Genomic DNA, 452,215 nt, shown 5'->3' with positions numbered 1-452,215 from the left:
GCGCCAGTCCGAGCGCACGCAGTTCGTGAACCTGAAGCTCGCCATGGCCGCCCGCGATCCCGAGACGTTCGGGCGCTGGGCCTGGCTCGTCACGCCGCGCGCCGCGGGCTCGCACGACGTGGTGGTGCGCGTGTCCGCGCTGATGCGCGACCGCAATGGCGTGCCCGCTCCGGTGGCCTTGCCGGACCGCCGCATCTCGATCGCGGTTGCCGTGCCGGAAAACACCAGCCTCGTGTCCGCGCTCGCCGGCTGGGTCCGCCGCTGATCTCATTTCCAAACAAAAGCGCGGGACCCTTTCGGATCCCGCGCTCATGATTGCTGCGATCGAGCTGGCCGCGAGCGTTAGCCCGCCATTTCCTCGACGTGCTCCCAGTTGATGAGGTTGTCGAACCAGGCCTCGAGATACTTCGGGCGCGCGTTGCGATAGTCGATGTAGTAACTGTGCTCCCACACGTCGACGCCGAGGATCGGCTGGGCGCCGTGCATCAGCGGGTTCTCGCCGTTCGGCGTCTTGCTCACTTCGAGCTTTCCGTCGCGGATGGCGAGCCAGGCCCAGCCCGAGCCGAACTGCGTCGTGCCCGCGTTGATGAAGTCGGCGCGCACTTTGTCGAAACCGCCGTAGCCGTCGACAAGCTTGGCCACTGAGCCCGGAAGCTTGTTGCCGCCGCCGCCCTTCTTCATCCACTTCCAGAAGTGCAGGTGGTTGTAGTGCTGGCCGAGGTTGTTCACGAGCGGCTGGTTCTTGCCGGCGTAAGCGGCCACGCAGATCTCCTCCAGCGACTTGCCCTCGAGACCGGACCCGACGATCAGCTTGTTGCCGTTGTCGACATAGGCCTGGTGATGCTTGTCGTGATGGTAGGTGAGCGTTTCGGCCGACATGTAGGGCGCCAGCGCGTCATAAGCATAGGGGAGATCAGGGAGCTTGAAGGTCACGGGGATTTTCTCCGTTCGAGCGGAATTTAGCACCCAATGCCTACCGGCTCGGGAGGTTCCGTTCAAGCTTTGTCGGACAGGGGTGCCATCGGCGCCGGCCGCGGCGCACGTTGGAAAAACTGAAGAATTTTCTTGGGGGGGAGGGCGGGGGTGCACCGACCCTGAACGGTGCACCCCCATGGATCACGCCGGGGAAGATAAGGATCTCAGGGTAAAGACACCCTAGGACGAGCCCGCTGAACCCCCTCTGAATGGTGCGTTCACCTGCCGTTCATCGATGTGGCGGATTTGTGCCAGCCCTCGCTGCGGCGCCGAAATGCCGCTTGGGGCGCGACGGAAGTTTCACCGCTGCACGTCTTCCAGTAGGGATACTGGTGAGTTTTGGACGACGGCAGGCAATGAAACGACGGATAAGTTCACTGTTTACTCTGGCCGTGCCGGTTGCGGCCGCGGGCCTTGCCGGCCTTTGGCTGCTTGGAGCGCCGGCCCAAACGGGCAACCTGGTCTACGAGACGGCGCCCGTGACGAAGGGGCAGATCCGCAAGATCGTGTCGACCTCGGGCCCTGTCCGCGCGCTTGTCACGGTCAGCGTGGGCTCCCAGCTCTCGGGGCAGGTTGAGGAGGTCAAGGTCGACTTCAACTCCGAGGTCAAGCCGGGCGACGTGCTGGCCACCATCGATTCCAAGACCTTCGCCTCGCGGGTGACGCAGGCGAAAGCCGACCTGATGGCCGCCGAGGCCGCGCTCGCCAACCAGGAAGCGGCCAAGCAGAAGGCCGTCGCCATCCTCGAGGCCGCTGAGACGAACGTCGAGCGCCAGCAGAACCTCGCCGACAAGCGGCTCTCGCCCCAACTGACGCTGGAAACCGCACTGCGCGACCGCGATGTCGCCAAGGCCGAAATCTCGGTCGCCGACGCGCAGGTAAATAGCGCACGCGCGACCATCGAGCAGCGCAAGGCGTCTCTGGATCAAGCCTCCATCGACCTCGATCGCGCCGAAATCCGCTCGCCCATCGACGGCACCGTCATCTCGCGCACCGTCGATCCGGGCCAGACGGTCGCCGCCAGCCTGCAGGCGCCCGAGCTGTTCAAGATCGCCCAGGATCTCTCCCGCATCCGCATCGAGGCGCAGGTGAACGAGGCGGACGTCGGCGCCGTCGCCGAGGGCAACACGGCAACGTTCACGGTCGATGCCTATCCCGATCGCCAGTTCGAAGGACGCGTCACGCAGGTTCGCCTCGCCGCGACGGAACTCAACAGCGTCGTCACCTATACGGTTATCATCGAAGCCGCCAACGAGGGCCGTAAGCTCTTTCCCGGCATGACCGCCAACGTCAACATCGTCTCCGCCACGCGCGACGGCGCCCTGCGCATCTCGAACGACACCCTGCGCTTCAAGCCGAAAACCGAGGTCGCCGGATCCGCCCGCCCGCGGGGCGAAAGCGGCCAGGGAGACCGCGGCGGCCAGATGATCGAGCGCCTCAAGACCGAGGTCGGGCTAACCGACGAGCAGGTCACGGTCGCGCGTGAGGCGATGGCCAAGCTCGGGCGTGAGATGCGCGATAGCAGCCAGCCGAGCTTCATCGGTGGCGGCGGCCCGGGCGGTGGCGACCGCAGCGCCATGCGCCAGCGCTTCATGTCGCGTCTCGAGCAGGCCGTGGGGCCGCTCCTGACGGATACGCAGAAGATCGCGTTCCAGCGCTGGAAGGACGGCCGCGAGGCCGTGCGCCCGGGCACCGTGTGGGTGCTCGGCAAGACCGGCGTGCCCGAGCGGCGCACGATCCGCACCGGCATCTCCGACGACCAGTTCACTGAGGTCGTGGGCGGCGAGCTTGCGGAGGGCGAGGCGGTCATCGTGCGCGCGCGCGACGTGAAGTCATGAACGCGATGGATCGCGCGCCCGATATCGCTTCCCCGCAGCCTCCGGTCCTCGGCCCCCCGCTCATTTCCGCGCACGACCTGAGCAAGGTCTACCGCGTCGGCGAGCAGGATCTCGTCGCGCTCGATCACGTCTCGCTGGAAATCGCGACCGGAGATTTCGTCGCTATCATGGGGCCGTCCGGGTCCGGCAAGTCGACCATGATGAACCTGATCGGCGCGCTCGACGTGCCGACATCGGGACAGCTCGTGCTCGATGGCCGCGACATCGGCAAGCTGTCGGTCGACGAACTGGCCGATCTCCGCAATCGCTCCATCGGCTTCGTCTTTCAGCAGTTCAACCTGCTGCCGCGCACATCCGCGTTGAACCAGGTGATGTTGCCGTTGCTCTATGCGCACCCCCGCCCCGCCGATAGCGTCGAGATGGCGAAGAAGCGCCTCGCCCAGGTCGGCCTCGCCAACCGCATGGATCACACCCCACGCCAGTTGTCCGGCGGCCAGCAGCAGCGTGTCGCCATCGCGCGCGCCCTCGTCAACAACCCGAAGCTCCTCTTGGCCGACGAGCCGACAGGCGCGCTCGACAGCCGCACGTCCGATGAAATCATGCTGGTGTTCGCCGATCTCAATCGGGCGGGCATCACAGTCGTCGTCGTGACCCACGAGCCCGAAATCGCCCTCTGGGCCGGCCGGCGGATCACGTTTCGCGACGGGCACATCGTCGACGACGTGCGCCAGACGCCGATCACCGGGCCGGTGGAGGCCACGTCGTGACCTTCTGGGACAGCATCCTCATCGCCGTGCGCGCGCTCAGGGTCAATCTGCTGCGCTCGGTTCTCACGACCCTTGGCATCGTCATCGGCGTGGCCTCGGTCATCATCCTGGTCGCCGTCGGCACGGGTGCCTCAAGCGAGGTCGATCGCCAGATCAAGGCGCTGGGCACGAACATGCTCGTCATATTCCCGGGCTCAATGCGCGTCATGGGCCGCTCGGGCGGGGCGGGCACGGACATGCCGCTCAGCGAAGCCGACGTGACGGGCATCCGCGACCGGGTGAGCGGCGTGACCGAGGTGGCGGGTCAGATCGAGGATTCCGCCCCCGTCGTGCGCGGCAACGCAAACTGGACCTCGAGCGTCAGCGGCGTTCACGCGGAATATGCCGACGTGCGCGATTGGCCGATTAAGTCCGGCCGCGATCTCGAGCCGGGCGACGTGCGCACCGGGGCCAAGGTGGCCGTCCTGGGCGCCACCGTCGCCAAGGAGCTTTTTCCCGGCGAAGACCCAGTCGGCGCCGCCATCCGCATCAAGAACGTGCCCTTCCAGATCATTGGCGTGCTGTCGGCCAAGGGCCAGTCCGTGATGGGGCGCGACCAGGACGACATCGTCCTGATCCCGATCTCGACCGCGCGCCTGCGCGTCTCCGGAAAAAGCCAAATCCAGAATGACCGCGTCGGGCGCATCTACGTCAAAGTGGACAGCGGGGCCGATATGGCCGTGGTGCAGGAGGATATTGAAAACCTGCTGCGCCAGCGCCGCAAAACCCGCGTCGGCACGGAAGACAGCTTCTCCGTTCGGAATCTCGCCGAAACGATGAAGGCACGCAGCGAGGTTCTGACGACAATGAGCTATCTGCTTGCCGCCACGTCGGTCATTTCATTGATCGTCGGCGGCATCGGCATCATGAACATTATGCTCGTCTCGGTGACGGAGCGGACGCGCGAAATCGGACTTCGCATGGCGGTGGGCGGACGGCGAAAGGACATCATGCTGCAGTTCCTCGTCGAGGCCGTTTCCCTTTGCCTGCTGGGCGGCTTCATCGGCATCGCGATTGGCGTTTCCGCCTCCGCTGTAATTGCATTTGTCGCCGATTGGCCGGTTCTGGTGTCGCCTGCGGTGCTCGGCGGCGCGCTTGCGGCCGCGGCCGCAACGGGCATTTGCTTCGGCCTGTTTCCGGCGCGGCGCGCCGCGCTCCTCAATCCGATCGACGCATTGCGCAGCGAATAGCGCTCGGTTCGCCGCGCCCCACGGCCTCGATGCTGAGGCCCATCGAAAATCATGGCCCGGCCGCTATGATCGGCATACATATTAAATATTATGCCGCGACTTTTTTATCTATTTGCAGTTTTTTGCTGTGAAAAGTCCGTTCGGCGAATATAACCGCCTTCGCAGAACATCTTTGAGACCAGGGACGGAGTACCGATGGCCGCTATCAATTACGACAAGATGTCGGTGAAAGAGCTGACGGATCATATTGCAAAGGCGCAGAAAGCTCTCAACGCTGCCAAAGATCGTGAACGCGCCGATCTGAAGCACAAGATCGCGTCTTTGGCCGAGAATGCTGGTTTCTCAGTGGGCGAACTTTTCGGCGCCCGTGGCCGCGGCAAGTCCGTTGCCGTGAAATACATGAATCCGGACAACCGTTCCGAGACGTGGACCGGGCGCGGCAGAAAGCCCAATTGGCTCGTCGCGAAACTAAACAAAGGCGCGAAGATGACGGATTTCGCCGTCTAATTTTAAAAATTCCAATGTGTTTGTTCGCCGCGCGTCCAAAACGGGACGGGCGGCGAACTGCTTTTTGTTGGGCTGAATATCAAGTCCTTTGCGAGAACAAAGCGGCACTATTCTGAGCCCATCCGGTCCGGTGCGCCTTCTTACTCCTGCCAATTTGAGCGGCTAGAGATCGGTGGCTGATCGCGAGAGCAACGCCCCGTTTACGCCTCGCTAACGATTGCCCGTTACACGCGTCCCTACGCGATACACGCGTCCCCCCAACCTCAGAAGTAACCACGCGGTGCATTCGGCGCGGCGGTAGACCTTAGGTTAGCACTCGGACCTTGACACTGCTAACAGGTCTCTACATATAGCGGCCATGCGCGCCGCAGTCCCCCGGACAGCGGCGCCATGCGCAAACTCGGGCCAAGGGCAAGATGCCCGACTTGAGCTGCAGAACCTGAAAAAGTTTCAACATATTCAATCATGAGGGTTTACCCATGAAGTTCCGTCCCTTGCATGATCGCGTCGTGGTCAAGCGCCTTGAGGAGGACACCAAGACCGCTGGCGGCATCATCATTCCCGACACCGCCAAGGAAAAGCCCCAGCAGGGCGAAGTCGTCGCTGTCGGCCCCGGCGCCCGCGACGAGCAGGGCAAGGTCGTTGCCCTCGACGTGAAGCCCGGCGATCGCGTGCTGTTCGGCAAGTGGTCCGGCACCGAGGTCAAGATCGACGGCGAAGATCTCCTCATCATGAAGGAGAGCGACATCCTCGGCGTTCTGGAAGGCAAGGCATCGGCCAAGAAGGCCGCCTGAGCTCCATCTCGTTGCACTGAATAGTATCCCCCGAATATCCGAACGGAGCCTCACATGTCAGCTAAAGACGTAAAGTTCTCGCAGGACGCGCGCGAGAAGATGCTGCGCGGCGTCGACATTCTTGCGAATGCCGTCAAGGTCACCCTCGGCCCCAAGGGCCGTAACGTCGTCATCGAGAAGAGCTTCGGCGCTCCCCGCATCACCAAGGACGGTGTGACGGTCGCCAAGGAAATCGAGCTCGAGGACAAGTTCGAGAACATGGGCGCGCAGATGCTGCGCGAAGTTGCCTCGAAGACGGCCGACCTGGCCGGCGACGGCACCACCACCGCGACCGTGCTGGCTCAGGCCATCGTTCGCGAAGGCGCAAAGTCGGTTGCAGCCGGCGCCAACCCGATGGATCTCAAGCGCGGCATTGATCTCGCCGTCGCCGCCGTCGTCGAAGAGCTCAAGACGAAGTCGAAGAAGGTCACGTCGAACGACGAGATCGCCCAGGTCGGCACCATCTCGGCCAACGGCGATGTCGAAATCGGCTCCAAGATCGCCGAAGCCATGAAGAAGGTCGGCAACGAGGGCGTCATCACCGTCGAAGAGAGCAAGAGCCTCGAGACCGAGCTTGACGTCGTCGAAGGCATGCAGTTCGACCGCGGCTATCTCTCGCCGTACTTCATCACCAACGCCGACAAGATGGTGGCCGAGCTCGAGAGCCCGTACATCCTGATCCACGAGAAGAAGCTGTCGGGTCTCCAGGCCATGCTGCCGGTGCTCGAAGCTGTCGTCCAGACCGGCAAGCCGCTCCTCATCATCGCTGAAGACGTCGAAGGCGAAGCTCTCGCAACGCTCGTCGTCAACAAGCTGCGCGGCGGCCTCAAGGTTGCGGCTGTCAAGGCTCCGGGCTTCGGCGATCGCCGCAAGGCCATGCTCGAAGACATCGCGATCCTCACGGGCGGCACCGTTGTCTCGGAAGACATCGGCATCAAGCTCGAGACCGTGACGCTCGACATGCTCGGCCGCGCCAAGCGCGTGTCGATCGACAAGGAAAACACCACCGTTGTCGACGGCTCGGGCAAGAAGGCTGAGATCGAAGCCCGCGTGAAGCAGATCAAGGCGCAGATCGAGGAAACCTCCTCGGACTACGACCGCGAGAAGCTGCAGGAGCGTCTGGCCAAGCTTGCTGGCGGCGTTGCCGTCATCAAGGTCGGCGGCGCGACCGAAGTTGAAGTCAAGGAGCGCAAGGATCGCGTTGACGACGCTCTGCACGCCACGCGCGCAGCCGTCGAAGAAGGCGTTGTCCCCGGCGGCGGCGTTGCTCTGCTCCGCTCCATCAAGGCTCTCGACAACATCAAGCTCGACAACGAAGACCAGAAGGTCGGCGTCACGATCGTGCGCAAGGCTCTCCAAGCTCCGGCTCGCCAGATCTTCACCAACGCCGGTGAAGATGGCTCGGTCGTTGCCGGCAAGATCCTCGAGAACAACAAGTACGCTTATGGCTTCAACGCTCAGACGGGCGTCTACGGCGATCTGATCGCCGACGGCGTCATCGACCCGACCAAGGTCGTCCGTTGCGCGCTTCAGGATGCGGCCTCGGTTGCCGGCCTCCTGATCACGACCGAAGCCATGATCGCCGAGAAGCCCAAGAAGGATGGCGCTCCCGCCATGCCGATGGGCGGCGGAATGGGCGGCATGGGCGGCATGGATTTCTAATCCAAGCACCCTCGGCCACCAGCCGAAACACCTAAGGAAGGCCGGAGCGCATCGCGCTCCGGCCTTTTTGCTTTGCCCCGCGCCCCTTGCCATCGCCCGCCCACGCCCCACATGCCGAAATGGCCCCTGCAGCAGCCAAGCCGAGCCAACATCGAAAACGAGCGAAGGAGGTCACGCCATGCTCGCCATCGAGATCGAGGAACACGCGCGCAAGCTCATGGAAGCCCAAGGCCCCAGGGCCATAGCCGAGGCGGCACAGAAAGCGCGTAGCTTGGAAGAACAGGGAGCTGCCGAGCAGGCCGTGACATGGCGCCGGGTCGAAGCGGCCTTGCGGCGCCTGCAGGGTCCCCGAGCGAAATAGGCAGCAGACGGGCATTTCCCCGACTGCCGACTGCCCGCCTTACCTGTTCGCCTTCACGATATCCGACAACGTGCGGGCGAGCAGAAGCTCGTCCCGCGGGAAGTCGTGCGACACCCACCAGTCCTCGAAGGCGCGCAGGATGCGCCCGACGGCCGGCCCCTCGGCCAGCCCGCGCGATACGAGATCGGCGCCCCGCACGGGGAGGGTCGGCGCCGTCCAGCGCTCGGGCAGCGCGAGCCGGTCGCGCCATCGCATCCATTCCGACGTGTCGTCCGCCCTGGCCTCTCTCCGGGCCCAAGCCAGCAGCACGCCATCGCGGTACGCCGCCGCGCCGAAGCGGTAGATGAACGCGCGCGCCAGTTTCTCATCGGCAGAGGGATCGAGCGCCTGCGACGGCAACGCGGCCTGATGCAGGCGTTCGGCTTCCGCGTTCGACAGGCGCAGTCGCTCGGCCAGAGCGCCGTGCCCCGCGCCGGTTCCGATACCGGCGAGCGCCGCGAGCCGCAGCAGGGCATCTGGCTCACGGTCGAGCGCGGCCTCGATGCTGGCAAGACGCGCGAGCGACCGCGTATCGCCCGCCGTCCCGATCAGCGGCTCGAACAGTCCCGCATCGGCCATCACCCGCGCGATCTCTGATGCACGCGGGGCGCCCAGCAGGCGCAGCAGCTCGGCGCGAACGCGCTCAGCCGAGAGTTGCGCCATGCCCGGCGCCATCTCGATCGCCGCCGCCAGCCCGTCGCCGTCCGGCTCCCCGGATGCGTACTCGGCGTTGAAGCGAAAAAAGCGCAGGATGCGCAGGTAATCCTCGCGGATCCGCGCACGCGCGTCGCCGATGAAGCGCACCGTCCGGGCGAGAAGATCGCCGTATCCGCCGAGCGGATCGTGCACGGTGCCGCGCGCGTCGCAGTAGAGCGCATTCAGCGTGAAATCGCGCCGCTCCGCGTCCTCGCGCCAGTCGGTCGTGAACGACACGCGCGCATGCCGCCCGTCTGTCTCCACGTCGCGCCGCAGCGTCGTGACTTCGATCGGCTGGCGGTCGACGATCACCGTCACCGTGCCGTGCGCGATGCCCGTCGGAACAGCCCCGAGCCCCGCGGCCTCGGCAAGGCGCACGACGTCGGCGGGGAGGGCGGTCGTGGCGATGTCGACATCCTTGACCGGCGCGCCGAGCAGGGCATTGCGGACGGCCCCGCCCACCACGCGGCCTTCGTACCCGCCCTCCGCGAGGACCGCCAGGACGCGCCGGACGGGGCCTTGAAGCCACGCCTCGTCCGCCAGACTACGCGGGCGCAAATCGCCGGGTGCGGAGGTCATGCGTCGAAGCTCCTGCGGGCCGCCCTAATCGATGTGGCTCGGCTGGATTTTTCCGTCGCGCAGCACGGACGGTTGATACTGCTGCCCGGGGCTGCCGCCCGAGGAGCTGCCGAACACGGCCAGCGTCAGCATGACCAGAATGGCCCCGCTCGCGAACAGCCACAACAGCGGGGCGTCGTCGAGCACCGTCGTGATGGGCTGGCCGCTCGCGTCGGTATCGGCTTCGCGGTCGGCCTTCGCGCGCTGGAACAGCGTCCACGCGATGTAAATGAACGTCGGTAGCAGGAACAGCAGCAGATTCTCGACGACCGTGCGGATCATTCAAAATATCCTCTGGCACATATGGCGCAGGATACCGGCTGTCGCGCCCCAGATGAAGCGCCCGCCGAACGGGATCGCGTAAAAATGCCGTTCGACGCCGGCGATTGTGCGCGTATGGCGCTGATAGTTGCTCAAGTCCATGAGAAACGGCAGCGGCACCTCGAACGTCTCGGCCACTTCATTGCGATCGAGCGTCAGCGGCACATCCGGCGGCACGAGGCCGATCACGGGCGTGATGCAGAACCCGGTGCCCGTCAGATAGCAGTCGAGCGAGCCCACCGGCTCGACGAGCGCGGGATCGAGGCCGATCTCCTCGTGGGTTTCCCTGAGAGCGGTTGCGAGCGGGTCCGCATCCTGCGGCTCGCACTTGCCGCCCGGAAAGGCGATCTGGCCGGCGTGCGCGCTGAGATGCTCGGTCCGGAGCGTGAACAGCAGGGTGACGACGGGCCGCGCGATTGCCGGAATGAGCACCGCGGCCGGGCGGGCGGCGCGCAGCGCGTCGGCGCTGACATTTCGCGCGGCCAGATCCGGATTGAGGTCGAAATCGCTCGCTCCCGCAACCGGCTCGAATCCCCCCGCCGGCCCAGAGCGCAGCGGCGGCAGAACGGCCCTGGCACGGTCTCGAAACGCCGAAGGGGTGAAACGGGGGGAATCGGCTGACAAAGAGTGGCTCATGGGGTTTCATAGAGCGGGAACGCCCCGCAAGCGAGCGCCACGCGCGCATATGCCAGATCATCGCCCTATTGTATTGCGACCACGGAATATGAGTCGCGGGCGAAATCGCTTCGAAGGATTGCAGAATGGACCGCCGTTACATCCGGGTAGCGCCCGCTTCGACGCTTCGGCGGCGGTTGGGACTGCTCGCCCTGCTGGCCGTCGCAGCGCTGTGGAGCCTCCCGTCGCCCGCTGGCGCGCGCACCTCGCAGGACTTCGCCCGCACGCTTACGAGCGCCGACCGCGCGCTCTTCGAGGAACATCTCTCCGCCAAGGCGACGCACGATTTCAAGAGCGACGCTTATTGGCGCGGCGTCTCCGACAAAAAATCCCTGCGGCGCGGCAAACGGAACCGGGGCGAGACGGTCTCTGCCAAGGATTACGTCACGACCTTTCCGCCGAAGTACGACGGCCCGGAGCTGCCCGCGGCACTCGCCAAACGCTGGCAGGCGTTCCAGGAGCAGGACGACAAGAAAAAGGACCGCGAGCCGCCGAAGCCGAAACCGGGCATTGCCGAGTTCCTGGAGTTCGCCGAAGCCGAATACGGGTTCCAGCCCGAACGCATTCCCGAGCGCGAGTTCAAGCTGCGCTACGCCCGCGAGGCTTTGAGGCTTGGATTGACCGGCGATCAGGTGGTGCGCGTCTACGCGCTCGAAACCAGCGGGCTCGGCACGGCCGACATGATATCCGGCATCCACCCGATCAAGAAAACGGGCACGCCGATTTCCACCGCCGTCGGCTACGCCCAGCTTCTCGTCGCCAACACAACGGACGAGCTGGTCAAGCACGGGCCCAAGTTTCTCGCCCGCCTGCAGGCCATGGCCACCGATCGCAACTATGACGCCGCCCGCCGCCGCGCCCTCGCGATCAAGCACGACAAGCTCGCGACCATGCTGAAGGCCGCGCGCGCGATCCCCCATCGCTGGGATCAGCATGTTGCCTTCGCCCGCACGCAACGCGGCATGGGCATTCATGCCATCAACCTGGACGGCGACATCGGCCCATGGCTTCAGGTCGTGAAGCTGCACGGGCTCAAGGAGATGGCGGACAAGGCCGGCATGAGCAACCTGACCGGAGCCGAGATCGAGCTAATGAATCTGGCAGGCCCCGGCACCGCGCTTGAGATGATGCGCCCGGCGGCAAAGAACGCCGCGACCACGAACTTCTTCGAGCGCTCGGCCTATTTCCGCAACACCATCGTGCGCGACAAAACGAGCGCCGAGCTTCTGGTCGCGCTCGACAAGCGCATGGACCAGAACCTGGTGAACTCCGGCGCCATCGAGTTCGCCGAGACTTTCCGCGAGGCCGCGTCTCAGGTCGGGTCCCGGCGATAGCGCAAAGACGTCAGAAAATGCGCTTCGTTGAAGCAAGCGATTGCCGGAGCAAAATTCCCGCAATAAGGCAGACATCTGGCCTTTAAGCGCACGTGATGCTGGCAGTAGTGAGCGCCCGTCGGCGTCGGCGCGGCGCCCGCCTCCCCATAACGCGTTCGTGTGCCGGACCAGGCAGATCCGGTGGCATCTTTGCTGCGTAGGTGCTGTTCGACGCTGTCGAATGGCCAATGGTCTTCGGCTCTCGATCGAACTCAATCCGCTTGAGGTCCGCGCCGGTGAGAGCATTTTCTTCTATTGCAGTGGTGGCCTCAGCGTTGCTTGCCGCGTTGGCGGGCTGCAGCGACGACAGTCCGCCGCCGGCGTCGAAGTCGGAGAAGGCGGTCAAGCTGGACGTCAAACAAGCCGCAGACATCCGCAAGATCAAATGGCTCGAGGTGGGCGACCGCACGAAGCCGGAGACGTGGCTTGCCTATCTTGATGCTGGCGATGGCGAGCCGGATGAGGACACGCGCGCACGCTTTCGCGTTCTCGTCACGCTCGTGTCTCAGACCTACATGGAAAACCGTCGGATGGTCGCCAACCGCATCGCCCAGCTTGGCAAGATGGTGCATGGCGGCGCGCAGCCTGAAACGCCCATGCAGCTTTTGGAAGGCTTCTTGAGCATTCCGGTGCGCTCGGGAACCGGCGGCGAGCGCATCCTGTCGGATTTCGCCTCCCACTACGTCAACTTGCGCCGAGGCGGGCAAACCCGCGAGCAGGCGCTGGAGGAACTGAGAAGAGGCCAGCCGGCCATTAATGTCGAAGCCCTGGTGCGGAGCGCGAAGATGGACCCGGAGCCGGACGACGTCGAAGTCTCCGCAGCTCCCGATCAAAGCGATGCGCCGCCGCAAGCGTCTGCGATGGAGCGGGTCGTCGTCGATGTGGCCCGCGTGACGTCGGCAATGGATGCTGCTGAAGCCCGCGACTACATCGCGATCGCATCGCGCTTGGGCGCGTTCGCCATGCCGGACGAGACGCCGAAGATCGAACGCCTTGCAACTGAGGAAATCGAACGCGTCATCTGCCGGGGGCAGAGATGCGGCGCTGTTGCGTTCTTCGATGACCGGACGAAGACCGTCTACGTCGACGATCGGCTCGACCTCTCACAAAACCTCGCGGCCCGAAGCTTCGTGGTTCATGAGGTCGTCCACTTCCTTCATCTTCAGGCCGGCAAGCTATCGCCCGACATGACGTGCGAAGCGAGACTGAACCTCGAGAAAGAAGCTTATGAGGTTCAGAACGCTTTCCTGGCCCAGAACGGCTCGCTCGAGCGGATCGGGACGAGACTTCTGCAATCGATGTGCCGCGGCGCGGCACAATAGCACGCGATGCTTGGGAAGCGCGTCTCGTCCTCAAACGCGCTCCCTCACATGCGGTCCCGGGCCGACAGCCCTTACGGCCACTTCACCACAGGCGGCAGCGACGACAGGATGCTGTCGACGTTTCCGCCGGTCTTGAGACCGAACACCGTGCCGCGATCGTAGAGCAGGTTGTACTCGACGTAGCGCCCGCGCCGGACGAGCTGCTCTTCGCGGTCGGCGTCCGTGAACTTCATCGTGTAGTTGCCGCGCACCAGCATCGGGTAGACGCGCGCGAAGGCCCGTCCCACGTCCTGCGAGAACGCCAGGCCTTCTTCCCATCCGCCTTGCTCGGGCGTCGGCGTGATGTAGTCGTAGAAGATGCCGCCGATGCCGCGCGCTTCCTTGCGGTGCGGAAGATAGAAATACTCGTCGCACCATTTGCGCAGCTTCGCATAATCGGCGATGCCCTCGTGTGCCGCGCACGCGCCGTACATCGTGGCGTGGAAAGCGAGGCTGTCCGCATCCTCTTCCTTGCGCCGCCGGTCGAGCACGGGCGTCAGGTCCGCGCCGCCGCCGAACCACCACTTGCTGGTCACGACCATGCGCGTGTTCATGTGCACCGCCGGCACGTTCGGGTTCTGCGGATGCGCAATCAGCGAGATGCCCGAAGCCCAGAAGCGCGGATCCTCGTCGGTGCCCGGGATCTGCTTGCGGAACTCAGGCGCGAACTCGCCGTACACGGTCGACGTGTGCACGCCCACTTTCTCGAATACACGGCCCTTGAGGATGCTCATCTTGCCGCCGCCGCCCGGCGCGCCCGTGTGGTCAGCGCGCTCCCACGGCGTCTGCACGAAACGCGCGGCCGGCTCGTCCCCCAGCGGCGCCGTGGCCGGAAGATCCGCCTCGAGCTGCTCGAAGGAGGCGCAGATCTGGTCGCGGAGCGTCTGGAACCAGGCTTCGGCCTTGGCTTTCTTCGCTTCGATGTCCTGTCCCGCGTCCGTCATGCCCGCGTCCGTCATGGTTGTCTTTTCCTCGTCAGTGTCCCACATGAGCCATGTGTGTCCCACATGAGCCTTGGCCATCGTTTAGGCACCATGGTCGGGTAGCGCATACCTTGATCCAGGACAAACGAGAAGGGGGTCGCAGCTCAAAGGGTTGCGGGCCCTCGTCGCGCCGGTGGCAAGAGAAAGAGCTTGATGTTCCGTTGGTTTGAAACCCGAATTGACCCCTTTGCACCGGCCCCGCAGGAACGTCCGCCCGCCAACATTGCCGCGTTTTATTGGCACTACATCAAGCCCGTCTGGCGCCCCTTCGCCGTGCTCCTCGTCATCGGCTTCTTCGGGTCGGTGATCGAAGTCCTGCTGATGGCCTTTGTCGGCAACCTCGTCGACCTGATGCGCGCGGCCAGTTCGCCGCAGGCCTTCTTTTCCGAAAACGCCGTCGTTCTGACGCTGATGGCCATTGTGGCCGTGGTCGCCCGGCCGGCGGTGTCGACCGTCCACGATCTGGTCAAGAACCAGATGATCACGCCGTCGGTCACGACGCGCATCCGGTGGCAAACGCACACCTATGTTCTGAGGCAGTCGCTCGGCTTCTTCCAGAACGACTTCGCGGGCCGCATTTCGACGCGCATCATGCAGACCGGCGCCTCCCTGCGCGACTCCGTCGTGCAGGGCGTGGATGCCATCTGGTACATGGCCGTGCACGTCGTCGGTGCGCTCGTGATCTTCTGGGAGGCGGACGCGCGCCTCGTGATTCCGCTGTTGGCGTGGATCGGCCTCTATGCCGTCGTGCTACGCACCTTCGTGCCGCGCATCCAGAAGCTCTCGACCGAAGCCTCCGAAGCACGCTCCTGGCTTACGGGCCGTGTTGTGGACAGCTTCACCAACATCCTGACCGTCAAGCTCTTTGCCCACGCCGAGCGCGAGGAGGCCTACGCCCGCGAGGCCATGCAGGCCCATCTCGAACGCCACCAGGCGTCGCTGCGCAATCTCACCGTCATGGAGTTCGTGCTCTACACGCTGAACGGTGCACTGCTGGTGTCGGTGGCAGCGCTGGCGCTCTGGCTTTGGAGCCACGACGCCGTCACCATGGGCGCCATCACCGTCGCCATGACGCTGTCGATCCGCATCATCGCCATGTCTGGGTGGATCCTCTTCACGGTCGCCGGCATCTTCGAGAACATCGGCGTCGTGCACGAGGGCATGCAGACCATTTCGCGCGACTATGAGGTCGTCGACAAGCCCGGCGCGCCGAAGCTCGAAGTGCCCAAAGGCGAGATCCGCTTCGAGGACGTCCGCTTCCACTACGGCAAGACGAAAAGCGTGATCGAGGAGGTCGCCCTCACCATCAAGCCGGGCGAGAAGGTCGGCATCGTCGGCCGGTCCGGCGCGGGTAAATCGACGCTCGTCAACCTGCTCCTGCGCTTCTACGACGTGGAAGCGGGGCGCATTCTGATCGACGGCCAGGACATCTCGCAGGTCACGCAGGAAAGCCTGCGCGCCAACATCGGCCTGGTAACGCAGGACACCTCGCTGCTGCACCGCTCGGTACTCGACAACATCCTCTACGGCCGCCCGGAGGCGGGCGAGGCGCAGGCCATCGCGGCCGCCAAGCGCGCCCACGCCCACGACTTCATTCAGGGTCTCGAAGACATGAACGGCCGCCAGGGCTATCAGGCCCATGTCGGCGAGCGCGGCGTCAAGCTGTCCGGCGGCCAGCGCCAGCGCATCGCCATCGCGCGCGTGCTGCTCAAGAACGCGCCGATCCTGGTGCTCGACGAAGCGACGAGCGCGCTCGACAGCGAGGTCGAAGCCGCCATTCAGGAGAGCCTGTCGGCGCTCATGGGTGGCAAGACGGTGATCGCCATCGCCCACCGCCTGTCGACGATCGCCGCCATGGATCGCCTGATCATCATGGACGAGGGGCGCATCGTCGAGCAGGGCAGCCACGCAGAGCTGCTCCGCCGCGGCGGCCTCTACGCGAGCCTCTGGGCCCGCCAGTCCGGCGGCTTCCTGACCGAGGACGCCGCGGAATGACAAAATCCCGGCCTCCTCGCGGAAGCCGGGATTTGCAGATCCGTCACGTCGAGCTCAGTACTGAGCTCGCAGCGTCAAACCGAATTGGCGTTCCTCGCCAATGAAGGCGTAGGCGGGGGAAATACGACCGCCGTCAACCTCGTTCACACTGGTGAGATAGTGTTCGTCGAAGAGGTTTTTAGCAAAGAGCGTGAGCGTATAGTTCTCCCACTCCCAGCCTACTTGCGCGTCGACGATGGTGTAGGCGTCCACATACCCTGTTGAGACGTTCGCGATGTTGCCCGAGCTGTAATAGCCGTCGATATGGCGCACATCTGCACCTGCGAACCAGCCGGTGGGAGAGCGGTACATGGCACCAGCGGCGATCGTGAAAGCAGGCGCTTCCGGATACTCGTTGCCTGAGTGGTCGGTTGCGGGCGATCCAATGACAATATCATCGAACTTGGTCTTTAGCAGACCGACAGAACCATAGAGGTGCAACGGAGCAATCGGCCGCCAGCGCGCCTCCAGCTCTGCGCCGTACGAATGAGAGCTGCCGGCATTGTAAATTGCCTGCACCCCATAGGTCGGCGTCAAGACAGCGACCTGCTGATCCGTATAGTCGTTGTAGAAGACGTTGGCATTGAAATCGAGCGTCTTGCCGAGCCAAGTCGACCGGTAAGACAGCTCGTACGTATCGACAAACTCGGGATCGACAGTCGATTCAATAGTCGTCCCAAACGCCCGAATGATCTGCTGATAGCCGGTGCGATAGCCCTTGTTATAGGTAGCGCCCACGGTCTGATTTGATGCCAGGTCGTAAGTGATGCCAAGCTTCGGAAGAAACTCTTCGAAAGTCGCCTTGGTTGAATCTTGTTGAGGAACGTAGCCTGTCTCGAGGTTGATACTATCTTCCTCCGTCTCGATTGTATCCCGGAGTAGGCGGCCGCCGCCGATGAGGGACCAGGGACCCCAGCGATAGCGAAGATCCGCGTACGCAGCGAGATTGGTGGTCTCGGACCCGAATGTTCCATAGCCATAGAGAACTGGATAATCAGGATAACCAGGACCAAAGAAGTACTCCAAGACAGCGGTCGAGTGCCCGAAGTTGTCTCGTTTCAGGTGTCCATATGAAAGGCCGACGACGCCTGAAACTCCGTTGCCGCTGTTGTCGATCTCAAGCCGAAGATCCTGAGTGAAGTCCGTCGCATTCGTGTTGTCGCCGTAACGGCTGAGGGCAGCTCCAGGAGCGGTCTTGATCGTGTTCTGAGTATCAGCAAAGGCGGTCACACTTCGTACCGTGAGGCCGGGCATGAACTCATACGAGATGTCGGAAGCATAATTATTGGCCCACCCTTCACGAAAATCGGTGAAGTCCGAGGTCGCATCAAGCCGCCGGCCAAAATTCGGGCCGGATACCTGGGCGCTGCCAGGCTGGTCGGTAGTTCGCGCAACCGTGAAGAGGGCGCTAAACCCTGGCAGGCTGTCGGGCTCGATCAGGAGCTTGCCGCGCAGCGTGTCGTAAGCATCGTCGCCCAACTGTGCATTGTAGGGATCCGAGTAGCTGATGCCGCGATTCTGCTCGGTTTTGTATCCGGAGATACGGAATGCGGACTGACCGGCCACGATTGGTGCGTTGAGCACAAACCCCGCGCCGTAGAGATCGTTGGTGCCGATCGTGCCCTCGACGACAGCGCCAAGCTTATACGTCGGGTCGTTGGTCTTGACGATCACCGTGCCGCCGAGCGCGTTGCGACCCTGAAGCGTCGATTGCGGGCCACGCAGCACTTCAACCTGCTCTACGTCCCACAGTGCGCGCGCTCCGCGACGAACGGTATCTGGATTCTGCGTAACGCCGTCAACGACAACTCCTATGAGAGGGACTGCCGAGATGTGTTGCTGTCCTGTCTGACCTTCAGAGTTCAAGCCTCGAATGACAAAGCCGGTGTTCGGATCCTCGGACGTAATGACGTTGGCGGTCTGCTCGACTGCTTCGTCGAGATCGCGAATTTCCCGCTCTTCGATATCCTGCCCGGTCACGATGCCGACGCTGGTTGTGGTATTCCGAAGGGTTCGCGTGATCTTCTCGCCTTCGACCACTTGCTGCTCGATGACCGGTTGGCTCGCCTGCTGCGGTGCGCTCTTGCGCAGCTTCTCTTTCTTGACGTTGCGCTTGGCAGGCGCCTCGACGACCAGTCCCGGGAGCTCGATCGTCTCGGCCTCGGCCGCAGCGCCGGTCTCCTGCGCGATGAGCGGATGCGCCCATCCGAACGCAACGATCAACGCAAATGTCGATGAACTCAATTTTATGACGTGCACAGCAATTCCCCCAACGCGATCCGTTGGATGCAACTAAGCCGAGGGAAAACGGAATGTCGACTCAAAAAGTAATGTTTTATGTGGCGAGGAGGCGACATCCCTAAGTAGCCGACAAGCGCGCCGCACGGGCGATGAGGAAGACGCAGCAGGCGAGGAGATTTTCCCGCGTCGGTTCGCTCTTATCCCGCCTCGACGAAGCGCCACCGCACTCCCGAGATCCGCACGCAGCGTTTTGGTCCGGATCTCGGAGTGCAGCGCTACCCAGCGATCAGGCCGCGCTCGGCCCGGGATCGTCGTCCGTAACGCACGCGGCTGCTGCAGTCACGGCATGCGAGCCCGATCGGAACCGAACCACATTGGCAGTTGCCGCAGCGTGCTCTCTGCGCCGGGCGCTTTCCGGTTGGTACAAAACCTTTTCGAGCCGAAGCGGCTCGATGATGCCGTTCGGCTTTCTGAGCGGATAAATGTCGCCCTCCTTGAGACCCAGCAGGGCAAGTCCGCGCATCGTCGTGACCGGAAGCGACAAGCCGTGCGTCGACGATTTCTCGTCGCGTGAGAGCACGCGCTGCTCGGCGTTGCCGCCGCCGACACTGAATGCGATCCGGCTGTCGATCGTTGCGATGCGCGCAGGGATCAGTTCTGTCGGAACGACGTTGGCGGTTTCAAGCTTGTGCCGGAGCAGATGAACGTAGTCATCGGCATGGCGCTGGTCTTTAAGCAGAGATTCCAGGAACAGATGGTCCCGGGCCGTCAGGTGTACGGTTGATGTCATGGCAAACTCCATCGGGCCGGGTGTTCGATCCGGCCGTGGCTCAAGCATTTCCCGACGCGGCGGAGACCGCCTCGTCGAAGGAAAATGCGACAAACAAAAACCTGGAGCGCCCTATCCGATGTCAACGGAACGGGAGCGCGCACGAGGTTTCAGCGATGCGGTGTGGAGAGAATGTCCCTGGCCTCGGGGATCGATAGGCCGAGCCAGGGCTACGCGCCTGCGATGAGGCGGCCCGACTTGAAATTCAGCATTGGCACGGCGACGGAATGCATGGCGCCCGATCCTGATGACGAGCCCATCATAACAGATCTGGAAAAAAATGGGAGCGGCACGAAGCGCGCCTTTGCGTCTCACGCGCATGCGCTGAGATAGGCGCCGCCCAAGCAAAAAAGCCAGGGCGTCTCTCCTCCGTCATGCAACGGAAGCGAGACGCCCTGGCAATCGCGTGTTCGAAATCGGCGGCGCTTACTCGGCCGCGATCGCGACCGGCAGATCGTTCTTCGAGAGGCCCATGCGCTCGGCCACTCCGAGGCCGTACTTGGGATCCGCCTTGTAGAAGTGGCCGACCTGGCGCTTGACGATTTCCACCGGCACGCCCTGCATGGCGGCGGCGATGTTGTCCATCAGGCGGCCCTGCTGCTCGGCGTTCATCAGGCGGAACAGGTTGCCCGGCTGCGTGTAGTCGTCGTTGCCGTCGCGGTGATTGAAGCGATCGGCAGCACCCTCGAGAGCCAGCGGCGGCTCAGCGAAACGCTTGTCCTCGGCCGGGCCGTCGAACGAGTTCGGTTCGTAGTAGACGTTCGAGTTGCCGGTGTCGTTCTGGAAGAACCGCATCGCGCCGTCCTTGTGGTAGTGGTGCACCGGGCACTTCGGCGCGTTGACGGGCAGATGCTCGTAGTGCGTGCCGAGCCGGTAGCGGTGGGCGTCCGCATACGAGAAGATGCGGGCCTGCAGCATCTTGTCGGGCGAGAAGCCGATGCCGGGAACGATGTTCTTAGGCGCGAGCGCGAGCTGCTCGATCTCGGCGAAGTAGTTGTCCGGGTTGCGGTTCAGCTCCAGCACGCCGACTTCAATCAGCGGGAACTCGCCGTGCGGCCAGACCTTCGTGAGATCGAAGGGATTGTAGCTGGTGTGCTTGGCCTGCTCCTCGGTCATCACCTGGACGTACATGGTCCAGCGCGGGAAGTTACCGGCTTCGAGCGCGCCGAACAGGTCTTCCTGCGTCGACTCGCGCGTCCGCCCGACAACGGCGGCGGCTTCCGCGTTCGTCCAGTGCTTGTGGCCCTGCTGGGACTTGAAATGGAACTTCACCCAGTGGCGCACGCCCTCCGCGTTGATGAAAGAGAACGTGTGCGAGCCGAAGCCGTCGACGTGGCGCACGTCGGTCGGCAGGCCGCGATCCGACATCAGGATCGTCACCTGATGCAGGCTCTCCGGCGACAGCGACCAGAAATCCCACATGGCGGTGGGCGAGCGCATGTTGGTCTTCGGATGGCGCTTCTGCGTGTGGATGAAGTCGGGGAACTTGAGCGGGTCGCGCACGAAGAATACGGGCGTGTTGTTGCCCACGAGGTCCCAGTTGCCTTCGTCCGTATAGAACTTGATCGCGAAGCCGCGCACGTCGCGCTCGGCATCGGCTGCGCCCTGCTCGCCGGCGACCGTCGAGAAGCGGAGGATCAGTGGCGTCTCCTTGCCGACCTTGGAGAAGATCGACGCCTTCGAATACTTCGTGATGTCGTGCGTCACCTTGAAGGTGCCGTACGCGCCCCAGCCCTTGGCATGCACGGTGCGCTCAGGAATGCGCTCGCGGTTCTGGTGGGCGAGCTTTTCGAGAAGATGGAAGTCCTGCAGCAGCAAGGGGCCGCGCGGGCCGGCCGACAACGAGTTTTGGTTGTCGGCGACGGGAGCGCCGTTGGTCGTTGTGAGCGTCGTTTTGGTCATGTCCATCCGCCTGTTTAGAGAGTTTCCAGACAAGTAGCAGGCGTATCGATAAGAGAAATTCATATTAGCAGATAGGATCGATAGGAAAAACTGATGCGACCTGCAGTCAATGCGGGAATTACTCCTCGCGTGGACAATCTGAGCGTGCACGAAGGTGTACTATCAGACGACGGCCCATAAACGGAAACATAACGTTTGATCGTCAGAATTTACGCGTCGATACGGGGGCGTTGACGATGAAGGGCATCGTATTCACGGAGTTTCTCGACTACGTCGGGTCAACCATAAGTAGCGACATGGTGGACGACATCATCGATGACTGCAGCTTCGAGCACGGCGGAGCGTTCACGGCGGTCGGAACGTACCCTTTCCAGGACATGGCAGCTCTCGTCAGTGCGCTTTCGAAGCGAACCTCGGTCCCCATGCCGAACCTGCTGCACGGGTTCGGCCGCTACTTGTGCGTCCGGTTTGCTGTCCTCTATCCGCAGTTCTTCGACGCGAAAGGGAGCCTGTTCGACTTCCTCGAAAGCGTGAACGATCAGATTCACGTCGAGGTCAAGAAGCTCTATCCCGACGCCGAGCTTCCGGCCTTCGACACCTATTCCCGATCCGGCGACCAGCTCGACCTCGATTACAAGAGCTGCCGGCCATTGGCGGCGCTCGCCGAGGGCATGATCGAGGCAGCCTCCGAGCACTATCGTGAGCCGGTCGCGGTCACGACCCAGAGGATCGGCGACGGCCCGGAGAGTTTTGTCAGATTTTCGATCAGGCACCACGCATGAACGGCGAGGGCGAAAGCAGCGACGACGAAAAGGTTCGGCGGCTGGAACGGCGCGTGGAACGCGAGCGTGCCGCGCGTCACGAGGCTGAAAAGCTCCTCGAGCAGAAATCGACCGAGCTCTACCACGCCAATCAGAAGCTCATCGCATTGGCCGAGGGGCTGGAGCAGCGCGTCGTTGAGCGCACGCAGGAATTGGTGACGGCGCGAGAGAACGCCGTCAGGCTCGCCGAACGCGATCAGTTGACCGGCTTGGCCAACCGCATGTGCTTCACGCGCCTTCTGACGGAGGCCATCGAAGGTTGGAGCGTCGGCAACCATCGCTTCGCGCTGTTGTTCATCGATCTCGACCGCTTCAAGGAAATCAACGACACCGTCGGCCACGACGCCGGCGACGCTGTGCTGCAGCACGCGGCGGCCATGATCAAGAAGGCCATTCGCGGACACGACATCGTCGCTCGCCTCGGGGGAGACGAGTTCGCCGTCATCTGCAACTTCATCGAGTCGCCGCGCGACGTGGAACGCGTCGCCGAGCGCATCATGGTCGAGTTCCAGAACGCTCTCGGCTTCCGCGGCAGGACATTGCCGGTCGCCTGCTCGATCGGCTCGGCGGTCGTGCCCGATGACGCCTGCAACATGATCGATCTGCAGCGCTTCGCCGATATTGCGCTCTATCGCTCGAAGGCATCCGGCCGCTCGGTCCACACCCCGTTCAGCGCGACGATGAACGAGGAGATCCACCAGCGCCAGACGCTCGAGAACGCTCTCAGGCTCGCCCTGCGCAACGGCGATATCGAGCCGTGGTATCAGCCCATTCGAAGTGTCAGCGCCGGAGACACGGTCGCGGCCGAAGTCTTGGCGCGCTGGCGCAAGGCCGACGGCTCGATCGCAACGCCAGACAAGTTCATCCGGGTGCTCGAAGAATGCGGTCTTATGCGCGAGCTCTTCGTGAGCGTGCTCTCCGCAAGCTGTCGCGCCGCGCGCCCTTGGGTCGAGCAGCAGCGATTGCAGTATCTTTCGGTCAACGTGTCGCCCGGCCAGTTCAAACTTGGATCGCTGCTGGACGACGTGACCGATATTCTCGAGTGCACCGGATTTCCGCATAACGCGCTCCAGCTCGAAATCACGGAAGAGGCGCTGATCTACGATCTGCATGCCGTCAGCAGCCAGCTCGAGGAGCTGAAGCAGCGCGGCGTGCGTATCGCTCTCGATGACTTCGGCAGCGGATACTCGAGCATCGGCTACCTGCGGCGCCTGCCGATCCATACGTTAAAGCTCGACCGGTCGTTGATCTCGGACGTCGCCACGGACGTCCGCGCGCGCGCGATCGTGAGCGCCATCGGAGAAATTGCGAAGGCGATCGGCGTCGAGCTCGTGGCCGAAGGCGTCGAGACAGAGGCGCAGGCGCTGTGGCTTGGCCGCGCGGGGTGCGATCTGCTGCAAGGCTATCTGTTCGGCAGGCCCGTATCGCGCGCGACCTTCGAAGAAGGGCTTTTGCGCTCTCAGCCGGAACACCTGACGGCCTGACGCGCGCGTCGTGCGCCAGGCCGTGCATCCCGCACCTCTTCGCCTGTACCAGCTTCCAAATCTGAGTTGCAACTTTAAGATATGGAAAAATAGCTTTGCAACCTATTAGGGCAGAATGTAGTTTGACGTCGGACGCTCGCGTCGGAGGGTGATTTGGGTTCACCCCAAGTTCGGCAACCACGAGGTTAGGCCGTGCGAAATACTTCAAAATCAGAATTGCAGTCGAGTTTCGGACCAAGTCAGCAGGACACTATTGAGTACATCTCGGAGATATTGCTTGAGATGAGGGATCTTGCAGCCAAGCATGATCTGAACACGCTGGAGCTGTTGTTGATCCTCGCCCACCGGGAAGCGGCACTGCGCGCACGCGACGGCCGCTGAGCCACCGCTGGGTCAGAGTTTGTCAGGATCGCGCGACACAAGTTGAAACCCGTGGCGGGTGATCTCGCCCGCGAGATCCAGTTCCATCAAGAGGACGCGCATCTCCCGCGCCCCGAGACCCGTTGCCCGGGCGAGTTCGTCGATGTCGATGGGATGCGGTCCAAGCGCGGCCAGCACGCGGTCGCCGTCGTTCGGCCCGAGCATGACCGGCGCCGCCGCCGCGCGTGCGCTCTGGTGGGAAGCCTCGCCCTGCTGCCAACTCTGGTCCCAAGTGTCCGGTGCGTGCTCCCGCAAAGCGGATGGCGTCAGTTGCGGGGCGAGTGCATCCAGCACGTCTTGCGGCTGCGTGACGAACGTCGCGCCGGATTTCAGGAGCTGGTTGGTCCCTTCCGCGCGTGGATCGAGCGGGTGGCCCGGTAGCGCGAATACTTCGCGGCCCTGCTCAGCGGCGAACCTCGCCGTGACGAGCGTTCCCGAACGCCGCGCCGCCTCGACGACGACGACCCCGAGCGACAATCCCGAAATCAGCCGATTGCGCCGCGGGAAATCCTTGCCACGCGGCACGAAGCCCGGGGGCTGCTCCGTCACGAGACACCCGGTTTCGCCGATCTCGGACTGCAGCGCCGCATGCTCCGGCGGATAGACGATGTCGATCCCGCCTGCGAGCACGGCGACGGTCCCGCGCCGCAGGCTCGCCTGATGCGCGGCCGCGTCGATACCGCGCGCGAGACCTGAGACGATCACAAAGCCCGCCTCGGAGAGGTCGCTGCCGAACAGGCGCGAGATCTTGAGCCCCGCGGCCGACGCATGACGCGATCCGACGATGGCCAGCGCTGGGCGCGCGAGCAGCTCGGCGCGGCCTTTGATGTAGAGCATCGGCGGCGGCGCATCGACGGCGGCCAGCGCCGCAGGATAGCCCGGCTCGATCGTGAACAACGGCGTTGCGCCTGCGCGCTGGGCGGCGGCGAGTTCCCGTTCGGCTTCGCCCTCGGGGCAAATCCGCAACGGCCGGCCTGAGCGCCGCGCCATCGTCGGCAGGGCCTTGAGCGCTTCGGACGCGCCGCCGAAATGATTGATCAACTCGCGGAACGTGACAGGACCAACCTGCGCCGAGCGGATCAGACGCAGGCAAGCCAGCCGCTCGCTGTCGCTCAGCGCGCAAACGGGAAGCGGCGCCGCCGTGAAGAGCGAGTGTGCGGCGTCACGCTTTGGCACCGATCTTGGGCTCCTCGCCCCTGAGAAGCCGCTGGATGTTCGCGCTGTGCTTCCAAAGCAGAATGATCGTCATCACCACGGCGAGCAGCGCCTCGATGACATGGCCGAGCGCAAACAGAGCGACCGGTGTGGCGACGCTGGCGGCGAGCGCCGAGGCCGACGAATAGCGCGTCAGATACGCAGTCGCGAGCCAGACGCCGCAAAAAATGAGCGCGCCCGGCCACACCAGCCCACCGATGACGCCGATGTAGGTCGCGACCCCCTTGCCGCCCTTGAAGCGCAGCCAAACCGGGAAGATGTGGCCGATGAAAGCCGCAAGTCCGGCGACCAGGGCGCCGTCGACGGCATACCCGTAAATCGCCCCGATCCGATAGCCGATTAGCACCGCCGCCGTGCCCTTGAGCCCGTCGAGCAGCAGCGTCAGCGCCGCCAGTCCCTTGTGGCCTGTGCGCAGCACGTTCGTGGCGCCGATATTGCCCGAGCCGATGGTGCGAATGTCGCCGAGGCCGGACAGGCGCGTCAGCAGAAGTCCGAATGGGATGGAGCCGAGGAAATAGCCGAGGGCAGCGGCGGCGCCGTAGGCGCTGAGGGCATCGGGAGGCAGAGCAGCTCCGAGCGCTGCCAGAACGACGCTCGCGAGCGTCGCGCCTGCGATGACAAAGAAGCCGCCAGCCATGCACCCACCCCCAGTCGCGTGCGCCTCCCAGTCGCGCACGCCTCAAAGGGTGGAAGCTAGTGGCACTCGCGGCGGCGGGCAACGGAGAGTTGCACGCGCGGGGCGGCATGTCGCGTCTCGTGCGCCACTTGGTGTGTTCCGCCCGCGTGGGAGCGGTTCCGCGCGTCGTCGGGCGGCGGTCCCGTGCTCAGGGGAGCATGGGACCCGCCTCCGGCCGGCGCTTAGCGGCCGTTGCGCTGCTCGGGGTCGACCGCGAGCACGATCCGCGACAGCGACTTCAGGAACAGTTCGCGCTGCGTGGGAGCGAGTGCGGCGAGGATCTTCTCGTCGGTGTTGCGAGCGGCGGGCTCAGCCATGCGCAAGGCGCTCTCGCCCTTGTCCGTGAGGCGCACGGCGTAGCGGCGGGCGTCGCGGCGGGTCCGGCGGCGCTGGACGAGACCGCGCGAGGTGAGGCGACGAACGATGTCGGCCATCGTCGAGCGGTCGATTCCCGTGCGCTCCACGAGCGTGGTCTGGCTCGGCTCGTCGCTGTTCGCGATGGCGTTCATGACGGCGAACTGGCGCGGCGTCAGCCCCACTTCGCCCACGCTGACTGCGAACATTTCGTCCGCGCACTGGCCGGCCCGGTGCAGCAGGTGCAGCGCAGACGACATGCGGTCGTCTCCAGCATCGTTTTTCATTGTTTTATCCATCCTTGGCCTGCCGCGTTAAAAGGAATTGAACGCTGCTGGGCGGGGGCCCGGCATCCAAAACCTCAATACGAGCAATTGTGCCGTGTAGATCTGATGTCTTCCGAAACTCACGACCCTGATTATGCGCGGTCGAATAGTTTTTGAAAGACTACGAAAGTTATCGGAGTCGGCTGTGCAGCCGGCATTGTCTCGAAAGACGACGACCCCATGTCTTTGATCCCATGTCTTCGACCGGCGGCGGGCATGAAGACAAGTGTTCACGATGTTTGTCTGCGCGGCGTGTGGTCACGCACGCAATGCGAGCAACGGACGTGAGTTTCATTGCGACATTGAATCCCGATAGTCCCCGGATCATTTCCTAGCGCATTCCATAATGCGCGAGAGCGATCCAGAGTTCCGGATAGTGATTACTTTTGGTCTTTTAAGTGGGATTTCGTGATCTGCACTGCGCGCTCAACCGATCTGATCTGAACCGCGGGTTCTGATCAGAAATGGTGCAAAAAAAACGACTGCCCGAAAATTCACTCGCTAAAACGCCGCATGCGATCGAGCGCGCCCTGCAGGATGAGCGTCGCCGCAAGCTTGTCGATCACCTCGCCGCGCCGCTTCCGGCTGGCATCGGCTGCGATCAGCATCCGCTCCGCTTCGGACGTCGTGAGCCGCTCGTCCCACAGCAGGATCGGCAGCGGGCAGAGTGCGTTGACGTTGCGCGCGAACGCACGCGTTCCCTGTGCGCGTGGGCCTTCGGTGCCGTCGAGGTTGACCGGAAACCCGAGCACGAAACCGGCGACCGCGTGCTCCCGGGCGAGCTCCAGCAGCCGGACGGCATCGACCGAGAACTTCGTGCGCCGGATGGTTTCGAGCGCCGAGCCGATGGTCCGCGTCACGTCGCTGAGCGCGAGCCCGATCGTCTTCGTGCCCGCATCGATGCCGATCAGGCGGCCGGGCCCGATCAGGCCCGCGAAGGTTTCTGCGTCTCCGAGGGTCGTGCCCCGCACGACAGGTGCGGGCTCAGCGGTCATGGGCGCCTCGGTCATGGGGGCCCCGGTTGTGCGCGTCAGTCTTGTGTGTGGTCATACGGCCTTATACGACGCCCGGACCGAGATGCGAACAGCGGGTTGACCGGGCCACACGGAGGGAATGGCGAGAGCCCCCGCACCCAAGACACCCGCCGGCTTACCGTTTATGGTCCCGGCGCGACGACGGCGCGGGCGCCGCGCGATGCCCGACCTAAAGACGCCCCGCCCAAGGAGGATCAGTGACGCAAGACCTTGAAGCCGCCAGCGGCGCACGGCCCACCGACGTTCGCAGCTCTGCCGGCATCGCGGTTTTCACGGGCACGACCTTCCTCTCGGCCATGTTGCTGTTCTCGGTGCAGCCGATGTTCGCCAAGATGGTGCTGCCCCTGCTGGGCGGCGCGCCGTCCGTCTGGGCCGTGGCGCTGCTGTTCTTCCAGGGCGCGCTGCTGGTCGGATACGTCTACGCGCACGTGCTGGTGCGCTTTGTCCCCGCTCACCTGACCGGGTTCGTCCATCTCGCGGTGTCCGCCGCCGCGTTGCTGGCATTGCCGATCGCCGTTCCGGCCGGCTGGACCGCCCCGCCGCCCGGCGATGCCTACCTCTGGCAGCTCGGCCTGTTCGCGGTCGCCATCGGCCTGCCGTTCGTCGCGGTGTCGGCCAACGCGCCGCTGATCCAGGCCTGGTACGCGCGCACCGGACTGCCCTCGAGCGCCGATCCCTACTTTCTCTATGCGGCCTCCAATCTCGGCAGCCTGCTGGCGCTGCTCGGCTATCCATTCCTGTTCGAGCCCGTGTTCGGGCTCAGGACGCTGGCTTTCGCCTGGACGATCGGTTTCGTCGCGTTGATGGGCGCGCTTGCGGCCTGCTTCCTGATCGTCAGGCGTTCGCCGGCCTCGGCCGCACCCGGGGATGATCCGGGCCTGGAGCTGTCCGCCGCGCCCGCGCGCGCCGAGCCCACCTGGCGGGCCCGTGCATCCTGGGTGGGGCTGGCTTTCGTGCCCTCCGCGCTGCTCACCGCCTTCACGACCCACGTCGCCACCGACGTCGCGTCCGCGCCCCTGATCTGGGTCATCCCGCTCGGGCTCTACCTCGCCACGTTCGTCGTTGTGTTCCGCGAGCGCGCGCTCATTCCGCAGCCCCTGCTGCTGGCGCTTCATGCCGTCGCCGTGGTTCTGGCCCTGCTGCAGCTCGCCCAGACCGAGAAGGAGACGTGGTTCTACGCGGCCGGCTTCGGCGTCGCCGCGTTCGTCACGGCCACCCTGGTCGCGCACCGCACGCTCTATGAGAGCCGCCCCGACGCGCGCCACCTCACCGAATTCTACATCTGGATGTCCGTCGGCGGTGTGCTGGGCGGCATTTTCGCGGCCCTGATCGCCCCGCAGATCTTTGCCGAGGTGTTCGAATACCCGCTGCTCCTGGCGCTGAGCTTCGCCTGCCGTCCCGGCGCCCTGGATCTCAGGACCGAGAGCCGCAGCTCGTTGATGCTTCTGGCCGCCATCGTCGCCTTCGGCGCAGCCACCATCGCCTGGGCGCCGGAGATCGCGCGGCACTACGAACTCGGCTTCGGCGGCTGGGGCTCGACGGCCGGCATTGCCGCCGGGTTCGCGCTCGGCGCGTTGGCGCTCTGGCGCTTTCCGCCTCACATGCTCGTCGTCGCGCTGGGGCTCTATCTCGTTGTCGTGCTGCTGCCGTCGGGCGTGCATCGCGGCAAGGCGGAGCGGAGCTACTTCGGCGTCTACCGCGTCATTCAATCCTACGACGGGCAGTTCAACGTGCTCCAGCACGGCACGACGCTGCATGGCGCGCAGCGCATCCGGGACCGTTTCGGCCGCCCCGTCGCCAGCACGACGCCCGCCACGTACTACCACATCTACAGCCCCATGGCCTCGGCGGTGCGCATCATCGGCTCGATCGCGGCCGCTGAGCGCGTCGAGCCCAAGTTCGGCGTCATCGGTCTCGGCGCGGGCTCGCTCGCCTGCCATTCGGGCGCCGGCGAGAAATGGCGCTTCTTCGAGATCGACCCGGTGGTCGTCCAGATCGCCAAATCGAAGAACTTCACGTTCCTGTCGAACTGCCAGCCGAACGCCGACATCGTACTGGGCGATGCGCGCCTCACGTTCGCCAAGGAGCCCCCCGAAAGCTACGACCTCCTGATCGTCGACGCGTTTTCCTCCGACGCCGTGCCGATGCATCTTCTGACTTCCGAGGCGATTGCCATGTACGCCTCGAAGCTGAAGCCGCTCGGAGCGGGCGTGCTGCACATCTCGAACCGCTATCTGGATCTCGAAGCGGTGCTGGCCGCCACCGTGCCGACGGTGCCCGGCCTTCACGCCCTGACCATCGTCGATGCATCCGACGACGACGGCTATGCGGTTACGGGATCGACCGTCGTCATCTTCGGCAAGAGCATGGAGGCCATCGACCGGTTCCGTGCCGTCCCCGGTGCGCGCAATCTGCCCGCGCCGACCCTCAAGCCGTGGACCGACGACGCGTCCGACGTTCTGGGCCCCTTCCTGTCGCAGTACCGCAAGCGCCACTGAGGCGCGCCCCTCCCGGATCGGGGCAGGGGCGCCGTCGGGCGCTTCTCCCGGCACGAGGGGCGGTTCGCCGGCCCCCCCACGCCTCCGGGCCCCGGGGCCGCACGAGAACCGGGCGTCCCGGCGGGCCCGGAGTTGCACCGCAGGGGCCGGCCCGCTATGAGAAACACGCGGCGCGTCGGGAGCCGCCGGCACTGAAGAGGCCCCATGCAGGTTGACGAGACTACGGTGCGGCGCATTGCGCGGCTGGCGCGCATCAAAATCACGGACGACGAGGCCAAAAGCCTCGAAGGCGAGCTTTCGGGCATCCTGAATTGGGTCGAGCAGCTCGACGAGATCGACACGGCCGGCGTCGAGCCGATGACGCGCGTCGTCGCCCAGAACCTCAAGATGCGTGACGATAAAGTGGATGACGGCGAGATGGCCGACGCCGTCCTGAAGAATGCGCCGATGGTCGACGACCACTATTTCGTCGTGCCGAAGGTGGTGGAGTAGGGCGGAGGAGAGGACATGTCCAAGCTGTTCGCACTGCTGGCCGTTGCGCTGATCGCAACCGGCCTCCTGGTTCTCGCCGTGCCGCGCGACGAGGCGTCCACGGGCGCCCGCTCGCTCTCGCCGCAAAGCGTGAGCGAAACGCCGGCCTATCTCCTGAAGGCGCGCGAATTCGCCGAGCAGGTCAATGCGCCGCTGTCGATTTTCTTTGGTTTAGTGAGTCTCTTTTATTCCCGCCGCAGCTATCACGTAAACAAGGCGCGCGCAGAAGCTGAGAAAGCCCGGTCCACCTGATGAAGACAAAATCTGACCTTTCCACGCGCGCCGCCCTGGCCGCGATCGCCCTCGTTGTGCCGGCCTTCGCCGCCTTCGCCGATGGCGAGCGCGCCACCTTCCTCACCGGCCAGTACGCCACCGCCGAGCAATGCGCCAAGTTGCGCAAGATCGAGGACGGCACCCCGCGCAACGTCGGGACGGCACCTGAACTTCTGGACGACACCGGCTTCCACGGCTGGGAGCACGACTGCGCCTTCACCAAGGTGTTCGAGCACAAGCCCGGCAAGTCCTGGGCCGCGATGATGATCTGCTCGGACGGCATGTCGATGAAGCCCGAGCTGTTCGCCTTCTTCAAGGAAGGCGACGAGGACAGCTTCGAGGTGTCGGGCACGAACGACGAGCAGCCCGAGGTTTACGCACGCTGCGACGCCAAAAAAGGAAAGTGAACGTGGCTGATCTTACGCGCCTGACGCTGGCGGAAGCGCGCGACGGGCTCAAGTCCAAATCGTTTTCCGCAACCGAGCTGACGAAGGCGCACCTGTCGGCGATCGAAGCCGCGAATGCGTCGCTCAACGCGTACGTCCTGGTCACGCCGGATCATGCCCTGGCGCAGGCCAAGGCCGCCGATGCGCGCATCGCCAAGGGTGACGCGCGCGCCCTCGAAGGGCTTCCGCTCGGCAACAAGGATCTCTTCTGCACGGAAGGCATCCGCACCACCGCCTGCTCGAAGATCCTCGACGACTTCAAGCCCACGTATGAGTCGACCGTCGGCGCCAACCTCTGGAACGCCGGCGCCGTCATGCTCGGCAAGCTCAACAACGACGAATTCGCCATGGGCTCGTCGAACGAGACCAGCGCCTTCGGCCCTGTCGTCTCGCCCTGGCGCCGCCGCGGCAAGACGGACAAGCTCGTGCCGGGTGGCTCGTCGGGCGGCTCGTCCGCGGCGGTTGCGGCAGGTCTCTGCCTCGCGGCCACGGCCACGGACACGGGTGGCTCCATCCGCCAGCCGGCGGCCCTCACCGGTACGGTCGGCATCAAGCCCACGTACGGGCGTTGCTCGCGCTGGGGCATCGTCGCGTTTGCGTCCTCGCTCGACCAGGCGGGCCCGATCGCGAAAACGGTGCGCGACGCTGCCATCATGCTCGGCTCCATGGCGAGCCACGATCCGAAGGACACCACGTCCGTCGATGCGCCCGTTCCCGACTATGAGGCGGCGCTGGCGAAGGGCGTGAAGGGCCTGCGCGTCGGCGTGCCGAAGGAGTACCGCGTCGAAGGCATGTCGAAGGAAATCGACGCCCTTTGGACCACGGGCATCGAATGGCTGAAGGCGGCCGGCGCCACGATCCACGATATCAGCCTGCCGAATACGAAGTACGCGCTGCCGGCTTACTACATCGTGGCCCCCGCCGAAGCCTCGTCCAACCTCGCCCGCTACGATGGCGTGCGCTACGGACTGCGCGTTCCGGGTCGCGATGTCATCGACACCTATGAGAACACGCGCGCCGCCGGTTTCGGCAAGGAAGTGCGCCGCCGCATCCTGATCGGCACCTACGTGCTGTCGGCCGGCTACTACGACGCCTACTATCTCAAGGCGCAGAAAGTCCGCACCTTGATCAAGCGCGACTTCGACAACGCCTGGAGCGATGTCGACGTGGTGCTGACGCCGACGACGCCGTCGCCCGCGTTCGCCTTCGGCGAAAAGACGGGCGATCCGCTGGCCATGTACCTCGAGGACATTTTTACGGTGACGGTCAACATGGCCGGTTTGCCGGGCATCTCCGTCCCCGCGGGCCTGTCGTCCGAGGGCACGCCGCTCGGTCTGCAGCTCATCGGCAAGCCGTTCGACGAGGGCACGCTCTTCCGCGCCGCCCAGGCCATCGAAGACGCCGCCGGCCGCATCACCGTGCCCGAGGCATGGTGGACCAGCGCGACCAGCGGCGCGGCCAAAAAGACAACTGGAGGCAAGTGACATGGACCCGAAACGCCCCTGGGAATGCGCGGACATGGGCCAGGTCCGCGACGAGATCGACCGGATTGACGCGGCGCTCGTCGACCTGATCGCCGAGCGCTTTGGCTATGTCGAGCGTGCCTGGCAGCTCAAGAAGGATCCGAGCGAGGCGAGCGTGCCGTGGCGTATCCAGCAGGTGATCGACAAGGTGAAGGTGCAGGCGCGCCAGCGCGGGCTCCCCGCTGAGATGATCGAGATGGTCGGCGCGCAGTGGCGCAACATGATCGGCTGGTTCGTGCAGTACGAGGAAGAGAAACTGCGCCAGCAGGAAGCGAGCAGCGGCGGACGCCGCGAATGATCCCGATCAATTCCTTCGATCCGATGACGCTCGTGCTGCTGGCCGCCGCCAACCCGGCGGTGATCGTGGTGGCCTTTCTGATGGGCCGCAACGCCGACCAGTGGCAGAAGCTGCCAATCGCCGCCTTCGCGGCAGCGCTCTCGGGCTTCATCCTCTACTGGATCGGCGGACAGGTCGGCGTCTTCGCGATCCATGCCGTCGGCAGCGAGGCAGCACTCCTGCTCCTTGGTTTCGCCTTCGGCCTCGTGTGGGCCGCGTTGGGTTACTGGTTCTCGCGCAACAAGACCGCGCAATAGGAATACGGACTGATGCAGAATTCGGCCAACACCAGCGGCAAGAGCAACCTCATCCCCGGCGCCACCGGCGATTGGGAGGTCGTGATCGGCATGGAGGTGCATGCCCAGGTCGCCTCCGCCTCGAAGCTGTTTTCGGGATCGTCGACCGGCTTCGGCGCCGAGCCGAACAGCCATGTCTCGCTCGTCGACGCGGCCATGCCGGGCATGCTGCCGGTCATCAACAAGGAGTGCGTGGCGCAGGCGATCCGCACAGGCCTCGGCATCAAGGCCGCGATCAACCTGAAGAGCGTCTTCGATCGCAAGAACTACTTCTATCCCGATCTGCCGCAGGGTTATCAGATCAGCCAGTACAAGCAGCCGATCGTGGGCGAGGGCGAAATCGAGATCGACGTCGACGGCGAGGCGAAGCGCGTCGGCATCGAGCGCCTGCATCTGGAGCAGGACGCCGGCAAGTCGATCCACGACCAGAGCCCCGAATTTTCGTTCGTCGATCTCAACCGCTCGGGCGTCGCCCTGATGGAGATCGTCTCGAAGCCCGACCTGCGCTCGTCGAAGGAGGCCCAGGCCTACGTGACGAAGCTGCGCACGATCCTGCGCTACCTCGGCACCTGCGACGGCGACATGGAGAAGGGCAACCTTCGCGCCGACGTGAACGTATCGGTTCGCAAGCCCGGCGCCGCACTCGGCACGCGCTGCGAGATCAAGAACGTCAACTCCATCCGTTTCATCGGTCAGGCCATCGAGGTCGAGGCGCGCCGCCAGATCGACATCATCGAGGACGGCGGCAAGATCGACCAGGAAACGCGCCTGTTCGACCCCGGCCGCGGCGAGACGCGCTCGATGCGCTCGAAGGAAGAGGCGCACGACTACCGCTACTTCCCCGATCCCGACCTGCTGCCGCTGGAGTTCGAGCAGGCCTACGTGGACGATCTCAAGCAGCACCTGCCTGAGCTGCCCGACGAAAAGCGGGCACGCTTCGTGAAGGACTACGGCCTCTCCGTCTACGACGCGACCGTGCTCGTCGCCGAGCGCGAGAACGCCGCCTACTTCGAGGACGTGGCCAAGGGGCGCGATGGAAAAACCGCAGCCAACTGGGTGATCAACGAGCTGTTCGGCCGCCTGAACAAGGAAGGCCTCGACATCGCGCAGTCGCCCGTTTCGTCCGCGCAGCTCGGCGGCTTGGTCGATCTCATCACGTCCGGCACCATCTCGGGCAAGATCGCCAAGGACCTGTTCGAGATCGTCTGGACCGAGGGTGGCGATCCGGCCGCGATCGTCGAAGCGCGCGGCATGAAGCAGGTGACGGACACCGGCGCCATCGAAAAGGCCGTCGACGACATCATCGCCGCCAACCCGGACAAGGTGGAGCAGGCGAAGGCCAAGCCCTCGATGCTCGGCTGGTTCGTCGGGCAGGTCATGAAGAGCACCGGCGGCAAGGCCAACCCAGCAGCCGTCAACGACATCCTGAAGAAGAAGCTCGGTATCGCATAGCAGGGGCGGCGCCTGCCGCCCGCCACGGGAGCGCGGAGGCGTCGCGATGGTGCGGTCCAACGATCAACGGCCTGAGCGAAGCGCTAAGCCGAGATCCGGGTCAGGAGCGCCCGCCGATCCGCAGTGTCGCCTTCCCGCCGAAGCGTGGGACGGCGTCTGTTGCGGCGCGTGTCCCGACCACGACTGGTGGGACGACGACGAGGTCGCGGCGAGCCCGCCCTTTTGCTTCGGAACCTCGCGCGCACTCGATCCCGCCCATCTCGCCCGCACCTATGCGCTCGGCTACAAGGGCGGCATCAAGGGCAACGAAGAGCGCGCTTGGGCATCGAGATGCGTGTTCGCGATGGTCTACGACCATCCCGTTGCCGCCCTCGAGATCATCCGGATGGCCATCGCGTATTCGGAAACCGATTGGCAGGTGACCTTGATCGGATGCGGCGAGCTCGAGTCGCTGCTCGGCAGGCACGACCGCAAAATCATCGGCGCCGTGGAGCAGATGGCGCGCGAGAGCCCGAAGTTTCGCGAATGCCTGGCCAACGTCTGGCGTCACGGCATGCCAGATGATGTCTGGGACCGTGTTCTGGCGGCTTCGGGCCGCAAGCCCACGGCCTAGGGCGGGGAACGGCCTGCGGCCCCGCCGACACAGCAGCGAAAAAAGTGCTTCGCGTGGAGCCTTCCGGCATTTGCAAGCGTTGAAGCACTCGGCAACGTTGTCGCGACGGGAATCGGTGCGGCGGTCTATGAGGGTTCCATGAACGAAAATCCGGCTAGGTTTCGGGCCGCTGGCATCGTGCGTGCGGCGGCTGCTGGTGCGCTGCTGCTGTTTGGCTTCATCGGGCCCGTACCCGCGGTCGATGCGGCCCCGCAAACCGTCGGCCCCTTCGCCAACCTTGATGGCTGGTGGGGTGGCACCGGCCGCCTGCGCTTCAAGGATGGCAAGACCGAAGACGTGAAATGCCGCGCCACCTATTTCATTGAAGGCCAGGGCGAGCAGCTCAAGCAGAACATCCGCTGCGCCTCCGGCAGCGGCAAGATCGAAGTGCAGAGCACGGTGCGCCACGCGGACGGCAAGCTCAAGGGCGAGTGGACCGAGCTGATGTACAACGTCAACGGCGTGCTGGATGGCGAGGTGACGCCGCGCGGCTATCGCGTCACGGTCAGCGGCACGGAGGGCACGTCGCTGTCGGCGAACATGGACATCATCGTCAAGGACAAGCGCCAGATGGTGGAGATCCAGTTCTTCAGCGAAACGCTCATCGGCCTCACCCTGATGCTGACCAAGGGCTGATCCCACGCAGTCGGATTGCGGCAGTCGGCAGTCGTGACGAACCCGTCGACGTCCCCGAACGTCTCACATTCCCCTGCTGCCTACTGCCTACTGCCTACTCCGGAAATCCCCGCGTCTGGCGCAGCGCTTCGCCAAGCACCATCGCGGCCGCCACGGCAATATTGAGCGAGCGCAGTCCGGCCCGCACGGGGATGCGCACGCGCGCATCCGCAATGTCATGAACCGCCTCCGGAACGCCCGCGCTCTCGCGACCGAGCAGCAGCACGTCGCTGTCTGAAAAGCCGAATTCGAAATGAGCGGTGTCGGCATGCGTGGTGAGCAGCACGAGCCGAGCGGGTGGCGTGCCGCGGGCGCGATGCCGTTCGAAGGCCTCGAAGCTCTCGTGGCGGGTCAGGTCGACGTGATCCAAATAGTCGAGTCCAGCCCTCCGGAATGAACGGTCGCTGGAATCGAATCCGGCCGGGCCGATGAGGTCGACCGGCACGCCGAGGCACGCCGCCAAGCGCAGGATCGTGCCGGTGTTCTGTGGAATGTCGGGTTGATAAAGCGCGAGCCGCATGAAGACCCTGGAAAAAAGAAGTGTGCGCCACTTTGACCCGTGGCGTGTTGGAGGACCAGCCTTGAGCGGCTTCTTAAACGGTGCAAGAACAGTTTCCGAAATGTAACGACGCAGGTGTGTCATCCGTCAAAGGCGAGGGGATTGGGTTCGCCGTGACAGGACGCGAAACTTGCGCACGAAGCGAGGCTCAGATAGTGCTTCGAGTCTGCTTTAGAGCGTGCGCATCGTCTCGTCCGTCGCGATAAATCCGGTTTCAGCGGGGCTTCGAGTTAGATCGGAAACGATCCGCAGCCGTCTTGCCCCACCGTCGCGTTCCGAGAGTTGAACATCCTCGAATCTGGAGGGGTTACGTGGCAAGCGAAGCCGAAGATCCAAATCGCCGTGATTTCCTTGTGATTGCGGGCAACGCGTTTATCGCGGTTGGTGCCGCAGCCACGCTCTGGCCGTTCGTCGATCAGATGAATCCGGACGCCGGCGCTCAGGCTTTGGCCTCGGTCGAGATCGATCTGTCGCCCGTCAAGGAAGGTCAGGCCATCACCGCCATGTGGCGTGGCAAGCCGATTTTCATCCGCAATCGGACCGCCGACGAGATCAAGCAGGCCGAAGCAACTCCGATCGCTGATCTTCCGGACGGCTCGGCGCGCAACGATCTTCTTCCCGAAGCGACGCCCGCCCTCGACAAGAACCGCGTCAAGGACGGCAAGGCCAACTGGCTCATCATGGTTGGCATCTGCACGCATCTCGGCTGCATCCCCAAGGGCCAGTCCATGGGCGACGCCAGGGGTGAGTTTGGTGGCTGGTTCTGCCCGTGCCACGGATCGCATTACGACACGTCGGGCCGCATCCGGAAAGGTCCCGCGCCGCGGAACCTTGAGGTACCGCCCTACGAGTTCGTCTCCGACACAAAAATCAAGATCGGCTAAGGGGCGGGACCGATGGAGCACAACTCGACCTATGAGCCGAAGTCGTCGTTCGCCAAGTGGTGGGACGACCGCCTGCCGATCGCGCGCCTCATGCACGGGCAGTTCGTCGACTTCCCGACGCCGCGCAATCTCAACTATCTCTGGACGTTCGGCGGCATCCTGACATTCTGCCTCGTCGCCCAGATCGTCACCGGCATCGTGCTGGCCATGCACTATCAGCCGAGCGCGGCCGAAGCCTTCAACTCGGTCGAAGCCATCCGGCGCGACGTGAACTACGGCTGGCTGCTGCGCAACCTGCACGCCGTCGGCGCCTCGATGTTCTTCATCGCCGTCTACATCCACATCTTCCGCGGTCTCTATTACGGTTCCTACAAGGCCCCGCGCGAAGTGCTCTGGATTCTCGGCGTCCTGATCTTCCTGGTCATGATGGCCACGGCGTTCATGGGCTACGCTCTCCCCTGGGGCCAGATGAGCTTCTGGGGCGTCACCGTCATCACGAACCTCTTCTCGTCGCTGAATGAGATCATCCCGGGTGTCGGCACCGCCATCGTCGAATGGCTGTGGGGCGGCTACTCGGTCTCGGGTACGACCCTCAACCGCTTCTTCGCTCTTCACTATCTGCTGCCGTTCGTGCTGTTTGGCATTGTCGTGCTGCACATCTGGGCGCTCCACGTTGCCGGCCAGAACAACCCGACCGGCCTCGACATCAAGACCAAGTCGGACTCGGTGCCGATGTTCCCCTACGCCGTGGCCAAGGACGCGGTCGGCATGTTCGCCTTCCTGATCCTCTTCGCCTGGTTCGTCTTCTTCCTGCCGGATTACCTCGGCCACGCCGACAACTACATTGAGGCGAACGCGCTCGTAACGCCGCCGCACATCGTGCCCGAATGGTACTTCCTGCCGTTCTACGCCATCCTGCGCGCCATCCCCTCGAAGCTCGGCGGCGTGATCGCCATGTTCTCGGCCATCGCCGTGCTGATCTTCGTGCCCTGGCTCGACACCAGCCGCGTCCGCTCGGCCAAGTATCGCCCCCTCTACAAGTGGGCCTTCTGGCTTCTGGTCATCGCCAGCGTCGGCCTTGGCTACCTCGGCGCTAAGCCCGCCGAAGGCGCCTACGTGATCTGGTCGCGCATTTTCACGGTCTACTATTTCGCGCACTTCCTGCTCGTCATGCCGATCCTGGGCATCATCGAGACGCCGACGGCGCTGCCGAAATCCATATCAGCCTCGGTCTTGCCGAGCGGCTCCGGCGCGCCGGCTGGCGCGACGGCAGCACCAGAGACGCGTTGAGCGGGGGACTTCGATGATGCGAGCTTTGAAAAAGTCCCTGGTCGCGCTGGCCCTTGTGGCCGGCGCCGCCTCGGCCCACGCGGCAGGCGACGGCGTTCACATTGAACGCCAGACCTGGAGCTTCGGCGGCTTCACCGGCCAGTACGATCGCGACCAGCTTCAGCGCGGGTTCCAGATCTACAAGGACGTCTGCTCGGCCTGTCACGGTCTCAAGCGCGTCCGCTTCCGCAACCTCGCCGAGCCGGGCGGCCCCGAGTTCCCCGAGGAGGGCGTGAAGACGCTCGCCCACGAATGGCCGAACAAGATCGTCGACGGTCCCAACGATGCGGGCCAGATGTTCGAGCGCGAGCCGAAGCTGTTCGACCCCATCCAGGGCCCGTTCAAGAACGAGAAGGAAGCGCGCGCAGCCCAGAACGGCGCGCTGCCGCCGGATCTCTCGCTCCTCGCCAAGGCGCGCAACGTCGAATACACCGGCACCTGGTGGGCGCACCCGTTCTCCATGCTGCGCGATATCGCGACCAGCTATCAGGAGGGCGGCGCTGACTACATCTATGCGCTCCTCACCGGCTATCACGAGGCGCCCGCCGGCGTGACGGTTGCCGAAGGCATGCACTACAACGCTGTCTTCCCCGGCCACCAGATCGCAATGTCTCCGCCGATCGCGGCCGACAACTTCGTCAAGTACCAGGGCGACTGGGGCTCCTACGATCAGAACGCCCGCGATATCGCGGCCTTCCTTTCGTGGTCGGCCGACCCGACGCTGAACCGGCGCAAGATCACCGGCTGGCTGGTCATGCTGTATCTGTTGGTCACGACGGGCCTGCTCTATGTCGGCAAGCGCCGGATCTGGCCGAACATTCCGCACTGAGAACACGGCGTGAGGCGCTGGGCCCCGCTCTTTTTGAGGGCGGGGCTTCTCTTTTGAAGGCATGGGCAGTAGGCAAGAGGTGGAGACACCCGGGCCGCACTGCCCATTTCCTTTTGGAGCCCTCATGACGAAGTCCATCCTCGGCATTATCGGCGGAAGCGGCTTTTACAATCTGCCGGGCCTGGAGAATGCCCGCTGGGAAAAGGTGATGACCCCATGGGGCGCACCTTCCGACGACATCCTCTTTGCCGAGTTCGAGGGCCTGCCGATCCGGTTTCTGCCGCGCCATGGCCGCGGCCATCCCGTGCCGCCGTCAGCGATCAACTACCGCGCCAACATCGACGCGCTGAAGCGCTCCGGCGTGACAGACCTCGTGTCCATCTCGGCCTGCGGATCGCTGCGCGAGGACCTGGCGCCCGGCCACTTCGTGCTTGTCGACCAGTTCGTGGACCGCACGTTCGCACGCGAAAAGAGCTTCTTCGGCCCAGGACTGGTGGCGCACGTCTCGGTCGCCGATCCCGTGAGCCCGCTGCTCGTCGATGCCGTCGAGAAGGCGGCGCAGGCGGAAGGCCTGCTCTACACCCGCGGCGGCACCTACCTCGTGATGGAAGGTCCGCAGTTCTCCACGCGCGCAGAGAGCAACCTCTATCGGAGCTGGGGCATGGACGTCATTGGCATGACCAACATGCCGGAGGCGAAACTCGCGCGCGAAGCAGAGATTTGCTACGCGACCGTCGCGATGGTGACCGACTACGACTGCTGGCACGACGAGCATGCGGCCGTGGACGTGGCGTCGATCGTCGCCATCATGAAGGGCAACACGGAAAAAGCGCAGCGCCTCGTCGCGCACCTGGCGCGCAGTTTCCCGCGCGAGCATCCCGCCTGCCCGATCGGCTCGGACCGGGCGCTGGATGTGGCGCTGATCACCGCCCCGGAGGCGCGCGATGCGTCTCTCATCCGCAAGCTGGATGCGGTCGCGGGCAGGGTCCTGTCATAGGCGGGACTCGCCGCGGGGAGCGAGGTCAACCCGCGCTTACGTCAAACTGCGTAGCGCGGGCTCACGTCGCGCCGCTCGGCCTCTGATAACCGAGCAGCGCGGCAACGCGCTGGATCACGGAGCCGACATCATAGGGTTTGGAAAAGAACGCGTCGGCGACCGAAGCGGCACGCACCTGCGGCACCCGCCCCGAGACGACGATGACGGGCGTGTTGGGGTAGTGCGACCGGACGAACATGGCCAGCGCCAAGCCGTCGTGCCGGCCGGGCATCTCGACATCCGTCACGATCAAATCGATGTCCGCACCCGCCTGCAGAACGGTTTCCGCTTCATCGGCCGTGGCGGCTTCGCGGACTCTGAAGCCCGCGTGGCTGATCTCCTGGGCGAGCGTCAGCCGCAAAATCGGGTTATCGTCGACAACGAGCACCGTGGGGCACCGGCCATCGTGTTCCTTTGAGCTAACTTGCATTGAGGCCATCATTTTCATCTGAAGCGGCAACGCAGCGTCCAGTCCCCGAGTTCCTTTAATTCGCCGCAAGGTTCGGCTGCTGGGCGCAATCGCCGTCGCCGTCGCTCAACACGGTAAATCGCCTCTTAACGAAATGCGGCCCCGGAGCAAATCTCTCCGGGGCCGCCGATTAGGTTCCAGAAATGGGAGGGCTTAGTGGCCCTCGACCTCGTTGGCCGCTTCGGCCTGGAGCTGCCCGTAGTTGGCGACGCCGATCTTGTCCATCAGGTCGAGCTGCGTCTCGATGAAGTCGATGTGTCCTTCCTCGTCCTCGATCAGCTTCTCGAACAGCTCCATCGTCACGTAATCCTTCGCCGCGTGACAGATGTCGCGGCCGCGGATGTACGTCTCGTGCGCGATCTTCTCGCCCTTGAGGTCGCACTCGAGAACTTCCTTGAGGTTCTCGCCGATCATGAGCGGGGCGACATGCTGCAGGTTGGGCAGACCCTCGAGGAAGATGATGCGGTGCACGAGCTTGTCGGCGTGCTGCATCTCTTCGATCGACTCCGCGCGCTCCTTCTTGGCGAGCTTCGTGTAGCCCCAGTTTTCGAGCATCCGGTAGTGGACCCAGTACTGGTTAACCGCGCCGAGTTCGAGCTTCAGGGCTTCGTTGAGAATTTCGATGACTTCACGTTTGCCCTTCATGAGGCTCCCTCCACGGACCGAATTGCCTACTAATTACCCGGCGACGGAATGTCAGCCGGCCTTCAAACCGATTAGAACTATTCTAAGAAGGTGTAATCCGGCGGTGCGGTATGGTCAACGCCTTTTGCGTTACCCGTTGCCCGCGATGGCTTTTTCCCCAAGCCCTGCAATCGCTCACGCGGCCCGGCTGCGCCCAATTGACCATGCGACTGTGCCGACCGGAACAGCGGCACCGGAATTGCTTACCTAGGGTGCCGGCATTCGGAGCTGGTACCACTGGGGTAAGTCATGCAGTCGAGCGATGTGAGTTTGAAGTCGAAGACCGGTCAAGTGGGCGTACTGCTCATCCACGGTCTTTGTGGATCGCCGAGTGAGATCCGCTTCGTCGCCAACGGCCTGACCCGCAACGGTTACACCGTTCACTGCCCCGAGCTTGCCGGCCACGGCGGGACGGAAGCGGACCTGATGGCCACGAGCTGGCACGACTGGTACGAAAGCGCCAAGCAGGGCCTCGATAAGCTGGCCGAGACGTGTGAGACGGTGATTGTCGGCGGCCTGTCCACGGGTGCCGTCCTGAGCCTGATGCTCGCCGCCCGCCACCCCGAGAAGGTCAGCGCCATTACGCTCTATTCCCCGACGCTCTGGCTGAGCGGCCGGCAGATCCCCTGGTATGTGCGCATCCTGCGCCTCATCGACAGCAAGCGCTTCGCCAACCTCTTTCGCGTGCCCGTGCCGATCCATGTCGGCATCAAGGACAAGCGGATCCGCGATTTCATCGCCAGCGCGATGGCCGCCAGCGGCGGCCAGATCGGCCAGTCGTCCACCCCGGGCGGTCCCGTTCTGGAGCGCCGCCGCCTGTCGAAGGCCGTCATGAAGGACGTCGGCTCCATCACGCAGCCGGTTCTCATCCTGCACGCCCGCGAGGACGACTACGCCGGCCTCGACAACGCTGCGTATCTGCAACGCGAGCTGGCCGGCCCCGTCGACCTCGTGGTGCTCGAGGACAGCTATCACATGGTCACGGTCGACCGGCAGCGCCACATCGTGCTCGATCGGACGTCGGATTTCATCTCGCGCACGGTCTCGGCGATTGCGAAGTCGATCGGCGCCGAGCCGCAGCGGGCCGCGCTCCGTCTGGCCGCGTCCGCTGGCTGAGCCGGTTTCGAACGCTGACCGTGTGTCGGACCGGGACGATGGCTACGGCCCCGGCTCGGGAGGCGGCGTGGTAACCGATGCTCCCCGTAAATACCTCCGGCAAGACCCCGGTAGGCCATGGGCGGCGAAATTGTTTTGTGGTAGGATCATCAGATGTCAGGCTGCCGGGCCATTTTGCCGGTGGCTGGCGCATCTAAGAACCAAGATCCGCCGCTAAACGCAGAATCGGCCTTTTTCAAACAAATCTGCGGTTTGTTACACCAGGAACAGCTCTCACTCCGATCGTCCGTCATTGTGACCCCATGAGAGCACGGCGTCACGCCCGCCGCACCGCTCCCGCCAATTCGATGGAGATGAAAATGGCCAAGAAATTCCGCTTTAGCCTGGTAGCAGCGACGGTCGCTGCGAGCATGGCGATCGTTCCCGCCGCAGAGGCCGGTGGACGCGGTGTGGCCCTGGGCGTTGGCCTCGGGATCCTCGCCGTCGGCGCCATGGCGCACTCGGCTCAGAAGGCTCAGCAGCAGCAGGCCGCCAAGGCCCGTGCACAGGCTCAGGCCCAGGCTCGCGCCAAGGCACAGGCCCAGGCTCGTGCCCGCGCTCAGGCCAAGGCACAGGCTCAGGCACAGGCCCGCGCCAAGGCACAGGCCACCGCAAAGGCCCAGGCTTCGGAAGCGAAGGTCGAAGAGACGGCCGCCGTGACCGAGACCAAGAAGGAAGATACGAAGTCGACCTACGTCGCCGCTCCGTCTAGCTCGGCGGCCCTCACTCAGGTTGACGTCGATCAGGCCAACAACGCGAACGGCGCCGCATCGGACGAGCCGGGCACGTCGGGCAAGACTGTCGCCGCAGCCGATCAGGCCGTGACCGACGCCGAGACGGAGACGACCGAAGCCAAGGGCGAAACCTGCAAGAAGTTCGTCCCCGCGATCGGTGTTGCCGTCGAAGTTGCCTGCGACTCGAAGTAAGTCCGCGACGCAAGATCAGAAACACGAGGCCGGTCCCGCATCAGGGGCCGGCCTTTTTCGTTTTGCACGCGTCGCAAAGCAGCGAACGACAACATGTTGCCGAAGCCAACGACAAACTCTCGGTCGAGTCACGGCCGGAACAGCGCCCGCAACCGTTTCCGAGCATGCTCCCAATCAGAAGCGCGCCGCTCAACGGCAGCGAACACGAACTTTGAGGAGTGAAGCCATGAACACGAAGCTCGCAGCCTTGGCCTCCGCCATTCTGGCAGCGGCCTCTCTCGCATCCGCGGCGCAAGCCGGCGGCGGGGGCGTGCGTCTCGGTTTCGGCGGCCCCCTCGGCACCTTCGTCGCAACGCCCGCCCATGGCGGAGGCGGCGGCTATCACAACAAACCGTCGAAGCGGTTGCCGGTCGTGCAGGCTGCACGCAAACAAGAATTGCAGGCAGCACGCAAACAGGACGTGCAGGCCGCGCGCAAGCAGGACAAGCCCACCCGCATCGTCAAGGCGCAGCAGCCGGACAAGGTCGAGCAGGCAACCGCCGCTCCGTCCAACGAGATCGCTCCCGCCGCAACCGGTAGCTCCGCGCTGATCCAGGGTTCGATCCCCGCCGACAACACGGCCGAGCAGCCGGACGCCACCACGTCCGATTCGCCCGCTCCCGACACCCGCGCGGAAGCCCCGGCCTCGACGGTCACGGCCAGCACCGACAAGGCGCCCGACGAGACCGGCTGCAAGAAGTTCATGCCTGCGATCGGTACGACCGTGAGCGTCGGCTGCGGCAACTGATTCCCCGGACGGACACCCTGCCGGATGCGCGACAACACGTGTCAGGGCCGTGAAAACCCGGTCCTGATACGTCATGGCGCATGCAATAAATCTCGTTAAGGTTCTGCGCCGACTCTGGACGCAGCGGAAAGTTCAGCGCACAACTCAGGCGCGACTTTATGGAGAGCGACATGTTCAGCAAAAAGGCGGCTTCGCCGTCTGCCGGTCCTGGCCGAGTCATCCGGATGGCGCCCAAGATCGCCTACCGCAACCTCTTCCACGATCGCATGAGCCTGATCGTTACGCTGGTCGGCATCGTCTTCTCGGTGGTGCTCGTAGCCATCGAGGTGGGCCTGTACAAGGGGTCCGAGAGCAAGATCGCGACCGTGCTCGACAAGTCGAAGGCCGACCTGTGGATCATGCCGTACGGCACCAAGAGCTTTGACGATCCCTCGCTTCTGATCGGCCACGAGAAGTACGCCGCGTTGTCGACGCCGGGCGTCCTCAAGGCCGAGGATATGATGGTCAGCTTCTCGTCGTGGCGTAAGCCGGGCGGTGGCAAGAAGTCGTTCGTTCTCGTCGGCCTCGACTGGGAAAAGGGCGAAACCCACACCTGGAACATCGACGAAGGAACCGAAGCGGATCTGGAAATCCCGATGGCCGTTGCGGCCGACCGGTCCTACTTCACGGACCTCGGCATCGAGGGGCGCGGCGAGTACGCGGAAATCAACGGCCAGCGCGTCCAGGTCACGGCGGTCACGAAGGGCATTCGTTCGTTCGCGACGCTGCCCTACGTGTTCACCCCGATCTCGACAGCGCGCAAATTGAACAACGCGAGCCCTGTGCAGGCGAGCTATGTCCTGGTCACGCTGTCCAGGGACGCGGATGTCGAACACGTCAAGCAAGTGCTGACCGACCGCTTCAAAGGCGGAGCGGAGGTACTGACCCACGAGGAATTCCGCGCCCGCAGCATCAAGTACTGGATGTTCAGCACAGGCGCCGGTCTCGCCCTTATTACCGGCATGGTGCTTGGCGCCATCGTTGGTGTCGTCATCGTCGCTCAGACGCTTTACGCCAGCACCAAGGACCACTTGAACGAGTTCGCGACCTTGCGTGCGCTGGGCGCATCGGCCAGCTATATCCACCAGGTCATTCTGGTTCAGGCCCTGCTGAGTGCGGTGCTGGGCTATGCGGCCGGTATGCTGCTCGCCATGTTGGCGATCGCGCGGTTGAAGGTCCGAGTGCCCACGCTCACCATCCTCATGACGCCCGAAATCGCCGGTTACTTGTTCGCGCTCACGGTCGGCATGTGCATTTTCGCGGCCATCACCGCAATCCGGAAAGTCACGCGCATCGATCCGGCGGGCGTGTTCAACAGGTAAGGCAAACGGCTAAAAAAGGCCGGAACAAAAACGACTGGATCCGGGAGGCCGAAAGGCACCCCGGATTCCCCTAATTGAGAGGGTTTCGGGGACGGCAGCTGGCATCGACGCTCTTGCATCGGAGGATTTGCCTTCGTAGCGTTGGCGCATAGGGTCTGTCGTGGCAGCGATCTCTCCAATCAATAAGTTTCAGTACGTCATGTGACAGGCGTAACAGACGCGGCGAACCGCTGATGGCAGTGTGCCGGCATCGACCGCTGCGCTTCGTTTTTTGGGAGAGTTCACGACTATGGCCAAAGCGGGAAGGGCATCGGGTGGGCAGCGACCGCTTCTCGAGGCTCGCAACATCGTCAAGACGATCGGCACGGGCGCCGGAGAGCTGCAGATCCTCAAGGGCGTCAGCATGGATCTCGTGCCCGGCGAGCTCACGCTTCTCATGGGGCCGTCCGGCAGCGGCAAGACCACGCTGCTTTCGATCCTCGGCTGCATCCTGACTGCCACCAGCGGAGAGCTGCATCTCGCCGGCCACCAGGCCGTAGGTCTCTCGTCAGAAGCGCTCGCCGAGATTCGCCGTCTGCATGTCGGCTTCGTGTTCCAGAGCTACAATCTCTTTCCCACTCTGACGGCGGTTGAGAACGTGCTCGTCGCCCTCGACGTACGCGACGCACGCAGCGCCGATCCGATTCAGACCGCGACGGAGGCCCTGAAGGCCGTCGGCCTCGGCCACCGCATCAACACCTATCCCTCGAAGCTCTCAGGCGGCGAGAAGCAGCGCGTCGCCATCGCTCGCTCGCTCGCCGGCCGCCCCTCGGTCGTGCTGGCAGACGAGCCGACGGCCGCCCTCGACAGCGAGAACGGCAAGGCCGTGATGGAGCTGCTGAAGGAAGTCGCAAAGGACCCGACACGCGCCGTGATGGCGGTGACGCACGACCATCGCACGCTTCACTACGCCGATCGCATCATCACCATCGAGGACGGACGCATCGTCGGAGACGATCGTTCCCCGAACAAGAGCCCGCCCGGTAGCGAAGGCTCTCCGCATCCGTCCAAGAAAAAGAACGTTGCAGCTTAAGGAACATCACGCGCCATGCTGAAACCTCTCAACCTCATCCTCCTGCTGGGACTCGCCGGCGCCGGTGGTTACCTCGCCTACGACAAGTACAAGAGCAGTTCCAACAACGAGCCGATTGCGCTCGAAACCAAGGACTACGAAGTCGCGGCCCCTGGCGTCGTCGAGCCCAAGTCGGGCGAGATCCGCTTGGGCGCGACCTATCTCGGCCGCGTCGAGGAAGTCCTCGTCAAGGTCGACGACAAGGTCGAGGAAGGCGAGCTGCTGCTGCGTCTCGACGATGCGGAAGCGCGCGCCAAGCTCGCCTCCGCCGAGACGGAAGCCGAAGCGAGCCGCGAGGACAGCGAAAAGTCCGTCGTCTCCGGCCGCGAGGACGTACGCAAGGCAGAGGACGCAATCTACTCGGCCGAGCGCGCCGTCACGGGCGCCCGCATCGAGCTCGACTACGCGATCGCCGCCAAGCGCAGCGGCAACGGCAGCGAAGCAGCCGTCGGCGACGCACGCCGCCGCCTGAAAGATTCGAACGACCGCCTCGAGCGCGAGCGCATCGCCTACGTCAAGGCGCAGTCGAAGGCGAACCTTCCCGCCCCGAACCGCGCCGAGTCGACCGTCAGCGCCGCCCGCGCCCAGGTGAGAATGGCCGAAGCGCTGCTCGACAAGACCCGCATTCGCGCGCCGTCCGCCGGCACCATCCTGCAGGTCACCACCAAGCAGGGTGAGATCGTGGCTCCGTCGCTTGAGCTCCCGCTTGTCGTGATGGGCGACATGAGCGTCGTCCGCGTGAAGGCCGAAGTCGACGAAGGTGACGTCGGCAAGATCTCGATCAACCAGTCGGCTTACGTGACCAGCGTCAGCCAGCCGGAAAAGATCGACGGCAAAGTGACGAACATCGCTCCCACGCTTGGCCAGGCACGCATCGGCCCGCGCGGCCCGCGCCGCGTGACCGATGTGGAGGTGATGGAAGTGACAATCGAATTGCAGGGGACGGCCACGGGTTTGAAACCCGGCATGCGGGTAGACGCCTTTTTTCGTAAAAACTAACGCGACCAGTCCTCCCGCGGGCCCCTCCGGCCCGCCCGCCCGCCGCCGCAAAGCGGTCGCGCTCGCGGAATGGGATGGCGGCAGCGAGGTTAACGAGGACGCGGACGCCCGATAAAAGCACGCTACAACAGAACGCTAGAGCCTTTCCGCCGGTCCGCCGAAAGGACAGGCTCTAGTCGCTCCGTGTGGTCGAAAAACACGCCACCTGCGACATAGTGTGGGCCGTCCTCAAAGACGGCCCATTTCTGTTGGAATAGTTTGGCCAGCCGGTCCACAATCTTGAAATGATTGAGAATGTTCCGGCAGGAACAGCGCACATCGGCCATCTCCCGCAAGGTCATGCAGTTCGCGATAGCGGACTTCGATCCGTCGAGATGGAGTTGTGTGATGCAAGGTCAGATTACGAAGTTTCATGAGGACATCGGCTTCGGCGTGATCAGCGCCACCGATGGTCGGAAATACCGGTTCGCGAAATCGGATATCCGCAACCCAAATGGGCGCCTCCTGGGTATCGACGTGGATTTCCTCGTCGAATCACGTAGTCCGAAGGAGATCATCCTTCTGCACGGCTCGCCCTGGACCGTATTCGGCCGCACCGACGCAATTGCCAAGCGGGTATAGAACGCCATGACGAACGTTACGACAGACGAGCCGGCTGGAGCTCTCGACACCAGCGACGTGCCGCCCGTGGGCGCGCGCGAGCTGGCGCTGGCCCTCAAAATTCTGTCGGCCGGGAACGGCCTTCTCCTGCCGACCGTGGGTCTCTCCGATGACGACCTGCGCCGCGTCGAGCAGGATTTCTGGCAGATCTCGCCCCGCGCACGCATCCGCAAGGTGGCGGTTCTGCTGCGTTTCCGCAGCTTCCTCTCGGCCTGCAAGTCGCGCCACGTGAGCGAAGTCATCGCCCGTCACGGCCAGTCGGCTGTTGTCATGGCGCTCGAAGTGGCTGCCAGCATGCGCCTCAACGCCAAGTGGGGCTTCAATCCCCACAAGATGGCGCGCGCCATGAACGAAGCGCTGGCCGCCGCGGCCGACAGCTATCGTGGCGACCAGTACGCCACAGCATAAATTTCCGTAAGAGTGGTGATCCATTCGCCGCCGCGCGCCATATCTTGGATATGGCAACCAAGGTCATCCTCGTCTCGTCCTTCCTGACGGTGTTTCTGCCGGCGCTCGGACTGCTCGTGGCCGGACTCGCGCGTGCGGCCAGAATTAACCACGCCCCCGCGCCGAAGCGCTTTACCGATTTAAACCGGTCCTGATCGGCACGCGTCCCCGTATAGTGGGGCCAAGTCCGCGAGTGTGGACTGAGCGGCAACGCGATCCGGCCGGAAGCCAATGGACCCTGCTGACGGGCTTGCGCACGAGATTCCCGACATTGACCTGTTCTCGGGTCTGACCGAGACCGAGCGGACGGCGCTGGCCGCCCGCCTTGCCTTGCGCACCCTCCACCGCGGCGACGTGTTGATGCGCCAGGGCGACGAGGCCGACGCGCTGTACGTCGTGCTGTCGGGCCGCCTGTCCGTCACCCTCGAAGGCCAGAACGGTTCCGTGAGCGAGATCGGCTCCGGCCAGCCCGTGGGCGAGATTGCATTCCTCACCGGAAGCCGCCGCACGGCCACCGTCACGGCCATGCGCGACAGCCTGCTGTTCGCGCTCTCGCGGGTCGAGTTCGATGCCCTTGTGGGCGCCCATCCCGGGATCTGGCGCACCTTGACCGCCATGCTGGCCAAGCGGCTCGCGAGAACGACATCGATCGCGCACGCGGTCCATGCCCCGCCGCGTCCGCGCACGATCTGCGTCATTCCGGCCGGTGGCAGTCGCCTCAGCAGCGAGTTCGTCGTCGCGCTCGCACGCGCGCTGCGCCAGCGTGCCCGATGCGTCGTGCTGCATGGCGTCGCCGCCCGCAACATGCTGAGCCTGGGCGGGGGGCTCGACGGCCCGGAGGCGATCTCCCGCCTCAACGCGCTCGAAGCCGGGCACGACCACGTGCTCCTCGTCGCCGACGACAGCCTGACGCCGTGGACGGAAAAGGCGATCCGACACGCCGATCTCGTTATCGCCGCCGCCGACTACACTGCGGACGCAGCCCCCAACGCCAGCGAGCGCTTTGCGGCGCGGTTCGTAACGCCTGACGCCACGCGCCTCGTGCTGCTGCATCCCGCGCGGACGAAAGTGCGCGGCACGTGCCGCTGGCTCGAAACGCGCGCCGTGGCCATGCACCACCACGTCGCGCTCGATGGCACCGCCGACGTCGAACGGCTTGTGCGTTTTATTGATGGCCGCGCGGTCGGCTTCGTGGCGGCAGGCGGCGGCGCGCTCGCGGCCGCGCACACCGGCGTCTACAAGGCGCTCACGCAGGCCGGCGTCGCCTTCGACATCATGGGTGGCACGTCCGCCGGGGCGGCGCTCGCGGCGGCCTTCATGATGGAAAGCAGCCCGGATGAGATCGACCGGGCGATGGGCGAGATGTTCGTCACCAACCGCGCCATGCGCCGCTATACGGTGCCGCGCTACGGCCTGCTCGATCACACGGTGTTCGACGCCGAGCTGAAGCGCCTCTATGGCGAGGTGGAGATCGAGGATCTCTGGCTGCCGTTCTTCGCGGTCTCGACCAATCTCACGCGCTTTGCCGTGTCCGTGCACCGCACCGGGCCGCTGTGGCGGGCCATTCGCGCCTCGTCCTCGATCCCCGTGCTGCTGCCGCCCGTCAACACGCCCGACGGCGACATGCTGGTCGACGGCTGCCTGCTCGACAACACGCCCATCAAGGTGATGCGCGATCTGAAACAGGGCCCGAACGTCGTGGTGAGCTTCCGCCCGCCCGGGATCGACAAGTTCGACGTCGACTACGACGCCTTGCCGTCACGCGGCGAGCTGATGCGTCATGTGTTCAATCCGCTGCGGCGCGGCCAGCTTCCGGCGGCTCCCGGACTTGTCACGGTGCTCATGCGCGCCTTGATGGCGAACCGCCGCGATTTCGTGCGCGAGCTGACGGCCGACGACATCTCGCTCGTGCCGCCGATCCCCGCTGGAATGAGCTTTCTCGATTGGCACCGCCACGGAGAGCTGTTCCAGGCCGCGTACACCTGGACGCAGGACGAGATTGCGAACCTCGCATCGGCGGGCCCGCCGCAGTGGCTGGCGTCCGCGCTCGAGGCACGCAGCGCCCACCACGGAAATTCAAGCCACGTCCATCAGGTCACATGACCTAGTACGCGTTCTCCGACCGCAGCAGCGCAACCGGCGTCATCGCGAGAATGTGGAGATCGAAGAACACCGACCAGTTCTCGATGTAGTAGAGATCGTGCTCGACGCGCTTCTCGATCTTCTCGCGCGTATCGGTCTCGCCGCGCCAGCCGCAGATCTGCGCCCAGCCCGTGATGCCGGGTTTGACCTTGTGACGTGCGAAGTAGCGCGCCACGACCTCGTCGTAGAGCCGGTCTGCGGCTTTCGCCGAAACCGCATGCGGCCGCGGCCCCACGAGCGAAAGGTCGCCCTTGAGCACGTTGAAGAGCTGCGGCAGCTCGTCGAGGCTTGTCTTGCGGATGAAGCGGCCGACGCGGGTCACGCGCGGATCGCCCTTCGTCACAAGCTTGGTGGCGGTCGCATCGCACATGTCGACGTACATCGAACGAAACTTCAGAACCTCGATCATCTCGTTGTTGAAGCCGTAGCGCTTCTGGCGGAACAGCACGGGCCCGCGCGATTCAAGCCGCACCGCCAGCGCCACCGCGAGCAGGATGGGCGACAGCAGGATCAGGCTCAGAAGGCCGATGCCTTTGTCGAACAGCCACTTGAACACCACGTCCCAGTCGGCGATCGGCCGGTCGTAGAGATCGATCATGGCCACGGGGCCAACGTGCGAATAGAGGCGCGGGGACAGGCGGATCTGCGTCGCTTGCGCGGGCAGGCGAATGTCCGCCGGCAGCACCGAGAGCCGGTCCGTCACTTCGTTGAGGCGCTGCTCGCCTGCAACCGGCAGAGCGACGATGACGAGATCGACCCGCATCGCGCGCGCCACATCGAGCAGATCGTCGAGCGTGCCGAGACGCGTGCGCGTGGCGCCGTCGCGGCGCAGCCGCTCGTCCGTCCGATCGTCGAACACGCCGACGATGCGGATGCCCGCGCCGTGATCCATTTCAATCGAGCGGATCAGCCCGTCCGTCAGGACGCCCGCGCCATAGATAACCGCGCGCCGCAATAGCCGGCCGCTGTTCGTGAACTGGCGCATGACGAGGCTTACGCCGGCCCGCTCGGCGGTGAGCGCGAGCCCGCCGACGACGAACCACAGCGCAAGCCAGACACGCGAGAATTCCGCGCCCGCCTTGAGGAAGAAGATCAGCACGCCAGCGGTCGCAAAGGCCGACGCCCAGCCCAGCATCAGTCGCGGCAGGTTGCGATGGAACGCCGCCAGCGGCCGCGAGCGATAGAGCCCGAGCAGGTCGATGACGAGAACGGCCGTCAGCGAGGAGAGCAGGATGACCAGAATGTGCAGCGGATCGAGCGCAACTTCGGCATCGCCGATGTAGAGCATGGCCAGCGCGAAGCCGGTCACGACGGCCGTCGCGAAATCGGCGAGCCGCACGAGGCCAGCCAGGACGACCGGCGAAAGATGCGACAGCCGTTGGGCGGAGAGCGGCCCGCCGTCCAGGTTCAGAGCGGCGTAGGGAGAGGGCAGGGCAGGCGAAACCATGGAATTGGCTCACAATGTAACGATGGCCGGGCAAATGCTCGGTCTCGAGACATGTGTGCAGGCAGCGTGCCACGGCGCGTGTGTCGCAGGTGGTTCTGCAACCGCTGATTTTACGGGCAGGTGAAACGGGGGACGCTTCGGCGGCCCGGAGCGGGGATGTCTCAGGCCGGGACGGGCGCGCGGTAGAAGGCGAGCACGGCGTCGGCCATCGCCGCCACGGTGAACTTTTCGGCGACGTTCTCGCGCAGCTCCTGGGCCCGCTTGAGCGCGGCGCCCGGCTGCATGAGGACTTCCGTCATGGCGCGCAGCAGGCTGTCGACGGAGCCCGGCACGACGAGGCGCGTGCGGGTGCCCGCGACGATTTCCGGAATGCCGCCCACGTCGGTCGCGATCAGGGGTTTGCCGGCCGCGCCCGCTTCCAGCACCACGTAGGGAAAGCTCTCCGCCCGCGACGGCACGACCAGGCAATGGCCAAGCGGAAACGCCGCGCGCGCGGGCATGGCGCCGGGGAACGTCACATGCGCATCGAGCCCGAGTGCACGGCACTGCTGCTTGAACGCGTCGCCGTCCGGACCCGCGCCCACGATCACGGCGCGGACAGGATGCGTCGCGATCAGGCGCGCCAGCGCCTGGAGCAGGATGTCGACGCCCTTGAGCGCGCGCAGTTCGCCGATGAAAAGGAAGTTGGCGGCGTCCGGGTTCGGCGCCGTCTGCTCGAAATCGTCCGGCCCAAGGCCGTTCGGAATGACCCGCCGCGGCGCGCCCGTCACGCCGATCAGGCGGCCGTACGCGCGGCGTGCGTAGTCGGATTCGAAAATGAGGCCATCGGTCATGCGGCCCATCAGGCGCTCGAGCACGAAAAAGACCGTGCCCGCGGCCGTTCCGGGCTTGTAGTGCAGCGTGCCGCCGTGCGGCGTGTAGAACACGCGCGCGCGTTCGCCCGCCAGCGACAGCCGCATGCGCGCAAACCGCGCGTAGGCGCCGCCCTTCGCGCCATGGCCATGCAGCACGTCGAGATCGAGCGCGCGCGCGATTTTCGTGATCGACCGGATCGCGGAGATGTCGCCGAGGCCGGGCTGCCGGCTCATCGGAATGAGCGATAGGCCGAGCTTGAGCTTGGGCGCGATGCTGGCGAGGCGCGCCTGCGTCAGGCTATCGGCCGCCGTCCGGTCCGCGATGATGCCGACGAAATGGCCGCGCTCGGCCTGCGCCAGCGCAAGATCGTAGACATGCCGGAACAGGCCGCCGACGGGCGCGCGCATGATGTGGAGAATGCGAAGGAGCGTCTCGTCCGCATGCGGGTCTGTCACGGTGATGGCCTCAGAAGAAGCGCTCGTTGACGTAGACGGTATCGCCCGGAAGCAGCGGATAGTCGCCTGGAGCTTCCATCTGGTCGACGAAACCGTTGATCCGCCGCGTGATGCGATAGCTCCGCGTGCTGGCGCGCTCCGAATAGCCGCCCGCGATCGCGATCGCCGTTTCGACCGTCATCCCGGAAACGAAGGGATATTGCCCGGCGGTTTTGACCTCGCCGTAGATGAAGAACGGGCGGTTCTGGAGAATATCGACCGTCACCTGCGGATCGCGCACGTACTCGGCTCCGAGCCGGGACCGGATCGTGCCTGCAAGGTCGCGCGTCGTGCGCCCGCGCGCCTCCACGTTGCCGATCAGCGGCACGGTGATGCGCCCGTCATGATCCACGGTGTAGGCGCGCGACAGATTGGGCTGCCCGTAGACGAACACGCGCAGTCGATCGCCCGTGTCGAGAAGATAGGGCCCTTCGGCATCGGCCACCATCTGGGTGCCCTGGAAGCCTGCGGGCTGCACGGTCGGCGCGCCCCAGGTGACCTGCTCGGCCGTCTGCTCGCTGCCGCCCTCGAAGACGTGCACCTGCCCGGCGTGGCCGCCGATGTTGGTGAGCGCCGCCGACACGACCGTTTCGGGATCGTGCGCGCACCCCGCCAGCAGCAGCGCTGCTGCGGGCAATACAAAACGAACCGAAGCTCTGAGACCGGCGCGCATGACTATCCGTTTACGGAAACCTACTTTCCGAGTGATAGGCCACGAGGGTTAATAAAATCTGAGGCGGCGGTCCTTTTTGGGAAACTTAAGGAAATTCTAACGCGCTCCCGCCTATCTCTTTCAATCCGAGAGAAGGTTTGCGGATCAGAGACATGCCCCCGAGACCCATTCAGCGTTCTGACGACATCGACCTGAAGTCCGTCTGGAAGGCCGTAACCGGCAGTTTCCGCCGGCTTGTTGTCGTGTCCGCGGTGCTCGCGGGGGCGACCTTCGGCGTCCTCAAGATGATCGCGCCTCTCTATGTGTCCGAGACGCAGCTCGCCATCGAATCAAAAAGCACAAACAACCCGTTCTCCGACCCCTCGCGCAACGGCTCGTCGGACAGCGTCAGCGTCCGCATGGACAAGGAAGCCGTGAACACCCACGTTCGCGCGCTGATGTCGAACGACCTCGCCGAGACGATCGTGAGTGAAATGAAGCTCGCCGATCTGCCGGAGTTCAACAGCGCCCGCGGCACCACCGACGCCCTGTCGCGCATCCTGCGCATGGCCGGCATCGGCGCCCCGCACGCCAACGAGACCGACCAGGACCGCGCCCTGCGCGCGTTCCTCGATCGCCTCGAAGTTTATTCGCCGAAGGAGAGCCGGTTCATCGGCATCCGCTTCACGTCGATCGACCCTGAGCTCGCCGCCGCCGTCGCCAACCGCGTGGCCGAAACCTATCGCAGCAAGCTTGCGCAACAGAGCCTGACCGAGACGGACGACGTCCAGAAGGCGCTTGCCCCGAAAATCGAGCAGCTTGCCCAGGAAGCAGCCCTCGCCGAGTCGGAAGTCGAAAAGTTCCGCGGCGAAGCCAACATCTTCAAGGGCGGCCAGCAGGCCACCGGCCTCAACGAGCAGCAGCTTGCCGATCTCAACACCGAGCTGTCGAAGGTGAAGGCGGCCCGCAGCGAGGCCGAGGCCCGCGCCAAGCAGGCGCGCGAGATGCAGGACCTCGGCAGCGCAGAGACGCTGGCCGACGTGCAGAAGTCGCCGCTCATCCAAAACCTCGTGCAGAGCCGCGTGCGCGTCGAACGGCAGATCTCGGAATTGTCCGCGACGCTGCTGTCCGGCCATCCGCGCATGCGCCAGCTCAAGGCCGACCTCGCCGGGCTCAAGTCGCAGATCGCGGGCGAAGTCGCCAAGATCGTCGATGGCATCGGCAAGGAAGCCAAGGTCGCAGCGCTCCGCGAGGAGGCCGTGCAGAAGAGCGTGACCGAGATCAAACACAGCATCGTCACGGCAGGACCCGAGGAAGCCAAGCTCCGCAGCCTTGAGGCCGACGCCAAATCGAAGCGCGCTGAACTCGATCGCCTTCGCGCGCAGTATGAAGCCAACCGCGTCCGCGCCGACGACAGCCGCACGATCCCCGTCGAAGCGCAGATCGTCTCGAGCGCGCGCCCGTCGGCCGTGCCGTTCTTCCCGAAGCGCACCGCAACCACGCTGCTGGTGGCGATCGCTTCGTTCCTGATTGGCCTCGCGCTGGTTGTGACGAAGGCGCTGCTGAGCGAAAGCCCGGTCTCCCGCCTGCAGCAGAAGGGGCCCCGCAACAGGCGCGAGATCGTCTCGCCGATGCTGCCGGAGCCAATGTCCGCGCCGATGCCGACCCAGTCGCGCCGCGCGCCCCCGCAGGTCCATCGCCCTGAGCCGTTGCCGGCGGCATCTGTTGCCGCGGCTCCCGCAATGGCGGCTCCGGCCATGCCCACGACGACGTCCGCCCCGATGCCGACGCCGAAGTCCGTGCCGACGCCTTCCCCGATCCCCGCGCACGAAGCTGCACCGGCGTTTTCACACGTGTCCGCATCCACGCCGGAGGACGAGCCCGTCGCCCCGCCGTCCTCGCTGGCGCCCGCTCCGGTGACGATCTCGACCGCCGGCGCCTTGGCGACAAGCGTCGAAGGACAGCGCAAAGGCAATCTGGCCGGTGTCCGTACGCTCTTCGTCGGCGCGTCCGACATGTTCTCGCTCGCGACGGAAAGCTCGGAGTTCTGCCGCAGCCTGGCCGAAAAGGGCCTCACCGTGATCATGGTCGATTGGAGCCCAGCCGGATCGGGCGTCGCCGAGCCGCTCGGGCAGGCCTCGTGGCCGGGCTTCAGCGAACTGCTCGACGGCAAGGCCCGCTTCGAGGATGTCGTGCTCTCGCTAAGGGACAGCGACGTGCACCTCATTCCGTCGGGCCAGCGCCTCGATGTGCCGGCCCACGGGCTCGACAGCGACAGCGTCAACTTCCTGCTCGATGCCCTGGACGACGTCTACGACCACATTGTCGTCGTCAGCAACGTCGAGCCGGCGAAGGATCTCTTCGAGGCCATGCAGGGCCGCTTCGATTGCGGCGTCGTGCTGGTCGATGACAAGGCGCGGAAGGCGAAGGCCGTCGGCGAGCCGGGCACGTTCCTGGGCTACGATGTCGACGGCATTGCGCTCTTCGCATTCGAGAAGAAGCCCGAGGCCGATCGCACGCGCCAGAAGTTCGCGCGCGCCGGCTGAGTTCGCAAACAGCGAGCGAGCATCCATGAGCAGCAAATCCACGTTCCTGATGCAATCCGCCCTGAAGGCGCTGCACGCGACGGGCCTGGCCGCGGCGTTTGCGCCCGTGGCGCGCGGACGCGGCGTCATCTTCACGATGCACAGCGTGTCGCCCAACCCGCCTGCGCCGTTCGAGCCGAACCGCATCCTCAAGATCACGCCCGAGTTTCTCGATGTCGCCCTCACGACGGCCAAGCGCTGCGGCTACGACATCGTCTCGCTGGACGAAGCCGCGCGCCGTCTCGACGACAAGAGTGAGACGCGCCCCTTCGCCTGCTTCACCCTCGACGATGGCTATCGCGACAACCGAGACCACGCCTATCCCGTGTTCAAGCGCCACAACGCCCCGTTCGCAGTCTACGTCCCCGCGGCCTACGCGGACGGTGAGGGCGATCTCTGGTGGTACGTGCTGGAAACCGCGATCGCGAAGGCCGATCGCCTCCACATCGACCTCGACGGGCGCGAGCGCGAGTTCGAAACCGCGACCGACGAGGCCAAAGATCGCGCGTTCCACGAGATCTATTGGCACCTCCGCACGCGCCCCGAAACCGAGATGCGCGCCAAGATCGCGGGCCTTGCGGCCGCCGCCGGGTACGATCCCTCGTCGCTGTGCCGCGACCTGATCATGGATTGGGACGAGCTTCGCGCGTTCGCCGCCGACCCGCTCGTCACCATCGGCGCGCACACCTGCCGCCACTTCGCGATTGCAGGCCTTCCCGAGGACGAGGCCCGCGCCGAGATCACGGGCAGCGTCGCCCGCATCGAGCGGGAGCTAGGCCGCCCCTGCCGCCATTTCAGCTTCCCCTATGGCGATGCGACCACCGCGGGCCCGCGCGACTTCGCCATCGCCCGTTCGCTCGGTCTCCAAACTGCAGTCACCACGCACAAGAACGTCGTGCGCGCGGGCTCGGACCGGCACGGCCTGCCGCGCATCTCGCTCAACGGGGAGTATCAGGAGGCGCGCTACGTCGAGGTCATGATGACCGGCGTGCCGTTCGCTCTGTTCGATACGGCCGCCGCCGCCATCCGCGGCGTGAAGCGGCTCTTCGGCGTGCGCCGCCCGGACGCCCCGGCCAGCCTCGCGATTACGCGTCCGGGCGCTGCATCCATTTGATGAGCCACATCGCGGGCAGCACCCACAGCAGCCCGGCGACCGGATAGTAGATCAGCTCGACGACTTTGCTGGCGCTGACCTGCAGCACGATCGCGGCCATCATGGCCGCCAGCGCATAGACCGACAGGAACACCAGCAGCACAATGGCGCCGACGAGTTTGCGCGTCCGGAGGGTCATGGGTTCGCTCTGGCGTTGCGGGATCGAAAGCCCCTTAAATCCGAGAAGCCCCCCTCAGTCCAGCGCCGCTTCATCGCATTGAACCGCGGGCTTCCAGGGCCTATCACCGGGTGGGCTCAAGAACCACGCGGCGCCACGAGCAAAACCGCATCTATTCTAAGGATAAGGCGCATGACCGCCATCGGCACGGACGGCATTGGCAGGGCAGGCGCTCACGCGGCGGGCTGGGACCGGGCCGTGCAGGTCTGGCTCTGGATCATCGCCCTTCTGGTGCTGGCGATGATTACCGTAGGGGGCGCCACGCGCCTCACGGATTCCGGGCTCTCGATCACCGAATGGAAGCCCATTCTCGGCGCCATCCCCCCGCTGACGGACGCCCACTGGCAGGAGGCGTTCGCCAAGTACAAGGAAATTCCCGAGTACCACCTCGTCAACAAGGGCATGTCGCTCGAGGCCTTCAAGGCCATCTACTGGTGGGAATGGGGGCATCGTTTTCTCGGTCGCATCATCGGTCTGGCGTTCGCGCTCCCGTTCGCGGTGTTCTGGTTCATGGGCGCCCTTCGCCCCGGCTATCCGGTGCGTCTTGCCGGCGTTCTGGGCCTGGGCGGCATCCAAGGCGCCATCGGCTGGTACATGGTGCAGTCCGGCCTCGTTGATCGCGTCGACGTGAGCCAGTACCGCCTCGCGCTGCATCTGACGGTCGCTTTCATGATCCTCGCCCTGGTGGTGTGGCTCGCGCGCGAAATCGGCCGCCATGAGCAGGCCGGCACCGCGCGCCTCGCCCGGCTCCCGGCGGCGGTCGTGGCGCTCATCCTCACGCAGGTGGTGATCGGCGCCTTCGTCGCGAGCCTCAAGGGCGGGCTCGTCTACAACACGTGGCCGACGATGAACGGGGCGCTGATCCCCGACGATCTCTTCGTGCTCGAGCCCTGGTATCACAATCCTTTCGAGAACCCGGTGATGGCTCAGTTCGTCCATCGCCTGGTCGCCTATGCGGTCGTGCTGGCGGTCGCCGTCGAAGCGTGGCGCACATTCGCGAGCGGGGCGGTTGGTGAGCGTCGCGGCTCCGCAGCCCTGATGCTCGCGGCCGTGCTCGGCCAGGCGGCGCTGGGCATCTGGACGCTGCTGGAAGCCGTGCCGATCGGGCTCGGTATTGCGCATCAGGCCTGCGCCGCGATCCTGCTGGTGGTTGCGACGCGCCACCTGCATATCGCCTCGCGCCAAACTTGAACAAGAAGCCCTGAGCCAGAGCGCGTTATGCGGCGCGCTTCAAGCCCCGTCGCTGGGGAAGAGAAGACGGCGTTTCGGATGCGAACACGGCGAGCGCAAAGGCGCCGCCGACAAGTACGATGCTGAAGAGCAGAACCATGGCCGGATCTCCGGGCGGATTTGGACCACCCTAGCCGGATCGGCAATCCCGCGCTGTACTGCACGAAACACCCGGCGCAATCTGTGCGGCGCCCGGCGGCGGCCGCTCAGAGGCCGAGCATCAGCCGGATATTCTGGACCGCGGCACCGGCCGCGCCTTTGCCGAGGTTGTCCAGGCGGGCGACCAGCAGGGCCTGCCCGTGCTCGTCATGCGGGAAAACGTAGAGCTCGAGCTTGTCGGTGCCGTTGAGGCCGAGCGCATCGAGCCGTCCGCCGAGCTTTGCGGTTTCCGCAGCCGTCGCCACCCGCACCTGATCCGCGCCGGCGTAGTGACGTTCGAGCGCGGCCTGAATGTCCTGCGACGATGGCTTGCCCGCCAGCAGGTCGAGATGCAGCGGAACGCTGACCAGCATGCCCTGGCGGAAGTTTCCGACCGACGGCACGAAGATTGGCCGCCGCGAGAGGCCGCTGTAGCGCTGCAGCTCCGGCACGTGCTTGTGCGCCAGTCCGAGACCGTAAAGCTCGAACGCAGGCGCGGTTTTCGTCGCCTCGTAGGATTCGATCATCGGCTTTCCGCCGCCCGAGTAGCCGGACACGGCGTTGACCGTTACGCCCGCGCCCGCCGGCAGCAGCCCCGCGTCGACGAGCGGACGCAGCAGCGCGATGCCCCCGGTCGGATAGCATCCGGGATTGGCGACATGCGTCGCGGACTTGATCGCCTGCGCCTGATTGGCGTCGAGCTCGGCAAATCCATAGACCCAGCCGTCGGCCACGCGGTGCGCCGTCGATGCGTCGATGATGCGCGGGGCTTGCGCGCCGAGCGATCCTGCGAGTGCCACAGCCTCCACGGCTGCGGCGTCCGGTAGGCAGAGCACCACGACGTCGACGCTGGCCATGGCCTCGCGGCGCGCGTTGGGATCCTTGCGCAAGGCGGGGTCGACGCTGACGACCTCGATGGCCGGATCGGCGGCCAGCCGCTCGCGGATCTCGAGGCCGGTGGTGCCGGCCTCGCCGTCGATGAAGACGCGCCCTTTTGTCATCCGCCGAACCCAAGCCGGTGCAGGATGCCTTGGAAGATCGTCTCGGAGCAGCCCACGCCGTAGGCCGCGCACACGATCTTGTGGCTGTCGCGATAGATCATGTCCAAAGCCACGTACACGATGATGATCAGGCCGATCCAGGCGATCCACGGGTAGCGTGCGAGAAGCTTGGCGATGTAGGTCGACGCGACCGCCATCAGCACGATGGCGATGGCGAGGCCGATGACGAGCACGAGGGTCGATTCACCCGCTGCGCCCGCGACGGCGAGCACGTTGTCGAGCGACATCGAGACGTCGGCGAGAATGATGGTCCAGAGCGCCGGCCAGAAATGCGTTTCCTCGTGCGGCGTGACGTCGGAGGCAAGCTTGCCTTCCACCTCGTCGATGGTGTGATGTTCGCCGTCGACGATCTGGCGATACATTTTCCACGAGACGAACAGCAGCAGCAGGCCGCCCGCGAAGGTCAGGCCGATGATCTGCAGCATCTGTTGGGCGACGCCGGAGAAGAGAATCCGGAGCACAACCGCGCCCGCGATGCCCCAGAAGATCACCTTGGCGCGAAGGCTCTTTTTAACGCGCGACGCCGCCATGCCGACGACGATGGCGTTGTCGCCCGCGAGCGTCAGGTCGATCATCAGGATGTTGAACAGAGGAACGGCGTGTTGGTGCCACCAGGCCGGGCTCGTGAGATGGCCGATCTCGGTCAGAAGCTCACCCAGCATCGTTTCGAACATCGATAATCGCCTCTCCGCGTTTCAACGGCCGCCACCAGGGCTCCAGCACGGCAGAGATCAACACCATTCCGCACAAAAAAACAACGGCCCGCGGGAGCGCAGGCCGTTGCCGGTATCCGTAGGTAGAAAGGCGACTAGCGCTTCGAGAACTGGAAGCTGCGGCGAGCTTTCACGCGGCCGTACTTCTTGCGCTCGACGGTACGGCTGTCGCGCGTCAGGAAGCCGCCCTTCTTGAGAACGCCGCGAAGCTCCGGCTCGAAATAGGTGAGAGCCTTGGAGATGCCGTGGCGAACTGCGCCAGCCTGACCGGAAAGACCGCCACCGGCGACCGTCACGATGATGTCAAACTGGGTCGAGCGGTTGGCTGCTGCGAGCGGCTGCTGGAGCAGCATCTGCAGCACAGGGCGCGCGAAATACGCCTTGAAGTCCTTCTTGTTGACCATGATCTGGCCCTTGCCGGGCTTGATCCAGACGCGGGCGACCGCGTCCTTGCGCTTGCCGGTGGCATAGGCGCGGCCGAGCTTGTCGAGCTTCTGCACGTGCACCGGCGCGTCTGCCGGCGAGGAGCCCTTGAGGGCGCCCAGGTCGTCCAGGGACTTGGTTTCCTGCACCATGGTTATGCCCTCGAATTCTTACGATTGAGCTTTGCGACGTCGAGCTGCGTCGGCGACTGCGCCGCGTGCGGATGCTCGGCACCCTTGTAGATCTTGAGATTGCGCATCAGCTTACGCTGCAGCGGGCCGCGTGCGAGCATGCGCTCGACTGCGAGTTCGATGACGCGCTCGGGGAAGCGGCCTTCGATGATGCGCTTCGGCGTCGTGGCCTTGATGCCGCCCGGATAGCCGGTGTGGCGATAGTAGATCTTGTCCTCGTGCTTCTTGCCCGTGAACACGGCCTTTTCAGCGTTGACGACAATGACGTTGTCACCGCAGTCGACGTGCGGCGTATAGAGTGCCTTGTGCTTGCCCTTGAGGCGCACGGCAATGAGAGTGGCCAACCGGCCGACGACGAGACCCTCGGCGTCGATGACGATCCACTTCTTGTCGACCTCGCCAGGCTTGGCGACGAAAGTTTTCATGGCGGGAAGCGCTCCTGCCTTCTGGATGGAGAATAGGGATGGCGCGTTCGAGCGCCGTTCGGAAGGCAGGTCTGTACGTGATTGTCTTAGCACCGTCAATGGAGCGTGAGAACAATATAAACTAGTAATATCAATGCAATAAGTAATGTGGTAAAATAAAACCACGAGCGCGGTAATATTTTACCGCATAAAAGTCGGGTGTCGACGGCCCTTTTCGGGGTCCGACCAACATTCTTGCTGATGCGATCCGGGAGGTGTAGCCCAGAACGGCGCACCGACGGATCGCGCCGGTGAAGGGGGTTGTGAATAGGAAGCGCCGTGGATCGCGGAAGTTCTTACATCCGTCCCAGTTCTGCGCTTTGGTAGCGTTCGCGCCGGGAAGCCAACGAAACCGCACGGTCTCGGACAATGGGAGATGACGCTTGATGAGCACGTTCTTTTCGCGCCTTAAGGCGCTCGCCGCATGTGTCGGCTTGGGCGCCGGCATGGCGATTGCGGCAGCTTCGAACCTCGCGGCACAGGAATTCAAGCAGATCGAGCTGACCGACAAGATGGTGACGTCGTTCATCGCGGCGCAGAAGGATTTCGCCCCGCTCGCCAGCAAGCTCGTCGAAGGCGGCGAGACGCCGGACGACGCGCTGACCAAGGAACTCGAGAACATCGCCAAGAAGCACGGCTTTGCCAGCTTCGAGGAGTTCGAGGACGTCGGCGCCAACATCACGCTCATTCTCGACGGCCTCGATCGCTCGAGCGGCAAGTTCACCGATCCGGTCGAGAAGATGAAAAAGGAGCTGGAGGAGATCAAGGCCGACAGCTCGATCCCCGCCGAGGACAAGAAGCTCGCCGTCGACGACCTGACGCAGGAAATCGCCGCCGCCCAGCCGCTGAAGCATCCGGCCAACATCGAGGTCGTCAAGAAGCGGGCTGAAGAGATTGAAGCCCTGATCCCCGAAGAGGCCGGCGAAAGCGCGCCCGACGGCGAAACGCCGGCGCCATGACGGCGGCGGTGGCTCCGTCCGCATCGCAGGAGCGCGCCGATGCAACGGGCAACGGCGCGCTTCTTGTCATTGAGCGACCGGAGCCCGGCGTCCTGCTCGTCACGCTCAACACGCCCCAGAAGCGCAACAGCCTCTCGCGCGCCATGATGGCGGCTCTCTCGGACGCGGTCGCCAGCGCATCGGCCGATCGCGACGTGGCCGCCATCGTTCTGGCCGCTGCGGGCCCGGCCTTCTGCGCCGGACACGACCTGAAAGAAATGACCGCCCATCGCGCCGATTCCGACGGCGGTCGCACGTTTTTCGAAGACACCATGCGGGCCTGCGCGCGCCTGATGCAGGACATCGTCGCGAGCCCCAAGCCCGTGATCGCGGCCGTGCAGGGCATCGCCACGGCCGCCGGCTGCCAGCTCGTCGCCACCTGCGACCTTGCCGTCGCCGCAGCCACCACGTCGTTCGCGACGCCGGGCGTCAACATCGGCCTGTTCTGCTCGACGCCGATGGTGGCGCTGTCGCGCAACGTGCCGCGCAAGCAGGCGATGGAAATGCTGCTGCTGGGCGAAGCGATGTCGGCGGCGGACGCCGTGCGCTATGGCCTGATCAACCGGGCCGTGCCGCCCGAGCGTGTGCTGGACGATGCGCTTGGCATGGCGCGCATCATCGCCGCCAAGTCGCGCGCCACGATCACGATCGGCAAGCACGCATTCTACCGCCAGATCGAGCAGCCGCTCGCCGCCGCCTACAACGATGCTGCAGCCGTGATGGTCGAGAACATGATGGCGCGCGATGCGTCTGAGGGCATTTGCGCCTTTCTCGAAAAGCGCCCCCCCGTCTGGAGCGGAGACTGAACCATGAAGCCGCGCGTTGCCAGCGTGAGACTGCCGTTCGAGGCCGCATGACGAACCCTCCCGACGAGGACATCGCCGAGATCCTGCGGACGCAGCGCACGTTCGCGATGATCGGCGCATCGAACGACCCGGGCCGCCCGAGCTATGGCGTCATGGCCTACATGCAGGCGCGCGGGTTTCGCATCATTCCCATCAATCCGGCGATGGACGGCCAGGAGATCCTGGGCGAACGCGTCTACGCCAGCCTTGCAGCGCTCGAAGGCCCGATCGACGTTGTCGACATTTTCCGCCGCCCGGATGCCGTGCCCGCGGTTGTCGCCGCCGCACTTGCCGAAAAAGACCGCCTCGCCATCAAGACGATCTGGATGCAGATCGGCGTGATCCACGAGGAAGCCGCAGCCGACGCACGCGCCGCCGGCCTCGCCGTCGTCATGAACCGCTGCCCTAAGATCGAGTACGCGCGGCTGCTCGCTTGATCGAAAGACGCGTCAGTCGGTGATCTCGAAACCGGTTTCGAGCTCCGCTGTCGAGCTTCCCCCCGCGAACACGCGGATCGGGCCCGCCTCCACCACCTTGTTGCCGTCCTCGTCGTGATAGCCGAGGTCGGACGCTTTGAGCAGGAAGCGCACGGTACGTTGCTCGCCCGGCTCGAGCGCGATCTTCTCGAAAGCCTTGAGCTCGCGCATCGGCCGCGAGCGCGAGGCCACCGTCTGGCGCGTGTAGAGCTGCACCACCTCCTGGCCAGCTCGCAGCCCGGTGTTCTTCACGTCGACGCGAACCTCGATCTTCCCGTTGGGGCGCACGCCGGGCGCGCTGACCTTGAGCCCGCTATAGGCGAACGTCGTGTAGCTGAGGCCGTGTCCGAATGGGTAGAGCGGCGTCGGCTTCTCGTCCACGTAGCCGGTCGTGAAGCGGTCTCCCGTCGGCGGCCGGCTGGTTGGCAGATCGCTGTAGGAGATCGGGATTTGCCCGACTGACCGGGGGAACGTCATCGGCAGCTTGCCCGAGGGCGCCGTCTCCCCGACGAGAACATCCGCAAGGGCCGTGCGCCCTTCGGTGCCCGGGTGCCACGCGATCAGCATCGATGCGACCTCGTCGTTGGCAGCCGACAGCGCCAGCGGTCGCCCCGTCTCGACGACGAGCGCGATGGGTTTGCCGACTGTGGCGAGCGCATCCAGCATCTCCTGCTGAACGCCGGAGAGCGTCAGGTCGGCGCGCGATACGCCTTCACCCGAGACCGTGCAGTCCTCGGCCACGATCAGCACGACGACATCGGCGGCGCGCGCAGTCGCGAGCGCGTGCTCTTTGTCTTTGAAGGCCTGCCCGCATGCATCCGCGAATGCTTCCGAGAACAGCAGCGTTTGCCGATTTCCGATACGCGCCTTGAGCGCGTCGAGCAGCGTCTCGGTGCGCGGCTTTTCGAGAGCGGCCGGGCCGTACCATGAATGGTCTTTTGTCGCGAGCGCGGCAGCGCCAATCAGCGCAACCGTACCGGACTCTTTCGTGATCGGGAGCGTCGCGCCGTTGTTCTTGAGCAGCACGAAGCTTTCGAGCGCCACGGCGCGCGCCCGCTTGCGCACCGTCTCCTCGTCCATCTTGGCTGGAATTTTGCGAACCCCGCCGGGCGAATCCTCGAACAGCCCCATGCGATACTTCACGCGCAGAACCCGGCGCACCGCCGCGTCGACCTCGCTCATCGGCACCTTGCCGGCCTTGACGGCCGCTTCCAGATGGCGGTCGTAGGCCTTGCTTTCCATGTCGAGGTCGATTCCGGCATGAAGGGCCCGCCGGGCCGCATCCGCGAGGTCGGCGGCGACGCCGTGGTTCTTGAGCTCCATGATCGCGGCGAAATCCGACATCACCAGTCCGTCGAACCCGAGCCGCGTCTTGAGCACGTCGGTGATGAGCCGGCGGTTGGCCGTAACGGGCACGCCGTTCACGGTGTTGAACGAGGCCATCACCGTTTCCGAGCCTGCCTCGATCGCCGCCTGAAACGGGGGGATGTAGCGGTCGAACAGCTCGGGCGCCGAGATCTGTGCGCCGTTGTAGTCGCGCCCGCCTTCAGGCGCGCCATAGCCCACGAAATGCTTGGCCGAGGTTGCGAGGCCGCCCTTCCGGTAGCCGCGCACGCGGGCCGCCGCAAAGGCCGCCCCCAGCATCGGATCCTCGCCGGCCCCCTCGATCACGCGCCCCCAGCGGGGATCGCGCGAGATATCGATCATCGGCGCAAATGTAAGGTTGACGCCCGTCTGCGCCGTCTCGAGCGCAATGGCTTCCGCCGCGGACTCGGCCAGCTCCGGCCGCCACGTTGCGGCCCACGCGATCGGCGTCGGAAACGCGATGTGGAAAGAGTGAATGGCGTCGATGGCGAACAGCAGCGGGATCTTGAGGCGGGAGGCCTGGATCACGGCCTCGAAGTCCTTCACGTGCGCCGGATTGACCACGTTGAGCAGGCCGCCGATGCGCCCCTGCCGGACCGCTTCGAGCTGGGGCTCGCGCGGGAACGCATAGGACGGAAAATTGAGCTGGCCCACCTTCTCGGTGAGCGTCATGCGGGCCATCAGTGCCGTGATCTTGGCTTCGATGGCGCGGTCGGCGGAGGGCGTTCCCGTGGGGGTCGAGCGGGCAGGGGAGGAACAGAGGGAGGCCAGCAGTGTCAACAGCAAAAGGCCATGTTTCATCGATGCGCGCCGCCCTTGTGCGTTTGCGAAGAAGCCATGCTATACGGACCCCGATGCCCGCGTCCAATTCGCATCTTGTGGACGGGGCAATGTGCTACAACATGTCGTCCCGGAGCCGGGACCAGGCCGGACGAATGTCCACGAAAACTGACACGATGGAGGGCAAGATGCCGCTGAGCGGCGTCCAGCCGAAGCAACTCGACACCGATCGTTCGGCGCACACGATGCTGCCGATCGAGCTCGATGGCGTCGAGGTTGTGTTTGAGGCGCGTGCCTACGAAGGCAAGGACGAACATTCCCAGGCGATGGCCCTCATTAACCGCGGCACCGGCGCCGAGGCGGACGAGATTCCGCTCGTTCGCGTCCATTCCGGATGCGTGACGGGCGACATCTTCCATTCGTTGCGGTGCGACTGCCGCGACCAGCTCGAGGTCGCTCTGCGCCGCATCAGCGTGACGCCGAACGGCGTGCTGGTCTACCTGCCGTATCATGAGGGCCGCGGCATCGGCTTGTTCAACAAGATCCGCGCATACGCGCTGCAGGACCAGGGGCTGGACACGGTCGACGCCAACATCGAGATCGGCGCGCCCATCGATGCACGCAACTACGAGCTCGCGGCGGAAATCCTGCTGAGCCTCGGGTTCAACAAGATCCGGCTGATGACGAACAACATGACCAAGGTCGATGCGCTCGTCGAAGCCGGCATCGAGATCGTCGATCGCATTCCGCTCGTCGTTCGCCCCGGCACGCACAACGAGCAGTATCTCGAGACCAAGCGCCGCCGCATGGCGCACAAGCTCTAGCTTACCAGGCAAGCCCCGCCATCGCCGCAAGCGCGGGCGGGCCGCCGGCCGGAAACAGCGCGGCGAGCTTTGTCGCGTCGATTTCATCGCCGGTCATGACTTCGCCGCGATGGATCCCGCCGGCGATGAACAATGCGTCGAGCCCGGCCGACTGGGCGCCCGTGAGATCCGTGCGCACGGCGTCGCCAATGACCAGAGTGCGGTCGTTTCGGGTAGGCGCTCCGCGAAGCCCCTCGGCCATCGCCTTGGCCGCCGCGTAGGCCGCCGCGTGCGGTTTCCCCGCCCAGTACACCTGGCCGCCGATTTGCGCGTAGGCGTCCGCAATCGCGCCCGCGCACAGGAACAGGCGTCCGCCCACATCCACCACGAGATCCGGGTTGGCGCACACGAACGGCAGCCCGCGCGCCTTAGCGCGCGCCAGCACGTCGCGATAGGTCTCGACCGTCTCGTTGATGTCGTCGTTCAGTCCGGTGCAGACGATCGCATCCGCAGTGTCGAGGTCGGCGTCCTGCGCGGCCGAGCGCTCGAAAAACGCCGCGTCGCGCGATCTTGGGCCGATGAAATAGGCGCGCCGGTAGCCGGCCTGCGCCACGTGTGCGAGCGCGATCTCGCCGGACGACACGATGCCGTCGTACGCATCGGGCGAGACGTGCCGCGCTTCGAGCATCGCCACGACGCGGTGCACCGGCACGGGCGCGTTGGTGAGCAGGATCACGGTGCCGCCCCCGTCGCGAAACCGGATCAGCGCGTCGGTGGCTTTGGCATACGCGCGCACGCCATCGTGCACGACGCCCCACACATCGCAGTAGAGCACGTCGTAGCGCGTGAGCAGATCGCCCGCCTGGGCGAGGATCGGCGGCGGCAGGGAAGGCGCGGAGGAGGGGGACGTCATTGGAAATTCCAGGAAGCCGGGAGGAAAGATCGCAGGACGCAAGACATCACGGATTGCAGAGAACGGCAGGCGACCGTAAGCAACTCCGGCGGTTCGATCCAGCCGCACGGCTGCGCCATAGTCGCCCATGCAATGCGAACATGCGCGCGCAAACGGCCGGCTTGGACGGCGAGCGCCGCTGTCGGCAGGGTAGCCGCCTTTACTTGGCCCTCGCGCCCGCATCGTTGAGAACGATCCCGGAAACCTTGTCGAGCACGGGCGCCAGCACGCGCAGCGTTTCGTCGAGCGCGGCCTGCGAGGTGACACCGCTCCGCGTCACGACGGCGATGCGGTCGACGAGCGGCAGCAGCGCGGAGCTGGACTCGTCCTGCGCGAGCGGGCCCGCGTCGATGATGACGAGATCGTAGTCGAGCGCAGCCGCCGCGAGATTGGCCGCAAGCCGGCGCCGCTCGGCGCGCTTGAGCACGCGCAGGTCGGCCGGCGCAAGCGGAAGGAAGGCCAGGCTTGACTTCGCGTCCCGCACGGTGTGCGACGTCAACGCTTCGGGCTTTGCGAGCAGCGCCGCCCAGTCGAAGGTGATATCGGGAGCCAGCGCCGCCGACAGCGTCGCCGCGGACGAGCACGCATCGACGAGCAGCACGCGTTCGCCGTGCAGGGCTCCGGCTTGCGCGACCGCCAGCGCCACGGACGACGTTCCCGTGCCGTGCGAGGCCCCCACCATCATGACGGCGGTCGGATAATCCTGATGGCGATCCTGCTCGAACGCCGAGAGCAGTTGCAGAATGCTTTGCCGGTAGGCGCCGTCAGCCGCGCCGTCCGGTTCGGACACCGCGACCAGGGCCCGCCCGAGTTCGCCATCTCCATTTTCATCGCGCCGCCCGAGTTTGAGCAAAGAGGGCGTCGCCGTCACCAGCGTCGGAACCGGAAACAGCGAATGCCCGCTCAGCGCCGGCGCGCGCGAGGTGGAGCGCACGGTGGGCGCGAGTTGCTCGCGCGCCAGCGCCCACACGACGCCGAGCCCGAGGGCCGCGAACGCGCCAAGTCCGAGCACCATGATTTTGGTCGGCCCGTTCGGGATGGCCGGGGCCGTCGCGGGAGACACGACGCGCGCATAGGGAACGCTGATCTGCTCCTGCTCGCGCGTCTCCTTGGCGCGCTGCAGGAACGTGCCGAGCACGTCCCGGCTCGTCGCCACGTCCTGCTGCAGCTCCCGCAGCTTGATCTGCGCCGTCGACGAGCGCGAGACTTCCGTCTTGCTCGCCTCGATGATCGAAGAGAGTTCCCGCTCGCGCCGCGCCGCCATGTCGTGATCGGCCGACAGCGCGCCGGTGATGCGGCGCAGCTCGGCATTGATCTCCGCCTGGATTTCCGCGAGCTGAGACCGCGCTTCGATCAGCACGGGGTGGCGGCCCTTGAGTTGCGATTCGAGCGACGCGACGCGGCGCGAAACCAGCGCATGCTGCTCGCGTAGCCGCTGGATCGTGGCCGAACGCACCGCCTCCGGCATGGTGTCGAGCGCCGCATTCCGCGCGAGCGCGGCGCGCACCGCGTCGAGCCGCCCCTTCGCTTCGGCTGCCGTCGCTCGCGCGGTCGCGAGTTCGCCGTTGAGCCTGCCGAGCTGCTGCTCGTCGACGATTCCGCCCTCGGACACCGTGATGCGGTTGCGCTGCTTGAAGTCATCGACGCGGTCTTCGGCCTTGCGCACCTGATCGCGCAACTCGCCGAGGCGGCTGTTGATGAGTTCGTTGGCGCGCCGCTCGTCGTCGGCCCGAGCCGAGGTCTGGCTGGAGAGATAGAGGCTCACGAGCGTATCGGCGATCTGGGCCGCCTTCGCCGCGGATCCGGAGGTAACTTCCACTTCGACAATGTAAGTGCGCGGCACGTGCTGGATCTTGACCATCTTCGCGAGCCGCGCCGCCGCCCGCGCCTTAGCCGGGGCGGTTTGCGGCGACGGCGCAATGAGTTGGCGGAGCTTGGTCAGCGCGCCGGTGCCGATGAACTCGCCGTCCTGGTCCAGGCTGAGCGTCTCGACCACGCGCTGCATCATGGCGTCAGAGCCGAGGATCGGAATTTGGCTCTCGACGATCGCAAGATCGGCGCCGCTGATGGTCGGGCTCAGAGCCTCTTCGTTGACGACCCGATTGGGCAGCGGATTGATGTAGAGGATCGAGCTCGACGTGTACGTCGGCACCGTCATGAAGAGATAGAGAATGGCAAGGCCGAGACCGATGAGCGTCGCTGCGAGGATTTCGCCGGAGCGCTTCCGCAGCCCCGCTAGCAGTCCTGAGAAATCCGGTGGCCCCTCCAGTGAATCTTGCGCAGGCATAGGGTAGTTCGCACTCATCAACATCACTTGCGCTCGATTGGAACCGAAGGATTTTTCCGGGGGGACGATGCGCGCACAATTGTGCTCAATCCGCGTCGATTGAAACATGTCGTTAAGCGCTTGGTTACCGCGCGGGCTGGCGCGGGGGAATAAAAGCGCGCGACGGGGTCTGCGGAGATCTGTCAATAAATACAGACGTCAGACGATGGCAACGGCACAGCTATTAACGAAAGCGTTACCAACCTATTGAGATGCGGCGCGTTTTGATCCATCTATCCGGCAGGTTGCTCAAGCAATCGGCCGCCGTTGCGGTCTAGAGGGTTGACGTCGCGTATCCCATGGAAATCTCAAGAAAACCGATTAGCCTCAGCGCTGAATTCGAGCCGCTGCCGCGTGGCATGTCGAGCACGACGTTCGCCTTGGCCGTCTTTGTTCTCGGCGTCGCAACGGTGGCGGTCCTGGCCGTGCTCGTCGGCGCGCTGTTCGAGCTGTCCGTTGCGGGGCAGATCGGCACCCTTCAGCCCTATGTCATGGCGGGCCTGCTGACCGGCTTGCTCTATACGGTCCCCCATCTCGTGATCGAAACGTCGGCGCGTTGGCCCGGCGCCGCGCCGGACGTCACGCCGAGCCGCCAAGTCGAGATCTGGACATTCGCCACGCTGATCCTTGCGCTGGTCTCCTCCCTGTCGAGCGACGGCGCTGAGCTGTCGTATGCCTATCTGGCCGTGTTCTATGTCACCGGCCTCGCCGCCGTGACTGGCTTGGGGTTGGCTGTCTCGGCAGTACGCGCGCGTCTTGTCGAAAGCGGCAGCATCCGCGGGCGGCGCATCCTGGTGCTCGGCCAGCCCGCCGAGCTCGATACGATGACGGCCCGTGCGGCCAACCGCCGGCAGGGCTTCCACGTGCTCGCCGCCGAGGCGTTGCCGGTGCCCACGCTGTTTGAAACCCGCGCGGCCATGCTGAAGGCGGTCGATGACGTGGTGGGCCGTGCACGCGCGCTTGCGGTGGACGACATCATCGTCTCCGGCACCGCTTCGGCCGATGCCGATGTCATGGCGCGCCTGTCCGGGATCCCGGCCGCCGTCCACATTCAAACGGTAGTGCCGCTCGATCGCTATGCCGGCGCCAACGTTGCCCAGTTCTCTGAGATGTCGGCGTTCACGGTCTCCCTGCCGCCGCTGGCGCCGTTTCAGTGGTTCTGCAAGCGCGTCTTCGACATCGTGCTGGCATCGGTCGCGCTCGTGGCGCTCTTTCCGTTGCTCGCCACCGTCGCGATCCTGATCAGGCTCACGAGCCCCGGCCCGGCGCTCTTTCTGCAGCGCCGCCGCGGCTACAACATGAGCGAGTTCCAGATCTGGAAGTTCCGCACCATGACCGTGGCCGAAAACGGCAAGGACATGGCGCCCGCCGATCAGGACCAGGTCCGGTTGACGGCCATCGGGCGTCATTTGCGCCGCCTGAACATCGACGAGCTTCCCCAGCTCATCAACGTCATCAAGGGCGACATGACGATCGTCGGCCCGCGTCCGCACGCGGTCGAGGAAGACGACCTGTTCGCCCAGTGGATCGAAACCTACAGCGCACGCGCCAGGGCCGTTCCCGGCATCACGGGCTGGGCCCAGGTCAACGGCTGCCGGGGCCGTGCACTGACGATGCAGGTCATCCGCAAGCGCGTGGAATATGACAGGGACTACATCGAGAACTGGTCGATGATGTTCGACCTGTACATCATCTTCCTCACGCTTTTTTCACCAAAAGCCTATCACAACGCGCGCTAACGGGCTTTGCCGGGCAGGGCATGCGGTTGCTTAAAGCAATGTTATGCGGTTTGCGGTAGCGTGCGGCCTAGAGTTTCCAGTTTCGTGCCCGAGGAGGTTGTCATGCGTTTACGGGTTTTCGCCTTGCTTGCAGCAGCCGTCGGTCTGGCGCTGATGCCGGTCGCGGCTGAGGCCGGCCATCGCCGCGCACCGCGCGGTTACGGCGAGGTGCAGGTTGTGCACCACTACGGCTACTATCCGCGCTACCGCCACGTCTATCACAGCGACTTCTATACCGACCCCTACGCCTATCGCGCGTCGCCCCGCGGCTACTATCCGTACTACAACTCGGGCTACTGGCGCCCGACGAACGAGCTGCGCTACCGCCGCGCCTGCTGCCGCCCGGTCGCCGCGCTCCCGCCGTACTACCAAGCTTGGGGCTATCCCAACTACCGCTACGTCAAGTATCGCAAGTGGCATCGCGGTCATCACCATCATCACCGCCGTCTTCATCGCCACTGGTAGAAGTTGGCGCTCGAACACGCAAAGGCCGCTCTTTCGAGCGGCCTTTGGCGTTTTTCGGCTACGCGAATTCCGCGTTCACGCCCCATTCATGCGGCATGATGTTTTCTGACGTCATGAACTTTTTCGCTCCGCGCCGCGTTGTCAGCGCGGATCACTCGTGAGATTGGGACTGGACCCATGATGAAGAAACTTATGAACGCACTGATGGCTGTCGCGTTGATGGCCGGCGTAGCTGTGTCGTCTGTTCAGCCGGCCGAAGCAGGTAACGGTGGGCGCGTGGCGGCCGGTGTTGCCGCAGGCATAATCGGCCTCGGCCTGCTCGGCGCATACGGCCATGCACGCGACCGCGAATACTACCGCGCCAGCGACAGATGCTATCCCGGCCCCGAGGAATGCGGTTGGCGCAATCGCCACTGCTTCGAGAACCGTTGGGGCGACACGGTCTGCCGTGGCGGCCGCTGGACGTGCTGGCGCCCGACCTACTGCGATTGATCGCAGCCTGAACACGGAAGAACTTTAAGCAAAGAGGGCGGCGCCGGTTTCGGCGCCGCCCTTTTTCGCGTCAGGAGATTGCGCCCGCGCGCCGCCGCGCAACCGCCGCCCAATGCAGCGCCACCGCGGCCGCATTCGATACGTTGAGGCTGTGCAGCGCTCCGCCCGTGGTGATCGAAACGAGGCGGTCGCACGTTTGCGCGGTCAGCTCGCGCAGGCCCTTGCCTTCGGCACCGAGCACAATCGCGCACGGGCCCTCGAAGGTTTCGTCTTCGAGGCGCGCGTCGGACGCGCCTTCGAGACCGATCAGCCGGAAGCCCTGCGCCTTGAGCTCTTCCATCGTCTTGGCGAGGTTCTGGACCGGCAGCACCGGAACGAGATCGAGCGCACCGGAGGCAGCCTTCGCGAGCACGCCGTTGAGCGGGGGACTATGGCGGCGCGTCATGATGAGACCGGACGTGCCGAACGCGGCCGCCGAACGCAGTACCGCGCCGAAGTTGTGCGGGTCCGTCACGTGATCGAGCAGCACGAGCGGACCATGCGTCTTGGCCCGCTGGATCAACTCGGCGAGCAGCGGCTCTTCCAGCGGCTGCGCTTCGAGCAGCAGGCCCTGGTGGACGGTGTCCGCGCCGAGCAGGTGATCGAGATCGCCTGGCGTTGCGCGGTCGATCAGCACGCGACGGGCGGCAATCACCTCGGCGAGGCGGATTTCCGCATTCTCCGTCGCGAGCAGGCGAATGACGCGCCGGTGCTTGTTGTTGAGAGCCGCCTCGACGGCGTGGCTACCGAAAATGCGCACGATGCCGTCGTCGGGCATGTCGCGCCGCGCAACGGGGGGCTGTCGCCCGCGGCCAGGATCTCCCGATCCGCCGGGCTTTGCGCCGGAGGGCTTCCCCGGGCGTCCGCCGGGGCGCTTTGCTCCCGGTCCTTTTTGCCAGGGTTTGCGGTCTGACTTGCCCGTCCGGGTGTCTTTCATGGTGGCGTGTGCTCCGGATGGCGGGAAAGCCGCCGAACGCCAGACCCATACGGGTTTTCGCCCGCTTTTCCAATTGACATTGGGGGGCCGGATTACCATAAGGACGGCGTTGCCCTGCCGCTCGGCGAGCGCAGGGCGATTTTGTTTGATAGGCCGGATGGAAAGCCGTTGCGCAGTGATGCCGCGGACGAACACTGGCCTACCGAATTGGCACGGAGAGGTGCCCGAGTGGCTAAAGGGGACGGACTGTAAATCCGTTGGCTTCGCCTACGCTGGTTCGAATCCAGCCCTCTCCACCATTTTCCCTAGCGCCGTTGAGCTTGCAGGTGGGGCCGCCCCACCGATCCTGCGCGCTAAGGAACGCTCCTGGCGGAAACCGCCTTCCAGCCGATCCACCTTCAGAACGAGCAGCAGCTTCTGAACCGGCGCACGCTTGAGGCCGCATTCGCCCAGCCGGCTTTTGGGCCGGCCGGGCGACGAGGCGTTCGTCAATCGACGTCGTTCCAGCCTTCCTTCGAAAGCAGCGGCGTGATGCGGCGGATCGAGACGCGGCGGTTGATGCGCGACGGCTCTTCCGTCGGCACCTTGAGGTACTGCTCGCCGTAGCCCTGTGTCGTCAGGTTCTCCGGCGGCACGTCGAACACGTCCGACAGGATGATCGCCACCGTTTCCGCGCGCCGGTCCGAAAGTGACAGGTTGTCGATGTCGGAGCCGACGGCGTCGGTGTGGCCCTCGATCAGGAACACCTCGTCCGGCGAGCGCTTGATGATGCGCAGCATCGCCTGCGCCATGCTCTCGAGCTTCGGATACTGATCCTCGCCGACCTCCCAGGAACCGAAGCCGAAATTGACGGCATCGAGATCCACGCGCCGCATGCGCTCCAGCACGGAGTAGCTGTGGCGTACTTCGTCGAGCGAATAGCCGCGTTCGAGGCGTTCCACGGGCGGCGCCATCAGCGTGTCGTAGACGACGTCGGGCGAGGCGCGGTCGTAGTCGACGATGTACTCGTCGTCGGGAATGCGCACGCGCGGCGGGGGAAGGTCGACGTAGGCGTCGCGGTAGTCGCGCTCCTCGTCGAACCGCGAGTGACGATGGCGGCCGTAGTAGTTGCGGTTGTCGATCAGCACGACCTCTCGTCCATCCCGATCCTTGCGGCTGCGGCGATAGAGCTGCCCGTCGTCATCCTGCAGCGAATAGATGAGGGCGCCCGCGAGGCCCATCGTCACGATCATCGTCAGGCCGTCTTTGCGCCGCTCGCGCCGGACTTCCCGGCCTGTCCGCTGGAATCGGCGGCTCTCGTCGTGACGGATGAAGGAGCGGTCGTTTTGGCGCACGATGACGCGGTTGTCGGGCTCGATGATGTCGCGCCGTTTGCCGTCGAACAGCGTGCGCTCCTTGCGGCCTTTGCGAATGTCCTCGAACTTCCGCGTGCCATCGGGGCGGAAATTCTCGACCTCGCGCCCGCCGCCGTGAGACCTGTCGCCGGGTTTGTGCGAGTGGAAGTCACGCGCCTGGTCGCGGGCGCGCTGGAATTCGTTGTCTGCCGCGCCGCGATCGAACGCCTTCGGCGGCGTGCCCCATGTGGGCCGCGGCCCGGCGCCTTGCCTCTGCTTGAGCGCGTTCTGGCGGGCGGCATCCGCATCGAGCTGCTTCTGGCGCACCGCCTGGTCCCGCGCCTTGAGCGCATTCTGGCGCGCGGCCTCCGCATCGAGTTGCTTCTGGCGCACCGCTTCGTCCCGCGCCTTGAGCGCTTCGTCGCGCGCCGGGTCCCGGATGATCTTGCCCGAGTTCTGCTGCTGTCCCCAGCTGTTGTTCTTCGCCGCATCGCGGGCGCGGATCGCGTCCTGCGTTTGCTGCTGCTGCTGGAGCGCTTTCTGCCTCGCCTGCTCAGCCTGAAGCTGTTTCTGCTTGATCAACGCGTCCTGACGGCTCTTCTGCGCCGCATCGCGGGCGCGGATCGCGTCCTGTGTTTGCTGCTGCTGCTGGACCGCCTTCTGCTTGGCTTGTTCGGCCTGGATCTGCTTCTGCTTGTTGATGGCGTCCAGGCGGGACTTCTGCGCCGCGTCGCGCGCGCGGATGGCATCCTGCTGCTGGATCGCTTTCTGCTTGGCCTGCTCGGCCTGGATCTGCTTCTGCTTGAGGATAGCGTCCTGGCGGCTCTTCTGCGCCGCGTCGCGTGCGCGGATGGCGTCCTGCTGCTGCTGGATCGCCTTCTGCTTCGCCTGCTCGATCTGGATCTGCTTCTGCTTGAGCGCGTTCTGGCGCGCGGCATTCGCGTCGGGGGCGTCACCCGCCTTGTTGTCCGTAGGAGGGGGATTGCCCTGTGCCCACGGCTGCTTCTGGGCCAGCTCGATGCGCCCATCGGCCCGTGCATCCACCTGCGAAGATGAAGCCCGGAGAGGCTCCGCGCGGGCAAAGCCCGGAGCGTCGGTTTGTGCGGGAACCTCGGAGACGGCGCGCTCGGGACCGAAGACGGCGAGGGGAAGAGCAAGAAGCAGAGGTACGGCGCGAAGGGTCATGCTGGGTCCAATTATCAAAAGCCGGTCGCCCCAGATCGGGGCTGCAATCGAGAGCCATCACTCTCGGTCATCAAAACACTACGGCCTCATGACACTATCGGCCGAAACAGAGCAAATCATGGCGCGCTGGGGCGGGCCCAAATTGATTTTGCTGGAAATTCCGGGGCGCCATCGGCAAGCTCAGCCCGCGTGCGGCGGGTTTGGCCGTGACGGCTTCAGTGATTCGCCTGCACGTTCGCCAACCCGTGGCGGTCACCTGCAACTCCATGTCTGGTCAGAATGTCTAGTCAGAACCGGCCCGGCCGCCGCCCGATGCTGAACTGCATCCCGGTGCTTTCGATCGCCCTGGCGCTCGCGGTTGCCCCGTGCGGTGGGGCCGCGGCTCATTCGGGCCGCGCCTGCGGCGAGCTCGTCGAAAGCGGCCAGTCATCAGGAGCGACGCAGGAAGAGGCGTTGAAGGCCGCTCAGGTCTGGTGGTCGTCGCGCGCCGGTGCACTCGGGCCTGGCTACGAAAACTGGGACAGCGCCGGAGAGCGCGCCATGGAGTGCGAAATGGAAGGCGCCGCCCGGTTCAAGTGCAAAGCCACGGGCCGCCCATGCCGTCCTGCCGGCGCGCCCCAAAGCTGAAGAACGAAAGACCGCGCGTGCCTCGACGCGGCGCAACGTCCAACAGAAATCAGAAAGACTTTAGTGCAGCGCGAGGCTCGGCGACGCCATCGGCCGGCGGCGATCGGTCGGCCCGAAGGCGGACCCGAAGCGCGCGGCGGCGGCGGCGAGCGCGGGCGCTTCGCTGCGTCCGGCGAAATCCGCGGCCGCGTCCGCGATCTTGCCGCGGTGCCCGCGATATCCCGCCTGCAACAGCAGGACCAGAAGCCACTCGTCCTCGGTCACCTTGAGCCTGCATGACGGGCACTGCGGCGACAGATACCCGAAGCCGCCTTTGCGTTCGGCGCGCATGGCGCGAATGATGCCCGTGATACGCGAGGCGATCAGCGGCCCGTTGTCTGCGCCGTAGCGCATTTCGGCATGACTGATCGCACGATCGCAGCCTTCGGCGCGGTTGTGCTCATAGCTCATGCAGTTGAGACGAATGAGAAGCAGCCACTCCCGCTCCATCTCGCCGAGGTCGTTCACATCGAAGTTGTGCGAGAGCGCATTTGCGTCGGTGCACATGAGCCAGCTCCAGCCTCCGTCACGCGCGCTCTGAACGAACGCATGAATAAAAAGGGCGGCGGCAGCGACCACCCGATCTCGGAAGAACGATCGGAAAGGTACGCTGCCGCCAATGTGGAGGCCCAGGCAGTGCGGGAGGCTTAACTGGGTCCCCAGAACGCATCATTGAATTCCGGCGTTTGCGGCGGGTTAGACGCCGAACGCGCCTGCGGCGAAACAGGCAAATCACGATGCGGACTTGCAGACCATAATAATCTGGATATAAATAGTCAACAATAGATCGGCGCCACAACGCCGCGCCCAATTCACATGCGGAAGACTGATGTCCGGAGACACCGACAAGCAGAACTCCGGACCGCGGTCCGGACCACCACCTGATGCCTCATCGATCGTGCGCCACAAGGTGTCCGACCTGATGAATGGCGGCCGTGAGGCGATCCTCGAACACGGGGGCGCCGATTATCTCCTTCGCATTACGGCTAACGGCCGCTTGATTTTGACCAAGTGAGTTCTGTCCCGAGTGGTTTGCGTTCCGAGTGAGTTGCGTCCCCGAGCCAATTGACAGGAGGTGACAATGATCGCGTTCTTCAAGCAAGTCCGCCGTTTGATCGGTGCTGTCGCCGGTGACTGCGACGAAGCCACGACCGAGCGCCGCCTGTAAGGCGGCCGTCCGCGAAGTTGGCCGGCGCCGCTGCTTATGTTGGCCCGCACTATCCCTTTAGTCGGAATATGCACGCCTCCCCCTGACGCGGACGCCGTGGTGCGCTAGACGTGTCGCCTGTCGAAAACGGCGGTTCGGGAGGACCACACGATGAGCACGACCAAGAGCACGGCGCCGCGCGCCGAAACGCTATCGCTGCATGCAGGCTGGCGCTCTGACCCAACCACCGGCGCCGTGGCCGTGCCGATCTACCAGACGACGTCCTACCAGTTCCGCGACGCCGAGCACGCCGAGAACCTCTTCGCCCTGAAGGAGCTCGGCAACATCTACACGCGCATCATGAACCCGACGACGGATGTGCTGGAAAAGCGCATTGCCGCGCTCGACGGCGGCGTCGCCGCGCTCGCCCTCGCATCGGGTCAGGCGGCGTCCGCCTACGCCGTGCAAAACGTCGCGCACGCGGGCGACAACATCGTGAGCTCGACGGATCTCTACGGCGGAACGTGGAACCTGTTCGCCAACACGCTGAAGAACCAGGGGCTCGAAGTTCGCTTCGTCGATCCATCGGATCCCGAGAACTTCCGCCGCGCGACCAACTCCCGCACGCGCGCCTACTACGCCGAGACGCTGCCGAACCCGAAGCTGTCTGTGCTGCCGATCGCAGAGATCGCAGCCATCGGCCGCCCGCTCGGCATTCCGCTGATCGTCGACAACACCGCAGCCCCGATCCTGTGCCGGCCGCTCGATCACGGCGCGGCAATCGTAGTGTACTCGTCGACGAAGTATCTCGGCGGACACGGCACGTCGATCGGCGGCGTGATCGTCGATGGCGGCAATTTCGATTGGGCGGCCCACGCCGAACGCCAGCCCGCGCTCAACACGCCGGATCCGAGCTATCACGGCGCAATCTGGACGGAGGCGGTCAAGCCGCTCGGTCCCATCGCCTACATCCTGAAGGCGCGCACGACGCTGCTACGCGATCTCGGCGCCGCGCTCTCGCCGTTCAACGCGTTCCTGCTGTTGCAGGGCGTGGAAACGGTGACGCTGCGCATCGCGCGTCATTCGGAGAATACCGCAGCGGTTGCCGCATGGCTGGCGAAGCATCCGGAGGTGACGCGTGTCATCCACCCGTCGCAGCAGACCGGCGTGCAGCGCGAACGCGCGGCGCGCTATCTCAAGGGCGGCGAGGGCGGACTGGTGGGCTTCGAGCTCAAGCAGGGGCGCGAGGCAGGCCGTCGCTTCATCGATGCGCTCAAGATGTTTTATCACGTCGCGAATATCGGCGACACGCGCAGCCTCGCGATCCATCCCGCCTCGACGACGCATTCGCAGCTCTCGGGCGAGGAACTGATCGCGACCGGCGTAACGGATGGATACGTCCGGCTCTCGGTCGGCATCGAGCACATCGACGACATTCTCGCCGATCTCGATCAGGCGCTCGCCGCGGCGACGGTCTAGCCGCCTGATGCTCACGACGTGCGCGGGCTGGCGCGACAGCCCGCACACGAGTTCAGAACAACGACGACCCCGAGGCTCGCGAGCACCTCGGGGTCGCGCCATTTCGGTGGAGCGGCGGGCCTTCGCGCTGGCCAATACGGTGAGCTTAGGAGGCTTGAAAATACTGACGTAGTTTCCCCTCGATAGCGCGCAGAGTGCGTGGCACGGCGCGCTAAGCCCTTACACTAGCGGGTCAAACACACTATTTTCCCGTAGCGCCTGCTGTCCGTTCCCGGCTCTCGTGTCGATCGCCGTGATGCGGATTGATATAGAGTTTCACTTCCAGCGTGCGGACGCGGTCTCCGCGACCTGCTAGGCATCACTGCATTCGACGTTGCTGCAATTGAGGGTGCGCACCGCAGGTGCCATCTGTCGGGAAGGAACCCTGGGTACTTTGACGGACATGCCTGAAGCGCAAAAAGCGATGCACGGGTGGGGTCAGGAAGCGACTGCAAGAAAACTTCCTGTGGCGGCTCTGTTGTCTCATCCGCCGGTCCTCATCGGTCTCGCCTACGTCGCAAGCTACGCGCTGCTGGACTGGCTGAGCTTCATCAGCCCCATCGCCACCGTCGGCGTGACGCCCTGGAACCCGGCGACCGGCGTCAGTTTCGCGCTCGTGCTGCTGCTCGGTCGCGAGTATGTGCCGTGGCTGTTCATCGCCCCGCTCGTCACCAACGCGCTCGTGCTCGACCTGCCGTTGCCCGTGATCGTCCATGTGCTTGGCGCATTGATCGTCGGCGCCGGCTACGGCATCGCGACCAGCATCCTCAACATGCCGAGCGTCGCCTTCGACCGGACCCTCAGCACCAAGCGCTCGCTCGTGCTGCTGATCGCGGTCGCGCTGGTCAGCACCGGCGCCGTCGCGCTGACGTATGTCGGACTGCTCGCGGCCTTCGGCCTCGTGCCGAGCGGCGATTTCCTGATGACCGCAACGCAGCTCTGGATCGGCGACATGATCGGCGTGACGGTTCTGACGCCGTTCCTGCTCATCGTGTCCACGCGGCGGCGCGTCCTCGTGCCGTCGTTCGAGCTGGCCGCGGTGATCATCGTGCTGGCCCTCACGTTGGCCGCGGTTTTCGGCCTTTCTGACACGTTCCGCGTCAAGCAGTTCTACCTGTTCTTCCTGCCGGTCATGTGGATGGCGGTGCGGTTTGGCCTCGAAGGCGTGGCGCCGGGATTGGTGATCGCGCAGATCGGCCTGATGACCGCCATGCACTATGCCGGCGTGAACGCGAGCGACATCACCGCCTATCAGGCGCTGATGATCGTGCTGTCGTTGACGGGCCTTACCATCGGCGCCGTGGTGAACGAGCAGCAGAAGACGCAGGCCCAGTTGCGCCAGAACCAGGAAGCGCTCGAGCGCGCCGCGCGCCTCGACACCATGGGCGCGTTTGCGGCAGCGCTGGCTCACGAGATCAACCAGCCGCTGACCGCCATTTCGAACTACACGCGCCTGGCCAAGATGGCCGTCGAGAAGCAACCGCCCGACAACGAGGCCGCCCGCGAAGCCGCCAAGAACGCCGTCGCCCAGGTCGATCGTGCGGCGGAGGTCGTGCGCCGCCTGCGGGACCTGATCCGTCTCGGCCACAACGAGATGCGCGTGAACTCGGTGACGGACCTGATCCGCGAAGCGATCTCGCATTGCCAGCTCGACGCGCAGGCGAAGAACCTGACGCTCGAAACGCGCGCGCCGAGAATGTTGCCCAACGTGATGTGCGACGGCCTGCAGATCCAGCAGGTGTTGATCAACCTCATCCGCAATGCGGCCGAGTCCATTACCTCAGGAGCCCGGCCCGACGGCAGGATCATCGTCGAGGCGGAGCTGTCTGGCACGTCTCGCGTAGTTGTGACCGTCCGTGATAACGGACCCGGATTCGATCCGGATATCCTGGAGCGGGCCCTAACGCCGTTTACAACGACAAAAGAAGAGGGTTTCGGCCTGGGCCTGGCGCTCGCGCGTTCAACCGCGGAATCGCACGGAGGCCAGCTTTTGGTCGAAAGCACTGGCGGGGGCGCATCGGTTTCCTTTACACTTCCTACAGCCAACCCGAAATGAAACGCGAGGAAAGCAAGTGACCGTAGCTTTGATCGATGACGATTCCGCAGTGCTGCATTCGATGCGGCTGCTGATCGAGAGCCGTGACATTCCCGTCGCGTGCTATGAATCGGCCGAGGCCTTTTTGGACGAGTTGCCGAGCGCCCGGCCGGCATGTGTTGTCGCCGACGTGCGGATGCCGGGAATGACCGGCCTTGAGCTGCAGCGCGAGCTGAAGCAGCGCAATCACGAAGCCCCGCTCATTCTGATCAGCGGCCATGCGGACGTCTCGATGGCCGTCGAAGCGTTGAAGCAGGGCGCATTCGATTTCTTCGAGAAGCCCTACGATGGCGAGCGTCTCGCCGCCAGCGTGTCCGATGCCGTCGAGAAGGGCCGCCAGCGCACCAGCGAGACCAACGAGCGCGACGACATCGCCGAGCGCTTGAAGGCTCTCTCTCCGCGCCAGCGCGAAGTTCTCGAGTTCGTCGCCTCCGGCATGTCGAACAAGCAGATCGCCGCGAAGCTCAACATCAGCCCGCGCACCGTGGAAACCTATCGCGCGTGGGTGATGGAGCGCATCGGCGCACAGAACGTGGCCGATCTCGTCCGCAAGGTGAGCGCGTTCCTGCCGACGGACGCGAAGTAGGCGCGCGAGCGTATCGGGAACTTTCGTGGGTGCTGGATGGTTGAGAAGCCATAGCACCTAGGCGCCGCGAACAAGGCGCCGCAAACACGAAAGATCTTCACATGCGCTATGTCGTCCTCTGGGCCATGGGCGTGCCGATCACGGGTTTGATCGTTCTGCATCTTCTCGGAATGATCTGATCCCGTCCGCCCGCCCGCCCGTTTATCTCGACAAAGCCGGCCAAATTGGCCGGCTTTGTTGTGTCCGGCCGACCCGCATGACGCGTTACGTCATCGGCGCAAACTCACTCGCAAATCAAATACTGTCAGGACAGAGCCGCCTGCTCGACTAGCGGCAGCGCGGGCGCGACGCGCTCTTCGACGAACGCGAGATCAGAAAGAATGCTCGCCTGCACGAGCTCCTCGGCAATGCTGCGGCGGATGTCGCCGATCGCCTCTTCGATCTCGCACTGCTCCGACCATCTGAGCAGGGCTTCATAGAGCGTGATTTCATAGCGCTTGAGCGCGAGCAGCGCAGCCGCGCACCCCTGCGTGCCGCCTTCGTGAGCGCCCGAGCAGCACTCCCACGCTTCGCGCAGCAACGCGGTCGTGACCCACGAGGCCTCCAGTCGCGGTTCAAGGTAAAGCACCGCGAACAACCGATCGATGCGCTTCAGTTGCTCCTGAGATTGCCGCGCGATCTCGCGGGCGGCGCGCGCCAGCCTGTCGTCGCTGACTGAGCCCGCGATCGTCGCCGTCGCAGCCACCAATTGCTTTTCGGTGTCGTAGATCTGGCGCAACGTCCGCATGTAGACGCGTTCGATATTCTGCATGGCGCGATCATCGTCTCCGGCCGAATTGGCTGCATCAGCCAAGTGGGCCGTGACGATAACGCGATGGCGTGCTGGCGGTTCCGTGCGGTGCAGCATCCGGACATCGAACGGACACCGAAACAGGCGCGACCGGAGGCGTGCAGCCTATGTTCAGCGCTTGCTGCGCGTCGTGAAGCGCACGTTGCCGAGGCCCGTGCCGATGGTGAGCGCGCCCCAATGCTCATAGGTGCGCATGATGGGCAACTCGCTGAGGCCCTGCACCACCGCATCGTTGTGCATCACGACGGCCGTCTCGTGCTTTCCGATCTCCGGGATGGCCTCGCGGATCGCGGCCGGCAGATTGAAGCCTTTGCTCTCCCAGTTGCCGGGGAGGTTCTGCGCGCCGGTCTCGATGGAGCCGTCGGCGTCGATCAGCCCGGGACACCCGACCCCGATAACCGGGGCCAGATTGATCTTTGCCTTCGCAGCCTGCTTGAGCAGATCCTTCAGCATGTCCGTCATCCGCTCGACCGCTTCGTCACGCTTGGTCTTCTCGTCGCCATGCCGCCACAGCTCGGATTTCCACACCTGTGCCTTTTCGAGCTTGGACGACTTCTTGAGGTTCAACTCGACGAGGCCGGTGCGGATGTTGGTGCCGCCGATGTCGACGGCGAGAATTCCATCGAAGCCTTCGAGCGTCCAGGACGGCATCAGATGCGCCGCGCCGAGCAGGCCCGCTTCGTCGGGGTGGTTCTTGATCAGATGCAGTTCGATGTCCACGCCTCCGGATTTGAGAAGCACCGCCGTTCGCCCGACGGCCAGTTCCCCGACCCGGCTCTGGCGGAAGCCGCCGCCGATGACGATCGCTTCCGTATCGCGCCAGCTCGCGCTTTTAAGAAAGCGCCGGATCACGTGGGCAAGTTCCTGGGCGAAGGCTTCGATGGCGCTGTGGATCAGCCCGGCCGCCTCGTGGTCGTCTCCGGCCAGCAGCGCGTCGAGCTGCTTCTTGCTGATGTCCTCGATCGCTTCGTCGCCGAGCGGATCCGCGCCGAGCTTGCGCAGCGGCTCGCGCCACTCCTCGATGATGGCATTGAATGCGCCGCGGCTGGCCCGGTCGCCGACAAACCCTTCCTCGTCGCGGATTTCGAGATTGTAGCTGTCGACTTCGACGCTCGGCAGCGTCTTGGCGCCATGTTCGGTGATGACTGGCAAAGCGGCATCCTCTGCAACGTGTAAGATGTGATGACGGGTGGAAGATGTGTTGGAGGGGGGCACAGCGCCCCGGGGATCGCGCGGACGCGGGCGCCGAAAGGCTCAATCCAGTGAGAACGCCGAACGTCCCTGAAAAGTCGAACCGTCTGCGAAAAAAATACGCGCCCGTTGGGCCAGTGTTCTCGGGAGGCGCGGGGCATGTGCGCCAATGCGCTGCACACGATGCGCTGCGGCGGGTCACGCTTTGGTCCCTTTTCCGCGTCATGGAACACATTGATCGGGCGTGAAAATCGAAACAGGAAGGAGGCGAGCGGGCGATGCAGCAAATCGTTCCAGGCCGCGCCGTTCTCGGCGTGGTGTTGTCAGGTGTGTGTGGTGTCCTGATCGCGGGACCGAGCGAGGCGCAGGCTTATGTCAGTGCCGGGTGTGATGCGGCGAACAAGGGCAGACTGAATGCCTCCGTGACGGCCGGACGCGGCACGGTGCGCGAAGTGCGCCTCGACGAGGGCGAGACGCTGACCCTCACGATCACGACCAAAGGCAAGGCGGCGCTCAGCGTGCACAGCGAAGGCGACGCGGCGCGCGTGCTGCATTCGGGCCGCTCGATATCGGTCGTGTTCGTCGCGCCTCGCACGGCGAGCTACGGATTCCACATCGATGCGGACGACGACGCGGGCGCGAGCCTCGGCGCACGCTGCACCTCCATCACAGGTGCCGCCAACGAACGCGCACTGCTCGAGCGCCGCAAGGCGTTTCTCGCCGGACGCGATCCCGACCGCATTCGCATCGATCGCCCGGCCGGCGATCCCAAGCCGCTCGAGGCACCCGGCGCCGCGAGCGCCAACGGCGAGATCCCGAAAGAGGTGACGGCGTCCGTCAGTGTTTCGGAGCTGCTGTCGGCCATGAACCCCGGCGGCAAGAAAGACCCCGGCATTCTCGATTTCTGGTTCGAAGGCCGCTACATGAACTACGACACCGGCAGCTTCCAGACGCGCGAGTCCGACGGCAACTTCAGCGTCATGTACTTCGGCAGCAAGTACATGGTCGGCCCGGACATCATGCTCGGCGCGCTGGCGCAGTTCGACCAGACCGGGGAAGCGCTCGGTACGGAAAACAAGGCATCGGCCAGCGGCTGGATGGCGGGCCCCTATGTCAGCGTGCGGTTCGGACCGGGCATCATCTTCGACGGGCGCGCCGCCTGGGGCACGACGCAGAACCTGCCACATGGCATCGCCGTCGATACCGCGTCAGCCGACCGCAGCCTGCTGCGCGGTACCATTCGCGGCACGCGCCAGTACGGCGGCTGGGATGTAACGCCGAAGGTCGGGCTCAGCTATGTCGAGGACACGCCCGTACGATCGTCGAGTGGGGTGCCGGAAGGATCGCACGCGGCTGTGGGCACAGGCCGGCTCGATGTCGTGCCGGAACTGAAGCGCCGCTTCGATATCAATAGCGAAACCTACATCGAGCCGCGCATCGCAGCCGGCGGGTTTCTGTCGTTCGACGAAATGTCGGCCCTGAACCCGGGCACGTCCGTCGTGCCCGACTTGCAGTGGAAGGCTGAGGCGGGCGTCGCCGTCGGCAAGAAGGACGGCGTCAACTGGCAGGCGACGGGCGGCGTCGAAACCGGCGCGGCGACCGCGACGGACACCTGGTCGGGCCGCCTGCAGCTCAACATGCCGCTCGGGAAATAGCGCGAGAGATCGTCGATGCTTCGCAAGTATAACGCGGCGGCGCCCTCGGGGTGCCGCCGCTGACGTATCCGGCTCATCAGTCAGGGCTGCGTCGCATCCGACAGCCCGAGCGTGCCGTTCGGGCGCGAGGCGCCGTTCTGCATCTCGCCCTCGGCGCGTTTCGACGTCCCAAGCGCCGCGCCAAACTCGAGCTGCGGGCCTGCCGCAGATCCCTTGCGGCCGTAGAGCGCGGCTGCGCCCGCAACGTCGCCCGCCTGCAGGTCTCGTGACTTCTCGACATAGCGAAACGACATCAACTGCCCCTCCGGCCCCGGATGGTCGAGGCCGATCGCATGCCCGATTTCGTGCGTCATCGTGAACCGCAGGTCGTAGACGTCGAGATTGCCGTCGAACCCGATCTTCCAGGGCTGGTGAGGGTTGAGGCAGATGAGCGACTGGCGGATGTCGCCCACTCGGCCCGCTGGCCGCGTCTCGGAGGCCGTGAGCGCGACGTTGGTGAAAGCGCGGCCGCGCGGCTTGGCGTCGGCGCCGATCAAGATGCCGGCCTCCGCGACTGAGGGTGTCTCCTCGAACACGATGTTGGCGGCCTGCTCCCAAACCGTGAAGGCAGCGCGAACCTCGCGCCGAAAGTCCTCGTGCGGGATCTTGGATGGGCCGAGCGCCGCGCCGGGCGGCAGCATGTCGCCGCAGTTCCGCGCGCCAGCGAACGAGGCGGGCGCCGTCAGGAAGGCATAGGTGATCTTCGCGGGCACCCCCTGCGCCGGCATCCGCCAGCGGACGGCATTGCGGCCGTCGAGCGCGAGCAGGCGATACCCGTCGTCGGCGCGGGAAGGTTGCCCCACCAGCAGCACGCCAGCGGACGCCAGGCAAAGCGCCAAACGGCCGAAGCCGAAAAGTCCCCTCAACGTTCAGCTCCCCAAAAGCCGCCCCCGGGCGGCGATTGCGTATGCACCTTTCCTAAAGTGCACCCCAATATCGGTCAATGTTCGAACGGATTGCCGCGCTATCCCCCTCCCGTCATCAGTGGACGGCCCATCCTGAGGGGATTCGTTAGTGGAACCAAAGGGCTACGCAGTGCATTATGGCATCAGATCACGCGGATTAATGTGGAGAAACGACTTGATGAAGACCAAAGCGACGATCCTCGCGGCTGTCATCGCTGCAGCCGCGCTGCAGTTTGCCGGCGTCGCGAATGCGGCGCCCGTAGGCCCAGTGCAAAACGCCGTTACGACCGAGCGCGCCAACCTCCAGTCCGTGGACTACCGTCCCTACCGCCACTGCCATCGCGCAAGGTCGGGCAAGAAGTGGTGCCACGGCGGCGCGCAGCGCCGGTACGGCTACTACGGCTATGGCCCGGGCGTGAATTTGTACATCGGCCGCGGCTACCGCCACCATCATCACCACCACCACCATCATCGTCACCACCGCCACTAGGGGCGATGAAGATCCGACAACAGGGCCTGTCCGAGAACTCGGGCAGGCCTTTTTTCGTGGGGTGGACCTTTTCGTGAGATGAGCCCTAGTGCCGCGTTTGCGTCTGCTCGAGCACCGCGAGCCGGTGAGCGAGCTGCTCCAGCCAGCGCCCGACGGCACGGGGACCGGCGAAGTCGGCGCGGTCGTCGCTGTAGTGCTCGCCCGCGACGCGCAAGGCGAACCCCTTCATGCCCTCCGCCACGGAAAACGCCGCCTCGTCTCCGATATCGTCGCCGATCATGATCGGAACGCGGTTCCGGAAGGCGGGCAGCTTCGCGAGGGCCGCGAGCGCAGTGCCCTTCGAGAGACCCGACGGCACGATCTCGAACAGCTTCTTGCCGCGTAGAATTTCGAATGTGCCTGCATGCCGGTCGAGCGACGCCTGGAGCGCGGCGAGCACGAAAGGCTCCGCGCTGGGTGCGAGGCGGTAGTGGACGGCAAGTCCGGGGCCCTTGGGCTCGACGATGACGCCTGGCTGAGCGTCCGCCAGCGCGCGCATCTGGTCCAGCAGATCGTCGGGCAGCCGCGCCTTCACCCGCTCGATTTCGGCGTCCGGACCGATGCGCAGCTCCGCGCCGTGAACGCCCGAGCCCGCCAACCGGACGGGGCGCAGGATGTGGTCGATGTCGCCCAGAATACGCCCGGTGATGATGGCGACGGCGCCGTCGAGGCTGTGATGAAGGCGTTGCAGAAGCGGGACGAGGCCATCGGGTACGCGAACGAGTTCAGGCGTCGGCGCGAGATCCAGCAGTGTGCCATCGACGTCGAGAAACAGCGCGCACGCCCTCGGGTTGCCCAGCATGAAGTTGGTGCACGCGCTGAGGCGAGGTGAAATCGGCGCTGTCGTTTCCGCAACCATGTCGCTCTCGTTGTTGTATTTTACAGCCGCGCGCGGCACGAAACGCCGCTCATCGCCGGTCGTGAGCGCCGCTCAGGGGGATCGTTCGCCTGCTCTTCGCTGCCGAACGTGACGCGGATGTGGCCGTGACCCGCGTTCACAGAGGCCATCCGATCACGACTGGGGGCGATCCGGCGTCCGCGAGCCGCTGATTGAGGTCGTGGCGTGCGAGCAGCCCGCTGCTCGTATCGATAAAGCCAAGCACGCTGGCCGCATTGTGGGCGGCGGCGCGGAGCGCGAAATCGGGCTCGGCCCCAAGCGCGGTGTAGCCCGCGAACGTGGACCCGAACGCGTCGCCCGCGCCCGCCGTGCCCTGCACCTCGGTCTCGACGGCCGGGCAGTAGATCATCCGCCCCTGGGACGCCGCGAACGCGCCGTCCATGCCATCGGTCACGACCACGCTGTCCACGCCTTCCCCCACGAGCGCGCGAAAGAACGCGCGAACGGCAACGGTGCGACCATGCGCTTTGAAGCCCCGCTGCGCGAGTGCGGGCGGGTGAAGATCGTGGGGAAACGGCAGCGGTTCGTGGTCGTCTGGAATGTCGTGGTCGAGCAGCGCCAGCACGTCTTCGGCCTCGTGGCGATTGAGGGAGAGAATGCCGATCTCCGGCAGCGCGTCGCGGAAGGCTCTGCCGTGCGCATGAAGCTGGCGCGTGCCGGGGTTGACCGCCACGCGCGCCTGCGCCGCCCGCGCCGTCTCCACCAGCAAGGGAAAGCAGCGGGCCGCTTCGTTGGAGAGGTTCGCGATGTAGACGAGATCGACCGCGAATGCCCGCTCGTCGATGTCCTCGGGCTCGAGCAGCGTGTTCGCGCCGCGAAAGGTGAACACGCCCGCATTGCGATCGTGCGACGACACCAGCACCGACGACCCGGTCGGCGCGCGCTCGTCCCGGATCGCCCACTGAGCGGAGATGCCCTCTTCGGCCAGGCTCGCCATAATCTGCTCGCCGCGCCGGTCGTCGCCGATCTTGATCAGCGCGGCGCAGTCGAATCCGAGGCGTGCGAACGAGATTGCCGTGTTCACCGCCCCGCCGCCGCAGTGCATGGAGATGTCGATCGCCTCGGTCTTGCGGCCGTCCTCAAGCAGCAGAAACGACGTTCCCGCATTGAGCAGCGACATGCGTTCGATGGCGGAGTTCTCGATGATCGCAATGGTGTCGATCATGGCGCCGCCGACGGTCAGCACCTTCATGGCTAAGGGCCCTCGTCGGTGGAAACGGGGTCGGTGAAAACAGGACGGTGGACGGCGAGAGATGTCACTATTCCGTATCAACGCGGAAGTCGGACCCCGGTTCCGGCCCATGCGCCGCGCGCGGCCAGGCCTCCGTCCAATTGCGCGACAGGTTCATGCAGGAGTTGACAATCCCCGCCATCGAGTACGTCTGCGGAAGATTCCCCCACAACTGCCCCGTGACGGGATGGATGTCTTCCGACAGGAGGCCGAACGCATTGCGCCGTGACAGCAGTTCGTCGAGAAGGTCGCGCGCCTGCTCGACGCGGCCGGCGGCGGCCAGCGCGTCGATGTACCAGAACTGGCACGCCAGGAACGACGTCTCCGGCGCGCCGAAATCGTCGTTGTCATAGCGAAGCATGAAGCCATTGCGGCCGAGCTGCGCTCCGATGACGTCCAGCGTCTTGAGGAAGCGCGGATCGGTGGGCGACAGCAACCCAAGCTCGGGCAGCAGCAGCACACTTGCATCCAGCTCATGCTGGTCGAGCGCGCCCGCGATGGCGCCGAGCTTGGAGCTCCAGGACCGCGTGAGGATCTCGCGCCGGATGGCGTCGGCGTGCCCCCGCCAGCGCTCGGCATCGGCCGCGAGCCCGAGCAGAGCTGCAATCCGCGCCAGTCTGTCGAGCGACACCCAGCACATCGTCGCCGAATGGGTGTGGATGCGCTTGCGGCCGCGATATTCCCAGATGCCCGCGTCCGGTTCGAGATAGAAGCGCAGCGCCTGATGGCCGAGGTTTTCGAGCCGCCGATAAAGCGCCTCGTCGCCCATGCGCGGCAGCCGCTGGTCGATGAACATCTGCGCCACGCCGAGGATCACGCTGCCATAGGAATCGTGCTGGATCTGCTCGGCGGCCTGATTGCCGACGCGCACGGGGCCCATGCCGAGAAATCCCGGCAGATGCTCGGCCACCCTTTCGACGAGCGGCTGATCGTGCACGATGCCGTAAACCGGCCGCAGCGCGCCGTTCGAAGAGGTGGCGACCGTTGTGATGTAATCGAGGTAGGCCTCCATCGACCGCGTCGCGCCGAGCCGGTTCAGGGCCATGATCACGAAGTAGGCGTCCCGCAGCCAGCAGTAGCGATAGTCCCACGTCCGCTGCGTGTGCGGCGCTTCCGGAATTGAGGTGGTGTGCGCCGCCACGATGGCGCCGGTCTCGTCGAACGTGCAGAGCTGCAGCGTGATGGCGGCGCGGATGACGTCGGTCTGCCAGTCGAGCGGAATGGCGAGACCGCGCACCCAGCTCAACCAGTACGCACGCGTGCGTTCCAGCGCCTCGCGCGAGACGGTATCGGGCGCCGCTTCGAGCGACTCGTCGGGCGCGAGAATGAGCGTGACGGGGCGCGCGAGCGCAAACGCCGTTTCATGCACGATGTAGGAGAGCGGCGCATCCGTCGTGAGCCGGAACGTCAGGCCGCCGCCGCTGTAGCGGATGTGATTGGAGCCGACAACCTGGGCCGATCTCGGATCGCCGTAGTTGAACGTCGGGCGCACGCGGATGCGCACGCGCGGCATGCCGATGGGCTCGATGCGTCGAATGATCTGGGCCGGATGGAGCATCCGCTCGAAAAGCCGATAGCGGGGCGCGAAGTCGACGATGCGCACGCCGTTGCCGTCACCGTCCTCGATCAGCGTCTCGACGATTGCGGTGTTGCGCAGATAGGCCGAGCGCGTGCGCACGGCGCCCTCGACCACGATGTCGCAAAATCCCTTCTCTTCGTCTCCGGACAGAAGCCGCGAAAAAACAGGATCGCCGTCAAAACGCGGAAAGCACCACCACACGATCCGCGCCGACCGATCGAGCAGCGCGGCGATCCGCCCGTTTCCGATCAAAGCGTAGTCGAGAGGCTGCGCGGGCGCGTGCGCGCTCTGTGACGCGCGGTCGTGATCGCCTTGGGCGATGGGGCGCTGTTCGGCCGTGTAGCGCAGCGTATCCAAGTTGTGAAAACCCCGATTATTGTGTGTGCAGTGCTTATGCGTGCAGGCGTGCGTTCCCGGTGCTCGTGGATGCAATGCATGCGTGAGCATGCGTCAACAATGCGTTCGTCGGGCTCAGTCGCGCTCAACCCAGACGAACCACGCCAGCACGGCGAAGGCCACGATGACGACGATGAACGCGAGAGCAAACGAGATTATGGCGAAATCTCCGGAGCTGTTCGGCGGGCACCGGCAGCCAAGTGCAGCCAAGTTTAAGCGTGCCGGCGGTTCAACCGCACAAATGCGATGTAAGCGCGAACGCTAACAACGCCCATCGTCGCGCGGAGTTCCGCAGTGGAAACTGGCTTGATCATCTGTGAAGCCAGCATCATGCGTGCGCAGCAATGTTCGGCGTGCATTCGAGCACGCATTACGAAGCAATAGCACGACTTATGGAGCAACGTTTCATCTGAGCGGATCGATGCGGCGGGCTACGCAGGGGGAACCATGGTCCGCAGCACGCGTTAGTCCGCCAAGCGCGCGAACGCTCGCTTAGTGCATGCGGTGAGGTGTGCGCGTGTCTGTGAGTGCTGGGCCAATTCGGGCCTGCCGCTCCTGCTTCATCAACCTCATCGCGAAAATGAACAAGGAGACGATCGATGAAATCCAAGCTGCTCTCGGCAATCTGTATGCCCGCCGCTCTCGCCATTGGCGCTGCGACCGCAATGGCGCAGGACGCAAATTCTCCTGCAGCGCCGTCCCCCGCGCCCGCTGAGCGCGCACCCGATGCTGCTTCGCCCTCGCCGTCACCGTCGCCTTCGCCGGCTCCGACCGCTGCTCCGTCCGATCCCGCTCCGTCGCCATCAGCAGCGGCTCCGTCGTCCGACACGACAAAAAGCGCAAGCAACTTCTCGTCGACGCAGTCCGGCGATGAGTGGCGTTCGTCGAAACTGGTCGGCATGGCCGTCTACAACCGCGCCAACGAACGCGTCGGCGACATCAACGATCTGATCCTCGGTCCCGACGGCAAGGTCGCCAGCGCTGTGATCGGCGTCGGCGGTTTCCTCGGCATCGGCGAAAAGCTGGTCGCGGTCGATTTCTCGGAGCTTCAGCTTAACCGCGATGCGGATGGCGCGATGCGCGCCACGATCAACAGCTCGAAGGAATCGCTGGAGTCGGCGCCGGACTACAAGTTCGCGAAGTAACCGGCACTGACGAAAACAACCGTCATCGAGGAAACGTCACCGGGAAACGCGAGATTGTCCATCTCGGCGACAGTGGTTCAGGAACAAGAGCCCCGATGAGGGCCGCAAATCAGAGCATCCAAGGAGAAGGAGCGAGCAATCGCTCCTTTTTCTTGTGGCGCGTTTTCTTATGCCGCGGCGTGCGCAGACGACATCGGCGCGCGGACTGTTGAGCCCGCGAGGGCGCTTCCCTTGGTCCGGATTTGATCCTATAAGGGCGCCCCACAGCCAGCCGTGCAACGATCTGCACGCGGCCGGGGTCGCGGGTGTAGCTCAATGGTAGAGCAGCAGCCTTCCAAGCTGAATACGAGGGTTCGATTCCCTTCACCCGCTCCAATTTCTTGCTCGCTGCCGCTGAGCGTTGGACGCCATTCTGCGGACAGCGCTGCCGCGCGTCCGGTTCCCTAGCCTGAAGTCTTCCTGAAGCGCGCGCGTCGTGGCAGGGTCTCCGCGGTTTGCATCCGGGGGAGCGCGCATCATGATTGTCACCACGACCAATGGGCTCGAGGGCTATCGCATCGTTCGCCACATCGGCGTCGTGCGCGGGCTGACGGTTAGGTCGCGCAGCGTCGTCGGCAATATCGGCGCCGCCATCCAGATTCTGTTTGGCGGCAACATCTCGGTCTACACCAAGCTTGCCGAGCAGACGCGGCAGGAAGCCTTCGACCTGATGATGGCCCACGCCGAGGAAGCCGGCGCGAACGCCGTGCTGGCCATGCGCTACGATGCGAATGAGATCGCATCCGCAGTTACCGAGGTATTGGCCTACGGCACGGCCGTCGTGGTCGAAAAAATCAATTGATTGCCGCTGGATAGGGGCAGGGGGCGTCCGTCGGTCCACGGAGACTGCGGGCCCGCGGGGCGGAAATTCGCATCTTCCCGGCGCGTGTCATAAGAAAGTGGCCGCGAGGCGGTGACAAACCGAAAAAGTTCAGCTAAGGATGCCGCCCCCGCATTAGGCATGTGCGCCTTTCGCGTCGATACGGCGCGCAATTGTCATTGCGAAGGGGAGTAGCTCAATTGGTAGAGCGTCGGTCTCCAAAACCGAAGGCTGGGGGTTCGAGCCCCTCCTCCCCTGCCACTGGTTTCGGAGCGGATCAGTAAGGGCCACTGATCTAGCTCGTAGGACAAATCCCCAGTTAACACTGGGGTGCGTCAATTTGTCACATGGCGCTCGGGAAGCGGTTTTGATGTCGAAGTTCAATCCGTTCGAATTTGTGCAAGAGGTAAGGCAGGAGGTCTCCAAAGTCACCTGGCCGACATGGAAAGAGGTGTGGGTTACCACCCTCATGGTCCTGATCATGGTGTCTTTGGCGTCAATGTTCTTTCTGATGACGGATCTCGCCCTCGGGCATGTGGTCAACATGGTGCTTGGGCTCCGCCGCTGATGTGGCAGGAGCACCGGATCGCGATCGCCCTCGCGGCGAAGGACAAGATTTGAGAATGGCCAAGCGCTGGTACATCGTTCACGCCTACACCAACTTCGAACGCAAGGTGGCGGATGCCATCAAGGAGCGTGCGCGGGCGGCTGGGCTTGAGAACGTGTTCGAGGAAGTCGTCGTGCCGACCGAAGAGGTCGTCGAGGTGAAGCGCGGCCGCAAGGTCCAGGCGGAGCGGAAGTTCCTGCCGGGCTACGTGCTCGTTCGGATGGAGATGTCGGACGCCGCGTTCGTGCTCATCAAGAACACGCCGAAGGTCACCGGCTTCCTTGGAGCCGACAACAAGCCGATCGCGATCTCGGACGACGAGGCGGCGCGCATCCTCAACCAGGTGAAGGAAGGCGTCGAGCGTCCGAAGCCCTCGATCATTTACGAGATCGGCGAGCAGGTCAAAGTCGTGGACGGGCCGTTCGCCTCGTTCCAGGGCGAAGTCGAAGAGGTCGATGGCGAGCGCTCTCGCCTCAAGGTCGGCGTTTCGATCTTCGGCCGCAAGACACCGGTCGAACTCGAGTTCGGCCAGGTCGAGAAGGTGCCGGCATAGGATTTATGAACTTCCGGCGCTTCGGCGCCGGTTGCGGACAACGGATCTGCCGCTGACGCGGCGAGCCATGTCCGGTTTCGCGGGAGGGCCCTGAAAAAGCCCGCTGACCGCTAACCCTGAGGAAGCAGAAGCTTCCTCGAAAACTTAGGGGATACGATGGCGAAGAAAATTGACGGCTACATCAACCTTCAGGTCCCGGCGGGAGCGGCTAACCCCTCTCCGCCGATCGGCCCTGCGCTTGGCCAGCGCGGCGTCAACATCATGGAATTCTGCAAGTCCTTCAACGCCAAGACGAAGGATATCGAGCAGGGTACTCCGATTCCGGTGAAGATCACGGTCTTTTCGGACCGCTCGTTCACGTTCGAAATGCGCACGCCGCCCGCAACCTTCCTCATCAAGAAGGCCGCCGGCATGAAGGCGACCGGCAAGGGTGGTTCGGGCTCGAAGAACCCCGGCCGCGATGTCGCCGGTTCGATCACCATGGCTCAGCTGCGCGACATCGCGAAGCTGAAGATCAAGGACATGAACACGGACGATCTGGATCAGGCCACTAAGACGATCGCTGGCTCCGCCCGCTCGATGGGCCTCAAGGTGGTGGAGTAGTCACATGGCAAAAGAAGCAACCAAGAGCGGCGCCAACGCCGAGAAGGCAGCGGCTGCCCGTCTCGCCGGCGGCAAGCGCAACGCCGAAGTCCAGAGGGGCATCGACGCCAACAAGGCCTACGCCGTTGACGAGGCCGTGCGCCTCATCAAGGAGCGCGCCAAGGCGAAGTTCGACGAGACCGTCGAGGTCGCGATGAACCTGGGCGTCGATCCGAAGCACGCCGACCAGATGGTCCGCGGCGTTTGCAACCTGCCGAACGGCTCGGGCCGTACCGCGCGCGTTGCCGTGTTCGCACGTGGCGCCAAGGCTGAAGAAGCCAAGGCCGCTGGCGCCGACGTGGTGGGCGCCGAAGACCTGGTCGAGATCGTCTCGAAGGGCACGATCAACTTCGATCGCTGCATCGCGACGCCTGACATGATGGGCCTCGTCGGCCGCCTCGGTAAGGTGCTCGGCCCGCGCGGCCTGATGCCGAACCCGCGCGTCGGCACGGTCACCATGGACGTCGTCGGTGCCGTCAAGGGCGCCAAGGGCGGCTCGGTGGAGTTCCGCGTCGAGAAGGCTGGCATCGTCCACGCCGGCGTCGGCAAGGCGAGCTTCACGGAAACGGCGCTCGTCGAGAACATCAAGGCGTTCGTCGACGCCGTGACCAAGGCCAAGCCCGCCGGTTCGAAGGGCACGTACATCAAGAAGGTGTCGCTCAGCTCGACCATGGGCCCCGGCCTCCGGATCGATACCGGCACTGTCGTTTCTGCAACGCCCTCGGCCTGAGCCGAAGCGCGTTGAACACGAATTCGGTGTCGCGGGGCGCAAGTCCCCGGCACCGGATCTCCGGCACGAGGGCCTTTCGGGGTTCGAAAGCTGGAGACCTGTCCAAGATTGATGGGCGCCGATCCGGTTCTCCGGTGACGCTTAATCCTCTCGAACGAGGGCCCGCATGAGACGGGAGACCACCCGGATTTCAGGCTTTAGGGCCCGCTTCCGGTATGAGCCTTCTGGGTCAGCACCGTGCCGCACTTACGAGCGCGCGGTCGGACAGGACGAGCGTCGCAGCCGGCTTCCTCCGGGAAGTAAAGCTGCGGCAGGTGCAACCCGCGACGGGGCGAAAGCCTCGATCGCAACCAGGAGTGAGCAGTGGATAGAGCCGCAAAACAGGCGCTCGTAACGTCCCTCCACGACGTGTTGAAAGACACGGGCGTGGTTGTCGTTGCCCACAACACCGGCATGGTGGCCGCACAGGCAGCAGAATTCCGCAAGCGCATCAAAGAAGCTGGCGGGTCTGTCAAAGTGGCCAAGAACCGTCTGGTGAAGCTCGCGCTCAAGGACACCAAAGCTGAAGGCATCGCCGATCTCTTCGCAGGGCCGACCGTGTTGGCCTATTCGAAGGATCCGATCGCCGCAGCTCGGATCGCCGTCAAGTACGCCAAGGAAAACGAAAAGCTCGTGATCCTCGGCGGCGCGATGGGCGCCTCCATCCTTGACGCGAACGGCGTCAAAGCACTCGCCGAATTGCCCTCGCTTGATGAGCTGAGAGCCAAGCTGATCGGACTGTTGAACGCGCCGGCGACGAAGATCGCCCGCACGGTCGCAGAACCCGGCGCAAAGCTCGCGCGCGTCATTCAGGCCAAGGCATCCCAGGGCGAAGCTGCATAACGCAACCGTGGACGTGCCGCGTACGCAATTGCGTGCGCAACAACTCTGAAAACGGCGTCTCCCGAGCCGCGCGAAGGCTGGGACAAAGCGCCTCTCTCAAAGGCTAAACCGGAAGGACTATATACAATGTCGGATCTCGCAAAGATTGTAGACGACCTGTCGAAGCTGACCGTTCTCGAAGCAGCTGAACTCGCCAAGCTTCTCGAAGAGAAGTGGGGCGTTTCGGCTGCTGCTGCTGTGGCTGTTGCTGCTGCCCCCGCTGGTGGCGCTGCTGCCGCTGTTGAAGAGCAGACCGAGTTCACCGTCATCCTGAAGTCGGGCGGCGACAAGAAGATCAACGTCATCAAGGAAGTGCGCGCCATCACGGGCCTCGGCCTCAAGGAAGCCAAGGACCTCGTTGAGGCCGGCGGCAAGACCGTGAAGGAAGGCGTTTCCAAGGACGAAGCTGCAAAGCTCAAGAAGCAGCTTGAGGACCAGGGCGCGGTCGTCGAGCTGAAGTAAGGCAATGGGCAACAGGCAGCGGGCAACAGGATCGCTCCTGCTGCCTGTTGCCTGCGACCTGCTGAGTCCTGCCGGAGGCAGGCAAAGTTTGTGCCCGCGAAGCGGGCGTCAGACGGCCTACCCGCGAAGCGGGCGTGTGGACGGTTCACCGGAGGGTCTCGAGCGGGTCAAAACCCCGCGAACAGGCCCTCCGGCGAGCCGTTTAGAGAGTTCAAAGACGAAGTGCGGGGGATGGCGACCTCGGCGCTGGCAAAATATGGCGAGTGGTGCGCTCCCCCGGCGCAACCCCGACGAGATGAGGAGCGGACATGGCTGAGACCTTCAACGGCCGTAAGCGGATTCGTAAGCAGTTCGGTCACATCCGCGAAGTGGCGGAAATGCCGAACCTCATCGAGGTCCAGAAGAGTTCCTACGACGACTTCCTGATGGTCAAGGAGCCGGCTGGCGGCCGCTCCGCCGACCACGGCCTGCAGGCCGTCTTCAAGTCCGTGTTCCCGATCTCCGACTTCTCGGGCCGCGCGACGCTCGAGTTCGTGCGCTATGACTTCGAGCCGCCGAAGTACGACGTCGACGAGTGCATGCAGCGCGACATGACCTTCTCGGCGCCGCTCAAGGTCAAGCTTCGCCTGATCGTGTTCGATGTCAACGAAGAGACCGGCTCGAAGTCGATCAAGGACGTCAAGGAGCAGGACGTCTACATGGGCGACATGCCGCTCATGACGCTCAACGGCACCTTCGTCATCAACGGCACCGAGCGCGTCATCGTCTCGCAGATGCACCGTTCGCCGGGCGTGTTCTTCGATCACGACCGCGGCCGTACGCATGCCTCGGGCAAGCTGTTGTTTGCGGCTCGCATCATTCCGTATCGCGGCTCCTGGCTCGACTTCGAGTTCGACGCCAAGGACAACGTCTATGTGCGCATCGATCGCCGCCGCAAGCTGCCGGTGACGACGCTGCTGTACGCGCTCGGCCTCGACGACGAGACGATCCTCTCGACGTTCTACAAGATGATTCCGATCAAGGAATCGAAGCGCGGCTGGAAGATGCCGTTCATGTCCGACAAGATGCGCGGCATGACCCCGCTCGCGGACCTGATGGACGCGAAGTCCGGCGACGTGGTCGCCAAGGCCGGTGAAAAGGTTACGGCACGCCGCGCGCGCGAGCTGGCCGAGAACGGCCTCAAGGAAGTGCTCGTGTCGTCCGAGGACCTCGCCGGGCGCTACATTGCCGAGGACATCGTCGACCTCGAAACCGGCCAGATCTTCGCCGAAGCCGGCGCAGAGCTGGACGCGAAGCTGCTTGCCGAGCTGAAGGATCAGAAGGTCAAGGAATTCCACGTCCTCGACATCGATCACGTCAACATCGGCCCGTTCATCCGCAACACGCTGAACATCGACAAGAACTCGAACGGCGATGAAGCGCTGATGGACATCTACCGGGTCATGCGCCCGGGCGAGCCGCCGACCATCGAAGCGGCCACGAACCTGTTCCACTCGCTGTTCTTCGACAGCGAGCGCTACGACCTGTCGGCTGTCGGCCGCGTCAAGATGAACATGCGTCTTGAGCTCGACGCGCCCGACACGATGCGCGTCCTGCGCCGCGAGGACATCCTCGCCGTCATCAAGACGCTGGTCGACCTGCGCGACGGCCGCGGCGAGATCGACGACATCGACCATCTCGGCAACCGCCGCGTCCGCTCGGTCGGCGAGCTGATGGAGAACCAGTACCGCGTCGGCCTGCTCCGCATGGAGCGCGCCATCAAGGAGCGCATGAGCTCGGTCGAAATCGACACGGTCATGCCGCAGGACCTGATCAACGCCAAGCCCGCGGCCGCCGCCGTGCGCGAGTTCTTCGGCTCCTCGCAGCTCTCGCAGTTCATGGACCAGACCAACCCGCTCTCCGAGATCACGCACAAGCGTCGTCTCTCGGCGCTCGGGCCGGGCGGCCTCACGCGTGAGCGCGCGGGCTTCGAAGTCCGCGACGTGCATCCCACGCACTACGGCCGCATCTGCCCGATTGAGACGCCGGAGGGCCCGAACATCGGCCTCATCAACTCGCTCGCGACCTTCGCGCGCGTGAACAAGTACGGCTTCATCGAGAGCCCCTACCGCAAGGTGAAGGACGGCAAGGTCACCGACACGGTGGTCTATCTCTCCGCCATGGAAGAGATGCGCCACCACGTCGCCCAGGCCAACGCCGACATCGACGCCAAGGGCAACCTGACCGAGGATCTCGTCACCGTTCGCTATCAGGGCGACGTGATGCTCGTGCCGGTGGACCGCGTCGACTACATCGACGTCTCGCCCAAGCAGCTCGTGTCCGTCGCGGCGGCGCTCATCCCGTTCCTCGAGAACGACGACGCCAACCGCGCCCTCATGGGCTCGAACATGCAGCGCCAGGCGGTTCCCCTTGTGAAGGCGGAAGCTCCGCTCGTCGGCACCGGCATGGAAGAGGTTGTCGCGCGTGACTCGGGCGCCGCCATCGCGGCCCGCCGCGCCGGCATCGTCGACCAGGTGGACGCGACGCGTATCGTTATCCGCGCAACCGACGAGACCGATCCGTCGAAGCCGGGCGTCGACATCTACCGCCTGCGCAAGTTCCAGCGCTCGAACCAGAACACCTGCATCAACCAGCGCCCGCTGATCAACGTCGGCGACCGCGTCGAGGCCGGTGAAATCGTGGCCGACGGTCCCTCGACGGACCTCGGCGATCTGGCGCTCGGCAAGAACGTGCTCGTCGCGTTCATGCCGTGGATGGGCTACAACTTCGAGGACTCCATCCTCCTCTCCGAGCGCGTCGTGTACGACGACGTCTTCACCTCGATCCACATCGAGGAATTCGAGGTCATGGCCCGCGACACCAAGCTCGGGCCGGAAGAAATCACGCGCGACATTCCGAACGTCTCGGAAGAAGCGCTGAAGAACCTCGACGAAGCCGGCATCGTCTACATCGGCGCCGAAGTGAACCCGGGCGACATCCTCGTCGGCAAGATCACGCCGAAGGGCGAGAGCCCGATGACGCCGGAAGAAAAGCTCCTGCGCGCCATCTTCGGCGAAAAGGCCTCCGACGTGCGCGACACGTCTCTGCGCCTGCCGCCGGGCGTTTCGGGCACCATCGTCGAAGTTCGCGTCTTCAATCGTCACGGCGTCGACAAGGACGAGCGTGCGATGGCCATCGAGCGCGAGGAGATCGAGCGTCTCGCCAAGGACCGCGACGACGAGCTGCAGATCCTGGACCGCAACGTCTATGCGCGTCTGAAGGACTCGCTGATGGGCAAGGAAGTGTCCAAGGGCCCGAAGGGCGCCCGCAAGGGCACCGAGCTCGACGAGCCGACGCTCGCCGACATCCCGCGCAGCCAGTGGTGGGAAATCGGCCTCAAGGACGAGAAGGCCCAGGCCGAGCTCGAAGCCATCAACAAGCAGTACGAAGAGGCCAAGAAGAGCCTTGAGCGCCGCTTCGTCGACAAGGTCGACAAGCTCCAGCGCGGCGACGAGCTGCCGCCGGGCGTGATGAAGATGGTCAAGGTCTTCGTCGCCGTGAAGCGCAAGATCCAGCCGGGCGACAAGATGGCCGGCCGTCACGGCAACAAGGGCGTCGTCTCGCTCATCGTGCCGTGCGAGGACATGCCGTTCCTCGAGGACGGCACGCATGTCGACGTGGTGCTGAACCCGCTCGGCGTGCCGTCGCGCATGAACGTCGGACAGATCTTGGAAACGCACCTCGGTTGGGCGTGCCGCGGTCTCGGCCGCATCATCGACGAGGCGCTGAAGGAGTTCCATGCGTCCGGCAAGGCCGAGCAGCTTCGCCAGGAGATGGAAAAGATATACGGCAAGGATGTCATCAAGTCGTCCATCAAGGACAACGACCTGGCGACGGCCGCCGAGAAGCTGACCAAGGGCGTGCCCATCGCAACGCCCGTGTTCGACGGCGCCAAGGAAGCCGACATCGTCGAGATGCTGGAGGCCGCAGGCTTCGACAGCTCGGGCCAGGTTCGTCTCTTTGACGGCCGCACGGGCGAGCAGTTCGATCGCCAGGTCACCGTCGGCTACAAGTACGTGCTGAAGCTGCACCATCTTGTCGACGACAAGATCCATGCCCGCTCGATCGGCCCGTACAGCCTCGTCACCCAGCAGCCGCTGGGTGGTAAGGCCCAGTTCGGTGGTCAGCGTTTCGGCGAAATGGAGGTCTGGGCGCTCGAAGCGTACGGCGCCGCCTACACGCTGCAGGAAATGCTCACCGTCAAATCGGACGACGTCGCAGGCCGCACCAAGGTCTACGAAGCCATCGTCCGCGGCGACGACGCATTCGAGGCCGGCGTGCCGGAAAGCTTCAACGTCTTGGTCAAGGAAATGCGCGCGCTCGGCCTCAACGTCGAGCTGCTCAATTCCGATGGGCCCGTCGCGGAAGTCGCGCAGGAAGCTCCTCCCCAGGAGCGTCCGCAGCTTCCGCCGGCTGCCGCCGAGTAGAACGAAACGAACGGAAGTCCGGGCTACGCCCGGGCTTTCCCTCACTTTCTAGGCCTGCCCAGAGCCGCGCGCACCACGTCGCCGGTATGGGCAGGAACCAAGCGACGAGAATTTTGAGGATCGCGGGCCCCACCCACCGCTGATCCCGGGAGAGAGCCGATGAACGAGATCACCAACCTCTTCAAGACCCAGGCGTCCATCCCGACGTTCGACGAGATCAAGATCTCGATCGCATCGCCGGATGACATTCACTCGTGGTCGTTCGGTGAGATCAAGAAGCCGGAAACGATCAACTACCGTACCTTCAAGCCGGAGCGCGACGGCCTGTTCTGCGCCCGCATCTTCGGACCGATCAAGGACTACGAATGCTTGTGCGGCAAGTACAAGCGCATGAAGTACAAGGGCCTGATCTGCGAAAAGTGCGGCGTCGAAGTCACGCTCGCCAAGGTGCGCCGCGAGCGCATGGGCCATATCGAGCTGGCCGCGCCGGTCGCTCACATCTGGTTCCTGAAGTCGCTGCCCTCGCGCATCGGCCTGCTGCTCGACATGACGCTCAAGGATCTTGAGCGCGTTCTCTATTTCGAAAACTACATCGTCACCGAGCCCGGCATCTCTCCCTTCAAGGAGAAGCAGCTCCTGACGGAAGACCAGTACAACCAGGCGATCGAAGAGCACGGCCCCGACAGCTTCACCGCTGGCATCGGCGCCGAGGCCATTCGCGAGCTCATGACGGGCATGGATCTCGAAAAGATCCGCGAAGACCTGCGCCAGGAAATCGCCGAGGCCACCACCGAGCTCAAGCCGAAGAAGCTCGGCAAGCGCCTCAAGGTCATCGAAAGCTTCATCGAGAGCGGCAACAAGCCGGAGTGGATGATCCTGACCGTCGTTCCGGTCATCCCGCCGGAGCTGCGTCCGCTCGTGCCGCTCGACGGCGGCCGCTTCGCGACCTCGGACCTCAACGACCTCTATCGCCGCGTCATTAACCGCAACAATCGTCTGAAGCGGCTGATGGAGCTGCGCGCACCCGACATCATCATCCGCAACGAAAAGCGCATGTTGCAGGAGTCGGTTGACGCTCTGTTCGACAACGGCCGTCGCGGCCGCGTCATCACCGGCGCCAACAAGCGTCCGCTGAAGTCGCTCGCCGACATGCTGAAGGGCAAGCAGGGCCGCTTCCGTCAGAACCTGCTCGGCAAGCGCGTCGACTACTCCGGCCGTTCGGTCATCGTCGTCGGTCCCGAGCTGAAGCTGCATCAGTGCGGCCTGCCGAAGAAGATGGCGCTCGAGCTGTTCAAGCCGTTCATCTACTCGCGCCTGCAGACGCTCGGCCAGGCGGCCACCGTCAAGCAGGCCAAGAAGCTTGTCGAGAAGGAGAAGCCCGAGGTTTGGGACGTCCTCGACGAGGTCATCCGCGAGCATCCGGTGATGCTGAACCGCGCGCCGACGCTGCATCGCCTGGGCATCCAGGCGTTCGAGCCGCAACTGATCGAAGGCAAGGCGATCCAGCTTCACCCGCTGGTTTGCGCCGCCTTCAACGCCGACTTCGACGGCGACCAGATGGCCGTACACGTTCCGCTTTCGCTGGAAGCCCAGCTCGAAGCGCGCGTGCTCATGATGTCGACGAACAACATTCTGCATCCCGCGAACGGCCAGCCGATCATCGTGCCGTCGCAGGACATCGTTCTCGGCCTCTACTACCTGTCGATCGTCCGCGACGGCCAGCCCGGCGAGGGCATGGCGTTCGGCTCGGTGGGCGAGGTGCGTCACGCGCTCGAGGCGAAGGCTGTTTCGCTGCACGCCAAGATCAAGGGCCGGTTCCGTTCCAAGAACCAGGACGGCGAAGAGGTGGTCGAGATCCTCGACACCACGCCGGGCCGCATGATCCTGGGCGAGGTGCTGCCGCAGCGTCCGGGCGTCAAGTTCGCGCTCGTCAACCAGCTTCTGACGAAGAAGGCTATCTCCGGCATGATCGATGCCGTCTACCGTAACTGCGGTCAGAAGGAGACGGTGATCTTCTGCGACCGCATCATGGCGCTCGGCTTCCATCACGCGTTCAAGGCGGGCATCTCGTTCGGCAAGGACGACATGCTCATCCCGGACTCGAAAACCAAGATCGTCGCCGACGCGACCGAGCTCGTCCGCGAGTTCGAGCAGCAGTACAACGACGGCCTGATCACCAAGCTCGAGAAGTACAACAAGGTCGTTGACGCCTGGTCGAAGTGCACGGACCAGATCGCCAAGGAGATGATGGATCGCATCTCGACCAATCCGAAGGATGCGGACGGTCGCGAGAAGCAGGTCAACTCGATCTACATGATGAGCCATTCGGGCGCCCGCGGCTCCGCGGCGCAGATGAAGCAGCTCGCCGGTATGCGCGGCCTCATGACCAAGCCCTCGGGCGAGATCATCGAGACGCCGATCATCTCGAACTTCAAGGAAGGCCTGTCGGTTCTCGAATACTTCAACTCGACCCACGGCGCCCGTAAGGGCCTCGCGGACACCGCGTTGAAGACGGCCAACTCGGGCTACCTGACGCGCCGTCTCGTCGACGTCGCCCAGGACAGCATCATCTATGAAGAGGATTGCGGCACCGATCGCGGCATCAAGGTCCAGGCCGTCGTCGACGCCGGTCAGGTGATCGTGTCGCTCGGCGCGCGCGTCCTCGGCCGTACGGCGCAAGAGGATATCGGCTTCACGAACGAGAACGGCGAGGAGACGATCATCATCAAGGCTGGCGACCTCATCGAGGAGCGCCACGCCGACGCCATCGAGAAGGCCCAGATCCAGGAAGTTCGCATCCGCTCGGTTCTCACCTGCGAGACCATCACGGGCGTCTGCGGCAAGTGCTACGGTCGCGATCTCGCGCGCGGCACGCCGGTCAACATCGGTGAGGCTGTCGGCGTTATCGCCGCTCAGTCCATCGGTGAGCCCGGCACGCAGCTCACGATGCGTACGTTCCACATCGGCGGCACGGCGAACGTCGTCGACTCGTCCTTCATCGAGAGCAACTTCAACGGCAAGGTGAAGATCAAGAACCGCGCCATCGTCAAGGACGGCCAGGGCCGTCTCGTCGCGATGGGCCGCACCATGTCGATCGTCATCGTCGACCAGTCGGGCAAGGAGCTGTCGACCCACAAGGTCCAGTACGGCGCCCGCGTGCACGTCGATGAAGGCGACGAGGTCAAGCGTGGCACCAAGCTCGCTCAGTGGGACCCCTACACCCGTCCGATCCTCACCGAGGCGACTGGCAAGGTGGAGTTCGAGGATCTCATCGAGGGCGCGTCCGTCCGCGAGCAGACCGACGAAGTGAAGGGCACCACCAATCGCGTCATCGTCGATTGGCGCGCTACCCCGCGCGGCGCCGAGCTGAAGCCTGCCATCGTCATCAAGGACGCCAAGGGCAAGCACATCAAGGTGGCCCGTGGCGGCGATGCCCGTTACCTGCTGACCGTGGAAGCCATTCTCTCGGTCGAGCCGGGCCAGGAAGTGAAGGCGGGCGACGTCATCGCGCGTATCCCGCTCGCCTCCGCCAAGCAGAGCGACATCACGGGCGGTCTTCCGCGCGTGGCCGAGCTGTTCGAGGCACGTCGTCCCAAGGACCACGCGATCATCTCCGAGGTCTCGGGCACGGTCGAGTTCGGCAAGGACTACAAGAACAAGCAGCGCATCACGATCAAGCCTCTGGATGAGACCCAGGAGCCGGTCGAGTACCTGATCCCGCGCGGCAAGAGCCTGGCCGTCCAGCCCGGCGACCACATCGAGCGCGGCGATTACATCTATGACGGCAACCCTGCGCCGCACGACATTCTGGCGATCAAGGGCGTCGAGGAACTCGCGAACTACCTGATCAACGAGATCCAGGACGTCTACCGTCTGCAAGGCGTGACCATCAACGACAAGCACATCGAGGTCATCGTCCGGCAGATGCTCCAGAAGGTCGAGATCACCGACACCGGTGAGACGGGCTTCATCAAGGGCGAGCAGGTCGATCGCATCGAGTTCGACGAGGAGAACGCTAAGATCGAGAAGGCCGGCAAGCGCCCGGCCTCCGCGACCCCGGTTCTGCTCGGCATCACGAAGGCGTCGCTGCAGACCCGCTCGTTCATCTCGGCGGCGTCGTTCCAGGAAACCACGCGCGTGCTCACCGACGCGGCCGTCATCGGCAAGTCGGACACGCTCGAGGGCCTCAAGGAGAACGTCATCGTCGGCCGTCTCATCCCGGCCGGCACGGGTGGCATGCTGCGCGGCCTGCGCCGCATCGCTGCCAAGCGCGACGAGCTGATCAGCAAGGAAAAGGCGAAGTCGGATTCCGACAAGTCGCTGGCAGGTCCTGGCGAAGCCGGTCCCGCCCGCCGCCGCCGCCGCGTGGCCGAGTAGGCTCCGGCGTACCGCTGACGGAAACAGGAAGGCGGCCGGAAAACGGCCGCCTTCTTTGTGTTTCAAGGGATCTGAGCCGGGCTCCGGCACGAACGTCTCAGCCCCCACCGGCCGCTGGCCATCGGCGGGCAGGTGCCCTATATAAGCCCCGCTAGAAAAAGCAGAACCGGACAAAGGGTAAATGGCTCCGGCCTTTCCTGGGCAACCGGCGCAACGCGTTTGGAAGGTAACGACGACAATGGCCGCAACCTGGTCTCCCGAGAGCTGGCGTTCTTTCCCGATCGTCCAGGTCCCCGATTATCCCGATGCCGGCGCTCTGCGCGACGTCGAGGCCCGCCTTGCGACCTTCCCGCCGCTGGTGTTTGCAGGTGAGGCGCGCGACCTGAAGCGCACGCTCGGAGACGTGGCGCGCGGCGATGGCTTCCTGCTGCAGGGCGGCGATTGCGCCGAGAGCTTCCTGGAGCACCGCGCCGACAACATCCGCGACTTCTTCCGCGTCTTCCTGCAGATGGCGATCGTGCTGACGTACGCCGGCGGCAGCCCCGTGGTGAAGCTCGGCCGCATCGCCGGGCAGTTCGCCAAGCCGCGCTCTTCGCCGACCGAGAAGAAGGACGGCCAGGAGCTGCCGAGCTACCGCGGCGACATCATCAACGGCGCCGAGTTCACGTCCGAGGCTCGCATCCCCGATCCCGCGCGCCAGCTCGAAGCCTATCGCCAGTCGGCGGCGACGCTGAACCTGATCCGCGCCTTCGCGACCGGCGGCTATGCCGATCTCGAGCGCGTGCACCAGTGGAACATGGGCTTCGTGAAGGACAGCCCGCAGGGCCATCGCTACCAGGAGCTCGCCGATCGCATCGCTGAGACGCTGGGCTTCATGCGCGCCTGCGGCATCACGAGCGAGAACACGCCGCAGCTCCGCTCGACGCGCTTCTACACCAGCCACGAAGCGCTGCTGCTCAACTACGAGCAGGCGCTGACGCGTCTCGATTCGACGAGCGGCGATTGGTACGCCACGAGCGGCCACATGCTCTGGATCGGCGATCGCACGCGCCAGCCCGATCACGCGCACGTCGAATACTGCCGCGGCGTCAAGAACCCGATCGGCATCAAGTGCGGCCCCTCGCTCGATGGCGATGGCCTGCTGCGCCTGATCGACATCCTGAACCCGAAGGACGAGGCCGGCCGCATCACGCTGATCTGCCGCTTCGGCCACGAGAAGGTCGGCCAGCATCTGCCGAAGCTCATCCGCGCGGTCCAGAAGGCCGGCCGCACCGTGGTGTGGTCGTGCGATCCGATGCACGGCAACACGATCAGCGCCGTCAACGGCTACAAGACGCGCCCCTTCGATCGCATTCTGAAGGAGGTCGAAGCTTTCTTCGATGTCCATCGCGCCGAAGGCTCGCACGCGGGCGGCATCCACGTCGAGATGACGGGGCAGAACGTGACGGAGTGCACGGGCGGCGCCACGGCGATCTCGGAGACGGATCTGCTCGACCGCTACCACACGCAGTGCGATCCCCGCCTCAACGCGGATCAGTCGCTCGAACTGGCGTTCCTTGTCGCGGAGCGCATGAAGCTCGAGCGGGAGGCCCGCAGCGCACCCCCACGACCGGAGGTCGCTTTCGGTTAAGAGACCGGAGGTCGCCTTCGGTTAGGAGCCCGGAGGTCGCTTTCGGCTAAGAGCCCGGCGTTCACCGCCGGGCTTTTTCTTTTCTGTCGTCTCAACCCTTTGCCGCGACGCCCGAAACCTAGGGGAACCCCCTCGGCGCTCAGGGCGTTTTCCATGAGGTGAAGGTCGCGCCCGATGCCCGGCCGCCGAGCCTCGGAGGACAACATGGCAAGCCTCAGCAAGCAGGGGAGCGCGATGCTCTCCAATTTCTTGAGCGTCGTGGGCGGCAGCGATCAGAACTTGTCGGAGAGCGAGTTCGCCGGCACCTGGGAGGTGCGCGATTCCAAGGACAATCTCTTCGAGATCACGCTCTTCGGGTCGGGAACGGCCGAAGCCAATCGCGCCGGTGAAGGCATGAGCGGCACGTGGACGGTCGAGGGGCCGCGCGAGGGCGCGACCGCCGTGATCTCCTGGGAAACCGGGTGGACGACGAAGATCACGCACACCGCCGCGGGCTACGTGAAGACCGCCTACGATCAGGCGGCCGCCACGCCGGCCAACACGTCGGTGGCGCACAAGGTCGACTAGACCGTCAGGCCTTCGCGGCGCGCGCGATGGCCTCCGTGATCATCTTCTGCGCTTCCGCCGCGTCGCCCCAATGGTCGATCTTCGCCCACTTGCCGGGCTCCAGATCCTTGTAGTGCGAGAAGAAGTGCTCGATCTGCTGCAGCGAGATCGCGGGCATGTCCGAGTAGTTTTGCACGCGCTCGTAGCGCTGCGAAACCTTGCTCGACGGCACGGCGATAATCTTCTCGTCGCCGCCGCCCTCGTCCTCCATCACCAGCACGCCGACGGGGCGGCAGTTGATGACCGCTCCCGGCACGATCGTCCGCGTGTTGCAGACCAGAACGTCGATGGGGTCGCCGTCGTTGGAGAGCGTGTGCGGCACGAACCCGTAGTTTCCGGGATACCGCATCGGCGTGTAGAGGAAGCGGTCAACGATCAGCGTTCCGGACGCTTTGTCCATCTCGTACTTGATCGGCTCGCCGCCGACCGGCACTTCGATGATGACATTGATGTCGTGCGGCGGGTTCTTGCCGATGGGGATCGCGTCGAGGCGCATGAAACGGCTGCCTTTTTTAATTAGCGGAAGGGGAAGTCCGCAAGAACGTGCTCCAAGGCGCGCGGCTTCACAAGAGGCGGATGCGCCACCCCTGTTTGTTCCTTGGTCGAACACGCTGGATTTCGCCCCGGCCTGGCTCAGGCCCCGGCCCAAGCTCAAGCCCGCCTCAGGGCGCCGCCCCGATGCCGAACCCGAGCCCCATCAACACCAGCGGCAACGTCAGCAGCGCGGCAAGGGTGGAGATGAGGATGACGGCCGACGTGACGAGGGCCGGCAGGCGGTAGAACTCGGCGACGATCAACGGACCCGACCCCGTGGGCAGCGCGGCGAGCACGACGGCCATCGCGGCAAGGCGGGAGGGGACAGCGAAAAACGTGGCCAATGCAACCGTCAGTGCCGGATGGACGATGAGCTTGACCGCCGTGAGCGCCAGCGAGAGTTGCGTCTCGGCCGCCGCGACCGCCCGCGGCTCGGCCAGCACCAGCCCGATGACCACGAGCGCGAGAGGGCTTGCCGACCCGCCGAGCATTTTGAGGAAGGCCTCGGCCGCTTCCGGGAAGCCGAGCCCCGTCGCCCCATAAAGCACGCCGAGGACGGGCGCGATCAGGATCGGGTTTTTGGCGAGCGATACCGCGACCTTGCCCGCCAGCCGCAGCGGACGCCGCTCGCTCTGGCTCGCGACCTCGATCATCACGATGGCCGAAGCGTTGAGCACGCACACGGTGATGATCGAGGCGATGGTGACGGGCACGAGGCTCTCGCGGCCGAACACGATCAGGAGCACCGGAAAGCCGATGTAGGCCGTGTTGGCATAGGAGCCGAGCAGCCCGTTGATCGCCGCCGTCGACAGCGGTTGGCGCGCGACCAGGCTGGCCGCGACGATGGCGAAGAAGATGATCCCGCACGAGAGGCCGAACGCGGCGATGAAGCGAGGCTGGGCAAGCTCGGCCCAGCTCGCGTGAGCCATGACGTCGAACAGGAGCGCGGGAAGCGCGAGGTAGACGACGAACCGGTTGAGCTCCGAGACCGCTGGCGTGCCGAGCACGCCGATGCGCCGCGTCACGTATCCGCACGCGATGAGCGCAAACACCGGCGCGATGATCGAGAGGAGGGACAGCATTGCTCGCGCTCTCGCAAAGAAGAATCCGGCCGCGGGGCCGTTTGCCGTGATAGGGGGAAGGCTGCCGCGGGTCCAGCGGTTCGCAGCCCTCGCCCCCCGTTTGTGCGGCCGTTGGGCTGCCTCCCGGTCGCGCGGGTGCCGCGCCAAGCTGCACCGCGCCCCACCACGGCCCACCACGCCTCTGGGCGCGGCGGCTTGCTGCTGGACCAGAACGGCGCTCCGCCCTAAATCTCTCCGTGCATGACACACTCAGATACCACGACCCTGAAAATCGCCCTCGCGCAGTTGAACCCCATCGTCGGCGATCTCGACGGCAACGAGCAGAAGGTGCTGGCCGCGCGCGATGAAGCCGCCGCGCTGGGCGCCGACCTCATCGTCTTTCCTGAGTTGTTTCTGACCGGCTATCCGCCGGAGGATCTGGTGCTGAAGCCCGCCTTCCACGCCGCCGCCCGCGCGCGCGTTGAGGCCCTGGCCAAACGCCTCGGCCCCGGCCCGGCCGTCCTGCTCGGCACGGTGTGGCCGGACGGGGAAGGTGTCTACAACGCGGTCGCCCTTCTGGACGCGGGTGAGGTCGCCGCCGTGCGCTACAAGGTCGATCTGCCGAACTACGGCGTCTTCGACGAAAAACGCGTGTTCAAAGCCGGCGAGCTGCCGAGCCCGATCGCCTTCCGTGGCGTGCGCCTCGGCGTGCCGATCTGCGAAGACATCTGGAAGGAGGAGGTCGTCGAATGCCTCGCCGAGTGCGGGGCCGAGATCCTGCTCGTCCCGAACGGTTCGCCCTTCGATTGGACGAAACCCGATCTGCGCATGAACGTGGCGGTTGCCCGCGTTACGGAGACGGGCTTGCCGCTCGCCTACGTCAACCAGATCGGCGGCCAGGACGAGCTGGTGTTCGACGGCGCGTCGTTCGTGCTGAACGCTGACCGCAGCCTCGCCGTGCAGTTTCCCGCCTGGACCGAGCACATCGCCGTGACGGAATGGACGCGCACGGCGGACGGCTGGCGCTGCGCGCGTGCCCCGCTCGAAAGCGTGGTCGAGGGCGACGCATCCGCCTACCAGGCCTGCGTGCTGGGCCTGCGCGACTACGTGAACAAGAACCGCTTCCCCGGCGTCGTGCTCGGGTTGTCCGGTGGCATCGACAGCGCGCTGGTGGCCGCGATGGCCGTCGACGCGCTGGGGCCGGATCGCGTCCATGCGATCATGATGCCGTACCGGTACACCTCGGCCCAAAGCATCTCCGATGCCGAAGCCTGCGCCGCCGCGCTGGGCATCAAACTCGACACGGTGCCGATTGCGCCCGCCGTCGAGCAGTTGAATGTCTCGCTCGCGCCGCTCTTCGCGGGGCGCCCCTCCGACATCACCGAGGAAAACCTGCAAAGCCGCGTGCGCGGCGTCATCGTCATGGCGATCTCGAACAAGTTCGGCGCCATGGTGCTCACGACCGGCAACAAGAGCGAGATGAGCGTCGGCTACGCGACGCTCTACGGCGACATGAACGGCGGCTTCAACCCCGTCAAGGATCTCTACAAGCTCGAAGTCTACCGGCTCGCGCGCTGGCGTAACGCGCACGTGCCGTCGAACGGCCTGGGCCCGTCCGGGATCGTCATCCCCGAAAGCATCATCGTGCGCCCGCCGACGGCCGAGCTGCGCGAAAACCAGCTCGATCAGGACAGCCTGCCGCCCTACGAGGTGCTGGACGACATTCTGGCCTGCCTCGTCGAGCGCGAGATGCCGGTCGCGGAGGTCGCCTCGCGCGGCCACCCGCTCGACGTCGTGAAAAAGGTGGAGCGGCTGCTCTATCTGGCCGAGTATAAGCGCCGCCAGGCAGCCCCCGGCGTCAAGATTTCGAGCCGCAACTTCGGCCGCGACCGCCGCTATCCGATCACCAATCGGTTCCGCGAGTAGGCCTCACTTGGCCTTGGTGCCGTCGGCGCAGAACGTGAGCGCAATCTGGCAGAGCCCGTAGGCGCGCTCGCAGTCCCACCCGGCGTCCTTCTGGGCCGTCGCGATCGAGTCCCCCGATGCGGCTTTCCAGCGTCCGGGATCGGTCGCCACTTCCGACAGCGACCAGCATTGCTGCTTCGAGATGGTGGCGATCACCTCGCAGCCCGCCCCGCCGAGCTTGTCGGTGCAGGATTTGAGCGCGGCGGCTTCGGCGGCCTCACGCGTCGGCTCCTCGACGCGCGCGAAGATGTTGCCGCCGTTGTTGACGACGGCGCCCCAGCAATCGGATTTCGAGAACAGGCCGCCGCATTCGGCGAACGGACCCTTCTTGCCGCCGAGCAGGAACAGCCCTGCGCCGGCCACGAGCGCAAGTCCGAGCGCGCCGATCGCGCCATACACGGCCCAGCGGCCGCCCGCGCTCTGCGGCAGCCGCGTCGCCGCCGCCAGCCGCTGGAAGGTGGAGCTGACGACCCCCTTCGACTTTGCCGTGCCCGACACCTTCTGCCGGGAAACCTGCGTGCGCCGCGTCGACGTCTGCGGCTCGGACGAAACGACCTCGCTGCCCGCGAGCAGCATCGGACGCCACGCCCGGATCGATTGCGGACGCTCGGTGGGCGGAAGCCGCAACGCCGCGTCGATCGCCTTGAGGAAGCTCTCGCGATAGTGCCCCGCCGCCGCTTTCGAGGCTGGAACGAGATCGTCGGAAAGCTGCCGCGAGGTCGCTTCCATCGGGCGCTCGCCGGTCACGGCCCGGTAGAGGGTGGCGGCGAAGGCGTAGATGTCGGTCCAGGCGCCATACCGGTCGGCGTTCGACGTGTACTGCTCCGGCGCCGAATACCCGCTCTTGAACACCAGCGCTGAAACGAGCTGCGAATGCTGCTTGATCTCGAAGCGCGAGGCGCCGAAGTCGAGCAGGATCGGCGCCCCGTCGGCGGCCCGGATCATGACGTTCTCGGGCGAGAAATCGAGGTGCCAGGTGCGGTTCTCGTGCACGAGCTCGAGCGCGCTCAGCAGCGGCCCCGCGACGAGATCGAGCTCGTCCTGCGTCGGCCGGCTGTCGAGGCCGCGCAGCCACTTCTCCAGCGTCATGCCGCGCACGAGATCGAGCACCATGTAGGCGGTGTCGTTGAGCTCGAACACGCGCCGCACGGCGATGATGTTGGGGTGATTGAACTGCGCCAGCAGGCGCGCTTCATCGAAGAATTTTTTGAGGCCCCAGCGGTAATCCGCTTCGGAATTCGCCCGCGCGAGAAACTTGAGCCCGTGCCCTTCGCGCCGGACGAGGTCTTCCGGAAAGAACTCCTTGAGGGCGAAATCCTTGTTCAGCATCTCGTCGTTGATGAGATACGTAATGCCGAAACCGCCACGCCCGAGCAGGCCGGTGATCACATACTGATCGATACGCGTGCCGTCCCGCAGCACGGTCTCGTTCTGACCCTCCATTGAGCGGCGCCCTCCTCACGCGTCGGCCCGGATGCGCAAGCACCATGCCTCATTCGCCTTGAGCCGGAAAGGGTTACTCTGTGTTCCTCCGGATGAGATAAGGGCAGGGAGGATTGCACCGCATTTTGCCCGATAACGCTAATGCCGACGAGGCCGTGGACGCCGGATTGGCGATGTTGAACCCCCCACATCGTCAGCGTAAGATGAATCCTTCGATCCACGGACGATACCTGGAGACGCATGCATGCGGCGCCGACTGAGGCAGCGCGAAGCGGTTGTGGCGATTGGCGTGCTGCTCTCCGTTCTAGGATCGCCGGTCGCGGGCGCCGCGGACCCCAAGCTTTCCGTAAAATGCCAGGAACCAGCCACGGGCGCCGGGCAGGGCACCGTGACGTGCGACGTGCGGGCCTCCGGGGCGGCCGTTTTCAAGGATCTTAAGGCCACCATCAAAGGTGAAAAGACGCCGCTCGACACGAAGTTCGAGGTCTTCAATCCGGCCGAGCAGACCACCACGACCGCCTACCTGATGCAGATCATGCCGAACAGCCGGCGCACCACGCTCGCCCAGATGGGCGATGCCGTCGTGACGTTCACCGACCAGCGCGTCGGCAAGCGCCGTTTCATGGCCTACACCTTCGCCAACGACCTCGCGCTGGTGGCCGATTCCGGGACGTCGAAGGCCGAGTTCGTCCGCCAGATCATCGCCATCAAGCCACAGACGGCGACCATACAACTCTACAAGACGGCCCTTCAGGCAGTCGAGGCGCTGGCCAAGGAGACCGGCGACCGCAAGGCTCTCGTCATCCTGGCCGACGGCGCATCGGACGACACGGGCTACAGCCACGACCAGGTGGTGAAGGCCGCCAAGGATGCGGGCGTCGTCATCCACGTGCTTGGCTTCTATGACGACCGCAATGCGCGCCCCCAGTTCCAGAAGCTCACCCGCCTCGCCGAGGACACCGGCGGCTCGGCCGTCGAGGTGAAGCAGGGCCCGGCCGCCAAGGATTTCGCCAAGGACCTCGTGACGAACCGGTTCGCAGGCGAGGTGCTGGAGAACGGCGGCAAGGCCATCGTGACCCTCAAGGGCCCAGCCGGGCCCCAGCCCATCGAGTTCAAGGCGGAGCTGACCGACGGCAAGACGCTCGTCGCCGAAGAGAAGGTGGTCTTGCCCGCCGCCGCGCCCCCGCCCGGAGACCGGCCGACGTTCGAGCGCTCGTCGGAGCCGGAGCCCGAGCCGAAAGGCACCTTCGAGGCAATCTCGGACTGGGCCGAGGACAACTCGTTCATTGTCGTGGCGCTGGGCGTGCTGCTCGGCGGCGGCATCGTCGCCTTCGCGGCATACGGCCAGGAGATTCTTGCGAGGCTCCGGGGCGAGGGCGCCGTGCTCGCCGCACCGGCCGACGCGTTGCCGACGGTGGCAAGCTTTGACGACAGCGACGATCCGATGACCCAGGACGGCGGCGAGGGGGAGCTGCTGCGCGATGCGGAAGGCAAGCCCGTCGTCTACGGCTGGCTGGAGATGCTCGACGGCAACGCCTCGCGCCATCCCCTCCGCACCACCAACGTGCGCGTCGGCCGCCACCGCGACAACGACATCTGCCTTCAGAACGACTCGATCTCGCGCCGCCACGCCGTGCTGCACTACAACGCCGACACCCGGCGCTTCGTGATCACCGACCTCGGCGGCGGCAACGGCGTCGTCGTCAACAAGACGAAGTACAAATCCCGTGAATTGAGCGACGGCGACATGGTGGAGCTGGGCGAGGTTCGCCTGCGCTTCCGGGCCGAGACGGAGTTTCTGACGTAAACCGAATGCAAGGCGCCGAAGCACGACGAACACCTGAGGCGACGAAGGCCCGAGACGAACGATCCCGAGACCACCAAGGCACGAGACACACGAGACAAGTGAGAGCGACCCGGCAGAGCGCGGCATAGGCCAATCGCGCGGGCCGGGAGACCGAGGAGACCCGAGATGAGCAACGATCCGCGCTACCCAGGGGATGACGACGAGGACGACGCCCAGTCCAACAAGCGCACGCGGCTCGTCATGCGCCCCGACGTGGCGGAGAGCCCGCCCGCCACCTCGCTCGGCGCTGAGCCCCCGCGTGGCGGCTCCGTCATCGGCACCACGCGCCTCGTCGGCGTCGCCAATCAGGGCGGTGGCGGCTTCTCGCCGGGCGCGCCGACCGTGAAGATGCAGAACCAGGCCAGAACGCAGTACATCCGCGAAGGCACCGTCGACACCGAGCCGGTTGCCGGTTGGATCGTCGTCGTCAAGGGACCGGGCCGGGGCGGCTTCCGCCCGGTTTACGTCGGCATGAACTCCGTCGGACGCGCGCCGAGCCAGCGCGTCTGCCTCGACTTCGGCGACGACAGCATCTCGCGCGAGGAGCACGCCTTCATCACTTACGACGAGGAAACGCGGACCTTCTATTTGCAGCACGGCGGCAAATCCAACCTCGTCCGCCTCGCCGGCAAGCCGGTTCTCGCCCCCACCGAGCTCAAGCCCAACGACCTCTTCCGCATCGGCAACACGACGTTCCGGTTCGTCGCCTGCTGCGGTCCTGACTTCTGCTGGACGAGCGAGGTCGACGACGTATGACATGGCTCGTGGCAGGCGCTGCCCGAGCCACGATCGGAACGCGCTCAAATCAAGAAGACGCATTCGAGATTTGGCCGTCCGAAGCCCAAGCCGCCACCAGCCGCGGCGATGGACTGCTCGCGGTGGTTGCTGATGGAATGGGGGGCCACGCCGGCGGTGAAATCGCGGGCGACCTCGCCTCCCGCACATTCGTGTCGACCTTCACCGCCAGCGACGGCGCGCTGTCCGAGCGCCTTCAGCACGGCCTTGAGGCCGGCAACGAGGCCATCGCCTCGCACGTCCAGGCCAACGGAAAGCTGCGCGGCATGGGCTGCACGCTCATCGGCGCGTGGATCGATCGCGCCGGCCTGTCGTGGGTGAGCGTCGGGGATTCGCTGCTGCTGCTGTTTCGCGCGCCCGAGGTCATCCGTCTCAATGCGGATCACTCGCTGGGCGCCTATCTCGACGACCAGGTCCGCCGCAACCAGCTCTCAGCCGCCGACGCGCAGAGCAACCCTTACCGCAACGCGCTGCGCTCGGCCCTGACCGGCAAGGCGCTCGAACTGGTGGATTTGCAGGGTGAGCCCTACAAGCTCGCGGCCGGAGACTGGATCATTCTCGCGAGCGACGGCATCGCCACGCTCGACGGCGACGAGATCGGCGACATCGTCTACGCCAACCGCGACGAGACCCCGGAGGTCATGGCCGCGCGCCTGATCGCGGCCGTGGACGACAAGCAGGGGCCCGATCAGGACAACACCACCGTGATCGTGGTGCGGATCGACGAGGATCCGGATGCGGCCGTCGCGGAAGATCAGCCGACGCGCGTGCTGCGCGCAGAACCGGTCGCGCCGGAACCGGCTCCCGAGCCGGAAGACAACGGCGTCGCCACCACGCAACGCATCGTGCAGCCGCCGGTGGCCTATTCCGTCTACCGCCGCAACCGCGGCCTGATCGTCGCCCTCGGCATGGGGCTCATGTTTCTGATCGGCTGGGGCGTCCGCGCGCTATTGGGGTAGCGGCGGCGCGCTATCACGCATACGCCGCCCGCGAAAGCGGACGCGCGTCACGAGTTTGAGACTCGAATTTCGAGACGAGGGACGGGAGCTACTTCGACAGCAGCTTGCGCGCCGCCACGTCCGGGCTGACCCGGCCAGACAGAACTTCGTCCGCAAGGCCGTCGACCTCACGCCCGCTGTCCTCTTTCACGCGCCGCGCCACAATGTCGGCCGCCGCGCGCGCGATCAGATAGCGCGCCCGCCGCCGCCGCCGCGCCATCGGGTCCGCGCCCGCGCCCCGCGTGCCGACCTCCCGCATGGCGGTCACGAGTTCCGGCACGCCTTCGCCGGTTGTCGCCGTCGTCTTGAGCACGGGAATGTGCGAGCGCATCGAGCGGATCGAAAGCGCGCCGAGAAGCTGCTGCAGCGTCAGCTCCGCGCCCTCGCGGTCGCCTTTGTTGACGACCAGGATGTCGGCAATTTCGAGCAGGCCGGATTTCATGGCCTGGATGTCGTCGCCGAGCCCGGGAGCCGAAATCACGACACGCACGTCGGCCACTTCCGCGACGTCCATCTCGCTCTGGCCCGTGCCGACGGTTTCGAGCAGAACCAGGTCGAAGCCTGCCGCATCGAGGGCATCGATGACGCGCACGGCCGCCGGCGAAAGACCGCCGAGATAGCCGCGGCTCGCAAGCGAGCGCACGAATACGCCGTCGTCGTCGAGCGCCGCCGTCATGCGGATGCGGTCGCCGAGAATCGCGCCACCCGAGATCGGGCTCGACGGATCGACCGCGATCACGCCGACTGTGCCGCCCTGCGAGCGCACATGCGCGATGACAGCGTTGACGAGCGTGGATTTGCCGGCGCCCGGAGGCCCCGTGAAGCCGAGCACGAGCGCGTGCCCGAGGTAGGGCTGCAGCGCCTCGAGCAGGGGTGGCGCGCTGGTGGAGAGCTTTTCGAGCTCCGTCACGGCCGCCGCGATGGCACGGCGTTCACCGGCGCGCAGGCGCTGGACGAGGTCGGGAATCGCGTCGAGCTTCAGGCTCGAGCGGGGCATCGGCGGGGCATCGCGGATCGTGTTGTCCATGCTGGCGCTGATACGAACAATTGGGCGCGTCTGCAATGGCCTCAGCCGTCACATCCCGCTCTTCCTCTGGTCGGTTGAGGGCCCTTGGCGTCGTCCACAACGGTGTCCCTGCCCCCTCGTGCCAAAGGCGCGGCTGCGCCACGACGTGGGGGAGGCTAGGGGGGGAAACCCTGAACAGAAGTGCCGAGCCTCCCAACCCCTCACCCCTTCCAATACAAGCAACGGGAATCCTAGAACCAAAGCCCCGGCCAGCGGTAGCGGGGGCGCATATCGCCCGGCCCATAGCCGACGAGGGTCATCATCGGCTGCTCGATGATCACGAGCGGATCGTGCCGCCCGGCCGGCTGATCGGGAGCGGTCCGCGAGAGCAGGCGCTCGATGCGGTCCTCCGTGTCCGGATGGGAGCGCAGCAGCGACGGCTGGGGAACCCGCCGCGCCGGCACTGGAAACATCAGATCCTCCCAGAAATGCCCGGTGTAGGGCTCTAGCCGCCGCAGCGCCGAGGCGAGCGCGCCCGGATCGCCGGTCAGGTCCGCCGCGTGCGCGTCGGCCAGGAATTCGCGCGAGCGCGACAGCCGAAGCTGGAACAGGCTTGAGAGCGCGGGCGCCAGGTAGAGGCAGAACACCGCCCACCACGAGATCGGATCCTTGCCCATCAGAAACGCCAGCACGTTGTAGACCGCGAGCGCGAGCGCCACGTAACTCATGACCTGCAGAACGCGGGTGATCACATCCGCAAGGCCCATCACGAGAAGGTCGTTGTTGCGGATATGGGCGACCTCGTGAGCGAGCACGCCTGCGGTCTCGGAAAGCGATAGACGCCGCAGCAACCCTTCCGTGACCGCGATTGCCGAATTCTCACGCGTCCCCGCAGCGAAGGCGTTGAGCGTCATGCTTGGAATGACGTAAAGGCCGGGCCGTTGCGGCAGCGCCGCCCGGTAGGACAGCACGTCGACGAGGCTGGAAAGCTGGCTGTCGTCCGGCGGGACGTGAGTCGCCTGATAGAGCCGCATGACCGCCTCGGGTGGCATGCGGGCGGCCAGCGGCCAGATTGCAGCCAAAAGTACCGCGGCCGCGAGCGCACCGGGCGCGCCCCACAGCAATACCGTCGGTACGGCAACCAAAACGACGAAGCCCGAAAGCAGTAACGCCGCCTGCGTCAAATTGGGGCGGGACTGGACGCCGGGCAGGGATGCGTCGAGGGGAAGCATGTCGGCCCTCCGCGCCTGAAGGAAGAGTTTCGTAACTGTATTCACGCTGGAAAGCAGGCCGCCCCGCACAGCAGAGCCCGCAGAACCTGATGTTGTCTTGAAAAGCGACATTCGTATGATGAACGCCGCGGGGGACCGTTTCGGCCCGTGGCGTCGCACGGAAGTCAGTGCCTCCAGTGCGCGGCGAGGGATGGCGGAGTCAATTCTTTCGAGCAACTCGCCCACAAGGTGTTGACCGGGAATCCCTGAATGTATATAGGAACGCCACTCTCACGGTAGGTGGTAGGCCGCCTTCGCGCTTCATATGCGCATTGCCTAAACGCTGCCGTCCCTAAAGCAGAGGACATTTTCGGACCAAGATCGCTGGTGAGCCGAAGGGCAAACCGGAGGATCCTCTGGTTTTTTCCGTGCCAGGCCCCGGGGCTCCGGGGCTCGGCAGTTTTCGTTTGGCGCATGCTGTGTCATGGACGCGCGGCGCAAAACGAAAAAGAGACGGCATTCCGGTGGGATGCCGAATTGGCCTGGAGCCGAACGAGAAGCGGGGCGTTGATGCCGACGATACAACAGCTGATCCGGAAACCCCGGAACCCGAAGGTCTATCGCGAGAAGTCGCGTCACATGGAAGCGTGCCCGCAGAAGCGTGGCGTTTGCACCCGTGTGTACACGACGACGCCGAAGAAGCCGAACTCGGCGCTCCGCAAGGTCGCCAAGATCCGCCTCACCAACGGCTTCGAGGTCATCGGTTACATTCCGGGCGAAGGCCATAACCTTCAGGAGCACTCGGTGGTCCTGATCCGCGGCGGCCGCGTCAAGGACTTGCCCGGCGTCCGTTATCACATTCTGCGTGGCGTGCTCGATACTCAGGGCGTCGCCAACCGCAAGCAGCGTCGTTCGAAATACGGTGCGAAGCGGCCTAAGTAGGCTCCGCATCGCTGGAGTATCCCGGACGAGCCGCCTGAGAAGCGGTGAGATCCGGAGATCTCGAAGGTTCCAGGTGGCTCGCCCGGGTGTGAGCCGAAGATATTGAAGCGAAGGGCTAGGACACATGTCCCGTCGTCACAGTGCAGAGAAGCGCGAAGTCAATCCGGATCCGAAGTTCGCGGATCTGGTTCTGACCAAGTTCATGAACGCCGTCATGTCTCACGGCAAGAAGTCGGTCGCCGAGCGCATCGTGTATGGCGCTCTCGAGCGCATGGAGCAGAAGGCGAAGTCGGATCCGATCGCCATGTTCCATCAGGCTCTCGAGAACGTCATGCCGGCGGTTGAAGTTCGTTCGCGTCGCGTCGGCGGTGCAACGTACCAGGTGCCGGTTGAAGTTCGCTCCGAGCGCCGTCAGGCGCTGGCGATCCGCTGGATCATCACGGCTGCGCGCGCTCGCAACGAGAACACCATGGTCGAGCGTCTGTCGGGCGAGCTGCTCGACGCATCGGCAAACCGCGGCACGGCCGTCAAGAAGCGTGAAGACACCCACAAGATGGCGGACGCCAACCGGGCGTTCTCTCACTACCGCTGGTAATTCGATCGCGGTCGCCATTCGGCGGCTGCAAGCAATGCAAGCGCGGTTGCGATGTGCAACTGCAGCGCAAAGGATAGAGACTGATGGCCCGGCAATACGCCATTGAGGATTATCGTAACTTCGGCATCATGGCTCACATTGATGCTGGCAAGACGACGACGACCGAGCGCATCCTCTATTACACCGGCAAGTCCTATAAGATCGGCGAAGTCCACGATGGCGCTGCCACGATGGACTTCATGGATCAGGAAGCCGAGCGCGGCATCACGATCACGTCCGCAGCCACGACCTGTTTCTGGGTCGGTCGCGACAACAAGAAGCGCCGCCTGAACATCATCGACACGCCTGGCCACGTCGACTTCACCATCGAAGTCGAGCGTTCGCTTCGCGTGCTCGACGGCGCCGTGTGCGTTCTCGACAGCAACCAGGGCGTCGAGCCGCAGACCGAGACCGTCTGGCGCCAGGGCGACAAGTACAACGTTCCGCGCATCATCTTCTCCAACAAGATGGACAAGACCGGCGCAGACTTCTTCATGTGCCTGGCCGACATCAAGGACAAGCTCGGCGCGCGCGCTGTGCCGCTGCAGATTCCGATTGGCGCCGAAGCCGATTTCCGCGGCGTCGTCGATCTGATCAAGATGAAGTCGTACGTCTGGGAAGGCGACGCCAAGGACGCCCCCATGGTCGAGGGCGAGATCCCGGCTGACCTCGTCGACAAGGCCAACGAATTCCGCGCCCTGATGATCGAAGCCGCCGTCGAGATGGACGATGTGGCGATGGAAGCCTATCTCGAAGGCAAGGAGCCCGACGAGGACACGCTTCGCAAGCTCATCCGCAAGGCGACCGTTTCGCGCGCTTTCTATCCGATGATGTGTGGCTCGGCCTTCAAGAACAAGGGCGTGCAGCCCCTGCTCGACGCCGTCGTCGACTTCCTGCCGAGCCCGCTCGATCGCGAAGCCTACAGGGGCATCGACCCGAAGACCGGCGACGAGTCTCCGCGCCGTCCGTCGGATTCCGATCCGCTCGCCATGATCGCCTTCAAGATCATGAGCTTCGAGCACGTCGGCTCGATCACGTTCTGCCGCATCTACTCGGGCAAGCTTGAGCAGGGTATGGCGCTCGCCAACACCTCGCGCGACAAGAAAGAGCGCGCCGGCCGCATGTATCTCATGCACGCCGCTGACCGCGAGGAAATCAAGGAAGCCTTCGCCGGCGACATCGTCGCTCTGCAGGGCCTGAAGGACACGCGCACGGGTGAGACGCTCTGCGATCCGAACAAGCCCGTGATCCTCGAGAAGATGGAATTCCCGGAGCCCGTCATCAATCTCAAGATCGAGCCGAAGACGAAGGCCGACCAGGAGAAGATGGCGATCGCCCTCAACACGATGGCCGTCGAGGATCCGTCCTTCCGCGTCTCCGTCGATCAGGAGAGCGGCGAGACCATTCTCAAGGGCATGGGGGAGCTTCATCTCGACATCAAGGTCGACATCCTGAAGCGCACCTACGGCGTGGACGCCAACGTCGGCGCTCCCCAGGTCGCTTATCGCGAGACGCTCGCTCGTCCCGCTGACATCGACTACACGCACAAGAAGCAGACGGGCGGCACCGGTCAGTTCGCACGCGTTAAGCTCAAGCTTGAGCCGAACGAGACCGGCAAGGGCAACGTGTTCGAGACGACGATTGTCGGCGGCACCGTTCCTCGCGAGTACATCCCGGGCGTCGAAAAGGGCGTCAAGTCGGTGTGGGACAACGGCGTGCTCATCGGCTTCCCGCTCGTCGACATGAAGGTCACGCTGTACGACGGCGCGTTCCACGAAGTGGACTCGTCTGCGATCGCATTCGAAATCGCCACGCGCGCGGCCATGAAGGAAGGCTGCGAAAAGGGCGGTGTGAAGATCCTCGAGCCGATCATGGACGTCGAGGTGGTGACGCCGGGCGACTTCGTCGGCTCCGTCATCGGCGACATCAACTCGCGTCGCGGCCAGATCCGCACGCAGGAGATGCGCGGCAACGCCACTGTCATCCGGGCCTACGTTCCGCTCGCCAACATGTTCGGTTACGTAAGCCAGTTGCGGTCTATGTCGACGGGACGCGCGTCCTACACCATGCAGTTCGCGCACTACGCCGACGTTCCGCGCAACGTGGCTGACGAAGTTAAAGCGAAATATGCCTGAGCCGGCGGCCTCGGAAGGGGCCCCAGTTGAGGCGATGAGATCCGGTTGATCCGGGCAAAGATGAGAACGAGCTTAAGGAGAGGCTACGATGGCCAAAGCGAAATTCGAGCGCAACAAGCCGCACGTTAACGTCGGCACCATTGGTCACGTTGACCACGGCAAGACCACGCTGACCGCAGCGCTGACGAAGGTTTCGACCGATAAGGGTTGGTCGAACTCGTTCGTCTCGTACGACGACGTTGCCAAGGCATCGGCCGCACAGGGCCGCCGCGACTCTACGAAGATCATCACGATCGCGACCTCGCACGTTGAGTACGCGACCGAGAACCGCCACTACGCACACGTCGACTGCCCCGGCCACGCCGACTTCGTGAAGAACATGATCACGGGCGCCGCTCAGATGGACGGCGCGATCCTCGTCGTGTCGGCCGTTGACGGCCCGATGCCCCAGACGCGTGAGCACATCCTGCTCGCTCGCCAGGTCGGCGTTCCCTACGTCGTCGTGTTCCTGAACAAGTGCGACATCGTCGACGACCAGGAACTTCTCGACCTCGTCGAAATGGAAGTCCGCGAGCTCCTCTCGAAGTACCAGTTCCCGGGCGATGACGTTCCCGTCATCCGCGGCGCCGCGATCCAGGCTCTCACCGGCCAGAAGGGCCCGCTCGCTGATGAAGCGATCATGCGCCTCTTCGAAGCCCTCGACACCTACATCCCGCTCCCTGAGCGTCCGAAGGATCAGCCCTTCCTGATGCCGATCGAAGACGTGTTCTCGATCTCGGGTCGCGGCACGGTCGTCACCGGCCGTATCGAGCGCGGCGTGATCAAGGTCGGCGAAGAAATCGAAATCGTCGGTCTCGCAGCAACGCAGAAGTCGATCGTCACCGGCGTCGAAATGTTCCGCAAGCTGCTGGACGCAGGCGAGGCCGGCGACAACGTCGGCTGCCTCCTGCGCGGCATCGACAAGGAAGCCGTTGAGCGTGGCCAGGTGCTTGCAAAGCCCGGCTCCGTGAAGCCGCACAAGAAGTTCAAGGCTGAGGCCTACGTCCTCACCAAGGAAGAGGGTGGCCGTCACACGCCGTTCTTCACCAACTACCGTCCCCAGTTCTACTTCCGCACGACCGACGTCACCGGCGTCGTCACGCTGCCGGAAGGCACGGAGATGGTCATGCCGGGCGACAACATCGCAGTCGATGTCGAGCTGGTTTCGCCGATCGCCATGGAAGAGAAGGTCCGCTTCGCAATTCGCGAAGGTGGCCGCACCGTCGGCGCTGGCGTCGTCACCAAGATCGTAGAGTAACGGAAAATAGAGAGGCGCTCGAGAGGGCGGCGGAAACGCCGGACTAAGAGCGCTTCTCTCATTTAGCGGGTTCGATACAATGAACGGCCAAAACATCCGCATCCGATTGAAAGCGTTCGATCATCGAATTCTCGATGCATCGACGCGGGAAATCGTGAACACGGCGAAGCGCACCGGCGCCGAGGTTCGGGGACCGATTCCCCTGCCGACGCGCATCGAGCGCTTCACGGTCAACCGCTCTCCGCACGTCGACAAGAAGAGTCGCGAACAGTTCGAGATGCGCACCCACAAGCGCATGTTGGACATCGTAGATCCGACTCCTCAGACGGTCGACGCGCTGATGAAGCTCGACCTGGCCGCAGGCGTGGACGTGGAAATTAAGCTCTAGAAGATGCCGCGCCGGCCGGTCTCCACCGTGTTGGCTGCGATAATTGAAGGAAGGAATGCGAACAAATGCGTTCCGGAGTGATTGCACAGAAAGTCGGCATGACCCGCATCTTCACGGATGCAGGTGAGCATGTGCCCGTGACGGTCCTGAAGATGGAAAAGCTTCAGGTTCTCTCACAGCGCACCGACGACAAGCACGGCTACACGGCCATCCAGGTCGGTGCTGGCACGCGCAAGCCGTCTCGCCTCACGAAGTCCGAGCGTGGCACCTTCGCGGTCGCCAACGTCGAGCCGAAGCGTAAGCTTGCGGAGTTCCGGGTCAGCCCCGAGAACCTGATCGAGGTGGGCGCCGAGATCACGGCCGACCATTTCGTGCCGGGCCAGTTCGTCGACGTGACGGGCACCAGCCAGGGTAAGGGTTTCCAGGGCGCCATGAAGCGCTGGAACTTCGGCGGCCTTCGCGCCACGCACGGCGTCTCGGTGGTCCATCGCTCGCACGGCTCGACCGGTCAGCGCCAGGACCCCGGCAAGGTGTTCAAGGGCAAGAAGATGGCCGGCCACATGGGTGATGAGCGCATCACCACCCAGAACCTCGTCGTCGCCAAGATCGACGTCGAGCGCGGCCTGCTGATGATCCGCGGTGCGGTTCCCGGCTCCAAGGGCGGCTGGGTTGTCGTCCGCGATGCCGTCAAGAAGAAGGCTCACGCCGACGTGCCGAAGCCCGGCGCGTTCAAGCCTGCTGCCAAGGAGAAGGCGTGATGAAAGCTAACGTCACCACGCTCGAAGCCAAGAAGGCCGGCGAGATCGAACTCGCCGACGCCATTTTCGGTCTCGAGCCGCGCAAGGACATCCTGCATCGCATGGTGCGCTGGCAGCAGCTCAAGCGCATGGCCGGCACGCATCATGCCCAGGACCGTTCGGAAGTCTCGGTCACCGGCAAGAAGATGTACAAGCAGAAGGGTACCGGCGGCGCTCGCCACGGTGACAAGTCTGTTCCGCAGTGGCGCGGCGGCGGCAAGGCGTTCGGCCCCAAGCCGCGCAGCCACGCCATCGACCTGACCAAGAAGTTCCGCGCACTCGCGCTTCGTCACGCTCTCTCCGCCAAGGCCAAGGCCGGCGAAGTCATCGTGATCGACACGGCCTCTTCCTCGGAAGGCAAGACCGGCGTCCTGAAGAAGCAGTTCGCGACCCTCGGCTGGAAGAGCGCGCTGATCATCGACGGAGCGGCGCTCGACGACGCTTTCGCACGTGCGGCCCGCAACATTCCGCACATCGACGTGCTGCCGATCGCCGGCATCAACGTCTACGACATCCTGCGCCGCGAGAAGCTTGTGCTGACCAAGGCGGCCGTTGAGGCCCTGGACGTACGCTTCGCCGACGTGAAGGCCAAAGCCTCGGAGCAGAAGTGATGAACAAGCTCAAAGCCTACGACGTCATCCTCTCTCCGGTGATTACCGAGAAGGCGACGCAGGTTTCGGAAGCCAACCAGGTGATCTTCAAGGTCGCGTCTGGCGCCAACAAAACCGACATCAAATCTGCGGTCGAGATCCTCTTCAACGTGAAGGTCAAGGCTGTGAACACGCTGGTCCGCAAAGGCAAGCGCCGCACGTTCCGCGGCATCCGCGCCCAGCTCAGTGACGTAAAGAAGGCCATCGTGACGCTCGAGGAAGGCCACTCGATCGACGTTACGACCGGCCTTTAAGGGAGACCCGCCGCCATGGCTTTGAAGACATTCCGTCCGACATCTCCGGGCATGCGCCACTTGGTGCAGGTTGACCGCTCGCACCTGTTCAAGGGCGCACCGGTCAAGATGCTGACCGAGGGCAAGCGCAAGACTGGCGGCCGCAACAGCGACGGTCGGATCACCACGCGCCACATCGGCGGCGGCCACAAGCAGTCGTACCGTCTGGTCGATTTCCGCCGTCGCAAGCACGACGTCGTCGCGACCGTGGAACGGCTCGAGTACGATCCGAACCGCACCGCGTTCATCGCGCTGATCAAGTATGCGGACGGCCACCTGTCCTACATCCTGGCCCCGCAGCGTCTCGCTGTCGGCGATCAGGTGGTCTCGGGCGCCAAGGTCGACGTCAAGCCCGGCAACGCCATGCCGCTCGCCGGCATGCCGATCGGCACGATCGTGCACAACGTCGAGCTGAAGCCTGGTTACGGCGGGCAGATCGCTCGCTCGGCCGGTGCCTTCGTGCAGCTCGTCGGCCGCGACTCGGGCTGGGCCGTTCTCAAGCTCAGCTCCGGCGAGACCCGCAAGGTCCGCGCCGAGTGCATGGCCTCCGTTGGCGCCGTCTCGAACCCGGATCACAGCAACGAAGTGATCGGCAAGGCCGGCCGTCAGCGCTGGAAGGGCAACCGTCCGACCGTGCGCTCGATCGCCATGAACCCGATCGACCATCCCAACGGCGGCCGCACCAAGGGCGGCAAGCATTGGGCGACGCCGTGGGGCAAGCCGACGAAGGGCTTCAAGACCCGCAAGAACAAGCAGACCGACAAGTTCATCGTCAGGAGCCGCTCGAAGAGCAAGTAGTCGATAGGGCTACTTGAACCACGAGCAAGACGATTGAGGAGACGAAAGAGTGACACGCGCAGTTTGGAAGGGCCCCTTCATCGACGGCTACATTCTCAAGAAGGCTGAGAAGGTACGTTCGTCGGGGCGCAATGAGGTCATCAAGACCTGGAGCCGTCGCTCGACGATTCTGCCCCAGTTCGTTGGCCTGACGTTCGGTGTCTACAACGGCCAGAAGCACGTTCCGGTGAACGTCACCGAGGACATGATCGGCCACAAGCTTGGCGAGTTCTCGCCGACGCGCGCCTTCCATGGCCACGGCGGCGACAAGAAAGCAACGACGAGGAAATAATGGGCAAGCCGAGCCGGGAACGGAGCCTCTCCGACAAAGAGGCACGCGCGATCACGAAGAACCTTCGTGTCTCGCCGCAGAAGCTGAACCTCGTCGCGGGCCTGATCCGTGGCAAGAAGGTCGACCAGGCGCTCGCCGACCTCGAATTCTCGAGGAAGCGGATCGCTCAGGACGTGCGCAAGTGCGTGATGAGCGCCGTTGCCAACGCCGAGAACAACCATCAGCTCGACGTCAACGCCTTGATCGTCTCCGAGGCTTACGTCGGCAAGAACCTCGTCATGAAGCGCTTCGCGGCCCGCGGCCGTGGTCGCGGCTTCTCGATCATGAAGCCGTTCTCGCAGATCACCGTCGTGGTGCGCGAGACGGAAGCCGAAGCTGAGAAGCCGAAGGCCGCCAAGGGCGCCGCCAAGAAGGCCGCTCCGGCTGCCAAGGCGAGCAAGAAGTCTGCTGCGGCTGAGAAGGAGGCCGAGTAATGGGTCACAAAGTCAATCCCGTCGGCCTTCGGCTCGGCATCAACCGCACCTGGGACAGCCGCTGGTTCGCGCGTCGCAGCGAGTACGGCAAGCTGCTTCATGAAGATCGCGCCATCCGCGCGCACATCATGAAGATGCAGCGCACCGCCGGCATCTCCAAGGTCGTCATCGAACGCCCGCACAAGAAGTGCCGCGTGACCGTTCACACGGCTCGCCCCGGCGTTCTGATCGGCAAGAAGGGCGCCGATATCGACAAACTGCGCGGCGAGCTTTCGCGCTACACGTCCTCGGAAGTTCACCTGAACCTCCTCGAGGTGCGCAAGCCCGACATCGACGCCACCCTGGTGGCCGAGAACATCGCCCAGCAGCTCGAGCGCCGCGTTGCGTTCCGCCGCGCCATGAAGCGCGCGGTGCAGACCGCGCTGCGCGCCGGCGCTGTCGGCATCCGTATCAACGTTGCCGGCCGTCTCGGCGGCGCTGAAATCGCTCGCACGGAGTGGTACCGCGAAGGCCGCGTGCCGCTGCACACCCTCCGCGCCGACATCGATTTCGGCTACGGCGTTGCCCAGACCGCCTATGGCGTGATCGGCATCAAGGTTTGGATCTTCAAGGGCGAGCTCATGGAGCACGACCCGATGGCCTCTGAGCGCCGTGCGACCGAAGGAGCCGGCGACGGCACCGGCGGCCGTCCCCGCCGTGAGGATGGCGGCGGCGAGCGCCGCGAGCGTCGCGGACCCCGCGGCGACCGTGGTGGCCCGCGTGGTGGCGCCGATGCCGCCAAAGAAGGACAGGAGCAGGCCTGATAAGGCTTGAAGGACCAGGACCATGCTGTCACCGAAAAAGACCAAGTTCCGCAAGCAGTTCAAGGGCCGCATCCACGGCGTCGCGAAGGGCGGTACGAGCTTGAACTTCGGCTCTCACGGCCTCAAGGCCGTCGAGCCCGAGCGCGTCACTGCACGCCAGATCGAAGCCGCACGTCGCGCCATCACGCGTCACATGAAGCGTGCCGGCCGCGTCTGGATTCGCATCTTCCCGGATGTGCCCGTCACCAAGAAGCCCGCCGAAGTCCGCATGGGCTCGGGCAAGGGCGGCATTGAGCTGTGGGTCTCGCGCGTCAAGCCGGGCCGCATCATGTTCGAGCTGGACGGCGTTTCGGATCAGATCGCGCGTGAAGCGCTTCTGCTCGGCGCCGCCAAGCTCGGGATCAAGACTCGCATCGTGACGCGCGTCGGCTAACGCCGAAACGGCGCACGATCTAAGGAAGGAATACGACGATGAAATCGGGTGATTTGAAGAGCATGACGCTCGATCAACTCGACGATCAGTTGGCAAGGCTCAAGAAGGAGCAGTTCAACCTGCGCTTTCAGAAGGCTTCGGGCCAGCTTGAGAATACCTCGCGCGTGCGCCAGGTCCGTCGCGACATCGCGCGGGTTCTGACGCTTGCTGGCCAGAAGCGGGGCGGATCCTCGTCGGCGGCCGCTGCGAAATCCAAGTCTGGCGCGTAAGGAGATAGAACGATGCCGAAGCGCGTCCTGCAGGGTGTGGTTGTTTCGAACAAGAACGACAAGACCATTGTCGTCGAGGTGGAGCGCCGTTACACGCATCCGCTTCTGAAGAAGACGGTGCGTCGTACCAAGAAGTACCACGCCCACGACGAGAAGAACGTGTTCAAGGCCGGCGATCGCGTCGAGATCCAGGAGAGCGCTCCGATTTCGAAGCTGAAGCGTTGGGTCGCGCTCGAGAGAGCGTGAACGGAATAGATGGCAGCCCTTCGCTTGAAGCGGCGGCCGGATGACGAAACAGATTTTGACGCCGCGGGCTTCGCGGCAGGAAGAGAGACGGTGCGATGATCCAGATGGAGACAAATCTCGACGTCGCCGATAATTCGGGAGCGCGTCGCGTCCAGTGCATCAAGGTGCTGGGTGGATCGAAGCGCAAGTACGCCACCATCGGCGACACGATTGTCGTGTCGGTGAAGGAGGCGATTCCGAAGGGGCGCGTTAAGAAGGGCCAGGTCATGAAGGCCGTGATCGTGCGCGTCGCCAAGGGCGTTCGCCGCCCGGACGGCTCGCTGATCCGCTTTGACCGCAACGCCGCCGTGCTGATCAATGCACAGGGCGAACCGGTCGGCACGCGTATTTTCGGACCGGTGACGCGCGAACTTCGCGCCAAGAACCACATGAAGATCGTCTCTCTCGCTCCGGAGGTGCTGTAATGGCGTCGCTCAAGATCAAGAAGGGTGACAGCGTCGTCGTCCTGACCGGGCGCGACAAGGGCAAGCGCGGCGAAGTCATCGAGGTTCGCCCGAAGGAGAACCGCGCGCTCGTCCGTGGCATCAACGTCGTGCGCAAGCATCAGCGCCAGACGGCCAAGGAAGAAGGCGGCATCATCTCGAAAGAGGCCGCGATCCAGATTTCGAACCTTGCCATCGAGGATCCCAAGGACGGCAAGCCGACCCGTATCGGTTTCCGCATCCTGGAAGACGGCAAGAAGGTCCGTTTCGCCAAGCGCTCGGGCGAAGTCATTCCGGAGAAGAACTAAGCCATGGCCGAGAAAGACAAACCCCAGAAGGCTAAGCCGGCCGGCGCCGGTGCAAAGGCCGGTAAGGAAGCCCGCGGCTCCAAGCAGCCGAAGGCGGATGCCGCTCCGCGCGAGTGGAAGCCGCGTCCTGCCGACTACAAGCCGCGCCTCAAGACGCACTACGAGAAGGTCGTCCGCGACGCGCTGAAGGAAAAGTTCGCCTACGCGAACCCGATGCAGATTCCGCGCATCGAGAAGATCGTGCTCAACATGGGCGTGGGCGAAGCGACGTCCGACCGTAAGAAGGTCGACAGCGCAGCCGCCGATCTCGCGATGATCGCCGGCCAGAAGCCGCTGATGACCAAGTCGACCAAGTCGATCGCCACCTTCAAGGTGCGCGAAGGCATGACGCTCGGCTGCAAGGTCACGCTTCGCGGCGACCGGATGTACGAGTTCCTGGACCGGTTCGTCACCATCGCGCTTCCGCGCGTGAAGGACTTCCGCGGCCTCAACGGCAAGAGCTTCGACGGCCGTGGCAACTTCGCCTGCGGTCTCAAGGAGCACATCGTGTTCCCGGAAATCGATTACGACAAGGTCGACCAGGTGTTGGGCCTCGACGTCATCGTTTGCACTTCGGCCAAGACCGACGACGAGGCGCGCGAGCTGCTTCGTGGTTTCAACTTCCCTTTCCGCAGCTAGAGGACCTCGGGCACGCGCGACGTGAAATCCCGAAAGGCCTTTGGAGGACAATGAATGGCTAAGACGAGCTCTATCGAGAAGAACAACCGGCGCCGGAAGTTGACCGCGCAGCACGCCGCCAAGCGCAAGCGCTTGAAGGCGATCGCGGACGACCTGAAGCGTCCCGCCGAGGAGCGCTTTGCAGCGCGTCTGAAGCTCGCCGAAATGCCGCGCAACGGCTCGGCCGTTCGTATTCGCAACCGCTGCGAGATCACGGGCCGCGCCCGTGGCAACTATCGCAAGCTCAAGATGTGCCGCAACCAGCTCCGGGAGCTGGCCTCGCAGGGGCTTATCCCCGGCATGGTCAAGTCGAGCTGGTAAGAGAGGGCTGAGCACATGGCAGTGAATGATCCTATCGGCGATATGCTGACGCGCATCCGCAACGCGCAGATGCGTCGCCGCCCGAAGGTTTCGACGCCTGCGTCGAACATGCGGGCCCGCGTTCTCGACGTTCTCGCCGAGGAAGGCTACATCCGCGGCTACACGCGCGTGGAGCAGAAGGGTGAGCACCCCGAGTTCGAGATCGAGCTCAAGTATTTCAACGGTCAGCCGGCGATCAAGGAGATCAGCCGCGTGTCGACCCCCGGCCGGCGCGTTTATTCGCCGGTTCGTGATCTCCGCACCGTCGCCAATGGCCTCGGCGTCGCCATCCTGTCCACGCCGAAGGGCGTGATGTCGGATTCGCGCGCCAAGGAGGAGAATGTCGGCGGCGAGATCATCTGCAACGTATTCTAACGAAGAGCCCCGGCCCCGGCCGGGAGCTTGAGGAAAGCGACCATGTCACGCATCGGAAAAAAGCCGGTTCCCGTACCCGCCGCAGTTACCGCGACGGTTGACGGCCAGACGGTCAAAATGAAGGGAGCCAAGGGCGAGCTCTCCTTCACGCTGCCTGAGGTATTGAAGGTCGAGAAGACCGCCGACGGCATCGAGATCACGCTCGCCGAGGACACCAAGCAGGCACGCTCCATGTGGGGCATGTCGCGCTCCATGGTGCAGAACCTGATCACGGGCGTATCCGAAGGCTATACCCACACCCTCGAGATCCACGGCGTCGGCTTCAAGGCCGCGCTGAAGGGCAAGGACGTGCTGACGCTGTCGATCGGCTTCAGCCACGACGTCGTCCACCAGATCCCGGCCGGCGTGGAAGTCAAGGTTGGCGGCGCCAAGCAGGAGGTCGTGACGGTCTCCGGCATCGACAAGCAGCTCGTCGGCCAGGTCGCCGCCGATATCCGCGCCTCGCGCAAGCCGGAGCCCTACCAGGGCAAGGGCGTGCGCTTCAAGGGCGAGCACGTCTTCCGCAAGGAAGGCAAGAAGAAGTAGGACCGAGGCCATGGCCAACGCAAACACCCAGTTCGAAAGGCGCCGCGCACGCGTTCGCCGGACGTTGAAGGCCCGCGCCGCGGGTCGTCCGCGTCTTTCAATCCACCGCTCGTCGAAGCACATTTACGCTCAGATCATCGACGACGCCGACGGCAAGACGATTGCCTCGGCTTCGAGCCTCGAGAAGGATCTGAAGGCTTCCTTGAAGACCGGCGCCGACAAGGCTGCCGCCGCCGCCATTGGCAAGCTCGTAGCCGAGCGCGCCGTCAAGGCTGGCGTCAAGGATGTCGTGTTCGATCGCGGCGGTTACATCTACCACGGGCGCGTGAAAGCGCTTGCCGATGCGGCCCGCGAGGGCGGCCTGAGCTTCTGATAAGAGGAATTTGACCAGTGGCACGTCCATCATCCAGAGACCGGGGCCGGGAGCGCGAGCGCGAGGAGAGCGAGTTTTCGGACAAGCTCGTCCACATCAACCGCGTCGCCAAGGTCGTGAAGGGCGGTAAGCGCTTCGGCTTTGCGGCACTCGTCGTGGTCGGCGATCTCAAGGGCCGCGTTGGCTTCGGCCACGGCAAGGCCCGTGAGGTTCCGGAAGCGATCCGCAAGGCAACCGAAGCTGCTCGCCGCAATCTTGTGCGCGTGCCGCTGCGCGACGCCCGCACCCTGCATCACGACAGCGAAGGCCGTCACGGATCGGGCAAGGTCGTGCTGCGCTCGGCTCCGGCCGGTACGGGCATCATCGCCGGCGGCGCCATGCGCGCCGTGTTCGAGATGCTCGGCGTCCATGACGTCGTGGCCAAGTCCTTGGGCTCGACAAACCCCTACAACGTCGTTCGCGCGACGTTCGATGCGCTGAAGGAGCAGGAAAACCCGCGCTCCGTCGCCGCTCGCCGCAACAAGAAGGTGTCCGAGATCGTCGCCCGCCGGCGCGATGGCTCCGGCACGGAGGTCGGCGCGGAAGCCTGATGACGGGCGTGCCCTGATGGGGCACGGCCGGCAAGGAAACGCGGCGAAAGATACGAAAAGGGTACGAAACCATGGCAGCCAAGAAGACGATCACGGTCGAGCAGTACGCAAGCGCGAACCGCCGGCCCGAGATCCAGACCCAGACCCTCAAGGGCCTTGGTCTCAACAAGCTGCATCGCCGCCGCGTTCTTGAGGACACGCCGGACGTTCGCGGCATGATCAACAAGATTCCCCATCTCGTCCGCGTCGTCGACGAGAAGGGCAAGGCCTGAGGCGCGCTGCCGGTCGCCACGACCGGTGAAGCGCAGTCTCTGCTGAAAGACGAACAAGGAGCTTGAGGCCCATGCGGCTCAACGACATCAAAGACAATCCCGGCGCCCGCAAGACTCGCGTGCGTATCGGACGCGGCATCGGCTCCGGCGTAGGCAAGACCGGTGGCCGCGGCGGCAAGGGCCAGACGGCACGCACCGGCGTCGCCATCGGTGGCTTCGAAGGCGGTCAGATGCCGCTCCATCGGCGTCTGCCGAAGCGCGGCTTCAAGAGCATGAACCGCAAGGATTGGAACGAGATCAACGTCGGTGCCCTCCAGCAGGCCGTCGACGAGGGCAAGCTCAAGGCCGGCCAGTCCGTCGACGTGACGGCTCTGGTCGATGCCGGCATTCTGCGCCGTCCCAAGGACGGCCTGCGTCTGCTGGGCTCGGGCGAAATCAAGGCCAAGCTTGCGCTCACCGTCAATCACGCAACGGCGTCCGCCAAGGCTGCCATCGAGAAGGCCGGCGGTTCGATCAGCGTGATCGAGCAGAAGGTTCTTGAGGCAGACGTGGCCAAGGCCAAGAAGTCGGCCGCCAAGAAGGCTGGCTCCGGCAAGCAGGCAGCCGGCGCGAAGTCGGAAGAGTAGGTCTCGCACAGGGCGCACGCCCCAAGAGTAAGGTGGCGCACGCCCAGGATCAGGTGGCGCACGCCCCTGGATCAGGGGATGCGAGGGCGAAGATCGAACTGCTTGGTGGCGCTCCGTCGGAGTGGGGATAGACACGACGGCAGGCGGACACCAAGTAGGAAGGCTCAACCGGGCCGGGAGAGAACGACATGGTATCCGCTGCCGAGCAGCTCGCCTCAAATCTCAATCTGGGTGCCTTCAGTAAGGCCCAGGATCTGAAGAACCGTATCTGGTTCACGCTGGCGGCGCTGATCGTCTACCGCTTCGGCACCTTCATTCCGATTCCGGGCATCGATGCGGCCGCCTTTTCCGAGGCGTTCCGCTCGCAGTCGTCGGGCATTCTCGGCATGTTCAACGTGTTCGCCGGCGGTGCCGTCGAGCGTATGGCGATCTTCGCCCTGAACATCATGCCGTACATCTCGGCGTCGATCATCATCCAGCTCATGACCTCGATGAATAAGAAGCTCGAGGCCTTGAAGAAGGAAGGCGAGTCCGGCCGCAAGCAGATCAACCAGTACACGCGCTACCTGACGCTCGTGCTCGCCGCGTTCCAGGCCTACGGCATCGCCATCGGCCTCGAGGGCTCGCGGTCCGCGGCCGGGTCCGTCGTAACCGATCCTGGCTGGTTCTTCCGCGCCACCACCGTCATCACGCTGGTCGGCGGCACCATGTTCCTGATGTGGCTGGGTGAGCAGATCACGCAGCGCGGCGTCGGCAACGGCATCTCGCTCATCATCTTCGCCGGCATCGTCGCCGGCCTCCCGATGGCGCTGGTCCACCTGTTCGAAATGGCCCGCACGGGCGCACTTTCGACGTTCCTGCTGCTCGCGCTCCTCGTGCTGATGCTGGCCGTCGTCGCGGCAATCGTCTTCATCGAACGCGCCCAGCGGCGGCTGTTGATCCAGTATCCGAAACGACAGGTCGGCAACCGGATGTTCCAGGGCGATGCCTCGCATCTGCCGCTCAAGCTCAACTCGTCGGGCGTCATTCCGCCGATCTTCGCGTCGTCGCTGCTGCTGCTGCCGATCACCGCGGCGCAGTTCTCCTCGGCACAGGGCGGGGGTCCCGAGTGGCTGCAGACGATCGTGGCGTCGCTCGGCAACGGCCAGCCGCTCCACATCGCGATCTATGTCGCCCTGATCATCTTCTTCGCGTTCTTCTACACCGCCGTGGTCTTCAATCCGAAGGACACCGCCGACAACCTGCGCAAGCATGGCGGCTTCCTGCCCGGCATTCGTCCTGGTGAGAAAACGGCGGAGTACATCGACTACGTCTTGACCCGCATCACGGTCGTCGGCGCGATCTACCTGGCCGCCGTCTGCGTCATGCCGGAAATCCTCACCGCTTACGCGGGCATCCCGTTCTACTTCGGCGGCACGTCTCTGCTGATCGCTGTCAGTGTCACCATGGACACTGTCGCCCAGATCCAGAGCCATCTGCTGGCCCACCAGTACGAAGGCCTGATCAAGAAGGCGAAGCTCAGGGGCGCGACGACGCGAGGCAGACGATGAAGCTCATTCTTCTGGGGCCACCGGGTGCAGGTAAGGGCACGCAGGCCGAAAGCCTGGCCAAACGCCGCGGCCTGATACAACTCTCGACCGGCGACATGCTGCGCGCAGCCGTCAAAGCCGGAACCGAGATCGGCCGCAAGGCCGAAGCCGTGATGAAGAGCGGCGGTCTCGTATCGGACGAAATCGTGATCGGCATCATCTCCGACCGCATCGCCGAGCCGGATTGCGCCAACGGGTTCATTCTCGATGGCTTCCCCCGCACCCTGAAGCAGGCAGCGGCCCTCGACGAGCTGCTCGACTCGAAGGGCACGATCCTCGACGCCGTCATCGAGCTCCGGGTTGACGACAGCGCGCTTTTGTCGCGCATCGAAAAGCGGGCGGCCGACACGGTGGCAGCCGGTGGCACGATCCGCGCAGACGACAACGCGGACGCCCTCAAGACCCGCCTGATGGCCTACTACCGCGAGACATCTCCCCTGGTTGGTTACTATTTCGCCCAGGGCAAGCTTCGCACGCTGGACGGCATGGCCCCCATCGAGACGGTCGCAGCAAAGATCGATGAACTGCTGGGAACGCCGTAATGGGCGGTGAAAAGATGACCAAAGATCAAGGCGCAGGTTGACGAAGTATTATGACCAAGCTACAACACCGCGCTTTCAGGACGATGAAACGGAAGGCCTGCTCCGTGCGGCGATCTTCGCCCGGACCAGACCATTCCGTGTTTTTTCGTTGAATAACAGATAGATAACCCTGCGCGACACATGTCCGCGCGGCCGATGAAGAAGCCTCCAGGAGACCGACGTGGCTCGTATAGCTGGTGTGAATATCCCGACGCAGAAGCGCGTCCTCATTGCGCTTCAGTACATCCATGGGATCGGGCCCAAGTTTGCGGAGCAGATCTGCAGCAAGGTCGGCATTCCTGCTGATCGCCGCGTCAATCAGCTGACGGACGCGGAAGTCTTGCAGATCCGCGAAACGATCGACCGCGACTACGTCGTCGAAGGCGATCTTCGCCGCGAAGTCGGTATGAATATCAAGCGCTTGATGGATCTCGGTTGCTACCGCGGCCTGCGCCACCGCAAGGGTCTCCCCGTGCGCGGCCAGCGGACCCACACCAACGCGCGCACCCGTAAGGGTCCGGCTAAGCCGATCGCCGGCAAGAAGAAGGCATAAGGCTGTCCTCGACAGCACTGGGATTAGCCCGTTAAGCGGCGGGCATTGGGAGTTACGACATGGCCAAAGAAACACAGGGGCGCACGAAAGTCCGCCGCCGCGAGAAGAAGAACATTACCTCGGGCGTCGCGCACGTGAATGCCTCGTTCAACAACACGATGATCACCATCACGGATGCCCAGGGCAACACGCTCGCCTGGTCGTCTTCGGGCACCATGGGCTTCAAGGGTTCGCGTAAGTCGACGCCCTTCGCCGCTCAGATGGCTGCCGAGGATGCCGGCAAGAAGGCCATGGAGCACGGCATGAAGGTGCTCGAAGTTGAAGTCTGCGGCCCCGGATCCGGCCGTGAGTCGGCCCTCCGCGCCCTGCAGTCGGTCGGCTTCCAGATCACCTCGATCCGCGACGTGACGCCGATCCCGCACAACGGCTGCCGTCCGCGTAAGCGCCGCCGCGTATAAGTGAAGCGAGTTCAGGTGCTCGGACGGGCGGACTAGCGCGCCACGCGCCCGTTCCCTGACCCGAACTCATCCTCTGTTGGAAGCGTGCCGCCCCCCGGCGAGAAGGCACCCAGAACCGCTACGAGGACCCCCCGTGACGAACGTACTGCAAAAGAACTGGCAAGACCTCATCAAGCCGTCGAAGCTCGAGATCATTCCGGGCCGCGACCGCACCCGCAACGCGACCGTGATCGCTGAGCCGCTTGAGCGCGGCTTCGGCATGACGCTCGGCAACGCGCTCCGCCGCGTGCTCCTGTCCTCGCTGCAGGGCGCTGCCATCAAGACCGTGCACATCGACGGCGTGCTCCATGAGTTCTCGTCGATCCCTGGCGTCCGCGAGGACGTCACCAGCATGATCCTGAACATCAAGGAAATCGCGCTGCGCATCCACTCGGATGGCGTCAAGCGCATGGTGCTGAAGAAGGAAGGCCCTGGCCCCGTCAAGGCCGGCGACATCGAGACCGGTTCCGAAGTCGACATCCTGAATCCCGAGCACGTCATCTGCCACCTCGACCAGGGCGCGCAGATCCGCATGGAATTCACCGCCGACATGGGCAAGGGCTACGTCGCCGCCGAGCGCAACCGTCCGGATGACGCCCCGATCGGCCTCATCCCGGTCGACAGCCTCTACACGCCGGTGACGAAGGTCTCCTACAAGGTCGAGAACACCCGCGAAGGTCAGATCCTCGATTACGACAAGCTCACCATGAGCCTCGAGACGGACGGATCGGTGAAGGCCGAGGACGCAGTGGCGCTCGCCGCCCGCATCCTGCAGGACCAGCTGGCTGTCTTCATCAACTTCGAAGAGCCGAAGAAGGCCGTCGAGGAAAGCCGTCATCCGGAGCTGGCGTTCAACGCCGCGCTCCTCAAGAAGGTGGACGAGCTCGAGCTCAGCGTTCGCTCTGCGAACTGCCTGAAGAACGACAACATCGTCTACATCGGCGACCTGATCCAGAAGACCGAAGCCGAGATGCTGCGCACGCCGAACTTCGGCCGCAAGTCGCTCAACGAGATCAAGGAAGTTCTGGCTGGCATGGGCCTCCACCTCGGCATGGAAGTGCCGAACTGGCCGCCGGACAACATCGAAGAGCTGGCCAAGCGCTTCGAGGATCAGTACTAGGATCGCAAGAAATTTCCCTCTCCCGCCAAGCGGGGGAGGGATTTGCGTTTCTCCGCAATAGGGGAAACGTTGGACGAGACTACGAGGTGAGGCCGAAGAACCTCCCCGTAACAACCGAAGAGAAAAGAGAAAGCTATGAGACACGGAAAGTTGGGCCGCCGTTTCGGCCGCCAGAGCGCACATCGCCAGGCCATGTTCTCGAACATGGCGGCTGCCCTCATCAAGCACGAACAGATCGTCACGACGCTGCCGAAGGCCAAGGACCTGAAGCGCATCATCGACAAGTACATCACGCTCGCTAAGCGCGGTGATCTCAACTCCCGCCGCCTCGCTGCAGCACGCATGCGCGACGAGGACATGGTCAAGAAGCTCTTCGACGTGCTCGGCCCGCGCTACAAGAATCGCGCCGGCGGCTACTCGCGCGTTCTCAAGGCCGGCTTCCGCTACGGCGACAGCGCACCGCGCGCCGTCATCGAGCTGGTGGATCGCGATGAGTCCGTGAAGGGCGCCGAAGATCGCGCACGCCACGAAGAGCAGAAGGCTGCTGCCGAGAACGCGTAAGCGGATCTCGACATCCCGGATTAGCAAAGGCCCGATGCAGCGCATCGGGCCCTTGTCGTTTTCCGCGCACGACACGTCTGGCCTACGGCAGGTAGGCCTTGATCTCGCGGCCGTCGATTTCCCAGTTCACCCGGCCGCCGCGTCCGAACGGCGCTTCCTCCGCGCGAATCTCGACCGTTACACGGCCCTGAGGTGAGGGATCCAGGCTGGCGCGCCCGATGGTGATCGTCGTGATCTTCGACGCGGGGAGTCCGATCCGCTGCTCGGTCGCCTCCTGCAGCTTGCGCATCTGGCCCGCATCGAGCGCCTTGAGATCCGCAACCGAGAATCGCGGATTGGCTTCCGTAAACGGCGACACGGTTTCGAATCTCTTGATGCCGGTCTCGTCGAGCAGGAACTCTCCGAGCTGGCCGGGATGCTGCGGATCGAGCGCCGAAATGCGGATGTGCTTGTCGTAGAGGATCACCTCCGCGATTGCGCCGTCGCCGCCGAACGAACCTGAAATCAGCGCCAGCGCAGCCGGCCACGCCTCCGGATTGCGGCCGTCGAATGCTTTCTGCCGGCTCTTGGGCAAGGTATGGCCCAAGGGATCGCCCTTCGCGTCGAAGAGCGCGATACCCTTTTCGCCGCCCTCTTCAAGCGTGATTTCCCATTCGAGCTGCGGCGGCCCGGCGCGATCCTTGGGTTTCGAAAGCTCGATCTCGGCGAGCTTCGCGTTCGGCATGCCGAGGGTGCCTTTCGCTTTTCGCACCAGCCGCTCGGCGAGACTCCAGTCGGTGTCTTGAACCGCGAACGGCGGCTCCACGCCAAAATGCTCGCTGGTGTCGATGTTGCCCATCACCCGGTTGAGACCGTTGAGGCTCCATTGATAGACCTGCCGGTGCTTGAGGCTCACGAGCAGCGGCGACTTCTCCTCGAGGTTGGTCTCGAATGAGACGCCGCGCGGCGACATGCTGGCTTTGATCAGCACAGCGCCGTCTCCGACGCCGTCGCGGAAGGCCTGCGCGGCTTCCGGCAGCTTGTCGAGCGAGGCGAGCAGATCGAACGCCTTGCCCCTGTTCGTGCCCGCAAGATCGACGCGCACGACGTTGCCCTTGGCGTCCGTCTGCACGCGCGCGCTTTCTCGCCCGCTTCTGACGTCGACGGTCCACCACACGTCGCCGCTCGACGGCTTCGGCAGCAGGTAGAGTTGGCGCCGGATCTCGATGGACGAAATGTGCGCGGGATCTTCGAGGGCTGCCCGCGAGATGGCCTCGCGGATGACCTTGCCGGCCGCACTGAAGTCGACGTCCGAAAGATTGAAGAGATTGGCGTTGAGGTCTTTGTCGATCAGGTTGAGCTCGACGGGATCGGGCCCCGAAGTCTCATCCCAGTTGAACGAGCCGATCCTGTTGCGCTCGCGCACCCACCGGTTGACGTGCTGGATGCGGTTCGGGTCCTGCGCCTCGATGCTCACCTCGTCTGCCGTGATGGAGACCGACAGCGCGCGTTCGAGGCCACCCGCTTTGCGCAGCGCTTCGACCGCGGACACGATGCCGGCCTGATCTTCGAAGAACGTCACCGGCGGTCCGAACCGCCACCCGGTCAGCAGCACGAGGCAGGCAAGTGCTGCAAGCGCGCGACCTGAAATCGCATGGCGTGGAGCATCGAACGTTCGCGGCTGGCCCGGCATTCTCGATCCTCCGGCGTTGAGCTGCCTATTGCGCCTTGAGCGAGAACGGCCGGTGGCGATAAACGACATCGGTCACCATCCAGTCTCCGCCGGCATTCGTCATGAGAAGGTCGATGACCCGCTCCTCGCCAAAGTTTTTGAACGTCGCCCTGCCGATCGACGTGCTGCCCCCGCCACCGATGATGTCGAGCTTGAGGTCGCTCGTCTTGCAGTCTTGCCCATCGATCAGGATGTCGAAGCCGAGCGCGCCGGGCTGCTCGTAGTCGCGCGTGATGATTTTGACGAGCGCGGGCACGAAGTACTTCTTGGCCAGCGCATCGAGATCGTAGGCCGGGCCGTCGCCATTGCCGCCGCACATCGAATTCATCTGGCCGAAGAGATCGTCGAGAACCGCCTTGGGATCGCTGCCGCCCGCGCGTGCCGGGTTTGAGGCGCCGGCCGCGATCAGCGCGGCAATCATCAGTAGCGGCGAACGCCGGCGGGGAAGGAGTGAAGTCATCGTCTGTCGCTCCGCTGGAAGGAAAAAGACGTTATCGCACCATAGCGTCGGAAAGGATCTGCTGCAGCCTGGGATCTGAAACCATGAAAAACGCGGCCTCGATCCGCCGGTCGACGTCGTCCCGCATCAGGAAGGCGCCGATCTTGTCGGCTTCCGTCCGATGGTCTTCGAGAAAGGGATTGTCGAGGCACGGACGGCCGTTGAGTGTCAGAACATCGCTCCTGAGCGCCGCCATGTGGATCGCAGCCGCCGGATCCGCCGCTCCATCCCACGCCGCGAGCGCGCGATCGAGATCGCCGTCCGCGGTGACGATCATCGTCAGCACGTCCGCAAAGTCGAAGTCGAGGCGCCATCCCACGGGCCACAGCGCCAGATCGAGCCGTGCAAGGCTCGCGACCAGGAAGGCGTCGAGGAACCGGTCGATGAGCTGCTCTTCTTCCACCGGCCACTTGCTGCGCCAGCCTCCGCGCCCGATCCGGCGCAGGCAGATGTCGAGGCCGATGTTGTCGGGCGGGTCGTAGGCGGCGATCAGCTCGAAGTAGCGCGGCAGGAAGTACCGCATCTCGCGCGCCACCGGCCCGTCGTCCCAATCGTGGGCGGAGTTGGTGTACTCGGCAAGGGTGAGAGAAGGGATCTGGCGCAGCGGCGTTTTGATCAGCTCGCGCTCGACATCGACCGTCATGCAGACGTTGCAATGGCAGACGGTAAGCGTATCGGCCAGCTGATAGCGGCCGAACACGCGATAGGCTTCTTCGACGATGGCCGTGAGCTCGGGGGTCATGAAAATCTGCGCCGGCGCGCCGCCGAAAATCCGGCAGGCGGACGCAAACTATCGCGGCAAAGCGCTTGTCGCCCAGTTCCCCGCGTTACAGCTGCCCCACGTTACAGCTCGCCCGCGTTACAGCTCAAGTGAGCGCCGCACTTCAAAAACTTCCATGATGCGCGCGCCGCGGTGCGGCCCGTCGCACACGAACGTCCAGCGGCCTTCAGTGAAGGTGTCGCACATTTTGACACCCTTGATCAGGATCCAGTGGCCTTCCTTGCCTTTGTGGATCGCGAGGATGTAATGCGCCCACGCGTTGCGGGGCTTCTGCATCCAGGTCCAGACGCTGGGCCGCTTCTTGCGCTCGAGGTGCATGAAGGATTCCTTCAGCGCCATCTCGAAGCCGTAGACCGCAAGCGCGCCCTCCACCTCGTCCGCATAGGTGCCCTTGACGCGATGGCGCAGGTCCGCCGGCAGGTTGCGGTAGGCGTTGATCGCCGCCTCGACCTTGCTGATCGGATAGCCCGTGATCGCGGACAGCACGAACGGCCCGCAGAACGCGACGCGTCCGGTATCGTTGTGCGCATCGTTGAGCGATGACGTCATCGCGGGCGGAAAGCTGTCGAGATCGGACATCGGGCGGCCAAAATCACAAGAGTTAACGAACTCTTGCCCGAAAGGGTTAGCGAAAGGTTAATGGCGGGCCTTCCGCTCCAACTTTCGGCTGCCAAGGCGGCGCGTTCGTCACGAATCCCGCAGGGAGAGCGCCCTGGCGCCGCTCATCGCTGCATCGTTTGCGGCGGCAGCATCGTCACGGCCGGGCATCCGAGCGTCTCCGACAGCGCTTCCGTGAGCTGCTCCGTCGTCTCGGCTGTCGCGAAGATGCCGCCGGTCTCGTCGGCCAGGCACCGCTCGACAAACGGCTGCGCTGGGCCCGTCATGGGCTTCAGGCGATAGCCGATGACATGGATGGTGAGCGCGGAATGCGCAGCCTTGAGAGTGCGCGCGAGCTGGCAGGCATCGCCCCCGCACGTGTCCTGCCCGTCGGTGAGCGCCACGATCACCGCGGGCCTTTCGCCGATTGTCAGCACGTCCGCCGCCCGCTGCACGGAGGATGTCAACGCCGTGCGCCCGTTCGGACGGAGCCGGTCGACCTCCTTGATGATGCGCGGGCCCGCATTCGACACGGGTGCGAAGCGTAGATCCACATTCTGGCAGGTGTCGAAGTTGCGGCCCGGCCCATAGACGAGCAGTCCGAGGCGCCGCGTCTGTGTCGCGGACGGCAGCACCTTGCCCAACGCCTGCCTCACGCGGTCCATGCGCGACGGCGCGCCTTCGGGAAAGTCGGCCGCCGCCATCGAGCCCGATGCGTCGAAGACGAGCATGGCATCGTCGACGCAAGATGGCTTTGCATCCGTCGCCGCCGCGAAGGGAACCGTGACCCCGAGCAGCGCGAAGGCGCACATCACTGAAAGACGACGCCGCACCGCTGAGCCGTTCCTGATCGTTACCGGAACGGCATTACAGGCAGAGTGCACCCCGACCGCAATCGGCTTCGCGCCTGTGACACGCGGTTGTGATTCAGCGCGAGCAGGGCTTGCCGACTGTTCCCATTGTGGCGTGCCAAAGTTCTGGCCCGCGCCGGTCTCACACAGGGCCTCACACAGGCCTCACGTCGGGCCGCAGACCTTTTCGAGGTTTTCTTTGTGCACCTCTTCATAGGGCGCGTAGTAGGTGATCCATCCCGTATTGAGCGGCCCCTGGATGAGAGACTTGAGCGGGCTGGCCCGGAGCGCGGCGTCCGACCGGGCGCGCAACAGCGTGCGGACATACTGCTGCATCGCCCGATTGAGGCCCCGGCTGTATCCGCCGCGCGCGATGATGTCGGGATCGCCGTGGTTCGGGAGAATGCGGGCCGGCGCGAGCGCGTCGAGACGCGCGAGATCCACCAGGTGCCGCTCGAGCCCGTCCGGCTCGGTGACATACGTGACCGTGTCTTCCATGGTGTCGCCCGCGAGCAGAATGCGCTCGCTCTCCCACCACACGACGGCCGCGTCGTCGCTATGAATGTCGGCCTCGATCAGCTCCAGGCGGATGGCTCCGATGTCCAGCGCAAGCGTGCCGGAAAAGACGCGCGTCGGCAGCACGAGCGGCGAGATCGCGGGCGGCCCTTCGTGCGTACCCGCTTCGATGGCGGCCCGGTGGCGCTCGAGATGCGCTGCGGTGCGCTCCGTGGAAATGATCTCGCAGTCGGCGAACGCGCCCGTGCCCGCGACATGATCGAGATGCCAGTGGCTCAGCACGACGGTGAACGTCGTAACGCCCTCCTGCGCGAGAGTTTCGCGGATTTCGGCCGCGTGCGGAAGCGAGACGTGCGTGTCGTAGACAAGGGCATGCGTGCCGCTCACGATCGCATAGCTCGCGATGCCGAGCGCCAGCGCCCCTTCGTCGACCCAGTTGGGCTCTTCGGCGAACCGGTAGCCCGGCACGCGCCCGTCGTAGAAGGCGAAGATCGCGGGATGAGGGCGCAACACGCGCATGTGTCCGGTCACGGCAGCAAGCCTCCCCTCAGCTCCAGCGCCGGTTCGACCACATCCACTGCTCCGGCGCGTCGCGCACCCAGAGCTCGAACTGCTTTTGCATCTCCGTCATGATCCAGCGGATGTCTTCGCTGATGTTCTTGGTGCGGGGAACGCGCAGCTCCATCAGCTCGATCTCGAAATTCGAGGACGTGCCGACCCGCTTGCAGCGCGACATCCAGATCCGGCTGCCGACGCGCCGCGCGATCATGGCGGCGATGGCCTGCGTCTTCGCATCCTGTCCGAAGAACGGCACGTCGAGACCCGTGCGGTCGTAAAGATCGCAGACGAGACCGAGCCGCCCGCCGCGCCGCACGAAATCCGTGAGAATGCGGGCCGTCTTCTGGTCGTCGCCGTGTTCGCCCACCTTGCCGCGGCCGAACAGCCCGCCGGGATAGAGATCGCGCCGCTGCCAGCGCAGGTACTGATCGACGTAAGGATTGGTCACCGAGCGGTAGACCGCAGCCGGGTTCGCATTGGCCGCCACGAACGGCCAGATCGACAGCTCCCAGTTGCCCATGTGAAGCGAAACGCCGATCGCCGGGCCGAGCTTGTTCTTGTAGCGGCTGAACAGCGGCTCGGAGACGATGCGGATGCGCGATGGATCGCGGACCAGCCGGTCGATCTGCATCGTCTCGGCCATCACGCGCCCGAGATTCTCCCAGTGCGTCATGCAGATTGCGAGCCGCTCCGCCTCGGACTTTTCCGGAAAGGCGATAGCGAGGTTCGCGAGCGCCCGCTTGTGCCGCTTTGGGTTGATGCGCGGTGCCAGCACGCGCCAGGCCTTGGCCGAGATCGCGGTTGCCGTTTCGAGCGGCAGCAGTCGGACCATGCCCACGACGGCGCGCAGGAGGCCGTATTCGATCCGGAACTGAAGATCGCGTGCGAAGCTGGTGCTGGGAGCGGTCATTCGTGCACGGACGCTTTCGGCTGGCGAGAGAGGACGACCATGACCGGATGCCCCCAGACGCCTTCGGCGTCAAGCAACAGTGTGGCTTTCCGCGTCGGGGAGCAGTGTCGCGTTCGGTGTCACGCTCAAGCAGCCGAATCCAGCGGGCCGGGCGCAGCTCGGGCAACAAGGCGCGCGAGGCCGCCCGGCCCAAGCAGCGTGGCGATCTCAGGCGACGGCGCCAGACCTTCGCGAATCGCGCGCCGCCGCAACGGCCCGACCGTTTTCAGAGCCACGAGCCCAAGCCCGCGCGCCAGATGCACCGGCACGAGATCCGAGATCAGCGACTTGTTCAGGACGTCAATGGCCGTCACGCGTGAGGCGACGTCCGGCCGGCGAAGGGCCGTATAGGCGTCCAGCGTAGGCGCCAGCCCCGGATCGCGTCCCGCGTGCATCGCGTCGGCCACGCAATCGGCGAGCACGGCGCTGTCGCGCAGGCCGAGATTGAGGCCCTGCGCCCCGATCGGCGGGATGACGTGCGCCGCTTCGCCGATCAGCGCGATGCGGTTGCGCCCGAACGAACTGGCCTCGAGGCCGGAAAGGGGAAACACGGCGCGCGGGCGAATGTCGCCGATGGTTCCGAGCAGGCCCTGCAGGCGCCTTTCGAGTTCGGCGCGGAAGCCCGCTTCGTCGAGCGCCGCCAGGCGCTGGGCTTCGGCCGGGGTTTCCACCCACACGAGGCTGGACGCGGATCCGGGCATCGGAACGACCGTCAGCGGCCCGGCCGGCCGGTGGAACTCGGTCGAGACGTTCCGATGCGCCCGGGCATGCGAGAAGGTGGTGGTGACGGCCGCCTGCGCATACGGCCAGGTTTTCGTGTCGATGCCCGCCGCGGCCCGGCAGATCGATTTCCGCCCGTCGGCCCCGATCACGAGCGAGGCATCGAAAGTTCCGCCTTCGGCGCTCGTCAGGCGCACGCGCGCGTCTGACACGGCAACGCCCGCGATTCCGCGCGTCTCCTGAAGCCGGACCCGCCCCGCCAGGCGCGCCGTCAGGCACTCCACAAGGCCGGCGTTGGGCACGTTCCACCCGAAGGTCTCCCGGTCCACTTCGGCGGCGGTGAAGGTCACTTCCGGCGCGCGTAGGAGGCCGCCCGTGTCGTCGATGATTCTGATCGCGGCGATCGGCGCGCTGAGCGGCTCCAAGGCCTCCCAAACCCCGAGATTGCGCAGCATCTCGATCGATCCGGCGAAAAGAGCAGCCGTCCGATTATCTGATCCGACAACGGACGTATTTTGGGGCCCAAACAGGGTGATTTCGGCCCCCGTAGCGGCTGCGGCGAGCGCTGCGGTCAGCCCGGCAGGCCCGCCTCCTACGACAGCGATTGAGTAGGTTTCGCCCATGGCCCCTCTGTTTTCTCAGAGGAAATTGGCACGCCAGTGGGTGTCAGGCAATACCGGGTGTTGCGGGTGCCAGAAAAGAAACTCATCCGAAAATACATTTCGTCCGAGAAAAACTCGCCATTTCACATTGTCATAAAACTGTCATTCATATTCCAAGAACTTACGGGTAAATACTGAGGGACGAGGCGGTGTTATCACGAGCCGTCTTTGCAAATCCGTCACATAAGCTTTTCGCATTTACTGCAGAAGCTTGCTTGAGCTTTATCGACCGTGTCCACGGTGGCTGGCAGGCATAAGCGTTTGCGTCTGTTCTGGTCTGCCGGGTGGAGGGGTCAATAGTTGAAAGCCTTGCCGGGTCGGCGGGGCGAGAAATATCGGAAGGACTGGGCATGACTGGGGGATTTGGGATGTCGGCAGGACGGTTGTCGCTGCTTGCGGCAGCGAGCTTGACGCTGCTGGGGAGCGTGTCCGCTCAGGCCGCGGATCTGGGTGGTGACTGCTGCGCAGATCTCGAAGAGCGCATCGCAGAGCTCGAAGCCACCACGGCTCGCAAGGGCAACCGCAAGGTGAAGCTCGAAGTCTCGGGCCACGTGAACGAAGCGGTCCTGTACTGGGACGACGGCTTCGAGGACAACGCATATGTCGTCACCAACGACGCGGCGCGCACGCGCTTCCGCTTCAAGGGCGACGCAAAGATCAACAACGACTTCAAGGCGGGCTACCTGCTCGAAGTCGGCGTTCGCAGCGCGAACTCGAAGCGCTCGACTCAGGATGATCCGATCGGTGAAGTCGGCTTCGACGTTCGCCACTCGGTTTGGTACCTCGACAGCAAGACCTTCGGTCGCGTCTGGGTCGGCCTGACGGGCGGTGCTGCTGAAGGCGTTACCGAAATCAACGTTGCCGGCACCGGCGACGTCGCCAAGTACTCGGACGCCGAGGACATGGGCGGCGGCCTGGCTCTTCGTCTGGCCAGCGGCACGTTCTCGAGCGGCGGCACCACCGTCACCGGTGGCGACATCACCATCCGCCGTCTGATCCGCGACAGCGGCAACCAGGCTGGTGAAGGCCGTCGCTATAACATGGTCCGTTACGACACCCCCGAAATCGCAGGCTTCGTCGGCACTGCCAACTGGGGCGGCGATGACGCCTGGGAAATCGGCCTGCGTTACAAGGGCGAGTTCGCTGGCTTCAAGATGGCTGCCGGCATGGCCTACGGTGAAAACTCCGAAGCGCCCGCAACCGGCGTCGTCGTCGGCTTCGAGTGCGTCGCCAACAGAACGACGAACGCCAACATTGCCGGCACGGGCAAGGACGCAGATTGCAACCAGTTCGGCGCATCGGGCAGCATCATGCACGAAGCAACCGGCCTCTACGTGAACGCCGCCTACGGCGTGCTCGAAGACGAGCTGCTTAAGGACCGTTTCGGCGCTGGCACCGAAGACAAGCACGAGTTCTACGCGCTTGAAGCCGGTCTCCAGCAGAAGTGGTTCCCGATCGGCAAGACGACCATCTTCGGCCAGTACTACGTTGCCGACGGCGGCGCGACCGATCGCAACTACACGACCGTTGGCCGCATGATGAGCTCTGAGCTCGACATCTACTCGCTCGGCATCATGCAGAACATCGATGCGGCTGCGATGCACGTCTACGCCATGTACCGTCACGTCGAGGCAGAAGCCACGACGACGGACGGTGGTGGCGCTGGCGTCGCCGGCACGCTTCAGTTCGAAGACGTCGACATGTTCATGACGGGCGCGATGATCAAGTTCTAAGCGTCACGGCGCGCCCCAAGCGCCTAGACGGAAGACGAGAAGGAGCTGCCGGAAGGCAGCTCCTTTTTTGTTTCATTGTTTATCAGCGGGCGGTCATTTCGGGCGGGCGGCGAATTCGACGTTTTTGGAGGTCAGTTTTGAGAAAGCCAGAGGGTGTTTTCTCAGAGGGTTTCGAACGTGAAGGTTTTATGTCGGAGGATGGGCTAGAGGCTTATTTGCATCGGTCTATTTGGGATCAGCAATTTCGGCCCCGTTTGCTCGAATATGACGTTGCGCGGCTCCGTCGTGGCGAATACCTAAGTACCGTCTGCCCTACCTATGTAATTGGCACTAGGTACTCTTGAACCAGCCTGCAACGCGATTCGTGCGGATGTCGTGACCCCGCGTCCGCGAATCTCAGAGGATTTAAGTATGACCGCTCGTCTGACCCAACTCTCCAACCGCTCGCAGCGCTGGGCGCTGCTGGCACTCGCCGGGACCATCGTGGGCGCAAGCCCCGTGGCCGCCGCCGACCTCGGTGGCAACTGCTGCGCTGACCTCGAAGAGCGCATCGCAGAACTCGAAGCCACCACCGCCCGCAAGGGCAACCGCAAGGTCAGCCTGACGATCTCGGGCTGGGTGAACGAAGCCGTCTTCGCTTGGGACGATGGCGTCGAAAACAACGTTTACGTCGGCACCAACGCTCTCGAACAGTCTCGCTTCAAGTTCGCTGGCGACGCCAAGATCAACGGCGACTGGTCGGCCGGCTACACGATCGAGATCGGCATCCTCGGTGCCGACTCCAAGTCGTTCGCCCAGGACAACACGGGCAGCAAGAACACACTCTCGACGCGTAAGGCCTCGTGGTTCTTGAAGAGCAAGACCTTCGGTAAGCTGACGGTCGGCCAGGACGGCACCGCGACGTACCACCTGCTCGACGACGCCGACGGCGTGAACACGCGCAACTACTCGGACGCTGAGGCTGCTGCCGTTGCTCTCGGCGCTTTCCGCACCCGCTCGGGCGGCGTGCTCGGCGCCAAGTGGACCGACTTCATGGGCGGTTTCAACAACGCCACGGAAGGCCAGAGCGGCCGCCGCAACATCGTTCGCTACGACAGCCCGACCTTCGCTGGCTTCACGGCCACGGCGGCTTGGGGTGAGGACGACATGTGGGATACCGCGCTCACCTATAAGGGTGACGTCGGCGACTTCGCTCTTGTCGGCAAGATCGGCTACGGCGAAAGCTCCGATCCCGCTGCCAACGGCGGCCAGTGCGCTGTCGGCACCGGTGACTGCCAGTGGTGGGGTGCTGCCGGTACGATCATGCACACGCCGACCGGTCTCTATGTCTATGCCGGTTACGGCGCGACCCAGATCGACCTGAAGGCCGCTCAGGCCGGCCAGGACGACGAGGCAAACACCTGGTTCGTCCAGGGTGGTATCGAGAAGAAGTTCTTCCCGCTCGGCAAGACCACGGTGTTCGGCGAATTCCGCCGCGACGACGTCGGTCTGTCTAAGGCCGCTCAGGGATCCGAGCTCGACTTCTGGGCTGCTGGCATCGTGCAGAACATCGACGCTGCCGCCATGGACCTCTACCTCATCTATCGCAACGCAAGCGGCGATGCGACGGTTGGCGGCGTGAAGACGAACCTGGACGACCTGGACATGGTCATCGCGGGCGCCCGCATCCAGTTCTGATGCGAAACCGGGGGCTCCGGCTCCGGGCTCGTATCGAGGCGAAAATATGGCTGCATCAAGCCATTAACGTGAGTGGTGCGGGGAACGTGAGTTCCCCGCACTGCTGTTACAGAACCGCCACATTGCACCGCAACCACACATGCGCCGGGAAACGTTCATCCGCCCTTAACTACGGTCGAACATTCTTGTCATCAGCAATCTGAGGCCTCATCTTCTCGAGTCAGAAGAGGGTGCACGGCGGGGACGCAATGAAGTTGGTTGGGTACATTTGCACGGGCTTGGCGTTGACGATTGTCAGCGCGTCGGCCCTTGCGTTCCAGGAGCAGGGCGGTGCGCCTGTCGCTCCCGCGCCGACCGAAGCCCAGCCGGTCGCGCCGGCTGCCTCGGCCGGGCAAGATCTGAATTTCGCGACGCCCAAGCCGGCTGACACCAATGCGGGCACGGAAGTCCGCATTCCGGGCCTTGGCAAGCTCGGCGTGCTCCCCAAAATGGATTTCGGCCTGGAGCTCCTCTACGGCGCGAACGACACCAAGCAGCAGCCGGAAGCTCAGCAACCCACCGAGGACCTGACGATCCGGGGCTCTCTTAAGCATAACTTCTAAGCATAATTTCTGGCAGTCCAGCACGTCCCAGGGGACACAGCTAGAAGTGCAACGACGAAGGAGCGCATTGGCGCTCCTTTTTGTTTTTGCGATACTCCGCCAGTAAGTTGCGCGTATCCGGCACGGGGGCCAGACCACCCGGCCGAGACTGTGCGCCGGCATCGGGAAAGGCTCGTACATGCGCATCGCGGTCATCGGCTCCGGCTACGTCGGCTTGGTGTCGGGAGCCTGTTTGGCTGACTTCGGTCACGAGGTGACCTGTGTCGACAGCAACGCCGAGAAGATCGCGGCCCTGAAAGCCGGCAAGATCCCCATCTTCGAGCCGGGCCTAGAGCAGATCGTCGCCACCAACGCGCGCGCCAACCGGCTGCTGTTCACGACCGAGCTGGAAGAGGCCGTCAGGAGCGCGGAAGCCGTGTTCATCGCGGTGGGAACGCCGTCGCGGCGCGGCGACGGACACGCCGACCTCTCGTATGTCTATGACGTCGCCCGCAGCATCGCAGCGAGCATCACGCGCTTCACGGTGGTCATCACCAAATCGACCGTGCCCGTGGGCACCGGCGATGAGGTGGAACGCATCATTCGCGAGACCAACCCGGCCGCTGACTTCTGCGTCGTCTCGAACCCCGAATTCCTGCGCGAGGGCGCGGCCATCGAGGACTTCAAGCGCCCGGACCGCATCGTCATCGGCATCGACGACGAACGCGCGCGCGCCGTCATGACCGAGGTCTACCGCCCGCTCTATCTCAACAAGGCGCCACTGGTGTTCACGGCACGGCGCACCTCCGAGCTGATCAAGTATGCCGCCAATGCGTTCCTCGCGATGAAGATCACCTTCATCAACGAGATCGCCGATCTTTGCGAAGCCGTCGGCAGCGACGTGCAGGACGTGGCGCACGGCATCGGCCTCGACAACCGCATCGGATCGAAGTTCCTGCACGCCGGCCCCGGCTATGGCGGCTCGTGCTTTCCGAAGGATACGCTGGCGCTCGTGAAGACGGCGCAGGATAACGGCGCTCCCCTTCGCCTGATCGAGACGACCGTCGCCATCAACGATCAGCGCAAGCGCGCGATGGCCCGCAAGGTTGCGCGCGCCATCGGACCGGACATCCACGGCAAGACCGTCGCGCTCCTCGGGCTCACTTTCAAACCCAACACCGACGACATGCGTGATAGCCCCGCCCTCGCCATCGTGCAGGGGCTGCAGGACGGTGGTGCGAACGTGCGCGCGTTCGATCCGGAAGGCATGGAAGCAGCCAAGGGGTATCTCACCGGCGTGACGCTGGGCGCAGACCCTTACGCGATTGCGGAAGGCGCCGACGCGCTGGTGCTGGTGACCGAGTGGGATGCATTCCGCGCTCTCGACTTCGCGCGCCTGAAGAAGGTGATGAACGAGCCGCTGCTCGTCGATCTTCGCAACGTCTACCGCAGAGACGTGATGGCCCGGCACGGCTTCCGTTACGTCAGCGTCGGCCGCCCCAAGCAGGACATTTCCGTGGCCCTCAGCTCCGCCGCTGAATGATGTTACGCATTATCCGGCCACTCCGGCCGAAAGATTATGCAGTAAACGAACAAAAAATCAAAAGTGCAGGGTTTTATTAGAATTTTCCAGGTTAGGGTCCGAGAGAACTTGCTTCGGACAGCCTGATGACCCCCGCTTCTGTACGAACGGCAATTGCTGACGCATTCGTGCGCCTCCGGGCGCATCGCGATGCGCCGGTCGTGCTTTGTGCGGCGGTCGCCTACGGTCTCTCGGTCTATCTCGCGCTCAGTCTGACGCGCAACTCGACGAGCGTCGCAGCGATCTGGCCCGCTAACGCCTTCCTGCTGGCCGGCCTGCTCGGATGCCGGACGTCGAACGCGCGTGCCGTCCTGGTCGGCGTGTGCGCTGCAGCATGCGCGGCCGCAACGTTCGCGAATTCCGATCCATGGGGCGCCGTCATTGCCTTCCCTATCATTGGCATCTCGGAGAGCCTTCTCGCCTACAGGATCCTTCGCAACACGTTCGGCAAGCACGTCGCTCTCACCAATGGGATGAAGGTCGCGCAGTTTGCCGTCGTTTGCTTTATCGCGGCGCTCATTCCGTCGGCAGTCGGCGCGGTCGTCGTGGCCAAGGTTTTTGGGGGCGATCCCGCGTTCGCATTTGTGACCTGGTACCTGGCGGACAGCCTCGGTCTGCTCGTCATCACGCCGACCCTTTTGTTGATCCGGCAGACAGCAAGTTCATTCGAAAGCAACCTGACGGTCGACGATCTGGTTCGCCATTTCGTCATTCTGTCCGGCGCTTCGCTAGTCGTTTTCATGCAGTCGGCCGTGCCGCTGCTCTTCCTCCTCATTCCGGTCTCGGTGCTGATCGCGTTCCGTCTCGGTCCACGCTACGCGGCGATGGCCACGCTGTGGCTCACGGCCGTTTCACTCATTTGCACCCACCAGGGGTGGGGTCCAGCGGCGCTGATGGGCGATTCCGACACGCGCCTCTGGGTCGTGCAGTTGTTCTGCTTCGTCAATCTCCTGACCTCGCTCGGCGTCGCCGCCGAGCTGTCCGAGCGCGACCGCCTGCGGCGCGAGCTTGAGCGGGTCTCCGTGCTGGCCTCCGACAGGCGCCGCCAGCTCGACACGGCGCTCGATGCCATGTCTCAAGGCGTCTGCCTGTTCGATTCCAACAACCGCGTCGTCGTACGCAACAACAGATTCCTGAGCATCTACGGACTCGAAGCGGATGCCGTTCCGGCAGGCATGACGCTCGCCGATCTGATGGCGGTCTGCGCGGCGGCAGGAGCCGTCCCCGATCGCGCCGAAGCGCCCGTCGAACTCGGCGTCGACAAGGACATGGAGCAGCAGCTTCAGGACGGCCGCTACATACGCATCAGCCAGCGCGTTCTTTCGAACGGCGGGGTCATCTGCACCTACACCGATTTCACCGCCGAGAAGCAGGCGGAAGCCAAGCTGCTGCACCGCACCTTGCACGACGTTCTCACGGGCCTGCCCAACCGGCGTCTCCTGGTCGACCGCGCCGAACAGGCGCTCGCGGTTGCAAGGCGCGGCCGCAACACGGCCGTGATGCTGCTGGACATCGATTACTTCAAATCCGTCAATGACAGCCTCGGCCATGCCGCGGGTGACGAGCTGCTGAAGGCCGTTGCCGGGCGTCTTGCGGCGTGCGTGCGCGGATCCGATACGGTGGCCCGCCTCGGCAGCGATGAATTCGCCGTCCTGCTTTCGGAGGGCGACCATACCTGGGACCCGGCGACAGCCGCGCGCCGCATTCTCGAGGCGATGAAGGCGCCGGTCATGCTGGAAGGACGGCCGATCCGCGTCGGGATGAGCATCGGCATCGCCCAACCGCCCGCCGACGGCACCACGGTCGACGATATCCTGAAGTCCGCCGACGTCGCCCTCTACAAGGCGAAGCGCAACGGCCGGGGCAAGTTCGCGTTCTTCAATGCCGCCGAAGACGCGGGCGTCTGCTCGGCGCGCCGGCTTGAAAGCGAGCTCAGCCGCGCCGTCGAGGAAAACGAGTTCCGCATCGTCTATCAGCCCATCACGCAGGGTGCGTCGGGCCACGTCGCCGCGCTCGAAGCGCTCATACGCTGGGACCATCCCGATCTTGGAACCATCTCGCCCGCCGAATTCATCCCACTGGCCGAGCGCAACGGCCTGATCGTCCAGATCGGCGATTGGGTGCTGGAACAGGCCTGCCGCGATGCGATGCACTTGCCGCCGGGCATCAAGATTTCCGTCAATCTCTCGCGCGTGCAGATCTCGGATCGCAGCTTCGTGGCCCGCGTGGCGAAAATTCTGGCCCGCGCCAATATCGCACCGGGTCGCATCGAGTTTGAAGTGACGGAGACGGCCATCCTCGACGACGAGACGAATGCCGTCCGCGTGCTGGAAGAGCTGTGCGCGCTGGGCGTCTCGGTCGCCATCGACGACTTCGGCGTCGGCCAATCCGCTCTGAGCTGCCTCAAGAGCCTGCCCATCGGGCGCATCAAGATCGACCGGTCGTTCGTCAATGACCTCGCGACAGATCCGAAGGCACGGTCGATCTTCGTCGCCGTGGTGTCGCTTGCCAAATCGCTCGGCATTCAGACGACGGCCGAGGGCATCGAGACGGAACAGCAGCGCCTGATCGCCGCCATGGCCGGCTGCGATCAGCTTCAAGGCTACTTCCTCGGCCGCCCGCAGGATCTCGACCGCCTGGAACTCGAGAAGAATGCGCTGGGGACCGAGCGGGATCTGTTCGACATCGCGAGCTGATCGCTCCGGTGGCGTCGTGCCCCCGGCCCTGCGATTCTAAAGACCGAGATCCGACAGCCCGGGATGGTCCGCCGGCCGCGCGCCCTGCGGCCAATGAAATTTGCGCTCACTTTCCGAAATCGGCTTGTCGTTGATGCTCGCATAGCGCTTGCGCATCAACCCGTGCTCGTCGAACTCCCAGTTTTCGTTGCCGTAGGACCGGAACCACTGGCCGCTGTCGTCGCGCCACTCGTAGGCGAAGCGCACCGCGATGCGATTGCCGCCGAATGTCCAGAGCTCCTTGATCAAGCGGTAGTCGAGTTCACGCGCCCACTTGCGGGTCAGGAACTCGACGATCTGGGCCCGGCCCTTCGGGAACTCGGCGCGGTTGCGCCATTGGCTGTCCTCCGTGTAGGCGAGGGCCACGCGCTCTGGATCGCGGCTGTTCCAGCCGTCTTCGGCCATGCGCACTTTCTGGACGGCGCTTTCGCAGGTGAAGGGCGGCAACGGGGGGCGAGGCGACATGGGCAATCCTGTGAATGCTGTGGGGCCAAATCAGGAGCATGCGCCGCGAGGAGGCGCACCCACGAGGAATACCGCAGGCGATGCCGCTCCGCCAAGCCCGGCCGACGCCCTACGCGTGACCGGCCAACGCCCCGGTGCCCAGCGTGATGAGAGCAATCGCGATCCATTGCTGCGCGCTGATCGGCTCCTTCAGCACGACCCGCGCCAGGAACACCGTGAAGACGCTGAAGGTCGAGGCGACGACCATGGCGATGTGCGGGCTGGCCGACGTGGCGCCGGCGAGGAAGGTGAGGTAGCCGATGGCATCGAGCAGGCCTTGCAAGCCCAGGAAAGGAATCCACTCGCGCGGCACGCTTATCCGCGTCCGCTGCGCAAGCAGGATCAGCGCGACGAAAACCAATCCGGCGCACCGGCTGATCCACACCGTCTGCAGCTCTCCGAGAACAGGCGCGGCCGCTTGGCTGGAAAGCACGATCGCAACATAAGCGAAGCAGGCGCCGAGAGAGATGAGAACGGTCGTGCGCATTTCCGCCGCGCCGGTCTCACCGGCGAACTGGGGATGAGCGCCCGCGCTGCGCGCAATCATGATGCCGCCGAGGAGAATGGCCGCCATCGCAGTCCACTCCGCGGCGCCGGGCCGAAGCCCCATGGCGACGTTGATCGCGAGCACGAACACTGGGTGCGCGGCCACGATCGGCGCGACGATGGCCACCGGACCGCGCGCCAATCCGGCGTAAAGCAGGATGCACATCACCGAGACGCTGATGCCTTGCAGGATCGCCATGCCCCACCCATAGGGCGACGACACGATCTCGATCCCGCTCAATACCACCGCAAGCGTCGTGATGGTCGCGCCGACGAGCAGAACGGCGCCATAGGTCAACGTTGCGCCGATGGCGCGGCCGCTGAACCGCCCCATGAAGTCGGCGGCGCCAAGAGACGCGGAGCTGAGAGCCCCCCAAACAGCCGCAGTCATGCGCGCAACCCCGCGCGCGCCGTCAGTCGCGAGTGCGCGTTCCGTGTCCCCACATGGCAGGATCGGTCGCCAGGAATGCCCTGAGCTCGGCCTCGTGCTTGCGCGAGATCGGCCCGCCGACTGCAATCGCGCGCACGACGACGGCTTTGCCGATGATTTTCATCACGCGGAGCGCAATTTGTCCGACGGATTGCATGCGTATCCTCCCGCTGCGCCCAGCCGGTCGAGGCGAGAGTCCCCACAATGCCATTCCTCATCACGCGAAAAAAATGAACGCGTGGCCGTGAAGCCAGCGCGTTCAGTAAAACCGCGGGCAGACAGTAGTTGCCGGGGAGCATCGTGTCGGCCTCGCTTAGCCGGACTATTCAGGGCAACGCTCGTGAGAGCGCTCTCCTTCGGGAAGAAGATCATGGCAGACACACAGGCACACGCCCCCCTGACCTATTTTATTCATTGAGCAAACGGATGACGGCCGTCGCGCTTGGCCTTATCCGGGGGGATCGGAGAAGCGGATGCACCGTGATGGGGCGTGGCGGGGTGGCTGGCGTTCTGGCACGCTGCGGCCTGCTTGCCCGCGACCTGCTCCAGGAAGAGATCGACCACGAGCCGCCGCTGCGCATGCCGGTTCGTGATCGCGTAGACGTCGCAGGCGGAACCATGCGCTTTCGACGTCAACGGCCACAGCAGTCCCTTTTTGACGTCGGCTGCCGCCATCCGGTTCGGCAGCAGGCAAATGCCGAACCCGAGGATCGCGAGGCGCTTGGCCTCTTCGAGGTTCGGCGTCGTGGCAGCCACCCGTTTGCCCAAGCCGTGGCGCAGGCGATAGTAGGTCAGGCTGTCCGGCTCATCGGCCCCCGTGAGGATCAGCGGCTCCTGCGCGAGTTCGCTGACGGCATCGACCGTGCTGCCGAACAACGGATGGCGCTTTCCGCAGTACGCCAAATGGGTCTCGCGGGTCAGCAGCTCGTAGCGAAGTTCGGGATACTGCACATGGACGGGCGCAATTCCGACATCGACTTCGCTTCGCAGCACGGCCAGCGAGATCGCTTCCCACGGGGCGACCTCGATGTGCAACTCGACCAGCGGGCAGCGCGCCGTGTACGCAATCAAGAGCTTGTCGAACTTCGTGCTGACGAAATTGCTGATCGTGCGGAGATGAAGGCGCCCGCGCAGATCCTGCGAGGCGTTTTCGAGACTGGCGGGGATACGATTGACCTTGGCATAGACGTCGTTGATGCACTCGAAAAGGATGCGGCCCTCTTCGGTGAGTGCAAAGCCTGCGGGTCCGCGCCGGCACAACCGTTTTCCGACGTTTCGTTCGAGCCGCTGCAGCGCCAGGCTGATGGTCGACTGCTTGCGCCACAGGGCGTTGGCAGCAGACGACACGCCATTGGCCTCGACAATGCTGTGGAAGATCTTGAGAAGATTCCAATCAAGATCGAGACAGAATTTTTGATCTGCTTTCATTGCTTCCCCCGCACGACAGCGATCAGTTCCTTCAGTCGTCCAAACATCTTACCCACATTGATCAAACGATCAATGCGCACTGCAATATCGCAGGTGCACGCGTTTGGGCTGGAAGGCGCGGACGAGGCAAGCATAGCGGACGTCTATGATCTTCATGGACGGGCGGGGGCTATCGGCATCCGTGGCCGAGCGTATCATCGCGCCTGACGGACGGCCCATGGGAGCGCCACGTGGGAGCGCCATGGTTCGGAAGCGATTTGGCTTGGGCCGTCGAGTGTCACACGGGGCGGGCGATTGGCGGATCAAGATCAATTCAGCCGCAAACTGGATTGGAATCTCCTGAAGGTTTTCTATGAAATCGTGCAGGCGAAGGGCATCACCCGCGCCGCCGACGTCGTATCTCGCAAGCAGCCCGCGCTGAGCCTCGCCCTCAGGCGGCTGGAAGTCCACATCGGCACGCTGTTGTGCAAGCGGGGCGCGGGAGGGTTCGACCTGACGAGTGAGGGCGTCGCCGTTGCGGACGCCTGCAACCACGTCATGGAAATCGTCCGCGAGATTCCCCATCTGGTCGCCGAAGCCTCAGGCCAGGCGCGAGGGCGTCTCCGCCTGCACCTGATCAGCAATCTCGTTTGCCCGGCGCTGGACGACGCGATCGCGGCCTTCCACCAGAAGTTTCCCAAGATCGAGCTTCTCGTCACGGTCGCGCCGTGGGCTCAGGTCATCAACTCTCTCCTGCGCGACGAGATCGACATCGGCATTGGCCCCTCGCGGACCATGCGCGCGGAACTGAACTATCAGCCGCTGTTCACCGAGGTGCACCGCCCTTACTGCGGACACAGCCATCCGCTGTTCGGCAAGATCGTCGATGATCCATGCCGATTGCGCGATGAGCCGTTCATCCTGACAGGCGCTGACGAGCCCGATGAACTCTCCGATTTTCGCGTGAAAAACGGCCTGGGCAAGAACGTTGCGGGATTGACGGAGTATCTGGAGGAAGCGCGGCGCCTGACGATGCTCGGGGTCGGACTGTGCTTTCTGCCCGAAGGCTACGCCGCGCCCGATGTCGCCGCGAACAGGCTGTGGCCGCTCCTGCCAAAAGCGGGCGCGCCGCGCATGGATGTGTTCATCATCGAGAATCCCAATGCGTCCCGCCGGATCGCAGGCGCACGTTTCCGCGAAGAATTGTTGAAGCGAACGATGCCCCGTATCGCCCAGCCGGTTTCCGACTGAGCAACAGGATCTCGCATCCGCACATCGATCTTTGCGCGATGAGAATGCGCATGAATTTGCGAATTGAATTGAACGCCTATTCGCGCGCGCAACATGCAGCACATCAACGGCATCAATGTTTTAAATTCAAATTTTGGGCGTTGATGCAAAGCCTCGTTCCCCTATCCTCATTATCGCGACAATAAAAAAACTTTCGCGACAGGGGTGGTGACGCAGGATGGGACGGGTACTTGATGATGCGAAATATTGATCCGCACGCCCTTCAAGGGCAAGGCGCAGCGGTCTCACGCAATCCGGAGATCCAGGGCGCTCCATTTGTGCTCCCGAAGGAGCGGTTTCTCGAGCTTCGACTGCAACCCACGGCATCCAAATCCGTCGTTCTCGGCGTGCTCGGGTGCCTTTTGTTTCTCGGGCTGTGGGAAATTGCGCACTACGCGACGCCGGAATCGTCGCGAAAATTCATGCCGCCGGTCAGCGATGTCGTCACCGCGCTTTACACGCTGTTCGCCGAGCGCAACTTTCTCCACGACGTAATGATTAGCTGCTATCGCGTGTTTGCGAGCTTCGCTATGGCGTCGCTCGTGGCGGTGCCGCTCGGCATTGTCATGGGCTGCTTCGGAAACCTGAAGGCGCTGCTCAATCCCATCCTCTCCGGCTGGCGCTACTTGCCGGCAGCCTCCTTCATTCCGCTGCTGCTCGTGTGGTTCGGCCCCACCGACTCCGCGAAAATCGCGCTTCTCTTCATCGGCGTGATGTTCTTCCTTCTGACCCTCGTTCTCGACAATACGCTGGCGGTCCCGAAGGAGTTCGTCGAGGCGTCTCTGACGATGGGGGCATCCCGCCAGGAGGTCGTGAGGAATGTCGTCGTTCCCGCCGCCATGCCCGCGATCTTCGACTCGATGCGCAACATGATCGCCGTCGGTTGGACCTATCTCGTCATCGCAGAGATCGTCGGCGCACAGGATGGCATCGGAGCCGTGATGATGCGCGCCGGCCGCTTCCTGAACGTCGATGTGATCATGGCCGCCATTCTGACGATTGGCATTCTGGGCGTCGCGACGGACCTGCTGTTCAGGGCCGCCCAACGCTTCCTGTTCCCCTGGAGCATCGAGCGGAGATAGTCCCATGCAAACAATCGCTGCAACGCGTCCGGCGGAAAGTTCTGTTCGCCAAACCAACACGGTACCGCTTCGCGTTTCGAACGTGAGCAAGACCTACCTGAAGGGCACGTTCAAGTCCTTGGACAACGTGTCGTTCGATCTCCACGCCAACGAGATCACGGCGTTCGTCGGGCCGTCTGGATGCGGCAAGACAACGATGCTGCGGATCATCGCGGGCCTGGAATATCCGTCCAATGGCGGTGTGGAGGCGTTCGGAAAGCCGGTGCGCGGCCCGGGTCCGGACCGCGGCATGATCTTCCAGGCCTACACGTCGTTCCCCTGGCTTAGCGCCGTGCAAAACGTCGAGTACGGCATGCGTGTGCTGGGCGTTCCGAAGGCGGAGCGGCAGGAGAGGGCGCGTGATTTCCTCAAGCTCGTGCATCTCGAGCGCTTCGCCGATGCCTATCCGAAAAGCATGTCGGGCGGCATGAAGCAACGCGTGGCGCTTGCGAGAACGCTGTCGCAGAACCCGAACATTCTCTTGATGGACGAGCCGTTCGGCGCACTCGACGCGCAAGTTCGCTGGGAAATGCAGGAGCTGATGATCGAGTTGATCGAGCGCGAGCAGAAGACGGTCGTCGCCATCACGCACGATATCGAGGAGGCGATCTATCTCGCCGACCGGATCATATTCTTCACGCGCCAGCCCGGCCAGATCAAGGCGGACATCTCGCTCGATTTCAAGATGGGCAAGAGGTACCGGCAAAAGGAGGATCTGATCGCACTTCCGGGCTACGGCGAACTCGAACGCAGGCTCTTCGCCATGATGCGCGAGGAGATCAAGCGGGCCGACTGACGTCACGGATCAAATCTGGAAAATGTGACCCTGGGGAGGGACGACGATGCGCAAACTATGGATGGCGTTGTTACTCACGTGCTCTGTTCATGCCGGATCGACCGCCGCAATGGCCGCCGAGAAAGTATCCGTCGCGATCATTTCGTTCTCGCCTTACGCAGCCTGGTACATCGCCAAGGAGAAGGGCTTCTACAAGGACCTCGATATCGACATCAAGATCATCGAGGGCCTCTCCGAGAAGAATGCCGCGCTGGCGAGCGGTCAGGTCCAATGCATCAATAACACCGTCGACACTCTGGTTCTCGCGCGCGCTGGCGACCTTCCCATCAAGGTCGTCGCGTACTCGAACATGTCCTACGGCCTCGACAAGATGGTCGTGACCGAGGGCATCAACTCGGTGAAGGACTTCAAGGGCAAGAGGTACGGATCTGACTACGGCTTCCTCAACCATATGTGGATGCTGATGACGTTGCGCCGCGAAGGCATGAGCTTCAACGACGCAACGCAGGTGTCGATGCTTCCCCAGGAGAGCGCGGCCGCGTTCGCGAGCGGCGGTCTCGACATCGACGTCAACTACGATCCGTTCGTTGCCCAGTCGCAGAAACTCGCCGGATCGAAGGTGCTCAAGACGAGCCTCACCGACCGGACGTGGGAGCGCGGGCTGATTTCAGACGGCATCGGCTGCAACGAAAAGTGGCTCAAGGAGAAACCGGCGGTCGCCAAGGAGCTGCTGCGCGGCTGGTTCGAGGCCGTCAACTGGTGGAAGGAGAATCCGGAAGAAGGCAACGCCATCATCGCAAAGGGCCTCGGCTGGCCGGTGTCTGACGTCAAGCTGAACCAGCACGGCGCCATTCAGCTCAACCTCAGCCAGAATCTCGGCGCATTCGGCGTCGGCGGCAAGCCGCTGTGCGAAAGCCTGCCGGAAGGCGCACCCAAGGCTCCCGAGGGCAAAGGATGGGGCGAAGTGTTCGGCGGTCCAGATTGCGTTGCGGGATACGGGCCGGCGACGTGGGACATGTTCAGCGCGGTCTACGCGGAAGCGGGCGTCGCGCAAAAGACTGTCGCGGCCAGCGAGGGGCTGGATCCCTCGATCCTGAAGAGCCTCGACGCTGACGGCTACACACAGAAATACAATTCGAACAAGTGGATCGGACGCCTGGGTCTCGGCGACTAGCGCGCCAGACGCAGCGCGCAGTGAAACGGCAAGAGGACAAGACAGAGAAATGGGCAAGAAGCCACACGACGGTGACCACGGTCACGACCACGATCACGATCACGTTCCCCACGTTCATCGGCACAAGCCCCATGGCGTGAAGCGCGAGGAAACGCACGGCCACCGGACGATGGAGACCCTGTCGCGCATCTCGCAGCGCAAGCAGGACGAGGAGGTGCGGCAAGGTCTCGAATTCGGCCTCGAAGCGGCGGAGTCCGTGATCGACCGCAACATCTCGCTGTTTAGTCGCGGCCATCAGCCAGCCTTCGCCGGCATCAACACCTTCATGAAGGCGCCCTATTGCGAGGACATCCGCAAGATCGGCCAATACGAAGCCGCCTTCGTGGGAGCCCCGTTCGATTCCGCGACGACCTATCGCCCTGGCACACGCTTCGGGCCGCAGGCGGTGCGCCGCATCTCCGCTCTGTACGACGGATACTGGTTCGACGGCGGCGTGGACATCTACGAAGAGCTCAACCTGTGCGATGCGGGAGACATCTTCGTCATCCCGGGCAACATCGAGAAAACCTTCGACCAGGTGACGAAGGCCGTCTCGCACATCTACACCTCCGGCGTTTTCCCGATCATCTGCGGCGGAGACCACAGCCTCGGCTTTCCGAACGTGCGCGGCATCGCCCCCCACATCGACGGCAATGTCGGGATCATCCACATCGACCGGCACATCGATATCCAGGAAAAGGATATGGATGAGCGCATGCACACCACGCCGTGGTTCTGGACGACGCACGAAGGCGGAACGCATTCGCACCGCGACCACAGCCACATGCACGATGTCGGTCTTCCGAATTGCCATCCGAAGAATCTCGTTCAGATCGGCATCGGCGGCTGGTACGGCAACCGCCCCGGAACCGAGGTCGCCAAGCGCCGCGGTACGAGCGTGCTGACGATGCACGACGTGCAGACGTTCGGTCCGAAGAAGGCGGCGGAAGTCGCGCTCGAAATGGCGTGGGAGGGCTGCAAGGCCGTCTATCTGTCATTCGACATCGACTCCATCGATCCCGGCTTCGCGCCTGGAACCGGCTCGCCCGAGCCGGGCGGCCTTCTGCCGCGTGAAGCCTTCGAGATGATCCACACGATCGCCAAGGAAGGCCTGTGCGGCATGGAGGTCGTCGAGGTCTCTCCACCCTACGACGTCAACGACAACACGGCGCAGCTTGCGTGCCGCGTCGTCCTCGATGTGCTCGGCACGCTTGTCGCCGAAGGTCATATTGGTCATCGCAACAAAGTCATGAAGTGAGACGCGCCATGCTCAATCGTTCTGTCGTTCGGACAGCCCTCGCGGGAGTTTTGTTCGCCCTGATGTCCGGCCATGCGTCGGCTCACGTCGGGCACGGAGAGGTCGACGGGCTCATGCATGGCTTCATGCACCCGATCGGCGGTCTGGATCATATGCTGGCCATGGTCGCGGTCGGCCTGCTGGCGGCCGTTCTCGGTGGGCGCGCGCTCTGGATGGTGCCAGCGGCCTTCATGGTGATGATGGCGGTCGGCGCGGGGCTCGCGATGTCGGGCTTCGAGCTGCCGTACGTCGAACTCGGCATCTCGGCGTCAGTCGTCGCGCTCGGAGTCGCGGTCGCGCTTCAAATCCCTCTGCCGCTGACGTTCGCTATGGGGCTCGCCGGCTTCTTCGCGCTTTTTCACGGTGCAGCGCACGGCGCAGAAATGCCCGTCGATGCGTCGGGCGCGAGCTATGCGGCCGGCTTCCTCGCCGCGACGGCGCTGCTGCATCTTGCTGGCATCGGGCTGGGACTGGGCGCAAGCCGCCTCGTTTCGACCAGCAACGTGATGTCGAAAATTGCAGGCTGCGCAATCGCGATCGCTGGAGTGTTCCTCGCCGCGTGAAGCAAGGCGCGCATGGTCTCTGACACGCCATGGAACGACAGGCTGGCTGGCGTTCTGTAGGAAAATTCGTCTTTGCGGCACCCCGTGACAGCGCACGGGATCGCTCATGAGGATGCATTTTCATGTCGATCTACCGTATCGTTCCTGCCGTTTCACTTTTGCCCGCTCTGTCTTGCATTTCGTGGAGTACCGGAGCGCTGGCGCAGGGGGCAGCAGAACTGCCCCCCGTCGTCGTCACGACCACCCAGCCGAAAGCGAAGAAGGCGCCGGCCGCTGCGTCCCTGCCAGCCAAGCCCTCGGCCGGCGCGCCATCCGCGCCAGCGGTCGCTTCGGATTTCGCCGCGGTCGAGAGCCTCGATCCGCGCGCGGGAGAAGTCGGGTTCGCGCAATCGGCAAGCCAGGGCTTCGTCAGCGCCGCGGAGCTGGCGAGCGTACCCGTTTATCGCACAGGAGAAATGCTCGAAGCGGTGCCCGGCCTCATCGTTACGCAGCACAGCGGCGAGGGCAAAGCCAACCAGTACTTCATCCGCGGCTTCAACATCGACCACGGCACGGATCTCGCAATCACGATCGACGGCATGCCTGTCAATATGCGCACGCACGGCCACGGCCAGGGTTACGCCGATACCAATTTCATGATCCCTGAAATCATGCGCGGGCTGTCGTTCCGAAAGGGACCGTACTACGCCTCGGAAGGGGACTTCTCGTCGGCAGGCGCAATCCATCTCGATGTTGCCGACAAACTCGAAAGAAACTTCGGCCAGGTTGAAGTTGGCAGCTTCGGCCATCGCCGCGCTGTTGCCGGTATGTCGGCGCCGGCCGGCCTCGACGGCACGGTGGTTGTCGCGATGGAAGCCGTGGCCTTCGACGGCCCGTGGGAGCGGCCGGACGATCTCAAGAAGCTCAACGGCGTGCTTCGCTATTCCAACGGCAGCTACGCGAACGGTTTCGCGATCACCGCCATGGCCTACTCCGGCCACTGGTACGCAACCGATCAGATTCCGCAGCGCGCCGTCGACTCGGGCGCTCTCGATCGTTTCGGCACGCTCGATCCCACCGACGGCGGCGCGTCCCATCGCTACAGCCTGTCCGGGCGCTGGCATGAGACCGACGCGACGACGGCAACGCGGATCAACGCGTACGTCGTGAAAAGCGATCTCTCGCTGTTCAACAATTTCACTTACTTCCTCAACGACCCGGTCAACGGCGACCAGTTCCGCCAGACCGACGACCGCCTTATGGCCGGGCTGAACGCCAGCCGCACGTTCTTTGGCATGCTGACGCCCGGCATCCGCAGCGAAACCACCATCGGCTTCCAGACCCGATACGATGACATCGACGTCGGGCTGTCGAATACGCGCGACCGGGCCCACGTTTCGACCGTGCGTCAAGACAGCGTTCAGGAGGGAAGCATCGGCGTCTTCGCCGAAAACACGCTGCGCTGGACGAACTGGCTGCGTACGACGGCCGGCCTGCGCGCCGATTTCTATGCCACGGAGGTATCCGGCGACAGGGCTGCAAATTCCGGCAGCGAATCCGACGCAATTCTCAATCCAAAGTTCGGCATCGTTCTCGGCCCCTGGGCGGATACCGAGCTCTATCTCAATGCCGGCACCGGATTCCACAGCAACGACGCACGCGGCACCGTGACGACGATCGATCCCGTCAGCCTGACGGCAGTCGATCCGTCGCCGTTCCTTGTACGGTCGGAAGGCGCCGAGATCGGATTGCGAACGCAACCTGCTTCTGGAATTACCAGCACGCTCGCCGTCTTCGTCCTCGATTTCGATTCCGAGATCGTCTTCGTCGGCGATGCCGGGACGACGGAGGTGAGCCGGCCGAGCCGCCGCATCGGCGCCGAATTCACGTTCGACGCCAAGCTGACGCCGTGGCTGACCCTGGATTTCGATGCTGCCTACACCCACGCCCGCTTCCGCGAAGATGATCCGGGCGCACCGGGCCGACACATTCCGGGCGCCGTCGAGGGGGTCATATCGGCAGGGCTGTCATTCGACAATCTCGACGGCTGGTTCGGCCACGTAAAGGTGCGCTACTTCGGCGAACGGCCGCTCATCGAGGACAACAGCGTGCGCTCGAATTCGAGCACGCCCGTGTCGGCGCGCATCGGCTACAGGTTTGACAACGGCTTCATCGTCCGCCTCGACGGCTACAACCTGCTCGACGAGGAAACAAGCCAGATCGACTACTTCTACGAGTCACGGCTTCCAGGAGAGCCGGCGGGCGGCGTCGAGGACGTTCATTTTCATCCGATGGAGCCGAGATCGGTGCGGCTGTCGGTGACGAAGGAATGGTAGCGCACCGCCGCGTTGACCCGCACCGCCCAGAATACCGCCGGCGAGGAGTGCCGGCGGCATTCAAGGACTGAGATCGGCGCGCGATCGAACTAACTGCTTACAAGTTCGCGCGACCTCGGATGTCCACCGTCCAGCATGCGGTAGATGATGCCGGGTGGCAGAACGAACTCGCCGTCACGCAGCGCCGCCGGATCGAAGGCGCCCTTGTTCTGCGCGGTCACGCCCGCATAGCGATACGCGCGGCCCCACTCGTCGCGGACGATTTCGCGGACAAGCGTGTCCCCGTACTTGGCAATGACAGGCCCCGCGGCCGTCACGTTTCGCAGAATGTGGGGCTCAATGTAAAGCTGTCCGCCAAAGTAGACACTGTGCGGCATGGCTCACCTCCGTCCCGGGAAGCGCGTCACGTCACGAAACGCGCGACGCGCATCGTACAGAAACATCAACGGGAAATCGGGATGCGGTGTCGTGGGAGCGTCTGTGCGCATGGGCGCCACCTCCAAGTATGAGATGGGGCCGTCCCCGTTGAGCCTTAGCGCAGGTCGTCCAGCGCCCACCTGCATTATCTAGGCGGGGATCGCTGACAATCAAGCTCTGGGTCGCGCTTTGCGGCGCATTTGCTTTTGTGCAGTGCAAAGAAAAAAAGCGAGAGCGGCAAGGGGAGTAAGTCCACCGCTCTCGAAGTGCGCACGCTGGGGAAAAGAGAGGAAACGTCGTTAGTCGATAACGCCCGCGAGGGCGTAGTGAGAGATCTTGGTCCGGTTGGCGATCAGTTGCTCGACAGTCGGCTCTCCCTTCATCGCACGGCCGATGGCGATCTTCGTCGCCTCGTAGTTCGTGCGGTAGAGATCCTTCTTGTCGAGGTTCGGGTCGTCGGGGCAGCGCGGATCGAGCCAAACGGTGATGATCATGCAGACGTCGTTGGCGATATCGGCCGGCAGGATGCCTTCCTTCAGGCAATCGACGATTGCGTCGCCGATGGCACCTTGAACCACGCCGCCGAACAGGCCGATGTAGGCCTCGCTCGTGATCGTGACCTTCGACGTCATCATCGTCGCCGGGCGCACCATCTGGTTGAGGTCGCGGATGACGAAGAACCGCGTGTGGCCTACGGTCTGCCCCATCATCGATGCGAACGCCGTGCCGACCGGCCCCTTGACGGAGCCGATGACGACTTCGGGCATCGCGTCCGTGACCTGCCCCTCGGCGGCCAATACAGTCGCCTCGCCGGCGCGGAACCAAATTTCCGACATGTTATCCTCTTGATCCTTGCTGTTTGTCGAACTCAATGGACGGAAGTCCAAAGCTACATGCGAACCCGCTTTTTCTCGGGGTCGTAGAACGGGAACGGCACGACGGTCGCTTTCAAGCGCTTTTGCATGCCATCGAGGCGGCCGACTTCCAGCGCGCCGCCGGCCTCAGAATGGGCGACATCGACGCGGCCGAAAGCCAGGGTCTTTTTCAGGAGCGGCGAGCGCATCGCGCTGGTGACGATGCCGACCTGCGCACGCCCGACGAAAATAGGATCGCCATGCGACGGCTTTTCGTTGCCCGCGATCTCGAGGCCAACGAGCTTGCGCAGCGGATTGGCGCGGCGTTTTTCAAGTGCCGCCTTGCCGATGTAGTCCTCTTCCTTCTTCTGCGGCACCGTAAAGCCGATGCCCGCTTCGAAGGGGTCGGTGGTCGAGTCGAAGTCGTGGCCGCCGAACACGAGGCCCGCTTCGATGCGAACCAGATCGAGCGCGTCGAAGCCGAACGGCTGAATGCCCATGGGTTTGCCCGCAGCCATCACCGCATCCCACACCGTCGGTGCATCCTTGGGATGGCAGAACAGCTCATAGCCCAGCTCGCCCGTGTAGCCGGTGCGCGAGATCAGCACGGGCGTGCCCTGAGGCCCGCCGATGCGCCCCGTCGTGAAACGGAACAGTCCGAGTTCCTGGATCGTCGGCCGCCCCGGGGGCGTCTGGATGATCTCTAGCAGGATCTCGCGCGAGCGCGGACCCTGAACGCCCACGTTGTGGATTTCAGCCGTTGCCGTTTTCAGATGCACATTGAAGCCGGACTTGGCGGCCTGCTCCTTCAGCCAGAGCAGGCTCGCGTCGTCGCCGCCGATCCAGCGGAAGTTGTTGTCGCCCAATCGGAACAAGGTGCCGTCGTCCACCATGCCGCCGTGCGGATAGCACATCGTCGTGTAGAACACCTGCCCGACGGCCAGCTTGCGCACGTCTCGCGTCACGATGCCTTGCAGGAACTGTTCGGAATCCGGGCCCAGCACTTCCATCTTGCGCAGCGCCGAGAGGTCCATGATGACGGCGCGCTCGCGGCACGCCCAGTATTCCTCGATGGCGCCCGCGTTGGCGAAGCAGTGCGGCACCCAGAAGCCGCGGTAATCTCCGAAGTTGCGCGTCAGAGCCGACGTGCGGGGATGAAAACCGGACTCGCGCGTAAATTGGACAGGAGCATCCGCTGTCATTCTGTATCCGATCGAACGTTTGAAGGTTGCGTCTCTGGGGTAGACCCGGACCTGGATTTCGGTCAGGCGCCAGCCATTGGAGGGATCAATGTCGGAGGGGCACGACGAGGCCGCGCACACGAGGTCGGTGAGCGCGCGCATGACGACATAGTCGCCGGCCCGCGACCACGGCTCGTCCGACCAGATGTTGTTATGGGCGTCCACGTTGGTGTTGTAGAAGAAGTTGATGGCCGGCCAGCCCGTGTGATCGCCGATCGGATACTCCTTCAACTGCGTGTTGAAGTTATCCGTGCAGTTGGGATGGCCGAAGTAGCCCATGTCCTCGTAATAGCGCGTGGTGCACGCCAGGTTAAACGTGTCGTGGCGGCCGACCGTATCCTGCACGATCTCGACCAGCGGATTGCGATCCTGATCGAAGAATTTGGAGTGGAGGCCGGGCGTCGGATAGGCGGCGCCGTTGAGGGTGCGCGTCGTGACGGCATCGAGCCCCTGCGAGCGCCCTTCATCGAGCGCCCTGCGATTGAAAGCGAGGAAGTCCGAGCACTGGCGGCCCTGCACGTCGATGATCTGGATGTACTCGCCTTCGTAGACCTCGAACTTCTCGGCGCTGGCGACATTCACCCGGATATCGAGGCGAGGCTCCGCGATGGGATCCGGCAGGCTGGCCTGACCGAGCACACGCGGGCGCGCGCGCTGGATGAAGACAAGAACGTCGGTCGCCGGAGACTGGTCCCAGACGAGCATGGGAGTTGCCGGCGCGCCGAGCACGACGAACACGGTCTTTTCGGCGTGCAGGCTGATCAGGTCGCTGACAGTAGAGTCCGGACCGAAGACAGTTGCTGCATGCGCGCGTCCGATATCCAGGCCACGGCGATACAATCCGAAACGAACGCGTGCGGCGTCTTCGCTGTCGCGTTGAAGACAGTTTTGAATGCCGGTCGCCTTCGCCTTGCCCGTCAGGCCGAGCGCGCCGAGATCGCTCTTGCCGCCGCTGCCGAAAACGACGATCTCGACCGATTGGCCGCCCTCGAGCGGGCTGAGCTCGATGCGATCGCCCCTATCCAGCTCGAAGCCGGCCGTTCCGCCGCCCTTCAGCACGAAGCGTTCGACACCCGGATCGAGGGAGGGGCTGCCAGCCACGAAGATTTTGGGTCGGGCGCTTGAAGTAAGAATGGCGTCGGTCATGTGTCCTGCCCTTCAGTAAAAGCGATACGCTGGCCGCGCCCGAAGGCGCGGCCAGATCGATTGCTGCAAGCCGTGCGATTACTCCGCGGCAGCGGCCTTGTTCGGCTGGTTGAGGAACGTCTCCAGCGAGTCGTCGAGCGCACTGAGCCACGGCGTGTGGTGCACGGGCGCCAACGTCCCCGTCAGGGTCGATTTGAACGCCTGGTCGCGGTAGGTCAGGATGTTGTCGGACTTGTGATGCTCCCACACCTTGAACATGCGTGCGACCTCGTCGACATCGAGACGCGGATAGTCCGTCGCCTGCAGGAGATCGCGAACGAACTCGGTCTGGAAATCGATCGCCTCGAACGCGTCCTTGACGCCCTCCTCGGAGGCGGTCCACTTCTGGATGTCGTCCATCATGACGCCGGGGTTCGGCAGTTGGATCCGCCCCAGCACGACATCGCGGGCGTACCACGCTTCAGCGTCAAACATGTTGAAGGTGTAGTACTGATCCTGAATGCCGATATACATGCACTTCGGATTGCTCCACCAGAAGATGCCCTTGTAGAGGTTCGGCGGATACAAGCGGTTGCGCGACTTCAGACGCAGCGGATCGTCCAGGAACGGGAAGTGGTTGGAGTAGCCTGTGCAGAGAATGATGGCGTCGAAATCTTTCTTCGTGCCGTCCTTGAAGTAGCAGGTCTTGCCTTCGACCTTTTCAAGCAGCTCGCGCTCGTCGAGCGTCTCCGGCCACTTGAACCCCATCGGCTTCGTGCGCCAGCAGAACGTGACGGACTTGGCGCCGTACTTGTAGCACTGGATGCCGATGTCCTCTGAAGAGTAGCTCGATCCGATGCACAGCACGTCCTTGCCGGCGAACTCGTCGGCAGAGCGGAAGTCGTGCGAATGGAGCGTGCGTCCCAGGAACTTGTTGAGGCCTGGGAACTCCGGAGTGATGGGCGTGGAGTAGTGGCCGCAGGCCACGAAGACATAGTCGAAATCGGAGGTTTGCAGCTCGTCCGTCGTCAGGTCCTTGACGGCGACCGAGAACTTTTCGGTGTCGTTGTCGTAGGTGACCCAACGCACGGCGTGGTTCAGCCGGATGTAGTGCGTAATGCCGCTGCGATCGATGCGGCCCTTGATGTAGTCGTGCAGCACGGCGCGCGGCGGATACGACGGGATCGGCCGGCCGAAGTGCTCTTCGAACGAGTAGTCGGCGAACTCGAGGCACTCCTTGGGGCCGTTCGACCAGAGATAGCGATACATGCTGCCGTGTACCGGCTCGCCGTACGAGTCGATGCCCGTGCGCCAAGTATAGTTCCACAACCCGCCGTAGTCGCTCTGGCGCTCGTAGCAGACGATTTCCGGAATCTCGGCGCCCTTTTTGCGGGCGCTTTCGAAGGCGCGCAGAACGGCCAGACCGCTTGGTCCTGCGCCGATGATTGCAATGCGTTGTCTCATAACGTTTCCCTTTCGCTCGGATTTATCGCGTGATCTTCACGTTTGGTTTGAGGGGGTGGCGAGCCGGCTAAGCGGATGCGCCTTCGGGGTGCGTACGGCGACGCAGCGGGTCGTAGAACGGCATCGGAACCACGGTTGCGGACCAATCACCGTCATCGGTGACCTTGAGCGCCGTGCCGATCTTGGTGTGCGACGGCTCGATCTGCGCCATCGCCAGCGACTTCATGAGATGCTGGCTGTAGGTGGTGCTGGTGATGACGCCCACCTGCTTGCCGTCGGCCAGCACTTTCGCGCCGGGCGTGATGGCCTTGTCTGCGGCGACTTCCAAGCCGGTGATGAACGAACGCTCCTGGCCCTTCTTGGCGGCGAGTGCGCTCTTGCCGATGAAGTCCGCCTTCTTGAGATCGATGCTCCAGTCCGCGCGGACCTCCCAAGGCGTCGTGTCGCCGTGGGTCATGTCGTAGGGGAAGAACAGGAGGCCGCCTTCGACGCGAACGATATCGAGGCACGCCCACGACACCGGCATCGCGCCCTTGTCGCGGCCCGCTTTCAGGATCTCGTCCCACAGGAACGGCGCATCCGCAGCCGAGCAGAACACTTCATAGCCGCGCTCGGCCGAATAGCCGCCGCGCGCGAGGCGCACGTCCTTGCCGAACAGCTTGGACTTCGCGTGATGGAAGTAGGCCAGCGCCGGCAGATCGAGCGGCGTGTGCGGCGCCAGGATTTCGAGAGCCAGCGGGCCCTGCAGCGACAGGATATGGACGTCGTTGTCGGGCGCGATCTTGACGTCGTACTTGCCGGCCTCGGCCGCGAAGGCTTTGTCGAGATTGCCGCCGCCGTGCGAGATCCGGAACTCCGTCGGTCCGTCCACATAGACGATGACGTCGTCGATCAGCGCGCCGGTCTCGTCGACGATGTTGGAAATGTGCGAGTCGCCGGGCTTCGCCTTCGAAACGTCCGACGTGAGCACGTGGTTGAGGAACTTGAGCGCATCCTTGCCCGAGACGTTGATGATCCGCAGCGCGGAAACGTCGAACAGCCCGGCGCGATAGCGCACGGCCGCCGTCTCGTCATAGGGGTCGGTGCGATAGGTCTGGGGAATAGCCATTCCGTTCCACGAAACGGACTCGAGGTCGGCGCCCAGGGCGAGGTGCCGATCGTTGAGGGCTGACTGTCTTTTACTCATTGGGGGTTTCCATTTTCGCCATTGCGAACGCTTTTTTGTTTGGGGCGTCTTGTCGATGTCGCGCGGACCGAGGCGGGCAGTTGCCTCGGTCCGCGCATTGGCCTGACGCTTAAGCGGGGAGCTGGAAGTACCAGTTCGAAACCAGCACCACGATCAGTCCGGCGATGAGCGTGAGGTAGGGCAGGAAGCCCGCCTTGCGGCGATTAACGTCGGCCTGGGTCAAACCGAGGTCGCTCAGCATGTGAGCCGGGAAGACGCCCTTGTCCTGCACGTAGTGACGGAACAGGAACACCGGGATGATGAGGGCAGCCGTTGCAAGGCCGGCCCACAGCGCGATCGGATTCCACACCTTCGCGCCCGCTCCCATGAACACTGCGTTCACGAAGGCCAGGACGGTGCCGACAGCAAGCACCCAGGTCGGCGCCCGCCACGGACGGGGAACGTCCGCGTTGTCGATGCGGTGGATCCAGCCCGCGTTCAGGTTGAGGAAGTTGAAGATGATGTAGCCGCAGTTGGAAACGGCCAGGATGAAGAAGAAGCTCGTTGCGTCGGCGCAGGCGATTGCAAGGATGCCGAGGTTGACGACGAGGTCCGTCCACATGGCTGCCGTCGGCGCGCCGTGCGAGTTGACGTGGCTCAGGTACTTCGGCAGCCAGCCGTCGCGCGAGCCCTGGTACAGCGTGCGCGATGAGCCTGCCATGGCAGTCATCAGGCACAGCATCAGAGCCAGGATCATCATCATCACGAGCAGGCTCGTGACCCAACCGCCGTGACCGACCATCGAGCCGAGAGCTTCCGCCACGCCCGATCCGTCGACGATGGACGGGGCGAGCATGCCGTCAAGACCCAGCACACCCTGGAAGGTGAACGGCACGAGCGTGAACAGCACGAGGCAGAGCAGGCCCGAGTAGAAGATGGCCTTGAAGGTATCGCGGCCCGGATCGCGGAATTCGCTTGTGTAGCAGATCGCCGTTTCGAAGCCGTACGTCGACCAGGCGGCGATGAACATGGCGCCGAGGATGAGCGTCCAGCCCGCAACGTCCCACGCGCCGATTTCGGGAGCGTAGGCCGCCTTGAGTGGCGTCAGCGGTGTGTAGTTCGACCAGTCGATCTGCCCCGTGAGGATGGGCACGATGCCGACGATGAACATCGGAATGATCACGGCGAGGCCGATGAACTTCTGAACGCTCGCAGTGCCCAGAATGCCGCGATGCTGAATGGCGAAGGTCACCAGCATGAGCACCGCGCCGATGAAGAAGGCGGCGTTGAACGAGAACGAGACCGGTCCGAGCGCACCGTGGAACAGCGTCCAGTTGCGGATGGAGGGCGTCAGTGCCGCGACGGCGTCAGCCGAAAGAAGCGCTGCGACCGCATCGGCAGCGGCCTTGCCCTGGTTGGCGACAAGCCACTCGGCAACGCGGGGAGAGTCGGCTGTGATGGACGAGGCATGAGCGCTGACCCATGCCAGGACCTGTGCCGAGTCGGCCGGCGGTACCGGTGCAAGTGCGTTGAGGATGTAGGCGGCAGCGATGGAGCAGCCGAGCGACAGAACCGGCGTCCAGGCGAACCAGTTGCACCACACGGAGAGGGGGGCAATGATCTTGGAGTAACGCACCCAGGCGGCCGCGCCGTAGATCGAAGCGCCGCCCGACTTGTTCGGGAACAGACCGGCGATTTCAGCGTACGTGAAGGACTGGATCAGTCCCATGATCATCGAAACGAACCAGACGAGGAAGGCGAGTTTGCCTGCCACGCCGGCGATTCCGCCGATCGAGAAGAGCACGAGAGCAGGAACGCCGCTGGCGACCCAGAATGCTCCCCTCCAATCGATTGCTCTGATGAGTTGGCTGGAAGAGCCGGCATTTGCTCCCCCATCCGCAGCTAGCGTTCCCGGTACGGCCATCGGCACGACTCCTGAAAAATGCGGCTTCTAGTTCTCCGTGTCGTTCGCTCCGTTGCGGTCCCCCACAACCAAGGTCCTAACAAACCAATTGGAACCAATTTGAACCAACGGTTTCCAGATGTGTCCATTTTACGCAGCCCAGCTATGCGGACAAGTCATAATATTGAGCTGCTGAGCCCGGTTTTCAGGCGTCAAGACGGAAAAAACCGTTATTTTATGGACTTAAGACAAATGGTGCGTTGCGAGACTATTTTGGTTTTAATTGGTTTAAATAGGTTGCAATGCATTTTTATTCAGATACAATCGCGAGTTAAGCGACAGACCATTCGATGTGGAAAACCGGCGTGGACCCCGTGAAATGTGAGCCGCTGACGCAAATCTGGGCAGGCGCGACGCTCGATGGCTTTCGCTTCATGGCCACCGGAGAGAGCGAATCTGCGGCTCGCAGTTGGGTCGATGCGTTCGGTCTCATCGGCGAGCATCGCCACGGCGATGCAGTGGCCGCGGTTGCGTTGTCGAACACCGCGGTCGGCAATGCGCTGCTCGATCGAGCGCCTGATGCACGCGCGGATTTTCAAGCGTCTGAAGACTGTTGGCATGCGGTGGCTGAGACAGTCGAAATGCGCGAGCTGCCGATCGCGCCGACGAGTTCATCGTTTCACTTCCGCCTTGCCGCGCGTGATCCCGACGCGTTCACGCGCATGCGTCGCAAACGCTATGTGCAGCTCTGTCAGGCGGGCCGCGAAATCGCTCGTTTCAATAGTCTTCAGGCCCGTTCTGCGCGCAGCACGCCCGAGCTTGCGGCGCGCAGAAAGACGCTTCGGCACAGTCTCACGCAGGCGTTCGGAGCATCGTGCGCGGAGCTAGCTTTTCTGTCTGCGCGGGATGAAGGCGCTGGCGCCGCGCACGCGTCACTTTACGAATCGAAAGCGAAAGCCGTGAGCCGGATTGTCGAAGCGGCGAAGCCACCGCTGGATTTCTGGGCACGGCTCGATTGCGCTGTACGGCTGGCGGCGCTGTTGATGCCGCCGCCGCGTGCTGCGAATGTCTCGGCATCCCGGGCGGCGCGCTGAGGCTGATGCGAACGAAGGAGCGAGCATGAAGCTACCCTGGCTCACCGATGTCACCAAACATCCCTTCGTGCCGCTACAGGTAAAGGAGATCGCGACAAAGATCTTCGATCGCATTGCGCTGCTTCAATACCCCTATGGAACGCGCATCCCCGCCGAGCGCGACCTTGCCGAAGAGTTCAACCAGTCGCGCGCAACCATCCGCCAGGCGCTCGATTTTCTGGCCGCCTACGACGTGGTCGCGCGCAAGCCGGGCAGTGGGACCTTCGTCAGCTACGCAGCGCCCGAGCCGCCGCCCGAGGTGGTCGCTGCCGCGACCGTGACCTCCGCCGGATATCCGACGATCAGTCAGCTCGCCGAAACGGCGTCGCCGTTCGCGATGAACATCGCGGGCTCGATCATCGAGCCGGAAATGGTGCGCCTCGCCACGATCTACATGTCCTCACGCGATATCGCCGAGCTGTCGCAGCAGGTCACCATGCTTGAGACGGTCGTGACCGAGGCGGACAAGTTCGCCGCGCTCGAGGAGGGGTTCATGATGATCATCGCGCGTGGAACCCACAACTCGTTGATCGTCGCGATGTACGCCATCCTGCACGAGGTGCGCCGTCATCCGCAGTGGGCTGCGAGCAGGCGGGAGATGCTGACTCCGGCGCGTATCCGCAACAATCAGCACCTGTACCGGTCACTCTTCAACGCCATCGAGCGCAGAAACGTCGAGACGGCCGTGGAGCTGATTACGCTGCACGTTTCAAGCACGCACGAGACGATGATCTACGAGTCGTGATCGGAGGCGCGAGCGCGCGTGGCGCTACGTCGACGACGCGACGGATTCGCGCTGGTCCCACATCAGGTCGAGCGCGCGCAGGTGCCGGATCAGTCCCGCCTTGTGCTTCGACCACCACTCGCGCATCGATACGAACTCCTGGATACGCGCGCGTCCGTTCTGGATGGCGACGACAGGCCAGTCGCCCACGAGTGCGTTATCGATGCCGAAGAGGTCGCGGCCCCACCAGATCGCCTCGCCGAACGCATGGTGGCCGACGCCGCCCACCTTCATCATCGACAGCACGGAGAACGGCTCGAACGTGCGCGCCCGCTGCACGGCCGATTTCCAGAGTTCGAGCGTGGAGGCGTACTCCCACGAAACCGCGCTCCATGAGCCGGGGAAGCGCCTGCAGAACTCGTCGTAGAAGGCGTTGGGGTCTTCGAAGTTGATCTGCGGTTCGTTGAGGCGCTGATCGTCGAAATCCGGGAATTGGAACACGAACCCTTCCATGAACTCAGGGCTGGTTCGCTCGATGAGCTCCGGATAGTTGTCGCACGTGCAGGAAAGAAGCTGCCCTTTGAAGCCGCGGTTGAACGCTTCGATCGTAAGCGAATGAACGAAGGGCTCGTATACCGTATCCCAGCAGAGGATATCGGGGGATGCGGCCATCATCCGTTCCACGATCGCGCCGAAATCTTCCACGTCGGGATCGAACAGGCATTCCGCCACGAGTTCGATGCCCGCCGCCTCGAAGGCCGCGCGATACGTCGCGATCGATGGCAGGCCCAACATGTCGCGCTGGGCGCACATGGCGGCGGTCTTGAGGTGCGGCTTCGTGCGGCGAAGCCAGTCCACGCCGGTGACGTTGTAAAGGGGATGGACCTCGCTCGGCGCAACCAGGGTTGGGCAATCCGGCGAGAGGTCGGTCGGCAGCAGTGTGGCGACCAGCATCCGGTACTGGCTGACGAGCCGCCTCACTTCGGGCGATATGTCGTCGCCGCCGATCATCAGCAGCAGCTTGACGCCGTCTTCGAGGATGAGCTTGCGCGCCCCCTGCAGGGCGAGCTTCGGCTGGTACATCGTGTCGAACTGGATGAGTTCGATCATGTACTTCCGGTTTCCCACCTTCAGGCCGCCGGTGCTGTTGATGCGGTCGATCCAGATCATCGCGCCATTGAGGCCCGGAACCGCCCAGGACTTGAGCGCCCCCGTGAGTGGCGCGAGGAAGCCGATGCGGATCACCGTTTTGGAGCTGAGACCGACGTCTCGCATGGCAACTGCGAGAGCTGATGCAACCGCGCTTCGGGGCTTTAGGGCCATATAGGGGTTCTCTGTAAGCGGTTGGGTCGTGGGCGGTTGCGGGCCGTAGATCTTATCCGATCGTCCCGGAAGCGGTCATCACTCATCTACGCGAGTGCGGGCGGCAGGAAAACTGTACATTCGGCGTGGTGCAAGCTCTTGACCAGCGTCAATGAATGCGCAGTAAGGTACTGGACTTGGAGCGCAGACCGCGCCTGTGGACTGGTTCGCCCGGTCCGTTACGCGCCCGCAACCAAACGGCCGATGATCCACCGACCACGAAGCCCCCTTTCGTCAGCGCTGTCGACCGCCCTGCCTCAGCTGTCCATTCAGCGCAAAGGCACGGTCAACGTTGGATTCCTGGCGCCCTTGACCGGACACTTGCATTCCTGGGGTGAACCGGGACTGCGCGGGTGCGAGATCTGGCGCGACCGGCTGAATGCGAATGGCGGCCTGCGCGTCGGCGACCGGAGCTATCTGGTCAACATCGTGCCGTACGATACCGGGTATACCCCTCAGGGGGCCTTCGCAGGTGCACGCAAGCTCGTCCTCGAAGACGATGTTCGCATTCTGCTCATGGTCGGCGGCAACGATTTTTCGCGCGAGGTGCGCGATTTCGTGAACGAGCACCGGGTGCTCACCACCACATTGCTGCCGACGGACCTTTCGCCGGACACGCAAACGCTGTTCGCCCCGAGCGAGGTGCATCCACTTTACAACGTGACGGGCGTGGACTGGCTCAAGCGAAGCGATCCGTCTCTGGGGACAGCCGTTCTGTGCACGCAAAACGACGAGCACGGGCTCCCGTCCATCGCGACCTACCGCGCGGCCTTCGAGGCTGCGGGCATCCATCTTCTCGCCGAGCGACTGTTCCCCAACACGACAAGCGATTTCTCGGAGATCGTGGCGAGCCTCTTGGCTCTCGAACCCGACATCCTCTGTTGGGATACGGCCTACGAGCCCTTTGTGCACGCCATGACGATCGAGGCCTACAAGCAAGGGTTCAAGGGGCGCATTCTCTCGTGCACCTGCGACGCCTACCAGCGCCTGGTCGAGCAGACCAGCGAGGAGTTCATGGAAGGCTTCGTCTTCCAGTTTCCGGATTTCGACGATCCGGCCCTGCTGGAGCCGCAGATCAACTTCTCTGAACCGCATGCGTTCTACGAGGAGTTCTGCAGGCGCTATCCGGACAACTGGAGCTCCGTGTCCTGGTCATATGTGTCCGCGCTGGAATTCTGGAAAGACGCCGTCCAGCGCGCGCGCACCTTCCATCCCGCGGCCGTGCTGGCGGCCGTGAAGATCGGCGGCAAGGGCAAGCACGTATTCGGTGAGGCCGCGTGGTGGGGGCGCGAGCTCTTCGGCATCAACAACGCGCTGGTCGGCTGTTGGCCGGTCGTCATGATCCAGGGTGGACGAGCGCGCATCGTCGAGTTCGGATCGATCCTCGACTGGTGGGAGCGTCACGGCAGCATTCTGATCAAGCACGTGCGCAGCATGAACCTGATGTGGGATCAGCGCGCGCGTTTGGTCGCCAAGCTGTAGGCGTCAGCCGCGCGCCACGACCACATCGTTCTCGTCGGCGACGATGAGCTTCATGAACTCGACCGCCGTCTCGACATCCCGTGCCGCCAACGCTTCGTAGAGCGATTGAAGTTTGTTGCGCTCGTCCGTGAGGCGCGACGGCGTCAGCGTCTGGGCGCGGATGCGGAGCCATTCCGGCTGGCGGCGGATGGCATCGACCACGCTGTACATCGAAATCAGCACGGGGTTGTGCGTTCCCGTCGAGACCGTCAGCAGAAACTCCCTCTCTAGCTCGGCAAACTCGGCCGCCTCGGTGACGATCTCGACCAGGCGCTGCGCCAGCCGGGAGAGGTTCCGCAGATCGCTGGCCGACATGTACATGGCCGCCAGCCTCACCATTTCCGGCTCCACAATCGAGCGAACGATCGTGAACTCGAACGGGGAAGCGGCATCCACAATCGCGGAGATGTCGAGCAGGCCGTCGGTGGTGAGCCGCGTTGCCCCGAGTTTCGGCGCGGGCTTCGCCCGATAAGCGACGAATGTCCCGCTGTTGGGGCGCCGCCGGACGACGTCATAGGATTCCAGGAAGTCGATCACTTGCCGCGTCGCGTCCCGCGTGAGCGCAAGCTCTTCGGCCAGGTCCCGTTCGGAGGGTAGGCGGCTGCCGTAGCTGACGGTGCCCGATGCGATCTGGTCGAACAGCGCCTTCGCGGCTGCCTTGATCTTGTCCTTCACGAACGCCGGCGCGGCCGACGCTTCTTCCCAAGGCGGTACGACACCGCGGCCGCTTGCCATTCGCCGTCTCCCGATAGTGCAGTGCCAAAAAATCAACAACAACATTATGCAACCATTGGCAACCAATGTCAACATCGCATATTCGCGGGGCATGAATTATCCCTACGCCGACGATGTTTAGCCGGGAAAGCGCAAAAATGAGCCAATTCCCTGATGTTTTTTGCGGCGCAGCGTGACGTGAGGCTATTCATTTGGGGAATTATTTTTTCTTGCCATGCCAATCCTCGTTCGGTACGGATGGAAACCGTAGCAACACTTTGTCGCAGTTGGGTGCAAATGGTTGTTAATGGTTGTCAAAAAAAACACGAATAATTGGGGAGAAGACTGATGGCGATACTCGAGTCACATTCGGGGACGGGCCCCCCCAGCCGTGAGCTGGTTCGATCGATCGACTGGCGCGGCGCGTTCTGGGTCGCCAGTGGCGTCCCGGCCCTTGTGCTGTTTTCCATCGGCGGCATCGCCGGCACGAGCGGCAACGTCGCCTTCCTCGTCTGGATGGCCAGCATGTGCATGGGCTTCATCCAGTCGTTCACGTACGCCGAGATCGCCGGTCTGTTTCCGAACAAGTCGGGCGGTGCATCCGTGTACGGCGCGTCCGCCTGGGTGCGCTACTCGAAGCTCATTGCGCCCCTGTCGGTCTGGTGCAACTGGCTCGCCTGGACACCGGTTCTCTCGCTCGGCTGCTCGATCGCGGCCGCCTACATCCTGAACGCGCTGGGGCCGATCCCCGGCGCCGACTCGCCCGATGTCGCGGCTTGGATCTCGGCCAACGCAAATTCCATCGCCGCAGACAGCCCGCGCATTGCGGAATGGCGTGCCGCGAACGCCGGAAAGACGTCGAGCGATGCGGTTGCCGCGCTTCTCGCACAGGACGGCGTTGCCGCGCTCACGCCGGCCTTCCGCACCTGGACGCTGGCCCACGGCACCATCGGCCCGGTCTCGTTCTCGCTCAACTGGACGTTCTTCATCGGCGTTGCGCTGATGCTGCTGACGTTCGCCATCCAGCATCGCGGCATTCTCGGCACGGCCAACGTGCAGAAGTACATCGCGCTCCTGGTCATCGTGCCGATGTTGATCGTGGGCATCGCCCCGATCGTGACCGGCCAGATCAACTGGGACAACTACAGCCCCCTCGTTCCGCTGAAGCAGGCCTACGTGGCGGAAACCGGCGCCTGGGACGTCGGCGGCTGGACGCTGGTGCTCGGCGGCATGTTCATCGCTGCCTGGTCGACGTACGCGTTCGAAACGGCGATCTGCTACACGAGCGAGTTCAAGGATCCGAAGACCGATACCTTCCGGGCCATCTTCTATTCCGGCCTTCTCTGCCTGGTGCTCTACACGCTGGTGCCGTTCACGTTCCAGGGCGTGCTCGGCCTGAACGGTATGCTTGAGCCGTCCATCGTCGACGGATCGGGCGTTGCCGCAGCGATGGGCAAGATGGTCGGCGGGTCGGGCTTCATCACCAACATCATGGTGATGCTCATGATCCTCGCGCTCATGCTGTCGATCATGACGGCAATGGCAGGCTCCTCGCGCACGCTCTACCAGGGCTCGGTCGACGGCTGGCTGCCGCGCTACCTGTCGCGCGTGAACCACCATGGCGCGCCTACGGCCGCGATGTGGTCGGACCTTGTGTTCAACGTTGGTCTGCTCGCAATTGCAGCCGCCGACGCGACGAGCTTCTTCTTCATCCTCGCCGTGTCCAACTGCTGCTACATCATCTTCAACTTCCTCAACCTCAACTCCGGCTGGATCCACCGCATCGATAACGGTCAGATCCCCCGTCCCTTCAAGGCACCGACCTTTCTCCTGGCGCTCGGCGTGTTGTTCGCATTCGTCAACGCCGTGTTCCTGGGAGCGGGTGCGAAGGTCTGGAATCCTGTCGCCCTCTGGGCCGGCATGATTGCGGCCGCGCTCATCATTCCGGTGTTCCTGTTCCGGCACTACGTACAGGACGGCGGCAAGTTCCCGCCGAACATGTTGCAGGACCTTAACCTCACGCAGGCTGATCTCGGAAAGCGCAAAGCTGGCGTGCTGCCTTACCTCACGCTGGTCGCGGGCCTCGCAGTCGTGCTCGCGGCGAACTGGTTCTTCCAGTTGCCCGGCTAGTGAGGTGGAGGGGCGGCCGTCTCTCGCCGGCTGCCCCTCCTTCTTCGATTGAAGTGCGGTCGCGCCCAGCGGTGCGGCGGAAGTCCCTCGGAGGATGATCTATGCTTGTTGATGGGATTAAGAGCAGACCCCAATACCCGGGATTAACGGCGGATGCGTTTGCAAAGGTGCACGTGTTCGCTGCCGACGGCGACGGCGCCCAGGCCGTTATCGATCTGTTCGAGCGGCAGGGACGAGACATCAACGGCCGCGTGATCGTCGTTTATGCGGACACGGCCCCGGGTGCGCCGGACTACGCCTCGCGCCTCGAAGCGCTTCCGGTCGAACTCGTGCACTGCATGCCGACTGTCGCCACCGCCATCACGCGGCTGGTCGGCGTCTTGAATGTGGCGAGGATGGGAACGCGCATCTACGCCTCGGGCACGGAGACCATGATCGGCCTCACGGTGCAGCTCGCCCAGGAGCTGGGCATGGATCCGGCCACCGTGATCACCGAGCATCGGGGCTCGCGCGCGCGCCGCGTCCAGTGCGTCCATTGCAAAGGCATGACAGAGAACGTCACGACGAACATCGTGACGTGTGCGCACTGCGGCTTGAGCCTCCTTGTCCGCGATCACTACTCCAAGCGTCGCGCAGCCTTCCAGGGCGTTTGCGTCGATGCCGAGGTCCGCGGCGAAATCCCCGAAATCACGGAGATCTTCAAATGAGTGGGGCTGATATTCCTGTCCGCGTTGCCAGGGTGGAAACGGTCGCCGAGCGCATCAAGCGCATCCGCTTCGTTCCCGTCGACGGCCGTCCGCTTCCCACGTTTTCGGCCGGCGCCCACACCGTGGTGACGATGCGCGACGGCGCAAAGACCATCAAGAACCCCTATTCGCTGATGGGGCCCCTTGGAGACACCACGGGCTACGAGATCAGCGTGCTCCGCACCAACAACTCTCACGGCGGGTCGCAATTCGTCCACGAGAAGCTGTTCGAGGGCGCGTTCGTCACCATCAGCCACCCGTCGAACCTGTTTGCGCTCGATCTGCGCGCGCGCAAGCACCTGTTGATTGCCGGCGGCATCGGCATCACGCCGATCATGGCGATGGCCGATCAGCTCCATCAGATCGGCACGCCGTTCGAGCTGCATTACTCGACCCGCACGCCGAGCTCCGGCGCTTATGTCGACGAGCTGAAGCAGCGCTACGGCCGCAAGATCCATCACTATCAAACGGTCTCCGCGCGCCGGATCGATCTTGCCAACCTGCTGAGCCAGCAGCCGCTCGGCACGCATCTCTACGTCTGCGGGCCGGACGTCATGATCGAGGATGTGCTGCGTCTCGCCCGTGAAGCGGGCTGGCCCGAGCAGCATCTCCATGCCGAGCACTTCACGTCACCGCGCGGTGGCTTGCCCTTCGACGTCGAACTGGCGAAGTCCGCGCGAACGGTCCGCGTCAAGGAGGACGAGAGCATTCTGCAGGCGCTCGAATCCGCCGGCCTCGAGCCTCCGTACCTCTGCCGTGGCGGCGCGTGCGGACAGTGCGAAACGGCTGTCTTGAGCTGCGATGGAAACATCCTGCACTACGACCATTATCTCACCGACGAAGAGAAGGAGCAGGGGCGCAAGATCATGATCTGCGTCTCCCGCATCAAGGGCCAACGGGTCACGCTCGACCTCTGATCGAGAACAGATTGCGGAAAGGATCACGCGATGAATCAGGAATTCAAGAAAACGACCTTCCGGGACGACTACACGTTCTACAACAGCCCGGAGTCCATCCGCCGCTTCCCGTTCCCGTTCTGGGAAGACAAGTACATGTACTCGGTGAACATCGAGCCGCACGTCAAGGGCCCGGCGGGATCGGTTTACGAGTTCCCCATCGACATCAACGAGCACTACGTCTCGGAAATGGCCGATCGGGCGATCGTCCTCAAGGAGGATCCGCTGCGCTGCCAGGCGCTGCCGCACATGATGCTTGCCCAGTGGGACTTCCTCGAGCTGCTCATGACGAGCATGGCGCGGGACTATCCGCAGTGGTTCTCGCTCACCACCGAAGGCGACCACTGGCACTGGATCAATAAGCCGCTCGGCATCGACCAGAAGTTCACGTTCGGCGATCCGTCGACGCTTCCGCAGGAGCCGATGGAGTACATCGGACGTCAATGCCAGGGCGACTTCTCGATCCAGGATCAGCGCGACGGCCAGCTTTGGATGGACGCGGGCATCATCACGACCCAGGCCGATTGGTCTCTCGATTTCGACGTCGGCATGAACTTCATGGAGTGGCACGGGCCCGTTCCGCTTGCCCATGACATGAAGGTGTTCGATCGCGCGCTCAAGTTCCTGCTCAACCTGCAGCTTGGTCAGCCGGTTCGCCGCCTGAACTGGACGATGACGATCAATCCGCGCCTCGATACGAGCCCCGAGAACTTCCACAAGTGGGGATCGGATCGCACCACCGTCACGCCCGAGAACGTCGGTGACAAAGTGCATCTGCGCGTCGAGCTTCAGGCGCTGTTCCGCCTGCCGCGATCGAACGCGATCCTGTTCTCCATTCGCGGCTACCTCATCAAGTTGCGCGAGCTGGTGACGGTTCCGAAGTGGGGGCGGCGCCTGCCGCGCGTGCTCGGCAGCCTGCCGATGGAACTCATCGATTACAAGGGCATCACGCGCTATCGCGACACGACCCTCGAGTGGCTGGCCAAGTACGACGATGGGCAGCCGACGTCTCCGGGCGGCGGGCCGGATTGAGCCGCGCCTGCCGCGAAAACATCAACGCGAACACTTGCATTTCAGAGAAACTGGAGGAGACATCCATGTCCACCATTACCCGCACGACTGCGCTTGAGAGCCGGCATCGAGCACTCGGTTCCGATCTCACGCAGTCGTGGAACGGCTTGCCTATCCCGCAGAACTACAGCACCGATCCCTATGAGGAAGTGACGGCAACGCGCACCCGCGCCGGCCTGATCGAGGTGTCCGGCCTCAACATCGTCAATGTCTCGGGCCCGGATGCGCTCGCATATCTCAACTACCTGTTGACCACCGACGTGTCGCGCGCCGCCCCCGGCGACTCGCACATCTCCAACACCGTCAACGACGCCGGCGCTCTGATCGACGACGTGCTGGTGTACGTCGATGGCGCAAACACGTATCGCATTTCGCACGGCGGCGGCGCCTTCGCTGACGCGCTCAAGGAATATGCGCCGAAGTACAACGTGAAGGTCGAGCGCGACGACGACGTCCACATCCTCTCCCTGCAGGGTCCTGTGGCGCTGGAGGTGCTCACCCCGCACACTCCGGCAAACCTCAAGGACCTCGGCTACTTCAAGCACCTCAAGACCACGCTGTTCGGGCGTCCCGTGTCCATCGCGCGCGGCGGCTACTCGGGCGAGCGCGGCTACGAGGTCTTCACGAGCCGTGCCGACGCAGGCTTCATGTGGGATTCGATCCTCGAAGCAGGCAAGTCGAAGGGCGTCGTTCCGGTGTCGTGGACGTGCCTCGATATCGTGCGCGTCGAATCCGGCCTGCTGTTCTTCCCCTTCGACATGCCGCACGGCGATACGACCCCTTGGGAAGTTCGCGCCGATTGGACCGTCGACCTGAACAAGGCGGATTTCCGCGGCAAGGCCGCGGTCGCCGCTAGCAAGGGCAAGGAACGCTCCCTCATCACCGGCATGGAAGTCGAAAGCGCAGAGGCGGTCACGCCGGGCGCCAAGGTTTTCGCCGGCGGCAAGGAAGTTGGCATTGTCACGAGCACGGTTTTCAGCCAGCACCTCATGAAGTCCCTGGCCATGGCGCAGATCGCGCCCGCTCAGACGGCGCTCGGCACGGCGCTTGAAATCAAGGACGGCGACAAGACGCTCAAGGCGACCGTCGTACAGATGCCGTTCTACGATCCGCTGCGGCTGAGAACGCATCCCCCGGCGCGCAGCTAAGTTCCGGCGCGCCTTAACTTGGGCCGGAAGCAGAATGGGTTTCCGGCCCACTTTTCGACCTCCGACGATCTGAGCGAAAGGAGCGAACAGAGATGCATCCGCATGGACGCGCGGCGCCGGGCCCTGTGGCCACCGGGCCGGGCATGGCCCCGTCTCTCTACGATCAGATCGGCGGAGAAGAGGCCCTGCGCCATCTGGTGGAAGTCTTCTACGACATCGTGGAGTTTGAGCCGGATGGCAAGGAGTTGCTCGCGCTTCATCGGCGCGGGCACGGCGTCGCCCACTCGCGCATCGAGCAGTTCAATTTCCTCTCCGGATTTTTCGGCGGGCCCCCGTCCTACGTGACGAAGCATGGGCATTCGGATGTTCGTTACATGCACGAACATATCGAAATCACCGCTGAAACACGGGATGCATGGCTGCGCTGCATGTCGGCGGCGATCGATCGCGTCGGATTGCAGTCCGTGAAAGACCAGCTCATGCGGCCGTTCACCAAGGTCGCATTCATGCTGCACGAGGAAAGCCTGCAAAGACAGGCGAAATAAACGGGAGCATCTTTGTGCTGGCTGAAAGTGTGACTGCGCGCCACCGGCGCGCCGGTGTCTGTCTTGTTGCCGCATCGGCATTCTGCTGGAGCCTGGCCGGCGTCTTCGAGCGAGCGGCCGATGTAAGCTCCGCCACGTTGATTTTCTGGTCCTCCATCGCCGCGTTCGTGGGCCTGGGACTGGCGTCTGTCGTGCAATCCAACACCGGCATCGTGAGGAAGCTGGCAAACTTCGGAAAGCCGGAGCTGCTGTACATCGCAGCCGCCACGCTGACGACGATGAGCTGCGTCATTGCTTTGCGCCACACCACGGTTGCGAACATCATGGTGATCTATGCGTCGTTGCCGTTCGTGGCGACCGCGGTCGCCTACCTCTGGCTTTCGGAGCGCGTGAGCCGCAAGTTCGTCATCGCCGGGCTCGGTGCGGTGACGGGCGCGGTGCTGACCGCGACGGCGGCGGCCTCGCAGAATGACGGGATCGGAACGCTCGCGGCCTTCGTCATGACGGCAAGCTACGCCTGTCAGCTCGTGCTCGTGAAGCGCTACCCCAACTTGGATATCCTGCTCGTCAGCGCCATTTCTGCGGCTGTCTCGGCGATGGTCGCGGCACCCTTCGTCGCGCAGTGGAGCCTGGGCGGATGGGAGCTTGCCGCGAGCTCGATGTACGGCTTGGTGTCCTTCGGGCTCGGCACCGTCTTGGCCCTTGCAGGCGGACGTTTGATCAAGTCAGGGGAGGTGGGCTTCATCTCGATGCTCGACGTGGTGTTGAGTCCGGTTTGGGTCTGGCTCATTTTTAACGAGCAGCCTCCGCTCTTCTCCGTGATCGGCGGCATGATCGTGCTGGGCTCCGTGGCCTGGTATCTGACGGAGGAGGGCGACGTCTCCGCGCCGTCCGAGCTGCAAGGCGCGAAGGTCTGACGCGCGCAATGCCGGACACGGCCGTGACGAACGCCGATTTGTCCGCCGTTCGGCCGCGCGGCGATGCGCAGGGTCGGGCCGTGCGTGACGAGCGAGCAATTCGCGGCTATTCTCCTACAAGGACCACGCGATTGCACTTTGGCTGCGGCCGCTTCGCGCGTCACTGGCGAGAGAGCCCCATCCGACGCGCGCCAGAACGAGAACGCAGGCGAAACGCGCCGTCCAAGATCATCTGGAACGGATACAAGTGGTCCTCGGCAAAACTCGACAGGCGCTTGGCGCCTGAAGGAGACCGGCATGACCGCGCCCGCCTCGTTCGAAGAGTTCTGGCCTCAGTATCTCGAAGCGCACTCCAGCGGAAAGACCCGCTGGTTGCATGTCTTCGGAACGCTGCTTGGGTTCGGTATTGCCGCCGTTTGCCTCGGCTTTGGCAGGCCCCTTTGGGCGCTTAGCGCCGTCGGCATCGCCTATGGGATTGCCTGGATCAGCCATCTCGTCTTCGAGAAGAACATGCCGGCGACGTTCTCCAATCCCTGGTGGTCGCTTCGGGGCGACATGCGCATGGTCCAGCTTGCGCTGACCGGCGGGTTGAAGTCCGAGATCGCGCGTTTCCAGGCCAACAAGTCCGCCTGACATCTCCCGTCGGTGACACGCAACCCGGCTGCGACGCCAGGGGCCAAGACGTGCGCGGGCCGGCAGGCGCGAGCCCGTCCTGCTGTGCTTGAGATCGCGAGGCTGCGACGTTTCGCCACCTGAACAAGCGACCGGCGGCGTTGGGCGAGTCTCTATAATGCCACACTGTTGGCGATTCTGCTCTGAAGGCCTTCAGGGCCCGCGCCTAGGCGGTCGACAAGCCGATCGTGAGGTGATTTTCTGTAACGACGACTTGTGTGTGCGTAGGAGTGCTGAAAGTGAACAGCTGGGTCGAAATCGGCAAGTGCACGATCTGGACGATGGCCCTGAGCGCGATGCTCATGTGGTACATGACCCCCCTGACGGCTGCCCCCTAACGAATTCTGACGGAACTGCGCGGGTCATCGAAGATCCGATAGCCGTTTTTCGCCTTCACAAGCGCGCGCTTGTCGGAGCGCGTTGTCGCGACGCCGCGTCGAGCCAATCGTCACCGAATGGCGCGATCCAAATCGCGCATCAAGTTTCCAACACGCCCCCCACTTCTGAGGCGCGGCCGGATAGCGGCACGGTACGTTTGCAACGTGCGGCGTCGTCGTTCGATGGCGCCGCGGGACGGTCCATACCGTATCGACGGTCCCTACCATATCGGTGACGCTTTTTAACAAATGGCTGACGGCATTCGCCGCACGGAACCGTTGGACGGACGTGTCCGCTCAGTCCCGTGCGGCGCTCGCGATTATAGGGCTTCGTTGACAACCTGCACTTGCGTGTACTCGAGAAGCCCCTCTTCACCAATCTCGACGCCAAGACCCGAACTCTTCGCGCCGGCCTGAGGAATGTGTGGCGCGATATCGGCGTGCTTGTTGATGAAGACGGTCCCCGCTTCCAGTTTCAGAGCGACCTCTTTGGCGCGTGCCCGATCGGATGACCAGACCGAGGCGCCGAGGCCGTAGTCGGTCGCGTTGGCGCGCGCGATCGCTTCGTCGAGAGTCCTGTACTTCAAGATCGGGAGAATGGGCCCGAACTGCTCTTCGTCGACGAGCTTCGTGCCCTCTTCGATGTCTTTGACGATCGTCGGCTGAATAAAGTACCCCGGACGATCCGGCACGTTCCCGCCCGCAATGACCTTGCCGTTGGCGTGCGCGTCGGAGAGATAGGCTTTCACTTTTTCGTACTGCGTGGCGTTCTGCAGAGGCCCGACCACGGTGCCCTGCTGGAGGCCGTCGCCGAGCACCGCCTCGCGCGCGAGCTTTGCGAGCTCATCGCACATGGCGTCATACTGGCTCTCGTGCACATAGAGCCGCTTCAAGGCCAGACAGACCTGTCCGGTGTTGAAGAACGCGCCTTGGAAAATGCCAGGCGCCACATCTTTCGGATTGGCGTCCTGAAGAACGATCCCGGGATCGTTGCCGCCCAGCTCCAGCGTGAAGCGCTTCATCGACTTGGCGACGTTGCCGAGAACCTTGAGACCCGTTGCCGAGGAGCCCGTGAAAGCCACCTTGGCCACATCCGGGTGGCCGGTGAGAACATCGCCGAGATCGTTGGCATCCGTGACGATGTTGATGACGCCGGCCGGAACGACGTCGGCAATCAGCGCGCCAAACATCAGCGTGGCAAGCGGCGTGGTCGCCGCCGGTTTGACGACGATCGTGTTGCCGGCAAGCAGCGCCAGCGGAACTTTGAAAGCCGTGATCATCAGCGGAAAATTCCACGGGATGATCGCCGCGATCACGCCCAGCGGCCGGCGATGCAACTCGACGCGGCGCGCGTTGCTGTCCTCGAGAACCTTGGGATCGAGGCTGAGGCTCGCGGCGTGACGAAAGAAGGACGCGGTGATGTCGACTTCCCCTTGCGCCTCTTTCAACGGCTTGCCCTGCTCGGAGGTGAGCAAGCGCGCCATCTCTTCGCGGCGGCTCTCCACCGCTTCGGCCACGCGAATGAGCACCTTGCGTCGCTCGTCCAAGGACGTGTTCGCCCACTTCGGGAACGCCTTTTTCGCGGCCGCGACGGCCTCGTTCAACTGGCGCGCCGAGCCGCGAGGGCACGTTGCGATGCGCGCCTCGGTCGCGGGGTTGAGCACGTCCATCGTGCTGTCACCGTCGACCAGCTTTCCGTCGATCAGAAGTTTATATTCGCCCGACATCCTGTTCTCCCCAGTGATTAAGGACCTCCGGGCGTAACAGCTCGTCATTCGCGCGAGCTATAGACTGGCGCTCATACGTGTTATGATTGCGAACCCTCGATGCTGCGCTATGCTTAGGTAATAGGCGCCTGGGGTTTGTGCTTCCGACTCATGAAAAACATCGACCTGCAGCTGCGCCAATTCATAGCCATCGCGAGTGCCGGATCCGTTTCCAAAGCAGCCGATGTCTTGGGGTTAACGCAATCCGGATTGAGTAAGCAGCTCTCGAATTTGGAAGACGGTCTCGGCCAAACCCTCTTCGAACGCCACGGGCGCGGCGTCGTCTTGAGTTCGGCTGGCAAGACCTTGTACGACGCAATCAAGCCCTCCTACGATCTGATCGATGCAACCGTCGTGCGCCTGCGCGAAGAGCAAGGTATTACCGAGGGTCGCTTGCGGATTGCCACCATTCATCCGTTGAGCTCCTATTTCATCCCCGGCGTCATTGCGAAGTTCATGGCGCAGCGGCCGAGCGTCAACGTCTCGATGCTCGGGCGCAGCTCGCCGGACGTCATCGCTCTGGTGGAGACGGGCAAGGTCGACATCGGTTTTGTCTACGACGAAGCGGTCGCCACGGCCGAGATCGAGGAAACCATTCTCTTCGACGAGAAGATGTCGCTCGTCGTTCCGCAGAACTCGGATATGGCGCGAGCGGACAGCGTCGATCTGGGAAATGCGCGCCTCGCGTTGGTCGTCTTTCCGGCGCCCTACTCGCAGCGGCGGATGCTCCAATTGCACGGCCTCGATTCCCATGCGGTCGCCGAGGTCGAAACGCTGGACGCCATGCTGAAGCTGGTGTCGCTCACCTCCGGGCAATGCATCCTGCCGGACCACATTTCAGGCGCGGCCCTTGCCGAGTACGGCCTTGTTGCGATCCCGATCTCCGCGCCATTGTTGCGAAGGCGCGTCGTCGCCATTCATCGCAAAGGCCGCGCCCTCTCCAGCCTCGCCAATCTGGTGCTCGAAATCGCGCGCGCCGCGATCGAGTTCCGAGGTGATGTCATAGCTCCTAGAACCGCAGGGCCATAGCTGCGTGCCACGCATCGGCGTTACGAGGGAGCCTTGAAGAGTGATCTGAGGGCGAGGCGGGATTGACCAACACCTATCGCGCCGCGGCGACTGAACCGGAGCAGACGCAACTTTCGCCTCCTGCGCCGTCGCCGCTTTCGAAAAGCGCGCCGCTTTTGGCAGCGATCATACTCGTGGCGTTGAGCCTCAGGCCGGGCATCGCGTCGCTCGGGCCGTCGTTGCCCTACATCATCGAGGATCTCAACCTCTCCCATACGGTGGCTTCGTTTGTCGGCGCCATCCCGCCTTTGCTGATGGGGCTTCTCGCTTTTCCAACCCCGTGGTTATCGCGCCGGTTCAGTCTCGATCGCGTTCTGCTTCTGGCCCTGCTGGTTTGCGGCCTCTCGGTCGCCGCGCGCGGCTGGGCATCGGACTGGTTGGAGCTTGTCCTGGCGACCATCGGGGTCGGGGCCGGTATCGCTGTGGCCCAAGCCCTTCTCGGCGGCGTCATCAAGACCGCCTTTCCCGACAACACGTCGCTGGTGATGGGCGTCTATGCCACGACGCTCTCACTGGGTGCCGCTGTGTCCGCGCTCACGACCCAGGCGGTGATAACCCAAACCGGCCATTGGTCGCTCGCAATCGGCGTATGGTCCGTTCTCAGTCTCGTGGCGGCGGTGGCCTGGGTGTCCACCCGGACACGAGTGAGCGAGCCTGCCGCGCATCAGAGTGCGTCTCCACGTAGGCCTTCCGGCGCGATGCGCGCGTGGCAGATCGCGATCCATTTCGCGATTACGGGCATTCTATTTTACGCGCTTATGGCGTGGCTCGCGCCGCTCTATCGCGAATTGGGGCTGTCGCCGTCGCGATCCGCCTCGACCGTCGCGGTCTTCAGCGCGACGTTCATGGTGGGCAACCAACTCGCAGGCTGGCTGAGCCGAACGCGCGACCGCCGGCCCTGGCTGTTCCTCTCGAGCTTTGTCGCTTCCATCGGAACGCTGGCGCTCGCCCTCGCGCCGTTGTCCGCGCCGTTCGCAATTGTCTCTCTGTGTGGCGTGGGGCTAGGCGGGTCGTTCACGCTCGGCATGACGCTTGTTCTCGACAACACGCGCACCACCGAGGAAGCCAATCAATGGAACGGGTTTGTCCTGGGCGTCGGCTATTCGCTGGCGGCGCTCGGCCCTGTCATTTTCGGCTATTCGCACGACGTCGTCGGCAACTACCACACCGCGCTCTGGTGCGGTGCCGCCATTTCACTCTTCGCAATTCCCCTGGCTTTTGTCCTGGCGCCACCGCAACTCGACGCGTCGGAGACTTGAGCGGGGTCGCTGGCGCGAAGCGATATGACGGAGCGACCCCGGCTGCCGCCAGGATATTCCGCTATTGGCCGCGTGCCAAAGCCGAATCTTCTGCGGCGCAGCTCAGAGGAGAAGATGAACCGCTTGCTTTCGCGGCGGCCAGCTCGTCGCGCGCAGCGGCAACATCAGCGAGAAATTCTGCATTGCTGTGAAGCGTGGCCACCGTTGCAGCACCCATCGTACGGCCCGCGTCGACGTCGCTTTGCCAATGCGCGTTGCAAATCACGCGGCTCTGACCGAATTCCATGCCGCGCTTGAGCAGAATATTGCCGCGCTCGGGGTTGATCTCGGCCAAGACAAGCGCCCAAGCCCAGCCTGCCGCAGTATGACCCGACGGGTAGGAGCCGTCATTGCGTAGCAATGGCTCCTGATCGGGCCAGCAGGTGCCCTCGTTGTGAACCACGAAAGGACGGACACGGTTGAAAGAGTTCTTGACGCCATAAGTAGACAGCCCTGCGTCCGTGAGCACCTTCTGCATCAAGCGATAGAGGTGAGGCGTTGCGTTCTCATCGATACGGACGCCCATCGCGCAAGAGAAGTTTTTCGCCGGCTGCGGAAACGCGAGATCTGCGTCCAGGCGCGCGAGGTCCCAGCGTGCTGTGCCGCGCAGTTGTACAGTTGCGCTTCTTGCTTCCTCGTCACGCCCAAGCGCAGCGCTTCCCTCCGCCGGCGGAGGTCCGAGCAGTTCGCGGCTATCGGGCAAATCTTTTTGCGCGAGATAGCCTGGAGCCAACTGGAAATGGGGATCAGTGACCTTGGGAGACGCAGTGTCCGCTGTTGAGGAGGCATTGTTCAGGACCATCGCAACAACGAATAGGAAGGCGAGTTCGTACGCTTTCGACTGCACGGAAATGGGCTCCTAAGATGCACGCTACGTCAGCTTCGGTGCGTGCTGCATACGATCGCAACTATTAAGATGTTGGCTCCGAGCTCCCTAATTTTGTCTCATCTGGCAGACAATCCGCACCACCGTCCAAATTGGTGGGTCATCAGAGGATGTCACCTCAGGGTGCGCGCTCGGCGGAGTCTGCGTCTACTTTGCGGTAGCAGATTTACGGCATCTACAATTGGGCGGTCCGCGTGAGCCAGGCGCGCCATCCGCCGTACGCAGTGATGTCTTCGGCGTCTGCGACGGCGTGAGCTTCGCAGAGGAATCCTTTGACCCGCGACCCGTCATCGAGCTTCAAGGTGCCGATGCCGAGCGGGGGTGGGATGAGCGCGACGAACGAGCCGAACGCGGCCTCTTCCATCTCCCAGATCTCGACCTCGATGCCGCCGGCGCCTTCGCCGTCGAAGACAAGGCCCGGCTTGGCGGGCGTCGTTCCAGCGAGCGCATAGAAGCTGTAGCCCGGGGCCGTGCGAGCAGACTTTATCAATCGGGCCGATCGTTCCTGAAGTTGCACGTTGAGCGGCTGACCGGTGAGATGTGCGCCGACGACGGCGACGGCAATGCGTCCTGCTGCAGTCGGGACCGCGGGCTGCGTGTCGTGCAGTTTGACCGGCGTCGCCCCAAGCCGCAAATCCGGCGAGGCGCGATGCAAAGCGTCGCCGATGGCGGCGAGCCTCCCGTCGTCGAAAGCGCGGCCGATCAGCGTGACGCCGAAGGGGAGGCCGTTGGGGCGGAAGCCGGCCGGCACTGCCAAGGCTGACAGATCCATCAAGTTCACGAAGTTGGTGTAGTACCCGAGGTTGGAATTGAGCTGGATCGGATCGGCAAGCAATTCGCTGATCTTGTACGTGGTGCCGCTGGTCGGCAGCAGCATCACGTCCATGGCTGCCCATTGCGCGTCGGCTTCGCGCGTGAGATCGGCGAGGCGATAGAAGCCATCGAAGGCATCGACCGCCGACAGCTTGGCGGCATTCAGGATGATGCTGCCGACAACCTCGTGCAGCGCGTCCGGCTTGGTCTCGGCGAAGGAGCGGATGGCAGCCAGCCTCTCGGCAACCCATGGGCCCTGATAGAGAAGGCGGGCAGCATCGCGGAAGGGCGTGAAATCGAACGCGACGATGCTCGCTCCGCTCTCCTTGAGCCGCGCGACACTGGCGCGGTAAAGACGCTCCGCCTCGACGTCGCCAAAGAACTCGAGACCATCGGCGGGGATGCCGACACGCAGGTTTGGAGGCAGGCTCTCGACCGCAAACTGACGCGGCGGCTTGCGGGAATAGGCATCTTCTGCATCGTAGGCTGATGCGGTTGCCATGACTTTCGCCGCGTCTGCGACGTTCAGCGCAAAAATGGAAATCGTGTCCTGCGTGCGGCAGGCGGGCACGACGCCGGTGGCGCTTAGCACACCTTTGGTCGGCTTCAAGCCGACGATGTTGTTGAAGCCTGCGGGGACGCGGCCGGATCCCGCCGTGTCGGTGCCGAGAGAAAACGAGACGACGCCCGATGCGACGGCTACGGCCGAACCTGAGCTCGATCCGCCGGAGACGTACTCCGGGTCGAACACGCTCGACGGGATGCCATAGGGCGAGCGTGTTCCGACGAGCCCGGTTGCGAACTGATCGAGGTTCGTCTTGCCGATGGCGATGGCGCCGGCTGCCTCCAGCCGGGCAACAACAGTCGCCGAGCGCTTCGGCGCGTATGCGAACTCCGGGCACGCGCACGTCGTTGGCAGGTTGGCGACGTCGATGTTGTCCTTGACGGCAAACGGAATGCCATAGAGCGGTCCCTTCGGCGCGCCTCTAGCCTTTTCGAGTGCGTCCGCCATTGGCAGAAGCGAGATCCAGACCGGTTTCTCGCCGCGTTCGGCGATGCGGCGGTAGACTTCCTCGATCACTGCGGCCGGCGTGAAGGCGCCGGACGCATACCCATCAGTCAGTGCGCCGATGTCGAAGGAAAGTTCGTCGAGTCCTGCGGTCACTGCGCCACCTCCTGCGTCTCGTCGAGTAACACGACCAGAATTTGACCGAGCGACACGGGGCGACCCTCGGCGCATCTCACCTCGGCAACGATGCCGCTCGACGGCGCATGTACGGACATCTCCATCTTCATCGACTCCACCACGACGAGGAGATCGCCTTCCTTGACGCGCGTGCCCTTGCTGACCTCGACCTTCCACACAGCGCCAGGAACGGAGCTTGCGACGGCGACGGCATTGTCCGGGAGCGCGTCGTCTCCGCCATCCTCGGCGGGAGCATCACCGACGACGGCGCCGGACTGATCGCTCGCCTGCCAGCGCGAGCGCTCTTCCTCGAAAGCCGTTTGCTGTTTGGCCTTGAACACCGCGATGTCTGACGCGTTGTCGGCGAGGTAGGCGCGATAGTCCGCGAGCTTGAACGTCGTAGGCTCGATCTTTAAGCCGGCCTTGCCCTGCAGGAAGCCATCTCGGAACTGTATGAGCGCGTCGGCCGAGACCGGATAGAAGCGGATCTGATCGAAGAAGCGCAGAAGCCATGGCTTGTCCGCTTCGAACTCCGCCGTCACGCGATGCGTGTTCCAGACCTGGGCCGTGCGGCCGATGAACTGGTAGCCGCCGGGGCCCTCCATGCCGTAGATGCACATATATGCGCCGCCGATGCCGACGGCATTCTCCGGCGTCCAGGTGCGCGCCGGATTGTACTTCGTGGTCACAAGGCGGCAACGCGGGTCCAGCGGCGTCGCGACTGGCGCTCCGAGATAGACGTCGCCGAGCCCCAAAACGAGATAGCTCGCGCCAAAGGCAATGCGCTTGACGTCCTCGATGCTGTCGAGACCGTTGATCCGCCGGATGAACTCGATGTTCGACGGGCACCACGGGGCATCCGCGCGCACGGACTGCATGTATTTCGAAATGGCGAGCTGCGTTGCGGCATCGTCCCACGACAGCGGCATGTGGACGATGCGGCTCGGCACTTCGATATCGCCGATGTCGCCCATGGCATCCTCGATGCGCGACAGCTCGTCGAGCAGGGAGGCCAGCGGCAGCACGCGGCTGTCGTAGTGGATCTGTAGCGAGCGGATGCCAGGCGTGAGATCGATAATGCCGGTAACGGCCCGCGCTTCGAGGCGCGTCATGAGAACATGCGCGCGGAAGCGAAGCTCGAAATCGAGCACGATCGGGCCATACTCCACCAGCAGATACTTGTCGCCGGCCCGGCGATAGACGACGCGGGGCAGGGCGTCGCGCGCCGGACGTTCGCCGACCACGCAGTCGTCAGCGCCGACTGTGCTGTGATCGATCAGAATTGGACCGGTCGGCTCGACGAGCGACGCAACCTCCTGATCCTGCCGCAGCTCGAGCGCCGAGGCTTCGACCGGTGTCAGTCGCTCGAAGCGCACCTTGTCGCCGGGCCGGAGCTGGCCGAGCTTCCACAGTTCCGCGGCGACAATCGTGACCGGGCAGACGAAACCGCCGAGCGAGGGTCCGTCCGGGCCGAGGATCACCGGCATGTCGCCGGTAAAGTCGACAGCGCCAATGGCATAGGCGTTGTCGTGGATGTTGCTCGGATGCAGGCCGGCTTCACCTCCATCCGTACGTGCCCATTGCGGCTTGGGGCCGATCAGGCGGACACCCGTGCGGTTGGAGTTGTAATGCACCTCCCACTTCGCGGCGAAGAAGGCGGAAATGTCGTCTTCGGTGAAGAAGTCCGGCGCGCCGTGCGGACCATAAAGAACGCCGATCTCCCATTCGCGGGTCATCTCGGGTCGCATCTCCACGGCAAGAGATGCCGCGGCACTCGCTGTCCCCGTGTCGGCATCGCCGATGTGCAGAACATCGCCGGGCAGAAGCGCGCGGCCCCCGTGCCCGCCGAACTTGCCGAGCGTGAAGGTCGCGCGGCTGCCGAGATAGTCCGGCACGTCGAAGCCGCCGCGCACGGCGAGATAGGCGCGCGCACCGGCACCCGTCACGCTGCCGAGCTTCAGCACGTCGCCGGCGGCGACACCGACGGGTTGCCAGAAGGGCACGACGCGGTCGCCGATCTTGGCCGGCATCTCCGCGCCCGTGAGGCAGATCACCATGTCGGCGTTGAACTGCAGCGTCGGGCCGGAGAGCGTGATCTCGAGCGCAGGCGTTCCCTCGGCGTTGCCGACAAGGCCGTTGGCATAGCGGAACGAGAGGTGATCCATCGGACCGGACGGGGGAACGCCGACGGCCCAATAGCCGGTACGGCCCGGCCAGTCCTGGATCGTCGTCTGAGTGCCCGGCGCCAGGACCTCAATGGTCTCGGCGCGATAGGGGAATGTCGCGAGCGTGCGTGTCAGCATCTCGCCCGCAGCAAGAACGTCCGACGCCGCGAGCTGGCGAAGATAGTCGAGATTGGTTTCGAGGCCGCCGATCTCGGTGGCGTCGAGCGCGTCGCGAAGGTTCAATAATGCGTCCTCGCGCGTGCCGGCCTTGACGATGATCTTGGCCAGCATCGGATCGTAGAACGGCGAGACATCGGCGCCGCTTTCCACCCAGGTCTCGACGCGCGCATGCTTAGGCCACGCCACATGCGAGAGCTGACCGGAGCTCGGGCGGAAGTCACGGCCGGGATCCTCGGCATAGAGGCGCACCTGGATCGAGGCGCCCATCGGCGCGACTTTCTCCTGATCCAGCGGCAAGGTCTCGCCTGCGGCCTGACGCACCATCCACTCGACGAGGTCGAGGCCGGTGACTTCCTCCGTCACGCCGTGCTCCACCTGGAGGCGCGTGTTGACCTCGAGGAAATAGAAGTCGTCGGTATCGCTGTCGTAGAGGAATTCGACCGTGCCCGCGCTTTCGTAGGAGACCGACTTGCCGAGATCGCAGGCCGTTTTCCAAAGCGCGGCGCGGGCTTTGTCGGAGAGCCCCGGAGCCGGCGTCTCCTCGATGACTTTCTGGTTGCGCCGCTGGGCCGAGCAGTCGCGCTCGCCGAGGGCGATGACGCGGCCCGTGCCGTCGCCGAAGATCTGCACCTCGATGTGCCGGCCACGCGCCACGTACTTTTCGAGAAAGAGACCTGGATCCTTGAAGTTGTTGCGAGCCAGGCGCTCGACGCGTTCGTAGAGCGGCGCGAGTTCCGTCTCGCTGCTCACGAGCTGCAAGCCGATGCCACCTCCACCCGCCGTGCTTTTCAGCATGACCGGATAGCCGATGCGGCGGGCTTCCGCCTCGGCTTCGGCGACGGTAGCAACCAGCCCCGAGCCCGGCGCGAGCGGGACGCCGGCAGCCAGCGCCAACTCGCGCGCACGATGCTTCAAGCCGAACGCGCGCATTTGATCCGGCTTGGGACCAATGAAGACGATGCCGGCCTTTGCGCAGGCGTCGGCGAAATCCGGGTTCTCCGAGAGAAAGCCATAGCCCGGATGGATAGCATCCGCGCCCGTCGCCTTGGCTGCGTCGAGAATGGCCTCGACCTTGAGGTAGCTTTGTGCGGCAGCCGACGGGCCGATGGCGACGGCCTCGGTCGCCTGCGCGACATGCATGGAATGGCGGTCGGCCTCAGAGTAGACGGCGACGCTAGCAAGTCCCATGCGGTCGAGCGTACGGATGATGCGGCAGGCAATGGCGCCACGATTGGCGATGAGGACTTTCTTGAACACGTCAGGTGCCCTCCGACCAGATCAGAACTTCAAGAGGCGTGGGGTTGTAAGCATTGCAGGGATTGTTGAGCTGCGGGCAGTTCGAGATGAGAACGATCACGTTCATCTCGGCGCGCATCTCGACGTACTTGCCCGGCGCGGAGACGCCGTCTGCGAACGTCAATCCGCCGTGGGGCGTCACCGGCACGTTCATGAAGAAGTTGATGTTGTGGGCGATGTCGCGCTTCGTCAGGCCGTACTGCTCGTTTTCAATCGTCGCCAGCAGATAGCTGTCGCGGCAGGCATGCATGCTCTTCTTATCGAGCGCGTATCGGACTGTGTTGCTCTCGGTGGCGCAGGCGCCGCCCAACGTGTCGTGCCGTCCGACCGTATCTGCCGTGATCGTCATCAACGGGCGGCAGAGATCGGACAGAAGGACCGATCCGGGGCCGAGATAGACGTTGGCTTGCTCTCGAATGGTATCGCAGACGGAGTAGCGCTCATGCGGGTCGTCGGCATTGTAAAATAGGGTATCGGCCGCCTGGTTGCCTTCCACATCGACGATGCGCAGCGTCTCGCCGCGCTTGACGACGTGCATCCAGTAGTCACCGGCCAGGACCGTCTCGCGATAGGCGGCGGCCGCAGGATCGCGCGTGCTTTCCTTGATCATGTCCCCCTCCTTTCTCAACAGCAGCCGGCGTGAAAGATGCGGTTGTTCTCGAAGCCGCGGCCGTTCTCGGGAGCGGAGAGCAGGCACGGATCGTCGGCGGCGGCCGGCACGCTTTCGAGGATCTCGAAGCGGACGGGTTTGCTCGGATAAGTAGGGCTCGGATCGAGCGGATGCGGGCAGGTGTGGAAGAGGACGAGCGTGTCCATCTCGAAGCGCAGCTCGACCAGAGCGCCGGCTTTGGCGGCGGACGCATCGAACGTCATCTTGCCGCTGTCGTCAGTGCTGACTTTGCTGAACCAGTTGAGGTTGGCTGCGAGATCGCGACGGCCCAGGCCGTACTTCGCCGCCTCGACGAGGAAGCTGTCGCGGCCGTTCTGTTGCCAGTCGTTGCGGACCTTTTGGTAGGTCGAGCCGCCCCAGCGGGCGGCGACCATCGCCTTGGTTGAGGAGCCGCAGACGGTGTCGTGCCAGCCCGCCGTGTCGGCCACGATCGAGCAGAAGATGCGCCCCATGTCGGAATAGAGGCAGTGGCCCTGGGTGAGCTTGAAGGTGTGCTGGCCCTTCAGCGTGTCGGGCGCGTTGTAGCGTTCGAGAAGGTTCGAGGGGTTGTAGAACAGCATGCCGACATTGGCGCCGCCGTCGAGATCGGTGATGCGCAGGCGATAATTGCGCCGCATGATCATCGACCAGTGCTTCCCACCGGGTAGAACATCGCTGTAGATCACGTCGTTCACGCCGCTGCTCCTCTCTGCGGGCGCTTCATCCCGCGTTGTTCTGTCCGGGCCGTCCCGGGGGCGAGAAAGAAGCCGCGCGGGGTCGTCCCCGGCGGGAGGCTGTTCGGCTCAGCTGCGGGCTTCACCGCTGGTTTGATCGAGCTGCTTCGCGATGTCCGGAAGCGGGCCGGCAACCTTCTTGGGCCACACCTCGAAATCGCGCGTGATGCTTGCGCCGGCTTTCGACATCGCCTCGGCGAGCGAGAGATCGTCGAGCGTCGCGCCGTAGCGTTCCAGCTCCTCGGGCCTGTTGCGGGGGCGCTCGAAGGCGATGACGCGCGAGCCGAGGCGGAACGCTTCGGACAGGTCGTGCGTCACCATCACGACGGTCAGATCGTTCTCGTTCCAGATCTTGCGGATCAGAACGTGGATGTCGGCGCGGATGCCGGGGTCGAGTGCGCCGAACGGTTCGTCGAGCAGCAGTATTTTCGGCTTCCGGTTGAGGGCCTGCGCCAGTGCGAGGCGCTGCTGCATGCCGCCCGAGAGCGCCGTCGGATACTTATCCTCATGACCCTTGAGGCCGACCGCTTCCAAGAGCTTGTGGGCTTCGTCTGCAGCCTCGCGCCGGCGCCGTCCGAACAGCTTGCCGAGGAAGGGTGACTGCTGGAATTCGCGCCCAACCATGACGTTGGCCAGAACGGTCAGGTGCGGAAAGACGGAGTAGCGCTGAAAGACGACGCCGCGATCGGAATCCGGCTCGGCCTTGAGAGGCGCGCCACCGACCAGGATCTTGCCGCGCGTGGGCTTCTCCTCACCGAGAAGCATGCGCAGGAATGTTGTCTTGCCACAGCCGGATGGACCGACGAGGGCCACGAACGAGCGCGGCGCGATGTCGAGATCGATGCGTTCGAGCACGACGTGGCTGCCGTACTCCTTCCAGACCTTGTCGAAGACGATCCCCGTCATGCCGCGCGCGCTCCTGCAAACCAGGGGAATGCCCGGCGCTGGAGAAGTCGGAGCGCGAGATCCATCAAGAAGGCGAGCAGCGTGATCCAGATGACGTAGGGAATGATCACGTCCATGGCGAGGTAGCGCCTGACGAGAAAGATGCGGTAGCCGAGCCCGGAATCGGCGGCGATGGCTTCCGCGGCGATGAGGAACAGCCAGGCCGGACCGATTTCGAGGCGAACCGCATCGATCAGGCGCGGCAGGATTTGCGGCAGCACGACACGCAGGCCGATCTGCCAGGTCGACGCTCCGAGCGTCTGCGCCTTGATGAGCTGTTCGCGCGGCAAATCGCCGACGCGCAGGGCCACGTCCCGGATCAGCTTCAGCGTCGTGCCAATCACGATCAGCGTGATCTTTGCCGCATCCCCCAGTCCCATGATGATGAAGAGGATGGGCAGGAGCGCCAACGGCGGAACCATGGACATCACGGCCACCACAGGGCCGAACGTGGCGCCCATGACCGGCAAGAGGCCGATCATGATGCCGAACACGAGCGCGATCAGGATCGAGATGGCGAGCGCGGAAAGAAGCAGCGTCATGCTCGACGCCGTGTCGTTCCACATCAGGTAGATGCCGCTGCGCGCGTCAGGTTGAAGCGCATAGTGCTTGACGGCCTCGACCATCGAATTGAAGCCGGGCAGCAGCTTGTCGTTGGGGTTCTCGGCCAGGCGAATGGCCGAGCCCATCGTGTAGGCAATCAAGAGAGCGAGGAACGGCAAGAGCGCGAGCGCGAAGCTCCACGTTCTGTCGGGCTTGAGGTTCAACAGGCGCATCGGTGTCCCGGGTCTTGCCGTTCTCAGTTGCGTGGAAGATCAGAGCTTTCCGTCAGCCGCTTCCTGCATGTACGTCGCGTCGAAGCGGAGCTTCACGTTGCCCTTCTCGCCGAACACGCTCTTGTCGGGGAACTCGATGCCGATGGCGCCGGCAGACTTCGCGTCCTTGCCAAGGAGGGCTTTGTCGAACAGGAAGTTGGAGACAAGCTCAGACTTGGCTTTGATGTCTGCGCCGGTGGTGAAGGCGAGGGCGTCGGCAGGGGTGGCGAACAGCTTGGTGGTCTTGAGCTGATCATCGAAACCGGCGACATCGGTGCCGGACGCTTTCGCCATATGCTCCTTGGCGGCCTTGTCCTCGGCGAGCGCCTTCATGGTGTCGTACCAGATGCCGGCCAGCGCCTTTCCGAACTTGGGATTGTCTTTCAGGACCGCGGTGTTGGCGACCAGGAGGTCGATGATCTCACCCGGGATCGACGAGCTGTCGAAGACGACCTTGGCGCCCGGAGATTCAAGAATGGTGGAGACGATGGGCTTCCAAGTGACGACCGCGGTGACATCGGCCGTGCCGTAGGCTGACGCCATGTCGGCGTCCGACGTGTTGACGACTTTAACGTCCTTCTCGGCGAGCTTGATGCTCTCCAAGGCGCGCGCGAGCAGGTAGTGCGAAACCGAGAACTCGACGAGGTTGACGGTCTGGCCCTTGATATCCTCGAGCTTGTCCTTGCCCTTCAGGATGACGGCGTCGTTGCCGTTCGAGTAGTCGCCAACGATCACCGCCGTGGTGTCGACGCCGCCTGCCGCGGGGATCGAGAGCGCGTCCATGTTGGTGAGGGTCACGGCATCGAAGGCGCCGGCCGTGTACTGGTTGATGCTCTCGACGTAGTCGTTGAACTGCTTCACCTCGATGGTGATGCCGTACTTGTCGGCCCACTTCTTGACGATGCCGGAGTCGGCGGCATAGCCCCACGGCATCCAGCCGACATAGATCGACCAGGCGACCTTGAAATCTTTCTTCTCAGCGGCTTGCGCGCCGGGAAGTGTAAGCGCTGCGCACGCTGCCGCGGCGACGGCGCCCTTGAGGAACGTGAAGAGGGACCGGTTCATGAAACACCCCTGTGCTGACCAACCAACTGTCGTTCGCAAGGGGCCAAGGACGAACGGGGGCGCAAGACGCACACGAAGGAGGCCTTCCGTTCGAGAGCTTGGGGCTCCCTGCGGTGTAGGTCTCCCGGGCTTTTATCCCGCCGTGGCTTCGCTCAAGCGGTGGGCCTGAGCGAGAGGGCCTCTCTCGGACCAGCATCGACGCAGGATGCGCGATCGGAACCCTAGAGGCATTATGAGATGGCTAAGTGCACGCGCCGTGCCAGATGAAGCCGCCCGCCAAATCGAGCCCAGTTGAGCGCGCACAACCGCTGTGCCGCCGCAAATTTCATCCAACTGGCTAGTCGTTGGGCAGCCCAGCTTTCAACGTCGGCTTCGGACTGAGCGACGCAAAGTTGCTCACGATCATCGATGACAGCCCGGTCCATGGCGGAGCACGGCTTCGCCATCACGCGCGCGTGGGCAGTCGCCTCTCATACTTTACAAGCAGGCAACACAAACGCATATTACAACAATTACAGGAGATTGCCTTTGCTCATCGCTCCCATTTCTTACCGTTACCACGGCTGAACAATGACGTGAGCGACAAATCGCGCCTCTGATCGGCTTACGCGGATAGCGTCTTCGGGCGCACTCTTCATTCGAGAGACACAATGATCTTAGAGAGCACTGACGAGGATTATGCCTCGCTGGTTCGCGGAATTGCGCCCCGAACCTTCAAACTACCTGATACGCCGATCGCACCCAAGGAGGTGCTTCAAATGCTGGCCAACGTAGCCGCACGAGTGCGTGAATCATTCTCACCGGCGTCTTGGCTTATCGTCGATGACGATGAAGTAGCGGGCCTGTGCTCCGTCACGCGCCCGCCGATCGGCGGTGTTGTGGATATCGGCTATGGCATCGCGCCAAGCCGGCAAAATCGCGGTATCGCAAGCCGGGCGATCGGCGACATCATGGCATGGGCGCAGAACGCGCCCCATGTGAATGCCCTGACGGCTGAGACGAGTCCGGCGAACTTGCCATCCCAGCACGTTCTCAGTCGCAATGGCTTCAGGAAAGTTGGCGAACGCCACGACGATGAGGACGGACTTCTCATCTGCTGGCGTTGCTCGTTCGACTAAGCTCCGTCGGTGATTGGAGCGAACATGAAAACTCGCTCCAATCATTCCTGATCTAGCGCCTGCTTGCATGCCTCGGAGAGGTCAAGTTCGAACTCTGACAGCCCGAAGGGCTTGGGAGCATCTTGGCGGAGCCAAGCTTCGCTTAGACGCGACCCGGCGCGAGCGCTGCCCATGCGGAGCGCCTGTCCATGCGGAGCATGGCTTCGCCATGACGGGCGTGAGCGACAACGTGGCGGAGCCGAAGGGAGAACTTCGAACTTCGGCCCGAAGGGCCAGGGAGCGTCTTGGCGGAGCCAAGCTTCGCTTGGACGCGACCCGCGGCCAGTGCCGCGCCCGCGCGGAGCCTGCTGCGCGGGCGTGAGCGCCAGCTAGCAGCCCGAAGGGCTCGGAAGCAACGCGACCCGCGGCCAGTGCCGCGCCCCCGCGGAGCCCGCTGCGCGGGCGTGAGCGCCAGCTAGCAGCCCGAAGGGCTCGGGAGCAACGCGACCCGCGGCCAGTGCCGCGCCCCCGCGGAGCCCGCTGCGCGGGCGTGAGCGCCAAAGTGGCGGAGGGAGTGGGATTCGAACCCACGGTGAGCTTGCACCCACGCCGGTTTTCAAGACCGGTGCCTTAAACCACTCGACCATCCCTCCGAAGTCCGCCGCGCCCGCACCCTGCCGCTCGAAAGCGGACGGGCCCTGGGGCTCGCAACGGCGCTGGACCCTACACAGTCCGTGCCTGCCCCTCAAGCCGCAGGTTTGGCCGGCCCACGGCCGGGTTTCGAACCCCTTAAGACCCTGGCGCAAACCCCGCTTAACGGGATCGCAATTGCTCTCTGTCATCGTGCAAGGGCTTCGGCAAAGGCCGCGAAACAGTGGCCACCGAAGTGTCTAGGCAGGAAAGGCCCGTTGTAAGGGCCTGTGGGATGGCGTTGATGTCGCGTATGCATAGCCAAGGCGCAAATGCGCCTGGACACCCGTATTCTCAGACGATTGGGACCCCACCCAAGGGCGCGCCTCGTGCAATGGCGCTGACTTTGGCGATTGCCGCCGCGGCGGCCATGCTGGGGGGATGCTCGAGCACCCAAAGCGTCGTCTCCGGCGCCTTCTCGTCATCGGACAAGTCGGGCGGCCCGATGTTTCCGGAATCCAAATGGGGCGTCAGCGCCAGCCGCCGCGTCGCCGCGGACGGCGATCACATTCCCAAGGGCGGCGGACGCTACAAGGTCGGCGACCCCTATCAGGTCGGCGGACGCTGGTACAACCCGCGTGAGCAGACGGACTACGACCGCGTCGGCATCGCCTCCTGGTACGGCAGCGACTTCCACGGCCGCCACACCGCCAACGGCGAAGTGTTCGACATGAACGCGCTGACGGCCGCGCACCCGACGCTGCCGATGCCGAGCTATGCCTATGTCACGAACCTCAGCAACAACCGCACCATCCTCGTGCGCATCAACGATCGCGGACCGTACGTCGGCGATCGCGTCATCGATCTGTCGCGCAAATCCGCCGACGCGCTGGGCCTTCGCGCGGGCGGCACCGGCAAGGTGCGCGTGCGCTATGCCGGCCGCGCGCCGCTCGACGGCAGCGATCATCACGAGCGCCAATACCTGGCCAGCCGGCCGTGGAATGGCGGCACCGACATTGCGGCCATGGAACGCGCTCAGTCGGCGCGCGAATGGGACGCCTACCGGCGCAATCCGAATTCTGTGACCGCAAACCCTGTCACGCAGGCCCAGGCCACGCCCAGCTATGCCTACAGGCCGGAGCAGCCGGCGCCGGAGAGGTTCCCGGCCCCGGAGCGCTATGCGGCGTCCGAGCCCGAGCGTTTCCCCGCGTACCCGCCGAGCCCGCCGGCCGGCTACACCCGCAGCCAGCTTCCGGATGTCGGCGCCGGCGCGCCGCTGCCGAGCCGCGATGGGGGTTACGGCCAAAGCTACGCCGACGTCAGCCGCGACACAGCCAGCCCCGGCACCCCCAGTCCCGACGCTGGCCGCGTCTGGACCCCGCACGAATACCGGGCGGCGTTGAACGCGCGCTAGGCGAACCTCGGGGCGAGCAGCCCCTAGCGCCCTGGAATTCTGACCAAAAACCCCTGAGAACCGGGCGCCGCCGTGACGCCTTCCGCCGGAGCGTCCGCTGCCCTATATCCTCGGGCGGGCGTTCGAGAGCAGGGGTCGCACGATGTTTCGATCATTCAGGAATGTGGCGGCCATCGCGGGCGCCGTGGCGCTCGGTGTGTTGGCTGTCGCCACGCTCGTTCCCCCGGCGACGGCGCAGAAATCCGAAAGCGGCCCCATCGTGCGCGAAGTTCCCCCTTCGCGGGAAGTGGCGCAGTATTCGTTCTCACCCATCGTGCGCCGCGCCGCGCCCGCGGTCGTCAACGTCTATGTCCAGCGCCGGGTGCAGACGTTCTCCTCGCCGTTCGCCAACGATCCCTTCTTCCGCCAGTTCTTCGGCGACGCCTTCGGCCAGCCATCGGAACGCATCCAAAGCTCGCTCGGCTCCGGCGTCATCGTCAGCTCCGATGGCGTCGTCGTGACCAACACGCACGTCATTCGCGGCCGCGGCGAAACGGAAATCCGCATCGCGCTCTCGGACAAGCGCGAGTTCGACGCCAAGGTCGTGAGCCAGGACGACAAGACCGACATCGCCATCCTCAAGATCGAGCACAACGGCCAGGTCTTCCCGACGCTTCAGCTCGAAGACTCGGACAACCTCGAAGTCGGCGACATGGTGCTCGCCATCGGCAACCCCTTCGGCGTTGGCCAGACGGTGACGAGCGGCATCGTCTCCGCGCTGGCCCGCAGCGAGGTCGGCACGTCCGACCTCCAGGTCTTCATCCAGACTGACGCCGCCATCAATCCCGGCAACTCCGGCGGCGCCCTGGTCGACATGTCCGGCAAGCTCGTCGGCATCAACACGATGATCTTCTCGCAGTCCGGCGGCTCGCAGGGCATCGGCTTCGCTATTCCGTCCAACCTTGTTCGCCTCTACGTCGAGGGCGCCGCCGAAGGGCGCGCGGTTGAACGTCCCTGGCTTGGCGCGCGGCTCGAAACGGTCACGCGCGACATGGCCGAGGGGCTTGGTCTCGATCGTGTCGCGGGAGCCGTCGTTGCCCGCGTGACGGAAGGCGGCCCCGCGGCCGTCGCCGGCTTGCGCGCGGGTGATGTCGTGCTGCACGTCGACGGCTTCGAAATTGCCGACGCGCGCGGCGCTCAGTACCGCCTCACGACGCGCGGCATCGGCAGCACCGTGAAGCTCGATGTGCTGCGCAAGGGACAACCGCAGACCGTCGAGATGACGCTCGTCACGGCGCCGAAGCCCGGCAAGAACGACGTGCGCAATCTCGCAGGCCAGCATCCGCTCGATGGAGCGCGCGTCTCGAACATCCTGCCGGGGCTGGTCGATGAAATGGGCCTCGACGCCGTGGACGGCGTGGTGGTGCTGTCCGTGCGCCGCGCCTCGACCGCCGCCCGTCTCGGCTTCCAGCCCGGCGACATCATCGCCCAGGTCAACGGCCAGCCGGTCACGACGGTCACCGATCTCGAGACCCGGCTGGGACAGCGCCAGCGCATGTGGCTCGTCGCCGTCAAGCGCGGCGACAAGGTCTTCAATCTTCAGGTGCCGGGCTAGCCTCGCCACCCACTGTCATCCTAGGCCCTGTGCCTAGGATCCATTTTTCTGCTTGGGAAAGCCCCGGCCTCGTCCCACCACGTCTCAACACGCAGCCCGAGGATGATCGCCGCGGCCTGCTTCATTCCTCTCCGGAAACGCACTAACATCGCCCCATGAGCAATCTCTTCGAAGCGGCCGGACTGGAAAAGAGCGCGCCGCGCCCGCTGGCGGATCGACTGCGTCCCCAGAAACTGAGCGAGGTCGCGGGCCAGCCTCACCTTGTGGGGCCCGAAGGCACGCTGACGCGCTTTCTCGCCAGCGGCCGGTTGCCGAGCCTCGTTCTGTGGGGCCCGCCCGGCTGCGGCAAGACCACGATAGCCCGCCTTCTGGCGCACGAGACCAAGCTTGAATTCGAGCAGCTCTCGGCCATTTTCTCGGGCGTCGCCGACTTGCGGAAAGCCTTCGACCGCGCCAAGGCCCGGCGCGAGCAAGGTCGCGGCACGCTGCTGTTCATCGACGAGATCCATCGCTTCAATCGCTCGCAGCAGGACAGCTTCCTGCCTTACATGGAAGACGGCACCATCACGCTCGTCGGCGCGACGACCGAGAACCCGTCCTTCGAGATCAACGCCGCCGTTCTCTCTCGCGCGTCCGTGCTGACGCTCAATCGTCTCGACGACGCCGCGCTCGAAGATCTCGCCAAGCGCGCCGAAGCGGAGGAGGGGCGCCCACTGCCGCTCGATGCGGACGCGCGTGACGCCCTGATCTCGATGGCCGACGGCGATGGCCGCGCCATCATCAATCTGGCCGACGAAGTGCTCTCCACCGTCAAGCCCGGCGCCAAGCCGCTCGACCGCGCCGCCCTCGTCAAGCTCGTCCAGCGCCGCGCACCGCTCTATGACAAGAGCCGTGAAGGCCACTACAATCTCATCTCTGCCCTGCACAAGTCCGTGCGCGGCTCCGACCCGGACGCGGCGCTCTACTACTTCTGCCGCATGCTCGACGGCGGCGAGGACAGGCTTTTTCTGGCGCGCCGTCTCGTGCGCATGGCGGTAGAGGATATCGGCCTCGCCGATCCGCAGGCGCTGGTGGTCTGCAACGCCGCCAAGGACGCGTTCGACTTCCTCGGCAGCCCCGAAGGCGAGCTCGCGCTCTCGGAAGCCGTCATCTATCTCGCCACCGCGCCGAAATCGAACGCCAACTACGTCGCCTACAAGGCCGCCATGCGGGCCGCCAAGGAGCACGGCTCGCTCTCCCCGCCGAAGGTGATCCTCAACGCGCCGACCAAGCTGATGGAGGACGAGGGCTACGGCGACGGCTATCTCTACGACCACGACCAGCCGGACGCCTTCTCGGGCCAGAACTACTTCCCCGACGAGTTCACGCGGCGGCCCAAGTACTACGATCCCCCCGAGCGCGGCTTCGAGCGGGAGCTTGGTAAACGCCTGGCCTATTGGGACGGCCTGCGCAAAAAGCGCTCCGACTAGCGGCTCCCCCCGGAGGCGCGCCGTTTTCCGGCGGGCGGGTCCTCCTGCCTACGCTGGCCCTCCTACCTCCTCTGGCAAGTCACGGTCCGACGGCATATAGTCCCGGCGGCGGCAGGACGGGGGACGCGCCAGCCGCCCGGCGGACGGGAAACGGCGGACGGGGACGGGGTAAAGTAGGGAAGCGTTTCATGATTGAATTCAACGATCTCTGGCGCGGGCATCCCATCAATGAGAGCGTCGCGACGCCCTGCATCGCACCGCGCAACCTGACCAATCTCGAAGGCAATACGATCCTGCTCGGGTTTCCGGTCTTCTCCAATCAGTGCGCCATCCGGATGGGTGTCGCCCTGCGCCGCGCGGGCGTGCAGCCGTCGCAGCTTTCGGGCATCTCGCACTGCTCGGTGCACCCCCGCGACGAGATGCACTTCATCAACGCGAGCCAGCTCGCCAACGGCATCGCGCGCGCCAAGATCGACGGCATCGGTCCGACTGAGAAGTTCATCGGCGCCGACGCTGCCAACTTCTACCCCAAGATCTACGGCCGGACCGGCATCATCTACATCCAGGACTACTGGCGCCGCTCGACCGACGGCGACCGCCCGACCGGCGACCACATCGACGTCTGGAATGGTTATCGCTCCTCCGCAAAGTGGCTGATGGAGTGGTTTTCCTGGCTCGGCTACTATTCGAACTACGCTGGCGCCGGTGAAATCTGGTTCTGGGAAGTCAAATAGCGCGGGGGCACGCGCGCAAGAATGTCGTAGAACGGCCGATCACAACGGCTCAGAACGAAGCCGCCGGAGGTCTCATGCGCTATCTCGTTGCCATCATTTTCGCGATCGTCGGCGCCGCCCTCGCGATGCATTTCCTGAGCGGCCCCGTGGCCGATTGGGCCGCCCTGCAACTCAAGTACGAAAGCTCCGACGAAGCCGAGAACGTCAACCAGCTTGCGTTCATGATCGTCAACCTGGCCGGCTTGATCGTGGGCTGGGCCGTCGGCTGGGTTATCGGGAGCCCGTTGCGCAGCGACCCGCGCTCGGGCTGACGGCGCCTCGATTCCGCCCGCGACGCATCCGCGTCGCACTCAATCTCCCCGCGCCTCGTCGAGGCGCGGGGCTTCAATTTGATATCTGAAGACTGTGCACACCCATGAATGACCGCGTCAGCGAGCGCGTTGAAACGATCGAGGTTTCGGAACGCGAAGCGGGCATGCGCCTGGACCGCTGGTTCCGCGTCCACTTTCCCGAAATCACCCACGGCTACCTGCAGAAGCTGCTGCGCTCCGGGCAGGTGAGGGTGGACGCGCGCCGCGTCGAAGCCAATGCGCGCCTTGAGACCGGCGCCAAGGTTCGCGTGCCGAAAGCCGCGCGCGCCCCGCGCGAGGGCGCACCCGGCGCCAAAGCCGAAGTCAAAGGCACCTCCGAGGCCGATCGCGCTTTGATCGAGAGCATGATCCTGTTCGAGGACGACGATGTGCTCGTGCTCAACAAGCCGTTCGGCATCGCCGTGCAGGGCGGCACCGGCACGCGCCGCCACATCGACGGCATGCTGGCCGGCATGGTCGACCGCTTCGGTGACCGCCCGCGTCTGGTCCATCGCCTCGACCGCGACACCACCGGCGTGCTGCTGGTCGCCAAGCATCGTCAGGCCGCGGCAAAGCTCGGCCGCATCTTCCAGACCCGCTCGGCCGCCAAAACCTATTGGGCGCTTGTCAAAGGCGTGCCGAAGCCGCCGCAGGGGAAGATTGAGGCGGCCCTCGTCAAGGCGTCCGGCCCAGACGGCGATCGCATCCGCAAGGCGCGCCCCGGCGAGCAGAAGGAAGCCATGCACGCCACGACGCACTATTCGGTCATCGACCGCGCGGCGCACAAGGTCGCGTGGGTGTCGCTGAAGCCGGTCACCGGCCGCCAGCATCAGCTCCGCGCGCATATGGAAATGATCGGCCACCCCATGATCGGCGACGGGAAGTACAACGGCGGCGACACGGAGCCCGTGATCGAAAACGTCGAGCCCAAGCTGCACCTCCATGCGCGCCGCCTGATCATTCCCCATCCCGCTGGTAAGGCGAAGATCGACGTGTCGGCTCCGCTGCCCGAGCACATGCTGACGACGTGGGATCTCCTGGGTTTCGATCCGCGCCGCTTCGATAGTGATGACGGCTGAGGGTGGTCGCGTCGTGAAGCTCGTCCTCTTCGATTGCGACGGCACGCTGGTCGACAGCCAGCACGGCATTGTCGCGTCCATGGTCGATGCCTTCGGTGCGGAAGGCCTCGTGGCGCCAGTGCGGTCGAGCATCCTGGGTGTCGTCGGCCTGTCGCTCGAGATCGCGGTTGCGCGCCTGATGCCGGCGGGCAGCGATCTCGATCGCGTCGACCGCATGGCGGAAGCCTACAAGGAGGCGTTCCGCTCCCGCCGCCTGCGCAAAGAGCACGCCGAGCCGTTGTATGAGGGCATGCGCGAGACGGTTGAAGCGCTGGCGGCGCGCGGCGACGTGCTGCTCGGCGTCGCCACCGGCAAGTCGCGCCGCGGGCTCGACGCCGTGCTGGAGCGCGAGGGCCTGACGCACCATTTCGCCACCCTGCAGACGGCGGACACCAACCCCTCGAAGCCCAACCCGGCCATGATCCTGACGGCCATGGACGAAACCTCCGTCGGGCCGGACGACACGGTCATGATCGGCGACACTAGCTTCGATATCGAGATGGCGCTCGGCGCCGGCGTGCTGCCGATGGGCGTCGGCTGGGGCTATCATCCCTCGCAGGACCTTCGGGCGGCGGGCGCGAAAATCGTGGCCGCCGATCACCGCGAGCTCAACGCGGCGCTGGACCGTTTCCTCCTCCCGATTTCCTCCTGAACATGCGGCCCGCGTCATGACGAACAAGCAAGGCGACCACGACCACGACAACGACAACCCTCCCGCCAAGCGCCTGGGTCGCGACGAGGTGCGCCCGCTCCCGAAGCGGTTCTACAAGTCCGTGTCCGTTGCGCCGCGTGAGGACATGTTCGACGTGCTCCTGGACGGGCGCGCCATCCGCACGCCGGGCAAGCGTCCGCTGGCCTTGGCGACTGAGCCGCTCGCGCGCGCCATCGCGGCCGAATGGGAGGCGCAGGGCGAACGCATCGATCCCGCCACCATGCCGCTCACCAAGCTCGCCAACACGGCCATCGACGCCGTGTCCGAGCGCTGGGACGACGTCGCCGCCGATATCGTCGCTTTCGCCGGCAGCGATCTGCTGTGCTATCGCGCCGAGGCGCCCGATGGCCTCGTGCGCCGTCAGAGCGAGGCGTGGGATCCGGTCTTGGCCTGGGCGAAGCAGGAGCTTGGCACCGACTTCCGTCTGCGCCAGGGCGTCATGCCGATCGATCAACCGGCTGCGACGCTCGACGCGGTTCGCCGCAGCCTCGACGGCATCGATGCGCTGAGCCTTGCCGCCCTTCACGTGATGACGACCATCGGCGGCTCGGCCGTGCTTGCGATCGCTCACATGCGCGGCCACCTCACGCTCGATCAGGCCTGGGACGCCGCGACGGTCGACGAGGCGTGGCAACGCGAGCTATGGGGCCATGACGCGGAAGCTGCAGCCACCGCCGCCCTCAAGCGCGCGGAGTTCGCCGCCGCTAGCCGCTGCGTTGATCTTCTTCGCTCTCATCGATGAGGAGCGTGCTCGCCGGCGGTTTGTCGTTCGGCGCGGCGAAGTTGACGAACCGCAGGATGCAGAACGCAAGCCCCGCGGCAAAAATCGCGAGCAGGTAGTGCCCCGCTCCGACCGCGACCCCGAGCGCGCCCGCCATCCACATGCCGGCTCCCGTGGTCAATCCGCGGACGCTCGTGCGCCCCTGGATGATCGTGCCCGCGGCGAGGAAGGCGACACCGGCCGTCACCGCTTCGATGATGCGGATCGGGTCCGAGCTCCCGCTCGGGTTCGTAATGTGGAGCGTCTCGTAGATTTCAAAGGTGATGATCGTGAACAGTGCCGACGCGAGCGCGACGAGCATGTAGGTGCGCAGCCCCGCGGGGCGGTCTTTCTCTTCGCGATCCCACCCCAGCAGACCCGCGAGTGCAATCGCGAGCAACAGCCGTCCGCCGATCTCCAGCGACGCCAAGAACCCGGTTGGAAACGAGAGTTCGAGAGAATCCAAGCCGCAAGCCCTCCAGCACGACGGAAAGGCGTTCAAGAGACGCAAGTCTAAGTGATTTCGTTCCTCAGTAATAGGAGCAATTGCAGAGTTATTCGCCGTCCTGCTTTTTCGGAATGGTGATGTCGACACCCGGCGCCTGCACGCGCGTACCGTCCTCACTCGTTTCCACCCGCGTGCCGGGCGCTTCTATGCGCGTCCCCGACGGGGTGTCAGTCGAAACCGTTGAAGTGCCAGAGTGATTGCCGAACACCAGGGCGGCGCCGACGAGCACGAGGATGGCGATGGCGATGATCAGGACGGGGCGGGGCACGGCAGCTCCTTGGGGATGTCGATGTTCAGTCATAACGTTTACGGATGGATGGAGTTCCCTCGCTGCAGTCTGGAGCATCCGTTAGCGCTTCATTTACAGGTTGAAGGTCAAATGGGGCGATAACGAGCAACAGGAGTGGCCGATGGCGCCGACCGATGCCGCATCCTTACGTACCGACGCCGGCTTCGCGCGCTGGGTGTTGACGGGCGTGACGATCGCACTGATGGCCTGCATGGCCGCTGGAACGGCAAAGTCTGCCGATCTGGTCGTCGCCTATGACCAGTCGCAGCTGCTGCGTCTGCCGCGCGCCGTGTCGAGCGTGATCATCGGCAATCCGTCGATCGCCGACGTCGCCATTCAGGGCGGCAATCTTCTGGTCGTGACGGGTAAGACTTTCGGCGTGACGAACATCATCGCCCTCGACGCTGAGCGCAACATCATCCAGGACCAGCGCATCGTCGTGCAGCGGGACGATGTCCGCACCGTCAACCTCACGAAGGGCGGCCTGCGCCAGTCCTATAGCTGCACGCCGAACTGCTCGCCGACGCTGACCATCGGCGACGACACGGCCTACTTCGACACCATCTCGAAGCACGCGGCGACGAAGACCAAGTTCTCTGAAAACGGTGGCGGCAACTCGAACACCGGCGGCGAAGGCCAGTAACGCCAAGTGCGCCAGTAACGCCAAGTGCGAACGCGAGATCCCGTCGGCGACGAGGCTAAGCCTCGCCGCCGTTCTTCGGCGTGCACATGGAGCGCTTGCCGCCTGCGCGGATGAACGCGACGATCTCCATGACGATCGTATGGTCCTTGAATTCCTCGGCTACGTCCGCGACGCGCTCGAGCAATGTGCCTTCGGCGGCAAATAGCGACCTGTAGGCGCGCCGCAGGTCGTGGATCTCGTTGCGCGAGAAACCGCGACGCTGCAGACCGACGATGTTGAGCCCCGAGAGGTAGGCGCGGTTGCCGAGCGCCATGCCGTAGGGGATCAGATCCTGCTCGAGGCCGCTCATGCCGCCGAGAAACGAGTGCGCTCCGACGCGCGCAAACTGGATCACGGCCGCGCCGCCCCCCAGAATGGCGAAATCGCCGACGTCGCAATGCCCGGCGAGCATCACGTTGTTCGAGAAGATGACGTTGTTGCCGACGTGGCAGTCATGGCCGACATGCGAGTTGGCGAGAAACGCGCAGCCGTTCCCGATGGTGGTCTTCATGCCCCCGCCTTCGGTGCCGGGGTTGAGGGTCACGCCCTCGCGGATCATGCAGTCCGCGCCGATATCGAGCGTCGACGGCTCGCCCTTGTACTTGAGGTCCTGAGGCTGATGTCCGATCGATGCGAAGGGAAAGATGCGCGTGCGCGCACCCACCGTCGTGCGTCCGGTGACGACGACATGGCTCGCGAGCGTGACGCCTTCAGCGAGCGTGACGTCGCTCCCCACCACGCAGAACGGACCGACGGTCACACCGTCAGCCAGCTTCGCACCGTCCTCGACGATTGCGCTCGGATAGATTTTCGTCTCAGCCATTCTTGCTCGCAGCGAACGCCCGCGCCTCGGAGGTGTCGGCCAGCATGGCGCTGATCTCGGCTTCCGCAACGGTCTGACCTTCGACCTTTGCTTCGCCGAAGAACCGCCACACCCGGCCGCGGTTACGGATCTTGCGCACATGATAGTGCAGCTGGTCGCCGGGAAGTACGGGCTTGCGGAATTTCGCCTTGTCGATCCCCATGAAATACACGAGCTCGGTCTTGTAGTCCTCGCCGAGGCTGTGCACGCAAAGCGCGCCCGCGGTCTGCGCCAGGCCCTCGATGATCAGCACGCCCGGCATGACCGGGAACTGAGGGAAGTGCCCCTGGAAGAACGGCTCGTTGATGGTCACGTTCTTCACGCCCACGCACGTCTCGTCGCCATTGATGTCGTAGATGCGGTCGAGCAGCAGGAAGGGGTACCGGTGCGGCAGCAGCTTCAGGATCTTCGCAATGTCCGCCGTCGTCGATGGCGCCTTCGTCTTGTCGTTCATCCCCTTCACACTCCATCTGGCCCGCCCGAGTGGTTTCGGGATCGAGCAATACTGCAAATAATGGTTCAGCCCTGGTCCGTGCCGGTATCGTTCCCGCCGGAGCCGCGTTTGGTCAGCCGTGAAATGGCAGCAACTTCACGCGCCCACTGCTTGAATGGTCGCGCGGGCGTGCCAGCCATGATCGCTCCGGCCGGCACGTCGTCCTTGGGGTGAGCCCCGCCCGCAATCTGCGCGCCGGCTCCGATCTTGATGTGCCCGATCAAGCCGGATTGTCCGCCCATGACGACGAAATCGCCGAGCTCGGCAGATCCTGCAATGCCGACCTGCCCGACGATGACGCAATGGCGTCCCATCACGACGTTGTGCCCGATCTGGACCAGATTATCAATTTTCGACCCTTCGCCGATGATCGTGTCCTTGAGCGCGCCGCGGTCGATGGCGGTGTTTGCGCCGATGTCGACGTCGTCCTGCAGGATGACGCGGCCGACCTGCGGCACCTTGAGGTGTCCGGCGGCGCTCATGGCGAAGCCGAAGCCGTCCTGGCCGATGCGCGCCCCGGCATGGATGATGACGCGGTCTCCGATCAGCGCGTGCATCACGCTGGCGTTCGGGCCCACATACGAATCCCGCCCGATGGCGACCCGATAGCCGATGACGGCGCCGGCCGCGATGCGCGTTCCCCGCCCGATGCGCGCTTCCGCTCCGATGATGGCGCCGGGCTCGATCAGGGCACCCTCTTCGATCATGGCCGAGGGATCGATGCGGTGCTCGCTGCCCGCCGTCGCCGTCCTGCTGTGCATCGCTCCTGGATAGAAGAGCGCCAGGCTCTGGGCGAACGCGCGATAGGGGTTCTTGTTGACCAGGGCGACCGTGCCCGCCGGCACGCGATCGGCGAACTTCGGATTGACGAGGCAGGCGCCCGCGGCGGTCGAGCCGAGTTGGGGCAGGTACTTTTTGTTATCGAGAAAGGTCACGTGGCGCACCTGCGCTTCGCCGAGCGGCTGCACGCCTTCGAGCATGCGCCCGTGCAGGGCCGCATCGCCCGCGATCTCTGACTGCGTGGCGGCGGCCACCTCGGCGACGGAGAACGGCCCGGCAACGTCGAAGAAACCGGGATGGTTCATGTGGGCGACCTCGAGGGGCTAAAGCGCTTCAGGACGTGGAAACGGGTTTCAGACGACGCACGGCAACGAGTGAGGCGAGCCGAAACAGCGAGACGGTACGGCACCGGACAGGTGACCCGCAATCGGCCGGAGACCGCTTGGAAGGCCACGGCAGCGACGGGCTGAGCGCCTCGCGGGACCCGTCTTAATACCTCAAACGCCGCGGGTCCAGCCGCAGACGGCCGGAGCGTCAACGCGCCCGGCCAATACCCGCGACGGGCCTCGGGACTGCCCAAACGAGGTTAATCCGAACGGATCCCCAGAGCGGGTCCGAGCGCCATCGGCGAGGCCCAGAAAAAGCAAAGGGGCGGCGCAAGCGCCGCCCCCAGCCGATTGAAATCAAGCCGTTTTAGAACTTCGACGAGGCGCCGAAGCGGAAGAACTGCTCTTCGTCGTAGGCCTCTTTGCTGAGCGCCTTGGCGAAGTCCATGCGGATCGGGCCCACCGGCGACGACCACATGATGCTCACGCCGACCGACGAACGGATGGTCGTGTCTTCCTCGAGATCGAAGATGACCGCATTCGTGACGGGGTCTCTCCGGCCGCTCATGCTCTTAGCGAGATCGTTGGCGTTGAACAGCGAGCCGGCATCGGCGAACACCGCGCCCGTCAGGCCGAGGTCGTCAGGAACGAACGGCAGCGGGAAGCGGACTTCCGCAGTCGTCGCCCAGTAAGTACGGCCGCCGACGGCATCGCCCGTAATCCGGTCACGAGGACCGAAGCCGGCGCGGTCGAAGCCGCGAACCGTTTCACCGCCGCGATAGTAGAGGTCGGTCAGGCGAACGTCGTCGCCGCCGAAGCCTTCGATATGACCGCCCGTGGCGCGGCCGACGAAGGTGATCTTCTCCGAGATCGGGTAGTAGAAGCGGCCTTCCGCGTTGACGCGAGCGTACTGAACGTCGCCGCCGAGGCCGGCCATGTCGGTTGCAAGCTGCAGCCAGTAGCCGCTCGTCGGATCCTTCGGATGGTTGCGCTTATCGAAGGTGAGCGAGGTGCCGAACGAGGATGTGAGAGCCGCATCGCCGCGAGACTTGATCTCTTCGATCACGAGCGCGTTGATGTCGCGAATGCCGTCGCCGTTGCAATCGCCCTTGGCGTTATCGCAGCGCGAAGGAATGTCGAGCGTGCTGTAGTCCAGCGTGTAGCCGGTCTGCATCCAGAGGCTTTCCGAGAGCGGGAAGCCAAGGCGCAGCGTGCCGCCGGTGCGCGACGACTCGTAACCTGCCTCGCGAACCTGATCGACTTCCTTGTGGAAGAGATCGAAGCCGGCCGAGAGATTGCGGTCGAGGAAGCGCGGCTCGGTGAACGACAGGTCGACCTGCATGCGCTCGAGCGAGCCTGCGAGCTTGAGGCGCAGGAACTGGCCGTTACCGAGCAGGTTGCGCTCACTGATGCTGACGTCGCCGATCACGCCTTCCGCCGTCGAGTAGCCAGCGCCGAAGGAGAGTTCGCCGGTCGACTGTTCGACAAGCTCGACGTCGAGGATGACGCGATCCGGGGTCGAGCCCGGGCGGCGCTTGATTTCGACCGACTTGAAGAAGCCGAGGCCGGAAAGGCGCTTCTTGGCGCGATCCACCAGCATCGGATTGTAGGCGTCGCCTTCAGCCAGACGGAACTCGCGGAAGATGACGTAGTTCTTCGTGCGCAGGTTGCCGCTGACGTTGATGCGCTCGATGTAGATCCGCGGACCTTCGTCGATGAGATAGGCCATCGAGATCGTGCGCGAAGCGGGATCGGGCATGGCGCGCGGACGGACGCGAGCGAACGCGAAGCCCTGCTCGGAGGTGAGCAGCGTCAGCTTCTCGACCGTCTTGTCAACGTCGGCGCCGTTATAGATATCGCCCTGGTGAGTGAGAACCTCGCCGATCATGGTCTGCGCGTCTGCGCCCGGCAGCGAGCTTTCGATCGTCACGTTGCCGAACGTGTAACGCTCGCCTTCGTCGATCGCGAAGTTCATGTAGAAGCCGGTGCCCTGGCGGTCGAGCTCGGCGTTGGCCGCCGTCACGCGCACGTCGGCGTAACCGTTCTTCAGATAGAACTGACGCAGAAGCTCGCGATCGAGGTTCATGCGATCCGGGTCGTAGACGCTGGTGCCCTTGAGGAAGTCGAACCAGCCGGTCTGCGTCGTGGAGATGATGTCGCGCAGCTGCGCGTCCGAGAACGCGTGGTTGCCGACGAAGTTGATACCCTGAACCTTGGTCGAGCCGCCCTCGTTGATTTCGAACACGAGGTTCACGCGGCTCTGCTCGAGCTCGATGATCTTCGGTTCGACAGACGCGGCGAAGCGCCCCTGGCGGCGATAGACGTCGAGGATGCGCTGCACGTCACCCTGAACGCGGGCGCGGGTGTAAACGGAGCGCGGCTTGAGCTGGACTTCGGCCTTCAGCGTGTCGGTGTCGACTTCGCTGTTGCCCTCGAAAGCCACCTGATTGATGACCGGATTTTCGATCACGTAAACGACGACGGTGTCGCCTTCCTGGTCGATCGACACGTCGGCGAACAAGCCGGTCGCGAAAAGCGCCTGAAGCGACTTGTCGACCTTGCCGGCGTCGTAGCCCTGGCCGATCGAGAATTGGAGGTAGGAGCGCACGGTCTCCGGCTCGACACGCCGGTTACCTTCCACGCGGATGTCGCGAACGACGCTCTGCGCGTGTGCTGCGTTTGAAACTGCCGCGATTTGCGCGACGAGACCGGACGGGATTGCAATCGCCAGCCAAAGCAGCAGGCGTAGTCCCCCAATCGACATGATCCGTAACTGCACCATGTGCGGATCTGCCTCGCCTTCTCTTGCGCCGATCCCCCTCGGATCACGGAACGTGTCGGCAATAGTTCCGAGCCGTAATTTCTTCGTGGCGGACTATGTTCAGTCGGGGCCGTTTGAGGGCTCCGCGAGGCGCAAAAACAAACTATTCGAAGTTCCCTGCTTCGAATCGCGCCCCATAATCCGTCACTTGGCCCCATTCTTAACGTCTGGGTAAGGCACTGGGAAGTGGCAAGTTTACGTCACCGGACAAGGATTCTAGCCGCCACCAAATAGCCACCTTCTGCCCAGGCGCATCAGGTCGTTCAGGTTGACGAAAACCACCAGCATGAGCACCAGCGCGATGCCGATCTGGAAGCCGATTTCCTGAACCCGCCGGCTCAGCGGACGCCGCCGGATGGCCTCGATCGCGTAGAACACGAGATGCCCACCGTCGAGAACCGGAATCGGCAGCAAATTCAATAGACCGATGTTCGCTGAAATCAGCGCCGTCCAGCGCAGCAGTGGCTCCCAGCCCATCTCGACGACGCGCGCCGTCACCTCGGCCATCAGGATCGGACCGCCAACCTGGTCGGCCGACTGGCGCCCCCAGAGGATGTCGCCGATTCCCGTGACCGTCTGAACCATGTTCGCGTACGTCTCGCGGATGCCCAACCTGAGGGATTCGCCGAGCGAAACCCCTACGGGTTCGGGGCGGGCCGGAGCAACGCCGATGCGGCCCTTCGAGACCGTCGCCCCGTTCTCCTCGGTCACGGGCGTGCCTTCCGGCACGACGGCGATGGTGTGGATCGTGCCCGCGCGCTCGACGGCGAACGACAGGGTCTTGCCGGCCGCCGGTCCGACGAGGCGGATCACGTCCTCGAACGAGCGGATCGGCGTGCCGTCGATGGCCGTGATGACATCCAGAGGTTGAAATCCGGCCTTTTCGGCAGGCGAGCCGGAGATCACGGCGCCGACGCGCGCCGGAATGGTGCGCCGGATGCCGATGTCGCCGAGCCGGACGGTGACGCCCAGATCGTCGTTGTGGTCGCGCATGGCCGGAGTAACGGGGATCGTCTCGGTCTTGCCGTCGCGTTCGACGGTGATCTGGAGGGTGCGGCCGCTGCTGGCGGTCACGAGGCGGACAACGTCATCGAACGTCTCGATGCTCTGCCCGTCGATGTTCGTGATCGTGTCGCCCGCCTTGAGGCCCGCTTCGGCCGCCGGCATGCCCGCCACGACCTCATCGATCCGGGGGGCTTCCTTCGAGACGCCATAGACGGCGTTCACACCCGTATAAAGCATTGCGGCGACAATGAAATTCGCGAGCGGTCCAGCGGCAACGACGAGCGCCCGTTGCCACACCGGCTTGGTGTGGAACGCGCCCGCCTGCATCTCGGCCGGAAGCGGCTCCTCGTCGGCGGGCGGCTGGCTGGCCGCGTTGGTGTCGTCGAGGAACTTGACGTAGCCGCCGAGCGGGATGGCGGCCACCCGCCAGCGGGTGCCGTGGCGGTCATTCCAGCCCCAGAGTTCGCGCCCGAATCCGATCGAGAAGGTGGTGACGGTCACGCCGCACCAGCGAGCGACCAGGAAATGCCCGAGTTCATGGAAGAACACGACCACGCTGAGCACGAACAGGAACGCCAGGCCGGACAGGGTCCAAGAAAACGCCTGACTCATCAGTCCTTCGATCATGCTGGAAAATCCTGTCGGCTTGAGACTCTCGGGATGGCTCGGCCGCGCACCGGGCGCCAAGCCGGCGCAGTCTTACCCCGGAAGCACGTTCTGTGCCATCGCTCTCGCTTCGCGGTCGACGGCGAGCACGTCGTCGAGCGTGGCGAGATCTCTAAGAAGGCCCCGCGCTTCGGCCTTTTCAAGACATGCGGCAACGGTGAGCGCGATTTCGAGGAAGCCGATCTTTTTGTCGAGGAAGGCCTTCACGGCGATTTCGTTGGCCGCATTCAGCACGGCCGGAGCCGCCCCGCCGCGGTTGAGCGCGTCGATGGCAACCCCGAGCGCCGGGAAACGGTCGCGGTCGGGCGCTTCGAACGTCAGGGACTTGAGCGCCACGAGGTCCAGCTTCGGAACCGGCGTCGCGATCCGTTCCGGCCACGACAGCGCAAGCGCGATCGGCGTACGCATGTCCGGATGCGACATCTGCGCCATCACCGATCCGTCTTCCAGCATGACGAGGCAATGCACGATCGATTGCGGATGGATCACCGCGTCGAGCTGATGGGCGCCGACGGGAAACAGATGAAACGCCTCGATGAGTTCGAGGCCCTTGTTCATGAGCGTGGCGGAATCGATCGTGACTTTGCTGCCCATCGACCAGTTGGGATGCTGCAGCGCTTCTTCGGGCGTCACGCGCGCGAGGCGGCTCTTGTCGAAGGTGCGGAACGGCCCGCCCGACGCAGTCAGGATGATCTTCTCGATCGACTGCGCGGAGGTGCGGCCGATGGCCTGGAAGGCGGCGGAATGCTCGCTATCCACCGGCAGAAGTTCCGCGCCCCACGTCTTGATCTCACCGAGAAAAATGTCACCCGCGCTGACGAGGCATTCCTTGTTGGCGAGCGCCACTCGGCATCCCTGGCGCGCCGCCGCGAACGTCGGCTTGAGACCCGCCGCCCCGACGATCGCCGCCATCACGCAATCGGCCGGCTCGAGCGCGGCTTCGACGACCGCATCTTCTCCCGCGGCGGCGCGAATTCCAGTGCCGGCGAGCAGTTCCTGCAGCTCCGCGTAGTGCGCTGGGTCGCCGATCACGGCGAGGCGGGCGCGATGCGTAATCGCGAGTTCCGCCAGGCGCTTGGCATTGCATTGCGCGGTCAGCGCCACGACCTCGAAGCGATCGGGATGGCGCCCGCACAGATCGAGCGTGCTGGTTCCGATCGAGCCCGTCGCGCCGAGCACGGTAAGGCGCAGCGGCGCGGTGCGGGGACGGGAGGCGGGCGGCGCGTCTGCGCGCGTGGCCTCCGGCGTTCGCGCAAGGTCGCTCGATACGCTCGCCGCTCGCGTCATGCCTGAACCGTCTCCCATTCGGGTTGCTGACGAGGCGGGGGTGTCCGTTCGTCGTAGGAAAATTCGAGAAAACAACACACTGGAGCGTTTCCCGGCCCGCGTCTCCCGGATCGGGGAACCTCAGCACTCCGTCGATGCATAGCACCGCCCGGCCATCGCGGAACAGGCCGATCGTGCTGCCGTCAGGGAGCCGAGAGCGAAAGCCCGGACAGCAGCGCGTGCGCGGGTGCCTGCGGGTTGAGGAAGAGCGCGGCAATCGCGACGGCGACCGAAACGGTCACCAGCCCGTCCATGCGGTCCATGAACCCGCCGTGACCGGGCAGGAGCTGGCTCGCGTCCTTGACGTCGAACGCCCGCTTGAGCGCCGACTCGGCGAGATCGCCGGCCTGCGCGAGCAGGCCCATCAGCAGTCCCACGATGGCGAGCGGCACGACCGGCGCGCCGATCACGACGGCAAATGCGGCGGCAACGCCCGCGGCGGCAGACACGCCGCCCGCAAGTCCGCTCCAGGTCTTGTTGGGCGAGACGCGCGGGGCAAGGCGCGGGCCGCCGATCAGGCGTCCGGCGGCGAACGCGGCCGTATCCGTTGCCGCGACCACGAGCACGATGAAGAGGATGGCGAGAAAGCCGCGCGGCTCGTCGCTGCGCAGCCAGAGCAACGCCACGGCCGGCAAGCCCGCATACATGACGCCGGTCGCCGAAAGCAGCGGGTGCGAGCCGAATTCGAGCGCGAGCACGATAATGGTGCCGATCAGCAGCACCGCGACGCCGAGGGCCACGAACCCGAAGGCCGCGAGCGCCACGGCTGCCGTTACCGCGATGGCGTGCACCACCAGCGTCAGATCGATCCCTGCGCCCCGCACAACGCGCGACCATTCCCAGCTCATGGCGATTGCGACGACGAGCACGAAAGCGGCGAACGGCAGCAATCCCGCCCACGCAAGCCCGAACGCCGCGCCTGCCAGCAGCAGGCCCGAAAGCACGCGTTTCCAAAGGTCCGTGGGCGACCGCCGCGCAGGCGGCAGGTCTTGGCTGTCCTCGACGATCTGGTCGGTCTCCATCGGAGGCGATCCTAGGCCGTGGACCGGCGCGCCAATCCGCCGAACCGGCGCTCACGCGCCCGGTACTGCGTGATCGCCTCGAGCAGGAGCTCGCGGCCGAAGTCCGGCCAGTATGCGTCGAGAAAGACGAATTCGGTATAGGCGCATTGCCAGAGCAGGAAGTTCGAGAGCCGGCGCTCGCCGCTGGTGCGGATCAGAAGTTCGGGATCCGGCACGCCCCCGGTATCGAGCGCGTCAGACAAGTGCTCGCTGGTGATGTCGGTGGGCGCGAGACGCCCCGCAGCAACATCCTCGGCTATCCGGCGCGCCGCGCGCGTGATTTCTCCGCGTGCGCCGTAATTGAAGGCGATCACGAGCGTGAGGCGCGTGTTCTGTCGCGTCAGCTCGCATGCTTCGTCGATCAGCGCGCGCATCTCGGCATCGATGTTGTCGCGCTCGCCGATCACCATCACGCGCACGTTGTTCTGGTGCAGCTCGGCCAGATCGCAGCGAATGAAGCGCTTCATCAGGCCCATCAGGTCGTCGATCTCGCCCTGCGGCCGCGACCAGTTCTCAGAGGAGAAGCTGTAGAGCGTGATGTAGGGGATCTTGAGATCGATTGCGGCCTGCACCGTGCGCCGCACCGCATCGACGCCCGAGCGATGGCCCAGCGTGCGCGGCAGTCCGCGCTCCGCCGCCCAGCGGCCGTTTCCGTCCATGATGATGGCGACATGACGCGGCATGATCACCGCACCTGACGTGCCCTCGGAGGATTGCGATCTGTCTGCCACGGGGCTTTCGCGTGTTGTTGCGATTGAGATCTCGAGCGGCGTCGCGGGTACCGGCCACTTCCCTCGGGGAGGGTCGTGACGCATCAGGTGGTTGATCACCCTAGCACTTCGCGAAGAAAAGAACGTGCACAATTAGAGCCTTAATCCACCGGCAAGTCACGCGTTTCGAGACGGTGAAGGCTCAGACCTTGTGAATCTCGGCCTCTTTCGCCTGCAGGGTCTGGTCGATTTCCTTGATGAGCTTGTCGGTCAGCTCCTGCACCTTGGTCGAGTTCGCGCGATGGTCGTCTTCGCCCATCTTTCCGTCTTTTTCGAGTTTCTTGAGCAGGTCCATGCCCTCGCGGCGGACGTTGCGGACGGCCACGCGATGGGCCTCGGCATACTTATGGGCCTGCTTGGCCAGCTCCTGGCGCCGCTCGGCGGTGGGCGCGGGGATCGGCAGGCGGATCATCGTGCCGTCCACCACCGGGTTGACGCCCAGATTGGCCTCCCGGATGGCCTTGTCGACCGACTGGACGTTGCCCTTGTCCCAGACCTGCACGGAGATCATGCGCGGCTCCGGCACGGTCACCGTGGCCACCTGGTTGATCGGCATCCGCGAGCCGTACACGTTGACCTGGACGGTATCGAGCAGATGTGCGCTGGCGCGGCCCGTGCGCAGGCCCTGCAACTCGCGCTTGAGCGCTTCGAGCGAGGCGCGCATCCGCTGTTCGATTTCCTTGGGATCGAAGCTCGTTAGCGACACGGGGGCAGTCTCCTTCTTGTCTCGACCGGCAACCTTGGTGCTTCGCCGGCAATTCTGGGTGGATGCGCGCGTCGCGCCAGTGGGCGTCGCGCTGGGCAGGCCCCGGAAGGAAACCTCCCGGGTGGGCCGTGTGGGGCCATCAAAGCTCTCAGTCGTGGATCACGGTCGCGCGCGCGCTGCCGCGCACCACGTTGATCAGATTGCCGGGGCCATCGATGGAAAAAACAATTACCGGAAGATGATTGTCCCGGGCAAGCGCGATTGCGGCGCCGTCCATGACGCGCAGGTCGCGTGCCAGCACCTCGGAATAGGTGAGCGTATCGAACCGCGTCGCGTTCGGGTCCTTCTTGGGGTCGGAGGAATAGACGCCGTCGACCTGCGTCGCCTTCGCAACCGCATCGCACCCCATCTCGATGGCGCGCAGCGTGGCCGCCGTGTCCGTCGTGAAGAAGGGATTTCCCGTGCCAGCCGCGAAGATGACGATCCGCTCGCGCTCGATGTGATAGAGCGCGCGGTGGCGCACGTAGGGCTCGCACACGGTCGGCATCGGAATGGCCGAAAGCACCCGCGCCGGCGCTTTGGCGGCTTCGAGCGCGCTTTGCAGCGCAAGCGCGTTCATGACCGTCGCCAGCATGCCCATGTAGTCGGCCGTGGCGCGGTCCATGCCCTTCGCGGCGCCCTGGAGCCCGCGGAAGATGTTGCCCCCGCCAACCACCACCGAAAGCGCACAGCCTGCCGCGCGCGCCTCAGCGAGCTCGGTCGCGAGCCGGTCGACGACCGAGGTGTCGAGGCCGTAGCCGGCCTTCCCCATCAGCGCTTCGCCCGAGAGCTTGACCAGCAGCCGCTTGTACTTGAGCGATCCACCTTCCGCCGTCATTCGGCCCTCCGCGCCATCTGCATTGTTGTGGCCATACTGCCCCGCTTGCGCTGGGCTGGCAAAAAAAAGCCGGCGCAATCGCCGGCTTTTCTCCGAGTGCGTTGCTTACTTTTGCGCGGCTTCGATGGACTTGGCCACCTCGGCGGCGAAGTCCTCTTCCTTCTTCTCGATGCCCTCGCCGAGCTGATAGCGAACGAATGCCGAGACCTTGACCGGGGCTCCGACGGTCTTCTCGGCCTGCTTCAGAATTTCGGCCACCGATGCCTTGCCGTCGATGACGAACACCTGCTTCAGCAGCACGGCCTGGCTGACGAACTCCTTCTGCAGGCGGCCTTCGCCGGCCTTGAGCAGGATCTCGTCCGACTTGCCGGCGTTCTTCGGCTCGGCCTTGGCCTGCTCGAGATAGATGGCGCGCTCGCGGTCGAGGGCGTCCTTCGAGAGGTCCTCGACGTTGACGACCTGCGGGTTGGCGGCCGCGATGTGCATGGCGAGCTGACGGCCGAGCGCCATCAGCGAATCCGAGTCGCCCGCGCTTTCGAGCGCGATCAGAACGCCGATCTTGCCGAGGCCGTCTGCGGCCTTGTTGTGCACGTAGTCGGCGACCACGCCTTCCTTGACGGAGAGCGACGCCGTGCGGCGGAGCGCCATGTTCTCACCGATGGTGGCGATGGCGTCCTTGATCTGGTGGTCGACGGTGCTCTCGCCGCCTGGATACTTGGCCTCGAGCAGATTGGCGAGGTTGCCGTTCGCGGCCGGGGCCAGCGAGGTGATGGTCTGGACGAGTTCCTGGAACTGCGGGTTGCGCGCCACGAAGTCGGTCTCCGAGTTGACCTCGACGACGGCGCCCGACTTGACCTTCGAGATCACGCCGATGAGGCCCTGGGCCGCGACGCGATCCGACTTCTTGGCGGCCTTCGAGAGGCCCTTCTTGCGCAGCAGGTCGATTGCGGCTTCCATGTCGCCGTTGGTCTCTGTCAGCGCCTGCTTGCAATCCATCATACCGGCGCCGGTCTTGTCGCGCAGCTCTTTGACGGCTGCGGCGGAAATCGTGCTCATGTGTGCTCCTTTCGCGCGTTGGCGAATAACGCGTGGCGAACCGTGATCGCTTCGGACCCTATCGGTCCGGGGCGTGAAAATCGGTCTCATCAAGTCCGAAACCGGATGATTGCTTTGCGCCCGGCGGGCCAGAGCATCAGTGCCGGTGTGATCGGATCGGAGCGCGATCGAAGCTACGTCGAGATCGATCGCGCTTGAATTGCAGGCGAGCCGGAAATCCGGCTCGCGTGTCCAGAAAGCGGAGGAGGCGGGCCGCTGGCCCGCCACCGGATCCTTAAACGGACGACGCTTCGACCAGCTTCCTGGCCTGCGCCACCCAGCCGTCCTGTGCGATCTGACCGTTGAGCTTCAGCTTGCGGTCGAGAGCGCTGAGGTTGTCGGCGTCGAGATCGGCGATCTGCCAGAAGTGGAACACGCCGGCGTCGTTGAGCTTCTGCTCAAGCTTCGGCGAGATGCCGGAGATGCGCTTGAGGTCGTCGGCTTCGCCACGTGCGGCGTCGATGCCCTTGAAGGTGGTGGTGTCCGGCAGCGCTTCGGCGGGCGGTGCAACCGATGCGCCGACGTCGATGCCCGACGAACCCTGGCCGCGCTCGAGGCCGTCGAGTGCGGCGCGCGCGATGAGATCGCAGTAGAGCGTGATGGCGCGGCCGGCGTCGTCATTGCCCGGAACCGGGAAGTCGATGCCGTCCGGATCGCAGTTCGTGTCGACGATGGCGACGATCGGGATGCCAAGCTTGCGGGCTTCCTTGATCGCGATGCCTTCCTTGTTCGTGTCGATCACGAACAGCAGGTCCGGCACGCCGCCCATGTCCTTGATGCCGCCGAGCGCCTGGTTGAGCTTGTCGCGCTCGCGCTGGATGTTGAGGATTTCCTTCTTCGTGCGGCCCTGCGGGTCGGCAAGGATGTCGTCGAGTTGGCGCAGACGGCGGATCGACGTCGAGATCGTCTTCCAGTTGGTCAGCGTGCCGCCGAGCCAACGATGGTTGATGAAGTACTGGGCCGACTTCTTGGCGGCTTCCGCGATCGAATCCGAGGCCTGGCGCTTGGTGGCGACGAACAGCACGCGGCCGCCCGATGCGACCGTGTCCGAGACCTTGTTCAGCGCCTGATGCAGCATCGGCACGGTCTGGGTCAGGTCGAGAATGTGGATGTTGTTGCGGGCGCCGTAGATGAAGGGCGCCATCTTGGGGTTCCAGCGATGGGACTGGTGGCCGAAGTGAACGCCAGCTTCCAGGAGCTGACGCATGTTGAATTGCGGCGCTGTCATGTGCGCAAGTTTCCTTTTCCGGTTGATCCTCCGCGCACCTTGAGAAGAAAAGCGAGGCCTTTGAGGGGCTTAGCTCATCCACCGGAGCGACCTGCGGGGCTTTTAATCCGCGGGCGCATGAGGTGCGCGTGTGAGATGAGGGGGTGTCTAGCCGCAAAAGCCCGGAAAGACAAGCTGGCTCAGGCGAGAAAAGTCCGGGCACCCCCCTGTTCCAGATCCCAAATGAGCGCCGCGCAGGTGGGCACATTGCGTGTGTGACAATCTCATGACGGACCGCTTAAGCGCGGCTTCACCCCCGCTTGCTAAGGAAGAGACGAGGGACCACGGGGTAAAAAATGTTCGGGACGTCAGTGCCGTTGCTGCAAGCGAGTGATGGCAAGTTCATCTTTCTCGAGCGCGTCGAACAGGTCATTCAGACGGCGTTGCAACCCATCACCGATTTGCGCAGCGGCAACGCGCACGGGTTCGAGACGCTGGTGAGGAACACCGAAGCCCTCGGATTTTCGTCCATCCCGGAGTTCTTTGCGTTCGCGGATCGTCTCGGCGTGCGCGCTGAGGTGGATGCGTTGCTGTTTACGCGATCTGCCCTGAAGCTTTCGCAGAAAGCCGGCGTCGACGCCCTGCTTTTCGTCAATCTCGATCGCAAGCGCGCGGCTCAAATCGATGAGATGCTGCCGGCGATGATGGACGGATTGCGGGCCGGACGCCTCACGCCATTCGATATCAGTATCGAGATCACCGAAGGCGGCGATGCGCCATACCGGGCGGGGCTGATCAGCGGCGTCGCAAAATTGCGCAGTCTCGGATTCCGGATTGCGATCGACGATTTCGGCACCGGACATTCCGGCCTGCAGACCCTCTACGAGTTGCAGCCCGACTACGTAAAAATCGACCGCTTCTTCATCAGCGACATCGACCGCGACGCACGCAAGCGCGCATTCTTGTCACGACTGGTCGAGCTCGCGCACACATTCGGCACCCAGGTGGTCGCCGAAGGCGTCGAGCGGGCAGGCGAGCTGCATGCGTGCCGCGACTGCGGATGCGATCTCGTGCAGGGATACTTCATCGCCCGTCCTTCGGTGGACGCGGCGGACCTGAAGCAGATGTACCCCGCCGTCGCCGACAATTCAGACCGTCGGAAGTCGCAACGCGGCACCAGAACGCTCGATGACGAGGGCATCGTCGTCGCGCTCGAGGCCTTTTCGGGCGACACGCGGCTTGACCAAGTCGTCGAATATTTCCTGGGGCATCCGGACTGCACGTTCTTGCCCGTCGTGGACGCGCGGTCGACGCCCATTGGAGTCGTGCGCGAGCGCGATCTGCGGTTCCTGGTGCAGGCTCCGTTCGGCCGGGATCTATTGAAGAATGCTGCCTTCCGGAAGCCGTTGGCGGACTTCGTCACGCGCTTGCCGGTGGTCGATCACGGTATTTCTGCCGCGCATCTGATCGAACGGTGTGTGCAGTCGATCGAGGAAGGCGTGATCGTCACCAAGGACGCGCGCTACTTCGGTTTCGTTCCCGCCACGGCGCTGCTGACGCTGGCGGGCTCGATCCGCTTGCGCGCGGCGCAGAACCAGAACCCGCTCACGCACCTGCCGGCCAATGACGCAATCATCGGCCACATTGGCCGCGGCACCGAGAACCGCGGCCGCGATCACGCATTCGCCTACCTGGACTTCAACAACTTCAAGCCATTCAATGACGTCTATGGCTTCCATGTCGGCGACCGCGCGATCATCATGTTCGCGGAAATCCTGCGCGCCGAGTTCGGTCGCGACGATGCCTTCGTGGGCCATATCGGCGGCGACGACTTCTTCGTAGGGCTGTCGGGCGAAGTCGGTGAATTTGCGCAAAGGTTGCGAGCCGTGTGCGCGCGTTTTTCCGCCGATGCCGAGAGCCTTTACTCGGCCAGTCACCGTCAGAGCGGCTACATCGAATGCGCTGGGCGCGACGGCGTCGTCGCGCAGTTTCCGCTGCTCTCGTGCTCGATCGCTCTGCTCATGCTTCCTGCAGAGGGGCAGCCGGTGACGACGGACGACATCGCCCATGAGCTTTCGGGGCTCAAAATGGCGGCCAAACGAAGCCCGACATGCTTCAGCGCCGGAACGATGCCGCCGCCTGACCGCAGTGAAACTCAAAAAGTCGACGTGATCAGCGAGGTCGCCTGACCGCAGGCGTGGGCCTGGCCCCGAATTTCTTAGCGAAAGCACGCCCCTCCGACCGGCCACCCCGTTGCCGATTGCATCCGCAGCACCATCTACTTTGTTGCAACCTCAACGCAACGCATGGGTCAACGGAGGATCTGCCAATGTCGCAGTCACGTGCAACGGAACGCAGCGTGCTGAGCAAAGAGCTGCTCGATCTTGTCGACAGCACGCACCATCCGGCAATTTACGGCCATGACGCCAAGGCCCTTCAGGGTCTGCAGCGGCAGCTCCGCGAAGAACGCGAGAAACTGCGCACGCGGGTGCGCCAGCGTCAGCGCGAAGGGCGCGGCAAAACGGAAGCGCGCGGAAAGAGCTTCCCCGGCAACACCGAACAGCCGCTCAAGCGCAAGCAGGCGATCGCCAGCGCGCTGAAGCGGGTGAACAAGGAGCTTGAGCGCGTAAGGAAGCTCGAAGCGAAGACAACCCATGTCGACGCGGCGCGCCGTGCTCTCGAGCTGCATCGCACAGCAAAATTCCATCCGATCCAGGTGGCAGAGCAAACGTCCAATGCCGGGATGAAGTCTCATCCGAGCATCAAACGGCGCCGGATCATTCCAGGCAGCCAGATCGGCAGCGTCTCTCAGCAGACGAAAAATGCGCAAGCCAAGAAGGACAACCGCGGCAAGGCCTGACAGTCGAACGGTTGTGCCATCGGCAAACTGATTGGGTCGGCACGTACCGCGTGCCGGCCGGATGGCCAGCAATTCGGCAGCGGTTAACTCGCTCGGTCCGCCCAGGCTATGCAACGCGCAGAAATTTGTGCGCGAGGTTCGCAGCTTGGATGCGAATGTCGGGAACGGCCGTCACCTCCCAGAATACGCCCGACGTGACGGGTCCGATGGCGTGCAGCCTGCCCGATGGATCGCCGCTTTGGCCGATCAGGGCGTAGTCCCCGGTGACATCGAGCCCCAGATTGAGAGCGTCGGAGCGCGCCTGTCCGGTAGCCAGGAGAGAGCGCAGCAATGTGTTGTCCGTGTCGTGCACGTTGCTTGCGCGTCCCCGGCATTCGAAGACCGCGCGCGCGAAGACCGTCGGACGCTCCCGCGTTCCGCGCGTCGCGACTATGATGTCCACGCCACCGTTCCGCTCTGCGAACCCCTGCACGCGTCCCGCGATCACGCGGAACTGGCCGGTGCGGCGTGCGTGCGCCAGCTTTTCGGCGGCTTGCGGCGCGATGCGGTGACGATGCTGATCCCACCACGGCCGCGCATGGCGCAGAAAGCGCCGCTTGGCCGCGAGCGGCAAGGTTTGCCAGAGCCGCTGCGTATGCGGGCGAAGGGCGTCGATCGCGCTGCGCCAGTCGCCACTCTCGGCTTCGATACGGTCCGCCCACCGGCGCAGCCACCGCGTCGTGCGGCTCAACGGCTCCCCGAACGGAACGGTGGCGGCGTCGAGGGGCACGGGCGAGATCGCCCGGTGCGCGTGCGGTGTGAGACCTCGCGTCGAGATGGCGACGATCGGGCCGCGATGACCGCTGTGCAGCAGTGTCAGCACCCAGTCGACCATCGTGAGGCCGGTGCCGATGATCGCGACTGGCGCGCCGGCCGGAAGATCCGGCACGGGCGAACTGTTCCATCCGTTATGGCGCCACGGCGCGAGCGGCAGCTTCGGCCCTTCGTTGCCCGTCGCGACGACGGCGTGGTCTGCGATGATATGTGCGCCATCCTCGAAGGCGACCGAGACTCCATCCGACGTTTCGGTGATCGCCACCGCGCGCGCGTTGACGAGCCGAAGCCGCCCGTCGGCGAGGTGCGGCGCGAGAAGGCTTTGCAGATAGTCGCGATACGTGCGCCGGGGCGCGAACGACGATGCCTCGGGCAGGCCGTCTCCGAACGAGGGAGCGTCCGTCCGCAGCCATTGGAAGAAATGCTCGGGCTGGTCCGAGAACGCGCTCATGTTCGCGGCGCGGACATTGAGCAGGTGATCCGGATCTTGCGTCGCGTAGGCGACACCCGCGCCGAGCTCCGCCCGCTGCTCGATGATCGTGACGGCCAGCGAGGGATGTCGCTTTCTCAAAAGGTGAGCCGCGAGCAGCACGCCGCTGGCTCCGCCACCGACAATGACGATACCGGTCATGGCTATTCCCAATGTTTGCGGTCGTGGGAAGCGTAAAGGGCGCCGGGTCCGCGGCTCCGAGGCCTCGCCGCGGTCGCATCGGGTGTGTCGACCGAGACAGTGGTTACTGCGGCGGTTGGCTTCGGAGAAATTTCATTTTCAGATTTGCTTATTCCGTGGCTTGGAATGCGCGCGGTTAGGGCGACCAGCCGAAATACATTCTTCGGATATGGGAAGAAGAAGGAGTTGGTTAGGCAGGGGATGGGCTGGCGGTATATCGGGATTTCATGACCAGAACGGAGGCCTGAAAGCGATGGCAAACGTCACGGATCTTTCGCCCGGAGACCGCATCGAAATTCTCTACCGGTCCGCGTCGGGAAACAGCGAACACGGTACCGAGCTGCGCGACCGCTGGATCGCTGCCGAGATCAAGAGCATGGGCAACGGTGCGTGGCCGCTCGCTCGCCTCGCGGACGGCCAGCTCACGGAGGTGCGCCGGTTTATGGAATGGCGCTACGCGTCGGGATTGTTTCGCCGGCCGCATCCCCATCCTCGATCGGCCTAGTTGCGCCGATTCAGCTGCTCTGGTCTTCGCGCCTCGTCCGCACGCTCACGAAATCTCGCTGCCGACCATTCCCTTCATCGAAGCGTCGGCTGCGCACGCAACTTCTCTGAGGCGAAGCGCACGAACTCCCGCACGCGCGGCGTGTCCGATCGCGCCGACCGGTACACGAGGTGAATGGGAATAGGCGTGTCGTCGAAACGCTCGAGGATCGGCGTCAGGTGACCGGCGTCGATCTCAGCGCGCGCCTGGTATGAGAGCACGCGCGCAAGCCCGACGCCCGCCACGGCGGCCTCGACCGCGGCTTCCGCCGTGTTCACCGACAAGCGCGAGCGGACGCGGACGGTCTTGCGCCCATGGCGCTTGCTTTTGAACACCCAACGCATGCCCCCCGGCATTCCGGCAAAGGTCACGCAGTCCAGCGTCGCCGCCTCGCTGGGCATGGCAGGCACGCGCGACCGGCGCAGAAACTCCGGCGACGCGCACGCAACGAAGTGAACGGTGCCGACGCGCTTTGCCACCAATCCGGAATCCGGCAGCTCGCCGATCCGGAGCGCAACGTCGATATCTTCCTCGATAAGATCGACAACGCGATCCATGAGCAGCAGCCGCGCGGTGATGCGGGGATAGGCGGCGAGGAACGCGGTGACGACCGGCAGCAGATGCAGGCGTCCGAAACTGACGGGCGCCGTGATCGCGATTTCCCCGGAGAGCGTCGAGGATTGCCCCGCAATCCGCCCCTCGGCGCCTTCGAGCGCTTCGAGCACCTGCCGGCACGTCACCAGATAGTCGCGCCCGGCGTCCGTCAGCGCCATGCGCCGGGTGGTGCGGTCGATGAGCGTGCAGTTGAGATGCGCTTCGAGCTGCGACAGAAGCCGGCTGACGTTCGTGAGCGGCTCGCCGAGCCGCCGCGCGGCTGCCGACAGGCTGCCCGCATCTGCCACTTCCACGAACACGGTCATGGCCCGCAGCCGGTCCATCGCACCCTTCCAAAAACCGGAAATATATCTCTCAGACTTTCTGTCTATCGGACCAATCGATCTTGCGCCACCCTAACCTCAGGCGACGAACGAAAAGGCGCGAGCAATGGCGGCAAAGCTTTACGACCTCGAACTGTCCGGCAATTGCTACAAGGTGCGCCTGCTGTGCGCGCTCATCGGCGTGCCGCTCGAAGTCATCCCCGTGGATTTCCTTGCCGGCGCGCACAAGCAGCCGCCGCTGAGCGACCTCAATCCCTTCTGCGAGATCCCGGTCTTTCAGGATGGCGATCTCGTGCTGCGCGACAGTCAGGCGATCCTGATCTACATCGCCCGCAAGTGGGGCGGCGAAAGCTGGCTGCCGACCGACCCCGCCGGCCTCGCGCAGGTGAGCCAGTGGCTGATGGTGGCCGAGAACGAAATCGCCCGCGGCCCGAACGACGCGCGTCTGCACGACAAGTTCGGCTACAAGCTCGATGTCGCGCACGCACGCGCCAAGTCGGCGCGCATCCTCGCACTCATGGAGCGCCAGTTGGCGCGAGACGCTTGGCTCGCGCTCGGGCGGCCCACCGTCGCCGACATCGCCTGCATGCCGTATGTCGCGCTCAGCCACGAAGGCGGTGTTGCCCTCGAACACTATCCCGCCGTCGCCGCCTGGGTCGATCGCGTGAAGGCGCTCCCGGGCTTCATCGGCATGCCGGAGATCTGACACGTCAGATCATATCGGCCGATCTTTACGGCCCGATCGTTTCGGCCCGTTCGTTTCGCAAGGAGCGCACTCATGGCCCGCTACGCATCCGACATCGCGTTCACAGACACGGTCAAAGCCGAGCAAGCGGCGCGCGGCTCCCGCGCACAGTATGCGCGCATGGAGCAGGCCAAAGGCTGGCCCACAACGGTAACGCCGGATCTGGCGGCCTTCATCGCGCAGGTGCGCTCGTTCTATCTCGGCACCGCCAACAAGGATGGCCAGCCCTACATCCAGCATCGCGGCGGCTCTGCCGGGTTCCTGCACGTACTGGACGAGCGCACGCTCGGGTTCGCGGATCTCGCGGGCAACCGGCAATACATCACGGCCGGCAATCTGGCCGACAATCCCCGCGCGTTCATCTTCCTCATGGACTACGCCAACCGGCGGCGCGTCAAAATCTGGGGCCGCGCCAGGATCGTCGAGAACGACGACGAGCTGCTGTCGCGCTTGCGCCCGCCAGTCGGCAACGCGACCGCCGAGCGCGCAATTCTGTTCGAGATCGAGGCGTGGGATCGCAACTGCCCGCAGCACATCCCCCAGCTTGTCGCGATCGAGGACGTGCAGGACGCTGTTCGCACGCTTCAGGATCGCATCCTGCTGCTCGAAGCAGAGCTCGAGCAGATGCGCGCGGCCCAGTAAGCGAAGGGGCTACTTCGCAGTAGCCGCCTCGCGCACGCCGGTCAGCGTTTCCATCGGCGTGATGGCCTCGGGATCGAGCCGCACATCGATCACGTACGGCGTGTCGGCTGCCAGCGCCTCGGCGAGCACGCCCGCGAAATCCTCGCTGCGCGTCACGACCGCGCCTCCCGCGCCATGCGCGTGCGCGAACGCAGCGAAATCGGGATTGACGAGCGTCGTGCCGTTGGGCCGGCCAGGATAGCGCCGTTCCTGATGCATGCGGATGGTGCCGTACATGCCGTTGTTGGCGATCACGATCACAATCGGCAGGTCGTACTGGATCGCCGTGCCGAGCTCCGTCGCCGTCATGGCGAAACAGCCGTCGCCCGCGAAGCAGACGACGGGCGAGGCAGGATGTTCGAGCTTGGCGGCGATGGCGGCAGGCAGTCCGTAACCCATCGAGCCGCACGTCGAGGCGAGCCCGCTGCGGTACTCCTTGCATTGGAAGTAGCGATGCACCCACTGCGAATAGTTGCCCGCGCCGTTGGTGACGAGGCCGGTATCGGGCAGGGCTGCCGAGATCGCGGTCACGACATCCTCCATGCGCACCGGCCCCGGGGTCGCGCGTGGAACAAGGCTCGCTTCGTAGGCCGCCCGCAGGTCGTGACGGAAGACGCTCCAAGCGCGGCGCGCGCCCTTCTTGTCGGAAGTGCCCGGTACGCGCTCCGCCATGCCGAGCAGAGCCTCAGCGAAGGTCGCGCTGGCGGCTGGAATGACGAGGCTCGCGTCTCGATAGCCGAGGATGGCGGCGGGCTCCGGGTGCACCTGCACGAACGTCTGATCCGCCCCGCCGAGCAGCGCATAGCCGTCGGTTGCGATGTCGGCCACTTCCGCGCCGATGGCAATCACGAGGTCTGACGCCTTGAGCCCGGCCTTGAGCTTGCGATCCGTGACGAAACCGAGATGGCCGACATAGCTCGGGTGGCGATTGTCGAAGTAGTCCTGGCACCGGAACGAGGCCGCGACAGGCACGTCGAAGGCGCGCGCGAAATCCTCGATCGTGCGCTTGGTCTCGCGGCTCCAGCCCGGACCGCCGACGATGACCAGCGGCCGCTCGGCCGCCGCGAGCCGCTTCGCGAGCGCGTCCATGTCGCGGTCGGACGGCGCCGCAAGCGAGAGCGTTGCGGGAGGCAACGGCGCCGCCGTGGTCTGGGCGGACAGCACGTCCTCCGGCAATCCGATCACGACCGGTCCGGCACGCCCGGACATGGCGACGCGGAAGGCGCGCGAGACGTATTCGGGAATGCGATCCGTCTGGCGGATTACGGCGGTCCATTTGGCGATGCCGGAAAACAGCGCCGTGATGTCGATCTCCTGGAACGGCGCGCGCTCTTCGAGCGGGATCGTCGGCAGGCCAACGAACAGGATCATCGGCGTGGCGTCCTGCTGCGCGACGTACACGCCCGAGACGGCATTGACGACGCCGGGGCCGCGGGTGGCGAAGGCGATGCCGGGCTTGCCGGTGAGCTTTCCCGTCGCTTCCGCCATCATGGCCGCCGCCCCTTCATGACGGCAGATGATGGTGCGGATCGAGGGGGTATCGCTGAGGCCGTCGAGCGCGGCCAGGAAGCTCTCGCCCGGCACCTCGAACACGCGCTGCACGCCATTCAGTGCGAGTTGATCGATGAGGAGCTTGCCGCCGTGCGCCATGGTGGATGTCCGTGATGTGAGGAAACCGAGTGAAGCGAAATCGCAAAAAGGAGCGCGAGCAACACACGCCTGCTCGAACGCACGCCTGCTTGAACACATAGGCCACGCGCCCGGCCCGGGCCACCCCTCGTTGCCCGGCGGCGCCGAAAATGGCCCGGCCGCAGGCTGGATCGATGCCGGCTGGTAACTACAAGTAAATGCGATGCATTTGGATTTGACCATGTTGCTCAAGCGCCGCTGGCGGCGGCCCCCCGGAAACCGATAATCTCTGCCGGGCGGAGGATCGATGACGGCGGCGGCAACGGCGAGGGCGGGGCGAAGAGGGCGAACGCGGCGGCGCGCGCGCGTCGTGGCGGCGGCGTTCGCGCTTGCGGGCGCGAGCCTGGGCTACGCGGCTGCGGCCGCGCCGGAGGCTCCCGTGAGCGAACGCGCGCGCCTCGTTCTGGAAACCTATTGCGCCGAATGCCGCGAGGCGGGCGCAGGCACCCTCGACATGAACGCTCTGGCGGCCAACCCGCGCCTGATCACGCCCCAAAAGCCGGATTTGTCGCGCGCCTACCTGCGCCTCTTTGCGCTCACGGCAAGCGTGCGTCCCAAGGCCGACGGCGAAAACGACGAGAAGCGCAACGACGACAAACGCGGCGACGCCAAGCGCAGCGACGCAAACGGCGAGGCCAGCAAGCCTGCCAAGGACAAAGCTGCGAACGGCGAGCCTCCTGAGGCAAGCAAAGCCCAAGCGCCGGCGCCCGCTGGAATTGCGCCGTCCCCTGCGGAGATCGAGTCTGTGCGCGATTGGATTGCCTCCCTGCCGACGCGAGATGAAGCGTGTCGCGACCGCTCGCCGATCACGGCCGCAGAGGTCGAGGACATGACCGACCGATGGATGCGGTCTGTCGGACCGGCGGAGGCGGCGGACACGCGCTTCCTCTCCCTCGTGCACCTCTGGAACGCCTGCGAGCCGGATGGACGCCTCGAGGTCGCGCGAACCGCCGCCTCCGCGCTGCTCGCAGCCATCGCCCGCAATCGCGGCGCGGCGCCGTCGAGCGGGATCGAAACGCTGGGAGACGAGAGCGCGCTGCTCGTCGTGCGCCCGAGCGCATTGGCCATGACGGCGGACGAGTGGGACCGGCTCACGGCGTCGGCCCCGTCCTCAATTCCCGATATCGTGCCCGCCGATTGGCTCGCCGCCCGCATTCTCGCGCCATCCGGCGACGCTTCCGGCGATGCCATGAAGTTCGACGGCGCCGTCCAGCAGCAACTTGAGCCGCTGGCTCGCAGTTGGACGCAAGACGTCGATCTTACGCGCGCGGCAGCGGAGCACGGCGCGAGCGAGCGCGAGATGGCAGAGGCGCTGACGGCAAATGCAAACACGGGCGATGTCCAGGCCGCGCGCCTGCTCAATGCCGCCGTGACGCGCGGGCAGTGGGACGCCCTCAATCGCGTGCTCGACGGCACCGCGGCGAGCGCGCCGCAGGACAAGCAAAACGTCCCCGAAAACGAGATCGATGTCGTCGTCTGGCCCGACAGGGCCGTCTACCGCCCGCGCGATCTTATCTCCGTGAGCGTTGTCGTCAGCGAGGCCTGCCACCTGACGCTGATCGACGTCGACCGCGACGGCAAAGCCATCGTGCTGTTCCCGAACGAGCTGCAGCAGGACAACCTGATCGCACCCGGCGTCACCTTCGCCGTTCCGGGCGCGACCGCGGGATATCAGCTCCGCTTGGAGCGGGCAGGCGAGGAGACGCTGGTTGCGATCTGCCAGCGTCACGACCTTACGCCGGAAGGCATCGCCTACGACTACGAGAAGCAACGCTTCCGCATCTTGGGCGATTGGCGAACATTCCTGAGGACGGCGGCGGACCACGAAAAGGAAATCCGCGCCGCAGCCAACGCCGAGACGAACCGCCGCCGGCGGAGGGGACGGTCTGCGCCGAAGCCCGAAGCGCCCGCCGCCGTCGCCCCTGCGGACGTCGTCGAAGGCCGCGCGGCCGCAACCGTGATCATCGAACCGGCAAACGTCGCCAATCCGTAGCGCTAGAACTTGTCCGCTTGGCGCGCGTCGGCGGCCGGGTCGCGAGTCTTGCCCTGCGTGCGATAGAAGAGATCGCGCAGGTCGGGCATCGGGTCGGTACGCTTCGTCGGCGGAATGCCGGCCGACTGGGCCTGGTGCGCGAGGATCAGCCACCGGCCGTCATCCTGCTTTTCCAGCACGAACAGCGCGGAGGCGGCGGTTTCATAGGTCCGCTGCGCGGCGAACGCGTAGAAGTAGCCGCGCTCCCACACAATCGCTTTGGCAAAGCGCCCGTCGATTTTGAGGACGTCCAGCTCGTAGGTGAAGGTCAGCGCTTTCGCAGCGAGTTCGTTTGAAATCGTCGGGCTGAGTGCGCGGCTGCCCGGATTGATCTCGGTCTCGGGCGGCCCGCCGTCGATGGCGCCTGGCGCGAAGAGCTGCCAGTGTTTGCGGTCGCCGCTCTTGCGCAACTCGCCATACCAGGTCGCGATCACGGCGCGCACCGCCGCCTCGTCGCTCTCGGCGCGGACGGATTGCGCCGCGGCCGGCAGGCTAGCCAACATGAGAAGAAAAACCAGGAACGCGCGCACGGCCATCCTCAATTCGATGGGGAAACGGCCTAGCATCGCCCCCATCCCGACGAATTTTGGGCGGACGAATCGGATACCTGACACGCCATGGTGGAAACGGTTCCAGATCGCCTAGCGCCCCCCGATCGCATGACGCAATGGCTCGACCTTCTGCGCGAACGCGTGGGGCACGTGACCGACGGCATCGATCCGCTCGTGCTGGTCGGGGGGGCGATGCTTGCCGTCTTTGCGCTCTGGATCGTGCTCGGCATGCGCCGGGCGGCGAGGGCCGAGGCCCGGGCCGCGGCACAGGCCGCCGAATTCGCCGAGATCAAAGGCCGCCTGACCGCGATGAGCGAGATGACGGTGCGTCGCCAGTCCGACGACTCCCATGCGCTCGACGATCGCGTCGAGCAGGTGTCGGTGCGTCTCGGAGCCGCGCTCGACGGCGTCAGCCGCCGCCTGTCGGACAGCCTGGCCGAAACGCAACGCCAGAACGTCGACACCGCCGCTCGGCTGTCCGAGCGCGTCGACACGCTCACCCGCCACATGTCGCAAACGCTCGACACCGCCACATCGCGCCTGGGCGACAATCTCGCCGAGGCGGGCCGGCGCACGACCGAAAGCCTCGCCAACCTCAACGAACGCCTCGCCGTCATCGCGGACGCCAAGCAGAGCCTCGCCGATCTCTCGTCGGAGGTGCTGTCGCTGTCGGGTGTGCTGGCCAACAAGCAGGCGCGCGGCGCGTTCGGCCAGCTGCGCATGGAAACGATCATCCGCGACGCGTTGCCCGCCAGCGTCTACGAATTCCAGCCGACGCTCTCGAACGGCAAGCGCCCCGACTGCGTGATCCGGATGCCGAACACGCCTGCGCCGCTCGTCATCGACTCGAAGTTCCCGCTCGAAGGCTTCGAGGCGCTGCGTGTCGCCCGCGCGCCGGACGAGGTGAAGGCCGCGCGCGACGCCATTCGCGAAGCGGTGGGCCGCCACATCGACGACATCGCGGAGAAGTATCTGATCCCGGGCGAGACGCAGGACACGGCGCTGATGTTCGTGCCCTCGGAATCGGTCTATGGCGATCTGCACGAGCATTTTGCTGAGCTGGTCCAGCGGGCGCATCGCGCGCGTGTGGTGATCGTTGCCCCCAACATCCTCATGCTCGCCGTCCAGACCGTGCAGGCCCTGATCAAGGATGCAAAAATGCGCGACCAGGCCGGCCTCATCCAGCGCGAGGTCGGCTTGCTGCTCGGCGACGTGTCGCGGCTGGCCGAGCGCGTGACCGAGCTTGAGCGGCATTTCGGATCGTCCGTCAAGGCATTGGAAAAAGTGTCGGTTTCGGCTTCCCGCATCGCGAGCCGCGGCGAGCGCTTGACGGCTCTGGACCTCGAGGACGAAGCTGCGCCCCAGGCGCCGGCCTCCTCGCAGTTGACCTCCCGCGCGTCGTAATTCTAACTGCGCGCCCACCCATCAGAGAACTTCCAGCAGGCACACTCATGGACAAGATCAATCGGCGAATTGCGGATGAACTGAGCGTGGGCGAAGAGCAGGTGGCGGCCGCAGTCGCACTGCTCGACGAGGGCGCGACAGTTCCGTTCATCGCGCGCTATCGCAAGGAAAAGACCGGCGGCCTGGACGACACGCAGTTGCGCACGCTGGCCGAACGCATCGTCTATCTGCGCGAGCTGGAAGACCGCCGCGCCACCGTCCTCAAGAGCGTCGAAGAGCAGGGCAAGCTCACGCCGGAACTCGCGCGCTCCATCAATGCAGCGGCGACGAAGGTCGAGCTGGAAGATCTCTACGCCCCCTACAAGCCGAAGCGGCGCACCAAGGCGCAGATCGCGCGCGAAGCAGGCCTCGAGCCGCTCGCCGAAGCCCTGCTCGCCAACCCGGCTCTCGATCCCGCGGCCGAGGCCGCCAAATTCATCTCGGACGACAAGGGCGTCGCCGACCAGAAGGCTGCGCTCGATGGCGCCCGCCATATCCTGATCGAGCGCATTGCCGAGCGCCCGGACGTCGTGGGCAGCCTGCGCGAATGGCAGTGGTCTGAGGGCGCGCTGACCTCGAAGGTCAAGAAGGCGAAGGAAACCGAAGGCGCGAAGTTCTCCGACTATTTCGACTTCGGCCAGTCGATCAAGGATATGCCGAGCCATCGCGCGCTGGCGCTGCTGCGCGGCGTCAACGAAGGCATCCTCGAAATCGATCTCGACGTGCCGCATGACGAGAAGCAGGCCCATCCTGCCGAAGCAAAGATCCGCGGCGCATTCGGCATTGCCGACAAGGGCCGCCCGGCCGACGCGTGGCTGGGCGAAACCGTCCGCCTCGCGTGGAAAGCGCGCCTCGCCACGACGACGACCGCCGACCTGCTGACGCGCCTCAAGGAGCGCGCCGACGCGGAGGCCATCTCGGTCTTCTCGTCGAACTTGAAGGATCTGCTGCTCGCAGCGCCCGCCGGTCCGCGCGTCACCATGGGGCTGGATCCGGGCCTGCGCACGGGCGTCAAGGTGGCCGTCGTGGACGGCACCGGCAAGCTGGTCGAAACGTCGACCATCTATCCGCATGAGCCGCGCCGCGACTGGCAGGGCTCGCTGGCAGCCCTCGCCGCGCTCTGCCTCAAACACAAGGTCGATCTCGTCAGCGTCGGCAACGGCACCGGCAGCCGCGAGACGGACAAGCTCGTGGCCGATCTGATCGCCAAGATGCCTCAGATCAAGATCACCAAGGTCACGGTCTCGGAGGCCGGCGCGTCGGTCTATTCCGCGTCGGAACTGGCCGCCAAAGAGTTCCCCGACCTCGACGTCAGCTTGCGCGGCGCGGTGTCCATCGCGCGCCGACTGCAGGATCCGCTGGCCGAGCTGGTCAAGATCGAGCCGAAGGCCATCGGCGTCGGACAGTACCAGCACGACGTCGACCAGAGCGGCTTGGCCCGCTCGCTCGATGCGGTCGTCGAAGATTGCGTGAACTCGGTCGGCGTCGACGTGAACACTGCGTCCGTGCCGCTGCTGACTCGCGTCTCCGGCCTCAACCAGACCTTGGCGGCGAACATCGTTGCCTTCCGCAACGAGAACGGTGCGTTCAAGGCGCGCTCGGCATTGAAGAAGGTGCCGCGCCTCGGACCGAAGGCGTTCGAGCAGGCCGCGGGCTTCCTGCGCATCATGGACGGCACCAACCCGCTCGATGCTTCCGCCGTGCATCCCGAGGCCTACGAGGTCGTGGAGCGTATCTCCGAGAAGACGAAGCGTCCGTTGAAGGCCATGATCGGCGACCGCGCATTTTTGAAAGCGCTACGCCCGGCTGAATTCGCCGATGAGAGCTTCGGTATTCCGACCGTGACCGACATTCTGGCGGAGCTTGAAAAGCCCGGCCGCGATCCGCGTCCCGAATTCAAGACGGCGACCTTCGCGGATGGCGTGGAGAAGATTTCGGACCTGCGCCCCGGCATGCAGCTCGAAGGCACGGTGACGAACGTGGCCGCGTTCGGCGCATTCGTCGACATCGGCGTGCATCAGGATGGTCTGGTGCACATCTCCGAGCTGGCCGACCGCTTCGTGAAAGATCCGCGCGAGGTCGTGAAGGTCGGCGACGTGGTGAAGGTGCGCGTCAAGGAAGTCGATGCCGAGCGTAAGCGCATTGGCCTGACGATGCGCTCGGGCGCCGTCGAGCGCGGCTCGCAGCCGAGTGCCGGCGGCCCGCGCCCGCAAGGCGCGCCTGCAAACCAGTCGCGCAGCTATGCGCCTCCGCCCAAGAGGTCAGAGCCGGAAGGCGAGAGCGCTCTCGCCGCTGCCCTCCGCCGGGCGCGGGAAGGGAAGTAGCGCCGTCCCCCGTTGCAACGTGTCTGCACCCCGTCCGTCCAGGAGGACGCGTGGCTTCGCCATGACGTCGGGGTGACGTTGGCGGGTATGTCGTCTTCACCATTTTCGCCGTCATCCCGGCGAGGCCGGGATCCAGACACGTGGGAGCGCTGCGCACGCGTTGCCCGGCCACGAACCGGGCAACGCCGCTGTCGTCAAATTGTCACGCGATGTCCTTGGCGCCAAAGGTCTTTACATCGAGGCTGCAAGGCCCTAAATCCCCCTCACGCACGGCGGCGGTTTCGCTCCGCACGGCGCTTCTTTTCCAACCCCTTTTTGTTGGTGGAGGTCCGTAAGGATGGAGCGTTTTGCCTCGGCGGCTGATCTTGTCGCCGCCCGTAAGCCCGAAGGCCCGGTCGTTTGCTCTCGCCCGCACGCAGCGGCGCGCGCGGCCCGCTGGTTCATCGAGAATTTCAACGGCGACGTGGCCTACGCCTACAAGGCGAACAGCTCCGTCTTCCTCGTCGGCGCGCTGTACGGCGCGGGCGTTCGCCACTTCGACGTCGCCTCGCTGCCCGAGGTCGAGGATGCCGCGACCATTCCCGGCGCTGAGCTGCACTACATGAACCCGGTGAAGTCGCGCGAGTCGATCCGCCGCGCTTACCACGAGCATGGCATCCGCAGCTTCGCCCTCGATACCGAGGACGAGCTGAAAAAGATCCTGGACGAGACGCGCGGCGCCTCGGGCCCCGCGCGCGATCTGGTGCTGTTCGTGCGCATCTCGGTGCCGGCCATCAACAGCCGCATTCCGCTGGAGCGCAAGTTCGGCACCGGCGGCGCCAAGGCTGCCGACCTGCTCGTGAAGGCGCGCCAGGCGGCCGCAGAGCTCGGCATCACCTTCCACGTCGGCTCGCAGACGATGACGCCGGACGCCTACATCAACGCCCTCGCCGAGGTGCAGGGGCTGATCGGCAAGGCCGGTGTCGTGGTCGATCGCGTCGATGTCGGCGGCGGCTTCCCGTCGGTCTATCCGAACATGCAGCCCGCTCCTCTCGCGCGCTTTATCGCGGCCATCGAGGAGGGCGTGAACAGGCTGCCCGTGCGCGAAAACGTACGCATGATGTGCGAGCCCGGCCGCGCGCTTGTGGCCGAGGCGGAAAGCCTGATCGTGCGCGTCGAAGCCCGGCGCGGCAACGACCTGTTCATCAACGACGGCGGCTATGGCGTGTTGTTCGACGCGGCGCACCTCGGCTGGATTTTCCCAGCGCGCCTCGTTGGCCGCGAGCCTTCGTCCGATCCGCTGGTGCCCTACGAGCTGTGGGGCCCGACCTGCGATTCCATCGATCACATGAAGGGCCCGTTCCTGCTGCCGTCGTGCATCAAGGAAGGGGACTATCTGGAGATCGGCAACGTCGGCGCCTACGGCCGCGCCATCGCCGGCGACTTCAACGGTTACGGCCGCTACGAGGAAGCAATCCTCGACGACGATCCGATGATGACGATGTACGGCGACGTGGATCTGTCCGCGGCGCGCACGTCGTCGCGTTGAGCGACGCCTCTCAGTCCGGAACCGTTCGATCCGCGTCGCGCGCGTCATGCATCGCGCGCGTGGCGCTGCAACTCGATCCCGAATCTGAGCATAAGTCCGGCCGCGATCCCTCAGCATGCGGGGAATCGGGTACGCGGGCTCATACCTCAGCGAGATGGGTCATGGACAGCGACACCGCATTTGACCGCATACAAGCCGCTCTCGAAGACTTCGCCGCCGACGTCGGCAAAGCGACGGCGCAGCAGGAGGCGACCAAGGATACGATCGCCTCGATCGAGTACGAGCTTGAGCTGATGAAGCAGCTCATCTCCGACCACCGCCTCGTCGCGTGAGAACCTGAAGCCCGATCGCATTGCGACCCGGCAGGTCATCGCGGAGCCGTGCACTAACGTCACGGCGGAACCGTGCTCGGAAAAAAAGCGCCGCCCATGCGGAGCGCTTCAGCGCGCAAACATAGAACTTGGCCCGCAGGGCCCGGGAGCAAGGCGACCCGGCGCGAGCGCCGCCCATGCGGAGCGCTTCAGCGCGTGAGCTAAAAATGGTGGGCGGTATAGGGATTGAACCTATGACCCCACGCGTGTGAAGCGTGTGCTCTACCGCTGAGCTAACCGCCCGATGTGCGCGCCGCAAAAACGACCGCGCCTGGAGAGTGCATACGGTGTGCGCGGCGGGATCGGCCAACCGGCCAAACCGTGCGGCGCAAGACGCCCCTCATCGAAGGGCCCACTCTTATCGAAGGGGTGACTCCGATGTCAAGGCCGCGCACCGCCCCGCCACGTGCGTTCTCGCTGGCCGGGCAAGACTAGTCTCCGGATGCCGGACCAGGTCCCGGAGACGGGCCGGCCGAGACGATGAGGAAGCGGTGCGCCCCGCCGTCCCAGGTCTGCGCGACGAGGCGATGGCCCGTGACCTGGCACAGCGCCGCGAAATCTTCGGGCGCAGCCGGGTCGTTGGCGAGAACTTCGAGCACCTGACCGGCCGCGAGCGCGGACAGCGCCTTGCGGGCCTTGAGCACCGGCAGCGGACAGCGAAGGCCGAGCGCATCCAGCACCTGGTCGGCGGCGACGTTCGACATGCGTGGCGGATCCTCCGCGAGGGCGGCAGAGGGCGAACCTAGGCTCAGGCCGCCTGAGCCGCAACATCGGTGCGCCATCCTCGACGCCCGCTTGCACGTCCGTGCGGGCGGGTGCGACCGTACGCCTCAAGCGGTCCGATTCGGCTGAGAAGCCGAGACTGGGGCCCTGCAGACTTGCGGCAGCGGCGCGGCCGTGTTGCCGGACTGCGCGTTCGGATACGCAAGGCCGGATCTGCCGCGGCACGACAAACGCACGAAACGGACACGACACATGACGACACCCGAGATGCCGCGCCGGTCGTTTCTGTTTTCATTCGGACTGGAGCGCCTGGGGCTGGTGGCGCTGCGCGCGCCCTACCTGTCCCTGGCGCTAATCGTCATCCTGTCGGCGCTCGCGGTCTTTGGCGTTTCGAGACTGCGCGTCGACGACAGCCTCTCGGAGCTGTTCCGCACCAACACGGAGGAGTTCCGCAAGTACGAGCAGATCGACAGCCGCTTCCCGTCGAGCGAATACGACGTGCTCGTCGTCGTGGAAGGCAAGGACCTGCTCTCGCGCAAGAAGCTCACGGCGTTTCGCGAGGCCGTGATCGAGCTGCAACTCACCGACGGCGTGAGCGGTCTGGTGTCGATGCTCTCGGCGCGCGGCATCCCCGATGCGACGGGCTACGCGCCACCAGTGGTGCCGGACGAGCTTCCACAAGACGACGCCGCCTACAAGAAGGTCATCGACGCGCTGGCAGAAAACGACATCGTCAAAGGCAAGTTCCTGTCCGGCGACGGCGAGCTGGCCCTGATCGTGATTTCATTGGACCGCGCGCTGGTCGAAAAGAACACGGCGCGCACCGTCATCGGCGGCATCAAGGAAGTCGCCGATCAGCAGCTCGCGGGCTCCGGCCTCACGGCCAAGCTGACCGGCGCCCCGGTGATGCAGCTCGAAATCCGGAACGCCGTCGAGCGCGACCGGCTCGTCTACAACGGCCTCGGGTTTGCCGTCGGCTTCGTCGTCGCTTATCTCTTCTTCCGCCGCCTGTCGCTGACGCTGATCGCGGTGCTGGGGCCCACGATTGCCATTCTCTGGACGCTCGGCGTGCTTGGCGGATTGGACTTCCGGCTCAACCTCTTCATCAACGTCATCACGCCGCTGATCCTCGTGTCTGGATTTTCGGATTCGATGCATCTCGTCTTCGCCATCCGGCGCGACATCCTCGCCGGCATGGATCGCATCGAGGCGGCCAGCAACGCCGTGCGCGAGGTTGCGCCCGCCTGCCTGCTGACCGCGATGAACCAGGCCATCTCGATCGTCTCGTTCGCGTTCGCCGACTCGGCCCTCATCCGCACGTTTGGCCTCGCAGCACTGATGGCGGTCGCGATCTCCTACACCGCCGTCGCCGTCGTCGTGCCGACGCTGGCCGCCATCTTCGTCCGCCGCGAGCCGGCCGCCGCCGTCGATCCGCACGAGCGCGAGGAGGGCGGCGTTGGCGTGCTGCAGCGCTTCAGCGATTCCGTGATCGGATACGTCGGCGCCCGCCCGGCGCCGTTCGTGCTGGCGGGCATCGCCGCGGTGCTGATCACCGGGCACGCCTTCTTCGCGCTGAAACCCATGTACCGCCTGGCCGACCAGGTGCCGGACAAGGAGCAGGCGCTCTCCGCCACCGGCAGCCTCGACAGCAAGCTCACGGGCGCCAATCCGGTCCACGTCATGATCGAATGGAAGGGCGGACAAGACGCAGCCGCAGGCGCGGCCCCGGCAGCGTCCGATGTCATCGGCCTCTACGACGTCGGAACGCTGGGCGTTATCGCCGAAGCCCATCGCGTGCTCGAAAGGGAAGCCGGGCTCGGCAACGTATGGTCTCTCGAAAGCCTGCGCCGCTGGCTCGATGCCGCGGGCGACGCGAGCATCCCGACCATCCGCAAGTATGTCGGCATCCTGCCCGATCACCTCGTGCGCCGCTTCATCGCCGCCGACGAGCGCGCCGTGCTGGTAACGGCCCGCCTGCCGGATATCGACGCGAGCGAAATCCTGCCCGTCGTCGAAAAGATCGACCATGCGCTGGAACCGGTGCGCAAGGCGCATCCCGGCTATGAGATTTCCGTGACGGGGCTGCCCGCCATTGCCGCGCGCAACTCCGCAACCCTGATCAGCGAGCTGACGTGGGGGCTCGTCGGCGACATCTTCCTGGTCTTCATTTTCTTAGGCATTGCGCTGCGCGCCTGGCTCGTCGGCGTGGCGAGCATCCTGTCGTCGCTGTTCCCGATCTTCGCCACCGGCGCGCTGTTGTACTACACAGGGCAGGGGTTGCAGTTCGCCTCGATCGTCGCGATCACGGTGGCATTCTCGCTCGCGATCGACTCGACGATCCACTTCCTCAATCGTTTCCGTCTCGAAGAGGAGCGCCTGGGCCCCGGACCGGACAGCGCGCGCGAAGCGCTGGCCCGCACGGCCCATCACATAGGCCCCGCCGTGATCCTCACCACCGTCGTGCTGGCGCTGGGTCTCGGTGTCACGATGCTGTCGGACCTGCCGTCATTACGTCTGTTCGGCGAGCTGGCGTCCGTTTGCCTGTTCGCTTCCCTGCTCGGCCAACTCGTCATCCTGCCGGCGGTCGTGGCGCTCTATCGCAAAAAATATCCACTGCGCAGCGTCGCCGCGCAGCGGATATCGTAAGCGTCGTGCCGTCTCGGATTTACTCCGCGGCCTTCCACACGAGCGTGTCGGTGTAGATCTCGAGCAGGTTGGCCTTGCAGTAGTCGACGTCGGCGTCGAAGTAAGTGCCGTCGACAAAGCGGATCTGCGTGCGCACCGCGCACTTGCCTTCGGCAGTTTCGAAATCGAGGTTCACGGTGTCACCCGGCTCGATGCGATTCTCGACCCAGTTCTCGCTCCATTCACCGTCTTCCTGCGTGCGGAACTCGACGACGGGCGAATTGCCTTTGTTGACGACATCGAACTTCCAGCTGTCGGCAAGGGCTGGAGCGAACGCGGCGGACACGAGGGCTACGGGAAGCACGATCTTCGCGACGAGGCGAGCGAGTGTCATAGCTAGGCTCCATAATGAGGAATCATCACGGCACGTCGCGTAGCACGGAAGCGCACCCGTAATTCCGGATACGGAAAATTACTTAACTGAGTGTTCGCCTGGTCACACGGAGCGGCTCGGTCGCCTTACCAGTCTTCGCGCCAGAGCGGGTAGGCCATCGCCCCGCGCGGGATCGTGATCTTGCCCTCGCGGTCGATCTCGCCTGAGCCGCCAAGCTCGGCCGCAAGCTTGTGGGCGATGTCCACCTTGAGCCCCGCGCTCGCCGATTGCGAGTACTTGATCTGATACTCGAACCGGCCGACGGCCTGGCGCACGATCTGGAACTGGAATTTGCCCTGGTCACCTTTCGGATTCGCCGAGCCGAGGCATTTCCTGCGCAGGGCCGCGAGCTTGTCCTCGGTATACTCGTAGATCGTTCCGGTGAACGTGAGCGTCACGTCTTCGACATAGCTGCCCTTGAAGTTTGCGTTCAGCAGGTTGGCCCAGCCCGCAGAGAGCCCGAACGACTTCTGATCACGAACCGCGAATGCGGCGCTGTCCAGGTTTTCCTCGATACCGTCCTTGTCGAACGGCGCACGGCAACGGACGACGTTGACCTTGAGCAACCTTTCACCTGTGCGTTGAAAGGTGCGCTTGTCGAGGTGTCCGCGAACGATGCTGCCGGGCGTATAGGCCGCGAGCGGCGGGCTCATGCGGTAGACGTTGAGATTGTCCGCGATGGCGTCGGCCCGCGCACTCGCGCTCGCCACAGCAATCACACACGCCAAAACACGCCGCACCGGCTTACGCATCCCACTCACCCGACTGCCCCCGCAAAACGAGGCCGGATGTTAGGCTTGCGAACGGGCGTCCCGCAATCGAGCGCCGCAAATGTTCAGGCGGTGTGCCGGGATTGTCACGCATCGGAGGAACGCGGCACGGGGCGAAACGGAAGCGGCCCGGCGGATGACCGCCGGGCCGCATGAGCTTGATGCGAAACCCTAATTGACGCGCGTGACCTCGACCAGATTGTCGAAATAGGTCGGCGCACGCCCGAGACCCGACCACGCGTCCGACGAGATCGAGTTGACCGATCCGTCCGAACGGTTGAGCGAGCGCCAGTATCCGAGCGTCGCCACCACGATGCCGGGATTGACGTCGTCCGTCACCCGCGCCACGCCCTCGAAGTTGCCGCGGTCGTTCGAGACGCGCACGGGATCGCCTTCGCGAATGTTGCGCGCGTCCGCGTCATGCGGCGAGATCATCACGAACTGCTCGCCCTGGCCGCGGATCTTGTGCGGCTCGTTGGCGTAGCACGAGTTCAGGAAGCCGTGGCTCTTGGGCGAGATGATGTTGAGCGGATACTTCTTGGCGAGATCGGGCGCCGCCTCCGCGGTCTCGCGCGGCGCGACGTAACCGGGCAGCGGATCGACCGGCGAGCCGTCTTGATCGCCGTCGTACATGGCGCGGAACGGACCGGCGACGAAGTTCTTGGTGTCGTCCGGCAGCAGCACCTCGACTTTGCCCGAAGGCGTCGGGAACTTGCCTTCCGCGTGCGGCGTGCGCGTATCCGCCGAGCCGACGTCGATCTTGAAGTAGCCGTGCGTCTTGAAGTGATCCATGCCGATGCCGGACATTTTCGGGTCGGCCCAGTTGATGTACTCGGCGCAGAGCTCGCTGTCGGTCATCTTGAAGACGGGATCGTCGAAGCCCATCTCGGCCGCCAGCAGACGCCACAAGTCGCTCGTCGGCTTGCACTCGCCGGGAGGCTCGACCGCCTTCTGGTTATACGTGAAATAGAAAGTACCCCACGACCACATCATGTCCTCCGCCTCTCCGGCCATCGCGGCGGGAAGGATGATGTCGGCATACTTCGCGGTGTCGGTGATGAAATGCTCCGCGACGACCGTGAACAGGTCCTCCCGCTGCAGGCCCTCGACGATCTTGTTCGTCTCCGGCGTCTGGCTGACGGGGTTGGTGCAGAACACGAACAGGCTCTTGATCGGCGGGCCGCTGTTGAGGTTGCCGAGCAGCGCATCGCCGAGCCGCAGGTTGTTTACGGCCCGCGTGCCGGGCTTGATGAAGTCGGGACGCGCCGCCTTCACCCAGTCGATCGGGAAGTCCCACAGCGGCAGTTGCAGCATGCCGCCGCCCACATGGCGCCAGGAGCCGGCAAGCGCGGGGAGGGCATAAATCGCGCGCGACGCCTGCGCACCGCCCGCCGAGCGCTCGATGGCGACGCCGATGCGGATGGCGGAAGGCTGCGCAGTCGCGAACTCGTAGGCGAACTTCCGCACGTCGGAAGCTTTGACGCCCGTGACCTTCTCCACGTACTCGGGCGTGAAGTCGGCCGCGCGCGCCTTGAGCTCCGGGAAGCCCTTCACGTAGTTGTCGACGTAATCCTGGTCGACCACGCCCTGTTCGATCATCGAATTGATGATGCCGAGCGCGAGCGCGCCGTCCGTTCCGGGCCGCGGGCAGATGTGCCAGTCGCCGCCCTTGGCCGTGCGCGACCGGTAGGAATCGACCACGACGATCTTCGCGCCGCGCTTCTGCGCCTCGAGCACGAACGGCCAGTGATGCAGGTTGGTCGAGATCGTGTTGCAAGCCCAGATCACGATGTACTTCGAATGCACGAAGCTTTCCGGATCAACGCCGCCGGTCGGCCCGTGCGTCATCAGCCACGCCGTGGATGAGCCCGACGTGCAGAACGTCTTCTCGTTCACCGTGGTGCCGAGACGATTGAAGAAGGGGTCGCCGGAGTTGATGCCCTGCACGAGGCCCATGTTGCCGAGATAGCTGTACGGCATGATCGCCTGCGAACCGTGCTCGGCGATGATTGCGCGCCACTTGTCGCCGATGGTGCGAATCGCCTCGTCCCAGGTGATGCGCTCGAAGGTGTTGCCGCCCTTGGGGCCCGAGCCCTTCGCGCCGACGCGGCGCAGCGGATACATCAGCCGGTCGGGATTGGCGTGATGGTCGTGGAAATCCTTGAGCTTTACGCAGAGGCCGCCGCGCGTGAACGGATGGTCCTTCTTGCCGCGCACGTCCACCAGCTTGCCGTCGCGCACATGGTAGTCCATCGCGCAGGTGTCCGGACAGTCGTGGGGACAGGCGCCGTGAAAGATTTCGGATTTCAATTGTTCGTTCATGCGTTTCCTCCGCCGCATTGTGTGCATATGCACGGCCCGCTTTTTCGCCGTCCGTGACGGACGGCGCCGGGGCTCTTTGCTTTCGGTGCGACACTCTGACACCGGATCGGGGGATCATCAACCATGGGAATGGCGCCGGCCGTGCACGGAGGACGTCACAACCGGACGAGAAGCCAGGGAAACAGCGGGTCCATGCGCTTCGGCACGCCTGCGCCGTCGACGATGCGATAAGGCGTTACGGCGCGCACGCCCCGTCGACGCGATGCGGCGCGCCGGCCGGATCGAAGGCTGTCGTGCCCTCGGCGTCGATGTAGGCCGGTCCCACCGGCACCTTGCCGTGGCCGCCCGGGATATCCAGCACATAGGTCGGCATACCCAGTCCCGACAGGCGCTGGCGCAGCGCGGCCATCAGCGCCTGGCCTTCGGCGAGCGTCGTGCGGAAATGCGCGGTGCCAGGTGCGAGGTCGCCATGGTGGAGGTAGTAGGGCTTCACGCGTGCCTCCACGAAAGCGCGCATCAGCGCTTCGAGCGTATCCACGTCGTCGTTCACGCCCCGCAACAGCACGCTCTGGCTCACGACCGGAACCCCCGCGTCCACCAGACGCGCGATGGCCTTGCGGGCCGCACCCGTCAGCTCGCGCGGGTGGTTCGCATGGAGTGCCACGTAGACGGTCGCGGCGGAGGTCGCGAGCGCTTCCACAAATTCGGCCGTCACGCGCTCCGGCGCAACCACCGGCACGCGCGTATGCCACCGGATGATCTTGACGTGGGGGATCGCGCCGAGCGCTTGCGTCACCGCTTGAACCCGGCGCGGCGACATCACGAACGGATCGCCGCCGGTGAGGATCACCTCCCAGATTTCGGGGTGCGCATGAATGTAGTCGAGCGCCGCCGCCAGCTCCTCCGTCGTCAGATTGGCTTCGGCGGCAGGCCCGACCATTTCGCGGCGGAAGCAGAAGCGGCAGTAGACCGGGCAGACGCCGACGATCTTGAGCAGCACGCGATCAGGATTGCGGTGCACGATGCCGGTGACGGGGCTGTGCGCGAAGTCCCCGATCGGATCGGCGCGCTCTTCCGCGCGGGTTTCGAGCTCGCGAACGTCCGGCACGAATTGCCGCGCGATTGGGTCGGTGGCGTCTTTCGTGTCGATCAGTTCCGCCATGGCCGGCGTGATCGCGATCGCATAGCGCGCGCCGACCTGGCGGACATCGCCTTCCGCGCCGGCCGGCAGCAGGCCCGCGTCCGCGAGGTCTGAGGCGGAGGTCAGCGATTTGCGCAAATGCGTCATGCGGGCGGCCACTGCTCGGTGTCGTGGTCGGGATGCTGGAAGGACTCGAGGACGGCGAGGAACGACGCGGCTCCGGAATCCGCCTGCGTCGGCTTCTGCGGCAGGGCTGGAATGCTGTCCACGAACGGGAGTTTGGATTCGATGCCCCATTGTATCTGAGGCGCGATCTCCTTCGGATCGTCGAACGCGCCGATGGCGATAGCGATGCCGTCGGGCGCTTCATAGGTCAGCGGTGTGCCGCAATCGGCGCAGAATCCGCGCCGCCCCGCGTTCGAAGACTGAAAGCGCTTCGGCTCGCCACGCGTCCAGGTGAGCGCGGACATGGGCACCGTCACGAGCGGCGCATAGAAACCGCCGAACGCTTTCTGGCACATCCGGCAGTGGCACACGGAGGCGTCGCCGAGCGGACCCTCGACGCGAAAGCGCACCGCGCCGCACTGGCAACCGCCGGTATGAGCGTGACTGCTGCCAGCATGAGCGTGGCTCCCGCCAGACTGTGTCTCACTCATCGCTCAAGTCCACATTTTCGAGTTCGAAGACCGCGATCCAGATGCGTCGCCGCATCCGGAAGCATCTTGCATCAGGCGACTACTTGCTCTCTCCGGCCAGCGGAGTCCAGATCACCTGATCGATCGACGTCGCGCCTGCCGCCAGCATGACGAGCCGCTCGAACCCCAGGGCGCAACCGGAAGCCGGCGGCATGTGCGGCAGCGCCGCCAGGAAATCCTCGTCCAGCGGATAGCGTTCGCCGTAGATGCGGGACTTTTCGTCCATCTCGTGGGCAAGGCGCCGGCGCTGCTCCGTGGCGTCTCCCAGCTCGCCGAAGCCGTTGGCGACCTCGACGCCGGCGACATAGAGTTCGAACCGCTCTGCAACCTCTGGCCGCTTGGGCACCGGCCGCGCCAGTGCCGCCTCCGGCGCCGGGTACTCGTAGAGCAGCGTCGGGCGCGGCGAGCCGAGATGCGGTTCGATCCGCTCGACCAGCACGCGCGAGAAGATGTCCGACCAGGTGTCGTCGGCTGCGATGCGGATGCCGGCCGATTGCGCGCGCTGGGCCAGCCGGGCGTATCCATCCGGGGCCTCCACCGTATCGAGCAGCGGAAAGCCCGCGTAGCAGCGGAACGCCTCGTCGAGCGAAATCCTTTCCAGCGCGCCGCTGTCAGCGCCAGGAATGTCCGCCTCGCGCCCACGCAATGACCAGTGCGTCCGCCCCGCCGTGTCGGCCGCGATGGAAAGCATCGCCGCGCAATCGTCCCACAACGCCGTGTAGGGCGCGCCCGCGCGATACCATTCGAGCATCGTGAACTCGGAGGCGTGCAGCGCGCCCTGCTCCCGATTGCGATAGACCGGCGCGAACGCGAAGATCTTCTGCTCGCCGGCCGCCAGCAGCTTCTTCATCGCGAACTCGGGCGACGTATGCAGATAGAGCGGATGCCGGTCGAGCGCAGTGCCGATCCGCTCGGTCGCAAAGGCATGCAGATGCGTCTCGTTGCCGGGAGAAACCTGCAGCGCGCCCGGATCGACTTCTTCGAAGCCCTGCTCCGCGAACCAGCCTCGAAGCGCGGCCTTGATCCGGTTGCGCAGCACCAGCATCGGGCGGCGGTCGCGGTGCCGCTCGGCATCCCACCAGGGGGAGGATGTGGCCGTCATGGTGTCCGATCCTTCGCGTTCGCAGTCCGTGCACGTCCGCCGCCGGCACGATGTCCACGGGCCTTAGCTCGCGCGCACTCTACTGAGCGCGCCACAACCGCCTCAACACGAATTCTCATGTCCTGTGGCCAGCGCGTCGCGGCATCTTGCGACGCCCCCGACGGCAAGCGTAACGTCTGACGACGCATCAGGTGCGGGGGCAAGGGCAGCATGAGCACGACCACGGCCAGGGAGCAGGGGTTGCCCGCGCTCGACACCCCGACAGTCGCGGCCGCCGCGGTCACGCTGGCTTTCGCGATCCTGGCGGGCATCGCGATCGGCAACCTGCCTCAGTCGGGCGGTCTGGGCGGCGCGCTCGATGCGCTCAAGAACGTCATTTACATGCTGACGGTGCCGCTGTTCGACCTGTCGCGGCGGTACTTCGCAAAGCGCGCCGCGCGCCTCGCGGCCGCTCCCGCAGCCCCGCAAGGCCTGGCGCCGCCGGAGCCTGCCAACGTCTTGCGCATCGCCTTTGCGAGTGCGCTCGTGATCTTCGTGCTGGCCGAGTTGATCGGGTGGCTCTTGGGTCTCGCGATGGGTGTCACCTGCAACGAGATGGGCTATCAGGCGGCCAGCGCGGAGTTGGCCACCTGTCTGGCCGAGGGCTTGGACGCGTTCATGAACATTCTGATCGCGCCGGTCATGATGATGGTCGCGGCCGCCGCAGGCTGGCTCTGGCGCGGCCTCGTGAGATCCCGCCTGTGGGCTGCGCTGCTGATCTTCATGGTTGCGACCGCCGGCCTCTTTTCCCTCGATTTCTTGATCATGCTGTCCCATACGACGCCCGCAACCGCGGCCATCCGCGCCGACTATGCCGAGTTCGGACTGGTGCGGCAGGTTGGCATCACGCTGGCCGTTCTGACGACGGGCGTGTTGGTTGGATACGGCGCCCGGAGCCTCTGGCAGAGCCTGACCGGGCGCTTGGCCGCCTAGCCGCATCTGGACGCGCACTGGGACGCTCTGGGCAGGAGAATGGCCCGGGGGCCCTTGGCCTCGCACCCGATCCAGAGTAAGAGACCCCCATATTTCCTGCCTGCACGGACGTTTTGTGGCGAAGTGGCCTAACGGAGGCCGTCGGGCGCGGCCAGAACTCATGGAGAAGACCCGTGGTCAAAGTAATCGCCAGCTCGATCCGCAAGGGCAACGTTCTCGACCTCGACGGCAAGCTTGCCGTCGTCATCACCGCCGAGAACATCCACCCCGGCAAGGGCACGCCCGTCACGCATCTGGAACTGCGCCGCATCGCTGACGGCGTGAAGGTCACGGAGCGCTATCGCACGACCGATCAGGTCGAGCGCGCCTACCTTGAAGAGAAGGACTACAACTACCTCTACGAAGACGACATGGGCTTCAACTTCATGCAGCCCGAGTCGTTCGATCAGATCCTGGTCTCCAAGGACGTGCTCGGCGACCAGTCTGTCTGGCTTCAGGAAGGCATGACCTGCAGCATCTCGCTGTTTGACGGCAATCCGATCGCGATCGAGCTGCCGGCGCGCGTGGTTCTGGAAATCATCGAAGCCGATCCCGTCGTGAAGGGCCAGACCGCTTCGTCGTCCTACAAGCCCGCCAAGCTCGCCAATGGCGCGCGCGTCATGGTGCCCCCGCACATCGGTACGGGAACGCGCGTCGTCGTCATGACGGCCGACGGCTCGTACGTCGAGCGCGCGAAGGACTGATTTCAAGGCGGGCCTTCGAGACCACGACTTATCTTCGAGACTTTGTCAGGCCATGGGGAGCGACGCCTCCCATGGCGGAGCGCCTCCCGCGCGGGGACTTGCGCGGCTAGAGCCCCGGCGGTCCTGCAAAGGGACCCCACGGCCCCCAAGGATACGCATACTGGCGCGCGCGTTTGCGCTCGTAGGCGCGACGCCACTGGCGCTCGGCATAGGCGCGGCGCGCGTCAGCTCGACGATGCTCGGCACGGGAGCGAGCGTCTTCGCTGGAATGGCTTTCAGCCCGCGCGCGTTGTTCGCGATCCGCAAACGCCGACGGACCCGCCGCAACGATTACGAACGTTATAGCAGCCGCGGATGCGGCCAACTTGGTGGCGTACCGCATGGGTATGACCTCAGAGTTTGGCCTCGGAGTGTTAGATCCGACGATACCCCTTAACGCGCGACGCCCCCATTACGTTCGCATGCCGTCGGATGAATCGTCCGGCATGGCATCGTCGTCGCCCGGCCCGAACGCGCCGTAATCGCCGTCGTCATCGTCGCCATCGTCATCATTGTCGCTGTGGCGGCCGGAGTGGTCCGAGGGGCCGTCGTCGTTGTCGTCCTGGTCGTCGTAGCCGCGCTCGTCATAGCCCCGCCCACCGGAACGATCGTCATCGCCGCGCGAGTAGTCGCGTGGATCCGCCAACGCGGGCGCCGCGAAGCTGGCCGGCAGGCCAACCAGGAGCATGAGCACGAGCGGCGCGAGTTTGGACATCACGATCCTCCAGGATGCAGGCCGAGACTAAAGCCACCAGATGTCTAAGCCCAGGCGTGTGTCTAAAACTTGATGAGCGCCGCTGGTTCCTTCTCGCCGCTGCGCTGGGCCGCGATGGCCTGTGCGCGCGGCACGATGTCCTCGGCGTCGGTCACGACGCTGAACGGAACTTCGAGCCCGGCGCGAATGAACGCCTCGCTCTGCATGTGCGTGAGCAGGCTCAGGAACGGCGTCCAGAACCCATCAATGTTCGCGACGATGATCGGCTTGTTGTGCCGCCCGAGCTGCGCCCAGGTCATCTGCTCGACGAGCTCTTCCAGCGTGCCGATGCCGCCGGGCAGCGCGACGAACGCATCGGAGCGCTCGAACATGAGCTTTTTGCGCTCGTGCATATCGGCTGTGACGACGAGGTCGGTCACCTCCTTGAGCATGTGCTCGCGCACCGTCAGGAAGTCCGGAATGATGCCGGTGACCTTGCCGCCGGCTTCGAGGGTCGCACGCGCGACCTCGCCCATGAGCCCGAGACCGCCGCCGCCGTACACGAGCGCGATGTCGTTTTCTGCCAGAGACCGGCCGAGAGCGCGTGCCGCATCCGCATAGACCGGCGAGCGCCCGGGGCCCGAGCCGCAGTAGACGCAGATGCTGCGTACCGCGCTCGCGTGGCCCGCGCTCGACCGGCCCGTGGAGGCAGGCCGCGCACCGTTCGCGAGATCGTGGCGAGAGGGGAGGGACGATGAAGTGTTTTCGGTTTTCAAGTGTTTTTCCTTGTTGGAGCGGCGCCGGGAGAACCCGCGCCGGGTCCCAGATAACATGGTGTGCCCGAGCCACTTTGCCAACGAGAGCCCGTTTTTCCTGAGACCACGCCCCCAATGAGGCGGGCAGGTGGCGAAGGCCTCCCGGCGCCCGCCTAACCATAAAACCGCCAGTTAACTCATTTACGAAACTCGGCGGCGAAACAGGCGCATTTGAGCCCAGGCTCTTGTCCGCGCTTAGGGAAAGTGCCGTAATGTGCGGGCTCGGGCGTGGGGTCTCCGGCGAGGCGAGAGCAGGGTTGCGTGGGTGTGCGAAAGTTGAGTTCTGAATTCGGGCCGTTCGAGGCAAAGGCGTCCGCGCGTGCGTTCTCACGGGGCGCCTCAGGGTCCGTCGCGGGCCCGGCCATCCGTCTTGCCGTTGCGCTGGCGCTCGCGACGGCAAGTGCGACGACCTCTGCGACCGCTGGAGCAAGCGACGAGACAGCGCCCGCGCGCACGTCATCCACCGCATCCGCGCAGTCCGCCATCGCCGAATGGCTCGAACGCGCGGCGCGGGTTTATCAGGAAGAGATCGCAGACCGGCTGTCCGTGCCGCGTGAACCATCCGCCAACGGCGGCGCTGCTGGGGCGAAGGGCGAACGCGCGCCGCGGCCGGGCTACGCAGACATTCTGAAAGCGGGCGTGGAGCAGGCGCTGGGCTACGTTTCGTTCTGGGTCCACCAAGCCGAGGCCGCCCTTGGCCCGCCGCTCACCGAGCTGGCGTATGGTCTTGTCGGCACATCGGCGGATCGCGCCGCGAACGACGCGGACGCCTTTGTCGAGGCGCGGCGGAAGGCGGACGAGCAGTGGAAGCATGCGGTCGCGCAGGCCGACGCAGCGGCTGCCGCGCGGCGCGCCGCGGGGCCTTCGACCTCGAATGGCGAAACGCCGGCCGAAGCCGAGCTGAGGCGCGCTGAAGCGCGCAAAGCCGAGCTCGCGAAAATCAAGGAAGACCTCGACCGGCGTATTGCCGAAGGCTTGAAGAAGCTCGAGGAATTCCAGAAGCGGGAGCAAGGCAACAAGGCCAGCCTGCTCGCGCCCCCGGCCGGCCCCGACCTGCCCGCGCAAAACGCGCCCAAGCCCGACGTGGACGAAGAAAAGGCACGTGCCGAACAGGTGCGCGTTGCGGCTGAGCAGGAGCGCGCGCGCGCCGAGGCCGAAGCAGCCCAGAAGGCCGAGGCGGCTCGCCTGGCCGAGCTGGCGCGGAGGAAGGCCGAAGACGAGCAGCGCGAGGCAGCCGCGAAAGCGGAGCAGGCCCGTCTTGCTGAGCAGGCACGTCTTGCTGAGGAAGAGGCCCGCAAGCGCGCGGAAGTCGAGCTGGCGGCGCGCAAAGCCGAGGAGGCGCGCAAGGAAGCTGAAGCCGCCGAGCGGAAGCGTCTGGCGGACGCCAAGGCTGAGGAAGCCCGTCGCGCCGAAGAAGACCGCGCCAAGGCCGAGCGCGCGGCCCAAGACCGCGAGCGCAAGCTCTTGGCCGAGGCCGAGCAGGCGCGCCAGGAAGCAGAAACCGCGCGTCAGCGCGCAGACGCCGAGGCCACAGAGAAAGCAGACGCACAGAAAGCAGCCGAACAGAAAGCGGCTGACAAGCGCGCGAACGACGCGCGTGAGGCAGAAGCCAAGCAGCGCTGGGCCGAAGCCCGCGCCACCCCGGAAAAGCGCAAGGCAGCAGAGCCTCACGCCGCCAAGGGCGCCGCGCCGCAAGCCTCTAAGCCCGAAATCGCGGCGTCCGAAGCGGAGAAGCCGCGCGCAGCGGACGGCGCAGCCAGCGTCGCCGAGGGAAACCAGCCCGAGCCCCGCAGCAAGGACGCGGCATATGCCGCTCACGCAAAGGAGGCGCCTCCCGCTGCCGCCCGACGCAGGCTCGCCACCGCCAAGGCCGGCGTCCACAACGTCTCGCGCAAGAGGACACTCGCCGCTCACCGCAATACGTCTCGCCACGCCGTTGGACGCTGTGAACGCAAGAAGGCAGCGCGCGCGAAAGACCGCCGCATCCACGTGGTCGCACGCGGCGAGACGCTGTGGACGATCTCCCGGCGCCACATGAGAAAAGGCGCGCGCTACGAGGTGATCCGCAACGCCAACGGCCGCAAAATTCGCGATCCCGACCGCATCTATCCCTGCCAGCGGCTGTTGCTGCCCGCGCGCGCGTAGCGGAGCGGGCCAAAGCACGGCTCCGCCTGCGGCCGCGCCGCCGCGTCATGACGCGGCAGGCAAATAGGCCCCGACTGGCCACCGCGCACCAAAGAAGCTAAGTCTCCGCCTGCCCGGCCACCTGCAAACGGCCGGTAGCGCCGCGCCCGTGATCTGCCCGGGTGCTCCATCCGTATCGTTCGAGGGACATGAGACCTACATCCGTCGCGACATCGCCGGCGAGCCGCAGCGAGCGCCCTGATCTGCTCGGGCTTTCCGCCACGGCCGACCACTGGACCGTTCTCCGGAGTTTGCTGCCCTTCATCTGGCCGCACGGACGCCGCGACCTGCGCATGGAAGTGGCGGGCGCGTTCGTCGTGCTCGTGCTCGCCAAGCTGATCACGGTTGCGGTCCCCATCGCCTTCAAGTGGGCGACCGACTGGCTGGCGGCCGACCTGGCGAAGCCCGAGGTCGCGGCATCCAAAACGCTCGCCTTCGCCATCGCCATGCTGATCGTCGCCTACGGCGTCGGCCGCGTCCTGATGATGGTTCTGAACCAGGTCCGCGACGTGCTGTTCACGCGCGTCGGCCAGCACGCCATTCGCGAGCTGAACAACCGCACGTTCCGCCATCTCCACAAGCTGTCGCTGCGCTTCCACCTGGAGCGGCGCACGGGCGGCCTCTCGCGCGTCATCGAGCGCGGCACGCGCGGCATCGACCTCATCGTGCGCATGGGCGTGATGCAGCTCGCGCCCACCGTCATCGAGCTCGTCCTGGTCGCCGCCCTGCTGGTCTACTATTTCGACTGGACCTATGTGCTCATCCTGATGGTCACGGTGGCTGCCTACATGTGGTTCACGTTCGCAGCGTCCGAGCGGCGCATCGCCATCCGCCGCGAGATGAACGAGAGCGACACCGAAGCGAACACGAAGGCCATCGACAGCCTGCTCAACTTCGAGACGGTCAAGTACTTCGGCAACGAGGAGGCCGAGGCGCGCCGCTACGACGTCTCGATGGCGCGCTACGAGAAGGCGGCCGTAAAAACCTACTACTCGCTCGGCACACTCAACTCCGGGCAGGCCGCCATCTACACGGCCGGCATGACGCTCGTGATGTGGCTATCCGCGCGCAGCGTCATGGCCGGCACGCATACGGTGGGCGACTTCGTGCTGATCAATGCCGTGCTGATCCAGCTCTATATGCCGCTGAACTTCATGGGCATGGTGTACCGCGAGATCAAGCAGGGCCTCGTCGACCTCGAAACGATGTTCGCGCTGCTCGCCGTCAAACCCGATGTCGAGGACAAGCCGGGCGCGGGCGAGCTTGTCGTGCGCGACGGCACCGTGCGGTTCGAGAACGTATCGTTCTCCTACGATGCGGACCGGAAAATTCTGCACGACATCTCATTCGAGGTGCCGGCCGGAAAGATGGTGGCGATCGTCGGCCCCTCGGGCGCCGGCAAGTCGACCATCTCGCGCATCCTGTTCCGCTTCTACGATATCCAGTCGGGAAGCGTGACCATCGACGGCCAGGACATCCGCGACGTGACGCAGCAATCGCTGCGCCGTGCCATCGGCGTCGTGCCGCAGGATACCGTGCTGTTCAACGACACGATCCTCTACAACATTCGCTACGGCCGCCCCGACGCTTCGGACGCGGAGGTGCACGAGGCCGCGCGCCTGGCGCAGATCGACACCTTCATCGCGACCCTGCCCCAGGGCTACAAGACCATGGTGGGCGAGCGCGGCTTGAAACTCTCGGGTGGCGAAAAGCAGCGCGTGGCCATTGCGCGCACGCTCCTCAAGGGGCCGCCGATCCTCATGCTGGACGAAGCGACCAGCGCGCTCGACAGCCATACGGAAAAGGAGATCCAGGATGCGCTGGATCGCGTCGCCGTGGATCGCACGACGCTTGTCATCGCCCACCGGCTCTCGACCATCGTGCACGCCGATCAGATCATCGTGCTCGACAAGGGGCGCCTGGTTGAACAGGGCAGCCATGCCGAGTTGATCGCGCGCAACGGGCTCTATGCGAGCCTGTGGAACCGGCAGCGTCAGGCCGAGAAGGCGCGCGAGGAGCTGGCCGCCGCGCTCGAAGCGGACGCGGCCATGATCTCGCCGCCCCTCGGGAACTGACTGCCGCCCGCGACGGAGCCGCGGACGGCTTCTCGGGCAATCGAGCGGTCACCTGGGACCCAACACCCGGTGACTGCTCGTGCTACTGCGTGATCTTCGCTTTCAGCTCGTCGAAGCGCTTCGTGGCGGATCCGGCAGGCTTGTAGCTGTCGAGCTGCGCCTTGTTGGTCAGGTCGCCCGCCACCACGAGGCCGATCATGCCCATCGGATAATGCGGCAGGCACTTGATGCCGTAGATGCCGGGCTTCTCGATGGTCAGCACGGCTTCCTGGTTGAGCTCGCCCTTGAGCTCCGCCGCGCCTTCCGGCCAAAGACCCGGGATCGTCTCGGCGTTGTGCCCCTTGTTGGTCGGCACGAACTTAACCGTGTCGCCGACCTTGGCGTGGACGACTTCCGGCTCGAACAGCATGAATTTGCCTTTGCCGTTCGCATTCATCATCTTCACGACGTGCTCTTCCGCGCCGGCGGTGCCGGCGAACGAGCCTGCGGTCAAAAGTGCGATGGCGCCTACAAACACAGAACGTAAGGTCATGTTTCCCCCTTGGTTTCGATTCTTGACAACGCAAGTATAGAATATGGGCGCAACTGTCAAATGGTGCATTTCAGCGCGGGTCGCCTCGCGCGGTGATGCTGCTCGCGCGATGACGTTGACGGACGGCCCTTGTCGGGGCGGGCGGAAACGAGCGAGGCGATCGTGACGGAAGAAAGCACACGCCCAATTGCGCGCGCGTGGCAGAGGCTCGGTGCGGCCGTTGCCCAGGTGCGCCCGCCGGTGGTGAGCGCCTTGCGCGCGCTTGCGTCGTGGATCGCGGCCGGTGTCGCCCTCTCGTTTCAAGTCGTGCTCGCCCTCGTGCTCCTGTTCGAGGAGTGGGGATGGCGGCCGCTCGCCGATGCGCTGGCGTGGCTCGCGCGCTTCAGGATCTGGGCGCGCGCCGAGCAGGCCATCGCAAGCCTGCCGCCCTACGGCGCACTCGCCGTTCTCGCACTGCCGACCTCGGTGCTGTTTCCGCTGAAGCTGCTTGCCGTCTATCTCGTCGCGCAAGGCAAGCTCGTTGCCGCGGGCTTTCTGTTCGTGTGCGCAAAGATCGCCTCGACCGCGCTCATCGCGCGCCTGTTCATGCTGACGCGCCCCGCCCTGATGCAGCTCGGCTGGTTCGCGCAGGCCTACAATTGGATCATGCCCTGGAAGGAAGCGCTGTTCGAACGCATCCGCGCGTCGTGGGCGTGGCGCTACGGGCGCATGGTCAAGAACCGCGTCCGCTTGGAGACGAAGCAGGCATGGGCGCGCCTCAAGCCGCAGGTGGCGCTGCTTGCCGATCGCGTGCGCGTTGCGTTGCGGAACGCCTTCGGCCGTGCGTGAGCGTGGGTGGCAGTGACAGATAACCGAACGGCCCTGCGCGCGCGACGCAGGGCTGGCGGTCCGGTCCCGTCCACTCCGCTGAAGGAAGGCGTGCGGGACCAAAAGGGCGGCAAACTCAGTTGTTGCCGGGAAGATCCTTCATCACCTTGCCCGACAGGCTGTTGTCGCCGGGACGCGCCGTCGGCGAGCCTGTACCGGTGCCGGACACGTTGCCGGGCTGATCGCGCATCGCCTTGCCGGACTGGCTGTACTCTTCCGGCTTCTGCGTCGGATGAGCGGTTTTACCGGCGGAATTGTTGCCCGGCAGGTCGCGCATGGCTTTGCCGGAAAGGCTGTTCTCCTCGGGCTTGACCGGCGTTGCGGCGACGGCCACCGAACCGGTGAGGGCCAATAGGAGTGCGGCCACAAAAATGTGCTTGCTCATGATCATCTCCGTTGTTTGACGCACGCGTTGCGGTGCGTGTCAGATGTACGGAGCGCGATCGGGCGGGTTTCAAAAAAGCTGCGATCAGAAAAGCCGCGATCAAGAAACGAAGTTCTCGCGCGTGTAGCCCTGCAGATAGAGCAGCGCCGTAAGATCGCCGTGGCGCACAACGGCGCCGTTCTCGGCAGCGCGCGCCTGCGCGGCGAGATTGGGTTTGGCGCGAAATGCAACGCCGAGACCCGCCGCCGCCAGCATCGCGGCATCGTTGGCACCATCGCCGGCAGCCAGCGTCTGGGTCGAGGTGATCGCGTGCGTCTCAGCCAAACGCGCGAGCGTCTCGGCTTTCGTGGCGGGCCCAACAACCGGCGGCACGACACGTCCCGTCAGCCGGCCGTTGTCCACCTCGAGCACATTGGCGACCACGGTATCGAAGCCGAGGCGTTTGGCGACGGGTTCGGCGAAGATCGTGAAACCTCCAGTCACCAATGCTGTGTGGCATCCGTTCGCGCTCAGCGTCTTGATGAGCGCTTCCGCGCCCGGCATGAGCGTGATGCGCTCCATGAGCGGATCGAGCGCGTGAACATCGAGCCCCGCGAACAGCGCGACGCGGCGCGCGAGTGAGCCTTCGAAATCGATCTCGCCCCGCATAGCGGCTTTCGTGATCGCTTCGATCTCGGAGCGGCATCCGACGAGGTCGGCCATCTCGTCGAGCATCTCCTGCTCGATGACGGTGCTCTCCATGTCGGCGCAGAGCAGCGCCTTGCGAGGCCCCGCGTCGCTGCGCAGAACCGCGAAGTCGACGGGGTAGGATGAGACCGCGCGTTCGACCGCGGCGCGCACGTCGGACACGCTGGCCGCCGTCTCGATGCGCGCGTCCCACGCCTCGCTGGGTGACAACCACCGCACGCAGGCCCCGCCCCGCCCGCCATGGCAGGAGCGCGCCGCGCGGAGCGCCTTGGCGACGATCGTCTCGCTCAGGTTCCCCGATCCCGGCGCGGCGATGAGGACGAGCGTCAGATCGGACAGCATTCCGGATAACCTCGGCTTGCGGGAAGAGATGCCAAGAACAGGTGGCTCGGATAGAAAGCGGCATGACCAAACGCGCACCCATACTGATTGCAGGGCCCACCGCTTCGGGCAAGTCGACTTTGGCGCTGGCGCTGGCCGAGCGCCTCGGCGGCACGATCATCAACGCCGATGCCATGCAGGTCTATCGCGAACTGCGTGTGCTGACGGCGCGCCCCGGCGAGACGGACACGCAACGTGTGCCACATCGCCTCTACGGCCACGTCCCAGGCGCCGAGGCGTATTCGGCGGCGCGTTTCGCGGCCGAGGCCGGAGCCGCCATCGCGGAGGCGCAGCAGGCCGGGCGCGTTCCGATCGTCGTCGGCGGAACGGGGCTCTATTTCATGGCGCTGACCGAGGGGTTGTCGCCGATCCCGCCGGTCCCCGACGACATTCGCAGCCACTGGAGGAGCCGCGCCGCGGAGATCGGGCCGGCCGCGCTGCATGCCGAACTCGCCGCGCGCGACCCTGTGATGGCAGCCCGCCTCCGCCCGACAGATCCACAGCGCCTCGTGCGCGCGCTGGAAGTTCTGGATGCGACCGGCGTCTCGCTCGCCGAGTGGCAGGCCAAGCCGGGCGAGCCGGTTGTGCACGTGGAGGAGGGACGCGCTTTCGTCGTGTCGCGCGACCGCGACGACCTATTCGCCCGCTGCGACGCGCGCTTCGACGCCATGCTGGCCGAGGGCGCGCTCGAGGAGGTGCAGGCGCTTCTGCAACTCGGGTTGAGCCGGGATCTGCCGGTCATGCGCGCGCTCGGCGTTGCGCCACTGGCCGCTGAGATCGCCGGGGCGACCACGCCGGCCGCCGCCGCGGAGGCAGCAAAAGCGGAGACGCGTCGTTACGCCAAACGCCAGATTACATGGCTAAAACGCAATATGATGTCGTGGAAATGGATAAATGCGCAACAAATGAAAAGTTTAGCAGCAGAATTTGGAGATTATGACAACATGTGCTCTTGACCCCGGGCAGGCTTGTCCATAGGGTCCGCGGCAACCTTCGAACCAGGACCGCCCGGCCGCTCGTGCTGAGGCGGTCATTCTATTGCGCGGCTGGAGAGTGGACATGGCACGGACGATGACGGGCGCCGAGATGGTGATCAAGGCGCTCCAGGATCAGGGCGTCGAGCATATTTTCGGCTATCCCGGCGGCGCCGTGCTGCCGATCTACGACGAGCTGTTCCAGCAGGAGAAGGTCAAGCACATCCTCGTCCGCCAGGAAGGCGGCGCGCTGCATGCGGCTGAAGGCTATGCCCGCTCGACGGGCAAGGTCGGCGTCGCGCTGGTGACGTCCGGCCCGGGCGCCACGAACGCCGTCACCGGCCTCACCGACGCGCTGATGGATTCGATCCCGCTCGTCTGCATCACGGGCCAGGTGCCGACGCACCTGATCGGCAACGACGCGTTCCAGGAATGCGACACGGTCGGCATCACGCGCCCCTGCACGAAGCACAACTGGCTCGTGAAGAACATCGCGGACCTGCCGCGCATCCTGCACGAGGCGTTCTACATCGCCAAAGCCGGACGTCCCGGCCCGGTCGTCGTCGACATCCCGAAGGACGTCCAGTTCGCGAGCGGCAACTACGTCGGCCCGTCGAACATCGCCCATAAGACCTACAAGCCGCGCGTCAAGCCGGAGCCGGCCTACGTGCGCGATGCCGTCGACCTGATGGCCTCCGCCAAGCGTCCCGTGTTCTACACCGGCGGCGGCATCATCAATTCCGGCCCGAAGGCGAGCCAGCTCCTGCGTGAGCTTGTCCGTCTCACGGGCTTCCCGATCACGTCGACGCTGATGGGTCTCGGCGCCTATCCCGCGTCCGACAAGCAGTGGCTCGGCATGCTCGGCATGCACGGCACATATGAAGCCAATCTGGCGATGCACGACTGCGACGTGATGATCAACATCGGCGCGCGCTTCGACGACCGCATCACGGGCCGCGTCGACGCGTTCTCGCCGGGCTCCAAGAAAATCCACGTCGACATCGACCCGTCGTCGATCAACAAGAACATCCGCGTCGACCTGCCCATCGTTGGCGATTGCGCCTACGTGCTGGAAGAGATGCTGCGCGTCTGGAAGTCGAAGTCTCCGCAGCTCGACAAGGCCGCGCTGAAGTCGTGGTGGAAGGAGATCGACGGCTGGCGGGCCAAGAAGTCGCTCGCCTACACGAACTCCAAAGACTTCATCATGCCGCAGTACGCCTGCCAGCGTCTCAACGAGCTGACCAAGGATCGCGACACCTACATCACGACCGAGGTCGGCCAGCATCAGATGTGGGCCGCCCAGTTCCTCAACTTCGAGGAACCGAACCGCTGGATGACGTCCGGCGGCCTCGGCACGATGGGCTACGGCCTGCCGGCAGCCATCGGCGTGCAGCTCGCCCATCCGAAGTCGCTCGTCATCGACGTCGCGGGCGACGCGTCGATCCTCATGAACATCCAGGAATGCTCGACCGCCGTGCAGTATCACCTGCCCGTCAAGGTCTTCATCCTGAACAACGAGTACATGGGCATGGTGCGCCAGTGGCAGCAGCTGCTGCACGGCAACCGCCTGTCCGAGAGCTACACCGAGGCGCTCCCCGACTTCGTCAAGCTGGCCGATGCCTACGGCTGGACGGGCATGCGCTGCGATCACCCGGCCGACCTCGACGACGCGATCAAGGAGATGATCAACACCAAGGGGCCGGTGATCTTCGACTGCCGCGTCGCAAAGCTGGCCAACTGTTTCCCCATGATCCCGTCCGGCAAGGCCCACAACGAAATGCTGCTCGGCGAGAACGTCTCCGACGACGACGTCGCCAAAGCGATCGGCAAGGAAGGCAAGGTGCTCGTGTGATCAGGATTTTCGCGTCTCGCGTCGCAGTCATGGCCGCAGCTGGTGCATTGATCGCCGGCACGAGTGCTATGGCGCGCGCCGGCGCCAATCCTGAGCCGCCGAAGGCACCTGCGGCCTCGGAGGCGGCCACCTGGGACCAGGCGGCCAGCATCCGCGCCGCCGCCGAGCGCATCGGGCGCGTGCACCGGGCACGCGGCGCGACGGCGGCCTACGAGCTGATCGAGAATTGCTACAAGACGCACAGTCTCGCATCGACCTACGGCGAGGGTTTTGAATCGTGCATCGCCCAGGACTACCTGGAAACGCGCACGCTCATTCTGGTCTACTCGCGCATGCCGCCCGAGGCGCTGAAGCAGTCGGGCGTGCCATCGCCCCAGCAACTCGCCGACAGCATGGGCCATCGGATATCGACCGCCTTCACCCACTACAAGAAGTCGCAAGCCTACGCCGATGAGGTGAAGCGCCTCGTCGACGTGCACGGCCAGCCGGTTTTCCTCGCCCTCGTTTTTCCCGAAGCGGCAGAGGCGATCGAAAACAAGAAAGCCAAAGAGAAGAAGTAGACGCGATGATCAATACCAATCCCCAGACCCACTACGCGGGCCCCTCCGTCAAGCAGGAGATCGAAACCCGCACGCTGTCGGTCATCGTCGACAACGAGCCGGGCGTGCTCGCGCGGGTCATCGGCCTCTTCTCGGGACGCGGCTACAACATCGACAGCTTGACGGTGACCGAGACCGAGCACGAGAAGCACCTCTCGCGCATCACCATCATCACGCGTGGCACGCCCGCCGTGCTCGAGCAGATCAAGCACCAGCTTGAGCGGCTCGTTCCCATCCACCGCGTGCGCGACCTGACGCTGGAAGGCGTGTCACTCGAACGCGAGCTGGCGCTCGTCAAGGTGAGCGGCAGGGGCGACAAGCGCATCGAGGCGCTCCGCATGGCCGAGATCTTCCGCGCCCAGGTCGTGGACACGTCGATCGATCACTTCGTTTTCGAGGTCACCGGCAAGCCGGGCAAGATCGAGACCTTCATCGGCCTCATGACCGAGCTCGGCCTGGTCGAGGTTTCGCGCACGGGCATCGCCGCGATCGGGCGCGGCGCGGCAGCGATGTGATGCGGCGCGCTTTAGAGCGGCGAGCGTTTGCGTTTGGGTTCGGAGGCCGCGTGCCGCTCCGCAACCGAAACGGCCAGACGCGAGAAGACGAGGTTGCGGTCGTTCGCGAGCAGTACGTCCTTGCTCGAGGTCTGGAAGCCGACGTCGGAGCCCTGGGTCGGGTAGAGGGCTTCCGCACGCGGCGTCGCGCCGAGCGTCACCATGAAGGCCGACAGGCGGATGCGATAGTGCCCGGTCTCGGAGCGCTCGCAGGCGCGTGCGCCGACGGCCTTTTCACAGTCTTCGAGGCTGGTGAAGGTCTTCGCCGTGGATTCGTGTTTCTTGACGGCGCGTTCGATCGCGGCCGCGCACGCGTCCACCGCACCCTTGCCGAACACCGCGCAATCCGAGGCGCTGGCGATCACGCCGCGTTCCTCGGCGACTTTTTCGGATTTCGGCGCGCCGCTGTCGCCGCAACCGGCGAGGGCGGCAGAGATGGCGATCAGGACAAAAGCGTTAAACATCGCGCGCATGGCAACCTACAGTCCGCATACGAAATGGCGGCCTATTCTGCAGCGCGATATGTTTCGGTCAGGTTAAATGGGCGTGCCGGCCGCCCGGCAGGCCGCGCCGGCGCAAAAGCGCCCAGGCCCGTCTTGAGCGTTGAAACTGCGTCACGGGGCGGTGTAACGTCCGCCCACATTTCGGGGGTGCCCCCGGGAGTGTCCCATGGTTCCGGGGCGCTCCATGTTCCCGGGATACCTGTGTTTCCCGGGTGCCCTACGGCCCAGCCAGCCTGAGCCCCATCCATCTTCCTAGAATCTCCAACCGCAAGAGAGAACGATGCGCGTCTATTACGATCGTGATGCCGACATTAATCTGATCAAGTCCAAGAAGGTTGCCATCGTCGGCTACGGCAGCCAGGGACACGCGCACACCCTCAATCTGCGTGACTCGGGCGTGAAGGATATCGCTGTCGCCCTCCGCAAGGGCTCCGCGTCCGCCCAGAAGGCTGAGAAGGAAGGCCTCAAGGTCATGGAGGTGGCGGACGCCGCCAAGTGGGCCGACGTCATCATGATGCTGACGCCGGACGAGCTCCAGGCCGACATCTATCGCGATCATCTTGGCCCGAACATGAAGCAGGGCGCCGCCCTGCTGTTCGCGCACGGCCTCAACGTCCACTTCAACCTGATCGAACCGCGCGCCGACCTCGACGTCGGCATGGTCGCCCCGAAGGGCCCCGGCCACACCGTCCGTGGCGAGTACCAGAAGGGCGGCGGCGTGCCGTGCCTCATCGCCGTCCATCAGGACAAGAGCGGCAACGCCCATGATCTTTTCCTGTCGTATGCCTCGGCTGTCGGCGGCGGCCGTTCGGGCGTGATCGAGACGACGTTCAAGGAAGAGTGCGAGACGGATCTTTTCGGCGAGCAGGCCGTGCTTTGCGGCGGCCTCGTCGAGCTGATCCGCGCCGGCTTCGAAACGCTGGTGGAAGCCGGCTACGCCCCGGAGATGGCCTACTTCGAGTGTCTCCACGAGGTGAAGCTGATCGTCGACCTGATCTACGAAGGCGGTATCGCCAACATGAACTACTCAATCTCGAACACGGCCGAGTGGGGTGAGTACATGTCGGGTCAGCGCGTCATCACGCCGGAAACCAAGGCCGAGATGCAGCGCATCCTCAAGGAAATCCAGACGGGTCAGTTCACGAGCCAGTGGATGCAGGAATGCAAGGCCGGCCAGGCCCGCTTCAAGGGCATCCGTCGCAACAACGACAGCCACCAGATCGAAGAAGTCGGCGCCCGTCTGCGCGCGATGATGCCGTGGATCGCCAAGAACAAGCTGGTCGACAAGGGTCGCAACTAAGAAGCCCGGCCCGATCGAAGACCAGCTCGAACGAAAAACCCGGCCTGCGCCTCCTGAACCAGGGGCCGCAGGCCGGATCGCTCATATCAGCAGCCCGCCTTTGTTGCGCGAAGTCCGCGCCCGAAGGCGGGCTGTTGCGTTTCGGCGAACCTTCTCTGGCAACGGCGCCGGTTTCGGAGCATCCTCGCCGTGCATCAGCAAGTAAGGGAGTGCTGAAGATGAAGCGAGCACTGTTGTCGTTGGGGGTGGCTGTCGCTCTGGCGTTTGCCGGAAGCGTAGCCTGGGATCTGGCGCGGGGACCCGATCACTCGGCCGCCGTCGCGGCCAAGGGCACGAAAACCTGCAAAGCGAAGACCAACGCTGGCAAATTGAAGACGTGGCGATGCGGCGCAGACCAGGCCTGCTGCGTCAACCGGACCACCGATCAGTACGTGTGCGGCATTCCCGGCTTGGGCTGCCTCTAAGCATTTAATATCGCGCGAGAATTGTGAACGGCCTGGCTCGCAAAGCCGGGCCGTTTTCGCAATTTAGGCCCAGAGAAGTGCGTTGCAATGTAAAAAAAATGATGCATCGCAATGAAACGAAAGAGAAAATATACACTGTGCAGTTGGGGGAATTAGAATTTCAGCAACCGGTGGTGTGAAATAACTGTCGGATACCAACTGATTTTCACACGCTCCATTTCTGAGAAGAAATTTAAAGGGACAAGAAAAGATCGAGGGGCCCAGGCTGGAGCGCCTGGGTAATGGAGAGGGCGCGGTGAGTTCGAGGAAGCGGAGCGAGAGCCGAAAGGTTGACGAACGGCTCAGGGATCTGCAGCAGGACGTTCTCGTTGCTGTGGCGTCCGGTGCGCCGCTTCCGAGCGTCATGGCTCTGTTGTGCAAGCGCGCCGAAACGCTCGCGAAGGATGCTGTCTGCTCGATTATCCGCGTCGACGCTGCCGGGTGCCTCCGCCCGCTCGCTGGACCCTCGCTGCCTCAGGAGTACACCGACAAGATCGACGGCGTTGCCATTGGCCCCATGATCGGGTCGTGCGGATCGGCCGCGTTTCTTGGCGAGCCCGTCGAGGTCACCAACGTCAAAACAGATCCGCGCTGGCGCGACTACAAGGACGCAGCCCTCGCGCTTGGCCTGAAGGCCTGCTGGTCGAGCCCCATCAAATCCCACGACGGCCGGGTCGTCGGCACGTTCGCTTTCTATTTCAAGACCGCGCGGCGCGCGAGCAAGCTTGAGAAGCGGATCGTCGAGTCGTGCACGCACGTGTGCAGCCTCGCCATCGAGCACTGGGAAGCGCACGACCACATTCGCAAGCTGGCCTTCACCGATCCCCTGACCGGGTTGGGCAACCGCGCCTACCTGGCGGAAGCATTCCCGGAAATTCTGGCGCGCGCCAAAGAGCGCCAGGAGCCCGTTGCCGTGCTCTTCGTCGACATCGACGGCTTTCGCATGCTCAACGAGGCCCAGGGCCACAAGAACGGCGATCTCCTGTTGCGCAGCGTCGCCGACCGGATTCGCAAGCTCGCGAAAAGCCAGGACGCCATCGCCCGCCTCGGCAGCGACGAGTTCCTGATCGTGTGCGCCGGGCGCAAGCATCGCGCTGAAATCGAAGCGGTGGCGATAGAGCTGAGCGCCGCGCTTGCTGGGCGCCATGCGCTCGAATCCGGCCTGGAAGTGAAGGCCGTCGCCTCGATCGGCATCGCCTGCTATCCCGAAAACGGCGACGACCTGCAATCGCTATTGGGCCATGCCGATACGGCGCTGCGCCGGGTCAAGGCCAGCGGCCGCGCAGATTATGCATTCTACACCGCCCACATGGATGCCGAAAAACTCGCGCAGCGTGCCCTCGAACGGGATGTGTCGACGGCCGCGATGACCGGCCAGCTTTCCGTCGTCTACCAGCCGCAGGCGGACGCTGCGACCGGGGCAATCCAGGGTTTCGAGGCGCTGCTCCGCTGGCAACACCCGATCCACGGGTTCGTATCTCCGATGATCTTCATTCCGGCCGCCGAGGCGTGCGGGGCCATCGAGGATATCGGCGCATTCGTTCTGCGCGAGGCATTGGCCCAGGCAGCGAAGTGGCCGCGCCACCTGCGCGTGGCCGTGAACGCATCTTCGGCTCAGATCATCTGCCCGAGCTTCGCCAAGCTGGTCGAAGACGCGCTTGCGGCAACGGGCGTCGACCCGCGCCGGCTTGAGATCGAGGTAACGGAAAGCCTCTTCATTTACGAGACCGACGCCGCGCTGGCTACGCTGCGGCGCCTGAAGGAGATCGGTGTCAGCGTCGCCATCGACGACTTCGGAACCGGCTATTCCTCGCTGAGCACGCTCCGCTCGTTCCCCTTCGATCGCATCAAGATCGACCGCAGCTTTGTCTTCGACATGGTCACCAACGGAGACGCAGCCGCGATCGTGACCTCCATTCTGGGATTGGGTCGCGCGCTCGGCCGCCCCGTCGTGGCGGAAGGCGTCGAAACCGAGGAGCAGCTTGAGCAGCTGCGCAGCCAGGGCTGCAGCCATGTCCAGGGCTATCTGATCGGCAAGCCGTTGCCGATCGAAAGCTATGCGGACCTCGTTGCACCCAAGACCAAGCGGCGCGCCGCCTCAGCGACCAAGCGCGCAGGCGCGCTGAAGGGCTCGGCAGCCGCCGGCCCCGCTGTCGCCTGATACGGCCCCGGCCCCCAAGCGTTTCCGAAAAAAATGAGACCGGCCTCCCGTGAGAGAGGCGCGGTCTGGTATTGCGCTGGGATAGAACAGCGGCCTGCTTGAAGCGAACAGCCTCTACGTGCCGTACACGGCGACGCGGTTGCGCCCCGCAGACTTTGCATCATAGAGCTTCGCGTCGGCTCGCTGCACGAGGGCCTCGGTGTCGTCGCCCGGACGAAACTGCGCCACGCCGAACGATGCGGTGAGCTGGCCCACTTTCTGGTTGGTTTCCCGGATCGTCAGCTTCTTGGATTCGAAGGCCCGGCGAACCCGCTCGGCAACCGTCTTGGCGGCGTCCTGGTCGGCCATCGGCAGGATGATCGCGAACTCCTCGCCGCCGTAGCGGATGACGGTATCGCCATCGCGAACCCCGGACTCGATCACGCGCGAGAACATCTTGATGATTTCGTCGCCGACCTGATGGCCGAACGCGTCGTTGACGCGCTTGAAGTGGTCGATATCGCAGATGATGAGCGACAGCGGCGTCTTCTTCTGCGTGCAATCGATAATCGCGCGCCCCATCGTAGCATCGAATGCGCGACGGTTGCCGACGCCCGTCAGCGGATCCTGCAGCACGACTTCCTGCGCTTCGTCGAGGCTCGTGCGAAGAACTTCCACCTGCTTGCGTGCGTCTTCGAGCTTTGTGACCAGCTCGGTGCTGTCACGCCGCATGCGTTCGTTTTCGGCAACGAGAAGGCTCACGATCACGCGCACCTGCTCGGCTTCCGTCAGGCCAGCAAGGCGCGTCTGCGCCGTGGCCAGAGACTTCGCATAGCTGGAGTTGGACGTGACATGAGCGCGGATGAGCTCAAGCACCTTGGCCATCTCGCCATCGAGTTTGCGGCTCGCTTTCGCGACGCGATCGGAGGTCGTGCCTCCGCCAAGGCGCCCGGAGAGCTTTGGCAACAGCGTCAGGAAAAGTGCTGCGAAAGCTCCAATGATGGCAAGGCCGATCGCGGCAAGCCCGAGGATCGCGAGCGGATTGTAAGTCGTGTAGACGACCGTCCCTCCGGTACCGATGCTGGACGACTGCAGCCTGCGGAGCGGCGTGAGGTCGAGGTCGGATGCGGCAATGAGAAATGACAGCGTGATAAAGAGAACCGCGGCTCCGGCGATCAATACGCCGCGCGGGGCATTCAATAGGTCATCAAATGATTTCATGAGTCACTTTAAAGGATCGGATTGAAACGTGACCGTGCGCTTCACGGCAAGTCTACGCACCGAACGCTGACTTGTGATGAAGTCGACTATAAGCTAGGCGATTGTGACGTGCACGCCATATGGAATTGGTCGTTAGTCGAAACTGTCGCACGATGCAGCAAGTTCGCCACACCAAACGCATGCGCCACGAATGGCGCATTCCAAAAAGGGGCATCAAGTCCAGGTAGACTAACCGATTCGCTTGCCGGCGGAAATTATTCGGTGAGCGAACGGATTCGCGGCCCGAAGAATGAGCCCCGCCTGGAACCAGACATGAAATCCGATGCCGAAATTGGCGGCGGGTCCAGGCGTTCGTGAGCGCTTGCAGGGGCTTGGCGGATTTACGCGCTTCGCAAGACGTCGCGCGCAAGATCGTACGCAAATGGCGCAGCGCTCGCGACGAGCAGCAGGGCCATGGCGATGTTGAAAGCGAAGATGGCACGCGGGTTGTCGACGAACCTGCGCAACGCGCCGCCGAACGCGGCCCAGATCGTGAGCGCCGCGAAGGCGACCACTGCGAAAATGCCGGCGAGCCAGAACAGCCGGCTCGGCTCCCCGCCGGACGTCGAAAAAGCGGCCGTCGCCGAGAGCGCGATCGCCCAGGCCTTTGGGTTCACCCATTGAAAGGCAGCGCCCGCGAGCGCGGAAAGCGGCCGGGCGGCGGTCTTCCCGTCTCTCGTGGGCACTTCGAACGTCGTGGGCGCGGTCGCGACTTTCCAAGCGAGCCAGAGCATGTAGCACAGGCCCGCAGCCTCAATTGCCGTTTGCAACTCCGGGTGCGCTCGGATGCCGGCGCCGAGCCCAAGCCCGACAGCGAGCACCATGAATGCAAATCCGAAGCTGATCCCGGCAACCAGCCGCAAAGACGCGGCGACGCCGTGGTTCAGCCCGGACGTCATCACAAGCAGATTGTTCGGCCCCGGCGTGATCGACGCCGCAACCGCAAACCCGAGGATGGCAATGAAAACGTCCGGCGACACGGCGGCTTTCTCCGTCGAGACGGCATCGGAGGGCGGCCGCCGCCGATGTGTTTGGGTATGAGCGCGCCGAGCGTCAAGAGTGGCGCCGCGGCCGCGCAGCCGGCGAATATCAGGAAACGGATGGTGTCGCAGCCCCGCGAGATCTTGAATGGCGCGCTCGGGCTCCCGAAATGGCGGGTGTGCCGCCCACGTCGAGCGTAGCATTGCAAACTGCTATGTACGACCTCCCGTTTACAGAGCCCGCCGGCCACGCCCGCGGCGAACCCCGCGAAGGGACCACGCATGAACTTCGAACTCGCCAACAAGACCGCGCTCGTGAGTGCCTCGTCCGGCGGCATCGGCCTCGAAATCGCTCGCTCGCTGGCCGCTGAAGGCGCGCGCGTCGTGATCAACGGACGCACACAGGCGAGCGTCGACAAGGCCATCGCCGACATTCGCGCAAGCCTTCCGCAAGCCGATCTCGTCGCGCTCGCCGCCGACAACGCAACCGCCGCCGGATGCGCCGCGACAATCGCCGCGCTGCCCCAGGCGGACATCCTCGTCAACAACCTCGGCATCTACGAAGCCGTCGGCTTCTTCGAAGAGACGGATGAAGCCTGGCAGCACCTGTTCGAGGTCAACATCATGAGCGGCGTGCGCCTCACGCGCCATTACCTGCGCGGCATGCTCGAGCGCGGACATGGTCGCGTCGTGTTCATTTCGAGCGAGTCCGGCGTCGCACCCGCGCCCGAGATGGCCCACTACAGCGCCACCAAGACGATGCAGCTGTCCATCGCACGCTCCCTCGCCGAGTTGACGAAGAACACCAATGTCACCGTGAACTCCGTGCTGCCGGGGCCGACGCGCACGCCGGGTGTCGAGGAGTTCATCGGCGGCATCTATCCCGGCGTCAGTCAGGCTGACGCCGAACGCCAGTTCATCGCGCAGAACCGCCCCACGTCGCTCATTGGCCGTCTGATCGATCCAAAGGAAATCGGCGATACGGTCGCGTTCGTGTGCTCGAACCGCGCGTCCGCCATCAACGGATCCTGCATTCGCGCCGAAGGCGGCCTCGTCCGTTCGGTGATCTAGAAATCGTGATTTAGAACGTTGCGCGGCCATGGCGCGGCAGGGGATGCCGCGCCATCAAATCGCCGGATAAGCGAGCTAGGTGACAAAACGTGGCAAGGCGCATGCCCTTGCCAGCAAGCCGCGCGGCTGCTAAGTGGGCCGCATCGATCACTCGAACCGGGAGGACAGCATGACGACCACACGCTTGCTTCGTAGCCCGGTATCGATCCGCGTCCGCCACTCTTAAGTCGTACGCGCCCGGGCTCGCCGAAGCGACCCATAGCCCTCAGGGCCTTCTCTCACAATTGAAAATCGGATCGCTGGCGCCCCGCGAGGAGCGCCCCCATCAGCGGTCCCAAGTCTTCGGAGCCGGCGCTTGGCGCCGGAAATGACATGACCACACACCGTCAAAAGCCCGGGCGTTCGGCCATGAGTGCCGTGTTCGCCTACACCTCACGCCATTGGGCCCGGCGCAAACTGTTGCTGGCGCGCGTCGCCGGCGCGATCCTGCTCGCGACCCTGGCCGACGTCTTCATCCCGTTCTTCTCGGGACGGCTCGTCGATGCGCTGTTGCTCGCCGATGCGTCGCGCGACGTTGCGTTGTCGCGCGCGCTGGAGGCGTTCGCCGCCATGGTCGCGCTTGGCGCCGGCATGATCGCGCTACGCCACGTGGGCTGGATGGGCGTGATCCCGCTCTCGCTCGGTATGATGCAGGACATCGCGCAGGAAACGTTCGCGCGTGTGCAGCGGTTCTCGACGGATTGGCACGCCAACAGCTTCTCGGGGTCCGTGATGCGCAAGGTTACGCGCGGCATGTGGGCCATCGACCAGTTGAACGACACGCTGCTTCTGGCGCTGCTGCCGTCGGCCTTCGTGCTCGCGACCACGACCGTGATGCTGGCGGTGCAGTGGCCACTCATGGGCGCCGTCGTTGCTGTCGGCGCACTCGCCTATGTCGTGATGACCATTGTGCTCGCCACGGTCTACATCGCGCCCGCCTCGAAGCTCTCCAATGCGTGGGACACGCGCATGGGCGGCACGCTGGCCGACGCGCTGGGGTGCAATTCCGTGGTTAAGGCCTATGGCGCGGAAGCGCGCGAGGATGCGCGTCTTGCCGCCGTCATATCGCGTTGGAAGCGGCGCACCACGCGCACCTGGTATCGCCATACGCTGTCCGGCACCGGGCAGCACATGGTGCTGCTCACCATTCGCTCGTCTCTGGCGGCCGTCGGTCTGTTCCTGTGGTGGCGCGGCCAGGCGACGCCCGGCGACGTGACGTACATGCTCACGACCTACTTCGTCGTGCACGGCTATCTGCGCGATGTGGGCATGCACGTGCACAATCTCCAGCGTTCGGTGAACGAAATGGAAGAGCTCGTGGAGCTGCACGCTACCCCGATCGGCATTGCTGATCGCGCGGACGCCAAGCCGATTGCCATCGGTGCGGGAGAAGTGCGCTTCAACGCGGTGGACTTCCACTACGGCGCGCACACGACCCCGCTCTACGAGGGGTTGTCGGTCACGATCAAGGGCGGCGAGCGCGTCGGGCTTGTGGGCCATTCCGGCTCCGGCAAGACGACGTTCGTCAAGCTCATCCAGCGCCTGTACGACGTCAACGCCGGCCACATCCTGATCGACGGTCAGGATGTGGCGCAGGCGACCCAGCAGTCGCTGCGGTCGCGGATCGCCATCGTTCCGCAGGAGCCGATCCTGTTCCACCGCACGCTGGCCGAGAACATCGGCTATGGGCGGCCGGGTGCCAGCGTTGCTGAGATCGAGCGCGCGGCCCGGCTTGCCAATGCGCACGATTTCATCGCCCGGTTGCCGAAGGGCTATGAAACGCTCGTCGGCGAGCGCGGCGTGAAGCTGTCGGGCGGCGAGCGTCAGCGCATTGCGCTGGCGCGGGCGTTCCTGGTTGATGCACCGATCCTGATCCTGGACGAGGCGACGTCGAGCCTCGACTCGGACTCGGAGCAGCTCATCCAGGCGGCGATCGCGCGGCTGCTGAAAGGCCGGACGGCGATCGTGATCGCGCACCGGCTGTCGACGGTGCGCGCGCTGGATCGCATCCTGGTGTTCGATCAGGGCCGCATTGTCGAGGAGGGGCCGCACGGCGCGCTGATGCGCAATCCGAACGGCCGCTACCGCCATCTGTTCGAGCAGCAGGCCGGTGACCTTCGCGCGGCGGAGTAATCACGTCTGCTCTCGAAAACTTACCCCACGCCCGCCCCGAAAGGGGGAGGGCGTGGGTGTCTGCTAGTGCGCCGTGGGCGCGACCGTTCCGAAGGTGCCGCGCTGGAAATCGAGCATCGCCTGCTTGATCTCGCCCACGGTGTTCATCACGAACGGCCCCTGCGCCACGACCGGCTCGTCGATCGGCGCGCCGGTGAGAACGAGGATCGTCGCGTCGTTGTTGGCTTCGACGACGATCTCGCCGCCCGAGCGATCGAACCACACGAGCTGCGAGCCGCGCACGATCTCGTCTCCGTTGACGAGAACCGTGCCGTTGAGCACCACCATGGCGGCCGTGTGGCCCTCAGGAGGTGCGAACGTCGCGGTCTTGTCGCGGTTGAGCCGCACGTCCCAGATGTTGATCGGCGTGAACGTCTTCGCCGGTCCCGCCTGGCTCGCGAACTCGCCCGCGATCACGCGCACCCGTCCCGCGTCGCCATCCAGCGCGACGGAGGGAATGTTGCGGTCGAGCAGCGTCTGGTAGCCCGGACTCGCCTTCTTGTCCTTGCCGGGAAGGTTCACCCAAAGCTGGATCATCTCGAGCGTGCCACCCGTGCGCGTGAACGCTTCCGAATGATACTCCTCGTGCAGGATGCCGGAAGCGGCCGTCATCCACTGCACGTCGCCGGGACCGATCGTCCCGCCGCCGCCGGTGGAATCCTTGTGCTCCAGTTCACCCTGGTAGACGATCGTCACGGTCTCGAAGCCGCGATGCGGATGCTGTCCCACGCCGCGCGGCCTGTCGGCCGGCGTGAAGTGCGCAGGCCCCGCGTAGTCGAGCAGCAGGAACGGGCTGAGCATGCTGTCCGGCGACAGCAACGAGCGCACGGGGAAGCCGTCGCCAACCCAATGCTGGCGCGGGTTGTCGCTCACTCCGAGGATCTTTCGCATGACGTGTCTCCTTTCTGGCCGCGCCCGCAGGAAGCAGGGGAGCCTGTGTCGACCGGTAGATGCGCACGCGTGAGCGTCGCAGCAAGGGCTCAGCGCGGCTGCATCGGTTCCTGTTGGGCACCAGTGAAATCCGCCGTGGTATCGAAGACGGGTCGAGATCAAGAACGGCGCTTGCGCCCGCGCGGCGTGCCCGGCCGCGACACCTCGCGCGCCGGCTTGTCCTCGCGCAGCCCCTTGAACGCCGCATGCCGAAGCAGGCCGTCGCCGGTGAGGCCCCGATAGGCGACCTGGGCCACCCGATCGGGCCGCACCCACACCACGCCGCGGCGCTGATCCGCGGTCAACGATCCCGCGAACGGCGAAGCGTCCACCGTCTCCGGTGAAAGCTCACGCCACAACCGGGCGGCGACGGCATGGGTGAACCCCGTCCCGACCCGGCCGGCATAGACGAGGCGCTTCCCCTCGAAGGTGCCAACCACGAGCGCACCCACGGCCTTCGGATCCACGTTCGAGACGAGAAACCCGCCGATGACGTACTCGTCGGTGAAGACGCACTTCGATTTCAGCCAATCGGACTGTCGCCCCGAGCGATAGGCGAGATCGGTGCGCTTCGAGATGATGCCTTCGAGGCCGAGCCTGCAGGAGGCTTCCAGCATCGCCGGTCCGTCGGTCGCGAAGTGCTCGCTGTAGCGCAGCCGTTTTGAACGAGATCGCGCCAGGATCGCAGCCAGCAGCTCCTTCCGGTCAAGCAGCGGCGCGGGGCGGACGTCGACGCCATTGAGATGCAGGAGGTCGAAGCCGATGAACAGCATGTCGTCGGAGCGGCCGACGTCCAGCGCGGCTACGAGATCGACGAAGCTCGTCACGCCCGCCGCAGTCTCGACCACGACCTCGCCATCGATCAGCGCCGATTGAACCGCAAGAGCCTTCAGCGCCTTGGCGACGGAGGAGAAGCGGTCCGTCCAGTCGAGACCGCTGCGGGTGAGAAGCGTGACGGTGCCGTCCGCGATCCGGGCCTGCAGCCGGTAGCCGTCGTACTTGATCTCATGCACCCAGTTGGCGCCATCCGGGGGAGATCTCGCGAGCGTGGCGAGGCAGGGCGGCACGAACGGCGGCGGCGCGGCGGCCTGTTTGGTGGCGCGGCCCTTCGCGCCCGGGCTCTTCGATCGCGGGCTCAATGGAACTTCCAACGTGCAATGAGCATTAGACCTGTCCCCGCCACCGGCAGGGAGACGGATCCAGCGGGAGAGCATCCATGATCGTTACGACTGCCATCGTCACCTTCCTCGTAATCGTCGTGATCGGGATCGTCGTCGGGCTCGCGTTCAACCGCTATGGGCGGAGCTGGCTCGGCCGCCAAGTCGCCGGTGCGACCGGCGCTGGCGATGTCACCTATGCGCTCGTCGGCATCGCAGGCTCGTTCATGGGCTTTCATGTCGGCGTCATTCTCGGTCTGCTTCCTTCCATCCTTCTGTATGTCGCCGCCGTGCTCGGCGCCGCGGTGACGCTATGGCTCTGGCGCGGACGCTGAGCAGACGCGGCACACATCAGGAGGCCACGAGGCGCTTGATGGCGTCCTTGAGCGGCCGGCCGGCCTTGTCGTAGCCCTCCCACGCCTTGGATTTCGCGAGTAGCCGCGGCACGGTCCCGATCGTGAAGCGCATCGGATCGAGCCCTTTGCGCACCTGCGCCCACGTCAGCGGCATGGACACGGGTGCGCCGGGCCGCGCCCGCGGCGAGAGAGGCGCGACCGCCGTCGCCGTGCGGTCGTTGCGCAGGTAGTCGAGAAAGATCTTCCCGCGCCTCAGCGTCTTGGTCATCGTTGTCAGGTAGCGATCCGGGCTGTCGTGGGCCATCGCCTCGCACACCGCGTGGGCAAACGTCTTGGCCTCGTTCCAGCCAAGCTTGTCGCGCGCGCCGACGGTTATCGGCGTCACGACATGAAGCCCCTTTCCTCCCGTGCTCTTGCAAAATGGCACGAGCCCGAGCGCTTCGAGGCGCGCGCGGAGCTCATTGGCGGCCGCGACCACGGCATCGAAAGAGACATCCGGCGCGGGATCGAGATCGAACACGAACCGTCCCGGCTGCTCCGGCGCGTCGGGCGCGCAATTCCAGGGATGGAATTCGAGCGCGGCCACCTGTGCCATCGCGATCAGACCTTCGACGGTATCGATCTGGATGTACGGCTCGCGGTCTCCGGCGACCTTGATGAGCGTCACATGATCGGACGTGCCCCGCATGGCGTGGCGCTGGAAAAACGTCTGGCCGCCGATGCCATCCGGTGCGCGAATGACGGAGCAGGGCCGGCCCGCTATGTGATCGAGCATCCAGGGCCCCACCGCTTCGAGGTAGCGCGCCAGATCGATCTTGCTCTGCGCGGGCTCGGCCTTGGTTTTGGGCCAAAGCTGCTTGTCGGGCTTCGAAATGGTGATACCGCGCACGACGTTCGGGCCCGATGCAGCGGCACCCGACGAGCCCCCCGAACCCGAATGCCAGATCGCGTTGGACTTGGGCTTGGCGGACTTTCCGAGCATGAACGGCTTCGGCGCCTTGCCCTTTCCCTTGGCGATGTCCGCCATGCTGCGGCCGGACGCGACGGAGCGATCCTGGTCGAGAATGCCCTCGCCATCCCCCGCCTTCGCGTAGTCGTCGCGATGCTTGATCAAGAGCCAGTTTGTGCGATTACCGCCGCTGCGGTCATGCTTCATGCGCACGAGAACCCAGCTTCCCTGCAGCTTGCTGCCCGCGAGAACGAACTTGAGATCGCCGTCGCGCAGGGCCTGCAAGGGTGAGGCGTCGCCTTCCGGCATCCAGAAGCCGCGATCCCACAGCATCACCGTGCCGCCGCCGTACTCGCCTTTGGGGATCGTGCCTTCGAAATCGCCGTAGTCGAGCGGATGATCCTCGACCTCGACCGCCAGCCTCTTTTCAGCCGGATCGAGCGAGGGCCCCCGCGTCACGGCCCATGACTTGAAGACGCCGTCGACTTCCAGCCGCAGATCGTAATGCAGCCGCGTCGCGTCGTGCTTCTGGATGACGAAGCGGGGATATTCGGCGGTAGTGACGGCGGCCTTCCCCGAAGGTTCGGCCGTCTTCTCGAAATCGCGCTTGGCCCGGTACTCGGATAGCTTTTTCGCCGCCTTGCCCATCTCCGGATCTGCCTGCCTGCACCGTGCCTATGGGGCGAAGCCTGTCAGGCCCGCTTCTTCGCGCTCCGGGCTTTCGGCTTGCCGGTCGCGGGTGATTTGCCCGATCCGTCCTTGGTCCCCGTCGCGCCGACGCTCCGTTTCAGCGCCTCCATGAGGTCGACGATGTTGCCGCCCTTCGGCCGGTCCTGCTCGTGCGCCACGATCTTGCGGCCTTTGAGCTTGTCCTGGATCAAGGCCTTGAGCGCGGTCTGGTAGTGATCTTGGAATTTCTCGGGCTTGAACGCGGCCGTCTTCTTGCCGATCAGCTGCACGGCGAGTTCGACCATCTCCTTGTCGGGCTTGGCGCCGGGCACCTCGTCGAAGAAATCCGCGGGCTTGCGCAGCTCTTCCTCGTAGCGCAGCATTTCCATGACGAGGCCGTCATCGAGCGGCGCAATCGCGACCAGCCATTCCCGGCCCGAAATGGTGATCTGCGCCAGACCGACCTTGCCGGTTTTGCGCAACGCATCCCGGATTACGACATAGCCCTCGCCGGACAGCTCGTCGGTCGGCGTGACGAAGTAAGGTCGCTCGAAGTAGCGGTAATCGATGTCCTCGGCGTCGACGAACTGCACGAGGTCGATGGTCTTTTTGCTTTCGAGCTTCACCGCATCGATGTCGTCGGGCTCCAGCGTGATGTAGGTGTCCTTATCGACCTCGTAGCCTTTGACGATATCCGCGTTGTCGATCTTGCCGATACCCTGCACGACCTTTTCGTAATTGACCCGCTTGCCCGATGGCTTGTGGATCTGCCGGAACGAAATTTCGGCCTTCGATTCGACGGCGTTGTAGATCTCGACTCCGATCGTCACGAGCGACAACCGGAGAAACCCCTTCCAATAGGCGCGGACGTGCTTGGGCATGACGCGATACTCACGAGCTTGAAGCCAGCCCCACAACATCTGGGGGTTCGGCCATGATAACAACGCAATATCGGCCAGCAAGGTTCATTCGTCGCGATTTTAGCTGCCAAGCGCGGTTAACGGATCGCGGCGTGCGAGGCTGGCGGGCGGCCGGAGGAGGAATGGCGGGCAAGGACCGGAGGTTGACCGGGCCGAGCGCGATTGCAACTCTCAGCGACGATCACGTCTTCGCAACGATCACGGGGCCCGGGGGCTGCGCCATGTCAAACACCGATGCACGATCCGACGACGCGCCTCACGCGGCCGAACCCGCCCTGCACCGGGTCATGGGGCCGTGGCTGCTGTTGCTGTTCATCATCGGCGACATTCTCGGCACGGGCATCTACGCCCTGACGGGCAAGGTGGCGAACCTCGTCGGCGGAGCCGTCTGGCTGCCGTTCCTGATGGCCTTCGGCGTGGCGCTGCTCACCGCCTTCAGCTACCTCGAGCTTGTCACGAAATACCCTCGGGCCGCCGGTGCGGCCCTCTACACGCACCGCGCGTTCGGCATCCACTTCGTCACGTTCCTGGTCGCCTTCGCGGTCATGGCGTCAGGCATCACGTCGGCCTCCACCGCCTCGCGCGCCTTCGCGGCCAACCTGTCGGACGCCTTCGGCCTCGGTCTCGCCGGAGGCATCGGCATTACCGTCATCGGTCTCCTCTTCATGGGGCTTGTCGCGGCCGTCAACCTGCGCGGGGTCGGCGAGAGCGTGAAGCTCAACGTGCTGCTCACCGTCGTCGAGCTTACGGGACTGCTCATCATCATCGTCATCGGCCTGTGGGCCATTGCGGGCGGGCAGGGCGATGTCTCGCGCGTGTTGGAGTTCAAGGCGCCAGAAGGCAGCAGTTGGCTTTGGGCATCCATCGCCGCCACAACGCTCGCCTTCTTCGCCATGGTCGGTTTCGAAGACAGCGTCAACATGGCGGAGGAAACCGAGAACCCGACGCGCACGTTTCCGAAGATCCTGCTGTTGGGGCTCGCGATCACCGGCACCATCTACGTGCTGGTGTCCATTTCCGCCATCACGCTCGTGCCCGCCGCCGAGCTTGGCGAGGGAGAGACGCCGCTCCTCAAGGTCGTGGCGGCGGGCGCACCGAACTTCCCGCTCTCCGTCTTCGGGTTCATCACCATGTTCGCCGTCGCCAACAGCGCGCTGATCAACATGCTGATGGCGAGCCGCCTAGTTTACGGCATGAGCCGCGAGCACGTGCTGCCACCCGTGCTCGGCAAGGTCCACCCGACGCGGCGCACGCCCTACGTTGCCATTGCCTTCACGACGCTGCTTGCGTGTTTGCTCGTGACGTTCGTCGGCGAGGTGCCGGCGCTGGGGGGCACCACGGCCCTTTTGCTCATTTGTGTGTTCACGGTCGTGAACGCCGCCGTGCTGATCCTGAGACGCGATCCGGTCGACCATGAGCACTTCCGCACGCCGACGGCACTCCCCGTGCTCGGTGCGGTGTGCTGCGCCTTCCTCTCGGGCCCGTGGACCGGACGCGACCCGGTGCAATACAAGGTGGCCGGCATGTTGCTGCTCGTCGGCATCGCGCTCTGGTTCGTGACGGTTTGGATCAATCGCAGGAGCGGTGTCCACCCGACCGACCCGCGTCCGGAGGATGTCGGTGGCGGAGGCGCCCATAACTAGCCGATCTAATTGCGGAACTTTCCAATTTAGATCGGAACCTATCCCGTCGCGGGGCGTTGGTGGGGGGCTATCCTCAAATCCTCTCCCAAGGAGACGTGTGATGAAGGACCAAAAACGCACTCCTGGCCAACAGGGCGGCGCCTCTCAGCGCGACCAGCAGGCCCAGCAGGACAAGGACCGCGAGGCGCAGCGGAACAACCCCGGAAATCCGGCCCGTCCCGGTGAGCGGGCTCCGCGCCGCAGCCCCCAGCAGGGTGACGACATCGACGAGGGCGAGCAACAGCGCGGACGCGATGAACGCCGCGACCAGCATCGCTAGCCATTCGAAAAAACAAAAAAAGACTGGGACTCGAAACTCGTGGGGCCGCGTGAGCGGCCCTGAATTCTGTGCGTGCCCGGCAACACCGGGCACATCCTCGCATATGGCGCCGGACGCGCGATATGACGCGCGACTTGGAGGTTAAAGGGATTTCGTCATTCGCCGACATCATGCGCCGCGCGACGTTGCGCGGCCCGTCGATCAGACCAAGCGCCGTCAACTCGATCAGTCTCATCGCGCGCTATGGAGCCATAGCTGCGGCGATTGCGGTGCTGGCCATCACCATCCTGGGACCGCTTCTCACGTCCCTGATCGACGACTGGTCCCGCCGCGATGTCGAATCGAGGTCCGCGCTCGTCTTCAATGCCATCGGCGGCCCCATTACGGGAATGCTGGCAAACGGCCGGGGCGGTGAGATCAAGGAGCTGTTCGAGCGCGTCGCCACGGACCCGCGCATCGTGGCCGTCGGAGTTTGCCGCGGAACCGGCAAGCCCGAGTTCGCAACGCCCCTGATGCCTCCGGCGATCGCGTGCGAAACGATCGCCCGTCAAGAAGCGGAGAGTTTCTCCTCCGTCATCGTCAACGGCCACCGAATGCTGGTTGGCTCGTTCCCGCTTGGCGCTGTAGCGAGCAGCGGCCATCTCATCATCGTGCACGATTTGAGCTTTTCCGAGCACCGCGGTCAGGAGGCGCGCACCTATGTCACGATCATGCTCGGGGGCGTCATTCTCGTCGGCGGCGCGCTGGCGGTCGGCTTGGTGCTTTATCTGATCCGCAACTGGATGCGCAGCTTCCGCGAAGCCGTCATTAGCGCGGCCTCGCGCGGCGGCATCCCTGAGACCGCGGGCGCTGCGGGACCCATGGACAAGGAAGTCCGCCATCTCCTGCGCCAGCTCGAAATGAGCCATGTGACGGTCGATCGCGATCAGGCCGACTGGAGCAAGGAGACCCTGCGCGAGATCATGCAGGAGCTGCCGGGCGTCGAAGTCCTCGTCGTCGCCAATCGCGAGCCGTACATCCACAACCACGCGGACGGCGGCATCGAAATCCAGACGCCCGCCAGCGGACTCGTGTCGGCCGTCGAGCCAGTCATGCGCGCGTGCGGCGGCACGTGGATCGCGCACGGTAGCGGCACGGCCGACCGGGAAACTGTCGACGCGCACGACCGCATCGGCGTGCCGCCGGAAAACCCCGAATACACCCTGCGCCGCATCTGGATCACGGAGGACGAGCAGGACGGCTACTACTACGGCCTCGCCAACGAAGGCCTTTGGCCGCTCTGCCACATCGCGTTCACGCGGCCCGTTTTTCGCGAGGCGGACTGGCGCACGTACCGCGCCATCAATCAACGCTTTGCTGATGCCGTCGTGGCGGAAGCGAAGACGGCCGCGCCCATCATTCTCGTGCAGGACTATCACTTCGCGCTCTTGCCGCGCATGGTGCGTGAGCGCTTGCCCGAGGCGACGATCATCACTTTCTGGCACATTCCCTGGCCGAACTCAGAGACGTTCGGCATCTTTCCTTGGAAGGAAGAGATCATTCACGGCCTGCTCGGCAGCTCGATCATCGGGTTCCACACGCAGTTCCACTGCAACAACTTCCTCGAGACCGTCGACCGCTTCGTCGAAAGCCGCATCGACCGCGAGCAGGAATCCGTCACGCTGCAAGGCCACGAGACGTTCATCCGGCCGTACCCGATCTCCATCGACTGGCCTCCCGCGGGGCTTGTCGGACAGAAGAGCATCGCCGAATGCCGGAAAAACGTTCGCGAGCGCCTAGGCCTTCCGCAGGACACCAAGCTCGCGGTCGGCATCGAGCGCTTCGACTACACGAAAGGTGTGCTCGACCGCATACGCGCCGTCGATACGCTGCTCGAGGAACACCCCGAATGGCGGGGTCGGTTCGTGCTCGTGCAGGCCGCTGCTCCCACGCGCAGCAAGCTGCAGACCTACAAAGGGTTGCAGGATGAGGCGATGGCACTGGCCGAGGAGGTCAACGCGAAATATGCCGACATATCGCCCAAGCCGGTCCAGCTCATCATTCGCCATCACGAGCCGAGGGAAGTGTTCGAGCTGTTCCGTGCGGCCGACGTCTGCGTCGTCTCGAGCCTGCACGATGGCATGAACCTCGTCGCCAAGGAGTTCATTGCTGCGCGCGACGACGAGCACGGCGTGCTGATGCTCTCGCACTTCGCGGGCGCCTCGCGAGAGCTTGCGGAAGCACTGATCATCAATCCGTACGACGCCCACGCCACGGGCGAGGTGCTGCACAGCGCACTCACCATGCCCGAATCCGAGCAGTACGAGCGCATGCGCCTGATGCGCGCCTATGTCAGCTCGCGCAACGTCTATCGCTGGGCCGGGCGGATGCTGCTCGACGCCAGCCGCTTGCGGAAGAAGCGCCACATCCTGGATATCGCCGGAACGGACCCAGGCTAGAAACCGGCGCGTGAGCCGTCGAGCAGCGCTGCGACCTCATCGGCGCATCGCGAGCGCTCGGAGGGCGCGATGTGCAACCCGGCTTTCGTTCTCCGCCACAGCACGTCCTCGGCGGTCTGCGCCCATTCGTGATCGCGGAGATAGAGCACTTCCGCCGCCGTCAGCGCGCCGCCAATGGCGGGGCCGAGGTCGCTATCCGAGCGCGCGTCCCCGAGCACGCGCGCAGCCCGCGTGCCGTAACGCCCGATGAGGCTGTTGACCGTCGATGCGGAGAGGCCCGCATAGCGGCGAAGCAGCTCTTGCCGATAGCTCGCCAATCCGCCCGATCCGAAATCGCCACCGGGAAGCGGCGCGTGCGCGGTCCACGCCGGTCCCATGCCCGGAAACGTCGGCGCGAGACGCGCGAGCACTGCCTCCGCCAAGCGCCGGAACGTCGTGATCTTGCCGCCGATGACGTTGACGAGCGGCGAGCCTCCTGGCGGCTGGATCAGATCCAGACGGTAGTCGCGTGAAACGGCCGAGGCCCGCGTCGCCCCGTCGTCGACCAACGGCCGCACGCCCGCGAACCGCCACACGATGGAGCTCGGTGACAGCGGCTGCGCGAAGAAGCGGCCCGCAACAGCGAGCAGATAATCCTCCTCGTCCGCGCTTGGCTGAAACCCGACCTCAGGAGATGCCACAGCAATGTCTGTCGTGCCGATCAGTGTGAAGTGCTGCTCGAAGGGCTGGGCGAACACGACGCGGCCGTCGGTATTTTGCATGAGATATGCGTCGTCCGCGCCCGCGATCCGCGGCACGACGATGTGCGAGCCGCGCACGAGGCGCAGCTTGGGGACGCTGGCGGGGGAATCTGCAAGGCTAGCGACCTCCGCGCACCAGGGCCCAGCGGCATTGACGAGCGCTCGAGCTCGCACCGTGATAGGCCCCGTCGATGTAGAGGCCGACACGCGCCAGTCCGCTCCATCGCGCGCGACGTGGCTGACAGGTGCGCGCGTGTAGATCGACGCGCCCCGTTCGGCAGCGTCGAGAGCGGCAGCGACGACGAGGCGGGCGTCGTCTGCCCAGCAGTCGTAATAGGAAAAGCCAGCCTGCATACTCGGCAGCAGCGGCCTCCCTGCGGGATCGCGCGTCAGATCCAGCGTGCCGGAGGCGGGGATGAGCTTTCGCGCCGCCAGCCGGTCGTAGAGCGCAAGGCCGAGGCGCAGCAGAACACGAGGCCGCATACCGGGCGCGTGCGGGATCACGAAGCGCAGCGGCTTGATGAGATGCGGCGCGCGCTGCAGCAGCACTTCCCGTTCCGCCAACGCCTCGCGAACCAGGCGAAACTCCCAGTGCTCGAGATAGCGCAACCCGCCGTGAATGAGTTTGGAACTGGCCGAAGAGGTGCCGCAGGCCAGATCGCCCCTCTCGAACAGCACCACCTTGAGGCCGCGGCCGGCCGCGTCGGCCGCGATGCCCGCGCCGTTGATACCGCCGCCGATGACGGCCAGATCGAAGAGTGTCTCGCTCATGTCTCCGTGTGCCGATCTCGCCACCGAACGTGTCGCTGCGATTTGGAATCACGTCCCGCAGCATACGCGACCTGATCGTCCCGTGTGTTGCTGGCCCATATATGATGCGGCGGATGCCTGGAAGCGTCTGCGGCAAGGAGGCACAAAAAAGCCCCGGCGATCGGCCGAGGGCGCAAAGATCGGATAGGGGAGCAAAGCCTCGCCGCGAACGTCGCCGGCGTCGGGCTCATGGTGTCAATCACGGGCGCCGCCCGCAGTCCTGTGCGGCCGTTATCGCTTCTGAGATCCGAAGCTGTGGTGTTCGCGTGTCGCGTCCGCACGCTGCGCGCGCAGGAAGTTCGCTTCGGAACGAATGCTCTCGTCGTCGCGTTTCGCCGCGCCCATGCACGCCGCGAGCAGAAAGCCGACCGCGCCGCCTATCTGCAGACCGATGAGAAAGTAGGTCACAGAAAACCTCCTCTGTATCCGCTGCTATAAAAACCACCAGTGCCAAACTATGTTCCACAAACCATTGAATCGTTGAGATTTAGCAAGTGAAGAGTGAATTCCTGTAAACGATCAATGAATTTTCGGCTGTGTCCGGGGCAACACGCGCTCGGTTTTTCCCTGAATTGAGGAAATTGAGTTCAGCGCTGTGAAATACTTTATCGGCGTTAACCACCTCATCCGCGACGTGCAGTGGTGGTGTGAGCATGGGGCCGGACGACGCCGGGTTCTACGGCGATCATCTGCTATCCACGACAAAAATCCCTGAGCTGAGCATCTTGCCGCAATGGGGGGCGTGGTTCAGGATGACCGCCAAAAGCCGGATAGGAGAAGGCTGTGCCATGATGCGCGCCGCAAATGCAGCCGCCGTGTTTGTGCTGATGCAGGGCTCGCCCGCGTTGGCCGGGCAGGCATCGGATGGGCACGCGGGATCAATCCCAAGCGCTGTCTCTATTGCGCGCGCGACCGCCATTCCGGCATGCACCACCTACGTCGATGCAGCGGCCGGGAAAGAGGGCGACGGCACGGCGCAGGCGCCGCACAAGACGATCGCAAAGGCGATTGAAGCGGCAGAGCCCGGAGCGGTCATCTGCGTGGCGGAGGGCGTTTACGCCGAGCAACTGAAGCCGGGCGAGAAATACCTGACGCTCGCCGGAGGCTTCCAAAGCGGATCCGGTTTCAAGGTCCGCGACAGCGCCAAGTATGCAAGCAAGGCGAAAGGGAAGGGCGGGTCCTTCTTCCGCGTGGAAGACCCTGCGCCAAACGGCCAGCTCACCGCCATCGACGGCTTCGACATCAGCGGATATTCGCAGGCCATCTACCGGGAATTCTACGAGTCGCAACGCTTCGACATCACCAACAACTTCATCCACGACAACACCTGCAGCGACGAAACGCTGGCCGGCGCGGGCCTGGCGCTCGTCAACGTCTCCGGAACGATCAAAGGCAATGTCTTCTCCGCCAACGCGTGCGGCCGGGGCGGCGCGATCTTTCTCAACGACACCAAGAACGAGAACGAGGTCGCGATCGAGGACAACCTCGTCACGGGCAATTCCGGCACGGAAGCGTCCAGCGCGCACGGTGGCGCGCTCTATCTGTTCGGAAACACGCTCACCATCACCGGCAACGCGATTGTCGGCAACAGCGTGACGATGTGGGGCGCAGGCCTTTACGTCGGCGCGTTCACGCAGGGCAACCAGCCGACCACGGCGACGATGAGCCGGAACCTCTATCGCGGCAACAGGGCAGGTGACGGCGGTGGCGGGTTTTTCTGCGACGACGGCGCGACCTGCAACGCCTCGCATGAAATCTATGACGGCAATTGCGGCGGCAACATTCTCGTCGATGGAGGTTCGAACGGATCGGGCCCCACGAAGAGCCTCTTCGACCACATCACCAACGTCGGCGCCCTCGCGCCCGGCTGCAAGGAACCGGGCATCGGGTTTTTCGTGGACACCTATGAAGGTGTGGCGCCGGATTCGCATGTCGTCACGAACGCCATCTTCTGGGGCAACGGCAAGGATCAGGATTTTGCTGTCGGCTGCGGCAGTGGTTGCAAGCAGCTGAAGGTTTCAGTCTCGCAGTCGATGGTCCAGACGGCCTATGCCGACGGCACCATCAAAATCACGTTCGGCACCGGCATTGTCGCGCCGGCCGATCCCATGTTCGTCGATCGGGCAAAGGGAGATTTCCGACTGAAGCCGGGCAGCCCCGCGTCTGCAAAAGGGTCGTCTGGCACCGACCTCGGTGCACTTTCGGCCGGCGGGGCTGCGTCCGCACCCGTGGACGTTAGTCCTCCACGCGAAGAGCCGAACGTGGAAGCCGCCGGGAAACCCGTCGAGAAAGTGCCGGAGAAAAAGGTGGAAGCCCCAGCGAAGAACGCGAACGCGGCCTCGCAGGCGGGCGGCGGCGAGATCTCCGCCAGGGATGCGTTCGAAGAAGCAAAGGAGCTCGGCACGGTGGAGGCTTGGAACGCCTTCGTGGAGGCTTACCCCGAAGGCTTCCGCGCCAACCTCGCCCGCGCCTACCTCAAGAAGCTCGGCGCGAAATAGCGTCGGCCCGGCTTTCCGCGTCGGCCTCTCGCGCCGAAGTGTTCGCGTCGGCAGCCGATCACGACGGCCGGGGCAGCATGCGATCGCTGATGATGCGGCGCTGGATTTCGCTCGTGCCTTCGAAGATGGTCGTCAGGCGCGCGTCTCGCCAATAGCGCTCCACACGCCGCTCGGTCGTGTAACCGTTGCCGCCGTGCATTTGCATGGCCTGGTTCGTAACGCGCACGGCCATTTCGGTTGCGAGCAGCTTCACCTGCGCGGATTCCGTTTCCGCAGCCTCGCCTTCATCGAGCAGGTGCGCGACCTGCTGCCAGTAGGCGCGCGCCTGCGAAACCTCCGCCGCCATGTCGGCAAGCGCGAACCGCAGAGCCTGGAAGTCGCCGATCGGCTGGCCAAACTGCTCGCGCTCCTGCAGGTAGGCCCAGGTGTCTTCGAGCGCACCCTGCGCTACGCCGACGGCTCGCGCCGCCGTATGAACGCGCGCGATGTTGAGGCCGCGCTGCACGGCGGCAAAGCCACCGGAATCCGCATCCGCCCCTCCATCGCCGTAGAGGCCCGTCAGCCGGTCGCTTTCCGGCACGCGCACCCCGTCGAGTTCGAGATGCCATGTGAGGAAGCCGTGGTAGCCGATCTTGTCGATGACATGCCCCGTCACACCCGCCGGAAACGCGCCCGGCGTCTTGACGACGAGAAACGGCTCGAGACCCGCCGAGCGCGGCTCGCCGTCTTCGGGATCGCGCGTTCGCGCCAGCACCTCGATGAAGTCCGCCGCAAGCGCAAACCCGGCCCAACGCTTCGTCCCCGACAATACCCAGTGATCTCCGTCGCGCACCGCCCGCGTTTCGACGCCCGCGAGGTCGGATCCGGCCGTCGGCTCGGACAGTGCGATGCCGCCGATCCACTTTCCTTGCGCTGAGAGCTTGAGAAGATCCCGCCGCCGACCGTCGTCGAGCGTCTGCGTGCCGAGCCCCTGGCCGCGCGCCAGAATGCTGCCGACGGAAAGCCACGCCCGCGCCAGCTCTTCGGACACGAGGCAGTACTCGAATACGCCGAGCCCCAGCCCGCCATGCTCGGCGGGAATGGTGATGCCGAACCAGCCCTTTTGAGCCATCTGCTCGATGAGCGCGCGGGGCATCTCGGCTTTCTGCGGGTCGAGTTCGTCGGCGATCGGCAGCACCACGTCGTGCGCGAAAGCGCGCGCCTCGGCCTGCAGGGCTGCGCGCGCAGCGGTCTTCCAGGGCGACATCAACTCGGGTGGCCCCGGATTGAAGCGAGCATTGACGCGAGCATCCAAGCTGGGATCACGGGTCTCGTTGTTCGACATGCAACCTCTCGAATGGGGAGCGATTGGGCAAATGGGCGTGCGAGATCGAGCGGGACTTTTTCGGTCCCGCTGACGACGGTGATGTGGGTCGACGGGGAGGGACGAGCCAGAAGGGCGGTGAGACAGTCATGCGGCGGGTTCGGGGGGAGAACGCGTGTGGCGTTAAACGCACGAACCGCGGGTGCGTTCCCTGATGCCAGCCGGATAGTGATAACATGATGGCAGCGATCAGGCCGCGATTCAGGGAAGGACTTGCATTGACGACGTTCTGTCCCCTTCACAAGAACATCTTGGAAGAATGCGAACCCGGTATCGTCCACACGGCCACAATGTCCAGAAAGGTCCTGAAACATGTCTCAGTCGAACACGCGCTATTTTCTACCCGCTCTCGCGCCGCTCTACGCATCGTTCCACGAATTTGCCGAAACGCTGCTGCGCGTGCTCGTGGGGTTCCTGCTTGTGCTGCATGGCGCGCCCAAGTTCGCGAACCTGGACGGCGTCGTCGGCATGGTGGAAAGCCTGGGCTTCTATCCGGGAGCGGTGTGGGCGCCGCTGCTCGCCGCCACGGAGACGATTGGCGGCCTCTTGCTGATGATCGGCCTCTTCACGCGCCCGGCCGCATTCGCCACCACCATTGTGCTGCTGGTGACCGTGTACTTCCATTGGATCTTCAAAGCCGAAGGCTTCGCGGGCGCTGAAAAATCCCTGATCTGGGCGGCTGTGCTGTTCTTCTTCGTCATTCGCGGCGGCAACGCCCACTCGGTGGACGCCCGCCTCGGCCGCGAATTCTAGCGCGCAATGAAAAGTGGCCCCGGTCCATCTTCGGACCGGGGCCACACGTCACATTGCACGGAAAAGCAGGGTGCCGCGTGCCTAGGCCGCCTCTTTCGTCTGCGGCGTCTCCGGTGTGCCGCGCCCCTCGCGCAGGCGTTGGAACACGACGTAGAGCATCGGAATGAGGAAAATTCCGAACACCGACGCGAACGCCATGCCCGCAAGCACCGGCGTGCCGACCGCGATCATGCTGTCGGCGCCGGGGCCGGTCGCGATCACGAGCGGTATGAGTCCCATGATGAACGCGATACTGGTCATCATCACCGGGCGGAAGCGCAGCCGCGCGCCGTCCACGGCCGATTCCAGCAGCGTGTCGCCGGCCGCCCGCCGCTCGATGGAGAACGCGATGATGAGGATCGCGTTCTTCGCCGCCAGCGCGATCAGCACGACGATGCCGATCTGAACATAGAGCGTGAAGCTCTCACCCAGCATCCAGAGCGTGCCGACGGCGCCCATGATGGACACCAGCACCGACAGCAGCACGGGAATGGGAATGTTCCAGCTCTCGTAGAGCGCCACCAGGAAGAGATAGGCGAACAGCAACGCGAGCCCGATCACGATCGGGGTCTGCCCCGCCGATTGGAGCTGCTCGAGCGCCTGACCCGTCCATTCGAACGCATAGCCTCCCGGCAGGCTGGTTGCGGACAACGCGGCCATCGCCTCGATGGCCTCGCTCGGGCCGCGCCCTTCTCCGGGAGACCCGTTGATCGCCACCGCGCGGTAGTTGTTGTAGCGCGTGAGCGTCCGCGGCCCGACCTCCAGCTTGGCGACCGCGATGGCCGACATCGGCGTCATTTCGCCGGCCGAGTTTTTGACGTAGATGCCCGAGATGTCGTTGATCGATCCGCGGAACGCCTGCTCGGCCTGCAACTGCACGGTCCAGGTTCGGCCGAACAGGTTGAAGTCGTTCACGTAGTAGCCGCCGAGCGTCGCCTGCAACGCCGTGAAGACGTCGGACAGGTTGATGTTGAGCGCCCGCGTCTTGTCGCGATCGATGTCGAGGCGGATCTGCGGCGTCTCTGCTTCGAACGTGGAGAACACGCTCGAAAGCTCCGGCCGCTGGTTGGCCTCCACGATCAGCCCGCGCATGACGGCGGCCATTTCGGACGCCCCCTGGCCGCTGAGCGCTTCGAGCATGTACTCGAACCCGCCGACCTGGCCGATGCCGGAAATGGCCGGAGGATTGAGCGGGATCAGCCGGCCCTCGGACACGGTCGACAGCGCTCCGAACAGACGGCGCACGACGGCGGTCGCGTGCATATCGCGTGTCGTGCGCACCTCGTAGGGCTTGAGGCGCACGAACATGACGCCGGCATTCGATGCGGCGCCGCCGCCGAGGAAGTCGAGCCCGAGCACGGTCGTGACGGTGTCGACCGCCGGATCCTGGCGGATGATCTCCTCGGCCTTGCGCGCGGCATCCGACGTGCGGTTGAGCGAGGCGCCGGCCGGAAGGTTCATCACCGTCATGATGAAGCCCTTGTCTTCATCGGGCAGGAAGCCTGACGGCGTTCTGGCGAACACGAAGTAGGTGACGCCCGCGATGGCGACCAGCGCCGCGAGGCTCATCAGCGAATAGGTGACGAGCCGGCGCACGATGGCCGCGTATCCGTCCGCGACGCGGTCGATCGACTTCGTGATGCGGCCCATGATGCCGGTCGGATGACCCGGCTTCAGCATGACCGCGCAGAGAGCCGGCGTCAGCGTCAGCGCGTTGATGGCCGAGATCACCATGGCGGCGGAGATCGTGACCGAGAACTGGCGGAACAGCACACCCGACGAGCCGGGCAGGAACGCGATCGGAACGAACACCGACAGCAGCACGAGCGTGATGGCGATCACGGGGCCCGCGATCTCCGTCATCGCCTTGTGCGTCGCTTCGGCCGGTGTGAGGTGCGGCTCCTCGTGCATCACGCGCTCGACGTTCTCGACCACGATGATCGCGTCGTCGACCACGATGCCGATGGCGAGCACGAGCGCCAAGAGCGAGATGGTGTTGGCCGAATAGCCGAGCGCCAGCAGCACCGCGAACGTGCCGATGATGGCGACCGGAACGGCAATCAGCGGAATGAACGTCGGCCTGAAGCGGCCGAGGAAGACGAACACCACGATGGCGACGAGCACGAAGGCTTCGAACAGTGTGTGGACCACCTTCTCGATCATTGCGTCGACGAATTCGGCGGTGTTGTAGACGTAGGCGAACTCGACGCCCTTCGGAAAGCGCGTCTGCAACTCTTGGAGCCGCTTCGACACCGCGGCCGCGACGCTGACGGCGTTCGCGCCGGGCGACAGATAGACGCCGATCGGTGCGGCCGGATAGCCCTCGTAGCGGGCTTCGGAATCGAATGAATCTCCCGCCAGCTCCACCCGCGCGACGTCCTTCACGCGCACGAACGACCCGTCGGCGCTCGCCCGCACGATGATGTTTTCGAATTCCTCGACAGAGATGAGGCGGCCTTTGGTGGTGACGGTGAGCTGCAGGCGCTGATCGGCCGACAGAGGCGCCGCACCGATGCGCCCGGCGGCCGCCTGCACGTTCTGCGACTGGATGGCCGCAATCACATCCTGCGCCGACAAGCCGAAATTGCCGAGCTTGGTCGGATTGACCCAGATCCGCATGGCATAGTCGCGAGAGCCGAAAATCGAGGCGTCGCCCACGCCGGAGACGCGCTTGATTTCGTCGAGAATGTTGAGGGTCACGAAGTTGGATAGGAAGAGCTGATCTTTGTCCTTGTCCTTCGAATAGAACAGGAACACCTGCAGCAGGTCCGTCGAGCGCTTGGCGATCGTAAGCCCTGTGCGCCGCACCTCCTCGGGAAGTTTGGCGGTCGCGAGGTTCGCCCGGTTCTGCACGTTGACCGTCGCGATGTCCGGATCCTCGGTGAGATCGAACGAGACGGTGAGCGAGTAGGAGCCGTCGTTGGCCGAGGTGGACCGCATGTAGCGCATGCCCGAAACGCCGTTGATCGCGTTCTCGAGCGGCTGGGCGATGCTTTCTTCCACGGTGTTTGCGTCGGCGCCCGCATAACCGGCGCTGACGCTGACGGTGGGAGGCGCGATTTCGGGATACTGCGCGACCGGGATGACGGTGATGGCGATGAGACCCGCCAGCGTCAGCACGATCGAGATGACCATGGCCAGACGCGGGCGGCGGATGAAGACGTCGAAGATCATGGTGCGGCCGCGCCTGTTGAGGTGAGGGTGTCGGTGGCGACCTGGGCATCGACGACGATCCCGGGGCGGACTTTCTGCTGGCCGCTCGTGATGACGCGATCACCGGTCACGAGTCCTTCGAGCACGACGATCTGCGCGCCCTCCTGATCGCCGAGCTTGATGCGCTTGACGACCACCTTATTCTCCTTGTCGACCGCGAGAACGTAGGCGCCCTGCTGATCGAGGATGATCGCGGACTGCGAGATGACCATCCGCTCCTCCGGCTTCTTCGACACCACCTGCACGCCCACGATCTGCTGGTCGACCAGCAGGCGTTTGGGATTGGGGAAGGTGCCGCGCACGAGCAGCGAGTCCGTCTGCGGGTTGGCCTCGACGTCGGAGAACGCGATCGAGCCGTCCTGGTCGTAGGTGGAGCCATCCGGCAATTTCAGGCGCACGAGCACGCTGTCCTTGGGCAGGCCCTCACGGCGGACGGCCAGGAACAGCCGTTGCGGCACGGGAAAGGCGACGTACATCGGATCCTGCCGCACGAGCGTGACGAGCGGATCGCTGGTCGGGCCGACATATTCGCCGACGGAGTAGGTAGCCCGCCCCGCGGCGCCTGCCATCGGTGCGCGGATCTCCGTATAGCCGAGGTTGAGCTTTGCGGTCGTGACGTTTGCCTTCTGCGCGTCGACGTTGGCCTTCGCTTGCGCGAGTTGCGAGCCCGCGAGATCGAGTGCGGCCTGCGAGGACGTGCCGCGTTCGGCAAGCGGCCGCGTGCGGTCGTAGGTCACCTGGGCCAGCGCGAGCGCGGCATCGGCGGCCGCGAGGTTGGCTTCGGCCAGGGCCAGCGCCGCCTCATAGGGCTCGCGCTCAAGCTCGAATAGAAGCTGCCCTTCCGCGACTTCAGTGCCTTCCTCGAACCCGCGCTTTTTAATGAACCCCGCGACGCGCGCTCGCAGCGTCACCTTGTCGATGGCCTGCACGCGCCCGGTAAAAGCCGATTGATCCGTGATGTCGCGCATCTGCGCGATCTCGACGATGACGCTCGGCGGAGGTGGTGCCCCGCCGCCCGGCGCCTGCGCGGAGGCCGGATTGAGCGGTCCGGCAATGTGGAGGACAGCGGCAAGAAGTGCCGGACGACGGAACTGTGAAAGTGTGGGCAGCCAGGAGCGCGGGCTGCGAACCAATCGTGCCGTCATCGATTTTCTTCCCCAAGCGGTGGGCCGGTTGCGGCCGCAGTGTGCGGCGGCGCGCATTGGCAAGCTAGAAAGTCTGCGCGTTAGCAAGAATGACACGTTAGCAAGTCGCGACAACACTTCCATAAAATTCGGTTACGTCAGAACAGGAACGGATCGGAAGACGGTCGTGCGGAGAGATGGTCGCAGGACCAAGGAACGAGGACCAAAGAGCGATGTGAGCGAGGGGCCCGATGAGCGACGTTGGCGGGCAGCCCAACGATGACGCGGCGCACGGCCCAAGGAACAAGTCTCGCCCCGTGGAGTTGATGAGGTCCAACCCCCTGGGAGGACCGTCATGGCAAACCTTAACGCAGATCAGCTCAACACCGCATCTGATGAAGCCCGTCGCGCTGCCGGCTATGCCGATCAGGCCGTCAACGCAGCGAAGGATGCGGCCGTCGAAGCGGCTGACCGCATTACGACGATGGCCAAGGACGCGATGGACAACCCCGAGCAGTTCGCACGGGACTCCTACAACAGCGTCGCGCGCTACACGCAGGAGAAGCCGCTTGAAGCCCTGGCCATCGCAGCCGGCGTGGCCTTCGTCGTCGGCGCTCTTTGGAAGAAGTAGCAATCCCCTACGGAAACCGGGCGTTTGTGCGGAAAAGGCCGCGCAGCGCCAGGTTGTGCTCCGCGCGTTGTGCTCATGCCGGCGTATTGAAAAATTTCCGCCTCACGCCGCTGCAACGCACGGCGGATCAAATCACTGATGCGGAGAAACAATACTTTATTCTGATGATTGAACATATCGCACTGCGTCGGTAAATGCCGCGCTGCACTCCGTATTTTGGGGGTGGTGCCGCCGCGTGCGAGCTGTATTAATCTTCGAGCAGCATTTGTTTCTTGTCAGTCGCGGCTGCACGAAGTGACTGTCGAATGGGACTGCGGGCCTAGAGCAACCCGCTCCTGACGGACGCAAAGGCGTCCTGGAGGTACCCACTCATGAAGATCCCCTCGGATTATCGTATCCTTGTCGTCGACGCCCCCTCGACGCGCGCTTGCAATCTCCGCGAAGCCCTGATGCGCGCTGGCGCCAAGGTTCACGTCGCAAGTTCGGCCGGGGCGGCCCAGATGTTGATTGAGAGACTGCATTTTCATACCGCCTTCGTCGCATATGACGCGGGTATGGGCGGTGATTTAGGCGATTTCGAACTGAATGAATTCTGTGCGGCGCTGACGAAGCGCAACATCTCCTACATCCTCACCGGATCGTCGGGCGACCTGCCGTCGGTCAAACCGGTTGCGATGGAACTGGCGGCCTAACGGCACTTCAAGACGCCGGTACTTCAAGACACGTGTCGAGCATGCGCCGCGCCGTGACACGCGCTGCGTCGCTCGCTGGTGTGGAAGCCGCGCGGCCAACCCCGCGGCGAGGGCGCATAACTGAAGCTGCGCCGGTGGCCGCGAAGCATAGAGTGAGGCGGAGCGTGCGAGAGCAGGCTCCGCCGTACCGCTTACGCCTTCCGCTTCTTGCGGGCGGCGTATCTGGCATCGCGCTGGGCCTTTTGCTCGGCGGCACGAGCCACTTCGCGGTCGGCCATTTCGCGCTGTTCACGCTTCAGGTGCTCGGCGCGCTCGGCCAGCTCCAGCGCCTGCTTCTCCGCGAGTTCCTTCGCAAGGCGCTCCTTCTCGGCCGCACGCGCTTCGCGTGCGTCGACGATCGCCTTGCGCTGCGCTCTCCGCTCGATTTCGGCCGGGTCGTCAGGGGAGGGGCGTGCCGCTTTCGAAAGCATGGCCTTTTTCGCCTGTGCGGAATTCCGCAGCCGATCTCCAAAGTTGTCTTTAAAGTCTCTCATGTAGCTCCATAGAGGTCATTCAGCATCGTTGGCGGTACTCCTAGCCCGCTCAATGCGTGCTGGAAAGCATTTGCTTAGCATTTGCCGGTTGGCGATCTGCCGCACATCCGGCACTTGGGCCGGGATGCTGGCCGAAAGGCGGGATTTATTGGCGACGCGAGAGATCGGTCGTCTTAGGGCGCGGTCTTGGCCGAGCGCCTGCCGCCTCAGCCCTTGCTGCGTGCGGCGGGCATGTCGCGCGGCAGATCGCTTTCGCTGAGCAGTTTGTCGAAGTAGGCGATGGTGCGCGCCAAGCCATCGCGGAGCGGCACGCTTGGTTCCCACCCCAGCCGGTCCTTGGCCAGCGAAATGTCCGGCTGGCGCTGCATGGGATCGTCCTGCGGGAGGGGCCGGAAGACCAGGTCGGATTTCGAGCCCGTCATGGCGATCGCGAGTTCCGCGAGCTCCTTGATCGTGAACTCGACCGGATTGCCGAGATTGACCGGCCCGGTCATGTCCCGAGGCGACTCCATCAGCCGCACGATGCCGTCGATCAGATCGTCCACGTAGCAGAACGAGCGCGTCTGCTTGCCCTCGCCATAGATCGTGATCGGCTCGCCCTTGAGGGCCTGCACGACGAAATTCGACACGACGCGCCCGTCGTTCGGATGCATGCGCGGCCCGTAGGTGTTGAAGATCCGCGCAACCTTGATCTCGAGCTTGTGCTGACGGTGATAGTCGAAGAACAGCGTCTCGGCGCAGCGCTTGCCTTCGTCGTAGCAGGAGCGCGGTCCGATCGGATTGACGTTGCCCCAATAGTCTTCCGTTTGCGGATGCACTGCCGGGCTGCCGTACACTTCCGACGTCGACGCCTGGAAGATGCGGCACTTGAGGCGTTTGGCTAGGCCCAGCATGTTGATCGCGCCGTGCACGCTCGTTTTGGTCGTCTGCACGGGGTCGTGCTGGTAGTGGATCGGCGAAGCGGGGCACGCCAGATTGTAGATCTCGTCGACCTCGATGTAGAGCGGGAACGTCACGTCGTGGCGGAGCAGCTCGAAGCGCGGCTCGCTCAAGAGATGCTCGATATTCTTCTTCCGGCCGGTGAAGAAATTGTCGAGACAGATGACGTCATGCCCCTCGGCAATCAGACGATCGCAAAGGTGCGACCCGACAAAGCCGGCGCCGCCGGTGACGAGAATAGATCGGCGAGACATGGTTCGATCGTGAGGTTGTTTTTGCCTGAAGGTCGGAACGCTAGCACGGTTGTAAGCCGGTGTCGGCGTAACGCCCATCGAGAATAGCGCCGCCCGGATCGGCGAAACCCGGTCTCCACGGATGTCGACGGCGCTCCATCGCCAACGCGATCAGTCCAGGGCTGTTTTGGGCGACCTACAACGCGTCTCGCGGCCAGAAACCTTGGCGAAATGGCTGTACCGAGTGTCTGGCATCCCAAAAAATTCCGGACTGTCCCCCAAATACCTTCCGACGGCTGCATTCAGGCGGTGATAGGCTGAATACATCCGATTCTCGGGCGGAGCCCATCTCCGGCGGAGCGTCGAGGAGCAACGTCAATGTGCGTAGGAGGACTGCGAGTCGGAGGCTGGCAAGGGTCAGGTATCCCGAATTGGAGTGAGAGTGGCGACGATCTCTCGCGAGGATCCCGACGATAACCGGCGGGAATTGACGGGAACGGCGAAAGTTGCCGCGCTTCTGCTTGCGATGAACAAGCAATATGCCAGCCGCCTCCTGAAGTACTTCGACGAGGACGAAGTGAAGATCGTAGCCCAGGCGGCGAACGATCTCGGCAAGGTCGGCAAGGACGTCGTCGATGCGCTGATCGAGGAATTTGCCCACGACCTCAAGCACGGCGCCGATCTCACCGCGACGACCGAAAAGATCCACGGCCTTCTCGAAGGCGTCCTGAGCCCCGATCAGATTGCAGCCCTTCTCGCCCAGACAGGCACGAAATCCGCCCACGCGGTGTGGCAGCAGCTCCCGAAAATCTCCGAGGCGGCGCTGACGCAGTACCTGATGAAGGAGCATCCGCAGGTCATCGCGCTGGTCCTCTCGCGCGCAGAGCCGCTGATCTCGGCCGCGCTTCTGAAGCTGCTCCCGCGAGCCGTTTCGAAAGAGGTCGTCGCGCGCATGCTCGCGATCCGGCCGGTCTCGGAGCGCGCCTATGTGCTGCTCGAAATATCGTTTCTCCAGGATCTTCTCATCAATCGGCGGCGGAGTTCGGACCTCTCGCCGCACACGCGCATGGCCGAGCTTATGAACAAGATGGACCGCAAGCTCATGGACGAATGCCTGCAGGCCATCGGAACCTACAATGAGAAAGACGCCGACCTCATTCGCCAGCAGCTTTTCACCTTCGACGATATTGGCAGGCTGACCGAAGCGTCCCTGGTGACGGTCTTCGACCAGATCGCGCCCGATCTCGTCGTCAGGGCCCTGCATGGCGTGTCGAAGACGATGCAGGATCAGATCCTGAAGGCAGTCCCGAGCCGCGCACGCCGCGCGATCGAAGCCGATCTCACCGATGGTCCTCAGGTCAAGCCACGCGAGGCCTTGAAGGCGCAGCGCGCCATTGCGGACGTCGCTCTCGGTATGGTGGAGCGCGGCGTGATCGAACTCAATCGTGACGAGGGAGAGGGCGAGGGCGTCGACTGACGGCCGCCTCATCGCATGCCGCGCGTGCGGCGCGGCGCGCCTCACATCGGGTAACGGGCGTGCCGTTTCGTTGATCGGCATACTCAATTGGGTCAACATACCGAGCTACGACAATCGCCAGCAGGTCTTCGCGACCCTCAGCGATCATTATTGGGAAAAGGCGCGAGCGCGCGCTGCCGGAGCTAAACCGATGAGAAGGGGATGGTGGGTGATCACAGGCTCGAACTGTGGACCCGCTGATTAAGAGTCAGCTGCTCTACCAACTGAGCTAATCACCCATCCAAATATCGCCTGCCGTCGTTTGGTTGCGACGCGGCGCCGGCTTGGAGGATCTCCAAGGACGGCAATGGGGCCCCGAACGAGTGCTCTAGGGCCCCAATGCGGTTCGTCTACCACCAGCTAGAGCACCTGTCTAGTCGGTTATCCGGCTGAAGTGCGGTTTTCCGGAGCCCGAAAAGACCCCGGTAAGACCAGGTCCCTCAGGATCAGCCGATTTGCTCGGCCTTGGCGGTTTTCTGCCGCTTTACCATCAGCTTGTTGAGGGCCGCCACATAGGCGCGCGCGGAGGCCACCATCGTGTCCGTGTCGGCGCCGCGGCCCGTCACCACGCGCCCGTCCTCGGCAAGGCGGACCGAGACTTCGGCTTGCGCGTCCGTCCCCTCTGTCACGGCCATCACCTGGTAGAGCTCGAGCTTGGCCGTATGCGGCACCAGCATCCGGATCGCCGCGAACGTGGCATCCACCGGGCCGTTGCCGTTGGCATGCACGGTCTTCTGCACCCCGTCGACGTCGAGCGTGAGCGTCGCCGACTGCGGGCCGCTGGTGCCCGCGATCACCTGCAGCGCCAGCACCCGCATGCGGTCGTGCGCGTGCGCGATCTCCTCGTCGACGAGCGCCTCGATGTCTTCGTCGTAGACGTGCTTCTTGCGGTCGGCGAGCGACTTGAAGCGGTTGAACGCATCCTCGAACGCGTTCTCGCCCAAGTCATAGCCGAGCTCGCGCAGCTTGGTGCGGAAGGCATTGCGGCCCGAGTGCTTGCCCATCACCAGCGACGTCTTGCCGACGCCGACCGACTCCGGCGTCATGATCTCGTACGTCTGCTGATGCTTGAGCATGCCGTCCTGATGGATGCCGCTCTCGTGCGCAAACGCGTTCCGCCCGACGATGGCCTTGTTGTACTGCACGGGGAAGTTCGTCACGGCGGAGACGAGCTTGGACGCGCGCGCCAGCATGGTGGACTCGATCCCGGTGTGGAACGGCAGCGCGTCGGCGCGCGTGCGCACCGCCATCACGATCTCTTCGAGCGCGGCGTTGCCGGCCCGCTCCCCGATGCCGTTGATGGTGCATTCGATCTGCCGCGCGCCGGCGGCGAGGGCTGCCAGCGAGTTGGCGACCGCGAGCCCGAGGTCGTTGTGGCAATGGGTCGAGAACACGGCCTTGTCGGAGTTCGGCACGCGCTCGCGCACGGCCCGGAACATGGCGGCGTATTCCTCCGGCGTGGCGTAGCCGACCGTGTCGGGCAGGTTGATCGTCGTCGCACCAGCGCGGATGGCGGCATCGACGCACTGGCAGAGATAGTCGATGCCGGTGCGCGTGGCGTCCATCGCGCTCCACTCGACGTCCTCGACGAGATTGCGCGCGCGCGCGACCGTGGCCGAGATGATCTCCAGCACGTCCGCCTCGGACTTGCGCATCTGGTGGGCGAGGTGGATCGGCGACGTCGAGACGAACGTGTGAATGCGCCCGCGCCGGGCATGGCGCACGGCTTCGCCCGCGCGGTCGATATCGGCGTTGATGGCGCGCGCGAGCCCGGCGATGGTCGCCCGCTTCACGCGGCGCGAGATCTCGGACACGGCCTCGAAGTCGCCGTCGGAGGCAATCGGGAAGCCGGCCTCGATGATGTCGACGCCCATGCTGTCGAGGCAATCCGCAACCTCGAGCTTTTCTTCGAACGTCATGGTCGCGCCCGGGCACTGCTCGCCATCGCGCAAGGTGGTGTCGAAAATGACGACGCGGCCGGTGTTTGCGTCAGAGTTTGGGTTCGTCATTGCAAAATGGTCCTTCCTCGGGGGCCGGTGCGGTCGGCTCGAAGCGTCGAGCGGGCACCGGCTGTCAATCCTATCAGCGGTCGGTCGCGGATCCCCTGAGCACCTGCCCGGCCGCGGCCGGGCCCCCGGTTCTCAGGGGCTGATAAGGAGGAGGTTCAGGAGGCTGGAGGCGAGCACGAGTCCGCGGCCGCGCGCCGGATGGCGGGCGGTCGAGAGGTCGGATCGGGTGGCCTTGCAGCTCATAATGCGCGGGTTCCGAATGCGCGGACGGGACGACGAATGCATTGACACATACGCGAATCCGCCCCCCAGGCGCAAGGGGGCGGCCGGTTTCCGGCTCCCCCGCAACGAAATGGCGCATTTGGGGTGTCGGGTTGGGGGTCCCCCGTTCGTCCTGGGGGCGGAGGCAGGTCCAAGAGGGCCCGCCCGGAACATGAAACTGGAGGACAGGAGCATGGCCAAGGCAGCCGTCAAATCGAAGCCGGAACCGAAACGCGGTGCGGCCGAGAGCAAAACCAGCAAAGGCACGCACCTCAATCGCATGCCGCCGGTGACACCGCATCTCGTCGTCGCCGGTGCGGCCAAAGCCATCGACTTCTACAAAAAGGCGTTCGGCGCGACGGAGCTCATGCGCCTCGAAGGCCCCGACGGCATGATGTGGCATGCCTGCGTCGAAATCCTCGGAGCCCCCGTCATGCTGGTCGACGAGTTTCCCGGCATGGGGTCGGTGGGTCCCAAGGCGATGAAGGGCACGCCCGTGACCATCCACCTGACGGTCCCCGACGCCGACGCCTTCGTCGCGCACGCCGTGAAAGCGGGAGCGACGTTGAAGATGGAAGTGGCGGAGATGTTCTGGGGCGATCGCTATGGCCAGATCGAAGACCCGTTCGGACATCGCTGGTCGGTGGCGACGCACGTGCGCGACTTGACGATCGACGAGATCAAGGCGGCGATGCCGACGCAGACGGGTTGCGGCGAAGAGGCCTGATCGCGCGACTGAAGATTGAGCATCGAGCACGACGGAGACCGGTGGAGCGGCGCGTTGCGCACGTCACTCCGGGAACAGACGGTTGGCTCGGACGCGTCTAGCGTGATCCTGCCGCGTCGTCGATGCGGTTCAACGAAGCTCAATCACAGAGAGATGGATCATGATCAGAAAGATCGGCGCGCTTGCGCTGCTTGGTGTTGCGATGTCCCTGTCCGCTCCTGCCGATGCCGAAGCGGGGCGCTTGAAGAATGCCCTCAAGAGAGGGGCCAAGGACGCCGCGTTCGCCGTCGTCTGGACCGGCTCGTGCGCAGCCGACAAGATCCTCAAGGGCAAGAAGGGCGCATTCTGCTAAAAAGTCCGAAGGGCCGGTGTATCCGGCCCTTCGCTTCATCGAAAGCGATTGGTGAGACCTGCTCCCAGTTCCGAAACCTAGCGTGAGAGCAGCGCGCCTTACCAAGTGACGTGCGTTTTGAGAAGCACGACGCGTCCTTCGCCATAGGCGCAAACCTTTTCCCCCTGGCACGACGCTACGTAGTTTTCGTCGAAGAGGTTGGAGACGTTGAGGTCCACGCCCCAATTGCCGAAATCGTACCCGATTTTCGCATCAATCAGCGTGACGTCCGGAACTTTCAGCGTATTGATCTGGTCGGCGAACGACGAGCCAATATAGCGCACGCCGCCTCCGACGATTATGCCGTTTAAGGCGTTCCCGCGGAACTTGTAGTCGAACGACGCCGAGGCCAGAACCTCAGGCACGACGAACGGCTGCTTGCCGACAATCGCGGGGTTTTCGTCCTTCTTGACCTTGATATCGTAGGCAGTGAAGGCGGCGGTGACCTTCAAGCTCTCGGTCAGATTGGCCTTCGCTTCCAGTTCGATGCCGCGTGAATTGACTTCGCCGGTCTGCAGAAAAACGTTCGGAGCGATCGCTGTCGCAACGTTCTCACGGGTAAGGTCGAAGAGGGCAGCCGTGAAGATGCCGTCGAAGAAGCGCGGCACGTACTTCACGCCCACCTCGTACTGCTCACCGGTTTCAGGAACGAACAGGCTGCCGCCCTGCACGGTGCCGACAAGAGGATTGAAGAACGTCGCCACGCTCGCATACGGCGTCAAGCCGTTGTCGAAGGTGTAGCCGATGCCGGCGCGGCCGGAGGCTTGCGACGCGTTGCTTTTCACATCGGGTGCATCCGGGAACGCCGGGTAGCCATCAGGCCCATTGTCTGCATCGGTTCTGACCCAGTCATAGCGCCCGTTGAGAGTAACGATCCACCCGCCGCCAAACCTCATCTGCTCTTGCAGATATACGCCAATCTGCTCCTGCGTTAGATCTTGATTGAGGTAAGCAAGAAGCGGGAACTGCGGCACGCCGTAAACCGGATTCGTCACGTTGATCGGTGTCGCGGTTGCATCGAGAGCGCCATTGTACTGACCCGCAGACTGCACTTGATCGATATTGAAGTATTTGTAATCGACCCCTGCGAGCAACGTGTGGTTCACGGCGGCGGTCGAGAACCTCAGTTCGGCCTGATTGTCGACGAGGAATTGTTTCACATCCGTGTCGTGCTCGAAGTAGACGCGCTTTAACCAGGGCTCTCCGAACGTAGTGTTGTCGTAACCGTCGCCGTAAAGCTGGGTTTCGCCGATCTCGGCGGCGCCGAATCTAACATTCTGGCGCAGCGTGAGCCCGCTGTTGACCTCGTGCTCCAACTGATAGCCGATGGAACCCTGCTCGCGACGATAGTCGTCGAGACCCGGCTCGGTGAAATTCGCGTCTCTGCGGATACGGCCGAATGAAGCGGGCTTAACCGTGCCGTAGTACGGCAGGAAGCTGCCGCCGTTGTGGTTTTCATCGATGTGCGTGTAGTTCGCGAGCACCGTCAGTCGCGTTTGATCGTCATGCCATGCGATCGTGGGAGATATGGTTCCACGAAACCCGTCCTGGAAATCGCTGTAGGTCTCGCCGCCCGCGATGCGGCCGCTTACGCGATAATCGACCGACGAACTCGCTCGGTCACCAATATCAAAGCCGAGGTAGGCATTGCCGGCGTCGTTGATACCAGTTTCGAGATAGCGAATTCGCTCACCGTCTGGATGCTTGCTGACGTAGTTGACGATTCCGCCGGGGTTGCTGCCGCCGTAGAGCACTGAGGCCGCACCCTTGAGGACTTCGATACGCTCGAGATTGAACGAGTCGATAAAGAATGCGCCAAACGAAAACGATTGGTTCTGCAGGCCGTCCTGATAGATGCCCGTTTGGGTCGCATCGAAGCCACGGATAAACAGCCAGTTCGTGTCGCTATCCGTGCCGAATGGCTGGGTGAAGACGCCGGCCGTGTAGCGCAACGCCTCATCCACCTTCTGCGCGCCGCGATCGTCAATTTCCTGGCGGCCGATGACCGAAACCGACTGCGGAATTTCCTGAATGGGTGTGTTGCTCTTCGAGCCGACGCTGGTGTTCTTGGCGACGTATCCGTTGACCGGCCCGGTCGCGCCTTGCATGCCGCTTTCGCGCGGCTCAGACGCAGGCGCAGGTTGCGGCGCAGCTTGCTGAACGGCGGCGGGGACCTTGGCGGGTTTCTTTTTAGCGGCCTTTTGCGCTTTGGCCGTGACCTCAAGCGGCGGAAGAGACTCAGCTGCTGGTTCAGCACCTTTCGAAGCGCCATCTTGCGCGTAGGACGACGTCGACGTCCCGCAAGCCACCAAGCTTACAACCAGCGCCGACCGCAGCGCCCGAACCGTATTGACCATTGCGAATACCCCCGTAGCTGCGCACCCGCAGCGGAAATGTCCAAGAAAAAGTATACCGCAAAAGTCAGGAAATATACCTAAGGAGGAGAAATAACGCGTGTGTGTGGCGCGCGCGTCACGTCGCGGGCGGCATCACGTCAGCGGCCGCGCTGGCGTGCCAGAATATTGAAATTGCTGGATCCGCCCCTGTGGACGGTCAGATAGTGATGGTGCCTTCAGTGACTCGAACCGCGTCACCCCCAATGCGAACCGTCGTGAGCTTGCCGCCCGTCATCACGATGGTCAGCGCGATCTGGCTCGGCCGGCCCATCTCGTAGCCCTGCTCGACGATGCGCTTGTGCGTGCCGTCCGGCAGCCGGTCGAACAGGTGCACGGCGCCGGTCAACCCCACGGCCGCCGATCCCGTGGCCGCATCCTCGGGGATGCCCATCTGCGGCGCGAACATGCGCGCGTGGAAAGCGTGGCCGTTGTGCTCGCACTGGCGCGTGTAGAGATAGGCGCCCACCACGCCCTGCTGTTCGAAGGCGCTCTCCCAATGCGAGCCGTTGACGCGCGCGCGCCGGATCGCATCCAGCGTCGCCACCGGAACGAAGGCGAACGTGTTGCCGGCCGCAAAGCACAGCGGCTTGTGGTTCTCGAAGCCGATCTCGCTCGGAATGAGCCCCAGCCCTGCGGCCAGAATGTCGGTCGGAGGCAGCACGCCCGCTTCGGCCGGAAGTTTCGGCGCATCGAACTCGGCGAATGCCGCCGCACCCGCTCGCGCGCGTACGCCAACCCGCACGGTGCCGATCGCCTGCTCGAGAACGATGAGCGCGTCTTGCTCGCCGTTGTGGAGCGGCGCTTTGAGCTCCGCAAGAAGGGCCGCCGTGCCGATGGTCGGATGCCCGGCGAACGGCACTTCGCTGTGCGGCGTGAAAATGCGCATCTTGGCCGAATGGGCGGGCCGCTCGGACGCCTGCACGAAGACGGTTTCCGACAAGTTGAACTCGCGCGCGATGGCCTGCATCTGGGCGTCGGCGAGGCCATCGGCATCCAGCACGACGGCCAGCGGATTGCCGGCGAAACGGCGATCGGTGAAAACGTCGAGCGTGTGGAACTTGAGCGTCGCCATTGAGCCTCTCGGAGCAGGCGGGCCATGAAATGACGGCGCCAGGGAAGGAGCGGCCGCACTCTGCCCCATTCGGCGCGCCCCTCCAAGTGGGGGCGTGATGTTAGGCGTGGCTTTTGAGGCGCTTGAGGCCCGCGATGAGCGTGCGCGCATAGTTCGGCATTGCGAGCCGAGCCGTATCCGCGCCGGGCGCGAGCAACTCCGCGCTGGCAAGCTCCGCATCCGGGTCGGCCGCGATGTGCCGCCCGATTGCGCCCGTCAGGTCCGCTTCCGCAGCGCGCGCGTCGAACGGCACGCCGATCGACAGCACCGGCCCGGCGCGTGTCACGATGTAGCCAGGTCGGCGCTGCAACTGATCCTCCCCGAGGCCCAGCTCCTCGCCGATCTCACGGCGCACGCTGTGGTCGATGTCGATGGCGCCGTCGGCCCCCACATCGGCAGCGTCGATGAAGCCGCTCGGCGGATAGCAGAGTCCGCCATTGAGATGCCCGTCGCGCTGTCGCCCGAGCAGCACACGGCCCTGTTGCGAGAAAATCAGTGCCGAGCCGAACGCGTCCATCACCGTGCGGTCGCGCCAGCCGGTCTCGCGCCAGAAGAGGAAGCTCTTGAAGTCGGAGCGGAGGAAGCGCGCGTCGAGGCACCCCTCGGCCGTCACCTCGTAGCTCGCGAGCAGAAGCACGGCGCCGTTGAAGAAGCGCGGCTGCTGCTCGCGGCGCAACGTCCAGTGCGCGTCGATGGCGGCAGCGTTCTCGGCCGCGAACGCCCACGGTTCCCCGCACGTGGTTAACCGGGCCGATGCAACATCGAACACCTGCTCGTCGTCATCCCGCCACACGCACGTCTCCCGTCGCCGTCGTTCTCGTCTGCCGTCTTTCGCCGCAGGCCCCGTCGCTGGATGCAGCAAGGTTCCGCCTTAGTTACAAGGCAATGGCATCCTTCCCTGGCCGTGGCGATGCAGGGCCTATGGGCCTTCGTCATACTCTGCCATGCTGCGCCCGCAATAAGCTATGATGGCCCACGGAGCGTTTTCGGGACGCGCGTGGCGCCAGTCTGCGAGATCGCGGAAGTGTCTGCGGGATGGCCGGAGAGTACGGGTCGAACGAATGTCGGGGGTCATGGCAGTCAGCTTCGCAAGGCAGAGCCTGCGCGCCTCTGGACGGCGCGCAGGTTGGCTGTCCGCCGGCGGCTGGGCCTCCATGGTGGTGGCCGCGTTTCTCTCGGTGATCCTGACGGGCTGCGCTTCCATCGAGAGATTGCCGGCCGTGCCGCTGGCGATGGGCCAGGAGATCCGTCCTCTCGATATTCCCTACGCACGCTTCTACTACGATGGCGATCCGGCAGCGTTGCGTGCGCTCGCGCGCGAGGTGATTGCGAAGTCGCGCGCCGCCCGCGGCGAAAAGAGTGACACGTCGGGAGCGAGACACGCGGCGACGTTCCTCGCCATCTCCGGCGGCGGAGACGACGGCGCATTCGGCGCCGGGCTTCTGGTCGGCTGGACGGCCCACGGCGATCGCCCGGAGTTCAACGTCGTCACCGGCATCAGCACCGGCGCGCTCTCGGCGCCCTTCGCCTTCCTGGGCCCCGACTACGATCACGCGCTGAAAAGCGTCTACACCGAAACCGCGGCATCCGACATTTTCAGCGACGAGAACCCGGTTGTCTCGATCATCTCCGGCGACTCCGCCGCCGATACGACGCCGCTCAAGAACCTCATCTCGAAGTTCATCGACCAGCGCACGATCAAGCGCATCGCCGAGGAGTATGAAAAGGGCCGCCTGCTGCTCGTCGCGACGACGAACCTCGATCAGGCGCGATCCGTGATCTGGAACATCGGCGCCATCGCCCAGAGCCCCGATCCGCGCGCACGCGCCCTGATCATCGAAGTGCTGCGCGCATCTGCGTCCATTCCCGGTGCCTTCCCGCCCGTCATGCTGGACGTCACCGTGGACGGCAAACGCTACGAGGAAATGCACGTCGATGGCGGCGCGATGACTCAGATGTTTCTCTATCCGCCGTCGCTGCATCTGAAGAAGGTGGAGAAGACCACCGCGAAGAGGGACGTCGCCTACATCATTCGCAACGGGCGTCTCTTCCGTCCCGAGCAACAGGTGAAGCGCCAGACGCTCGCCATCGCCGGGCAGGCCATCGCCACCATGACCGCGGCCAACGGCATGAACGACCTCTACCGCATCTATCTCACGACCGAGCGCGACGGCGTCGAGTACAACCTCATCTATCTCGACGACGAGTTCGCCGTTCCCTACGAAGGCCCCTTCAACAAGGCCTACATGAACACGTTGTTCCAGTACGGCTATCGCAAAGGCGTGGCCGGCATCGACTGGCACAGGCAGCCGCCGGGCTACGAGAAGTAGCGCGGACAAGACGCATCGGATGACACACGTCGGATGACAAACGTGACAGACAGCACCGTCGGCCAGACGAGCCTCTACCTGGAAGACCTCGAACCCGGCCGCCGGTTCGAAACGGCCTCTGCGGTTGTCGCGCGCGACGCCATCAAGCGCTTTGCCGCGGACTTCGATCCGCAGCCCTTCCACCTCGACGAGCACGCCGCCGAAGGCAGTTTCTTCGGCGGGCTCGTCGCCAGCGGATGGCACACCGCCGCCATCACGATGCGGCTCCTCGTGACGAGCGGGTTGCCGATCTCGGGCGGCGTCATCGGCGCGGGCGGCGAGTTGGTCTGGCCGAAGCCTGTCTATCCCGACGACGAGCTCACGGTTGCCGTCGAGATCGTGGCGGCCAAGCGCTCCGCGTCCCGCCCCGAGCGGGGCCTCGTCACGGTGCGCTGCGAGACCCGCAATCAGAACGGCGACGTCGTGCAGATCATGACCGCACGCCTGGTCGTTCCGGCCCGGACCGCAAGTGTTACACAATAGCATCAGGGTAGCTGATGAGCGGTCACGGAAAATGCAATTGGCCGGACGCCGCGCGGGCCTGTAGCTTCAGCATCATAAATGGGCGGGACCGATATCCCGCCTCCAACAAAGGAGACGCGCCATGAAGACCTGGATGAAGCCCTCGGTTCGCGAGCAGGAAGTCGGCCTCGAGGTTACCTCGTATCTGCCGGCTGAGATCGACCTGATCTAAGTCGATCAGCTTTGGTAATCGAGCGGCGGTCGCGGAAGCGGCCGCCGTTTTGATTTGTGGCCCCTTCACGCGCTGGGCGTGAAGCTCGCGAACACCTTGCGCACCGGCACCGCGCTCGACCAGCCGGCGATGGCATCCTTGGGCACGAAGCATGTGTCGCCCGCCACGAACGTCTCTTCCCGCCCGTTTCCGTCCGACAGTGTCATCTCGCCTTCGATCACATGCATCAGCTCGTGGCGTGCGGACGCGACCGGCTTGCGCGTGTAGGGCGTGGCCGCCCAGACGCCTGCGGTGAGCTGCCCCGTCAGATCCGTGAACACGACGTCTTCGTGACAGACCGGGGCAGCCCCGATCAGAAGGTTCGCAGGCGGCCCCTCGGCAGGCGCGCGCGGCGCGCCGAAATCGATTTTGCGCGCCTTGAGCTTCGTCGCATCGGCCGCGGCCAACCCGGACGCGTCGGAATGGATGACGAAGAACTTCTTGAGATCGCCCTCCTGGCGCCAGGAGCAGACCGTGCCTTTCGGAATGAAGAATGCGTCGCCCTGCGTGAACGTGAGCGATGACCCGTCCGCGTGATCGATCGTGACGGCGCCCTCGAGGAGAACCATCACCTCATTCGTCGACCATGCATCCATGCGGCCCGTCATCGGCGTGCAATGCCATACGCCGACCAGCAAGCCCGTCGCGGGATCGTCAAGCCAGATGCGGCCGTGCTGCTGCCCGATGCCTGCGACCAAATCGTCTTTCGGCATCGGGCCCCAGGCGTCCAGCTCACCGCCACCATCGCGCAAGAGACGTGCGAAACCTGTCATCTTGATCTCCTGTAAGTCCCTGCGCTTGAGGACGTTTGAAGTGATGCGTTGATCGGATGCTGCATCGCGACATCACCGTTTTTGCAGTGCCAAACCAATGATCGCGCATGACAATGTTGTGATGCGCGCGGGGACAATTGCCTCTTTGCCGCCTCACGCGCGAACTACTAAGTCTGCCACGGGGAGCACCAGACGAGACGTCAGGAGCTTTGCACGAGCCGGATAGATTGTCGGCGACAACATCAAACGGGGGAACCGGGCGCAACGTGGAGAGTTGTCGCCCCGGCAACTGAGAAAATGAAGCGTAAGGAGTGCTCGCCTCATGGAAAACTCAGCCGCTCTTAGCAACAAGACATCGACTGCAGCTTACCTCTCTCTGAGAGAGCGCGCGATCAACGGATGCGATATCCCCGCCTCCATCCGCTTTCCCTGGACGGACGAACTCGAGCGTCGCCGCAGAGCGGTTGCGCGCTGGAGGGGCAACGACACCGGCATCAAGGAAGCGATGACACGGGAGTAGCATCCGCCGCTCGCGGCGAACGCTCCATCCGCTTTTCCTCACATCCCAGAAGACGCGACCGCAGCCCGCTTAGTGGTGGCTGTGGTCATTGCTTTTGTCTTGGCCATGTCCGCTGCCGCTCGACGCGCCGAGCGCCTTGACTGGCAGCGTGACCGTCATCGACGCTCCGCTCTTGAAGGTCAGCGTCACCGGCACCGTACCGCCCTCGACGAGGCGGTCCTTGAGACCCATGAACATCAGATGCGTGCCGCCGGGCTTCAGCTCGATCGCGCCGCCCGCCGGAATCTCGATCCCGTCGGCAAGGTGGCGCATGCGCATGACGCCGTCGTCGGACATGCTCATGTCGTGAACCTCGCCGCGCTCGGCTGCAGGCGTTGAAACCGAGACGAGCGTGTCGGCCGCGCTGCCGGCGTTGCGGAGCGTGAGGTAGCCTGCGGCGACTTTGGCGCCTTCCGCCGTGGCACGCGTCCAGGCGCCTTCAATCGTGAGCGACCCTGCGGTCGCCGTGCCGGCCTTGCCCGCGCCGGACGTATCCGCTGCGCCATGCTGATGCTTGCTGTGATCGTGCTCGTCGCCCGCATGCGCCGTGCCGCCCGCGATCCGAAGTACGGCGGCGGGTGCTGCGAGATCGTGCGCATCGACGCCCGTGGCAGGCACGTCGACCCAGTTGAGCTCGCCCTTGTCGCACACCTGCACGACCTTGAAGTAGAGCGCGTCGGCTTCGAGCTCCTTGGCGACATAGCCGGCCGCGACGAACTCGTCGTAATACGCGTCGGGCAGCGAGCCACCGGACCACTCGACCTGCGTCACGCCTTCGGCCAGGGGACCGTGGTAGTAGCCGTAGGAGCGCGCGTACGCACCGCTTTTGGTCTTGATCGTCCAGCCCGCCTTCGGCATCGGCTTGACCCCGATGAAGCCCTCGGGGATGTCGACGCGCACGGTATGCGTCGCGCTGCCGTCGCAGCCGTGCGGCACCTTGAGAACGGCCTTGTAGGACTTGCCGCGCTCGGTCTCGGGCTTTTCCAGGCCGACATGCGCGCCGGCTGGTGCCACGGCCAGAGCCGTGAATGACGCCGCGGCAAGCACCGCGAATTTCGATGAGAATGTCATGAGCAGATACCTCGGTCAGGGATGGGGGCTGTGATCGTGATGGTGCGCGGGTGCGTCTCCCATCACCGTGCCTTCGAATAGGGAGAACTTCGCGCGCCGGTCTGCGGGCGTGCGGGCTTCTTCATCGGCGATACGCCGGGCGATGACATCGGCATCGGGCCCCGGCACGCCGGTTTCGACCAGGGAGACCGCGCGCGTGAGTGGATCGCCGCTGCAGAGTACGACTTTCCAATGCGCGCCGTCCCGCTTCAGAAGGGCGCGCCCGCCACGGTCGCCCTGCGTCCAGCTCGCCACCGCATGCTGGCCGGAGATGACGACCGGATTGGTCTCGACTTTGCTATCGGGGCGATCCCAGGTCGCGCCGATCAGCGCGCGTATCGCTCTGGCATCATCCTGGGTGTTCGCCTGAGCGAGTGCCGCACCGGGCAGGCAGAGGGCGCAAATGAGCGCCATCCACCTCCCTGCAGACAACGCCTCGCTGCGGCGAAGGCCGAAAGCACCATGGGGTGCTTTCATCCGGCTCACCACTTCACCTGCACGCCGCCATAGATCGCACGCCCCGTGCCGGGCTCGAACAGGGTCGAGTTCGGGTTCGCGCGATCGATGATGCTGGCGCTGGCGATGTAGGCCTCGTCCGATAGGTTGCGCCCCTCGATGTAGGCGCTGATGGGCCCGCCATTGTCGAAGCCGATTTTCGCGCCCCAGATCGCATAGGCGGCGGTCTCGAGCGTATTGGCGCTGTCGACATAGTACGCTTCAGGCACCCACTCGACGTTGGGCCCGACATAGACGCCGCTCGGATGCTTGTAGAGCAGCTCCGCCCTCAGGAAATGACGCGGCGCGCCCGGAAGCTCGTTGTTGCCGAAGGTCGCATCGTTGTCGAACTGGAAGTCGTTGAGCGTGTAGGCGGTGTTGAGCCACAGCTTGTCCGGCGTCGGCCCGTCCGCGAACATCGATTGCAGCACGGCGACGCCGAAGCCCAGCTCCAGCCCTTGATGAATGGTCTTGTCGGCGTTCGACACGTTGCAGTTGCCAAAGGCGCTGTAGAAGCACATCAGCTCGTTGTCGATCTCGGCGCGATAGGCGGCAACGTCCCAGGTGTAGTTCGGCCGCGAGCCTCGCGTACCGATCTCATAGGTCGTGGCGCGCTGGGCGCGGATATCGGTGAACGGAATTGTCGGCAGGCCAAGGAACGGAGGTCCCGACACGCTTTCGCCGAAGCTCGGCACTTCGGCGCTGCGCGAAACGTTGCCGAACACCTGCCAGGCCCGATCCACGTCCCACGCGATGCCGGCCTTCGGGCTCCACAGGTTGAACTCCGTGGATCCACTGCCGTCGCCATCGGACAAGAAGAAATCCTTGCGGTCGCGCGTCGCATGCAGGAACTGCACGCCGCCGACCAAGGCGACGTCCGGCATGACGTAGAAGTGGTTTTCAAAATAGGCGGAAACGTTTCCGGCCTCATCGTCTGAGTTCGCGCGTAGCAGGCCTTTCTGTCCGCCGACGTTGTCGTACTGCTTCGTGTCGATTTCGCCGTAGTGCAGGTTGACGCCCGCGATCAACCGGTTCGCGAAGCCGCCGATCCGGCTCTCGTTCGTGATGCGCGCAAAGCCGCCGTAGTCGTCGTACCGGTAGTCGAGCCACTGGAAGATCGGATGCATCAGGTGCCGGTCGACGTTAAACACGCCCAGTTCCAGCATCGTGCCCGGGTCGATCCGCATCGTCGTTTTGTTGGCGATGCGCACCGTGTCGATGTTGCGTTGCCAGTTGTGGTTCACGTTGTTCGGCGCCGCCGTCTTGGGATCGTTGAGCGCGGCATCGCGCGTCACGCTTCCTGGAATGCGCTGATCGACGTTGTTGGCGTTGAGGTAGAACCGCGTCTCGACGTTCTCAGTCAGCCGGTAGCCGACGTTCATCACGCCGCGCACGCTTTCGCCGTCGCTGTGATCGCGGAAACCGTCTTGCTCGAGCCACGTGCCCGCGATGAAGTAGTCCGCCGCGCCGGAGACGCCGCCTGAGCTTACCGACAGCTTGTGGAACCCGAAGCTGCCCACATCGATGCGCGCGCCGAACAGATCGGAATCGTAGCCCGTCGGCATGACGAAGTTGATGGCGCCGCCCATCGAGTTCGCACCGAACCGGAGCGCGTTGCCGCCCTTGTAGACCTCGATGTAGCGATAGACGCTCGGGTCGATCTCCTGGAAATCGCCGTAGCCGTCGGCAGTGTTGATCGGAATGCCGTCCATGTAGAGCTGCAGGCCGCGCAAATGGAAATTGCGCGACAGGCCCGAGCCACGGATGGAGACGCGCGAATCCTCACCCCACTTCGGCTGCACGAACACGCCCGGCACATAGTCGAGCGCATCCTTGATCGTCGTGGCCGGCGTCGACTTGGCGTATGCGCTGGACGGAACGAGATCGACGCCGCCCGGCGCGAGCTGAATGTCTGCCTTCGCCTCGGCGGCCGTCGGAACCGTCAGGCTTCCCGATCGTGTGCCCGGTGCCGGAATGGCGGACGGGTCGCTTTGGCTGGCCGTGGCGGCGGGCGGCGCGACCGGCGCGGGCGACGATACGGCCGGCGCTGCCTTCTTCTTCTTCGGGCCCGCCTTGGCCTGCGATGTGGTGGTGACGCTGATCGGGGGAAGCTCGGTTGCGGGCTTCGCGCTCTCTTGTGCAAGCGACGGCATGGCGAGAAGGGTCAGAAGGGCCGTTGCAGCGGTCCCTGCGAGCAGAGTGGCACGATGCGAAAAGGGCCGGTTGAACAGCGGCAGGCGTGGTGAAGCGAACATGTGAAAGATCCCAACTGGTCTGAAACGGGCAGCCTGCGCGCACTCCAGAGAGAGCAACCGACGCAAAGCCACAGCGACTGCTCGCGCGAACGCGAGCGTGTCAGATCAGCGAGGAGGGCGGCCCGCGGGCGGACGTCGCCCCGGGTTTGGGAGTTTCTGCAAACAGTGCAACCGCGAGCGTGTACGTCGTGGCCGCATAGTGTGCCGCGTGGACGAGCGCGACCGGTCCATCGGTCACGACGGCGGCAGCGCCGGCAGCCGCAAACGCGCAAAGGCCGTGATCGGAATAGTGCTTGGTGGCCGGGAGCGGGGCTCCGTCGGCGTCCACCGTCACCACCTTCGTGCCGCCACTCGTGCAGATCACGATTTCGAACGATCCGTCCGCGGCGTTGGCAGCCTGCAGCATGAACCCAGTCGGCAGCAGCGCGCGCATCGCCAGCACGATCAGCAGAACAGCGGTGATACGCCTGCGATTGAACAAGGGGATGCTCGGGATGCTTTGAAAGCGGTGGCCGGTGAAAAATGCCAGTAAGGCGCGGAAACGGTACTTGTGGCAGCGAGCGTTTGCAACCGTGCGAGGCGGGAAGCCCACCGCACGTGCTTCTCCGGCAACACGGAGGCCCGACAACATGGAACAATGGGCTTTCCACGCCATCGGAGCCTGAAACTCTGGCAAGCCGCCCCCCGGCAAGGCTAAGATTGCCGCACGAGGATCATGACGAAAGAGCAAAAACAATGAAGTCACGTGCATGGGGCGCTGCGCTGGGTCTCGCGGCATGCTTCCTCGTTGCGGCCGGCGGCGGATCCTTCGCCCAGGCGCCGGACATGCCCGCCGAGGTCGACACCGCACTGATCGTCTCCGTGGACGTGTCGAACTCGGTCGACGAGCATCGCTACAGGCTGCAGATGGAGGGGATAGCCAAGGCTCTGGAAGACCCGGAGGTGCTGAAGGCGATCCTGAACGGCCCCCAAGGCGGCATTCTCCTCGCCATGGTCACCTGGGCGGACAAGCCGCGCCTCTCGCTCCCGTGGCAGCGCATCGCGAGCGCAGCCGACGCCGCGGCGGTTGCAGCGAAGGTGAGGGCAATGCCGCAGCAGACGGGCGAGTTTACGTGCGTGTCGGGGATGCTGCGCTCGATCTCGGACAAGGTGGTGCCCCAGATTCCGGCCAAGGCCTTGCGCATCATCGTCGACGTATCGGGCGACGGGCGAGAGAACTGCAACCCCGATCAGCCGCCGGGTGCAGTTCGCGACGAGCTGGCCGCATCGGGCGTGACCGTCAACGGGCTTCCCATCCTCGAAGGAGACGAGGGTCCGGTCCTCGAGCAGTGGTACCGCGAGAACGTCATGGGCGGCCCGGGCTCGTTCATTCTGCCCGCCAACGGATTCGGTGATTTCGGCCGCGCCATTCGCCAGAAATTCATGATCGAGATCAGCGGCGGCTTTCCGCCCCGGAAGGAAGCGCGCGCCGAGCGTTGACGTGCAAACTCTGCTACATCCGGAACTTCGCCAACCCTCCCCGCGTTTCAACGCGAACGTTGGAGGACCGACATGGAAGAGGAGATCGAAATCAGGAAAGTCCCGGTCCAGACGCGAACGTCGATTCCGGCCATCGCCGTCACCGCCATCGTCATGATCGTAGCGCTCGGCGCAATCATCGCGATCCAGAAATACGCCAACGCTCCCCACCCGGCACCGCAACCGGCTGTGCAGACGCAGCCGCACTGAAGTGCGAAGTGGCAACAATCAGGTGTCGTTGAGACCCGTCGGCTGGCACTTCCAGCGCCGGATGCTCCACTGCGGATGGTCTTCCGCCCATTGGGCGAAGTAGGGCGGCGCGGCCATCGTGCAGTGCTGGGCGTCCATGTTGACGTCGAGCGGGATTTTGAAGTCCCGGCACTGGCCAGGGTCGGCCACGAGACACGCTGAAAGAATAATACTGAGCATCTGGCAGTTTCTCCCTCTTGCCCCGCATGAGCCCAACGAGGTCCCGATCAGGCCAATGTCGGCCGTCTCGAGCCCCCGTTCAGAGCCATGGCTCCACGGGATGATGTCACAATTCAGGAGAAGATACGTGCCAACTCGGCTGCCGGTTTTACCGGCTCCGCAAGAAATGCCCCAAAAAGCGGGCGAGGGCGGGGCCCGCAAGCCCCGCCAGAAGGCCGCGCCGCAGCGGCCGGTCAGCCTGTCAGAAGAATTTCGCCTTTGCCGATCGTGGCTTGATCGCCCGCGAACTTGTGCACGATGATGGGAAGCGCCTTCGGCGCCAGCGCCCCCAGCGTCTGCGCGACGGAGCGCGACAGAATCCGCAGCACCACCGGATCGACGCGTCCACAGTCGGCAAACGTCGGCAGCATGTCGTCCACCTTGGGTCCGATGAGCGTGCCGCGCCGCAGCAGAGGGCCGGGACGCGGGCCGAAGCCGGTCTCCGTCCAGAGCGTACCGCCCACCATGCGCGAGCCCGCCGCCGCGCCGAACTTGCCGCGCGCGATGATCGTGCCGCGCCGCATGCGTTCACCCGCGCGCTCGCCGACATCGCCCTCGACGACGACCGTGCCGCCGAGCATGCCGAACTTGTCTCCAGGCCGCGCACCGCCCGCAAAACTTCCGGCCGATCCCGTGACATGGATGATGCCGCCGCGCGCGTTGGACGCGAGATAGGCCCCCGCATCGCCGCGGATGTCGAGCCGCCCGCTGCGCATGCCACGCCCGGCATAGGCACCAACCGGACCCTCGACCGTGATCGATCCGCCGTCGAGCCCCGCGCCCACATAGTCGAGCAGCGGCGATCCGCCGGAAATCACGATGGCGTCGCCGAGCGTTCCCGAAACGTCGAAGAGGTCAGCGACCTTGAGCGCGCCGAGCGGCAGCTCCTCGATATCGCCCGTCGACAGTCCCGCGAGCTTCGCAGGAATGAGCGCCGAGAGATCGACGGTGGCTACAGGCGCTTGCCGAAGCTTGAAGTTGAGCGTGCTCATGGCAGCAGATCCTTCAGGTGATAGTGATGCTGGCCGAGCTTGCCGCCGTAGTTGCCGGCGGAAACGCGCGTCACGCCCTTCGCGGCGCCGACGTCGATCAGTGCCTTGAGGCCGACCCGCATGGCCTCGGCGACGGACTTGGAGGTCAGGCCGTCGATCACGATTTCGAGCACCGCGATGGTGTCCGGGCTGCACTCCGTCGCCACCGCGCCCTTGAGCGTGGGGCAGAACGCGTCGTTCGTGGAGGCAACGGCGCCCTTGTACTTCGATCCGACCTTCGAGCCCGAGCGCACGATGCCGCCCGGGAACGGCGTGATCACGTCGTCGAGTTTGTTGATGGCCTCGACGGCCGCTTCGGTCGCTTCGAGCAGGCCCGCGCGATCGCGCCCGAGGATCAGGAGGTTGCCGCCGCCAACGGCGTCGGTTGTCAGTCCGCACTTGTCTTCGATCACGAACTCGCCGTCCATTGTGGGTACACGCCAGAAGCGGCGGTCGCCGAGCTTCTTGGCCGTCTGCCAGCCGTCGCCGAAGAAGCGCGGGCCGGCCGCGAGGCCGAGCGTGGTCGGGCTGTCGAGGCCGTTGTAGCAGGCCGAGCCCGGGCTCGTGAGGACGCACTGGCCGACGCGGTTGCGAAGTTGCGGCACGAGCGAATCCGGCGAGAAGCCGAACATCAGCACGCGCACGCCGGGCCGCCCGTCGGGCGTCTCGTCGGGCGAAAGCGCGCGATCGATACCGCATTCCGCGCCGCAGCCGATGACGGAGGTGCCGAAGCCCGTCATCACCTGGGCCGAAATCATCGCCCACTTCAGGCTGTCCGCCGTGATCACGAGTCCGAGCGCGCTCATTCCGAACGCCTCGGCGAACGTATCGTCGATCGCGATGCCGTTTATTGTCTTGCCGCTCATAATTAGATCCTTGGTCCGCACGGCTGCACGATGACGCAACCGCATTCCCCACCGGTGTGGCCGCAATTGCTTTCGACGATCTCCTGGTCGGAGAGGCGGAAGTTATCGAGCTTCACGGTGTGGTAGCGATCGAAGTACTCGCGGAGCGGCTTTTCGATCGCACGGTCGTATTCGGGGCGCGCGACGTGCGTCGCGCCCGAGACGACTTTGACGACGCGGCCGTTGCGCACGATCTGCTCGCCCGCCTTGAACACGAACAGCGGCGTCTTGAACATGGCCTCGCGGTCGGTGTCGTCCGCATAGACGGTGATGTCGGCGATCGCGCCGGTGCCGAGATGGCCGCGGTCGCGCAGGCCGAGGCTCTTGGCCGGGCCCGCCCGCGTCATGATCGCGATTTCGTAGAGCGAGTACTCGCGGTCGAGCGACTTCAGGATCGTTGCCGCCTGCGCTTGCGGGTGCAGCTTCTCCAGCATCTCGTTGCGGAACGTGCGGTCCATGAGCAGGCGGATGAGGTGCGGATAGTAGTAGAACGGCGCGCCGTTCGGATGGTCCGTCGTGAGGAAGATGCGCCACGGATCGTTGACGAGCAGAAATAGCTCGAGGCCGATCGCCCACTGCAGCGCGTTGACGTAGCTCTTGTCGCGATACTTCATCGGCACGACGCCGCAGCCGTTATCGCACTCGATGTCCATCACCACCCACTTCTTCGGGTTGGCGGACTTCGTATTGCCGTACTGGCGCATGCTGTCGCCGGAGGCCGTGCACGTCTGGCCGAACATGATCTGGCCGATGTCGATCGAGACGTTCTTGTACTGGTTGACGAGCTCCGCGATCTGCGGCGCGCCCGACGAGAACTTCATGTCCCCTTCGGTGCCGTAGCTGTGGAACTGGATGTGCGTGAGATGGATCGGCAGGCCTTCCGAGCCGCGAATGGTCGCGAGCGTCGAATGCAGGCTGCCCGGCGTGCCGAGGTTGCAGCCGTGAATGTGGATCGGATGCGGGACGCCGAGCTCCTTGAGGCCGCGCGCAAGCGTCAGGATGATCTCGCGCGGGGTGAAGCCGTAATGAACGTGCTTCTCGTCGAGGTCCATCTGGCGCTGGTTGAACTTGAAGGCGCTGATGCCGCCCGGGTTCACGATCTTGACCGCCAGCGCCTGCGAGGCATGCATCGTCCAGGCGATGTAGTCCTTGATGAACGAGAAATCCTTCTTCTCGGCGAGCGAGCGCAGGAAGAAGTCGTCGTTGCCGAGCATCACGAACGCGCCCTTGTCGATCATGGGCGTATCGCCCATCTCGAGGTGCGCCTGGCGCGCGTTGGCGGGCAGCATCGCCGGCTCGAACGCGGCCGTGTAGCCCATCTCCGCGTAGCGATAGCCGGTCGTCATCGTGGAAGGCACGGCGTGTCCGCAGCCCGACCGCGTGAGATCGGTGCGCGCCACTTCGTGGCCCATGTGATCCTCGGGCAGCAGCATGCGCCCGATGGTGACCTTGCCGCCGCCGATGTGGCTGTGCGGATCGATGGCGCCCGCCATCACGACCCGCCCGCTGAGCGAATATTCGGCGTCGATCTTCGTGCCCGGCTGCGGCGCGGCAACGATGCGCCCGTCCTTGGCGTAGATGTCCCGCACTTCGCCGTTCACGCCGTTCATGGGGTCGTAGACGGTTCCGCCGGTGAACTTGATCAGCATGTCTTTAGGTCCTTGAGGCGGGCTTGGTGCTTCGAGTGGAAGCGAAGCGGTTGTCGGAGAGCAAGCACCACATGATTGAGAGGGCCAAACTTAAAGGGCAAGTTCGATGGCGCCGAGCAGATTGGCCGCGCTGGGCAGGCTCGAGCGTCCCAGATTGCGCAGCGGCAGGCTGACGACGTTGTCGACGCGGATGATGCGCCCGCCATGGTCCGCGCCCGGCGTGCCGATCGGGATATAGACCGACGGCGTCTGTGCGAGCTTGAGGCCCGGTGTGCCGAACACGATGGACGGAATCTTCGTCGCGGGCGGGCCGAGATCCGGGCTGAACGACGCGATCCAAACCAAGAGGTCGCCCTGTCCGGTCGCAAGCATGTTCGGAATGGCGTAGCGCAGCGCATCGTAGTCCGGCTTGCCGCTGGCGAAGCTCATGCGCAGCGGATAACCGCTCTGCCAGGACGAGACGGCGCCGGCCGAGATCGCTCCTTCGTTGCCGCCGAGCGCGAGGCCCGCGGCCCGGCCCTTGACGTTCAGATCCTTCACGAGATCCGAGACCATGCTGACGACGAGGTCGGCATTGTCGAAGGCGAGGCTTGGAGGCGCCCAGGCGAACACCGGATAGGCGGCCTTCTGGCACAGCTCCGCGAGCGCGCGCACATCCGCGATCGGAACGCCCGCCACGTTGTCGCCGCCGATCGGCGCGCCGCGCACCTCGGCTGCAAGCGCGGCGATGATTTCGCCCACGCGGTTCAATTCGCAAGGCAGCGTGATGATGTTGCCGATGCGCGGCCCCTTGACCGCCGACTGGTCGAGCCCCTTGCCGATGAACACCACCGTGCGCTTGGCCGGCTGCTCGGTGAGAAGCGACGTTTCCACGTTGACGATGCGCTCGAAGAAGCGCGGATGAAGCTTGTGGAGGTCGCTGCCGACGATGATGAAGACGTCGGCGCGGTTGCGTGCTTCCGTGAGCGTCGACATGACCCAGCCGCGCGTCTGGAGCACGCGGAAGTTCCGGTACTGTCCCTCCGACAGCGCGTGATCGACAACGCCGCCGGTCTTGTCGGCGAGCGCCATCACGGCCCGGATGCCGTCCACGTCTGTGCCGAGACCGCCGTAGAGCGGCAGCTTCGAAGCGCCGATGAGATCGGTCGCGGCGCGCATCGCCGTTTCGAGATCCACGTCGCGGCCTTCGATCTGCGGCTTGGCGCCGTTGACGTTGCGCTCGAAGCCCGCGACGGCCTTCTCGCACCCGTTCTTCGTGACCTTGAGCCCGGTCTCGTCGCGGGCCATTTCGAGGTCGTCACACACGAGACCGCAGAATGGGCAGGCGACATCAGTAATCGCGTTGGACTTCGGGCTGTCGCCCGGGCCCTTGGCTTGGGTCCAATTCGTCATTTTGATCGGGTCTCGTGATTTGATTTGGCGGCGAACAAAAGCATGGACTTAAGTATAAAACAACATCGTTGACTGACGCGCTGCGTATTATGCCGCTGCGCTGAGATTGCGCGCAACCCTTGAGCCCATTAATGTCCGGCGCCGGCTTGAGATAGCCTGCTAGCGACGAAATCCCGCGGAGGAAGACTGATGGTTAGATTGTTTGCTTCTTTGCTGGCGTTTGCCTGCGTGTGGCCGATGGCTGCATCGGCGCACGGGCCGAGCCGGCAGAAGGTTGTCGAGACGGTTGAGATCAATTTGCCGGCCGACAAGGTCTGGGCAGTCGTCGGCAATTTCCAGGACATGAGCTGGCACCCCGCCTTCATCAAGACGGAAGGCAAGGGCGGCAATGATGTCGGCGCCACGCGCATCCTGACGGTCGAAGGCGGCGGACAGGTTTTCGAGAAGCTGACCAAGTACAACGCCGAAGGCAAGACGCTCGCCTACGAGATCACCGAGGTCGACGTTAAGGTCGTGCCGGTCACCAACTATTCGGCCAGCATGACGGTCACGCCTAATGGCGACAAGTCGACGGTCGAATGGAAGTCCGCGTTCTACCGCGGCTACGTGAACAACGACCCGCCGCCGGAGCTGTCGGATGAAGCCGCCGTCAAGGCCATCACCGGCGTCTTTCAGTCCGGTCTCGCGGCTCTGAAGAAGAAGCTGGAAGGCGGCTGATGCGAGGTGCCGGCCGGACAACGGCGGTTGAGCGACGCGCCGTGCGCGCGCGCCTCGCCGTCGCGGCTTTGGCGCTGGTGCCTGCCCTGACGATTGCCACGCCCGCGCCGCTTGCGGATGAGCCGAAAGCGGCGCGGGAAGCCTTCGTCACCAATCAGACCGGAGATTCCCTGTCGGTCGTCGATCTCGCAGCCGGCGTGGCTGCCCCAGAAATCAAGATCGGCGGCAAGCCGGCGGGCATCGCTCTCTCCCCTGACGGCCGCACCGCCTACCTGACATCGCCCGAAAGCAAGGAACTCGTCGTCGTCGACGCCGAGGCGCGCAAGGTCGCCTCCCGGCTGCATGTCGGGCAGGGGCCGCTCGGGATCGCGGTCAATCCCGTGAGCGGCGTCGTCTATGTGGCCGACTGGTACGAGCACAAGCTCTTCGTCGTCGATGCGGCGGCCGGAAAAATCGCGGGCACCGTCGAGGTCGGCAAGTCGCCGTCGGGCATCGCCGTGACGGCTGACGGCAAAACCATTTTGACCGCCGACCGCGACAGCAACGAGGTGTCCGTCATCGATGCGGCCACGTTGCGCCGTACGGCCGTTGTGGCGGTCGGCGAGCGCCCCTTTGGCGTGACCGTCGACGCGGCGGGGGCGCGCGCCTACACGGCCAACGTCGGCAGCGACGACGTCAGCGTCATCGATCTCGCCCAAGGCAAGGTCGTCGGCACGGTGAAGGTCGGTCACCGGCCCTATGCCGTGGCCCTGGCGGGCGGGCGCGCCTTCGTGACAGACCAGCACTCGGCCAGCGTGACGGTGTTCGATCTGGCGACGCTGGCGGTGGTCAAGGTCATCGAAGTTGGCGAGTACCCTGAGGGCATCGAGGCCGATCCGTCCGGTAAGGTCGTCTATGTGGCCTGCTGGGACGCCGACCGCCTGGAACGAATTGATACGGCAACTCTGGCCGTGACGTCCCAGATCGCCGTCGGCCGGGGTCCCCGGGCCTTTGGCCGCTTTCTGCGCCCCTGATTCCGGCCATCTGGCCTCCCAAAGCCCCTGGCTGCGGCCTCCCTTGCCGAGAATTCATGTTGCGGCGATTGCTCCGGCACGGCGGCTGGCGCTAGAAGTCTTCCCAAGAGGCAGCCGGAAACCGGCGCACTCAAGGAGGAAAGTGTTCCAATGACGATCTCGATACGTGCGTGGGCCATGGCGTGTTTGGCCCTGTTTCCGGCCGTCGCGCAGGCTTCCGAGGAGAAGTCCGCCGTCCCGATCCTGTTTGAATCCCGCCAGCTCGACCTCATCGACAAGGGCAAGGAAGTCACCTACCGCTTTGAAAAGACCGGCTCAGATGAGCGCCTGGTGGGCAAGAACTTCGCCGACGACCTGCGCCTCGGCGTGGCCGACGTGGACGCCAAGGGCGCACGTCAGGTCATCTTCAAAGTGTTCACGGGCGACAACGCTCGCGATCCGCAGAACTGGCCCGACCTGACCATCAACCCGCTGTTCATCTGGTACCTCGATCGCGCCGTGGGGACGTTCAATTCCCTCGCAGGCGGAAGCCAGATGTACCTCAAGCACAAGATCCGCGAGGCGCTGGGCGCCGCGAAGGTCGAAGAGATCAAGGTCGACTACGACGGCAAACAGGTCGACGCCCTCAAGCTGCACATCACGCCCTTCGCCGAGGATCCGAGCTCGCAGAAGATGCAGGGCTTCCACAAGAGCACCTTCACGATCGTCGTGAGCAACCAGGTGCCCGGTTACTTCGTTGATCTGAAGTCGGACTTCGTGAGCACTCAGGCCGCGGGCCCCGAGCTGCGCGAGCATGTGAAAGTCGTTGGCATGGGAGATGCGAAATGAAGACAGGACGTTTTCCGGCCGTGCTTCTGACGGCAGGCGCTGTGCTGGTCGCGCTCGGCGCGGCCGCCATCGGTGAGGAATGTGCGACCAAGACCACGGACATCACGCAGGCTTTGGTCAACGACTACCCGACCAACGTGCGCGGCGACTACATCTACGGCTGCATGCTCGTGAACGGCCAGTCGCGCGATGTGCTCGACAAGTGCGCCTGCTCGATTGACGTGATCGCCGCGTCGCTGCCGTACAAGGAATACGAAGAGGCCGAGACGGTCATGTCCGTTCGCCAGCGCGGCGGCGAGAGCGTGGCCTACATGTACGCTCCTGCCTATCGCGCCAAGGTCGAGAACCTGAAGCGCGCCCAGGTGGAAGGCGAGATTCGCTGCTTCTGATCGCGGCGCGAGGCGTCAGGCGATCGAGCCGTCGAGCATCGACGGCCGGGCGCTGACGCGCGTGCGATGCACCGGTGGGCAACGACGATTGCAGATAACAAAAAGGGCGCCGCTATGGGCGCCCTTTTTAATGACCGTTACAGGCTTCGTGATCAGGAGCCCTTGGGCGCTGCCGTGCCCGTGAACGTGCGCCCGTCCGTATCTTCCGCCACGACCTTCAGCGTCTCGTCGCTGCCGCCCGCGTAGGTGAAGCGGATGTTCGGGTTCTCCGACAGCGAAATGCCGCCTTCCATGCGGAAGACCCGATCGCCGCCGCGCTGCACGTCGATTACGCGCAGGAACTTCGCGGGGATGTAATAGCCGGTGGCCTGGTTGAGCTGGAGGCCCGAGTACTGCGGATGGCGGATCTTGAGCTGCGCTTCGCGCTGCCCGCCGCCGTCTGCCAGGAGCTTGATCTGCATCTTTCCGGCGTCAGCAAGCGCAGCGTCCGTATCCTTCAGCGCCGGTGCCGAGCAGCCGCCCGCCGCCTTCACGAACTTGGTCGCCATGTGCAGCGTGCCATCCTCCGTTTCGACGATGGCGCGAACGTTGGAATACATGTCGACGCGCACGCGCGTCTCGAGCGTCCGCTCGCCCTTGCCCGCGGCGGGCCCGAACGTGAAGTCCGCAACGAGCGGCGCGGGGTTCTTGTCGATCACGAGCGAGAGCTTCTTGACCGAGCTGGCGACGGCGGCCGGAATGCGCACGACGAGAGGAACGAGCGCGGCGTCCTCGGCCCGGTAGGGAGCCTCGAGCACCACTGCCGCCGGATCTTCTACGACCGCACGATCGCCGAAGAGATCCTTCTGCAAAGCCGGCCAGATGTCTTCGTCCGCGTCGGCTGCGTTGGCGCTGATCCACCCGCCCGCGGCGACGGCGAAGGCCATCGCGAGGGCCGCCACAACTTTCACGCTTCTGCGTTCAACGTGGATCATTTCGTCCTCCAGTTCGGCGCTTGCTGCGCCTTGCCCAGTTTGGCGCATTCAGCGCCTTTCGCAGTAGTTTGGCGCTTTCAGCGCCGTGCAATGCCACACATCGAGTGGGGTTTACTCCCACTCCAGTTCCGCAAACGCGGCCGAAACATTCCGCGCATGATAGTCGTCGAACAGTTGCCACGCATCTTTTTCCGAGCGCCCAACCACCGCGACGGCATCCGTGAGTGTGCGATCGTCTTTCAGCAATACGCGGATTTCGTCGGTTAAGATCTGAATGTAGTGCCGGATCGGCTTGGCTGCATCGGGCCACGCCATCGATGGCGGGCCGTGGCCGGGCACGACGCGCTGGGCGGGCGTGGCCGAGAGCGTATCGAGCACCGCTGCCCATCCGACGATCGACCCATCGAGCGTCGGCACGTGCTCCGAGAACAGGAGGTCGCCGAGGAAGGCGGTGCCCGTGCGGCTGTCGCGCACGATCAGGTCGTTGTCGGTGTGCGCCGTTTTCTGCGGCTCGAGCACGATCTCGCGGTCGCCGAGATCGAGCTTCATCGTCTCTTGAACGGGCAGCGTCGGCAGCACGATCTTCGTACCCGCGAACGCCTCCTCTCCGATCGCCTCCTTGTTGACGGCGATGTAGCGCTCGGCGCGCGCCGAAAGCCCGCGCGCCATCTTGTGATGGGCGACGAATGCCGGCTGGTCGGCCTCGAAAGCGGCGTTTCCGAACACGTGGTCGGGGTGCATGTGGGTGTTGATCACGTATCGGATCGGAAGCTGCGTCACGGATCGAATGGCCTGATGCAGATGCGCGCCGACGCGCGCGCTGCCGCCGGTGTCGATCACGGCGACGCTGTCGCGTCCCACGACGAAGCTCGCGTTCGAGATGTCGCCCTCGTTGCCGGGATTGTAGAGCGCGACGTGCCCCTTGTGAGCGTAGACGCCGGGGGCGATCTCGGTGGCGAACGGCGCGTCCGGGGCCGGCGTCTCGGACCACGCTGTGCCCGTTCGAAACAGGCCCGCGACGAGGGCGGCCGCGGCAGACAACCTGATTGCCATCCGACGATCGAGCATCCGCCCGTCATTCCCGCTCATTTGCCGGTCCTTCCTGGCCCAAGGGCCGTAGTCTTCTGAGAGATTTAGGGAGTCGCAAAGCGTTCGGCAAAGGGAAAACCGGGGTGAATCCCGGTCAAAAAGGCGCCGAAAGCCCCCGCTGAGGGAACGATCCTTAGGCGAAAAAATCAATGAGGGGGCAAATATTATGCATATGTCAAATACTAAATCAATGGGACCACAAGCCAGCTTGCCAATCAAAAAATTAGGCGTGCGACGCAACAAATTTCGCTGCAACGCAAAAAACCCCAATGAAATGGGCGATTTTTTGGGTCAGAATGCTTGTCCTAAAGGTGTTGCAAGAAAAAACGTCTCACGGATTGTCTTGCGGACCTCACGAGAAAGTGTCTAAAAGGGTCGCACGGTAGCGATGGCTTCCGAAGGCGCTTCAGTGCAGCGCCTTCATCTCGTAAGTCAGCGGAATAACAAGGGAAAAATCCCAACTAAACCGTGAAATGGGCTGTGACACGCTGTCGTTCGCTGCCGCTTGCAAGCGTGGCAAGATCTTTAAGGAGGAAGCGCGATGCGCAGAAGTGCACTCGCATGCGGGTTGCTCGCAACTGTCGCTCTGACTTCGCCCACCTGGGCGAACGATGACGTCAAGAAGGCGACGTCTGACCCGAATAACTGGGCAATGCAGCAGGGCCAGTATGCCGGCTGGCGTTACTCGGAACTTGACCAAATCAACACGTCGAACGTCAAGGACCTCAAGGTTGCTTGGCAGTTCTCGACCGGCGTTCTTCGTGGTCACGAAGGCTCGCCGCTCGTCATCGGCGACCGGATGTATCTCAACTCCGCGTTCCCGAACAACGTGTTCGCTCTGGACATCTCGGACCCGGCGGGCCCGAAGATCCTCTGGAAGTACTCGCCGAAGCAGGATCCGTCGGTCATCCCCGTAATGTGCTGCGACACGGTCAACCGTGGCGTTCAGATTGCTGGCGACACCCTGATCCTCGGTCAGGCTGACACCACCCTCGTAGCCCTCGACGCAAAGACGGGCAAAGAGAAGTGGAAGGCCGTGAACGGCGATCCCAAGAAGGGCGAGACCCACACGGGCTTCGTCATCATCATCAACGACAAGGTCATCATGGGTACCTCGGGCGCCGAGTTCGGCGTTCGCTGCCACGTGACGGCTTACAACCTGGCCGACGGCAAGCGTGCATGGCGCGCTTACTCGATGGGCCCGGACGCTGACATCCTGGTCGATCCTGAGAAGACCCTGTCGCTCGGCAAGCCCGTCGGCAAGGACTCTTCGCTGAAGACCTGGACCGGCGACCAGTGGAAGATCGGTGGCGGTTCGACCTGGGGCTATGCCTCTTACGATCCTGAAGCCAACCTCTTCTATTACGGCACCGGCAACCCGTCGACCTGGAACCCGGCACAGCGCGCTGGACCTGACGGCAAGCAGATCGACCAGAAGTGGTCGATGACCCTGTTCGCTCGTAACCCCGACACCGGCGTGGCCGCCTGGGCATACCAGATGACCCCGTTCGATGAGTGGGACTACGACGGCGTCAACGAGTCGATCCTCACCACCCAGAACATCGGTGGCAAGGATCGCAAGGTTCTGACGCACTTCGATCGTAACGGCTTCGGCTACACGCTCGACCGTATCAACGGTGAGCTGCTCGTCGCTCAGCCCTACGACGAAGACCTGAACTGGTCGACCGGCGTGGAAATGGACAAGTCGAAGCCCAACTACGGTCGTCCGACCGTCGTCGCTTCGAAGTCGACCTTCCTCAACGGGCCTGACGTCAACTCCAAGAACGTCTGCCCTGCCGCTCTCGGCTTCAAGGATCAGCAGCCGGCTGCCTACTCGCCGCTGACGAACCTCTTCTACGTGCCGATCAACAACGTCTGCATGGACTACGAACCCTTCAAGGTTTCGTACACGCCTGGCCAGCCGTACGTCGGTGCAACGCTTTCGATGTTCCCGCCTGAGGGTAAGTCGAACACGGGCCACTTCACGATTTGGGATGGCGCTGCTGGCAAGATCGTTCACCAGCACGACGAGCCCTTCTCTGTGTGGTCGGGCGTTCTCACCACGGCTGGCGGTCTCGCTTGCCATGGCACGCTGGAAGGCTGGTTCAAGTGCCGCGATCAGAAGGACGGCGCTGAGCTCTTCAAGCATCGTCTGCCTTCGGGCTCGATCGGCAACGTCATGTCCTATGCGCAGGGCGGCAAGCAGTACATCGGCCTCTTCTCGGGCGTCGGTGGCTGGGCTGGCATCGGCCTCGCAGCTGGCCTTGACAAGCCGACGGACGGTCTGGGCGCAGTCGGCAACTATGCCGGTCTGAAGTCCTACACCGATCTCGGTGGCACGTTCACGGTCTACACGCTGCCCTAATGGGTATCGGCTAGAAAATACAGGCCGGCGCGGGGAAACCCGCGCCGGTTTGTTGCATGAAAGTAATCTTCAATTGGGCTTGAGATCCCGGCGGGGGTCACCAAATTTTGAAGACAGGGCAGGAATTTTTGACCATATCGTGAGAGCCAATTTCCCAGTTTGGGAGTTGTGTCCGGACCAACCGGAAGATATGGCAAAGAGGTTCAAGGAAAAGGGCGAGCGAGTGAAAAGGTTTGGATTTGGATTTGTCGTTGCTGCGGGCTTGAGCCTCGCGTCTCTTTCAACTGGTTCGGCAATCGCCGCGGACGATGGCAAATCGCCGGTTCCGGATCCCGCTTTCGAAAAGCAGTACCAGGAAGGCAAGAAGCTGCAGGAAGGCAAGTGGGTCCTTCCGGATGGCACGCCGACCTATGACGTCAAGCGCAATCCCGAGAACACGGACCAGGTCATCCAGGTGGACTGGTACACGTACTCCGGTTGGCGCCGCTATCACGCTGAGTGCCACGTCTGCCATGGCCCGAACGCTGAAGGCTCGTCCTTCGCTCCGGCCCTGAAGGACTCGCTCAAGAACATGACGTACGAGAAGTTCCTCCAGGTCGTTTCGAGCGGCCAGGAGCGCGACGTCGCCGGTACGAAGTACATCATGCCGGCCCTCGGCGATAACCCGAACGTCATGTGCTACATCGACGACCTGTACATCTATCTGCGCGCTCGCTCGACGGATGCCCTCCAGGGCGGTCGCCTGAGCGCAGATCAGCGCGCCGAGAAGCCCAAGGAAGCTCAGGAATACGAAAAGAGCTGCACGGGCGGCTGATAAAAGCCGGCAGTTCGGCGCTGCCTCTTCAAACGGAGAGAGACAAGAACAATGAAAATGCGCGCCTCACTGGCCACGATGATCGGTTGCCTCTCGCTTGCCTCGGGCGGCGCGCAGGCTGCTGAAGGACATCTTGCAGACGCGGTGAACAGAAATGTTCTCCGCGTTTGCGCAACCCCCGCGAACCTGCCGTACTCCAACGAGAAGGGCGAAGGGTTCGAGAACAAGATCGCGCAGCTCGTCGCCGATCAGCTCAAGCGCAAGGGCGTTGAGAACACCTGGTTCCCTCAGGGCACGGGGTTCGTTCGCAAGACGCTTTCTGAGAAGCGGTGCGACCTCATCATGGGCACCGTGCAGGCCGACGAGTTCACGCTCAACACCAATCACTATTACCGCACGACCTACGCGCTCGTGACCAAGCACGGATCGGGCTTGGAGGGCATCACGTCCATCATGGACCCGAAGCTCAAGGGCAAGAAGGTCGGCATTCAGGCGGGCGCCCCCGCCGCTGACTACGTCGCCAAGGCCGGGCTGATGCCCAACGCCAAATCTTATCTGTTCATCGTCGACACCCGCTACCAGAACCCGATGCAGGACATGGTCGCCGACGTACGCTCGGGCGAGATCGATGTCGGAATCCTCTGGGGCCCTCACGCCGGCTGGTATGCGAACCACGGCGAGGGCGAGAAGCTGAGCATCCAGCCGATGCTGGAAGAAAAGCTGCCGGGCCTGCCGCGCCTCGAATATCGCATCACGATGGGCGTGCGCGCCAACGAGACCGCTTGGAAGCATGAGATCAACGACGTGATCGCCAAGCGCCAGGGCGACATCGACAAGATCCTCTTGGACTACGGCGTGCCGATCATCGATGAGGACAACAAGCTCATCACTGAGCCGCGCATGCCCAAAGGGACCAACTAGAGTGCGGCCTCCCGTGGCGGAGCTTGAATAACGCTCCTGATTGCGGCAGGACTCAAGGCACGACGGAACAGACTTCGGCACCGCGAGCGCAGGTTGCTCGCGGTGTTTCTAACTTTCCAGCACAGGATCGAACATGGGGCGCAGGAGCGTGCTCAGCGGCGCGGGTAAGTGGTGCTTGGCCCGTTGCGGCCTGCTGTCCGCGGCCATGTTGTCTCTCGTGCTCGCTGGCGCCCCCGCGCGGGCGGCCGAGGGCGAAGTCGCCGAGCCCGACGGCTACCGCATCGACGGCTACCGCACGCCTGTCCCGAAGACGCTGAAGGGCGCGCGCGTCATTGGCGCCGACGAAGCCGAAGGCCTTCTCAAGGCCGGCACCGCCGTTTTCATCGACGTCTTTCCCCGCGCCCCCAAGCCGCCGAACCTGCCGGCAGGTACGGTCTGGCGCGACCCCACGCACATGACGATCGATGGCGCGCACTGGATGCCGAATGTCGGCTACGGCGTGCTGTCGCCCGAGTTTGAGGACTATTTCCGCACGCGTCTCGCCAAGCTGACGAGCAACGACCCGGCAAAGCCCGTCGTTTTCTTCTGCTTGAAGGACTGCTGGATGTCGTGGAATGCGGGCAAGCGCGCGCTGGAGTGGGGCTACACCCACGTCATCTGGTTTTCAGACGGCACGGACGCCTGGCAGCAGGCGGGCTTCGATCTCGTCAAGGCGACGCCGGTACCCTAAGCGCACGGGCCAAAGCGCGCCGCGCGTAATAAGCGCGCCGTCGCACGCGAGGATACGCGCAAGCTCATAGAGTGAAGAATGGGGCAGTCCTGGCTTCCCAAGCGCCCCGGCTTCCAAGCGCCGACGAGGCGCTTGGATCGGTTACGCCCCCGCAGCGATGCTAGCTCTTCATATTGGCGCGGATGGCGCGGCTGAAGGCATACAGCCGCTCTTCGATCAGCACCGGCAACTCGCAGGCGAGCGGCATGGACGACTGGCGCTCCTGGAAGATGCGCTGCGCCCAGTTGAACTTCTCGCGCGCGGCCGCAAGCTCGGGCGTGTCGTCGACAATGCCGGGCGGCAGCTTGCTTTCGAGCTGGCCGATCGCGGTGCTCTGGTGCTCGAGTTCCCGCGCGCGCTCCTTCTGCGACTTCTGATATTTCAGGATGCCCGACATGACCGTGCGGCGCTGGCTGGTGATCTTGTCGAAAAGCCCCGCAAACAGCAGCGTGAGCTGTGCGTCACGCTTGTCCTCGGGCTGCGCCTCGGCGAACTTCTTGATCGCGCCTTCGCCATCGGCAACGGGCACGCGCCGGCTCGCCAGCACTTCGATCAGGTTGGAGATGTCCTTGTCGCGGAACCAGCCTTTGACGTTCTCCGTCGGCGGGCCGTCCCAGACCTGACCCACCGAGACGCTTTCGACCTTGCGCTGAACGCACGGCCATTCGGCGGTCATGTCGATGGGCGGCGGCGCAGCCTCCTGCGCGCCTTCGATCTGCGTCTCGCCGCCGGCACCGGCGGCCGTGGCAGGTGCTGCGAAAAACAACGCTCCCGCCCCCAGCATCAGCAGAGAGGCAGCGAGTGGCATACGACGACGTTGAGCGGTACTGGTCATGTGTCTGTCTCGCGTTGGTCCAGGTCGCTTGAGTAACGTGTCAGCCCGCGCCGCCGGGTCCGCCACGTCGGGCGATGAGCCCCTTGGAAGGGTTATAGGCATAGATGGCCGCTCCAAGGAAGAACACCGTATAACCGATGCAAACGTAAAGATTGGTCAGGTCCAGAGACCCGTCTTCGACCCGCGGCCCGATCTGTCCGTACAGAGCAAAGCGGATCAGTTCGACGGCGTAGGTGAACGGATTGAGACGGCAGATCTCGTACAGCAGCGGACTGCTCTCGCGTATGCGCCACAGCGGATAGAGCGCGGACGAGGCGAAGAACATCGGAAAGATCACGAAGTTCATGACGCCCGCGAAGTTCTCAAGCTGCTTGATGACGGACGACAGGAACAGCGAGATCGAGCCGAGCATCAGGCCCGCCAGCAGCAGGGCCGGAAGCACCGTGACGTAGTTCATCGACGGAGCCGAGAGGTTCCATAAGAAGATCGCGCCGATCAGGATCGCAATCTCGAGCGCCGTGCCGGCCCACAGGACCTTCGACATGACTGCGTCCGAAAGCTTGCCTGTCGCCGAGTTGAGGAGATGGAGAAGCACGAGGAGCGCGGGCACCAGCAGCAGAAGAAGCTGCCCCGAAACCGTGATCGGCTCGGCCGAGCCGCCGGCGGAGAACGAGTACGTCGGGACGTCCGCTTCCCAGAAATAGAAGATTGCCAGAAACACGTAAGCCTGGATTGCCGCCACCGCGACGCCGCCCGCCAGCTTCGAGAGCAGCAGGAACGAGCGCGGAAACGGACTGACGAGCAGGGTGCGCATGGCACCGGTTTCGCGATCGTAGACCATCGACAGGGAGGACTGCATCGCGTTGAACAGCAGGATCATGCCGACGAGGCCGGGCACGACGTAGACCTCATAGAGAACGTAGGTCTCGTAGGGCGGGATGATCGAGACGCCGAGCACCTGCCGGAAGCCCGCCGCGAAAATGAACAGCCACACCAGCGGCCGCACGAGTGCCGAGAAGAAGCGCTCGCGCTGATGGAGAAAGCGCAGCACCTCGCGCCAGACGATGCCGCTGAAGCAATTGAAATAGGCGACCGGCCCGAGCCGCCGGGCCGTGTCGGGGTTCGAGGCTTCGAGGGCCACGCCCGCGCGGATGACGTCGACGTTCATGCTGCCTCCGCGGTCGCTGAAGTGCCTGTCAGGAGGCGAAACGCGTCAGCGGGTGTCGCGGCTCCCGTGCTGGCGAGGAATTCCGGAAGGCGACCGGAAAACAGGACTTTCCCCTTATGCAGCAGCACGATGAGGTCGGTGGGCTGGATCTCGTCGATAAGATGCGTGGCCCACAGCACGCCCAGTCCCTGGCGCGCGACGAGCCCGCGAACGATGGAGATCACGCTTTCGCGCGATCCGATGTCGAGACCGACGGTCGGTTCGTCCAGCAGCAGGCAGCCCGGTTGGTGCATCAGCGAGCGCGCGATCTCGACACGGCGGCTTTGCCCGCCGGAGAGGTTGCGCACTTTGTCCTTGGCGCGGTCGGAAAGATCGACAATGGCGAGCGCTTCGGCCGCGCGCTTCTTGGCTTCGCTGCGCCCGAGCCCATGCAGCGCCGCGTGATAGAGCAGGTTCTGCTGCAGCGAGAGATCGGAATCGACGGTCTTCGACTGGAACACGACGCCGAGCCTCTGTAGCGCGGCGCCGGGGCGGCGGCGCACGTCGTGCCCGAGAATGCGGATCTCTCCGCTGACGTTGTCGTAGAGGCGGGTGATGAGTGAAAACAGCGTCGACTTGCCCGCGCCGTTGAGCCCGAGCAGCACAGCGAATGTTCCGCGCGGCACGGTGACGGACACGTTGTCGAGCACGCGCTTCTCGCCGAAGCTGTGGCTGACGCCGGAGACGACGAGGGCAGGCGGCGATCCGGCCGCCTGGGTATCTGCTTGAGTTTCGCTCACGAGTTCATGAACTTTCCGGACAAGCCGCTGTCTCGAATTTCGACGTCTCGAATTTCGACGCCTCGAATTTCGACACGGCCACATATACCTGCCGGGCCGGATCGCGACAAAGACAAAGCGTGGGCGCTCCCGCCGCCTCGCTGCACCGCGATCTGCCCACCGGCTTTGCCACTTACGGCGCGACCACCACGCCCCACGGATAGCGGCCGACCTTGATCGACTTCGTCACCTTCATGGAGGCAACGTCGATCACCGACACGTCGTTCGATGTTCCGTTCGTGGTGAACAGCAGTTTTTCGTCCGGCGTGAAGCCGAGGTTCCAAACTCTCTGGCCTACGAGCAGGTACTTTTCGACTTTCCGCGTTGCAACATCTACCACCGCGACGCGGTTAGCCGGCCCGAGCGCGACGAAAGCCTTCTTGTTGTCCTTGGAGATGCGCACGCCGACGGGCTGAATGGCGTCCTTCGTGATGCCCTGGATCTCGAAGTTCACCTTGCCGAGCACCTTGCGCGTCGCCGCCTCGATGACCGTGACCGTTCCGCCGATCTCCGCGCTGACCCAGACTTCCTTGCCGTCGGGCGTGAACTCCGCCACGCGCGGCCGGTTGTCGACGAGCACGTTGTCGATGTTCTTGTAGGTTGCCGCATCGATGAAGTGCGCCATGTTCGTGGTCTCGGACGTGTTGACCAGAACCTTTCCGTCCGGGCTCATGCCCATGCCTTCGGGCTCCACGCCGACAGGCACGTCGGTAATGATGGTGCCTTTGAAGATGTCGACGATGGTGACGAGGTTGTCGTCCTCGTTCGAAACGTACAGCGGATTTCCGGACGTGTGCAGGATCGGCAGCTCCGGATCCGGCCCCGAGGGCAGATCCTTCACGTATTCGAAGGTCTTGGTGTCGAACACCTGCATCTTGTGATCGTCGCTGGCGCAGACGATCACCCACTTGCCTTCGTTGGCGAGGATGATGCCGCGCGGACGATTGCCGGTCTTGATCGTGTGCACGACATCGAGCGTCTCGGAATCGATCACCGAGATCGTGTTTTCCTTTTCGTTCGAAACAAAGACCTTATAGGCCAGCGCATCCGTCGCGCCGAACGCGAGCAGCGTTCCTGCGAGTGCGAAGGCGAGGCGAGTCCGTTGTCTTGTCACGAGGCAGCTCCTTGGGTGTCGCTTATGTTTTTCTGAATCATTTGAAAGCGGTGCACTTTGTTTCAGGCTTGTCGACGCCGAGCGTGTCGAGTTCCGTGACCTGATGCAGGAAGCCCGGCTGCGGCGAGACCGTGACGTGGATCTTTGCGGTCACCAGCAGCACCGGCTGGCGCAACTGCCCGTTCCACGGACGATAGGTCAGCTTCTGGCCCTTGAAGGCCGCCAGCTCGAATTCAGGCGAGCGCATGTAGGCGATCAGCGTCTTGGCATCGCCCGTGGATTTGCGGGTCGCCGCTTCGCCGACCGAGCGCACGGCCATCCAGACGTTGTAGTCGAGCGCGCGCATCTGCCGGCCGGCCAGGCGCTTGAAGCGGTTCTGGAACTGCGTGCCGCCCCAAAGCTCGATCGCCGGATGCCACGACGTGGCATAGAGGCCCGCCGTGCCGATCACCGGGCGCGAGGTCCAGGTGCGATAGGGGAAGTAGTCGCCGAACAGCTCGCCTTCGTCCGCCACGACAACCACGTCGTGCTCGGGCGCGCCCTGCAGGAAGCCGGGGATCTGCTGCTGAATCTGTTCGAACCCGCCGTCGGAGCGCCGGCTGCCGGGGTCGTACTTGAAGGCGCGCTCCTCGACGATCTTGTGCCCGAAGCGCTTGGCCGTCCGGCGGATCGCATCGGCGTAGGCGGCGTCTTCCTTGGCCGGCCCGACAACGAGCAGCCAGTTACGCCACTGCTTCCAGGCCATGTACTGGCCGAGCGCATCCGTCAGCATCGAGCGCGACGGCAGCGTGTGCTTGACGTTGACGCGGCATTGCTCTTCGCGCAACGCCTCGTCCGGCGCGGCCGCGTTGAAGATGACGGCGTCCTTGTCCTTGATCGCATCGGCCATCTTGAGCAGCGTCTCGGCGGACACGTCCGCCACGATGTAGGCAATCCCTTCGTTGACGCGCTTGACCACTTCGGCAACGAGGGAGTCCGGCGCCGCGCTCTGGACGACGTCGAGAGAGAACTCCTGCTTCAGGAAGCGGCCGGTGGTGTTGTTGTCCGAGATCGCGAGCTTGCCGCCGGCCACGCCGTCGTCCGGCGGGGGAATGTCGAGAAGCGACAGAGGCGGCAGGCGATCTTCGCGAATTTCGCGCGCCATCAGCAGCTTGATATTCAGGGTGTCGGCGTCGGACTTGGCTGCCGCAGCATCGGGTGCGGCAGGCTCAGCCGCGGCCGGTGGCGTGGCGGGCGGAGCCGCGGGCTCAGCGGCAGGTGTCGCCGCCGGAGCAGCCGTTTGTCCGCCGCTGTCGGGGGCGGCGTCACCGCCGGCGAAGGCCGGGCGACCGAAGGCGACTGGCACACACAACAGCGCGAGGAGGGAGAAGTCCCTCAGTACGGTGCCGTTGAGGCGAAGCGAGACAGACCGGGCGGACCGCAGTCCTGACCCAGCAAAAGCGGTCATCATTTGTCCTCCCGGCGGACCTTCCGGCATGCCGATGTGCCGGGGTACATTGTAACATCTTACCCGGGAACATCGCATCGAATTGCCAATTGTCAAGTTCACCGGCCGCAAGCCTCTCGCTTTTGTTACAGCCCGTGAATGCTCGGTTGCAGCGATCCCACTTGCAAATCCGTAGTCTTAGAACGCACGTTATAGTGTAAGAACTTCCGGTCGGCGGTCCGGAACATTTTGCAATGTCAGGAGGAGTTGTGGCGGCACGATTTGTTCTCGCGGTGGCAATGCTTGCTGCGGCTGGCGGGCCGGGCTTGGCGAGCCAGAAACTGGCGATTTTTCCCATCGACATGTCGATGCCGAAGTCCGAGGAGGATTTCTTCAAGGGCGTCACCGGGCCGACCGAAGCCGAGCAGACGCGCCTCGCGATGGCCGAGGCCGAGTTGAGGAAGCGTCTGGGCGACGATAAGCGCTACGAGCTTATCGACATGACCCCGATTAAGGATGAGATCGCGGCCGTTCGCCCGATTTACGAATGCAATGGCTGCGAGATCGACATCGCCGCCAAGGCCAAAGCCGACCTTGCGATGACGAGCGTCGTCGAGAAGATATCCGAGACCCATCTGAGCCTCACCGTCGCCATCGTCGACGTCGCGCAAAGCAAGCTCGTGAGCAACGCGAGCGTCCTGATCCAGGGCAACACGGATGAATCCTGGTTGCACGGCGTGCGGTGGTTGGTGAAAAATCGCCTGATGGCAAAGGAAGATACGAAATGATCGACCGCCGCAGGCTGCTCGCCAGCGCCGGAGCGGGCCTTGTCGCGGCCGCCGTTTCGCGCCCCGTCCATGCCGCCCTGTCCGGGAGCTTGCGGCTCGCTTCCGTGAAGTACGGCTCCCTTTCCTGGGTCGTCGAGACCATCCGCGCCCTCGAACTCGACAAGAAGGCCGGCCTCGCTCTCGACACGATCGAGGTCGCGTCCAACCAGGCCGGCCCCGTGGCCTTGCTCGCGGGCGGCGCGGACGTCATCGTCTCCGACTGGACGTGGGCGATGCGCCAGCGATCGCTCGGCGAAAAGCTCAAGTTCTCGGCCTATTCCTCGGCGCTTGGCGGTCTCGTGGTGGCCGAAGGCAGCCCGATCACCGACATCGCCGGGCTCGACGGCAAGACGCTCGGTGTCGCGGGCTCGGCCATCGACAAGAGCTGGCTTCTCCTGCGCGCCTACGCGAAAAAAACTATCGGCCAGGACATGGCGAGCTATGCTCACCCCCAGTTTGGCGCCGCGCCGTTGCTGGCTGAGCAGATCCGTTCGGGCCGCCTCGATGCCGTCCTCAATTTCTGGACTCACTCCGCGCGCCTCACGGGCAGCGGCTTCAAGGAGATCCTGAGTATCGAACAGGTCATGAAGGATCTCGGCATCGATCCCGTGCCGGCCCTGGTGGGCTTCGTCTGGAAGGAATCCTTCGAGGCCACCCACGGGGCGCAGGTCGAGACGCTGCTCTCCCTGGTCCGGGAAGCCAACGCCGTGCTCGCCACCGACGACAGCGCGTGGGAGCGGCTGCGGCCGATCGTGAAGCCGAACTCGGACGGTGAATTCCGCGCGATCATCGCGGCCTACCGCGCCGGCATTCCGAAGCCGTGGGGCGCCGCCGAGATCGAGTCCGCGCGCAAGCTCATGCAGGTGCTCGTCGATGCGGGCGACGCCGAGCTGATGGGCCACGGCACGCTTTTCGACGTCAAGCTGTTTCACCATGCAACGAGCTAGTATGCCGGCACGCGCCAGCGTGGATCAGCCATGGCAGAGCCGTGTCGCCTGGGGCCTTGGCTCGCTCGCATTGTTCCTGGTGTTCTGGGAGGTGATGGCGCTGCTGATCCAGCATCGACATCTGCCCGGCCCCGGTCTCGTCTTCGCCGCCATGATGCGCGAGTTCGCGAGCGGAGAATTGACCTTCCACATCGGCATGACGCTCTATCGCGTTGTCGTCGCGTTCATCCTCGCCATGCTGATCGGATCCGCCATCGGCATCGCCATGGGGCGCAGCTCCCGCATCGATCGGATCTTCGACGGCTGGCTGATCCTGTTCCTCAACCTTCCGGCGCTCGTCATCATTTTCCTGTGCTACGTCTGGCTCGGCTTCACCGAGGTCGCCGCCATCACCGCCGTCGCCGTCAACAAGATCCCGAACGTCGCCGTGACGGTTCGAGAGGGCGCACGCAGCCTCTCGCGCGATCTCGATGAGATGGCGCACATGTACCGCTTCGGCTGGTGGAAGACGTTGCGCCACGTCACGCTTCCCCAGCTCGCGCCCTTCTTCCTCGCCGCCGCGCGCACGGGCCTGTCGCTGGTGTGGAAGATCGTGCTTGTCGTCGAGCTGTTCGGACGCTCGAACGGCGTCGGCTTTCAGCTCAACACCTACTTCCAGCTCTTCGATGTCGCGATGATCCTCGCCTATGCGCTCGCCTTCTGCATCGTCATCCAGTTGATCGAATTCGGCATCCTCCAGCCCTTGGCTGCACGCGTGAACAGGTGGCGCCGATGACCGCCGCGCTGCACGATCCGCTCGACATCCGCGTCGTCCGGAAAATCTATCCCGCCTCTGGTGTGCGCGAGGCGCAGCCGGTGTTGAAGGACATCGCGATCAGGATCGAGCCGCGATCGTTCGTCGTCCTCACCGGTCCCTCCGGTTGCGGCAAGTCGACCTTGCTCAACATCATCGCCGGGCTCGATTCCGAGTTCGAGGGCGAGATCAAGCTCGGGGGCCCTGAGACGCGCGTCGGATACATCTTCCAGTCGCCGCGCCTCTTGCCCTGGCGCACGGTGCGCGAGAACATCGCGCTCGCCTTGCCGGACGGCGATCCCAAGCATGCGCGCATTGATGAGATCCTGGCGCAGGTGGGGCTCGAAGGCTTCGCCTCCCAGTATCCTGAGCGCCTGTCGCTCGGTATGCAGCGGCGTGCGTCCCTTGCGCGCGGGTTCATCACGGAGCCCGACGTCCTGCTGATGGACGAGCCGTTTGTCTCCCTCGACGACCCCACCGCCGAGGGCCTGCGGGAGCTTCTGATCGCGCTCTGGAACAGGCGTCCGACGACGGTGATCTTCGTGACCCACGACCGCGCCGAGGCCGTCATGCTGGGCACCCGCATCTTGCGCATGTCGGCCGCAAATGCGACTATCGTCTCAGATGACACCGTGAACCTGAGCCCGTCCGAGCGGACCGACAAGGACAAGGTGCGCGCCGAGAAAAATCGGATCTTCCACGAGACGTGAGCGTCCCTTCCATGACGACGATGATGACGACGCCGCATCGCTTCGTCCGCCTTCTAGCCAGTGTCATGTCCGAACCCGAAGCGCGCCTCGCGGCCGCGCACGGCGCCGACATCATCGATTGCAAAAACCCCGCTGAGGGCGCGCTCGGCGCGCTCGCCTGTTCGGTGGTTGCGTCCATCCGCGAGGCGGTGCCACGCCACGTGCCCGTCAGTGCCACGATTGGCGATCTGCCGGCCCATCCCGCCACCGTGGTGCGGGCCGCAGCCGCAATGGCCGCGACGGGATGCGATATCGTTAAAATCGGCTTCTTCCCCGGCGGCGACGCCGAAGCGACCATCCGCAGCCTCGGGCAGGAGATCGCGCCTCACACGCCGCTCGTCGCGGTGCTGATGGCCGACGCGCCGCTCGATCTCGCGCTCGTCGCTCATCTTGGCGATGCGGGATTTGCCGGCGTCATGCTCGACACTGCCGTAAAAGATGGCCGCACGCTCTGCGACCACCGCACGCCCGCCGAGCTCGGCCGCTTTGTCGGCGAGGCGCAGGCCGCAGGCCTCTTCGCGGGACTTGCCGGTTCGCTGCGCGTGGGTCAGATCCCCGAGCTTCTGGCGCTTGAGCCGGACGTGCTCGGGTTCCGAGGCGCGCTCTGCACGGGTCGCGACCGCCAGCAGGCGCTCGACGCCGCAGCGATGTCCGCCGTGCGCCGCGCCATTCCGCACGAGTTCGAGAGGACACCTTCATTGGAAATCGCATCATGACGGGCACGATCAAGGCGCCGGCGCTGGGCCGCGATGCGATCTTCCTCAAGGACTGGGTCGTGGATTGCAACATCGGCGTCTATGCCGAGGAGAAGGGCGTGACGCAGAAGGTGCGCCTCTCGATCGATGCGCATCTGGCCGAGGGCGTGCGCGCGTCAGGCGACGACATGGACACGGTGCCGTCCTACACCGACATCATCGACATCGTGAACGACATCATGGCGGCCGGTCACATCAATCTCATCGAGACGTTCGCCGAAGGCATCGCCGAGCGCACGCTGAAAGACCCGCGCATCAGCTCGATCCGCGTCTTGATCGAAAAGCTCGAGCGCGGCCCCGTGCGCGGCGTCGAGATCTTTCGCATCCGCCAGGCGAGCGCATGACGCCCGTCGTCCTCAAGCTCGGCGGCAGTCTGGCCGAGACGGGGCAACTTCGCACCATGCTCGCGATCGTCCGGCGCGCGCGCCGTCCGGTGGTCATCGTCCCCGGCGGCGGCCCGTTCGCGGATGCCGTGCGCGACACGCAGCGCGCGCTGGGGTTTTCGGACGAGATCGCACACGACATGGCCCTGCTCGCGATGCATCAGATGGCGGATGCCATGCGCGCGATCGAGCCGCGTCTCATCGCGTCCGAAACGCTGGTTGGCATGGCACGCGCCTGGCGCAAACGGCGCGTTCCCGTCTGGCTGCCTGCGAGGCTCTGCGCGGGAGACCGCCGCATTCCGCGCGACTGGTCGATCACCTCGGATGGCCTCGCCGCGCGCCTCGCGGAACGCTTGGGCAAAGCGGATCTCATTGTCGTGAAATCCTGCCGCATCCCGCGCAACGCGACCGCCGCCGCGCTGGCGCGCCGCGGCATTGTCGACGCCGTGTTTCCGGTCATCGTGAACCGGGCGGATGTGGCGTGGAGCGTGCTCGGACCCGGCGACGCGCCGGCGCTGGAGCAGGTCCTCGACGCCGCGCCCGATCGGCCGAAGGCGTCAGCCGCGCCCGGCAGCCGGACCAGAGCGTTTGCGCGCGCCCGCGCGCAGGCCGCGGGCAAATGGACCGATTAGGAGGCTCGACATGCCGCGCATCGTCGAAACCATCGTCACGACAGTCAATGCCGATGGGCAGGCGCACATCGCTCCGCTCGGCCTGATCGAAGACGGCGACGGCTGGATCATCGCCCCCTTCAGGCCCTCGCGGACCCTCGACAACCTGATGGCCAACCCGGCCGCCGTGGCCAGCCATCCCGGCGACGTGCGCGTGTTCGCGGGCTGCGTCACGGGCCGGCGCGACTGGGCCACCACCGCCGCCGACCGGGTCAAGGGCGTGCGCCTCGCGGACTGCGTTTCGCATTGGGAGCTCGCGGTCGAGCGCATCACCGAGGACCCGCAGCGCCCGCGCTTTCATTGTCGCCTGGTGCACGCGGCGTCTCATGCGGTCTGGAGCGGGTACAACCGGGCCGAGGCTGCGGTCATCGAGCTGGCGGTGCTGTCGACCCGGCTTTCGATGCTGCCGCCGGAGAAGATCGACGCGGAGCTGGCCTACCTCGACATCGCGATCTCGAAGACCGCCGGCCCGCGAGAGCGCGAGGCGTGGGGCTGGCTGATGGAGCGCGTCGAGGCCCACCGCCGGGGCGACGCAGAGGCCGCGCGCAAAAAGTAGCGGGCAGAGATGGCCGGTGGCGGCCGTGCCGCGCCGGAACTTGGATCAGATGGAAATCCGGATCAGACCGGCAGTTGCGGCGCGCGCTGGGCGACCCGGGCGTAGGCCCGGCGGCGCGCGAGATAGAAGGTCGCGATGCTGATGGCCAGGATGATCAGGCCACCCGGCATAATGATCGCAGTTGCGATGGCGAGCGTGGTTTTCATGGGCCGTGCCTCTCCCCGTTTGAGGCTTTTCTTTGATTATGGCCTGAGTCTACCAGGGATACATTAGAGCCCACTTCAGGCGATCGTAGGTTTCCAAGGGAAACTTTTAAGGTTTGAGTAAAATTCGCGGCGTTGCACTGCAGCAGGAAATTGGCCGCCGTCAGCGCGCTTCGAACGCCAGGAGATGCGCCACGGCCACCGCGGGCGCCGCGCCCGTCGCCACCTCGAGGCAGTCTGCATCGGCTTCGGCAAGCGCACCGAAATCGATCGCCGTGCGGCCGAGCCGCCGCGCGATTTCATGGATGTCACCGGCCCCGATGCCCGCCGCGATGACGGGCGCCGAGCGCGCAACCGCCACCGCCGACAGCACCCGCGTCGCGCCGTCGTGGATGGAGCGCAACTGCAGCTCGCGAATGTGCCGGGCAGCGCCCTCCCACGCCTCCGCCGAACCGTCGCGCGCATCCCGCCCCAGCATGCGCGCAAGCCGCGTGACGCTCTCTGCGAGCGATTTGCCTTTCCCGTCCGCCGTCGCATGCAGGTCGATGCCGGCGAGGTCGTAGCCGAGGATGCGGCGCACGTCGGCCATCGTCGCGAGATACTCGCGTGCAAGGCTCACCCATTGTCCGCCGAACGGCGCCTCGCTGGCGATCGCCATCACGGCCGTGCGCGTGGCGCCCGTGTAAACCAAAGCGCCCGTCGCCTGCCGGTCGGCATCGGAAAGGCCCAATGGGCACGCCGTGCCGCCCGTGACTGGAATGATGTCCGCCGTGGTCGACCCGAAGTCGATCAGCAGGGCGTCGGCGTGCTTGCGCGCGATGAACGCGGCCGTTGCGAGAAAGTTGGTCGATCCCACGTCCGCATGCCGGGCGCGGGCGTCGTCGCCGCTGCCAAAGCCGCGCGGCCCCATCCAGAACCGCGCCGCAGACCCGAGATCCGTCTCAATACGGCCGACGAGCGTCCCCACGCCCGTTTCGCGATCCGGGAACAGATCCGACAGCTCGCCCGTCATCGTGACGGCGAACCGCGTGGCCCGCGCGAGCAGGGGGCGGGCTTCGGCGAGCGCGGCGTCGAGCTTGTCGAGACCCTGCCACAGCGGGCACACGAACTGGCGCGCCGCGAGCGTGCGGCCATCCTCGACCAGGGCCACCTTGAGGTGGGCGCCGCCGACATCGAGTCCGGCCGTGACGGTCATGGTGTGAAGCGCTCCCGATAGTGTGGTTGCCGCGCGGCGTCTGCGGCGTCGCGGCGAGGCGCGCGATGTTTACATCGCCCGCCGTGCGGTTACATCTCAGGCCATGTGTTACATCACCTGCGGTCAGAAGGAAGCCCGATGCAGGTCATTCCGGTCGTTGATATCCGCGGTGGCGCCGCCGTGGCCGCGGTGCGAGGCGATCGCGCGCGCTATCTTCCGATCGAGACGCCGCTCGCGCCATCGACGGCCGATCCGGTGGCCGTCGCGCTGGGTCTCCGCACGCTCTTTCCGTTCTCCACGCTTTACATTGCCGATCTCGACGGCATCGAAGGCCGCGGCGCTGATCTGGCGACGCAGGCCCGCCTCATGCAGGCGTGGCCGGGAGCCGAGCTGTGGATCGACGACGGCATCGTCGAGGCGCGCGCAGTTCCTCCCCCCTCGTGGGGGAGGTTAGGAGGGGGGGACCCCCAACCGCCGCAATCAAGCGCCACCCACGTCCTCGGATCGGAATCGCTCGCGAGCCTGGACGCCTACGCGCGCGCCCGCCAACAGGCCGGTCCCGCAGCACCGCTCTCGCTCGATTTTCGCGGCGACCGGTTCATCGGCCCGGAGGGTCTTCTTGAAGACGCAGACCTCTGGCCGGAGCGCGTCATCGTCATGACCCTCGCGCGCGTCGGCAGCGGCGAGGGGCCTGATCTCACGCGCCTCGGATCGATCGTGGCGCGTGCTGGCGCACGCAAGGTCTACGCCGCGGGTGGCGTTCGCAACGCCGAAGACCTTCACGCACTTCGGGACGTCGGCGCGGCCGGCGCGCTCATCGCGACTGCATTGCACAGCGGCGCCATCACGGCCGCCGATATCGAGAGATGCGCCGCAGGCGACGCCTGACTTCGCGCTCCGTCCGCGTGAATCGGCGGTCACAAAACAACCGTGACCCCGATCGTCGCGCCGCCTATCAGGCGCGACGTGAATCGGCGGTCACAAATAAAAAGAGCCCGATTGCTTTCGCAATCGGGCCCGGAGAGTTTCAGTCCACTTGCGAGTGGATCGTGAAGGTCCACCTGCTCGTGTCAGCCGTTCCAACGGCCGGAGAGTAGTCTTCCCAATCGCTGCAGCAGACCCCCATTCAACGGAGGGGCATCATTTTCCTGCTGTGGACGGTTTCCGCTTCAAGTCTTCGCACCGAAGGGATGTGCGACCGAGTTGCGCTGAGCGGTAGCTTCGGCAGCCGTCGGCTTGCCGGCGACGGCACGAGCGATCGACTCCTTGACTGCGCGATAGTTGTAGTCCTGGATCTTGGCGTCGTCGGCAGCTTCCCAGTGGATGAACACGCCAACGAGGATGTAGATGTCGTCAGCTTCGTTAGCCGGGATAACGCCTTCAGCGACCGAGTCCTGAACGGCCTTGGCAACGCCGTACTGAGCAGGTCCGAACATCTGAACGGCCTGGCGGGCGTCCTTGATGGTGACCTTGTTGAACATGATCGTGTTCGGCTTGCAGGGCAGGTTCGGAGCGATCACGGCGAGGAGGGTGGTGAAGCCGTCCTTGTTGTTCGCGAGTGCGTTGACGAATGCCGTCTCGGCCGCGCTGCCGCGCGGGCCCATGATGAGGTCGATGTGAGCGACTTCGTTGCCGTCACCGACGAGCGACTCGCCGACCAGTACGCGATTGATCTTGGCCATTAGGGGGTTCCCTTCCTTCATATTGAACAAAAAACGCAATCCGAGCGTCCGTCAGCGACGTGCGCCTGAAGCGTCTGCCCGGAGTGTGAGAGCCGGCTGCAGTCTAAAACCTATCCCAGTTGCAGCGAACGGCGACACGGGGTGTCGCCGGCCCGGTTGGCCGGATAGTGGCGCCGTGAGCGCCGCCCCTTAATAGACCTAGGTCGAAGGTTTGGACAAGAGGCTAGAGAGGCTTGGTGGTCGCACTCTGGTGAATGAGCATGTCCGCAAAGAGAGTAGCTACCACCAGGTCCGCAGTCGTACCGGGGTTAATTCCCCGATCCTTAAGGCTCTTGTCCAGCGCCCACAGACCATTCCACGTCTCGGGCCGCGGGGCAGGGTGCCAAAGTGATGCCGCATTTCGCGCTTCGCCCCGGATGCGCTCTGCGACGTCGATGCCGAATTTTCTGGCGATATGACTGTCCGGGAACTCGGCCAGATAGGTCATGTGCAGCGCAGTAATCGCCAGGGTTTCGTTTGCTGCAGCGCGCCGGCCCGCATGCAGCGCGGGCAGGCCCAGAGAAAAGAGGTCGTCGAAGCGCGTCACGTAGGCCTTCGCGATTCTGTCGCGATCCGCCGCGAGCGCCATCGCCTCGCGCAGCGTCACCGTGGCGGCGGCGTTGACGTCACCCTGGTCGGCGCGGCCAAGGCCCGCAGGGTTCGCGATCACGATGGCCTGGAAAGCGTCCGCCGCATCCGCCTGGTCGAGGCCGCCGAGCACACGCCCCAGCCGCTCGCGCAGGTCTGCGCCTCCAATCCGTGACTCGGCGGCCGCCGCAAGAGGCGCGGCGAGCAGAACGATGCCGAGGTTCGCGTTGAGCCCAGTCTCCGCGAAGCTCGCCTTGACCGCGCCCAGGATGCGGCCCCCCACGGACAGCGAGGGATCGGCAATGAACGGCGCGGCCGCGGCGGCGGCGCGCTCGAAATGATGGATGTCCATGCCGTGCCCGGCGCTGTGGACGTGCACGTTGCCGGGCTTCAGGGCCTGGAGTTCCGCGTGGCAGGCTGCAACGAACGCGGCTTCGACGTTGGTTTGATTGAGCGGAAACGCCATTACACAGCGCCTCTCCTCCCCCCTCGTGGGGGACGTCGGGAGGGGGGGATTGCGGACCTTCGGCGGTCTGGGTTCCCCCCTCTCCGCAAGGGGGCGAGGAATGCAAGGCCGACGTATGTGATGGGCGCCATCACCGAGCCGAAACTTTCGTGACGGCCGCGAGGAAATCCGCCGCCAGCGTGTCCGCGATGTCGATCGTGGTGACGCTCTGCAGTCCCTTCCAGGCCGGGTTCGAATTGATCTCGAGCACCATCAGCCGGCCGGACGCGTCGCGGATGAGATCCACGCCCGCGTAGTCCGCTCCGATCGCCGCCACTGCGGCAAGCGCGAGTTGGCTCATCTCGGTGCACGGCTCGTGCGCGATCGGCTCCGCGCCCTGGTGCACGTTCGTGATCCAGCTCTTGCCGCGCCGGACCATCGAGGAAAGAAGGCGGCCTTTCGATACGAAGACCCGCCAATCCTCGAACAGCGTCGCGTCTGGCGCCCGCAGATAATGCTGCATGTAGTAGACGTCGCCGACCTCTTCGGGCGCGGGCAGCTCATCGGCGCTGTGCGCGCGCCTCACGCCGTTGCCCTGGCTGCCGAACAGCGGCTTCAGAACGAACGGGCGCGGATCGGCCGAAAGGTGAGCCTGCGCACGCGCGAGCGTCTCCACCACGCGCGTCGGCGGCGTGGCGAGGCCGGCCTTCTGGAACAGGAACGTCGCCGTGGATTTGTCGACGCAGCGTTCGATGGCGCGCGCATCGTTCCACACGCGCACGCCGCTTTCGCGAAGCGCATGAAGAATGCCGAGACGCAGCGTGATCTGCTCGAGCGTCCCCGTCGAGACGGAGCGCACGAACGCCCCGTCCGGAAGCAGGCCGTCGAACCCGGGGATGTCGAGACCGCTCGGGCAGGATGTGTCGAAGGCGCACGCGCTGAGTGTCGTCGTGACGACCTGCGCACCGCGCGCCTCCATGGCCTTCTTGAGGCGCCGCGCATGCCAGTCGCCCGAGCCGTCCTCCACGAACAGCACGATCCGCGGCCCCGAAAGGGTCGCCTTGTCGAGTTCCGTGGTGGTGACCGGCTTGTTCATGGCGAGGATGTTCTCCCTCTCCCCGCAACGGTGGGGAGAGGCATGATGTCGAGATGTCTTACTTGAAGCTCGCGTCGACGATATCGGGCGCGAGCTTTCCGGCATGGAAGCTCGATCCCGTGTCGAGGTTCGACACCGTCACGAGCGCCGGGCTGAACAGCGACGCGTCGATCTTGTAGAAGTCGCCGTTGACGGCAGCGAAGATCTCCGCGAACGGCTTGCCGTAGATCGAGCACGTGTTGGACGGCAGGTTCTGCGCGAGCTTTTCAGCCTCCGCATCCGTACCCCGCACGAACAACTGGATGCGACCGCCGTAGATGATGGCGTCGTTGGTCCGCCCCATCGCCTTGACGAAATCCGGCACCGGCGGCGCGATCGGCGCAACGCCGTAGCCGTCGACGATGTTGTTGAGATCGAAGTGCAGCGAATGCGCCTTATGCAGCGCCACCTCGAGAACGCGCGCGGCGATCTGCACCGTCCCCGCGAGGCTGCCCGTCGGGGCATACATCACCGTGAGGTCGCTCGGCTTGATGCCGCACGCGGCGGCAACCTTCGTGGCGACGGCGGGCGGGGGCGCGGTATCGCCCTCGATCACCAGCGTGCCCGTGTAGTGCTTATCGACGTAGCCGAGTTCGGTGTAGAGCTCTTCGACACGCGAGAGCGCGCGCGCTGGGCCCGAGCCGAGAGCAAAGAAGCCGCTGTCGTCCGTGATGGTCCAGCCCGCGTACTGGCTGCCGAGGCAGGCGATGACCGGGTTCGACGAATGAACGACCACGCCGAGCGGCCAGCGCTCGAGGCCCGACGACGACGTGAGCGTCACGGTGCCGAGGCCACCCATGCAGATCTCGCCGAGACGGCGGCCGGCTTCCAGGCCGCCCGGCACGTTCGCGCCGAGATCGATGCACCGCTCGCCGGCCTCGCCGGTCGTCACGGCGCAGCGCAGCGCGTCCGCAGCCAATACGAGATCGTCAACCAGCACCCCCGCCCGCGCGTTGACGCTGGGCGCAAAACTGGAACCGCTGCTCATTGTTGAGCTCCTTTTTCGTTTGAATGGTCATACAGCAAATCTTCGAGCGCGCCCAAGCGCTGAACGCAGGTGGCGGCCACGGTATTGGCGTCGTCCCCTTCGGCCAGCACGGTCGCGAGCGGTTGGCGGGCGGCGATGGTGCCCCCAGGGCACGGGCGATCCGCGCTCCACTCCGGCCAATCGACCGCCGGGATGGTGAGCCCCCCGCGGTCGGCATAGAGAAAAGCGGCGGCCCGCGCGATCGGCGGATGCCACTCGGTCGAGAGAATGGCCGCGGGATCGCCGCCGCGCGACGCCTCGACGTGCGCCTTGAATAGAGTGCCGGACGCGTCGTCAAACACGTCCAGGGTAGCGCCCGGCCGCGGATTGACCTCAAGCAGCAGAGGCGCCCCATCGTCCACGAGATAGTCGAACGAGACGATGCCCTTGAGCGACAGTGCTTCCGAGACAGCGAGCGACATCTCGATCATGCGCGCTTCGAGATCTTCATCGAGCGGCCAGGAGCCGACCGCGCCGCCGTAACGATAAGGGCGCCGCGGCAGCGGATTGGTCCACTGGCGGCTGGCGGCGAACGCAGCGCTCTTGTCCGAAACCAATCCCAGCAGCGAAACGGGCGCTCCTTGCGCCACGCGCTGGTAGAAGCGCCGCTTGTCGGGGCGCGGCTTGGCGGGGCAGGGGTGAATGTGCAGGCCGCCGCTGCCGCCGATCCGCCGCATGAGCCAGCCGTCGGAGACTTCGGGCGCGTCGAGGCGCGTCTCAGGGTGCGGCACGCCGAGGTCGCCGAGAATCTGGAAAAAGTGCTGCGGATGCTTCGCGCGCCAGATCGTCTCGGCGTCGTTGCCGATGAGGGTGAAATGCTCGGCGAGCTTCGCCACCAGGCGCGGATTGCACTCGAAGCCGCCGCCGAGCACGAGGCCGATCGGCGGCGAAGAGGCTTCAGAAACGAGACTTTCGAGAGCCGCGATCAGCGGGCGGGCGGTGAACCCAACCTGGACGCGTGCGGGCAGGCAGCGGGACGCTTCAGCCAGCGCCACCGTATCGAGATCGCCGAAGCAGTCGACGACCAGCGGCTTGTAGCCGGCGCGCCGCGCGGACGCTGCGAGCGCCCGCGCGGAAAAGGCGGCAATAAGGACGGTTTCGCCCGTCAAGCCACGAGCTGGCGGGCCAGCGCGAAGGCATGACGGAAGTCGAGCGAGAGGGCCTCGTTCGACGACAGCATCTGCTTGAAGAGGCCGGATTCGGTCTTGTACTTGACGTCGCCGATGGCGAGCGGGCCGACGCCGTAGGCATCGGTGCCCGGCAGCGGCGCGCCATCCATGAACAGCTCCATGCCTTCGACGCCCGCGGGCGGCACGGCGTTGACGTCGGCGGCCACGAGAAGGTTCGTTGCGAACGCCTTGTCTTCCTTCGTGATCACCTGCACGCCTGCAGCGGCGGCGGCGAAAACGACTTCGGCATTGGCGAGGATCTCGCGCTTCTGCGCTTCGGTCTCGCCGCTGGCCGCCTTGAGGTCGACGCCGAAGCGCTCCTTCGAGACGGCGGCGGACTTGATGACGCGGTCGACGCCGCGATGCGCGACGAGCGTGACGTCAGCGCCTTCGAGCGCGGTGATGATCGACGAGGCGAAGCCCACGACGCCCGTGGCGCCGAACACGGCGACCTTCGTGCCCTTCCAGCCGCGGCCGAACTTCTGCTTCAGCACGCGCTCGACGCAGGCCACCATGGCGGCGGCCGTCGTGAACGAGCCGGCCGGGTCGGCGATGACGGAAAGCTGGAACGGCGGCACCATGGCCTTGCGCGCGGCTTCCATCATGTCGAGGGCGACGATGGCGTCCTTGCCGCCGATGAACATGCCCGTGCGCACGCCGTAGTCCGGCGGGCGCGAGAAGATGGCGTCCTGCACGAGCGCGGTCGTCTCTTCGAGCGTCACGTTGATGTAGGGAATGATGACCTTGAAACCGGCGTCCGCGGCCATGTTCACGTCGAACGGGCTCATGTGCTTCTGCGGCGAAAGCATGTGCAGAATAGGCGTCGCATCACTCATATAAATCGTCTCCCGTTCGTGTAAGGCGTTCGGTTTTTATGGCCGCTGAGGGGCATCGTCGGTCGTGACCGTGGCGCCTGCATTCCGGCCGCGCACAATCGCGATGTCGAGGCCCATCGCTTTAGCGTCTCCGACTAAAGAATGATAGAGGCGGTCTGCCACATCCTGGCTGTCGACGAATCCGAAGCCAGACGGCCCCCACGAGGTCTGTCCGATGCCCGTCGCGCCGAGCTCTGCCGCATGTTTGAGCAGGCGGCCGACGGCAGGCGACGTCCAGGGGCTTCCACCTTGCGCTGCAGCAAAATGACCGCCGACGATGCCCTGAATGGTGGTTAACGCTGAGCCGAACGCGGCGATGTCTCCCTCGATCAATCCTGGCACGAGCTGCATCAGAACGAGCCGGCAAAGGCGGTCGGCCAGAGCTTCCGGAAACGCGGGGAGCGTGGCGAACGCCTTGGTCTCGCGGTCGCCGTGCGCACCCTGGTCGCGCGGGTCGAGCACGAGCAGGCAGCGCCAGGCCTCCGGAAACGGGATCTGCATCAGCACCGGCGGCGGCTGGTCGATCGTGCCGCGGCCGCCGTCGACGATGAAGCCTCCGTTCTCGAATGCGGCCATGCCGATAGCCGAACGCGCGCCGCGGCCGGCGAGGTCGCCGATCTGCTGCGGCGAGAACGAGAGGCCTTCGAGCCGGGCGAGCGCCAGCCCGATCGCGAGCGCGAGCTGCGTGCCGGAGCCGAGCCCCGCGTGCGCCGGAATGGCGTGAACCACCTCGACATGGTAGGCGCCGGGAAGCCCAAGAGCGTCTTGGCAGCGGCTCAGAACGGTGAGCACGCGCTCGCGCTCCGGCCCCGTCGCCGTGTTCGTCCCCGCGCGCGTCACGCGCACATCTGTGGCCGGTGAATCGAGGGCGAGCCCGATCGATCCGTACCGCCGCCCCAGCCCACCGTTGAGATCCAGGAATCCGAGATGAAGCCGTGCAGGCGCCGAAACGCTGCAACCGTTGACCGGGTCCGGCCGCCCGTGTGTGTCGTGCATATGCGTATGCGCCTTTGCCGAAATGCGTGACATGTTCAAAGCGGCCATCTCCACCCGCGTGAGCCGCGGGGCACGGCGTGCGTCTTTGAAGAGGCTTAGATAATAGCTGAACGGCTGAGCCTGAGTTCCAAAACCGCCAAACGTGTTCTATAGGGTCGGCCCAGAGCGCAGCACTAGTCTGCATTTGTCTACGAAAGACGAGGAGAGAGCACAATGAGCAGCCCGCGCGAGAAGGCACTTTCCGACGCCGAGGTTACGGCGTGGCTGGCCGAGAACCTCCCCCAGTGGCGCCTGGAGGATGGCTGGATCCGGCGCACATACAAGACGGCAAGCTGGAAAGGCACAATGATGGTGATCAACACCGTCGGCCACCTCGCCGAGGCCGCCTGGCACCACCCGGACATCACCGCGTCCTATGCCTGGGTCGAGGTTCGCCTCGTCACCCATTCCGCCAAGGGCATCACCGACAAGGACCTGAACCTCGCCAAGAAGATCGAGGAGGTCGTGCACTGGCAGCCGGCCGGCGAGGGCGTCTTCGAGGGCACGCCGTCCGACCAGCGCTTCGCCTACATTAAGTATGATTGAGCCAGGGCCCGCCGCGGAGCCGTCCTGGACAGCGCTGCTCGGGCTCGGTTCGAACATCGGCGACAAGGCCGCCAACATCGCACGCGCGATCGCGTTGCTGACTGCGCCGGGCGACGTGCATCTCGCCGGCGCCTCGCGCCTCTATCGCACGGCGCCGTGGGGCGTGACGGACCAGGACTGGTTCGTCAATGCCTGCATCGCCGTGCGCACCGCGCTCGTCCCGCATGACCTGCTTGCGCGATGCCTCGGCGTCGAGCAGGAGATGCGCCGCGTGCGCGAGCGGCGCTGGGGCCCGCGGGTGATCGACGTCGATGTGCTGGTCTACCGCGACGCGGCATCGAAAAGCGTAACGCTGAACGAGCCGGATCTCATTCTGCCCCATCCGCGAATCACGGAGCGCGGGTTCGTGCTTGTGCCGCTCGCCGAGCTGGCGCCCGCGCTCGAGCTGTCCGGCCACACGCTCGCCTATTGGCTCGAGCGCACCGACACGAGCGATGTCGTGCCGTTCGACGGATCTTAAGCACACGCTGAGATCGAGCGACGCAAAAAAGCAAACGACGCAAAAAAGCAAAACGCCGCGGCTTGGGGTCCGCGGCGTTCCGAATTCAAAAAAACAGAGCGAGCAGCTTACTGCTTGCACTCGGACTTGATGTAGGCGAGCAGGTTGGCGCGATCTTCTTCGTTCTTCACGCCAGCCGGGAAGATCATCTTGTTGCCCTTCACGACTGCGTCGTCCTTCTCCATCCACTTCAGGAGATGCTCGTCGTCCCAGGTGAGGCCGGAGTTCTTGAGAGCGTCGGAATAGGCGAAACCTTCAGCATGATGACCGGCCTTCGAACCGGCAACGCACTGCAGAGACGGTCCGAGACCGTTCTTCGCATCGGCGCCGATCTGGTGGCAAGCGGCGCACTTCTTGAACACGCCCTTGCCAGCTTCGACGTCCTGCGCCGACGCAGCAACGGGCACGACTACCAGCATGGCAGCCGCCATAACCCACTTAAGCATTTCCAGTTCCTCCGAATTTTCTTCATGTCGAGCTGCCAGCCGCGCTCCCGCACGCCATAGCAATCGTCGCATTCTGCCAAGTTTCGCCTGAACCCGGGCTGAACAAAGTGCCGCACCCGGGCCCAACATCAACCTGTAATCGAGTGCTCGGTTCCGCTCAAGACGCGTTGTGGGCTTCCGGTTTCTTTGTTGCGCCGCCCACGCGTCGGTAGATGAACTCAGGGGCATTGGGCGTGTGGCTCTCGACTTCCGCCACCGCCTGCCACTGGGCATGCATCGGCGAAAGCGAGCACGCGGGATCGGTGTTGGCCGCGTCCCCGGTCAGCGCGAATGCCTGGCAGCGGCATCCGCCGTAGTCGATTTCCTTGCGCGGGCAGCTCCGGCAGGGCTCCTTCATCCAGCTCGTGCCGCGATACTTCTGGAAGGCTTCGCCGTTGAGCCAGATGTCGGCCAGCGGACGGTCCTTGATGTTGTCGAAGGGCAGGCCCTTGATCGACTCGGCCGCATGGCACGGCAGCACCCGCCCCGAGGGCGTGATGTTGACGATGCCGCGCGCCCAGCCGCCCATGCAGGGCTTCGGAAACTTGGCGTAGTAGTCCGGCACGATCGCGTCGATGACGATGACGCCCTTGTACTTTTCGCGCGCCTCCTCGACCTGCTTGGCCGCCGTCATGAAGGCCTCGCGCGTCGGCATCAGCGACGCCCGGTTGATCAGCGCCCAGGCGTAATACTGGACGTGAGCGATCTCGACGCGTCCCGCTCCCATCTCGACCGCGAACTCGATCATGCGCGGCACGTTGTGAATGTTCTGCCGGTGGATCGGGCAGTTGATGGTGAGGGGGAGGCCGTTCTCCTTGACCCAGCCTGCGACCTGGATCTTCTTGGCCATGCCGCCCTTGTAGGCTGCGATCCGGTCGGCATTCTCCGGGTCGACATCCTGTACGGAAAGCTGCACGTGATCGAGGCCGACCTCGACCAGCTTCGCCAGCCGCTCGCGAGTCAGCGTCACGCCTGCCGTGATCAGGTTGGTGTAGAGGCCGACGTCGGCCGCCACGCGGACGATGTCTTCCAGGTCTTTGCGCGCCGTAGGCTCGCCGCCGGAGAGATGGATCTGCAGCACGCCGAGCGAAGCGGCCTGACGCATCACGTCCTGCCATTCGGCCGTCGTGAGCTCAGCGTTGGCGCGCTCCAGCTCCACCGGATTGGAGCAGTACGGGCACTGCAATGGGCAGCGATGGGTCAGCTCGCAAAGCATGCCGATCGGCGCCCGCGCGCACAGCGCCGGCTCCGTGCCCGGATCGGGCGATGTCGCGCACTCCGCAACCCGGGCAACGTCGGGCATCGCGGTCTCAGTCACGTGGGTCGGTGCGATTTCGTTCATATGCGCCTTCCTCTGGTCCTGCCGTGCCTGCGCGCCGAGCGGCCCGTTTTGACCTCTGCTGTTATGGGGCCTTGATAAGGACGCCCTTGTCGGTAAGGTCCTGAAGCATTTCCAAGATATCGGTTGTTACAACGTCAAGTGGGGCCTGGTACTCCTGAGACAAGGCCTCCGCGATCTCGCTCACGGAACGTTGTCCGTCACAACGCTTGAGAACTTCCACCGCGGTATCGTCGGGGTTGAACACGCGTTCCGGCGCCAGGATGATCCAGCGGCCGCGCCCTGCATCGTGGCGCAGCTTGTTGTGCCTCGGCATGACGAGCTTGGTCTCGCCCGTCACGATGAGGCGGGTAGGAGCTGGTTTCGGCGCCGTCGGTTCAGACATTCAGCATCTCCGGCTTGAACGCGCCCGGCGGAATCCATCCCGGCGCGACGTAGGCATGGTGCAGCGCATCGAGCTGCGACCACAGCACATTGCATTTGAAGCGCACGGCCTCGACGCAGGCTTCCTGTTCCGCGCGGGTGCTTGCGTGCTCCTTGATGTAGTTGAGCGCGAAGTCCGCATCGAACGGCGCCTGCACGAGCCGCTTCTTGAAGTACGCCATCACCCGGTCGTCGATAAAGTCGTAGTTCTCGAGCATACCGGAAATGCGCTCCTTGTGGATCTTGGGTGCAAACAGCTCCGTGAGCGAAGACGCGACCGCGACCGTCAGCGGCTGCTCGTAGACGAAGCGCACGTAGGCTTCGACGGCAAAGCGCGTGGCCGGCAGCGCGCCCGTCATGCCCTGCACGTAGTCGCGGTCGAGCCCGAGAGCATCCGTGAGCACCAGCCAGCGCTCGATCCCTCCCGGATCCTCGCCATGGCCGTCGTGCTCGAGCACGCGGTGGATCCAGTCGCGGCGGAGCTGCCGGTCGAGCACGCGGCTGACGAGCGCCGCATCCTTGCGCGGCACGGCCGACTGGTAGCAGTAGCGGTTGAGGGCCCAGGCGGCGACTTGCCCCTTGTTGAGCTTGCCGCCGTGCAGAAGGTGATGAAAGGGATGCTTGTCGTGGTAGCGCTCGGCGCCAACGGCACGGATCGCGGCCTCGAACTCGTCCGGCGTCCAAAGCGCCGGCTTGTCTGCGGGTGATCGACGTTCGCTCATAAGCGGATCTCCATTCCGTCGTAGCCGACTTCCCAGCCGGCCGCTTCTGTTGCGCGGCGCTCGGGCGAGTTGTCGTCCAGCACCGGGTTCGAGTTGTTGATGTGGACGTAGATCTTGCGCCCGACGCCGAGCGCCGCGAAGGCCGCGATCGAGCCCTCGGGCCCCGAGATGCTCATGTGCCCCATGCGCTGGCCGGTCTTTTTCATGAGGCCCTGCCGCAGCATTTCGTCGTCGGTGTAGAGCGTGCCGTCGAAGAACACGAGCGGCGCACCCTTTAGCCGGCTGGCAAGGTCCGCATCCACCACCGCACAGCCCGGCACGTAGAAGAAGGTCTTGCCGGAAGCCCGCGCGGTTACTTTCAGTCCGATTGCGTCGCCCTCCCGGCTGCCGTAGTTCGCATCCGCCGCGCCGCTTTCGAGATACAGCGCGACCTTGCCGGGCACCGCGAACGCTTCGACGTCGAGACCGGTCTCGGCGATCGCCGTCGTCTGCCCGAGAGGCAGCTCACGGCGGGGCACGACCTCGGCATTGAGCACGTTGAAAACGGAGTTGGCCTTGAGCGTGCTCAAGACGCGCGACGAGCCGTAGACGGTGAACGGCTGCAGTTCGCGCAGGTTGAGCAACCCGGCGATGAAGTCGACATCGCCGCCCGTCAGCACGGCCGCCTTGATGGGGCTGTTGCGCAGGCCCGCATCGGCCCGTGCACCGAGCTCGGGCGTTTCATTGATCTGTTGGCGCAGGTCCGGGGCGGTGTTGAGCAACACCCAGTCGGACCCGTTCGCACTCACCGCGAGCGAGCATTGGGTCCGGGCTTTAAACCCCGGCTTCCCCTGTCTCACATCGGCGCAGTTGCGACAGCTACAGTTCCATTGAGGAAAGCCGCCGCCAGCGGCCGCCCCCAGGATCCTGATGTGCATGAACCTGTTCGCTTTGAAGCGGCGTGCCTCGCCGAAAGCGGCGCCGCGAAAGATGGAACCTAGTGAAGCTCCCGCCCCGCTTGTCGCGACGGCGTGGAGGTCTCAAATCGCAGCTAGCGCCGAGGTTGCAAATAGCGACGGCGGCCGAATGTTTCGACCGCCGCGCCAATACTGCATCAACGCTTTGCGAGCGGATCAATTAGATGATGTCGATCTCTGCCGGCAGGTAGCTCGTGACCTCGAGGCCAACTTCCTGCTCACGCACTGCGGGCTTCATCCAAACCTTCATGATTTCCTCCTCCTAATCGGCAAGCTTGCTGATCGAAAGGCCCCGCCAGGGCCCACCGAGGTTGCCGTTTTTGACCGCCTCAGTCTGCGGATGGGGCCTCGCTTGTCAAGCCCGTCCGCCATGGTGAGAAAAGACCACAAACCCTTCCTGTAGAAAAGTAACAGTGCGTCACGAGTTCGTGTGAGTACGCGCGATCCGGGCGGCGAGGGAGGCATTTACCAGTCCGTTAACACCCCCGCGCCGGCCCGCCCGCCCGCAGCGCCTGCGCGGTGCATTTTCGGGCCCCGCCTGACCCTCCGGATACGGCCGGATCCTGCTGGCCGAGGCGCGATGGCGCAAATCGGCACGTCGATAGAAGGGCGTGCTCATACCAAAGCACGAAGGGGAATAAAGTTGCGATCTGGCTGATGTGACCTTAAAGCAATGGAAAATTATTCTACGTTGGTGTACATCCCCATGACCTTGGGGTCGGCGACGTAGGGTGCACTTTACCAAAGTCTGCTAAGACGCCAGGACGGGGTCGCGTCGATATCCTAACCGCGCCCTGTTCCAACGAATTTTCAGGAGGAGCGGGTGGCCGCGGTCCCTTACTTGCCGAAGAATGCGCCGTTCGCGGCTGAAGACATCGATGCGCTGAACCAGCTCGTTCAGCGCGCGACGCCGCTGCAGCGCAGCTGGCTGTCCGGTTTTCTGGCTGGGCTCGATGCTGCACAGGGCCAGACGGCCGGCGTCCTTGCGCCCGCCCAAGCCCCTCGCGCCCGCCAGCCGCTCACGATTCTCTACGGCAGTGAATCCGGCAACACGGAATCGCTGGCCCTCAAGACCAAGAAGCTGGCCGCAAAGCTCAACTTCGATGTCCGCGTCGTCGACATGGCCGACGCCGATCCCGCCACCATCGCCAAGGCGAAGAACCTGATCGTCTACATCTCGACCTGGGGCGAGGGTGATCCTCCGCAGCGCGCCGTCGATTTCCACAAGGCCCTGATGGCCGACGATGCGCCGCGCTTCGATGGCGTGCGCTTCGCCGTCCTCGCACTCGGCGACACCGCCTACGTCAACTTCTGTCAGACCGGCCGTCAGATCGACGCTCGCCTGGAAGCGCTGGGCGCCACGCGCGTTGCCGACCGCCAGGATCTCGACCTCGACTTCCAGAAGGCCGCCGCCGCCTGGACCGACAAGGCGCTGGAAGTCATCGCTCCGGCCGAGCCCGCGGGCGCGACTACCGTCGTGCATGTCGATTTCAAGGGCCCCGGCGCCTCCGAGGACGACGAGCCGCGCTACACCGCCGAGAACCCGGCTCAAGCCGAGATCACGGCCCTCGTCAATCTCAACGGGTCGGGCTCGACGCGCGAGACCTGGCACGCCGAATTCGCCGTCGAGGATCCCGCCTTCACCTACAAGCCGGGCGACGCCATCGGGCTCTTTCCGGACAACGATCCCGATCTGGCGGCCGATCTCCTTGCCTCCGTCGGTCTCTCCGGCAACGCCGACCTGCACAAGAAGCTCGTCAACAGCTTCGACATCACCACGCTCTCGCGCCCGCTCGTCGACGGCTATGCCAAGCTGACCGGCCGCAAGGACGTCGCCAAGCTGCTCGAAGAGGGCGAGCTGGCGCGCTTCTCGGCCGACCGCCAGTTGATCGATCTGTTCGAGAGCTTCCCGGAAAGTCTCAGCGCCGACCAGTTCGTGAAGCTGCTGCGTCCGCTGCCCGGCCGCCTCTATTCGGTCGCCTCGAGCCAGAAGGTGCATCAGGGCGAAGCACATCTACTCGTCGGCGCCGTCCGCTGGTCCTCGCATGGCCGCATCCGCAAGGGCGTCACCTCGACCTATCTCGCCGACCGCTGCAAGGTTGGCGGCAGCGCGCGCATCTACGTCAAGCCGAACCGCCACTTCGGGCTGCCTGCCGACGGCAGCCGCCCGATCATCATGATCGGCGCAGGCACCGGCGTCGCGCCTTACCGCGGCTTCGTCGAGGAGCGCGGTGAAACGGGCGCGACCGGCAAGAGCTGGCTGTTCTTCGGCGAGCGCAACTTCACGAACGACTTCCTCTATCAGCTCGAATGGCAGGATCATCTCGCCTCCGGCGCCCTGTCGCGCATCGACGTGGCGTTCTCCCGCGATCAGCCCGAGAAGATCTACGTGCAGACGCGCCTGTGGGAGCGCCGCGACGAACTCCTCGGCTGGCTCGAAGACGGCGCGCACGTCTACGTGTGCGGCGACGAGAAGGGCATGGCCAAGGACGTCGACACCACGCTCGCGCGCATCCTTGCCCAGTCCGCAAAGGGCGACGAGGAAGCCGGCCGCACCAAGCTCAAGGAACTCGCCAAATCCGGCCGCTATCAACGCGACGTGTACTAGGCAACAGACAGCGGGCAACACACGGCCGACGTTCCTGACGCTCGCTGCCGGTTGCCTGCTGCCTCACTCACTGCCGACTGCCTCTCTGCCTACTCCCGAGACACCCATGACCGACAAACGCTCGAAGAACGAATTCCTCAAAGAGGAAAGCCATTATCTCCGCGGCACCATTGCCGAAGGGTTGGCCCAGGTCGAAACCGGCGCCATCGTCGACGACGACACGCAGCTCATCAAGTTCCATGGCTCCTACATGCAGGACAACCGCGACGTGCGCGGTGAGCGGGCCAAGAAGAAGCTGGAAAAGGCCTTCAGCTTCATGATCCGCTTGCGTCTGCCGGGCGGCCTGGTCTCGCCTGACCAATGGATCAAGCTGGACGACATCGCCGGCACCTATGCCAACGGCACGCTGCGTCTGACGACGCGCGCCACGTTCCAGTATCACGGCGTCATCAAGTCGAACCTGCGCAACACCATGCAGGCGATCAACTCCGCCTGCCTCGACACGATCGCGGCGTGCGGCGACGTGAATCGCAACGTCATGTGCGTCGCCAATCCGTTCTTCTCCGAGGCGCATGCGGCCGCAGGCGAGTTCGCGCGCAAGGTCAGCGATCATCTGTTGCCGAAGACCACCGCCTATCACGAGATCTGGCTCGAAGGCGAAAAGGTCGAGGACATGACGCGTCCCGCCGTGCCGGACACGGAGCCGCTCTACGGCGTCCACTATCTGCCGCGCAAGTTCAAGATCGTCATCGCTGTGCCGCCCGTCAACGACGGCGACGTGTTCGCCCATGACCTCGGCTTCATTGCGATCACCGACGCCAACGGCGCGCTCCTGGGCTGGAACGTCTCCATCGGCGGCGGCATGGGCATGACGCACGGCGAAACCGCCACGTTCCCACGCACCGGCGACGTGATCGGCTTCTGCACGCCCGAGCAGGCTGTGGATGTCGCTGAAAAGGTCATGCTCGTGCAGCGCGACTGGGGCAATCGCGAGAACCGCGCCAACGCGCGCCTCAAGTACACCGTCGAGCGCTTCGGCGCCGACAAGTACCGCGCCGAGGTCGAGAGCCGGCTGGGCTACAAGCTCGGCGAAGCCCGCCCCTTCAAGTTCACGCACATGGGCGATCCGCTCGGCTGGCAGCAGGGGCCGGACAAGAAGTGGCACCTTGGCCTGTTCATCGAGAACGGCCGCATCAAGGATACGCCCGACAAGCGCCTGCGCACCGCGATCCGCGAGATTGCCGAGGCGGGCGGCATCACCTTCTCCGTGACCGGCAACCAGAACATCATCATCTGCAACGCCGGCGCCAAGCAGAAGGCGAAGATCGAGGCCACGCTCAAGAAGCATGGCATCGACATCGCAACGTCGTCGGGCCTGCGCCGCAACTCGATCTCGTGCGTCGCGCTGCCGACGTGCGCGCTGGCGCTGGCCGAGAGCGAGCGCTTCCTGCCGGAGCTCATCACGACCCTCGAAGGCTCGCTCGACAAGGCCGGCCTGCGCGACGACGACATCGTCATCCGCATGACGGGCTGCCCGAACGGCTGCGGCCGTCCTTACATGGCCGAGATCGGCTTCGTCGGCCGCTCGCCCGGGCTCTACAACCTGTATCTCGGCGCGGCGCACGAAGGCACGCGTCTCAACAAGCTCTACGCCCAGGATGTCGGCAAGGCGCGCATCGTCGAGCTGCTGGAGCCGTTGTTCCTGCGCTATGCGAAAGAGCGCAACGAGGGTGAGCGCTTCGGCGATTTCGTCATTCGCGCCGGCATCATCAAGCCGACGCTCGGCGGCAACACCTTCCACAGCGACGTCGTGCTGGCGTGATCGCTCGCACCGTCCGCTGCTCGCACGGTCTGTCATCCTAGGCCTTGTGCCTAGGATCCAGCCCTCAGCTGGGACAAGCCCGAGGATGACAGGAGCCAGAACGCTCGGTCAGATCTTCGCGAAGAGCTGATAGGCGGCGAACAGCAGGATCGCCGCCAGCGCGAACCGCAACGCCTTGTCGGGGAGCCGACCGGTGAGGCGCGATCCAATCGCGATACCGGGGAGCGATCCCGCAAGCAGCATGGCGAGCAGCGTGAAGTTCGTGTTCCCCATGCCGAGATGGCCGAGCCCCGAGACCAGCGTCAGCGGCACCGCGTGCACGATGTCGGTGCCGATCAGGTAGCGCGGCCGCAGCGCCGGATAGAGCAGCGTCAGCACGACGACGCCGATGGCCCCCGCGCCCACCGACGTCAGCGTGACGATCGATCCCAGCAGCAGGCCCAGTAACAGCGTCGGAACGGGGCGGACGTCCTGCGTCTCGCCGTCCGCGATCTCTTTCGTGCGCGTGATGAACGGGTAGACGAGGATCGCGAGCGAGCTCAGCACCAGCGCCGCCACCAGCGCGCTCTTGATGACGTGCGCCATCGTCGCGAGGTCGGGCTCGAGCCACTCGATCAGGCCGAGCATGGCGATCGACCCGGGCACGCTTCCGGCCGCGAGCCAGCGCACGATGCGCCAGTTCACGTTGCCGAAGTTGTGGTGCGGCGCGACCGCCGACGCCTTGGTGATCGATGCAAACAGCAGATCGGTGCCGACCGCGAGCGTGGGCTGCACGCCCACATGCGCGATCAGAAACGGCGTCATGAGCGATCCCGCGCCGACACCCGTCATGCCGACGAGGAAGCCGACACCGAAGCCGCCGCACACGATCATGGGCCAGAGGGAAAGAAGCGAAGTATCGAACATGGGATCACTTCGCCGGTTACGTAAAAGCTTTGACGATCGTGTTGAGGCTCAACACGATGACGACGCATCCGACCACGAGCATCAGCGCCTTGGCGGGCACGTGCTTGGCCGCGAGCGCCGCGAACGGCGCGGCGATGACGCCGCCGATCACGAGCCCGGTGATGATCGGCCAGAGCCCCAGGCCGATGGTGAGAAAGAACGTCGTCGAGATGGTGAGCGTCACGAAGAACTCGGCAAGGTTGACTGAGCCGATGGCGTAGCGCGGCGTCGTGCCCTGGCCGAGCAGGCTCGAGGTCACGATCGGGCCCCATCCGCCGCCGCCGATGGCATCCAGCAGGCCGCCGAAAAATCCGAGCGGGGCGACCGAACGCGGTTGCGGAGATTCGAGCGGACGCCGCACGAGCGCCTTCCAGATGATGACGATGCCGAGGGCCAGCAGATAGACGGCGATGTACGGCTTCAATGTATCGCCGTCGAATTCGGAAAGGGCATACGCCCCGATCGCGCCGCCGATCGCACCCGGCACGGCCAGCCGCCACAGCAGCTTTCGGTCGACGTTGCCGAGCTTCCAGTGCGCCAGCCCCGAGGCGCCGGTCGTGAATGTCTCCGCCGCGTGCACGCACGCGCTGGCCGTCGCCGGCGGCACGCCCGTGCTGAGCAGCACCGATGTCGCCGTCACGCCGTACGCCATGCCGATGGCGCCGTCGATCATCTGCGCCACGAAGCCGATGGCCACGTAGAGTAAGATTTCATCCATGATGGTAGGCAGCGTTTCCGTTATTGCTGCCCACCGATAGCAGAGATGACCTGCTGTGACGACGGGGAAATTCGCCGTTGGCGCGGCGAGTTGAGATCGAATGTCTCACCTCGCCGCTTCGCAACTGCGAGCGTCTGTTGCGCTAGATCGAGTAATCCGGCGCGCTCTCGATTTCGACGTTGATGCCGGCCGACCGCAGGATGAGCGCGACCTCGTTGGCGCGGCGGCGGAACTCCGCTTCCGATCCGGGAAGATCCCGAAGGTCGGTGTTGAGGCCGCGTTCCAGCATGGCGCGCGAGAGAACGAACGTGTTCTCGTCAGCCAGCGCCGCTTCCGGCTTCGCCGCCGTCACTACGCCGCCCGCGATGGACGCACCCGTGATCGCATCCACCAGCATGAAGCTGCCGGTTTCAGGTGCCTCACCGAACGTGTCGATGGCCGCGGGCCGCGCGAGCGCGATTTCGCCGATGGCGATGTCGTTGGTCGAGCAGGCCTCGGCCGGATGGCTTTCCAGCGTTTCGAGATCGAGCAGCGCCTGGATCTTGAGATTGGATACCGGCGTGAGGTCGGTCGCGGTGCGCAGGAGGTACGAGCCGCGCGGATCGTAGGGCGTCTCGCTGAGCCAGACCATGCGCGCATCCACGACGCGGGCCACGACCGGCCGCGAGTCCGCTTTCGAGAGCACCGCCCCGCGCGCCACGTCGATGTCGGTATCGAGCTGGATCGCGACGGCCTGGCCTTGCGACGCCTGGTCGAAATCTCCGTCCATGGTCGCGATGCGCAGCACCTTCGCCGTGCGCTTCGAGAGCGCATCGACCACGGTTTCGCCGACGCGCACGCTGCCGCCGCTGACCGTGCCCGCGAGCCCGCGGAAATCGTTACGGCTGTCGCGCAGCACAGTCTGCACCGGGAAGCGGAACGGGCCGCTCGGCTCCGTCACGCGGCTCGGAAGCTGCTCGAGATGCTGCAGCAGGGTCGGCCCCGTGTACCAGGGCATGTGCGTCGACGCGGCGGCGACGTTGTCGCCCGAAACGGCGGCCGTCGGGATGGCGGTCGCCTCCCAGAACCCGAAGCGCCACGAGAACGTCTCGAAATCCGCTTCGATCTTGCGGAACGCCGACTCCGACCAGTCGACCAAATCCATCTTGTTGACGACGAGGATGACGCGCTTCACGCCGACGAGATCGAGGATCGCGGCATGGCGCCGGGTCTGCTTCTTGATGCCGTGGCGGGCATCGATCAGCAGGATGGCGACGTCGGCGTGCGATGCGCCCGAAGCCATGTTGCGCGTGTACTGCTCGTGGCCTGGGCTGTCGATGACGACGATGCGGCGCGAGGCCGTATCGAAATAGCGCCAAGCGATGTCGATCGTGATGCCTTGCTCGCGCTCGGCGACGAGCCCGTCCATGAGCAGGCTGAAATCGGGATTGCCGCCATCGACAGTCTTGCCGCGCTTTAGCGTTTCGCGCTGGTCGTCGTAGAGGTCCGTCGCATCCCAGAGCAGGCGGCCGATCAACGTCGATTTGCCGTCGTCGACGGAGCCGCAGGTCAGCACGCGCAGCATGCCCGAAAGCTCAGGCGCGATCTTGTCGAGATCGGAGGGCGCGGGCTGCGTGTCGGCCTCTTGTCCGGCAACGACTTTGAGCGGCGTCTTGGCCTTCTTCACGCTCTTCTCCTGAAGGGCATTGGGACGTGTCATCAGAAATACCCTTCCTGCTTCTTCTTCTCCATGGCGCCTGCCTGGTCGTGATCGATCAGGCGGCCCTGGCGTTCCGACGTGCGCGCGCCGAGCGTTTCGGCGACCACGGTTTCGATGGTGTCGGCGTCCGATTCAACTGCGGCCGTGAGCGGATAGCAGCCAAGCGTGCGGAAGCGCACGCGCCGGTTGACGATCTCTTCTCCCGCCTTGACGGTCAGGCGCTCGTCGTCCTTCATCAGGAGCTGGCCGTTGCGGATGATCGTGGGCCGTTCCTTCGCGAAATAGAGCGGCACCACGTCGAGCTTTTCGCGCAGGATGTAGCGCCAGACGTCGCGTTCGGTCCAGTTCGAGAGCGGAAATACGCGCACCGTCTCCCCGGCGCCGAGGCGGCCGTTCAGAAGTCGCCACATTTCGGGCCGCTGCCGGCGCGGATCCCAGCGATGCCCCTCGGCGCGGAACGAGAACACGCGCTCCTTGGCGCGGCTCGCTTCCTCGTCACGGCGCGCGCCGCCGAAGGCCGCGTCGAAGGCATACTTGTCGAGCGCCTGCTTGAGCGGCACAGTCTTCATCACGTCGGTGTAGACCGACGGCGCATAGTCGATCGGATTGATGCCCTTCGCACGCCCGTCTTCGTTCGTGTGCACGATCAGGTCGAGGTCGAAATCGCGCGCCGTCTTGTCGCGAAACTCGATCATCTCCCGGAACTTCCAGCCGGTGTCGATGTGCAGCGTCGGAAACGGCAGCTTGCCCGGCCAGAACGCCTTGCGCGCTAAGTGCAGGAGAACCGTCGAGTCCTTGCCGATGGAATAGAGCAGCACCGGCTTGCGGAACTGCGCTGCTGCCTCGCGGAAAATATGGATGCTTTCCGCTTCGAGCAGGTCGAGATGGGAGATGGCTTGCGTCATGCGTGCGTCTCTTTCGCTTTCGGGCGGTTGTGCAGCCCGCATTCCTTGCCGTCCTCGTTCTCCCACCACCAGCGGCCGGCGCGGATGTCCTCGCCCGGGCGGATGGCGCGCGTGCACGGCTGGCATCCGATGGAGGGGAAGCCGCGCGCGTGCAGCGGGTTGACGGGGATGGCGTTCGTTTCGATGTAGGCTTCGAGAGCGTCCAGCGTCCAATCGGCGATCGGATTGAGCTTCACGAGCTGATGATCGTTGTCCCAAGCCGCAAAAGGCACATGGGCGCGTCCTGCCGACTGATCGCGCCGCAGGCCCGTGATCCAGCCCTTGGCGCCCGCAAGCGCCTTGTTGAGCGGGCGGACCTTGCGCACGTCGCAGCACGCCTTGCGCGCCTCGATCGATTGGCGAAAGCCCATGATGCCGTCGCGCGCGACGAGCATCTGCACGTCGTCGGCGTCGGGAAAGATGACGCGGATGTTGAGGCCGTAGCGCAGCTCGCTCGCGTCCAGCGTCTCCAGCGTCTCCGGAAAATGCCGCCCGGTGTCGAGCGTGAACACGTCGAACGCCCGCCCCGTCGCCGCGATGGCGTGCAGCACGGCCTGGTCCTCGAGGCCGAGGCTGGTCGAAAACGTGATCCGGCCCGGGATCGCGTCGGCAATGGCGATCAGGCGCTCTTCGAGCGTCGCCAGGCTGCCGAGCGCCGCATCGAGCCGCGCGGCGAGCGCCGGCCCGTCGACGGACAGTCCGACGGACGGGTCAAGGATGGGCGATTCAAGGCCGGTCGCCGCCCCGGCAACACCACCGGCACGCGCTCCAATCAGTGTCTCAGACATGGAAATCCTCCGATCGCCGGAAGTTAGTGAAATATGGTTCTTAGATAAAGGGGCGGGAAGAAATAAGAATAGGATCGCATTCCCAAACCCGACTGATAGAGAAAAATTGTTCTACCATGCATCCTCCCGGAAAGGAATTCTGAGATGGGCCCGTGCCCTGCGGTATCTTGCGCCTGTCCGGGCCTGCCGCGCACTCGCGTAAAGAAAGAGCGACATGGCGGGCAAAGAGAATAGGGAAGGGCCGGCGCCCAGGCTCTCTACAACCTCCGGGCGATCTTCGAGGGACCCTGTCCGCCGCCTCGCGGCATGCCGAACAGACCCGTCCCGGATACGTCATTGTCCGAATGTTGCAGAAACAGCACGCAGGACAGAATGAGAACATCCGCAGCACGGACGTCCAAGTTCATCGGATCGCTCGCAATTCGAGATCGCGCTGGGGCGTGGAAGTTATCCCCAGGGGGGCGGGCGTTTGCGGTCGCGTCTGGCGGGCGCGCGGATCACGGACAGAAAGCGCATCCGAGGCCCATTCCAGGCGCGAATCAGTTGGCGGCAGATCGTCGTGTTGCGACCTCAACGAACGCTGAACAGCGTTCGCCGCCCAACGATCTCCACCGCCCCGGATTTTTTGCCGTGAACCCGGAATACTAATAATTGGTTAACGAACTCATATATTTAGAGACCAAGTTTCATGTGGACATGATGTCAGAGGGCTGTCGTGAGAACACCGCCCACGACACGAACACTAGCCTCGACCGCCCCAAATGATATTCTTGGCCGGTCTCAGAAACGCAGACGGCCGATGTTGAGGGCTGACGCTGTATTTGCGGTGAGAGACGCATGAGTTGTTCAACGTAGACCAAGTAAGGCGGGGTACTATTATGGGGGATTCTAAGCTACCTCCGGAGTTTCCGGGCGGCAGTGCATTGGAAGCGGGCGAACTGGAACGCCTCGAAGCAGGCGGCCTGGAAGTAATCGAGATCGCCGGCATGATTAAGTGGTTTGATGTTGCCAAGGGATACGGCTTCATCGTGCCCGACAACGGCCTCGCCGACGTGCTTTTGCATGTGACGTGCTTGAGGGCTGGGGGCTATCAGACCGCTTATGAGGGTGCACGCATCCACTGCCAGGTCCTGCGCCGCCCGAAAGGCATGCAGGCTTTCAACATCCTCTCCATGGACGAATCGACGGCCATCCACCCGTCGCTCCTTCCTCAGCGGACGCACGTTCATGTGCAACCAGAGAGCGATTGGGAGCGGGTGATCGTGAAGTGGTTCAACAGGGTCCGGGGCTTCGGCTTCCTGACCAAGGGTGAGGGCACCCCGGACATCTTCGTCCATATGGAAACCCTCCGCCGCTTCGGCTTCACCGAGCTTCGCCCGGGCCAGACCGTTCACGTCCGCTGGGGCATGGGCTCCAAGGGCTGCATGGCGGCCGAGCTGAAGCCGGATGGCTCGACGACCGGTCTCACGTCGTCGCACTGACGGTGTCGGCACTTCAAGGACGCCTCGAAACACCTTAGGTTTGCAAAAACTGCACGCCTTTCGTGCCTCAAGCGCCGGTGCCGCATGACAGAAACACGCTATGGAAGAGGGGCTGCGTTCGGCGCGGCCCTTCTTGCCGTTTTGACGCCGGGTCTCGCTGCGGGCGAGCCTCCGAAGCACGCCGATAGCAAAGTCGCCGCCGCCAAGCTCACGACCGAGCGGCTCGACGTCGTCTCGGCGACCGGCACCCACACCTTCGACGTTGAAATCGCGACCACCGCGCAGCAGCAGGCGCTGGGACTGATGTTCCGCACCAGCCTTGCGGCCGACAAGGGCATGCTGTTCCACAACGGCAAGGAACGCGAAATCACGATGTGGATGAAGAACACCTACATTCCCCTCGACATGGTGTTCATCCGCGCCGACGGCACTGTGCATCGGATCGCGGCCCGCACGGAGCCGTTTTCGGAGCGGATGATCTCGTCGGAAGGCCTCGTCAGCGGCGTTCTCGAGATTGCCGGCGGTCGCGCCGAGCAGTTGGGCCTGAAGCCCGGCGATAAGGTGCGCCACCGCCTGTTTGGCGCCACGCCGTAGCTCGGGACGAGGCGCTCGGGAACACGAGATCGGGCAGCAGGAATCGAGGCAAGTTGCCTCAAGCGCGACACGGCTTGCGGTCTAAGCTTGACCCTGACCGCGCGACGCGGCACATGGTGCGGACGATGCTGCTTTGAATTTCCGATGGTGAGCCGGCCAGGCGCCATCACCGCAGACATTGAGACGGGGCATAGCTCAGCCTGGTAGAGCGCCTGCTTTGGGAGCAGGAAGTCGGGAGTTCGAGTCTCTCTGCCCCGACCATAAATTCAATGGCTTAACCTCGTTCAGCCGTTTCATTCTGAGTTTCGGCCGGGTCGTCATTCTGAGTTAAATTTTTACGGCGCGGGCGGCGGAAGCTAACGTCATGATTAATCTGCGCTAATGCGCTTGTCGAGCGCCTGCCATTTATCGCCGTTCAATGGCACTCCGTGATCGCTACCGCCCGAAACCGCAGTCGACTACCGTTGACGACGAAACATCCTTCGTTCAAGATCTTTGCTCGTCGTAGCGTCTGACCCTGTGTGGCACCTCAGGCTGATGCAAAAAATATTCACTCGCGCGGATATTTTCTGAATAAAATTTGAATGCCCCCTTGCGCCCATCGCGCGACTCGGGCGAATTTGCCTTCAGGCCGGACCTGGAGGTTGCCATGACCCGTACAGAGATTCTGACAGCTCTGAGAGAACGGTTGGGTGCCGGCATTTGGCAGCTCGCCGCTGAACTCGAGAAGACCCTCAAGGGTCTCCACTCCGTTGAACACTTCGATCTCACCAGTCCGGCCGCCGTCGGCGCCGCGATCCATTCGGCCATCCCGCAAGCGGCGATGGCATCAAAACTCGAAGAGTGCGGCCTGAAGGCCGTCCGAGTTGAAGAAGGGCCAGCCTACAAGATCGTAGGCACTATCGAGCTTGGCGGCTTGGAGCGCGAAGTAAATTTGGAGCTTCACTATGCCGGGCCGAAGGGGGGCGTTCGAAAACCGCAGCATCAATTTGTCGATATCGAGGACGAGGCCGCACCGTCGCTGCCCGGCTTCGAAGGCTTGGCGCCGAAGCAAATTTTGATGTTCCTCGGCTATTGCCTCGCAAAATCTCGCGTTAGCATTGACAAGCTGTTTCTTGCTTATGCGGACAAAGTGGACCGGCAAAAAGTTGCCATCCCCCGTCCCGCCCTCGTCATTCCGGAGCCAAAAATTGAGGGCGCTGACGCGCTCTTCGACCGGGCAACTAAGGTCCGGGGCACGGAGATCAAGGTGAAAAAGGCTCGCAAGGGAACGGAAAAAGATGCTGGATCGCAAGTTAAACGGGGAGATGGTTCGTCTGGCGCGTAATCGCCGACGCATGACCCAGACCGATCTCGCCGCAGCGTCCGGAGTGCCGCAGACGGCGATTTCCAGAACTGAGAATGACGCAAGCGGAGAGCTAGGGCTTGAACAGCTGAAGTCTATTGCCCGTTGCCTTCAGTTTCCAGTGGCGTTTTTCTACGAACAGGACACGGTTTACCGACAACCCATAAGCTTGCATCCAGCGGCGTTTCGCAAACGAGCATCCGTATCGGCAAGAGATGAAAGCGCCGTGATTGCTTTAGGTAATCACTACGTTCTGCAGCTGAGACGTTTGCTCGATGCTGTGGATCTCAATCCGGAATTTGAAACGCCGAAGTTCGAGATTGTAAAAACTCGATCAGGTGCGGCTGAGTTCGCCCGCGCGATCTCGACCGCGCGCGACGCTGCTATCGCTGTCCGTGCAGGTTGGCAACTAGGCGATGGGCCGATCGCTGATCTAACCAGCTACGTCGAAGCAAGCGGCATAATGGTGATCAAGGCAGATTTTGGTGCGGCCGATGTCGACGGTTTCACTCTCCGTCCGGTTGGGATGGACCCGGTGATATTTCTCAATCAGAACCGCCCTGCCGACCGAATGCGCTTCAGCCTGGCACATGAGTTCGGCCACGCCGTGCTCCACGCTTTCCCAGACGAAGCTATGGAAAAAGAGGCCAATGAATTCGCATCTGAACTGCTGATGCCGCGCAACGGAATTCTACCCGATTTGAGACGAGGCCTCTCCATCCCTGCTCTGGGCAAACTTAAATTAAAGTGGCGTGTTTCAATTGCATCGCTGATCTACCGTGCATCCTCGGTCGATTTAATAGAGGGCGAGTCAGCGAGGCGACTGTGGATTGATTTCGGCCCTTATCGCACTCGGGAACCCGTTGAGTTCGATATCGCGCCAGAGCAACCTCGACTTGCCGCAGACTTAATACGGGCCCATACGCAAGATTTAGGGTTTACGATTGTGGACATTGCAAACGCGGTGACGACGTTCCCTAACGAATTCGCGCAGATGCACGGTCTTGTACCAACAGGGCCTCGCGTTCCCGAAAAGCCAAAACTTCGCTTGGTTCCGAACTTCAAGCGACAGGCTTAATGCGGCTTGATGTTACTGGGACGCGGGAGAGCGTTGAGCCAACTTTTGGCTCGAGCGCATTCTTACTAGCCGCTAAGCCTCTGTTTGATAACACCGCGAACGTCACGTGAATCCTCAGAACGCGCGTTGGGAGCAGGAAGTCGGGAGTTCGAGTCTCTCTGCCCCGACCATTTTTCTTCAGCTTGTTAATATTGAATCCATTCCGGGCACCGCGCATTGCGGAGATGGCGCGCGCATCGTTCGCGCAAATGGCCAGCACCTGCCCACCCCAGGCGCCGCTTTCCGCCCCTTCAAGACTGAGATACGCTGCTTTGCTATCGATCGCCGACGAGGAGGATCGCCATGCACACGTCTTCTCTCGCGCCGTTGCTGGACGCCACCTCGCCGAGGACAAAGCGCTCGGCGGCCGGCGCCCGCGCCATTGTAGCGGGCGCAGCGGCGCTCGCTTGCATCGCGGCACTGGATCCAATTCCCGATGCTCGGGCCCAGGGGGCAGCGCCCGTCCCGGCGAACGGCGCCGTCACGGTGTTCGAGAACGTTCGGGTCTTCGACGGCAAAAGCGCGGCGCTCTCGCAGCCCTCCAATGTGCTGATCCGCGGCAACGTCATCGAGCGCGTGTCGACTGAGCCGATCCCGGTGGATCGCCGGGCTGATACACGCATCATCGCCGGCGGCGGGCGCACGTTGATGCCGGGCCTCATCGATGCGCATTGGCACGCGGCGCTGATCCGCGTGACGCCGATGCAGGCGTTCGGTGATGTCACCTACACAAGCCTCCTGGCTGGCGCCGAGGCGACCGACACCCTCATGCGCGGCTTCACCACCGTTCGCGACGTGGGCGGGCCGGTGTTCGGCCTCAAGCGCGCGATCGACGAGGGCGTCGTCAAGGGCCCGCGCATCTATCCGTCCGGCGCCGTCATCACCGTCACGAGCGGCCACGGAGATTTCCGCGATCTCACCGACCTGCCGCGCCAGATCGGCGGCAAGCTCACCCGCATGGAGCAACTTGGCGGCAGCATGGTTGCGGACAGCCCCGATGAAGTGCGCCTGCGCACCCGCGAGCAGCTCATGCAGGGCGCCTCCCAGGTCAAGCTGACGGCGGGCGGAGGTGTGTCATCGCCGTTCAGCCCGATCGACGTCACGACCTTCACCGAGGCCGAGCTTCGCGCAGCCGTCGAAGCGGCCGAGAACTGGGGCACCTACGTCACCGTGCACGCGTTTACGCCGGCGGCGATACAGCGGGCCATCGCGGTTGGCGTGAGGTGCATCGAGCACGGCATGCTGATGGACGACGCCACCGCGAGGCTGATTGCCGACAAGGGCATCTGGCTCAGCATGCAGCCGCTGCCCGAGGACTTGCGGCTCGGATTTCCGGAGGGTTCGATACAGCGCGCCAAGGCGGATGAAGTCTGGCCCGGCATCGGCAAAACCTACGAGCTGGCGAAGAAGTACAAGATCAAGACGGCGTGGGGCACAGACGTGCTGTTCTCGGCGGCGCTCGCGAAGCAGCAGGGAGCCATCCTCGCCTCGCTGACCCGCTGGTACACACCGGCCGAAGCTCTGGTCATGGCGACATCGACCAACGCCGAGCTGCTGGCGCTGTCCGGCAAGCGCAATCCCTATCCGGGAAAGCTCGGCGTCGTGGAGCAGGGAGCGCTCGCGGACGTGCTGCTCGTCGACGGCAATCCCCTGGACAACATCAACCTGATTGCCGACCCGGCCAACTTCAAAATCATCATGAAGGACGGCACGATCTACAAGAACACGCTGGCCGAGTGAGCCGCCGGTTGCAGCCATAGCCGTGGATCGGCGCGCGCCACGTGCGCAGTGTTGGTTCGAGAAACGACGTGTTTCGGGCAATCGAAGGCGCAGCGCGTTCGAAAGCGCCGGACGCATAAAAATATGCCTAATTTTTAGAAATTGCGTTTTTGCGCGGGCGCCCGGAAACGTCCGTGCGCGAATGCTCGTCAAATCATGGTCTTAGCTGGGGTAGCAGCTAAGTGACGGATATAGCGTAAAAATATATGTTTAATGGTAAATACCTACGGGATTTCCGTTTCAAAAGTGGCCGGTATATGCGTGCTCCAATAAGGAGCGGACTTATACGTTTTTTTTAGAACCTGCGCCCCCTGGGTCTCCCGCTCCAGACCCGCCTCGCGCAGATGGTCGTTTGGAGTTTAGCGTGTCCAAGAAAAAGGTCGTTAACGTCAAGATTCTGACGTTCGCTCAGATGTGCGCAAAGATCGCCCCGACGTTCGTGGGCCCCCAGTCAGCCTCCGTCACCGAGCTTCCAGATAACCATCCGAACGAGCTCAAGTTCGAGCACGCACGCTCCGGAACGTTGAAGTTCACCGACACGGCCGGTGACACGCATTCCGCCACCGTGGTCCCGAAGGCCGGCGGCTATCTCGGCACCTTCAGCGCCAGCGTGAACCAGAACACGGACGCGGTGAACTGGACGTTCAAAGTCAAGGACGGCGCCATCGATCATCTGGCCGTCGGCCAGACGCTGACGCAGACCTACACGATCCTGCTCAAGGACTACGCGGGTAACACCACGTCGACGACGGTCACGATCCAGATCGTGGGCACCAACGACGCGCCGATCATCACCTCCAAGGCGCAGTCCGGCGCGGTCGCTGAAGTCGCCGACGGCAAGCCCGGCGAGAACACCGTCACGCATTCGCAGTCCGGCCTGATCACGTTCTCGGACGTCGACAAAATCGATACTCACAATGCGACGATCAAGCCGCTCGGCAACAACTACCTCGGCACGCTGACCCTCGGCGCAGTGAACCAGGCAACGGACTCGCTTGGCTGGAACTTCCAGGTCAACGATGCGCTTTTGGATTCGCTCGGCCCGAAAGACACGCTGACCCAGAAGTATCTGGTGACGATCGACGACAAGCACGGCGGCACGGCCACCACCATCATCACCATCACGATCAAGGGCGCCGATGACGGCGTCACGATCAAGGGTCTCGACGTTGCGGGCGGCGAAGTCGTCGTCGACGAGCAGAACCTTTCGGATGGATCGGCGCCGAACGCGGGCCTCCTGACCAAGACGGGCACGTTCACGGTCTCGGCGCCCGATGGTCTTGCGAGCATCGTGATCGGCGCGACCACGATTCCGCTCAACGGCACGCAGGTCAGTGTACCCACGCCCACCGGCAACAGCCTTCTTGTGCGCTACGTCGCAGGCGTCGTGACCTACACCTACACGCTGCTCGACAACGAGCAGCATGCCGCCGGTCAGGGCGAGAACATCCTGGGCGAGAGTTTCGTCGTAACCGTAAAGGACAAGGACGGCAGCACGGCCACCGGATCGCTCGACGTCAAGATCGTCGACGACATCCCGACCGTCTCGATTGCCGGAACGTCGAACACGGTCGCGGAAGACGGCACCGTCAACGGCGCCTGGACGCAGACCATCGGCGCCGACCAGAACGGCGCATCGACCGTGGTCGTTATCGGTGCCAACACCTACGCGCTCGGCTCACCCATCGCCGTCACGGGCGGTACGCTCACGGTGAATGCCAACGGCACCTGGTCGTTCGCTGCCGGCCACAACGTCAACAATGCCGATGCCACGCCGGATGTCGTCAACTTCGCGATCCGCGTGAGGGACGGCGACGGCGACATCGCGACCGACACGCACACGATCACCATTACCGACGGCAAGGGGCCGAGCATTTCTGGCCAGCCGCTCTCGCTGACAGTCGACGACCAGAATCTGGCCAACGGCAGCACGCCCGCCGGCGCTGACTTCGCTCAAGGCGCCGTCTCGTTCACGGCCGGCTCGGACGACATCACGTCGTTCGCGTTCGCCAATGACGTGTCGGGCCTTGTTGGCGGCCTCACGTGGGTGCGCGTCAACGGCACCCTGATCGAAGGCCGCGACGGCGGAACGCTGATCGTCTCCCTGACCCTCACGCCGCCGGCTTCCATTGCCGCGGGCGCCACGGGCAGCGCCACCGTGACCGTGACCCTGCATGACAACTACGACAGCCACCCGGGCATCGATGCCGATGATCTCGTCGGCCTCGGCTCCGTTGGCGTCGTCGCGACCGACATCGACGGCACCACCGCCACCAACACCGTCAACCTCTCGGTGTCGGACGACGTTCCGGCGGCGCGGAGCGATAGCGATGCCGTGACGGCGGCTGCGATCCAGGTGTTGAGCTTCGACGACGTTCCGCTTTCCGAGGGCGGCGAGCAGCCGATTCCCTTCAACTACGGCGGCTTCACCTGGACGCAGACCGGCATCCACAATCCGCAGCCGGGATCCACCTACATTCCGACCAGCGGCGACAACCTCGCATTCTTCGCCGAGGCGCGTCCCCCCGAGCATCCGGACTATCCGGCCCCGCAGGGCTCGCCGATCGGCATTTCCGGCGGCGTGTTCAGCTTCCTCGGCGCATCGTTCGTTGCGCGTAACGGCAACATGAACGTCACCGCCACGGGCTATCCCGCCGGCGGCGGCGCGCCGGTGACGTACACGTTCCTGGTGCTGCAGGGCGTGGCCCAGTTCGTCGATTTCTCGGCGATCCCCGGGTTCGCGAACCTGACGAAGATCGAATTCCACGGGCCCGACTACTTCGGCTTCGACGACTTCACGACGCGTGGCGTGGCGCCTGCTGCGACGGGCAACGTCGTCACCGCGGTCGACGGCGGCCTCGGCTCGGATACGAACGGAACGGATGGCGTTGCAGACGGGCTCGGCGCCGACGGCTTCGGCTCGATCTCCTGGACGGGTGCGGTCGGCAACACGGTGGCCGGCGCCTACGGGACGCTGACGGTCGACGCGAACGGCAACTACGCGTATGCGGTGAACAGCGACAACGCGAGCGTCGCTGCGCTGAACAAGAACCAGTCGCTGACCGAGACGTTCACCTACACCATCGTTGACGGCGACGGCGATCACTCTACCGCGACACTCACGATCACGGTCAACGGCGCCGACGATCCGGTCGTGCTCTCGTTCCTCAATGTCGAGGGCGGCGAGATCGTTCTCGACGAAAGCAACCTCGCCGACGGGTCGAACCCGAATGCCGGCCTGCTGCAGCAGTCGGGCGTGTTCGGCATCGCAGCCGGAGACGGCGTTGCGAGCGTGACGATCGCTGGCACCACCATTCCCCTCGACGGCACGACGGCGACGATCACGACGCCGCTCGGTAACACGCTGCAGGCGACCTACAACGCCGCGACGGGCACGGTTTCGTACACCTACATCCTGATCGACAACGACAACCATCTGCCGGGCGGCGGCAGGAACGCGGCCAGCGAGCAGTTTGCCGTCGTCGTGGTCGACACGGATGGAACGACCGCAACGGGCGTTCTGAACGCCAGCGTCATCGATGACGTCCCGACCGCGAGCAACGAGGCGTCGCAGAACGTCGCGGAAGGCGCGACGATCACGGGCGCGCTCGACTTCGTGGCGGGTGCGGACGGCGCAACCGTCACGCACATCAACGGCACGGCGCTGGTGTTCAACCCGGCCGATGCCAACTACTCGCAGGCGATCGATCTCGGCTCCGGCGTGATCAAGGTGAAGGCCGACGGCAGCTACTCCTTCACCGCGAACAGCGCCACGACGAGCCCCGTTGCGCCGATCCAGGCGACCTACACCGTCACCGATGGCGACGGCGACACGGCGACGGCCAACATCAGCCTGCAGGTGACGGACGCCAATGTCCCGACCGGCGGCACGGCGGCAGCGTTCGTCGATGACGACGCGCTCCCGGGCGGCAACCCGGCCAGCACGATCGGCGACCTCGCGGTGCCGAACACCGACGGCGACAACTACGAAGCAAACTTCTCGGGCACCCTCGGCGGCAGCGTCGGCCTCGACCAGCCCGGCACGTTCAGCTTCGCAGCCCTTGGCGGCACGTCGGGCACTGTGGGCACGGAAACCGTCAACTACACCTGGAACGCCGCCAACAATACGCTGACGGCGACGGGCCCGCGCGGTCCGCTGTTCAACGTCCAGATCACCGACCCCTCCACGGGCGCCTACACGGTGAACCTGATCGACAACGTTCTTCACAGCCCCGGGGAGAACGAGAACGATGCGATTGTCACTCTCGCTTATGTCATCCGCGACGCGGACGGCTCGACCGCGCCCGGCACGCTCACCATCACCTTCGACGACGATGCGCCGACCGCGAACGCCGGCCCGACCCTGACGATCTCCGAAAACGACGGCATGGTCACGGGCATCAACCTCTTCACCAATGACGCCGAAGGGGCCGACACCGCACGTGTCACGCATGTCACCTTCGGCTCGACGACGTATGTCGTGGATCCGGCGCTCGGCGTCACGGTCGTGACGACGAACGGCACGTACAAGTTCACGGCCAGCGGCAACTGGACGTTCGATCCGGTGCCGAATCCGAGCAACGCCAACCAGAACGAGAGCTTCACCTATCGCATCACGGATGCCGACGGCGACACCTCGGAAGCGGTGCAGAACATCGTCATCACCAATGCCAACACGCAACCGACGGCCGGTACGGCTGCGGCCGTCGTTGACGACGAAGACCTTGCCAACGGCATCGCCGGCGGCACGGGCGACGCCACCGGCCAGGCCACCACGGCCACCGGCGTTCTGCCGCATGACTTCGGCGGCGACGGAAAGGCGGCTGTGGACCCGGTCAGCTTCTCGAGCATGCACGGGACCACGGGAACCGTTGGTACGGAAGCGGTGACGTACGCCTGGAACGGCGCGACCAACACGCTGACCGCCACGTCGGCGCGCGGCCCCGTCTTCACCGTCCAGGTGGACGGCGGCGCCGAGACCGGTGCGGGCGCCTACGCCTTCACGCTGCTCAAGCCGGTGCTGCACGCGACGGGCAACGCGGAGAACGACGCCGTCGTCAATCTCACCTACACGGTCCGGGATTCGAACGGCGACGCCACGAACGGCACGCTCTCCATCACCATCGACGACGATACCCCTGTCGCCAACGCTCGGATCAAGACCATCAACGAAGCGGCGTCGAACAACAGCAACGTCATGCTGCTGCTCGACGTGTCCGGCAGCATGGACGATCCGTCGGGATTGACGGGCCTGACGCGCCTCGATGTCCTCAAGGCCTCCGTGGTCGAGCTGCTGGAGCAGTACGACAACATGGGGGACGTCAAGGTGCGCATCGTGACGTTCTCATCGAACGCCGATGCCGTCGGCGCGGTTTGGATGTCGGTCGCCGAAGCGAAAGCCGCGGTGCTCTCGCTCACGGCGGGTGGCTCGACCAACTACGATGACACGCTGAGCGATGCCGTGACGGCTTTCAGCTCCAGCGGAAGCATCGCTGGTGCGCAGAACGTCGCCTACTTCGTATCCGACGGCGAGCCGAACCAGCCCGCGGGTAGCGCTGGCATCAGCCCAACCGAGCAGGCTGTCTGGGAGAACTTCCTGAGCACCAACAAGGTCGTCTCGTACGCCCTCGGCGCGGGAAGCGGCGTGACGGCAAGCGCGCTCGAGCCGGTCGCATTCAACGGCGCAAGTGGGCAGCAGATGCCCGCGATCGTCGTGACCGATATGTCCCAGCTCACCGCGACGCTGGTCGGAACGGTCAACGCCGTGACGACGAACGGCAATCTCCTGACGGATGCAACGGCTGGCGGCTTCGGCGCCGACGGCGGCTACATCAATCAGATTTCGATCAACGGCCAGAGCTTCAACTACAACCCCGCAACGGATCAGGTGACGACGGCGGGCGGCACGCAGCAGTTCACTTTCGTGCAGGCCACCAACGTGCTCACGATCACCACTGCGATCGGCGCGTCGTTCGTCGTCGACCTCGACGACGGCACGTACTCGTACACCGGCCCGGCGTCGATCAACACGAACCTGAGCGAGATCATCGGCTATCAGCTGATCGACAACGACGGCGACACAGCGTCGAACACGCTGACCGTCAACATCGTCAATGGCGATCGCGCACCGATCGTCCGCGACGACAAGGTGATCACGAACATGTCCGGTTCGGCGATCGTCATTCCCGAGTACGCGTTGCTCTACAACGACAGCGATCCGGACGGCCAGGTGATCGCCGTGACGGGCTCTGCTGCGGATATCAGCAGCGCAAACTCCGTCCCGCGCGCGTCGGGCAACTTCACGTTCAACGACAACAACTCGAACGGTGGATCGTTCACGTACACTGGTTCCACCAGCGGACCCGCAGCCTCGGACACGGGCTCGGTCTCGGTTGAGCGCACGAGCAGTTCGACGTTGAACGGCGCCGGCCTGGCGGAGATCCTGATCGGCGGCAACTCCGGTTCGACGATCAACGGCGACGCGGGCCACGACGTTCTGATCGGCGGCACGGGCAACGACCGTCTCGTCGGCGGCACGGGCAACGACCTGCTGCACGGCGGCGCCGGCAACGACACCTTCGTGTTCAACACGGCGCTCAACGCGGTGACAAACGTCGACACTATCCGGGATTTCGACGCCGACGCTGCGGGCGGCCAGGATCGCATCGAGCTTTCGCAGGCGATCTTCGGTGGCATCGGCGGAACGCTGAGCGCCTCGGAGTTCGCGGTCACCACCGATGGACTGGCCACGACTGCCGCGCAACGCATCATCTACAACAGCACCACGGGCACCCTGACCTATGATGCTGATGGATCGGGTGCGGGCGCCGGAATTCACTTCGCCGTCGTCAAGCTCACGAGCGGCGCGGGAACGTTCGATGCCGGCGATTTCATCATGAGCTGACCCGGCGAAACACGTCTGGAGTAAGCGTGGGGCCTGCGGGCCGCACGTTCGTTTCGGGGCGGCGATGGGCGTCCTCGGCGCCGCCACCGCTGCGTCCATTCTCTTGCCTGTGGCGAATCAGTATCCGCCCCGTCGCAAAAGATGCCCGAATCGCGCATTGCTGGGGATGACTGGCGAACTGTATGCGCAGCGCCGGGGGGATAGCGCGTATAGATGCATGCGCGACCGCATCGGCGGTTCTAATTTTTTTGGGGGCTACATGACGACGTTCCGCGGGTCGACGGGAGTCATCGCAGCGGCGGCGCTCTGCCTGTTTTCACACGCGTCTTACGCCGATATGGGCAAGTCCCCGGCGGGCCCCAATGGCATCGTTCTCTCCTTCGAGGGCGGCTACCTCTATCAGGACGGCCCCGACGTGACGGGCCACGGCATCAGCGACGTCGTCGTCGCCTCGCCATCTGATCCTGTGACCGACATTCTCGTCTCGCCCGACAGCGGCTACTTCGTCGGCGGCCTCATCGGGTTCGATACCGGCAAGCCGTTCCTTTTTGGTTTCCACCGCGTCGAGCTCGGTCTGCTCTACGGCAGGACGGACGACAGCGCGCATAACGTCGTGTCCTCGGGCGGCGACATCGTGCTCAGCACCGTCGACGGCTCCGTGCTCGGCACGGGCGGCGCAACGGCCTCCACGAGCATCGAGCGCAAGACCTGGGAAGGCGCGCTGCGGTTCGAGGATGACGACGTCGTGAACGAGACGACCACGGTGACCTGGGTGCTGGCGCCGTTCATTCGCGGTTTCGACGAAGACACGCGGACCGCGATCACCACGTCTGTGCCGTGCTGCGAGTTCGGCCGGACCGCGAGCGTGGATGCGACGCTTTACGGCATCTTCGTTGCGGCCGAGCCCGAGAAGTGGCTGTCGCCCAACCTCGCGCTCGTCGGCCGCATTGGCGCGGGCGTCTATGGCTACGATGCGGACGGCAAGTTCCGGTCGGCCGGCACCGCCGCCACCACGGGCGATTTCGACGCCACCGTAACCGACGGTGACTCCGGCGCCGGTTTCCGCGGCCTGCTCGGCATCGGGCTCAAGCTGAAGGTCGCCCCGTCGACGCTTCTCGAAGGCTTCGCTGAAGCCGATTACTTCTCCAACGTGCCGACGGCGCATCTGACCAGCAACAGCCCCGCGGGCGGCTACGTTTCGCACGTGCAGGACGACGACCTGTGGGAGCTGCGCACGGGCGTGCGCCTCACGCTCGGCTTCGGGCCCGGCTCGAACTGACGAAACGCTGCAGCCCGAATTTGCGGGCAATCGCTAGGCGCTGGGCCGCCCAAGCGCGGTCGGCGCTTCGGGCAAGTGACACTCCGCTAACCACATCTCTTCATGCATTCTTTACGCTGTTCCGCCTCGGCCGGGGTGGCTCGCCCGTGTGAATTGGGCGTGGTCCGGCTCGTGCAAGTGACCGTCTCAGAGCGGGCTTCGAGAACCGAAGCCGCGATGTTTGTATCGGTCGCGAGGACTACGGCGTGTCAGCCTCCAGCGTTAAAGCGGCGATTGGAAAATCGCGAATGGCCTTCCTCGGAGTGGGCCTATTCTCCGGCATTATCAATATCTTGGTTCTGACCGGCTCCATGTACATGCTGCAGGTCTACGATCGCGTCCTGCCCTCGCGAAGCGTCGGCACGCTGATCGGCATCACCATTGTGCTGGTTTTGCTCTATGCCGCCTTCGGCGCGCTCGATTTTGCCCGAACCCGCACCCTCAGCCGCATTGGTATCGGAATAGACCGCCAGTTGCGGGCCCGTGTCATGGAGGCTGTCCTGCTTGTGCCAATCCGGGGCAAGCAGACCATGGACGCGCTGCAGCCGGTCCGCGACCTCGACCAGATCCGCTCGTTCCTGTCCGGGCTCGGGCCGACCGCGCTGTTCGACCTGCCGTGGCTCCCGATCTACATCGGCCTGATCTACCTCCTTCATCCCATGCTGGGCCTATTTGCGATCGGCGCGGCGGCCCTGCTCGTGGCGCTCACCATTCTGACCGAGTTCAAGACGAAGCGCCCGGCCAAGGAGGCGACGAAGAGCATCTCCCAGCGTCACGCCTTCACGGAGGCCGCCCGGCGCAACGCCGAGGTCGTCCAGGCCATGGGGCTCGGCGGCCGGCTGGTTGCGCGCTGGGAGAAGGTCAACGAGCGCTACCTCGTCGACCAGGTTGCGATGGCCGACGCCGCAGGCGGCATCGGCGCCGTCTCCAAGGTTCTGCGCCTCCTGTTCCAGTCTGGAATTCTCGGCCTCGGTGCCTACCTCGCCATCAAGGGTGAGTTGTCGGCGGGCTCTTTGATCGCCGGCTCCATCATCCTCTCGCGTGCCCTCGCGCCGATCGAAATCGCCATCGCGAACTGGAAAGGCTTCGTGGGCATGCGCCAGAGCATCGGCCGCCTCGACACGCTGCTGAAGGCGCTGCCGGATCGCGAGATCACGACCGCGCTTCCGCGCCCGTCGCGCAGGCTCGAGGTAAAGGACCTCTCCGTTGCCCCTCCCGGTGAAACGCTTCCCATCGTGTCCAATGTCTCGTTCGCGCTCGAAGCCGGCGACGGCGTCGGCGTCATCGGCCCGAGCGCGGCAGGAAAATCGACGTTGATCCGCGCGCTCGTCGGCGCCTGGGCCCCGCTTCCGCGCGGCGGCAGCGTGCGTCTCGACGGCGCGACCCTCGACCAGTGGGCGCCCGAGGCGATCGGCCGGGATATTGGCTATCTGCCGCAGGCCGTCGATCTGTTCGACGGCACGGTGGCCGAGAACATCTCACGTCTCGATCCGCAGGCGACGAGCGAAGCCGTCGTCGCGGCCGCCACGCTTGCGGGCATCCATGACATGATCGTCCACCTGCCGCAGGGCTATGAGACGCGCGTCGGCGATGCCGGCATGATGCTCTCGGCCGGCCAGAGACAGCGCCTCGGTCTCGCGCGCGCTCTCTACGGCGATCCGTTCCTGGTCGTGCTGGACGAGCCGAATTCCAATCTCGACACGCAGGGTGACATTGCGCTGACCAGCGCCATCCGCTCCGTGCGCGACCGGAAGGGGATCGTCATCGTGGTTGCGCATCGCCCGTCCGCGCTTGCCGGACTCGACAAGGTGCTGGCGCTCGGCAGAGGACAGGTTCAGGCGTTCGGCCCGCGCGACGAAGTTCTGAAAGCCGTCTTGCAGAGCGTGCCCGTTGAACCCGTGTCGCCGCCGCCGCTGCCCGCTTTTGCAGCTCCCGCGGCCGCAGCGGCCATGCGTGCTCTCGCGCCCAGTTTGAAGGTTGTGGCCGACAACGCGTCGGCAGTTTGAGGCAAACGAACATGCAGAAATCTCTCCCGCCTCCGGCCAATCCGGCCAAGCAGCCGTCGCCGTTCACCGAGGCGCGCGCCTACATCACGTTCGGCATCGTCGTCATCGTGACGTTGCTCGGCAGCCTGGCCGTCTGGGCGGCGACCGTCGATCTCGCAGGCGCCGTCATGGCGGCCGGTAACGTCGTTGTCGACAGCAGCGTCAAGAAGGTGCAGCACCCGACGGGCGGCATCGTCGGCGATATTTATGTCAAGGAAGGCCAGCACGTCGCAGCAGGCGATGTGCTCGTCCGTCTCGACGAAACCGTGACCCGTGCCAACCTGCAGATGGTGACGAAGCAGCTCGACGAGATCGCCGTGCGTCAGGCGCGCCTCAAGGCCGAGCAGGACGACCGGACCGAGATCGCCTTTCCCGCAGACATTCTCGCGCGCCGCGACGATCCGGTTCTCGCGCAGATCATGGCCAGCGAAACGGCGCTGTTCGAAAACCGCAAGACCGCCCGGCAGAACGTGAAGTCTCAGCTTCGCGAGCGCATTGCCCAGTTGCGCGAGGAAATCGACGGGCTGACGGCCCAGCACGTGGCGCGCGGGCAGGAAATCAGTTTTGCCAAGGCCGAACTGGCCGGGCTCGAACAGCTTGAAGGCAAGAGCCTCGTCAGCACGCCGCGCATGACGGCCGCCCGCCGCACCGTGTCCCAGCTTGAAGGCGACTTCGCCCAGGTGTCGTCGGCCATCGCCCAGGCCAAGGGCAAGATTTCGGAAACCGGTCTCCAGATCCTGCAGCTTGACCAGGATCTCAAGACCGAAGTCGGCAAGGAGCTGCGCGACCAGCAGGGCCGCGAGGCGGAGCTGACCGAGCGCCGCGTTGCTGCGTCCGATCAGTTGAAGCGCATCGAGCTGCGCGCCCCGCAGAGCGGCACGGTCCATCAGCTCAATGTGCACACCGTCGGCGGCGTGATCACGCCGAGCGAGCCGGTGATGATGATCGTGCCCGACGCCGATCGCCTGGTGATCGACGCCAAGGTCGCGCCGCAGGATATCGATCAGGTCCGCGTCGGACAGCTCGCCCACATCCGCTTCTCAGCCTTCAACCAGCGCACCACGCCGGACGTGACGGCAACGGTGACGCGGGTTTCCGCCGACCTGATGATGGAGCAGCCTCGCGCCGGTGGCGATCCCGCGCTGGCGGGCGGCGTCGCCTACTACAGCATCCGCCTCGCGCTGACGGACGAAGGCCAGCAGAAGCTCGGCAACCTGAAGCTCGTGGCCGGCATGCCTGCGGAAGTCCACGTGACGACCGGCGAGCGCACGGCGTTCACGTACTTCACGAAGCCGCTCTCCGATCAGTTCGCCCGCTCGTTCCGGGAGCGCTAGACGACGCGCGTCGCGTTCGGAGGATCAGGCCTGCGATCGGAGATCAGACCGGGGCCACGTCCACGCCGACCGTGACGTCGTGGTCGCCGCCGCCGAGCAAGAGCCCGCTGATGGGGCTCACGTCGTCGTAGTCGCGCCCGCAGGCTACCGTCACATGCTCGTCGGTGACGGCAATGCCGTTGGTCGGATCGAGATCGACCCAGCCCGTCTCGGGCGCCCACACCGAAATCCACGCGTGAGAGGCATCCGCTCCCTGCAAGCGTGGCATGCCCTCCGGCGGGCGGGTCAGGATGTAGCCGCTGACGTAGCGCGCGGGGATGCGCATTGCGCGCAGGCAGGCAAGGGCGAAATGGGCGAAGTCCTGGCACACGCCGCGGCGATGGCGGAAAACCTCCAGCACCGGCGTCGAGAGATCGGTCGCCGTGGGATCGAAGATGAACTCGCGATAGATGCGCAGCGTGAGATCCATCGCGCCTGCGAGCACGGGCGTCTCGGGTGCGAACGAAAGCGCGGCGTAGTCTGCGATGTCGAGCGACGCCGTCGTCAGCCGTGAGCCGCAACGATACGGAACTACGTCGAGCGGGATGGCGCCGTTGCGGCCGAGCGCTTCGTCCAGCCGGTCCCACGCGCTCGATGCGGCGAAATCCGTCTTCGGCGGCGCGATCGTTTCCACCGTGCTGCGCGCGTGCAGCACCAGCTCCTTGTGGGGTAGCTCGATATCGAGAATGGCCATTGCGTTGCCGAACGCATCGATGCCGTCGTAGCGCCCCGCGGGCGCCGGCTCGATCAGCAGGCTATGGTTGAGGATGGTTTGCCGCTCGCTGGCACGCGGCGAAAGATGGATGAGGTGCTGCGATTGAACCACCGGCGAGGTGTAGCGATAGAAGGTCCGGTGGCTCACGCTGAGCTTCATGGCGCAGCCTCGCTGCGCGTCTGCAGCCGGTGCGGCGTGTCTTCGGTCAGGTTGAAGTAATGCCGCGTGATCGCATCGGATAGCTCGGGCAGAAGCTGGATCTGCTCGATCAGCAGCCGTTCGAGCGTTGCCCCGTCTGCGTCTTCGGCCATGCGCTCCACGTCCGCGAGACGGATCGAGGTCAGCAGCGCCAGAGCGATGCGCCGGTCCTCCGTCAGGCTCGCGCCCTGCGTGCTCTCGGGCAGCGTCTCGAGCTGGCGCGAGAACGCGGCAAGCTGGTAGCCGAGGCTGCGCGGATTGCTTTCGTCGAGCAGCAGGAGGTCGAGCACTAGCGGCATCACGGGGCTCAGGCGATAGCGCGAACGGTAGGTAATGAAGCTGTCGGCCAGTTCCAGCAGCAGCATGAGGCTGTTCTGCTCGTCCTCGGCGTCCGGCACCGGCACGAAAAGCGCCAGCATCGCCTCGCTGAGATTGTACGCGCGCTCGAGCCGGCGGCCCATGTCGATGAACGACCAGCCGAAGTTGCGCGTCATGTTCTCGTGCATGAGGCCGTTGAAGGCGGAGATGGAGGCCAGGCCTTCGTCCAGGAGATCGAGCACGGCGCCCGGCGTGGCGGACGCAAGCGAGGTTGACCAGGAATCGCCCGGCCGGAACCGACCGAGCGCCTGGAACGCTTCGAGCGACAGGCGATCGCGCGCCAGATGCGCGACCTTGTAGAGCCGCTGCAGCGTGCGTTCGAGCGTGCGCGACGAGCGGCCCCCGCGCAGCACGCGATGGCACAGCCCGTCGAAGTCGAGCTTGCCGAGCGCGGTCCGGTCGCCCGCGTCGGCGTCCTTGTCCGTCAACAGCACCTCGAGGCACCGGCGCGCGCTTTCGAGGCCCGTGTGCGGCCCGCTGTCTTCCGCCACGCGACGGAGCGCGCTGCGCAGCACGCGCATGGTCCAGTCCGCGCGCTCGGCGTATCGGCCGAGCCAGAACAGGTCGTCGGCGACGCGGCTTTGGATGACGCGCTGCGTGCGGCTGACGCGCGCGGACTCAATGGGCGGACGCCACAGGCTGACGTGATAGCCCTGCGCCGCGTCCGACAGAACCCAGACGTCGCGCGTGTGTCCGTCGGGCGCCGACAGAGCGACCGCGCGGCTCGGGTCGACGGTCATGGCGAGCCCGCCCGGCATCGCCACGTAGCCGTCCTGCGAACGCGCAACGAAGAAGCGCACCGCGAACGGCTTCGGCGCGAGCGCCCCGTTCGCGAATACGGGCGCGGTGCTGAAGCTGGTCTTCTCCTCGGCGACGAGCCGCGCACCGGCCAGTTCGATTTCGCGACGGAGCGCCATGCGCTCGGCGTCTGACATGGCGTGCGTGTCGCGGCCCAGTGCAGCCTGGCCCGGACGCCCGGTGCCTTCCTGCGCCTTGCGGATGACGAGATCGTCGACGTGCTCGGCCGCATGGCGGCGCGCGGCCGGATCGCCGAGCCACCAGCGCTGGGCGTCGTGCAGCATCAGCTCTTCGCCGAGCAGCGTCTTGGCAAGCTGCGGCAGATACGGGCCCAGGCCGCGGTTCTGCACCATCGCCGACCCGATCGGATTGACGACGAGGTTGGGTGTCAGCCGGCAGGCGCGCACGAGGCCGGACGGCGCGTCATAGCCGCTGGGATCGAGTTCGAGCGGATCGCTCGCATGCCCGTCCACGCAGCGCACGAGCAGATCGATCTCCTGCAGCCCTTCGAGCGTCTTGAGAAAAACCTGCCCGCCCCGCGTGCGCAGATCCGCGCCCTCGACCAGCAGGTAGCCGAGATAGCGTGCGATGTAGGCGTGCGAGAAGTAGTCCTCGTGATGGGCGCCCGGCGTGAGCAGCGCGATGCGCGCGTTGTCGCGTCCGCTGTGCTGCGTGAGCGCGCTCTGGACGGTCTGGAAGTAGGAGGCCAGCCGCACGGCGTTGTTGGCGTTGAAGATGTCGCCCGCCACATGCGTGTGAACCATCCGGTTGGCGAGCGCGAAGCCGACGCCCGCCAGCGTTTCCGCGTGGCTGTCGATTGCGCGCCATTGCCCGTCTGCGTCGCGCGCGAGGTCGGCCGCATAGAAGCGCAATCCACCGGCGCGCGGCAGCACGCCGCGGAGTGCGTGCAGGTAGGCGCTGTCGGAAAACACCAGATCCGGCGGCAGGTGGCCCTCGCGGAGCAGGTTCTGCTCGCCGTAGAGGTCGTTGAGCACGCGGTCGAACAGCCGCGCGCGCTGCACGAGCGCCTGGTCGAGCCACCGCCACTCCGCCGCCGAGAAGACGATCGGCACAAGATCGAGCTGCCACTTCTGCGCGCTTTGAGTTGGATCGGCGAAAATGTCGTAGGCGATGCCGGTCTCGCGCACGCGCCGGTCGAGGCGCGCGGCCATCGCCTTGCGGTCCGCGTCCGTCAGCGCGTTGAGCTCGTTGAGAAGCGGCAGCCAGTGCCTGCGCGGTGTGCCGTCGCGGCCGAGCAGCTCGTCATAGCTGGCCGTCTGCGAAGACGTGTAGGCATCCAGCAGATCGGACCTGGTGAGCTGGCTGGTCATCGCAGCGGTCGTCATCGTATCGGCGTCCGTCTCCGAGTTCTCAGCCTGTCGTCGGATTGCGTCGCAAGCCTCAGTTCTGGCATGCAGAATCAGCCTGCATATTGAACAGGCACTATCGCGTCGCCCAAAGGCCGCCGCAAGCGGCGAATCTGCACCGCCAACGGTAATTCGCGCCGCCAAGCACGGTTAAAATGCGCGCCTGAGGTCGAGCGTGAGCGGATAATCGGAGTTGATGATCGCGGCTGCAGGGGCCGTCTCACCCGGCGTGTGCCCGAGCGGCTCGAAGCGGGCGAGGCGTCGCCCTTCTGCTTCGTAGGCATTGACGGGGAACGTTGCGTAGTTGCGCCCGCCGGGGTGGGCCACATGGTAGCGGCAACCCGCGACTGCGCGTCCGAGCCATCTGTCGAACACGTCGATGACGAGCGGCGCATGCACGGGGATGTTGGGATGCAGCGCAGAGGGCGGTGCCCACGCCCGGTAGCGCACGCCGGCCACCGCTTCGCCTTGCGTGCCGGTCGGGGTCAGCGGCAGCATGCGGCCGTTGCACGTCACCGTCAGCCGGTCGCCGAAGAAGCCCGAGACCTTCACCTGGATGCGCTCGAGAGAGCTATCCACATAGCGGGCCGTCGCGCCGCCCGCGCTTTCTTCGCCCATCACATGCCAGGGCTCGAGCGCCTGGCGCAATTCGACCTGCGCGTTGGCGTACTCCAGCGTTCCGCAGCGCGGGAAGCGGAATTCGAGGTGCGGGCGGAACCACGCCGCCTCGCACGGAATGCCGGCTTCCTGCAAATCGCCGACCACGCTTTCGAGATCGGCCCAGAGGAAATGCGGCAGCATGAACCGGTCATGAAGCGCCGTGCCCCATCTCACGAGGCGTTGCTTGTAGGGCTTCTCCCAGAACATCGCGATCAGGCCGCGCACGAGCAACTGCTGCGCAAGGCTCATGCGCGCGTGCGGCGGCATCTCGAACGAGCGGAACTCCACGAGCCCGAGCCGTCCCGTCGGTCCCTCGGGCGAATAGAGTTTGTCGATGCAGATCTCGGCGCGGTGCGTATTGCCGGTGACGTCGATCAGCAGGTTCCGGAACAGCCGGTCCACGAGCCAGGGCGCGACCTCGCCGTCCTTCGGATCGGGAATCTGCGCCAGCGCGATCTCGAGCTCGTAGACCTGCTCGTAACGCGCTTCGTCGGCGCGCGGCGCCTGGCTTGTCGGGCCGATGAAAAGCCCGGCGAACAGATACGACAGCGACGGATGGTTCTGCCAATAGGCGATGATCGACGCCAGCAGGTCGGGGCGGCGCAAGAACGGGCTCTCGGCCGGCGACATGCCGCCGAGCACGATGTGATTGCCGCCGCCGGTGCCGGTGTGCTTGCCGTCGAGCATGAACTTTTCGGCGGCCAGACCTGCCGCGTAGGCGTCGTCGTAGAGCGCCGTCGTGTGCTCGACGATTTCGCCCCAGCTTGCGGCCGGCTGCACGTTGACTTCGATGACGCCGGGATCCGGCGTCACTTTCAAAACTTGCAGGCGCGGATCGTAAGGTGGGCCGTACCCTTCGATGTGGACGGGAACGGAAAGGCTCGCAGCCGTATCCTCGATGGCGGCCAGCAGCGCCGCATAGTCGTCGGCGCTTTCGAGCGGTGGCATGAAGATGCAAAGCGTACCGCCGCGCGGCTCGATGCACAAAGCGGTGCGCACGGCCTCGATCGGCGCGGGCGGCAATGCGCGCTCCGCCGCAGACGAAGATGCGCGCTCCGCCGCGGGCGACGACGCGCGCTCATGCGCGTTGGCATCCGCGCCGTCGCCGCTCTCGGGATTGGCCAGCGGCGGCACGGTCGCCATCGGGTCGAGGGGCTGCACATAGGGGTAGTCTTCGGCCGCAATCGGCGGCAGCGACCCAAGCGGCAGGCGGAACCCGGCCGGTGAATCGCCCGGCACCAGCACGAGCTTGTCGCGCCGCAGCTTCCAGCGCTCCGTCGCCCAATGAGCAGGGCGCACGCTCGACGCCTTGAGCGGCAGCACGTAGGCGACCACATCGTTGAGCCCGCGGTCGAGGGCGCGCGCAAGCCGCGCCCGCTCGGCCTGGGTTTCGGGATTGGCGTCGTCTGCAACGATGTCTCCGAGCGGCTGCTTCTGCTCGGTGAGCATCAGCAGCGAGGCGTCTTCGTAAGCCGGGATGGCACTGTCGCGCGGCAGGCCGAGGCGCTCGCTGAGACCAGAGCCGAAGGCCTCCGCGTGGCTGACGGTCGCCGGCTTCTCAGGCGTCTCGCGGGCAATGAGAGCGGGGTTGCGCCACAGCGGCTTGCCGTCCGTTCGCCAGTAGGCGGCGAAGGCCCACCGCGGCAGCGGCTCGCCGGGATACCACTTGCCTTGGCCATAGTGCAGCAAGCCGCCCGGCGCGAGGCGGCGCTGCATCCGCCGCACGAGATCCTCGGCGAAGCGACGCTTGGTCGGCCCGACGGCGGCGGTGTTCCATTCCGGCGCGTCCATGTCGTCTGCCGCCACGAACGTCGGCTCGCCGCCCATGCTGAGCCGCACGTCTCCGCTGGTCAGGCGCGCGTCCACCTCATGGCCCGCCGCCACGATGGCGTCCCACGTCGCGTCGTCGTAGGGCTGCGTCACGCGCGGTGTTTCGAGCACCCGCGTCACGCCCATGTTGAAATCGAACGTCGAGGTCGCCGCCTCGTGCGCGCCCGAGATCGGCGCCGCCGACTGCGGATGCGGCGTGGCCGCCAGCGGAATATGACCTTCGCCCGCAAGGAGACCCGACGTGGCGTCGAGGCCGATCCAGCCCGCGCCCGGCACATAGACTTCCGCCCACGCATGCAGGTCCGTGAAGTCCTGCGCGGCGCCCGATGGGCCTTCGCGCGGGCTGACATCGGGCTTGAGCTGGATCAGGTAGCCGGACACGAAGCGTGCCGCGAGGCCGAGGTTGCGCAGGATCTGCACGAGCAGCCACGCGCTGTCGCGACACGATCCCGAGCGCAGGCTAAGCGTGGTTTCGGGCGGCTGCACGCCCGCTTCCATCCGCACGAGATAGCCGATGTCGCGCTGGAGCTTTGCGTTGACGGTGCAGAGGAAATCGATGGTCGTGCGCCCGGAGGCCGTTTCGATCGTCGCCAGATACTCCGAGAGCATAGGGCCCGCGGGCTCCGGCGTGAGATAGGCCGCGAGATCGGACGTCAGCGCGTCGTCGTAGACGAACGGCCAATGGGTCGCGTGCTCTTCGACGAAAAAGTCGAACGGATTGATGACCGCCATGTCGGCCACCAGATCGACGGTCACGGAGAAGTGGTCCGTCTTCTCGGGAAATACGACGCGTCCGAGGAAGTTTCCGAAGGGATCCTGCTGCCAGTTGATGAAATGCGTCGCTGGCGAAACCGTCATGGAATAGCTGACGATCGGCGTCCGCCCGTGTGGCGCGGGCTTCAAACGAATGATCTGCGGTCCCATCGAGATGGGGCGATCGTAGCGGTAGCTGGTGGCATGCGTTAAGGCAACGTGCAGCGCCATGGAGACGTGATGTCCTTTCCGCTCGCAATCGCGAGCGTTACATGAACTCGGCGACCCTGTATGCGTTATCGAGCCGGAGCATAAGAGACAAGCATCCGCGTGATCATTGGGCGGCGTTCTTTGTGAATGCGCTTAAAGGCTATGCAGGGTGATGAAACTTTGGTGCGATAGTGCAAGAAATGCGGGCATCTCCTGAAGTGGATCGCTCGGCGTTGATCGATCGCGGCCGGAACTGATCGGATAAGAATGAAGCGCTTCTCCTGTTCGGCATGCGGCAATCGCGTCTACTTCGAGAACGTTGCGTGCCTGCGCTGCGGGCACGCCCTCGGCTTCGACGCCGATCTGCAGGCTATGGTCGCGCTTGAACCAAACGAAAATGATGCCTCGCTGTTCCGCCGCATCACGATCGACGAAACCGGCGTGCGTTCGGACGTCAGGCGCTCGGGCGTAACAGCGGACGTGCGCTACTGCGCCAATTCCTTCTTCGGCGTCTGCAATTGGCTGACGCCTGCCGGCAGCCACGAACTGTGCCGCGCCTGTAGTCTCAATCGCACCATTCCCAATCTCTCCGAATCCGGCAGCCTGCAGGCGTGGCAGGATCTAGAGCACGCGAAAAAGCGTCTGGTCTATTCGCTGCTCCGTTTTGGCCTGCCGTTCCACACTGCGGACGCTGGCCAAGGCGCGCTCACGTTCGACTTCGTCCGCAGCGCCATGACCGGACATCTCGATGGCGTCGTCACGATCGACATCATGGAGGCCGATGCCGTCGAACGCGAGCGTCAACGCCAGCAGTTCGGCGAGCCGTACCGCTCGCTGCTCGGCCATCTCCGCCACGAGAGCGGGCACTTCTATTGGAAGGTCCTCGTCGCGGAGACGGGCCTGCTGGACGAGTTTCGCGCGCTTTTCGGAGATGAACGCGCGAACTACGCCGACGCCATCGCGCAGCATTACAGCAGCGGCCCGCCGCCGGACTGGGACACGCGATGCGTCTCGGCCTATGCCAGCGCGCATGCCTGGGAGGACTGGGCCGAAACCTGGGCGCATTACCTGCACATGGTCGACACGCTGGAAACGGCCGAAGCGTCCGGCATGGAGCCACGCACGGCCGGCATCGTCTTCGGCGCGGCGTGGCCGTTCAAGACCTACGACATCTATCGCGAAGAAACCTTCGATGCGCTGTGGGAGCGCTGGGTCCCGCTCACGCTCGCGATGAACACGCTCAATCGCAGCATGGGTCACGCCGACTTTTATCCCTTCGTCATTCCGGCCGCCGCGGTCACGAAGCTCGCGTTCGTGCATCGCGCCGTTCGCGATCATCAGGTCGCGCGGCCCGCGAACGTCAGGAAATTGCAGGGACAGGCCGCGAGCCCCTAGCACCCTGCGCCCCGGCCACGATCAATCCCAGGCAATTAGCGCGGCCCAAAACGGGTCGACCCCCGGGAGGGGGGCCCGAGGGTCGAAGAGGGGGAACGACACACGGGCTTGAGGGGGAAGACCGTGGTGCTCATGAAATCCGGCTCGCCAGAGAAGGTTCCAGCGACCCGCCAATTTTTTCGCCGAGCATTTTTGCCGTCGGCGGACCAATTGGATGAGGCGTAACTAGCCGGCGCCGTGCTGCTTGAACCACGCCAGCGTGCGCTTCCAGCCTTCCTGCGCGGGCTCCGCGCGATAGCTCGGCCGATAGTCGGCGTGAAACGCGTGCGGGGCTCCCTCGAAGACCTTTATTTCACACGTCTTGCCCGCCTTGGCGCAGGCCGCGCGCATGGCCTCGACGGTCTCGAGCGGGATGCCCTGATCGGCGCCGCCGTAAAGCCCGAGCACGGGGGCCTTGAGTTCGGCGGCGATGTCGACGGGATGACGCGGCGTCTGAGGCGTCGGATCACCGGCGAGCCGCCCATACCAGGCGACGCCCGCGCGCAGTTTCGGATTGTGCGCCGCGTAAAGCCACGTGATCCGGCCGCCCCAGCAGAACCCCGTAATGGCGAGCTTGTCGCCGTCGCCATGTCCGGACGATGTCGCATACGCCACCGCGGCATCGAGATCGGCCATCACCTGGGCGTCCGGCACGGTTGCGACGATGGGGCGGATCTCGTCGATGCTCTTGAGCTTCGACACGTCGCCCTGGCGCACGAACATCTCGGGCGCGATGGCCAGATATCCGGCCTTGGCGAAGCGCCGGCAGACGTCCTTGATGTGCTCGTGTACACCAAAGATCTCCTGCACCACGAGCACGATGGGGAACGGCCCTCCGGACGACGGCATCGCCCGATAGGCCGGGATGGCCCGGTCGGCCGTCGTGATCTGCACCTCGCCCGCCGTGAGGCCGTCGCTGTCGGTGGTGATCGTCGTCTCGGCCGCCACGGGCTGAATGGCAAGCGCGAACCCGGTCGCGAGCGTCGTCAGCATGGCTTCGCGCCGCGACGGGGCGAACTTGGGCGCGAGGCTCCGCGCATCATCGTCGAAGTTGTCGGTCATGTGAGGGGCTCCGGGCAAGCAACCGCCGAATGCGCGATCGTCCGACACATGGGGCGAATGCTCCGCTAATCAAGCCGCCCACCAACCAAGTGGCCGGTCAATCGAGGTTCGCCGCCAATCGAGGCGGGGAGGGCGAGGCCCGCCCCTCAATCCTTCTTGCGGCGGGGCGTGGACTTGCGCGCTTTGGTGCCGGTCTTGGCTGCGGGTTTGGACGCCAGCGCGCCGCTGTTTTCCAGCCTGCGCCGCCGGTGCGCTTCGAGCCGCGCCCGTTTGAGCAGAAGCGCGTCGTAGTTCGGATGGCTCGGATCGAGCTGGGTCGAGAACAAGTCGGCTTTCGGCGGCTTCATCGGCACCCTGCGCGTCGGATCGGAACGTTATCCCATTCTACAGGGAAAATTTCCCGAACCCCAACCCTGGCCGCCACATATTTTAGTCCTAAGCGACGATGGCCACTGGTTATCCCCTGATGTTGCAGTGCGTTAGGAGATCTCCCCTCAACGCAGGATGGCGACGACCCGCGCCGGCGCCGCCGATGCGCCGACGATTTTCAGCGGAAACACCGCCACCTCGAACCCGTACGGGGGCAGCGCGGCGAGATTGGTGAGCTGCTCCATGTGCCAATAGGGCCGCCGCTGCCCGACGCGATGCGCCTCCCAGAAAAGCGTGGCGTCGCCGGTCGCCTTGGATTTGGCGATCTGGGCGCGGAACGGCAGGTCCCAGCCCCACTGGTCGATGCCCATCACGGTGATGCCGCGATCGAGCAGCCATTCGGTGGCGGCCGCGCTCATTCCGGTTCCCGTTTGCCAGAAGTCCTTCGTGCCCATCAGGCGGTCGCGGTCGGTGCGGATTAAAACGATGGTCTGCTCCGTCAGCGGCGCGCCGGACGCCGCGAGCGCCGCCTCCATGTCGGCAACCGTGATCGCCTCGTCGTCGGCCTTGTGCGAGAGATCGAGCACGACGCCCGGACCGATGCAGCGGTCGAGCGGAATTGCGTCGATGGTTTGCGCGGGCGCGCCTCCGGATTGCGGGCCGTAGTGCCACGGCGCATCGATATGCGTCGTCGCATGCACGCCCATGCTCACGGTGTCGTCGGCCCAGCCCGCGAAATCGCGCGGGAAAAGCCGGAACGGCAGGCCGAGCAGGCGGACGAGCACCTTGGCCATCCAGTGCGGCTTGTGCTTGACCTTGACCCGCATGAAGAAAGGATCGTCGCGATTGAACTGCACGGGCTTCGACAGGTCGATGACCTTCATGCGGAACTCTCCTTCATGATCCGCCCCCGAATCCGTGCACCGGCGCGACGATGCGATTGCGCAAAGCACCGACGCCCGTGATGCCGATCTCGATCTCGTCTCCGGCCGCGAGCAGGCGGCCACGCTCGATGCCGCTGCCGCCGGGCAAGGTGCCGGTCGCGAACAGCTCGCCCGGATAGAGCCGCTCCGAGCGCGATACGTGCGCCAAAGCCTCGCCGAGCGACCAGCGCGCGCCCGCCGTCTCCGGCTCCGCGACGAGCGCGCCGTTGAGCCGGACAAATCCCTTGAGCTCGCGCCAGCGCGGCAGGATCTCATCGGCGCTCACGATGTCCGCCGAGAGGCCATTTCGGAAATGCTTCGCCTTCTGCGGCCCGAAGCCGGACCGCATCTCCGCATGCTGCACGTCACGCGCGCTGAAATCGTTGACGACCACGAACCCGCCGATGGCCGCTTCCGCCTCGGCGGGCGACGCATCCACGATCTCGCGAGTGAGCACGAAGCCGAGCTCCAGCTCGTAGTCGAGTGCGAGCGTATAGGCGGGCGCGCAAACATCGCCGTCGCCGCCGAAGGCGAGATGATTGCCCATGTAGTAGATCGGCTGGCGCGACCAGAGCGCGTGCGGCCTGAGAGGTGGAAACGGCGCACCGAGCACGGCCTCCCAGGCTCTGACCAGCGGCCAGGCGCGGGGCATGAAGTGGCGCACGAACCCGCGCGCCGCATCGATGGCGTGCCGTTCGTACAGCATGAAGTCGCGAAACGAGCGCGGCTCGAACGGCAGGACAGGGATCCGCGCGTCGTCGGCTACGGGCGCGATGCTCGCGGCGCTTAGGGAAATAGCGTCGCGAACGGCGGCCGGCGCGCCGAGCAGCGCGACGGCATCCGTCGCCCACGATGCGCAGCCCGGCTCGCCCGCGAGATGCGCACCCGGAAGCGCCCGGGCGACGTCGACCCAGCCTGCGCCCGTCGCGACCTGGAGCGCCGGAGCCGCCCCGTCCATGACACGCCTGAGCCTCATCGCTCGCCGCCAGCCTCCCGATCGCAACACGCCCAAGCCTCTGCTCCCACATCCGGGCGGCCCCTTCAATCCCGCTGCAGTTGCCGCAAGGCCCCGGCCGTGTCATGCAGCGCTGAGACCCTACTGCAATGCCCTCGATATCCGGATTCCCATGACCGGCCGAAATCAATGACCAGCCGCTGGATCGAGAAAGCCTGCCCGATGCCGTCGGCCGCCCATGAGGCGGCAGCGCGCGAACGCCAGTCCCAGCTCACCAAGCCGCCGGGCTCCCTCGGCCGGCTCGAAGAGCTCGCCATCGCGCTCGCAGCGCTTCAGGCCACCGACCGCCCGCGCGCCGCCGCCGCGCCCATCATTCTGTTTGCGGGCGATCACGGCGTCACGGCGCAGAACATTTCGGCGTTCCCCGCCGCCGTCACGGTGGAGATGCTGCGCAACTTCGCATCCGGCGGCGCGGCCGTTGCCGTCCTCGCGCGCGAGCTGGGCGTGCCCCTGATGGTGGTGGATGCCGGAACGCTGGCCACGGATCCCATCGCGGGCGTGGTCTCCGACAAGACGCGCCGCGGCACGCGCGATTTCACCGTCGAAGCCGCAATGACCGCCGACGACCGCGACGAAGCCCTGGCCGCCGGACGCCGCGCCGTGGAAACGGCGGGCCCCGCGGATCTCGTTCTGTTCGGTGAGATGGGGATCGGCAACACGACCTCGGCCGCGGCGATTGCCTGCGCGCTGCTCGGCAAGCCGCCTGCCGAGATCGCGGGCGCGGGCACCGGGCTCGACCAGGCCGGCATCGCCCACAAGATCGACGTCATCGCGCGGGGGCTCGCGCGTCACGAACTAGAGGGGAGCAGTGCCCCCGATGCGCGGCGTGTCCTCGAAACCGTCGGCGGATTGGAAATAGCAGCGCTCGTCGGCGCCATCGTCGCCGCCGCGCAGCGTGGCAGCCCCGTCCTCGTCGATGGCTTCATCGTCACTGTGGCCGCGCTCGCGGCCACGCGGCTCAACCCGAGCGTCCGGCCGTGGTTGCTGTTCGCCCACCGCTCAGCCGAACGCGGCCACGCCGCCGTGCTCGCGGCGCTGGCGGCCGAGCCCATTCTCGATCTCGGCCTGCGTCTCGGTGAAGGCTCGGGCGCCGCATCCGCGCTCGCGGTCCTGCGCTTGGCATGCGCGCTTCACAACGGCATGGCGACTTTTGCGGAGGCGGCCGTCTCGAACCGCGACGCGCCATGACGGCCATCGATTTTCTGCGCCACGGACGCACGGTCGCGGAGGGCAGGCTGCTCGGCCGGACGGACGCGCCGCTGGCGGACGCGGGGCTTGCGGCCGTGACCGCACAGATCGCTGGCCGGTCCTGGGATGCGATCGTGGCATCGCCGCTTGCGCGCGCGCAGCAGACGGCCGCCCTCGCGGCGCAAGTCTCGGGGTTGGCCGTAAAGAGCGATCCCGCATGGCGCGAGATCGACTTCGGTGAATGGGACGGCCAGGCGCTCGCCGACCTCGCGAACGATGCGCGCTTTGCCGCCTTCCAGGCGGACCCGGAGATCAACGCTCCGCCCGGCGGCGAGTCTCTGCTGGATGTGAGGCGGCGCGTGCAGACCGCATTGCGCGACCTGATTTCGACCGGACAAAACGGCGTGCTCGTCGCAGCCCACGGCGGCACCATCCGCATGGCGCTGTCAGTGCTGCTCGCCATTCCGCTGCAACGCCTCTGGGCCATTCGCCTGTCGCATGCCACGCGTGTCTCTGTGCGCATCGGCTGGACGGACGCGCACGGGCTTTGGGGCGAGCTGATCGAAATCGTCCAGCCGCCGGACGAGGGGAAGGCGCGCGAGGGGAAGGCATGAGTGGATTTCTCACGGCTCTGACGTTTCTGACGCGCCTTCCCGCGCCGGGCTTCGCGCCGGAGCGCGCAAGCGATCTCGGTCGCGCCGCGCCGTGGCTGCCGGTCGTCGGTGCCATCGTCGGGGCGATTGTGGCGCTTGCGGTTGCGCTCGGATCGGCCGCCAGCCCCTGGGTCGGCGCGTTGCTCGGGCTCGTGGCGTGGGCGGCGGTGACGGGCGGGCTCCATCTCGAAGCCGTAGGCGACGTCGCGGACGGCCTCGGCGCAGCGCATGGCGACCCGAAACGCTTTGTCGAGGTGGCGCGGGATCCGCACACCGGGGCCTTCGGCGTGATTGCCATTGCACTCCAGATTGCAGCCAAGCTCGTGCTCCTGGCGGCAATCTCCGAGACCGCCAAGGGCGACCCGATTATGATGGTCGCGGCGCTGGCCCTCACGGCAGCGTGGGCGCGCTGGGGCGTGCTCGTCATTGCGCGGGCCGTGCCGCCGCTGGGAGAGGGAATGGGCAGCCGTCTGGCAGCGGGCGTCGACACGCGCGTTGTCGCGATCGAGGGCGTCGGCCTCGGGATTGCATCGCTGTTCGTCGCGCCGATCCTGATCGCGGCCGTGCCATTGGCCCTTGCGCTCGCGATTTACTGGCGCCTGCGGGTGGGCGGCGTGAACGGCGACTGCCACGGCGCGAGCATTGAAATGACCGAGTCCGCGCTGCTCCTACTGCTTGTGCTCGCGTGAGGCATGTTCCGCCACGGCCCCGGCTGTGCTAGCACGCTGATCTCGCGGCCCCCGAGACGAGGAGAGCTATGACGTTCGCGCTGGCCTTTCTCGCACTCTTCATCGAGGCGCTCGTCGGCTACTCCGACGCGCTCGTGGCCCGCATCGGCCATCCGGTCACCTGGATTGGCGCGCTCATCTCCCGCGCCGAGCAGGTCTGGAACGAAGGCCACCTGTCGCCCGCGCGCGCGCGTCTGCGCGGGATCCTGGCGCTCGCGACCGTGCTGCTCGTCGTCGTGTCGATCGTGCTCCTGATCGACGTCGCGATCGACCTCACGCTGCCGCTCGTTGCCGCGCTGATCCTGAAGGCCGCGCTGGCCAGTACGCTGCTGGCCGGCCGCAGCCTGGATGAACATGTGTCTGATGTCGCCGTCGCGCTCGAGGAGCGCGGCCTCGCCGCCGGACGCCAGGCCGTGTCCCGCATCGTCGGCCGCGACCCGGCCTCGCTCGATGAAGCAGGCGTTGCGCGCGCCGCCATCGAAAGCCTGGCCGAGAACTTCTCCGATGGCGTCGTCGCGCCCGTGTTCTGGCTGATCGTAGGCGGCCTGCCGGGTTGCGCCGCGTACAAGGCGGCCAACACCGCCGACAGCATGATTGGTCACAAGTCGGAGCGCTTTTTTGCCTTCGGCTGGGCGGCGGCCCGCTTCGACGATCTGATCAACCTGCCGGCTTCCCGCCTGACCGCGATCTGGATCGCGCTCGCGGCGCGCGTCACGCAGGGAGCGGACTGGCGCAGCGCCGTCCACAGCGCCTTGAGCGACGCGCCGCGCCATCGCTCACCCAACGCCGGCTGGCCGGAAGCGGCGATGGCCGGAGCGCTGGGCCTCGCGCTCGCGGGCCCGCGCAGCTACGGCGGCAAGACCATCGACGACGCGTGGATGGGGTCGGGCCGGCGAGACGCAACCGCGGCGGATATCCACCGCGCGCTGCGCCTCTACCGGATCGCTTATCTCATCCAGGCCGCCGTGATCGGCCTGCTTGCGATCGTAGCGTTCCTGTTGTGGTAGGCGTGAAGCAGCACTCTGGCGTCAGATGACGCCGAGCGCATCCATGGCATCCGCAACCCGAAGGAAGCCGGCGACGTTTGCGCCGAGCACGTAGTTGCCCGGCGAGCCGTACTCTTCCGCCACCTCGGCGCAGCGGTCATGGATGCTGTTCATGATGACGCCGAGCTTCTGCTCCGTCACCTCGAAGGTCCAGGAATCGCGCGAGGCGTTCTGTTGCATTTCGAGCGCGCTCGTGGCGACGCCGCCCGCGTTGGCGGCCTTGCCGGGCGCGAAGATGATGCCGGCCTCCTGGAACACGCGAACGGCTTCCGGCGTGCTCGGCATGTTCGCGCCTTCCCCGACCGCGATCACGCCGTTCTTGACCAGCGTGCGCGCGTCCTGGCCGTTGAGCTCGTTCTGCGTCGCCGACGGCATCGCGATATCGGCCGGCACGTCCCAGATGCGCCCGGCCGGAACGAACGTCGCGCTCGCGCGGCGCGCGGCTGCGTAGTCGCTGATGCGACCGCGCTTCGTTTCCTTGATGTCCTTGAGCAGCGCGAGATCGATGCCGTCGTTGTCGACGACATAGCCGCTGGAATCCGAGCACGCGATCACACGCCCGCCGAGCTGATGGATCTTCTCGATCGTGTAGATCGCAACGTTGCCCGAGCCTGAAACAAGAACCTTCTTGCCCGCGAAGCCCTGCTTGCGCGTGGCGAGCGCGCGCTCGACGAAGAACACCGCGCCGTAGCCGGTGGCTTCGGTGCGCACGCGCGAGCCGCCCCACGTCAGGCCCTTGCCCGTGAGCACGCCCGACTCGTAGCGGTTGCTCATGCGCTTGTACTGGCCGAACATGTAGCCGAGTTCGCGCCGGCCAACGCCGATGTCGCCCGCCGGCACGTCCGTGTGCTCGCCGAGATGACGCGACAGCTCCGTCATGAACGACTGGCAGAACCGCATGATCTCGCCGTTCGAGCGCCCCTTGGGATCGAAATCCGAGCCGCCCTTGCCGCCGCCGATCGGCATGCCGGTCAGCGCGTTCTTGAACACCTGCTCGAAGCCGAGGAACTTCACGGTGCCGAGCATGACGGAGGGGTGGAAGCGCAAACCGCCCTTGAACGGGCCGAGCACCGAATTGAACTGCACCCGGAAGCCGCGGTTGATCTGCACCTCGCCGTTGTCGGTGACCCAGGGAACCCGAAAGATGATCTGACGCTCGGGCTCGCAGATGCGTTCGATCAGCGCGTGCTCGGCATAGCGCGGATGCTTGGCGATGACGGCGCCGAGCGACTCGAGCACCTCCCGCACGGCCTGATGGAACTCATCCTCGCCGGGGTTCCGGCGCAGCACGTCCGCGTAGATAGGTTCGAGCTTCTCGTCGAGCATTCGTCAAACATCCCTGGAAAGACCATGAGCGAGTTCCCTGAGAGGAAACCCACGCTCCCCGCAGTGGAGCCGGAGGTCTTGCCGGCGCGCGGGGGCGGCCCTGTATAGGCAAAAGGATGCCTGATGTGCACTAAAAACAGACAGTATGCCTAGAAAATAGTCAGACATCAGAGGGGAAGCTTTAGGGCGCCTTGAGCGTTAGGGGAAGGCCGGCGGCCATCAGCACGACGTAGTTCGCCTGCCGGGCGACCGCCGCGTTGAGGCGGCCCTGCGCATCTCGGAAGGCCCGCGCCAGTGCGTTGTCGGGCACGATGCCCATGCCGACCTCGTTCGAGACGGCGAGGACGGGAACGGTGGCGGACGCGAGCGCGTCGAGCAGGCGCGCCTGTTCGTCCTCCACCTCGCCACCCCCGAGCATGACGTTGGTCAGCCAGAGCGTCAGGCAGTCGATCAGCAGCACAGAGGCGCCCGTGGTCGGCGCGAGAACCGCAGCCGCGAGATCGCGCGGTGCGTCGACCGTCACCCACCCGTCCGCGCGCCGTTTACGGTGATGGGCGATCCGCTCCACCATCTCGTCGTCGTGCGCTTCCGCCGTCGCGACGTAGATCCAGGGCGCCGGGTGGGCGGTCGCAAGGTCCTCGGCAAATCGGCTTTTGCCCGAGCGCGCGCCGCCGATGACGAGGGTGAGGCGAGGGAGCGGCGTGGCCATGGTCGTGCGTCCGTCGGGTGTGACATCGGGGCTCGGAAGACGCCCCTGTTTGACAGGCCGTAGCGGCAAAGGCTACCCCAATCCGTCGATGGCGCGCCGTGCGGCCCGCACACATCACAGTGCGATCCGCATGCTTAACAGCGCCGCCCGCACGCCCAAGCAGTGAAGCAGGCCATGAACTTTCCGCCCGAGATTTTTCCCGAGTTCCCAGAGCTTGCCTCCGGCCACGTGTGGCTCGTAGGCGCCGGGCCGGGCGACCCGCGGCTGCTCACGGTCATGGCCATTCACGCCCTGCGCTCGGCCGACACCATCGTGCATGACGCGCTGGTCGATCCGCGCATCCTGCGTCTCGCGCGCGAGGATGCCGAGATCCACTTCGCCGGCAAGCGCGGCGGTCGCCCGTCTCCGCAGCAGCGCGATATCAACGAACTCATTATTGCCGAAGCGAAGCGGGGACGCCGCGTGCTCCGCCTGAAGGGCGGCGATCCGTTCGTCTTCGGGCGCGGCGGGGAAGAGGCTTATGCGCTCGTGTCGGCGGGTATTCCGTTTCGCGTCGTGCCGGGCATCACGTCGGGTCTTGCGGCCCCGGCCCTGGCCGGTATTCCGGCCACGACGCGCGAGACCAACCACGCCGTCATCCTGGCGGCGGGACACCGCGCCGATGACGCGACGGCCGCCCGCTCGTGGGAGGCGCTTGCCGCCACCGGCCAGCCGATCATTCTCTACATGGCGCTGGCGCAATTGCCGGAGATCACGGCCGCCTGCCTACGCGGCGGCCTTGCGCCCGGCACGCCCGCCGCCGTCATCTCGCATGCCAGCAGTGAGGACGAGCGCATCGTCGAGACGTGTCTTGCCGATCTTGCCGCCGACGTCGCAGCCCACGGCATCACGTCGCCCGCCGTGATCGTGATCGGCGCCAACGCCGCTCTGCGCGCCGTGCTCGCGCCGGGCATGGTGACGGATGCCATGCTCGGAAAGCCCACGGCCAAGCCATGACCGGGACGCCGCCGCCCGGGCTCATCGTCGCCGCGCCCGCCTCGGGCTGCGGCAAGACCACCGTCACACTCGGCCTCATGCGCGCACTGACGCGCAAAGGTCATGTCGTGCAGCCGTTCAAGTGCGGGCCTGACTATATCGATCCAGCCTTCCACGCCGTCGCCACGCGGCGCGCCTCGCACAACCTCGACACCTGGGCGATGCGCCGCGCCAGCCTCGCGCAGATCGTTGAGGGCGAGAGCGCAGGCGCATCGCTCGTTATCGCGGAAGGCGTGATGGGCCTTTTCGACAGCGGCGTCACGGCGGCAGGCCAGACCGCGCGCGGCGCGACCGCCGATCTCGCGGCGCACACGGGCTGGCCGGTGGTGCTCGTGCTCGATGTCTCGGCTCAGGCGGAAACCGCCGCCGCGCTCGCGCTCGGCTGCGCCCGCTTTCGCGACGATATCGCCATCGCAGGCGTCATCCTCAATCGCGTCGGCGGCGAGGCGCACGCTCGCATGATCGCGCCCGTGCTCGAAAGCATCGGCATCCGCTATCTCGGCGCGCTGCCGCGCAAGGCGGACTTTGCGTTGCCGGAACGGCACCTGGGTCTCGTGCAGGCTGGCGAAACGGCCGACGTCGAGGCGCGCATCGGCCATATCGCGGATGCCATCGCCGAATGCCTCGACCTTGATGCGCTCGTGCGGTTGGCGGCGCCCGCGAAACTCGCGGCCGCCGGGCCGGGCGACGAGGCGATCCGACCGCCGGGACAGCGCATCGCGCTCGCCTCCGACACGGCGTTCGCGTTCGCCTATCCGCACGTTCTCTCAGGCTGGCGGCGAGCTGGCGCTGAGATCCTGCCGTTCTCCCCGCTGGCCGACGAAGCCCCCGACGTGGCCGCCGATGCCGTGTGGCTGCCCGGCGGCTATCCGGAACTGCATGCCGGCACGCTCGCCTCCGCACGCGGCTTCCAGGCGGGGCTTGCTGCCGCGGCGAAGCGCGGCGCTGCGGTGCACGGCGAGTGCGGCGGCTACATGGTGCTCGGCGCGGGCCTCGTCGATAAGGACGGCCACCGGCATGCCATGGCCGGTCTGCTCGGCGTCGAGACGTCGTTTGCGCGCCCCGCGATGCATCTCGGCTATCGCCGCGTGCGGGTGCTTGCCGATTGCGCGATCGGGTTGGCCGGCAGCCAGCTCATGGGCCACGAGTTCCACTTCGCCTCCGTCGTGGCCGCCGGCGACGATCCGCTTCTCGCAGCGACAGGCGCCGACGGCCAGCCGGTTGCGGAGTGCGGGGCACGGCGCGCGAATGTCACTGGCACGTTCGTGCACATCGTCGATAGATTAGCCTCATGACGGACACCCCTCGTCACGCAGCCCCCGAGTTTTCGGCGGCCTTCGCAGACCAGTTCCGCGACCTCGTGTACTGGCGGCGCGATGTCCGGCGCTTCCGGCCCGATCCGCTGCCCGCCGGCAGCGTCGAGCGGCTGATCGAGCTGGCGTGCCGCTCGCCCTCGGTCGGCAACTGCCAGCCCTGGCGTTTCGTGCTCGTTGCATCCGAAGCCCGCCGCGATGCCGTGCGGGCCTCGTTTCGGCGTGCCAACCAGTCCGCCCTCGACGGCTACGACGGCGAGCAGCGCGAGCTTTATGCGCGCCTCAAGCTCGAAGGGCTCGAGAAGGCGCCCGTCCATCTCGCCGTGTTCGCCGACGAGGACACGGAACGCGGGGCCGGGCTCGGCCGCCAGACGATGCCGGAAGTGCTTCGCTACTCCGTGGTCGGCGCAATTCACACGATGTGGCTCGCGGCCCGCGCGGAGGGCATCGGCCTCGGCTGGGTCTCGATTCTGGAGCCCGATGTCGTGACCCAGGCGCTCGACGTGCCGGCCGACTGGTCGCTCGTCGCCTATCTCTGTCTCGGGCGGCCGGTGGAGGAGCACCTGGATCCGGAGCTGGAACGCGCCGGCTGGCAGGCGCGCGCCGATACGGCAGACCTCGTGCTGCGCCGATGAGGCGCTTGCCCGGAAAGGCCGCCGCGGCTAATCATGTCCCGGATCAATTGATCCCTAGCGTCGTTTCCGTTTGATTGAATCGCGGAATGACACTAGCCCTTTGTTTTATCGTGCTTCTTGCCGGGCACTGCGGTGCCGCGTGGCGCCGCCATGAGCAGGGCTCGCTTTCCGGAAGCACTCTATCGCAGTCGAACAGCGAGGGCGCCGTGACGGCACGCATCTACAAGCCGGCCAAATCCGCAATGCAATCCGGGCTGGCCCGTACGAAAGAGTGGGTGGTGGAGCAGGAGCCCGCCGTGCCGCGCGAGATCGATCCCCTGATGGGCTGGACCAGCTCGGCCGACACGCGCACGCAGGTCCGTCTTGAGTTCGACACCAAGGAAGAAGCGATCGCCTACGCCGAGCGCAACGGCATCGCCTATCGCCTGGAAGAGCCGAAGCCGCGCAGCCTCGTGCGGAAGGCCTATGCCGACAACTTCAAGTTCGGCCGCATCGGCGCCTGGACGCACTGAGAACTAATTGCGGGTGCGCTAGCCCGCCTGCCGCGCCGGCTGCTGTAGCAGCCGCGCCGCGCAAAAATCCAACACCGCAACGCGTGCTTCCGGAAACGTGGTGTCGAGGCAGAGATGCCCGGCACCCGGCACGATGCTCAATGCGAGATGCGGGTTTTTCATCGCCCGGATCATCGCCTTGTCCACGTCGTCGAGCAGGCAGGGAATGGTCTTCTGCGGGCGCACGGGAAACAGCGGCAGAGTGCCCGTCAGGATCAGCGCCGGCACCGTGACGTGCGCCAGCACCGAATAGTAGATGCGGTCGCCATTTAGTCCTTCGAGCGTGTAGCCGAACGCATTGGCGAACAGCGTCATCAGATAGTCACCGATCGGCCGGGTCGTGGCGCGGTGCACGAAGTTGGCGTAGATCGGCCATTGCTTGGCCGTGGACAGCGGCGGGTCGGCCGCGATGACGCCGCGCACGCAGGGCGTTCGTCCGTCCGCGACGCCGAGGCCGATGAGCCCGCCGACGGACTCGCCCACGATCACGACATCGCGGCGTGAGAAGTGCCGCAACAGAAACTCGCGGAAGCGCTCCGTGAAAGCCGCGAGGGTCGGCTCGCCGTCGGACGGCGAATGCCCGTGCCCCGGCAGGTCGACGAAGATCACGTCGAAGTCTTTCGACAGCACCGGAAACCAGGCCTGCGTGTTCTCCGAGTGTCGCAATGCACCATGCAGGAAGATGACGAGCGGGCGCGATGAGGTCCGCGGATCGCGATCCATGAGAAAAAAGAGGTCGCCCAGCGACGTCCCGCCCGACCCCACGCTGAGGCCGGGATCGTTCGCGTCACGAGACGTGTCGATGTCGCGGGAATCACTCATGTGGCGAGCGTAGGATCATTCCGGCGCGCGCGGAACGGGTTCGAGGCGCCGCCGTTGCGTCTGTTGGCCCTTGGCGGGGCAAGAGCTGGCTTGCCACGGAAAGCGTCTCTGCTATTCAAAGGGCTCCGACGGCTCAGATCCCGTAGCTCAGCCGGATAGAGCACCTGCCTTCTAAGCAGGGGGTCGCAGGTTCGAGCCCTGCCGGGATCGCCAGCGTCGCGTCCGTCGCGCGCCCGCTATTCCGCGACCAGCCTCACATACGCGCCGTTCGGCACCGGGCAGGCCGCCCACAGCGCTCCCAGGGCGCGCACCAGATCGTCCATCTGGTCGTCGGAATGAACGGGCGACGGCGTGAGGCGCATCCGCTCCGTGCCTTTCGCCACCGTCGGATAGTTGATGGGCTGCACGTAGATGCCGTGCTCGCGAAGCAGCGTGTCGGTGATCGCCTTGCAGTGAGCCGGACAGCCGACCATCACCGGCACGATATGGCTCGGATTGTCCATGACGGGGACGCGCTTCGCTTTGAGCGCCGCCTTGAGCGTCCGCACCCGCTCCTGGTGGCGGGCTCGCTCGCTCGTGCTTGTTTTCAAGTGGCGGAGGGAGGCGAGCGCGCCAGCCGCGATCGTGGGCGCCAGCGAGGTCGTGAAGATGAACCCGGCGGCAAACGAGCGGATCGCATCGATCAGGGTCCGAGTGCCCGCGATGTAGCCGCCCATGACGCCGAAACCCTTGGCCAATGTGCCGTTGATGACGTCGACGCGGTGCATCACGCCGTCGCGCTCGGCAATGCCGCCGCCGCGCGGGCCGTAGAGCCCCACCGCGTGCACCTCGTCGAGATAGGTCAGCGCGCCGTATTTTTCCGCGAGATCGCAGATGGCCGCGATCGGCGCGATATGCCCGTCCATCGAGTAGACGCTCTCGAAGGCGATGATCTTGGGCGTGCCCTTCGGATACTTTCTGAGCTTGGCTTCGAGGTCGCCGATATCGTTGTGGCGAAAGATCTGCTTGTCGCCGCCGCCGTGGCGGATGCCTTCGATCATCGACGCGTGGTTTTTCTCATCCGAGAACACGACCGTGCCGGGAACCAGCCGGGCGAGGGTCGAGAGCGTCGCGTCATTGGCCATGTAGGCGGAAGAAAACAGCAGCGCGGCTTCTTTCCCGTGCAGGTCCGCAAGCTCGGCTTCGAGCTCCACGTGATAGTGGGTCGTCCCGGAGATGTTGCGCGTGCCGCCCGAGCCCGCTCCCGCCGCGTCGATCGCCTCGTGCATGGCGGCGATGACGGCCGGGTGCTGGCCCATGCCGAGATAGTCGTTCGAGCACCACACCGTGACCTCGCGTGTGCGATGGGCCGTGAAATGATCGGCCGCTGGAAAGTGTCCGCGGCGGCGCTTCAAGTCCGCGAACACGCGATAGCGGCCTTCGCGGCGGAGGGCCTCCAGCCGCTGCTGGAACTGGTGATCAAAATTCATGTCGAACTCCTGCGCGCCGGGCGCGGCGATTGAGGGAGGTCATTCGGATGTCAGGCCGAGTTCGGCCGCCATGGCCGTGACCTGGGCGGAAGCAGCCGAGTCGTCCTTGAAGATTTCGAGGGCCTTGGCGAACGCTTCCGCTGCGACGCCTCGTTCTCCGAGCACGACGCGAGAGCGCATCAGGCGTGTCCAGCCCTCGACATCGCGCGGCGCGCTCGCGAGGCGATTGGCCAGCCCATCGACCATCGATCGGATGGCGGCGTTGGTGTCATGCGGTGGTGTGCCGGCAGGGGTCTGCGCTGGCGCGCTATCGGAGTCTTGCGGCTGCGTGGCATTTGACGGCGTCGTCGTAGCGTCTGTCGCGGCGGCCACGCCTGCGCTTCCGGACGCCTTCGCCTTGGCGTCCTCATAGAGGCGCGCAATCTCGGGCGAGTTCGGATCGAGCGCGACGGCCTTCGCGTAGGCCTTTACGGCATCGTCATACCGCCCCGTGTTGACGTAGGACCAGCCGAGCGTGCGCCAGCCCTGCACATCGTCGGGCGCGCTTGCGAGGCGAGCGGCGAGCCGCTCGATCATCGTGTTCACGTCGGGCAGGAGCGTGGCGGTGTCGCGCTGGCCGTCGGTCGCTGTCGGCGAGGCGGTAGCGACGGAGCGCGCATAGTCCGCGAGGTGTTCGAGGTCGCCATCGGCAAGATCGGCAGGATCGCCCGCATCGGATGACCGAGAAGTCGCCATCGTCTCATCCGACACATCCGGTGCCTGGCCGAAATACGATTTCGCAAAGCCTGCACACGCAACGACGAGAAAGACAGCGGCGGCAATCGTCAACGTTCCCCGGCCGCCGTCGAGTTTCACGTGGCGGAGCAGCGACCCGCTGTCTCTCAGGCGCGCGGTCATGCCCACGCCGGCGCGGCCGCTTTGCGGCGCCAGCGAAACCCGCGACCGGAGCTGATAAACGAGCAGCGCATAGGGCGCGAGCGCGGAGACGATCAGGATCCAACCGAAAAGCTTCAGCGACATCTGCAAGCCCCCCTCTGGCGGCGGGGCGACGCAGGTCCCCGATAGTAGCCGGCTTTGGCGAGACAACTTCGCCGCCAGCTCGAGCATCTGGCATCGACTTTTGGATCACGGCCGCGCGCGAACGAGGGGAAATAGACATACCGCCCGATGTGCGTCGGGTAGTAGCCGCGGCTGTAGTAGTAGGGATAGTCGTAGTAGATGTAGGCCGGTCCCAATGGCTGCGGGATCCGTGGGCCGCGACTGCGGGTGCGCTTTGTGCCCTCGAGCACATAGGCCCGTCCGCCATCGCGCGCCTTCATGACGGATTTCCCGGCCGAAGCGGCCGAGACCGCCGCAAGGCCGAAGAACCCGGCCACCAGCACGCAGGCCATCACAATCGGCACAAACACGAACGGTGCGAACCAAGTCTGGCTACTCATGAGAGAACTCCCTCCAGCCGATCGTCAGAATTTGCGGCGCACCTCGGCGCGAAGGCCGAAGTTGTCTTCATCGCCGCCGTCGAGAATTTGGTAGGTCGCGTCCGCGCGGAACAGCCACGCCCGGTCGATGGGCACCTGATAGCGGATCCCGAAACCGTACTGCGCGTCATCGGCGCCGATGCCGTCGTCCTTGAACGGCTGCACCATCGCCACTTCGAACACGAGCTGCTGATCGAGATTGAAGAGGTACTGCAGGCCGAGCGCGCCACCTAGGGCATTAGAGCCGCTGTCGTCGAGCTTCGGATAGCCGGTGAGCGCGTCGGTCTCGAAGTTGATGCCAACGTTTTTCAGGATGCCCGCGCCGTTGCCATCGACCAACGGTTGAGGATTGCCAAAGCCGACGAAGAAATTCGCATACGGTAGCAGCGTGCTCGGCAATCCCGTCACGAGGCTGTTTTCGGAGATGATCGCGAGACCGTCGCTGTTGCCTTCCGGGTCTTCGCCGAAGTTCGCGAACACGCGCGTGGAATTCGAGACGGTGTTGAAGTAGCGGTGCGTGTAGGCGGCGGTCAGGAAGTGAGTCAGCAGCCCGTCCTGCTCGTCGCGGCCTTGGATCAAGCCGTAGCCCGTTTCGATGTAGCCGTCGAAAGCATCGATGAACGCCGTGACGCCGTAGAGGTTGGCGAGATGGTTGTCGCCCTTGTCCGCGCCGATGATGCCCGCGTTGTCGACGTTGTCGAACGCGGCGAAGAAGGTGATGTCGAAGTTCGCCAATCCGAGCGCGGCGGAGTTTTTTGCAGGCAAGCTGACCGCGCCGCCGAGGATGGCGTCGTTCGCCCAGATGCCGTTCTGCAGGAACAGTGGATAGAGACCGACCGTGAAGGGCAGGTCGAACGTGGCGTCCTGGCCGGAGAAGCCCGAATAGAGTGAGCCCACGTCGCCTTCGAAGAACAGTGTCTGCGGGTTGAGATCGAGCTCGTCGTTGAATTGCCCGTTGCCGTCGCCTCGGCCGAACTCGAAGCGCGTGAACTCCTTGTTGGCCTTCTGCAGCGGCGTGAAGAACGCGTGGATGCGCTCGGTGCCGGTGATCTTGAAATCGACGTCGAGGTTCAAGCGCGTCGCGACTTGCGAGATGTTCTTGCCGTTGTTGTTGTTGGAGGCGATCGCCGTCCGCCAGTCGCCGTAGATCGCAAGGCCCGGGAGCAACGGGTTCTTCTCGCCGAGGAACGTGCTGCTCTTGTCGTAGGCGCCGGAGGTATATTGCTGCCGGCCGATTTCCACCGGAGGACGCGGCGGCTCGACCGCGCTCTTTGCGCCATAGATGTCGACCTGCCCGTCCGCGTGGTATTCCCCGTCGTACTGAGGATCGGATCGGAACAGGTCGTCCTTGGCGGCTGCCTCCTTGCGCTTGCGCGCCGCCTTATCAGTTTTTTTGGCAGCCTTTTTCTCGGGCGTTGCGTTTGCGGCTGTGGTCTCGACCTTGGCCTCCGTGCTGCTGCCCGCCTGCAGGCGCGCCTGATCTTCGGCCGACGCCAGCCGCGATGCGCCGGGCCAGACCTGCACCGACCAGCCGCCGTCGCCGGCTTCGCCATCGCTCGCGGCAAATGTGGACGCCGCCCCGGTTGCAAGGAGACAGCCTCCGGCCACCATCGCGAGTGCGGCGGTGCTGGTCCTGGCAAGGTACGCATTACACGTCATACGAAACCCCCTCGTCGTGACTTGGTCGTGAGATCGGATGAGCGCCGGTGCTTCCCCCGCCGGTGCGCATCCGAAGTTCGGAGTGCGATTAGCCCTTCACATCGACCTCCACCGCGAAGGCGTGAAAATTCATGATCCGTTCGTTCATGCTCTGCTCCATGGCCTTGGTGGAGCCGACGAAGCGCATGAAGTAGATCGGCTCGGCGCGGCTGCGCATGCGGAAGGCGAGGCTGTATTTGCCGGGCTTCGTGATCAGGTTGCCGGGCACGACGTACTTCGCGAGCTTCTCGCCGAGCGGCGCGAGAGAGCGGTTCTCCATGCGCACCAGCGGCGGATGATTGAGAACGGTGGTCGGGATCTGCGGCGGACGCAGATGAGGCAACGGATCGACGTCGAAATTCACCGGTAGATACATCTCACGTTCCGTGCCCTTGACGTTGGTCGTGAGGAATTTGGTCTGGAAGTGCACGAGCTGCTGGTCTGTCTTGATGCGGCCCGCGGCGACGTCGAGGCTGTGCAGATCGGCGATGTCGCCGTTGCTGTCGACGTAGCCCGACTCCCAGACGTTGAGGCCGTCCGGATCGACGAGGGCGACATTCACCCAGAGCTGTGGCTGCGCGCCGAGCGAACCCGACGGCAGGTTGTGGCCGGTGTTGGTGTTCTTGATCTTGTAGGAGAACGCCAGATCCGAGCCGACAGCCGGAGCACCCTGGACAAAGGGGCCGTCGATGTGGCTGCTGTTCTCCATCACCTGCTTGCGGATTTCGTCCCGCTCGTCGAGCTTCTTGAGGTTCTCCTCGATGATCTCGCGCGCGTCCTCGCGGTCGAGCGCATCCGCCCACCGCTTGGGAAAGGCGACCTTGGCTTTGCCGGCGGCGACCTTGTCTTCGAACTTGGCGGTGCCCCATCCGCCGCGCCAGTCGAACTGCAGCCAGTCCTTGATGCTGTAGGCCTGCGCTTTGGTGTTGTGCGGGAAGATGCCGGGGTGCGCGATCGAGTACCCGGGACCTATGAAGCGGTGATTGGCGTGCTTGCGCCCTGGATTGACCTCCTTGCCGCCGACCACTGCGGAGGGAGCCGTCGCATAGCCTTCGGGCTTTCCGGGCACCTTGCCCATGTGGCAGTCCTGGCACGTCACATTGGCCTTTCGCGCCGGGCTGTCGCGATACTGGTCCCAGACGATCTCGAGCTTGATGCCGAGGTTCACCGCAACCTGATGGCAACTCACGCAGAACTCCGACTTGGTAATCTGGTCGTTCGTGATCATGCCCTTGTGAATGTCGTTGCCGCGCCCGTCGGTGCTGGTCTTGACGGAGTAAGTGTCCTTGTTGGCGAGCACGTCCTTGATCACGCTCTTCTCGCCGCTGCCGTACACCGGCTCGTAGATCTTGCCGGGAACGACGCGGCGTTCGCCGTTGACCTTGCCGTATTGCTCGCTGACGCGATGACAGGTGATGCAGGTCACGCCTTCGCGCGAAATCGGGCTGCGATCCCAGAGCGGTGTCTCGCGGTTTTCGCCGAGCTGCGTTCCGACCTGCTGGTGGCAGCGCACGCAGAACGTGCCGACCGTGCCCTGCGTCAGATCCTGGAACTTCTGCTCGAACTTGTGAAACATGGGCGAGATCGACGCATACGCATGCTGGGACGACGACCACTCCTCATAGATCTGCTTGTGGCATTCGCCGCATTGCGCGGCCGTGGGATAGAGCGAGAGCGTTTCCTCATCGACCGCGGGGATCGGCGCCTCCTGGCCCTTCGAGGCTTCGGCGGCGGCCTTGAGCACGGACATCTCGCCGTGACCCTCTGCATGCGCGTCAGCGCCCGACTTATGTGCGCCGGCACCCTCTGCCTGTGCGTTCGCGCCCTCTGAATGCGCGTCCTCGGAAACCTTGGTCTTGCTCTTTGCGCCGTTGCCCTTGGGGCTCGCGGCGCCGCTCGTTTCGCCGGATGTCGGCCCGCCGAGCCTGCTCGCCTCGTCCTTCTTGATCAGCGCTTCGAGCAGCGCGTTCGCATCGGCGGCGGACGCGGAACGGATGCCGGCGGACGCCGCGCAGGCCAGCACGCCGGCACAGGCGAACACCCGGAAGTATACGGAGAAATTGCGCACGGCTTGCATGGAGTCACCATCTGGATGGGCTCACGAGGGCACTGCAAAGTGCATCTTCTGCGCGAGAACTGTGGAGAGTTGCTACTTCGAAGGTCTGATTGAAAAATAGCGCGCAAAGCGGGCCGACAAATGGCCGAGAAAACGCGACAGACCGAAATGCGAAGCCTGAAGCGGCCATTTTCGCGACGCGCGGAGACGCTCCGTCAATCGAATGAAAGCGCTAAAAAAACTGAAAGCTCCGATCTGAGCAGATACGGAACAATGCGTAGGTTACGCAGCGGTTTGCCGCGGGAGATTGTGACGATTTCTGGTCGCGCGGAATAAAATAGTTTTCTCGTTTTTGCGTTCAATGAGCGCTGTGGAGCACAACCTATATGGAGCGAGCATTGGCTTTTCGCTTCGCTTCACATTTTTTGCCCGATTGTCTTCGTAAGAGCACTTGTGCGGTTGGCTCATGAATGACATTCGGAAACAGATAATGGCAATCGATTGCAGAATAACGATCAATGGCCAGGAGTTTCGGGCGCGCCGCGGCGAGGTGCTGCTGGACGCCGCCTTGCGCAACGGCGTCGATCTTCCCCACGACTGCCGGGCCGGCCATTGCGGAACATGCTGTGTGCGTCTCGTCTCCGGCCAGGTGCAGGGCGGAGAAGGCGCCGAGCCCGGCATCGTCCACGCCTGCCAGTGCCGGATTGCAGGCGATGCCGCGATTGAGAAGCGCCAGACGTCGGGCGTGCGCAGCGTAGATGGCGTCGTGAGCTCGTTGCTGCCGCTCTCGCGCGAGGTGATCGAAGTCGGCATCCGGACCGATCGCGCGCTGCCCTATCATGCCGGACAATATGCCCAGGTCCGGTTTAAGGGCTTTGCAAGCCGTCCCTTCAGCATGACGCACCCATTGCGCGGCGAAGCAGCTGGCGCGTCCATCTGGTTTCATATGCGGCGCATGCCGAACGGGCGCGTCACTGCCTCTCTCGGCACGCGCATCAGGCCGGGTCATCGCGTCACGTTGGCGGGTCCCTATGGTTCGGCGCATTTCCGGCCGGATCTCGTAGGCCGGCTTGTTCTCGTCGCAACCAATACCGGCTTTGCACCGATCTGGTCGGTGGCGACGGCCGCGCTCCGAGAGGATCCGGAGCGCAGGATCATGATCATCGTGGGCGGCCGCGCCATGGAGGCTCTTTACATGGGCCCCGCGCTCGTGCGGCTGGCGGGCTATCCCAATGTGCTGGTCGTGCCTGTGTGCAGCGGACCGCAAGCCGCCGCCAACGCGGTGATGCCGGGGCGTCCGACCGACTATCTCCCGCTTCTGCTGCCGAGCGATGTGCTCTACGCGTGCGGCGCGCCGGGAATGGTCGAGCAGGTCAAGGCGGCCGCGGCGCGCGTCGGCGCGGTCTGCTATGCGGATCCCTTCCTGCCGACTGCTGCCGACGCGGCCGAGGACAGCGTTCTGACGCGCGCGATGGGCTGGCTCGCCGTGCCTCCGCGCCGGGAGCAGGGCCAGCGCGATCTTGGCTCCAATCCGGCGCGCCGCGATCCGCCGCCGAACCTCTATCGCGCAAACGAAGCCAGGGAAGGATGAGGGGGCCGCGCGTGCACACCCCGAAATCGATTGCGGTCGGGGCAGGGACAAGTCGCAGGTCGCTGCGCCTCGGATGGCCGATGGCGCGTCTGGTCGCCGTTCTCGCCGTCTCGAGCTTCGCCGCAACCGAAGCCACGGCCACCGACACCGCCAAGACGGTCGGCCCGAACGCCTGTGCCGAATGCCACAAGCAGGAGGTCGAGGCGTGGAAGGAGTCGCACCACTTCAAGACATTTCGGGAGATGCCCCGCAACACCAAGGCGAATGAGATCGCCGACAAAATGGGCGTGCGCCGCATCAAGTACGACACTCTGTGCGCGAGCTGTCACTTTACGTTGCAGCAGAAGAACGATCGCGAGGAGCCGGTCTCGGGCATCTCCTGCGAGAGCTGTCACAGCGCCGGGCAGGACTGGATCAAGGTGCACAGCGGCTTCAGCGGCAAGACCATCCTGTTCGAAACCAAGGCCGAGGCGAAGGAGCGCTGGAGGCTCTCCGACTCCAAAGGAATGATCAGGCCGCGCTCCGTCTATCAACTCGCCAAGAATTGCTACACCTGCCACGTCGTTCCGCAGGAAGAGCTCGTGAACAAGGGCGGCCACAAGGCTGGCAGCGCCTTCGAGCTGGTGTCCTGGTCGCAAGGCGAGGTGCGCCACAATACGTGGCATTCCAAGGGCCGTGAAAACGTGCCGGCCGATGCCGCGCGCAAGCGCATGCTCTATCTCGTCGGCCTCGGCGTCGAACTTGAAATGGCGTTGCGCGGCATCGGCAAGGCGACGGTGCGAAAGGCCTACGCATTCGAGATGGCCAAGCGTGCGGATCGCGCGCGCAAGCAACTCGACGTTGCGGCGAAGGCAGCCCCTGGCGTGCCGGAAATCGCGGAGATGGTGAAGCTGGGCCATTCCGCGGGCCTGAAACTCAACAACGAAGCGCGCCTCACCGCCGCCGCCGACGGCGTCTCCCGACAACTCGTGCTCGTCACGGAAAAGTACGACGGCAGCACGATGGCCGGGCTCGATGGCCTGATACCCGGCGCGGACAAATACAAGGGCGCGGCCAGAAAGCCACCCAACTGAAGCCGCCCAACTGATGCGCCGCGCGGTGCTGCGGCACAACGAAAGTGCGCCGGAACAACAAAAGAGACTTGCGATCAGGACCGCGGCGATGGGGAAGAACAGGGGTCTGCCGTGACGCATGAGGCCATCGGAACACGCGCGGCGAGACGGCCCGCGCGACAGGGGGCGCTGGTGGCAGCCATCGCGGCGCTGTCCGCTGGCCTGTTCTGGCTCGTCTATATCTATGGCAATGGATTGCGCGACCCGCGCTACCTCGACGGCTGGGTGCTGGCCGGCGGCATGGCGGTGCAGATCTACTTCCACATCGCGATCAAGACCGCGCGCCTCTCTCCGAAGTCCGCGATGCGCTGGCGTAAGACGCATATCGCCATGGGCTACCTCCTGATTGCCGCCTTCGTCTCGCACTCGGGCTTATCGTTGCCGGATACCGGCTTCGAATGGGCGCTGTGGGCAGGCTTCGTGCTGGTGACGCTGAGCGGCATCTTCGGCGTCTATCTCGGCTGGTCGCTGAAATCGAAACGCCTCATTGATGACGGCGTGAGCGCGGAGCGGATCCCAGTGCTGCGCGCCGAGTTGGCGCGAGCCGTCCACGCCGCCGTCGTCGAGAGCGAGCCGGGAGCCGCCCAGATCGCCTTGCCGGGATTGCCCCCGCTGCCGGGGCTCCCCCATGACGCGTGGATCACCGATCTCTACACCGCCCACCTGCGCCAGCATTTCGACGGCCCGCGCAATGCAGTGGCCCATCTCATCGGCTCGCAGCGTCATCTCAAGAGACTGACCGATGAGATCGACAGTCTCGCCCGCTATGTCGATGCGGCCAGCCAGGAGAAGCTCGCCGCGATCAGGAGCTTGGCGGTGGAAAAAGACCGCCTGGATTTCGCCCGCGTCTATCTTGCGCTGACCCGGGCGTGGCTGTTCGTACACGTGCCCGCCACCTATGCGCTGGTCGTGCTCGGCGTGCTGCACGGTCTCGTCGTCTATGCCTATTCATCGGGGGCGTGGTGATGTGGCGGCCGTCTTGGAAAGGATCAGGCTTGGGACGAGATCGTCTGGCGCGGGTGCTTGCGCTTGCGACACTCGTTTGTCTCGGCGCCGGTCTCGTTCTCACGCACGGCACTGAGATGCTGATGCCGGGGCCGCTGGCAAGCGCCCACGGCGCGATCGAGGCGTGCAGCACGTGTCACGCCAGCAGCGGCAGCGGAAAATTGAGCTGGATACGCGGCCTCGCACCGGGAGAGCCGCACGCCGACAGCAAAGCCTGCCTTACCTGTCACAAGATGCCGGAGACCGCCTTCAACCCACACGGTGCGTCGGATGAAGCCCTGAAGCAGAGCACGGAGCGGCTGATAAAAATCGCGAGCACGACGCCTGTGCCGCTGTCGGCCCGCGCGCAGGATGCTGCCTTTCCGACCCACGACATGGTGAAAGGCGGCCTCGAGTGCGCGACCTGCCACCAGGAGCACCAGGGCGCAAACTTCGACTTGAGCAAAGTCTCGAACGAGCAATGTCGCGCCTGCCACTCCGTGCGCTTCGACAGCTTCGACGGCAACCATCCGAAATTCGTCACGTACCCGTTCGAGAGGCGCACGCGGATCGTCTACGACCACGCCGGCCACTTCGGCAAACATTACCCGGAGGTCGCGAAGAAGGACCCGTCGCGGCGCATTCCCGAGACGTGCGCGACCTGCCACGACAGCCGCCAGGACAAGCGCGTCATGGCCGTGGCGCCGTTCGAGCAGACGTGCACGGGCTGCCACCTCGATCAGATCGTGGGCAAGGAGCGGGCGAGCGGGCCCAAAGGCGTCGCGTTCCTGTCCGTGCCGGGCCTGGACGTGCAGACACTGAAGAAAAAAAACGCCGCGATTGGCGAGTGGCCGGAGGCCTCCGAAGCCGAGCTCACGCCGTTCATGAAGGTGATGATCGGGCGGGACGAGCGGGGCCGCGCGCTCATGAAGGCGTTGGACGGCGTCAACCTGCAGGATCTGAGCACCGCGAGCGATGCGCAGATCAAGGCGGTTGCGGCGCTGGCCTGGAAAACCAAGCGGCTGTTTCACGCGTTGATCAAGGGGAAGGCGTCGGACGTGCTGGGCAACTTCGGCATCGGCGGCGCGACGCTGAGCGCCGGCCTCGTCGCTGACCTGACCGCGAGCATGCCGCGCGATGTGATCGCTGGCGCGCAGCAGCAGTGGCTCCCCAATCTTGCGGCCGAGATCGCCGCGCACCCGGAGACGGACGCGGCAGGCGACGGCTGGAGCACGATCACGACCGAAACGAAGCTGGCCGCAACGGCGGATCCCGACGAGCTGTTCGGTGGGCACGCGCGCGAAGCCGGAGGCCATCGCGGCCGGATGCGCCTCGCCGAGGACAGCGACACCATCCCCGGACGCAGGCTGCTGCCGAGCGGCACGCCGCGCTCGATCGACGCCGAGCGCAACAAGGGCACCGACGACGATGAGCCAAGGATGGAGCGTAGAAAGCCCGAAGGCTCGGACAAGGACGATCGCCCAACCGCGCCGTCAGGCAAGGACACCGGATCGGCTGATACGACCACCAAACCATCCGACGGCGACAAGCAGGCGGGCGCCCCCGTCAAGCCGCCCCCGAGCGATCCGGCGGATCAAAGCGACGACCTTCTCTTCCCGACGGCGGAAGAGCTGCGCGGCATCGCGAAGGAAGCTCCGAGCGCCGCGAAGGAGGCGCCATCCGGGGCCGCAGGCGGTTCGTCGGATGCCGCGAACGCCAAGCTCGATAGCGGCGCTCCCCCTTATGCAGCCGATACCCGCGCGCCGACAGCTCCCGCGAAGTCAGCCGACGCCGCAGCCGCGCCGCGAGGCGGAGCAGCATCCGAGATCAGCATCGAAAGCGACGTGGACCCGGAGAGTTGGGCCGAATACGGCGGCTGGTACCGGCAGGACCACGCGATCTACTACCGGCCCGTAGGCCACAAGGACAAATTCATCTTCTCCTGGCTCGTCCTGACCGGCCCCCACGCAACGAAAGGCGACACGAGCCCGGCCGCGGCGGTCTTCGACGGCCTCACCGGCAAGGACGCGCAAGGAGCCTGCACCAAATGCCACAGCGTCGACGACATCCAGGGCAAGGGGCGTATCGTCAACTTCGCCCCGGCGTCGGCCGCCGCTAAGACGGGACGCTTCACGAAGTTCGTCCATGAGCCGCACTTCGCCATCACGGGCGATCGCGGCTGCTTGACGTGTCACGCGCTCGAAAAGGGCCGCCCGTACCTGAAGAGCTACGAGCAGGGCAATCCGAAAGTGTTCGCGTCGGATTTCGGCGCGGTGAACAAGGATCTCTGCCAGACGTGCCACACCGCCGGAAAGTCGCGCCAGGATTGCCTGTTGTGTCACAGCTATCACGTGAACGGCGTGACGACCCCCATGATGAGCACGAAACTCCCGATCCAATAGGCGTCCGCCATCCGTAGCGAGCTGCAATCCTCGGTTTTGGCCAGCCGTATCGTCGCACGTTTGATTGCGATCAAAGTCCGCAAGCGCCGCCGCACTCAGTGTTGTCCGATAAATTTCGACATCGGGCGAGGGACTGATGAGAGCGACGAGCGAAGAGGTAATCGCCCTGTCCGGCGGCGCGGCTGTGTTGGTGGCCGCGGGATGTGCGGCGCTCGGCGCGGTGTACTGGCTGGCAGGTCTTGACGAAGTCATCCGCTTCCATGGCGCGCTGTTTCTGGTCGCCAGCATCGGGGCCGGACTCTACGTCATGTCGCATCCGCGCCCCGGCGGCGCGGGCGAGCAGAAGGGCTACATGGATGGCCCGGTCAAGTTCGCCACCATCGCCGCGGTGGTCTGGGGCGTCGTCGGATTTCTCGTCGGCGTCATCATCGCCTGGCAGCTCGCGTTCCCCGCGCTCAACTTCGACCTGCCGTGGACCAACTTCGGACGCCTGAGGCCGTTGCACACCTCGGCCGTGATCTTCGCGTTCGGCGGCAACGTCCTGATCGCGACCTCGCTCTATGTCGTCCAGCGCACCTGCCGCGCGCGCCTCGCCGGCTACTGGGCGCCCTGGTTCGTCGTCTACGGCTATCAGATCTTCATCGTGCTTGCCGCCACCGGCTACCTGCTCGGCTCGACCCAGAGCAAGGAATACGCCGAGCCGGAATGGTACGTCGACCTGTGGCTGACGGCGGTTTGGGTCTGCTACCTGCTCGTCTTCCTCGGCACGATCTGGAAGCGCAAGGAACCGCACATCTACGTTGCGAACTGGTTCTATCTTGCCTTCATCGTCACCATTGCGTTGCTGCACATAGTCAACAACCTTGCCGTGCCGGCGTCTCTGCTGGGCTCGAAGAGCTACTCGCTGTTCGCCGGCGTCCAGGATGCGATGACGCAGTGGTGGTACGGCCATAACGCCGTGGGCTTCTTCCTCACAGCCGGCTTCCTCGGCATCATGTACTACTTCATCCCGAAGCGGGTGGAGCGCCCCGTCTATTCCTATCGGCTCTCCATTATCCACTTCTGGAGCCTGATCTTCCTCTACATCTGGGCGGGCCCGCACCATCTCCATTACACGGCGCTGCCCGATTGGGCGCAGACGCTCGGCATGACGTTCTCGATCATGCTCTGGATGCCCTCGTGGGGCGGCATGATCAACGGCCTGATGACGCTGTCGGGCGCCTGGGACCGCCTTCGCACCGATCCCGTCGTGCGCCTGCTCGTCGTCTCCGTGGCATTCTACGGTATGTCGACGTTCGAAGGCCCGCTGATGTCCATCAAGGCCGTGAACTCGCTCAGCCACTACACCGATTGGACCATCGGCCACGTGCACTCAGGTGCGCTCGGCTGGGTCGGCATGGTGTCCTTCGGCGCCATCTACTGCCTCGTGCCGTGGCTGTGGAAGCGCCAGGGCCTCTATTCGCTGCGCCTCGTCGAATGGCACTTCTGGATCGCGACCATTGGCATCGTTCTCTACATCACGTCGATGTGGGTGTCGGGGATCATGCAGGGTCTGATGTGGCGCGCCTACGACCACCTCGGCTTCCTCACCTACTCCTTCGTCGAGACGGTGGAGGCCATGCACTGGCCCTACATCATCCGCGCGACGGGCGGCACGATGTTCCTCGCGGGCTCGCTGCTCATGGCTTGGAACGTCTGGAAGACCGTCCGCGGTGACGCCCCCGTGGACATCAAGGATCAGCCGCGCGTTGCCGCGGCCCCGGAGCTGCGCGGCGCGCCGCTCGCTTCCCCTGCCGAGTGACGGAGAGCCGACCCAATGAAACTGTCGCACGCGATATTCGAGAAGAACTCTCTGGTGCTCCTCATCGGCATCCTGATCGTGGTGTCGATCGGCGGCCTGGTCGAGATAGCGCCGCTCTTCTTCCTCGGCTCCACGATCGAGAAGGTGCAGGGCATGCGCCCCTACGCGCCGCTCGAGCTGGTGGGCCGCAACATCTACATCCGCGAAGGATGCTACAACTGCCATAGCCAGATGATCCGCTCGCTCCGTGACGAGGTCGAGCGCTACGGCCACTACAGCCTCGCCGCTGAGAGCATGTACGACCATCCGTTCCAATGGGGCTCGAAGCGCACCGGACCGGATCTCGCGCGCGTCGGCGGCAAGTACTCCGACGCCTGGCACGTCGACCACTTGAAGCACCCGCGCGAGGTTGTGCCGGGTTCCGTCATGCCGGGCTATCCGTTCCTCGCCGAGCGCAAGCTCGATGCCTCCGCAATCGCCGCCGACATGAAGGCGCTGCGGCTCGTGGGCGTGCCCTACACCGATGAGATGATCGAGAACGCGGTTGCCGATCTCAATGGGCAGGTCAGCCCCGACAGCAAGGCCGGCAAGGCCGTCCTCGCCCGCTATCCGAAGGCGCAAGTGCGGAAGTTCGACGGCAAGGCCGACGAAGCCGCGACCGAAATGGACGCCTTGATCGCCTACCTGCAGATGCTCGGCACGCTCGTTGATTTCACGACCTTCGATGCGGCCGGACCGAACCTGCGATGAGGAGGACCCAATGAGCTACGCCGAAATCGTTCAGTGGTCGCAGATGATCGCAATGGGGCTGTTTGGATCGCTTCTGGCGGGGATCGTCTTCTACGCCTTCCGCCCATCCAATGCCGAGAAGTTTCGCCAAGCCGCGCGCCTCCCGCTTTTGATCGACGAGGAGATGCCCGCGATCCGTGACGACGACGAAGGGAACCGCGCACAATGAGCGGACATAAGGAAATCGACGCCGTCACTGGCGCCGAGACCACGGGTCACGTCTGGGACGGCGATCTCAAGGAGCTGAACAAGCCGCTGCCGCGGTGGTGGCTCTATGTGCTGTATGCGTCGATCGTCTGGTCCATCGGCTACTGGGTGCTGTATCCCACCTGGCCGCTCGTCAGCACCTACACCCACGGCATGCTGGGCTACAGCCAGCGCATCGAGGTCGCGCGCGACATCGCGGCGGGCAAGGAAAGCCAGGCGAAGTTCGTCGCGGCCATCGCCGCCAAGCCGATTGCGGACATCGAGAAGGATCCCGACCTGATGGAGTTCGTGCTGCGCGGCGGCGCGGCGCAGTTCTCGAACAACTGCGCCCCGTGCCACGGCCGCGGCGCACAGGGCTTCAAGGGCTATCCCAACCTCAACGACGACGATTGGCTGTGGGGCGGCACCGTCGAGACCATCGAAAGAACGCTCCGCTACGGCGTACGTTCGGGCCATCCCGACACGCACGACAGCGCCATGCCGCGCTTCGGGGTCGATCAGGTCCTGACGAGCGCGCAGATCTCGGACGCCGCCGACTTCGTCCGGTCGCTGTCCGGCGCGAAGGCCGATCCGGCCGCGATCGAGCGGGGTAAGGGCATCTTCGCCGAGCAATGCGCCGCCTGCCACGGCGCCGACGCCAAGGGCAACCAGGAGATGGGCGCCCCGAACCTCGCCGACGCCATCTGGCTCTACGGCGGTGAAAAGTCGGACGTCGTGGAAACGATCCGCACCGGCCGCGCCGGGATCGGCGTCATGCCCGCCTGGGAAGGCAAGCTCGATCCCGTGACGATCAAGATGCTGACGATCTACGTGCACTCGTTGGGCGGTGGAAAATAGCGATCTAAGGTAAGGCATCGTGACCATCATGGACCCCGTGTCCCGTTTCATCCGCGACGAGCCCGACGAAGCCGCGCCGGGCGTCGCGCGGATCGCTGTCGATGCTGTCTCCTCGAAGGAGGCGCGCAGCCTGTATGCCGCGCGCCAGCCCATCTACCCGAAGCGCGCCCACGGCACGTTCCGCTCGATCAAGTGGGCGGTGATGGTCGTGACCCTCGGCATCTACTACATCCTGCCGTGGATCCGCTGGGACCGGGGGCCCGGTCTTCCCGATCAGGCGTTCCTGCTCGATTTCGCAAACCAGCGCCTGTTCTTCGGCCCGATCGAGATCTGGCCGCAGGAGCTGTACTTCATCACGGGCATCCTGATCGTCTCGGCGCTGGGTCTGTTTCTCGTGACCGCGCTCGCCGGGCGCATGTGGTGCGGATATGCCTGCCCGCAGACCGTATGGACCGATCTCATGATCGCCGTCGAGCGGTTCTGGCAGGGCGACCGCAACGCGCGCATCCGCCTCGATCAGAGCGATTGGACGATTGAGAAAATCTGGAAGAAGGCCGCGACGCACGCGAGCTGGATGCTGATCGGCCTCGCGACCGGCGGTGTGCTGGTGTTCTACTTCCGTGACGCACCGACACTGGCCGCCGAGCTCGTCACGGGCGACGCGCCGGGCGTGGCCTACGTCTTCATGGCCCTGTTCACGGCGACCACCTACCTGCTGGGCGGCATCGCCCGCGAGCAGGTCTGCATCTACATGTGCCCGTGGCCGCGCATCCAGGCGGCAATGTTCGATTCCGAATCGCTTCTCGTCTCCTACCGCGATTTGCGCGGCGAACCGCGCGGCCCGCACAAGAAGGGGCAAACCTGGGACGGCCGCGGCGACTGCGTCGACTGCAAGGCCTGCGTCGCCGTCTGCCCGATGGGCATCGACATCCGAGATGGCGCCCAGCTCGAATGCATCCAGTGTGCGCTCTGCATTGACGCGTGTGACGACATCATGGGCAAGGTCGGCCGCCCGCAGGGTCTGATCGCCTACGAGACCTTCCGCAACATGGATGCGCGGTCGGAAGCCGAGCGCCGTCCGGTTCAATTCGTGCGGTCGCGCACGGTTCTGTACTCGGCGCTGATCGCCGTCGTGCTCGCCATCATGGGATGGGCATGGGTTGTGCGCTCGCCGGTCGAGATCAGCGTCATCGAGGATCGCAACCCGCTGTTCGTGCGCCTCTCGGACGGCGGCATCCGCAACGGCTACACGCTCAAGATCCTGAACAAGACGCACGGCGCCCGAACCTATCATCTGAGCGTCGAGGGCCTTCCCGTGACGGAGTTCTCCATCCTGGGCCAGGAGACGAGCGCGGCCGGCATGATTGTCGAGGCGAGCGCGGTACGCGCCTTCAAGATCTACGTCACCGTGCCGGCCCGCGCGAAAGCAAGCCTCACGGCAAGCTCCATGCCTCTGCAGCTCGTCATAACGGACGAAGAGACAGGTGACCGGCTGACCCGCGACACATCATTCAGGAGCGCAGGACGATGAGCGCACTTTCCCCGCCGCAGCAGGATGGCCTTCGCGGCAAACACGTGCTCGCCGCCATGGTCGCGTTCTTCGCGGTGATCATCGTGGCTGATGCGACGATGATCTACAAAGCTCTCACGACGTTCGGCGGCGTCGACAACGCGAACGCCTATCGGGACGGTCTCGCCTACAACGATCGCATCGAGCGCGCCAAGCGCCAGTCGTCCCTCGGCTGGGGCGACACGGTCACGCTCTCCGACGACGCGTCACGCCTGCGCGTCTCGATCAGGGCGGCGGACGGCAAGCCGCTCGCAGGCCTGCGCATCGATGCGACGCTGGGACGCCCGGCCACGGTCCGCGCCGACATGGCGCTGCGCCTCGCCGAGACTGCGCCCGGCGTCTACGAGGCCCCAGTCACCACGCCCTTGGCGGGTGGCACCTGGATCGCGGACGTGCGCGTCATAGCGGACGGCGGCGATCCGGCGATCCCCGTCTACGAAACCAGGAGACGCCTATGGGTCGCGCCCTGAACGCACACGCCGCCGCTGATGTACCGCTTCCGAGCCGCGCGGAGCGGGCCAATCGCACGGAGCGCCCGCAATCGGTCTCGCTTGTCGTCGAAGATATGCACTGCGGCGCGTGCATGACCACGATCGAGCGCGCTCTGCGCCGCACGCCCGGCGTGCGCGAAGGGCGCGTCAATCTTTCGACCCGGCGCGTCAGCATCGCCTTTGACGCCGCCGTCACCGATTCCCAGGCTCTGGTCGATGTAATCGGGGCTGCCGGCTTCAAGGCCGCCGAAGCGATCGAAGGCAGCAGCGAGCAGGAGAACCGGCGCGCCGACGATTTGCTGCGCCGCCTGGGTGTGGCGGGCTTTGCGGCCGCCAACGTGATGCTGCTGTCGGTATCGGTCTGGGCCGGTGCGGCCAGCGATATGGATGCGGCGGCCGCATCGTTGTTCCACTGGCTGTCGGCGCTGATCGCGATGCCGGCGATTGCCTATTCGGCGCAACCGTTCTTTCGCTCCGCCAAAGCGGCCATCGGCGCCCGGCGCCTCAACATGGACGTGCCGATCTCTCTCGGCATCGTGCTCGCGACGGGCATGAGCCTGTTTCAGACCTTCCGGGGATCGCATCAGGTCTACTTCGATGCCGCGATCATGCTGACGTTCTTCCTTCTCATCGGCCGCTATCTCGACGAGCACGTGCGCCTCAAGGCGCGGGGCGCGGCGGAGAACCTGATCGGTCTCAAATCCCTGACCGCAACGGTCATCGGGTCTGATGGCACCGCCCGGCGCATGGCGGCGCGCGCGCTGACACCCGGCATGCGCGTGCAGGTCGCGGCCGGTGAACGCATCCCCGTCGACGGCCGCATCGTCGAAGGCGAGAGCGAAATCGACGAGAGCCTGATCACCGGCGAGACGCTGCCGCGATGGGCGAAGCCTGGTGCCGACGTTCACGCTGGCACCGTCAACATGACGCGCGCCGTGACGGTCCAGGCAACGGCGACCGACGACAGCACGCTGCTTGCCGAAATCGCCCGCCTCATGCAGGCGGCCGAGCAGGGGCGAGGGCAGTACGTCCGGCTCGCGGATCGCGCCTCGCGTCTCTACGCCCCGGCCGTCCACGTGCTCGGCGCGCTCACGTTCGCCGGCTGGATGCTGGCCGGTGCGGGCTGGGAGCTGTCGCTGACCTACGCAGTCGCCGTGCTGATCATCACGTGTCCGTGCGCGCTGGCGCTTGCCGTCCCGGCGGTCCAGGTGGCCGCCACCAGCCGCCTGTTCGCGAAGGGCGTGATCGTGAAAGCCGCCGATGGGCTCGAACGGCTGGCCGAGGTCGATACGGTCGTGTTCGACAAGACGGGCACGCTGACGCGCGGCGAGCCGGTGCTGCGCAACGGCAGCGAGCTCTCAGACGCAGTCCTCGCCAAGGCAGCGTCGCTTGCGGTCGCAAGTCGCCATCCCTATTCGCGGGCGGTGGTCAGGGCCGCGCGCGAACGGGGTTTGACGATTGCCGCGGCCTCGGGCGTGGTCGAGATCCCGGGATCCGGGCTCGCGGCAGCATCTCCTGCGGGCGAGATCCGGCTCGGCTCGGCCGAATGGATCAAGTCCGGCGATCCCTCGGGCGGGCGCACCGGGTCGCTCCGCTTTGCGGATGCCAACGGCGAGATCGCGAACTTTGAATTCGAGGATGCCGTGCGTCCCGGCGCGCGCGACGTCGTATCCGCTCTCAAGCTGGCCGGCTATCGCGTGGCGCTTCTGTCGGGCGACCGGGAGACGACCGTCAACGCCGTCGCGCAGGCTGTTGGGATTGCCGACGCATGGGCGGGCATCAAGCCAAACGGAAAAATCTGCTTCATCGAAGACCTGAAGGCACGCGGCAGAAAAGTGCTCATGGTGGGCGATGGCCTGAACGACGCGCCGGCCCTTGCGGCCGCGCACGCTTCGCTCTCGCCCTCGACCGCGGCCGACATCAGCCAGACCGCCGCCGATGCCGTGTTCCAGGGCCAGCCGCTCGCGCCGATACTGGAGACGATGACTGTCGCGCGCGCCGCGCAGCGCATGTCGTTCGAGAACTTCGCCATCGCCATCGGCTACAACGTCGTCTTCGTCCCGCTCGCCATGGCGGGCTACGTCACGCCGCTGATCGCAGCCCTTGCGATGTCGCTGTCGTCGATTGCCGTGACCGCGAACGCCCTGCGGCTCAGGGGGCGAAATCTTCCGCTGGAATCCTTGAGGAGAACGGCATGAGCGCTTTGGCCTGGTTGATCCCGTGCGCACTCGCTCTCGGCGGACTGGGCCTCGCGGCCTTCATCTGGTCGTTGAACTCAGGTCAATTCAACGACCTCGAGGGATCCGGCTGGCGCGCCATCCAGGACGACGAAGAGCCGTCGCAGCCGCCGAAGCCCTAGCGAAGACTAAGGAAGAGCAGCCCAAAAGCTGGCGCGCGCGATGCGCGAGATCTTTATTCGAGTGGCAGAGGAAGCTTGCCGCACGTTCTGCTCGTGCAGTTCTGGCAGCACGCGTCCGTGTCCACGTGCGCCCGGTCGGCCGGGTGCTCGGTCTGCCTGACGTCATGCGTCACCAGCATCACGCATTTGCCGTCGAGCAGAATGCGCGATGCCCGAAGATATGCGTCCTGCCCGCCCGCCTGCACCAGAATGACGGTGGCGTCGGAGGCAAGGTGGCGCACGAGTGAATCGAAGTGCCGGGCGACGCCCACGGTGCGCCCCGCCGTGACGGGATCGGATTCGCCGCTCGGCCCGAGAACGGAAAAGCACGGAGAGGCGCTCAGGATCGCGGTGAAGTCGGAGAGCGCCGTCGCCTGATCGACTTGGCGGAAGGTCACGCCCTGGCGTGCCGTCCACACCGATGGCTCGACGGGCGCCGCCGACACGACGAGAACCTCGCAGGGGACCCTCGCCAGTTCCGCGACCGCGCGCGAGGCATCCGAGCGCAAGATGAAGACGCCGACGACATAGCGTTGCCGGCTGCCGGAGGCGGACGGGGCAGAATTGGCCGGGGCGTGAAGGCCCACGCTGGGATCGGGCGGCGCGAACGGCAGGCCGGCCGGGGTGAGAGACAGGGTTTCGCTGTTTTGCGAGGTGGTCACAGAAGCTCCTGCCGGAATCCGTCACACTTGAAGCAAGGGGTGCAGAAAACCCGACGGCGGTGCCGGGTGTATGCCGCGCGTGTGCGAATGTGTGACATGATGTGACAGCGGCCGCATGCCCGCTGTTCACCAGAGATCTGCTGCCGTATCGACGGAACGCATCATGACCGACACCATCCTCATCGTGGACGACGAGCCAGACGTGCGGGCCCTCTTGCGTGCGGGCCTGGAGGCGGAGGGGTTCGCCGTCGTCGAGGCCGGCAACGGTGCCGACGCCGATGATCAGCTTACGGCCCATTCTATCGGCCTCATGACGCTCGATCTCAAGCTGGGGGGCGAGGACGGCCTCAAGGTCGCCCGCGATCTGCGCGCCAAGCGCAACACGCCGATTATCATGATTACCGGAAAGGGCGATCCGATCGATCGCGTCGTGGGTCTCGAGCTCGGGGCCGACGACTACATCGCCAAGCCGTTCCTGATGCGCGAGGTGGTGGCGCGCGTGCGCGCCGTACTGCGCCGCTACCAGGCGGCGGACGCAAGCGCGGCGCCCGAGCCGCGGTCAACCGGCGGGCCGCGCTTTACGTTCGAAGGCTGGTCTCTGGACCTGCCGCGGCGCGAGGTGCGCAATCCCGCGGGCGACCGTTGCGAGCTGACGACGGCCGAGTTCAATCTTCTGGCGATCCTGGTGCAGCGCCCCGGCCGCGTTCTCTCGCGCGATGAGCTGATGGACATGCTCAAGGGCCACGACTGGACGCCGCTGGATCGCTCGATCGATGCGCTCGTCGCCAGGCTGCGCCGCAAGATCGAGCCGGATAGCGAGCGCCCCCAACTCGTCAAGACGGTCCGTGGCGTGGGCTACGTGTTTGCGGGCGACGTCAAACGGCTCTAGCCGCCAGCGCGTCCCGGAGTGCGTTGGCGAGTTCGGCGCGCTTGTACGGTTTGCGCAGAATGGGGAAATCGGCGGCATCGGGGCGGGCTTCCTCGGCCGCATACCCGGTGGTCAGCAGCACCGGGATGCTGGGCCGGTTCGCCTGAACCCATCGCCCGAGTTCATAGCCGGACAGTCCGCCCGCCATGACGATGTCGCTGAGCACGATGTCGATGGCTTCGCCGCTCTTCAGGATTGCGACGGCAGCCCGGCCGTTTTCCGCCTCGCGCACGACGTACCCGAGCCCCTCGACGCGCTGCATCGTCAACTCGCGCACATCCGGATTGTCCTCGACGACGAGCACGACCTCGCTGTTCTCCGAAAGGGGAACGGCCTCGGCCACCACGCCGGTGTCCTGCGAGACTTCGGCCGCGCGCGGCAGATACAGATTGATCGTCGCGCCGCGCCCGGGTGCGCTGTCGATGGTGACGTGCCCGCCCGATTGCTCGGCAAACCCGTAGACGGAGCTGAGCCCGAGGCCCGTGCCGCGTCCCGGCTCCTTGGTGGTGAAAAAGGGCTCGAACGCCCGCTCCAGCACCTCCGGCGGCATGCCGTCGCCCGTGTCGCTCACTGAAATCAGAACGAACTCGCCGTCCGGAGAAAGACCGGCCTGCTCCGCCGTCACGTTGCGGCTTTCGATGACGAGATTGCCGCCGGCCGGCATCGCGTCGCGTGCGTTGAGCGCGAGATTGAGGATGGCGTTTTCGAGCTCACTCCGGTCCGCGCGAATGCGCCACGCGCTGCCCGCCAGCACCGTGGTGAGCGAGACGGGCTCGCCGAGCGAGCGCTGCAGGATCTCGGTCAGGTTGAGGATCAGCTCGTTGACGTCGAGGATCTGCGGCATCAGGTGGCGCCGCCGCGCGAACGTGAGCAGCCGCCGCGTCAGGGCCGCGCCCATTTCGGCCGCGTCAGTCGCCCGTTTCAGGAATGCGGCTTGATGCAACTGCGAATGCTCGTTGCCCAGCAGTTCGAGATTGCCCGTGATGATCGTGAGCAGGTTGTTGAAGTCGTGCGCGATGCCGCCCGTGAGCTGGCCGAAGGCTTCCATGCGCTGCGCCTGGATCAGCGCCGCATGCGTTTCCTCGCGGCGACGGATCTCGGCTTCGAGTGCGCGCGTGCGATCGGCAACGCGGGCTTCGAGCGCTCCGTTCGCGGCCGCCAGCGCCACTTCCGCCTGCCGCCGCTCGGTCACGTCCCGCAGCACCACCATGTAGACCCGGCGCCCGTTGATCACCTGCTTGGCGATCGAGGCCTCGGCCGGAAACTCCGATCCGTCCTTGCGCCGCGCGAAGATCTCCTGCCGTTCGCCCATCTTCTTCGAGGGCACGGGGGAAGCCGAGAAATCCGCGACGTGGTGGCGGTGGTTGGCGCGCATGCGCTCTGGGATCAGCAGATCGAGCCGCTGTCCGAGGATTTCCTCCTTGCTGTATCCGAAGATCTGCGCCGCGCCGTCGTTGAACAGCGTGATGCAGAGAGACTCGTCGAGTGAAATGATGGCGTCCGCCGCGATGGCGAGAATGGCGGCCACTTGCGCCTGCGCCAGCGCCACGGCGCTACCCCGCGTCGGATCGAATGGCAGTGCGTCGTCGGCCATCAACTCCATCCCGGCGAGCAAGGGTGCACGCGAACGCTGCGCGTGCGGACTGCGCCGAGGCATAGATCAGGCAACGGGACCGGACAAGGCGCTTTTGATGCTGCGCGGCCGAGAGAACGCGGCCGAGGGGAGGTATCAGGCGATGCCCCGCCGGTCGGCCAAACCAGAGCCGCCGGCGCACGCAGCCGTCATAGCGTGTGCAGATAGGCCATGACGGCCTCGATCTCTTCCGGCGAGAGCACGTACTCGGGCATATCGGGATGACCCGATACGATGCCTTCGGCGAGCGCCTCCGCGAGATTCTCGGGCGGATAGCGCTTCATCAAATCGCGGAAGGGCGGCGCTTGGGCATGCGGGCTTTGACCCTCCGGCCCGATCGCATGGCACCGGCTGCAGCGTGTGTCGAGCGCATGCCGCCCCGCATCGATCTGCGACGGATCGGCCGCCGCGACCGGCAAGGTCACCGAGAGGCTTGCCAAGATGAACCCGGCAAACGCGGAATATGAACCGTGCCGCGAAACACTCACCGGCTCGGCTCCGCCTTCAGGCTCATGATGTAGGCTGCGAGGTTGGCGCGCACCTCCTCCGGAATAATGAAATCCGGCATGGTGGGATGCGAGGTCTGCAGCCAGACGCGCACGGCCATCTCGGTCATTCCCGGCGTATTGGCCACAACGGAGAAATCCGGCGCATCGGCATTCGGCGAAAAGTCTTCGGCCGAGGCGTCGACGCCGTGGCACTCGGCGCAATGGGCTCGCGCGTAGATGCCGCCTTCGCGCTCCTTGCCTCGGTCATCGGCGAGGGCAGGGCAGGCGGCGGCAGCAAACAGCGAGACGAGAGGCAGAAAAGCGAGAGACGATGTGCGCACGAGGCGATCCTCCGAATGGTCGAGTAACCTTTAGGGGAGATGCCCGGGCGGGCTTTTGACCTGGGTCAACACGGAAGGCGCGGCGGGCGCGCAGATCGCGCCCGAGTCTCCATGCGGCGCCCACACCGTGAGAAAGCCGAGAAGACCAATGGCGAGCCCGGCCGCAAGCCGCAGCCCCTTATGTGCAGCAAGCGCCGTGAGCGAGCGATACCCGGCGACGGTGGCGGCAAGCCCCGGCAGTGTGCCGACCCCGAAGGCCAGCATGATCGCGCCGCCGCCGAGCGCGGATCCGCTGAGCAGCGCCGTGAACAGCGCGCCGTACACCATGGCGCACGGCATCAGCCCCCAGGCGAGGCCACCGGCCAGCGCCGTGGCGTAGGGGTGAGAGCGCGGCCGGGGCACGCGCGCGAGCCCATTCGAAATGGGAGCCAGCAGCCGATCCAGCACGGAGATCGACGGCAGCAGCCCCGCCGTCGAAAGCCCGATCCACATGAGCGCCGCCGCACTTGCCCATTGCGCCAATCTGAACGCGACCTCGCGGTCGAGCCACGCGATCGCCGGCGTGCCGATGCTGCCGGCGATCGCGCCGGCCAGAGCGTACGAAACGATGCGCCCGGCATGTGTGATCGCCGCGATCCGGATGGTTTCACCGGTGCTGCGCGCGCCTCCGAAGTGGAGCAGGCTGGCGCTCAGTCCGCCGCACATGCCCGCGCAATGCAGCGTGCTTGCGAGGCCCAGCCCCAATCCGCCTGCGATGCCGAGAAGCTGGTCCATGCGGCCTCAGCTGTCCTTTCCCGCGCTCGCGCAGAGAAAGAGACCCGGTGCGATCAGCCCAGCCAGCGCCCAGAAGGAGAGCGCGCTTGTATTCGTCGACAGCGCCGCGGGAAACACGCCGCAGGCCCAGCCGGTCGCCAGCAGGAGAGACAGCACGCACACCGCCACGGCGACCCATCGGCTCAGACCCGCGTCGGCCACCCGCTTCACGCTGACGGCCCAGAACGCGGTAAGGCAGACGAACACCCAGATCACGGCGGCCATCGTGGGAATCTCGGGCTGCGCGTAGATGCTCTCGTCGAAGCTGCCGTCGTTGAACAAATAAACCCCGAGCGCGGCGGCGAGGGCGATGGCCAGGCTGCCGAACACCCACTGCTGCCTGCTGGCCCGGCCGCGAAATGAAAAGAACAGATCGATAATGTCGTCGCTCATGGTGTCCCCGTGTGCCGTGCGTGATCACCGTATCGGCGTGGGGGTGGCCTGCTTTGACCGGCGTCAAAGCAGTCGCTTGCGAAGCGCCCATTGTGGGCGCCGTCGGTCTGTCGGTCGGGGGTGTTGGCCATGAATGCGAAGCGCTACGCTGCAGTGTTGTCCTTGTTTGTCGGTCTGTCCTCGGGCGCGCCCCAGGCGGCCGATGACCCAAGCGAGCACAACGCCGAGCATTGGCGCGCCGTTCTCAAGGCACAGCTCAAGACAGAGATGACCTGCGATCTGAATGAGGTTCTGGCCTACCAGGAGATCCCTTTGGGGGACGAAAAGGGCGTCGATGGACGCATCTCCTGCTTCGATGGCCGCGAGTTCAACTTCTCGCGCAAAACGGCGACCCAGAAGTTCCGCCTTGAGCTGTGCGCCGCCGCGGTCTGCTAAGGGAACGAAGGGCGTGCGAGACAGCGTCTCAATCCCACAGTTTCGCGATCAGGTTGACCGGGAACGGCTCCACGCCCTGGCGCGCTGTCCAGCGCCAGAGGATGTCGCGCGAGCTGTCCCCCAGGCTCTTCGGAATTTTCAGGTCGATGGCGTTTTCGGCCGCGTGGTGGCGCCGCCGCAGGGCGAGCGTCTGCTCGATGAGGTCGAGGCGGCTGGAGGTCAAAGGGCGCCCATCGATGGCCATGTGCTTGAGGCTGATCGAGACCTCGCGCTGATGCTCGCCGATTTCGACGTGCACGTCCCCGATGCGACCGGCGAATTCGACAAAGTCGTCCGGCTGATTGCGCTCCGTGGCGAGGATGGGAAACAGCACCTCTTCCTGGAAGCGCCTGTGTTCGCTCCAGCTCGGCGTCAGCACGGCCGCCAGGATGCCCGCGACGCGCAGCGCGGTGACGAACGGCAGCTCGCCCATGAGCGTGGCGAGCGCCATGTCGATTTCCGATTGCAGCAGCAGGTCCGCGTCGACTTTTTGAGCGAGGGCAAGCAGGTGCCGGGCGTTTGGGTCATGGCTCGATCGCATTGCCGGTCTCGGGGTTTCAGGACCGGCGGATCATAGTCCTGCGGATGCAGGGGGATTTGATCGAGATCATAGTGCCGCACCCCGCGACGGCGTTGTTACAAACTCGTACAATTTATCACTTGCCCCTCATACCGTCGGAGCAAATCACGCCTTTAATCGGCCTCGTATCACGGCAATCCGCACCGGCCGCCTGGCCGAGGAGAGACGATGCTCGCGAGCCAATTTCACGAAATCAGTGCACCATCGAAGCCGTCGGCCGACCGCGCGCGGGGAAGCCGCGCCCTCGACGAGCGTCTGGCGCAGGCGACGGAGCGGAGGCTCGAAGCCAAGGAGCACGTGTTCTGCGAGGGCGATGCGCGCACCTTCGTCTACCGTGTCGAGGAAGGCGTCATCGCCATCTACAAGACGCTGTTCGACGGCCGCCGCCGCATCATCGATTTCGCCTATCCGGGTGATTTCATCGGTCTCGGCGTGCTGGGCGAGCAGATCATGAGCGCGCAGGCCACGTGCACCGCCAAGGTGCGCTGCTTCTCCGCGCCCGCGCTTGAGAAGCTTGCCGAGACGGACGCCTCGCTCGCCCTCAAGCTCTACAAGTCCGTCTGTCAGGATCTGATGGCCGCACGCAGCCTGCTCGTCACCGTGGGCCAGCGCAGCGCCATCGAACGCGTCGCGGCATTCCTGCTCGCCTTGCACCGCCGGTCAGGCGGCGCCGGAGACGACGTCATCAAGCTCGCGATGCGCCGCAGCGATATCGCCGATTTGCTCGGCCTCACCATCGAGACGGTCAGCCGCACGATCACCAAGCTGCGCGAGATGGAAGTCATCGGCGTCGAGCAGGGCGGCACGACGGTCAAGCTGCTGGATGTCGCGCGGCTTGCAGACCTCGCCAACGAGTGAGCCGCACACGCGTCACGCCGCGCGGACACTATTGTTCGCGATCGAGCCTCCTGCTCATCTCCGCGTCGACGTCACGAGCGTGATCACCTCGCTCAAGCGATAGTTTTTGCTGAAGACGACCGTGTGGCGCAGCGGCGCGGATGCCGGGTTGCCGATGCGCGAAAACACGATCGCGACGCCCGTCGGGTTGTCAGCCAGCCAACCATCGAGCTGTCCGGCGGGAACGTAGGTGATCGGCTCCGAAAGGCGCGCCAGAAAGCCGAACTCTCCGCGCGGCACCTGCGTCATGGCGATCGGCCCGGTCTTCCTCTGCGAGAGGGCGTTGGCCACCGGATCAATATCGAACAGCTCGGTCACGGTGGCCCGGCTTTGTACCGCGATGCCGAGCACGAACACGAGATTGGCTATGGCGAGGCCGGTCAGCGCGCGCCGCACTGTGCCTGTGAACATTGCCAGTGCACCGAGCGCCAAAAGCCCCATCGCGATGAGCAGTGGCAAGCTTTGCTTCTGCAAGACGGACGAGACCAATGAATCGTTCTGCAGGAAGCGGTCTCCGAGCAGGGCGAACGCCACCAGTCCGGCAACGATGGCGCCGGCGAACGCGAGCACAGGGAGGCCATCGCGCGCGCGCGGCTCGATGTCTCTCAAGCCGAGCGAAAGAAGCAGCGCCACGGCGGGCACCACCGGAAGCAGGTAATGGAGCTGCTTGCCGCTGATGGCACTCAGGCCGAGCAGCGCGGGCACGATCCAGCACATGAGGAAGGTGCGTGGCGCGTTGCTGGCCGAAAGGACTTTGCGCAGGCCCGCCCACGCGGGCCGCCACGGAGCGAGCGGCGCGAGGAGCGCGAGCAAAATCGGCCCGTAGAACCAGAACGGGCGCGCATGCGCGAACGATGATGTGATCCGCCCGGCCGATTGCTTCCAGAACAGCATCTCCGCGAACTCCGGCCCGCCGAGGGCAGCGGCGCGCAGCGCCCAGGCAAGCCCGATGGCGATGGAGAAGGCGAACGCGACACCGACGCGCAGATACCATCCACGCTTTTGCGCCTCCTCGATCCACAACGGACCGAGCAGCGCTGCCGGCAGCGTGAAGAGAAAGACGATCGGCCCTTTGGCCAGTAGCCCGAGGCCGGTGCAGAGACCGTAGGCGAGCATCGCGCCGCGTCCGCCGCGCCGGCCCGCGTGCCACAGCGCGAGCTGCGCCCCCACCACGGTCGCGGTGAGCAGCATGTCGAACATGATCGAAAAGCCGAGGATGACGAACACCGGCAGAGCGGTGAGCATCAGCGCGCTTGCTGCCGGCCCCTGGATGGCATCCGGGAGAAGGCGGCGGTCGAGCCGATGGGTCAAGAGCAGCGTCACGCCCATTGCGGCCGCGCCGACCATGCGCGCCGGCCAGACAGAAACTCCGAACAGCGACCAGCTCGCATTGATCAGCCAGAACAGAAGCGGCGGCTTGTGCGAGTAGGGCGCGAAGTTGAGCGTCGGCAGCATCCAGTGTCCGGAGGCGCGCATCTCCCAGGCGACAGTGAGATAACGCGTCTCATCGACCGGCAGCGCGGGCCAGCTTGCGACGACGGCGACCAGCAGCCCCGCCAGCACTACGAGCGCGACAAGACCTGCGTTCTCGGTCGGTTTCGTTTCGAGGATCAAGCGATCAACTCGCAGCCGAAACGGCCTCGCCTGTCCGGGCCGAGGTGGTGACGAAGTAGAGATTGCGGGCATAGATCAACAGCCCGGTGGCCTGACCGATGATAAAGATCGGGTCGGCGCGCCAGAGCGCATAGCTGAGCAGCACGATGCCGCCCGCCAGGCTGAAGTACCAGAAGGCGACCGGCAGGACCGACCGGCGCTGCTGCTCGGAAGCCAGCCACTGCACGAAGAAACGCGCAGAAAAAAGCGCCTGCCCGATAAATCCGATACAGAGCCAGATCGTTTCCGACGACGCGGCGACATGAGCGCTCATTGCACAGTCTCCAGCTCGACGTTGGCAATCTGACGCTTCACCAGCCAGCGAACGCCGACCAGGTCGTAGATGCCCACCCAAAGACGATCCCAGAAGCCGTATTTCGAGGCGCCGGCCTTGCGCGGCCGATGCCCAACATCGACCAGCACGACGGCGACGCCCGAAGCCTTCATCAAGGCCGGCACGAAGCGGTGAATGTGATCGAAGAAGGGAAGGTCGAGAAAATCCTGGCGGCGAAACAGCTTCAGGCTGCATCCGGTATCGCGCACGTTGTCGCCGAGCAGGCTCGCGCGGATACCGTTGGCGAGCCGCGATGAGATGCGCTTCAGAAGCGTATCCTGGCGCCGCATCCGCTGTCCGGCGACGATCATGCGCGCCGTGACGTTCTGGCGGGCGGTGAATGCAGCAATCAGCGTGGCGATGTCCGCCGGATCGTTCTGCCCATCGGCGTCGAGCGTCACGATCAGATCTTGCGAGGCGGCGCGGATGCCGGTCAGGAGCGCGCGGCTCTGCCCCTGGCGCCGGCCATGGCGGATGACGCGCAGCGACGGATCGCGACCCCACGCGGCGATTGCGTTCGCCGCGGTGTCGTCCGTGCTGCCGTCATCGACGAGAACGACCTCGCGCACCGGAAGACCCTCGATCGCGCCGCGGATTTCGCGCAGCAGAGGGCCGATGCTGTCTTCCTCGTTGAACGCGGGAAGAACGATTGCGGCATACATGCGTGGTCCCCCTCGGTTCAGCTCCCGGGCGGCACCTTCCTGCGGCAAGCTGAAAGCAACCTGACAAACACGAAGCACGGCCCGAATTTGCGCTGGATCAGCGGGGTTCACGCAGGCGCATTGCTGCGATGCCGTTGGTGTTTCGAGTGCGCGCTGGCTCCTGCGGAAAGCCTGCGAATTCAAACGGATGCGCGCGGTTCTCCCGCGGATGGCAGAACGCCGGAAAGAATTGGGAACAGTCCCCGGCTGAGGCCGTTTGATCTTCAAGGACAGCCGACAAGGAGGAGAAAATGGCCTATCCGGATACCAATCAGGAGCGCCGCACCCGCGTCGACCCCTATCGCGATCCCGACGCAATCGACACGCGTTCGAGCTTCAACTGGCCCCTGGTTCTCGGCGTCGCCGTGGCCGCCCTTTTGGCCATGGCGTTGCTGGGGTCGTTCAACGACAATGCGAGCCTGACAAACGCACCAATAGACCGGCCCGCACTGCAAACGCCAGCGGACCCGCCGACAAAGGCGCCTGTCCCGGCGCCGGCACCCCCCGCTCCATAACGCGGGCGAACGAGAAAGGCTGGCACGCGTGCCAGCCTTTTTTCATGACGCGCTGTGCAAGCGGTAAAGCGCCCTGCAAAACCAACGGAGCGCCGAACCGGTTTCCCGGCTCGGCGCTCCTGACCAAAAGGGCGATGCGACGCCCCTCATGCTGGGTTAACGCGCAAAGCAGGCGCGGGTTCCAGAAGGTCCACGGGATATCACGGGTTCGACGCGTTTCCGGGTTCGAGCGTTCGAGGCCCGGAACTACTTCGAGCCGTGCGACCTGGTCCGTGGCGGCGCCACGCTGTCGTCGGCAACAGGCTCACCGCGAACGGCGCTGAGAGCAGCCTTCATATGCCGGCGGGCCATTTCGAGGTTTTCATTCGCGTCCGCCCGGCGCAGCAGCACTGCGTTCTGAAGCGACTTCCGAAGCTCGTTTTCGAGCTGCCAAAGCGACTTGAGTGCTGGGGGCATGTTTTTCAGGAAATCGTTGGCCATCGCTCTCACTTTCGAAGCGAGAATGTAACGATTTCAGTCCCGAAGGGTTCCACTTGACGTTTGCCGCGGGCGCTAACCATGGCGCGCCCTGCGGGCTATCCGGCGCGGCAGCCGGTCTCGCCCGGCACCGGCCCGCTCTGCGGCACGAGCCGCTTCAGCGTGCATTGCTCCACCAGCAACACCCGCAAGCCGCTTTCGCGCTCCTTCCACTCGGCTTTCCCCGCGAGGTTCTCGAGCTCCATCGGGTCCGTCGTGACGTTGTACATTTCGTACTCGTCCGCCACCGGCTTGGTCTTCACGCGTTCTTCGAAAATGCGCCGCGAGTTGCCCTCTTCGTCGCCTTCGCGGCCCTTGGGCGTGGCCACCACATCGCGCACGCCGTCCGATCCGGGCGTGCCCGGCGCGCTCCAGTAGCGCGGATGATCGAAATAGCGCGAATATTTCCAGACCTCGCCGTTGAGCGTCGCGATGACGGTCTCGACGTGGTTCGGCTGCGCGACGGAATCGTAGGTGATGCCGATGAAGTTTTTCTGGTCGAGCCCGCGGCTCGGATCGTCGTCCGTCATGAAGTAGATGGGCTCGGCCAGCTTGTCGGGCGCCTCGTCCCCACGGATGGCCGCTGAGAGATCGCGCCCGACCAGCGGCAGCGCATCGGTGAAGGCGGGGGCGATCGCCTTGCGGGTCGCCTCGCGGTCGATGCCGGCCAATCCCAGGATCGTGGGCACGATGTCGATGTGGCTGGTCGGGATCGCGATTCTGCGCGCTTCGTTTCCTCCCGGCAGTGCGACGACCAGCGGCACGCGGAGCGCTTCCTCGTAGGCCATGTACCACTTCTGGTGCAGGCCCCCGTGCGCGCCGAGAATGTCGCCATGGTCGGACGTGAAGACGACGATGGTGTCGTCGCGGAAGCGCGTCGCGTCGAGCGCGGCCAGCACCTCGCCCAGGTGGCGGTCCACGTCGGCGTGCAGCCGGTAGTAGAGCCGGTAGTACTCGCGGCTCGCGAAGCTCGGCTGCATGAACGCGCTGTAAGCATCCCGGTAGGAGCGCTGGCACGACGGTTTGTCGTCGAGCTTCTCCAGGCGCGTGCGGCCGAACAGGCTGCGGTCGAACGGCTCTTCGGGCACCCACTCGGGCACACTGAAATCGTACTGCGCGCGAAACTGCTCCGCCAGGTTCGAGAAGAATCCCCAGAGCGCGATGTCGTGCGGGTTCGTGAACGACGCCATCAGAAACCAGGGCGCGGTGTCCGTGGAGGCATCGAGGTCCTTGAGCTGTCGCACGACCTGATCGGAGACGGCCGGATCGCGCCCCTGCTTCCCTTGGCCCGCGCTGGAGCCTGATCGCAGCGGATCGGACCCGTGCGGCTCGGGCCCCACCCAGCCGGAGAAGCCGAACGGGTCGAGCAGATCGGCGTTGAGGTAGATGCTCTCCTTGGCGGGATCCGTGATGCCGTTGGCATCGTAGCTCGTCACCACTTGGCTGGTGCCGGGCACCCGGAGATCCGCCTCCGTGACGTGCCACTTGCCTTTCCAGTAGGTCCGGTAGCCGCCATGGCGCAGATAGTGCCCGAGCGTCGGCACGGAGCCGGGCAGCAGCCAGTGCATGTCGGGATCTGTGGCGGCCTTGGCGGCGCCGTCGGTGTTCGCCGCGCCGTGCAGCGAAGGATAGTGCCCAGTGTAGAGCGAGGTGCGGCTCGGCACGCAGGCGACGGACGCCACGTAATGGCGCTCAAACGAGATGCCGCGTTTCGCGAGGGCGGCCTGCGTGGGCAGATACTTGGCCCGGAACTCCGCCAGCGCCGCGCTTTCGTAGACCGTTGGAAAACGCTGTTCGTCAACGAGCAGGAAGAGCACGTTCGGCTTCTTGCTTGTGGCGGGTTTGGCGGTTTGTCCGGCTTCGGAGGGAGCATCGAGACCGGCCGCAGAGGCAGCTCCGGCCAGACCGAGCTTGAGCGCGGTTCGCCGTGTCAGCACTCCGTCTTCCGACATGACTCGTCCCCCAGGCGCTGGCCCGCAATCCAGCTACCCGGGAATTATGGGATGCGGAGTATAACGAGCGCAATAGGGAAGGCTGCGTAGGGACGGACCGGCGTAGGAACGGCCAGCAGCGGGCACGGGAAAGGTTTCCGTTAGCCTCCGAGGTCGTAGGCTGCCAGCGCGGCCAGGTTCACGAGATCCTCGTCCTTGGCGCCGAGTGCCGAGATCTGCACGCTCTTCTCGAGACCCACGAGGAGGGGCCCGATGATCGTCGCACCCCCGAGCACGCCCAGCATCTTGGTTGAGATCGACGCGGCGTGAAAAGCCGGCATGACGAGCACGTTTGCGGGGCCCGAGAGACGGCAGAACGGATAGAGCTTCAGGAGATCGGGTGACAGTGCCACGTCGGCCGCCATGTCGCCGTCGAACTCGAAATCGACGTCGCGCTCGGAGAGCAGCCTGACGGCCTCCAGCACCTGCGCGGTGCGCTCGCTGGGCGGCTGTCCGAACGTGGAGTAGGCAAGCAACGCCACGCGCGGCTCGATGCCGAATTTGCGCGCCGCGTTTGCCGCCTCCGTTGCGATGTTGGCGAGTTCCTCGGCGGTCGGCATGTCGTGCACGTTGGTGTCCGCCACCAGCACGCCGCGTCCCCGGTTGAGCGCCAGGCTCACGCCGATCACGTGCCGACCGGGCTTGGCGTCGATGACGCGGCGGACATCCTCGAAGGCGCTCGTCCAGTTCCGCGTGACGCCTGCCACCATGCCTTGGGCCAATCCGTGTGCCACCATCAGCGAGGCAAAGACGTTGCGCTCATTGCGCACCATGCGCAGGCAGTCGCGCCGCAGGTAGCCGCGCCGCTGCAGACGCGTGTAAAGGTGTTCGGCAAACTCCTCCGTCAGAGGCGAGCGCGTCGCGTCGACGATCTCGAATTCCGGCCTGAACTTGATGCCGGCCTCATGGAAACCGCGCCGGATCGCATCCTCGGAGCCGATCAGGATCGGAACCCCGAAGCCTTGCGAGATGTAGGCGTTGGCGGCGCGAATGACGGCCAGCTCCTCGCCGTCGGCAAACACCACGCGCTTCGGTGCCGCGCGTACCGCCTCGAAAATCGACTGCAGCCAGTCCGAAACCGGATCGAGGCGTCCCTTGAGGCGGGACACATAACCATCCATGTCGACGATCGGGCGTCGCGCAACGCCCGAGTCCATCGCCGCGCGCGCCACCGCCGGCGGGATGCGGCTGATCAGGCGCGGATCGAACGGGGCGGGAATAATGTACTCCGGCCCGAACGTGAGACGCCGCCCGAGGAAGGCGGTCGTGACCGCATCCGGCACGTCCTCGCGCGCGAGCGCGGCCAGTGCCTGGGCGGCCGCGATCTTCATGGCGTCGTTGATCGTGCGCGCCTGCACGTCGAGCGCGCCGCGGAAAATGAACGGGAACCCGAGCACGTTGTTGACCTGGTTCGGGTAGTCGGAGCGCCCGGTCGCGACGATGGCGTCGTCACGCACCGCCTGCACTTCCTCGGGCGTGATTTCGGGATCGGGGTTCGCCATCGCGAAGATGATCGGCTTCGGCGCCATCGACGCCACCATCTCGGCCGTCACCGCGCCCTTGGCGGAAAGCCCGAAGAACGCGTCCGCGCCGGCCAGCGCCTCCGCGAGCGTGCGCGCTTTCGTCTTGGAGGCGAAAGCGGACTTCCACTGGTTCATCCCGGCCTTGCGGCCCTCGTAGATGACGCCCTTGGTGTCGCACAGCACGACGTTCTTGCGTGGCATGCCGAGCGCACACATGAGCTCGATGCAGGCAATGCCGGCCGCGCCCGCGCCGTTCACGACCAGGCTGAAATTCTCAACGTCGCGGCCCGTAAGCTCGAGCGCGTTGATGAGGCCGGCCGCTGCGATAATCGCGGTCCCGTGCTGGTCGTCGTGGAACACGGGAATATCGAGCAGCTCCTTCAGCCGCTCCTCGATGATGAAGCAGTCCGGAGCCTTGATGTCCTCGAGGTTGATGCCGCCGAAGGTCGGGCCGAGGTAGCGCACGCAGTTGATGAACTGATCCACGTCCTCGGTATCGACGAGCAGGTCCATCGCGTCGATGTCGGCGAAGCGCTTGAACAGCGCACCCTTGCCTTCCATGACCGGCTTCGACGCCAGCGCGCCGAGGTTGCCGAGCCCAAGGATCGCCGTGCCGTTCGAGACGACGGCAACGAGGTTTCCCTTGTTGGTGTAGTCGTAGGCGAGGGACGGATTATCCGCGATCGCTTCCACCGGCACCGCGACGCCGGGCGAATAGGCGAGCGCAAGATCGCGCTGGGTGAGCAGCGGCTTGGTCGGCGTGATTTCGAGTTTTCCCGGCTTGCCCTGGCTATGGAACTGCAACGCCTCTTGGGCGGTGATGCGGGTGCGCTGGGATTTGTGGGTCATTGTGGCCGAATGGGATTGGACGCGAGCGCCGGGACGGCGGTCGGGGCGCGAAGCCTACGAGCCGTAAGCAGGTCCCACAACCGGTCATTCGTCCGACTTTCGGCGCATCCAAAACGCACACGCGCGCGCGACCAGGGAAGGGGGCGAAGAGAGGGTGCTACTCGACGATTTCCACCGAGAACGTGCGCTGGGTTACAGACCCGCCAAGCTCGGCTTCGACCGCAAATGTGTCCGGACCGGTCTGGCCGGGGCGTGCCGTGTAATAAATGCCAGTACCCTTCACGCGCTGGCCGATGCACGTTCCGGTCGCGCTCGTGTTCACGGTCGTCTCCTGGCCCGGCTCGAACGACACGTCGCCCTTCTGTGGCGGCTGCGTGATCGTCAGATTGGGTGTGGCCAGGCTTTCACATTTCTCGCCGAAACCGGCCATGATGAACACGCGTGCCCGGCGCCCCGCCACCACCGGATCGCGCCGTACGCCGTCGCCCACCTGCGCGCTGGGCGCGTTCGCTGTGGCGTTCGACCCCGGATCGGACGAGGAGCACCCCGCGAGCGCCAACGCGCCGGTGAGACCCGCCGCAAGCCAACAAACCGTCTTCGTCACGAAGTGAAGTCCCCCAACAGTAAGGCACGCCCAAGAACGTGCCCAAAAACGCGGCATAAGGCGCGGCGGCGGGTTCCCGGCCGCGGCCGGCTGCCGGGCGCGCCCGCATTCTGACACGTTCCGCGCCACGGAGCATCCGCGCCCCGCCACCCTGTGGAGAAGACGCTGCGTTGGGGCCCAAAATGAGACGTGCGCCGGATCGGGTGGATCCGGCGCACGTCAAAGGCGTCGAAGCGTGCCGTTTAGTGCGACAGGTAGATCGGCGTGATCTTCTTGGCGATGTCGCGGAACGCCTGCTTGAGCTCGGTGCCGTTGTCGGCCGTGTAGTTCGTCGAGTTGCTGCTCGCGCAATGGTTCAGCGTGGCGATGGCGGTGGCATTGCCGCCGAGCGCGAAGCCGACCGTGTAGACCGTGATGCCCTTGGCCTTCATTCCGGTGCAGAGCGACTTTGCCTGCTCCGACGAGCTGGCGTTGGCGGCGGCGCCTGCGCCGCTCGAGCCGGTGCTGATGCCCTTCGCGTCATACTGAAGGTTATACTCGCCGTCCGTCATGAGGATCGCGATCTTCTGGGTCGTTGCACCGTAGGCCTTCGCGGCGCTTGCCGTAGCCCACAACGAGTTCCAGTTGGACGACAGCACGTACCACGCCCAGGCCGTGCCGATGTGGCCGGCGGTCGAGCCTGAGATGTCGAGCTTGTCGATGCGGCCCTTGAGGTACTCCTTGTCGCCGCTCAGGGGCACGACTTCCTCGTCGGCCGACAGCGCACACGATGAGTTCGTCTTGTACTGCGTCATGACGTAGTTGTTCGCGTCGGGTGCCACGTCCGTGTACTTGTTCGCGCCCGTGCGTTCGACGACGCAATCGGTCTTGTAGTACGTCGCGGTATAGGTGTTCCTGCCCGAGGTGTAGTTGACAGACTTCGAGTTCACCGGCGAGCCGCGCGCCTTCGTATTGGCTGTCGAGGGCAGGCGGACGCCTTCCGAGAACGGCACGAGCGCCACGCGAACCTTGCGCGCATAGGCGCCCTCGTTGATGACGATGTTGACGAGGTCCTTGGCCGCGGCGCGGAGGTCGACAATCTTGGAGCCCGACATCGAGCCCGTCACGTCGAGCATCATCGCGATCTCGACTTCGATCTTGGCGTTTCCGCCCCCGTTCGTGCCGCCGCCGCCCGTAAGCTCGGCCCTCGAGAAGCTCGCCTCGGACTCGTCGAGCAGCGGCAGCTTCGAAATGTGGGCGAAGTTCAGGAAGATGGTGTTGATGTAGGCATTGCCGATCGCCACGAACGCCGTGTTGTTGCTGGCGGACGTGAACGACACCGTGTCGTCGGTGACGGGCGGACGGCTCAGGGTGTTTTGTTGATAGTAGCGCTGCGCGGTGGCCTGGGCGAGCGAGAGGGCCGACGCCGGATTGTCGGCGGCCTGCATCACGCTGCCGCCGGCGAGCACGGCTGCGTCCATGGCCTGGATCGTCAGGTGGCGCGCGTGGGCCCAACGGCCGAGGTCGATGCCCGCGCCGATGAACAGGCACAGCACGACGAGAACCAGCGCAAACATGATGGAGATGCCGCCCTGGGCATCCTGGCGGAACCTGCGCAGGAGCGACCCGACTTGCAGCCCGCACCGTGCCATACGCGAAAACATGAACCCGCTCCTTGAAACTAGGAGCTTGCACCATCGTCCGCCAACATCTTCGAAGGCGTTAAT

At 64.8% G+C, this 452,215-nt stretch carries 418 protein-coding genes, 8 tRNA genes, 1 pseudogene and 1 riboswitch (1 of these 428 cut by a window edge); of the genes and pseudogenes, 239 read left to right on the top strand and 188 right to left on the bottom strand.

Features of this window, described 5'->3' with window-relative positions; genetic code table 11:
* Positions 1 to 265, top strand: the 3' end of a protein-coding gene (locus K2Y42_RS04880) for a hypothetical protein (RefSeq protein WP_291149126.1). 986 nt of this gene lie to the left of the window's left edge; only the last 265 of its 1,251 coding nucleotides appear in the window; the start codon falls outside the window, past its left edge; the stop codon is at positions 263 to 265.
* Between the two features lie 77 nt (positions 266 to 342).
* Here K2Y42_RS04880 and K2Y42_RS04875 read toward each other — a convergent pair whose 3' ends face one another.
* The gene (locus K2Y42_RS04875) at positions 343 to 933 is read right to left on the bottom strand and encodes a superoxide dismutase (protein WP_291149123.1); all 591 of its coding nucleotides are present in this window, start codon (positions 931 to 933) and stop codon (positions 343 to 345) included.
* Positions 934 to 1,331: 398 nt separating this feature from the next.
* On the opposite strand from K2Y42_RS04875, the gene K2Y42_RS04870 reads away from it, so the two are divergent.
* The 7 genes from K2Y42_RS04870 to K2Y42_RS04840 all read left to right on the top strand — a co-directional run bounded on the left by K2Y42_RS04870 (position 1,332) and on the right by K2Y42_RS04840 (position 8,172).
* Complete coding sequence (locus tag K2Y42_RS04870) at positions 1,332 to 2,813, top strand: efflux RND transporter periplasmic adaptor subunit (RefSeq protein WP_291149121.1); 1,482 nt, start codon at positions 1,332 to 1,334, stop codon at positions 2,811 to 2,813.
* Positions 2,810 to 3,580 (top strand): ABC transporter ATP-binding protein, encoded by a 771-nt coding sequence (locus K2Y42_RS04865; RefSeq protein ID WP_366512342.1) that lies wholly within the window; start codon positions 2,810 to 2,812, stop codon positions 3,578 to 3,580. The genes K2Y42_RS04870 and K2Y42_RS04865 overlap by 4 nt, the downstream gene beginning before the upstream one ends.
* Positions 3,577 to 4,809, top strand: a complete 1,233-nt coding sequence (locus K2Y42_RS04860) for an ABC transporter permease (RefSeq protein ID WP_291149119.1) — start codon at positions 3,577 to 3,579, stop codon at positions 4,807 to 4,809. The genes K2Y42_RS04865 and K2Y42_RS04860 overlap by 4 nt, the downstream gene beginning before the upstream one ends.
* 195 nt (positions 4,810 to 5,004) lie before the next feature.
* Positions 5,005 to 5,316, top strand: coding sequence for an H-NS histone family protein (locus tag K2Y42_RS04855; RefSeq protein WP_291149117.1), 312 nt, complete (start codon positions 5,005 to 5,007; stop codon positions 5,314 to 5,316).
* Positions 5,317 to 5,795: 479 nt separating this feature from the next.
* A complete protein-coding gene (gene groES, locus K2Y42_RS04850; protein ID WP_291149114.1) occupies positions 5,796 to 6,110 on the top strand; it encodes a co-chaperone GroES in 315 nt (104 codons plus the stop codon).
* A 54-nt stretch (positions 6,111 to 6,164) separates the two neighbouring features.
* On the top strand, positions 6,165 to 7,811 hold the full coding sequence (groL, locus tag K2Y42_RS04845; protein ID WP_291149112.1) for a chaperonin GroEL: 1,647 nt from the start codon (positions 6,165 to 6,167) through the stop codon (positions 7,809 to 7,811).
* 178 nt (positions 7,812 to 7,989) lie between these two features.
* Entirely contained in the window at positions 7,990 to 8,172 is a 183-nt protein-coding gene (locus tag K2Y42_RS04840) for a hypothetical protein (RefSeq protein ID WP_291149110.1), read from the top strand.
* Positions 8,173 to 8,211: 39 nt separating this feature from the next.
* Here K2Y42_RS04840 and K2Y42_RS04835 read toward each other — a convergent pair whose 3' ends face one another.
* The 3 genes from K2Y42_RS04835 to K2Y42_RS04825 are packed head-to-tail and all read right to left on the bottom strand — an operon-like array spanning position 8,212 to position 10,482.
* Positions 8,212 to 9,486, bottom strand: coding sequence for a CCA tRNA nucleotidyltransferase (locus K2Y42_RS04835; protein ID WP_291149108.1), 1,275 nt, complete (start codon positions 9,484 to 9,486; stop codon positions 8,212 to 8,214).
* 24 nt (positions 9,487 to 9,510) lie between these two features.
* Complete coding sequence (locus K2Y42_RS04830; RefSeq protein ID WP_291149106.1) at positions 9,511 to 9,807, bottom strand: DUF6111 family protein; 297 nt, start codon at positions 9,805 to 9,807, stop codon at positions 9,511 to 9,513.
* Complete coding sequence (locus tag K2Y42_RS04825) at positions 9,808 to 10,482, bottom strand: CoA pyrophosphatase (protein ID WP_291149103.1); 675 nt, start codon at positions 10,480 to 10,482, stop codon at positions 9,808 to 9,810.
* 125 nt (positions 10,483 to 10,607) lie between these two features.
* Here K2Y42_RS04825 and K2Y42_RS04820 point away from each other — a divergent pair, with 125 nt between their 5' ends.
* Together K2Y42_RS04820 and K2Y42_RS04815 are read left to right on the top strand one after the other, a co-directional pair.
* Positions 10,608 to 11,855: a hypothetical protein gene (locus K2Y42_RS04820; RefSeq protein ID WP_291149100.1), complete on the top strand. Its 1,248-nt coding sequence runs from the start codon at positions 10,608 to 10,610 to the stop codon at positions 11,853 to 11,855.
* 275 nt (positions 11,856 to 12,130) lie between these two features.
* Positions 12,131 to 13,216 carry a hypothetical protein gene (locus K2Y42_RS04815; protein ID WP_291149097.1) on the top strand — a complete coding sequence of 362 codons (1,086 nt, stop codon included), beginning with the start codon at positions 12,131 to 12,133 and terminating at the stop codon, positions 13,214 to 13,216.
* A gap of 71 nt (positions 13,217 to 13,287) precedes the next feature.
* Here the strand turns inward: K2Y42_RS04815 and hemF are convergent, their stop codons facing one another.
* On the bottom strand, positions 13,288 to 14,199 hold the full coding sequence (gene hemF, locus K2Y42_RS04810; RefSeq protein ID WP_291150187.1) for an oxygen-dependent coproporphyrinogen oxidase: 912 nt from the start codon (positions 14,197 to 14,199) through the stop codon (positions 13,288 to 13,290).
* Between the two features lie 192 nt (positions 14,200 to 14,391).
* Between hemF and K2Y42_RS04805 the strand changes: the two genes are divergently transcribed.
* Entirely contained in the window at positions 14,392 to 16,233 is a 1,842-nt protein-coding gene (locus tag K2Y42_RS04805; RefSeq protein ID WP_291149095.1) for an ABC transporter ATP-binding protein, read from the top strand.
* 54 nt (positions 16,234 to 16,287) lie between these two features.
* On the opposite strand, the gene K2Y42_RS04800 is transcribed toward K2Y42_RS04805, so the two are convergent.
* From K2Y42_RS04800 to K2Y42_RS04790, 3 genes are all read right to left on the bottom strand, one after another.
* Positions 16,288 to 18,495 (bottom strand): TonB-dependent receptor, encoded by a 2,208-nt coding sequence (locus K2Y42_RS04800; RefSeq protein ID WP_291149094.1) that lies wholly within the window; start codon positions 18,493 to 18,495, stop codon positions 16,288 to 16,290.
* 304 nt (positions 18,496 to 18,799) lie between these two features.
* A complete protein-coding gene (locus tag K2Y42_RS04795) occupies positions 18,800 to 19,303 on the bottom strand; it encodes a nucleoside-diphosphate kinase (protein WP_291149091.1) in 504 nt (167 codons plus the stop codon).
* Positions 19,304 to 19,768: 465 nt separating this feature from the next.
* Positions 19,769 to 21,244, bottom strand: a complete 1,476-nt coding sequence (locus tag K2Y42_RS04790) for a catalase (RefSeq protein WP_291149088.1) — start codon at positions 21,242 to 21,244, stop codon at positions 19,769 to 19,771.
* 236 nt (positions 21,245 to 21,480) lie between these two features.
* On the opposite strand from K2Y42_RS04790, the gene K2Y42_RS04785 reads away from it, so the two are divergent.
* The 3 genes from K2Y42_RS04785 (at position 21,481) to K2Y42_RS04775 (ending at position 23,930) form a co-directional block, all read left to right on the top strand.
* Positions 21,481 to 22,026 (top strand): heme NO-binding domain-containing protein, encoded by a 546-nt coding sequence (locus K2Y42_RS04785; protein WP_291149086.1) that lies wholly within the window; start codon positions 21,481 to 21,483, stop codon positions 22,024 to 22,026.
* On the top strand, positions 22,023 to 23,549 hold the full coding sequence (locus K2Y42_RS04780) for a bifunctional diguanylate cyclase/phosphodiesterase (protein ID WP_291149084.1): 1,527 nt from the start codon (positions 22,023 to 22,025) through the stop codon (positions 23,547 to 23,549). The genes K2Y42_RS04785 and K2Y42_RS04780 overlap by 4 nt, the downstream gene beginning before the upstream one ends.
* Before the next feature lie 192 nt (positions 23,550 to 23,741).
* Positions 23,742 to 23,930 (top strand): hypothetical protein, encoded by a 189-nt coding sequence (locus K2Y42_RS04775; RefSeq protein WP_291149082.1) that lies wholly within the window; start codon positions 23,742 to 23,744, stop codon positions 23,928 to 23,930.
* Positions 23,931 to 23,942: 12 nt separating this feature from the next.
* Here the strand turns inward: K2Y42_RS04775 and dprA are convergent, their stop codons facing one another.
* The 4 genes from dprA to ruvX all read right to left on the bottom strand — a co-directional run bounded on the left by dprA (position 23,943) and on the right by ruvX (position 27,550).
* Positions 23,943 to 25,145, bottom strand: coding sequence for a DNA-processing protein DprA (gene dprA / locus K2Y42_RS04770; RefSeq protein ID WP_291149080.1), 1,203 nt, complete (start codon positions 25,143 to 25,145; stop codon positions 23,943 to 23,945).
* Positions 25,132 to 25,821, bottom strand: coding sequence for a glycerol-3-phosphate 1-O-acyltransferase PlsY (gene plsY / locus K2Y42_RS04765; RefSeq protein ID WP_291149078.1), 690 nt, complete (start codon positions 25,819 to 25,821; stop codon positions 25,132 to 25,134). Before plsY ends, dprA begins: the two co-directional genes overlap by 14 nt.
* A 221-nt stretch (positions 25,822 to 26,042) precedes the next feature.
* Positions 26,043 to 26,501 (bottom strand): MarR family winged helix-turn-helix transcriptional regulator, encoded by a 459-nt coding sequence (locus tag K2Y42_RS04760; RefSeq protein WP_291149075.1) that lies wholly within the window; start codon positions 26,499 to 26,501, stop codon positions 26,043 to 26,045.
* A gap of 533 nt (positions 26,502 to 27,034) precedes the next feature.
* On the bottom strand, positions 27,035 to 27,550 hold the full coding sequence (ruvX, locus tag K2Y42_RS04755) for a Holliday junction resolvase RuvX (protein ID WP_291149073.1): 516 nt from the start codon (positions 27,548 to 27,550) through the stop codon (positions 27,035 to 27,037).
* 221 nt (positions 27,551 to 27,771) lie between these two features.
* On the opposite strand from ruvX, the gene K2Y42_RS04750 reads away from it, so the two are divergent.
* The 10 genes from K2Y42_RS04750 to K2Y42_RS04705 all read left to right on the top strand — a co-directional run bounded on the left by K2Y42_RS04750 (position 27,772) and on the right by K2Y42_RS04705 (position 36,218).
* Positions 27,772 to 30,072, top strand: coding sequence for a fused MFS/spermidine synthase (locus K2Y42_RS04750; RefSeq protein WP_291149071.1), 2,301 nt, complete (start codon positions 27,772 to 27,774; stop codon positions 30,070 to 30,072).
* Between the two features lie 204 nt (positions 30,073 to 30,276).
* Positions 30,277 to 30,564, top strand: coding sequence for an Asp-tRNA(Asn)/Glu-tRNA(Gln) amidotransferase subunit GatC (gatC, locus tag K2Y42_RS04745; RefSeq protein ID WP_291149068.1), 288 nt, complete (start codon positions 30,277 to 30,279; stop codon positions 30,562 to 30,564).
* Positions 30,565 to 30,579: 15 nt separating this feature from the next.
* The gene (locus K2Y42_RS04740) at positions 30,580 to 30,855 is read left to right on the top strand and encodes a hypothetical protein (RefSeq protein WP_291149066.1); all 276 of its coding nucleotides are present in this window, start codon (positions 30,580 to 30,582) and stop codon (positions 30,853 to 30,855) included.
* Entirely contained in the window at positions 30,855 to 31,283 is a 429-nt protein-coding gene (locus K2Y42_RS04735) for a hypothetical protein (protein WP_291149063.1), read from the top strand. Before K2Y42_RS04740 ends, K2Y42_RS04735 begins: the two co-directional genes overlap by 1 nt.
* Before the next feature lie 2 nt (positions 31,284 to 31,285).
* Positions 31,286 to 32,806, top strand: a complete 1,521-nt coding sequence (gene gatA / locus K2Y42_RS04730) for an Asp-tRNA(Asn)/Glu-tRNA(Gln) amidotransferase subunit GatA (protein WP_291149060.1) — start codon at positions 31,286 to 31,288, stop codon at positions 32,804 to 32,806.
* A gap of 1 nt (position 32,807) precedes the next feature.
* Complete coding sequence (locus K2Y42_RS04725; RefSeq protein WP_291149057.1) at positions 32,808 to 33,143, top strand: chorismate mutase; 336 nt, start codon at positions 32,808 to 32,810, stop codon at positions 33,141 to 33,143.
* A complete protein-coding gene (locus tag K2Y42_RS04720; RefSeq protein ID WP_291149055.1) occupies positions 33,140 to 33,439 on the top strand; it encodes a hypothetical protein in 300 nt (99 codons plus the stop codon). The genes K2Y42_RS04725 and K2Y42_RS04720 overlap by 4 nt, the downstream gene beginning before the upstream one ends.
* 12 nt (positions 33,440 to 33,451) lie before the next feature.
* A complete protein-coding gene (gatB, locus tag K2Y42_RS04715) occupies positions 33,452 to 34,930 on the top strand; it encodes an Asp-tRNA(Asn)/Glu-tRNA(Gln) amidotransferase subunit GatB (protein ID WP_291149052.1) in 1,479 nt (492 codons plus the stop codon).
* Positions 34,931 to 34,976: 46 nt separating this feature from the next.
* Positions 34,977 to 35,543 carry a DUF6869 domain-containing protein gene (locus K2Y42_RS04710; RefSeq protein ID WP_291149049.1) on the top strand — a complete coding sequence of 189 codons (567 nt, stop codon included), beginning with the start codon at positions 34,977 to 34,979 and terminating at the stop codon, positions 35,541 to 35,543.
* A 138-nt stretch (positions 35,544 to 35,681) separates the two neighbouring features.
* Entirely contained in the window at positions 35,682 to 36,218 is a 537-nt protein-coding gene (locus K2Y42_RS04705) for a hypothetical protein (protein WP_291149047.1), read from the top strand.
* A 94-nt stretch (positions 36,219 to 36,312) separates the two neighbouring features.
* Here K2Y42_RS04705 and K2Y42_RS04700 read toward each other — a convergent pair whose 3' ends face one another.
* Positions 36,313 to 36,777, bottom strand: coding sequence for a tRNA (cytidine(34)-2'-O)-methyltransferase (locus K2Y42_RS04700; protein WP_291149045.1), 465 nt, complete (start codon positions 36,775 to 36,777; stop codon positions 36,313 to 36,315).
* A gap of 350 nt (positions 36,778 to 37,127) precedes the next feature.
* Here K2Y42_RS04700 and petA point away from each other — a divergent pair, with 350 nt between their 5' ends.
* The 4 genes from petA to K2Y42_RS04680 all read left to right on the top strand — a co-directional run bounded on the left by petA (position 37,128) and on the right by K2Y42_RS04680 (position 40,855).
* Entirely contained in the window at positions 37,128 to 37,700 is a 573-nt protein-coding gene (petA, locus tag K2Y42_RS04695; protein ID WP_291149042.1) for a ubiquinol-cytochrome c reductase iron-sulfur subunit, read from the top strand.
* Positions 37,701 to 37,712: 12 nt separating this feature from the next.
* On the top strand, positions 37,713 to 38,990 hold the full coding sequence (locus tag K2Y42_RS04690) for a cytochrome b N-terminal domain-containing protein (RefSeq protein ID WP_291149039.1): 1,278 nt from the start codon (positions 37,713 to 37,715) through the stop codon (positions 38,988 to 38,990).
* A gap of 16 nt (positions 38,991 to 39,006) precedes the next feature.
* Complete coding sequence (locus K2Y42_RS04685) at positions 39,007 to 39,858, top strand: cytochrome c1 (RefSeq protein ID WP_366512340.1); 852 nt, start codon at positions 39,007 to 39,009, stop codon at positions 39,856 to 39,858.
* 124 nt (positions 39,859 to 39,982) lie between these two features.
* Positions 39,983 to 40,855, top strand: coding sequence for an S-methyl-5'-thioadenosine phosphorylase (locus tag K2Y42_RS04680; RefSeq protein ID WP_291149033.1), 873 nt, complete (start codon positions 39,983 to 39,985; stop codon positions 40,853 to 40,855).
* Between the two features lie 61 nt (positions 40,856 to 40,916).
* Here K2Y42_RS04680 and K2Y42_RS04675 read toward each other — a convergent pair whose 3' ends face one another.
* Positions 40,917 to 41,324: a response regulator gene (locus K2Y42_RS04675; RefSeq protein ID WP_291149031.1), complete on the bottom strand. Its 408-nt coding sequence runs from the start codon at positions 41,322 to 41,324 to the stop codon at positions 40,917 to 40,919.
* 192 nt (positions 41,325 to 41,516) lie between these two features.
* Positions 41,517 to 42,008: a bacterioferritin gene (gene bfr / locus K2Y42_RS04670; RefSeq protein WP_291149029.1), complete on the bottom strand. Its 492-nt coding sequence runs from the start codon at positions 42,006 to 42,008 to the stop codon at positions 41,517 to 41,519.
* 288 nt (positions 42,009 to 42,296) lie between these two features.
* Between bfr and K2Y42_RS04665 the strand changes: the two genes are divergently transcribed.
* The 10 genes from K2Y42_RS04665 (at position 42,297) to K2Y42_RS04620 (ending at position 51,596) form a co-directional block, all read left to right on the top strand.
* Complete coding sequence (locus K2Y42_RS04665) at positions 42,297 to 43,163, top strand: alpha/beta fold hydrolase (protein WP_291149027.1); 867 nt, start codon at positions 42,297 to 42,299, stop codon at positions 43,161 to 43,163.
* A 359-nt stretch (positions 43,164 to 43,522) separates the two neighbouring features.
* Positions 43,523 to 44,128, top strand: a complete 606-nt coding sequence (locus K2Y42_RS04660) for a hypothetical protein (RefSeq protein WP_291149025.1) — start codon at positions 43,523 to 43,525, stop codon at positions 44,126 to 44,128.
* Positions 44,129 to 44,354: 226 nt separating this feature from the next.
* Positions 44,355 to 44,915: a hypothetical protein gene (locus K2Y42_RS04655; protein ID WP_291149022.1), complete on the top strand. Its 561-nt coding sequence runs from the start codon at positions 44,355 to 44,357 to the stop codon at positions 44,913 to 44,915.
* Positions 44,916 to 45,085: 170 nt separating this feature from the next.
* Complete coding sequence (locus K2Y42_RS04650; RefSeq protein ID WP_291149020.1) at positions 45,086 to 46,276, top strand: FtsX-like permease family protein; 1,191 nt, start codon at positions 45,086 to 45,088, stop codon at positions 46,274 to 46,276.
* Positions 46,277 to 46,565: 289 nt separating this feature from the next.
* Positions 46,566 to 47,348, top strand: a complete 783-nt coding sequence (locus tag K2Y42_RS04645) for an ABC transporter ATP-binding protein (protein ID WP_291149017.1) — start codon at positions 46,566 to 46,568, stop codon at positions 47,346 to 47,348.
* A gap of 15 nt (positions 47,349 to 47,363) precedes the next feature.
* The gene (locus K2Y42_RS04640; protein WP_291149015.1) at positions 47,364 to 48,386 is read left to right on the top strand and encodes an HlyD family efflux transporter periplasmic adaptor subunit; all 1,023 of its coding nucleotides are present in this window, start codon (positions 47,364 to 47,366) and stop codon (positions 48,384 to 48,386) included.
* A 294-nt stretch (positions 48,387 to 48,680) separates the two neighbouring features.
* Positions 48,681 to 49,007: a hypothetical protein gene (locus tag K2Y42_RS04635; RefSeq protein ID WP_291149013.1), complete on the top strand. Its 327-nt coding sequence runs from the start codon at positions 48,681 to 48,683 to the stop codon at positions 49,005 to 49,007.
* Between the two features lie 6 nt (positions 49,008 to 49,013).
* Positions 49,014 to 49,454 (top strand): hypothetical protein, encoded by a 441-nt coding sequence (locus tag K2Y42_RS04630; RefSeq protein WP_291149010.1) that lies wholly within the window; start codon positions 49,014 to 49,016, stop codon positions 49,452 to 49,454.
* A gap of 50 nt (positions 49,455 to 49,504) precedes the next feature.
* Positions 49,505 to 49,648 carry a hypothetical protein gene (locus K2Y42_RS04625; RefSeq protein ID WP_291149008.1) on the top strand — a complete coding sequence of 48 codons (144 nt, stop codon included), beginning with the start codon at positions 49,505 to 49,507 and terminating at the stop codon, positions 49,646 to 49,648.
* 76 nt (positions 49,649 to 49,724) lie between these two features.
* Entirely contained in the window at positions 49,725 to 51,596 is a 1,872-nt protein-coding gene (locus K2Y42_RS04620; RefSeq protein WP_291149005.1) for a cyclic nucleotide-binding and patatin-like phospholipase domain-containing protein, read from the top strand.
* A gap of 1 nt (position 51,597) precedes the next feature.
* Here the strand turns inward: K2Y42_RS04620 and K2Y42_RS04615 are convergent, their stop codons facing one another.
* The 3 genes from K2Y42_RS04615 to K2Y42_RS04605 all read right to left on the bottom strand — a co-directional run bounded on the left by K2Y42_RS04615 (position 51,598) and on the right by K2Y42_RS04605 (position 55,104).
* Positions 51,598 to 53,082 (bottom strand): undecaprenyl-phosphate glucose phosphotransferase, encoded by a 1,485-nt coding sequence (locus tag K2Y42_RS04615; RefSeq protein ID WP_291149002.1) that lies wholly within the window; start codon positions 53,080 to 53,082, stop codon positions 51,598 to 51,600.
* Between the two features lie 161 nt (positions 53,083 to 53,243).
* Entirely contained in the window at positions 53,244 to 54,392 is a 1,149-nt protein-coding gene (locus K2Y42_RS04610) for a glycosyltransferase (protein ID WP_291148999.1), read from the bottom strand.
* Between the two features lie 10 nt (positions 54,393 to 54,402).
* Positions 54,403 to 55,104 carry a polysaccharide biosynthesis/export family protein gene (locus K2Y42_RS04605; protein WP_291148997.1) on the bottom strand — a complete coding sequence of 234 codons (702 nt, stop codon included), beginning with the start codon at positions 55,102 to 55,104 and terminating at the stop codon, positions 54,403 to 54,405.
* A 152-nt stretch (positions 55,105 to 55,256) separates the two neighbouring features.
* Between K2Y42_RS04605 and K2Y42_RS04600 the strand changes: the two genes are divergently transcribed.
* Positions 55,257 to 57,629, top strand: coding sequence for a lipopolysaccharide biosynthesis protein (locus K2Y42_RS04600; RefSeq protein WP_291148995.1), 2,373 nt, complete (start codon positions 55,257 to 55,259; stop codon positions 57,627 to 57,629).
* Between the two features lie 25 nt (positions 57,630 to 57,654).
* Entirely contained in the window at positions 57,655 to 58,782 is a 1,128-nt protein-coding gene (locus K2Y42_RS04595; protein ID WP_291148994.1) for a polysaccharide deacetylase family protein, read from the top strand.
* On the opposite strand, the gene K2Y42_RS04590 is transcribed toward K2Y42_RS04595, so the two are convergent.
* Entirely contained in the window at positions 58,754 to 58,960 is a 207-nt protein-coding gene (locus K2Y42_RS04590; RefSeq protein ID WP_291148991.1) for a DUF2842 domain-containing protein, read from the bottom strand. The two genes, K2Y42_RS04595 and K2Y42_RS04590, sit on opposite strands and share 29 nt — an antisense overlap.
* A gap of 171 nt (positions 58,961 to 59,131) precedes the next feature.
* Here K2Y42_RS04590 and K2Y42_RS04585 point away from each other — a divergent pair, with 171 nt between their 5' ends.
* On the top strand, positions 59,132 to 60,190 hold the full coding sequence (locus K2Y42_RS04585) for a COX15/CtaA family protein (protein ID WP_291148988.1): 1,059 nt from the start codon (positions 59,132 to 59,134) through the stop codon (positions 60,188 to 60,190).
* 245 nt (positions 60,191 to 60,435) lie between these two features.
* Here the strand turns inward: K2Y42_RS04585 and argC are convergent, their stop codons facing one another.
* From argC to rplM, 4 genes are all read right to left on the bottom strand, one after another.
* Positions 60,436 to 61,368, bottom strand: a complete 933-nt coding sequence (argC, locus tag K2Y42_RS04580) for an N-acetyl-gamma-glutamyl-phosphate reductase (protein WP_291148986.1) — start codon at positions 61,366 to 61,368, stop codon at positions 60,436 to 60,438.
* A complete protein-coding gene (locus K2Y42_RS04575) occupies positions 61,365 to 62,102 on the bottom strand; it encodes a TerC family protein (RefSeq protein WP_291148983.1) in 738 nt (245 codons plus the stop codon). The genes argC and K2Y42_RS04575 overlap by 4 nt, the downstream gene beginning before the upstream one ends.
* Before the next feature lie 134 nt (positions 62,103 to 62,236).
* Positions 62,237 to 62,716 (bottom strand): 30S ribosomal protein S9, encoded by a 480-nt coding sequence (rpsI, locus tag K2Y42_RS04570; protein WP_291148980.1) that lies wholly within the window; start codon positions 62,714 to 62,716, stop codon positions 62,237 to 62,239.
* A 2-nt stretch (positions 62,717 to 62,718) separates the two neighbouring features.
* Positions 62,719 to 63,180: a 50S ribosomal protein L13 gene (gene rplM, locus K2Y42_RS04565; RefSeq protein WP_291148978.1), complete on the bottom strand. Its 462-nt coding sequence runs from the start codon at positions 63,178 to 63,180 to the stop codon at positions 62,719 to 62,721.
* Between the two features lie 425 nt (positions 63,181 to 63,605).
* On the opposite strand from rplM, the gene K2Y42_RS04560 reads away from it, so the two are divergent.
* From K2Y42_RS04560 to K2Y42_RS04550, 3 genes are read left to right on the top strand one after another with little or no spacing between them, the layout of a single operon-like run.
* Positions 63,606 to 64,178 carry a hypothetical protein gene (locus K2Y42_RS04560; protein WP_291148975.1) on the top strand — a complete coding sequence of 191 codons (573 nt, stop codon included), beginning with the start codon at positions 63,606 to 63,608 and terminating at the stop codon, positions 64,176 to 64,178.
* The gene (locus K2Y42_RS04555) at positions 64,175 to 65,023 is read left to right on the top strand and encodes an enoyl-CoA hydratase (protein ID WP_291148972.1); all 849 of its coding nucleotides are present in this window, start codon (positions 64,175 to 64,177) and stop codon (positions 65,021 to 65,023) included. The genes K2Y42_RS04560 and K2Y42_RS04555 overlap by 4 nt, the downstream gene beginning before the upstream one ends.
* A 47-nt stretch (positions 65,024 to 65,070) precedes the next feature.
* Positions 65,071 to 65,499, top strand: a complete 429-nt coding sequence (locus K2Y42_RS04550) for a CoA-binding protein (RefSeq protein WP_291148969.1) — start codon at positions 65,071 to 65,073, stop codon at positions 65,497 to 65,499.
* Positions 65,500 to 65,511: 12 nt separating this feature from the next.
* Here K2Y42_RS04550 and K2Y42_RS04545 read toward each other — a convergent pair whose 3' ends face one another.
* Entirely contained in the window at positions 65,512 to 67,704 is a 2,193-nt protein-coding gene (locus K2Y42_RS04545) for a glycoside hydrolase family 3 N-terminal domain-containing protein (protein WP_291148966.1), read from the bottom strand.
* A gap of 134 nt (positions 67,705 to 67,838) precedes the next feature.
* Between K2Y42_RS04545 and ribA the strand changes: the two genes are divergently transcribed.
* Positions 67,839 to 68,507, top strand: coding sequence for a GTP cyclohydrolase II (gene ribA / locus K2Y42_RS04540; RefSeq protein ID WP_291148964.1), 669 nt, complete (start codon positions 67,839 to 67,841; stop codon positions 68,505 to 68,507).
* A 1-nt stretch (position 68,508) separates the two neighbouring features.
* On the opposite strand, the gene K2Y42_RS04535 is transcribed toward ribA, so the two are convergent.
* Both K2Y42_RS04535 and K2Y42_RS04530 read right to left on the bottom strand, forming a co-directional pair.
* Positions 68,509 to 69,399 (bottom strand): TIGR01459 family HAD-type hydrolase, encoded by an 891-nt coding sequence (locus K2Y42_RS04535; RefSeq protein ID WP_291148961.1) that lies wholly within the window; start codon positions 69,397 to 69,399, stop codon positions 68,509 to 68,511.
* A gap of 199 nt (positions 69,400 to 69,598) precedes the next feature.
* Positions 69,599 to 71,725, bottom strand: a complete 2,127-nt coding sequence (locus tag K2Y42_RS04530) for an exopolysaccharide transport family protein (RefSeq protein ID WP_291148959.1) — start codon at positions 71,723 to 71,725, stop codon at positions 69,599 to 69,601.
* Positions 71,726 to 72,123: 398 nt separating this feature from the next.
* Between K2Y42_RS04530 and K2Y42_RS04525 the strand changes: the two genes are divergently transcribed.
* From K2Y42_RS04525 to K2Y42_RS04515, 3 genes are all read left to right on the top strand, one after another.
* Positions 72,124 to 73,503, top strand: coding sequence for an exopolysaccharide biosynthesis polyprenyl glycosylphosphotransferase (locus K2Y42_RS04525; protein WP_291148957.1), 1,380 nt, complete (start codon positions 72,124 to 72,126; stop codon positions 73,501 to 73,503).
* Positions 73,504 to 73,605: 102 nt separating this feature from the next.
* The gene (locus K2Y42_RS04520; RefSeq protein WP_291148954.1) at positions 73,606 to 74,007 is read left to right on the top strand and encodes a hypothetical protein; all 402 of its coding nucleotides are present in this window, start codon (positions 73,606 to 73,608) and stop codon (positions 74,005 to 74,007) included.
* A gap of 177 nt (positions 74,008 to 74,184) precedes the next feature.
* A complete protein-coding gene (locus tag K2Y42_RS04515; protein ID WP_291148952.1) occupies positions 74,185 to 74,499 on the top strand; it encodes a hypothetical protein in 315 nt (104 codons plus the stop codon).
* Between the two features lie 70 nt (positions 74,500 to 74,569).
* Here K2Y42_RS04515 and rlmB read toward each other — a convergent pair whose 3' ends face one another.
* Positions 74,570 to 75,475, bottom strand: coding sequence for a 23S rRNA (guanosine(2251)-2'-O)-methyltransferase RlmB (rlmB, locus tag K2Y42_RS04510; protein WP_291148949.1), 906 nt, complete (start codon positions 75,473 to 75,475; stop codon positions 74,570 to 74,572).
* Between the two features lie 214 nt (positions 75,476 to 75,689).
* Here rlmB and K2Y42_RS04505 point away from each other — a divergent pair.
* Positions 75,690 to 75,774, top strand: a tRNA-Tyr gene (locus tag K2Y42_RS04505).
* Between the two features lie 189 nt (positions 75,775 to 75,963).
* Here K2Y42_RS04505 and K2Y42_RS04500 read toward each other — a convergent pair.
* Positions 75,964 to 77,994: an OmpA family protein gene (locus K2Y42_RS04500; protein ID WP_291148947.1), complete on the bottom strand. Its 2,031-nt coding sequence runs from the start codon at positions 77,992 to 77,994 to the stop codon at positions 75,964 to 75,966.
* Positions 77,995 to 78,273: 279 nt separating this feature from the next.
* Between K2Y42_RS04500 and K2Y42_RS04495 the strand changes: the two genes are divergently transcribed.
* Entirely contained in the window at positions 78,274 to 78,621 is a 348-nt protein-coding gene (locus K2Y42_RS04495; RefSeq protein WP_291148945.1) for a hypothetical protein, read from the top strand.
* Positions 78,622 to 78,681: 60 nt separating this feature from the next.
* On the opposite strand, the gene K2Y42_RS04490 is transcribed toward K2Y42_RS04495, so the two are convergent.
* Entirely contained in the window at positions 78,682 to 79,167 is a 486-nt protein-coding gene (locus K2Y42_RS04490; RefSeq protein ID WP_291148942.1) for a hypothetical protein, read from the bottom strand.
* A 322-nt stretch (positions 79,168 to 79,489) separates the two neighbouring features.
* On the opposite strand from K2Y42_RS04490, the gene K2Y42_RS04485 reads away from it, so the two are divergent.
* The 4 genes from K2Y42_RS04485 to K2Y42_RS04470 all read left to right on the top strand — a co-directional run bounded on the left by K2Y42_RS04485 (position 79,490) and on the right by K2Y42_RS04470 (position 84,006).
* Positions 79,490 to 79,675 (top strand): hemin uptake protein HemP, encoded by a 186-nt coding sequence (locus tag K2Y42_RS04485; RefSeq protein ID WP_291148939.1) that lies wholly within the window; start codon positions 79,490 to 79,492, stop codon positions 79,673 to 79,675.
* 303 nt (positions 79,676 to 79,978) lie between these two features.
* On the top strand, positions 79,979 to 81,286 hold the full coding sequence (locus K2Y42_RS04480) for a PLP-dependent transferase (RefSeq protein WP_291148937.1): 1,308 nt from the start codon (positions 79,979 to 79,981) through the stop codon (positions 81,284 to 81,286).
* Between the two features lie 505 nt (positions 81,287 to 81,791).
* A complete protein-coding gene (locus K2Y42_RS04475; protein WP_291148934.1) occupies positions 81,792 to 83,381 on the top strand; it encodes an ATP-binding protein in 1,590 nt (529 codons plus the stop codon).
* 16 nt (positions 83,382 to 83,397) lie between these two features.
* The gene (locus tag K2Y42_RS04470) at positions 83,398 to 84,006 is read left to right on the top strand and encodes a response regulator (protein WP_291148932.1); all 609 of its coding nucleotides are present in this window, start codon (positions 83,398 to 83,400) and stop codon (positions 84,004 to 84,006) included.
* A gap of 304 nt (positions 84,007 to 84,310) precedes the next feature.
* On the opposite strand, the gene K2Y42_RS04465 is transcribed toward K2Y42_RS04470, so the two are convergent.
* The gene (locus K2Y42_RS04465) at positions 84,311 to 84,817 is read right to left on the bottom strand and encodes a DUF892 family protein (RefSeq protein WP_291148929.1); all 507 of its coding nucleotides are present in this window, start codon (positions 84,815 to 84,817) and stop codon (positions 84,311 to 84,313) included.
* A 150-nt stretch (positions 84,818 to 84,967) separates the two neighbouring features.
* The gene (locus tag K2Y42_RS04460; protein WP_291148927.1) at positions 84,968 to 86,008 is read right to left on the bottom strand and encodes an ROK family protein; all 1,041 of its coding nucleotides are present in this window, start codon (positions 86,006 to 86,008) and stop codon (positions 84,968 to 84,970) included.
* Between the two features lie 317 nt (positions 86,009 to 86,325).
* Between K2Y42_RS04460 and K2Y42_RS04455 the strand changes: the two genes are divergently transcribed.
* Positions 86,326 to 87,702: an autotransporter outer membrane beta-barrel domain-containing protein gene (locus tag K2Y42_RS04455; RefSeq protein ID WP_291148925.1), complete on the top strand. Its 1,377-nt coding sequence runs from the start codon at positions 86,326 to 86,328 to the stop codon at positions 87,700 to 87,702.
* Between the two features lie 80 nt (positions 87,703 to 87,782).
* On the opposite strand, the gene K2Y42_RS04450 is transcribed toward K2Y42_RS04455, so the two are convergent.
* Entirely contained in the window at positions 87,783 to 88,607 is an 825-nt protein-coding gene (locus tag K2Y42_RS04450; protein ID WP_291148923.1) for a matrixin family metalloprotease, read from the bottom strand.
* 217 nt (positions 88,608 to 88,824) lie between these two features.
* Here K2Y42_RS04450 and K2Y42_RS04445 point away from each other — a divergent pair, with 217 nt between their 5' ends.
* Positions 88,825 to 89,136: a hypothetical protein gene (locus tag K2Y42_RS04445; RefSeq protein WP_291148921.1), complete on the top strand. Its 312-nt coding sequence runs from the start codon at positions 88,825 to 88,827 to the stop codon at positions 89,134 to 89,136.
* Positions 89,137 to 89,221: 85 nt separating this feature from the next.
* Here K2Y42_RS04445 and otsB read toward each other — a convergent pair whose 3' ends face one another.
* The 4 genes from otsB to K2Y42_RS04425 form a co-directional block, all read right to left on the bottom strand.
* A complete protein-coding gene (gene otsB, locus K2Y42_RS04440) occupies positions 89,222 to 90,034 on the bottom strand; it encodes a trehalose-phosphatase (protein ID WP_291148919.1) in 813 nt (270 codons plus the stop codon).
* 136 nt (positions 90,035 to 90,170) lie between these two features.
* On the bottom strand, positions 90,171 to 91,265 hold the full coding sequence (locus tag K2Y42_RS04435) for a carbohydrate kinase family protein (RefSeq protein WP_291148917.1): 1,095 nt from the start codon (positions 91,263 to 91,265) through the stop codon (positions 90,171 to 90,173).
* Between the two features lie 67 nt (positions 91,266 to 91,332).
* Positions 91,333 to 93,204, bottom strand: coding sequence for a glycoside hydrolase family 15 protein (locus tag K2Y42_RS04430; RefSeq protein WP_291150185.1), 1,872 nt, complete (start codon positions 93,202 to 93,204; stop codon positions 91,333 to 91,335).
* 150 nt (positions 93,205 to 93,354) lie between these two features.
* The gene (locus K2Y42_RS04425) at positions 93,355 to 93,489 is read right to left on the bottom strand and encodes a hypothetical protein (RefSeq protein WP_291148915.1); all 135 of its coding nucleotides are present in this window, start codon (positions 93,487 to 93,489) and stop codon (positions 93,355 to 93,357) included.
* A gap of 389 nt (positions 93,490 to 93,878) precedes the next feature.
* Between K2Y42_RS04425 and K2Y42_RS04420 the strand changes: the two genes are divergently transcribed.
* From K2Y42_RS04420 to K2Y42_RS04355, 14 genes are all read left to right on the top strand, one after another.
* Entirely contained in the window at positions 93,879 to 94,424 is a 546-nt protein-coding gene (locus K2Y42_RS04420; RefSeq protein WP_291148913.1) for a PRC-barrel domain-containing protein, read from the top strand.
* A gap of 301 nt (positions 94,425 to 94,725) precedes the next feature.
* Positions 94,726 to 94,799, top strand: a tRNA-Gly gene (locus K2Y42_RS04415).
* Positions 94,800 to 94,941: 142 nt separating this feature from the next.
* Complete coding sequence (locus tag K2Y42_RS04410; protein ID WP_291148912.1) at positions 94,942 to 95,265, top strand: heavy metal-binding domain-containing protein; 324 nt, start codon at positions 94,942 to 94,944, stop codon at positions 95,263 to 95,265.
* A 203-nt stretch (positions 95,266 to 95,468) separates the two neighbouring features.
* A tRNA-Trp gene (locus tag K2Y42_RS04405) sits at positions 95,469 to 95,544 on the top strand.
* Between the two features lie 109 nt (positions 95,545 to 95,653).
* Positions 95,654 to 95,851 (top strand): preprotein translocase subunit SecE, encoded by a 198-nt coding sequence (gene secE / locus K2Y42_RS04400; RefSeq protein ID WP_291148910.1) that lies wholly within the window; start codon positions 95,654 to 95,656, stop codon positions 95,849 to 95,851.
* A gap of 55 nt (positions 95,852 to 95,906) precedes the next feature.
* Complete coding sequence (gene nusG, locus K2Y42_RS04395; protein WP_291148909.1) at positions 95,907 to 96,443, top strand: transcription termination/antitermination protein NusG; 537 nt, start codon at positions 95,907 to 95,909, stop codon at positions 96,441 to 96,443.
* 156 nt (positions 96,444 to 96,599) lie between these two features.
* Entirely contained in the window at positions 96,600 to 97,046 is a 447-nt protein-coding gene (rplK, locus tag K2Y42_RS04390) for a 50S ribosomal protein L11 (protein ID WP_291148907.1), read from the top strand.
* Between the two features lie 4 nt (positions 97,047 to 97,050).
* Entirely contained in the window at positions 97,051 to 97,815 is a 765-nt protein-coding gene (rplA, locus tag K2Y42_RS04385) for a 50S ribosomal protein L1 (RefSeq protein WP_291148905.1), read from the top strand.
* Positions 97,816 to 98,178: 363 nt separating this feature from the next.
* Positions 98,179 to 98,697, top strand: a complete 519-nt coding sequence (gene rplJ, locus K2Y42_RS04380) for a 50S ribosomal protein L10 (RefSeq protein ID WP_291148903.1) — start codon at positions 98,179 to 98,181, stop codon at positions 98,695 to 98,697.
* Between the two features lie 126 nt (positions 98,698 to 98,823).
* The gene (rplL, locus tag K2Y42_RS04375) at positions 98,824 to 99,198 is read left to right on the top strand and encodes a 50S ribosomal protein L7/L12 (RefSeq protein ID WP_291148901.1); all 375 of its coding nucleotides are present in this window, start codon (positions 98,824 to 98,826) and stop codon (positions 99,196 to 99,198) included.
* A gap of 308 nt (positions 99,199 to 99,506) precedes the next feature.
* A complete protein-coding gene (gene rpoB / locus K2Y42_RS04370; RefSeq protein WP_291148899.1) occupies positions 99,507 to 103,664 on the top strand; it encodes a DNA-directed RNA polymerase subunit beta in 4,158 nt (1,385 codons plus the stop codon).
* Between the two features lie 159 nt (positions 103,665 to 103,823).
* Positions 103,824 to 108,041 carry a DNA-directed RNA polymerase subunit beta' gene (gene rpoC / locus K2Y42_RS04365; RefSeq protein WP_291148897.1) on the top strand — a complete coding sequence of 1,406 codons (4,218 nt, stop codon included), beginning with the start codon at positions 103,824 to 103,826 and terminating at the stop codon, positions 108,039 to 108,041.
* 238 nt (positions 108,042 to 108,279) lie between these two features.
* The gene (locus tag K2Y42_RS04360; RefSeq protein ID WP_291148895.1) at positions 108,280 to 109,671 is read left to right on the top strand and encodes a class II 3-deoxy-7-phosphoheptulonate synthase; all 1,392 of its coding nucleotides are present in this window, start codon (positions 108,280 to 108,282) and stop codon (positions 109,669 to 109,671) included.
* A gap of 204 nt (positions 109,672 to 109,875) precedes the next feature.
* Complete coding sequence (locus K2Y42_RS04355; RefSeq protein WP_291148891.1) at positions 109,876 to 110,238, top strand: hypothetical protein; 363 nt, start codon at positions 109,876 to 109,878, stop codon at positions 110,236 to 110,238.
* A gap of 4 nt (positions 110,239 to 110,242) precedes the next feature.
* Here K2Y42_RS04355 and ppa read toward each other — a convergent pair whose 3' ends face one another.
* On the bottom strand, positions 110,243 to 110,773 hold the full coding sequence (ppa, locus tag K2Y42_RS04350) for an inorganic diphosphatase (protein ID WP_291148888.1): 531 nt from the start codon (positions 110,771 to 110,773) through the stop codon (positions 110,243 to 110,245).
* Between the two features lie 166 nt (positions 110,774 to 110,939).
* Entirely contained in the window at positions 110,940 to 111,893 is a 954-nt protein-coding gene (locus K2Y42_RS04345) for an AEC family transporter (RefSeq protein WP_291148885.1), read from the bottom strand.
* A 240-nt stretch (positions 111,894 to 112,133) separates the two neighbouring features.
* On the opposite strand from K2Y42_RS04345, the gene K2Y42_RS04340 reads away from it, so the two are divergent.
* A complete protein-coding gene (locus tag K2Y42_RS04340; protein WP_291148882.1) occupies positions 112,134 to 113,798 on the top strand; it encodes an NAD+ synthase in 1,665 nt (554 codons plus the stop codon).
* Between the two features lie 3 nt (positions 113,799 to 113,801).
* Here K2Y42_RS04340 and K2Y42_RS04335 read toward each other — a convergent pair whose 3' ends face one another.
* Positions 113,802 to 115,280 carry a protein kinase gene (locus tag K2Y42_RS04335; RefSeq protein ID WP_291148880.1) on the bottom strand — a complete coding sequence of 493 codons (1,479 nt, stop codon included), beginning with the start codon at positions 115,278 to 115,280 and terminating at the stop codon, positions 113,802 to 113,804.
* Positions 115,281 to 115,524: 244 nt separating this feature from the next.
* Here K2Y42_RS04335 and K2Y42_RS04330 point away from each other — a divergent pair, with 244 nt between their 5' ends.
* The 3 genes from K2Y42_RS04330 (at position 115,525) to K2Y42_RS04320 (ending at position 118,880) form a co-directional block, all read left to right on the top strand.
* Positions 115,525 to 117,087: an FHA domain-containing protein gene (locus tag K2Y42_RS04330; RefSeq protein ID WP_291148877.1), complete on the top strand. Its 1,563-nt coding sequence runs from the start codon at positions 115,525 to 115,527 to the stop codon at positions 117,085 to 117,087.
* 165 nt (positions 117,088 to 117,252) lie between these two features.
* Positions 117,253 to 117,882 carry an FHA domain-containing protein gene (locus K2Y42_RS04325; RefSeq protein ID WP_291148875.1) on the top strand — a complete coding sequence of 210 codons (630 nt, stop codon included), beginning with the start codon at positions 117,253 to 117,255 and terminating at the stop codon, positions 117,880 to 117,882.
* Positions 117,879 to 118,880 carry a protein phosphatase 2C domain-containing protein gene (locus tag K2Y42_RS04320; RefSeq protein ID WP_291148873.1) on the top strand — a complete coding sequence of 334 codons (1,002 nt, stop codon included), beginning with the start codon at positions 117,879 to 117,881 and terminating at the stop codon, positions 118,878 to 118,880. The genes K2Y42_RS04325 and K2Y42_RS04320 overlap by 4 nt, the downstream gene beginning before the upstream one ends.
* 88 nt (positions 118,881 to 118,968) lie before the next feature.
* Here K2Y42_RS04320 and meaB read toward each other — a convergent pair whose 3' ends face one another.
* Entirely contained in the window at positions 118,969 to 119,946 is a 978-nt protein-coding gene (gene meaB, locus K2Y42_RS04315) for a methylmalonyl Co-A mutase-associated GTPase MeaB (RefSeq protein WP_291148872.1), read from the bottom strand.
* 230 nt (positions 119,947 to 120,176) lie between these two features.
* Positions 120,177 to 121,157 (bottom strand): zinc metalloprotease HtpX, encoded by a 981-nt coding sequence (locus K2Y42_RS04310; protein WP_291148871.1) that lies wholly within the window; start codon positions 121,155 to 121,157, stop codon positions 120,177 to 120,179.
* A gap of 549 nt (positions 121,158 to 121,706) precedes the next feature.
* Between K2Y42_RS04310 and rpsL the strand changes: the two genes are divergently transcribed.
* The 31 genes and pseudogenes from rpsL (at position 121,707) to rplQ (ending at position 141,214) form a co-directional block, all read left to right on the top strand.
* Positions 121,707 to 122,078, top strand: a complete 372-nt coding sequence (gene rpsL / locus K2Y42_RS04305; RefSeq protein WP_020087374.1) for a 30S ribosomal protein S12 — start codon at positions 121,707 to 121,709, stop codon at positions 122,076 to 122,078.
* Between the two features lie 124 nt (positions 122,079 to 122,202).
* On the top strand, positions 122,203 to 122,673 hold the full coding sequence (rpsG, locus tag K2Y42_RS04300) for a 30S ribosomal protein S7 (RefSeq protein WP_291148866.1): 471 nt from the start codon (positions 122,203 to 122,205) through the stop codon (positions 122,671 to 122,673).
* Between the two features lie 83 nt (positions 122,674 to 122,756).
* Complete coding sequence (gene fusA, locus K2Y42_RS04295; RefSeq protein ID WP_291148864.1) at positions 122,757 to 124,847, top strand: elongation factor G; 2,091 nt, start codon at positions 122,757 to 122,759, stop codon at positions 124,845 to 124,847.
* Positions 124,848 to 124,935: 88 nt separating this feature from the next.
* A complete protein-coding gene (gene tuf / locus K2Y42_RS04290; protein WP_291148862.1) occupies positions 124,936 to 126,144 on the top strand; it encodes an elongation factor Tu in 1,209 nt (402 codons plus the stop codon).
* A gap of 79 nt (positions 126,145 to 126,223) precedes the next feature.
* A complete protein-coding gene (gene rpsJ / locus K2Y42_RS04285) occupies positions 126,224 to 126,532 on the top strand; it encodes a 30S ribosomal protein S10 (RefSeq protein ID WP_023788138.1) in 309 nt (102 codons plus the stop codon).
* Between the two features lie 65 nt (positions 126,533 to 126,597).
* Complete coding sequence (gene rplC / locus K2Y42_RS04280) at positions 126,598 to 127,290, top strand: 50S ribosomal protein L3 (RefSeq protein ID WP_291148854.1); 693 nt, start codon at positions 126,598 to 126,600, stop codon at positions 127,288 to 127,290.
* Positions 127,290 to 127,940: a 50S ribosomal protein L4 gene (rplD, locus tag K2Y42_RS04275; RefSeq protein ID WP_291150183.1), complete on the top strand. Its 651-nt coding sequence runs from the start codon at positions 127,290 to 127,292 to the stop codon at positions 127,938 to 127,940. The genes rplC and rplD overlap by 1 nt, the downstream gene beginning before the upstream one ends.
* Positions 127,940 to 128,233, top strand: a complete 294-nt coding sequence (locus tag K2Y42_RS04270) for a 50S ribosomal protein L23 (protein WP_291148851.1) — start codon at positions 127,940 to 127,942, stop codon at positions 128,231 to 128,233. Before rplD ends, K2Y42_RS04270 begins: the two co-directional genes overlap by 1 nt.
* A gap of 15 nt (positions 128,234 to 128,248) precedes the next feature.
* The gene (rplB, locus tag K2Y42_RS04265; protein WP_291148848.1) at positions 128,249 to 129,070 is read left to right on the top strand and encodes a 50S ribosomal protein L2; all 822 of its coding nucleotides are present in this window, start codon (positions 128,249 to 128,251) and stop codon (positions 129,068 to 129,070) included.
* 49 nt (positions 129,071 to 129,119) lie between these two features.
* Positions 129,120 to 129,401, top strand: coding sequence for a 30S ribosomal protein S19 (gene rpsS / locus K2Y42_RS04260; RefSeq protein WP_291148845.1), 282 nt, complete (start codon positions 129,120 to 129,122; stop codon positions 129,399 to 129,401).
* Positions 129,401 to 129,778 (top strand): annotated as a pseudogene (gene rplV, locus K2Y42_RS04255) (50S ribosomal protein L22); the annotation flags it as partial. The gene rpsS and the pseudogene rplV, both read left to right, overlap by 1 nt.
* A 95-nt stretch (positions 129,779 to 129,873) precedes the next feature.
* Complete coding sequence (gene rpsC, locus K2Y42_RS04250; RefSeq protein WP_291148842.1) at positions 129,874 to 130,677, top strand: 30S ribosomal protein S3; 804 nt, start codon at positions 129,874 to 129,876, stop codon at positions 130,675 to 130,677.
* A gap of 22 nt (positions 130,678 to 130,699) precedes the next feature.
* Entirely contained in the window at positions 130,700 to 131,110 is a 411-nt protein-coding gene (rplP, locus tag K2Y42_RS04245) for a 50S ribosomal protein L16 (RefSeq protein WP_291148839.1), read from the top strand.
* A gap of 38 nt (positions 131,111 to 131,148) precedes the next feature.
* A complete protein-coding gene (gene rpmC / locus K2Y42_RS04240; protein ID WP_291148836.1) occupies positions 131,149 to 131,379 on the top strand; it encodes a 50S ribosomal protein L29 in 231 nt (76 codons plus the stop codon).
* Between the two features lie 12 nt (positions 131,380 to 131,391).
* Positions 131,392 to 131,625 carry a 30S ribosomal protein S17 gene (gene rpsQ, locus K2Y42_RS04235; RefSeq protein WP_291148833.1) on the top strand — a complete coding sequence of 78 codons (234 nt, stop codon included), beginning with the start codon at positions 131,392 to 131,394 and terminating at the stop codon, positions 131,623 to 131,625.
* Between the two features lie 95 nt (positions 131,626 to 131,720).
* On the top strand, positions 131,721 to 132,089 hold the full coding sequence (gene rplN / locus K2Y42_RS04230) for a 50S ribosomal protein L14 (RefSeq protein WP_291148831.1): 369 nt from the start codon (positions 131,721 to 131,723) through the stop codon (positions 132,087 to 132,089).
* Positions 132,089 to 132,415, top strand: coding sequence for a 50S ribosomal protein L24 (gene rplX / locus K2Y42_RS04225; protein WP_291148829.1), 327 nt, complete (start codon positions 132,089 to 132,091; stop codon positions 132,413 to 132,415). Before rplN ends, rplX begins: the two co-directional genes overlap by 1 nt.
* 3 nt (positions 132,416 to 132,418) lie before the next feature.
* Positions 132,419 to 133,093 (top strand): 50S ribosomal protein L5, encoded by a 675-nt coding sequence (gene rplE, locus K2Y42_RS04220; protein WP_291148826.1) that lies wholly within the window; start codon positions 132,419 to 132,421, stop codon positions 133,091 to 133,093.
* Positions 133,094 to 133,147: 54 nt separating this feature from the next.
* Entirely contained in the window at positions 133,148 to 133,453 is a 306-nt protein-coding gene (gene rpsN, locus K2Y42_RS04215) for a 30S ribosomal protein S14 (RefSeq protein WP_291148824.1), read from the top strand.
* A 15-nt stretch (positions 133,454 to 133,468) separates the two neighbouring features.
* The gene (gene rpsH, locus K2Y42_RS04210) at positions 133,469 to 133,867 is read left to right on the top strand and encodes a 30S ribosomal protein S8 (RefSeq protein WP_291148821.1); all 399 of its coding nucleotides are present in this window, start codon (positions 133,469 to 133,471) and stop codon (positions 133,865 to 133,867) included.
* Between the two features lie 42 nt (positions 133,868 to 133,909).
* Entirely contained in the window at positions 133,910 to 134,452 is a 543-nt protein-coding gene (rplF, locus tag K2Y42_RS04205; RefSeq protein WP_291148818.1) for a 50S ribosomal protein L6, read from the top strand.
* A 10-nt stretch (positions 134,453 to 134,462) separates the two neighbouring features.
* Complete coding sequence (gene rplR, locus K2Y42_RS04200; protein ID WP_291148815.1) at positions 134,463 to 134,825, top strand: 50S ribosomal protein L18; 363 nt, start codon at positions 134,463 to 134,465, stop codon at positions 134,823 to 134,825.
* A 17-nt stretch (positions 134,826 to 134,842) separates the two neighbouring features.
* Complete coding sequence (rpsE, locus tag K2Y42_RS04195) at positions 134,843 to 135,415, top strand: 30S ribosomal protein S5 (RefSeq protein ID WP_291148812.1); 573 nt, start codon at positions 134,843 to 134,845, stop codon at positions 135,413 to 135,415.
* Between the two features lie 71 nt (positions 135,416 to 135,486).
* Positions 135,487 to 135,687 (top strand): 50S ribosomal protein L30, encoded by a 201-nt coding sequence (gene rpmD / locus K2Y42_RS04190; protein WP_291148808.1) that lies wholly within the window; start codon positions 135,487 to 135,489, stop codon positions 135,685 to 135,687.
* A gap of 71 nt (positions 135,688 to 135,758) precedes the next feature.
* A complete protein-coding gene (gene rplO / locus K2Y42_RS04185) occupies positions 135,759 to 136,313 on the top strand; it encodes a 50S ribosomal protein L15 (protein ID WP_291148805.1) in 555 nt (184 codons plus the stop codon).
* A gap of 188 nt (positions 136,314 to 136,501) precedes the next feature.
* Complete coding sequence (gene secY, locus K2Y42_RS04180; RefSeq protein ID WP_291148802.1) at positions 136,502 to 137,863, top strand: preprotein translocase subunit SecY; 1,362 nt, start codon at positions 136,502 to 136,504, stop codon at positions 137,861 to 137,863.
* Complete coding sequence (locus K2Y42_RS04175; RefSeq protein WP_291148800.1) at positions 137,860 to 138,444, top strand: adenylate kinase; 585 nt, start codon at positions 137,860 to 137,862, stop codon at positions 138,442 to 138,444. The genes secY and K2Y42_RS04175 overlap by 4 nt, the downstream gene beginning before the upstream one ends.
* A 220-nt stretch (positions 138,445 to 138,664) precedes the next feature.
* Positions 138,665 to 139,036, top strand: a complete 372-nt coding sequence (gene rpsM / locus K2Y42_RS04170) for a 30S ribosomal protein S13 (protein ID WP_291148799.1) — start codon at positions 138,665 to 138,667, stop codon at positions 139,034 to 139,036.
* Positions 139,037 to 139,095: 59 nt separating this feature from the next.
* Complete coding sequence (gene rpsK / locus K2Y42_RS04165) at positions 139,096 to 139,494, top strand: 30S ribosomal protein S11 (RefSeq protein ID WP_291148796.1); 399 nt, start codon at positions 139,096 to 139,098, stop codon at positions 139,492 to 139,494.
* A 133-nt stretch (positions 139,495 to 139,627) separates the two neighbouring features.
* Entirely contained in the window at positions 139,628 to 140,653 is a 1,026-nt protein-coding gene (locus tag K2Y42_RS04160) for a DNA-directed RNA polymerase subunit alpha (RefSeq protein ID WP_291148793.1), read from the top strand.
* A 135-nt stretch (positions 140,654 to 140,788) separates the two neighbouring features.
* A complete protein-coding gene (rplQ, locus tag K2Y42_RS04155) occupies positions 140,789 to 141,214 on the top strand; it encodes a 50S ribosomal protein L17 (RefSeq protein WP_291148790.1) in 426 nt (141 codons plus the stop codon).
* An 82-nt stretch (positions 141,215 to 141,296) separates the two neighbouring features.
* On the opposite strand, the gene K2Y42_RS04150 is transcribed toward rplQ, so the two are convergent.
* The 8 genes from K2Y42_RS04150 to K2Y42_RS04115 all read right to left on the bottom strand — a co-directional run bounded on the left by K2Y42_RS04150 (position 141,297) and on the right by K2Y42_RS04115 (position 149,019).
* Positions 141,297 to 142,886 carry a hypothetical protein gene (locus tag K2Y42_RS04150; RefSeq protein ID WP_291148788.1) on the bottom strand — a complete coding sequence of 530 codons (1,590 nt, stop codon included), beginning with the start codon at positions 142,884 to 142,886 and terminating at the stop codon, positions 141,297 to 141,299.
* A gap of 25 nt (positions 142,887 to 142,911) precedes the next feature.
* Complete coding sequence (locus tag K2Y42_RS04145; protein ID WP_291148785.1) at positions 142,912 to 143,385, bottom strand: hypothetical protein; 474 nt, start codon at positions 143,383 to 143,385, stop codon at positions 142,912 to 142,914.
* A gap of 31 nt (positions 143,386 to 143,416) precedes the next feature.
* Positions 143,417 to 144,166, bottom strand: a complete 750-nt coding sequence (locus K2Y42_RS04140; protein WP_291148783.1) for a hypothetical protein — start codon at positions 144,164 to 144,166, stop codon at positions 143,417 to 143,419.
* 117 nt (positions 144,167 to 144,283) lie between these two features.
* On the bottom strand, positions 144,284 to 144,784 hold the full coding sequence (locus K2Y42_RS04135; protein WP_291148780.1) for a hypothetical protein: 501 nt from the start codon (positions 144,782 to 144,784) through the stop codon (positions 144,284 to 144,286).
* A gap of 143 nt (positions 144,785 to 144,927) precedes the next feature.
* A complete protein-coding gene (locus tag K2Y42_RS04130) occupies positions 144,928 to 145,635 on the bottom strand; it encodes a VWA domain-containing protein (RefSeq protein ID WP_291148777.1) in 708 nt (235 codons plus the stop codon).
* Between the two features lie 183 nt (positions 145,636 to 145,818).
* Complete coding sequence (locus K2Y42_RS04125; protein WP_291148774.1) at positions 145,819 to 146,700, bottom strand: MBL fold metallo-hydrolase; 882 nt, start codon at positions 146,698 to 146,700, stop codon at positions 145,819 to 145,821.
* Between the two features lie 16 nt (positions 146,701 to 146,716).
* The gene (locus K2Y42_RS04120; protein WP_291148771.1) at positions 146,717 to 147,637 is read right to left on the bottom strand and encodes a lipid A biosynthesis acyltransferase; all 921 of its coding nucleotides are present in this window, start codon (positions 147,635 to 147,637) and stop codon (positions 146,717 to 146,719) included.
* Between the two features lie 125 nt (positions 147,638 to 147,762).
* Entirely contained in the window at positions 147,763 to 149,019 is a 1,257-nt protein-coding gene (locus K2Y42_RS04115; RefSeq protein WP_291148770.1) for a UbiH/UbiF family hydroxylase, read from the bottom strand.
* Between the two features lie 389 nt (positions 149,020 to 149,408).
* Here K2Y42_RS04115 and K2Y42_RS04110 point away from each other — a divergent pair, with 389 nt between their 5' ends.
* From K2Y42_RS04110 to K2Y42_RS04090, 5 genes are all read left to right on the top strand, one after another.
* Positions 149,409 to 150,791 carry a hypothetical protein gene (locus tag K2Y42_RS04110; RefSeq protein ID WP_291148769.1) on the top strand — a complete coding sequence of 461 codons (1,383 nt, stop codon included), beginning with the start codon at positions 149,409 to 149,411 and terminating at the stop codon, positions 150,789 to 150,791.
* A 411-nt stretch (positions 150,792 to 151,202) separates the two neighbouring features.
* Positions 151,203 to 152,468 (top strand): porin, encoded by a 1,266-nt coding sequence (locus tag K2Y42_RS04105; RefSeq protein WP_291148766.1) that lies wholly within the window; start codon positions 151,203 to 151,205, stop codon positions 152,466 to 152,468.
* Positions 152,469 to 152,716: 248 nt separating this feature from the next.
* The gene (locus tag K2Y42_RS04100) at positions 152,717 to 153,070 is read left to right on the top strand and encodes a hypothetical protein (protein WP_291148763.1); all 354 of its coding nucleotides are present in this window, start codon (positions 152,717 to 152,719) and stop codon (positions 153,068 to 153,070) included.
* Positions 153,071 to 153,248: 178 nt separating this feature from the next.
* Complete coding sequence (locus tag K2Y42_RS04095) at positions 153,249 to 154,592, top strand: UDP-glucose/GDP-mannose dehydrogenase family protein (RefSeq protein ID WP_291148761.1); 1,344 nt, start codon at positions 153,249 to 153,251, stop codon at positions 154,590 to 154,592.
* Positions 154,593 to 154,717: 125 nt separating this feature from the next.
* Positions 154,718 to 157,327, top strand: a complete 2,610-nt coding sequence (locus K2Y42_RS04090) for an EAL domain-containing protein (protein ID WP_291148759.1) — start codon at positions 154,718 to 154,720, stop codon at positions 157,325 to 157,327.
* Positions 157,328 to 157,363: 36 nt separating this feature from the next.
* On the opposite strand, the gene K2Y42_RS04085 is transcribed toward K2Y42_RS04090, so the two are convergent.
* The 4 genes from K2Y42_RS04085 to K2Y42_RS04070 form a co-directional block, all read right to left on the bottom strand.
* A complete protein-coding gene (locus tag K2Y42_RS04085) occupies positions 157,364 to 157,831 on the bottom strand; it encodes a nuclear transport factor 2 family protein (protein WP_291148758.1) in 468 nt (155 codons plus the stop codon).
* A gap of 109 nt (positions 157,832 to 157,940) precedes the next feature.
* Positions 157,941 to 158,807 (bottom strand): DMT family transporter, encoded by an 867-nt coding sequence (locus tag K2Y42_RS04080; RefSeq protein WP_291148757.1) that lies wholly within the window; start codon positions 158,805 to 158,807, stop codon positions 157,941 to 157,943.
* 22 nt (positions 158,808 to 158,829) lie between these two features.
* Positions 158,830 to 159,003 (bottom strand): hypothetical protein, encoded by a 174-nt coding sequence (locus tag K2Y42_RS04075; protein WP_291148755.1) that lies wholly within the window; start codon positions 159,001 to 159,003, stop codon positions 158,830 to 158,832.
* A gap of 254 nt (positions 159,004 to 159,257) precedes the next feature.
* A complete protein-coding gene (locus K2Y42_RS04070; RefSeq protein WP_291148754.1) occupies positions 159,258 to 160,274 on the bottom strand; it encodes a LysR family transcriptional regulator in 1,017 nt (338 codons plus the stop codon).
* Between the two features lie 294 nt (positions 160,275 to 160,568).
* Between K2Y42_RS04070 and K2Y42_RS04065 the strand changes: the two genes are divergently transcribed.
* From K2Y42_RS04065 to K2Y42_RS04035, 7 genes are all read left to right on the top strand, one after another.
* A complete protein-coding gene (locus tag K2Y42_RS04065; protein WP_291148753.1) occupies positions 160,569 to 161,504 on the top strand; it encodes a LysR family transcriptional regulator in 936 nt (311 codons plus the stop codon).
* 233 nt (positions 161,505 to 161,737) lie between these two features.
* The gene (locus K2Y42_RS04060) at positions 161,738 to 162,625 is read left to right on the top strand and encodes an ABC transporter permease (RefSeq protein WP_291148751.1); all 888 of its coding nucleotides are present in this window, start codon (positions 161,738 to 161,740) and stop codon (positions 162,623 to 162,625) included.
* A gap of 4 nt (positions 162,626 to 162,629) precedes the next feature.
* Entirely contained in the window at positions 162,630 to 163,460 is an 831-nt protein-coding gene (locus tag K2Y42_RS04055) for an ABC transporter ATP-binding protein (protein WP_291148750.1), read from the top strand.
* Between the two features lie 109 nt (positions 163,461 to 163,569).
* The gene (locus tag K2Y42_RS04050; protein WP_291148748.1) at positions 163,570 to 164,634 is read left to right on the top strand and encodes an ABC transporter substrate-binding protein; all 1,065 of its coding nucleotides are present in this window, start codon (positions 163,570 to 163,572) and stop codon (positions 164,632 to 164,634) included.
* Positions 164,635 to 164,803: 169 nt separating this feature from the next.
* The gene (locus tag K2Y42_RS04045) at positions 164,804 to 165,931 is read left to right on the top strand and encodes an agmatinase family protein (protein WP_291150180.1); all 1,128 of its coding nucleotides are present in this window, start codon (positions 164,804 to 164,806) and stop codon (positions 165,929 to 165,931) included.
* A 62-nt stretch (positions 165,932 to 165,993) separates the two neighbouring features.
* The gene (locus K2Y42_RS04040) at positions 165,994 to 166,533 is read left to right on the top strand and encodes a HupE/UreJ family protein (protein ID WP_291150176.1); all 540 of its coding nucleotides are present in this window, start codon (positions 165,994 to 165,996) and stop codon (positions 166,531 to 166,533) included.
* 122 nt (positions 166,534 to 166,655) lie between these two features.
* The gene (locus tag K2Y42_RS04035; RefSeq protein WP_291148747.1) at positions 166,656 to 168,848 is read left to right on the top strand and encodes a TonB-dependent receptor; all 2,193 of its coding nucleotides are present in this window, start codon (positions 166,656 to 166,658) and stop codon (positions 168,846 to 168,848) included.
* A gap of 89 nt (positions 168,849 to 168,937) precedes the next feature.
* Here K2Y42_RS04035 and K2Y42_RS04030 read toward each other — a convergent pair whose 3' ends face one another.
* The 6 genes from K2Y42_RS04030 to K2Y42_RS04005 form a co-directional block, all read right to left on the bottom strand.
* Positions 168,938 to 169,225, bottom strand: coding sequence for a hypothetical protein (locus K2Y42_RS04030; protein WP_291148746.1), 288 nt, complete (start codon positions 169,223 to 169,225; stop codon positions 168,938 to 168,940).
* 339 nt (positions 169,226 to 169,564) lie between these two features.
* The gene (locus K2Y42_RS04025) at positions 169,565 to 170,101 is read right to left on the bottom strand and encodes a formaldehyde-activating enzyme (protein ID WP_291148743.1); all 537 of its coding nucleotides are present in this window, start codon (positions 170,099 to 170,101) and stop codon (positions 169,565 to 169,567) included.
* A 53-nt stretch (positions 170,102 to 170,154) separates the two neighbouring features.
* Positions 170,155 to 172,506, bottom strand: a complete 2,352-nt coding sequence (locus K2Y42_RS04020; RefSeq protein ID WP_291148742.1) for a DUF1989 domain-containing protein — start codon at positions 172,504 to 172,506, stop codon at positions 170,155 to 170,157.
* Between the two features lie 78 nt (positions 172,507 to 172,584).
* Positions 172,585 to 173,949, bottom strand: a complete 1,365-nt coding sequence (locus tag K2Y42_RS04015) for an NAD(P)/FAD-dependent oxidoreductase (protein WP_291148740.1) — start codon at positions 173,947 to 173,949, stop codon at positions 172,585 to 172,587.
* A gap of 67 nt (positions 173,950 to 174,016) precedes the next feature.
* Positions 174,017 to 175,135 (bottom strand): aminomethyltransferase family protein, encoded by a 1,119-nt coding sequence (locus K2Y42_RS04010; protein WP_291148739.1) that lies wholly within the window; start codon positions 175,133 to 175,135, stop codon positions 174,017 to 174,019.
* Between the two features lie 109 nt (positions 175,136 to 175,244).
* Entirely contained in the window at positions 175,245 to 177,038 is a 1,794-nt protein-coding gene (locus K2Y42_RS04005; RefSeq protein ID WP_291148738.1) for an APC family permease, read from the bottom strand.
* Between the two features lie 344 nt (positions 177,039 to 177,382).
* On the opposite strand from K2Y42_RS04005, the gene K2Y42_RS04000 reads away from it, so the two are divergent.
* Positions 177,383 to 178,111: a hypothetical protein gene (locus tag K2Y42_RS04000; protein ID WP_291148735.1), complete on the top strand. Its 729-nt coding sequence runs from the start codon at positions 177,383 to 177,385 to the stop codon at positions 178,109 to 178,111.
* A gap of 25 nt (positions 178,112 to 178,136) precedes the next feature.
* A complete protein-coding gene (locus K2Y42_RS03995) occupies positions 178,137 to 178,895 on the top strand; it encodes an FCD domain-containing protein (protein ID WP_291148733.1) in 759 nt (252 codons plus the stop codon).
* Between the two features lie 24 nt (positions 178,896 to 178,919).
* Here the strand turns inward: K2Y42_RS03995 and K2Y42_RS03990 are convergent, their stop codons facing one another.
* The gene (locus K2Y42_RS03990) at positions 178,920 to 180,149 is read right to left on the bottom strand and encodes an ABC transporter substrate-binding protein (RefSeq protein ID WP_291148732.1); all 1,230 of its coding nucleotides are present in this window, start codon (positions 180,147 to 180,149) and stop codon (positions 178,920 to 178,922) included.
* Between the two features lie 291 nt (positions 180,150 to 180,440).
* Here K2Y42_RS03990 and K2Y42_RS03985 point away from each other — a divergent pair, with 291 nt between their 5' ends.
* Complete coding sequence (locus tag K2Y42_RS03985; RefSeq protein ID WP_291148730.1) at positions 180,441 to 181,718, top strand: ABC transporter substrate-binding protein; 1,278 nt, start codon at positions 180,441 to 180,443, stop codon at positions 181,716 to 181,718.
* A 3-nt stretch (positions 181,719 to 181,721) separates the two neighbouring features.
* Here the strand turns inward: K2Y42_RS03985 and K2Y42_RS03980 are convergent, their stop codons facing one another.
* On the bottom strand, positions 181,722 to 182,492 hold the full coding sequence (locus tag K2Y42_RS03980) for an FCD domain-containing protein (protein ID WP_291148727.1): 771 nt from the start codon (positions 182,490 to 182,492) through the stop codon (positions 181,722 to 181,724).
* Positions 182,493 to 182,819: 327 nt separating this feature from the next.
* On the opposite strand from K2Y42_RS03980, the gene K2Y42_RS03975 reads away from it, so the two are divergent.
* The 8 genes from K2Y42_RS03975 (at position 182,820) to K2Y42_RS03940 (ending at position 190,617) form a co-directional block, all read left to right on the top strand.
* Positions 182,820 to 184,601, top strand: coding sequence for an APC family permease (locus K2Y42_RS03975; RefSeq protein WP_291148724.1), 1,782 nt, complete (start codon positions 182,820 to 182,822; stop codon positions 184,599 to 184,601).
* 101 nt (positions 184,602 to 184,702) lie between these two features.
* Positions 184,703 to 185,308, top strand: coding sequence for a dimethylamine monooxygenase subunit DmmA family protein (locus K2Y42_RS03970; protein ID WP_291148723.1), 606 nt, complete (start codon positions 184,703 to 184,705; stop codon positions 185,306 to 185,308).
* Positions 185,305 to 186,264 (top strand): PDR/VanB family oxidoreductase, encoded by a 960-nt coding sequence (locus tag K2Y42_RS03965; RefSeq protein ID WP_291148722.1) that lies wholly within the window; start codon positions 185,305 to 185,307, stop codon positions 186,262 to 186,264. Before K2Y42_RS03970 ends, K2Y42_RS03965 begins: the two co-directional genes overlap by 4 nt.
* A 30-nt stretch (positions 186,265 to 186,294) precedes the next feature.
* A complete protein-coding gene (locus tag K2Y42_RS03960) occupies positions 186,295 to 187,335 on the top strand; it encodes a DUF3445 domain-containing protein (protein WP_291148720.1) in 1,041 nt (346 codons plus the stop codon).
* Between the two features lie 65 nt (positions 187,336 to 187,400).
* Complete coding sequence (locus K2Y42_RS03955; RefSeq protein WP_291148719.1) at positions 187,401 to 188,522, top strand: aminomethyltransferase family protein; 1,122 nt, start codon at positions 187,401 to 187,403, stop codon at positions 188,520 to 188,522.
* A gap of 92 nt (positions 188,523 to 188,614) precedes the next feature.
* Positions 188,615 to 189,067: a group II truncated hemoglobin gene (locus K2Y42_RS03950; protein ID WP_291148717.1), complete on the top strand. Its 453-nt coding sequence runs from the start codon at positions 188,615 to 188,617 to the stop codon at positions 189,065 to 189,067.
* Between the two features lie 14 nt (positions 189,068 to 189,081).
* A complete protein-coding gene (locus tag K2Y42_RS03945) occupies positions 189,082 to 189,984 on the top strand; it encodes a DMT family transporter (protein WP_291148716.1) in 903 nt (300 codons plus the stop codon).
* Between the two features lie 297 nt (positions 189,985 to 190,281).
* Entirely contained in the window at positions 190,282 to 190,617 is a 336-nt protein-coding gene (locus tag K2Y42_RS03940; RefSeq protein ID WP_291148714.1) for a DUF962 domain-containing protein, read from the top strand.
* 736 nt (positions 190,618 to 191,353) lie between these two features.
* Here K2Y42_RS03940 and K2Y42_RS03935 read toward each other — a convergent pair.
* Positions 191,354 to 192,760 (bottom strand): aldehyde dehydrogenase family protein, encoded by a 1,407-nt coding sequence (locus tag K2Y42_RS03935; RefSeq protein ID WP_291148711.1) that lies wholly within the window; start codon positions 192,758 to 192,760, stop codon positions 191,354 to 191,356.
* Positions 192,761 to 192,910: 150 nt separating this feature from the next.
* Between K2Y42_RS03935 and K2Y42_RS03930 the strand changes: the two genes are divergently transcribed.
* Together K2Y42_RS03930 and K2Y42_RS03925 are read left to right on the top strand one after the other, a co-directional pair.
* A complete protein-coding gene (locus K2Y42_RS03930; protein WP_291148708.1) occupies positions 192,911 to 193,828 on the top strand; it encodes a LysR family transcriptional regulator in 918 nt (305 codons plus the stop codon).
* Between the two features lie 62 nt (positions 193,829 to 193,890).
* The gene (locus K2Y42_RS03925) at positions 193,891 to 195,126 is read left to right on the top strand and encodes an MFS transporter (RefSeq protein WP_291148706.1); all 1,236 of its coding nucleotides are present in this window, start codon (positions 193,891 to 193,893) and stop codon (positions 195,124 to 195,126) included.
* A 61-nt stretch (positions 195,127 to 195,187) separates the two neighbouring features.
* On the opposite strand, the gene K2Y42_RS03920 is transcribed toward K2Y42_RS03925, so the two are convergent.
* The 8 genes from K2Y42_RS03920 to K2Y42_RS03885 all read right to left on the bottom strand — a co-directional run bounded on the left by K2Y42_RS03920 (position 195,188) and on the right by K2Y42_RS03885 (position 205,899).
* The gene (locus K2Y42_RS03920) at positions 195,188 to 196,012 is read right to left on the bottom strand and encodes a phosphatase PAP2 family protein (protein ID WP_291148703.1); all 825 of its coding nucleotides are present in this window, start codon (positions 196,010 to 196,012) and stop codon (positions 195,188 to 195,190) included.
* A gap of 214 nt (positions 196,013 to 196,226) precedes the next feature.
* The gene (gene atzF, locus K2Y42_RS03915) at positions 196,227 to 198,029 is read right to left on the bottom strand and encodes an allophanate hydrolase (protein ID WP_291148700.1); all 1,803 of its coding nucleotides are present in this window, start codon (positions 198,027 to 198,029) and stop codon (positions 196,227 to 196,229) included.
* Complete coding sequence (gene uca / locus K2Y42_RS03910) at positions 198,026 to 201,652, bottom strand: urea carboxylase (protein WP_291148698.1); 3,627 nt, start codon at positions 201,650 to 201,652, stop codon at positions 198,026 to 198,028. Before uca ends, atzF begins: the two co-directional genes overlap by 4 nt.
* A gap of 1 nt (position 201,653) precedes the next feature.
* Complete coding sequence (locus tag K2Y42_RS03905) at positions 201,654 to 202,301, bottom strand: urea amidolyase associated protein UAAP2 (RefSeq protein WP_291148696.1); 648 nt, start codon at positions 202,299 to 202,301, stop codon at positions 201,654 to 201,656.
* A 14-nt stretch (positions 202,302 to 202,315) separates the two neighbouring features.
* Complete coding sequence (locus K2Y42_RS03900; protein ID WP_291148693.1) at positions 202,316 to 203,035, bottom strand: urea amidolyase associated protein UAAP1; 720 nt, start codon at positions 203,033 to 203,035, stop codon at positions 202,316 to 202,318.
* Positions 203,036 to 203,143: 108 nt separating this feature from the next.
* Complete coding sequence (locus tag K2Y42_RS03895; RefSeq protein WP_291148691.1) at positions 203,144 to 203,980, bottom strand: ABC transporter ATP-binding protein; 837 nt, start codon at positions 203,978 to 203,980, stop codon at positions 203,144 to 203,146.
* A complete protein-coding gene (locus tag K2Y42_RS03890; RefSeq protein WP_291148689.1) occupies positions 203,977 to 204,795 on the bottom strand; it encodes an ABC transporter permease subunit in 819 nt (272 codons plus the stop codon). Before K2Y42_RS03890 ends, K2Y42_RS03895 begins: the two co-directional genes overlap by 4 nt.
* Positions 204,796 to 204,834: 39 nt before the next feature.
* The gene (locus K2Y42_RS03885) at positions 204,835 to 205,899 is read right to left on the bottom strand and encodes a putative urea ABC transporter substrate-binding protein (protein ID WP_291148687.1); all 1,065 of its coding nucleotides are present in this window, start codon (positions 205,897 to 205,899) and stop codon (positions 204,835 to 204,837) included.
* Positions 205,900 to 206,018: 119 nt separating this feature from the next.
* A riboswitch (guanidine-I (ykkC/yxkD leader) is annotated at positions 206,019 to 206,135 on the bottom strand.
* 414 nt (positions 206,136 to 206,549) lie between these two features.
* Here K2Y42_RS03885 and K2Y42_RS03880 point away from each other — a divergent pair.
* Complete coding sequence (locus tag K2Y42_RS03880) at positions 206,550 to 207,017, top strand: GNAT family protein (protein ID WP_291148685.1); 468 nt, start codon at positions 206,550 to 206,552, stop codon at positions 207,015 to 207,017.
* Positions 207,018 to 207,559: 542 nt separating this feature from the next.
* Here K2Y42_RS03880 and K2Y42_RS03875 read toward each other — a convergent pair.
* Positions 207,560 to 207,649, bottom strand: a tRNA-Ser gene (locus K2Y42_RS03875).
* Between the two features lie 371 nt (positions 207,650 to 208,020).
* Between K2Y42_RS03875 and K2Y42_RS03870 the strand changes: the two genes are divergently transcribed.
* From K2Y42_RS03870 to K2Y42_RS03835, 8 genes are all read left to right on the top strand, one after another.
* Positions 208,021 to 209,040: a septal ring lytic transglycosylase RlpA family protein gene (locus K2Y42_RS03870; RefSeq protein WP_291148682.1), complete on the top strand. Its 1,020-nt coding sequence runs from the start codon at positions 208,021 to 208,023 to the stop codon at positions 209,038 to 209,040.
* 142 nt (positions 209,041 to 209,182) lie between these two features.
* Positions 209,183 to 210,634 carry a Do family serine endopeptidase gene (locus tag K2Y42_RS03865; protein WP_291148681.1) on the top strand — a complete coding sequence of 484 codons (1,452 nt, stop codon included), beginning with the start codon at positions 209,183 to 209,185 and terminating at the stop codon, positions 210,632 to 210,634.
* A gap of 155 nt (positions 210,635 to 210,789) precedes the next feature.
* The gene (locus K2Y42_RS03860) at positions 210,790 to 212,103 is read left to right on the top strand and encodes a replication-associated recombination protein A (RefSeq protein ID WP_291148678.1); all 1,314 of its coding nucleotides are present in this window, start codon (positions 210,790 to 210,792) and stop codon (positions 212,101 to 212,103) included.
* A gap of 188 nt (positions 212,104 to 212,291) precedes the next feature.
* Entirely contained in the window at positions 212,292 to 212,837 is a 546-nt protein-coding gene (locus K2Y42_RS03855) for a type VI secretion system amidase effector protein Tae4 (RefSeq protein WP_291148676.1), read from the top strand.
* A 74-nt stretch (positions 212,838 to 212,911) separates the two neighbouring features.
* Positions 212,912 to 213,148, top strand: a complete 237-nt coding sequence (locus tag K2Y42_RS03850; protein ID WP_291148673.1) for a hypothetical protein — start codon at positions 212,912 to 212,914, stop codon at positions 213,146 to 213,148.
* 104 nt (positions 213,149 to 213,252) lie between these two features.
* A complete protein-coding gene (locus K2Y42_RS03845; RefSeq protein ID WP_291148671.1) occupies positions 213,253 to 214,266 on the top strand; it encodes an RluA family pseudouridine synthase in 1,014 nt (337 codons plus the stop codon).
* A gap of 13 nt (positions 214,267 to 214,279) precedes the next feature.
* On the top strand, positions 214,280 to 214,957 hold the full coding sequence (locus tag K2Y42_RS03840; protein WP_291148669.1) for an HAD-IA family hydrolase: 678 nt from the start codon (positions 214,280 to 214,282) through the stop codon (positions 214,955 to 214,957).
* 16 nt (positions 214,958 to 214,973) lie between these two features.
* The gene (locus K2Y42_RS03835) at positions 214,974 to 215,759 is read left to right on the top strand and encodes an ATP12 family protein (protein ID WP_291148666.1); all 786 of its coding nucleotides are present in this window, start codon (positions 214,974 to 214,976) and stop codon (positions 215,757 to 215,759) included.
* Here K2Y42_RS03835 and K2Y42_RS03830 read toward each other — a convergent pair.
* Together K2Y42_RS03830 and K2Y42_RS03825 are read right to left on the bottom strand one after the other, a co-directional pair.
* Positions 215,722 to 216,243, bottom strand: a complete 522-nt coding sequence (locus tag K2Y42_RS03830; protein ID WP_291148664.1) for an MgtC/SapB family protein — start codon at positions 216,241 to 216,243, stop codon at positions 215,722 to 215,724. The two genes, K2Y42_RS03835 and K2Y42_RS03830, sit on opposite strands and share 38 nt — an antisense overlap.
* A gap of 88 nt (positions 216,244 to 216,331) precedes the next feature.
* The gene (locus K2Y42_RS03825) at positions 216,332 to 216,553 is read right to left on the bottom strand and encodes a hypothetical protein (RefSeq protein ID WP_291148661.1); all 222 of its coding nucleotides are present in this window, start codon (positions 216,551 to 216,553) and stop codon (positions 216,332 to 216,334) included.
* A 142-nt stretch (positions 216,554 to 216,695) separates the two neighbouring features.
* Here K2Y42_RS03825 and K2Y42_RS03820 point away from each other — a divergent pair, with 142 nt between their 5' ends.
* Entirely contained in the window at positions 216,696 to 217,217 is a 522-nt protein-coding gene (locus K2Y42_RS03820; RefSeq protein WP_291148658.1) for a pilus assembly protein N-terminal domain-containing protein, read from the top strand.
* Between the two features lie 55 nt (positions 217,218 to 217,272).
* Here K2Y42_RS03820 and lpxA read toward each other — a convergent pair whose 3' ends face one another.
* The 12 genes from lpxA to K2Y42_RS03760 all read right to left on the bottom strand — a co-directional run bounded on the left by lpxA (position 217,273) and on the right by K2Y42_RS03760 (position 231,272).
* Complete coding sequence (lpxA, locus tag K2Y42_RS03815) at positions 217,273 to 218,079, bottom strand: acyl-ACP--UDP-N-acetylglucosamine O-acyltransferase (RefSeq protein WP_291148655.1); 807 nt, start codon at positions 218,077 to 218,079, stop codon at positions 217,273 to 217,275.
* Entirely contained in the window at positions 218,072 to 218,572 is a 501-nt protein-coding gene (gene fabZ, locus K2Y42_RS03810) for a 3-hydroxyacyl-ACP dehydratase FabZ (protein WP_291148654.1), read from the bottom strand. The genes lpxA and fabZ overlap by 8 nt, the downstream gene beginning before the upstream one ends.
* 65 nt (positions 218,573 to 218,637) lie before the next feature.
* A complete protein-coding gene (gene lpxD / locus K2Y42_RS03805) occupies positions 218,638 to 219,696 on the bottom strand; it encodes a UDP-3-O-(3-hydroxymyristoyl)glucosamine N-acyltransferase (protein WP_291148652.1) in 1,059 nt (352 codons plus the stop codon).
* 388 nt (positions 219,697 to 220,084) lie between these two features.
* Positions 220,085 to 222,499 (bottom strand): outer membrane protein assembly factor BamA, encoded by a 2,415-nt coding sequence (gene bamA, locus K2Y42_RS03800; protein ID WP_291148649.1) that lies wholly within the window; start codon positions 222,497 to 222,499, stop codon positions 220,085 to 220,087.
* Positions 222,500 to 222,754: 255 nt separating this feature from the next.
* The gene (rseP, locus tag K2Y42_RS03795) at positions 222,755 to 224,170 is read right to left on the bottom strand and encodes an RIP metalloprotease RseP (protein WP_291148646.1); all 1,416 of its coding nucleotides are present in this window, start codon (positions 224,168 to 224,170) and stop codon (positions 222,755 to 222,757) included.
* A gap of 72 nt (positions 224,171 to 224,242) precedes the next feature.
* Positions 224,243 to 225,496, bottom strand: coding sequence for a 1-deoxy-D-xylulose-5-phosphate reductoisomerase (gene dxr / locus K2Y42_RS03790; RefSeq protein WP_291148644.1), 1,254 nt, complete (start codon positions 225,494 to 225,496; stop codon positions 224,243 to 224,245).
* A 182-nt stretch (positions 225,497 to 225,678) separates the two neighbouring features.
* Entirely contained in the window at positions 225,679 to 226,557 is an 879-nt protein-coding gene (locus tag K2Y42_RS03785; protein ID WP_291148642.1) for a phosphatidate cytidylyltransferase, read from the bottom strand.
* Between the two features lie 11 nt (positions 226,558 to 226,568).
* Complete coding sequence (locus tag K2Y42_RS03780) at positions 226,569 to 227,327, bottom strand: isoprenyl transferase (protein ID WP_291148639.1); 759 nt, start codon at positions 227,325 to 227,327, stop codon at positions 226,569 to 226,571.
* A 181-nt stretch (positions 227,328 to 227,508) separates the two neighbouring features.
* A complete protein-coding gene (gene frr, locus K2Y42_RS03775; RefSeq protein WP_291148638.1) occupies positions 227,509 to 228,072 on the bottom strand; it encodes a ribosome recycling factor in 564 nt (187 codons plus the stop codon).
* Positions 228,073 to 228,220: 148 nt separating this feature from the next.
* The gene (gene pyrH, locus K2Y42_RS03770; RefSeq protein ID WP_291148635.1) at positions 228,221 to 228,949 is read right to left on the bottom strand and encodes a UMP kinase; all 729 of its coding nucleotides are present in this window, start codon (positions 228,947 to 228,949) and stop codon (positions 228,221 to 228,223) included.
* Positions 228,950 to 229,054: 105 nt separating this feature from the next.
* A complete protein-coding gene (gene tsf / locus K2Y42_RS03765; RefSeq protein ID WP_291148632.1) occupies positions 229,055 to 230,005 on the bottom strand; it encodes a translation elongation factor Ts in 951 nt (316 codons plus the stop codon).
* Between the two features lie 274 nt (positions 230,006 to 230,279).
* Positions 230,280 to 231,272 (bottom strand): 30S ribosomal protein S2, encoded by a 993-nt coding sequence (locus K2Y42_RS03760; protein WP_291148630.1) that lies wholly within the window; start codon positions 231,270 to 231,272, stop codon positions 230,280 to 230,282.
* A 335-nt stretch (positions 231,273 to 231,607) separates the two neighbouring features.
* Between K2Y42_RS03760 and K2Y42_RS03755 the strand changes: the two genes are divergently transcribed.
* Positions 231,608 to 233,440, top strand: coding sequence for a bifunctional diguanylate cyclase/phosphodiesterase (locus tag K2Y42_RS03755; RefSeq protein ID WP_291148627.1), 1,833 nt, complete (start codon positions 231,608 to 231,610; stop codon positions 233,438 to 233,440).
* Between the two features lie 140 nt (positions 233,441 to 233,580).
* Positions 233,581 to 234,111, top strand: a complete 531-nt coding sequence (locus K2Y42_RS03750; RefSeq protein WP_291148625.1) for a hypothetical protein — start codon at positions 233,581 to 233,583, stop codon at positions 234,109 to 234,111.
* Positions 234,112 to 234,217: 106 nt separating this feature from the next.
* On the opposite strand, the gene K2Y42_RS03745 is transcribed toward K2Y42_RS03750, so the two are convergent.
* Positions 234,218 to 235,555 carry an FAD/NAD(P)-binding protein gene (locus tag K2Y42_RS03745; protein WP_291148623.1) on the bottom strand — a complete coding sequence of 446 codons (1,338 nt, stop codon included), beginning with the start codon at positions 235,553 to 235,555 and terminating at the stop codon, positions 234,218 to 234,220.
* A 292-nt stretch (positions 235,556 to 235,847) separates the two neighbouring features.
* Here K2Y42_RS03745 and K2Y42_RS03740 point away from each other — a divergent pair, with 292 nt between their 5' ends.
* Complete coding sequence (locus K2Y42_RS03740; protein WP_291148621.1) at positions 235,848 to 236,099, top strand: hypothetical protein; 252 nt, start codon at positions 235,848 to 235,850, stop codon at positions 236,097 to 236,099.
* A gap of 74 nt (positions 236,100 to 236,173) precedes the next feature.
* On the opposite strand, the gene K2Y42_RS03735 is transcribed toward K2Y42_RS03740, so the two are convergent.
* Positions 236,174 to 237,076, bottom strand: a complete 903-nt coding sequence (locus K2Y42_RS03735) for a LysR family transcriptional regulator (protein WP_291148620.1) — start codon at positions 237,074 to 237,076, stop codon at positions 236,174 to 236,176.
* Between the two features lie 106 nt (positions 237,077 to 237,182).
* On the opposite strand from K2Y42_RS03735, the gene K2Y42_RS03730 reads away from it, so the two are divergent.
* Both K2Y42_RS03730 and K2Y42_RS03725 read left to right on the top strand, forming a co-directional pair.
* A complete protein-coding gene (locus K2Y42_RS03730) occupies positions 237,183 to 237,782 on the top strand; it encodes a glutathione S-transferase family protein (RefSeq protein WP_291148617.1) in 600 nt (199 codons plus the stop codon).
* 72 nt (positions 237,783 to 237,854) lie between these two features.
* Positions 237,855 to 238,463 carry a pyridoxamine 5'-phosphate oxidase family protein gene (locus tag K2Y42_RS03725; RefSeq protein ID WP_291148615.1) on the top strand — a complete coding sequence of 203 codons (609 nt, stop codon included), beginning with the start codon at positions 237,855 to 237,857 and terminating at the stop codon, positions 238,461 to 238,463.
* 9 nt (positions 238,464 to 238,472) lie between these two features.
* Here the strand turns inward: K2Y42_RS03725 and K2Y42_RS03720 are convergent, their stop codons facing one another.
* Complete coding sequence (locus tag K2Y42_RS03720; protein ID WP_291148613.1) at positions 238,473 to 240,152, bottom strand: thiamine pyrophosphate-dependent enzyme; 1,680 nt, start codon at positions 240,150 to 240,152, stop codon at positions 238,473 to 238,475.
* Positions 240,153 to 240,438: 286 nt separating this feature from the next.
* Here K2Y42_RS03720 and K2Y42_RS03715 point away from each other — a divergent pair, with 286 nt between their 5' ends.
* The gene (locus tag K2Y42_RS03715; protein ID WP_291148610.1) at positions 240,439 to 242,184 is read left to right on the top strand and encodes a DUF4384 domain-containing protein; all 1,746 of its coding nucleotides are present in this window, start codon (positions 240,439 to 240,441) and stop codon (positions 242,182 to 242,184) included.
* A 2-nt stretch (positions 242,185 to 242,186) separates the two neighbouring features.
* On the opposite strand, the gene K2Y42_RS03710 is transcribed toward K2Y42_RS03715, so the two are convergent.
* A complete protein-coding gene (locus K2Y42_RS03710; protein WP_291148608.1) occupies positions 242,187 to 242,759 on the bottom strand; it encodes a hypothetical protein in 573 nt (190 codons plus the stop codon).
* Positions 242,760 to 242,840: 81 nt separating this feature from the next.
* Here K2Y42_RS03710 and rmuC point away from each other — a divergent pair, with 81 nt between their 5' ends.
* The 4 genes from rmuC to K2Y42_RS03690 all read left to right on the top strand — a co-directional run bounded on the left by rmuC (position 242,841) and on the right by K2Y42_RS03690 (position 248,401).
* Entirely contained in the window at positions 242,841 to 244,178 is a 1,338-nt protein-coding gene (gene rmuC / locus K2Y42_RS03705; RefSeq protein WP_291148606.1) for a DNA recombination protein RmuC, read from the top strand.
* A 47-nt stretch (positions 244,179 to 244,225) separates the two neighbouring features.
* Positions 244,226 to 246,541 (top strand): Tex family protein, encoded by a 2,316-nt coding sequence (locus K2Y42_RS03700; protein ID WP_291148603.1) that lies wholly within the window; start codon positions 244,226 to 244,228, stop codon positions 246,539 to 246,541.
* Between the two features lie 337 nt (positions 246,542 to 246,878).
* Positions 246,879 to 248,069 carry a type III PLP-dependent enzyme gene (locus K2Y42_RS03695; protein ID WP_291148601.1) on the top strand — a complete coding sequence of 397 codons (1,191 nt, stop codon included), beginning with the start codon at positions 246,879 to 246,881 and terminating at the stop codon, positions 248,067 to 248,069.
* Between the two features lie 161 nt (positions 248,070 to 248,230).
* Complete coding sequence (locus K2Y42_RS03690; protein WP_291148598.1) at positions 248,231 to 248,401, top strand: hypothetical protein; 171 nt, start codon at positions 248,231 to 248,233, stop codon at positions 248,399 to 248,401.
* A 207-nt stretch (positions 248,402 to 248,608) separates the two neighbouring features.
* Here K2Y42_RS03690 and K2Y42_RS03685 read toward each other — a convergent pair.
* Both K2Y42_RS03685 and K2Y42_RS03680 read right to left on the bottom strand, forming a co-directional pair.
* Positions 248,609 to 248,683 (bottom strand) — tRNA-Val (locus K2Y42_RS03685).
* Between the two features lie 188 nt (positions 248,684 to 248,871).
* Entirely contained in the window at positions 248,872 to 249,144 is a 273-nt protein-coding gene (locus K2Y42_RS03680) for a sulfurtransferase TusA family protein (RefSeq protein WP_291148595.1), read from the bottom strand.
* Positions 249,145 to 249,415: 271 nt separating this feature from the next.
* Between K2Y42_RS03680 and K2Y42_RS03675 the strand changes: the two genes are divergently transcribed.
* Positions 249,416 to 251,809, top strand: coding sequence for an MMPL family transporter (locus tag K2Y42_RS03675; protein ID WP_291148593.1), 2,394 nt, complete (start codon positions 249,416 to 249,418; stop codon positions 251,807 to 251,809).
* Between the two features lie 19 nt (positions 251,810 to 251,828).
* On the opposite strand, the gene K2Y42_RS03670 is transcribed toward K2Y42_RS03675, so the two are convergent.
* The 6 genes from K2Y42_RS03670 to epmA all read right to left on the bottom strand — a co-directional run bounded on the left by K2Y42_RS03670 (position 251,829) and on the right by epmA (position 258,251).
* Positions 251,829 to 252,182: a hypothetical protein gene (locus K2Y42_RS03670; protein ID WP_291148591.1), complete on the bottom strand. Its 354-nt coding sequence runs from the start codon at positions 252,180 to 252,182 to the stop codon at positions 251,829 to 251,831.
* Positions 252,183 to 252,307: 125 nt separating this feature from the next.
* Positions 252,308 to 252,973 carry a hypothetical protein gene (locus K2Y42_RS03665; RefSeq protein ID WP_291148590.1) on the bottom strand — a complete coding sequence of 222 codons (666 nt, stop codon included), beginning with the start codon at positions 252,971 to 252,973 and terminating at the stop codon, positions 252,308 to 252,310.
* A gap of 189 nt (positions 252,974 to 253,162) precedes the next feature.
* Positions 253,163 to 255,313, bottom strand: coding sequence for a molybdopterin oxidoreductase family protein (locus K2Y42_RS03660; protein WP_291148587.1), 2,151 nt, complete (start codon positions 255,311 to 255,313; stop codon positions 253,163 to 253,165).
* Positions 255,314 to 255,548: 235 nt separating this feature from the next.
* Positions 255,549 to 256,601 carry a lysine-2,3-aminomutase-like protein gene (locus tag K2Y42_RS03655; protein WP_291148584.1) on the bottom strand — a complete coding sequence of 351 codons (1,053 nt, stop codon included), beginning with the start codon at positions 256,599 to 256,601 and terminating at the stop codon, positions 255,549 to 255,551.
* Entirely contained in the window at positions 256,598 to 257,110 is a 513-nt protein-coding gene (locus K2Y42_RS03650) for a GFA family protein (protein WP_291148582.1), read from the bottom strand. Before K2Y42_RS03650 ends, K2Y42_RS03655 begins: the two co-directional genes overlap by 4 nt.
* Before the next feature lie 79 nt (positions 257,111 to 257,189).
* Positions 257,190 to 258,251 carry an EF-P lysine aminoacylase EpmA gene (gene epmA / locus K2Y42_RS03645; protein ID WP_291148578.1) on the bottom strand — a complete coding sequence of 354 codons (1,062 nt, stop codon included), beginning with the start codon at positions 258,249 to 258,251 and terminating at the stop codon, positions 257,190 to 257,192.
* A gap of 210 nt (positions 258,252 to 258,461) precedes the next feature.
* Here epmA and K2Y42_RS03640 point away from each other — a divergent pair, with 210 nt between their 5' ends.
* Positions 258,462 to 259,223 (top strand): hypothetical protein, encoded by a 762-nt coding sequence (locus K2Y42_RS03640; protein WP_291148577.1) that lies wholly within the window; start codon positions 258,462 to 258,464, stop codon positions 259,221 to 259,223.
* A 173-nt stretch (positions 259,224 to 259,396) separates the two neighbouring features.
* Complete coding sequence (gene efp, locus K2Y42_RS03635) at positions 259,397 to 259,966, top strand: elongation factor P (RefSeq protein ID WP_291148576.1); 570 nt, start codon at positions 259,397 to 259,399, stop codon at positions 259,964 to 259,966.
* Between the two features lie 451 nt (positions 259,967 to 260,417).
* Here efp and K2Y42_RS03630 read toward each other — a convergent pair whose 3' ends face one another.
* Positions 260,418 to 260,720 carry a hypothetical protein gene (locus tag K2Y42_RS03630; protein WP_291148575.1) on the bottom strand — a complete coding sequence of 101 codons (303 nt, stop codon included), beginning with the start codon at positions 260,718 to 260,720 and terminating at the stop codon, positions 260,418 to 260,420.
* 62 nt (positions 260,721 to 260,782) lie between these two features.
* A complete protein-coding gene (locus tag K2Y42_RS03625; protein ID WP_291150174.1) occupies positions 260,783 to 261,361 on the bottom strand; it encodes a TIGR00730 family Rossman fold protein in 579 nt (192 codons plus the stop codon).
* A 429-nt stretch (positions 261,362 to 261,790) separates the two neighbouring features.
* On the opposite strand from K2Y42_RS03625, the gene K2Y42_RS03620 reads away from it, so the two are divergent.
* Together K2Y42_RS03620 and K2Y42_RS03615 are read left to right on the top strand one after the other, a co-directional pair.
* Entirely contained in the window at positions 261,791 to 263,659 is a 1,869-nt protein-coding gene (locus tag K2Y42_RS03620) for a LysM peptidoglycan-binding domain-containing protein (RefSeq protein ID WP_291148573.1), read from the top strand.
* A 188-nt stretch (positions 263,660 to 263,847) separates the two neighbouring features.
* A complete protein-coding gene (locus K2Y42_RS03615; protein ID WP_291148572.1) occupies positions 263,848 to 265,773 on the top strand; it encodes an ABC transporter ATP-binding protein/permease in 1,926 nt (641 codons plus the stop codon).
* Positions 265,774 to 265,855: 82 nt separating this feature from the next.
* Here the strand turns inward: K2Y42_RS03615 and K2Y42_RS03610 are convergent, their stop codons facing one another.
* Positions 265,856 to 266,305, bottom strand: coding sequence for a pseudoazurin (locus tag K2Y42_RS03610; protein WP_291148569.1), 450 nt, complete (start codon positions 266,303 to 266,305; stop codon positions 265,856 to 265,858).
* Between the two features lie 162 nt (positions 266,306 to 266,467).
* Here K2Y42_RS03610 and K2Y42_RS03605 point away from each other — a divergent pair, with 162 nt between their 5' ends.
* Positions 266,468 to 267,133 (top strand): hypothetical protein, encoded by a 666-nt coding sequence (locus K2Y42_RS03605; protein WP_291148566.1) that lies wholly within the window; start codon positions 266,468 to 266,470, stop codon positions 267,131 to 267,133.
* 115 nt (positions 267,134 to 267,248) lie between these two features.
* Here the strand turns inward: K2Y42_RS03605 and K2Y42_RS03600 are convergent, their stop codons facing one another.
* Both K2Y42_RS03600 and serB read right to left on the bottom strand, forming a co-directional pair.
* The gene (locus tag K2Y42_RS03600; protein WP_291148564.1) at positions 267,249 to 267,557 is read right to left on the bottom strand and encodes a hypothetical protein; all 309 of its coding nucleotides are present in this window, start codon (positions 267,555 to 267,557) and stop codon (positions 267,249 to 267,251) included.
* A 99-nt stretch (positions 267,558 to 267,656) separates the two neighbouring features.
* Entirely contained in the window at positions 267,657 to 268,586 is a 930-nt protein-coding gene (serB, locus tag K2Y42_RS03595; RefSeq protein ID WP_291148561.1) for a phosphoserine phosphatase SerB, read from the bottom strand.
* A gap of 62 nt (positions 268,587 to 268,648) precedes the next feature.
* Here serB and miaA point away from each other — a divergent pair, with 62 nt between their 5' ends.
* From miaA to ilvN, 4 genes are all read left to right on the top strand, one after another.
* On the top strand, positions 268,649 to 269,581 hold the full coding sequence (miaA, locus tag K2Y42_RS03590) for a tRNA (adenosine(37)-N6)-dimethylallyltransferase MiaA (protein ID WP_291148559.1): 933 nt from the start codon (positions 268,649 to 268,651) through the stop codon (positions 269,579 to 269,581).
* Between the two features lie 103 nt (positions 269,582 to 269,684).
* Positions 269,685 to 271,451: an acetolactate synthase 3 large subunit gene (locus K2Y42_RS03585; RefSeq protein WP_291148556.1), complete on the top strand. Its 1,767-nt coding sequence runs from the start codon at positions 269,685 to 269,687 to the stop codon at positions 271,449 to 271,451.
* A gap of 29 nt (positions 271,452 to 271,480) precedes the next feature.
* Positions 271,481 to 272,011, top strand: a complete 531-nt coding sequence (locus K2Y42_RS03580) for a hypothetical protein (protein ID WP_291148554.1) — start codon at positions 271,481 to 271,483, stop codon at positions 272,009 to 272,011.
* A 5-nt stretch (positions 272,012 to 272,016) separates the two neighbouring features.
* Positions 272,017 to 272,565 carry an acetolactate synthase small subunit gene (gene ilvN / locus K2Y42_RS03575; protein WP_291148551.1) on the top strand — a complete coding sequence of 183 codons (549 nt, stop codon included), beginning with the start codon at positions 272,017 to 272,019 and terminating at the stop codon, positions 272,563 to 272,565.
* A gap of 11 nt (positions 272,566 to 272,576) precedes the next feature.
* On the opposite strand, the gene K2Y42_RS03570 is transcribed toward ilvN, so the two are convergent.
* Complete coding sequence (locus K2Y42_RS03570; RefSeq protein ID WP_291148549.1) at positions 272,577 to 273,077, bottom strand: DUF1190 domain-containing protein; 501 nt, start codon at positions 273,075 to 273,077, stop codon at positions 272,577 to 272,579.
* Positions 273,078 to 273,387: 310 nt separating this feature from the next.
* Here K2Y42_RS03570 and ilvC point away from each other — a divergent pair, with 310 nt between their 5' ends.
* The 3 genes from ilvC to K2Y42_RS03555 all read left to right on the top strand — a co-directional run bounded on the left by ilvC (position 273,388) and on the right by K2Y42_RS03555 (position 277,071).
* Positions 273,388 to 274,407 carry a ketol-acid reductoisomerase gene (gene ilvC / locus K2Y42_RS03565; protein WP_291148548.1) on the top strand — a complete coding sequence of 340 codons (1,020 nt, stop codon included), beginning with the start codon at positions 273,388 to 273,390 and terminating at the stop codon, positions 274,405 to 274,407.
* 218 nt (positions 274,408 to 274,625) lie between these two features.
* Positions 274,626 to 274,871, top strand: coding sequence for a hypothetical protein (locus tag K2Y42_RS03560; RefSeq protein ID WP_291148546.1), 246 nt, complete (start codon positions 274,626 to 274,628; stop codon positions 274,869 to 274,871).
* Positions 274,872 to 275,166: 295 nt separating this feature from the next.
* A complete protein-coding gene (locus tag K2Y42_RS03555; protein WP_291148544.1) occupies positions 275,167 to 277,071 on the top strand; it encodes an EAL domain-containing protein in 1,905 nt (634 codons plus the stop codon).
* A gap of 114 nt (positions 277,072 to 277,185) precedes the next feature.
* On the opposite strand, the gene K2Y42_RS03550 is transcribed toward K2Y42_RS03555, so the two are convergent.
* Together K2Y42_RS03550 and K2Y42_RS03545 are read right to left on the bottom strand one after the other, a co-directional pair.
* Positions 277,186 to 278,271, bottom strand: a complete 1,086-nt coding sequence (locus K2Y42_RS03550) for a GGDEF domain-containing protein (RefSeq protein WP_291148541.1) — start codon at positions 278,269 to 278,271, stop codon at positions 277,186 to 277,188.
* Between the two features lie 380 nt (positions 278,272 to 278,651).
* A complete protein-coding gene (locus tag K2Y42_RS03545; RefSeq protein ID WP_291148539.1) occupies positions 278,652 to 279,290 on the bottom strand; it encodes a LysE family translocator in 639 nt (212 codons plus the stop codon).
* 282 nt (positions 279,291 to 279,572) lie between these two features.
* On the opposite strand from K2Y42_RS03545, the gene K2Y42_RS03540 reads away from it, so the two are divergent.
* Positions 279,573 to 280,361, top strand: coding sequence for an SDR family oxidoreductase (locus K2Y42_RS03540; protein WP_291148537.1), 789 nt, complete (start codon positions 279,573 to 279,575; stop codon positions 280,359 to 280,361).
* A 372-nt stretch (positions 280,362 to 280,733) separates the two neighbouring features.
* Positions 280,734 to 282,533: an ABC transporter ATP-binding protein gene (locus tag K2Y42_RS03535; protein ID WP_291148535.1), complete on the top strand. Its 1,800-nt coding sequence runs from the start codon at positions 280,734 to 280,736 to the stop codon at positions 282,531 to 282,533.
* 63 nt (positions 282,534 to 282,596) lie between these two features.
* Here K2Y42_RS03535 and K2Y42_RS03530 read toward each other — a convergent pair whose 3' ends face one another.
* Together K2Y42_RS03530 and ligD (K2Y42_RS03525) are read right to left on the bottom strand one after the other, a co-directional pair.
* Entirely contained in the window at positions 282,597 to 283,463 is an 867-nt protein-coding gene (locus tag K2Y42_RS03530) for a pirin family protein (RefSeq protein ID WP_291148533.1), read from the bottom strand.
* 158 nt (positions 283,464 to 283,621) lie between these two features.
* Complete coding sequence (gene ligD, locus K2Y42_RS03525; protein WP_291148531.1) at positions 283,622 to 284,641, bottom strand: non-homologous end-joining DNA ligase; 1,020 nt, start codon at positions 284,639 to 284,641, stop codon at positions 283,622 to 283,624.
* A 77-nt stretch (positions 284,642 to 284,718) separates the two neighbouring features.
* Here ligD (K2Y42_RS03525) and K2Y42_RS03520 point away from each other — a divergent pair, with 77 nt between their 5' ends.
* Positions 284,719 to 284,994 carry a transglycosylase gene (locus K2Y42_RS03520; RefSeq protein ID WP_291148529.1) on the top strand — a complete coding sequence of 92 codons (276 nt, stop codon included), beginning with the start codon at positions 284,719 to 284,721 and terminating at the stop codon, positions 284,992 to 284,994.
* A 16-nt stretch (positions 284,995 to 285,010) separates the two neighbouring features.
* Here K2Y42_RS03520 and ligD (K2Y42_RS03515) read toward each other — a convergent pair whose 3' ends face one another.
* Together ligD (K2Y42_RS03515) and K2Y42_RS03510 are read right to left on the bottom strand one after the other, a co-directional pair.
* On the bottom strand, positions 285,011 to 286,612 hold the full coding sequence (gene ligD, locus K2Y42_RS03515) for a non-homologous end-joining DNA ligase (protein ID WP_291148526.1): 1,602 nt from the start codon (positions 286,610 to 286,612) through the stop codon (positions 285,011 to 285,013).
* A gap of 44 nt (positions 286,613 to 286,656) precedes the next feature.
* On the bottom strand, positions 286,657 to 287,514 hold the full coding sequence (locus K2Y42_RS03510; protein ID WP_291148523.1) for a Ku protein: 858 nt from the start codon (positions 287,512 to 287,514) through the stop codon (positions 286,657 to 286,659).
* Between the two features lie 260 nt (positions 287,515 to 287,774).
* On the opposite strand from K2Y42_RS03510, the gene K2Y42_RS03505 reads away from it, so the two are divergent.
* The 3 genes from K2Y42_RS03505 (at position 287,775) to K2Y42_RS03495 (ending at position 291,953) form a co-directional block, all read left to right on the top strand.
* A complete protein-coding gene (locus K2Y42_RS03505) occupies positions 287,775 to 289,196 on the top strand; it encodes an APC family permease (protein WP_291148521.1) in 1,422 nt (473 codons plus the stop codon).
* A 100-nt stretch (positions 289,197 to 289,296) separates the two neighbouring features.
* On the top strand, positions 289,297 to 289,515 hold the full coding sequence (locus tag K2Y42_RS03500) for a hypothetical protein (RefSeq protein WP_291148519.1): 219 nt from the start codon (positions 289,297 to 289,299) through the stop codon (positions 289,513 to 289,515).
* 122 nt (positions 289,516 to 289,637) lie between these two features.
* Complete coding sequence (locus K2Y42_RS03495) at positions 289,638 to 291,953, top strand: trehalose-6-phosphate synthase (RefSeq protein WP_291148517.1); 2,316 nt, start codon at positions 289,638 to 289,640, stop codon at positions 291,951 to 291,953.
* Here the strand turns inward: K2Y42_RS03495 and K2Y42_RS03490 are convergent.
* Entirely contained in the window at positions 291,950 to 293,464 is a 1,515-nt protein-coding gene (locus K2Y42_RS03490) for a glycerol-3-phosphate dehydrogenase (protein ID WP_291148515.1), read from the bottom strand. The genes K2Y42_RS03495 and K2Y42_RS03490 overlap by 4 nt on opposite strands.
* A 270-nt stretch (positions 293,465 to 293,734) precedes the next feature.
* Positions 293,735 to 293,911 carry a hypothetical protein gene (locus K2Y42_RS03485; RefSeq protein WP_291148513.1) on the bottom strand — a complete coding sequence of 59 codons (177 nt, stop codon included), beginning with the start codon at positions 293,909 to 293,911 and terminating at the stop codon, positions 293,735 to 293,737.
* 380 nt (positions 293,912 to 294,291) lie between these two features.
* Here K2Y42_RS03485 and K2Y42_RS03480 point away from each other — a divergent pair, with 380 nt between their 5' ends.
* Positions 294,292 to 296,001 carry a DUF1565 domain-containing protein gene (locus tag K2Y42_RS03480; RefSeq protein ID WP_291148509.1) on the top strand — a complete coding sequence of 570 codons (1,710 nt, stop codon included), beginning with the start codon at positions 294,292 to 294,294 and terminating at the stop codon, positions 295,999 to 296,001.
* Positions 296,002 to 296,059: 58 nt separating this feature from the next.
* Here K2Y42_RS03480 and K2Y42_RS03475 read toward each other — a convergent pair whose 3' ends face one another.
* Positions 296,060 to 297,325, bottom strand: a complete 1,266-nt coding sequence (locus K2Y42_RS03475) for an acyl-CoA dehydrogenase family protein (RefSeq protein WP_291148506.1) — start codon at positions 297,323 to 297,325, stop codon at positions 296,060 to 296,062.
* 351 nt (positions 297,326 to 297,676) lie between these two features.
* Here K2Y42_RS03475 and K2Y42_RS03470 point away from each other — a divergent pair, with 351 nt between their 5' ends.
* Positions 297,677 to 298,117: a DoxX family protein gene (locus tag K2Y42_RS03470; protein ID WP_291148504.1), complete on the top strand. Its 441-nt coding sequence runs from the start codon at positions 297,677 to 297,679 to the stop codon at positions 298,115 to 298,117.
* Positions 298,118 to 298,198: 81 nt separating this feature from the next.
* On the opposite strand, the gene K2Y42_RS03465 is transcribed toward K2Y42_RS03470, so the two are convergent.
* Together K2Y42_RS03465 and K2Y42_RS03460 are read right to left on the bottom strand one after the other, a co-directional pair.
* Positions 298,199 to 301,330, bottom strand: a complete 3,132-nt coding sequence (locus K2Y42_RS03465; protein ID WP_291148502.1) for a multidrug efflux RND transporter permease subunit — start codon at positions 301,328 to 301,330, stop codon at positions 298,199 to 298,201.
* Positions 301,327 to 302,514, bottom strand: coding sequence for an efflux RND transporter periplasmic adaptor subunit (locus K2Y42_RS03460; RefSeq protein WP_291148501.1), 1,188 nt, complete (start codon positions 302,512 to 302,514; stop codon positions 301,327 to 301,329). The genes K2Y42_RS03465 and K2Y42_RS03460 overlap by 4 nt, the downstream gene beginning before the upstream one ends.
* A gap of 334 nt (positions 302,515 to 302,848) precedes the next feature.
* On the opposite strand from K2Y42_RS03460, the gene K2Y42_RS03455 reads away from it, so the two are divergent.
* Both K2Y42_RS03455 and K2Y42_RS03450 read left to right on the top strand, forming a co-directional pair.
* Positions 302,849 to 303,124, top strand: a complete 276-nt coding sequence (locus K2Y42_RS03455) for a DUF883 C-terminal domain-containing protein (protein ID WP_291148499.1) — start codon at positions 302,849 to 302,851, stop codon at positions 303,122 to 303,124.
* Positions 303,125 to 303,495: 371 nt separating this feature from the next.
* Entirely contained in the window at positions 303,496 to 303,816 is a 321-nt protein-coding gene (locus K2Y42_RS03450; RefSeq protein WP_291148497.1) for a hypothetical protein, read from the top strand.
* Between the two features lie 191 nt (positions 303,817 to 304,007).
* On the opposite strand, the gene K2Y42_RS03445 is transcribed toward K2Y42_RS03450, so the two are convergent.
* Positions 304,008 to 304,349: a DUF6481 family protein gene (locus K2Y42_RS03445; protein ID WP_291148492.1), complete on the bottom strand. Its 342-nt coding sequence runs from the start codon at positions 304,347 to 304,349 to the stop codon at positions 304,008 to 304,010.
* 206 nt (positions 304,350 to 304,555) lie between these two features.
* Positions 304,556 to 305,542: a UDP-glucuronic acid decarboxylase family protein gene (locus K2Y42_RS03440; RefSeq protein WP_291148489.1), complete on the bottom strand. Its 987-nt coding sequence runs from the start codon at positions 305,540 to 305,542 to the stop codon at positions 304,556 to 304,558.
* 421 nt (positions 305,543 to 305,963) lie between these two features.
* Between K2Y42_RS03440 and K2Y42_RS03435 the strand changes: the two genes are divergently transcribed.
* Complete coding sequence (locus K2Y42_RS03435) at positions 305,964 to 306,998, top strand: FliG C-terminal domain-containing protein (protein ID WP_291148487.1); 1,035 nt, start codon at positions 305,964 to 305,966, stop codon at positions 306,996 to 306,998.
* A gap of 202 nt (positions 306,999 to 307,200) precedes the next feature.
* Here K2Y42_RS03435 and K2Y42_RS03430 read toward each other — a convergent pair.
* Positions 307,201 to 307,276: transfer RNA gene (locus K2Y42_RS03430), tRNA-Lys, on the bottom strand.
* Positions 307,277 to 307,483: 207 nt separating this feature from the next.
* On the bottom strand, positions 307,484 to 309,046 hold the full coding sequence (locus tag K2Y42_RS03425; RefSeq protein ID WP_291148484.1) for a 2-isopropylmalate synthase: 1,563 nt from the start codon (positions 309,044 to 309,046) through the stop codon (positions 307,484 to 307,486).
* Positions 309,047 to 309,500: 454 nt separating this feature from the next.
* Here K2Y42_RS03425 and K2Y42_RS03420 point away from each other — a divergent pair, with 454 nt between their 5' ends.
* Both K2Y42_RS03420 and K2Y42_RS03415 read left to right on the top strand, forming a co-directional pair.
* A complete protein-coding gene (locus K2Y42_RS03420) occupies positions 309,501 to 310,034 on the top strand; it encodes a VOC family protein (protein WP_366512334.1) in 534 nt (177 codons plus the stop codon).
* A 160-nt stretch (positions 310,035 to 310,194) separates the two neighbouring features.
* Entirely contained in the window at positions 310,195 to 310,386 is a 192-nt protein-coding gene (locus K2Y42_RS03415; protein WP_291148481.1) for a hypothetical protein, read from the top strand.
* Positions 310,387 to 310,484: 98 nt separating this feature from the next.
* Here the strand turns inward: K2Y42_RS03415 and K2Y42_RS03410 are convergent, their stop codons facing one another.
* From K2Y42_RS03410 to K2Y42_RS03400, 3 genes are all read right to left on the bottom strand, one after another.
* Entirely contained in the window at positions 310,485 to 312,782 is a 2,298-nt protein-coding gene (locus K2Y42_RS03410) for a TonB-dependent siderophore receptor (protein ID WP_291148478.1), read from the bottom strand.
* Between the two features lie 196 nt (positions 312,783 to 312,978).
* Positions 312,979 to 313,893 carry a PhzF family phenazine biosynthesis protein gene (locus K2Y42_RS03405; protein ID WP_291148475.1) on the bottom strand — a complete coding sequence of 305 codons (915 nt, stop codon included), beginning with the start codon at positions 313,891 to 313,893 and terminating at the stop codon, positions 312,979 to 312,981.
* Positions 313,894 to 313,993: 100 nt separating this feature from the next.
* On the bottom strand, positions 313,994 to 314,725 hold the full coding sequence (locus K2Y42_RS03400; RefSeq protein ID WP_291148471.1) for an NUDIX hydrolase: 732 nt from the start codon (positions 314,723 to 314,725) through the stop codon (positions 313,994 to 313,996).
* A gap of 280 nt (positions 314,726 to 315,005) precedes the next feature.
* Here K2Y42_RS03400 and K2Y42_RS03395 point away from each other — a divergent pair, with 280 nt between their 5' ends.
* The 3 genes from K2Y42_RS03395 to pqqA (K2Y42_RS03385) all read left to right on the top strand — a co-directional run bounded on the left by K2Y42_RS03395 (position 315,006) and on the right by pqqA (K2Y42_RS03385) (position 316,995).
* Positions 315,006 to 316,262, top strand: a complete 1,257-nt coding sequence (locus K2Y42_RS03395) for a patatin-like phospholipase family protein (RefSeq protein ID WP_291148468.1) — start codon at positions 315,006 to 315,008, stop codon at positions 316,260 to 316,262.
* Positions 316,263 to 316,295: 33 nt separating this feature from the next.
* Positions 316,296 to 316,784, top strand: a complete 489-nt coding sequence (locus K2Y42_RS03390) for a MaoC family dehydratase (RefSeq protein WP_291148465.1) — start codon at positions 316,296 to 316,298, stop codon at positions 316,782 to 316,784.
* 121 nt (positions 316,785 to 316,905) lie between these two features.
* Positions 316,906 to 316,995 carry a pyrroloquinoline quinone precursor peptide PqqA gene (pqqA, locus tag K2Y42_RS03385; protein WP_020086227.1) on the top strand — a complete coding sequence of 30 codons (90 nt, stop codon included), beginning with the start codon at positions 316,906 to 316,908 and terminating at the stop codon, positions 316,993 to 316,995.
* Positions 316,996 to 317,060: 65 nt separating this feature from the next.
* Here the strand turns inward: pqqA (K2Y42_RS03385) and K2Y42_RS03380 are convergent, their stop codons facing one another.
* Entirely contained in the window at positions 317,061 to 317,807 is a 747-nt protein-coding gene (locus K2Y42_RS03380; RefSeq protein ID WP_291148455.1) for a cupin domain-containing protein, read from the bottom strand.
* A 322-nt stretch (positions 317,808 to 318,129) separates the two neighbouring features.
* On the opposite strand from K2Y42_RS03380, the gene K2Y42_RS03375 reads away from it, so the two are divergent.
* The gene (locus tag K2Y42_RS03375; RefSeq protein ID WP_291148453.1) at positions 318,130 to 318,327 is read left to right on the top strand and encodes a hypothetical protein; all 198 of its coding nucleotides are present in this window, start codon (positions 318,130 to 318,132) and stop codon (positions 318,325 to 318,327) included.
* Positions 318,328 to 318,396: 69 nt separating this feature from the next.
* Here K2Y42_RS03375 and K2Y42_RS03370 read toward each other — a convergent pair whose 3' ends face one another.
* From K2Y42_RS03370 to K2Y42_RS03355, 4 genes are all read right to left on the bottom strand, one after another.
* Entirely contained in the window at positions 318,397 to 319,437 is a 1,041-nt protein-coding gene (locus tag K2Y42_RS03370; RefSeq protein WP_291148451.1) for a DUF1775 domain-containing protein, read from the bottom strand.
* Positions 319,438 to 319,452: 15 nt separating this feature from the next.
* Positions 319,453 to 319,890 (bottom strand): copper uptake system-associated protein, encoded by a 438-nt coding sequence (locus K2Y42_RS03365; protein ID WP_291148450.1) that lies wholly within the window; start codon positions 319,888 to 319,890, stop codon positions 319,453 to 319,455.
* Between the two features lie 68 nt (positions 319,891 to 319,958).
* Positions 319,959 to 322,124, bottom strand: a complete 2,166-nt coding sequence (locus K2Y42_RS03360) for a TonB-dependent receptor (protein ID WP_291150171.1) — start codon at positions 322,122 to 322,124, stop codon at positions 319,959 to 319,961.
* A 202-nt stretch (positions 322,125 to 322,326) separates the two neighbouring features.
* Positions 322,327 to 322,707 (bottom strand): DUF2946 family protein, encoded by a 381-nt coding sequence (locus K2Y42_RS03355; protein WP_291148448.1) that lies wholly within the window; start codon positions 322,705 to 322,707, stop codon positions 322,327 to 322,329.
* 254 nt (positions 322,708 to 322,961) lie between these two features.
* Here K2Y42_RS03355 and K2Y42_RS03350 point away from each other — a divergent pair, with 254 nt between their 5' ends.
* The gene (locus tag K2Y42_RS03350) at positions 322,962 to 323,705 is read left to right on the top strand and encodes a DUF1194 domain-containing protein (protein ID WP_291148446.1); all 744 of its coding nucleotides are present in this window, start codon (positions 322,962 to 322,964) and stop codon (positions 323,703 to 323,705) included.
* 72 nt (positions 323,706 to 323,777) lie between these two features.
* Positions 323,778 to 323,954, top strand: coding sequence for a hypothetical protein (locus tag K2Y42_RS03345; protein ID WP_291148443.1), 177 nt, complete (start codon positions 323,778 to 323,780; stop codon positions 323,952 to 323,954).
* A gap of 18 nt (positions 323,955 to 323,972) precedes the next feature.
* On the opposite strand, the gene K2Y42_RS03340 is transcribed toward K2Y42_RS03345, so the two are convergent.
* The 5 genes from K2Y42_RS03340 to K2Y42_RS03320 all read right to left on the bottom strand — a co-directional run bounded on the left by K2Y42_RS03340 (position 323,973) and on the right by K2Y42_RS03320 (position 329,189).
* Entirely contained in the window at positions 323,973 to 324,173 is a 201-nt protein-coding gene (locus K2Y42_RS03340) for a hypothetical protein (protein ID WP_291148440.1), read from the bottom strand.
* A 233-nt stretch (positions 324,174 to 324,406) separates the two neighbouring features.
* Positions 324,407 to 325,204, bottom strand: coding sequence for a formylmethanofuran dehydrogenase subunit C (locus K2Y42_RS03335; RefSeq protein WP_291148437.1), 798 nt, complete (start codon positions 325,202 to 325,204; stop codon positions 324,407 to 324,409).
* Positions 325,201 to 326,109 (bottom strand): formylmethanofuran--tetrahydromethanopterin N-formyltransferase, encoded by a 909-nt coding sequence (gene fhcD, locus K2Y42_RS03330; protein WP_291148434.1) that lies wholly within the window; start codon positions 326,107 to 326,109, stop codon positions 325,201 to 325,203. The genes K2Y42_RS03335 and fhcD overlap by 4 nt, the downstream gene beginning before the upstream one ends.
* Before the next feature lie 2 nt (positions 326,110 to 326,111).
* Complete coding sequence (locus tag K2Y42_RS03325) at positions 326,112 to 327,797, bottom strand: formylmethanofuran dehydrogenase subunit A (RefSeq protein WP_291148429.1); 1,686 nt, start codon at positions 327,795 to 327,797, stop codon at positions 326,112 to 326,114.
* Positions 327,798 to 327,887: 90 nt separating this feature from the next.
* Positions 327,888 to 329,189, bottom strand: coding sequence for a formylmethanofuran dehydrogenase (locus K2Y42_RS03320; RefSeq protein WP_291148424.1), 1,302 nt, complete (start codon positions 329,187 to 329,189; stop codon positions 327,888 to 327,890).
* Positions 329,190 to 329,378: 189 nt separating this feature from the next.
* On the opposite strand from K2Y42_RS03320, the gene K2Y42_RS03315 reads away from it, so the two are divergent.
* The 4 genes from K2Y42_RS03315 (at position 329,379) to K2Y42_RS03300 (ending at position 332,136) form a co-directional block, all read left to right on the top strand.
* On the top strand, positions 329,379 to 329,906 hold the full coding sequence (locus K2Y42_RS03315) for an SRPBCC family protein (RefSeq protein WP_291148422.1): 528 nt from the start codon (positions 329,379 to 329,381) through the stop codon (positions 329,904 to 329,906).
* On the top strand, positions 329,906 to 330,919 hold the full coding sequence (locus K2Y42_RS03310) for a YncE family protein (protein ID WP_291148420.1): 1,014 nt from the start codon (positions 329,906 to 329,908) through the stop codon (positions 330,917 to 330,919). The genes K2Y42_RS03315 and K2Y42_RS03310 overlap by 1 nt, the downstream gene beginning before the upstream one ends.
* Before the next feature lie 150 nt (positions 330,920 to 331,069).
* The gene (locus K2Y42_RS03305) at positions 331,070 to 331,747 is read left to right on the top strand and encodes a hypothetical protein (RefSeq protein ID WP_291148418.1); all 678 of its coding nucleotides are present in this window, start codon (positions 331,070 to 331,072) and stop codon (positions 331,745 to 331,747) included.
* Positions 331,744 to 332,136, top strand: a complete 393-nt coding sequence (locus K2Y42_RS03300; RefSeq protein WP_291148416.1) for a hypothetical protein — start codon at positions 331,744 to 331,746, stop codon at positions 332,134 to 332,136. Before K2Y42_RS03305 ends, K2Y42_RS03300 begins: the two co-directional genes overlap by 4 nt.
* A 152-nt stretch (positions 332,137 to 332,288) precedes the next feature.
* On the opposite strand, the gene K2Y42_RS03295 is transcribed toward K2Y42_RS03300, so the two are convergent.
* Together K2Y42_RS03295 and K2Y42_RS03290 are read right to left on the bottom strand one after the other, a co-directional pair.
* Positions 332,289 to 333,110, bottom strand: a complete 822-nt coding sequence (locus K2Y42_RS03295) for a quinoprotein dehydrogenase-associated SoxYZ-like carrier (RefSeq protein ID WP_291148414.1) — start codon at positions 333,108 to 333,110, stop codon at positions 332,289 to 332,291.
* 111 nt (positions 333,111 to 333,221) lie between these two features.
* The gene (locus K2Y42_RS03290; RefSeq protein WP_291148412.1) at positions 333,222 to 334,199 is read right to left on the bottom strand and encodes a quinoprotein relay system zinc metallohydrolase 2; all 978 of its coding nucleotides are present in this window, start codon (positions 334,197 to 334,199) and stop codon (positions 333,222 to 333,224) included.
* Positions 334,200 to 334,740: 541 nt separating this feature from the next.
* Here K2Y42_RS03290 and K2Y42_RS03285 point away from each other — a divergent pair.
* The 4 genes from K2Y42_RS03285 to K2Y42_RS03270 all read left to right on the top strand — a co-directional run bounded on the left by K2Y42_RS03285 (position 334,741) and on the right by K2Y42_RS03270 (position 339,029).
* The gene (locus K2Y42_RS03285) at positions 334,741 to 336,564 is read left to right on the top strand and encodes a PQQ-dependent dehydrogenase, methanol/ethanol family (RefSeq protein ID WP_291148411.1); all 1,824 of its coding nucleotides are present in this window, start codon (positions 334,741 to 334,743) and stop codon (positions 336,562 to 336,564) included.
* Positions 336,565 to 336,754: 190 nt separating this feature from the next.
* Entirely contained in the window at positions 336,755 to 337,378 is a 624-nt protein-coding gene (locus K2Y42_RS03280) for a c-type cytochrome, methanol metabolism-related (protein WP_291148409.1), read from the top strand.
* Positions 337,379 to 337,435: 57 nt separating this feature from the next.
* Complete coding sequence (locus K2Y42_RS03275) at positions 337,436 to 338,299, top strand: substrate-binding domain-containing protein (protein ID WP_291148400.1); 864 nt, start codon at positions 337,436 to 337,438, stop codon at positions 338,297 to 338,299.
* Positions 338,300 to 338,432: 133 nt separating this feature from the next.
* Positions 338,433 to 339,029, top strand: coding sequence for a PQQ-dependent catabolism-associated CXXCW motif protein (locus tag K2Y42_RS03270; protein WP_291148398.1), 597 nt, complete (start codon positions 338,433 to 338,435; stop codon positions 339,027 to 339,029).
* A 160-nt stretch (positions 339,030 to 339,189) separates the two neighbouring features.
* Here the strand turns inward: K2Y42_RS03270 and K2Y42_RS03265 are convergent, their stop codons facing one another.
* The 5 genes from K2Y42_RS03265 to K2Y42_RS03245 form a co-directional block, all read right to left on the bottom strand.
* Complete coding sequence (locus tag K2Y42_RS03265; RefSeq protein WP_291148396.1) at positions 339,190 to 339,903, bottom strand: hypothetical protein; 714 nt, start codon at positions 339,901 to 339,903, stop codon at positions 339,190 to 339,192.
* A 40-nt stretch (positions 339,904 to 339,943) separates the two neighbouring features.
* Entirely contained in the window at positions 339,944 to 341,071 is a 1,128-nt protein-coding gene (locus tag K2Y42_RS03260; RefSeq protein WP_291148394.1) for an ABC transporter permease, read from the bottom strand.
* Positions 341,068 to 341,850 (bottom strand): ABC transporter ATP-binding protein, encoded by a 783-nt coding sequence (locus K2Y42_RS03255; RefSeq protein WP_291148393.1) that lies wholly within the window; start codon positions 341,848 to 341,850, stop codon positions 341,068 to 341,070. Before K2Y42_RS03255 ends, K2Y42_RS03260 begins: the two co-directional genes overlap by 4 nt.
* Positions 341,851 to 342,022: 172 nt before the next feature.
* A complete protein-coding gene (locus K2Y42_RS03250) occupies positions 342,023 to 343,003 on the bottom strand; it encodes a PQQ-dependent catabolism-associated beta-propeller protein (protein WP_291148391.1) in 981 nt (326 codons plus the stop codon).
* 37 nt (positions 343,004 to 343,040) lie between these two features.
* Positions 343,041 to 344,450, bottom strand: a complete 1,410-nt coding sequence (locus K2Y42_RS03245; RefSeq protein ID WP_291148388.1) for an ABC transporter substrate-binding protein — start codon at positions 344,448 to 344,450, stop codon at positions 343,041 to 343,043.
* Between the two features lie 248 nt (positions 344,451 to 344,698).
* Between K2Y42_RS03245 and K2Y42_RS03240 the strand changes: the two genes are divergently transcribed.
* The 8 genes from K2Y42_RS03240 to K2Y42_RS03205 are packed head-to-tail and all read left to right on the top strand — an operon-like array spanning position 344,699 to position 350,110.
* Positions 344,699 to 345,217, top strand: a complete 519-nt coding sequence (locus K2Y42_RS03240) for a DUF3280 domain-containing protein (RefSeq protein ID WP_291148386.1) — start codon at positions 344,699 to 344,701, stop codon at positions 345,215 to 345,217.
* Positions 345,214 to 346,203 (top strand): ABC transporter substrate-binding protein, encoded by a 990-nt coding sequence (locus K2Y42_RS03235; protein ID WP_291148383.1) that lies wholly within the window; start codon positions 345,214 to 345,216, stop codon positions 346,201 to 346,203. The genes K2Y42_RS03240 and K2Y42_RS03235 overlap by 4 nt, the downstream gene beginning before the upstream one ends.
* A 1-nt stretch (position 346,204) precedes the next feature.
* Entirely contained in the window at positions 346,205 to 346,978 is a 774-nt protein-coding gene (locus K2Y42_RS03230; protein WP_291148381.1) for an ABC transporter permease, read from the top strand.
* Positions 346,975 to 347,706, top strand: coding sequence for an ATP-binding cassette domain-containing protein (locus K2Y42_RS03225; RefSeq protein WP_291148377.1), 732 nt, complete (start codon positions 346,975 to 346,977; stop codon positions 347,704 to 347,706). The genes K2Y42_RS03230 and K2Y42_RS03225 overlap by 4 nt, the downstream gene beginning before the upstream one ends.
* An 11-nt stretch (positions 347,707 to 347,717) precedes the next feature.
* On the top strand, positions 347,718 to 348,461 hold the full coding sequence (locus tag K2Y42_RS03220; protein WP_291148374.1) for a (5-formylfuran-3-yl)methyl phosphate synthase: 744 nt from the start codon (positions 347,718 to 347,720) through the stop codon (positions 348,459 to 348,461).
* Entirely contained in the window at positions 348,458 to 348,844 is a 387-nt protein-coding gene (locus tag K2Y42_RS03215; protein WP_291148372.1) for a dihydroneopterin aldolase, read from the top strand. Before K2Y42_RS03220 ends, K2Y42_RS03215 begins: the two co-directional genes overlap by 4 nt.
* Positions 348,841 to 349,515: a uridylate kinase gene (locus tag K2Y42_RS03210; protein ID WP_291148370.1), complete on the top strand. Its 675-nt coding sequence runs from the start codon at positions 348,841 to 348,843 to the stop codon at positions 349,513 to 349,515. Before K2Y42_RS03215 ends, K2Y42_RS03210 begins: the two co-directional genes overlap by 4 nt.
* A gap of 10 nt (positions 349,516 to 349,525) precedes the next feature.
* Complete coding sequence (locus K2Y42_RS03205) at positions 349,526 to 350,110, top strand: DUF447 domain-containing protein (protein WP_291148368.1); 585 nt, start codon at positions 349,526 to 349,528, stop codon at positions 350,108 to 350,110.
* A gap of 62 nt (positions 350,111 to 350,172) precedes the next feature.
* Here K2Y42_RS03205 and K2Y42_RS03200 read toward each other — a convergent pair whose 3' ends face one another.
* Both K2Y42_RS03200 and K2Y42_RS03195 read right to left on the bottom strand, forming a co-directional pair.
* The gene (locus K2Y42_RS03200; RefSeq protein ID WP_291148366.1) at positions 350,173 to 350,316 is read right to left on the bottom strand and encodes a hypothetical protein; all 144 of its coding nucleotides are present in this window, start codon (positions 350,314 to 350,316) and stop codon (positions 350,173 to 350,175) included.
* Positions 350,317 to 350,476: 160 nt separating this feature from the next.
* Positions 350,477 to 351,508: a hydantoinase/oxoprolinase family protein gene (locus tag K2Y42_RS03195; RefSeq protein ID WP_291148364.1), complete on the bottom strand. Its 1,032-nt coding sequence runs from the start codon at positions 351,506 to 351,508 to the stop codon at positions 350,477 to 350,479.
* 138 nt (positions 351,509 to 351,646) lie between these two features.
* On the opposite strand from K2Y42_RS03195, the gene K2Y42_RS03190 reads away from it, so the two are divergent.
* Positions 351,647 to 352,396, top strand: coding sequence for a HisA/HisF-related TIM barrel protein (locus K2Y42_RS03190; protein WP_291148363.1), 750 nt, complete (start codon positions 351,647 to 351,649; stop codon positions 352,394 to 352,396).
* 281 nt (positions 352,397 to 352,677) lie between these two features.
* On the opposite strand, the gene fae is transcribed toward K2Y42_RS03190, so the two are convergent.
* The 7 genes from fae to K2Y42_RS03155 all read right to left on the bottom strand — a co-directional run bounded on the left by fae (position 352,678) and on the right by K2Y42_RS03155 (position 359,497).
* Positions 352,678 to 353,190 (bottom strand): formaldehyde-activating enzyme, encoded by a 513-nt coding sequence (fae, locus tag K2Y42_RS03185; RefSeq protein WP_291148361.1) that lies wholly within the window; start codon positions 353,188 to 353,190, stop codon positions 352,678 to 352,680.
* A gap of 223 nt (positions 353,191 to 353,413) precedes the next feature.
* Positions 353,414 to 354,283 carry a triphosphoribosyl-dephospho-CoA synthase gene (locus K2Y42_RS03180; protein WP_291148360.1) on the bottom strand — a complete coding sequence of 290 codons (870 nt, stop codon included), beginning with the start codon at positions 354,281 to 354,283 and terminating at the stop codon, positions 353,414 to 353,416.
* A 130-nt stretch (positions 354,284 to 354,413) separates the two neighbouring features.
* Positions 354,414 to 355,358, bottom strand: coding sequence for an ATP-grasp domain-containing protein (locus K2Y42_RS03175; RefSeq protein ID WP_291148358.1), 945 nt, complete (start codon positions 355,356 to 355,358; stop codon positions 354,414 to 354,416).
* Positions 355,359 to 355,416: 58 nt separating this feature from the next.
* Positions 355,417 to 356,385 carry a methenyltetrahydromethanopterin cyclohydrolase gene (mch, locus tag K2Y42_RS03170; RefSeq protein ID WP_291148355.1) on the bottom strand — a complete coding sequence of 323 codons (969 nt, stop codon included), beginning with the start codon at positions 356,383 to 356,385 and terminating at the stop codon, positions 355,417 to 355,419.
* Positions 356,382 to 357,533, bottom strand: coding sequence for an ATP-grasp domain-containing protein (locus K2Y42_RS03165; protein WP_291148351.1), 1,152 nt, complete (start codon positions 357,531 to 357,533; stop codon positions 356,382 to 356,384). The genes mch and K2Y42_RS03165 overlap by 4 nt, the downstream gene beginning before the upstream one ends.
* The gene (locus tag K2Y42_RS03160) at positions 357,530 to 358,429 is read right to left on the bottom strand and encodes an NAD(P)-dependent methylenetetrahydromethanopterin dehydrogenase (RefSeq protein WP_291148349.1); all 900 of its coding nucleotides are present in this window, start codon (positions 358,427 to 358,429) and stop codon (positions 357,530 to 357,532) included. The genes K2Y42_RS03165 and K2Y42_RS03160 overlap by 4 nt, the downstream gene beginning before the upstream one ends.
* A 36-nt stretch (positions 358,430 to 358,465) precedes the next feature.
* Positions 358,466 to 359,497 (bottom strand): beta-ribofuranosylaminobenzene 5'-phosphate synthase family protein, encoded by a 1,032-nt coding sequence (locus K2Y42_RS03155; protein WP_366512333.1) that lies wholly within the window; start codon positions 359,495 to 359,497, stop codon positions 358,466 to 358,468.
* 180 nt (positions 359,498 to 359,677) lie between these two features.
* On the opposite strand from K2Y42_RS03155, the gene K2Y42_RS03150 reads away from it, so the two are divergent.
* Both K2Y42_RS03150 and folK read left to right on the top strand, forming a co-directional pair.
* Positions 359,678 to 360,049 carry a 4a-hydroxytetrahydrobiopterin dehydratase gene (locus K2Y42_RS03150; RefSeq protein WP_291148347.1) on the top strand — a complete coding sequence of 124 codons (372 nt, stop codon included), beginning with the start codon at positions 359,678 to 359,680 and terminating at the stop codon, positions 360,047 to 360,049.
* On the top strand, positions 360,042 to 360,569 hold the full coding sequence (folK, locus tag K2Y42_RS03145) for a 2-amino-4-hydroxy-6-hydroxymethyldihydropteridine diphosphokinase (protein ID WP_291148345.1): 528 nt from the start codon (positions 360,042 to 360,044) through the stop codon (positions 360,567 to 360,569). Before K2Y42_RS03150 ends, folK begins: the two co-directional genes overlap by 8 nt.
* 107 nt (positions 360,570 to 360,676) lie before the next feature.
* On the opposite strand, the gene K2Y42_RS03140 is transcribed toward folK, so the two are convergent.
* The 6 genes from K2Y42_RS03140 to pqqA (K2Y42_RS03115) all read right to left on the bottom strand — a co-directional run bounded on the left by K2Y42_RS03140 (position 360,677) and on the right by pqqA (K2Y42_RS03115) (position 364,783).
* A complete protein-coding gene (locus tag K2Y42_RS03140) occupies positions 360,677 to 361,054 on the bottom strand; it encodes a cytochrome c family protein (RefSeq protein ID WP_291148343.1) in 378 nt (125 codons plus the stop codon).
* A 157-nt stretch (positions 361,055 to 361,211) separates the two neighbouring features.
* Positions 361,212 to 362,435 (bottom strand): pyrroloquinoline quinone biosynthesis protein PqqE, encoded by a 1,224-nt coding sequence (gene pqqE / locus K2Y42_RS03135; RefSeq protein ID WP_291148341.1) that lies wholly within the window; start codon positions 362,433 to 362,435, stop codon positions 361,212 to 361,214.
* Between the two features lie 61 nt (positions 362,436 to 362,496).
* On the bottom strand, positions 362,497 to 362,817 hold the full coding sequence (gene pqqD, locus K2Y42_RS03130) for a pyrroloquinoline quinone biosynthesis peptide chaperone PqqD (protein ID WP_291148339.1): 321 nt from the start codon (positions 362,815 to 362,817) through the stop codon (positions 362,497 to 362,499).
* Entirely contained in the window at positions 362,810 to 363,577 is a 768-nt protein-coding gene (pqqC, locus tag K2Y42_RS03125; RefSeq protein WP_291148337.1) for a pyrroloquinoline-quinone synthase PqqC, read from the bottom strand. The genes pqqD and pqqC overlap by 8 nt, the downstream gene beginning before the upstream one ends.
* Positions 363,574 to 364,494: a pyrroloquinoline quinone biosynthesis protein PqqB gene (pqqB, locus tag K2Y42_RS03120; RefSeq protein ID WP_291148335.1), complete on the bottom strand. Its 921-nt coding sequence runs from the start codon at positions 364,492 to 364,494 to the stop codon at positions 363,574 to 363,576. Before pqqB ends, pqqC begins: the two co-directional genes overlap by 4 nt.
* Positions 364,495 to 364,693: 199 nt before the next feature.
* Positions 364,694 to 364,783, bottom strand: a complete 90-nt coding sequence (gene pqqA, locus K2Y42_RS03115) for a pyrroloquinoline quinone precursor peptide PqqA (protein WP_023786421.1) — start codon at positions 364,781 to 364,783, stop codon at positions 364,694 to 364,696.
* A gap of 573 nt (positions 364,784 to 365,356) precedes the next feature.
* Between pqqA (K2Y42_RS03115) and K2Y42_RS03110 the strand changes: the two genes are divergently transcribed.
* Positions 365,357 to 367,141 carry a flavodoxin domain-containing protein gene (locus K2Y42_RS03110; RefSeq protein ID WP_291148326.1) on the top strand — a complete coding sequence of 595 codons (1,785 nt, stop codon included), beginning with the start codon at positions 365,357 to 365,359 and terminating at the stop codon, positions 367,139 to 367,141.
* Positions 367,142 to 367,247: 106 nt separating this feature from the next.
* Entirely contained in the window at positions 367,248 to 368,963 is a 1,716-nt protein-coding gene (locus K2Y42_RS03105; RefSeq protein WP_291148324.1) for an NADPH-dependent assimilatory sulfite reductase hemoprotein subunit, read from the top strand.
* 108 nt (positions 368,964 to 369,071) lie between these two features.
* On the opposite strand, the gene K2Y42_RS03100 is transcribed toward K2Y42_RS03105, so the two are convergent.
* The 5 genes from K2Y42_RS03100 to K2Y42_RS03080 all read right to left on the bottom strand — a co-directional run bounded on the left by K2Y42_RS03100 (position 369,072) and on the right by K2Y42_RS03080 (position 374,057).
* The gene (locus K2Y42_RS03100) at positions 369,072 to 369,869 is read right to left on the bottom strand and encodes a sulfite exporter TauE/SafE family protein (protein WP_291148321.1); all 798 of its coding nucleotides are present in this window, start codon (positions 369,867 to 369,869) and stop codon (positions 369,072 to 369,074) included.
* 16 nt (positions 369,870 to 369,885) lie between these two features.
* Complete coding sequence (locus tag K2Y42_RS03095; RefSeq protein ID WP_291148318.1) at positions 369,886 to 370,626, bottom strand: sulfite exporter TauE/SafE family protein; 741 nt, start codon at positions 370,624 to 370,626, stop codon at positions 369,886 to 369,888.
* A 142-nt stretch (positions 370,627 to 370,768) separates the two neighbouring features.
* A complete protein-coding gene (locus tag K2Y42_RS03090; protein WP_291148315.1) occupies positions 370,769 to 372,325 on the bottom strand; it encodes a GTP-binding protein in 1,557 nt (518 codons plus the stop codon).
* Entirely contained in the window at positions 372,325 to 373,230 is a 906-nt protein-coding gene (gene cysD / locus K2Y42_RS03085) for a sulfate adenylyltransferase subunit CysD (RefSeq protein ID WP_291148312.1), read from the bottom strand. The genes K2Y42_RS03090 and cysD overlap by 1 nt, the downstream gene beginning before the upstream one ends.
* Positions 373,227 to 374,057 carry a phosphoadenylyl-sulfate reductase gene (locus K2Y42_RS03080; protein WP_291148309.1) on the bottom strand — a complete coding sequence of 277 codons (831 nt, stop codon included), beginning with the start codon at positions 374,055 to 374,057 and terminating at the stop codon, positions 373,227 to 373,229. Before K2Y42_RS03080 ends, cysD begins: the two co-directional genes overlap by 4 nt.
* Positions 374,058 to 375,043: 986 nt before the next feature.
* On the opposite strand from K2Y42_RS03080, the gene K2Y42_RS03075 reads away from it, so the two are divergent.
* From K2Y42_RS03075 to K2Y42_RS03030, 10 genes are all read left to right on the top strand, one after another.
* Positions 375,044 to 375,538 (top strand): cold-shock protein, encoded by a 495-nt coding sequence (locus K2Y42_RS03075; protein WP_291150165.1) that lies wholly within the window; start codon positions 375,044 to 375,046, stop codon positions 375,536 to 375,538.
* 84 nt (positions 375,539 to 375,622) lie between these two features.
* The gene (locus tag K2Y42_RS03070; protein WP_291148304.1) at positions 375,623 to 376,132 is read left to right on the top strand and encodes a DUF192 domain-containing protein; all 510 of its coding nucleotides are present in this window, start codon (positions 375,623 to 375,625) and stop codon (positions 376,130 to 376,132) included.
* A 184-nt stretch (positions 376,133 to 376,316) separates the two neighbouring features.
* Positions 376,317 to 376,393, top strand: a tRNA-Pro gene (locus K2Y42_RS03065).
* A 388-nt stretch (positions 376,394 to 376,781) separates the two neighbouring features.
* Positions 376,782 to 377,459, top strand: a complete 678-nt coding sequence (locus K2Y42_RS03060; RefSeq protein ID WP_291148301.1) for a hypothetical protein — start codon at positions 376,782 to 376,784, stop codon at positions 377,457 to 377,459.
* Positions 377,413 to 378,555, top strand: a complete 1,143-nt coding sequence (locus K2Y42_RS03055) for an ImmA/IrrE family metallo-endopeptidase (protein ID WP_291148299.1) — start codon at positions 377,413 to 377,415, stop codon at positions 378,553 to 378,555. Before K2Y42_RS03060 ends, K2Y42_RS03055 begins: the two co-directional genes overlap by 47 nt.
* A 342-nt stretch (positions 378,556 to 378,897) precedes the next feature.
* Positions 378,898 to 380,334, top strand: a complete 1,437-nt coding sequence (locus tag K2Y42_RS03050) for an amidohydrolase family protein (protein ID WP_291148297.1) — start codon at positions 378,898 to 378,900, stop codon at positions 380,332 to 380,334.
* A 403-nt stretch (positions 380,335 to 380,737) separates the two neighbouring features.
* Positions 380,738 to 387,277 (top strand): VCBS domain-containing protein, encoded by a 6,540-nt coding sequence (locus K2Y42_RS03045; protein WP_291148295.1) that lies wholly within the window; start codon positions 380,738 to 380,740, stop codon positions 387,275 to 387,277.
* Positions 387,278 to 387,536: 259 nt separating this feature from the next.
* Entirely contained in the window at positions 387,537 to 388,556 is a 1,020-nt protein-coding gene (locus tag K2Y42_RS03040) for a hypothetical protein (RefSeq protein ID WP_291148292.1), read from the top strand.
* Between the two features lie 287 nt (positions 388,557 to 388,843).
* Positions 388,844 to 390,601 carry a type I secretion system permease/ATPase gene (locus tag K2Y42_RS03035; RefSeq protein WP_291148290.1) on the top strand — a complete coding sequence of 586 codons (1,758 nt, stop codon included), beginning with the start codon at positions 388,844 to 388,846 and terminating at the stop codon, positions 390,599 to 390,601.
* A gap of 11 nt (positions 390,602 to 390,612) precedes the next feature.
* Positions 390,613 to 391,974 carry an HlyD family type I secretion periplasmic adaptor subunit gene (locus K2Y42_RS03030; protein ID WP_291148288.1) on the top strand — a complete coding sequence of 454 codons (1,362 nt, stop codon included), beginning with the start codon at positions 390,613 to 390,615 and terminating at the stop codon, positions 391,972 to 391,974.
* A 43-nt stretch (positions 391,975 to 392,017) separates the two neighbouring features.
* On the opposite strand, the gene K2Y42_RS03025 is transcribed toward K2Y42_RS03030, so the two are convergent.
* From K2Y42_RS03025 to K2Y42_RS03015, 3 genes are all read right to left on the bottom strand, one after another.
* Positions 392,018 to 392,887: a transglutaminase family protein gene (locus K2Y42_RS03025; RefSeq protein ID WP_291148285.1), complete on the bottom strand. Its 870-nt coding sequence runs from the start codon at positions 392,885 to 392,887 to the stop codon at positions 392,018 to 392,020.
* Positions 392,884 to 395,448, bottom strand: a complete 2,565-nt coding sequence (locus tag K2Y42_RS03020; RefSeq protein ID WP_291148283.1) for a circularly permuted type 2 ATP-grasp protein — start codon at positions 395,446 to 395,448, stop codon at positions 392,884 to 392,886. Before K2Y42_RS03020 ends, K2Y42_RS03025 begins: the two co-directional genes overlap by 4 nt.
* A 171-nt stretch (positions 395,449 to 395,619) precedes the next feature.
* Complete coding sequence (locus tag K2Y42_RS03015; RefSeq protein WP_291148281.1) at positions 395,620 to 398,943, bottom strand: transglutaminase family protein; 3,324 nt, start codon at positions 398,941 to 398,943, stop codon at positions 395,620 to 395,622.
* Between the two features lie 246 nt (positions 398,944 to 399,189).
* On the opposite strand from K2Y42_RS03015, the gene K2Y42_RS03010 reads away from it, so the two are divergent.
* The gene (locus K2Y42_RS03010; protein WP_291148278.1) at positions 399,190 to 400,317 is read left to right on the top strand and encodes a putative zinc-binding peptidase; all 1,128 of its coding nucleotides are present in this window, start codon (positions 399,190 to 399,192) and stop codon (positions 400,315 to 400,317) included.
* A 225-nt stretch (positions 400,318 to 400,542) separates the two neighbouring features.
* Here the strand turns inward: K2Y42_RS03010 and K2Y42_RS03005 are convergent, their stop codons facing one another.
* The 4 genes from K2Y42_RS03005 to K2Y42_RS02990 form a co-directional block, all read right to left on the bottom strand.
* Entirely contained in the window at positions 400,543 to 401,418 is an 876-nt protein-coding gene (locus K2Y42_RS03005; RefSeq protein WP_291148275.1) for a dienelactone hydrolase family protein, read from the bottom strand.
* 146 nt (positions 401,419 to 401,564) lie between these two features.
* Positions 401,565 to 401,765: a hypothetical protein gene (locus tag K2Y42_RS03000; RefSeq protein WP_291148272.1), complete on the bottom strand. Its 201-nt coding sequence runs from the start codon at positions 401,763 to 401,765 to the stop codon at positions 401,565 to 401,567.
* 147 nt (positions 401,766 to 401,912) lie between these two features.
* Positions 401,913 to 402,671: a cyclase family protein gene (locus K2Y42_RS02995; protein ID WP_291148269.1), complete on the bottom strand. Its 759-nt coding sequence runs from the start codon at positions 402,669 to 402,671 to the stop codon at positions 401,913 to 401,915.
* 13 nt (positions 402,672 to 402,684) lie between these two features.
* Entirely contained in the window at positions 402,685 to 403,686 is a 1,002-nt protein-coding gene (locus K2Y42_RS02990; RefSeq protein ID WP_291148266.1) for a fumarylacetoacetate hydrolase family protein, read from the bottom strand.
* A gap of 168 nt (positions 403,687 to 403,854) precedes the next feature.
* Here K2Y42_RS02990 and cobT point away from each other — a divergent pair, with 168 nt between their 5' ends.
* From cobT to cbiB, 4 genes are all read left to right on the top strand, one after another.
* Entirely contained in the window at positions 403,855 to 404,913 is a 1,059-nt protein-coding gene (cobT, locus tag K2Y42_RS02985) for a nicotinate-nucleotide--dimethylbenzimidazole phosphoribosyltransferase (protein WP_291148263.1), read from the top strand.
* On the top strand, positions 404,910 to 405,527 hold the full coding sequence (locus tag K2Y42_RS02980; protein WP_291148260.1) for a histidine phosphatase family protein: 618 nt from the start codon (positions 404,910 to 404,912) through the stop codon (positions 405,525 to 405,527). Before cobT ends, K2Y42_RS02980 begins: the two co-directional genes overlap by 4 nt.
* On the top strand, positions 405,524 to 406,255 hold the full coding sequence (locus K2Y42_RS02975; RefSeq protein ID WP_291148257.1) for an adenosylcobinamide-GDP ribazoletransferase: 732 nt from the start codon (positions 405,524 to 405,526) through the stop codon (positions 406,253 to 406,255). The genes K2Y42_RS02980 and K2Y42_RS02975 overlap by 4 nt, the downstream gene beginning before the upstream one ends.
* A 68-nt stretch (positions 406,256 to 406,323) precedes the next feature.
* Positions 406,324 to 407,301, top strand: a complete 978-nt coding sequence (cbiB, locus tag K2Y42_RS02970; RefSeq protein WP_291148254.1) for an adenosylcobinamide-phosphate synthase CbiB — start codon at positions 406,324 to 406,326, stop codon at positions 407,299 to 407,301.
* A gap of 21 nt (positions 407,302 to 407,322) precedes the next feature.
* On the opposite strand, the gene gdhA is transcribed toward cbiB, so the two are convergent.
* Positions 407,323 to 408,666, bottom strand: coding sequence for an NADP-specific glutamate dehydrogenase (gene gdhA, locus K2Y42_RS02965; RefSeq protein ID WP_291148247.1), 1,344 nt, complete (start codon positions 408,664 to 408,666; stop codon positions 407,323 to 407,325).
* A gap of 181 nt (positions 408,667 to 408,847) precedes the next feature.
* Positions 408,848 to 409,375, bottom strand: coding sequence for a bifunctional adenosylcobinamide kinase/adenosylcobinamide-phosphate guanylyltransferase (cobU, locus tag K2Y42_RS02960; protein WP_291148244.1), 528 nt, complete (start codon positions 409,373 to 409,375; stop codon positions 408,848 to 408,850).
* 174 nt (positions 409,376 to 409,549) lie between these two features.
* Here cobU and cobA point away from each other — a divergent pair, with 174 nt between their 5' ends.
* From cobA to K2Y42_RS02940, 4 genes are all read left to right on the top strand, one after another.
* Positions 409,550 to 410,371, top strand: a complete 822-nt coding sequence (cobA, locus tag K2Y42_RS02955; RefSeq protein ID WP_291148241.1) for a uroporphyrinogen-III C-methyltransferase — start codon at positions 409,550 to 409,552, stop codon at positions 410,369 to 410,371.
* A complete protein-coding gene (locus tag K2Y42_RS02950; protein WP_291148239.1) occupies positions 410,368 to 411,705 on the top strand; it encodes a cobyrinate a,c-diamide synthase in 1,338 nt (445 codons plus the stop codon). Before cobA ends, K2Y42_RS02950 begins: the two co-directional genes overlap by 4 nt.
* Positions 411,702 to 412,358, top strand: a complete 657-nt coding sequence (gene bluB / locus K2Y42_RS02945; protein WP_291148237.1) for a 5,6-dimethylbenzimidazole synthase — start codon at positions 411,702 to 411,704, stop codon at positions 412,356 to 412,358. The genes K2Y42_RS02950 and bluB overlap by 4 nt, the downstream gene beginning before the upstream one ends.
* A 206-nt stretch (positions 412,359 to 412,564) precedes the next feature.
* Positions 412,565 to 412,870, top strand: coding sequence for an ETC complex I subunit (locus K2Y42_RS02940; protein WP_291150161.1), 306 nt, complete (start codon positions 412,565 to 412,567; stop codon positions 412,868 to 412,870).
* An 18-nt stretch (positions 412,871 to 412,888) separates the two neighbouring features.
* Here the strand turns inward: K2Y42_RS02940 and K2Y42_RS02935 are convergent, their stop codons facing one another.
* The gene (locus tag K2Y42_RS02935; RefSeq protein ID WP_291148234.1) at positions 412,889 to 413,731 is read right to left on the bottom strand and encodes an alpha/beta hydrolase; all 843 of its coding nucleotides are present in this window, start codon (positions 413,729 to 413,731) and stop codon (positions 412,889 to 412,891) included.
* Positions 413,732 to 413,867: 136 nt separating this feature from the next.
* Here K2Y42_RS02935 and K2Y42_RS02930 point away from each other — a divergent pair.
* Positions 413,868 to 413,944: transfer RNA gene (locus K2Y42_RS02930), tRNA-Arg, on the top strand.
* 23 nt (positions 413,945 to 413,967) lie between these two features.
* On the opposite strand, the gene hemA is transcribed toward K2Y42_RS02930, so the two are convergent.
* From hemA to K2Y42_RS02905, 5 genes are all read right to left on the bottom strand, one after another.
* Positions 413,968 to 415,200, bottom strand: a complete 1,233-nt coding sequence (hemA, locus tag K2Y42_RS02925) for a 5-aminolevulinate synthase (protein WP_291148232.1) — start codon at positions 415,198 to 415,200, stop codon at positions 413,968 to 413,970.
* Between the two features lie 39 nt (positions 415,201 to 415,239).
* Complete coding sequence (locus K2Y42_RS02920; protein WP_291148229.1) at positions 415,240 to 416,220, bottom strand: tetratricopeptide repeat protein; 981 nt, start codon at positions 416,218 to 416,220, stop codon at positions 415,240 to 415,242.
* Entirely contained in the window at positions 416,211 to 416,639 is a 429-nt protein-coding gene (locus K2Y42_RS02915) for a hypothetical protein (RefSeq protein ID WP_291148226.1), read from the bottom strand. The genes K2Y42_RS02920 and K2Y42_RS02915 overlap by 10 nt, the downstream gene beginning before the upstream one ends.
* Positions 416,640 to 416,663: 24 nt before the next feature.
* Positions 416,664 to 418,337 (bottom strand): hypothetical protein, encoded by a 1,674-nt coding sequence (locus tag K2Y42_RS02910; protein ID WP_291148224.1) that lies wholly within the window; start codon positions 418,335 to 418,337, stop codon positions 416,664 to 416,666.
* A gap of 88 nt (positions 418,338 to 418,425) precedes the next feature.
* Positions 418,426 to 420,453 carry a multiheme c-type cytochrome gene (locus K2Y42_RS02905; RefSeq protein WP_291148221.1) on the bottom strand — a complete coding sequence of 676 codons (2,028 nt, stop codon included), beginning with the start codon at positions 420,451 to 420,453 and terminating at the stop codon, positions 418,426 to 418,428.
* Between the two features lie 469 nt (positions 420,454 to 420,922).
* Here K2Y42_RS02905 and K2Y42_RS02900 point away from each other — a divergent pair, with 469 nt between their 5' ends.
* From K2Y42_RS02900 to ccoS, 12 genes are all read left to right on the top strand, one after another.
* Positions 420,923 to 422,023, top strand: coding sequence for a 2Fe-2S iron-sulfur cluster binding domain-containing protein (locus K2Y42_RS02900; protein ID WP_291148219.1), 1,101 nt, complete (start codon positions 420,923 to 420,925; stop codon positions 422,021 to 422,023).
* An 80-nt stretch (positions 422,024 to 422,103) separates the two neighbouring features.
* Positions 422,104 to 423,096 carry a cytochrome c family protein gene (locus tag K2Y42_RS02895; protein WP_291148216.1) on the top strand — a complete coding sequence of 331 codons (993 nt, stop codon included), beginning with the start codon at positions 422,104 to 422,106 and terminating at the stop codon, positions 423,094 to 423,096.
* 171 nt (positions 423,097 to 423,267) lie between these two features.
* Positions 423,268 to 424,101 (top strand): hypothetical protein, encoded by an 834-nt coding sequence (locus K2Y42_RS02890; RefSeq protein ID WP_291148214.1) that lies wholly within the window; start codon positions 423,268 to 423,270, stop codon positions 424,099 to 424,101.
* Positions 424,102 to 424,130: 29 nt separating this feature from the next.
* Positions 424,131 to 426,521, top strand: coding sequence for a hypothetical protein (locus tag K2Y42_RS02885; RefSeq protein ID WP_291148211.1), 2,391 nt, complete (start codon positions 424,131 to 424,133; stop codon positions 426,519 to 426,521).
* 136 nt (positions 426,522 to 426,657) lie between these two features.
* The gene (ccoN, locus tag K2Y42_RS02880; protein ID WP_291148209.1) at positions 426,658 to 428,322 is read left to right on the top strand and encodes a cytochrome-c oxidase, cbb3-type subunit I; all 1,665 of its coding nucleotides are present in this window, start codon (positions 426,658 to 426,660) and stop codon (positions 428,320 to 428,322) included.
* A gap of 15 nt (positions 428,323 to 428,337) precedes the next feature.
* Positions 428,338 to 429,072 (top strand): cytochrome-c oxidase, cbb3-type subunit II, encoded by a 735-nt coding sequence (gene ccoO, locus K2Y42_RS02875; RefSeq protein WP_291148206.1) that lies wholly within the window; start codon positions 428,338 to 428,340, stop codon positions 429,070 to 429,072.
* Between the two features lie 10 nt (positions 429,073 to 429,082).
* Entirely contained in the window at positions 429,083 to 429,280 is a 198-nt protein-coding gene (locus K2Y42_RS02870) for a cbb3-type cytochrome c oxidase subunit 3 (RefSeq protein WP_291148203.1), read from the top strand.
* Positions 429,277 to 430,155, top strand: a complete 879-nt coding sequence (gene ccoP, locus K2Y42_RS02865; protein WP_291148201.1) for a cytochrome-c oxidase, cbb3-type subunit III — start codon at positions 429,277 to 429,279, stop codon at positions 430,153 to 430,155. The genes K2Y42_RS02870 and ccoP overlap by 4 nt, the downstream gene beginning before the upstream one ends.
* A gap of 28 nt (positions 430,156 to 430,183) precedes the next feature.
* Positions 430,184 to 431,686: a cytochrome c oxidase accessory protein CcoG gene (gene ccoG, locus K2Y42_RS02860; RefSeq protein ID WP_291150153.1), complete on the top strand. Its 1,503-nt coding sequence runs from the start codon at positions 430,184 to 430,186 to the stop codon at positions 431,684 to 431,686.
* On the top strand, positions 431,683 to 432,195 hold the full coding sequence (locus tag K2Y42_RS02855) for a FixH family protein (protein ID WP_291148198.1): 513 nt from the start codon (positions 431,683 to 431,685) through the stop codon (positions 432,193 to 432,195). Before ccoG ends, K2Y42_RS02855 begins: the two co-directional genes overlap by 4 nt.
* Positions 432,180 to 434,414 carry a heavy metal translocating P-type ATPase gene (locus tag K2Y42_RS02850; protein ID WP_291148195.1) on the top strand — a complete coding sequence of 745 codons (2,235 nt, stop codon included), beginning with the start codon at positions 432,180 to 432,182 and terminating at the stop codon, positions 434,412 to 434,414. Before K2Y42_RS02855 ends, K2Y42_RS02850 begins: the two co-directional genes overlap by 16 nt.
* Complete coding sequence (gene ccoS, locus K2Y42_RS02845) at positions 434,411 to 434,575, top strand: cbb3-type cytochrome oxidase assembly protein CcoS (RefSeq protein ID WP_291148192.1); 165 nt, start codon at positions 434,411 to 434,413, stop codon at positions 434,573 to 434,575. Before K2Y42_RS02850 ends, ccoS begins: the two co-directional genes overlap by 4 nt.
* Before the next feature lie 53 nt (positions 434,576 to 434,628).
* On the opposite strand, the gene K2Y42_RS02840 is transcribed toward ccoS, so the two are convergent.
* Entirely contained in the window at positions 434,629 to 435,276 is a 648-nt protein-coding gene (locus tag K2Y42_RS02840) for a hypothetical protein (RefSeq protein ID WP_291148189.1), read from the bottom strand.
* 163 nt (positions 435,277 to 435,439) lie between these two features.
* On the opposite strand from K2Y42_RS02840, the gene K2Y42_RS02835 reads away from it, so the two are divergent.
* Positions 435,440 to 436,165 (top strand): response regulator, encoded by a 726-nt coding sequence (locus tag K2Y42_RS02835; RefSeq protein WP_291148187.1) that lies wholly within the window; start codon positions 435,440 to 435,442, stop codon positions 436,163 to 436,165.
* Here the strand turns inward: K2Y42_RS02835 and K2Y42_RS02830 are convergent.
* The 5 genes from K2Y42_RS02830 to K2Y42_RS02810 form a co-directional block, all read right to left on the bottom strand.
* On the bottom strand, positions 436,152 to 437,798 hold the full coding sequence (locus tag K2Y42_RS02830) for an ATP-binding protein (RefSeq protein WP_291148185.1): 1,647 nt from the start codon (positions 437,796 to 437,798) through the stop codon (positions 436,152 to 436,154). The two genes, K2Y42_RS02835 and K2Y42_RS02830, sit on opposite strands and share 14 nt — an antisense overlap.
* A gap of 188 nt (positions 437,799 to 437,986) precedes the next feature.
* Positions 437,987 to 438,262: a cytochrome c gene (locus tag K2Y42_RS02825; protein WP_366512331.1), complete on the bottom strand. Its 276-nt coding sequence runs from the start codon at positions 438,260 to 438,262 to the stop codon at positions 437,987 to 437,989.
* A 59-nt stretch (positions 438,263 to 438,321) separates the two neighbouring features.
* Positions 438,322 to 438,666 carry a cytochrome c gene (locus K2Y42_RS02820; protein WP_291148182.1) on the bottom strand — a complete coding sequence of 115 codons (345 nt, stop codon included), beginning with the start codon at positions 438,664 to 438,666 and terminating at the stop codon, positions 438,322 to 438,324.
* Between the two features lie 30 nt (positions 438,667 to 438,696).
* Positions 438,697 to 439,440 carry a sulfite exporter TauE/SafE family protein gene (locus tag K2Y42_RS02815; protein ID WP_291148179.1) on the bottom strand — a complete coding sequence of 248 codons (744 nt, stop codon included), beginning with the start codon at positions 439,438 to 439,440 and terminating at the stop codon, positions 438,697 to 438,699.
* 6 nt (positions 439,441 to 439,446) lie between these two features.
* Entirely contained in the window at positions 439,447 to 439,872 is a 426-nt protein-coding gene (locus K2Y42_RS02810) for a DUF805 domain-containing protein (RefSeq protein WP_291148177.1), read from the bottom strand.
* A 129-nt stretch (positions 439,873 to 440,001) separates the two neighbouring features.
* On the opposite strand from K2Y42_RS02810, the gene K2Y42_RS02805 reads away from it, so the two are divergent.
* Positions 440,002 to 440,307 (top strand): hypothetical protein, encoded by a 306-nt coding sequence (locus K2Y42_RS02805; protein WP_291148174.1) that lies wholly within the window; start codon positions 440,002 to 440,004, stop codon positions 440,305 to 440,307.
* A 28-nt stretch (positions 440,308 to 440,335) separates the two neighbouring features.
* Here the strand turns inward: K2Y42_RS02805 and K2Y42_RS02800 are convergent, their stop codons facing one another.
* Positions 440,336 to 440,887, bottom strand: coding sequence for a hypothetical protein (locus K2Y42_RS02800; protein ID WP_291148171.1), 552 nt, complete (start codon positions 440,885 to 440,887; stop codon positions 440,336 to 440,338).
* Between the two features lie 207 nt (positions 440,888 to 441,094).
* Here K2Y42_RS02800 and K2Y42_RS02795 point away from each other — a divergent pair, with 207 nt between their 5' ends.
* Complete coding sequence (locus K2Y42_RS02795) at positions 441,095 to 441,784, top strand: helix-turn-helix domain-containing protein (protein WP_291148169.1); 690 nt, start codon at positions 441,095 to 441,097, stop codon at positions 441,782 to 441,784.
* A gap of 54 nt (positions 441,785 to 441,838) precedes the next feature.
* Here the strand turns inward: K2Y42_RS02795 and K2Y42_RS02790 are convergent, their stop codons facing one another.
* The 3 genes from K2Y42_RS02790 to K2Y42_RS02780 are packed head-to-tail and all read right to left on the bottom strand — an operon-like array spanning position 441,839 to position 444,472.
* A complete protein-coding gene (locus K2Y42_RS02790; protein WP_291148167.1) occupies positions 441,839 to 443,437 on the bottom strand; it encodes a glycosyltransferase family 39 protein in 1,599 nt (532 codons plus the stop codon).
* Between the two features lie 4 nt (positions 443,438 to 443,441).
* On the bottom strand, positions 443,442 to 443,750 hold the full coding sequence (locus K2Y42_RS02785; RefSeq protein ID WP_291148165.1) for a lipid-A-disaccharide synthase N-terminal domain-containing protein: 309 nt from the start codon (positions 443,748 to 443,750) through the stop codon (positions 443,442 to 443,444).
* Positions 443,747 to 444,472, bottom strand: a complete 726-nt coding sequence (locus tag K2Y42_RS02780; RefSeq protein ID WP_291148163.1) for a glycosyltransferase family 2 protein — start codon at positions 444,470 to 444,472, stop codon at positions 443,747 to 443,749. The genes K2Y42_RS02785 and K2Y42_RS02780 overlap by 4 nt, the downstream gene beginning before the upstream one ends.
* Before the next feature lie 290 nt (positions 444,473 to 444,762).
* On the opposite strand from K2Y42_RS02780, the gene K2Y42_RS02775 reads away from it, so the two are divergent.
* A complete protein-coding gene (locus K2Y42_RS02775) occupies positions 444,763 to 445,026 on the top strand; it encodes a hypothetical protein (RefSeq protein ID WP_291148162.1) in 264 nt (87 codons plus the stop codon).
* A gap of 246 nt (positions 445,027 to 445,272) precedes the next feature.
* Here the strand turns inward: K2Y42_RS02775 and K2Y42_RS02770 are convergent, their stop codons facing one another.
* The 5 genes from K2Y42_RS02770 to K2Y42_RS02750 all read right to left on the bottom strand — a co-directional run bounded on the left by K2Y42_RS02770 (position 445,273) and on the right by K2Y42_RS02750 (position 452,152).
* On the bottom strand, positions 445,273 to 445,506 hold the full coding sequence (locus K2Y42_RS02770) for a hypothetical protein (protein ID WP_291148160.1): 234 nt from the start codon (positions 445,504 to 445,506) through the stop codon (positions 445,273 to 445,275).
* Positions 445,507 to 445,601: 95 nt separating this feature from the next.
* The gene (locus K2Y42_RS02765; RefSeq protein WP_291148158.1) at positions 445,602 to 447,494 is read right to left on the bottom strand and encodes a sulfatase-like hydrolase/transferase; all 1,893 of its coding nucleotides are present in this window, start codon (positions 447,492 to 447,494) and stop codon (positions 445,602 to 445,604) included.
* A 140-nt stretch (positions 447,495 to 447,634) separates the two neighbouring features.
* Positions 447,635 to 449,905 carry an NADP-dependent malic enzyme gene (locus K2Y42_RS02760; protein ID WP_291148156.1) on the bottom strand — a complete coding sequence of 757 codons (2,271 nt, stop codon included), beginning with the start codon at positions 449,903 to 449,905 and terminating at the stop codon, positions 447,635 to 447,637.
* Between the two features lie 157 nt (positions 449,906 to 450,062).
* The gene (locus K2Y42_RS02755; RefSeq protein ID WP_291148153.1) at positions 450,063 to 450,509 is read right to left on the bottom strand and encodes a hypothetical protein; all 447 of its coding nucleotides are present in this window, start codon (positions 450,507 to 450,509) and stop codon (positions 450,063 to 450,065) included.
* A 242-nt stretch (positions 450,510 to 450,751) separates the two neighbouring features.
* Positions 450,752 to 452,152 carry a TadE/TadG family type IV pilus assembly protein gene (locus K2Y42_RS02750; RefSeq protein ID WP_291148151.1) on the bottom strand — a complete coding sequence of 467 codons (1,401 nt, stop codon included), beginning with the start codon at positions 452,150 to 452,152 and terminating at the stop codon, positions 450,752 to 450,754.
* Positions 452,153 to 452,215: the final 63 nt, after the last annotated feature.

Source organism: Hyphomicrobium sp. (assembly GCF_019744875.1).
GTDB lineage: Bacteria > Pseudomonadota > Alphaproteobacteria > Rhizobiales > Hyphomicrobiaceae > Hyphomicrobium_C.
The sequence above is the reverse complement of the archived record's forward strand: the minus strand, read 5'-3'. Positions and strand labels throughout refer to the sequence as shown.

Bases quoted from the DNA above. Each gene is read 5' to 3' on its own strand.
- K2Y42_RS04870 (WP_291149121.1), top strand. From the start codon at position 1,332: ATGAAACGACGGATAAGTTCACTGTTTACTCTGGCCGTGCCGGTTGCG.
- K2Y42_RS04865 (WP_366512342.1), top strand. From the start codon at position 2,810: ATGAACGCGATGGATCGCGCGCCCGATATCGCTTCCCCGCAGCCTCCG.
- K2Y42_RS04855 (WP_291149117.1), top strand. From the start codon at position 5,005: ATGGCCGCTATCAATTACGACAAGATGTCGGTGAAAGAGCTGACGGAT.
- groES (WP_291149114.1), top strand. From the start codon at position 5,796: ATGAAGTTCCGTCCCTTGCATGATCGCGTCGTGGTCAAGCGCCTTGAG.
- groL (WP_291149112.1), top strand. From the start codon at position 6,165: ATGTCAGCTAAAGACGTAAAGTTCTCGCAGGACGCGCGCGAGAAGATG.
- K2Y42_RS04840 (WP_291149110.1), top strand. From the start codon at position 7,990: ATGCTCGCCATCGAGATCGAGGAACACGCGCGCAAGCTCATGGAAGCC.
- K2Y42_RS04835 (WP_291149108.1), bottom strand. From the start codon at position 9,486: ATGACCTCCGCACCCGGCGATTTGCGCCCGCGTAGTCTGGCGGACGAG.
- K2Y42_RS04830 (WP_291149106.1), bottom strand. From the start codon at position 9,807: ATGATCCGCACGGTCGTCGAGAATCTGCTGCTGTTCCTGCTACCGACG.
- K2Y42_RS04825 (WP_291149103.1), bottom strand. From the start codon at position 10,482: ATGAGCCACTCTTTGTCAGCCGATTCCCCCCGTTTCACCCCTTCGGCG.
- K2Y42_RS04820 (WP_291149100.1), top strand. From the start codon at position 10,608: ATGGACCGCCGTTACATCCGGGTAGCGCCCGCTTCGACGCTTCGGCGG.
- hemF (WP_291150187.1), bottom strand. From the start codon at position 14,199: ATGACGGACGCGGGACAGGACATCGAAGCGAAGAAAGCCAAGGCCGAA.
- K2Y42_RS04805 (WP_291149095.1), top strand. From the start codon at position 14,392: ATGTTCCGTTGGTTTGAAACCCGAATTGACCCCTTTGCACCGGCCCCG.
- K2Y42_RS04795 (WP_291149091.1), bottom strand. From the start codon at position 19,303: ATGACATCAACCGTACACCTGACGGCCCGGGACCATCTGTTCCTGGAA.
- K2Y42_RS04790 (WP_291149088.1), bottom strand. From the start codon at position 21,244: ATGACCAAAACGACGCTCACAACGACCAACGGCGCTCCCGTCGCCGAC.
- K2Y42_RS04785 (WP_291149086.1), top strand. From the start codon at position 21,481: ATGAAGGGCATCGTATTCACGGAGTTTCTCGACTACGTCGGGTCAACC.
- K2Y42_RS04780 (WP_291149084.1), top strand. From the start codon at position 22,023: ATGAACGGCGAGGGCGAAAGCAGCGACGACGAAAAGGTTCGGCGGCTG.
- plsY (WP_291149078.1), bottom strand. From the start codon at position 25,821: ATGGCTGGCGGCTTCTTTGTCATCGCAGGCGCGACGCTCGCGAGCGTC.
- K2Y42_RS04760 (WP_291149075.1), bottom strand. From the start codon at position 26,501: ATGAAAAACGATGCTGGAGACGACCGCATGTCGTCTGCGCTGCACCTG.
- ruvX (WP_291149073.1), bottom strand. From the start codon at position 27,550: ATGACCGAGGCGCCCATGACCGCTGAGCCCGCACCTGTCGTGCGGGGC.
- gatC (WP_291149068.1), top strand. From the start codon at position 30,277: ATGCAGGTTGACGAGACTACGGTGCGGCGCATTGCGCGGCTGGCGCGC.
- K2Y42_RS04740 (WP_291149066.1), top strand. From the start codon at position 30,580: ATGTCCAAGCTGTTCGCACTGCTGGCCGTTGCGCTGATCGCAACCGGC.
- K2Y42_RS04735 (WP_291149063.1), top strand. From the start codon at position 30,855: ATGAAGACAAAATCTGACCTTTCCACGCGCGCCGCCCTGGCCGCGATC.
- K2Y42_RS04725 (WP_291149057.1), top strand. From the start codon at position 32,808: ATGGACCCGAAACGCCCCTGGGAATGCGCGGACATGGGCCAGGTCCGC.
- K2Y42_RS04720 (WP_291149055.1), top strand. From the start codon at position 33,140: ATGATCCCGATCAATTCCTTCGATCCGATGACGCTCGTGCTGCTGGCC.
- gatB (WP_291149052.1), top strand. From the start codon at position 33,452: ATGCAGAATTCGGCCAACACCAGCGGCAAGAGCAACCTCATCCCCGGC.
- K2Y42_RS04710 (WP_291149049.1), top strand. From the start codon at position 34,977: ATGGTGCGGTCCAACGATCAACGGCCTGAGCGAAGCGCTAAGCCGAGA.
- K2Y42_RS04705 (WP_291149047.1), top strand. From the start codon at position 35,682: ATGAACGAAAATCCGGCTAGGTTTCGGGCCGCTGGCATCGTGCGTGCG.
- K2Y42_RS04700 (WP_291149045.1), bottom strand. From the start codon at position 36,777: ATGCGGCTCGCGCTTTATCAACCCGACATTCCACAGAACACCGGCACG.
- K2Y42_RS04690 (WP_291149039.1), top strand. From the start codon at position 37,713: ATGGAGCACAACTCGACCTATGAGCCGAAGTCGTCGTTCGCCAAGTGG.
- K2Y42_RS04685 (WP_366512340.1), top strand. From the start codon at position 39,007: ATGCGAGCTTTGAAAAAGTCCCTGGTCGCGCTGGCCCTTGTGGCCGGC.
- K2Y42_RS04680 (WP_291149033.1), top strand. From the start codon at position 39,983: ATGACGAAGTCCATCCTCGGCATTATCGGCGGAAGCGGCTTTTACAAT.
- K2Y42_RS04675 (WP_291149031.1), bottom strand. From the start codon at position 41,324: ATGCAAGTTAGCTCAAAGGAACACGATGGCCGGTGCCCCACGGTGCTC.
- bfr (WP_291149029.1), bottom strand. From the start codon at position 42,008: ATGAAGGGCAAACGTGAAGTCATCGAAATTCTCAACGAAGCCCTGAAG.
- K2Y42_RS04665 (WP_291149027.1), top strand. From the start codon at position 42,297: ATGCAGTCGAGCGATGTGAGTTTGAAGTCGAAGACCGGTCAAGTGGGC.
- K2Y42_RS04660 (WP_291149025.1), top strand. From the start codon at position 43,523: ATGGCCAAGAAATTCCGCTTTAGCCTGGTAGCAGCGACGGTCGCTGCG.
- K2Y42_RS04655 (WP_291149022.1), top strand. From the start codon at position 44,355: ATGAACACGAAGCTCGCAGCCTTGGCCTCCGCCATTCTGGCAGCGGCC.
- K2Y42_RS04650 (WP_291149020.1), top strand. From the start codon at position 45,086: ATGTTCAGCAAAAAGGCGGCTTCGCCGTCTGCCGGTCCTGGCCGAGTC.
- K2Y42_RS04645 (WP_291149017.1), top strand. From the start codon at position 46,566: ATGGCCAAAGCGGGAAGGGCATCGGGTGGGCAGCGACCGCTTCTCGAG.
- K2Y42_RS04640 (WP_291149015.1), top strand. From the start codon at position 47,364: ATGCTGAAACCTCTCAACCTCATCCTCCTGCTGGGACTCGCCGGCGCC.
- K2Y42_RS04635 (WP_291149013.1), top strand. From the start codon at position 48,681: ATGTTCCGGCAGGAACAGCGCACATCGGCCATCTCCCGCAAGGTCATG.
- K2Y42_RS04630 (WP_291149010.1), top strand. From the start codon at position 49,014: ATGACGAACGTTACGACAGACGAGCCGGCTGGAGCTCTCGACACCAGC.
- K2Y42_RS04625 (WP_291149008.1), top strand. From the start codon at position 49,505: ATGGCAACCAAGGTCATCCTCGTCTCGTCCTTCCTGACGGTGTTTCTG.
- K2Y42_RS04620 (WP_291149005.1), top strand. From the start codon at position 49,725: ATGGACCCTGCTGACGGGCTTGCGCACGAGATTCCCGACATTGACCTG.
- K2Y42_RS04615 (WP_291149002.1), bottom strand. From the start codon at position 53,082: ATGGTTTCGCCTGCCCTGCCCTCTCCCTACGCCGCTCTGAACCTGGAC.
- K2Y42_RS04605 (WP_291148997.1), bottom strand. From the start codon at position 55,104: ATGCGCGCCGGTCTCAGAGCTTCGGTTCGTTTTGTATTGCCCGCAGCA.
- K2Y42_RS04600 (WP_291148995.1), top strand. From the start codon at position 55,257: ATGCCCCCGAGACCCATTCAGCGTTCTGACGACATCGACCTGAAGTCC.
- K2Y42_RS04595 (WP_291148994.1), top strand. From the start codon at position 57,655: ATGAGCAGCAAATCCACGTTCCTGATGCAATCCGCCCTGAAGGCGCTG.
- K2Y42_RS04590 (WP_291148991.1), bottom strand. From the start codon at position 58,960: ATGACCCTCCGGACGCGCAAACTCGTCGGCGCCATTGTGCTGCTGGTG.
- K2Y42_RS04585 (WP_291148988.1), top strand. From the start codon at position 59,132: ATGACCGCCATCGGCACGGACGGCATTGGCAGGGCAGGCGCTCACGCG.
- argC (WP_291148986.1), bottom strand. From the start codon at position 61,368: ATGACAAAAGGGCGCGTCTTCATCGACGGCGAGGCCGGCACCACCGGC.
- K2Y42_RS04575 (WP_291148983.1), bottom strand. From the start codon at position 62,102: ATGTTCGAAACGATGCTGGGTGAGCTTCTGACCGAGATCGGCCATCTC.
- rpsI (WP_291148980.1), bottom strand. From the start codon at position 62,716: ATGGTGCAGGAAACCAAGTCCCTGGACGACCTGGGCGCCCTCAAGGGC.
- rplM (WP_291148978.1), bottom strand. From the start codon at position 63,180: ATGAAAACTTTCGTCGCCAAGCCTGGCGAGGTCGACAAGAAGTGGATC.
- K2Y42_RS04560 (WP_291148975.1), top strand. From the start codon at position 63,606: ATGAGCACGTTCTTTTCGCGCCTTAAGGCGCTCGCCGCATGTGTCGGC.
- K2Y42_RS04555 (WP_291148972.1), top strand. From the start codon at position 64,175: ATGACGGCGGCGGTGGCTCCGTCCGCATCGCAGGAGCGCGCCGATGCA.
- K2Y42_RS04550 (WP_291148969.1), top strand. From the start codon at position 65,071: ATGACGAACCCTCCCGACGAGGACATCGCCGAGATCCTGCGGACGCAG.
- K2Y42_RS04545 (WP_291148966.1), bottom strand. From the start codon at position 67,704: ATGAAACATGGCCTTTTGCTGTTGACACTGCTGGCCTCCCTCTGTTCC.
- ribA (WP_291148964.1), top strand. From the start codon at position 67,839: ATGTCCACGAAAACTGACACGATGGAGGGCAAGATGCCGCTGAGCGGC.
- K2Y42_RS04535 (WP_291148961.1), bottom strand. From the start codon at position 69,399: ATGACGTCCCCCTCCTCCGCGCCTTCCCTGCCGCCGCCGATCCTCGCC.
- K2Y42_RS04530 (WP_291148959.1), bottom strand. From the start codon at position 71,725: ATGCCTGCGCAAGATTCACTGGAGGGGCCACCGGATTTCTCAGGACTG.
- K2Y42_RS04525 (WP_291148957.1), top strand. From the start codon at position 72,124: ATGTCGAGCACGACGTTCGCCTTGGCCGTCTTTGTTCTCGGCGTCGCA.
- K2Y42_RS04520 (WP_291148954.1), top strand. From the start codon at position 73,606: ATGCGTTTACGGGTTTTCGCCTTGCTTGCAGCAGCCGTCGGTCTGGCG.
- K2Y42_RS04515 (WP_291148952.1), top strand. From the start codon at position 74,185: ATGATGAAGAAACTTATGAACGCACTGATGGCTGTCGCGTTGATGGCC.
- rlmB (WP_291148949.1), bottom strand. From the start codon at position 75,475: ATGAAAGACACCCGGACGGGCAAGTCAGACCGCAAACCCTGGCAAAAA.
- K2Y42_RS04500 (WP_291148947.1), bottom strand. From the start codon at position 77,994: ATGACCCTTCGCGCCGTACCTCTGCTTCTTGCTCTTCCCCTCGCCGTC.
- K2Y42_RS04495 (WP_291148945.1), top strand. From the start codon at position 78,274: ATGTCTAGTCAGAACCGGCCCGGCCGCCGCCCGATGCTGAACTGCATC.
- K2Y42_RS04490 (WP_291148942.1), bottom strand. From the start codon at position 79,167: ATGTGCACCGACGCAAATGCGCTCTCGCACAACTTCGATGTGAACGAC.
- K2Y42_RS04485 (WP_291148939.1), top strand. From the start codon at position 79,490: ATGTCCGGAGACACCGACAAGCAGAACTCCGGACCGCGGTCCGGACCA.
- K2Y42_RS04480 (WP_291148937.1), top strand. From the start codon at position 79,979: ATGAGCACGACCAAGAGCACGGCGCCGCGCGCCGAAACGCTATCGCTG.
- K2Y42_RS04465 (WP_291148929.1), bottom strand. From the start codon at position 84,817: ATGCAGAATATCGAACGCGTCTACATGCGGACGTTGCGCCAGATCTAC.
- K2Y42_RS04455 (WP_291148925.1), top strand. From the start codon at position 86,326: ATGCAGCAAATCGTTCCAGGCCGCGCCGTTCTCGGCGTGGTGTTGTCA.
- K2Y42_RS04445 (WP_291148921.1), top strand. From the start codon at position 88,825: ATGAAGACCAAAGCGACGATCCTCGCGGCTGTCATCGCTGCAGCCGCG.
- otsB (WP_291148919.1), bottom strand. From the start codon at position 90,034: ATGGTTGCGGAAACGACAGCGCCGATTTCACCTCGCCTCAGCGCGTGC.
- K2Y42_RS04435 (WP_291148917.1), bottom strand. From the start codon at position 91,265: ATGAAGGTGCTGACCGTCGGCGGCGCCATGATCGACACCATTGCGATC.
- K2Y42_RS04420 (WP_291148913.1), top strand. From the start codon at position 93,879: ATGAAATCCAAGCTGCTCTCGGCAATCTGTATGCCCGCCGCTCTCGCC.
- K2Y42_RS04410 (WP_291148912.1), top strand. From the start codon at position 94,942: ATGATTGTCACCACGACCAATGGGCTCGAGGGCTATCGCATCGTTCGC.
- secE (WP_291148910.1), top strand. From the start codon at position 95,654: ATGTCGAAGTTCAATCCGTTCGAATTTGTGCAAGAGGTAAGGCAGGAG.
- nusG (WP_291148909.1), top strand. From the start codon at position 95,907: ATGGCCAAGCGCTGGTACATCGTTCACGCCTACACCAACTTCGAACGC.
- rplK (WP_291148907.1), top strand. From the start codon at position 96,600: ATGGCGAAGAAAATTGACGGCTACATCAACCTTCAGGTCCCGGCGGGA.
- rplA (WP_291148905.1), top strand. From the start codon at position 97,051: ATGGCAAAAGAAGCAACCAAGAGCGGCGCCAACGCCGAGAAGGCAGCG.
- rplL (WP_291148901.1), top strand. From the start codon at position 98,824: ATGTCGGATCTCGCAAAGATTGTAGACGACCTGTCGAAGCTGACCGTT.
- rpoB (WP_291148899.1), top strand. From the start codon at position 99,507: ATGGCTGAGACCTTCAACGGCCGTAAGCGGATTCGTAAGCAGTTCGGT.
- rpoC (WP_291148897.1), top strand. From the start codon at position 103,824: ATGAACGAGATCACCAACCTCTTCAAGACCCAGGCGTCCATCCCGACG.
- K2Y42_RS04360 (WP_291148895.1), top strand. From the start codon at position 108,280: ATGGCCGCAACCTGGTCTCCCGAGAGCTGGCGTTCTTTCCCGATCGTC.
- K2Y42_RS04355 (WP_291148891.1), top strand. From the start codon at position 109,876: ATGGCAAGCCTCAGCAAGCAGGGGAGCGCGATGCTCTCCAATTTCTTG.
- ppa (WP_291148888.1), bottom strand. From the start codon at position 110,773: ATGCGCCTCGACGCGATCCCCATCGGCAAGAACCCGCCGCACGACATC.
- K2Y42_RS04345 (WP_291148885.1), bottom strand. From the start codon at position 111,893: ATGCTGTCCCTCCTCTCGATCATCGCGCCGGTGTTTGCGCTCATCGCG.
- K2Y42_RS04340 (WP_291148882.1), top strand. From the start codon at position 112,134: ATGACACACTCAGATACCACGACCCTGAAAATCGCCCTCGCGCAGTTG.
- K2Y42_RS04335 (WP_291148880.1), bottom strand. From the start codon at position 115,280: ATGGAGGGTCAGAACGAGACCGTGCTGCGGGACGGCACGCGTATCGAT.
- K2Y42_RS04330 (WP_291148877.1), top strand. From the start codon at position 115,525: ATGCGGCGCCGACTGAGGCAGCGCGAAGCGGTTGTGGCGATTGGCGTG.
- K2Y42_RS04325 (WP_291148875.1), top strand. From the start codon at position 117,253: ATGAGCAACGATCCGCGCTACCCAGGGGATGACGACGAGGACGACGCC.
- K2Y42_RS04320 (WP_291148873.1), top strand. From the start codon at position 117,879: ATGACATGGCTCGTGGCAGGCGCTGCCCGAGCCACGATCGGAACGCGC.
- meaB (WP_291148872.1), bottom strand. From the start codon at position 119,946: ATGGACAACACGATCCGCGATGCCCCGCCGATGCCCCGCTCGAGCCTG.
- K2Y42_RS04310 (WP_291148871.1), bottom strand. From the start codon at position 121,157: ATGCTTCCCCTCGACGCATCCCTGCCCGGCGTCCAGTCCCGCCCCAAT.
- rpsL (WP_020087374.1), top strand. From the start codon at position 121,707: ATGCCGACGATACAACAGCTGATCCGGAAACCCCGGAACCCGAAGGTC.
- rpsG (WP_291148866.1), top strand. From the start codon at position 122,203: ATGTCCCGTCGTCACAGTGCAGAGAAGCGCGAAGTCAATCCGGATCCG.
- fusA (WP_291148864.1), top strand. From the start codon at position 122,757: ATGGCCCGGCAATACGCCATTGAGGATTATCGTAACTTCGGCATCATG.
- tuf (WP_291148862.1), top strand. From the start codon at position 124,936: ATGGCCAAAGCGAAATTCGAGCGCAACAAGCCGCACGTTAACGTCGGC.
- rpsJ (WP_023788138.1), top strand. From the start codon at position 126,224: ATGAACGGCCAAAACATCCGCATCCGATTGAAAGCGTTCGATCATCGA.
- rplC (WP_291148854.1), top strand. From the start codon at position 126,598: ATGCGTTCCGGAGTGATTGCACAGAAAGTCGGCATGACCCGCATCTTC.
- rplD (WP_291150183.1), top strand. From the start codon at position 127,290: ATGAAAGCTAACGTCACCACGCTCGAAGCCAAGAAGGCCGGCGAGATC.
- K2Y42_RS04270 (WP_291148851.1), top strand. From the start codon at position 127,940: ATGAACAAGCTCAAAGCCTACGACGTCATCCTCTCTCCGGTGATTACC.
- rplB (WP_291148848.1), top strand. From the start codon at position 128,249: ATGGCTTTGAAGACATTCCGTCCGACATCTCCGGGCATGCGCCACTTG.
- rpsC (WP_291148842.1), top strand. From the start codon at position 129,874: ATGGGTCACAAAGTCAATCCCGTCGGCCTTCGGCTCGGCATCAACCGC.
- rplP (WP_291148839.1), top strand. From the start codon at position 130,700: ATGCTGTCACCGAAAAAGACCAAGTTCCGCAAGCAGTTCAAGGGCCGC.
- rpmC (WP_291148836.1), top strand. From the start codon at position 131,149: ATGAAATCGGGTGATTTGAAGAGCATGACGCTCGATCAACTCGACGAT.
- rpsQ (WP_291148833.1), top strand. From the start codon at position 131,392: ATGCCGAAGCGCGTCCTGCAGGGTGTGGTTGTTTCGAACAAGAACGAC.
- rplN (WP_291148831.1), top strand. From the start codon at position 131,721: ATGATCCAGATGGAGACAAATCTCGACGTCGCCGATAATTCGGGAGCG.
- rplX (WP_291148829.1), top strand. From the start codon at position 132,089: ATGGCGTCGCTCAAGATCAAGAAGGGTGACAGCGTCGTCGTCCTGACC.
- rplE (WP_291148826.1), top strand. From the start codon at position 132,419: ATGGCCGAGAAAGACAAACCCCAGAAGGCTAAGCCGGCCGGCGCCGGT.
- rpsN (WP_291148824.1), top strand. From the start codon at position 133,148: ATGGCTAAGACGAGCTCTATCGAGAAGAACAACCGGCGCCGGAAGTTG.
- rpsH (WP_291148821.1), top strand. From the start codon at position 133,469: ATGGCAGTGAATGATCCTATCGGCGATATGCTGACGCGCATCCGCAAC.
- rplF (WP_291148818.1), top strand. From the start codon at position 133,910: ATGTCACGCATCGGAAAAAAGCCGGTTCCCGTACCCGCCGCAGTTACC.
- rplR (WP_291148815.1), top strand. From the start codon at position 134,463: ATGGCCAACGCAAACACCCAGTTCGAAAGGCGCCGCGCACGCGTTCGC.
- rpmD (WP_291148808.1), top strand. From the start codon at position 135,487: ATGGCAGCCAAGAAGACGATCACGGTCGAGCAGTACGCAAGCGCGAAC.
- rplO (WP_291148805.1), top strand. From the start codon at position 135,759: ATGCGGCTCAACGACATCAAAGACAATCCCGGCGCCCGCAAGACTCGC.
- secY (WP_291148802.1), top strand. From the start codon at position 136,502: ATGGTATCCGCTGCCGAGCAGCTCGCCTCAAATCTCAATCTGGGTGCC.
- K2Y42_RS04175 (WP_291148800.1), top strand. From the start codon at position 137,860: ATGAAGCTCATTCTTCTGGGGCCACCGGGTGCAGGTAAGGGCACGCAG.
- rpsK (WP_291148796.1), top strand. From the start codon at position 139,096: ATGGCCAAAGAAACACAGGGGCGCACGAAAGTCCGCCGCCGCGAGAAG.
- rplQ (WP_291148790.1), top strand. From the start codon at position 140,789: ATGAGACACGGAAAGTTGGGCCGCCGTTTCGGCCGCCAGAGCGCACAT.
- K2Y42_RS04150 (WP_291148788.1), bottom strand. From the start codon at position 142,886: ATGCCGGGCCAGCCGCGAACGTTCGATGCTCCACGCCATGCGATTTCA.
- K2Y42_RS04145 (WP_291148785.1), bottom strand. From the start codon at position 143,385: ATGACTTCACTCCTTCCCCGCCGGCGTTCGCCGCTACTGATGATTGCC.
- K2Y42_RS04140 (WP_291148783.1), bottom strand. From the start codon at position 144,166: ATGACCCCCGAGCTCACGGCCATCGTCGAAGAAGCCTATCGCGTGTTC.
- K2Y42_RS04135 (WP_291148780.1), bottom strand. From the start codon at position 144,784: ATGTCCGATCTCGACAGCTTTCCGCCCGCGATGACGTCATCGCTCAAC.
- K2Y42_RS04120 (WP_291148771.1), bottom strand. From the start codon at position 147,637: ATGACCGCTCCCAGCACCAGCTTCGCACGCGATCTTCAGTTCCGGATC.
- K2Y42_RS04115 (WP_291148770.1), bottom strand. From the start codon at position 149,019: ATGGGCGAAACCTACTCAATCGCTGTCGTAGGAGGCGGGCCTGCCGGG.
- K2Y42_RS04110 (WP_291148769.1), top strand. From the start codon at position 149,409: ATGACTGGGGGATTTGGGATGTCGGCAGGACGGTTGTCGCTGCTTGCG.
- K2Y42_RS04105 (WP_291148766.1), top strand. From the start codon at position 151,203: ATGACCGCTCGTCTGACCCAACTCTCCAACCGCTCGCAGCGCTGGGCG.
- K2Y42_RS04100 (WP_291148763.1), top strand. From the start codon at position 152,717: ATGAAGTTGGTTGGGTACATTTGCACGGGCTTGGCGTTGACGATTGTC.
- K2Y42_RS04095 (WP_291148761.1), top strand. From the start codon at position 153,249: ATGCGCATCGCGGTCATCGGCTCCGGCTACGTCGGCTTGGTGTCGGGA.
- K2Y42_RS04090 (WP_291148759.1), top strand. From the start codon at position 154,718: ATGACCCCCGCTTCTGTACGAACGGCAATTGCTGACGCATTCGTGCGC.
- K2Y42_RS04085 (WP_291148758.1), bottom strand. From the start codon at position 157,831: ATGTCGCCTCGCCCCCCGTTGCCGCCCTTCACCTGCGAAAGCGCCGTC.
- K2Y42_RS04080 (WP_291148757.1), bottom strand. From the start codon at position 158,807: ATGACTGCGGCTGTTTGGGGGGCTCTCAGCTCCGCGTCTCTTGGCGCC.
- K2Y42_RS04075 (WP_291148755.1), bottom strand. From the start codon at position 159,003: ATGCAATCCGTCGGACAAATTGCGCTCCGCGTGATGAAAATCATCGGC.
- K2Y42_RS04070 (WP_291148754.1), bottom strand. From the start codon at position 160,274: ATGAAAGCAGATCAAAAATTCTGTCTCGATCTTGATTGGAATCTTCTC.
- K2Y42_RS04060 (WP_291148751.1), top strand. From the start codon at position 161,738: ATGATGCGAAATATTGATCCGCACGCCCTTCAAGGGCAAGGCGCAGCG.
- K2Y42_RS04055 (WP_291148750.1), top strand. From the start codon at position 162,630: ATGCAAACAATCGCTGCAACGCGTCCGGCGGAAAGTTCTGTTCGCCAA.
- K2Y42_RS04050 (WP_291148748.1), top strand. From the start codon at position 163,570: ATGGCCGCCGAGAAAGTATCCGTCGCGATCATTTCGTTCTCGCCTTAC.
- K2Y42_RS04045 (WP_291150180.1), top strand. From the start codon at position 164,804: ATGGAGACCCTGTCGCGCATCTCGCAGCGCAAGCAGGACGAGGAGGTG.
- K2Y42_RS04040 (WP_291150176.1), top strand. From the start codon at position 165,994: ATGTCCGGCCATGCGTCGGCTCACGTCGGGCACGGAGAGGTCGACGGG.
- K2Y42_RS04035 (WP_291148747.1), top strand. From the start codon at position 166,656: ATGTCGATCTACCGTATCGTTCCTGCCGTTTCACTTTTGCCCGCTCTG.
- K2Y42_RS04030 (WP_291148746.1), bottom strand. From the start codon at position 169,225: ATGCCGCACAGTGTCTACTTTGGCGGACAGCTTTACATTGAGCCCCAC.
- K2Y42_RS04025 (WP_291148743.1), bottom strand. From the start codon at position 170,101: ATGTCGGAAATTTGGTTCCGCGCCGGCGAGGCGACTGTATTGGCCGCC.
- K2Y42_RS04020 (WP_291148742.1), bottom strand. From the start codon at position 172,506: ATGACCGACGCCATTCTTACTTCAAGCGCCCGACCCAAAATCTTCGTG.
- K2Y42_RS04015 (WP_291148740.1), bottom strand. From the start codon at position 173,949: ATGAGACAACGCATTGCAATCATCGGCGCAGGACCAAGCGGTCTGGCC.
- K2Y42_RS04010 (WP_291148739.1), bottom strand. From the start codon at position 175,135: ATGAGTAAAAGACAGTCAGCCCTCAACGATCGGCACCTCGCCCTGGGC.
- K2Y42_RS04005 (WP_291148738.1), bottom strand. From the start codon at position 177,038: ATGGCCGTACCGGGAACGCTAGCTGCGGATGGGGGAGCAAATGCCGGC.
- K2Y42_RS03995 (WP_291148733.1), top strand. From the start codon at position 178,137: ATGAAGCTACCCTGGCTCACCGATGTCACCAAACATCCCTTCGTGCCG.
- K2Y42_RS03990 (WP_291148732.1), bottom strand. From the start codon at position 180,149: ATGCGAGACGTCGGTCTCAGCTCCAAAACGGTGATCCGCATCGGCTTC.
- K2Y42_RS03985 (WP_291148730.1), top strand. From the start codon at position 180,441: ATGATCCACCGACCACGAAGCCCCCTTTCGTCAGCGCTGTCGACCGCC.
- K2Y42_RS03980 (WP_291148727.1), bottom strand. From the start codon at position 182,492: ATGGCAAGCGGCCGCGGTGTCGTACCGCCTTGGGAAGAAGCGTCGGCC.
- K2Y42_RS03975 (WP_291148724.1), top strand. From the start codon at position 182,820: ATGGCGATACTCGAGTCACATTCGGGGACGGGCCCCCCCAGCCGTGAG.
- K2Y42_RS03970 (WP_291148723.1), top strand. From the start codon at position 184,703: ATGCTTGTTGATGGGATTAAGAGCAGACCCCAATACCCGGGATTAACG.
- K2Y42_RS03965 (WP_291148722.1), top strand. From the start codon at position 185,305: ATGAGTGGGGCTGATATTCCTGTCCGCGTTGCCAGGGTGGAAACGGTC.
- K2Y42_RS03960 (WP_291148720.1), top strand. From the start codon at position 186,295: ATGAATCAGGAATTCAAGAAAACGACCTTCCGGGACGACTACACGTTC.
- K2Y42_RS03955 (WP_291148719.1), top strand. From the start codon at position 187,401: ATGTCCACCATTACCCGCACGACTGCGCTTGAGAGCCGGCATCGAGCA.
- K2Y42_RS03950 (WP_291148717.1), top strand. From the start codon at position 188,615: ATGCATCCGCATGGACGCGCGGCGCCGGGCCCTGTGGCCACCGGGCCG.
- K2Y42_RS03940 (WP_291148714.1), top strand. From the start codon at position 190,282: ATGACCGCGCCCGCCTCGTTCGAAGAGTTCTGGCCTCAGTATCTCGAA.
- K2Y42_RS03935 (WP_291148711.1), bottom strand. From the start codon at position 192,760: ATGTCGGGCGAATATAAACTTCTGATCGACGGAAAGCTGGTCGACGGT.
- K2Y42_RS03930 (WP_291148708.1), top strand. From the start codon at position 192,911: ATGAAAAACATCGACCTGCAGCTGCGCCAATTCATAGCCATCGCGAGT.
- K2Y42_RS03905 (WP_291148696.1), bottom strand. From the start codon at position 202,301: ATGATCAAGGAAAGCACGCGCGATCCTGCGGCCGCCGCCTATCGCGAG.
- K2Y42_RS03895 (WP_291148691.1), bottom strand. From the start codon at position 203,980: ATGACGGGGATCGTCTTCGACAAGGTCTGGAAGGAGTACGGCAGCCAC.
- K2Y42_RS03890 (WP_291148689.1), bottom strand. From the start codon at position 204,795: ATGCGCCTGTTGAACCTCAAGCCCGACAGAACGTGGAGCTTCGCGCTC.
- K2Y42_RS03885 (WP_291148687.1), bottom strand. From the start codon at position 205,899: ATGAACCGGTCCCTCTTCACGTTCCTCAAGGGCGCCGTCGCCGCGGCA.
- K2Y42_RS03880 (WP_291148685.1), top strand. From the start codon at position 206,550: ATGATCTTAGAGAGCACTGACGAGGATTATGCCTCGCTGGTTCGCGGA.
- K2Y42_RS03870 (WP_291148682.1), top strand. From the start codon at position 208,021: ATGGCGCTGACTTTGGCGATTGCCGCCGCGGCGGCCATGCTGGGGGGA.
- K2Y42_RS03865 (WP_291148681.1), top strand. From the start codon at position 209,183: ATGTTTCGATCATTCAGGAATGTGGCGGCCATCGCGGGCGCCGTGGCG.
- K2Y42_RS03860 (WP_291148678.1), top strand. From the start codon at position 210,790: ATGAGCAATCTCTTCGAAGCGGCCGGACTGGAAAAGAGCGCGCCGCGC.
- K2Y42_RS03855 (WP_291148676.1), top strand. From the start codon at position 212,292: ATGATTGAATTCAACGATCTCTGGCGCGGGCATCCCATCAATGAGAGC.
- K2Y42_RS03850 (WP_291148673.1), top strand. From the start codon at position 212,912: ATGCGCTATCTCGTTGCCATCATTTTCGCGATCGTCGGCGCCGCCCTC.
- K2Y42_RS03845 (WP_291148671.1), top strand. From the start codon at position 213,253: ATGAATGACCGCGTCAGCGAGCGCGTTGAAACGATCGAGGTTTCGGAA.
- K2Y42_RS03835 (WP_291148666.1), top strand. From the start codon at position 214,974: ATGACGAACAAGCAAGGCGACCACGACCACGACAACGACAACCCTCCC.
- K2Y42_RS03820 (WP_291148658.1), top strand. From the start codon at position 216,696: ATGGCGCCGACCGATGCCGCATCCTTACGTACCGACGCCGGCTTCGCG.
- lpxA (WP_291148655.1), bottom strand. From the start codon at position 218,079: ATGGCTGAGACGAAAATCTATCCGAGCGCAATCGTCGAGGACGGTGCG.
- fabZ (WP_291148654.1), bottom strand. From the start codon at position 218,572: ATGAACGACAAGACGAAGGCGCCATCGACGACGGCGGACATTGCGAAG.
- lpxD (WP_291148652.1), bottom strand. From the start codon at position 219,696: ATGAACCATCCCGGTTTCTTCGACGTTGCCGGGCCGTTCTCCGTCGCC.
- bamA (WP_291148649.1), bottom strand. From the start codon at position 222,499: ATGGTGCAGTTACGGATCATGTCGATTGGGGGACTACGCCTGCTGCTT.
- rseP (WP_291148646.1), bottom strand. From the start codon at position 224,170: ATGATCGAAGGACTGATGAGTCAGGCGTTTTCTTGGACCCTGTCCGGC.
- dxr (WP_291148644.1), bottom strand. From the start codon at position 225,496: ATGACGCGAGCGGCGAGCGTATCGAGCGACCTTGCGCGAACGCCGGAG.
- K2Y42_RS03785 (WP_291148642.1), bottom strand. From the start codon at position 226,557: ATGGAGACCGACCAGATCGTCGAGGACAGCCAAGACCTGCCGCCTGCG.
- pyrH (WP_291148635.1), bottom strand. From the start codon at position 228,949: ATGACGGCGGAAGGTGGATCGCTCAAGTACAAGCGGCTGCTGGTCAAG.
- tsf (WP_291148632.1), bottom strand. From the start codon at position 230,005: ATGAGCACGATTTCCGCCGCAGCCGTCAAAGAGCTGCGCGACAAGACC.
- K2Y42_RS03760 (WP_291148630.1), bottom strand. From the start codon at position 231,272: ATGACAGCGCCGCAATTCAACATGCGTCAGCTCCTGGAAGCTGGCGTT.
- K2Y42_RS03755 (WP_291148627.1), top strand. From the start codon at position 231,608: ATGTTCGGGACGTCAGTGCCGTTGCTGCAAGCGAGTGATGGCAAGTTC.
- K2Y42_RS03750 (WP_291148625.1), top strand. From the start codon at position 233,581: ATGTCGCAGTCACGTGCAACGGAACGCAGCGTGCTGAGCAAAGAGCTG.
- K2Y42_RS03745 (WP_291148623.1), bottom strand. From the start codon at position 235,555: ATGACCGGTATCGTCATTGTCGGTGGCGGAGCCAGCGGCGTGCTGCTC.
- K2Y42_RS03740 (WP_291148621.1), top strand. From the start codon at position 235,848: ATGGCAAACGTCACGGATCTTTCGCCCGGAGACCGCATCGAAATTCTC.
- K2Y42_RS03735 (WP_291148620.1), bottom strand. From the start codon at position 237,076: ATGGACCGGCTGCGGGCCATGACCGTGTTCGTGGAAGTGGCAGATGCG.
- K2Y42_RS03730 (WP_291148617.1), top strand. From the start codon at position 237,183: ATGGCGGCAAAGCTTTACGACCTCGAACTGTCCGGCAATTGCTACAAG.
- K2Y42_RS03725 (WP_291148615.1), top strand. From the start codon at position 237,855: ATGGCCCGCTACGCATCCGACATCGCGTTCACAGACACGGTCAAAGCC.
- K2Y42_RS03720 (WP_291148613.1), bottom strand. From the start codon at position 240,152: ATGGCGCACGGCGGCAAGCTCCTCATCGATCAACTCGCACTGAATGGC.
- K2Y42_RS03715 (WP_291148610.1), top strand. From the start codon at position 240,439: ATGACGGCGGCGGCAACGGCGAGGGCGGGGCGAAGAGGGCGAACGCGG.
- K2Y42_RS03710 (WP_291148608.1), bottom strand. From the start codon at position 242,759: ATGGCCGTGCGCGCGTTCCTGGTTTTTCTTCTCATGTTGGCTAGCCTG.
- rmuC (WP_291148606.1), top strand. From the start codon at position 242,841: ATGGTGGAAACGGTTCCAGATCGCCTAGCGCCCCCCGATCGCATGACG.
- K2Y42_RS03700 (WP_291148603.1), top strand. From the start codon at position 244,226: ATGGACAAGATCAATCGGCGAATTGCGGATGAACTGAGCGTGGGCGAA.
- K2Y42_RS03695 (WP_291148601.1), top strand. From the start codon at position 246,879: ATGGAGCGTTTTGCCTCGGCGGCTGATCTTGTCGCCGCCCGTAAGCCC.
- K2Y42_RS03690 (WP_291148598.1), top strand. From the start codon at position 248,231: ATGGACAGCGACACCGCATTTGACCGCATACAAGCCGCTCTCGAAGAC.
- K2Y42_RS03680 (WP_291148595.1), bottom strand. From the start codon at position 249,144: ATGTCGAACGTCGCCGCCGACCAGGTGCTGGATGCGCTCGGCCTTCGC.
- K2Y42_RS03675 (WP_291148593.1), top strand. From the start codon at position 249,416: ATGACGACACCCGAGATGCCGCGCCGGTCGTTTCTGTTTTCATTCGGA.
- K2Y42_RS03670 (WP_291148591.1), bottom strand. From the start codon at position 252,182: ATGACACTCGCTCGCCTCGTCGCGAAGATCGTGCTTCCCGTAGCCCTC.
- K2Y42_RS03665 (WP_291148590.1), bottom strand. From the start codon at position 252,973: ATGCGTAAGCCGGTGCGGCGTGTTTTGGCGTGTGTGATTGCTGTGGCG.
- K2Y42_RS03660 (WP_291148587.1), bottom strand. From the start codon at position 255,313: ATGAACGAACAATTGAAATCCGAAATCTTTCACGGCGCCTGTCCCCAC.
- K2Y42_RS03655 (WP_291148584.1), bottom strand. From the start codon at position 256,601: ATGACGCATTTGCGCAAATCGCTGACCTCCGCCTCAGACCTCGCGGAC.
- K2Y42_RS03650 (WP_291148582.1), bottom strand. From the start codon at position 257,110: ATGAGTGAGACACAGTCTGGCGGGAGCCACGCTCATGCTGGCAGCAGT.
- epmA (WP_291148578.1), bottom strand. From the start codon at position 258,251: ATGACGGCCACATCCTCCCCCTGGTGGGATGCCGAGCGGCACCGCGAC.
- K2Y42_RS03640 (WP_291148577.1), top strand. From the start codon at position 258,462: ATGAGCACGACCACGGCCAGGGAGCAGGGGTTGCCCGCGCTCGACACC.
- K2Y42_RS03630 (WP_291148575.1), bottom strand. From the start codon at position 260,720: ATGTCCAAACTCGCGCCGCTCGTGCTCATGCTCCTGGTTGGCCTGCCG.
- K2Y42_RS03615 (WP_291148572.1), top strand. From the start codon at position 263,848: ATGAGACCTACATCCGTCGCGACATCGCCGGCGAGCCGCAGCGAGCGC.
- K2Y42_RS03610 (WP_291148569.1), bottom strand. From the start codon at position 266,305: ATGACCTTACGTTCTGTGTTTGTAGGCGCCATCGCACTTTTGACCGCA.
- K2Y42_RS03600 (WP_291148564.1), bottom strand. From the start codon at position 267,557: ATGAGCAAGCACATTTTTGTGGCCGCACTCCTATTGGCCCTCACCGGT.
- serB (WP_291148561.1), bottom strand. From the start codon at position 268,586: ATGCTGTCCGATCTGACGCTCGTCCTCATCGCCGCGCCGGGATCGGGG.
- miaA (WP_291148559.1), top strand. From the start codon at position 268,649: ATGACCAAACGCGCACCCATACTGATTGCAGGGCCCACCGCTTCGGGC.
- K2Y42_RS03585 (WP_291148556.1), top strand. From the start codon at position 269,685: ATGGCACGGACGATGACGGGCGCCGAGATGGTGATCAAGGCGCTCCAG.
- K2Y42_RS03580 (WP_291148554.1), top strand. From the start codon at position 271,481: ATGGCCGCAGCTGGTGCATTGATCGCCGGCACGAGTGCTATGGCGCGC.
- ilvN (WP_291148551.1), top strand. From the start codon at position 272,017: ATGATCAATACCAATCCCCAGACCCACTACGCGGGCCCCTCCGTCAAG.
- K2Y42_RS03570 (WP_291148549.1), bottom strand. From the start codon at position 273,077: ATGCGCGCGATGTTTAACGCTTTTGTCCTGATCGCCATCTCTGCCGCC.
- ilvC (WP_291148548.1), top strand. From the start codon at position 273,388: ATGCGCGTCTATTACGATCGTGATGCCGACATTAATCTGATCAAGTCC.
- K2Y42_RS03560 (WP_291148546.1), top strand. From the start codon at position 274,626: ATGAAGCGAGCACTGTTGTCGTTGGGGGTGGCTGTCGCTCTGGCGTTT.
- K2Y42_RS03550 (WP_291148541.1), bottom strand. From the start codon at position 278,271: ATGAAATCATTTGATGACCTATTGAATGCCCCGCGCGGCGTATTGATC.
- K2Y42_RS03540 (WP_291148537.1), top strand. From the start codon at position 279,573: ATGAACTTCGAACTCGCCAACAAGACCGCGCTCGTGAGTGCCTCGTCC.
- K2Y42_RS03535 (WP_291148535.1), top strand. From the start codon at position 280,734: ATGACCACACACCGTCAAAAGCCCGGGCGTTCGGCCATGAGTGCCGTG.
- K2Y42_RS03530 (WP_291148533.1), bottom strand. From the start codon at position 283,463: ATGCGAAAGATCCTCGGAGTGAGCGACAACCCGCGCCAGCATTGGGTT.
- K2Y42_RS03520 (WP_291148529.1), top strand. From the start codon at position 284,719: ATGATCGTTACGACTGCCATCGTCACCTTCCTCGTAATCGTCGTGATC.
- ligD (WP_291148526.1), bottom strand. From the start codon at position 286,612: ATGGGCAAGGCGGCGAAAAAGCTATCCGAGTACCGGGCCAAGCGCGAT.
- K2Y42_RS03510 (WP_291148523.1), bottom strand. From the start codon at position 287,514: ATGCCCAAGCACGTCCGCGCCTATTGGAAGGGGTTTCTCCGGTTGTCG.
- K2Y42_RS03505 (WP_291148521.1), top strand. From the start codon at position 287,775: ATGTCAAACACCGATGCACGATCCGACGACGCGCCTCACGCGGCCGAA.
- K2Y42_RS03500 (WP_291148519.1), top strand. From the start codon at position 289,297: ATGAAGGACCAAAAACGCACTCCTGGCCAACAGGGCGGCGCCTCTCAG.
- K2Y42_RS03495 (WP_291148517.1), top strand. From the start codon at position 289,638: ATGACGCGCGACTTGGAGGTTAAAGGGATTTCGTCATTCGCCGACATC.
- K2Y42_RS03490 (WP_291148515.1), bottom strand. From the start codon at position 293,464: ATGAGCGAGACACTCTTCGATCTGGCCGTCATCGGCGGCGGTATCAAC.
- K2Y42_RS03480 (WP_291148509.1), top strand. From the start codon at position 294,292: ATGATGCGCGCCGCAAATGCAGCCGCCGTGTTTGTGCTGATGCAGGGC.
- K2Y42_RS03475 (WP_291148506.1), bottom strand. From the start codon at position 297,325: ATGTCGAACAACGAGACCCGTGATCCCAGCTTGGATGCTCGCGTCAAT.
- K2Y42_RS03470 (WP_291148504.1), top strand. From the start codon at position 297,677: ATGTCTCAGTCGAACACGCGCTATTTTCTACCCGCTCTCGCGCCGCTC.
- K2Y42_RS03465 (WP_291148502.1), bottom strand. From the start codon at position 301,330: ATGATCTTCGACGTCTTCATCCGCCGCCCGCGTCTGGCCATGGTCATC.
- K2Y42_RS03460 (WP_291148501.1), bottom strand. From the start codon at position 302,514: ATGACGGCACGATTGGTTCGCAGCCCGCGCTCCTGGCTGCCCACACTT.
- K2Y42_RS03455 (WP_291148499.1), top strand. From the start codon at position 302,849: ATGGCAAACCTTAACGCAGATCAGCTCAACACCGCATCTGATGAAGCC.
- K2Y42_RS03450 (WP_291148497.1), top strand. From the start codon at position 303,496: ATGAAGATCCCCTCGGATTATCGTATCCTTGTCGTCGACGCCCCCTCG.
- K2Y42_RS03445 (WP_291148492.1), bottom strand. From the start codon at position 304,349: ATGAGAGACTTTAAAGACAACTTTGGAGATCGGCTGCGGAATTCCGCA.
- K2Y42_RS03440 (WP_291148489.1), bottom strand. From the start codon at position 305,542: ATGTCTCGCCGATCTATTCTCGTCACCGGCGGCGCCGGCTTTGTCGGG.
- K2Y42_RS03425 (WP_291148484.1), bottom strand. From the start codon at position 309,046: ATGACGAACCCAAACTCTGACGCAAACACCGGCCGCGTCGTCATTTTC.
- K2Y42_RS03420 (WP_366512334.1), top strand. From the start codon at position 309,501: ATGGCCAAGGCAGCCGTCAAATCGAAGCCGGAACCGAAACGCGGTGCG.
- K2Y42_RS03415 (WP_291148481.1), top strand. From the start codon at position 310,195: ATGATCAGAAAGATCGGCGCGCTTGCGCTGCTTGGTGTTGCGATGTCC.
- K2Y42_RS03410 (WP_291148478.1), bottom strand. From the start codon at position 312,782: ATGGTCAATACGGTTCGGGCGCTGCGGTCGGCGCTGGTTGTAAGCTTG.
- K2Y42_RS03405 (WP_291148475.1), bottom strand. From the start codon at position 313,893: ATGGCGACGCTCAAGTTCCACACGCTCGACGTTTTCACCGATCGCCGT.
- K2Y42_RS03395 (WP_291148468.1), top strand. From the start codon at position 315,006: ATGGCAGTCAGCTTCGCAAGGCAGAGCCTGCGCGCCTCTGGACGGCGC.
- K2Y42_RS03390 (WP_291148465.1), top strand. From the start codon at position 316,296: ATGACAAACGTGACAGACAGCACCGTCGGCCAGACGAGCCTCTACCTG.
- pqqA (WP_020086227.1), top strand. From the start codon at position 316,906: ATGAAGACCTGGATGAAGCCCTCGGTTCGCGAGCAGGAAGTCGGCCTC.
- K2Y42_RS03380 (WP_291148455.1), bottom strand. From the start codon at position 317,807: ATGACAGGTTTCGCACGTCTCTTGCGCGATGGTGGCGGTGAGCTGGAC.
- K2Y42_RS03375 (WP_291148453.1), top strand. From the start codon at position 318,130: ATGGAAAACTCAGCCGCTCTTAGCAACAAGACATCGACTGCAGCTTAC.
- K2Y42_RS03370 (WP_291148451.1), bottom strand. From the start codon at position 319,437: ATGACATTCTCATCGAAATTCGCGGTGCTTGCCGCGGCGTCATTCACG.
- K2Y42_RS03365 (WP_291148450.1), bottom strand. From the start codon at position 319,890: ATGGCGCTCATTTGCGCCCTCTGCCTGCCCGGTGCGGCACTCGCTCAG.
- K2Y42_RS03360 (WP_291150171.1), bottom strand. From the start codon at position 322,124: ATGCCGTCGCTTGCACAAGAGAGCGCGAAGCCCGCAACCGAGCTTCCC.
- K2Y42_RS03350 (WP_291148446.1), top strand. From the start codon at position 322,962: ATGAAGTCACGTGCATGGGGCGCTGCGCTGGGTCTCGCGGCATGCTTC.
- K2Y42_RS03345 (WP_291148443.1), top strand. From the start codon at position 323,778: ATGGAAGAGGAGATCGAAATCAGGAAAGTCCCGGTCCAGACGCGAACG.
- K2Y42_RS03340 (WP_291148440.1), bottom strand. From the start codon at position 324,173: ATGCTCAGTATTATTCTTTCAGCGTGTCTCGTGGCCGACCCTGGCCAG.
- K2Y42_RS03335 (WP_291148437.1), bottom strand. From the start codon at position 325,204: ATGAGCACGCTCAACTTCAAGCTTCGGCAAGCGCCTGTAGCCACCGTC.
- fhcD (WP_291148434.1), bottom strand. From the start codon at position 326,109: ATGAGCGGCAAGACAATAAACGGCATCGCGATCGACGATACGTTCGCC.
- K2Y42_RS03325 (WP_291148429.1), bottom strand. From the start codon at position 327,797: ATGCTGATCAAGTTCACCGGCGGAACCGTCTACGACCCCATGAACGGC.
- K2Y42_RS03320 (WP_291148424.1), bottom strand. From the start codon at position 329,189: ATGACGAATTGGACCCAAGCCAAGGGCCCGGGCGACAGCCCGAAGTCC.
- K2Y42_RS03315 (WP_291148422.1), top strand. From the start codon at position 329,379: ATGGTTAGATTGTTTGCTTCTTTGCTGGCGTTTGCCTGCGTGTGGCCG.
- K2Y42_RS03310 (WP_291148420.1), top strand. From the start codon at position 329,906: ATGCGAGGTGCCGGCCGGACAACGGCGGTTGAGCGACGCGCCGTGCGC.
- K2Y42_RS03305 (WP_291148418.1), top strand. From the start codon at position 331,070: ATGACGATCTCGATACGTGCGTGGGCCATGGCGTGTTTGGCCCTGTTT.
- K2Y42_RS03300 (WP_291148416.1), top strand. From the start codon at position 331,744: ATGAAGACAGGACGTTTTCCGGCCGTGCTTCTGACGGCAGGCGCTGTG.
- K2Y42_RS03295 (WP_291148414.1), bottom strand. From the start codon at position 333,110: ATGATCCACGTTGAACGCAGAAGCGTGAAAGTTGTGGCGGCCCTCGCG.
- K2Y42_RS03290 (WP_291148412.1), bottom strand. From the start codon at position 334,199: ATGAGCGGGAATGACGGGCGGATGCTCGATCGTCGGATGGCAATCAGG.
- K2Y42_RS03285 (WP_291148411.1), top strand. From the start codon at position 334,741: ATGCGCAGAAGTGCACTCGCATGCGGGTTGCTCGCAACTGTCGCTCTG.
- K2Y42_RS03280 (WP_291148409.1), top strand. From the start codon at position 336,755: ATGGCAAAGAGGTTCAAGGAAAAGGGCGAGCGAGTGAAAAGGTTTGGA.
- K2Y42_RS03275 (WP_291148400.1), top strand. From the start codon at position 337,436: ATGCGCGCCTCACTGGCCACGATGATCGGTTGCCTCTCGCTTGCCTCG.
- K2Y42_RS03270 (WP_291148398.1), top strand. From the start codon at position 338,433: ATGGGGCGCAGGAGCGTGCTCAGCGGCGCGGGTAAGTGGTGCTTGGCC.
- K2Y42_RS03265 (WP_291148396.1), bottom strand. From the start codon at position 339,903: ATGACCAGTACCGCTCAACGTCGTCGTATGCCACTCGCTGCCTCTCTG.
- K2Y42_RS03260 (WP_291148394.1), bottom strand. From the start codon at position 341,071: ATGAACGTCGACGTCATCCGCGCGGGCGTGGCCCTCGAAGCCTCGAAC.
- K2Y42_RS03245 (WP_291148388.1), bottom strand. From the start codon at position 344,450: ATGACCGCTTTTGCTGGGTCAGGACTGCGGTCCGCCCGGTCTGTCTCG.
- K2Y42_RS03235 (WP_291148383.1), top strand. From the start codon at position 345,214: ATGATCGACCGCCGCAGGCTGCTCGCCAGCGCCGGAGCGGGCCTTGTC.
- K2Y42_RS03230 (WP_291148381.1), top strand. From the start codon at position 346,205: ATGCCGGCACGCGCCAGCGTGGATCAGCCATGGCAGAGCCGTGTCGCC.
- K2Y42_RS03225 (WP_291148377.1), top strand. From the start codon at position 346,975: ATGACCGCCGCGCTGCACGATCCGCTCGACATCCGCGTCGTCCGGAAA.
- K2Y42_RS03220 (WP_291148374.1), top strand. From the start codon at position 347,718: ATGACGACGATGATGACGACGCCGCATCGCTTCGTCCGCCTTCTAGCC.
- K2Y42_RS03215 (WP_291148372.1), top strand. From the start codon at position 348,458: ATGACGGGCACGATCAAGGCGCCGGCGCTGGGCCGCGATGCGATCTTC.
- K2Y42_RS03210 (WP_291148370.1), top strand. From the start codon at position 348,841: ATGACGCCCGTCGTCCTCAAGCTCGGCGGCAGTCTGGCCGAGACGGGG.
- K2Y42_RS03205 (WP_291148368.1), top strand. From the start codon at position 349,526: ATGCCGCGCATCGTCGAAACCATCGTCACGACAGTCAATGCCGATGGG.
- K2Y42_RS03200 (WP_291148366.1), bottom strand. From the start codon at position 350,316: ATGAAAACCACGCTCGCCATCGCAACTGCGATCATTATGCCGGGTGGC.
- K2Y42_RS03195 (WP_291148364.1), bottom strand. From the start codon at position 351,508: ATGACCGTCACGGCCGGACTCGATGTCGGCGGCGCCCACCTCAAGGTG.
- K2Y42_RS03190 (WP_291148363.1), top strand. From the start codon at position 351,647: ATGCAGGTCATTCCGGTCGTTGATATCCGCGGTGGCGCCGCCGTGGCC.
- fae (WP_291148361.1), bottom strand. From the start codon at position 353,190: ATGGCCAAGATCAATCGCGTACTGGTCGGCGAGTCGCTCGTCGGTGAC.
- K2Y42_RS03180 (WP_291148360.1), bottom strand. From the start codon at position 354,283: ATGGCGTTTCCGCTCAATCAAACCAACGTCGAAGCCGCGTTCGTTGCA.
- K2Y42_RS03175 (WP_291148358.1), bottom strand. From the start codon at position 355,358: ATGAACAAGCCGGTCACCACCACGGAACTCGACAAGGCGACCCTTTCG.
- mch (WP_291148355.1), bottom strand. From the start codon at position 356,385: ATGAGCAGCGGTTCCAGTTTTGCGCCCAGCGTCAACGCGCGGGCGGGG.
- K2Y42_RS03160 (WP_291148349.1), bottom strand. From the start codon at position 358,429: ATGAGTGATGCGACGCCTATTCTGCACATGCTTTCGCCGCAGAAGCAC.
- K2Y42_RS03155 (WP_366512333.1), bottom strand. From the start codon at position 359,497: ATGTCACGCATTTCGGCAAAGGCGCATACGCATATGCACGACACACAC.
- K2Y42_RS03150 (WP_291148347.1), top strand. From the start codon at position 359,678: ATGAGCAGCCCGCGCGAGAAGGCACTTTCCGACGCCGAGGTTACGGCG.
- folK (WP_291148345.1), top strand. From the start codon at position 360,042: ATGATTGAGCCAGGGCCCGCCGCGGAGCCGTCCTGGACAGCGCTGCTC.
- K2Y42_RS03140 (WP_291148343.1), bottom strand. From the start codon at position 361,054: ATGCTTAAGTGGGTTATGGCGGCTGCCATGCTGGTAGTCGTGCCCGTT.
- pqqE (WP_291148341.1), bottom strand. From the start codon at position 362,435: ATGAACGAAATCGCACCGACCCACGTGACTGAGACCGCGATGCCCGAC.
- pqqD (WP_291148339.1), bottom strand. From the start codon at position 362,817: ATGTCTGAACCGACGGCGCCGAAACCAGCTCCTACCCGCCTCATCGTG.
- pqqC (WP_291148337.1), bottom strand. From the start codon at position 363,577: ATGAGCGAACGTCGATCACCCGCAGACAAGCCGGCGCTTTGGACGCCG.
- pqqB (WP_291148335.1), bottom strand. From the start codon at position 364,494: ATGCACATCAGGATCCTGGGGGCGGCCGCTGGCGGCGGCTTTCCTCAA.
- pqqA (WP_023786421.1), bottom strand. From the start codon at position 364,783: ATGAAGGTTTGGATGAAGCCCGCAGTGCGTGAGCAGGAAGTTGGCCTC.
- K2Y42_RS03105 (WP_291148324.1), top strand. From the start codon at position 367,248: ATGACCGACAAACGCTCGAAGAACGAATTCCTCAAAGAGGAAAGCCAT.
- K2Y42_RS03100 (WP_291148321.1), bottom strand. From the start codon at position 369,869: ATGTTCGATACTTCGCTTCTTTCCCTCTGGCCCATGATCGTGTGCGGC.
- K2Y42_RS03095 (WP_291148318.1), bottom strand. From the start codon at position 370,626: ATGGATGAAATCTTACTCTACGTGGCCATCGGCTTCGTGGCGCAGATG.
- K2Y42_RS03090 (WP_291148315.1), bottom strand. From the start codon at position 372,325: ATGACACGTCCCAATGCCCTTCAGGAGAAGAGCGTGAAGAAGGCCAAG.
- cysD (WP_291148312.1), bottom strand. From the start codon at position 373,230: ATGACGCAAGCCATCTCCCATCTCGACCTGCTCGAAGCGGAAAGCATC.
- K2Y42_RS03080 (WP_291148309.1), bottom strand. From the start codon at position 374,057: ATGTCTGAGACACTGATTGGAGCGCGTGCCGGTGGTGTTGCCGGGGCG.
- K2Y42_RS03075 (WP_291150165.1), top strand. From the start codon at position 375,044: ATGATTAAGTGGTTTGATGTTGCCAAGGGATACGGCTTCATCGTGCCC.
- K2Y42_RS03070 (WP_291148304.1), top strand. From the start codon at position 375,623: ATGACAGAAACACGCTATGGAAGAGGGGCTGCGTTCGGCGCGGCCCTT.
- K2Y42_RS03060 (WP_291148301.1), top strand. From the start codon at position 376,782: ATGACCCGTACAGAGATTCTGACAGCTCTGAGAGAACGGTTGGGTGCC.
- K2Y42_RS03055 (WP_291148299.1), top strand. From the start codon at position 377,413: ATGCTGGATCGCAAGTTAAACGGGGAGATGGTTCGTCTGGCGCGTAAT.
- K2Y42_RS03050 (WP_291148297.1), top strand. From the start codon at position 378,898: ATGCACACGTCTTCTCTCGCGCCGTTGCTGGACGCCACCTCGCCGAGG.
- K2Y42_RS03040 (WP_291148292.1), top strand. From the start codon at position 387,537: ATGACGACGTTCCGCGGGTCGACGGGAGTCATCGCAGCGGCGGCGCTC.
- K2Y42_RS03035 (WP_291148290.1), top strand. From the start codon at position 388,844: ATGGCCTTCCTCGGAGTGGGCCTATTCTCCGGCATTATCAATATCTTG.
- K2Y42_RS03030 (WP_291148288.1), top strand. From the start codon at position 390,613: ATGCAGAAATCTCTCCCGCCTCCGGCCAATCCGGCCAAGCAGCCGTCG.
- K2Y42_RS03025 (WP_291148285.1), bottom strand. From the start codon at position 392,887: ATGAAGCTCAGCGTGAGCCACCGGACCTTCTATCGCTACACCTCGCCG.
- K2Y42_RS03020 (WP_291148283.1), bottom strand. From the start codon at position 395,448: ATGACGACCGCTGCGATGACCAGCCAGCTCACCAGGTCCGATCTGCTG.
- K2Y42_RS03015 (WP_291148281.1), bottom strand. From the start codon at position 398,943: ATGGCGCTGCACGTTGCCTTAACGCATGCCACCAGCTACCGCTACGAT.
- K2Y42_RS03010 (WP_291148278.1), top strand. From the start codon at position 399,190: ATGAAGCGCTTCTCCTGTTCGGCATGCGGCAATCGCGTCTACTTCGAG.
- K2Y42_RS03005 (WP_291148275.1), bottom strand. From the start codon at position 401,418: ATGACCGACAACTTCGACGATGATGCGCGGAGCCTCGCGCCCAAGTTC.
- K2Y42_RS03000 (WP_291148272.1), bottom strand. From the start codon at position 401,765: ATGAAGCCGCCGAAAGCCGACTTGTTCTCGACCCAGCTCGATCCGAGC.
- K2Y42_RS02995 (WP_291148269.1), bottom strand. From the start codon at position 402,671: ATGAAGGTCATCGACCTGTCGAAGCCCGTGCAGTTCAATCGCGACGAT.
- K2Y42_RS02990 (WP_291148266.1), bottom strand. From the start codon at position 403,686: ATGAGGCTCAGGCGTGTCATGGACGGGGCGGCTCCGGCGCTCCAGGTC.
- cobT (WP_291148263.1), top strand. From the start codon at position 403,855: ATGACCAGCCGCTGGATCGAGAAAGCCTGCCCGATGCCGTCGGCCGCC.
- K2Y42_RS02980 (WP_291148260.1), top strand. From the start codon at position 404,910: ATGACGGCCATCGATTTTCTGCGCCACGGACGCACGGTCGCGGAGGGC.
- K2Y42_RS02975 (WP_291148257.1), top strand. From the start codon at position 405,524: ATGAGTGGATTTCTCACGGCTCTGACGTTTCTGACGCGCCTTCCCGCG.
- cbiB (WP_291148254.1), top strand. From the start codon at position 406,324: ATGACGTTCGCGCTGGCCTTTCTCGCACTCTTCATCGAGGCGCTCGTC.
- gdhA (WP_291148247.1), bottom strand. From the start codon at position 408,666: ATGCTCGACGAGAAGCTCGAACCTATCTACGCGGACGTGCTGCGCCGG.
- cobU (WP_291148244.1), bottom strand. From the start codon at position 409,375: ATGGCCACGCCGCTCCCTCGCCTCACCCTCGTCATCGGCGGCGCGCGC.
- cobA (WP_291148241.1), top strand. From the start codon at position 409,550: ATGAACTTTCCGCCCGAGATTTTTCCCGAGTTCCCAGAGCTTGCCTCC.
- K2Y42_RS02950 (WP_291148239.1), top strand. From the start codon at position 410,368: ATGACCGGGACGCCGCCGCCCGGGCTCATCGTCGCCGCGCCCGCCTCG.
- bluB (WP_291148237.1), top strand. From the start codon at position 411,702: ATGACGGACACCCCTCGTCACGCAGCCCCCGAGTTTTCGGCGGCCTTC.
- K2Y42_RS02935 (WP_291148234.1), bottom strand. From the start codon at position 413,731: ATGAGTGATTCCCGCGACATCGACACGTCTCGTGACGCGAACGATCCC.
- hemA (WP_291148232.1), bottom strand. From the start codon at position 415,200: ATGAATTTTGATCACCAGTTCCAGCAGCGGCTGGAGGCCCTCCGCCGC.
- K2Y42_RS02920 (WP_291148229.1), bottom strand. From the start codon at position 416,220: ATGTCGCTGAAGCTTTTCGGTTGGATCCTGATCGTCTCCGCGCTCGCG.
- K2Y42_RS02915 (WP_291148226.1), bottom strand. From the start codon at position 416,639: ATGAGTAGCCAGACTTGGTTCGCACCGTTCGTGTTTGTGCCGATTGTG.
- K2Y42_RS02910 (WP_291148224.1), bottom strand. From the start codon at position 418,337: ATGACGTGTAATGCGTACCTTGCCAGGACCAGCACCGCCGCACTCGCG.
- K2Y42_RS02905 (WP_291148221.1), bottom strand. From the start codon at position 420,453: ATGCAAGCCGTGCGCAATTTCTCCGTATACTTCCGGGTGTTCGCCTGT.
- K2Y42_RS02900 (WP_291148219.1), top strand. From the start codon at position 420,923: ATGGCAATCGATTGCAGAATAACGATCAATGGCCAGGAGTTTCGGGCG.
- K2Y42_RS02895 (WP_291148216.1), top strand. From the start codon at position 422,104: ATGGCGCGTCTGGTCGCCGTTCTCGCCGTCTCGAGCTTCGCCGCAACC.
- ccoN (WP_291148209.1), top strand. From the start codon at position 426,658: ATGAGAGCGACGAGCGAAGAGGTAATCGCCCTGTCCGGCGGCGCGGCT.
- ccoO (WP_291148206.1), top strand. From the start codon at position 428,338: ATGAAACTGTCGCACGCGATATTCGAGAAGAACTCTCTGGTGCTCCTC.
- K2Y42_RS02870 (WP_291148203.1), top strand. From the start codon at position 429,083: ATGAGCTACGCCGAAATCGTTCAGTGGTCGCAGATGATCGCAATGGGG.
- ccoP (WP_291148201.1), top strand. From the start codon at position 429,277: ATGAGCGGACATAAGGAAATCGACGCCGTCACTGGCGCCGAGACCACG.
- ccoG (WP_291150153.1), top strand. From the start codon at position 430,184: ATGGACCCCGTGTCCCGTTTCATCCGCGACGAGCCCGACGAAGCCGCG.
- K2Y42_RS02855 (WP_291148198.1), top strand. From the start codon at position 431,683: ATGAGCGCACTTTCCCCGCCGCAGCAGGATGGCCTTCGCGGCAAACAC.
- K2Y42_RS02850 (WP_291148195.1), top strand. From the start codon at position 432,180: ATGGGTCGCGCCCTGAACGCACACGCCGCCGCTGATGTACCGCTTCCG.
- ccoS (WP_291148192.1), top strand. From the start codon at position 434,411: ATGAGCGCTTTGGCCTGGTTGATCCCGTGCGCACTCGCTCTCGGCGGA.
- K2Y42_RS02835 (WP_291148187.1), top strand. From the start codon at position 435,440: ATGACCGACACCATCCTCATCGTGGACGACGAGCCAGACGTGCGGGCC.
- K2Y42_RS02830 (WP_291148185.1), bottom strand. From the start codon at position 437,798: ATGGCCGACGACGCACTGCCATTCGATCCGACGCGGGGTAGCGCCGTG.
- K2Y42_RS02815 (WP_291148179.1), bottom strand. From the start codon at position 439,440: ATGGACCAGCTTCTCGGCATCGCAGGCGGATTGGGGCTGGGCCTCGCA.
- K2Y42_RS02810 (WP_291148177.1), bottom strand. From the start codon at position 439,872: ATGAGCGACGACATTATCGATCTGTTCTTTTCATTTCGCGGCCGGGCC.
- K2Y42_RS02805 (WP_291148174.1), top strand. From the start codon at position 440,002: ATGAATGCGAAGCGCTACGCTGCAGTGTTGTCCTTGTTTGTCGGTCTG.
- K2Y42_RS02800 (WP_291148171.1), bottom strand. From the start codon at position 440,887: ATGCGATCGAGCCATGACCCAAACGCCCGGCACCTGCTTGCCCTCGCT.
- K2Y42_RS02795 (WP_291148169.1), top strand. From the start codon at position 441,095: ATGCTCGCGAGCCAATTTCACGAAATCAGTGCACCATCGAAGCCGTCG.
- K2Y42_RS02785 (WP_291148165.1), bottom strand. From the start codon at position 443,750: ATGAGCGCTCATGTCGCCGCGTCGTCGGAAACGATCTGGCTCTGTATC.
- K2Y42_RS02780 (WP_291148163.1), bottom strand. From the start codon at position 444,472: ATGTATGCCGCAATCGTTCTTCCCGCGTTCAACGAGGAAGACAGCATC.
- K2Y42_RS02775 (WP_291148162.1), top strand. From the start codon at position 444,763: ATGGCCTATCCGGATACCAATCAGGAGCGCCGCACCCGCGTCGACCCC.
- K2Y42_RS02770 (WP_291148160.1), bottom strand. From the start codon at position 445,506: ATGGCCAACGATTTCCTGAAAAACATGCCCCCAGCACTCAAGTCGCTT.
- K2Y42_RS02765 (WP_291148158.1), bottom strand. From the start codon at position 447,494: ATGTCGGAAGACGGAGTGCTGACACGGCGAACCGCGCTCAAGCTCGGT.
- K2Y42_RS02760 (WP_291148156.1), bottom strand. From the start codon at position 449,905: ATGACCCACAAATCCCAGCGCACCCGCATCACCGCCCAAGAGGCGTTG.
- K2Y42_RS02750 (WP_291148151.1), bottom strand. From the start codon at position 452,152: ATGTTTTCGCGTATGGCACGGTGCGGGCTGCAAGTCGGGTCGCTCCTG.